A 452,411-nucleotide genomic window follows, 5' to 3' on the forward strand; every position below is an offset into this window, starting at 1 on the left:
AGACGAAGACGGTGCGGCCGTTGACCGTGCCCCACCCGGTGACGACGCCGTCGCCCGGGATCTTGACCTTGTCCATGCCGAAATCGGTGGAGCGGTGCTCGACGAACATGTCGAACTCCTCGAACGAGCCTTTATCGAGCAGAAGCTCGATGCGCTCGCGTGCCGTGAGCTTTCCTCGGGCGTGCTGCGCCTCGATGCGCTTTTCGCCGCCGCCGAGACGGGCCTGAGCCCGCCGCTCTTCAAGCCGTTCGAGAATGTCTTTCATGGATGAACCCTGGTGCCGGGGGAATAGTCCGCTCCCGCTTAGCACAGCCGCAGGCCGGCCAAAATCCCACTATCGACGTGTGCTCCCGAGCACTTCCGTTTCTCAGTAAGCCAACCTATTTTCAACTTTATAACATTAACGAGAGGTAGCCCACTTGAGAATCAACTCAAAGGTCACGGCCGCAGCCCTGGCGCTGTCGCTCCCGGCCGCCGGCTGCGCCAGCCGTTCCGAGGACGTCGGTGCATCCTATGTGTCGCCAATGGCTTACAGCAGCTATAGCTGCCGTGAGCTGAGCGCCGAGGCACAGCGCGTCAGCTCCGCCGCAGCCGCCGCTTCCGGGGCGCAGGACTCCGCCCGCACGCGCGATGCAGTGGCAACCACCGCTGCCCTCGTGGTCTTCTGGCCGGCAGTCTTCTTCGTCGGGGGCAACGGCGCTCAAACCGCCGATCTGGCCCGTCTGAAGGGACAGATGCAGGCCGTCGAGGAAGCCTCCATCCGGAAGCGCTGCGGCATCAGCTTCCGCCGCGTCTGAGGCACGCAGAGCTCAAGGGAAAGCCGCCGATGGGCTCGCGCCGGCGGCTTTTTCGTTACGGACTGACCAAACGGTAGATCTCCGACGCGGCCCTGAAATCGGCCTCGCGCCGACGGCGGCGCTCCATGGCTTCGTAGTCCTCGCCCCAGACGCTCTCCTGATAAAGCTCGTCCACATGGGCCGCCGCCCAGGCCGCATCCGCATCGAGCGGCCCCGACGCATGGGCCAGCGCGATCAGCACCGAGCCGGAGAGCGTGGTCATCACGTGCAGCGCGGCGAGCGCAAACGGAGAATTGATCCGCTCGATGGCGGCCCGGATGGCGGCCATCGCCTCCTCCGGCTGCGTCACGTGCATGACTCCTTCCGCCAGCGTGAAGCGGGCGCCATGACATTGCTTGGCCCAGTCGAGAATCGGATTCCAGGCCAAATCCTGTGACTGGACGAGGCGTGCCGGTTCGCTCACCCGGTAAAAGATCAGGTCGGAACCCGCATAGCGCACGAGATCGTCCACCACTTCGGCCTGCCGTTGTGCAACGCCGTCGATGGCCGAGTTGACGATCCGGGTGATGGGCATGGTGGAAGGGTCGATCTCGGCCCCCTGCCTCATCCACTCGCCGGCCAGCGCCTCGGCAAGAGCCAGAGAAGGCACGGCCAGGGCGTTCTTGCCCGGCGTCTTGGCCACACGCCCGTCGAGAGTGAGATGGAAAAGCCCGTCACGCTCCTCGACGCCCGCCGCCTCGTAGAAGCGCTTTGGCAGCGTGGGCTTCATGCCGGCTTGGGCCGCCCGCATCGGGTTCGGCTCGTCCTGTGATGGGAACCAGTCGCGAGAATCTGTCATGGGGAAAAGATAGGCATTGGATCGAGAAGATTCGAGGGCTTCGCCGGTCGCGCGGAGAGGTCCGTCAGGAAAGGAAAGCCTGCAACACGGGCTTGAGCTCGGCATAGCTGTCTACGATGAGCCCTGCCCCCGCTTCATTCAGGGCAGCCACGGGCTGGAACCCCCAGGAAACGCCGACCGGCATCACCCCGGCAGCCCGAGCCATGGCCATATCGTAGCTGGAATCGCCGACCATCATCGTATCGGCGGGGGCGACGCCGAGCTCCTCCATCGCCTGCAGGATCATGGCCGGGTGAGGCTTGGAGGGCGCATCATCCGCCGTCTGGGTGGTGGAAAAGACCCCGTCCCAGCCGTGCTGTGCGATCAGCCGCACCACACCTTTACGGGACTTGCCCGTGGCGAGGCCGAGCAGAGCATTCCCTTCGTCCTTCAGCCGCGTGATGCATTCGCCGGCTCCCGGATAAAGCGGCGCTGCGTTCGCGGGATCGAGATGCAGAACGGTGTAGGCTTCCTTGTAGGCCTGAGCCAGCCCCTCGACCGGCGCCTTCGGCCCCGCGAGCACCGTGAAGGCCTCAACGAGGGACAAGCCCACGATGGAGAGGGATCGCTGCCGGCTCGGCGGCTCCATGTCATAGGCATGAAAAGCCGCGCCGATGGAAGCTGCAATAACATTCTGGCTGTCGACCAGCGTGCCGTCGACATCGAAGAGAATGAGTTTCACCGTGAACCCCGTGCGAGCTCAACCCTGAGGCTCGGAGGCGTGACAGAACTGGGGAGTGTTGATGTTCCAGTTTCCACACTTGTCGCAGGCCGTCGCCAAAAGACCAATGCTAACCACGCAAGCCGCCTGTAGGAGACGCTTCATCGCCCGATGCCCCTTGTTTGGAAGCGGCACCTTATTCCATTCACCCGCCAGCCACCAGCAGGCTGATATCAGTTTCATAGGAAAGCTGGGCCTCCGCTGTCCGGGAAATGGACGGCGCAATCATCTTTCGGGTAGGCGCATCCGGCACAAATGGTGGGCTCGGATTCCTGGTGGATTGCGTTTCGTGAGGTCGGAATACAACCCCGATCCGCTGGAGGACGGCAGCGTGGCCGGGCTCTACGTGCTCGCCTCCGATCTGACCGACATCAAGCAATCGCAGCCGCGCTTGCCAAAAGCGAAGCGCGGCTGCGGCTGCCCATGGATGCCAGCCGCATGGCGTTCTGGGAGACGGGGACCGCGACGGATACGATCACGGCATCACTGGAAATGAACCGCCTCCTTGGTCTTCCGCCGTGATTCGAGCCCACCTCCGAGGATGTCAGGCAGCGCGTCGGCAACGAATGATCCGTTGTGGCGGGAGAGAGCGGACAGCGACTCCGGATCGCCTGGCAGGAGCTGAATGGAACCCGGTGGCTCCGCCGAGGCGGCGCGGCTTCAGCACCCGGCTCGTCGAGCGCAGCTTGGCTCAAGAACCGAGCGGCTCTGCGAGCATCGACTTCGCGCCCACGGGGGTCCCTTGCACGATCGATGCCCCTCTGGTGGAAGTTCTTTGAGTGCCGGGATTTCAGGCCGCCAGTCGCCTTTCGCTCAAGCACACGATTCGGCGGACCTCGTCGCCTTCGATGGTTTCGTGCTCCAGGAGCGCATCGACGAGGGCGTCCAACGCCTTGCGGTTGTCCTCGATGCAGGCTTTCGCGGCTGCATACATCTCCTCGACGATGCGGCGGATTTCCTGCTCAACCTCACGCGGATAGCTTTCGCCCGAGCGTCCCACCTTCACCATACCGATGACCGGGCTCATGCCCCATTCCGTGACCATCCGGGTCGCGATGTTGGTCGCATGGGCGATATCGCTGGCTGCGCCCGTCGTCACCTTGCGGGGGCCGAAGACCACCTCCTCCGCTGCGCGGCCGCCCATGGCGACGATCAGGTCGGCCTCGAGCTTCTCCACGGGGATGCAGTAGCGGTCCTTCTCCGGCAGGCGCATGACGAGGCCGAGCGCTTGGCCGTGCGGAATGATGGTGGCGCTGTGCACCTTGTCGGAGCCGGGCGTGAGGCAGGCGCAGAGGGCGTGACCCGCCTCGTGCACGGCGACGAGCCTGCGCTCCTCGGGGCTGATCACGAGAGAGCGGCGCTCCAGCCCCATGATGATCTTGTTGCGCGCGGCCTCCAGATGATCGCGGCCGATCTCGACCATGCCGTCGCGGGCCGCGAAGATCGCCGCTTCGTTGAGAAGATTGCTCAGATCGGCGCCGGAGAAACCGGGCGTTCCCCGGGCAATGGCGGCAAGATCTACATTCGGGGCGAGCTTCAGGTTACGGGCATGGACTGCAAGAATCGCCTCGCGGCCCGTGATGTCGGGCAGACCGATATGGACCTGCCGGTCGAAGCGGCCGGGACGGAGCAGCGCCGGATCGAGGACATCGACCCGGTTGGTCGCGCCGATCACGATCACACCCGCGGTGGTGTTGAAGCCGTCCATCTCGACCAGGAGCTGGTTGAGCGTCGATTCGAACTCGCGATCGGCCGCCGATCCGCCGCCGCCACGCTTGCGGCCGATGGCGTCGATCTCGTCGATGAAAATCAGGCATGGCGCGCGGCGGCGGGCCTGCTCGAACAGCTTGGACACCCGGCTCTTGGCGATTCCGATCAGGGGGGCCGAGAAGTCGCTGCCCGACACGGCCATGAAGGAGACGCCCGCCTCCCCGGCAAGGGCCTTGGCGATGAGCGTCTTGCCCGTTCCGGGCGGACCGACCATCAGCACGCCCTTCGGGATGCGTGCGCCAACCTTCTCGAAGGCTTGGGCGTTGCTGAGGAATGCGATGACCTCCTGCAGTTCGGCCTTGGCCTCCTCCTGGCCTGCCACGTCGTCGAAACGGTCGGGGACATTGCTGACCGCGCGCGGCCAGCGGGCGTTCGGCTTGAAATCGACCTGGACGGCGACGAGAGCCAGAACCGCCGCTACCATGATGAGAGAGATGACGAAGCTCGCCGCATGGGCGGCATCGATTCCCGACTTCTGGAAAACGACCTGCGCGCCGGCGGCGGTCGCCCGGTCGACAGTCTGAGCGCTCAGATGCGTGCTCGGCACCCGCACGAAAACCTGCTGATCCTCTGTCCAGACGGAGAGGCCGCCTTCCTGCACCTGGATCTTGCGGACCTTGCCGGCCCCCAGTTCGCGTGAGAAGTCCGAATAGGCGATCTCGTCGACGTTCTTGGAGAGCAGGAAGGGGACGGATACGGCGGCAGCGAGCACGGCCAGGGCGAGAACGGCAGCCGTGATGGCAACGCTTTTCCTGCGCAAGAGCCTTCTTGCCTTCTCGATCACACCGGACACGGACGCCCCCTGTCGAACTTCGTTTCTTGTTGATGAGGTTCGACCTGTAATCGTTTTAGGCGCGCTCCGCAGTACGGCGAAAAGGCACACCCTCCATGAGGGCAACCGGAAAATCAGCTCAGGAGGTCATGATATTCCTTATGCCGGCGCAGCCAGGCATAGGCATACCCGCACAGCGGGGTGATCTTTCGCCCCTCGGCGCGGGCGAGCTCCGCAACCCCCTGCATCAGCTCGCCGGCAGCCCCCGTGCCGCGCAGCGGGAGAGCGGCCTCGACATGCCGGATCACGAGGGAGGAGCCTCGGCGCTCATAATTCGCGAAAGCGAGATGCCCGCTGCGTTCGAGCTCGAAACGATGACCGGCTGCGTTGTCGCGAATGGCACTACCCATGCGTCAACTCCTTTGCTCATAGTCACGGGGACAACGTTACGCCGCAAGGCGCGTTCCGGGAACGGCTACGTTTGCCCCACGACAGGAACAAGGCAGCGCCCTCCTTGTTCGATGAACAGGAGGTAGCCATCGATGCCCACCGTCTTTCTCGATTGCGACGGCGTTCTCGCGGATTTCGACACGGGTGCCGCCAAGGTCTTCGGTATGCCGCCAGACGAATTCGAGCGGCGCTTCGGCCTCAAGCGGTTTTGGACGGAACTCGCCGCGACGGACGACTTCTTCAACACCCTCGACCTGCTGCCCGACGCCATGGAATTGTTCGAGGCGGTTCGCCACCTCGACCCGGTGATCCTCACCGGCCTGCCGCGCGGCAACTGGGCCGAACCGCAGAAGCGGCGCTGGGCGGAACGGCATTTTCCAGGCGTGGAGGTGATTACCACGACGGCGGCGCTGAAGCGGGAATATTGCCGGCCCGGCGACGCTCTCGTCGACGACAGAGACAAGTACCGTCATCTTTGGGAGGGTGTCGGCGGCATCTTCATCCACCACAGAAGCGCTGCCGGCTCAATCCGTCGGCTGCGCGAGCACGGATTTGTCCCCTAACCCGCCAAACGCCGCTCCAGTCCGGCTTTGGCGGCAGGCCATTCCTCCGCGATGATGCTGTAAACCGCCGTGTCACGGATATGCCCATCGGGCATGATCATGTGGCGGCGCAAGATGCCGTCGAGCTTGGCGCCCAGCCGCTCGATGGCGGCGCGGGACTGATCGTTCCGCGAGTGCGTCCGGATCTCGACCGCATTGCAGCCCAGCACCTCGAAGGCGTGGCGGAGCATGAGAAACTTGGCGTGCGTGTTCACGAAGGTTCGCTGCCAGGACTTCGCGATCCAGGTCGTTCCGATCTCGACCCTGTGATTGGCCGCGTCGATATTCATGTAGCGTGTGGAACCCACGAGCCGGTCGCCATCCCTGACCATTGTGGCGAATGGCAGCGCCAGCCCCGCCGCCTGATGCTCGAGAGCCATTCGGACGTATTCGGCAAAGCCTTCCGGTCTCGGCACCGTCGTGGTTTTCTTCTCCCACAATGTGCCGTCGCTGGCGGCCTCGCCCAACGCGGGCACGTCATCGAGGCTCAAGGGGCGTAGGATGAGCCGGTCAGTCGAGAGGGTTACGGGCTCGATGCGAAGCATGAATGTGGACCTTCAGGGCTGCAGCTTCGCCATTCATCGTCGACCCTGAAGCCGCAGTCAAACGGTCTCGGCCGGGCAAGCACGGCCATCCCCGGCCGAGAAGACATGGCAGATCCGTCGCTCAGCCCAGCAGATAGACGAGAGCCGGCAGTCCCACCGCCAGGCCTGCGAGAGTCCAGGCTCCGATCGCCTGCTGCCAGGCCACATCGCCTGTCGAGTTGCGCAGGCGCCGGGCGAAGGCACTGGACTCCGCCATGTGTCCGCTGAGGCACGAGCACAGGGCGTAATGCGCCTGCCCGTCCGAGAGCCCGAAATAGCGCATGGCATCGCCGAGTCTGTCGCTTGCGAGCCCATCCGCCCGCAGGATTGGGTCGTTGTAGGCGACGGTCAGGGGAGAGTTGTCCTCCCGGACCAGGGCCCGTTCCGCCGGAGGCTTGTACTCGATTTCGCCGAGGGAGTTCAGACGCCGCGCCGGATCGCGTTCGAGGAGGCTGATCCAACGATCCAGCCGCTCCTGACGCGTGAGAGGCTTCGGCTGAACGTCGGCTACGCTACGGAGATAGTCGAGATCTTTGTGTTCCATCGATCTCCTCCTTGCCAATGTCCCGATTACCTTGCGAGTGATCGGGACAACGGATGATGCGCTTCACCCACGGCAAAAGTGCGACACGGACGATGTCGACAGAAGAAAATCCGGGCTACTCCTCGGGAGCCTCGACGATGGGATCGTACTGGCTCGTGTCGAACCCGAGCAGGTTGAAGCTCTGCTGCATGTGCGGCGGCAGAGGTGCCGTGACGTCGATGGGCTTTCCGGTTCTCGGATGTGCGATCACGATACGCCGCGCCAGGAGGTGGAGCTTGTTCTGGATGCCGCCCGGCAGCTCCCAGTTCTCGATGTCGAAATATTTTGGATCCCCGACGATGGGGTGACCGATATGGGCCGTGTGCGCGCGCAGCTGGTGCGTCCGTCCTGTCACGGGCTTCAGCGAGAGCCATGCGAGCTTCTGCGCCGCGGTGTCGATCACGGCGTAATAGGTGAGCGCGTGGCTTGCGCCTTCGTCGCCGTGACGGGCCACCTTCATACGGGCATCACCCTCCTCGCCCTCCTTGGCGAGATAGGTCGAAACGCGCCCCTGGCGCACGCGCGGCACCCCGGCGACCAGCGCCCAGTAGATCTTGCGCGTGGTGCGCGAGCGGAACGACTTCGCCATGGTGGAGGCGGCAAAGCGCGTCTTGGCAATGACGAGACATCCGGCGGTGTCCTTGTCGAGGCGATGCACGAGGCGGGGCTTCTGCCCCTCCGCATCGCGCATGCATTCGAGCAGGCCATCCACATGGCGCGTGGTCCCCGAGCCGCCCTGCACCGCCAGCCCCATGGGCTTGTTGATGATGAGGACGTCCTTGTCCTCATAGAGCGTGATGGATTTCAGGAACTCGCGATCGCCCTGGTCCTTGGCGGCGCTGCGCGACACGGGTCGCGGCTGGTCGAGCTTGAGCGGCGGGATGCGCACCTTCTGGCCTGCGGCGAGCCGGTCGCTGGGCTGGGCCCGCTTGCCGTCGACGCGCAGCTCCCCTTTTCGGACGATGCGCTGGATATGGGTGAAGGCGAGCTGCGGGAAGCGGGCGACCAGGAAGCGGTCGACACGCATGTCCGCCTCGTCCGGCTCGACCACGAGCGTCTGCACGCCGGTCGCCAGAACGTCCTGTGCGGCGGCCTTGGCCTGGGCGCGCGTAGGCTGCCGGGGAGCGTCCGCCGCAGGCCGCGTCTGAGCCCGCGCGGCAGGTTTTTCGGAGCGGACGGCTGGCGCGGGGCGCGGCGCCTTGCCTGCGGCCTTCGCAGGGCTTTTCGGCGACGGCCGGGCGACTGCGCGTGCGGGCTTGTCCTCACGGGAGCGAAATCCCTGCCGTGAACCTGCGCGGCCGCTTCGGGCGCCGCTATTTTGTCCTGAACTGCTTTTTTTCATGATATCGTGGGTACCAGAGTGCCGCACGGGCGGCAATCGAGCTCTTACGCCGCGATCGCACGCACGAGAGCGAGACCGGCCCCGAGGCTCAGGATGGACAGGATCACGGAAGCCGCCACGTAGCCGAGTGCCAGACCGGCCTCGCCGCGCTCCCAGAGCAACGCCGTATCGAGGGAAAAGGCCGAGAAGGTGGTAAAACCGCCGAGGATTCCCGTGGTGAGGAAAAGCCGCAGGGATTGGCTCCACCCCTCGCCAGCCTTGAAAGCCAGCCATCCGGCGATGACGCCCATGAGGAAGGAGCCGACCACGTTCACCGTCAGCGTGCCCCAGGGAAGGATCGTCCCGCAGAACCGGGCGCAGCCGACATTCACGCCATGGCGGAGAGCACCGCCGATTCCCGCGCCGAGGAAGACGAGAAGATAGGACCGCATCGGCTATTCCTGCCCGGCTTCGCCACGCCGCTCTCGCCGCAGCCGCTCCCACCAGTCGAGACGCTTCTTCACCTCGCGCTCGAAGCCACGATCCACCGGCTCGTAGAAATGCTGGCGCCCCAGTTTCTCCGGCCAGTAATCCTGACCCGAGAAGGCGTCCGGCTCATCGTGATCGTAGCGATAGTTCTCGCCGTAGCCGATCTTCTTCATGAGCTTGGTCGGCGCATTCAGGATGGTCCGCGGCGGCATGAGGGAGCCATGTTCCTTGGCCGCCGCCGTGGCGGCCTTGTAGGCGGTGTAGAGCGCATTCGATTTCGGCGCGGTGGCGAGATAGACAGCCGCCTGCGCAAGCGCGAGTTCGCCCTCGGGAGAGCCCAGGAAGTCGAAAGCGTCCTTCGCCGCGTTCGCGACCGCGAGCGCCTGTGGATCGGCCAGCCCGATGTCCTCCACGGCCATGCGCACGAGACGGCGGGCGATGAAGAGCCTGTCCTCCCCGGCATCGAGCATACGGGCGAGGTAATAGAGGGCCGCATCGGGATCCGAACCCCGGACGGTTTTGTGAAGCGCCGAGATGAGGTTGTAGTGCCCCTCCTGCCCCTTGTCGTAGATCGGCGCGCGGCGTTGAATGATTTCCTGCAGCTGCGCAGCGTCGAAGACTTCGCCGGGCTTCGCCGAACGCCAGACCTCCTCGGCCAGGGTCAGAACGGCGCGCCCGTCGCCGTCCGCCATCCGCACGAGAGACGCCCTCGCCCCCTCGTCGAGCGGCAGGTTCCGGCCCGTCATCTCCTCAGCTCTGGCGAGGATTTTTCCGATCGCTTCCTCGTCGAGCGACTTGAACAGCAGAACGCGAGCGCGCGACAGCAGCGCCGCGTTCAGCTCGAAGGACGGGTTCTCGGTGGTGGCTCCCACGAGGGTGATCGTACCGTCCTCCATCACGGGCAGGAAAGCATCAAGCTGGGCGCGGTTGAAACGATGAATCTCGTCCACGAAGAGAAGCGTCCCCTTGCCGAGCGAACGGCGCTGACGGGCCGCCTCGAAGACCCTCTTGAGATCGGCGACGCCAGAGAAAATCGCCGAGATCTGGTCGAAATGCAGGTCCGTCTCATGGGCGAGAAGCCGCGCAACGGTGGTCTTGCCGGTGCCTGGCGGTCCCCAGAAGATCAGGGAGCCCAGGGATTTCGACGCGATGAGCCGGGTCATGATCCCGTCGGGTCCGACGAGATGATCCTGGCCGACCACTTCGGACAGCTTTCGGGGCCGCATCCGGTCCGCCAGGGGCCTGGGTGCATTCTGGTCGAGACCGGCGGATGAGAACAGGTCGCTCATGACGTGTGGGAGCTTAGGCGCGCATGGACGTCCGGGTCCAGCCGCTCATCGGCCGAGGACCGTCGTGAAGACACGGCCGCCGCGATTGACTGTGATCTCCCAGTACCTTCCGGCGCGCTCGATCAGGCGCTCGGCATCCCTCGTGGAGACCAGTCTTTCCCCGTTGATGGCCACGATCAGGTCACCCTTCTCGAAGCCTACGCTCGCGGCCACGCTGCGCTCGTCGAGATCGGCGATCACCACTCCTTCGTCGGCCACCTGGATCTGAAGCTCATCGGCCACCGCGGGCGAGATGTTGACCAGGGTTGCGCCGGCGAACGGCGTACGCGCACGCCCGCGCACCGGATCGCGCGGCGGGATTTCGGGCGGAGGCATGAGCCGGACCTGGATCGTGCTCTGCTTACCGTTGCGCAACACCGTCAGCGGTGTCTGGCCCTGCGTTCCTTTCAGGGTGAAGCGATAGCCGAAGGAATCCGGATTATCGACCGGCTGGCCATCAACCTGGAGAATCACGTCGCCGCGCTTCAGACCGGCTTCGGCGGCCGGCCCCTTGTCGTAGATGGAAGTAACGAGAACACCCGTGGGACGCTCGAGACCAAGACCCGTCGCAATGTCCCCGTCAACCGGCTGCAGGCGAGCCCCGAGCCAGGGTCGCACCACGTTGCGCGCTCCGCCCTTAGCCGAATTGAGAACCACCCGTACCATGCTGGAGGGGATGGCGAATCCGATGCCGATACTGCCGCCGGAACGGGAATAGATGGCCGTATTGATGCCGACCAGCTGCCCGCTCATGTTGATGAGCGCGCCGCCGGAATTGCCGGGGTTGATGGCCGCATCCGTCTGGATGAAGAACTGGTAGTCGGAAATACCCACCTGCGTGCGGGCCAAGGCGGACACGATGCCTTGGGTGACGGTCTGCCCCACGCCAAAGGGATTGCCGATCGCCAGCACGATGTCCCCCACCTGCAGGGCCTCCGAATCGCCGATCTCGATAGCCTGTAGGTTCGCCGCTCCCTTGAGCTTGAGCACCGCGATGTCAGTGCGGGAGTCGCGCAGGACGATGTCCGCCTCGAACTCGCGCCTGTCGGCGAGCGCCACCTTCACCTCGTTCATATTCTCTATGACGTGGTTGTTGGTGATCACGAGGCCCGACGGATCAACGATGACGCCGGACCCGAGCGAAGACTGGGATCGCCCTCGCGGAAGACCGGGCACGTCTTCGCCGAAGAAGCGGCGGAAAAACTCCTCCATCGACTGGTTTTGCCGACGGTTGGTGCGGCTCGCGTAGACGTTGACCACCGCGCCGTTCGTCTGGCGCACGATGGGTGCGAAGGAGAGCTGAATCTGCGCCTTGCTCTCAGGCACGACCCGCTGCGTCTGGGCTGTGGCGGCCCCGGCCCCGAGCGAAAGGGCGAGCACGATCATCCAGAGGCGGAACGGAAAAAAGCGCATGGCGGCGAATCCCTTCAACTACGGCATCATTCGATAGAACGAAGGGCCCGAAACACCAAGCTCCGGAGCACCCCTGGACCTGCTCCGATCACATACAAAAAGGGCGGCCCGAAGGACCGCCCTCAATGGAACTGGCTTGACGTCCGAGAATTACTCGGCGGCCTCGACGACCTCTTCCTTCTGGGTCGGGCCCGAATCCTGGCCCCGAGCGTCGACATCACGGTCGACGAACTCGATCACGGCCATGGGGGCGTTGTCGCCGTAGCGGAAGCCGGCCTTCAGAACGCGGGTGTAGCCGCCGTTCCGGTCCTTGTAGCGTGCGCCAAGAACGTCGAACAGCTTCTTCACCATGGTTTCGTCGCGCAGCGCGGACATGGCCTGGCGGCGGGCGTGCAGATCACCGCGCTTGCCGAGCGTGACGAGCTTCTCGACGACCGGACGGAGGTCCTTGGCCTTCGGAAGCGTCGTGACGATCTGCTCGTGCTTGATCAGCGCAGCCGCCATGTTGGCGAACATTGCTTTGCGGTGCTCGGTCGTGCGGTTGAAGCGACGACCACGGAATCCGTGACGCATTGGCTCTCTCCTTGATCTTGCGGCCGCCGTGCCAAGGTACGGCCGTCTCTCTTATGATCCGCCGGGGGCGGCGGGACGGATCCGAAGCCGCCCTCGCTGAAGGGCGGCTTCATGATACTCAGTAGTGTTCTTCGAAGCGCTTCGCGAGATCCTCGATGTTTTCCGGCGGCCAGCCCGGCACGTCCATGCCGAGGTGCAGACCCATGCCGGCCAAAACTTCCTTGATCTCATTGAGCGACTTGCGGCCGAAGTTCGGGGTGCGAAGCATTTCCGCCTCCGACTTCTGAATGAGGTCGCCGATATAGACGATATTGTCGTTCTTCAGGCAATTCGCCGAACGGACAGACAGCTCGAGCTCGTCCACCTTCTTGAGCAGAGCCGGGTTGAACGGAAGCTGCGGCGCGGCTGCGGCCGTCTCTTCCTTGCGCGGCTCTTCGAAGTTGACGAAGACCTGGAGCTGGTCCTGGAGGATGCGGGCGGCATAAGCCACGGCATCCTCAGGCGTCACGGCACCGTTGGTCTCCACCGTCATGATGAGCTTGTCGTAGTCGAGAATCTGGCCCTCGCGGGTGTTCTCGATCCGGTACGACACCTTCTTCACCGGGCTGTACAGCGAGTCGACCGGAATGAGGCCGATCGGGGCATCCTCGGCGCGGTTGCGCTCGGCCGGGACATAGCCCTTGCCGGTATCGACCGTGAACTCCATACGGATCTCGGCGCCCTCGTCCAGGGTGCAGAGAACGAGCTCAGGGTTCAGGATCTGCACATCGCCGACCGTGTTGATGTCACCCGCCGTCACGGCCCCGGGGCCGGTCTTGCGAAGCGTCATGCGCTTCGGGCCTTCGCCCTGCATCTTGATAGCGATCGCCTTCACGTTCAGGACGATGTCCGTCACGTCCTCGCGGACGCCCGGGATGGACGAGAACTCGTGCAGCACGCCGTCGATGTGGATCGACGTCACAGCGGCACCCTGGAGCGACGACAGGAGAACGCGACGCAGCGAGTTGCCGAGCGTCGTCCCGAAGCCACGCTCGAGGGGCTCGGCCACGACCGTCGCAATGCGCTTCGGATCGTCACCGGGGGCGACTTCGAGCTTGTTCGGCTTAATCAGCTCTTGCCAGTTCTTTTGGATCACAACCACACCTCTTGAGGTACGGCTTGAAGGGAGGCCTCAGGCCAGCCCTTTAAACCGGATCGCGCGCGGGCATGGCCCACGCGCCGGATGATCTTGATTAGACGCGGCGACGCTTGCGCGGGCGGCAGCCGTTGTGCGGGATCGGCGTCACGTCACGGATCGATGTGACGGTGAAGCCGGCCGACTGAAGGGCACGGAGCGCCGACTCACGACCCGAACCGGGACCGGAGACTTCGACCTCGAGGGTGCGCATGCCATGCTCGGCAGCCTTGCGGGCGGCATCCTCGGCCGCGACCTGCGCAGCGTAGGGGGTCGACTTGCGCGAGCCCTTGAAGCCCATGGCGCCGGCAGAGGACCACGAAATCGTGTTGCCCTGGGCGTCGGTGATGGTGACCATGGTGTTGTTGAACGAGGCGTTCACATGCGCCACGCCAGAGACAATATTCTTACGTTCGCGGCGGCGGACGCGGGTCGCTTCTTTAGCCATTCCAAAGATCCTTCAAACGCGCCCGTCATGCCAGGCGCTCGGGAGAGAGGGCCACCCAGACGGGCGGCCGCAGAAACCTTACTTCTTCTTGCCGGCGATCGGCTTCGCCTTACCCTTGCGGGTACGGGCGTTCGTGTGGGTGCGCTGACCGCGAACCGGCAGGCTGCGGCGGTGACGCAGACCGCGATAGGCGCCGAGATCCATCAGGCGCTTGATGTTCATCGACACTTCGCGACGAAGGTCACCTTCCACGATGTAGTCGCGGTCGATAGTTTCGCGGATGGCCAGAACCTCGGCGTCGGTCAGCTGGTTCACGCGGCGCTCGGCCGGGATGCTGACCTTCTCGATGATCTCCTGAGCCTTCTTGGGCCCAATGCCGTGGATGTACTGAAGCGCGATCACAACGCGCTTGCCGGTCGGGATGTTGACGCCTGCTATACGGGCCATCGTCCGTCTCCATGTGGTGAAGCCTGAGCTTCCGTTGATGTTGTCGCGCGTCCGGTGGAGGCCGGCCCATGCGCGGGCTTATTGCGAACACGGCAAACCAGAGAGGCTTCTCGCGAAACCCTCCGGATATGCAGGTTCTTGTGCAAGAGGCATGCCCCTAACGGCTTTCTTTCCGCTCGTCAAGCCCCAAACTTTCACCGCTCGAGGATTTCCCGAACCGCCCGGGTCACCTCGTCGATGGGCCTCATGCCGTCGACCGTCTTCAGCATGCCCTTGGCCTCATAATAGGCGGACAGAGGGGCCGTTTGGCTGTGGTAGGCGTCGAGACGAGTCTTGAAGACCTCGGGATTGTCGTCCTTTCGGACCTGCTCGCCGCGCGCCTTGGCTTCCTCGGCGCGCTTCACGATGCGGCCGACGAGCTCGTGCTCGTTGACCTTGAACTCGATCACGGCGTCGAGCTTCAGCCCCTTCTCGGCCAGCATGGCGTCGAACGCCTCGGCCTGGGCCACGGTCCTGGGGAATCCGTCGAGGATGAAACCCTTTCTGGCGTCAGCCTCCTCGATGCGGTCGGCGATGATGCCCACGACGATGTCGTCGGACACCAGTTCGCCCCGGTCCATCACGGCCTTGGCCTTGACGCCCACCGGCGTACCGGCAGCCACCGCTGCCCGGAGCATATCGCCGGTCGACAGCTGAGGGATACCCAGACGCTCGACCAGACGCACGGCCTGGGTCCCTTTACCGGCCCCGGGCGGCCCCAGCAGGATGATCCTCATAGATGTTCCCCTCAGCTTGACCGGTCCCAGCCGTACGAAACTGGGACCCGAACCGTTACCGCCGCCGTCCGCCCTTGAGCTTCGCCTTCTTGACGAGCCCCTCGTACTGGTGTGCCAGCAGGTGGCCATGCACCTGGGCAACCGTATCCATAGTAACAGACACGACGATCAGAAGCGAAGTGCCGCCAAAGTAGAATGGCAGCGCCGCATACGACACCAGAACTTCGGGAATCAGGCAGATGATGACGAGATAAGCTGCACCGAGAACGGTGATGCGTGTCAACACCTGATCGATGAACTCCGCCGTCCGTTCACCGGGACGAATCCCCGGGATGAAACCGCCCTGCTTTTTCAGGTTGTCGGCCGTTTCCGTCGGGTTGAACACGATAGCCGTGTAGAAGAACGCGAAGAAGACGATCAGCGCCGCGTAGAGGAACATGTAGGCGGGACGCCCGTGGCCGAGATAGGCCGTCAGCGTGGCGATGAAACCCGTTCCATCCGCATTGCTCTGGAAGCTGGCAATGGTGGCCGGCAGCAGGAGCAGGGAGGATGCGAAGATCGGCGGGATCACTCCCGAGGTATTCAGCTTGAGCGGCAGAAACGAGGTTTGTCCCTCGTACATGCGGTTGCCCACCTGGCGCTTGGGGTAATTGATGAGCAGACGGCGCTGGGCGCGTTCCATGAACACTACGAAGTAGATGATAGCCACAGCCATCACGATCACGCCGAGGATCAGACCCGTAGAGATCGCACCCTGACGGCCGAGCTCAAGGGTTCCCGCGATGGCACTGGGCAGGTTGGCGACGATGCCCGCGAAAATGATCAGGGACGTGCCGTTGCCGATCCCACGGGAGGTGATCTGCTCGCCGAGCCACATGAGGAACATGGTGCCGCCGGTCAGCGTGATCACCGTCGAGACCAGGAAGAACGGCCCCGGTGCCAGCACGATGTTTCCTGAACTCTGCAGCCCTACGGCGATGCCCCAGGACTGAAACACGGCCAGGAACACGGTCAGATAGCGGGTATATTGATTCAGGATCTTGCGGCCGCTCTCGCCCTCCTTCTTGAGCGCCTCAAGGGAGGGCAGCACGGAGGTAAGCAGCTGAATGATAATCGATGCCGAGATGTAAGGCATGATGTTCAGGGCAAAGATGGCCATACGTTCGACCGCACCGCCCGAGAACATATTGAAGAGACCGAGAACACCGCCGCTGGCGTTCTGGAAGCTCTGAGCCAGGGCTTCCGGATTGATTCCAGGCAGCGGGATATAGGTACCAAGGCGGTAGACAATGAGCGCACCGAGGGTGAACCAAATACGCTTCTTCAATTCCTCCGCCTTGGCGATCGAGCCGAAATTGATGTTTGCGGCGAGTTGCTCGGCTGCTGAAGCCATTTTTCGTCCCCGATATACCGAGGCATGCCGAGGGAGAACAGGACAGGACCCCGCTCGGACCATGCAAAACTTGTAAAGGCAGAAGTCTGATCGCGCCTCCGCGAAGCGCAGTCAAACTGAAAATTTCAGTACTCACATCACACAAACGGCGGCCGCGCGATCTGCCGCGGGCCGCCGCTTGCGTCTAGATCAATGTGGGCTCAGGCTCACGCCTGTGCAACGGCGCCCACGAGGGTCACCGAGCCGCCCGCCTTCTCGATCGCCTCGACGGCAGACTTGGAGGCACCGTGAACCTGGAACGACAGCTTGGCCTTGAGCTCGCCGACGCCGAGGATCTTCACGCCGTCGCGCGGCTTGGAAACGACACCCGCGGCGACCAGCGACTCGACCGTCACAGGAGTGGCGGCGTCGAGCTTGCCGGCCTCGATGGCCTGCTGGATCCGGCCGACATTGACCTCGTTCAGGTCGATGGCGTTCGGCTTGTTGAAGCCGCGCTTCGGCAGACGGCGATGCAGAGGCATCTGACCGCCTTCGAAGCCCTTGATCGACACGCCGGTACGGGACTTCTGTCCCTTCACGCCGCGGCCGCCGGTCTTGCCCTTACCCGAGCCGATACCACGGCCGACGCGCATGCGGTTCTTGGTCGAACCTTCGTTGTCACGAATTTCGTTGAGTTTCATGACCGCTCTCCTCACTGCCCGTCGACAACGCGCACGAGGTGCTTGACCTTCTCGATCATGCCGCGAACTGCCGGCGTGTCTTCCAAGGTCGAGGTACGATGAAGCTTGTTGAGCTTGAGACCGATCAGCGTCTGGCGCTGCTTGGCCTCGCGGCGGATCGGCGATCCGATCTGCTCAACGGTGATGGTTGCTGCTGCAGGCTTCTGTGCCATTGTGGAAGCCTCCCTTACGCCTCAGCGCCAGCATCGGCGCTGGCATCGGCATCACGGCGGCGAGCCTGCAGCGTCGAGACCTTGAGGCCCCGGCGAGCAGCCACGGCACGCGGGCTGTCCTCGTTCTTGAGCGCGTCGAACGTGGCGCGAACGAGGTTGTAGGGGTTCGACGAGCCGAGCGACTTGGACACGACGTCCTGCATGCCGACCGCTTCGAAGACAGCGCGCATCGGACCGCCGGCGATGATGCCGGTGCCCTGGGGTGCTGCGCGCAGCACCACCTTGCCGGCGCCATGACGGCCGTTGACGTCGTGATGAAGAGTGCGGCCCTCCCGGAGGGAGACGCGGATCATCGAACGCTTCGCGGCATCGGTAGCCTTGCGGATCGCTTCCGGTACTTCGCGTGCCTTGCCGTGGCCGAAGCCGACGCGGCCCTTCTGATCGCCCACGACGACGAGAGCGGCAAAGCCGAAACGACGGCCGCCCTTCACGACTTTCGCGACACGGTTGATGTGGACCAGGCGATCCACGAATTCGCTGTCGCGCTCTTCGCGATCAGCACGTTCTCTAGGTTCTCTTGCCATGAGACCTCTCACTTGCGCGGGCGGCGGGCCCGCTCGCTAGGGGTTGATGTACGATACCCGCCGTAAAGCACGAAGGGGACGGGAGGTCTGCACTCCCCGCCCCGCTCGCGATTTCTTGACACTTTAGAACTCGAGGCCGCCCTCACGAGCCGCGTCGGCGAGAGCCTTGACGCGTCCGTGATAGAGGTAGCCTGAGCGGTCAAAGACCACCTGCTTCACGCCAGCCTTGGCTGCGCGCTCGGCCACGAGCTTGCCCACTTCCTTCGCCGCATCGACGGTGGCGCCGGTCTTGAGCTTGCCACGGAGATCCTTCTCGATCGTCGACGCCGAAGCGACGGTCACGCCGCGCTCGTCATCGATGACCTGTGCATAGATCTGCTTGGACGAACGGAACACCGACAAACGCGGGCGGCCATTCGCAGCCTTCTTGATCGCACGGCGCACACGAGCCTTGCGGCGATCTTCGGCGCCTTTCTTCTCAGCCATTGTACGTCGTCCTTACTTCTTCTTGCCTTCCTTGCGGAAGATGAACTCGCCGGCATACTTGACGCCCTTGCCCTTATAGGGCTCCGGACCGCGATATTCGCGGATCTCGGCGGCGGTCTGGCCGACCTTCTGCTTGTCGATGCCGGCGACGACGACTTCCGTAGGCTTGGGCGTCGTGATCGTGATGCCGGCCGGGATCTCGTAGTCGATGTCGTGGCTGTAGCCGAGCGACAGCTTCAGCACCTTGCCAGCGACAGCGGCCTTGTAGCCGACGCCATTGATCTCCAGGCGCTTCTCGAAGCCGCTGGACACACCCTGCACCAGGTTCGCAACCTGGGCGCGAGAGAGACCCCACTTGGCGCGAGCCGTCTTGGACTCGTCGCGCGGGGCCACCGTCACGGCGCCGTCCTCCAGGACAACCGAAACTTCTTCGGGAACGAGGAACGATAGTTCGCCCTTCGAGCCCTTCATCTTCACCATCTGGCCGTCGACGGTCGCCGTCACTCCCGACGGAACCGGAACCGGCTTCTTGCCTACTCGTGACATTCTGGAATCTCCGTGGTTCTGTGCTGTTGCTTCAGGTCTTAGAAGACCTTGCAGAGCACTTCGCCGCCCACGTTCTTCTCACGGGCCTCGTGATCGGCCATCACGCCCTGCGGCGTCGAGAGAATGGTGACGCCGAGGCCGTCGGCCACGCGAGGCATGGTGTCGACGGAGGCATAAACGCGGCGGCCCGGCTTGGAGACACGCTCGATGGAGCGGATCACCGGCTGACCGTCATAGTACTTGAGCTCGATCGAGAACTCAGTGCGGCCGTTGCCGAACTCGGTCTGCGAGTAGTCCCGGATATAGCCCTCGTTCTTGAGAACCTCGAGAACACGAGCACGGAGCTTCGAGCCAGGCGTGACGACTGTGCCGCGGCGGCGCATCTGCGCGTTGCGGATACGGGTGAGCATATCGCCCAACGGATCGTTGATCATGTAATGCCCTCCCTCTTACCAGCTGGACTTCACGAGGCCTGGGATCAGGCCTTTGTTGCCGAGCTCGCGCAGAGCGATACGTGACATGCCGAGCTTGCGGTAGTACGCACGCGGACGGCCCGTGACCTCGCAACGGTTGCGGATACGGGTCGGGTTCGCGTTGCGCGGCAACTCGGCGAGCTTGAGGCGCGCCTCGAAGCGCTCCTCCATGCTCTTCGACTCGTCGTTGGCGATCGCCAGGAGGCGCTCGCGGCGGCCGGCGAACTTCTTCACCAGCTGACGACGATGCTTGTTCTTCTCAATAGCGCTTTTCTTAGCCATACTTATATCTCCAGTGTCCGCGTCTGAGGACAGCTATCCTCACTGCCGGAACGGGAAGTTGAAGTGACGCAGCAGAGCACGGGCTTCGTCATCGGTCTTGGCCGTCGTCGTGATGATGACGTCCATACCCCATACCTGCTCAACCTTGTCGTAGTTGATCTCAGGGAACACCAGGTGCTCCTTGATGCCCATTGCGTAGTTGCCGCGGCCGTCGAACGACTTGGGGTTCAGGCCCCGGAAGTCGCGGACGCGGGGAAGCGCAATGGTGACGAGACGATCGAGGAACTCGTACATACGCACCTTGCGGAGCGTGACTTTGGCGCCGATCGGCATCCCCTCGCGGACCTTGAACTGCGAGATCGCCTTGCGGGCCTTGGTGATCACCGGCTTCTGGCCGGCGATGAGCGCGAGATCGGCCGCGGCCACCGAGGCCTTCTTGGAGTCACCGGTCGACTCGCCAACGCCCATGTTCAGCACGATCTTGTCGATCTGCGGAACCTCCATCGGGTTCTTGTAGCCGAACTCTTCAATGAGCTTCGGACGCACCACTTCCTCGTAGTGCTTCTTAAGCCGCGGCGTGTAGCCGTCCACTTGAGCCTTAGCCATCGATCAGGTCTCCCGAACGCTTGGCGAAGCGAACCTTGCGGCCGTCTTCGAGAACTTTGAAACCAACCCGGGTCGGCTTTCCGTCCTTCGGGTCCGCATAGGCCAGGTTCGACAGATGGATCGGGGCCTCTTTCGAGATGATGCCGCTCTCCTGCGTCGCCGTCTGGCGCTGGTGGCGCTTCACCAGGTTGACGCCGCGGACGACCGCGCGCTCTTCCTTCGGCAGCACCTGCACGACTTCACCGGTCTTGCCCTTGTCGCGACCGGTCAGGACGACGACCTTGTCGCCCTTCTTGATCTTCGCGGCCATTAGAGCACCTCCGGCGCAAGCGAAATGATCTTCATGTGATTCTTGGCACGCAGCTCACGCGGAACGGGGCCAAAAATACGGGTGCCGACCGGCTCTTTCTGATTGTTGATCAGAACAGCGGCATTGCGGTCGAAACGAATGACCGAGCCGTCTGCGCGGCGGATGTCTTTGGCGGTGCGCACAACGACCGCCTTCATGACGTCGCCCTTCTTCACGCGGCCGCGCGGGATAGCCTCTTTAACGGATACGACGATGATATCGCCTACGGAAGCGTACTTACGCTTCGAACCGCCGAGAACCTTGATGCACATCACGCGACGGGCGCCGGAGTTATCGGCGACGTCAAGATTTGTCTGCATCTGGATCATGGCTTTGATCCTTTCCTTTGTTTCAGACAGGTTTCCGGGTCAAGGCACGATTACCCCCCGGACTACGCCTGACGGGGATCTAATGTCCCCTGCCCTTCATATGTCGAGAAAGGCGGCCGTATACACGAGCCGCCCTCGTTAGACAACCCCAAAAGAGAGCCTTTTAGGCTTTCGCTTGGTCGACGAGCACCCAGGTCTTGAGTTTGGAGAACGGCCTGGTCTCTTCGATGAAGACCGTGTCGCCCACCTTGGCAGTGTTGTTCTCGTCATGAGCGTGGTAGTTCTTCGTCTTACGCACGGTCTTTTTCAGGACCGGGTGCGTGAAACGACGCTCCACCTTCACGACGATCGTCTTGTCTTGCTTGTCGCTGACAACGACGCCCTGCAAAACGCGCTTCGGCATCTTGATTTCCTCTTAAGCCTTAGCCGCAGCGGCCTTCTGGCGCTGCAGCGTCTTGACGCGGGCGATGTCCCGGCGGACTTCACGAACGCGTCCGGTGTTCTCGAGCTGTCCGGTGGCGCGCTGGAACCGAAGGTTGAACTGCTCCTTCTTGAGGTTGAGCAGCTCGTCCGACAGCTGGTCAGCGGACATGGCCTTGAGGTTCGAGAATCGTTCTTTCGTCTTCATGATCCCCTCTCCTTACTCGGCAATGCGCTGGATGAAGCGCGTCTTGATCGGGAGCTTGGCAGCGCCGAGCCGAAGCGCCTCGCGGGCGATCTCCTCGGACACGCCGTCGATCTCGAACATGATACGGCCCGGCTTCACCTTGGCTGCCCAGTAATCGGGCGCGCCCTTACCTTTACCCATACGCACCTCGGTCGGCTTCGTCGAAACCGGCACGTCCGGGAAGATGCGGATCCACACCCGCCCCGCGCGCTTCATGGCGCGGGTGATGGCGCGGCGAGCCGCCTCGATCTGACGAGCGTTTATACGCTCGGGTTCCATCGCCTTCAGGCCGAACTGGCCGAAGTTGAGGTCCGTACCGCCCTTCGCAGTGCCGGAAATGCGGCCCTTGAACTGCTTACGGAACTTGGTTTTCTTCGGTTGCAACATGGCAAACCTCTCCTGACCTCTCCGTTACGCCGCCTGCTCGCGGCGGCCACCAGAGCGGCCTCCTTCCTCGTTCATCCGCTTGTCCTGGGCCATCGGATCATGCTCAAGGATTTCGCCCTTGAAGATCCAAACCTTGATGCCGCAGGTGCCATAAGTCGTAAACGCCGTGGACACGCCGTAATCGACATCCGCACGCAGGGTGTGCAGCGGAACGCGGCCCTCGCGGTACCATTCGAGGCGGGCGATTTCAGCGCCACCCAGACGGCCGGAGCAGTTGATGCGGATGCCTTCGGCACCCAGACGCATGGCCGACTGAACGGCGCGCTTCATGGCGCGGCGGAAAGCGACGCGGCGCTCGAGCTGCTGAGCGATCGAATCGGCCACCAGGGTGGCATCGACTTCCGGCTTGCGGACCTCGACGATGTTGATCGCCACATCCGCGTCCGTCATCTTCGCGACGAGCTTGCGGAGCTTCTCGATGTCGGCACCCTTCTTGCCGATCACCACGCCCGGACGTCCCGAGTGGATGGTGACGCGGCACTTCTTGTGCGGACGCTCGATCACGATCTTCGACACGGCGGCCTGCTTCAGCTGCTTCATGAGAGCTTCGCGGATCGCCATATCCTCGTGCATCAGCTTGGCGTACTCGCCCTTGCCGGCGAACCAGCGCGAGTCCCAGGTCCGGTTGATGCCGAGCCGAAGACCGATCGGGTTGATTTTCTGACCCATCTGGTTCTCCTTTATGCCTGTTCGGCAACTTCCCGAACCACGATCGTGAGGTTCGAGAACGGCTTTTCGATACGAGCGCCCCGGCCGCGGGCCCGGGCGTGGAAGCGCTTCATCACGAGCGCCTTTCCGACATAGGCCTGGCTGACGACGAGATCGTCCACATCGAGGTTGTGGTTGTTCTCGGCGTTGGCAATGGCGCTCTCGAGGCACTTCTTCACGTCGCGAGCAATGCGCTTGCGGGAGAACTCGAGGTCGGCGAGAGCCGCAGAAACCTTCTTGCCGCGGATAAGGGCCGCAACAAGATTGAGCTTCTGGGGGCTGACGCGCAGCATGCGAGCGACGGCTTGAGCCTCGTTGTCGCTCAATGCGCGAGGAGTCGCGGCCTTACCCATCTTACTTCCTCTTCGCCTTCTTGTCCGCCGCGTGGCCGTGGAAAGTGCGGGTCGGCGAGAACTCGCCGAACTTGTGACCCACCATTTCCTCGCTCACGAGAACGGGAATGTGCTTCTGACCATTGTAGACCCCGAAAGTGAGGCCCACGAACTGCGGGAGGATCGTGGAGCGGCGGCTCCAGATCTTGATGACCTCGTTGCGGCCCGAAGAACGGGCAGCCTCGGCCTTCTTGAGGAGGTAGCCGTCGACGAACGGGCCCTTCCAAAGCGAACGTGCCATGACGTGCCTCTATCCTTACTTCTTCCGAGCGTGGCGGCTCGACACGATGAATTTGTCGGTCCGCTTGTTCGAACGGGTTTTCTTGCCCTTGGTGGGGATGCCCCACGGCGAAACCGGGTGACGGCCGCCGGAGGTACGACCTTCACCACCACCGTGCGGGTGGTCGATCGGGTTCATCGAAACGCCGCGGTTGTGCGGGCGCTTGCCGAGCCAGCGGTTACGACCGGCCTTACCAGCCGAGGTGTTCATGTGGTCAGGGTTCGATACCGCGCCAACACTGGCGAAGCACTGACCATGGACCATGCGCTGCTCGCCTGAATTCAAGCGTACCGTCACGTAGCCCTGGTCGCGCCCCACGATCTGAGCGTAGGTACCGGCAGAGCGCGCCAGAGCACCACCCTTGCCGATCTTCACCTCGATATTGTGGATGATCGTTCCCACCGGCATGTTGCCGATCGGCATCGCATTGCCGGGCTTGATGTCGACCTGTTCGCCAGCCGCCACCTGATCGCCGACAGCCAGACGCTGCGGAGCCAGGATGTAGGACAGCTCACCGTCGGCGTAGCGGATCAGCGCGATGAAGGCGGTGCGGTTCGGATCGTACTCGATCCGCTCCACGGTCGCCACATCTCCCATACGGCCGCGACGCTTGAAATCGACCAGGCGCAGGGTGCGCTTGTGACCACCGCCACGGAAGCGGACAGTCACGCGACCCAGGTTGTTACGGCCGCCGGAGGAGCTCTTGCCCTCCGTCAGCTTCTTGACCGGCTTGCCCTTGTAGAGCTCGCTGCGGTCGACGATCACCAGCTGGCGCAGGCCGGGGGTGATTGGTTTGAAGGTTTTCAAAGCCATCGGATCACTCTCTCAACCGATCAGAGGCCCGTCGTGACGTCGATGGTCTGGCCCTCTTCGAGGGTCACAACCGCCTTCTTCACGTCCGACCGCTGGCCGCGGGTGCCGCGGAACATCTTCACTTTGCCCTTGGTGACGAGCGTGTTGACGCTCTTCACCTTGACATCGAACAGCTTCTCGACCGCTTCCTTGATCTGCGGCTTCGTCGCTTCCGGGCGCACCTTGAACACGACCTTGTTCTGTTCGGACAGGGTCGTTGCCTTCTCGGTGATGACCGGGCTTACGATCACATCGTAATGGCGCGGGTCCAGGCTCATTTGAAGCGCGCCTCCAGCGCATCGACAGCCGCCTTCGTGAGAACGAGCTTCTCGCGACGCAGGATGTCATAGACATTGATGCCCTGCACCGGCAGGACGTCGATATTCGGGATGTTGCGAGCAGCCCGCTGGAAGTTCGCCTCGATCTCAGCGCCCCCGATAATGAGGGCATTGCCGAGGCCGAGCTTGCCGAAGCGCTCGATGAGAGCCTTCGTCTTGGGCTCGGAGAGCGTCACGTCGTCGAGAACGACGAGCGAGGCATCCTTGGCCTTGGACGAAAGCGCATGCTTCAGGGCAAGAGCGCGGACCTTCTTGGGCAGGTCGTGGGCATGGCTTCGGACCTGCGGGCCAAAGGCACGACCGCCGCCCCGGAACTGGGGAGCGCTCGCGGCGCCGTGACGGGCGCTGCCTGTGCCTTTCTGCTTATAGACCTTCTTCGTCGTCCGGTCGATGTCCGAACGATTCTTTACGGCGTGCGTTCCGGCCTGGCGCTTTGCCAGCTGCCAGCGGACGCAACGGGCCAGCAGGTCGGCGCGCGGCTCGAGGCCGAAAATGGCCTCGTTCAGCTCGACGGAGCCGGACGTGTTGCCCTCAAGCGTGGTGACATCAAGCTTCATCACGCATTCTCCTCTTGGGCCTGCTCAGCCTGGGGGGCCGGTGCAGCATCGTTGGCCGAACGGAACGCGCCGGGCATCGGCACTTCTTTCGGCAGCTTCCGCTTCACCGCGTCACGGATGAAGATCCAGCCGCCGGCGACGCCCGGAACGGCGCCCTCGACGAGGATCAGCCCGCGCTCGACGTCGGTCGAGACGACGCGCAGGTTCTGCGTCGTAACGCGCTCGACACCCAGGTGACCCGGCATCTTCTTGTTTTTGAACGTCTTGCCTGGATCCTGGCGGCCACCAGTCGAACCGATCGAGCGGTGGGAGATCGACACGCCGTGCGTGGCGCGCAGACCGCCGAAGTTCCAGCGCTTCATACCGCCGGCGAAGCCCTTACCGGTGGTGATGCCCGTGACGTCCACGAACTGACCGGCAACGAAATGATCGGCGGTGATCTCGGCTCCGACCGGGATGATGGCATCCTCGGAGACGCGGAACTCCGCGAGCTTGCGCTTCGGCTCGACCTGAGCGACTGCGAAATGCCCGCGCTCGGCCTTGGAAACGTTCTTCACCTTGGCTTTGCCGACGCCGACCTGCAGCGCGGTATAGCCGTTCTTTTCCTTGGTCCTGTGGGCGACGACCTGACAGTTGTCGACCTTGAGAACCGTGACCGGGACATGTTCACCGGCATCCGTGAAGATGCGGGTCATCCCGACTTTCTGTGCAATGACGCCTGAGCGCATGTGCGTATCCTCTCGGCGTGTCTACCGAAAGCTCCAAGCCCAACGGCTCAGAGCTTGATTTCCACGTCCACACCAGCAGCGAGATCGAGCTTCATCAGAGCATCAACCGTCTGCGGCGTGGGGTCCACGATATCGAGAACACGCTTGTGAGTGCGCATCTCGAACTGCTCGCGCGACTTCTTGTCGATGTGCGGCGAGCGAAGCACCGTAAAGCGCTCGATGCGCGTCGGCAGCGGGATGGGCCCGCGCACCTGGGCGCCGGTCCGCTTCGCGGTCGACACGATTTCCCGTGTCGAAGCGTCGAGGATCCGGTGGTCGAACGCCTTAAGGCGAATACGAATGTTTTGACCGTTCATGGCTTATCCATTCAACAAGGGAAGCGGCCGAGCCGTAACCCGGCCGCTGTCCTTTGATCCTCTCTTGTTAGTCCATCACGGCGGCGACGACGCCGGCGCCGACGGTACGACCGCCTTCACGGATGGCGAAGCGCAGCTTTTCTTCCATGGCGATCGGAGCAATCAGCTCCACTTCCATCGTGATGTTGTCGCCCGGCATCACCATCTCGGTGCCCTCGGGCAGCTTCACAACGCCCGTCACGTCGGTCGTGCGGAAGTAGAACTGCGGACGGTAGTTGCCGAAGAACGGCGTGTGACGCCCGCCCTCCTCCTTCGTCAGGATGTAGGCTTCGGCCTTGAACTTGGTGTGCGGCCGGATCGAGCCGGGCTTGCACAGCACCTGGCCGCGCTCCACGTCCTCGCGCTTCGTGCCGCGCAGCAGAACGCCCACGTTGTCGCCCGCCTGGCCCTGGTCGAGCAGCTTGCGGAACATCTCGACGCCCGTGACCGTCGTCTTCTGCGTGTCGCGAAGACCCACGATCTCCACTTCCTCGCCGACCTTGATGATGCCACGCTCGACGCGGCCCGTCACCACCGTGCCGCGGCCCGAAATCGAGAACACGTCCTCGATCGGCATCAGGAACGGCTGGTCCACCGGACGCTCCGGCTGCGGGATGTAGCGGTCCACCTCGGCCATCAGCTCGAGAACCCGGTCGCGCCCGATCTCAGGCTGACGGTCCTCCAGCGCGCACAGCGCCGAGCCCTTCACGATCGGAATGTCGTCGCCCGGGAAGTCGTACTTCGACAGAAGCTCGCGAACCTCAAGCTCAACCAGATCCAGAAGCTCCGGATCGTCCACCATGTCGACCTTGTTCATGAACACCACCAGCGCCGGCACGCCCACCTGGCGCGCCAGAAGGATGTGCTCGCGCGTCTGCGGCATCGGGCCGTCCGCCGACGACACCACCAGAATCGCGCCGTCCATCTGCGCCGCGCCCGTGATCATGTTCTTCACGTAGTCGGCGTGGCCGGGGCAGTCCACGTGCGCATAGTGCCGGTTCGTGGTCTCGTACTCAACGTGCGCCGTCGAGATCGTGATGCCGCGCGCCTTCTCTTCCGGAGCCTTGTCGATCTGGTCGTACGCCGTAAACGTCGCCCCGCCAGACTCCGCCAGAACCTTCGTGATCGCCGCCGTCAGAGACGTCTTGCCATGGTCAACGTGACCAATCGTCCCGATGTTGCAGTGCGGCTTCGTCCGCTCAAACTTTTCCTTCGCCATCGTGGCACCCGTTCCTTTGATATTCCAATATTCGCTTTAGTGGGTTCAGGCGTATTTCGCCTGAACCTCGGCAGCCACGTTCGACGGCACCTGCTCATAGTGGTCGAACTGCATGGTGTAGCTCGCGCGCCCCTGGCTCATGCCGCGCAGGGTGTTCACGTAGCCGAACATGTTGGCGAGCGGGACCATCGCATTGATGACCACGGCGTTGCCGCGCATGTCCTGGCCTTGAATCTGGCCGCGGCGAGAGTTCAGATCGCCAATCACGGAGCCCGTGTAATCCTCGGGGGTCGTGACCTCGACCTTCATCACCGGCTCGAGCAGAACCGAAGCGCCCTTCTGGAGGGCCTCACGGAGAGCAGCACGAGAGGCGATTTCGAACGCCAGAGCAGACGAGTCGACCTCGTGGAAGGCACCGTCGATGAGCTCGACCTTGAGATCAACCACCGGGAAGCCGGCGACGACGCCAGCGCCCACGACCGACTGCAGCCCCTTCTCGACGCCCGGGATGTATTCCTTCGGAACCGCACCGCCGACGATCTTCGACTCGAAGGAGAAGCCCGCGCCCGGCTCGTTCGGCTGGACGACCAGCTTCACGCGAGCGAACTGGCCGGTACCGCCTGTCTGCTTCTTGTGGGTGTAGTCCACTTCGGTCTTCTTCGTGATCGTCTCACGATAGGCGACCTGCGGAGCGCCCACATTCGCATCCACCTTGTAGGTGCGCTTCAGAATGTCGACTTTGATGTCGAGGTGAAGTTCGCCCATGCCCTTCAGGATCGTCTGACCGGACTCAGCGTCCGTCGAGACGCGGAAGGACGGGTCTTCCGCCGCGAGCTTCGAGAGGGCCAGACCCAGCTTTTCCTGGTCTGCCTTCGACTTGGGCTCGATGGCGATCTCGATCACCGGCTCAGGGAACTCCATGCGCTCGAGAATGACCGCCTTGTTGGGATCACAGAGCGTGTCTCCGGTGCGGACTTCCTTGAGGCCTGCGAGGGCAACGATATCCCCGGCATAAGCTTCCTTGATATCCTCGCGGTTGTTCGCATGCATCAGCAGCATGCGGCCGACGCGCTCTTTCTTGTCGCGCGAGGAGTTCAGAAGAGTTTCGCCGGCGTTCACCTTGCCCGAATAGACGCGGCAGAAGGTGATCGTGCCCACGAAGGGGTCGTCCATGATCTTGAACGCGAGCATGGAGAACGCTTCGTCGTCAGCCGGCTTGCGGGTGGTCGGCTCTTCGGTCTTGAAGTCGATACCCTGGATCGCCTCACGGTCGGCCGGAGAAGGCAGGAAGTCCACGACCGCATCGAGAAGCGGCTGAACGCCCTTGTTCTTGAATGCCGAACCACAGAGAACCGGGTGGAAGGCGCGACGCTGCACGGCGGTGCGGATCAGACGGCGGAGAGTCGCCTCGTCCGGCTCCTGGCCGTCGAGGTAAGCCATCATCGCCTCGTCGTCCATCTCGACGGCGGCCTCGACGAGCTTCGCCCGATATTCCTGAGCCTGATCCTGCAGGTCGGCAGGAATCTCGACTTCGTTGAACGCAGCTCCGAGCGCCTCGCCGGACCAGACGAGCGCCTTCATCTTGATCAGATCGACCATGCCCTTGAAGTCGCTCTCGGCACCGATCGGGATCTGCAGGCACACCGGCTTGCCGGCGACGCGCTTCACGATGTCTTCGACGCACTTGAAGAAGTTTGCGCCGGTCTTGTCCATCTTGTTGACGAACACGACGCGCGGAACATCGTACTTGTCGGCCTGACGCCACACGGTCTCGGTCTGGGGCTCGACACCCTGGTTTCCGTCGAGGACACAGACGGCGCCGTCAAGCACGCGCAGCGAGCGCTCCACCTCGATGGTGAAGTCGACGTGGCCGGGGGTGTCGATGATGTTCAGGCGCTTGCCGTTCCAGAAGCAGGTGGTGGCAGCGGACGTGATCGTGATACCACGCTCCTGCTCCTGCTCCATCCAGTCCATGGTAGCGGCACCTTCGTGCACTTCACCGATCTTGTGGGACTTACCGGTGTAGTACAGGATGCGCTCAGTGGTCGTCGTCTTGCCGGCATCGATGTGGGCCATGATGCCGAAATTACGGTAGTCCTCAATCGCGTGCGTGCGGGGCATCGCTTAAGCTCCTTACCGTTACCAGCGGTAGTGCGAGAACGCACGGTTGGCTTCTGCCATACGGTGAGTGTCTTCGCGCTTTTTCACGGCATTGCCGCGGTTGTTCGATGCATCGAGCAGCTCGGCGGAGAGACGCTCGACCATGGTCTTGTCGTTGCGGCCGCGGGCAGCCTGGATGATCCAGCGGATCGCAAGAGCCTGACGGCGCTCGGTACGAACCTCGACCGGAACCTGGTACGTCGCACCGCCGACTCGGCGGGAACGGACTTCGATCGCAGGGGCGACATTGTCGAGGGCCTGCTTGAAGACCTCGAGGGGATTGGCTTTGGCGCGGTTCTCGACGATATCGAACGCACCGTAAACGATGCGCTCGGCAGCAGACTTCTTGCCGTCGTACATGATCGAGTTCATGAACTTCGTGACAATGACATCCCCGAACTTCGGATCCGGGATGATCTCACGCTTTTCGGCGCTATGGCGGCGGGACATGAGCTAGCTCCGACCTGAATTGATGTTGACGGCTTACTTCGGCCGCTTCGCGCCGTACTTGGAACGACGCTGCTTACGATTCTTCACGCCCTGGGTGTCGAGGACACCGCGGAGAACGTGATAGCGAACACCGGGAAGGTCCTTCACGCGGCCGCCGCGGATCATCACCACGGAGTGCTCCTGAAGGTTGTGGCCCTCGCCAGGAATGTAACCGATGACTTCGAAGCCATTGGTCAGGCGAACCTTGGCGACCTTACGGAGAGCCGAGTTCGGCTTCTTCGGGGTCGTGGTGTAAACGCGCGTGCACACGCCGCGCTTCTGCGGGCAGGCCTCAAGCGCGGGAACCTTGTTCCGGCTCTTTTGCGCCGTCCGCGGCTTGCGGATCAGCTGAGAGATCGTTGGCATCCTGTGCCCTCTTTCACCAGCCACCGATCCGGTGGCCTTTGAGTGTCTTCAACGGTTCAACGCCGCACATGACGTTTCGTGCAGACCGGTCGGACTACACAAAACGAAGCCACGCCATTGACTTTGGAAAGCCCCTGGCGCGGTGCGATTGCAGAGGACCACGATGATCGGGCACCGCGGTCTTGCCCTAAATCTGACATGTGTCAGTCAAGGTTGAGTTCGGCAGCGTTTAGGTGGCATCGGTCGAAGCTAGGCGCTTCGACTGGCGGAAACCTACGGCCAGCCGGAAAGTCCGGTTGGTCTAGCGTCCGAGTCGCGGAAAGTCAACAGGTTTTAACTTGCGGGCGGGAATGGTTCGCGTCTGGTTGCCCGTCCTCCGGTCTCATTCCCTATTTGGGAAGCGGTTCCTCCCTAGCAAGACCTGCCACCTTCCTGGGTTTCGCAACGCTCGAGTTCCCGTAGCTCCCGCCGGGGCCGAGCCTGCCGTATCGGTTCCGTGTTTCGGAAATTGAAAAGGCCGCCCCGTGGGGGCGGCCTTGACTGTCTTGTCGGGGCTGAGTCTGTTTACTCGGCGGCCGGAGGCAGCTCTCCGACCTGAGCGGCGGACTCCGAACGCTTCTGCTGAAGGATCAGCTCATCCCGGTGCGTCGCCACGGCCTTGATCTGAGCCGTGAGAGCGCCGGTGCCTGCCGGAATCAAGCTGCCGACGATTACGTTCTCCTTGAGGCCCTCGAGGGTATCGACCTTGCCGTTGACCGCCGCCTCCGTAAGGACGCGGGTGGTCTCCTGGAAGGACGCCGCCGAGATGAAGGAGCGGGTCTGGAGAGACGCCTTGGTGATGCCGAGCAGAACCGGCACTCCCTCTGCGGGCTTCTTCTTCTCGGCCACGAGGCGTTCGTTGACCTCCTCGAACTCGAGACGATCGACCTGCTCTCCGGCCAGGAACTCGCTGTCGCCACCTTCCGTGATCTCAACCTTCTGCAGCATCTGGCGAACGATCACCTCGATGTGCTTGTCGTTGATGAGCACGCCCTGGAGACGATAGACCTCCTGGATTTCGTTGACGAGGTAGGCTGCCAGCTCCTCGACGCCCTTGATCGCCAGGATGTCGTGCGGCGCCGGGTTGCCGTCGACGATGAAGTCACCGATTTCGACCACGTCGCCGTCCTGCAGGTGGATGTGCTTGCCCTTGGGGATCAGGTACTCCACCGGCTCCGAACCATCATGCGGCGTCAGCGTCAGGCGACGCTTGCTCTTGTAGTCGCGGCCGAACTGAATCGTGCCGGACTTCTCCGCAATGATGGCCGCATCCTTCGGACGACGAGCCTCGAACAGCTCCGCCACGCGCGGCAGACCGCCCGTGATGTCGCGGGTCTTGGCGCTCTCGGTAGAGACACGGGCCAGAACGTCACCAGCCTTGACCTTGGAGCCGGGATCGACCGCGAGGATCGCATCCACGGGCAGCAGGTAGCGGGCGTCGCCGCCGCGGGCGAGCTTGGCCACCTTGCCGCCGGCACCCTGGACGACCACGGCCGGACGCAGATCGGCCGTACGGGCCGTGCCGCGCCAGTCGATGACAACACGCTTGGCGATGCCGGTGGACTCGTCCATGGACTCGATCATCGACGCGCCGTCCACGAGGTCCTCGTAGCCGACTGTTCCTTCGACCTCGGTCAGGATCGGGCGGGAATAGGGGTCCCATTCCGCGATGCGCTGGCCGCGCTTGATCGTGTCGCCCTCGTCCACCTTCAGGCGCGAACCGTACTGCAGGCGGTGAACCGCACGCTCGGTACCGTCCGGACCGGTGATCACAACAGCCACGTTGCGGCCCATGACGACGAGGTCGCCGTCAGAATTGCGCGCAATGTTCTTGTTGCGGAAGCCAATCGTGCCCTCGAAGCTCGACTCGATGAAGGACGAGTCGGCGATCTGGGCGGCGCCGCCGATGTGGAAGGTACGCATCGTGAGCTGGGTGCCCGGCTCGCCGATGGACTGGGCGGCGATCACGCCGACGGCCTCGCCGTGGTTCACCGGAGTGCCGCGGGCCAGGTCGCGTCCGTAGCAGGTGGCGCAGACACCATTCCTGGACTCGCAGACGAGCACCGAGCGGATCTTCACCTCCTGGATACCGGCAGCGCCGATAGCCTCGAGATGATGCTCCTCGATCATCGTCCCCTTCGGAACGATCACCGTGCCGTCTTGGGCCACCAAGTCCTCGGCCGTGGAACGGCCCAGAATACGCGAGGCCAGCGACGCGACCACTTGGCCAGCGTCGATGATGGCGCGCATCTTGATGCCCTTGTCGGTGCCGCAATCCGGTTCACGGATGACCGCATCCTGCGCCACGTCCACGAGACGGCGGGTCAGGTAACCCGAGTTCGCGGTCTTGAGCGCGGTGTCGGCCAGGCCCTTACGGGCGCCGTGGGTCGAGTTGAAGTACTCGAGCACGTCCAGGCCTTCCTTGAAGTTCGAGATGATCGGCGTCTCGATGATCTCGCCCGACGGCTTGGCCATGAGGCCACGCATGGCTGCGAGCTGCTTCATCTGGGCCGGTGAACCACGGGCGCCCGAGTGGGACATCATGTAGATCGAGTTGACCGGCTTGTCGCGGCCCTGGTCGTCCTTCTGGACCGTGGAGATGCGATTCATCATCTCGGCGGCGAGACGATCCGAGCACTTCGCCCAGGCGTCGACGACCTTGTTGTACTTCTCACCCTGGGTGATCAGGCCGTCCTGGTACTGCTGCTCGTAATCCTTCGCGAGGGCGCGGGTCTCCTCGACGATCTGCCACTTGTTCTCCGGGATCACCATGTCGTCCTTACCGAACGAGATGCCGGCGCGGAACGCGTTGTAGAAGCCCAGGCCCATGATGCGATCGCAGAAGATCACGGACTCCTTCTGACCGCAATGCCGGTACACGGCATCGATCATGTTGGAGATTTCCTTCTTCGTCATGAGCTTGTTCACGACGTCGAAGGACAAGGCCGGATGCTTCGGCAGGAGGCGCGAGAGCATGACGCGACCTGCGGTCGTGTCGACGATCTTGGTATAGGGCTTGCCGTCCTCTCCCACGCCTTCCCAGCGATACTTGATCTTGGAATGGAGCGTGATGACCTTCTCGTGCAGCGCGTGCTCGATCTCGCCCATGTCTGCGAAGGCCTTGCCCTGGCCGGGCTGCCCGTCGGAGACGATCGAGAGGTAGTAGAGGCCCAGAACGATGTCTTGCGAGGGGACGATGATCGGCTGACCGTTCGCCGGGTGCAGGATGTTGTTGGTGGACATCATCAGCACACGGGCCTCGAGCTGCGCCTCGAGCGAGAGCGGCACGTGGACGGCCATCTGGTCGCCGTCGAAGTCCGCGTTGAACGCGGCGCAGACGAGCGGGTGCAGCTGGATCGCCTTGCCTTCGATCAGGGTCGGCTCGAAGGCCTGGATGCCGAGGCGGTGGAGCGTCGGGGCGCGGTTGAGTAGCACCGGATGCTCGCGGATGACCTCGTCCAGGATGTCCCAAACCTCAGGCTTCTCCTTCTCGACGAGCTTCTTCGCCTGCTTGACGGTGGCGGACAGGCCGCGCGCGTCGAGCTTGGCGTAGATGAACGGCTTGAAGAGCTCGAGAGCCATCTTCTTCGGCAGGCCGCATTGATGGAGCTTGAGCTCCGGGCCCACGACGATGACCGATCGCCCCGAATAGTCGACGCGCTTACCGAGCAGGTTCTGACGGAAGCGGCCCTGCTTACCCTTGAGCATGTCGGCAAGCGACTTCAGCGGACGCTTGTTGGCGCCGGTAATGACGCGGCCGCGGCGGCCGTTGTCGAACAGGGCGTCGACCGCTTCCTGCAGCATGCGCTTCTCGTTGCGGACGATGATGTCCGGAGCGCGCAGCTCCATGAGCCGCTTCAGGCGATTGTTGCGGTTGATGACGCGGCGGTAGAGATCGTTGAGATCCGATGTCGCGAAGCGGCCGCCGTCGAGCGGAACGAGCGGACGCAGATCCGGCGGAATCACCGGAACGACGGTCATGATCATCCACTCGGGCTTGTTGCCCGATTGAATGAAGGCCTCGATGATCTTGAGGCGCTTCATGAGCTTCTTCGGCTTCAGCTCGGACGTGGTGACCGCGATCTCCTCACGGATGTCCTGAGCCGTCTTCTCGAGGTCGAGCTCCTGGAGGATGCGGCGGATGGCTTCCGCGCCGATCATCGCGGTGAAGCTGTCCTCGCCGTACTCGTCCTGGGCGCGGATGTACTCTTCCTCGGTCAGCAGCTGACGGTCCTTGAGAGGCGTCAGGCCCGCATCGACGACGATGTAGGACTCAAAGTAGAGAATGCGCTCCAGATCCTTCAGAGTCATGTCGAGCAGCAGACCGATGCGGCTCGGCAGGGACTTGAGGAACCAGATATGCGCGACGGGAGCCGCGAGCTCGATGTGGCCCATGCGGTCGCGACGCACGCGGGCGAGCGTCACTTCGACGCCGCACTTCTCGCAGATCACGCCCTTGTACTTCATTCGCTTGTACTTGCCGCACAAGCACTCGTAGTCCTTGATCGGGCCGAAAATGCGCGCGCAGAACAAGCCGTCGCGCTCGGGCTTGAACGTACGGTAGTTGATGGTCTCGGGCTTTTTGATCTCGCCGTAGGACCAGGACAGAATCTTCTCAGGGCTCGCGATCGAGATCTTGATCTGATCGAAGCTCTGCGGCTGGGCCGTCTGGTTGAAGAGATTCATGACCTCTTGATTCATCGCCGTCTCCTGGGCTGAAGGGTGCTCCAATTAAGCACCCTCACCGGCAATTGCATGGGGCCGCGGCGTTATGGCCGCGGCCTGTCGTCAAATTCAAAAGCGCTTGCGCACCTTACTCGGCGGCTTCCGACGGAGGCAGTTGCTCCGCCTCGTTGGCCGCCTTCTTGGAGTTGGTCAGCTCGACGTTGAGACCCAGCGAGCGCATTTCCTTCACGAGAACGTTGAAGCTCTCCGGAATGCCCGACTCGAAGGTGTCGTCGCCGCGAACGATGGCCTCGTAGACCTTGGTGCGGCCGGCCACGTCGTCCGACTTGACCGTGAGCATTTCCTGAAGGGTATAGGCGGCGCCGTAAGCCTCCAGTGCCCACACCTCCATTTCGCCGAAGCGCTGACCGCCGAACTGAGCCTTACCGCCCAGCGGCTGCTGGGTGACGAGGCTGTAGGGGCCGATGGAGCGGGCGTGGATCTTGTCGTCCACGAGGTGGTGCAGCTTCAGCATGTAGATGTAGCCCACCGTGACCTTGCGGTCGAAAGGCTCGCCGGTCTTGCCGTCATACAGCGTGACCTGACCTGATGGATCGAGGCCGGCCTTTTGGAGCATGGCTTCGATGTCCGCCTCTTTCGCGCCGTCGAAGACGGGCGTGGCGAAGGGAACACCGCGGCGCAGCTTGTTGCCGAGTTCCACCAGTTCCTCGTCGGCGGCCTGCTCGATCTCAGGCAGATTGCCGTAGATCGAGATCAGCTGGTCGCGAAGAGCCTGCGACTGACCGTTCCTCATGTAGGCGTCGACCGCCTGGGCAACCTGCTTGCCGAGGCCTGCAGCGGCCCAGCCGAGGTGCGTCTCGAGGATCTGGCCCACGTTCATGCGGCTCGGCACGCCGAGCGGGTTGAGCACGATATCCGCATGGGTGCCGTCCTCGAGGAAAGGCATATCCTCGATCGGAACGATGCGCGACACGACACCTTTGTTGCCGTGACGGCCTGCCATCTTGTCGCCGGGCTGGATCTTGCGCTTCACGGCCACGAAGACCTTGACCATCTTCATGACGCCGGGCGGAAGCTCGTCGCCGCGCTGCAGCTTTTCGACCTTGTCGAGGAAGCGCTGCTCGAGACGCTTCTTCGATTCGTCGTATTGCTTCTGCATAGCCTCGATCTCGGTCATCAGAGCGTCGTCTTCGACCGCGAACTGCCACCATTGCGACCGCGGATACTCGTTGAGCAGCTCGCGGGTGATCGGGGTGTCCTTCTTGTAGCCCTTCGGCCCGGCCAGGCCCTTCTTGCCGGTCAGGATCTCGGCCAGACGCGCATAGGTGTTGCGGTCCAGGATGGCCTGCTCGTCATCGCGGTCCTTGGCGAGGCGCTCGATCTCCTCACGCTCGATCGCCTGGGCGCGCTCGTCCTTGTCGACGCCGTGGCGGTTGAAGACACGGACTTCCACGATTGTACCGGTCACGCCCGGGGGGACGCGCAGCGAGGTATCGCGGACGTCGGAAGCCTTCTCGCCGAAAATGGCGCGTAGGAGCTTCTCCTCCGGCGTCATCGGACTTTCGCCCTTCGGCGTGATCTTGCCGACCAGGATGTCGCCGGCATGGACCTCGGCGCCGATGTACACGATGCCGGCCTCGTCGAGGTTCTTCAGCGCCTCTTCCGACACGTTCGGAATGTCGCGCGTGATTTCCTCCGGACCGAGCTTCGTGTCGCGGGCCATCACCTCGAACTCCTCGATGTGAATCGAGGTGAAGACGTCTTCCTTCACGATCCGCTCGGAGAGCAGGATCGAGTCTTCGAAGTTGTAGCCGTTCCACGGCATGAACGCGACGAGCACGTTCCGGCCGAGCGCCAGCTCGCCGTACTCGGTCGACGGGCCGTCGGCGATGATGTCGCCCTTGCGGACCAGGTCGCCGGCGCGCACCAGCGGCTTCTGCGTGATGCAGGTCGACTGGTTGGAGCGCTGGAACTTCTGCAGCCGGTAGATGTCGACGCCAGGACGGGTCGGATCCGTGTTCTCCGTTGCGCGGATGACGATACGGGTCGCGTCAACCTGGTCGACGATGCCGGTGCGGCGGGCCGCGATGGCGGCGCCGGAATCCCGGGCCACAACCGCTTCCATGCCGGTGCCGACGAACGGGGCGTCCGCCTGGACCAGCGGCACGGCCTGGCGCTGCATGTTCGAACCCATGAGGGCGCGGTTCGCGTCGTCGTTCTCCAGGAACGGGATGAGCGCCGCCGCGACCGACACAAGCTGCTTGGGCGACACTTCCATCAGGTCCACGCGATCGGGCGCTACCACGATGTTTTCGCCGGCGCGGCGGCAAATCACCAGTTCTTCGGTGAGCGTGCCGTTGGCGTCCAGCGTCGAGTTCGCCTGGGCGATGTTGTACTTCGCCTCCTCCATCGCGGAGAGGTACACGACCTCATCCGTGACTCGGCTGTCGCGCACGCGGCGGAACGGCGTCTCGATGAAGCCGTACTTGTTGACGCGCGCGAAGGTGGCCAGCGAGTTGATCAGGCCGATGTTCGGACCTTCCGGCGTCTCGATCGGGCAGATGCGGCCGTAGTGGGTCGGGTGCACGTCGCGCACCTCGAAGCCGGCGCGCTCGCGGGTCAGACCGCCCGGGCCGAGAGCCGAGAGACGACGCTTGTGCGTGACCTCGGAGAGCGGATTGGTCTGGTCCATGAACTGCGAGAGCTGCGAGGAGCCGAAGAACTCGCGCACGGCGGCCGCGGCAGGCTTCGCGTTGATCAAGTCCTGCGGCATGACGGTGTCGATATCGACCGACGACATGCGCTCCTTGATGGCGCGCTCCATGCGGAGAAGGCCGAGGCGATACTGGTTCTCCATGAGCTCGCCGACCGAACGCACGCGGCGGTTGCCGAGGTGATCGATGTCGTCGATCTCGCCCTTGCCGTCGCGCAGGTCAACGAGCGCCTTCGTGACCGCGAGGATGTCTTCGCGGCGGAGCGTGCGCACGGTGTCCTCGGCATCCAGGTCGAGACGCATGTTCATCTTCACGCGGCCGACCGCCGAGAGATCGTAGCGCTCGGCATCGAAGAACAGCGAGTTGAACATGGCTTCCGCGGTCTCGAGGATCGGCGGCTCGCCCGGACGCATGACGCGGTAGATGTCGAACAGGGCATCCTCGCGGGAGGAGGCTTTGTCGATGGCCAGCGTGTTGCGGATGTAGGGCCCCACGGTGACGTGGTCGATGTCCAGAACCGGAATCTCGGTGTAGCCGAGGTCGATGAGCTCAGCCAGCTTGCCCTTGCGCTCGCCGGTCTTCGCGTCGACCGACAGGTCGAGCTCGTCGCCCGCCTCGGCATGGATTTCGCCGGTCTGCGGGTTGACGAGATCCTCGGCCACGTACTGGCCGACCAGATCCTCGTCCGTCACGCGCAGGTGCGTGAGACCCTTCTCCGCGAGCTGACGGGCAGCACGGGCGGTCAGCTTCTTGCCGGCCTCGAGCACAACTTCGCCGGTCTTCGCGTCGATGAGGTCGACGGTTGCCTTGAAGCCCTTCATGCGTTCCGCGTCGTAAGGAATGGTCCAGCCATCCTTCGCCCTGGTGTAGACGATGCGGTTGTAGAAGGTGTTGAGGATCTCTTCACCGTCGAGGCCGAGGGCGTAGAGCAGCGACGTGACCGGGATCTTACGCTTGCGGTCGATGCGCGCATACACGATGTCCTTGGCGTCGAACTCGATGTCGAGCCAGGAACCGCGATAGGGAATGATACGGGCGGCGAACAGCAGCTTGCCGGAGGAGTGCGTCTTGCCCTTGTCATGGTCGAAGAAGACGCCCGGCGAACGGTGCATCTGCGAGACGATGACGCGCTCGGTGCCGTTGACGATGAAGGTACCGTTGTCCGTCATGAGCGGCATGTCGCCCATGTAGACGTCCTGCTCCTTGATGTCCTTCACGGAGCGGGCGCCGGTATCCGGGTCCACATCAAACACGATGAGGCGCAGCGTCACCTTGAGGGGCGCAGCGAAGGTCATGCCGCGCTGGCGGCATTCGTCCACATCGTATTTCGGGGGCTCGAACGTATACTTCACGAATTCGAGCAGAGCAGTATTCGAAAAGTCCGAAATCGGGAAAACCGATTTGAAGACGGCTTGCAAGCCCTCTTCCGGCCGGCCGCCTTTTGGTTCTTCGACCATCAGGAACTGGTCGTAAGATGCCTTCTGAACCTCGATGAGGTTCGGCATTTCCGCCACTTCCTTGATTTTCCCGAAGAACTTGCGAATGCGCTTCCGGCCGATCAGTGTATTGGCCATCTGGACCTCGTTCCTCATACACGCCTAATCAAGAACCCCGGGGATCGGGACCCTGGATTAGCCGCCCGGCGAAAGCACCGGCGCTGGACATTTCCGGGCTCGTTGCGAGCCCTTTTGGGAAGGCCGCCAAAGAAGCCCGACCTCTTTGACGACACAACGGCCCCAAGCGAGAATGCCTGGGACCGTGTGCTTTTGAACCCCGATTGCTCGGGAGCAACCTCGCGGCCCGGAGGCCGCAAAATTACTTAAGCTCGACCTTGGCGCCGACCTTTTCGAGGGTCGCCTTGATCTTCTCGGCTTCGTCCTTGGCAACGCCTTCCTTGACGGGCTTGGGCGCGCCTTCGACGAGGTCCTTAGCTTCCTTGAGGCCAAGGCCCGTGATGCCACGGACTTCCTTGATGACCTCGATCTTCTTGTCGCCAGCAGCGGCGAGAACGACCGTGAACTCCGTCTGCTCTTCGGCCGGAGCGGCGGCAGCGCCAGCGCCAGGAGCGGCAGCAACCGCGACGGCAGCAGCAGCGGAAACGCCCCACTTCTCTTCGAGCATCTTCGAGAGCTCGGCAGCCTCGAGAACGGTCAGCGACGACAGATCGTCAACGAGCTTGGCAAGATCAGCCATTTTCTACTTCCTTAAGTTCGGTTCGAACAATTGATGGTTGAGGTTACGGCCTCACGCCGCTTCGCCTGTCTTGGCATAGGCCCCGAATACGCGGGCGAGCTTTGCCGCCGGCGCAGTGCTGAGCTGAGCGATCTTCGTGGCCGGCGCCTGAATGAGGCCGACCAGCTTGCCGCGCAGTTCGTCGAGGGACGGCAGAGTGGCAAGCGCCTTCACTCCGTCCACGTTCAGGGCGGTCGTACCCATTGCTCCACCAAGGATCACGAGCTTGTCGTTAGTCTTGGCGAAATCAACAGCGACCTTGGGCGCCGCGACCGGATCGCTCGAGTAAGCGATCAGGGTCGGACCTTTCATGAGGTCCGAGATGGACGCGACGTCCGTGCCTTCGAGAGCGATTTTGGCGAGGCTGTTTTTTGCGACCTTCACGGTTGCGCCGACCTGCTTCATCTGCGTGCGCAGCTTCTGCATGTCAGCGACCGTGAGGCCAGCATAGTGGGCCACGACGACGACGCTCGTGCTGGAAAACACGTCGCCGAGAGTCGAGACGAGCTCGCGCTTTGCTGCTCTATCCACTGGGCTCTCTCCGGTTGGCGGAATATGTCCGCCGGTTACACCTGCCGTTCAAGGCCCAGGCTTGCGCCCGAGGCACCAGAACGGCGCTCTCGCAAGCCCTGTCCCCCTATCGCGCCTGCCGGCGCAAAGGGCGAGATGGTTCGAACCGATACTCGCTGCCTGCGTTGAACAGGCATGAAATTCGGCTTCCCCGTCTATGCAGGCCCTCTCGAATTAAGCCGGACGAACCGGCACCTGCAGTCTCGGACAGGACATAGCCGGAACGCGCCAAGGGTTACCCCTTGACCCGCCGGCTTGTCACCACTCCATATCTGGAGTGGATTCTCAGCCGAAAGCACGCGCGAAAACGCAGCTTCGGCTTATGTTGGAAACTCAACGCGTTCTAATAAGCCTTCCTGAGCCACTTGCCAAGAGGCATTTGCATGTCTTTTTCGCGTCCGCGGGAAGGCGCCTCCCTTCCCTGGGAGAGGGCTGGCCTCGGCTGAGAAGTGTCGCCCATCCGATATAGTGGAGGTTCCTGCCGACCCCTAGGAGGATCGGGGCTGCGGCGAAGGAATGGAGGCCCGTGCGTTCAAGGCGAGCAGGAGGTGGCTGGAGAAGAGCGCAGCATCGGGCAGCATGATCTGCAACGCACCGCGCCTGGCGAACAGCCTGCCGTGGAGAGGGTGGAGCGAACATGCCGGTTACATGCAACCGGATAACGGGAGTGGAGTGGAGCGGTTCGCCGGGGCCCCAGCAGAGTTCCGGCGCTGTTTCGGGCACGCCGCCCATATCGAGCCATTTCCAGCAAAGCCGGCACGATCGTAACGGCTGTCCCGAGCAACATGGCGGCGTGCTGGGTGGCGCGAGAGATGGATTGCCTGCGACCAGACGGCCAGCGAGAGCGCCTACCATCACGAGGATCGAAGCAGTCTTGAAGAGGACTTAGGCAATGGCCCAGATCAGGACTTGCCGGCCTGTTTCCGCTGTAGAATTGCAGGCTTCATAGCACCAGAACCCGATCCGCCCGAATCGATCCCTTGGCCAGTTCTCCCATCGTGCTGCGCCCCGCATTCCTGAGTTGCACCCCGTCGTGCCTCCCGCGCCGGGATAGGTGCCGCGCAGCCGTTGAGCCCCCGCACGGCAGAACTGCCGCTGCAAGGGATCATCGTCTGTCGCCGGGGTTCGCGCTCTATCCTGTCGTTTCAGGCCGCGGGGCTGCACCGCGCCAGAGGCTGCAGGATTTCCGGCCTGCAGGACCGCTTGACGGGATGGAAGTGGACGGCCCGTCGCGATCGGATGAACTCGCTAGTCCCCTCTGCAGGTCGCAGCCCGGCCACCAAAGAAAAAGCCCGGCGACAGGCGCCGGGCTTTCGCTCTGTTCAGGCAACCGCCTGATTAGCCGTTGAGGACCGACGAAGGATCAACCTTAACGCCCGGACCCATCGTCGAAGAAACGGCGATGCGCTGGATGTAGGTGCCCTTGGCGCCCGTGGGCTTGGCCTTGGAGACCGCATCGGCGAAAGCCTTGATGTTCTCCACGAGCTTGCCTTCCTCGAAGGAGGCCTTGCCGATGCCGGCATGGATGATGCCTGCCTTTTCGACGCGGAACTCGACGGCGCCGCCTTTGGCGGCCTCGACGGCGCTCTTGACGTCCATGGTCACCGTGCCGACGCGCGGGTTCGGCATCAGGCCGCGCGGGCCGAGCACCTTACCGAGACGGCCGACGAGGCCCATCATGTCAGGGGTGGCGATGCAACGGTCGAACTCGATCGTGCCGCCGTTGACGGTTTCGAAGAGATCCTCTGCGCCCACGATGTCGGCACCGGCGGCCTTGGCCTCCTCGGCCTTCGGCCCGCGGGCGAACACGGCCACGCGAACCGTACGGCCGGAGCCGTTCGGCAGGTTGCAGACGCCACGGACCATCTGGTCGGCGTGACGGGGATCAACGCCCAGGTTCATCGAGATCTCGATGGTCTCGTCGAACTTCGCCTTGGCGCGGTCCTTGATCAGCTTCACCGCATCCTGAAGCGGATACAGCTTGTTGGCATCGATGCCCTCGCGGGCGGCGCGGATGCGCTTACCTTCCTTAGCCATCGTGCCCTCCTTACGCCACTTCCATGCCCATCGAGCGCGCGGAGCCCTCGATCATGGCCATGGCGGATTCAACGGTGTCGCAGTTGAGATCGACCATCTTCTTCTCGGCGATCTCGCGGATCTGGTCGCGGGTAACGCGACCGACGTTGCTGCCCTTGCCGGGGGTCTGCGAACCCTTGTCGATCTTCGCGGCCTTCTTGAGGAAGTACGAGACCGGGGGCTGCTTCATCTCGAAGGTGAAGGAACGATCCTGGTAGGCGGTGATGATCACCGGGATCGGCGTGCCCTTCTCCATCTGCGCGGTCTTCGCGTTGAAGGCCTTGCAGAATTCCATGATGTTCAGACCGCGCTGACCCAGCGCAGGACCGATCGGCGGCGACGGGTTGGCCGCGCCGGCGGGCACTTGAAGCTTAACGTAGCCCGCAATTTTCTTTGCCATAGGACTGCTCCCAATGGTCCACCTGTCCGGAGCCTGACCGAACGAAGTGGAAGTTGCAGATCGCGGTACAGTCCCTTGTCCCCGGCTGGCGACCGGGCAGACCTCCCGCGGATGAAGGCTCTCGGAAAGAGCCGGAAGGCGGCGCTTTCAGGGCCGCCTTCAAACGGATCAGATCTTCTCGACCTGGCCGTATTCGAGCTCGACCGGCGTCGCGCGGCCGAAGATGGACACCGCCACCTTGAGGCGGGCCCGGGAGTGATCGACTTCCTCGACCACGCCGTTGAAGGATGCGAACGGGCCGTCGGAAACGCGCACCTGCTCGCCGACCTCGAAGCTCACGGATGGCTTGGGGTGATCCACACCCTCGGCCACCTGCCCCTTGATGCGCTCGGCCTCACGATCCGGAATCGGAACCGGCTTGGCCTTGTCGGCGCCCAGGAAGCCCGTCACCTTCGGCGTATTCTTAATGAGGTGGTAGACTTCGTCGGTGAGGTCGCACTTCACCAGGACGTAGCCCGGGAAGAACTTGCGCTCAGTGTCGACCTTACGGCCGCGGCGAACCTCGACCACCTTCTCTGTCGGCACCATGACCTCTTCGAACTTGTCTTCGAGGCCGCGTTGCGCCGCCTGGTCCTTGATCGACTGGGCCACCTTGTTTTCGAAATTCGAGTAGGCGTGGACGATATACCAACGCTTCGTCATGCCATCCACCCCTTAACCGCCAAGCCCGAGGATCACCGAGCGGACGCCCCAGCCGATCGCCTGATCGACGATAAGAAAGAATACGCTCGCCAGCACGACCATCACGAACACCATCGCGGTCGTGATCATGGTTTCCTTGCGCGTCGGCCAGGTCACCTTGGCGGCTTCCGAGCGGACCTGCTGTATGAAATCGAACGGGTTCGTCTTCGCCATTTCGCTTGCGTCCACAGGCTTATGAGAGGCTGCGAACGTCCCTAAGGGCACGCTCAAGCCCAAATTGAAGGGGCGCGAAGCTGCCCAGAGCCTCGCGCCGCCTGTTCAAACCATCTTGCGGACGCCTCATATTCGAAAACGTCCGCTTTGTCGACCCGCTGGCAGGAGTGGAGGGACTCGAACCCCCAACCCCCGGTTTTGGAGACCGGTGCTCTAGCCGATTGAGCTACACTCCTGCGAGCGGGTCGACAGGTGGCGGTCCGACCGCCACCCGACTTCTTGTTAGTCCATCACGGCGGCGACGACGCCGGCGCCGACGGTACGACCGCCTTCACGGATGGCGAAGCGCAGCTTTTCTTCCATGGCGATCGGAGCAATCAGCTCCACTTCCATCGTGATGTTGTCGCCCGGCATCACCATCTCGGTGCCCTCGGGCAGCTTCACAACGCCCGTCACGTCGGTCGTGCGGAAGTAGAACTGCGGACGGTAGTTGCCGAAGAACGGCGTGTGACGCCCGCCCTCCTCCTTCGTCAGGATGTAGGCTTCGGCCTTGAACTTGGTGTGCGGCCGGATCGAGCCGGGCTTGCACAGCACCTGGCCGCGCTCCACGTCCTCGCGCTTCGTGCCGCGCAGCAGAACGCCCACGTTGTCGCCCGCCTGGCCCTGGTCGAGCAGCTTGCGGAACATCTCGACGCCCGTGACCGTCGTCTTCTGCGTGTCGCGAAGACCCACGATCTCCACTTCCTCGCCGACCTTGATGATGCCACGCTCGACGCGGCCCGTCACCACCGTGCCGCGGCCCGAAATCGAGAACACGTCCTCGATCGGCATCAGGAACGGCTGGTCCACCGGACGCTCCGGCTGCGGGATGTAGCGGTCCACCTCGGCCATCAGCTCGAGAACCCGGTCGCGCCCGATCTCAGGCTGACGGTCCTCCAGCGCGCACAGCGCCGAGCCCTTCACGATCGGAATGTCGTCGCCCGGGAAGTCGTACTTCGACAGAAGCTCGCGAACCTCAAGCTCAACCAGATCCAGAAGCTCCGGATCGTCCACCATGTCGACCTTGTTCATGAACACCACCAGCGCCGGCACGCCCACCTGGCGCGCCAGAAGGATGTGCTCGCGCGTCTGCGGCATCGGGCCGTCCGCCGACGACACCACCAGAATCGCGCCGTCCATCTGCGCCGCGCCCGTGATCATGTTCTTCACGTAGTCGGCGTGGCCGGGGCAGTCCACGTGCGCATAGTGCCGGTTCGTGGTCTCGTACTCAACGTGCGCCGTCGAGATCGTGATGCCGCGCGCCTTCTCTTCCGGAGCCTTGTCGATCTGGTCGTACGCCGTAAACGTCGCCCCGCCAGACTCCGCCAGAACCTTCGTGATCGCCGCCGTCAGAGACGTCTTGCCATGGTCAACGTGACCAATCGTCCCGATGTTGCAGTGCGGCTTCGTCCGCTCAAACTTTTCCTTCGCCATTGATCTCTACCTTACATAGGCCAGGAACAAAAAACCCAGGGCGTCCGATATTGCGGTTGCGCCAAATGCGCAAGTGCCAATTTCAGTCTTGCAGGACGTAATTACGGGACAAGCCATCTCAAAGCCCCTCTTCCGGAAGCCCAGAAAATCGCCCGACCCGAATTCAGGCCCTCACCCTAAGCTTGAAACCTGAAGCGATCACGCACTTTCGAACGACGGAACTTGCGGAAGGCTTGGAGCGGGTGAGGGGAATCGAACCCCCGTATTCAGCTTGGAAGGCTGCTGCTCTACCATTGAGCTACACCCGCATGCCCTGCCAGTTGGATGGTGGGGGAAGTAGGACTCGAACCTACGAAGGCATAGCCAGCGGATTTACAGTCCGCCCCCTTTGCCGCTCGGGACATTCCCCCTTGCCAACCCTGACGCAGCGCGTCGAGGTCTTCACCCGAAGCGCCTCACACTGGTGCAGCCGCTCGGTGGCGCTCTTATGGTGACCCGCTTGCCCTGTGTCAACAGCAAAGAGCAATGTTTGTGAGAGATCGTGAATACGCCCGCTCTGTGTTATGGGCGTGCCTTCACCATACGAGAGCCAAATGCCATGAGCGAGCGCCCCTTCCCTTCACGCAAGCCCCGCTTCCAGCGCCCGCAGGGCAAGAAGCAGGCCCGCCGCGAGTCTCAAGCCTGGCGGCCTCCGCACGAGATCGACACGACGATCCTCTATGGCTGGCATCCGGTCGTAGAAGCCCTTCGCAACCGCAAACGGACGATTCGCCGCCTCCTGACCACGGAGAACTCGTTGCGCCGCCTCCAGGAGGAACTGGGCACCCCCCTGCCTCTGGAGCCGGAGATGGTGCGCCCGGACGACATCAACCGCCTCCTGGAACCGGATGCCGTCCACCAGGGCCTCTACGCGGAGGCCGACCCCCTGCCCTCCCCCTCAGTGGAGACCTTGAGCGGCAGGCGCCTGGTTCTCGCGCTCGATCAGATCACCGATCCGCACAATGTGGGTGCCATCGTGCGCACGGCCGCGGCCTTCGACGTGGAGGCCATCATCACCACCGCCCGCCACAGCCCGGCCGCTACGGGCGTGCTGGCCAAGTCCGCGTCCGGCGGCCTGGAGCACGTTCCCTTCATGATCGTGAAGAACCTCGGCGACACGCTGACCGCCCTCGGCGAGCGCGGCTTCCAGCGAATCGGCCTTGATTCGGAGGGCGAGGCCAATATCGACGAGCTGCCCCTGAGACTCCCTCTCGTTCTGGTCCTCGGTTCCGAAGGCAAAGGATTGCGGCAGAGAACCCGCGAATGCTGCGATGTGATCGGCAGGCTCGACATGCCCGGAGAGATCAAGAGCCTCAATGTCTCCAATGCCGCGGCGATCTCGCTTTTCGCTGTGACAAAGGCGGTTGCACAGTCCGGCACCTCACGCGACAGCGCTCCGCCAAGCACCTGATAGAAAAGGAATTTTCCCTCTTTTCCAAGCCTCTTAGACGGAAGTCGAAAATACGAATTGGCAATTGTGGAGCCTAAAGGCGGCGCTAGCCTCACCTTCCATAGGATGCCTGGCCACACGTATGGCCAAGGCGCCTCAGCTCAGGCGAACGACGCACCGCTTGAAGCGACAGATCCGGACCACCGGACTGACCCAGAATGGAAGGGAACGCTATTATGGCAACAGCAGCCACCACAACGCGTACGGCCGCCGCACCGCGGCCGATGACGCGTGAAGAGAAGAAGGTGATTCTCGCCTCTTCGCTCGGCACCGTCTTCGAATGGTACGACTTCTACCTCTATGGATCTCTCGCCACGATCATCGGCGCGCAGTTCTTCTCCGCGTTCGACGTGACGACCCGCAACGTCTTCGCACTCCTCGCCTTCGCGGCGGGCTTCCTGGTCCGTCCGTTCGGCGCGATTTTCTTCGGCCGAATTGGCGACCTCGTCGGACGCAAATACACCTTCCTGGTCACCATTCTGATCATGGGCTTTTCGACCTTCATGGTCGGCCTGCTGCCCAGCTATAACCAGATCGGCTGGATCGCTCCCGTCGTCCTGATCGCGCTGCGCATGCTGCAGGGCCTGGCACTGGGCGGCGAGTACGGCGGCGCTGCCGTATACGTGGCGGAGCACGCCCCCGTCGGGCGTCGCGGCTTCTACACCAGCTTCATCCAGACCACGGCCACCGTCGGCCTCCTGCTCTCCCTTGCCGTCATCCTCGTGCTCCGCACGTGGATGGGCGAGCAGGGCTTCCAAACCGGTGCGGACTGGCCGATCGCCGGCTGGCGCATTCCGTTCCTGCTCTCCGTAGTGCTTCTTGCCATCTCGGTCTGGATTCGACTCCAGATGCAGGAATCGCCCGCCTTCAAGAAGATGAAGGAAGAAGGCACCCAGTCGAAAGCTCCGCTGAAGGAGGCTTTCGGCCAGTGGCGCAACATGAAGATGGTGCTGATCGCCCTCGTTGGCCTCGCCATCGGCCAGGCTGTGGTGTGGTACACGGGCCAGTTCTACGCCCTGTTCTTCCTCCAGAGCATTCTGAAAGTCGACCTGCTCACCTCGAACGTGATCATCGCCTGGTCGCTGATTCTCGGCACCGGCGGATTCGTCGTGTTCGGCGCCCTGTCGGACAAGATCGGCCGCAAGCCCATCATTCTCGGCGGCTGCCTGATCGCGGCGATCACGTATTTCCCCCTCTTCGGCGCCCTCACCAACGTCGTCAGCCCGAACCTGACCCAGGCTCTCGAAACGGCGAAGGTCCAGGTCGTGGCCGATCCTGCCACCTGCGGCTCCGTGTTCGATCCTGTTGGCATCCGCACATTCACCGCTCCGTGCGACGTCGCTCGCGTGGCCCTGGCCCGCGCCGCGATCAAGTACGAACTGGTCTCGGGCCCGGCCGGATCTCCCACCAAGGTCACGTTCAACGGCAAGGAGACTCCGATCGATCCGGCCGTTCCGGCCAGCATCACGGCGTTCTCCAACGCCGCGGTGGAGGTGGGCTATCCCAAGGCCGGCGACCCGAGCATCCTGAAGGTCGACGGCTTCTTCTCGGCTCTCGGCAACGCCCAGGCCCTCAAAGCCATCGGCATCGTCACGCTCTTCGTGATCTACGTCACGATGGTGTACGGCCCGATCGCGGCGGCCCTGGTCGAATTCTTCCCGACCCGCATCCGCTACACCGCGATGTCGCTGCCCTACCACATCGCCAACGGTTGGTTCGGCGGCCTGCTGCCTCCCACGGCCTTCGCGATGGTGGCCGCCACCGGCGACATCTACTACGGCCTGTGGTACCCGATCGTGATCGCTCTCGTGACTTTTGTGGTCGGCCTCCTGTTCGTGCCGGAGACGAAGGATCGCGACATCATGACCTACGAGGGTGCACGCTAAGCGCCCCTGTTCCCGTCGGACGAAAACGGAAAGCCCCGCCTCAGGCGGGGCTTTTCATTTCTGCGACAGGCGGTGTCGGGATCAGTAACAGGTCGTGACCCGCCGCACGATCCAGCCTTCGCCCTCCACGAAAAGCCGCTTGCGAGATCGGTCACAGGTGGAAGTATCGACCGCATCCGTCTTGATGGAGCCGGTCTCCTCCACATCCTGCGCGGCCACGGCCGTGCCTTTGTCCTTCAAGGCCTCGGCGGCAGAAGCCTCGCGCGACAGACGGGCAGCTTCCGCCGGCAGCGGCGCAAACGCGATTCCGGCTGCGACTGCGAGAAAGGCAACGAACGCAACATTGCTCCCACAAAGATAATTTCTTCTTGTGCTGGAACCCTTTAGGGTTGTCATGGCACCATCTCCTTAACCATCCTTTCCTCGACAATTCCACAATCGGAGGATGGTTTCGGTGCGCGGGAGCACTTAATTTTTACCTGTCAAGGGAACTTGCGTCCTAGCTGTGGTGCTGCTACCTCAGCATCACACGATAGCCGGTGTAGCACAGCGGTAGTGCAGCGGTTTTGTAAACCGAAGGTCGGGAGTTCGATCCTCTCCACCGGCACCACTCACATTTCCTTGATCGACCGGACGCAGGTTCAAGCCCCCTCGAACCTTCAGCGGACCCGTTCCTTGCCCCAGTTCTCATGCGCGGCCTGTTCGGACGCCTCGCGCTCCACCCGGTTCAGCCTGTTGCGGCGATTGGCGAAGACGAGCATGAAAACTCCCATCAGCAGCGGCCCGCCAACGATCACGAGAGCCCAGACCCATCCGTCTGCGATGTCGAACATTTCAATCTCCTCGGTAAGGGACGCGACGCGGCCCTTCATATGTCGAAGGGCTAACCGGGAGCGAAAGTCGTTGTTCCGCCCGCCTCGCTGTCATAGGAGAGTGCCCGCCGCGCAAGCGATGGTGGTCGTGAGGGACGCCGATGCCGATAATCATTTCCGACCCGGAGGATCAGCGGATCGAGCCCTATCGCGCGGTGCGCGAGAGGGATCTGGTCGGGCGTCAGCACCGCTTCATCGCCGAGGGCGAAGTCGTCCTGCGCGTGCTGCTGAAGCAGCCCCGCTTCGAGGTCGAATCCCTGCTCCTGGCCGAGAACCGCATCGGCAGCCTGAGCGATGCACTTGAGAACCTTCCGCCGGATGTGCCCGTCTATACGGCAAGCCGGCAGGTGATGGACGCCATTGTGGGCTTTCCGATCCACCGCGGCATCCTGGCCGTGGCCCGGCGCGCCCCGTTGCCCCCAGTCGAAGGCTTCCTGGCAATGCTTCCCCAGGAGGCGCTGATTGTCGGCCTGGTGGGACTGGCGAACCACGACAATGTTGGAGGCATTTTCCGCAATGCCGCCGCCTTCGGGGCTCAGGGCGTGTTGCTCGATCCCGAGAGTTGCGACCCTCTGTATCGGAAGGCGATTCGCGTATCCGTCGGAGGTGCCCTCGTGGTGCCCTTCACCCGCGCCGCATCCGCCGATGCGATGGTGCAGGCCCTTCAGGCAGCGTCCTTCGACATCCTCGCGCTTTCTCCCTCGGGAAGGGAGGTCCTTTCCCAGGTGAGGCCCACGCGACGCATGGCACTGCTGCTTGGCGCCGAAGGGCCGGGCCTGCCCGCCGAACTGCTGACCCGGACCCGCACCGTGTCCATCCCCATGAGCAGCGGTTTCGATTCGCTCAACGTCGCCACCACGAGCGGCATCGCCCTGCATCACCTGACCTCAGGAGGCCCCTGAGAGGCCCCCTCCCGCTCGCTGAGTTGTGAAGGGCCATTCCCTTGTCCGGAAGCTGGACCGTTCTAGGCTCAGGGGATCGATGTCGGGAGAAGACTCATGACCATCACACGCCGTGGCATTCTAGCCGGTACCGCTCTTGCCGCCGCTCCCCTTGGAGGAATCACCGCCTTGGCCCAAACCCATACCGCGACGCCCAGCGCTTCGGCTTCCCCCACCACCACCGGATCGCGCCAGGCGCCGGGCTTCTACCGTTACAAGGTCGGCGACATCGAGGTTACGGCCATCAACGACGGCTTCGCGCGGCGCCCTCTCGAGGGATTCGTCAGGAACGCGGAACTCAAGGACGTTCAGGCCGCCATGCAGGAGGCCTTCCTGCCGGTCGACGCCCTGCCGATCACCTTCAACACTCTCGTCCTGAGCCAGGGAGATCGGCTGACCCTGATCGACAGCGGCAACGGCGACATGGGCGCGCCGACCGCCGGCCGCTGGATGGAGAACTTCCGCGCCGCGGGCTTCGATCCCGGTCAAGTGGATACGGTGGTGATCAGCCATTTCCACGGCGATCACATCAACGGCCTTCGCCTGAAGGACGGCACGGCGGTCTTCCCCAATGCCGAGGTGATGGTGCCGGAGGCCGAATGGGCGTTCTGGATGGACGATGCGCGCATGAACCAGGCCCCCGAGGGTATGAAGGGAGCCTACCAGAATGTGCGCCGGGTGTTCGGTCCCATCGCGAAGGACGTCAAGCGTTACGGGATGGACAAGGAGATCGCGCCCAGCCTCACGAGCATCGCCGCCCATGGCCATACGCCGGGCCACACGGCCTATATGCTCTCCTCGGGTTCCGACAGGCTGATGATCATGTCGGATGTCACGAACCACCCAGCCCTGTTCGTGCGGCATCCGGACTGGTCGGCCATCTTCGACATGGATGCCGACCAGGCCCGTGCCACCCGCCGCCGCATGCTCGACATGGCCGCTTCCGAGCGGACGCAGGTCGCGTTCTACCACGCCCCCTTCCCGGCCACGGGCCATATCGCGAAGGAAGGAAATGGCTATCGCTTCGTGCCGGCGCAGTGGAGCTCCCAGGACTGAGCTCCGCTTCGATCTCGCGCTGCCTTCCTGTCACGTCATCACCGGCCTCGTGCCGGTGATCCCGCTTTGATCAGCGCCTCTCCTGTCGGAGCGGGACCGCCGGGCAAGCTCGGCATGACAGGTCGGAGCTACTCTCTCTCACCTGCAGTTTCCTCGAGGAGCCAGTCCAAGGTGGCCGCGTCCGTCCCCGCAGGCTCGATGAAGAAGATGACCGGCGTCTCGTAAGGATGCCGGCCCCTCAAGGCCTCCTGGACACGCTCCTGCAGGCCCTTCCGGGTCTTAAGGATGCCGACCGCCTCCTCGCCGCGCTCGACGGTCCCTTTCCAGGCATAGACCGAGCGCATTCCCGGCAGAACGTTGATGCAGGCGATCAGGCCGTCGCGAACCAAGCCTTCCCCGATCTCGAGCGCGGTGTCCACATCGGGAAAGGTCGTATAGACGAGAAGCGGGCGTTCCATGTTATGCCTGTACCTCGTGACCCTTTCAGGAGCAGCGAGGGTATCTGGGCATGGCCCGTCGTTTCAACAAGATTGCATTCGTGGCCAGCGCTGCGCCCGAAGCGCAGAGCGCGCTCGCAGCCCTGATGAGCCGCTATGAGCACGTCGCCCCGGGAGATGCGGACGTGATCGTGGCGCTCGGCGGCGACGGACTGATGCTGCAGACGCTCCATGCCACCATGGGCGCCTCCAGGCCTATCTACGGCATGAACAAGGGCACGGTCGGATTCCTGATGAACGAGTTCAGGGAGGACGACCTGTTCGAGCGACTGGAGAGCGCGGAGCGCAGCGTCGTCCATCCGCTCCTCATGGTCGCCTGGGACATTCACGGCGTGGCGCACACGGCGCGAGCCATCAACGAGGTCTCGATGCTGCGCCAGACCTATCAGGCCGCGAAACTGCGCGTGAGCATCGATGGCCGGGTGCGCATCACCGCGTTGATCGCCGACGGCATTCTCGTGGCCACGCCCGCCGGGTCGACGGCCTATAATCTATCCGTCGGCGGCCCGATCCTCCCGCTGAACTCGCCGCTCCTCGCCTTGACTCCGATCTCCGCCTTCCGGCCCCGCCGCTGGCGGGGCGCGCTGCTGCCGGACTACGGCAAGATCGAGATCGAGGTTCTCGAAGCCGAGAACCGCCCGGTGAGCGCGGTGGCCGACCACACGGAGTTCCGCAACGTAACCCGCGTGCACGCATCCATGGACCGGAGCGTCGACCTGGTGATGCTGCACGATCCCGGGCACAGCTTGGACGAGCGAATCCTGCGGGAGCAGTTCGGCTATTGATTTTCAAGAGGCATGGGCGACATGCCCTTTCCGGCACAGGAGGACAACGCGATGAACGATGAGGACAGGCACCCGCGCGGCGGCCTCTATTTCGAGGATTTCGTGGTGGGTACCGTCATCAGGCACCGTCTGACGAGAACGGTGACCCAGATGGACAACATGCTGTTCTCCAACATGACGCTCAACCCCCAGCCGCTCCACATCGACGCGCATTTCTGCGCCACTGAGACGGAATGGGGCAAGCCGCTGATGAACTCCCTGTTCACCCTCGGATTGATGATCGGCATCTCCGTCAACGACACGACGGTGGGCACGACCATCGCCAATCTCGGGATGACCGACGTGAGGTTTCCCGCACCGCTCTTCGAGGGCGATACCGTCAGCGCGACGACGGAGATCGGCGGCAAGCGCGAGTCGAAGTCGCGCCCGGATGCGGGCATCGTCGAGTTCATCCATCGTGCCTACAAGCAGGACGGGACGCTGGTCGCCGAGTGCCGCCGCCAAGCCTTCATGCGCAAGAGGAATGCCTGATGCGCTCGCTCCTGTTCGTTCCTGCCGACAGCCGAAAGAAGCTCGAGAAGGCCCTCGCCTCGGGGGCTGATGCCCTCCTCATCGACTTGGAGGATTCCGTCGATCTGAAGGCGAAGGAGGAGGCCCGGCGCGTCGCAGCGGACTTCATTGCCGAGCATCGTGCCTCTCCTGAGCGCCCGCGCCTCTTCGTGCGCGTGAACGGGCTCACGACAGGCCTGATTGATGCTGATCTCGACAGCGTGATGAAGACCGCGCCCGACGGGATCGTTCTGCCCAAGAGCGTGGGCGGCGCTGACGTAGCGCATCTGGGAGCGAAGCTCGCGGTGCGTGAGGCCGAGTTCGGCCTCGACGACGGCGCGACCCGCATTCTTGCCATCGCCACGGAGAACGCGGCGGGCGTCTTCGCGCTCGGCACGTTCTCCGGCGCGAGCCACCGGCTTATGGGACTTACCTGGGGCGGCGAGGATCTCTCCGCCGATCTCGGCGCGGAGACCAACCGCGACGGGAGCGGTGCTTACACCGATCCCTACCGCCTCGCCCGTTCGCTCACATTGTTCGGCGCCGCGGCGGCGGGCGTCGACGCCATCGATTCGGTGTTCACCAATTTCCGCGACATGGAAGGTCTCGCAGCCGAATGCCGCGCTGCCCGACGCGATGGCTTCGTGGCCAAAATGGCGATCCATCCCGCCCAGGTGCCCGTCATCAATGAGGCGTTCACGCCGTCACCGGAGGCCATCGAGCGCGCCCGGGCCGTGATCGAAGCCTTCCAGGCCAATCCCGGCGCGGGCGTCGTCGGCGTCGACGGCGAGATGCTCGATCGTCCGCATCTCCTGCGCGCGGAGCGGCTGTTGCGGCGGGTGGGGCGGTTCTAACCGCTTGGCCGCGTCATCGAGAACTTCGTCTCGGGCGTCGCGACGAAATAGTCGCGATAGCCCGAGCGGGCGATGGGGCGCATGGCCGCCGTATCGACCTTTCCGTCCACGATATAGCGATCATCGATATGAATCCCGACCACCTGGCCGATCACCAGGTAATAGGACGGCTCGCCGCCGCCGAGGGGCGCCAGCTGCACGGTCTGCAGCCACCTGCATTCGAGGGCAGCCAACGCCTCCGCCACGCGCGGAGGCTTCACGAGGCGCGAGGGCGCGGCGTCGAGGCCCGCGTACGCCATCTCGTTTTCGCCGCGCGGCAGAGGAGCGGAAGTGGCATTCATCCTTTCGCGCAGGTCGTAGGTGGCGAGATTGCAGACGAATTCCTTCGTCTCCTCGATGAAGGTGAGTGCATCCTTCCTCCCCGCCGACGAGAACGCTACCATCGGGGGACGATCGGAGACCGCGTTGAAGAAGGAATAGGGCGAGAGATTGACCTCCCCCTTCGCGCTCATGGCCGTGATCCAGCCGATCGGGCGGGGCGTCACGATGGCCTTGAACGGATCGTGCGGCAGGCCGTGGGCGTTGCTAGCGGTTTCGTAGAACATGAGGCCCTTTCCGGTGAAGTGGATACCGGTTCGCCGCAAGGCGATGCGACGAACGGAACTTTCAGAACCGTGTCACAATGGCGGCGAGGTTCGGCCGGTCGCGATCGGTCGGTTTTTCCTTGGCCGTGCCGATATGGATGAAACCCGCTATCCGTTCGTTCGGCGCCAGACCCAGCGCATCGAGCACCCGACGATCGAAGCAGGCCCAGCCCGACAGCCAGGAGGCGCCATAGCCCAGAGCCGTCGCCGCGTTCAAAAGGTTCATGCACACGGCCCCGGCCGAAAGAACCTGTTCCCATTCCGGGATCTTCACGTGAGGCACGGTGCGGGAGACCACCGCCACCACGAGCGGGGCCTTGGAAAACCGCTCTCGCTCCGCCGCAACCTTCTCCGCATCCGCGTGCGGGTTGTCAGCCAGGAAGGCCTTGACGAGAACCTCCCCCAACCGCTGCCGCGCCTCGCCGTCGATGAGGATGAAACGCCAGGGAACCAGCTTGCCGTGGTCCGGCACCCGAGCCGCGGCGGTGAGCATGGTCTCGATCTCGTCGGCGCTCGGCCCCGGCTCGCCCAGCCAGCGCGGCGGCACGGAACGACGGCTCAGAAGACGGGAAAGGCTTTCATTCATGGGATCTTCATCCAACCCGAATAATGTGGAACAATGATTGCAAGTGCCTGTGAACGACGAGGGCGGAGGAGCATGGGGCCTGCCTTGGTCTCACCGCCTTGCTCCTGTTGAGGACACGGACGTTCCAAGACGCGATCCGTTGCATAGGGAACAAGCGGCAATGGATGTATAGGGGGAGCGCAGTGACACGCCAAGCCGATTTCCATCCTGCATGCCGAAGAGGTCCGCCGAGGGTGGAGCCGTTGCCTGCGCGTAGCGCCGCCTGAAGCGCATGCAGATATTCTTGCCCGGATCCAGCGATCCTACCCCGCCCCCGGCATGGTCGGGGCGCCGGATGCTTCTGGCCCTCGGCCTCATCCTGGCCGGCTGGGCCCTGGCTGCCGCCGTCTGGCCGCTGACCGGCTCCGTGGTTCCCTGGGATTCAAAGAACCAGTTCTATCCCACCCTACGCTATCTCGGGGCGGCGCTCTCCAACGGCGAGCTGCCTCTCTGGAACCCCTACCATTTCGGCGGGCATCCTTCCGCTGCCGATCCGCAATCGCTGCTGTTCACGCCCACCATGCTCCTGTTCGGCTGGCTCACGCCCCAGCCCTCCATGGAGTTGTTCGATCTTGTGGTCTTCGCTCACTTCCTTCCCGGCGCACTGGCCTTCGTCCCCCTCTTCCGGCGGCGCGGCTGGCATTGGTCGGGCGCGGTGGCGGCGGCCCTGGTGTTCATGCTCGGCGGCTCGGCCAGCGCCCGCCTGCAGCATACGGGGATGATTCTGAGCTACGGCTTCCTTCCCCTGGCCCTCTGGCTGCTCGAGGAGGCTTTGGACCGGCGCTCCTACCGCTATGGCGTTCTCTTCGCCCTCGCCGCCACCCTGATGGTGATCGGTCGCGATCAGGTGGCCTTTCTCGGCGCGCTGACCCTGATCGGGGTGGCCGCGCATCGGATTTGGTCGGCCCCGCAGCGCTCGGCCTACTTCCGCTCCCGCCTGGGCCTTCTCGTCACCGTGGCGGCGATCGGCGGCGCGCTGCTGGCGGTTCCGGTCACCCTCACGATGCAGTTCCTCGCCACCTCGTCGCGACCCTCCTTCGGCTTCGGCGTCGCGGCCATGGGCTCCCTGCCTCCGGAGAGCCTGGCGACGATCCTGTTCGGAAACATCTTCGGCTCGCTCCGCTGGACCTACGATTACTGGGGCCCGGACTGGCACAGCCTGGCCGAGGGAACCTGGACCGACCGCGCGACCAATTACCTGTTCATCGGCACGATCCCGGCCCTCTTCCTTCTCTGGCACGGCATCGCCGCCGGCAGGATCTTTGCACGCGAATTCCGTTTTTTCCTCGTCGTCGGTGTGCTGGCGCTCTTCTATGCCCTTGGCCGCTACACCCCGGGTTTTGAGGTGATCTTCGATCACCTGCCGGGCGTGAACCTCTACCGTCGACCTGCGGATGCCACCTTCCTCGTCAATATCGCGCTTGCCTTCTCGTCGGGCTATCTCGTGCATCGCTACGCCACGGAGGGGATGCCGCGCTGGAGCGTGGCATCCCTTGGTCGGCTCCGCATCGCGCTTCCGGCCCTGGCGATCACGCTCGTGGTCGCCGCCATCGGCAGCGGCATCGCCTTCGCCATCGAGGGCGGCCATGTTCTCTCCGCCCTTTCGGAAACAGGCGTCGGCCTCGTCGCGGCAGCCCTGGTCATGGTACTTGCGGTCAGGCTGGGCGGCAGCGCGTATCGGCGAGAGGGACTTGCCGCCGTTCTCGTGGTCATGACCGGCGCGGAGCTGATCGGCCGCCACGCAGCCTCGGCCCTGAATGCCGAACCTGCGGAGCGCTACACGGTCTTTACCAGATTGCCGCCGGAACAGCTCCAGGGCCTCCAGATTCTCAAGCGGGAGCTGGCGGAGCGCCACAGGCGGGGCGAGTATCCCCGCGTAGAGATCCTCGGGCTGGCGGGCTCCTGGCAGAACGCCTCTATGGTTCTCGAGATCGAGGACATCATCGGCTACAACCCCCTGCGCCTCGCCGATTACGAACGCGCCGTCGGTCCGGGCGAAAACGCCGAGGACCCCAATCTGCGCCAGTTCCCGGCCACGTTCCGGGGCTATGAATGCGAGCTCGCGGGTCTGCTCGGTCTCGACTATCTCGTCCTCGATCGCCCCGCCCAGAAGCTGCCCCGGCATTTCCCCCGCCTCGCCGACGCGGAGGTGGTCTACGGAATGGGCAAGATGTGGATCTACCGCCTCAATAGCGGCGGACGGCGCGCCTATGTGGCCTATCATGTGCAGGCCGTGGATTCGGAGGCCGTGGTAGGAGCGGACGAACTGCCCGACTTCGACCACGAGACGGAAGCGCTGATCGACCGGGAGAGCATGCCCCTCCTCAAGGCTTCTTACGCCTCTCTCCGCCCCGGCGCCGGGAAGCCCGCGGGCAAGGTGAGGATCGTCAGCTACAGGCGAAACTCCGTGACCCTGGAGGTCGAGAGCGCGGAACAGGGCGTTCTCGTCCTCCATGACATCTATTATCCGGGCTGGGAGGCACGGGTGGACGGAGTGCGTCGGCCGGTGCTCCGCGCGAACCTGCTGTTCCGCGCCGTGGAGGTGCCGGCAGGCAAGCACCGCGTGGAGTTCGAGTTCCGTCCCCTCTCCCTCGAGAATTTGGTTGCGGCGGCGTCCAATCTCGTGGAAACCGAGGACGCGCGGACCCAGACCGCCGTGGCCGCTCCTGTGCGATAGCGGGATTTTTGAACTCTTTCGATGATGACGTTCCTGAACACTCGCCTTCCGATCCTGCTCCTTCTGACGTCGCTGACGACCGCGACGGCTTCAGCCCAGACCCTGACTCAGCCCCTCGGCGGATCGCCTCAGCCCTTCGGCCAGACGCCCCCCAGCGTGCCTTCTCTCTCGCAGACCCCTCCCCCCTCGCTTCCCCTGAAGCAGGTATCGGTCAGTGCGAGCGCCGTCTTCTCCGAGAGCAACGAGCCGATCCGCTCCGGCCTGATCTGGCGCGTCTTCGAGGATCGGGGTGACACCTCCCACCCGAACATCGTCGCCCGCTCCGGCAGCCCCACCCCCAGCTTCACCCTGGCCCCTGGCAACTACATCGTGCATGTGACCTACGGCTTCGCCAGCGCATCGAAGCGCATCAGCGTCCAATCGGGAAATTTGAACGAGCGCCTCGTTGTCAGCGCGGGCGCGCTCAAGCTCAGGGGCGCCGTCGGCGAGACCCCCATTCCCGCGAACCGCATGTCGTTCTCGATCTATGTACCGGAGGCCCAGAACTCGGAAGGCAAGCTCGTCATCGCCAACGCTAAGCAGAACGAGATGATCCGCCTGCCGGAGGGCACCTACCACGTGGTGTCCACCTATGGAGATGCCAACGCCATCATGCGCTCCGACCTGAAGGTCGAAGCGGGCAAGGTCACGGAAGCGACCCTCAATCACCGTGCGGCCACCATGACGCTCAAGCTCGTCGCCTCGGAGGGCGGAGAGGCCTTCGCAGGCACGGCCTTCAGCGTGCTGACTCCCGGCGGCGACGTGATCCGCGAGGCCATCGGCGCGTTCCCGTCCGTGACGCTCGCGGAAGGCGAATACGTTCTGATCGCCCGTCACGAGGGAAAGGTCTACACGAAGGACTTCAAGGTCGAGAGCGGCCTCGACCGGGACGTCGAGGTTCTCGTGACCGACAATCCCTGAACCTTTTCACCCTCCCCGCATTGACCGGACACATTCGGTCGCGCCGGGCATGCGTTCCAACCTCTCGCGCATCACGCGGATTCCGCTTTCGGGTTCGAGGCCAAGGCGTGACCTTGCGAGGGATGAAGCTCATGAGGATTTCAGACATCATGACCCGCAACGTGCGCGTGGTCTCGCCCGACAGAACCATCCAGGAGGCCGCGCGCCTGATGGACGAGATGAATGTCGGCGTGCTGCCCGTCTGCGACGGGCGGCGCTTGCGCGGCATGATCACGGATAGGGACATCACCATTCGCGCCACGGCGGCGGGACTTCCGCCGGACACGACCCGCGTGCGCGACGTCATGACGGACGATGTCTGGTGGTGCTTCGACGACGACGACGTCGGTCATATCGTCCAGCTGATGAGCGATCACCAGATCCGCCGCCTTCCCGTGGTCGATCACGACAAGCACCTCGTCGGCATTGTCGCGCTGGGGGATCTCGCCACCGACAGCGAAAGCGACGCGTCGCGCGCCCTGCACCGCATCTCCACTCCGTCCGAACCCGACCGCACGGGCACGCCGACCTCGGCGCGCGCCGACCAGACCCGTGGCGGTCAGGCACGGCTGAGCAATGACGAGCGGCGGGAGCTGGACCGGCGTTTGGGGCGCGAGGATGACGATTGGCGCCATCGCCCGCACGATTACCGCGAGAGCGGCCGCAGAACAGCGGAGCGCGACGAAAGGCGCGGCGGCGTCGAGTTCCGCTTCCGCGACGAGGACGACGTGCGGGCGGCGTTCGGCAGCTTCGGCCATCCCGGCGAGGAAGGCATGCGCGATGCGCGGATGCGCGGCGGCTTCGGCGGCGAGGGCTATCAGAGCTACGGCGACGAATATGCGGGCCGCGGCTCCGCCGGACGCGGCTATCATCCGAAGCGCTACGGCGCGTCCACCATCACGGGCGAGCGCGCCCGCCCCGGCGACGACAGCAGCGAGAGCGACCGTCTCATGCAGGATCGCGAGCGCACCTGGAGCCTCGTGAACGAGCGCCGCGACCACAGCAATTATGGCGTCGGCCCCGGCAACACCCGCTTCGGCAACGACGCCACCGCGAGCCGCGGCGAGGTTCGCCGCGAGGATCACCGTGGGCGCGGACCGCGGAACTACCAGCGTTCCGACGACCGCATCCGCGAGGACGTGAGCGAGCGCCTCGGCGACGACGTGCGCGTCGATGCATCGGAAATCGAGGTGGTGGTGCAGAACCGCGAGGTCACCCTCACCGGCACCGTGCGGGACCGCAACGAGAAGCGCTGGGCCGAGGACATCGCCGAATCCGTGTCGGGCGTCGCGCATGTGCAGAACAACCTGCGCGTCGGCCAGAGGCAGGGCGGGCACACCACCGGCACCGAAGCAGGCGATGCGGTCGCAATGAGCGGCAATCCGGGCAGCGGCACCGCAGGCGCTACCGCAGGTTCGGCGTCGGGCGGACGCAAGAGCGGGCGTCAGCGGCAGACGAGCGAGTGATCAAGACGAGGACCACTGTCGATCGAGCATGACTTCAAAGTCATCTTGAGCCACTGAGAAGATTCGAGTATAATATATCGTATCTTCTCATCCTCTGTGGCTGGATGTTCATTGAATGTGCGCTCCATGACCGACAATGATAATGGCATCAGGGGCCGCATTTATTTTCCGGGCAGTCCTTGGCCGAATGGGCATCAGATCGCGTCCTTCAATTGGACTGCGCTTCTCCATCCTCAGTATGGAAGCTACATTTCTGATGCCTCCCGGCGCAGTCCTGCATTGGCTATGTGCTTTGAGCTAACGACAGAAGACTACTACGCGAAAGACGGGACGCATTTAGCAGCAGGCGAAGAAAACGAAGATGATGATGATGCGAGTAGCGACGATTGGAGGTCGAGGGTCGTCTGGAACAACTATAACAAGTGCTGGATAGGGCCGAGCCAGACGTCATCCGCACCGGGAATTCCCGTTTCGGATGGAACCAAACCTTTCGATTTTACCTGCGACGAATATTATTTTTCCGCCAACCCGCTTCCTGTTGACTGGAATAATTTTTTCCAAGAGCAGGCATTCGGCATCTATCTCCTTGGGCATGACGCCGTCGCAGATCACAAGATTCACCTTCACAGCCGTCAGCCCGATGGCAGCTATACTCTCGATTGGAGCGGCAAAATCGCCCTGTACTATGCTGGGGAGACAGACTTCGAGTACGACTTCATCGCACGCGTCGAAGGCGTGCGTTTTGATGCCATCAGCCTTTTTTATGTCAATCCGACTTGGGCCAAAGAGTATTTCGGACTCGACCTAGATCCTAACGTTACGCCTCATCAACGGATCGCCCCGTTTGTCGCAAATCCAGACGACTTCCGGATCGAAGAAAGGAATGGTGTGCTGCACGCGGTCTACAGGACTTAGGTACACCTTCGATGCTGCAAGCCGGGCGGTCCAACCTCAAGCACAAGAATTTCAACTCCTCCCATCGAGAGGGGAGGAGTTGATTGACCTACCTCACGCAACCGTCCGCTCGACCACATGATGACCGTCGAGAGTGGCGTGCGCGTCCGGTTCGGACACCGCCTTGGCGACGCGCCTGCGGTCCGGCGTGATCGCCTCCAGCGCGAGTGCCCGCAACGCATCGTCGAGCGACATGGTCTGCTGATTGGGGCTACCGAGACGGCGGATCGACACCGTGCGCTCGGCCGCCTCCTTCCGGCCGACCACGAGCAGCACCGGCACCTTCACCAGGGAATGCTCGCGGACCTTGTAATTGATCTTCTCGTTGCGAAGATCGGCCTCGACGCGCAAACCCATCGCCTCCGCGGCCCTCACCACTTCCATGGCGTATTCGTCGCCCTCGGAGGTGATGGTGGCCACGACCGCCTGTACCGGCGCGAGCCAGAGCGGGAAGTGCCCGGCGAAGTGTTCGATCAGGATGCCGGTGAAGCGCTCCATGGAGCCGCAGATCGCGCGGTGCACCATGACGGGGGTCTTCTTCTGGCCGTCCTGGTCGACATAGAACGCGCCGAACCGCTCCGGCAGGTTGAAGTCCACCTGCGTGGTGCCGCACTGCCAGTCGCGGCCGATGGCATCACGCAGCACGTATTCGAATTTCGGCCCGTAGAACGCGCCCTCGCCCGGGTTGATCGCGGTCTTGATGCGTCCGCCCGACTGCTCCTCGATCTGCTTGAGAACGCGGGTCATCACCTCCTCGGCGTGGTCCCACATCTCGTCGGTGCCGACGCGCTTCTCAGGCCGCGTGGAGAGCTTCACGACGATCTCGTCGAACCCGAAATCGGCATAGGTCGAGAGGATCAGGTCGTTGATCTTCAGGCACTCGTCGGCGAGTTGGTCTTCCGTGCAGAAGATATGCGCGTCGTCCTGCGTGAAGCCGCGCACGCGCATGAGCCCGTGCAGCGCGCCCGACGGCTCGTAGCGATGCACGTTGCCGAACTCGGCGAGGCGAAGCGGCAAGTCGCGATAGGACTTCAGGCCGTGTTTGAAGATCTGCACGTGGCCCGGGCAGTTCATCGGCTTGATCGCGAAGACGCGGTCATCCTCGGTCTGCGTCGCGAACATGTTCTCGCGGTACCAACCCCAGTGACCGGAGGTCTCCCACAACGCCTTGTCGAGGATCTGCGGCGCGTTGACCTCCTTGTAGTCGCCCTTCAGGCGCCGGCGCATGTAGGAGATCAGCTCCTGAAACACCGTCCAGCCCTTGGGATGCCAGAAGACGACGCCCGGTCCCTCCTCCTGGAAGTGGAACAGGTCCATCTCGCGGCCCAGGCGGCGGTGGTCGCGCTTCTCGGCCTCCTCGAGCTGCCGGATATAGTTGTCGAGGTCCTCCTGGGAGGCCCAGGCGGTCGCATAGATGCGGGTGAGCATCGCGTTGTTCGAGTCGCCGCGCCAGTAGGCGCCCGCCACCTTCATAAGCTTGAACGCATTACCGATCTTGCCCGTGGAGGTCATGTGCGGACCGCGGCACAGGTCGAACCAATCGCCCTGGAAGTAGATCTTGAGGTCCTGGCCCTCGGGAATCGCGTCGACGAGCTCGACCTTGTAGGTCTCGCCCTTTTCCTTGAAGATCTGCTTGGCCTTGTCGCGGCTCCAGATTTCCTTCGTGAAGGGTTTGTCGCGCGCGATGATCTCGCGCATCTTCGCCTCGATGGCCGGGAAATCCTCGGGGGTGAAGGGCTCGTTGCGGGCGAAATCGTAATAGAAGCCGTTCTCGATCACGGGACCGATGGTCACCTGCGTTCCCGGGAAAAGCTCCTGCACGGCTTCCGCCAGCACGTGCGCGCAATCGTGCCGGATCAGCTCCAGCGCGCGCGGATCCTCGCGGTTGAGAAACTCGATCCTACCATCCTTCGTGATCGGATCGGCGAGATCGGTCACGGTGCCGTCGAGAGTCATGGCGACAGTGCGCTTTGCGAGCGACTTGGCAATGCCCTCCACGATCTCGCGGCCGGTGGTGCCGGGGGCATATTGGCGCTGGGCGCCATCGGGAAATGTCAGGGTAATCATCTCACAAGGTCTCCTTGGCTCACTCCTGCCAACGAAGCAGGTAAGCGTAGTCCCCACGATTGGGGGTTTAGGAAGTGCGGCGGTCGTCAGGCGCAACCGCCTCGCATGTGATCGCAGAAGGAATATCCGGCGCGTTCACGCCCCGCCAGCGACCGTAGGCCCACGGCTTATACCAGCCTGAGCCGTCGGGCAATGTTTCGGGAACGAGGTCGATGCCGCGAGTGCCGAACGGCCCGCAACGGCAGATCCGGGCGAAGCCCATCCATCCTCCGGCCCAGAAACCGTGCTTCTGAATGGCCTCGTCCGTGTACTCGGAGCAGGACGGCAGATGCCGGCACTGGCGGCCGACGAGTCCCGAGAGGCTGAGCTGATAGCCCCGGATCGCCCAGTGGGCCGCCCGCTGGACGGGGCTCGGCATCACTCCAGCTCCCCGGGCCGCCGCGCCTCGATCCGGTCGAGGGCATCGACCACCGCGTCGAAGGTGAGAAGAATCGACGCGTGACGGGCCTTGTACTCCCGCAGAGGCTCCAGGACCTTTAAGTCCTCCCACTTGCCCTGCGGCGGTTCGCCGCCAGCCTTCAGGAGACGGGTCGCCGCCTCTCTCACCTGCCGCAGCTCGCCCGCCGTCGAGCCGATCACGTGCCGCCCCATAATGGCGGAGGAGGCTTGGCCGAGCGCGCAGGCCTTCACGTCGTGGGCGAAGGCCGTCACCACGTCGCCGTCCAATTTCAGGTCAACCGTCACGGTGGAGCCGCAAAGCCTGGAACGAGCCGTCGCCGACGCATCCGGCTCGGGCAGCCGCCCGAGATGAGGAATATTGGCCGCAAGCTCCAGGATGCGGCGGTTATAAATATCGTTCAGCATTCCGGTCTAGACATCACAAATGGGAATGTGCTCCACATTCTCTATATAAGCACCATGACCGAACTCCGCGACAGGCTGCGTGTTGGCTTATAGCGGAAGGCGGGAGCGGAAAGGCCGGGAGCATCCCCTGCTTCCAGAGAGTTCTATAGTGAGAAAGAGGCTCCACGTGAACGATGTGGTTAAGTCCTTGTCACCGCGTCTGATTCCAGCCGCCGACAAGCCGAACGAACGCCCCACCCGGGAGGAGGCCGAAGCGGCTGTTCGCACCCTGATCCGCTGGGCGGGCGACAATCCGCAGCGGGAGGGGCTCCTGGAGACGCCGAAGCGTGTGGTAAAGGCTTTCAAGGAATTCTACTCCGGATACGAGGACGATCCAAAGGATGTCCTGAATAAAATCTTCGCGGAGGTCGAGGGCTACGACGACATCGTGCTCGTGCGCGACATCCCCTTCTACTCCCATTGCGAGCACCATATGGTGCCGTTCTACGGCATGGCGCACATCGCCTATTATCCGACGAAGGGTGTGGTAGGCCTGTCCAAGCTCGCCCGTCTCGTGGAAGTCTATGGCCGCCGCCTCCAGACCCAGGAAACCATGACGTCGCAGATCGCGACCGCCATGGAACAGGCGCTCGAGCCCCGGGGCGTGGCCGTGATGATCGAGGCCGAGCACATGTGCATGTCCATGCGCGGCGTGCAGAAGGCAGGCGCCATGACACTCACGACCCAGTTCACCGGCGTCTTCAAGGATGATCCCGCCGAACAGGTCCGCTTCCTTACGCTGGTGAGACACGGTAAGGCTTGAGGCTCGATTCCCCGCCTCCAGAGACTTCCATGTGCGCCTCCTGTCCCAGCTCCTTTCCCGCCCCAGGCTCCAAGGCCGATCTCGAAGAGGGTTCCGCCCTCACCCCGCGTTTTGGCGCAGACGGGCTCGTCACCTGCGTAACGACGGACGCGGCGACCGGCGAGCTTCTGATGGTCGCGCACATGAACGCGGAGGCTCTCGCCAAGACCCTTGAGACCGGCGAGGCCTGGTACTGGTCGCGCTCCCGCGGCGAGCTCTGGCACAAGGGCGCGACGAGCGGGCAGATCCAGACCATCGTGGAGATTCGCGTGGATTGCGACCAGGACGCCCTGTGGCTCAAGGTCAATGTGGCGGGCGACGGCGGCTGCTGCCACACGGGCCGCCGCTCCTGTTTCTACCGCAAGGTAGAGAGCACGGGCGGGACGCCCAGTCTCGTCCAAGAGTAACACGGTCCCTTCGATATGGGCGGACGCGTCCCGGCCATCCAAATCGGATGGGCGCGGCGCTTTACAGAAGCCGGATCACCGGCACGGGTCCGGTGATGGCATGGGAGAGGATGAGCAGCCTGGCTCATCATTCTCGCACAGCTTTTCAGGTTTGAAAGGTTCCCTAACGTCATCAGCGGCCTCAAATGGCCTCGCACCCGATGGCGATCGCCTTCTCCATCGCCATCGGAAGATTGTCGCAGATAGCTCTGCACCCCGCTACCGTTCAGTTTTCGGCAACCCGACCTAAGTGAAACTGTAGGGCAGCGTTCATTCAGCCTTCACGACCTTGGCGCATGAATGGAACGAGCGGCCTTGGAGTTGAGCCATGTTATGGGACGGGATTGCCCGACGCAGCGCCGGAGCGGGCGGCGGCGGAGGGATCGAGGAGGTCAAGCAGGCTGTGGAGCGGGCTCCGCGGGCGAAGATGAAGATCGGGCTGGCTCTCGGGGGCGGCGCAGCCCGGGGCTGGTCCCATATCGGCGTTCTGAGGGTCCTCGAGGAGGCGGGAATCGTCCCGGACGTGATCGCCGGATGCTCGATCGGAGCGGTGGTCGGCGGCTGCTATGCCGCGGGCAAGCTCGACGAGCTTGAGGCCTTCGCCCTGTCGCTCACCAAGCGCCGTGTCATGGGCCTGCTCGATTTCCACTTCAGCGGAGCGGGCCTGATCGCGGGCGGGCGCCTGCAGCGCCTCCTCGACCAGGACCTCATGGACCGCCGCGTCGAGAACCTGCCCATCAAGTTCTGCACCATCGCCACGGAGCTCACGAGCGGCCACGAGATCTGGCTGACCCGCGGTCCGCTCGTTCAGGCCATGCGGGCGTCCTACGCCCTCCCCGGCGTGTTCGATCCTGTGCTCGTCGGCGGGCGCTGGCTCATGGACGGGGCTCTGGTGAACCCCATTCCCATCACCGCCGCCCGTGCCCTCGGTGCGGATCTCGTGCTCTGCGTGAACCTGAACGGCGAAATCCGCGTCCGGGGCACGGTGATCCAGTCCTACGACACGGATACGAGCGACGAGAAGGAGATCGAGGAGATCATCGAGGAAGCGCCTCGAAAATGGGCCCTCTTCTCGGGATCGCGCGCCGACAGGCAGCGCAAACCCAACGCGCCGGGCATGGCGACCGTGATGGTCGATGCCTTCAACATCACCCAGGACCGCATCGCGCGCTCGCGCCTCGCCGGAGACCCGCCGGACATCATGATCGCGCCGAAGCTCGCGAGAATGGGCCTGTTCGAATTCCACCGCGCGCAGGAATGCATCGCCCTGGGGCGGCAGGCCACGGAACGCGCCCTGCCTGACATCCTGGAACTGCTTCAGGATACCCAGGAGGCCTGACCGGCGTTCTTGCTCAGGCGGTGGCGATATACTCCTTGATTGCCTGACTTTCCGCCTCGATCTCTTCGACGCGCTGCTTCACCACGTCGCCGATGGAGATGATGCCGACGAGTTGCCCGGCCTCGACGACGGGCACGTGCCGGAACTTCTGCTGCGTCATGAGCTCCATCAGGTCGTTGACCAAGGTCCGGCCCGTGCAGGTGACGACCTGTCCGGTCATGAAACGCGAGACCGGCTCGTCCAGGGCACGCGCGCCGTGTGCCGCGACGGCTCGCACAATGTCGCGCTCGGAGAGAATGCCGGAAACCGGCCGTGCGCCATCCACCACCACGAGAGCGCCGATCCTCTGCTCTGAGAGAAGCCGCGCCGCTTCGCTCACCGAACGGTTCGATTCGATGGACACGACATTGCGTCCCTTTAGCGAAAGGATCTGATCGACATTCATGGTTTCCCTCCGGCGGATGAAAGACGGCATTACGTCCGTCGGAAGGATGATTGGACCAAACCAAGGCGCTTTCAAGCCGAGATGCGACTTCCTTGCGCCGGCAGAGGATCGAGCCAGGGAAAAACTAAAAGCCCCACGAGGAAACCGCCCACGTGGGCCTCCCAGGCGATGGTCCCCTCTCCGACGCCGATGGGTTGGACGACGGCGAACAGATAGTTGGTGGCGAACCACACGCCGAGGAAGATCAGGAATGGCCGGTTGCGGGCGAGCTTGCCGAGTGGCTGGCGGGGCCGCTCGTGAGGCTCGGTGAGCCGCCCTTCCCAATGCCAGGCCGCCGGCGCGAACATGAACCATGCCGCGGCCGCCATGAGGCCGGACACGGCGCCCGAGGCGCCGATCAGGGGGAAAACCTGCATCGGATTCATCCCCACGTAGAGCACGGCGCCCCCGACGGCGGAGAGGGCTGAGAGCAGGAGGAACCGCCCTGTTCCACAGCGCCGGGCGATCGGCGTGCCAAAGGCAGCGAGCCAGATGGAGTTGATGAGCACATGCCCCCAGGAGCCGTGGAGCAGCCCATAGGTCAGCGCCGTCCAGGGCCGCCCTTCACCGTCTCCGAGAACGTACAGGGCGAAAGCTGCGATCGGCTCGAGGGCATCCTCCGGGGCGCTCTCCTGGAGCATCCTGACGATCTCCCGGCCGTCCACGCCGCCATAGGCGACGGACCAGCGGGCGGGGATCACCGCCCAATCCACGATTGTCTGGAAGTCGGTTTCGTCCGACAGGAGGAACATGCGGAAGGCATGGATCGCCACCAGGGCCAGGATGCTGACGGTCACGACCGACGGCAGATTGAGGACTGGTTCGCGAACACGGGGTTGGCGCACGGGCATGGACAACTTTTTGTTGGGCTGGCAGCATGAACAGAATCGGGGCCGACAGCGGCGGTAGTCTTTTCACTTAAGCCTTCTCCATGGCCCTCCGCGCAAGCAAAACCAATCGTTTAGCTCGACCTTGCGGTTGTCCCGGGGAACATTTTCCTCGTTGCGGTCTGAACCAACACTTTTTGTTAACCATAAAGGAACCGCTCCCGGGCGCGACGCGTTAACTCACCTTTTACTTTCCGCTTGAGCCCTCAATGCAACCATGTCAGTTTGGTTAAAAGAACATTAACCGGCTGGTGGGGCATGCGGCAGGATTATTTCAAGAACGGCATCTTAAGCGGTCTGAACGAGAAGATTTCCCTCTCTCACGCATTCGTCAAAGTCGCTTTCCTTTCGGCTTTCTCGGTCTTCGCAGGCCACGCTGTCCAGGCTCAAACTCTCGCCGCCCTGCCTGTCGCCAGCAATCCGATCGAGAGCATTGGCGCGGCAAAGCCTCTCCTGGCCTGGATGAAATTCTGCGACGGCAATCCCACCGAATGCGCCGTCGACGTCAACGAGCCTGAGAAGATCGACCTGACCCCGCAGGTCTGGAAGACGATCGTATCGATCAATCAGCGCGTGAACGCCAAGATCAAAGCGGTGACCGATGCCGATCACTGGGGCACCGTCGACGTCTGGGATTTCGCCGAGGACGGCCGCGGCGATTGCGAGGACTTCCAGCTCCTGAAGCGCCGCCTTCTCGCCGAGAGCGGTCTGCCGCGCCGCGCCATGCGCATGACGGTCGTGATCGACGAGCTCGGCGAAGGCCATGCGGTGCTGGTGGTGCGGACCAACCGCGGCGACTACGTGCTCGACAACAAGACATCGTCGATCCTTCCCTGGAGCCGCACCGGCTACGTCTACATCAAGCGCGAGAGCCAGGATCAGGTCGGCTGGGTTTCGCTGGGTGGCATTGCCACCTCACCCACCACCACAGCGAACCGCTAAAAACGAAGCCGACATCCAAGATGCCGGCTCCCGTCTTCCGAAATTTCATGAGGCGGGTCAGTCGATCCGCCTCATTCCTTGTGCGAAGCGCTTCCGGTTCGCTCCGCAAATGAAAGCGGCGGAAACTGGGAGTTCTGCTGCGAAAAGTGCCGCTTAATCCTCGAGGTCCGTATCGAGGATCGCCATGGTGAAGTTGAAGGAACGATCCCCGTCCTCGTCGTCGACGAAGAGCACGCCGACGAATTCCTCACCAATGTAAACTTCCGCCGAGTCGGTCTTTTTCGGGCGACCGACCACTCGGATCGAGTGGTTCGCAAAGGTCTGGCGCAGGTAGCGCTCCACTTTCGCCATCTCCGATTTGTCCACTACAGGTCCTTTCTAAGGTTTTCCGGCTTCAGCCATTGCCACGGCGTGCCAACGCGGGCAAGCGGGCTTGGGTCCTTGAAACCTCCTTCTCCCCCGTCAGATCCCGTCCGCTTCGGAGAGAAGGTGATCCATGGCGCGAGCAGGCTCCTCGCATCCGGCGGTTCCGACCACCTTGGCCGGGACGCCCGCCACGGTGGCATTGTGCGGCACCGGCTTGAGAACCACCGAGCCCGCGGCGATTCTCGCGCAATGACCGACTTCGATGTTGCCCAGGATCTTGGCCCCGGCCCCGATCAGCACGCCATGTCTGATCTTCGGATGGCGATCGCCGCGCTCCTTGCCGGTGCCGCCGAGCGTCACGTCCTGAAGCATCGACACATTGTCCTCGATGACGGCGGTGGCGCCGACCACGAGGCCGGTGGCGTGATCGAGAAAGATGCCGCGCCCGATCCGGGCGGCCGGATGGATGTCCGTCTGAAACGCCTCGGAGGAGCGGCTCTGGAGGTAAAGCGCGAAATCCTGCCGTCCGTGACTCCAGAGCCAATGGGCGAGGCGATGGGTCTGGATCGCGTGAAAACCCTTGAAGTAGAGCACGGGCTCGATCGTCCGGGTCACGACCGGGTCCCGGTCGAGCACGGCGCTGATGTCGGCGCGGAACGATTGGCCGATGCTCTGGTCCTGCTCCGCGGCCTCGAGGAAAACCTGTTCGATGATGTCGGCCGGCAGGGCCGCATGGCCGAGCCGCGACGCGACCCGATGGATCACCGCCGCCTCCAGGCTCGGCTGATGGAGAATTGTGCTCAGCACGAATCCCGCCAGAGCCGGCTCGCTCTGAACGATGGCCTCGGCTTCGGAACGGAGGCGCTTCCAGATCGGATCGACCTTGCCGGCGAGAAAATCCGGGCTCCCGGACTTCAAGCGGGTCTGTGTCATGATAATCTCCTGCCGGCTCGCGCTCGATAGAGCATACATAAGAAACCCCCGCCCCTTACCACAGATCCCCGGACGCTATGAACGCCTCTTTTTCGCCGAGCAGCTCCAAGCTCAACGCATCCATCGACGGCTCCGTCGCGACTCTCGCCATTCACAATCCGGCCAAGCGTAACGCCCTTGACCTCGACATGTGGAGAGCCCTGCCGGGCATCTTCGAGGGCCTGGACCGGGACGAGCGCGTGCGTGTGATCGTGCTGCGTGGAGAAGGAAGAGAATCCTTCGCCTCCGGTGCCGACATCGGGGAATTTGAAACCGCGCGAGCCGATGCCGAGGGCGGTCGGCGCTATGAGGCGATCAACGAGGCTGCGTTCTGGGCCGTGGCCCATTGCTCGAAGCCGGTGATCGCCATGATCCGCGGCTTCTGCCTCGGCGGTGGCTTCGGGCTGGCGCTCTCCTGCGACCTGCGCATCGCCTCCGAGAACGCCATCTTCGGCATTCCCGCCGCGCGGCTCGGAGTCGGCTATCCTCCGGGCGCGATGAAGCTGGTGACAGCAGCGGTCGGCGCACCGGCGGCCAAGGACCTGTTCTACACAGCGCGGCGCATCGCGGCCGAGGAAGCGCAGCGCCTCGGTGCCGTTCAGCGCGTGGTGCCTGATGAAGCCCTGGAGGAAACCACCCTCGCGCTCGCGCGGGACATCGCCCGGAATGCGCCCCTCACGATTCGCGCCGCGAAAGCTGCCATCGATGCGGCCATGGGGCTCGCGCATCCCAGCACCGATCCGGTCGCGCTGGCCGACGAATGCTTCGACAGCGCAGACGCGGTGGAGGGGCGCACCGCCTTTCTCGAAAAGCGCAAACCCATCTTCACCGGTCGCTGAGACTTCAGCGCCGGTAGACGAAGTAGCGCCCCTCGGCCACGCCGGTCCGGGACGAGATATCCGTGCAGGACGGCAGATCGAAAGCACGATCCGCAATGATCATGCCGCCCGGCTGGAGGAGGGTTTCGAGCAGCGGCGACAGGCGTTGCGCGAGCACGCGATTGGCCTCTTCGTCGCCGGTGCCGATGTCGCTGTGAATGAGCGCGGCGGAGCCCACCCCGAAGCGCTCGGTGAAGAGCGGCAGGGTCTCGAAGATGTCGCCGACGATCAGATAGCCCTCCGGCGGAATGCAGTCGGGATGGGCAGCTGGCGAGCGTTCGAACACGTAGATCTCCCGTCCCGGCAGGCGGGCACGCAAATGATCGTAGGTGCGTCCGTTGCCGAGGCCGAGTTCGAGCACGAGTCCCTGCGCGGAGACCTCGCGGGCTGCCCAGTCCAAGAGGTCGCGCTGCGCCGTCAGGCGCCGGATGACGCTGTCGAGTCGTGTCATTCTTGTCTCCTTTTGAAACTGGGCTGCACCCTATTATCAACGGCCGCGATCGCCGATCCGCGCCAGGAGCTGAGAGGCGAAGATTGTAGTCGTCGTCCCCTCCACGTCATGGCCATCCCCGGGCTTGATCCGGGGATCAGTCACGCCATTCCCATCGGAAGAGCACGGCGGGTCACCGAAGCGAGATCACCGGCACAGGGCCCGTGAGGACGGTCGGATATCTCCACATGGAAGAGAGCAGGGCGTAGCGATCAGGGGCGCCTGGCGAGAAACTCCAGCACGCCCTGTTTGTGAACCTTGTCGCCGACGGCTAGGTTATGATCGCGGCCGGGGATATCGAGCGCGGTGGCGTTCGGCATCAGCTTTACGAGTTCCGGACCCGAGCCCGCCACGTCATCGTTGGTGCCGACGGAAACGAGAGTCGGCAGCTTGATCGAGGCGAGCTCTTCCTTCGTCAGCGCCTGGCGCGAACCGCGGATGCAGGCGGCCAGCGCCTTGAGATCGCTCCCGGTCTGTTCGGCGAATGCGCGGAACATGCGCTGCATAGGATCGGTCAGTTCGTCCAGCGAGCGGGCCTCCATGGCGTCGGCGATGCCAAGCGGAAGACCGACGCCGTCGACGAGATGAATGCCGAGCCCGCCCAGAAGGGCCGAGCGCATGCGCTCCGGCGAGGCCAGCGCCAGATGCGCCGTGATGCGCGCGCCCATGGAATAGCCCATCACGTCTGCGCGCTCGATGCCGAGATGATCGAGCAGACGGCACGCGTCCTCCGCCATACGGTAGGAATGGTAGGCTTCTGGGTCGTAGAGCTTCTCGCTCTCGCCATGCCCGCGATTATCGAGCGCGATCACGCGGTATCCTTCGCGCGTGAGGGTCTTCACCCACAGCGTGTTGACCCAGTTCACCGCATGGTTCGACGCGAAGCCGTGAATGAGCAGAACCGGATCGCCTCGCCCCTCGTGGGGAGGAACGTCGATATACGCGATGCTGACGCCGCTGGAGTTGAAGTAGCGCATGTATGGACCGGAAGTTGGGATCAATTGCGGCGCAACCTAGGCCCCCGCCCCGTCAAAGACAATCGTCTTGGCGGTCTGGCGACGCCGACCCGTCTCCGTCTCCCGCGGCCTCTCTGCCATCCCCTCGTCATCCCAGGCCTGTGCCGGGATCCGTGCCTCGATGGCGCTGGGTTTCCCGGGACAGGGATGGCCGGGAGCGATCCCCGGATCAAGTCCGGGGACGGCCATGACGTGGAGATGGAGAGATGCGTCCCCTTTGCTGAGCGGTCGGGGTGGGGGCGCAAAGTCAAGGCGCAGCGCGCCCTCCAGAGAAGGCGCCGAAGCACCGGCAAATCCCCTCTCCCACCCTGGACGGGATCGGCGCTTCACGGGTTTGAGGACGCACTTGGCCGCCCCTGCCGGGAGCCGGAGAGAGACGGGTGCGGAGGAAGGAAATTTTGGGTCTAGGCGCATGGCCCATCGGCCATTATGGTGCGCGCGAATTTCTAAGCTTCAGAGCGATGGCAATGGCTGACAAAGGCACACCTCACTTCCACAACGATCCGGGCGTTCCCGTCATTCATGTGGGCTCGAAGGAGTTCATGTGCATCGGAGCCACGCCTCCCTTCGATCATCCCCATATCTTCATCGACATGGGATATGACACCGAGACGATCTGCTCCTATTGCTCGACACTGTTCAAATACGATCCCTCCCTGAAAGCCGACGAAGCCCGCCCGTCCGAATGCGTCTGGGAGCCGGATTTCGCAACCGACCCGTCCTCTCGTTAAGGTGCCGAGCCTCTCCATCGCCATCGTCGGCGCCGGAATCGGCGGCCTGACGGCAGCCCTGACCTTCGCGCGCCAGGGGCACTCAGTTACGCTCATCGAACGCCGCACGGGCTTCAGCGAGGTGGGCGCGGGCCTCCAGCTCTCGCCCAACGCCAGCCGCGTCCTCATCAGGTTGGGGCTCGCCCCCGCCCTGCGGCGGGTGGCATCGGTGCCTGAGCGCGTAGTTGTGCGGGGCATCGCGTCGGGACGGTCCATTGGAGAGGTCGCCCTCGGTACCTATATGCAGCAGCGCTACGGTGCGCCCTATTGGGTGGTCCACCGGGCCGATCTTCAGACCATCCTGCTCGATGCCGTCAGATCCGAAGCCTCGGTCCGCATCGCGACGGGGCGCAAGGTCGAGGAGGTGCGGAACGCTCCCGAACGAGCGGAAGTCGTCTGGACCTCGTCCAACGGAGCGCGAGAGAGCCTCGCTGCCGACGTGGTGGTCGGCGCAGACGGCGTCTGGTCCAAGGTCAGGCATGCCGTCGGCGACACGAACCGCCCTACCTTCCACGGCTATGTCGCCTGGCGCGCCACCGTCGAGCGCAGGCTCGTTCCGGAGGAACTGGCCGAGAACGAGACCGGCCTCTGGCTCGGAGCGAAGGGGCACGTGGTTCATTATCCGATCTTCAGCGGGAATCTGGTCAACGTGGTCGCCATCGAAAGAGCCAAGGCCCCCGTTGACGGCTGGTCGGCGCCTGGGCGTGCGGAGGATCTGCTCGCCCACTACAGCAGCGCCACCCCTGTCCTGCGCGAATTGCTGGGCAGGCCGCGCGAATGGCTGCGCTGGTCCCTGTTCCGCCACCCGATCAGGAAGCTCGCCAGAGGCCGGATCGCCCTGCTCGGCGACGCCGCCCATCCGGTCCTGCCGTTCCTGGCGCAGGGCGCCGCGCTGGCCATCGAAGATGCCGCGACCCTCGGCGCGCTCCTGGCGGATGGTCCGCAGGATGTGGCGGAGGCTCTCGCGGCGTATGAGCAGCACCGTTTCGAGCGGGTCACGCGTATCCAGGCCGAAGGGCGCCGGAACGGGCGCATCTATCACTCGGGCGCCATCGTGGCTTTCGGCAGGGACAGGATCATGCAGTGGATCGGGCCCGAAAGCATGTCGAACCGGTACGACTGGATCTACGGCTTCCGCGCACCCGAATGAGCCTTCGCGACCCGCTGCAGGCTTGCGCTCCGGCCGCGGGATCGGTAACCCTCATTTGGATGCGGACGTGGCGAAACCGGTAGACGCAAGGGACTTAAAATCCCTCGGGCACTGCCCGTGCGGGTTCGACCCCCGCCGTCCGCACCAGATTCGCCCGCCGTTGTGCGGCAATACGCTCATCCGCCCGGATCGTGTCATGCCCGGGGAGCGGCATGTGGGAGCCGAACAGCGATTTGGGGTTATCTCTCCGTGTCGGATACGCTCACGCCGCAGCATTCGGAATGCCGATGAGCATCACCGCTCCTGTCGTCCCAGCGGCTGAATTTTCCGAACGAGGCACAGTTGGAACATAGAACGTTTGGTCTAGTTGCCCCTCTCCTTAGGTCGGCGTAGACAGACTATATTCGTACACCAATGAATACTTCAACGATATCGACATTATTCATCGAGACCTGCCGCGATCCTTCAAGGCATGACCTTGGCCGCGACCAGATGCAGATCTGATCGCGGCTTTTTCTTTTGTTCGACGAAGTGTCCACAACGAATAAGGGCCGCACGCGCCTAGTTCCATTGAAGCGGCATTCGGTAGCAAACGCCACCAGATTTTCGTGACCTGATCCGGTAATGTCCGCCGTCAATTGTGCAGCATCCTGCTGAACGATTTGAGTCGAGCGGGGTGTGGGATGGCGGGTGCCGTTGAGGAGTTGTTGAAGAAGCGTGCCGAGCTGACCGAGCAGCGCCAAACCTTGGAACAGCAGATCAAGCAAATCGACAGCGAAGTGGCAGCCATTGATCAGGTCGCAAGGTTGTTCGACCCCAGCATTCTGCCAACCCGTCGGCGGCGCCGGCAATCCAGGGCGCCTAGTTCGCCATCAGGAACTGTGCCGATGTCAGATAGTAGTTGCGGGCCGTGGCATTGACCTGACGTTCCCCGAGTTCCGTCAGTGCAGCCGCCTTGAGCCGCTTGGCCGCGACGTTCTTCGGATCGACAGCCAACACGTAGTCGGTCAGCTCGGTTGCCCATTGGAACTCGCCCGCTTCGAGCGCCTTGCGGGCGCGGGCAAGCATGCTGTCGGCGCCACCGGCCATCTCAAGCATCTTCGCGGCACGCTCTGCCGGCGGCAGCGGGAAAATATTGGTCGGGTTTCCGTCGAACCAGCCCACATAGTCGGCGTAGATACCGCGAACGGTCCATGCCACGCTGCCGTAGTATTCCTGCAAGTACGGGCTTTTCGCCAGCTCGGGCGAGAGCCGCACCTCCTGGACCAGCTCGTCAGGGGTCTTGCCCTGCTTGATGCCTTCGAGTGTCTGGTCGAGCACGGTCTTGATGCCGTTCCGGTAGACCGTCAGGGCCTCGCGAACCTCATCCTTGCCCAGGACCGGGCGCATATGGCCCTGCACGAGGTAGCTGGCATCCAGGGTCATCATTCTTTCGAGGCTGGCAATCCACTTCTCCGGCGGACGCAGGCTGAGGCCGCGAAGCGGCGACAGGTTCGGGTACGATTTGTAGAAGTCGTCGCCCGGGAGAAGGACGCCCTTCTCGGGGATCCAGACAGCGATGTTCTCCGGGGATTCGCCTGGCGTGTGGATGAGCTGCATCCGGACCCCTGAGACCTCGATGGTCTCCTCTTCGCCGCTGAAGGTGCGGGTCGGGGGAAGGAAGCCTTCACGGGTATGGGGTGTCACCCGGCCATACTCGAGCTGGGTGCCGGCGTTGATGAACAGCTCGCCCGGCAGCTTCGTGCCGAAGGCATCGCCGCCGCCACGCGGTCCACGACCGAACTCCGGCTTGGCATCGACAAGTGCCTGGTGGCTGTAGATCGTCGGATTGTCGCTGCCTGCGAACGCCTTGGCGCCACCGGAATGGTCGGGATGGTTGTGGGTATAGATGATGGCACGAACGGGCCGGACCATCCGAACCCCGAAAGCCTCAATGATTGCACGCGCATCGACCGGATTGGCCGACGTATCCACGATGATCGATCCGTCCCGTCCTTGGATGAGGGTCACGTTGCTCGCGGAATACCCGACCGCCACGAAGACCCCGTCAGTGACCTGGATCACGTCCTTGCGGAACTCGGCCGAACTGGCACGAAGCTGCTCCCGCCCCGCGAAGTCATCCTGGGCGGAGGCGGGCATCCCAAGCCCCAAGGAAGAAACGATGGCCATAGCGATCCCCATTCGGCAGTTCCATGGATGATGCATGTTGTCTCCAATGTCACGATCATGCTCCTCTCCGAGATAAGGATATCCACATATGGAAGGAATGCTTTGTTCTGGCAGACAGCCTCTCATGCGTGGTAGGCATCAGCGATGGATCTGAATGCCGTACATATGTTCATCACCGTCGTTCAGGCGGGCAGCCTGTCGGCGGCGGCAACGCGCCTCGGCGTCCCCCTGCCGACCCTGAGCCGCAAGATCGCGGAGCTCGAAGGTCAGCTCAACGTGCAGCTCCTGGAGCGCTCCGCGCGGGGCTCGAAGGTCACGGAAGCCGGGGAGCGGCTCTACGATCACGCCAGCGGCGGAATTGAGGCGTTGCAGGAGGCCAGGCAGTCGCTCATCAACGAGCAGACACGGCTCAAGGGCCGCCTGCGCCTCTCCCTGCCGCAATCGTTCGAGCCGTGGTGGGATCTCCTCGGAGCGTTCCAGCGCCGCTATCCCGACATCCAGGTCAGCGTCCACTCGACCGAGCGGCGTGTCGACCTGCTCGCGGACGGGATCGATGTCGCCCTGCGCGTCGGCGCCGTTGTTCACGAGACCGTCGTTGCCCGTCATCTTCTCTCGTTCCGGCATGTCCTTGTCGCCAGCCCGGACCTGATCGCACGGCTGGGACCGCCAGCGCAGCCACGCGATCTCGACCGCTATCCTTGCGCCGCCTGGGGATCGACCGGAGACGCTCAGGTGAGGTGGAACCTCGGGGGGCAGGCCAAGGACATCCGTCCGATCTTCACTGTGAACGATTACCTTCAGCTCCGGGACCGTACGCTGTCAGGCGACGTCATCACCGAGCTTCCGCCGTTTCTCGCTGCCGGGGCCATCCGAAGCGGAGATTTGGTTCCGGTCCTTCCCGAACGGCCGTTCCCGGAGTCACCCGTTCACCTGATCTACCGGCAGCACCGCCATCCCTCAACGATCGTGCGCGCCTATCTGGCATTCTGCCAAGGCTACCTCCCCATGATCAGGAAGCGTTGTGAGATCCAGGTACCCCATGACCCGACATAGAGCCGCGCGTAGCGACAACCGGAGTGCCATGCATCTTACCCCTCAACTTGTCGCAGGCACGGTGAGGAAGGTGCCTGATGAGGGACCGGAGCCCGGCTGGACGCCGTTGCCTGATGATGAGTTGGACCTTTTGACTGAGCGCATCGCCCGGGAGGCCGGGACCGATCCCATCTGGGTGTTCGCCTATGGATCATTGATCTGGAACCCGGGCTTTGAGGTCGCCGGACGGGAACGAGCTACGGCTTACGGTTGGCATCGGGCCTTTTCCCTCAGGATGGAGCGATGGCGGGCCACGAGTGAGCAGCCAGGCTTGATGATGGCGCTGGAGCCAGGAGGGACATGCCAGGGGCTGAACCTTCGGTTGCCGAACGAGGATCGGCTTCAGGACCTACGAACCTTATTGCAGCGGGAGATCCGCTACAGGGAGGTGATCGACATGGTTCGCTGGCTGCGGGTCAGGACCCCAAACGGCTCCCGGCGCGCACTGACATTCTGGGCAGGCGTCAAGGGAGATCGGTCAGCGAGGGGTCTGCCGCTGCCTGAGGTGGCTATCATGCTCGCGAGGGCCTGTGGGCCGGCTGGTTCATGCGCCGAGTATCTGCACAACACGGTTGCTCATCTGGAAGCGGAGGGCATTCGGGATCGTAACCTGTGGCGGCTTCAGGCGCTCGTTGCGGAAAACCTTCGCCAACGACGGGTCGAGTAGCGGATCAAGTCCGATACAGCGGATGGTCCGCATCGGGTCAAACTGAGAGATAGAGCCTTACAAAGGAAGGGCCGTTTTCAGGTCGGAATGAGACCTTTGAGGCACCTAACCTGCTGAAGTGGCCGCTTCCTCGATTGGCATCGCTGGAACCGCTCCCTCGCCGAGGACTCCGAACATGCCATGATCGCAAGCGCGGAATTTCCTTGCTCGTCTAGGCACTTACCTGTTTCTTGGTGGTCTTTGCTACCGAATGCCGCATTGAAGGACAGGTCGCGGCCTTTCTGAACAAGCCGCCCCTCACATTCTGCGACAAAAACTGAGATACCTCAGAGGGATATACCGCCCGGAGTAATACTTCTGAGAAAGCCTGACGCTATAGCTTTTTCCAGATTGAATTATTACCTAGAGTTACGATCCTTTATTTTGCCCCTACGGATCGCAACTAGAGCGCCCCTCACCGGGCGCTCCTTCTTTAAGGACGTTCGGTGAGGGAGGCACCTCGTCATCCCTGCCCCTCCTCCAGCATGCGACCGACGCGCTCCACGAGGCTCCCCGCCGAGAAAGGTTTCGTGATCAGCTGCACGCCGTCATCCAGACGGCCGTGGTGGATGATCGCATTCCGGGTATAGCCGGTGGTGAAGAGCACCTTCAGATCGGGGCGGATCCTCAGGGCCGCCTCCGCCACCTTGCGACCGTCCATGGAACCTGTCAGCACCACGTCGGTGAGGAGAAGGTCGATCTCCTCGCGATTCGCTTCGATGAGTTCCAGGGCTTTCGCGGCGTCCCCGGCGGCGAGGACGCGATAGCCCACCTCCTCCAGGACAGACACGGAGAAATCCCGCACCATTACCTCGTCCTCGACCACCAGGATCGTCTGCCCCGCCATGCGCGCGGCTTGCTTTCCTGAGAGTTCCTCACCCACAGGCACATCCTCCGCCGCGGTCCGCGTCACGCGAGGAAAGTAGAGCTTTACGGTCGTGCCCTGTCCGGGCTCCGAATAGATGGCCGCGTGGCCGCCGGACTGACGCGCGAAGCCGTACACCTGCGCGAGTCCCAGGCCAGTCCCCTTTCCGACCGGCTTCGTGGTGAAGAACGGCTCGAAGACCTTCGCCTGCACCTCCGGAGTCATGCCGGATCCCGTGTCGGACATGCTCACCATCACGTATTGCCCGGGCTTGACCTCGCCGGCCGTGCTGGCCGAATAGGCCTCGTCGAGATAGGCATTGGCCGTCTCGAGGGTCAGCTTCCCACCCTCTGGCATTGCGTCGCGTGCGTTGACCGCGAGATTGAGGATTGCACTCTCCAACTGGTTGGGGTCGACCTCCGTGCGCCACAACCCGCCGGCGAGCACCGTCTCGATGGCGATGGTCTCGCCGATCGTGCGACGGAGCAGCTCCGACATTCCCGAAGCGATTTTGTTGAGATCCACGATCTCCGGCTGGAGCGGGGACTGCCGCGAGAAGGCCAGGAGGCGATGCGTCAGTTGAGCCGCGCGGCGGGCACCCTCCACGGCGTTGTCGACATTACGCACGAGCCGCGGATCGCCTGTGTTCTCCACCTTGCGCCGGAGCATGTCGAGGTTGCCGGTGATCACCGTCAGAAGATTGTTGAAGTCGTGAGCGACGCCGCCGGTCAGACGCCCCACCGCTTCCATCTTCTGCGCCTGACGCAACTGCGCCTCTACCCTCTCGCGCTCCGCGATCGCTTCGGCGATGCGCTGTTCCAGCGTGGCGTTCAACGAGCGCAGAGCCTCCTCCGCCCGCTTCTCACGATCCACATCGAGGCATGCCACGACGCCCGCAATGATCCGCCCCGCTTCGTCACGGATCGGAGCCCCCATGAGACGCAGCCACGCGCGGCGGCCGTCGCCCCTTTGATAGAGAATCTCCAGTTCTGAGCGCTCCTCCTCGCCACGCAGGACCCGCGACATAGGGTATTCGATCGGCTGCACTCGCCGCCCGTCGGGATGAAACCCCATCCAATCCCGATAGTCTTCAAGATCTTCCGACGGCAGAGCAGGATGGCCAAAGATGCGTTCCACCTGGGCATTGCCGCCGATAACACGGCCGGTTGGAGCATCGGCAATGATGATCCCTACGGGAACGGTCTCGAGAATGGCCTGGAGACGCCGCTCGCTAGCTGCGAGCGCTTCTTCCGTGCGCTTCCTGTCGGTCACGTCGATGGCGATGCCCGGAAAGCGCAGCGGCTTACCTGTCTGGTCAAGATAGCAGCGCCCGCGTGCCGCGATCCAGCGGGTGAGGCCATCCTGACCGACGACCCGGTACTCGGCCGCAAGATCCGCCCCGTTCGCAAGCGCGCGCTCGATCTCCGCACCGACAGCGGACCGATCCTCCGGATGAATGCCCGCGACGAAATCCGACAACGGAATTCCCTTCACCGCGCGCTGCTGATCGACACCGAAGAGCTTGGCGAAGGTCTCGCTGGCATGGACGCGGTCGTTGACAACATCCCAATCCCAGCTGCCGACGCCGCCCGCCGCTTCGAAAGCAAAGCGGAAACGCTCCTCGCTCGCGCGCAGAGCCGCCTCGGCCTGATCTCGCTCTCGCTCGCGCTCCCGAAGGCCGGAAGAGGCCATGGCAAGCGCATCCCCTACCTTGGCCATCTCGCGCAACGACGTGTTCAAGGGCGAAACCTTCTCTCCCCGTCCAAGGGCGGTCGCCTGCGCGGCGAGTATCTCCATGGGGATCGTGATGTGCCGCCCGAAAAGCCAGGCGAGCGCGGCCGAGAGCAGGGCAAGGCCCGCCCCCAGCCCGCCAAGATAGCCGAGTGAACGCGTCAGGGGTGCCGCAAGCTCCGTATCGCGCACACCGACTGCGATGCGCCAATCCGACAGCTGAGAGCGTGCGTAAGCGCCGAACACAGGCTGACCGTCGATCGTGAAGCCTCTCCACGTTCCTTCGGGACCATTCGTATTCTCCTGCAAGTCGCGCGTCGCGGGCTTTCCGACGAACTCCTTGTGCCGCGTGTTGCGCGCGAGGATTCTTCCCCGGCGGTCCACAACCGCAACCGTCCAGCCTTCGGGCACTCCCTCCTGCTTCGTCAGCTCTTGAATCCGGTCCACCGAGCCACTGATCGAGAGCAGATAGACCACTTCCTGATTGCGCATCACAGGCGCGGTGATGGCAAAGAGCGGCAGCTCCGATACGGCTCCCGTGAACAGGTCTGAAACCACGGGTCTCCTGAGCTCGGTTGTCGCCTTGTCTCCGGGCAGCGAACCTCTAGGCAGAGCAGCGCCTCGCGGCAGCCGGCTGTTCACCACTTGCTGACCGTCCGGCGTCCGCAGGACGACGTTGATGCCGTTGCGAAGATTGGCTTCGGTCACCTGACGATGGAAGGCATCGAGATCGCCGACCTGCAGGGATTGCGAGTAAACCAGAACGCCGAGAGCAGAGCGTAAGCCCGTCAGCTCGCGGTCGACATCCGCCGCGATCACACGCGCCGCGGTCAGGGCGTCGCCTTCAAGGCGGCTCCGCTCCGCATGGGCGAATTGCCAGAGGATGTGGCCGACGAAGAGCAGGATGGGAAGCGCAAGGGCCACACACATCACGGCCAGATGAACACGCAGCGACAGGTGCCTGCGTCGTCCTGGCGTTTGCCTCCGCGTGACGGATCCTCTTCCGGACCTTGAGGCTGTGCTATACATGACGATCCTGTTGAGCCTGTCTTGCTCGCACCGCCGGCAATGTTCCCATCACCGCTAACGGGCATCCGCTGCCCCTTATAGAGGGGCCATCTCCCTTTAGGAAAGGGATGCGAAATCTGAGGAACGGCCGAGGCGGACGTCGCGCGACAGGTTAGCGGCTGCTCAAAGCCTTCAACGCCAGGATCGACGTAAAAATCGGCCATCCGAAGGCAGCGATGACGATGTGGTCGAAACCGATCTTTTCCTCGGAGTCGATGGTGGTGCAGAGCATCAGAAGCAGGATCACCCCACCGAGATAGACCATCAGTAATTCACGCAACTCTCAAGGCCCCCGCCCGTGCTTGTCAAAGTCACGCTTGTGAACCAGCGGTCGCACGAAACCAATGCGACCCGCAGTCGCCTCAACATGCATGCGGATGGCTTTGTGGCAATATTTCCGGTTCTAGGAGGGTTTTCGCCTGAGACAATTCGACTACCCCCCATTAGCCGAAAAGATCATTTTTTCCAGAAACTTAACTGAAACATAAAGCATCTGTTCTCGTTCTTAGGCTCAGGACCTTACGCTCAGGACGCGCAAGCAGAGGAGAAAAAGCATGCCAAAGCGGCTCCACCAAGCAGATGGACCGCCATTCTCGGTGAACAGGCGAACCGTTTGGAGCATCGGTTCCAACGGATTGACGGAGGCTGGCCAGAACGAGCTGCTGAAAAATATCGGGCGCCAGCTCCAGGCCAATTATCAAGATGTGCTGAAAGAACCTGCCCCGGATCAAATCCAGGAATTGCTGGATAGGCTAGAGGCTTGCGCCCCTCCCGTGGACGATCGTTCCTGACGACCATTCCTGCGGCGAGGACGAGCAAGCCCCCCTACCCTCCCTTCAGCGGTGCTCATGCCGCGCGTGCGCACCGGAAGGTGACGGCTGCCGGCGCCGTGCAGAACGTTTCGAACCGGCGGGACGGGGAATCAGATTGTAGATCACGAAGCCTGCGAGAAGGCCGGCTCCCAGCAGGAAAAACGGATGGGCCCGGGCGGTCTGAACTGCGCCGGACGCCATGTACCCCACATCGCGCATGCCCATCACGGACATGGATGACGAGCCTCTGATCAGCCGCTGAGCGCGTTTGACATTCTCTACCCGGGTGTGGATCTCAAGATCGTAGCCTTCGTCCTCATCATGCGGATGAAGCTCAATGCTGTTGCGCGCAAAGCCGCCGGAGACAAGGCGCTGAACCGCTTGATTGGCAGCCTTGCGGGATGAAAACGTTCCAGTGGCAACAGTTGTTTGCGACATCGGCAAAATCCTTTCTGGTGACGGAAATTCCCGACGAGCGTCAAGGTTCCAGGAGCCGGATCAACGAAGGAGCCAAGGCGAGAATCGACGGCCCTACTGGAGGCCAGGTCTGTCGTTGCGATGGCCCTGCGCCGCTCTCTCCGCCTCCATCAGCACCTCAAGGGCGCGCCAAGGCTTCGGCATGAAGCGCACGTCCCGCGGCACATCGCCGAGGCCCTCCTCAGGCGCGAGGCCGGAGGTCAGGACAGTGCGAACCCACGGCCACTTGATGCGAACGGCTCGGGCAAGATCCACCCCGCTCATGAGGCATGGAAGCCGAATATCGGCAAAGAGGAAAGCCACCTCCTCCGCGTGGTCGCGCATGAAATCCAAGGCCTCTTCGGCGCTGGATGTCTCCACCACCCGCAGATCCGTTTCCTCCAGAAGAGCGGCCGCCAGGCCTCTGACCTCGAAGTCGTCCTCAACGATCAATGCAATGCGACGCGGCTCGATCCTTTGTCCCATCCGGCGTCTCCTCTATCCGGCTGTTCTTCGGCAACCGCAGCAGCCCGGGCTCTCACCTGCTCCCAGATTGCGGACCGTAACGCTCCCGCCAGCATGACGGGCAGCACGCAAGGCCTCAGGTGGAGCGAAGCACCACGCCGCGACCGTCATCACAGAACGGTGAGGGGAGCTCTCCGTTTCAGCTTGGCCGTTGATAAATGCGTTCAGCCGACGATTTTATCCCTGGAGGAACCGGGCCGCCCAATGTAGCTTTAGCCCTGACGCCTGTCTTACATACGGGATCCAATGGTGTTCAAGGAGAACCAGCTGCATCAGGAATTTCTAGATTTGGAGCGATCCATGCGGCTTCTGGACATGCAGTTGGCCGATGCCCTCCACCGGATTCGCCACGGCTCCTCCGCCGACCTCATCGAGAAGGCCAAGCAGGAAGAGAAGATCCTCCTGACCGAGCTGGATCGATTGATGACCCGGATGCGGGCGATCGAAGGCCAGCTTCTTCAGATTCAGAAGACCGCAACTCGCCATTAAGAGCTTAGACCAAGGGAAATTGGGCTACGGTGTGCGGAAGCGCACCTCCTGTTACCTCTACCGGGCGCAAGGTACACACGCTCTCTTGGAGAGCCGGTTGAGGAGTAGAGCAATGGCCGCCCAGCGCTCTCGTCTTTCATGGGACAGCAAGGGTTATCAGGGTGAGGACAGGCAATTGCGCCCGCGGGTTCCTCTCATTCCGGCCCTTGTAGGAACGCTCGCTCTTCTGAACATCGCTTCCACCGTTCTGGCCCTGGTCGAGTAAGGTGGCGTCGCACGCACACCTTCATCCGTTCCACATGAAAGGCTGCAGGGCAGTCTTCGACTGCCCTGCCAGCGCCAAAACGTTGATTTAGCGCAGCCCCAGGAAGGACAGGATCGCAAGGACGACCACGATAGCGCCGATCAGCCAGATGATGTTGTTCATGGTGATGTTCTCCTGACGAAGCGTTGACGCTATGCCAACCGCCACGGTGGGCGTTCGTTCCCTCGGCCGAAGAGAAGGGGAGAGCGACCGATGGGGCAGGCCTCGCCGGAACGAGCTAGCGCATCATGCGAAATAGCGGACCCGGCTTTTCACACAGGTGGCCCTTCGGATCGCACCAAAGGATGCGCTATCCCTGTGATGGAGCATCGGATTGGCCCCAAAAGTGCAAATCCACTTTTCACGTCCGATGCTCTAGTGGCAGACAGTCTCCTCCGAGGAAGAGAGCTGCCCGAACGCATTCGTCTCCTGTCTCGTAACCGTGCGGCAATTCTCGGCTCCGATCCCATTTTGCGGATCTCCATAGACACGCCCCTCGTATAAGCGGCCGGTCTGGTAGCCGGGGCCGAACTGGTACGATCCGTAAGCAATATCGGCGGACGTCGAACAGCCTGCGAGTCCGGCAGCAGAACCGATTCCGAGGACGGCAAAGATGAAACGAGATCTCAATGATCGGATCATACTCCGAGACATCAATCCACTCCTGATTGGCCCATATTGTCTTGCGGGACAGTCGAACAATGCGTTGCCAAATGAGAGATAGAGCACGGTCTCTGGCGGGCGAGTTGATCTGCCAGCCCCTGTCGGGACAATGCCGCCATGGCCAGGACGCAGAAAAGCCCCGATGTTTCCACCGGGGCTTTGCTTAGTGGATCGGGCCGGGTCGATCAGAAATCGCGCTGAACGCGCAGGCGGCCTTCCCAGGTATCGCCCGAACGGGTGGCAACGCCGGAACCGCTCGGATCGACGTTCGCGTAGAGGAGTTCCACGCCGAGGTCGAGACCGGCAACGGGCGACCAGATAACGTTCGTGCCGGCGCGCCACTCGGTAAAGTCGAACCCTTCGGGAACATCTGCACCATAATTTACGCGAGCATACGACCCGAAGACGTTCTGGCGGATCTCAGGGGTCCAGTAATGGCGCAGGCCACCGGCGACCTGCCAGCCGCGGCCAGTCTCGATCTCGCCATCGGCATCATAGTAGGCATCGACAACGGCACGGGACGTATTGCCCGCCGAAGCGGAGGCATCGAAGCCCAGGTAGCCGAGCGCCCCGTCGGCATAGGTCGCGCTGAACCACAGGGCATCACCGGGAGCGAGCGCCGGCAGGTTCACATTGGCCTGTCCGGACACGGCGAAGCCGTACTCGGTATCCGGGATGAAGTCGGCCGGCACGCCAGCCAGAGCAGCGCTGCGGAGCTGGTGAAGAGCACCAGACACCGTGGCCGAGCCCCAGGTCCCGGAGTAGGTCAGGTTACCAACGACGTCAGGCATGCGCCGACCGGCTTCGAGGAACGTCAGTCCGGTCGCCGGGTCCAGATCGAAATCGTTCCCAGCATAGCGGCCCTCTTCGAGCGACAGGGTGGCCGAGAAGCCGTTGCCGAACGAGAAGGTGTAGGCCAGCAGGTTGACGTTCGGCTGATCCGACCAGCGGAGCGTGCCGAAGACCTGAGTGTCGATGTCACCGTTGTCGAAGAAGGTCAGAGCGCGACCGGCGGTCAGACCACCGAACTGCACGAAGGCCTGATCGAGGTCGGAGTAGTTGTCGACGGTGCCAGAAACACTGCTGAAGGCGCCGGTGTCGCGGAACATCTCCAGGCGGATGAAGGTACGCAGCAGGCCGTAAGCCGTAGCGGTGCGGGCGTCGAGCTGGATGCGGCCGCGAGCGCGGAAGCCGATCGCGTCGTCGTCGCGGAGCTCCGGCTCGACGTAGCGGTATTCAGCACGGACTCGGCCACCGACGCGGAGGCAGGTTTCCGTGCCGGGGATGTAGAAGAAGCCTGCGCCGTAGGTGGAGCAGACACGAACATACTCAACAGGAGCCGCCTTCGCGATAGGAAGATCGGCAGCCTGAGCCCCCACCACGGCTGCGAGCCCCGCAACCGATCCCAGGAGAAGGCTCTTAACGAGCTTCATAGTATGACTCCAAAAATCCAAAACGCGTGAGTCCCAGGACCCAAATTCAATCGCGACAATAGCGAGTCAGTCGATTCAGGCAATATACCCGGGCGCCGGATCTGCCCACGACGCACCCTTGCTGCACAGTAAATAGGCAATTTACTGCCCCTTCCAAGCCTTTCCTGCCGAGTGTGTCATAATCTCAACACTCCGAGATCCCTTGGCATGGGCGGATTCAGTCACCGAAGAAGTCAAGATCGTGGCTCCGGCAGCGGTATCCGATCGGGCATTGCGGAGTATCGCGGGTCGGTACGAAGGCGGGCTCAAGCCCCTCGTTGAACTCGCAGAAGCTCCGGTCGCGCACGAACCGGTCATACGTGTATGTACCGGTGCTCAGAACGTCCGCGCCTCTCGAGAGAATAATCTGCTGAGCCTGGCCGCAGGTGAGGCTGAGAGTCGAAAGACGCTGTTGGGCCTGCGCGTTGGAAGCATAGGCCAGGAAGGCCAAGGCAAGCACGGTCTTTTTCATGACACCATCCGTCGGGATTGCGCGCCCAAGGGCAGCTTCGTCGGCATGACAACGCGGAGGCGGCTGCTTTGTTACGGATGCTGGGAGAGGGATCCTATAGTCAAGCACTACAGCATCGCCTGGAGGCGGCGTGCCATTTCCACCGTGGCGGGATAGTCGATCTTGCCGGAACCCAGAACGGGGATGCCGGACACCAGGATGGCCTTCGGCACCCACAGTTCGGGGAAGCCCTGCTGCTGCGCATGGGCCCGGAGCACATCCTGATCCGTATCCGGCTTGTCGGTGACGAGGACAAGCTGCTCGCCCTTCCGGGGATCGGGCAAGGCGACGACCACGTGATTGCAATCGGGCCAAAGGGCCTGAATCATCGATTCGATCGCGGCCAGCGACACCATTTCGCCGCCGATCTTGGCAAAGCGCTTCGCCCGGCCGCGGATGGTGAGAATGCCATCGTCCACGGTGACGATGTCACCCGTATCATGCCAGCCTGCGGGAGGTGGAATGACGTGCCCGGGCGCGGCAGGATCGAGATATCCCTTCATCACATTCGGGCCGCGCACATGAAGGCGCCCCCCCTCGTGGATGCCCTCGACAGGGTCGAGACGCCATTCGATCCCAGGCAGGAGCGGTCCGACGGATCCCGGGCGATTGCGGTCCGGAAGGCTGACGCTGATTACCGGCGAACACTCGGTCGCGCCGTAACCCTCGAGAATGACGGCGCCATGCTTGGCCCAGAGCGCGCGCGTCTCGTCCTTGACCCGCTCGGCCCCTGCAATCACATAGCGGACGCTGGCAAGGTCGTTTTCACCCGCCGCACGGGCATAGCCCTGAAGGAACGTGTCCGTTCCCAGCATGAAGGTCGGACGCGTGCCGGCAATGAGCTTCGGAATCTGCCGGTAATGGAGCGGGCTCGGATAGAGCACCGACTTCATGCCGTTGAGAACCGCCGTCAGGAGCCCCGCCGTCAGGCCGAAGGAATGAAAAATCGGCAACGGGTCGAAGAACACGTCGTCCGGCGTCAGGATGTCGCCCGCCAGCGCTTTGACCTGATAGGCATTGGCCACCAAATTGGCGTTCGACAGCACCACGCCCTTGGGCGTGCCCTCGGTGCCGGATGTGAACAGCACGACGGCCGGATCGTCCGGAGCGACCCGCGCTCGGGCGTGGACCGCCCGCGCTCTCCAGGAATCCCAGACACCCCGCAACTTGTCGAAGCTCGTCAGGGCTCCGCGCACGTCCTCGAGCCAGAGAATGCGCCGCCCCTCGCCCAGTTGCTCAACGATGTCGTCGAGCTTACCCTGTTCCACGAAGCGGCGGGACGTCACGATGGTCCGGATCCCGGCGACCTCGCAGGCCGCCTTCAGGTTCTTGATCCCGGCGGTGAAGTTCAGGAAGGCCGGGACTCGGCCGAAGACGTTCAGCCCGAACAGGGTCACGGCGATGGCCTGGACGTTCGGCAGCAGGACTCCGACGGTTTCGCGATCCTGCGTCAGCCCCGCGAGCTTGCGCCCCAGGACGAGGGATCCGAGGACGAGCCGCCCGAAGGTGATCGGCTGACGCTCGAGATCCTCCAGAGCGACCTTGTTCCGTCCGAACCGGTCGCGGGCATCGAGGAGCGCCTCGAACAGGCTCTTGCGCGTCCGCGCCGTATCGAACTCTTCCACGGGCACTCCTTCCACCGATCAGCCGGCCGAGCCTTCGCGGATCGGCGCCTGATAGGCTAGCCCCATATCCCACGGGAAATAAATCCAGGTATCCTGGCTGACCTCCGTGACGAAGGTGTCGATCAGCGGGCGGCCCGCAGGCTTGGCGTAAACGGCCGCGAAATGGGCATCCGGCAGCATGTCACGAACGATCTTGGCGGTTTTTCCGGTGTCGGTGAGGTCGTCGATCACGAGCACACCCTTCCCCTTGCCGTCGCCGATCGCCTTGACCGAGGGCGCAATGTCCTTCAGCACCTTGAGTTCGCCCTGGTTCTTGTAGTCGTGATAGCTGGCGATGCAGACGCTCTCGATGAGGCGCAGATCGAGTTCGCGGGCCACGATGGCGGCCGGCACCAGGCCACCGCGCGTGATGCAGACGATCGCCTCGAACGGGCCCGCAGAGGCCAGGCGCCAGGCGAGCGCGCGGCAATCGCGGTGAAACTGATCCCAGGAAACGGGGAAGGCTTTGGGAGAGGTGGGGGACATCGGTTTTCTCGTGTACCTGCAGGATGAAACGGGTCAGAGGGGCGCCCGGTCGCCCTTCAGGCGGCCGAGCAGATCGCGGATGGCGGCGGCGGCATCCGCAACGGCGGCGGGATCCTTGCCCCGCGCGACGATCTGGTTGCGAAAGCCCCCGGCTGAGAATGACGGGTATGAGCCGATGGAGACGCTCGGATGCGCGGCTGCGATCCCGCTCAAGCCTTCGGCATAATTGCCTTCGGCGAGCCCCTCCGCATCGATCGTCTCGATGATCATGCGCGCGCCGGTCTGGAGGGTCGGCGCGATGTTGTCGAGCATCGCCTGCATGATCGACGGTACGCCCGCCATGACGAAGACGTTGCCGATCCTGAAGCCCGGAGCCTTGGATATCGGGTTGTCGATGAGATCGGCCCCCTCGGGGATGCGGGCCATGCGCATGCGCGCCTCGTTCAGCTCGTGCGGCTGGTAGCGCTCCCGCAGCATGGCGACGGCGCGCGGATCGTGGCCGATGCCGACCCCGAAGGCCTTGGCCATGCAATCGGCGGTGATATCGTCATGGGTCGGGCCGATCCCGCCCGTCGTGAAGAGATAGGTGTAGCGGCTGCGCAGGGCGTTGACGGCGGCGACGATCTCCTCCTCCACATCCGGCACGACGCGGACCTCGCGCAGATCGATCCCGATGCCGGTGAGGTATTCGGCGATGTAGCCGATGTTCTTGTCCTTGGTACGGCCCGTGAGGATCTCATCACCGATGATGAGGAGGGCGGCTGTGATGGAGACGGCCATGCGCATCGATCCCTTTTGAGGGCCTTTAGCCTCAGTAACGGCAATTCTCAAGCGCAAGCACGATAGCACACCCTTCATCCCCGGCCGGGGATACCCCCCTCGCGGATCCGTCTCGCACTCCCCTCGGGATGGCCGGCACAGGGCCGGCCATTTCGATGTGAAGGGCGTGTCGCTCGACGGATCGGGGTCCCCGACACAGGGCTGAGACGATGGGGAGGAGATTGTCCGCCAGCGTTCCGGAGTCGCATGGAATACAGCTCGGGTTGAACGCAGGGCTATTCCCCTGTTACGGGGGGCTCTTCGGAGAAGATGGATCGAATGCGTTTCCAGGAAACCCTGCTCGAAGGTCGGCTCATCGAGCGTTACAAGCGATTTCTGGCCGATGTGGAACTCGACACGGGTGAGATCGTGACGGCACATTGCGCCAATCCGGGTGCAATGATGGGCTTGAAGGAGCCGGGCAGCCGGGTGTTTCTCTCCCGGGCCTCGAACCCGGCTCGAAAGCTCAAGTACAATTGGGAATACGTGGAGGTCGCGGCCGGAGGCGGCCCCCTACAGCTCATCGGGATCAACACCTCGCGCCCCAACCTTCTCGTGGCGGAGGCCCTGCGCGAGGGGCGCCTCGCGCCTTTCGCCCGCTACGACCGTGTCCGCCCCGAGGTGAGGTACGGTAGGAACAGCCGCGTGGACTTTCTCCTGGAGAAGGACGGCGAGCCGCCCTGCTATCTCGAGGTCAAGAATTGCCATCTGATGCGGGAAGCCGGCTTCGCGGAATTCCCGGACTGCGTGGCGGCCCGCAGCGCCAAGCACCTGTACGAGCTCGCGGACATGGCCGCCGCCGGAGCCAGGGCCGCCCTCGTCTACGTGATCCAGATGAACGCCAACCGCTTCGATGTCGCCCGGGACATCGACCCGGCCTACGACAAGGCGTTCCGTCATGCCCTCGCAACGGGTGTCGAGTCCTATGCCTATGCGTGCCGGATCACGCCCGAAGAGGTCACCATCGACCGGCCGGTGGAGATCGTCACGCTCCGTTAGGGCGACACTGGAATAGCAAGGCCGCACGGTCATACCGTCGTCCTGGCCGGGATGGCGTTGAGGAGCTGGACGCCTTACGCCCGCTCGAAAACGAGGTTCATGCGCGTCTGGAGGGTCCGGCGATATCCCCTCTCCTCCAGGAGCTTGGGCACATCCACCTGCCAGCGATCCGGCACGTTGGGAATGACGAGGAGGCACGGATAGAGTGAGGCGGGCGCGTCGCGGAAGAACGGATCCAGGATCAGATCCTCGGCCCCCTCGACGTCGAGCTTGACCGCGTCGAGACGGGTGAACCCCTCCCGCTTCACGAGATCGAGCAGGGTCACGGCCGGCACCCGGATCGTGTCCGTCTGGCTTGAGTTCACGATCTTGAGGCTCGCCTCACCCTTGTTGAGCGGGTCGAGAAACAGGGTGAGTTCGCCGGTCTTGTCGGCAATCGCGCAGGCGACCGCCTTGATTGTGCCGAAGGGATTCAGGCGGATGTTGTGCACCAGGCGGTCGAAGATTTCCGGCTGCGGCTCCACCGCGAGGATCCGGGAGGAGGGAGCGGCCTTGCGCGCCACCAGGAGTGCATACCAGCCTACATTCGATCCTACGTCGATGAAGGTGAAGCCTTCCCTGTTGCGGGCGGCGATCAGCTTGATCTCGTCCAGGTCAAAATATTGCGGGGTGAAGAGAATCCGCCGCTCGCACACGTTCCTGTAGGGAACGAGCCGCATCCGCACTCCGAAGGTTTCCAGATCCAGAGGGTGATCCTTGAGGGACCTCGTGACCACCCGGCGCAGCATCATGGCGATGCGGCGCCCCGCCCAGCTGCCCGGGAGACCGCGCGTGCGATCGATCACCCAGCGGGTGAGACCTGAAGGCGCAAAGGTCCCAAAGGGACGGGGGTCATTCATTACGGAATTATCCAAAGCCGCCAAACCGGATGAACAGGGTTGCTCATGACACCGCTGAGGCTTATTCGCAACCCATCGAAGCAGGATCCTTTCTTGCGCCAGGCGAGATGATCCTTACATTCGGCTTGAAAGCAAGGATCGAGAATGACCGAGACAGACGTTGCCGAACGCAAGCGCTCAGGCGACATTCCGCTTCACGGCCCCGAGGGTTTCGAGGGAATGCGGCGTGCAGGGCGTATGGTGGCCGAGTGCCTGGACATGCTGACCGAGCATGTGAAGCCCGGCGTGACGACGGAATATCTCGACAGGCTCGCCTTCGAGTTCATCCGCGACAACGGCGCCTATCCGGCCTGTCTCCATTACCGCGGCTATACCAAGACGATTTGCACCTCGATCAACCATGTGGTCTGCCACGGCATCCCCAACGACAAGCCGCTGCGGGACGGCGACATCATGAATGTCGACGTCACCCTGATCCTGGACGGGTGGCACGGCGATGCAAGCCGCATGTACTATGTGGGCGACGTCTCCCGCCGGGCGCAGCGCCTATGCGAGATCACCTACGAGTGCCTCTTGCGTGGAATTGCCGCCGTGAAGCCGGGCGCCACCACCAACGATATCGGAGCGGCCATTCAAACCTATGCCGAGGCCGAGCGCTGCTCCGTGGTGCGCGACTTCTGCGGCCACGGCGTCGGCAAGACCTTCCATGCCTCCCCGACGATCCTCCATTATGTGGAACCGGCCTACAACGTGGTGCTGGAGCCCGGCATGTTCTTCACCATCGAGCCGATGATCAACCTGGGCCGTCCGCAGGTGAAGGTGCTCTCCGACGGCTGGACCGCCGTCACGCGCGACCGCTCCCTGTCGGCTCAGTTCGAGCACATGGTCGGCGTCACGGAAACGGGCGTCGAGGTATTCACCGACTCCCCCAAGGGACTGGACAAGCCGCCCTACCCTCTGGGCTGACCTTCGCGGCAATTTTGTATCTTTTGTCCCGCTGAGCTAAAGCTTCTTCGTTCCATCGTTCGAGAGCGAAGATCCCTGCCAGCATGAGCGGCGACGAGACTCCCCACTACCACGGCCATCGTGACCGCCTTCGCGCCCGTTTCATGGAAATGGGCGGCGAGGCCCTGCCGGATTACGAGCTTCTGGAGCTCGTGCTCTTCCGCTCGATCCCCCGCCGGGACGTGAAGCCGCTGGCCAAGGAGCTCATCAGACGCTTCGGCACCTTCGCGGAGGTTCTGGCGGCCTCCCCTGCCCGCCTCCAGGAGGTGGATGGGATCAGCGGGAAGGTCGTCACCGATCTCAAGATCGTGGAGGCCTCGGCCCGCAGGCTCGCCAAGGGCGAAGTGGCGAAGCGGCCGGTTCTCTCCTCGTGGGCCTCCGTGCTCGATTACTGCCGCACCACCATGGCCTTCATGGACAAGGAGCAGTTCCGCCTGCTCTTCCTGGACAAGCGCAATGCCCTGATCGCCGACGAGGTCCAGCAATCCGGAACCATCGACCACACCCCGGTCTACCCCCGCGAGGTCGTGAAGCGGGCGCTCGAGCTGTCCGCCTCCGCCTTGATCTTGGTGCACAACCACCCCTCGGGCGATCCCACCCCTTCCCCTGCGGACATCAAGATGACCCGCGAGATCATCGATGTGGCCAAGACTTTGGGCATTACCGTGCACGACCACATCATCGTCGGCCGCGAAGGCCATGCGAGCCTGAAGGGCCTGCGCCTCATCTGAGGACGAACCAAGGGATTCCCGCCGCGTTAGCCCCGCGAACGCATTATGGGAGATCGAGATGAACGCGAAGACGGTTGCCACCGGCCTCTTCATGGCCTGCATTCTGAGCTCGGCGGGCATGGCGCAGCCCCAGCCTCGATCTCCTCAACCCAACGATCAGCAGCCACTCGGCGCCACCGGCGCCCCTGCGGCAAGCACCGGCCTTGTCGCGCAGGGCACCACAGGGGTGCTGCGCACGTCCGATCTGATCGGACGGAATGTCGCCGGTTCCGGGAACGAGGACATCGGCGAGATCGAGGACATCATCCTGGACAGCAAGGGCCAAATCGCCGCTTTCGTCATCGAAGTGGAGGAAGCCCTCGGCCTCGGGGATCGCGAAATCGCCGTGCCGGCCTTCTCCTTTCGGATCGACCCGATCGACACGACAGCCAGCACGGGGACGATTCAGGGCGCCGGCCTGCCTGCGAGCACGGCCGAAGGGCAACAGACCCGCGAGGACAGCCGCATCAGCAAGGTTCTCACGCCGGATCGCATCACGCTGACGATCCCCGCAGAGCAGCTCAAGTCCATGCCGGCGTTCGAAGATGACGACGATTAGCGCATCGGGCGCGAAGGCGGATGTGCGGTCCTGGGATCGATGACGAGAGCATCGTTCGAGACGGCTCTCCCGGTCCGCACGATCGCCAAGACCTCTCCCGTCATGGCCTTCCGCTGTCATGGCCATCCCGATTGGAAGAGCGCAGCGCCCGATGGATGGGATCACCGGCACATGGCCGGTGATGGCGTTGGGGATGGCGCTGGTTCGCGCGGCGCGCCAAGCCGCCTGCCTTCACGTGATCTGTGGGAGCAGGCCGTCCGTCAGAAGAACGAGTCGATGCCGGTGAAAATCGCGTAGACGAAGCCGAGGCTGAGCACCATCCCGATGGAGCCGATGATCAGCCCGCCGATGATCACCAGGCCGTCGCGCTCCACGAGCCCGAGGCCCACGAGGCAGACCGCCAGGCCAAGCGGGATCTGCCCCACGAAGGGAGGGGCAAAGAGGAGCCCGAGCGCCATCAGCAGGACGATCAGACCCATGGCGCGCATGGCGAGCGGTGTGTCGAGAAAGGTCATCCGGGGGCGCGAGAAGCGCTCCAGGGTGCGGAAGGCCGGCACGGCACGGCCCACGGCCCGCTCCACATCGATGCGAGCCAGCGAGCGATTCATGAGCTGTCCCGGAAGCCAGGGAGCGTCGCGGCCGAACACGATCTGGATGGCGACCAGGGCCAGGAGCAGGCCACAGACAAGCGGGATCGGTGGCGGCATAGGGAGACAATTCGGCAGGCCCAGGAGAACGATGAGGAGTGCGAAGGCCCTGTCCTGGAGCACGGACATGATGTCCCGCACGGTCAAGCGCTCGCCTGGCTGCGAGGCAAGGGCGAGCAGAATCTGCGATGTTCGAGCGTTGGAAAACAAGGAGCCCTGGCCAGTTCGAGGCGACGAGCCTCTCTAAACGAGTTGCGTTCCCGGGCCAAGGCTTGTCCTCACGATGCGCTAATGAATGTTGATCTCCCCTGCGATGGCCTGGAACTCTGCAGGGCGGATCAGCTGCGAATGGGTGACCGTGACGGAATGGAGTGGCCCCGCCAGCTCTCGTTTCCAGAATTCAAGGAAGTCGATGAGCACGGGAAAGCGTGGAGCCAAATCGTAGTCCTGCCAGATATAGGTCTGGAGGAGCGCAGGATGGTCCGGCATACGGTAGAGTATCTGGGCGGTCGTCAGACCGTAGCCTTCCATCTGGCGGATGAAATCCTTGGATGCCATGCGAACTCCTTCTCTCACCTCAGGACTCAGAGGCAGGCATCCACCCGATCAGAGGGCGATCTCCTGCCCTATGCTCAAGGCTAAATCTTGATCGTCTCTCCGGGTTCCCGCAAGAGACCGGAAGCCTCCGTTTGCTCCGCTCAAGCAGGTGTGATCTGCTTGTGGAAGTAGGTCGTGTCGCACAGGCCGCCCTGCGGCCAGAGGGCATAGTTCGGAATGACCCCCACGCGCTGCCAGCCCAGGCGGGCGTAAAGGCGCTCGCCGTCGCTCCCGGTCACCGTGTCGAGGACGAGCACGGTCCTGCCCGCTTTGCGGGCCGCCTCCTCCGCCGCTCGCATGAGAGCGGCGCCGACTCCGCGCCTGCGGGCGTTGCGGTGCACGAGCATCTTGGCGATATCCGCGCGGTGCGGCTGGTTCTCCGGCTGTCTGAGGATCACCTGGACGGTTCCCACGATCCGCCCGCCGTCCTCAGCCACGAGCAGGATGCGATCCCCCATGGCGACATCTTCGGCCACCCCCCTCCAGAAGGCGTCGGCCTTGCCAAAGGTCATCGGCAGCATGAAGCTGACGGAGGCACCGCCCTCCACGCAGTCGATCAGAACATGGGACAGGGCTCGGATCTGCTCGGCGGCCTCGGCGGGCGACAGGGTGCGGATCGTGACGGCCTCGCTCACGGGAACCTCCTCGACGGGCTTGAAGACTTCGGATCGGCCGCCAAAGCCACCAGGTAGCGGGCGGACCTGTGCGACAGGTTGCGGAAGATCGTCGGCTGCTCGATATCCATGCATAGGCAGTCGCCGGCGAGGAGCCGCCAAGTCTCGTCGCCGAGCCCCAGTTCGATCTCGCCCTCGACGATCCAGATCTGCTGGCTGACGCCTGCAGAACGGGGGCCGCTGTCATAGGCTACGCGAGCACCGGCCGGCATGACCACTTCGACGAGCTCGATGGGTGACGGGAAGCCCGGAGGCGACAGGTTGCGGCGCAGATATCCGCTGTCCGGGTCACGCCAGACCCGCTGCTCCGCCCGGCGGGCCAGGGGCGAGGCCGTGTCTCTCTTTTTGTCCGCGAACAGGGAGGCGAGCGTGACGCCAAGGCCCGCGGCGAGTTTGTCGAGAATGACGGCCGTTGGACTGCTTTCGGCCCTCTCGATGAGGGAGATCATGGAGCGGCTCACGCCCGTGCGCTCGGCCAGCCCGTCGAGCGTCAGTCCCTGCTCGACCCGCAGGCCGCGGAGCCGCTCGGCGAGATGCGCATTGATGTCGGATGAGGCTTCCATAAAGCTAGAGTGCATTTCCATTATATTGGAGTCAACCATCACGCTCGGGCCAACGAGCTGCGCATAGGCGAAGATTCGGACTTGTGCGGAAGGATCAACTTGCCTTCACTGGAGCACCGGACGTGAAAACCGGATCCGCTTTTCGCCAACGCGGCCCTTCGGGTCCGTACGACGCAAGAGCACCGTCTCCTGGCCGGGCTTGTCTCGGTCGTCCCAATCGAAAAGGCCTGGATCTTCAGGGAACCGGGATCCCGTGGACGAGCCCGGGGATGACGGTGGGCGAGCGGAGAACCCGGATGCGCTGCTCTTCGTTGCCGCGGCCCTTCAGGTCGCTGACGCGGGCCTAAAAGGCCGCACAATGCGCTGGCACTCAGCCGGTGGATAGGAGATCACCCGGAATGCGTTTTGCCTTCGCTGGAATCGATTTTCTCGGGGACGTGTTCGAAACTCTGATCGAAAAGGGCTGGCACCCCCTGAAGCTGTTCAGCAGGCCCTGCGACGGGATCTACGACTTCAACGAGGTGACGGTGTCTCGCGCCCGCAGCCTCCGCATCCCGGTCCAGATGTCCCGCATCGCCCCGGCGGATCTGGCGGGACTGAAGGTCGCCGGCTGCGACGCCCTGGTGGTGGCGGGCTACCCATGGCTGATCAGGGGCTGGGAGCAGCACCTGCCCTACGCCCTCAACTTCCATCCCTCACCCCTGCCGGACGGGCGGGGCCCATACCCGTTGTTCAAGGCGATCCTCGACGGGGTTCAGGAATGGGGCGTCACGGCCCACGTCCTGGAGCCCGCCTTCGACACGGGTCCGATCCTCGCGCAGAGGCGCTTCGCCCTGGACCCGCAGGAAAGCCATGACACTCTCCTGGCCAAGTGCCAGATGTCCGCGAAGGAGATCGCAGCCCGGCTCGCCGACGACCTTCCCGGGCATTGGAAGAATGCGCGGCCGCAGGGAGCGGGCACCTATTGGCCCCGGATCACCCAGACCGAACGAATGATCGACTGGACGAAGAACGTGGACGAGGTGCTGCGCACGATCCGCGCATTCGGTTCCATCGAGGCCTTCGGCCAGGTCGATTCCCGCTACGTCTATATATGGAGCGCCTCCGGCTGGAGGGAGGAGCACGGCTACAGGCCCGGCGCCCTCGTCCACAAGCATCGCAAGCATCTGGTCGTGGCCGCCGGGGACGGGTTCGTTCAGATCACCGGGTGGAGCCACTACGCACCGGGGCCCGCGAGGGGCGCGTGACGATCAGCGCCGCCGCTTCAGCAGCTTCCAGGCTTGCCGGATGAGAACGATATTCCTGATGAGCTTGAACATGCGGAAATCTCCAAGAACCACTTGCCCTTTCTTAAGGGAAGGCGGCAGCCGAAGGTTCCCGTGCCCCACACATTCTTGACGTCTCAGAGCTCGTGATAAAGCCGTCTTTGATAGACGAGAGCAGGCTTCGCCTCGCCGAGCCGGATGCTCACGATCTCACCGATAATGACGTGGTGGGTGGCAACGACCCTCGCATCGTTCAGGCGGCAGTCGAAGGAGACGAGGCTTGTGACGAGCGCGGGCGCACCCGTGACGAGCTTGTCCCATTCCCCCTCGGAGAAACGGTCGGGACCCTGCAGTTCCGTGCGGCCTGCGAAGATGTTCGCCAGGGCCTGATCGGGTCCGCTCAGGACATTCACGCAGAAGACCCCGTTCGCCAGTAGCGCCTGGGCCGAGCGGGCGGCCGTGTTGACGCAGACCAGGAGCGAGGCCGGCTCGTCGGTGACGGGCGTGACGGCGGTCGCGGTGAAGCCGGCAAGGCCCGACGGCCCGTCCGTCGTGACGACGTGCACGGCGGCGGCAACACGACTCATCCCCTCCCGGAAGAGGAGGGAATCGAGGCCATGGGCACCGGGTTCAACGGATGAGGATGGGGCGGGACTCTTCAACATGTTCTTCCGGAAGCCTCTCCCACTCTTTCGAGCGGAGCACAAGGCCGTCCTGGAGCATATGGGTCTTGAGGGGAGGCTTTGGAAGCCGGGACCAGAGCCTTGCCGCGCATTCGACCAGACGGTGCCGAACATTCCATCAATTTCGCTGATGTGAACCTTAACAATCTGTTGTCGAAGGAAAAACCGTTTGCTAGAGACGCCGCTCAACTTACGTCCGGCTTGGCCTTGCACCCACATCGTGCTTTGTTGAGCCGTTCCCAAGCAAGACCCGCTTCCAGAGGGCTAAGGGTAGGACATGGAAATTTTTGTGCAGCAGCTCATCAACGGGCTGACGCTGGGGTCGATCTACGGCCTCATCGCCATTGGCTATACGATGGTTTTCGGCATCATCGGCATGGTGAACTTCGCCCACGGCGACGTCTTCATGCTCTCCGCGTTCATCGCGCTCATCTTCTTTCTGATCCTGACGACATGGCTCGGGATCTCATCCGTCGCGCTGGCGCTCTTCATCGTGCTCATTATCGCGATGGTGCTCACCTCCCTGTGGGGCTGGGCCATCGAGCGGGTCGCCTATCGGCCCCTTCGCGGCTCCTTCCGCCTTGCACCGCTGATCTCCGCCATCGGCGTCTCGATCTTCCTCTCTAACTTCGTCCAGGTCGCCCAGGGCGCGCGCAACAAGCCGACGCCGCCCATGATCCGCGACGTGATCGTCCTGTTCCAGGGGGAGAGCGGCTACAACGTAGCCATCTCCTATAAGCAGATCATCATCATGATCGTGACCGCCGTGCTGCTCTCGATCTTCTGGTATATCGTCCAGAAGACGTCGCTGGGCCGGGCCCAGCGCGCCTGCGAGCAGGACCGCAAGATGGCCGCCCTCCTCGGCATCAACGTGGACCGCACCATCTCCCTCACCTTCGTGATCGGCGCCGCGCTAGCGGCGGTCGCCGGCACCATGTATCTGCTGTATTATGGCGTCGTGAGCTTCGCGGACGGCTTTGTGCCGGGCGTGAAGGCCTTCACGGCGGCGGTCCTCGGCGGCATCGGCTCATTGCCGGGCGCGGTTCTCGGCGGCCTGATCATCGGCCTCATCGAGACCTTCTGGTCGGCTTACTTTTCGATCGAGTACAAGGACGTGGCCGCCTTCTCGATCTTGGCCATCGTCTTGATCTTCATGCCCTCCGGTATTCTCGGACGGCCTGAGGTCGAGAAGGTTTAAGGAGCAGCAGGCATGAACGCTCCTTCCATCACAGCCTCGGCCCAGACGGAGGCCGTCACCAAGACCTTCGACCTGAGTGCGGCCCTCAAGGACGCCTTCAGGTCGGCCCTCATCACCTTCGGCCTGTCCATTCCGATCCTGTCCTTCAGGACGGAGCAGAGCGGAGCCGATCTGTTCCTGAGCTCCCGATGGGGGCTGGCGCTGATCGTGACGGCCATCGTGTTCGGCCTGCGCCTCCTGATCCACGCCTTCACGGCATCCCGGGCGTATCGGAAGGCCATTCCCAGCCCCAGGCAGGCGACGGAGCTCGTCCACGCACAACCGAGCGCCTTCCAGCATGTCTCGAGGTTCGCAATTCCCTTCTTCCTGGGCGTGGCGATCGCCTTCCCGGTGCTGATCTATCTCATTCAGGGAGGGCTGAACGAATCCCGCTACTGGATCGACCTCGGCATCCTGATCCTCACCTATGTGATGCTCGGCTGGGGTCTCAACATCGTGGTGGGCCTCGCGGGCCTTCTCGATCTGGGCTATGTCGCCTTCTATGCGGTCGGGGCCTACTCCTACGCCCTTCTCTCGACCACCTTTGGGCTGTCGTTCTGGATCTGCCTGCCTCTCGCCGGCATTCTCGCCGCCTTCTGGGGCATGATCCTCGGCTTCCCCGTGCTGCGCCTGCGCGGCGACTATCTCGCCATCGTGACGTTGGCCTTCGGCGAGATCATCCGCCTGGTGCTCATCAACTGGGTGGACGTCACCAACGGCGCCGCCGGCATCTCGTCGATCCCGCGCGCTACCTTCTTCGGCATTCCGTTCACGGCAAGCGAAGACGGTTTCGCGGCGACCTTCGGGCTCGAGTTCAACGGCATGCACAGGATGATCTTCCTGTACTACCTCATCCTGGCGCTCGCGCTGCTCACCAACTTCGTCACCATGCGCCTGCGCAAGCTGCCCGTGGGACGCGCGTGGGAAGCCCTGCGCGAGGACGAGATCGCCTGCCGCTCCCTGGGCATCAACACCACGAACACCAAGCTGACGGCCTTCGCGATCGGCGCCATGTTCGGCGGCTTCGCGGGTTCCTTCTTTGCCGTCCGGCAGGGCTTCGTCTCCCCGGAAAGCTTCAACTTCCTGGAATCGGCAATCATCCTGGCGATCGTGGTCATGGGCGGCATGGGCTCCCAGATCGGCGTCGCCATCGCGGCCATCGTTCTGGTCGGCGGCCCCGAGGTCCTGCGCAACCTGACCTTCCTCAAGGCCGTGTTCGGCGAAGGCTTCGACCCGAACGAGTACCGCCTGCTGCTCTTCGGCCTCGGCATGGTGGCGATGATGGTCTGGCGTCCGCGCGGACTGATATCGGAGCGCGAACCCTCGGTGATCTTGAAAGAGCGCAAGGCCATCTCCGGCTCGCTCGTGAAGGAAGGACACGGCTAATGCGCTGGCTGCAGGATCCCATCCTCGACGTACAGCATCTTACGATGCGCTTCGGCGGCCTCGTCGCCGTCAACGACCTCTCCTTCCAGGCCGGTCGCGGCGACATCACCGCGCTCATCGGCCCCAACGGCGCCGGCAAGACGACCGTCTTCAACTGCATCACCGGCTTCTACAAGCCGACGGAGGGCATGCTGGCCCTGCGCAAGCCAGACGGCTCGCATCTGCTGCTGGAGAGGCTCCCCGGCTTCGACATCAACTGGAAGGCCAAGGTCGCCCGCACCTTCCAGAACATCCGCCTGTTCTCCGGCATGACCGTGCTCGAGAACCTGCTGGTGGCCCAGCACAACCCGCTGATGATCGCCTCCGGATTCACGTTCCTCGGCGTTCTTGGGCTCGGCGGCTATCGCCAGGCCGAGAAGGAGGCCATCGAGAAGGCGAAGTTCTGGCTGGAGAAGACCCGGCTCATGCACCGGGCCGACGATCCGGCGGGCGATCTGCCCTACGGGGATCAGCGCCGCCTGGAGATCGCCCGCGCCATGTGCACGGACCCGCTCCTGCTTTGCCTCGACGAGCCGGCGGCGGGCCTCAACCCGCGCGAGTCGCTCGAACTGAACGATCTCCTTCTTTCGATCCGCAGGGATCACGGCACATCGATCCTCCTGATCGAGCACGACATGTCCGTCGTCATGGAGATCTCGGATCACGTGGTGGTGCTCGATTACGGCACCAAGATCTCCGACGGGCTGCCCGCCGAGGTGCGCAACGATCCCAAGGTCATCGCCGCCTATCTCGGCGTGGCCGACGAGGAAGTCGAGAAGGTGGAAGCGGAGATCGGCGCATGACCGCTGGAGCAAGCATTCAACAGACCGCGCTGAACGCGGGCCGCGAGCCGCTCCTGAGCGTGCGCGGCGTCAAGACCTATTACGGCAACATCATCGCCCTCAAGGGCGTGGACATGGACGTCCACGAAGGCGAGATCGTCACGCTTATCGGCGCCAACGGCGCCGGCAAGTCGACGCTGATGATGACGATCTTCGGCAACCCGCGGGCGCGGGAGGGCACGATCACCTATGCGGGCCGCGACATCACGAAGATGCCGACCCACGAGATCGCGCAGCTTTCCATCGCCCAATCCCCGGAGGGGCGGCGCATCTTCCCGCGCATGACGGTCTTCGAGAACCTCCAGATGGGCGCGTCGATCAACGGGTTCGCCCATTTCGACCAGGATCTCGAGCGGGTCTGCACCCTGTTCCCGCGCCTGAAGGAGCGCCTGCAGCAGCGCGGCGGCACCCTCTCCGGCGGCGAGCAGCAGATGCTGGCCATCGCCCGCGCGCTCATGAGCAGGCCCAAGCTCCTCCTCCTGGACGAGCCGTCCCTGGGTCTCGCCCCCCTGATCGTGAAGCAGATCTTCTCGATCATCAAGGAACTCAACGAGAAGGACGGGATGACCGTCTTCCTCGTCGAACAGAACGCCTATCACGCCCTCAAGCTCGCCCATCGCGGCTACGTGATGGTGACCGGCAACATCACCATGAGCGGCACGGGCAAGGAACTGCTCGAGGATCCGCAGGTCCGGGCGGCCTATCTCGAAGGAGGGCACCACTGATGCAGGGCATTCTCTACGAAGAGCCTTCGATCTGGCTCTTTCTTCTCATCACGGTGATCATGGGCGGCTGGGCGGCCTGGATGACGGGACGGGCCATCGCCCTCACCTGGCGGCCTTTCTGGACCCTGATCCTGTACCTGTTCATCCTCGGGGCAGCAGTGCGCTTCATCCACTTCGCTCTGTTCGGAGGAACGCTGCTGTCGGTCCACTATTACGCGGTGGACACGATCGTCCTGCTGATCATCGGTTCGCTCGGCTTCCAGTACCGCCGCGCCCGCATGATGACGACCCAGTACCGCTGGCTCTACGAGCGGAACGGTCCTTTCTCTTGGCGCGAAAAGGCTTCTGCGACCAAGGGCTAAGTCCAAAAGATTCCCAGGTGACAACGTCTTAAAAAACAGCATGATGTTACCTTGGATGACGGGTCTCCCGTCAAACCGGCTCCCTGAGGAAGAGGGGCCAATAAAACAACCCAGAGGAGTGACCTCATGAAAAAATTGCTGTTGACCGGCGTGGCGCTTGGTCTTGGCCTCGCCTTCTCCAGCGCAGCCAGCGCCCAGATCAAGATCGGCGTTGCTGGCCCCATTACCGGTGCGAACGCAGCTTTCGGCGCCCAGCTGAAGAACGGCGTCGAGCAGGCCGTTGCGGATATCAATGCCGCTGGTGGCATCAATGGCCAGAAGCTGGAGCTCGTGGTCGGCGACGACGTGGCCGATCCCAAGCAGGGCGTGTCGGTGGCCAACAAGTTCGCAGCCGAAGGCGTGAAGTTCGTGGTCGGCCACTTCAACTCCGGCGTCTCGATTCCGGCTTCGTCCGTCTACGAGGAGGCAGGCATCGTCATGGTGTCGCCGGCCTCGACGAACCCGACCTTCACCGACCGCGGCATGTGGAACACCTTCCGCACCTGCGGCCGCGACGACCAGCAGGGCCTCGTTGCCGGCACCTATCTCGCCAACAACTTCAAAGGCAAGAAGGTCGCAATCGTCCACGACAAGACCCCCTACGGCAAGGGCCTTGCCGACGAGACCCAGAAGGCCATGAACGCAAAGGGCCTGAAGGAAGTCGCCTATGAAGGCATCAACCCGGGCGAGAAGGACTACTCCGCTCTCGTATCCAAGCTGAAGCAGGCCGGCGTCGACGTGGTCTATTTCGGCGGCCTCCACACGGAAGCCGGCCTCATCATCCGCCAGATGCGCGACCAGGGCCTGAACGCCCCGCTCATGTCGGGTGACGGGATCGTGTCGGCGGAGTTCACCTCCATCGCCGGCCCCGGCGCCGAAGGCACGCTGATGACCTTCGCTCCCGATCCCCGCAAGAACCCGGCGGCTCAGGACGTCGTCGCGAAGTTCCGTGCGAAGAACTACGAGCCCGAGGCGTACACCCTGTACTCCTACGCCGCGACTCAGGTCCTCGTCGAAGCCGCGAAGCAGGCCGGCAGCACCGACGGCCAGAAGGTTGCCAAGGCCATCAAGGCCGGCAAGCCCTTCAAGACCGTGATCGGCGACCTCACCTTCGACAAGAAGGGCGACATCACCCGTCCGGACTACGTCGTGTATGTCTGGAAGAAGACCGCCGACGGCAAGATCGACTACAGCGGCAACGAAGTCGGCATGTAATCGACGGCTTCTAAACCGCCTATCTGACCCGTCCTGGCAACAGGGCGGGTTTTCTCATGAAAGCCTTGGCCGTGGGCCAGCCGCCTGTGGTCTCTTGTTCCCCCAGATGTCTCAGGCGCGCTCGATCCGGGCCGCGAAGCAGCCTCTGCGGGCGAAATGCGCGTCCACATGAGCCACCTGACGGTCGGCCAGGAAGCGTTCGATCACGTCGAGAACGGCATCGCCTTCCGCCACGTCCGCATTGACGATCATGGCCGCGGCGTCATAGGCCCGCAGCGAAAGGAGGCGGTTTATCAGGATGGGCGCCAGTTCGCCCCGGTAATGTCCCGTCGCGGCCGAGCGGCTGACGAAGATCGGCCCGCTGGCGCGGTAAGGCGAGGACGCCGCCGGCTGGTGCACGTGATTGACCAGCAGCAGCTCCGTCCCCGCGGGGACCCGGGTCAGGGTGACGCGGCAGGGATAGGCATCGGCCTCGTCAGCGTAGACCCGCTTCGCGCCGATCGCGTGCAGATCCGGGTCACTGAGCCCGAACAGGGGCGCGAAGGCTTCGGCCTCGAGGCCACGCATGTGAAACGTCATGAAAGGTCTCCTTGCCGAGACCCTCAAATGTGCAGAGACTCCGCCGGAGTGCGACCCGTTTCCTGTGACGTTCAGCCCAGCGTCCCCAGCACCGGAAACGTCTCCAGCAGCCAGAACGACATGTTGGTGATCCAGCCGGTGAGAAAGGCGATGCCGGTGAGGATCATCAGCACGCCCATCACCTTCTCCACGACGCCGAAGCGGGAGCGCATGCGTTTCAGCAGGACGACGAACGGCCTCATGGCGAAGGCCGCGAGCAGGAAAGGAATGCCGAGGCCCGCCGAATAGGCCGCGAGCAGCATGGCGCCGTAGGAGACGCTCTGCTCCGACCCCGCCACCGCCAGGATGGCTGCGAGGACGGGCCCGATGCAGGGCGTCCAGCCGAAGGCGAAGGCGAGACCCATCACATAGGCGCCCCAGAGGCCGACCGGCTTCTCCACCGAGAAGCGGGCCTCCCGGTAAAACAGGCCGATTCGAAAAACGCCGAGGAAATGCAGGCCCATCACGATGATGGCGATACCCGCGATGGTGCTGAGCACGTCGAGATACTGCCGGACCGCCTGCCCCAGAGCCGAGGCCGTGGCCCCCAGGAGCACGAACACGGTGGAAAAACCCGCCACGAAGAGCAGCGCGGCCAGGATCGCGCGGCGGCGAACGGCCCCATCGTCCCCCGCATGGAGCCGATCGAAGGTCGTGCCGGCCAGGAAGGACAGATATGGCGGGACCAGCGGCAGGACGCAGGGGCTCAAGAAGCTGATGAGGCCGCCGAGGGCCGCGGCAGGAAAGGAAACGCTGAGCATGCCGCCTTCTAGCCTTTTCCGGCTGTTTGAGAAAGCTGGTGGATGCGGGGCTCGCCGGGTTGTGAAGCCCGCCCTTTTGAGGTTGCCTAAGGCATGACAGCGCAGCGCAATCTCATCACCGATGTCGCAGGCCTCCGGGTCGGCAACGCCCACGACCCTGCCCTGGCCTCCGGGGTGACGGCCGTCCTCTTCGAAGAACCCGCCGTGGCCTCCTACGCGGTCAATGGCGGAGCGCCCGGCACCCGCGACACGGACCTTCTGGAGCCCGACAAGGTCGTGCCCGGGATCAACGGCCTCGTTCTGTCGGGCGGCTCGGCCTTCGGCCTTGACGCCGCCGGCGGCGTGCAGGCCTTCCTGCGCGAGAGGGGCATCGGCTTCGCCGTCGGCCCGGCCCTCGTGCCCCTGGTCCCGCAGGCCATCACCTTCGACCTGCTCAACGGGGGCAACAAGGATTGGGGGCGTTACCCGCCCTATCGCGAGCTCGGCTACGAAGCCGCCAGGAACGCCGGTTCCGACTTCGCCCTGGGCACGGCGGGCGGGGGCTATGGCGCCACGACGGTCGACCTGAAGGGCGGCCTCGGCTCCGTCAGCGCCGTGACCAGCGCGGGCCATACGGTCGGCGCGCTCGTCGTCGTCAATGCCCTGGCCTCGACGCTCATCGGCGAGGGGCCGCATTTCTGGGCCGGGGCTTACGAGGAGGGCCGGGAATTCGGGGGGCTGGGACTTCCGCCCCGGATCACGCCCGAGATGCGAAAGCTCGCCTGGAAGGGCCGCGCGCGGGAGGCCGCGCCCCCCATGTCCACGACCATCGCGCTCGTTGCGACCGATGCCGTTCTCACCAAGGCTCAGGCCAAGCGCCTCGCGGTCATTGCCCATGACGGCCTCGCGAAGGGTCTGCGCTTCGCCCATGCATTGTATGACGGCGACACTGTCTTCTCCGCTGCGACGGGCAAAAAACCCCTGATGGACGAAGCGTCGGATTTTATCGAGATCGGGGCTCTCGCCGGCGACTGCCTTGCCCGCGCCGTCGCCCGCGGAATTTACGAGGCCACCGCCCTGTCCTTCCCCGGTGCCCTGCCCGCCTGGAGAGACAGGTTCGGCGGGCTCGTCCAGGACTGAAAGTCATAGCACGTCATCCCCGGCCTTGTGCCGGGGATCCTCGTCTTTGGGGCACGGCGGCTTCTAACACGGGGATGGCCGGGGCGAGCCCGGCCATGACGAAGCATGAGTCTGGAGGGACGTGGCGCGACACCGCGGGCGGAGAGCCTAAAACCGTTCGACGCGGTAGGGCTTCGGATCCACCATCGGCGTCTCGCCCGTGATCATCTCGGCCAGCAGGCGGCCCGTGACGGGACCGAGGGTAAGGCCGTGATGGGCGTGGCCGAAGCCGAACCACAGGTTCTTATGGCGCGGAGCCTTGCCGATGATCGGCATCATGTCCGGCGTGCAGGGGCGCATGCCCATCCACGGTTCCGGGTCGACCCGCTCGCCAAGGGGGAAGAACTCGCGGGCGATGGGCTCGGCCCGGGCCAGCTGCACCGGCGTCTTGGGCGCATCGCGCACAGCGAATTCCGCTCCCGTCGTGAGGCGAATACCCTTCAGCATGGGCGCCAGGAAGTAGCCGCGGTCGAAATCCAGGGTCGGGCGGTTGAGCACCGCATTGCCTTCCGGCTTGTAGTGCATGTGATAGCCGCGCTTGACCGCGAGCGGCAGATTGTAGCCGAGCCGCTTCGTCACCACGTCGGCCCAGGCGCCGAGCGCCACGACCACGGCCCCCGCCTCCACCATGCCCTTCTCGGTCTGGACCTGCCACCCGGTCGAGGTTTCCTCGAGCGTCCTGGCGTCGCCCGCCGCTAGCTCGCCGCCGAGGCGCTCGAACAGGCTCACATAGCCCATGGTGAGCTGGTGGGGATCGGTGACCGTCGCCGGGTCCGTCCAGTGGATGCCGCCCTTGGTCGAGACCTTGAGGTGCGGTTCGCGCTCCGCCACGCCCTTCGTATCGAGGGCCTCGAAACTCACGCCGAAGTCGCGCTTCACGTTCTCGGCATCGCGGAACTGCTCGTCCCGGGTATTCTCGTCACGGAACACCTTCAGCCAGCCGGTCGGGCGGATCAGATGCGTGGAGCCCGATTCCTCGGCCAGAGCCATGTGCTCGGTGACGCTGCGCTCGATGAGCGGCGCGTACATGCGTGCGATCGCCTTGTGCTGAGCCGGGCGCGAATGCATCCAGTACTGGAACAGGAACGGCGCGATCCTCGGAATGGCGCTCCAGTGATAATGGGCGTCGATGGTGTTGTTCAGGGCATAGCGCAGCAGCGCCCCGAAATCGTGAGGGAAGCCATAGGGGTACACGCCCTCGCGCTGGATCAGCCCCGCATTGCCGAAGGAGGTTTCCTCGCCCGGCTTGCGCTTGTCGATCAGGAGAACGGAACGGCCGCGCTTCTGCAAATGCACAGCAATGGACACGCCGACGATGCCGGCGCCAAGAACAACAACATCCTTACGCATGAAGCCCTGCCTGCGTTGTTTGGCTCTCGTGGGGAGAGCGGAGCTTTCCGCCCCGTTTCACAAGGATTTCTACTCCCGTTCCGGTGAGAGCGTCCATGCAATTCCTGCGGCAAAAGCGTCTCTCCCCAGGTAAGTGGTATTGAATTGGCCCATGACAATCGCGCAAGCCCGTTGCCGTGGGAGCAAGCGCGTGCTACCGCCCTCCCATGACACGCCCGCTTCTGATCGCCCCCTCCATCCTCGCCTCCGACTTCTCCAAGCTCGGCGAGGAAATCCGCGCCGTCGATGCCGCCGGTGCCGACTGGATCCATATCGACGTGATGGACGGTCATTTCGTGCCCAACATCACCATCGGTCCGGATGTGGTGAAGGCGCTGCGTCCCCACACATCGAAGGTGTTCGACGTGCACCTGATGATCGCTCCCGTCGATCCCTACCTGGAGGCCTTCGCCAAGGCGGGCGCGGACATCATCAGCATCCATGCGGAGGCAGGCCCGCATCTGCATCGCTCCCTGCAGACGATCCGGGCGCTCGGCAAGAAGGCCGGGGTCGTGCTCAATCCCGGCACGCACGAATCAGCCATCGAGCCCGTGCTCGACATGGTGGATCTGGTGCTCCTCATGACGGTGAACCCCGGCTTCGGAGGGCAGGCCTTCATCAGCCCGGTCTGCGAGAAGGTGCGCCGGGTCAAGGCCATGATCGGCGACCGCGACATCGACATCGAGATCGACGGCGGCGTGACGTCCGAGACGGCTCCCCTCGTGGCCGCAGCCGGCGCCAATGCCCTTGTGGCGGGCTCCGCCACCTTCAAGGGCGGGCCGTCCGCCTATGCGGCCAACATGGCTGCCATTCGCGAGGCTGCCGAGAAGGCCCGCTGAGATCGGCGGCTATCGTGCCACCGCGCGGGCGCATCACCCGCGTGGATGTGTCAAGTCGTGATCCGCTGTCACAGGAATCAAACCTGACGTTCGCGTCTGGGACAAACCCTGTAGGTCGTTGGCTGTCCCCCTGGCAGCCATCTCCCTGTCATCGGGCACGAGCCCATCTCCCCGTTTTGGTGGAGTTGAGAGGATACGTTCTCGGCCGTGGTCATCCCGCGGCGAACGGGGGATCATGACTCTTCTCCTGCGGACAAGGCGCGAAGCTCAACGAAACCGTTGAGAACCGGAGCCTTTCCGCATTCTGGCGGTCGGCGTCAACGGTGGTGGGAACGGCTCCAGGGACGATGGCATCGTCTAACGCGTCATCCGCTCCATGTCTGATCGCCTCGGCCAGAACATCTCGGATGCCCCCGAGAGCCTCAGCCCGAGTAGCAGCGAGGCCGGGAAGTTCAATCTCGTCAGGGTCTTGGATAAGCCGGCCGCCTTGCCGAATATGGCGGTAAAATCTGGGCATGCCGCTCAACGTCCTATCGCCGCTGAATGCTCCTCCCCTGCGCCCTGTTCATGATCGATTGCCTCGCGTCGCAACTCATGTTTGATGCCAAGGCCCACATAAGAAAGTGACAAGTATTAACATCCGTGAGATAGTCGTTTCATCATCGGGAACCAACCATAGGCGCCGATGGCTGAGAGATACGGGTGCTCCCGCCTACAACACAGGGGAGCGTCATCTTGGTTGCAACTCACAACTTTCTTGATAGTCCGCGGATCCGCAAGCTAGAGAGCATCTTCACGCTTACGGATGACGAGAGGCAGGCCCTATCAAGCCTGCCGATGCAGGTGATGAACCTAAAGACCGATCAGGACATCGTGCGTGAGGGTGACCGACCCTCCCGTTCCTGCCTGATCTTGGAAGGCTTTGCCTGCACTTACAAAGTTACGGCAGACGGCAAGCGCCAGATCGTCGCCTTCAACATCTCGGGTGACATCCCCGACCTGCAAAGCCTGCACCTGAAGGTGCTGGACAGCAGCGTGGGCACCATCGAGTCATGCAAGGTCGGTTTTATCCCGCATGAAGCTCTGCACGACCTCTGCACCCGCAACCCTCGGATCGCAGCAGCCTTCTGGCGCGAAACCCTCGTCGACGCAGCTATTTTCCGTGAATGGGTGATCAATATCGGCAGGCGTGAAGCCTACAGCCGGACCGCGCACCTTCTGTGCGAGTTGCTGACGCGCCTAAGAGCAGTGGACCTTGCGGAGGACCACACCTGTGATCTGCCAATCACCCAGTCCGAGCTCGGCGATGCGCTTGGCATCACGACCGTACACGTCAACAGGGTTTTTCAGCAATTGCGCACGGATGGTCTAATCGAGACGAACGGGATACGGCTCACCGTTCCTGATTGGGCGAAGCTGAAGCAAGTCGGCGACTTCGACCCGACCTACCTGCACCTTGAGCAGGACAGGGCGGCATGAGCCTCCGCCTCGAGCATCGGCCTCAAAGGTGCACCTTTGGGGCCGATGCTCCACTCTCTCAAGAGCGCATCAGGCGGAAAACCGGGTCTGCTTCTCCGCACGATGCGCTGGCCATTCCTATGCCGCTGCGGGCGACCATATCCAGCGATGACCTCTGCAACTCTACGGGTGATCTCGCGTTTCAGGTCGGTCCTTGGGTGCCAGCAGTGAAGCTCATTCACTTTCGCCGAGTTGCCGATGACCCTTCCCCTGAACCCATACGAGGAGCCCGCCCAACAGCGCTCGAAAATGAAGGCGGCAGAGCCGGCCTACCTGTTGGAACGAACTAATTTCTATGGTGATCCGAAGCTCGCGCAGAACCGGCGGCGGCGCCACGCCAATCCCACATAAGATTCACCTAGCGTCTTGAATTTTCCGTCAGATCCGGTGGCAGTCGCCACATTTTCCGAAAAGCCTCAAACAAAACTCGCAAGATCAGAGACTTGGAGCGATTTCGCGGGTAATGCACTGTCGTGCCGAGGATACACGAGGCTTGTCATCGCCCCGGTCATCACATAGTCACCATGCCATCGTCCCCTGGAGCCGTTCCCACGACCGTTGACGCCGACCGCCAGAATGCGGAAAGGCTCCGGTTCTCAACGGTTTCGTTGAGCTTCGCGCCTTGTCCGCAGGAGAAGAGTCATGATCCCCCGTTACAGCCGTCCCGAGATGGTGGCCATCTGGTCGCCGGAAACCAAGTTCCGCATCTGGTTCGAGATCGAGGCCCATGCCACCACGGCTCTCGCCAATCTCGGCGTCGTGCCCCGGGAGGCCGCGGAGACGGTCTGGGAGAAGGGCTCCACGGCCACCTTCGACGTGGAGCGCATCGACGCCATCGAGCGCGAGGTGAAGCATGACGTCATTGCCTTTCTCACCCATCTCGCCGAGATCGTGGGTCCCGAGGCTCGCTTCGTCCATCAGGGAATGACGTCCTCCGACGTGCTGGACACTACCTTCAACGTGCAGCTCGCCCGGGCCACCGACATCCTTCTGCGTGACATGGACGAGCTGCTCGCCGCCATCAGGCGCCGCGCCTTCGAGCACAAGATGACGCCGACCATCGGGCGCTCCCACGGCATCCACGCGGAGCCCACCACCTTCGGCCTCAAGCTGGCCCAGGCCTACGCGGAATTCGAGCGCTGCAAGCTGCGCCTCATCGAGGCCCAGCGGGAGATTTCCACCTGTGCGATCTCTGGGGCGGTCGGCACCTTCGCCAATATCGACCCCAGCGTGGAGGAATACGTGGCCGAGCAGATGGGCCTCCAGGTGGAGCCCGTCTCGACCCAGGTGATCCCGCGGGACCGTCACGCCATGTATTTCGCGACGCTCGGCGTGATCGCCTCCTCCATCGAGCGACTGGCTACGGAAGTGCGCCACCTGCAGCGCAGTGAGGTTCTGGAGGCCGAGGAATACTTCTCGGCGGGCCAGAAGGGCTCCTCGGCGATGCCGCACAAGCGCAACCCGGTGCTGACGGAGAACCTCACCGGCCTCGCCCGCATGGTGCGCGCCTATGCGCTGCCCGCCATGGAGAACGTGGCGCTCTGGCACGAGCGGGACATCTCCCACTCCTCCGTCGAGCGCATGATCGGCCCGGACGCCACCGTGACCCTCGACTTCGCCCTGGCGCGCCTCACGGGCGTCATCGACAAGCTCGTGGTCTATCCGGAGAACATGCAGAAGAACCTGGACCGCCTCGGCGGCCTCGTTCACTCGCAGCGCGTTCTGCTGGCGCTCACCCAGAAGGGAGCCTCCCGCGAGGACGCCTATCGTCTGGTCCAGCGCAACGCCATGCCGGTCTGGCGCGGCGAAGGCGAGTTCCTGACCCTCCTCAAGAACGACCCCGATGTGACCAAGTACCTGAGCCCGGAGGACATCGAGGCCTGTTTCGACCTGGGCTACCACTTTAAGCATGTGGATACGATCTTCACGCGGGTCTTCGGCTCGGCCACGGCATAGCTCGGCCTCTGGACATTTTTGCCTAAAGGGCAACAATCCCCGTGCAGGAGATCATCGACACGGGGATTGTGTCCATGTTGTCAGAGAAGATCCTCGCCACCGCCTTCGCGCGCGCCGTGAGGCGGGGCAGCCTCAGGATGACCACCGCCAAGGGACAGACCTTCACCTTCGGCGACGGCGGGCTCCCGGAAGTCGCAATCCGCTTCACGGACAGCGCGGCTGAGACGGCCCTTTGCCTTCATCCTGAACTGAAGCTCGGCGAATTGTACATGGACGGCAGGCTCCTCATCGAGGAAGGCGATATCCTGGGACTTCTCCAGCTCCTGCTCCAGGACACCCGCGGCGAGCTCGACGATCTTCCCCTCCACCACCTCCGTAAGATCCGGCAATGGCTGACCCTGCGCGGCGAGAACGACGCAACCCGCTCCAAGCGGAACGTCGCCCACCATTACGACCTCGACGGACGGCTCTACTCCCTATTCCTCGACAGCGACAGACAATATTCCTGCGCCTACTTCGAACGCCCGGATGCAAGTCTCGAGGAGGCTCAGGCCGCCAAGAAGCGGCACATCGCGGCGAAGCTCCTGGTCGAGCAGGGCCACAGCGTGCTCGATATCGGCTCCGGATGGGGCGGCATGGGCCTGTACCTGGCGAGCGTTGCCGGCGCAGGCCTCGTGAAGGGCGTGACCCTCTCGGAGGAGCAGCTGGAGGTCTCCCGCAAGCGCGCGGCCGCCGCATGCCTCGGCGAGCGGGTAAAGTTCGAACTCGAGGACTACCGCGCCACCTCCGGCAGCTTCGACCGGATCGTTTCCGTCGGCATGTTCGAGCATGTGGGCCTGGCCTCCTACGACGAGTATTTTCAGGCCTGCCGCAGGCTCCTGAAGGACGATGGCGTGATGCTGCTGCACACCATCGGCCGTACCGGAGCGCCCTACCCCACCAATCCCTGGATCACCCGCTACATCTTCCCGGGCGGCCATCTGCCGACCTTATCGGAAATGACGCCAGCCATCGAGCGCGCAGGGCTGGTGGTCGCCGATATCGAGATCCTGCGCCTGCACTACGCCTATACGCTCAAGGCTTGGCGCGAGCGCTTCATGGCCCGTCGCGACGAGGCGCTGAAGCTCTATGACGAGCGGTTCTGCCGGATGTGGGAATGCTACCTCGCCATGTCCGAATCCGCTTTCCGCTGGCAGGACGCGGTGGTGTTCCAAGTACAGCTGGCCAAGCGCAGCGACGTGGTGCCCTTGACCCGCGACTACATCACCAAGCGCGAGGCCATCCTGAAAGCGGCCGAGGCCAGGGTCATGGAGTTGAAGCGCAGCGCTTGAACCGGCGGCGGCGCACCTTTATCTCGGGTCCATGAAAACCTCCGACTGCGACATCCTCATCGTTCCAGGCTACACGAATTCCGGAGCCGACCATTGGCAAAGCCGGTGGGAGCGGCAGCTTTCGACCGCATGGCGCGTCGAGCAGGAGAACTGGGACGCCCCCAACAAGGACAAGTGGGCCGAGCGGATCGCTCAGGACGTGAAGCGCGCGGAAAAGCCCGTCGTGCTGGTCGGCCACAGCCTCGGCGTTCTGGCCATCGCCCATGCCGCTCCGCTGCTTGCCGCCGGCAAGGTTCAGGGTGCCTTCCTGGTGAGCCTACCGGATGTGGAGAGACCCGACTTCATCCCTGCCATCGATCGCGCCTTCGCGCCGATCCCGCGCGATCCCCTGCCCTTCCCGTCCGTGCTCGTGGCCAGCCGCACGGACCCGCATTGCGACTATGCGAAGGCGGAGGACATCGCCTATTCCTGGGGCGCGTCCATCGTCGACGCGGGCGATGCCGGGCACCTGAATACGGAGAGCGGACACGGCCCTTGGCCCGAAGGCCTGATGCGCTTCGCGGGATTCCTGAAGCGGCTGTCATAAGAAGGGCCCAACACCCTGAGGGATGTCAGGCTGATGTCTTGGATCCGTTCGGCCGCCCCTTATTGAGCGCCTGCGAGAACGGGATCAGGAACCTTGTTCTTGATCGGGGGGATCTGGCGCAGATAGGCGAAGATGGCCTTCAGATCAGCGTCCGTCATGTTCTTGAACGCGGGCCAAGGCATCGGCGGAAGGATGGGCCGCCCCTGCCCCTGGTGCTTGCCCGTCCTGATCGCCTGGATGAACTGCTGCTCCGTGAAGTCCCGGAGAACCCCGGTCTCTGGATCGGGCGTGAGATTGGCGGCGAAGGATAGCCCCCAAGGCCCCGACCAAGCCGTCAAGGGCGCGGCGTGGATCACCCAAGGGCCGCTCGATGCGGGCGCGGGCGGCACCTGCATGTCCTGAGGATGCCCTGAGAGCATCCGCGTCATGTCGGGCTCCGGGCCGTTCGCTCCCATCTTCATCGGCGTGTGGCAATCATGGCAGCCGACGGAGTTGACCAGGTATTCCCCTCGCTTCACCTGTGCGTTCTTGGCGGATTTCTTGCTCTGGGCGACCGCGGCTGCAGGCACGGATATCGCGACGGCGGCTGCGAGCAAAACAATACGACTTATTTTCATAGGGCCTCTCTCACTTTGTTTGGGCGCTTTTTCCAGACGCCTCGGCTGATGGAACCGGTGACTCCAGATCTCGAATCCACTGGGCAACGAGGCGAATGGCCTCGTCGTCGGGCACAACGGTGCCCACGGGCGGCATTTGCACGAGCGGATTGCGGGAGCTCATTCGCCGTAGCAGCACACTGCGTTCCGGCTGGCCGGGCTCGATGCGCAGCTTCGCGTCCGGCGCCTGTCCGGGAACGTGCCCCCTGACCGGCTGTCCGACGGCCGTCGCGATGGCGCGCTCGGCCCGGTTCCGGGCGGGGCGCTGCACGTGCTGCAGCGAGAAGCCGAGATTCCGCATGGATCCCGCGTCGTTGTGGCAATGGCTGCAATTGCCGTGAAGGTAGCCCAATACAGCCCTCTCGGCAGGCGTAGCGCCGTCGATGACCGGTGGCTTCTTGAGCAAGGCTCTCGGGAGACGTTTCAGGAGCTTGTTCTCGACGAGGTAGCCCAGATCGACCCCGGGCGCGGGCATGGGCTCGCCGTGGATGGCGTTCGGATCACGGGCGGGCGACAATTGCAGCGTGCCGAAGCCCAGCACCTCCGCCGGGTGCCCCCGATGGCAGGACTTGCAGTCGTCGATGCTGGGAATGAAGTGTGAGCGGCCTCCCCCGAAATCGAAGGCCTTCGGCCTGCCCTTCTCGGAGACCAAGCGAGCCTCGGTCTGATCCTCGTTCCAGGCATAGGTGGCGTAGCGCCAGGTGCCATCTCCCTGCCGCTCCATATACCTTGTCTCGATGCGGCGGCCTCCAAAGGAGAACTCCTTCCAGAACCGGGTTCCCACCGGGAAGACCCACACATCTGGGTTGGAGCCGTCGATCGCCGCCCGTGCCGGCAGCGAGATCCAGCGCCGCTTGACCGCGCCATCGGACCAGAGCGGATATTGCGGAGAGAACTCGAGATGTTGCGGGTCGATCTGATGCCGCTCGACATCCGCATACAAACCCGTTTCGTGCAGCAACTCGGGAGGGCTTTTGGAAACCGGTTTTCTCGCGAGGGCGGCACCTCCCAGGAACGCCACCGCCAGCGCGACACCGATCATCGCCCCCCAACGACCGGTGCGCCTTTTCCGTATGTCCGACTGTGCTGGTCTGGTGGCTTCGTCCACGACGCTGCCTCTCGCGAAATCCGTTCGATTGACTTTTCCGATTGCGGCGGGAGGCGGTGATAGACTGCCATTTCCTCGACCCCGCGCGATCGATTCGATCCCATATAACATTTATGGTAATGAAATAACAACACGCAGACCCCTTTTTCTCGGGAGGATTGCGGCCATCGAACCGACGGCAGAGCAAATCTGCCCCCATGCCCAAGGACATGCGGTGCGGGACCACACACCCTCGCCCGCGTGGACAAGGCTCCTGCCCGGCAAGATGACAAAAAGTTCATGCACGAGTCATGCTGCCGAGAGCAGGGTAGGATCACTCTCGCTTCATCGGTGTTCAAGGAGGATTACCGCATGAAAAAGATCACCACCCTCGCTACTGCTGCCGCCATCCTGGCCGGTGTCGGGACTTACGCCTTCGCTCAGGCGCCCGCGCCCACAACGCCTCCTGCCGCGCAGGATCAGCCGCAGCAAGCCCGCCCCCGCCTCTCGCAGGACGACTTCAACCGCCTGGTCGATGCCCGCATCGCAGCGATCAAGGCCGGCCTGAAGCTCACCGGCGACCAGGAACGGCTCTGGGCTCCCGTGGAGAGTGCCATCCGAAGCGCCGCCGACCAGCGCTATGCCCGGATGACGCAGATGCGGGAGAATCGGGAGCAGCGCCGGTCAGCCGATTTCATGCAGCGCCTGGAACGGCGCAGCACCATGCAGACCGAGCGCGCCCAGACCTCCACGGCGATTGCGACGGCCCTGCGCCCGCTCTGGGACATCCTCAGCGAGGACCAGAAGCGTATCGCTCCGCGCCTCCTGCGTGAGGCCGTGAACGACGGCATCGGCATGCACGGGCGCCGCGGCCGCGACGGTCATCGCGGCCGTCACGCCGAAATGCGCCACCACGGCCCGATGGGCTCTGGTCAGCACGGCCCTGCTCCCCAGCAGCAGTAAGAAGCGCACAAACTGAAAAGGCCGCCCAATGGGCGGCCTTTTCAGTTTGAGATCGGCTTCGCCGATTAGCGCGAATAGAACTCGATCACCAGGTTCGGTTCCATCTGCACCGGGTAGGGCACCTCGGAGAGGGTCGGAACGCGAGTGAAGCGAGCCGTCATCTTGGAGTGATCGACTTCGATATACTCTGGAACGTCACGCTCGGCGAGCTGCGACGCAACGACCACGACCTCGAGCTGCTTGGACTTTTCCTTCACCTCGATCACGTCGCCAGCCTTCACGAGATAGCTCGGGATGTTCACGCGGCGGCCATTGACCTTCACGTGACCATGGTTGACGAACTGACGGGCGGCGAAGGGGGTCGCCACGAACTTCGCGCGGTACACGATCGCGTCGAGACGGCGCTCGAGCAGGCCGATAAGGTTCTCACCGGAGTCGCCCTTCTGGCGGATCGCCTCCGCATAGTAGCGGCGGAACTGCTTCTCGGTGATGTTGGCGTAGTAGCCCTTCAGCTTCTGCTTGGCGCGCAGCTGAGTGCCGAAGTCCGACATCTTGCCCTTGCGGCGCTGGCCGTGCTGGCCGGGGCCGTATTCGCGGCGGTTCACGGGGCTCTTCGGGCGGCCCCAGATATTCTGGCCCATGCGGCGGTCAAGCTTGTGCTTGGCCTGAATGCGCTTCGACATCGCTGTTCCTCTTTGTTGTCGAATTGGCGAGGAACGCGCCCTCCTCTTCCCCAAAGGGACGACAGGCCGGCCGGAGCCGGGCCACGGGAGCGTAAAAAGTTACGCGGCCCGTGAGGACCGCGCGAACGGGAGGGATGTAAGTGAAAACGGGAGAGAAGTCAATCGAGGCCGCCCTTTGGGCGCGTTACCCGAGATGGAGCGGAATGTCCTCCACCACGATGGCCGGGAGCCCCTTGTTCCGCAGGGCCTCCCGGTAGGCCGGGGTGATGCCGGCCCCGCTCGTGAAGACCGCAATCGCCTCGTTTTCGTCCGCCTCGTGCCCCGGAACGGGCGGGCCGATGAGCTGGATAACGCGGCGGGCGATGGCCGGCGCGGGATCGATCCAGGTGACGGCCCAGGGGGCGAGCTTCTGGAAGCGGGGCAGCAGCAGCGGATAATGGGTGCAGCCTAGGGCCACCACATCCGTCCGTCCGCCCTCGTCCTCCATGAAGCACGGCCGGAGTTCCGCCAGCAGATCCTCGTCGGGAACCGGGCTTCCCGCCAGTTCCGCCTCGGCAAAGGCTGCCAAGCGGCGGGAGCCCACAAGGTTGACCTTGCAGCCAGCCGCATAGGTCTCGACGAGGTCGCGCGTATAGTCTCTCGCCACGGTGCCGGGCGTGGCGAGCACGGTCACGTAACCCGTCCGGGTTGCGAGCGCCGCGGGCTTGATGGCGGGAACGGTGCCGACGAAGGGCACCGAGAAACGCTTACGCAGCGGCGGCAGCACGATGGTCGAAGCGGTATTGCAGGCCACCACCACGAGCTGGGGTTCGTAGAGGCCGATCAGCCGCTCCATGACCGAGAGAACCCGGGCGGTGAGAGCCTCCTCGCTGAGGCGTCCATAGGGAAAAGCCGCATCGTCCCCTGCATAGATGAAACGGGCATCGGGGCGAGCCCTCAGCACCTCGGAGAAGACGGTCAGGCCGCCGAGGCCGGAATCGAACACGAGGATCATGGGGACAGGTGAAGGCATGACGGCCGGGTTATAGGACGCTCCGGCCAGAAGATCGATACGCATGGGTGTGCTCCATCACGATAATGGAAGCGACCCGTGAAGAATTCCTGAAGCAGCCGCCGTCGCGCAGGCTGCATCCACACCACAATCGCGGGGACTTGATGCGGTGTTTCGTCGAAACAAGTGCACAACTCGCGCCTGCGGAGGATGACCGGGTTGATCGGGGGAGGAACCAGATAACGACATTATCGGCGCTCGAGCAGGCCGACCTGGACCACGTCATGTCGGGCGGATCCGGAAACTCGGGCATTGTCGGGGCGCCACTCTGACCGGCGGCTACGGCTCCATCGCCGGTGGGAACGGCGGAGGTGCAAACCCGAACTGCCGGATTGTCCGACGGACCAGCCTTCGTCCAAGAAGCCTCCCCTGGTGAGCTGTTACGACCGGCCTTGAAAATGCCCCCGGTCCTGGCCGCGGGCTAGGACCTTCACGTTTCCCGCATGAGCATACGCGTACGAAAAGAGCCATTCCGATTTGAGCAAGCGTGGCTTACGGACGCCGGCCAGGCAACTGGGCCAAGCCTTCCTTCGAGTCCGCCGCCGGGTTCATGTTGAGCCTGCGGCGCGGTCCGCGCTCCGGTTTCTCCTCCTGCCCTTCCACCTTCGGCATCTGCGCAGACAGGCGCCGCACGGGCCAGCCGTCGCTCCAGCTGCCCATGTCCAGGAATTTCGGATTCCGCGCGAGGGCGGTCGCGTCCTTGCCGGCGAAGGCCGCCTCGGCGGCCATCTCGAAGGTCTTCCAGACGGCGAGATAGTCCAGCGTATCGGTGGCGTTGTTGCCGAGCTGCTGGGTCAGGATGGTCTGGGGGCCGGTGAGCGCCATGTCGGCGCTCCATCGCCATGTGTTCTTCTGCTTCGGATCGCGCGGCGGCTCCGGCAGAAGCTTGATGGCGGCGGCGTCGTATTCGGCTCTAGGCGAGCCGGGAAAGGCCAGCGTCGCCGTGAGCGGCGGATAGCCGTGATCGTCCGAGCTGGCGCGCATGAACAGCTTGCGCGTCGCGGGAACCGCACTGGTGGCCTCGAAGATCCGGCGGGAGGCGCGGTCGCCCGGCAGGTGCTCCCGGTCGCCGTTCATGGTGATCAGGAGGGTCTGGCGATCCACGGTGGAGAGGTCGCGCAGCACGATGCCCCGCTCCTTCTCGGTGGATGCGACTCCGCCGGGAACGAGGCCGAAGATCAGCCTCGGCGCGGGCAGCTGGTTCTGTTCGATATTGGCCGCCACGTTGAGCGCGATCGGCACGCCTGCGGAATGACCGACGAAGACAACCCGCGTCGGATCGGGCCGCGCCTGTGGATCGTCGGCGAGCGCCGTCAGCGCATTGAAGATCAGGACCTCTGCCCGGACGGATGCGTCCGCGGGTCGGGAGCGGTTCACGTCCTGGAAGCGCGGGAAGATGACGAGATATCCCCTGCGGGCCAAGTGATTGATGAAGCCGCCGTACAGGGCCGGGTTCACCGCTCCCCAGGAATGGAAGAACACCGCGACCGGGCGAGCGGCGGGAGTATCGTCGCCATGGAATATGTAGGCTCCCGAGCTGACGGTGCCGGTCCCGCGCTTGACCACCTCCGCGATCTTGTAATCCGACCCGCCCGGCCCCTGCTCCGGCTGCTTCGGCGGGGTTGCTGCGAAACCCAGCGGAGCGGCGAGGCAGGAACCGAGGAAGACGAAGGCAATCAACGAGCGGCGCATGGCGATCTCAGGTCGGGACGTGCGGTGCGAACGGCACCGGGCAACACTAGAGCTAGGTTCTTTAAGGTTTTCTCAACCGGCGGCCTTCCGCAAGGGCGCGAATCGCCCCGCGCAGGGTGCGCACGTCCTGCTCGGTCATCTCGAGACGGTGGAAGATGTCCCGCATGTTGCGGGTCATCGTCGGCCTCTTGTCCTCAGGGTAAAAGTTCACCGCGTCGAGCTCGGCTTCGAGATAGTCAAAGAACGACGTGACCATCTCGCGCGGCGCGGGCGGCGACAGGCGCTCGCCGGAAAACGGCAGCGCCCCGCCGGTGGCGAGCTTGTACCATTCGTAGGAGACCAGCAGCACCGCCTGCGCCAGATTCAGGGACGAGAACTGCCGGTCGACCGGGAAGGTGATGATGGCATCGGCGAGGGACACCTCGTCGTTCTCCAGGCCCGTCCGCTCGCGCCCGAACAGGATGCCGATGCGCTGCCCCTGCGCGCCACGCCGGTGGGTCTCGGACATGGCCTCGCCAGGCCCGAACACCCGCTTCATCTGGCCTCGCTCCCGTGCCGTGGTGGCGAAGACGAAGTTCAGGTCGGCGATGGCATCGCGGGCCGTGTCGTAGAGCCTTGCTTCCTCCAGCACATGCACCGCGCCCGAGGCCGCCGAATGCGCGCCCTTGCGGGGCCATCCGTCGCGGGGGGCGACGATGCGCAGCTCCGAGAGGCCGAAATTGGCCATGGCCCGGGCGACCATGCCGATATTCTCGGCAAGTTGCGGTTCCACGAGGATGATGATGGGGCGGATCATGATGCGCCTTTGACAAAATCGGCCCGATGGACCCAACGGTGTCTTCTCATAACGCCAAACGCGGCCGTGCGGCTAGCGCATCCTGCGGACCTCGAGGGCTGCGTCAGCGAGAAGCAGGCACGATTTTCCGCCGGCTCGCCCCATTCGCTTCTCCACGTCATCACGGGCCGCGTGGTGGTGATCCGCTTCCTTGGAACGCCGCACTCTTCCGGAGTTTGGCGCATCGGATCCGCCCCAAAACGCGATTTCACCATTCACGACCGATGCTCCAGGCCTGTCGTTTCATCCAAGCGTCCGCGTCAGGTCAGGTTTCTTACCGGCGGAATCGAAACCAACACCCTGCCATTCTCCGGCCTCACCGGCTGCCATTTTGGAGACTCCGGCTGTCCCGGTTCCGCTCAGCGTGCCTCGCCTCTCCTTCACTGCAATTGGCGCGGAATCGGCGATATCAACCGGGGCAGGCCCGCGGATGCCCTCGATGCGGCCTGCCGGGCGCACGACCTCTGCTACGAAAGGACGGGCTGGGGCGCCTGCGCCTGCGACCGAGCCTTCCTGAAGGCGACGGCGACTATCACCCGGCGACGGAAAACGGACGAGACCGTGAGAACCAAGGCGACCATGGCCAACACCATTTTCGCCCTCACGCCCTGTGCCGAGACAGGGAAAAGCCCCCCTCGCGCCGGAAAGCGCTGAATTCGCTGCATCCTCCCACCTTCCCCACGGGCTCCAACCGCGCTATAGCCCCCAGTAACCGCCTGTCGCCCGGCAGGCCTGTTCCAGCTCCTCAAGAAGCGCAAGGTGAGATCATGGCGAAGATCAAGGTTGCCAATCCGGTCGTCGAACTCGACGGCGACGAGATGACCCGCATCATTTGGCAGTACATCAAAGACAAGCTGATCCACCCCTATCTCGACCTCGAACTGAAGTACTACGATCTGGGCGTCGAGCACCGCGATGCCACCAATGACAAGGTCACCGTCGAGGCGGCCGAGGCCATCAAGAAGTATGGCGTTGGCGTGAAATGCGCCACCATCACGCCGGACGAGGCCCGCGTGAAGGAGTTCAATCTCAAGGAGATGTGGAAGTCGCCCAACGGCACGATCCGCAACATTCTCGGCGGCGTGATCTTCCGCGAGCCCATCATCTGCAAGAACGTTCCGCGCCTGGTGCCAGGCTGGACCCAGCCGATCGTCGTCGGTCGCCACGCCTTCGGTGACCAGTACCGCGCCACAGACTTCAAGGTGCCCGGCAAGGGCCGGCTGACCATCAAGTTCGAGGGCGAGGACGGCACCGTCATCGAGAAGGAAGTGTTCAAGTTCCCGGACGCCGGCGTGGCCATGGCCATGTACAATCTCGACGAGTCGATCCGCGATTTCGCCCGCGCCTCCATGAACTACGGCCTGATGCGCAAGTATCCGGTCTATCTCTCCACGAAGAACACGATCCTCAAGGCCTATGATGGCCGCTTCAAGGATATCTTCGAGGAGGTCTACCAGAACGAGTTCAAGGCGAAGTTCGACGCCGCAGGCATCACATACGAGCACCGCCTGATCGACGACATGGTGGCCTCGGCCCTGAAATGGTCGGGTGGCTATGTGTGGGCGTGCAAGAACTACGACGGCGACGTGCAGTCCGACACGGTGGCGCAGGGCTTCGGCTCGCTCGGCCTGATGACCTCCGTTCTGATGACGCCGGACGGCCAGACGGTGGAAGCGGAAGCCGCCCACGGCACCGTGACCCGCCACTACCGCGAGCACCAGAAGGGCAAGGAGACCTCGACGAACTCCATCGCCTCGATCTTCGCCTGGACCCGCGGCCTGGCGCACCGCGCCAAGCTCGACGGCAACGAAGAGCTTGCCAAATTCTCGGCGACCCTGGAGAAGGTCTGCGTCGACACGGTCGAGTCCGGCTACATGACCAAGGACCTCGCCCTCCTCGTCGGCGCCGAGCAGAAATGGCTCTCCACCACCGGCTTCCTCGACAAGATCGACGAGAACCTCAAGAAGGCGATGGGGGCTTAGTCGAAGTCCCCTGTTTCTCGAAACGATGGGAAGCCCGGCCCAGTGCCGGGCTTTTTGCTGCGCGTTATTGGGGAGCCAGTGGAGTCGGTTCTGCCAAGTCCATTCTTATGCACGCTCAAGGACACTGCAGAATCAATCGAGCCTTCACGAAGCGGCGCATTTTCAGATCGTCGCGGTGGATCCACAGATAGAGCATCCCGGAGTCGCCCCACATCATAGCGTTGTTACCGTCAGACGCGATTTGGACCAGGAAGACCCAGCTCTGGCGCTCGCGCTCAACGTCGCTATCGAACACCAATTCAGACCCGTGACTTAAATCAATCCCTCGGGTCAGGAGCACGCATTCCAACGCCATGTCATTCTGTATTTGGGTAGGATAGCCCCCGACACGATGGCTGCCATTGGGAAGCTCGAGATCGTCGCTCCACTCAAGGAGCAGATCTCCGTCATTGTCCTCGAAGTTATCAAAGGTCCGCGAATAAGGACTCTCGCAAATGAGAGCGGCGGCCAAATTGCAGCGCAATGGATCCATTCGCGTTTCGGCTATATCCTCTGGAGCAGACTTGCGCATGAGTGCCGAAACCGGCGTCTCGTCGAAAATCAGACGGGCTCTGACTTCATCCCCCAGTCGGAAGCCCCAGGGCTGCTGCTTAACGTCATAGAAGAGAAGAAGGCGGCCCTCCTTTGGGAAATCTGCGCCCAGATCGGCGACAGCTGCAACCGCAGCCAAGTCAATCTGTGCAATAAAGCCAAGGGGCGCCTCGCGCATTGCACCATCGGCCAATTCAAGCGCCTCAGAACGGTGATTTCGACGCTCCTCCTCAGACATCCAACTGATCTTTGGAATGTTCCCGGCACTCTTGAGATGCTCTTCGCGAACGTCTTCCCCTTTGGGATATGGCGGGCGGATAGGCCAAGCCATACTAGGCGGAAGATCTGGGTAACCGCCTATCTTAGTTGCGCCTAGGGGGATCTCCTCCTCGCGGTCGACGGCATCTGAAGTGATAGCAACTGTAAGTCTCGCACGCTCGGCAACCAAGTGTGCGATTTTCGGCGACAAACCCTTGTTCGGAAGGCATTCTTCGGTCTCCTGTGCCGTCCTGAACAAGTCAAAGCCCTCACGTTCATGTATGTTTATAACATATACTATCCCCTCCCCCCCCGACCGTCCCGCAATGCTGAATTTCGTAACCTCTGAGGCCCTCGCGTTTCTCACCCACGACGAGCGGAAGTGATGTTTTTCCAGCCGTTGCTTAAATAAGATTGTCGAGCAAGCGATCCACGAATGGTTCGCCAACGGATCCCGATGAGAAATCGGGTGGATCGTGGGTTGGGTCAGCCGAGGATACCTGGACACGACTCTCTCGAGCCCAGAAGGAGACTGAGATCATGCCAGACTCAAATCCCACCTTGACCGGCGGCTGCCAGTGCGGCGCGGTGCGCTATGCGCTGATGTCCGAGCCGACGGAGCCCAGCATCTGCCACTGCCGCATGTGCCAGAAGGCCTTCGGCAATTACTTTTCGGCTCTGACCGGCGTCCCGCGCAAGGATCTGGTCTGGACGAAGGGGCAGCCCGGCATCTTCAGGAGTTCTGAGGCCGTGGAACGGGGGTTCTGCCGGGATTGCGGCACGCCGCTGACCTACTCCTACCTGGAACACGATCGCATCAGCGTCTCCATTGGCAGCCTCGACGATCCGGGCCGGGTGACGCCGGAGGTTCAATACGGCATCGAAAGCAGGATCCCCGTCTTCGAGAGCCTGCACACGCTGCCCGGCCAGCGCACGGAAGATTACGTGTCACCGGAGGAACTGGCGAAGATGGCCTCACGGCAGCATCCCGATCGCGATTGACGTGCGGGTCCCTGCGCGCCTCATCACCGGTCTTGTGCCCTGACCCCGTTTCCCGAAAAGTGCGGGCCCACCAAGGCGAGATGGCCGGGACGAGCCCGGCCATGACGTAAGTCTGTTTTGAACCCGATCCGGACCGGCGTGCGCTGCCCGCGACGATGCTGCCCTTAAGCCGTCGCCAGCGCCGCCTCGATGGCCGAGAGTGCGGCTTCAGCCTGCGCTCCGTCGGGACCGCCTGCCTGGGCCATGTCGCGGCGCCCGCCTCCGCCCTTGCCACCGAGCTTTTCGGAGCCGATGCGCACGAGCGAGACCGCATCGTACTTCGCGGTCAGGTCCTCGGTGACCGCGACCACGATGCCCGCCTTGCCGTCCTCTGCCACACCCACGATGGCGACGATTCCGGAGCCGAGGCGCTTTTTGCCCTCGTCCGCGAGGCTCTTGAGATCCTTCATCTCGACGCCGGTCACGGCACGCGCCATGAGCTTGGTGCCGTTGACCTCGCGGATCGGATCGCCGCCGGCACCGCCGCCACCCATGGCGAGCTTGCGGCGGGCTTCCGCCAGATCGCGTTCGAGCTTGCGGCGCTCTTCCAGAAGGGCCGCGAGGCGCGAAGACACCTCGTCCACCGGAGTTTTGAGGAGGCTCGCCACCTCGTGCAGTCTGCGGCTCTCACCCGCAAGGTAGCGACGGGCGGCATCGCCCGTCATCGCCTCGAGACGCCGCACGCCCGCAGCCACCGCGCTCTCGGACACGATGGTGACGAGACCGATATCGCCCGTGCGGTTCACATGGGTGCCGCCGCAGAGCTCGACCGAAAAGGTCTTGTTGCCGTCGCCCTTTCCCATGGAGACGACACGAACCTCGTCGCCGTATTTCTCGCCGAAGAGGGCGCGCGCGCCGGACTCGATGGCCTCGTCCACGGCCATGAGCTTGGTGACGACCGGCTCGTTCTGGAGCAGCACCCTGTTGGCGATCTCCTCGACCTGCTTGAGCTCCGCCTCCTCGATGGGCTTCGGATGGCTGAAGTCGAAGCGCAGGCGGTCGGGCGCCACCAGCGAGCCCTTCTGGGCCACGTGATCGCCGAGCACCTGCCGCAGCGCCTCGTGCAGGAGGTGGGTCGCCGAGTGGTTCGCCCGCACGGCCGAGCGGCGCTCGTGGTCGACGATCAGCTCAAGCGACTGATTGAGCCTCAGCGTACCTTGCTCCACGGTGACGTGGTGCACGAAGAGATCGCCGAGCTTCTTCTCCGTGTTGGTGACGAAAACGCGAGCGCCGTCGCCCTGCATCACGCCTGTATCGCCGACCTGACCGCCAGACTCGCCATAGAACGGCGTCTGGTTGAGAACCGCAAGACCGGACTCGCCGGGCTTGAGCTCGGGCACCTCCTTGCCATCCTTGAGCAGGGCCAGGACGATGCCCTCTGCGTTCTCGGTGTCGTAGCCGAGGAACTCCGTAGCGCCCGTTCGCTCCTTCACGGCAAACCACACGGTTTCCGTCGCCGCCTCGCCCGAGCCGGACCAGGCCGCACGGGCCTTCTCGCGCTGGCGCTCCATGGCAGCGTTGAAGGCGTCAGTGTCGACCCCGATGCCGCGGGGCTTGAGCGCGTCCTGCGTCAGATCGAGCGGGAAGCCGTAGGTGTCGTAGAGGGTGAAGGCCGTCTCGCCCGAGAGGTTCTGGCCCTTGGTGAGATTGCGGCTTTCCTCGTCGAGGATCGTGAGGCCGCGCTCCAGGGTCTTTCGGAAGCGGGTTTCCTCCAGCTTCAACGTCTCGGTGATGAGCGCCTCGGCGCGGATCAGCTCAGGATAGGCCTGCCCCATCTCGCGCACGAGGGACGGTACGAGGCGGTACATCAGCGGTTCTTTCGCGCCGAGCAGCTGCGCATGTCGCATGGCGCGGCGCATGATGCGGCGGAGCACGTAGCCGCGGCCTTCATTCGACGGCAGCACGCCGTCGGCTACGAGGAAGCACGAGGTGCGCAGGTGATCCGCGATCACCCGGTGCGACGCCTTGCGGTCGCCCTCCGGCGCGACGCCGGTGGCATGAGCCACGGCCTCGATGAGGGTGCGGAACAGGTCCGTGTCGTAGTTGGAGTACACGCCCTGCAGGATCGCGGAGATGCGCTCCAGGCCCATGCCGGTATCGATGGAGGGCCTGGGCAGGCCGATGCGGTTGCCGGGCTCGATCTGCTCGTATTGCATGAACACGAGGTTCCAGAACTCGAGGAAGCGGTCGCCGTCCTCCTCCGGGCTGCCGGGGGGGCCGCCCCAGAGCTTGTCGCCCTGGTCGATGAAGATCTCCGAGCACGGGCCGCAGGGGCCCGTATCGCCCATCTGCCAGAAATTGTCCGAAGTCGGGATGCGGATGATCTTGGAATCCGAGAAGCCGGCAATCTTCTTCCAGAGGTTCGCCGCCTCGTCGTCGTCGTGGTAGACGGTGACGAGGAGCCTGTCCTTCGGCAGGTTGAATTCCTTGGTGATCAGACCCCAAGCGAGCTCGATGGCGCGCTCCTTGAAGTAGTCACCGAACGAGAAGTTGCCGAGCATCTCGAAGAAGGTGTGGTGGCGCGCCGTGTAGCCTACATTGTCGAGGTCGTTGTGCTTGCCGCCCGCACGCACGCATTTCTGCGCCGTCGCTGCCGTGCTGTAAGGACGCTTCTCGGCGCCCGTGAAGACGTTCTTGAACTGCACCATGCCGGCATTCGTGAACATCAGGGTCGGGTCGTTACGCGGAACGAGGGGGCTCGAGGCCACGATCTCATGGCCGTTCTTGGCAAAGTAATCGAGGAAGGCCGACCGGATTTCGTTGACGCCGCTCATGGGTTCTCAAACTCGGATGCAGGGGGCTTTTCGGGCCCAAAAAAGGTATTGTTTCGACGGGGGTTTTAGCGGCAGCCGCAGGCGCTGTCGAGGCGGCGTTTAGGCTAGGGAAGCGAACAGGCCCGCACCGGGCGCCTCGGCCCAGACGGCCGATCCGTGATGCAAGAACTCCCTCCCCCTCACCACCCGGGATCCTGGGAGAGCCAGGACCCGATCTGACCATGCTGTCGAGGCAGCGGTTTCCTTGCCTTTCGAGATGTGCGCCCGATAATCAACTTGAGACTCATAAGCAGTTCGGGGAGCGGCAACGCCAGTGTGGATCGCGTCTTCTCGTGGGCGCTCAGGCAGTGCGTCATGGAGGATGGGGAGAGCGGGCTTCCTTGCTCTTGCAATCCTCGGCGGGCCTGCGGCGGCGCAAACTCCTGTCATGCTGCTTCCAGAAGAGCGAACTTGGCACCTCACGTTATACGGCAGCCGGTGGGTCAATGCCGACCTGCTGGAGATCCCGGAACGGACGCTCACGGGCAGACTGACAGCCGAGGACGCCTACTTCGTCGGAGCGAGCCTCTCGAGAGTGGTCGTCCCCTCGTTCTCCATCCCGCTGCCGGGTACGGATCTCGCTTTTCAGGGCAACCGGGTCGAACTCGAAGGCCAGGTGCTCCGCCACTTCGGCAATCAGAGCCATTGGGAAGGGACGCTCGCGCTCATGTTCCGAACCGGGCAGATCCCGCTCTTCGGTGGATTGAGCGTCAATCTGGCATTCGGCGAAGGTCTCTCCCTGTCGTCGGAACGGCCGCGGCTCGAAGGCGGCGACGGCGTCGAACCCGCCCGGCTTCTCAACTATCTCGCTTTCGAAGCCGAGTTCTCCCATTCCTCGCTGCCGGGCGTCTATTTCGTTCCCCGGATTCATCACCGCTCCGGCGTCTTCGGGCTCTTCGCCGAAAAAGGGTCCGGGTCGAACTTCATCGGAGCCGGGATCAGAGTGGATCTGAGATAGGTTCTGGCCGAAAAGGCCGCCGGGATGACCCGGCCGGCGGGCGGTCCTGCGCCGGCTTTTCCTGAACTGGAGCCAATAAAGACCGCCGCGATCTCTCGCGACGGCCCTTCCTTTGCCCTTGAAGGAGAGCAAACCTCGATGGAGCTTGGTCTCAGCCGGAAACCGGCTGAGCCGTCTGCCTTAATCGGCGGAGCCTTCGTCCAGGTCGTCGGCGGTCGGGGTCGCCTGCTCCAGGATGCGGTCGGCGATCAGACCGGCATTCTGGCGAATGAGGGCCTCGATCCTGCCGGCGACCTCGGGGTTGTCGCGCAGGAACTGCTTGGCGTTCTCACGGCCCTGGCCGAGACGTTGGCTGTCGTAGGAGAACCAGGCGCCGGACTTCTCGACGATGCCGGCCTTGACCCCGAGATCGACGAGTTCGCCCACCTTGGACACGCCCTCGCCGAACATGATGTCAAACTCGACCTGCTTGAAGGGCGGAGCGACCTTGTTCTTGACCACCTTCACGCGCACCGAGTTGCCGATCGGATCATCGCGATCCTTGAGCGTGGAGACGCGGCGGATGTCAAGGCGCACGGAAGCGTAGAACTTCAGCGCGTTGCCACCCGTGGTCGTCTCCGGGGAGCCGTACATGACGCCGATCTTCATGCGGATCTGGTTGATGAAGATGACCATCGTGTTCGAGCGGGAGATCGAACCGGTGAGCTTGCGCAGGGCCTGGCTCATGAGGCGGGCCTGGAGGCCCGGCTGAACCTCGCCCATCTCGCCGTCGAGCTCGGCCTTCGGGGTCAGGGCCGCCACCGAGTCGATGACGAGCACGTCAACAGCGCCGGAGCGCACCAGAGTATCGGCGATTTCGAGCGCCTGCTCGCCGGTATCGGGCTGGGAGATCAGGAGATCGTCCAGGTTAACGCCGAGCTTGCGGGCATAAACGGGATCGAGTGCGTGTTCCGCGTCCACGAAGGCGCAGACGCCGCCCTTCTTCTGGGCTTCGGCGATGGTGTGCAGCGCCAGCGTGGTCTTACCGGAGGATTCCGGCCCGTAAATCTCGATGATGCGACCGCGGGGCAGTCCGCCCACGCCGAGCGCGATGTCGAGGCCGAGCGACCCCGTCGAGATGGTTTCGATTTCGACCGGCTGCTGGCCCTTGCCGAGCCGCATGATCGAGCCCTTGCCGAAGGCGCGCTCGATCTGAGAGAGCGCCGCGTCGAGAGCTTTCGACTTGTCTTTATCCATTGATGAGCTTTCCACCAGTCTCAGAGAAGACTGCGACATGACCAATCATCCTTATGGCAGGAGGAGGAGTGAATCTCAACGCGGTGTTGAGGGAATATATGTACTCTCTTTGTTCCCCCTTACAAGTTCTTTTTTCGTTCTCTTTCGAGAATTCACAGCCTTATTGAACGGCAGATTTCCGCAAAGTGATTAGGTAGAATTTTCAACCACTTATTGCCCAATGACCTGCTTTACGGTCTCAACCAGCTGACGCAGGCTGAAGGGCTTGGGCAGGAAGTTGAAGTCCTCCCCTTCGGGAAGATTCTTGCGGAAGGCTTCCTCCGCGTAGCCGGAGACGAAGATCACCTTGAGATCGGGATAGAGCTTGCGCAATTCGCCCAGCAGGGTCGGCCCGTCCATCTCCGGCATGACGACGTCGGAGACCACAAGGTCCACGGGAGCGCCGCGTTCCTGGATGATCTCCAGGGCCTCGATTCCGGAGGCCGCCTCAAGCACCGTGTAGCCACGGGCAGAGAGGGCCCGGGCATTCACGGCGCGGACCGGGTCCTCGTCCTCCACCAGGAGGATGGTGCCCTGACCCGTCATGTCGGCGGCGGGCTTCTTGGGAGCGTCGGCCTTGGCCTCCTCGGGCACCTCCTGAGCCTCCGCGACGTGGCGCGGAAGGTAGATGCGGAAGGTCGTACCCTGCCCGGGCTTCGAATCCACGTCGATGTAGCCGCCCGACTGCTTGACGATGCCGAACACGGTGGAGAGGCCGAGGCCCGTTCCCTTGCCCACCTCCTTGGTGGTGAAGAACGGTTCGAAGATCTTGTCGACCACTGCCGCGCTCATGCCGATGCCGGTATCGGACACCTCCACCAGCACGTAGTCGGCGGGCGGCATGCCGCTCACGTTCAGGCGCGCGGCGTCCTGGGCCGGGACATTGGCTGTGCGGATCGCGAGCTTGCCGCCGTCCGGCATGGCGTCGCGGGCGTTCACGGCCATGTTGACGATCACCTGCTCGAACTGGTTCACGTCCGCCTTCACGAACCACAGGTCGCGGCCATGGCTCAGGTCCAGTTCCACCCGCTCGCCGAGGAGGCGCTTGAGGAGCATGGAGAGATCGTAGAGACGGTCGTTGAGGTTGAGAACCTCCGGCCGCAGGGTCTGGCGGCGCGAGAAGGCGAGGAGCTGGCGCACAAGGCTCGCGGCCCGATTCGCGTTCTGCTTGATCTGCATGATGTCCTGGAAGGACGGGTCGGTGGGCCGATGGTTGGCGAGCAGCAGGTCGCTGTAGCCGATGATGGCTTGGAGCACGTTGTTGAAGTCGTGCGCCACGCCCCCGGCGAGCTGGCCCACCGCGTTCATCTTCTGCGATTGAGCGAGCTGCTCCTCGACTTTACGGAAATCCGTGGTGTCGAGGGCGTAGAGGATAGCCGTCTCGCCGTCCGCCCCCGTATCGCCGGCGGGCGTGACCCAGACCCGGACGGCGCTGCCGTTCTCCCCCGCCGTCTGAAGCTCCAGCGGGGCGATGTCGCCCCGGTTCTCCGCGACCGCCTTGAGGGCGGCCTCCAGGGGACCGCTCTCGCGGAAGCTCTCGAAGATCGAGGGGCCTTCGCCGGTGCTGTCGCTGGCGCGCGGCAGTATGCCGAAGAGCTTGGAGAAAGGCGCATTGGCGTGGACGATCCGGCCCGCGCGGTTCACGGTCGCGATCGCGATCGGCGTGTTGTTGAAGAAGCGGACGAAGCGCACCTCGGCGGCACGCTGCCCCTCGTCCACCTCGATGCCGGGCGATCGGTTGAGGACGAGGGTGCGTGATGCGCCCATCCTGCCGTCTAGACCGAAGGCGACGCGGTGATAGAGGCGCGCGGGCAGGAACTGGCCGCTGCGGCGGCGCAGGTCCAGATCAAGGGTTTCGGTACGCACGCTCCCGGGCTCGCCGGTGAGCGAGGTCATCATCGCCACCACGTTGCGCGGAACGATATCGCCGAGGCTCAGACCGCCGGAGCCGACCTGGGCGAGATCGTAGTCGAGCCATGTCGCGAGCGTGGCGTTGAGATAGACGATGGCGCCTTGGGGATCGATGGAGAGAAAGCCCGCCGGCGCGTGATCGAGGTAATCGATCGCATGCTGAAGCTCCTGGAATACGTTTTCCTGGCGCTCCCGCTCATGGGTGATGTCGGCGATGCTCCACAACGTGGCGTCCCTGCCGCCGGACCGTGGCACCGGGCGCACGCGGACCCGGTACCAGCCGAATTCCTTTCTGCCGTCGAGGGAGGGCGAGAGGCGGATCTCCTCCATGCCGGTGCGGCGCTCGCGCCCGGCCTGGGCCAGGCGGTAGATCGCCTCGGAAACCTCCGGAGCGCCCATGAACAGGCGCTCGACGGCGCGCGCCTCGCCCCCGTCGGAACCCGCGTACGAGAGATAGGCCTCGTTGGCATATACGATCCGGCCCTCGCCATCGACCACGGCTAGCCCCTCGCTCGCCGTATCGGCCATGAGCTTGGTGATGTCGTTACGGGGAGCCTGCCCTGCGAACTGGACGACTCCGATGGCCCAGGCAAACAGGAAGAACACGCCCGCCATGGCGAAGAAGGCGAGAAGGCCCAGAATCAGGGGCTGCGCCTGCTCGTTCCCGAGAAAGCGAAGGCTCAGCACGGCACCGGCCAGAACGGCGGCAAGCAGCAGGACCCACCCGAAATGGCCGGGGCGTTCGGAACGGTCGATGGTCGAGCCCTTCGGCATGTCGCCCTGGTGAGCCATGTCCTTCACAATCCCTCAGGAAGGCGGATGTGCCCGCAGGCACCGGGCGAGAGAACTCGCCTCAACCGCTCGATCTTCGAAGCGTCCTACACGGAATTCATTGATTGTCCTCTAAGGCGGCATCGCGGGGCCGCGCAAGTGCTCCGCCGGCGGCGGGCTGGGGGAATAATTCTCAACTTGCCCCGTGCAGGCCACATTTTGGGTGCTTGAGGGCATTTCATCCCCTGGCGGATTGCGGGCCCCTTCGTGAACCCCATATGCCGCAAGGCGGAATTTGCACCGTTAACCATCTGTTAACCTTGCGGCTGGCTTTGACGGTCAATGTGATACAAACAACACAGAACTGGCCTGCCCTAGGCCTCCACAAGGCTTGAGATTTCATCGTGTCATCACTTTTTGGTTTTGAAGCGTCGCGAGCAGTTCTTTTCGTGATCGCGTTCGCCATCATCCTCGCCCTGGTAGCCCTATTCGGCCTGGTGCTCCGCAAGCTGACCGGCGCCCGCCTCATCATGCCGGGAAACGACCGGTCCCGTAGCCGTCAGCCGCGCCTCGGCATCGTCGATGTCTACGACCTCGACCGGCAGCGGCAGCTTCTTCTGCTGCGTCGCGACAATGTCGAGCATCTTCTCCTGATCGGCGGCCCCAACGATGTGGTTATCGAGACGAACATCGTTCGCGTGGCCGGCGCCCGCCTTCCGGCCGCCGCCAGTGAGCCGGCGCAAGAGCGTCTCGAGCCTGCCTTCGATCAATCCGCTCCTCGCCCGGCGCAGGCCGAAACCGGCGGACGCCCCTCCATCGAAACCCAGCTCGCCGCCCAGCTCGACGCCTTCGTTCGCCGTCCTTCGGAAAACTCGGACGTCGACCAGGAGCTTGCAGCGGTGGACTCCATCAGCGCGCCCGTTCCGGCTCACGCCGAGCCTCTCCTGAAGCCGGACAATGTCTCGATTTCGGCGGCTCCGGCCGGCACGGCCCTTCGTGCCGAGGCCCGCATGGCTCCGCCCCAGGGCGCTCCCGTGCCTCCTCAGGCCGAGCCGCGCCCGGCTGTCACGCCCCCGCCTTTCCAGTCCCGGGCGACGCCGACGGCTCCGACCCCGCCTGCATCTTTCCCGACCACCGAGCCCGCCCGTCCGTCTCCGGCCACGGCCCCTGCCGGGATGTCTGCCGCTCCCGCCGTGAAGACCGGCCCCGACGCAGCGGTTCTCTCCAACATGGCCAAACAGTTGGAGGAAGCCCTAAAGCGTCCCGCCGCACCAGTGACCCCGCCTACGGCCCCGACCTTCGAGGCGGGTGAGGAAACTGCCGCGGACGAGGACGACCTGCTCGAAACCGCTCAGGCGGAGGAAGCCCGCACGGATGACCGTGACGAGAACCTTGAGAGCCTCGTCGAGGAGCCCGTGACCCCTTCGCAGCCCGAACCGCCGCGCCCGGCCGGCGAGCCCGTGCGCCCCGCGCCCTCGCCTCTGCCTTTGCGGCAGCCGGAACCTGCCGCATCTCCGGCCGCGCGCAAGGAGCCTGATCCCTTCTCGGTCGAGGACATCGAGGCCGAGTTCGCCCGCCTGCTCGGGCGTCCACTCGACCCTTCCAAGAAGGGGTAGCGTATTGCGCGGCGCCAGAGAGCGGAGTGAGCGAAAGGTGGACCCGGCGTCCGCTTGCTCGCCTTATTCGCTCCATCTCGTCATCACCGGCCCTGCGCCGGTGATCCCACCCCATCGAGCATCGCGTCCTTCCGACTGGGATGGCCGGGGCTGATCCCCGGATCAAGTCCGGGGACGGCCATGACGGGGGGAGACACGCAAAGAAAAAGGGCTCCGTCACCGGAGCCCTTTTCGTTGTCATTGGAATGACCGGAAGGGATCAGTCGTCCCGGTAGACCCGCTCGTTGCGCTCGTGACGCTCCTGGGCCTCCAGCGAGAGGGTCGCGATGGGGCGAGCCTCGAGACGCTTGAGGGAAATCGGATCGCCGGTTTCCTCGCAATAGCCGTAGGAGCCGTCGTCGATCCGGGCGAGTGCCGCATCGATCTTGGCGATCAGCTTGCGCTGGCGGTCGCGGGCGCGAAGCTCGATCGCACGATCCGTTTCAGAAGAGGCGCGGTCCGCCAGGTCAGGATGATTTTCGTTCTCGCTCTGCAGGGTCGCGAGGGTCTCCTGAGCCTCTTTGAGGATGTCGTTCTTCCAGCGGATCAGCTTGCGCCGGAAATACTCCCTCTGCCGTTCATTCATGAAGGGCTCGTCTTCTGTCGGTCGATATCCCTCATCAATAACGATGTCTGTCATGTTCGGCCGTTGTTCCCCGATGAACTGTGGCGCCCCTATATAGGGAAGCGGGTTCCACTACAACGCTCTTCCATGTCACCGATTGGTCTAAATGCCGCTCCGGCCGTGCCCGAAGGCATTGAAATACAAGACAAAGCCCAGCTCCGTACGATTTGCCGCACTCCATCGGGTACTTCTTAAGAGGTAGCCGCCTCCGCGCGATTGACCAATTCCCCCGCAACATCGCCGATTTTCGGCACCTCCTCCCGGATGAAGGGCAGCGGCCGGCAAACGGAGAGCGCAGCCAGTCCGAATCGGGCGGTCATGAGCCCGTTCAGCACGCCCTCGCCCAGCTTCGCCGAGATCCGGGCCGCCAGCCCAAGCCCGAGAACCTGCTGCATCAGGCTGTCCCCCACGGCTACCCCGCCCGTAACGGCGAGGTGGTTCAGCGCCGCCCTGGCCAGACGAAGAAAGCCGAAGAGGCCGGGCCTGCCGCCATAGATCCGCGCCAGGGTGCGCAGCAGCCGCACGGCTGCGAAAATCACGAAGGCCACGTCCACGATGGCGCGAGGGCTCACAGCCGTGACCAGGGACACCTGCTTGGCCGCGGCTGCGATCGCGCGCTTGGCCTGCGCATCGAGGGGCGCGAGCAGCTCGCGCTCGGCGATGGCCAGCCGGTCGTCCGCGTCGATGATCTCGTCCGTTAGCTCCTTGATCCGGGCTCTGCCTTTCGCGGAACCGCTCCTGGCCCCGTAGAGATTTGCGAGATCGCCCACGATCCCCTTGGCCGCCTTGTGGTCTTTCACGGCCAACGCGTCGATGGCGGCTTCACGCAGCTTCTCGATCTTCTGCTCCCGCAGAATCCCCGCCACCTCGCGCCACACAAGGGCGAGGAAGGCAAAGGCGGCCATGACGACGAGGGCAAGCGCTACCCAGCCGAGCCAGGGCGCGACAGCATGGAGCTCGACGATCAGGTTCTGGAGGGTGAGACCGAGCCCCAGGACGAGGAGGCCGGAGAGGGCCGAGAGCAGAATGCCCGTCCACGGCGCGCGCCGTCGCTCGCTCATGGGCACGACGACGCCGTCCGCCGCCTCGATGGCGTCGAAGGGCTCCTCGATGACTTCAATGGAGCCTCCGGCCACGTTGGGATCGTCGAGGCGGAATGCGCGAGGTTGGCGGCTCATGCGAAACGGTCCCCCAGCAGGAATTCAAGCGCGCGGTCGAGGCGGATATGGGGCATCTTCGCCATGCGGCCCGCCGCGTCCACGGGCAGCCTCGGCGGCCTGAAGCGGGGAAAGCGCAGGGAGCCGGGCTCGATGACTCCCTGGAAGATGGCCTCGGCAGTCTCGGGCAGCTCGCCCGGAAAGATCGCGGCCTCGGTCTCGCCGTCGAAGACCTCGGCCTCCACCCGCTCCCCCGCCTCCGGCACGCCGGCCACGGCCCGGAGGGTCTCCCGGCCCTCGCGCACCGTCGTTTCGCGCGTCGCCCGCATAGAGGCGAGCGCCACCGTGCCCACCCGCGCGCCAGCGGCTTCCGTGCGGCGCGAGGCGCGGTTCACGAGGAGACGCAACACCGCATCGAGCCGGTCGTGGTCGGTGTGATGGATATGATCGGCCTTGGTGGCGGCAAACAGCACCCGGTCGGCACGTGGCGAGAACAGGCGGGAGAACAACGTGTTGCGTCCGATCCGGAACGCCAGGAGCACCTGATCGAGCGCTTCCTCCAGTTCGGCCAGGGCCGCAGGACCCGCATCGATGGCCGCCAGCACATCGACCAGCACGATCTGCCGGTCGATGCGCTGGAAATGATCGCGGAAGAAAGGCCTCACGACATGGGTCTTGTAGGCTTCGAAGCGTCGCTCCATGAGAGCCGCAAAGCTGCCCGGCGCAATGGTCTGCCCGTGGGGCAGGTCAAGAGGCGCGAAGGTGAGCGCCGGCGAGCCCGCCAGATCGCCCGGCATGAGGAAGCGCCCGGGCGGCGTCGTCGCCACGGCCTCGGCCCCGGCACGGAGCGCCAGCAGGTAATCCTTGAAGGCATCGCTCGCCTTCGACGCCAGCACCTCGTCTACGGGACCCGCCGGATCCAGCGCCCTCAACACCTCATGCCAGCGGCCGGCCACGGCCGCCCGGTCACGGCGGCGGCTCGCCTCGACCGTCTGGCGGGACCATTCGGCATAGTCCGCATCGAGGAGCGCCAGATCGAGCAGCCATTCGCCGGGATAATCGACAATGTCGAGGGCAAGCGAGGCCGGACCGGGGCGCCAGCCCGCTTTGCGTTCATATTCGACATCCACCCGCAACTCGCTGATCCGGCTCGTGGATTGGGGCCAGCGGCGCTCCAGCGTGAGCGCCGCCATGTGCTCTTCGAACGGAAAGCGCGGCACGGCATCGTCAGGCTGAGGACTGAGATGCGCCCGCCGGATTCGGCCCTCCGCAGAGGCGCGGAAGGCGGGCAGATTGGTGCCCCGGGTCAGGTGATGCACGAGCGCCGTGGTGAACACGGTCTTGCCGGAGCGGGCGAGACCTGTGACGCCAAGACGGAGAGAAGGCTGGATCAGTTGGCCGGACGCTTCCCAAAGGGATTGTGCGGCAGCGCCCATGCGGGAGGGAATGTCGGTAAGAGGCGGCACGCGGAACCTGGACTTTGCTGAGCTTGGGATCAGATGGGGTTCGCCAAGCCGAATATAAAGCACGGATTCCGCTTTTCCTCCTCACCGCGATAGGCCCACCGGAGTGGAGCGCAGCTGAAGAAGAAACCTCCTGAACTCTTTCGGGCCTCCATCAGAGGCGCGAGTTCTCACGTATTCTGGCCAGCGTCAACGGCACAGGTCTCGATCCCCTTTGTTCTCTCTCAAAGAATAGTGACGACACAACGCGCCACTAAACAAGCCGAGCCGCCCATGACCTATGTTAGCAGGTGAAATAAGCAAGAAGACCTATTCATCGATGGAGAGGAAATCATGCACATGGAAGCGAAAACACCCCTTAGATGGACACGCATCGGCTGAACTCCATGATGATCGATGTTCCACCTGCATTGGGCGATGGGGATTTCAAACAAGATTCGTCGGCGCGATCCAACTGGCGAGGTTCCTCGAGATCTGGAGCGCCCCGCCTTCCGCGTTGACGATGTCGACGCCCTTGGCGTTGAGGGCGTCGACCTGTGCCTGGGTCAGGCCCTGAACAGCGGCCTCGGTATCGGCGAGTTCGATCACGTCGTCGGCGCTGAGGACCACGCTGCCCAGGGCCTCGAATTGAGCCAGCGTGAGCGACAGCCTGTTGGCGTCGTCACTCAGATGGGCATTGAGCGAGAGGACGCCGTTGCCGGCCAGGGCCGTGGTCTGCTCGGTGGTGAGATTGCGGATCGCCTCGGCGGTGTCGACGATAGCTATGCTCCCCTGCGGGAAAGGTGCTCCGGCGAGATATTCGGCGACGGTTTTGGTTGTCACGGCCATTGTCTTCAAGCCTCCCGGTCGAGCCGAAGCGGCGTAGAGGCTTCAGCCTAGGACCAAATCCCAAGCCATGATCTGCCACGCTGCATAGCCCTTTACGGTTGTAACGTTGCATATTGATCGAACCGCAGCGGATTGCAACTTTATTTCTGAAATATCCTACCTATAGCGACCTCAATCGAGCCCGGCCGAACAAGGCTTCGTTGGAGCCTCAGGACCCAGAGCCTTGCCCATGTCCCATCCGGCCTTGCCGGATCGACTTCTCCGCCTTCGAGGACCGAAGCCCCATATAGGGCCGCCCATTGTAGCGTTTCCGCAGATAGGCATGGAGCCGGCGCAAGGCCTCCGCATCATCCGCGACGACCATCGTGACGACCAGGACGTCACCCTCGCTGCATTGCTCCGATGTCGGCGCCTCGTTGTGCTCCAGCCATTTCCTGGCAATCTCGCGAGAGCAAAGTGCCCAGCCGACATAGCCGACCGCAATCCCGTTGCGGACAGCGAAGGCATAATGGCGGCGGCGGATCTGCCCGGCGACGGCGCCGACCAGCCTGTCGGCCCGATAGGCACCGAACGGGGCATGCGCGGCGACATAGGTCACGGCCAGTCCCGTCGCGGCATCGACGTCCGGAACCTGCTGAATGGAGATTGCGGTCAAATCCTGCACCTCGCCCCGAAGAGAGTTCTTGCGAACGGCCGACAGCTTTATCTGATGGCTGACCGCCCCCGCTGACCCGCCGCTGGGCGGAAGGAATGCTCGCCGAGCCTGCCCCTTTCCGGCCATTCCAGGCAGGGCCGGTCTAATTGTCAAGGCGCGGAGAAACGGTCGGGCGCGCCCTGGCGCTCGCCTCGACTTTCCCGGCGGCCCGCTCGATGGCGGCCTGCACGAATTCCGGGCTTGCACGGACCGTCCCCAGTTCGAAGGCGGACATGGCCCGCATGACGGGGGCGAGGTTCGGCAGGGGCTTGCCGTCCGCGTCGAAGAGCTTGAGGTCGTCATCGGGACCAAGTCCCAGGCCTTCGACCATGCGGCTCGCGTAGTTGCGCAGGCGTTGCTCGTCGGGCGCGCAGGCAGAAGAACCCTGGAGCTTGGATGCAGTGGAGGCTGTTGCCGACGGATCCCGCTTCGGCTTGGGCTTCCGAACCACGAGAGGTCTCGGATCGGAGGCCCGGGGCCTCTCGCCCATCCCCGCCGCGATGCTCGGCACTCTGTATTGCGGCGCCTTCGGCGTCATGGCAATGACCATGGACACTCGGCCCGGCCTGCCGCGGGAGCCGCCCTTCGCCGTATAGCGCACCACCCTGCCCTTGCGCCGGGAGGCGAGATACCGGGCCCGCACCGTGCCGCCGATGCCCCGGACGGCCAGCACCGCCATCCCGCCGATTCCGGTGGCGACGCCGCATTCGGGGGGAGCCCAGCGGCGCACGATATCGAGGGCAGATTTGCGGTTGTAATCGAGATAGTAGCGCTTCAGCAGCAGGGCTGCGGCATCGGCCCCGTGATGGGCGGAGGCGAAGCCCACATGCCCCTCGCTGTCGGTGGCGAGTTCCCCGTTCCAGCGGGCACTCTTGATGCACCAATAATTGTTCAACCTCACGCAGCGGGTGACGAAGGGCCGCTCCGCCTTGAAGAGGGCCGCCAGCATGATCACGGTCTTCGGCTCGAGCGCATCGATGGCTTCGGAGCGCCAGTTGGTCACCTCGCGGCTCCGAGGCTCATAGCGCGCCTGAAGCGCCTGCGCAGGCGCCGCCAGATCCGCCATGTCGGGAAGCAGGGCGCGTCCGGCAAGACCGAGCGCGAGAAGCGTCTGAAGCAGCATGGTGAGATTGCGATCCCGCGAATGCCTGAGAGTATCGAGATGGTTTCAGGAGAAACGATGGCCGGACCGATATGTTCATGCGGGCCGGATCGCGGGATCTTGACCTTGGCGCCCCCGCCTTTCACGAATAATGCGCCCGATCCCGCCTGTCCCTCATGACAGCCGATATCCTGATCCGAAGCCTAATGCTGTCCGACGCCCAAGCCTACCGGAACCTGAGGCTGGAAGCCCTCGCCACGAGTCCCGAGGCCTTCGGCTCTAGCTGGGAGGCAGAAGCTCCGCTTCCTCTCGACATGATCCGGGCACGCATTCCGGCCTCCGGTCCGAGCGCGATCTCCGGAGCCTTCGCGGGCGACCCCTCGTGGGGATGGCGGGCCTGGCGGTCTACGAGCGGGCCAAGTCATCCCACAAGGGCTTCATGTGGGGCGTCTACGTACAGGCGGGGCAGCGCGGCCGTGGGCTGGGAAAGAGGCTGGTCCGCCAGGTGATCGGTCAGGCCTCGCGGCGCGTGATCGTGCTGGAGGCGGGGCGGCCGTAGGCATGACGAACGGGAGCGCCCGGCGCAACTATCACGCCTTTGGCTTCAGGCCTTACGGGATCGAACGGTAGGCCCTGCGCGTCAGCGACGTCTTCTATGACGAGGAATTGCTGTTCATCGACTTCCAGCAGCCCGAAATCTAGGATCCTAGTCGTCGTCGCCCTCCCCGATGGATTTGGGCGTCGCGAAGCGGTCGAGCCGCCCGGACTTGCGCGTCACTTCGGCCCAGCTCTCACGCGGGAAGTCGATGACGGCGAGCCCCGCCGTGGGATACTTGCGCCCGAGCCGCAGGATGCCGTCCATGTCGCCCTCGCCGATTAGGAAGCTCGCCAGCTCCTCGAAGCCGGGATTGTGGCCGATCATCAGAAGCGTGCGAGCTTCAGGCTCCACCTCCTGCAGGACGTCGAGAAGCCGCGCGACGGGAGCCTCGTAGATGCGTCCATCCTGCCGGCTCGGCACCTCGCCAACGATGGACTGGACGAGCTCCCAGGTTTCCTGGGTTCGGCGCGCCGGAGAGACAATGGCGAGATCCGGCGCGAAGCATTCGCGCTTGATGTAGTTGCCCATCGCCACGGCGGCCTCCTGCCCCCGCGCGGCAAGCGGCCGGTCCAGATCGAGAACGCCCGGCGGCCAAGCGGCTTTGGCATGGCGGAGAAGAAGCAGTCTAAGCATCAGCGCCCTTCCCGTCTCGCGATGAAGGCCAGCTTCTCGAAAAGGCTCACATCCTGCTCGTTCTTGAGCAATGCCCCATGAAGCGGAGGGATGAGCCTGCGGGTGTCGCGCTCGCGCAGGGTTTCCGGGCCGATATCCTCGGAGAGCAGAAGCCTGAGCCAGTCGAGCAGCTCCGAGGTGGAGGGCTTCTTGCGCAGCCCCGGGACATCCCGGACCTCGAAGAAAATCTTGAGCGCCTCCTCCACGAGGCGATGCTTGATTCCCGGATAATGCACCTCGACGATGCGGGCCATGGTCTCGGCGTCGGGGAACTTGATGTAATGGAAGAAGCAGCGGCGCAGGAACGCGTCCGGCAGTTCCTTCTCGTTGTTCGAGGTGATGATGACGATGGGCCGTTGCCTGGCCCTGATCGTCTCGCCGGTCTCGTAGACGAAGAATTCCATGCGGTCGAGTTCGAGCAGGAGGTCGTTCGGGAACTCGATATCCGCCTTGTCGATCTCGTCGATGAGCAGGACGGGCCGGGTCTCGGAGCTGAAGGCCTCCCACAGCTTGCCGCGCCGGATGTAGTTGCCGATATCCGACACCCGCGGGTCGCCGAGCTGACTGTCGCGCAGTCGCGAGACCGCATCGTATTCGTAAAGACCCTGCTGGGCCTTGGTAGTGGACTTGATGTGCCAGGTGAGGAGCGGCGCGTCCAGCGAGCGGGCGATCTCCTCGGCGAGGACGGATTTGCCCGTGCCGGGCTCCCCCTTCACGAGGAGCGGGCGCTCCAGCGTGATCGCCGCATTGACGGCCACCGTCAGATCATCGGTCGCCACATAGCTTTCGGTTCCGGTAAAACGCGCCATCCCCACCCTTCCCTATCGACGAGCGGAGCCTAGAGCATCGGCCTCAAAAGTGGAAACCACTTTTGGGATCTGGGCGGTTGCCCTCCTGTAAACCGGCGCATCGCTGAAGGCGGAAAAACCGGAACCAATCCTCACCGACGCAGCCCGGCGAGTCCGCACGATGCGCTTAAGTCGTGCCCCCGGCTTTCGGCAACTGCTCTCATCATGTAAGCCCAGAGCGAACCCGGGAGGACAGATACCCATGGCTTACAACCGTTATCACAAGGATCGCATCGGCAACCACAAGCTGAAGCCCGAGACCCTCATGCTGGGTTACGGCTATGATCCGACCCTCTCGGAAGGCGCAGTGAAGCCGCCGGTCTTCCTGACGTCGACCTTCGTTTTCAACAGCGCCGAGCACGGCAAGGAATTCTTCGATTACGTATCCGGCCGCAAGGAGCCGCCGAAAGGTGAAACCGCGGGTCTCGTCTATTCCCGCTTCAACCATCCGAATGCGGAGATCGTCGAGGACCGCCTCGCAGTCTTCGAGGAGGCCGAATCAGGACTTCTCTTCTCCTCCGGAATGTCGGCCATCGCCACCACGATCCTGGCCTTCGCCCGCCCCGGCGACGTGATTCTCCACTCGCAGCCGCTCTATGGCGGCACGGAGACCCTGATCGCCAAGACGCTCGCCAATTTCGGCATCGCGGCCGTGGGCTTCGGCGACGGCGTCGACGAGGCCGGCATCCGTGCGGCGGCGAAGGAAGCGCAAGGCAAGGGCCGCGTAGCGATCGTCATGATCGAGACACCGTCCAACCCGCTCAACACCCTCGTGGACGTCGCCCTCATCCGCACCGTCGCGGAGGAAGTCGGCGAGGCTCAGGGCCATAGACCGATCATCGTGTGCGACAATACCCTGCTCGGCCCCCTCTTCCAGAAGCCGCTGAAGCATGGCGCTGACATCTCGGTCTACTCGCTCACCAAATATGTGGGTGGCCATTCGGACCTGATCGCCGGCGCCGCCCTGGGCTCGAAGGAGCACATGAAACCAGTCCGCCTGCTGCGCTCGGCTATCGGCACCCAGCTCGATCCGCATTCCTGCTGGATGATCGGCCGCTCGCTCGAAACCCTGGCGCTGCGCATGTCGGCAGCCAATCGCAATGCGGAGATCGTGGCCGCCTTCCTGCACGAGCACCCGAACGTCGCGAAGGTTCACCACCTCGCCTATCTGCCGGAAGACTCGCGCACCCGTCAGGTCTACGAGGCGCAGAGCGACGCCCCCGGCTCCACCTTCTCCTTCGACGTGAAGGGCGGCGAAGCGGAGGCCTTCAAGGTGCTCAACGCGCTCCAGGTGTTCAAGCTGGCGGTCAGTCTGGGCGGCACGGAATCCCTGATCTCCCATCCCGCCTCAACAACCCATTCGGGCGTCCCGAAGGAAACACGCGACCGGCTCGGCGTGACCGATGCCACGATCCGCGTCTCCATCGGCATCGAGCATCCCGACGATCTGGTGGCGGATCTGGCGCAGGCGCTGGCGACGCTCGGGTAAACGACGGCTGCGTCTTTTCAACGCCAGCTGCTCCCGCGCCGTCCCGGACCTTTGCCGGCCCTCTCCTGCCCCACTCCGTCGGCGTCCCTGGCCTCGTGCCGGCCATCCCGATCGGTTTGACACTGCGTCCTTCCGATCGGGATGGCCGGGAGAAGCCCGGCCATGCGGAGGAGACTATGACGTGGAGGTTCATGCGCAGGAGAAAGCAGGGGCAGGATCATGCTCCTGCCTCGTTCTTGCCTGCCGAAGAATATGATATGACACTTTTAAATCCGGTCCGGCGGGGCGTGCGCTCTTCGACATCCATTCCCACGGGCGTGCATTCTACCGCTGGCTTCCGCCTGGATGCACCCAAGCTGCAGCATCTCCTTTGAGCTTAGAGTTTCGAATCCGAGGAACGGAGGAATAGGCAACGACGATCGGCTTCGGAACGAAACCTGGAGCCCTGAAACCGCAGAGCGGTTCCAGGTAAATCTAAAGAGGTCCGGGAAGAGGCCTCACTATATGCGTATACAGGCTGACATTCTGGCCCGAACGCATCGTAACGTCGCGCTCACATTGCTTGAGCAGAACCTCGTGGTGGATGGCGACTACTGTGTTTTCGGGATTGCTCAGGCCTATCTGCTTCTGCCGCATCTGCTCGCGGCGCGCAAGCCTCGGTAAGACTACGCCCGAGCACTCGATAGTCTTGACGCGCGCAGAACGTCGCCGACCTTTCCGGTTGGGGACCATGAATGGCATGGTGCCAGAGTCGTTATCCTGTCAGAACAGGGTCGGAAAGTGGAGGCCGTACAGGAAGGCATGCTGGCCCTCAAGGCCGCGCAGCAGACAAAGTCCGGCTTCTGGTATCATCTTGATATTGGTCTCGTTAGAAGCACACCGGATGATTTCGGATCCCGTCCGGAATGCCTTGCAAATTCGACGCCCCGACGGCGTTCGTTCCAGCGATGGCGCCCCGCGATTTGCCCTTGCGCTCCCGTTCCCCGTGGAACGACAATGCGCCCGAACGGAAGGAACACATGAGTACCGCGATCGACCTGCACGCCTACCAGGAGCCCATCCTTTTTCTGGCCACGGCAGGCGTCGTCGTTCCGGTCTTCCATCGGCTGAGGATCAGCCCGGTTCTGGGCTTTCTCGCGGCCGGTGCCCTGCTCGGCCCCTATGGCCTCGGGCGGCTCATCCCGTCCTATCCCTGGGTGGACTGGCTGACCTTCACGAATCCCGAAGGCACGTCGCGGATCGCCGAGTTCGGCGTGGTGTTCCTGCTCTTCACCATTGGCATCGAGCTGTCGTGGCAGCGCCTTCGCATCCTGCGCCGTCAGGTCTTCGGGTTCGGCACGCTTCAGGTCCTGCTCTGCGCCCTGGCGCTTGGCCTGCCCGCCTTCAAGGTCGTGGATTCGATCGCGGCGGCGGCACTGATCGGCCTTGCGCTGGCGCTTTCCTCGACCGCCATCGTGCTGCCGGTCCTGGCCGAGCAGAAGCGCCTCCACTCCGTGGCGGGACGCGCGAGCTTTTCCGCCCTGCTGTTTCAGGATCTGGCGGTGGCGCCGATTCTGTTCGCGATCGCGGCTCTCGACATGCGCCAGCCCGAAGTGACCATGCTGTCCTTCGCTGCGGCCCTGTTCCAGGCGGCCCTGGCGCTCGCCATCATCGTGGGCCTGGGGCGGCTGATGCTGCGTCCCTTCTTCCAGATGGTGTCCGCCACCAAGAGCCCTGAGCTGTTCATGGCTGCCTGCCTGCTCGTCGTGATCGTGACGAGCCTGATCGCCGCGGTCAGCGGATTGTCCATGGCGCTCGGAGCCTTCATCGCGGGCATTCTGTTGTCCGAGACGGAATATCGCCGGGCCGTCGATACTACGATCCAGCCCTTCAAGGGACTCCTGCTCGGAGTATTTTTCGTGTCGGTCGGCATGAGCCTCGATCTGGTCCGTTTCCTCGAGGCGCCGGTAACCATCCTGGCGGTCGCCACCTTCCTCATCGCCACCAAGAGCGTGATCATCTTCTGGCTCGCCCGGCCCTTCGGCCTCAATGCCGCGGAGGCGGCGGAGACTAGCCTGCTGCTCGGCCCGGGCGGCGAATTCGCCCTCGTCATCCTAGGAGCCTCGATGGCGGCCGGCCTCATTCCTTTGGAGGTCGGGCAGAGCCTGCTGCTCGTTACGACGATCACCATGGTGGCGATTCCCTTCTTCGCCCGCCTCGCCCCCCGCCTGAGCCGCCAAATGGAGCGGAGACGGCGTTCCGGTGCCGAAGCCGCCGAGCCCCCGCCGCCCGAGGAGCCCGGCCGCGTCATCGTCGCCGGATACGGCCGCGTCGGTCAGCTCGTGGGCGATATGCTCCAGCGCCACAGGGTTCCCTATCTCGCCATCGATATGGACCCGGTGCGGGTGGCCGAGGAGCGCAAGGCCGGAAAGCCGGTCTTCTTCGGTGACGGAGCCCATGCGGGCTTCCTGCGCGCCTGCGGCATCGAGCAGGCCCGCGCCCTCGTCATCACCCTCGACACCCCGAGCGCCATCGAGGCGGTGGTGACGGCGGCCCGCCAGGAGCGCCCCGACCTCACCATCGTGTCCCGCGCCCGTGACGCCAAGCATGCGGCCCAGCTTTATGAGCTCGGCGTCGACGATGCGGTGCCGGAGACCATCGAGGCTTCGCTCCAGCTCAGCGAGGCCGTGCTCTCGGATATCGGCGTACCCATGGGCCTCGTGATCGCCTCCATCCACGAGCGACGGGACGAGTTCCGCACGATCCTGCGAAAGAGCAACAGAAAGCCGGAGGGGATCGAATTCCGCGCGCGGCGCACCGTCGGGAAGTGAGGTCGGCAGCCATGTTCCTCGCTTTCTTCACAGAGCTGCGCGCCGCCAAGGTGCCCGTTTCTCTCCGGGAGTATCTCTCTCTTCTGGAGGCGCTAGACCAGGACCTCGCCGACAAGAGCGTGGAGGAGTTCTATTATCTCTCCCGCGCCTGCCTGGTGAAGGACGAGCGCCATTTCGACCGTTTCGACCGGGTATTCGCCCATGTGTTCCAGGGCCTCGAGCGGATGGGACAGGCCTTGGGCGAGGCGGAGATCCCCGAGGAATGGCTGCGCCGGCTCGCCGAGCGCTATCTCAGCGAGGAGGAGAAGGAGCAACTCGAAGCCATGGGCTGGGACAAGCTCTGGGAAAACCTGAAGAGGCGCCTGGAGGAGCAGAAGGGACGCCACCAGGGCGGCAACAAATGGATCGGGACCGCCGGCACCTCCCCCTACGGCGCTTACGGCTACAACCCGGAAGGCATCCGCATCGGCCAGGACAGGAACCGCAACTTCCGCGCGGTCAAGGTGTGGGACAAGCGCGAATTCAGAGATTTTGACGATAGCGTAGAGCTCGGCGTGCGCAACATGCGCATCGCGCTGCGGCGGCTGCGCCGCTTCGCCCGCACCGGCGCACCGGAAGAGCTCGATCTCGACGGGACGATTCAGGAGACCGCACACAAGGGCTATCTCGACGTGCGACTGCGCCCGGAGCGCCGCAACGCGGTGAAGGTTCTGCTCTTCCTCGACGTGGGCGGCTCCATGGACTGGCACATCCAGGCCGCCGAGGAGCTGTTCTCGGCGGCGCGGCTCGAATTCAAGCATTTCGAGCATTTCTACTTCCACAACTGCGTCTACGAGCATCTGTGGAAGGAGAACCGCCGCCGCTTCGACGAGAAGATCTCGACCCTCGACGTGATCCGCACCTATCCGTCCGACTATCGGGTGGTCTTCGTCGGCGACGCTTCGATGAGCCCCTACGAGATCACCCATCCCGGCGGTTCCGTGGAGCACTGGAACGAGGAAGCGGGCCAAGTCTGGATCCGGCGGATCCTGGACCACTTCCCGAAGGCGGTCTGGCTGAATCCCGTGCCCGAGAACCACTGGAGCTACACCCAGTCTATCGCCCTCATGCGCCAGCTCTTTTCCGGGCGCATGCACCCGCTCACAGTCGAAGGCATAGACCACGCCATGCGCGAACTGATACGCTGAATCTCATGACCCAGACCTATACCCACAGTCCCCGGCCAATCGGCGGGCCGATCAGCTTTGCCATCAAGGGCGGCCAATTGATCGTCGATTCCGGCCGCAAGGTGCATGAAGTGCACCTCGGCGCGGTCGAGACCGTGCGCATGACCTACGAGCCGGGACGCGTCGGCCAGAAATCCTTTCGCACGAAGGTCACGCTGAGGGACGGCAAGGCCTTCACCTTCAGCTCCCTCGATTGGAGGAGCCTCATCGAGGCGCAGGAGATGACGACGGATTACCGGGCCTTCGCTCAAAGCCTGTGCGAAGCGATCGCGAAAGCCAACCCGCAGGCGCGTTTCATTGCCGGCAAGCCGTGGTGGCTCTGGTTCTCGACGGCCGTGATCGCCATCCTGTCCCTTCTCCTGATGGCCTATCTGATCTGGCAGGCGCTTCAGATGGGCTCGACGGGGGTGGCCCTGATCGGGGCTCTCCTCGCCGTCGTGGGCGTCTGGCAGATCGAGCCGATGGTGCGCCTCAACAAGCCGCGTCCCTTCACCTCCGGCGCATTGCCGGAAGAGCTGATGCCAAAGGCGGGCTGATTCCTCATGGCGAGCAACCTCGACGATGCTGACGAGCGGCAGCCCGACATCACACCGGTCGGCAGCAAGTTCGTTTACGAGAACAGGTGAATGAGGGTCCGCGAGGATCAGATCCTCCGCAGGGATGGTCGCTCGGAATCTACGGCGTCGTCCGTCTGCTCCAGCAGTACCGCTATCCCATCGGGCGCCGCAGGTGGGAGGTTCCCCAAAGCCCCTGGGAGGCGAGCTGGAGGAAGAGACCGGATAGCCGGCCGGCGACATCCAGGAAGTGGGACAGCTCTACCCGTCCGATGGAACCGTGAAGCAGAGCTACAGAATATTTTCTGGCGGCGGGCCTCAAGCCAGGCCGCCGGCTGGAGCGGGAAGAACAGGACCTCATGACTAGAGCTTATCCGCTGGTCGGCGTGGAGGCGATGATCCGGAACGGCGCGATCCAGAACGCCGGAACCGTGGCCGCATTCGGAATGCTTCGCCTGAAGGGACTGGTCTGAAGCACTTCTGAAACAATCGGAAACGGATCGGCCCCTGTCTTTTCCGCCGGCTTGCGAAGACAGGCAGAAGTGGGTGTCGGCCAGGCGAGCGAGCGATGAAAGTAGCACTTTCCTCGTCATCACCCGCTTTGTACCGGTGATCCCGATCAGGAAAAGCGCTGCACCTTTCCGGAACGAGATGGCCGGGACAAGCCCGGCCATGACGGTGAGGCTTTCATGCCCGCACGACGAGCACCGAGCACCGCGCGTGCCGCACGATGGTCGCGGCGTTGGAGCCCAGAAGATAGGTCGCCATGCTCGGACGGTGCGAGCCGACGACGATGAGGTCCGCGCCGGTCTTCTCGGCCTCGTCCAGCACCTCGTTGTAAACGGAACCGAGGCGCACCACGGCCGAAACCTGCTCGGTCGGGAGCTTCACCTGCGCCGCCAGCTTGGCGAGCTTCTTCTCGGCTTCATCCTGTTGCTCCTGGTCGAAGGCCGGCGGCATGAACTCCATATACGTGACGGGCACGATGGCCCGCACATAGATGAGACGGATGCTGCCCTCGCCGTTTTCGGCAAGCTCGACCGCCTTGCTGAGTGCGGGCTGAGCCGCTTCGACCTCACCGAGGTCGACGGGAACCAGGATCGTTTTGAACATGGGAAAGCCTCCGGATCAGCCCTGACGGATGGGGGTGCGAACGACGAGCCCGTCCATCTCGGGGCGAACCCTGATCTGGCAGGACAGGCGCGAATTGGGACGGACATCGAAGGCGAAATCCAGCATGTCCTCCTCCATGGGCTGCGGCTGGCCTGTCACGGTCTCCCATTCCTCGTCCACATAAACATGGCAGGTCGCGCAGGAGCAGGCGCCGCCGCACTCGGCCTCGATGCCGGGAATGCCGTTGCGCACGGCAGTCTCCATGACAGTGGAGCCCTCTTCGGCCTCTACCGTCCGGACAGTACCCTCGGCATCAATGAATGTTATCTTGATCATTGCGGACCTTTCTGTGACGGCGCATATTTAAGATACGGGGTGCCGGATGACGAGAGACGGGCGTGAGACTTGTCGTCTTTTCGCCGCATTTCCCCCAGTAGTGCAGGTTACTGAGCCGTTAACGACGTTCGCAAGTGGCAGGGGACATCGGGTTTCCTTGAACATGACCGGCCGCTAAACTCGCTTGGTAAATAGGAGATTACCGTACGGAACGTCTGTCAGCAGCTTTTCCGTACCGGCTGAAGTCGCGCAATGCCGCTTGAGCGTCGAGGGAATGCGGCGGCTTCAACTAAAATCAGTTGCGTCACGAGGGCGGATCATGGCGACCGAAAAGAAGAAGATGAAAGACCCGGCGGAGGCGGCCCTTTCGGCTGTTGAGCAGGCGCTCAACCTTGAGGAGACGTTCGAGATCTCCTCGCCCAACCTGGCGGAGAGCAAGCCCTCCTCGGAGGAGCCACGGCTTCCGGACATCGATGCGCATGATTTCACGAAGGGCCCCTTCTCCTTGAACCCCGACATTCCGGAAGAACGGGACCATGACCGCCCGGAAGAGCATGACCACAGGCTGGAGAAGGCGCCCCGCTCCGGCTTCGTCGCACCTGATCGCACCGCCGTCGCCAACGACGACCGCCAGAATGTCGGCGTGATGCTGCAGGCCCTCCAGGTTCGCTCCTCGAGCCGTGCGTACGTCTACGCGACCCTCGCTTCGCTCCTCTGGTTCGGGGGCATCGGCTATTTCCTTTTTGCTCAGGGCATCACGACGCCTGAGCAGTTGCTCGCCACCTTCTCCACCTCGCAACTGGCGCTCGCCGCCGTCGCCCTCGTGGCCCCGATCTTCCTTTTCTTCATTGCCGCGATGCTCACCGTCCGCTCGCAGGAGATGAAGATGGTGGCCCGCGCCGTGGGCGAAGTGGCCGTGCGTCTCGCCCAGCCCGAGAACTTCTCCACGGATGCTGTTCTCTCCGTCTCCCAGGCCGTGCGCCGCGAAGTGGCTGCCGTGGGCGACGGCGTGGAGCGGGCGCTGGCCCGCGCCGGCGAGCTTGAAACCCTCGTCCGCAGTGAGATCTCCACGCTCGAGCGCGCTTATTCCGATAACGAGATCCGTATTCGCTCCCTCATCGACGAACTCGTTGCCCAGCGCGAGGCCATCGTCTCCAATGCGGAGCGCGTGCGCGGCGCCATCACGGGCGTTCACCAGAACCTGATTCAGGACCTCGATGTCGCCAGCGATCGCGTCGTCACCGCCGTCAGCGGCGCGGGCGACAAGGTTACCGGCTCCCTCGAGCATCAGGGCGAGCAGATCACGCAGGCTCTCGGACGCGCGGGCGAGCGCGTCGTCGAAGAGATGTCGAGCCGCGGCGTGGAACTCGTGGAGCGCCTCTCGGGCGCCAGCGAGGACATCAAGAACGGCATCGCCGAGGTCGGCACCACCATCACCAGCGCCCTCGAAAGCAAGGCGCAGGACATCACCGGCGCCTTCGAGCGCACCGGCGACGTTCTCACCCGGCATCTGCAGGAAGGCGCGAGCCAGGTCACCCGCACGCTGGCAGAGACGGGCCGCGGCGTGATCGACGCCCTTGCCCAGCAGGGGAGCGACGTCCGCGAGGCCTTCGAGCAGACGGCAAGGAGCCTGGAGGAGAGCTTCGTTCAGCGCGGCAGCGAAATTACAGAGAAGCTGGCGGCCACTGGCGGCGTGATCGCCGACGACATCTCTGCCCGCACCGCTGAAATGCGCGACCAGATCGCGGCTGCTGGCCTCTCCGTGAGCGAGGAGCTCACCGCGCGCGGTACGGCTCTGCGCGAGCAGCTCGCCACCACCGGCACCGATGTCGTCAACGATATCATCTCCCGCGGCGCCGAGTTCCGCGAGCATCTCGCCGCCACGGCCTCCGAGGTCGGCAGCCAGATCATTGTTCGCGGCAACGAGGTACGCGAGCACCTTGAAAGCGCTGTGCGCATGGCTGACGAATCCATCGGCAGCCGCGTCGAGGACCTCGCCGTACGCCTCGAGACCGCCAGCCAGCGGGTCAGCGAGTCCGTCACCGTCCAGGGGCAGGCCCTTGAGAACAATCTCGCCGAGGTCGGCGAGCGCATCTCCTCCCTTCTGGGCTCCAGGGTCGAGGAATTCCGATCCTCGTTCGAGACCCGGGGCCAGGAATTCTCCGAGACGCTCTCCCGACACGCGGACGAGGTGCAGACCCGCCTTGCCGGAACCAGCAAGGAGATCGTTCTGGCCATTGCCACTCAAGGCGCGCGCGTCAACGAGGTTCTCAACCGGACGGCGGACAATCTCACGACCACCGTTGAGTCGCGCACCCGCGAGGTGGAGGAGACTCTCGGGACGCGTCTCGAAGCCTTCGAGAGCGTCATGGGCCGTGGCGGCGAGGTTGCCGACCGAATTGCCCATGAGGTCGGCACCCTGACGGAGACGATCAGCGGCCGTCTCGAGGAGATGGACCGCCTCATCACCGTGCAGGGTCGGACGGTGGCAGAGACCTTTTCAGAGCGCGCCCGCGAGGCGACCTCCGCCATCGAGTCCCAGCTCTCGGCGCTCGAGGAGCATGCCTCCCGCCGCACAACGGAAATCACCGCCAGCTTCGACACTATCGTGGAGCGCGTGGACAGCGTTCTCAGCGCCCGTTCCACAGCCCTCAACGAAGCCCTTGTCGTGCGCACCGGCGAGATGGCCCGCGTGATGGCAGAAGGCGGCCGCGACGTAGCGAATGCACTTCAAACCCGGGTGGACGAGATCAGTCAGGCGATCGCCGCCAAGACCGGCACCATCGCCGACACGCTCTCCGCCAAGGCCGAGCAGATCGGCGAGACGCTGGATGCCCGTGTCAGCAGCATCAACGAGACCCTCGGCGCTCGCGCTGGCGAGATCACGCAGACGCTGGAGAGTCGCATCTCCGTCATCAACCAGATTCTGGGAGACCGTGCCGACGAGATCGCAGAGACCCTCGGCGCTCGCGCCTTCGAGATCAACCAGACCCTCGGCGGCCGCGCGGAGGAAATCGCCTCGACACTCGACGAGCGTGTCTCGAAGTTCGAGGAGCGCGTTGTCAACCGTCTCGGCGGCGTGGCGGAAGCCATCGATGAGCGCGGTCAGGCCGTCGTCTCCTCGCTCAACAGCCGCATCGGCGAAATCCGGTCGATCTTCGACACGCAGGGCAATTCGCTGATCGAGGCACTCGGCACCCGTGGCGATGTGATCGGCCGCGAGATGGAAACGATGACCGAGGGCGCCCTGCGCACCCTCGAAGAGCGGAGCCAGGCCATGCTCTCGTCGCTTCAGGAGCGCACGAACGAGCTTACCTCCTCCTACACGCAGTCGACGGAAGCCATGCGTGTCGCCATCGACGCCGGCACGGAGCGCACGGTCGAGACCCTGCTCGGCACCAACGAGCGCCTGCGCGGCGACCTCTCCGAGGTGCTGGACCGGCTGCAGAGCGCGAGCAGCTCCCTGCAGCAGGTAGCGGCCTCCGCCAGCAGCAATCTCGGCGCCGTCGAGGACGGCCTGGGTGGACGCGTGCAGCAGATCGAAACGCTTCTTTCCGAAATCGCCTCGCAGGCGAACCGTGCGTCCGATCAGGTTGCTGATCAGGTCGATGCCTTGCGCAGCGTGTCGTCCGGCGTGATCCAGCAGGCGATGGACCTCGCTCAATCGCTCGATGAGCGCGGCCGCACGCTTACCGAGACCACCTACGAGCAGATCAACACTCTCACTCAGGCGGCTTCCGCCCTTGAACGTGTCGAGAGCCGCATGACCGAAGCGCTCGCCAGCCGCCAAGGCGCCCTGGACGAGCTTCTCGGCCGGATCGAAGAACGCTCCAAGGATCTTGAGTCCGTCACGCGAGCCTTCACCACCCTCGTGGAAGGCTCGCTCGAGAACGCTGAAAGCAAGGCTCGCCAAATCGGCACCGTCCTTGCCGAAGCGGCGGAAACCACCACCCATGCGGTGGGCGAGCAGTTCGAGCGCGTTCGTCTCGCGACCGGGGTTGAGAGCGAGCGCACCGTTGCGAGCCTGCGCGCCACTTACGAGAAAGCTGCTGCCGAGATGGCTGAAGCGCTCGGCAACGCGACCGCGAAGCTTCGCGACACGATGGGCGAACTGCGCGGCATGACCGGCCAGATCCAGCGCGAGCTGGAAACCACCCGCGCCGAGCTTCGCCGCGGCGTGGTCGAGCTTCCGCAGGAAACCCAGGAGACCACGGCTAACATGCGCCGCGTCGTCGCCGATCAGATCAAGGCTCTCAACGAGCTCTCCGCTCTGGTCTCGCGGTCGAGCCGCATGGTGGATGCGGCTCCCGCCGCTCAGCCTCGCCGCGCCGCAGTCAACGAGGCGCCGGTGGCTGCAACCATGGCCGCGGTTGCCGCTGCCGTAGAGCAGCGCATCACCCCCCCTGCTTCCGCACCAACACCGGCTCCTTCAGCAGCTCCTGCACCGACGGTAGCCCGGCAGCCCGAGCCGCGTCCCGCACCGGTCCCTCCCGCTCCGGTCCGTCAGGCGCCCGTGGAGCGTCCTGCTTCCCGTCGCGAGGAGGCAGCTCCCGCTCGCGAAGCAGGCCCCGCACGCGGCGGATGGCTTTCCGACCTTCTCACCCGCGCGTCGCGCGATGACGAAGGGCCCGTGCGCGGCCCTGCCCACAGTCGCAGCAACAGCCTCGAGTCGCTGGACTCGATCTCGGTCGATATCGCCCGCATGATCGATCACAATGCGGCTGTGGAATTGTGGGATCGCTACCGTCGCGGTGAAACCAACGTGTTCAGCCGCCGCCTTTATACGGCACAGGGCCAACAGACCTTTGACGAGATCCGCCGCAAGTACCGCCAGGACGACGAGTTCCGTCAGACAGTTGACCGTTACGTGGACGAGTTCGAGCGCCTGCTCGCCGAAGTCTCCCGTGATGACCGCGACTCCACGCTGACGAAGACTTACCTCACATCGGAAACCGGCAAGGTCTACACCATGCTGGCCCATGCGAGCGGCCGTTTCGACTGAGACCGGCCAGACGAGTTCAGAATTCGCGGAAACGCGGCCCTCCCCGGGCCGCGTTTTTGTTTTGGGCAGGAATTCTTCCCCGTCGTCCCCCGACCCGTCCAGCGTCATCCACGGTCTTGTGCCGGAGATCCCCGTCTGTGACGCGCGACGGTTCTTGAAGACGGGATATCCGAACCGCGGCAAACAAAAGGCCCCGATGCACGATCGGAGCCTTGAATGTTCTCTCGAACGATGCACGAAGCATCTTAGGTCGGAAGCTGATCCGTACCCGGAGCCTCGCTCCTGACATCGCTGGGCTCCTCACGCCGTGGCAGCTGGCTGCCGCTGACCCACCGGACGATGTCGAGCATGACGGTCGACAACGATTCGTCGAGAGCTCGGGCGGCATTGGGAGCATCCACCGCCGCAACGGGAGTGCGGGCCCGGAAGATCCGGCCGTTCACGATGCGCCCGTCACGGTCCCCCACAATCTTCACGGAGATTTCGACAACGGCCTCATTGGAGGGCGTGGCGATCTCGAAGCTGCGGAGTTCAGACACGAGTTGAACATCGGCTACGGCGCCACTGCTGGGCCGGGAAACTCCACGTAACTGGGAGGCGTTCTCGAAGGTGTTGATCAGGCGCGTCTGAATCAAGCGAGGCAGGTTGTCGGCCCATTGCCCCCCTCCCAGGAAAGAGACGGTCCCGTTCGCATCCTTCACCAGAATCTGCTGACTGGAGAGCGTCTGCAGGGCTGCCGGCTCGTTCACGAGCACCTGGACGCCGGCTGCCCCCCTGATCCGGGACGTCGGCGCCGAGAGGTCATAGGACGTTGGGGCGGCCCCCGACGAGCAGCCGCCTGCAAAGGCCGCCAGGAGCAGGACGGGCATCAGGCGCCGAAGCGGCCGAGACTGATCGGTCGGGGGGGAAAACACGGATGATCCACGCATAGGGATTACTTATCGGCGTCCATTGTATTCAGGGAGATTGGGACGGCTACCGAAAAGAAACTGCTGTGGATTACGTTCGATGCTCCGCACCGCCCGGCTGATGTCCCCCAGCGTCTTACGTCCCTCGACCGCAAGCGCCTCGTATTCCCTCAGACCCGAATCCGCGAAGCGCCCAACACCGGACAGGACCCCCTGGATACCACTGGTCCGCCGATTCAGGTCTTCCGCCAATTCGCGCACCGAGACGGCGGCCGCCCGGATTTCGTCGAAAGCGCCTCTGCCCGCCTCGCCGGATGCCGAACCGAGAAACTTCTCGGCCCCTGCCAGGACACCGTCGATCCGATCGGCGGATTTGTTGAGCTTCTCGGTGATCGAGCGCGCTTCCTGGATGGCCTTGTCGATATCGGGACTGCGGCGGTTCAGCGTTTCGGTGAAGCTTTGCACGTTGTCGACCGTGCGGCTCACCTTGTTCGGATCGATCGCCTTCACGACGCTCGAAATCTCGGCCACGGCGGCATCGAGCTTGGGAGCCGTCTCGTCGAGGCTCTTCACGAGGCTTGCCGCATCACGAAGAGCGTCGCTCACAACCTGGCGATTCTCACCCAGCGCCTGAGCGAAGTTGTCCACATTCTCGACGATGCGGGAGACGCGCTGAGGCTCGACCGCGCGGACGACCTCGTCGACATTGGCCGCGAGCGTATCGAGCCTCTCGGCCAGCGGACCGACCTTTTCGGCGGCCTGCCCGATCTGGGCCAGGAAACGGTCGATTCCTTCCGCATTCTCACCCAGTGCCTGGGAGAAACGCTCCATGTTCTGGACCGTTCGGCTGATGGAACCCTCGTTGTCCGCCACGACCCGGCCCACGCGCTCGAGCACGTCGTCGGCCCGGCGGGCGATGTTGCGCGCCGTCTCGATCAGATCCTGGAAATCCGAGCGGTCTGCGAAGATGGTCGGCATCGGCTGGCCCGGACCCGCGACCAGCGGAGGAGCGCCGGGCTCGCCGCCCGAAAGGGCAATGTTCGCCACACCCGTCAGGCCCTGGTATTCGAGGCGGGCGCGGGTATCGGCGCGGATGGGGGTGCTGCTGTCCACCTGTACGATGGCCACGACGCGGCGCGGGTCCTCGGGCAGAAGGCTGATCTGGGTCACCTCGCCGACGCGCAGGCCGTTGAAGGACACGATGGAGCCTTGCGACAGGCCCGACACGGAACCCGAAAAAACGATGCGGACAGCCTGACGCTCCTGCCCCCGGCCGCCGCCGGAAAACCAGTAGACGAAGCCGAACGCCGCCGCGATCACCGCCAGGGTGAAGATGCCGATCAAAGCGTAGTTCGCACGCGTTTCCATCGTTGACCCTTACGCGCCGCCGGCCAATGCCGCACGGGCCCGTTTTCCGTGAAAATAGGAGCGGAGCCACGGGTGATCCGAAGCCAGCATCGCCTCAATGGGGCCTTCCGCCAGAATTTTGCCTTCACCCAACGCCGCGATCCGGTCGCACACCGTGTAAAGGCTGTCCAGGTCATGGGTTACCATGAATACGGTCAGCCCTAAAGTCCGCTGTAGCGTCGCAATCAGCTCATCGAACTCGCCTGCGCCGATGGGATCGAGGCCGGAGGTCGGCTCGTCCAGGAAGACAATATCCGGATCGAGAGCGAGGGCACGGGCGAGCGCCGCGCGCTTGATCATGCCGCCAGAAAGCTCGGAAGGCAGCTTGTCCGCGGCATCGGGCTTCAGGCCCACCATCTCGATCTTGAGCATGGCAAGCTCGTCGAGAAGCCGCTCGGAGAGATCAAGATGCTCGCGCATGGGAACCTGGACGTTCTGCTTGACCGTCAGGGCCGAGAAGAGCGCGCCCTGCTGGAACAGGACCCCCCAATGCCGCTCCATGAGGCGGCGCTCGGTCGGGGACAGCTCGTCGAGGTTCCGTCCAAGGACATCGATGGTGCCCGCGCGCTTCGGCACCAGCCCCAGGATAGCGCGGGTCAGCACCGACTTGCCCTGCCCCGAAGCACCGACGAAGCCGAGGATCTCACCGCGATAGACGTCGAGATCGAGGTCCTTGAGAATGGTCTTCTCGCCGAAGCCTACTTCGATCCCGCGCACGCTGATGATCACTTCGCGGTTTGCCGGGGAAGCAGGGTGGTGCCGTTCGAGCATGGTTTTCAGTACCTGATGGCCGCGAAGAACATGGCGAAGAGGCCATCGAGCACGATGACCATAAAGATCGCCTTCACCACCGAGGAGGTGACGTGCCGACCGAGGGATTCGGCGGAGCCCGCCACCGCGAGGCCCTCGAGCGTAGCGATGATGCCGATGATCATGGCCATGAACGGCGCCTTGATGATGCCCACCATGAAGGTGTTGAACGCAAGCGCCGCCTTCAGGCGGGTCAGGAACACGTCCGGGCTGATATCGCCGTAGACCCACGCGGTGACGCCGCCGCCGAGGAGCGCCGCGATGGACGAGAGGAAGGTGAGCAGCGGCAGGCCGATGATGAGGGCGAGAATGCGGGGCAGGATCAGCACCTCGATGGGATCGAGCCCCATGACGCGCAGGGCATCGATCTCCTCCCGCATTTTCATCGAGCCGATCTCGGCAGTGAAGGCCGAGCCGGACCGGCCCGCCACCATGATCGAGGTCAGGAGCACGCCCAGCTCACGCATCACCAGGATGCCGATCAGGTCCACCACGAAGGGCGTGGCGCCGAATTTCACCAGCTGGAAGATGCCTTGCTGGGCGACGATGGCGCCTACCAGGAACGAAATGAGGACGATGATGGGCACGCCGCGATAGGCGATCTGCTCCAACTGGTTCACCACCGCCGTTCCCCGGAAGCGCCGGGGATGGACGAGCACCCGGATGAAGGCGGAGATCAGCTGGCCCAGGAAGGCGACGCCCCGCACGAGGTCGTTGCCGGCCTCGGCGACGGTCTGACCCACATCCACCAGGAAGTCGACCAAACGCGAGCGCTTCGGCTTCGGCAATTCCTGGAAGCCGCGATAGGCAACCTCGTTCAGGAGGATATCCTGTTCCTGGGTAGCATTCACGAAATCCGATGCGAGGCCGCTCTCTCCGAGCTCATGGCGGGTACGGTCGAGAACCCAGGCCCCGAGGGTATCCAGCCGCTGCACCCCTGCGAGGTCGATGATGAGGTGGTGCCGATCGGCCTGCGCCGTGATTTCGCCCGCCAGGGCTTCGACAACGCGCGCGTGCTCGGCGGTCCAGGGACCGGCCAGCACCGCCGTGACCTTGTTTCCGGCACGCTCGATTTTCAGCTGCGGCTCTTGAGCCAGGGTGCTCTGCGCCACGATGATCCTTCCGGCATTGATTCCGTGTGGTGATAGCGTGTAGCTGCGTCACAAGTCGAGATGAAGTTCTAGCAAGAAGCCGAGAGAATGCGTCAGCTCACCGTTTCCATCGACCGCTTTCCCATTGCGGGCAAGTTCACCATCTCCCGCGGCTCGCGCACCGAGGCCGCCGTGGTCACGGCCACGATCACGGAGAACGGGGCCGTCGGACGCGGGGAATGCGTGCCCTACCCGCGCTACGGAGAGACGGTGGAGGGCGTGGTGGCGGCGATCGAGGCGCTCCGCCCCCGGATCGAGAGCGGACTCACCCGCGAGGCACTTCAATCCGCCATGCCGGCAGGGGCCGCCCGGAACGCGGTCGATTGCGCCCTCTGGGACCTGGATGCGAAGCGCTCGGGCATCCGGGCCCATGTGACCGCGGGCCTGACCCGCTGGCAGCCCGTGACCACCGCCTACACGATCAGCCTCGACACGCCCGAGGCCATGGCGGAGGCGACCGCCAGGGCGGCGGAGCGCCCGATCCTGAAGGTGAAGTTCGGCGGCCCTGAGGGCGACCTCAAGCGTATCCGCGCCGTGCGCCGGGCTGCGCCGGATGCGACCCTCATCGCCGATGCCAACGAGGGCTGGACGGAAGCGAATATCGAGGCGCACCTCGCAGCCTGCGCCGAGGAGGGCTATGCCCTCGTCGAGCAGCCCCTCCCTGCCAAGGCCGACGGGTTTCTGGCCAGGATCGCGCGGCCCGTGCCCGTCATGGCCGATGAGAGCGTTCATGATCGTGCCAGCTTGGAGCGGCTCGTCGGGCTTTATGACGTTGTGAACATCAAGCTCGACAAGACCGGCGGCCTCACGGAGGCGCTGGCCCTTGCCGATGTAGCGGAAGCTCTCGGCTTTTCGCTCATGATCGGCTGCATGGTCGGCACCTCGCTCGCCATGGCTCCCGCCCTCATGCTGGCGCCACGCTGCCGGTTCGTGGACCTGGATGGCCCGCTCCTCCTCGCCAGGGACCGGGAGCCCGGCCTGAAATACGAGGGCAGCCTCGTCTACCCGCCGGAGCCTGCGCTCTGGGGCTGACCCTTCAGCATCCGGATCACGACCAGCATGAGAACGAAGCCGGCGGCTCCCAGGGGAGCCATCGCCGCGAAGACCAACGGGCCGGCCTGCTCGTAGATCATGCCGCTGCCGATGGTGGAGATCGCCATCGCCAGCGCCGCAAGTGAACCATAAACGCCCTGCGCGCGCCCCCGCGCCTGCATGGGTGCGAGCGCGGTGAGCGCCGCCATGGTCCCGATATGGGTGGCCGCGAAGCTCAGTGAGTGCATGGTCTGCAGCACGAAGGTCATGGCAAGTCCCGGCTGAAAGGACATGGCCGAAAACCGCACGACCGCAGCGGCCGACCCGATGACGATCAGCCCCACGCCGGAACCTCGCCCGACCGCACGACCGAGGAAGAGGAACACCATAATCTCGGCGATCACTCCCGCGGCCCAGAAGTAGCCGATGATGGAATCCGAGAAGCCGAAGGAGCGCCAGTGAATGCTGGCGAAGGCGTTGAGAGCGCCGTGGCTGCCCTGGGTGACCGCACCTGCAATCAGAAGCAGCCACAAAACCTTCGGCAGCCTGGGGGGAGAGCCCCTCTCCCTGCGCTGGTCCCTCGAAGAGGGCTCAGGTACCTCGTCGGGGACGACGGCCAGGGTGGCCGCAATGCCGAGAGCCGGGATCAGGGCGAGCGCGAGGATTACCACATCTGGTCCCAGGGCGCCCACGAGATAGCCGGCAAGAATATTGGTGATGAAGAACGACACGGAGCCGCTCCCCCGGATGCGCCCGTAGTTGAGCCCGGGATAGCGCTGCACGGCATTCGTGGACACGAGATCATTGCCGGGGATGACGGCCACCTGGCCAAGAGCGACCAGGGCCACGAGCGCAATGATGGTGACGCTGTGATCCGACAGCATCAGCAAGGGAAAACACAGCATCTGTCCCAGGTGACTGGCCAGCAGCAGCCGCCTGACGCCGAAGGACCTGTCGGCGAGGCTGAGCAGCGGAGCCGTGGCGATGATGCGGACCATGATCGGAAGAGCAACAACGACCCCGATGAGCGTGGGCGATAGGGCCTTGCTCTGAAGCCAAAGAGGGAAAAACGGCAGGTAGACGCCGTGGCTCACGAAGCTCGCTGCCTGCAGGGCACCCAGCCGGATTTCGAGGGCTCTGGTCGGAGAGATCAAGGACGGTGCTTTCGGGAATCGGCTTGAGCGGCAATGACTCCTCAATAGAGACATGTGGCCGCGACAGCCAATAGCCGACGCGCATCGGTTTGCTGATGGAGAGAAGCGGCTACGTCGCGTGGGCGGCCTTGATGTGCGAGAAGAACTGGCGCGCGCTCTCGCTCCAGGTGAAGGTCTCGCCGTGGGCCCGACACCGGCTCCTCGGGATGTCCAGAGCCGCGAGAGCGGCTTTTCGCAGGTCGGGGTCGATCACCCCACACCCGGAGGAGCCGACGACGTCCACGGGACCCGTCACAGGAAAAGCCGCAATAGGAAGGCCAGACGCCAGGGCCTCGAGGAGGACGATCCCAAACGTATCGGTGAGGCTCGGGAAGACGAACACGTCGGAGGATGCATAGACCTGCGCCAAGTCCTCCCCCGCCAGCGCGCCGAGAAAGCGAGCCTCGCGATATTGCCTTTCCAGGTCGTGGCGCGCAGGCCCGTCGCCCACCACCACCTTGGTGCCCGGAAGATCGAGGGAGAGGAAAGCCGGCAGGTTCTTCTCCACCGCCACGCGGCCCACATAGAGGAAGATCGGTCCGGGGTAATCGAGGACACGTTCGTAGCGAGGGCGAAAAAGCGTGGTGTCGACGCCTCTCGTCCAGCGCACGATGTTCCTGAATCCCCGCGCGCTCAATTCCCGCTCAAGCGAAGGCGTGCTGACCATGATCGCCTTCGCCTCGCGGTGGAAACGGCGCAGGACGGCGTAGGAGCATGCCTCCGGGACCGGCAAGCGGGCGGCCAGATATTCGGGAAAGCGCGTGTGATAACTCGTCGTGTAGCCCCGTCGCTGCCGCCTGCACGCGATCCGCGCGGACCAGCCGAGGGGTCCTTCCGTCGCGATGTGCACATGATCGGGTACGGCTTCGGCAATGATCCGGCCGACCCGCACCGGTCCGGCGAGGGACAGGCGGATATCCGGGTAGGTCGGCATCGGAACCGAGCGAAAACCCTCGGGGGTAAGGAATAGAACCTCCGCGCCGAAGGACGGCCCGTGCTCAGCCATGTATTCAAGCGAGCGCACGACCCCGTTGACCTGCGGACGCCAAGCATCCGTGACGATCAGGACGCGCATCGGGCGCCTCCGTCATCAGGGGCAGCGGTTCTTTCGATTGCAAAAGAAAGGTCCGGAGCCGGCAGCTTGTGCTTGGGCGTCTCGCTCCATCGGAGCAGTTCCAGTGAGCCGTCCCAGTGCTCGACCACCACGGTGCAGGATTCCACCCAATCGCCCGTGTTCACGTAGGAGACGCCGAAATTCTCGTGCATCGCGGCATGGTGGATATGGCCGCAGATTACTCCGTCGACCTCCTGCCGCCGCGCCTCCGCGGCCAGGAGCTCCTCGAAGCGGCTGATGAAATTCACTGCGTTCTTCACCCTCAGCTTCGCCCAGGCGGATAGAGACCAATAGGTGAGACCGAGCTTGCGCCGCACGATGTTGAGGTAAGTGTTGACGAATAGGGCCGCCGTGTAGGCCCCGTCTCCCAGGAAGGCGAGCCAGCGGGCATGCCGGACGACCAGATCGAACTGATCCCCATGGATGACGAGATAGCGTTTGCCGTCCGCCGTCTCGTGGATCGCGTGCTCGGCCAGTTCGATCCCGCCCAGGCTGACGCCCACGTAATCGCGCAGGAACTCGTCGTGATTGCCGGGCACATAGACGAGCGACGAGCCTTTGCGCACCTTTCGCAGCAGCTTCTGCACCACGTCGTTGTGGCTCTGCGGCCAGTACCAGCCCGACTTCAGCCTCCATCCGTCGACGATGTCTCCCACAAGGTAGATCGTCTCCGCATCGTAGCGCCTGAGGAAATCCAGAAGCGCCTCCGCCTGACACCCTTTCGTGCCTAAGTGGAGATCCGACAGGAACAGGGTGCGAACGCGGATCGTATCCAGGTCCCTCGGCATGCGGTGCCCTTTCTCGACATGATCTCCCTTAGCCGAACCGGATTCGCATCTCGTCCCCATGACAATCCATTGGCGGATTTGTGACAGATCCGGACCATGCCATGCGTGAGGCGCAGGCGGCCCTGTCCGATAAGGGCTTCACCTGAACAGAGGTCCGTGTTTCTTGTACAATTCGTTCGCTCAATGGCTCGTGATCGTGAAACCTCTTCTGGGGATCTCCCTCAAAGTCCTGTCCGCCCTCGTCTTCACCCTGATGTCGGCCACCCTCAAGACGCTGACGGACCGTTACCCGACCGGTGAAGTCGTCTTTTTCCGCTCCGCCTTCGCAATCCTGCCGCTGCTGGCGTGGCTCGCCTGGCGTGGGAACCTGATCGACGGGTTACGGACGAGGAACGTGATCGGGCACTTCAAACGTGGCATTCTCGGCACGACCGGCATGGCGTTGGGATTTACCGCCCTCTCCTACCTGCCGCTCCATGATGCGATCGCCATCGGCTATGCCTCGCCTCTGATCGTCGTGATTCTGGCAGCCGTACTTCTGAAGGAAAAGATCCGCGCCTATCGCTGGACGGCCGTCGGTGTGGGCTTCGTGGGCGTGATGATCATGCTCTCTCCCTATCTGACGCCGGAGACGTTTGCCGGCGGAATGATGGCCGGCCCGGCCCTCGGCGCCATCTGCGCCTTTCTGGGTGCCTTCTCGTCGGCGGGCGCCATGATCCAGGTGCGGCGGTTGACCGGGACCGAAAAGACGGGAGCCATCGTGTTCTATTTCTTCGTCCTGGCCTCCGGGCTGTCCTTCTGCACCATCATCTTCGGTTGGCGCATGCCCGACGCCACGGACCTCGCCCTTTTCGTCCTTGCGGGCATCCTCGGCGGGATCGGCCAGATTCTCCTGACCGAATGCTACCGCTATGCGGACACCTCGGTCATTGCCCCGTTCGAGTACACGACCATGATCTGGGCGCTCCTGCTCGGCTGGCTCATGTTCGGAGATCTGCCGACCCCGACGATCCTGGTCGGCGCCTCCATTGTAGCCGCCACGGGCCTCTTCATCGTCTGGCGCGAACGCCGCCTTGGCCTCGAGCGAGCCCGGGAGCTCAAGGTCGCATCGCAGAAGCCCGGAGCCTGACCGGGAAAATCCTCGCTGCGACGTCTCCGGCCTTGACCCGCTTCGCCTCTTATCTCACAACCGTTTAAAGGAACGGATGTTCGGTTTTTCAGAACAGGGGCAGCGGCATGGGCGTCGAAGGCAAAGAGCGGCAGCGGGACCTGGAAACGGGAGCGCAGGTCCTGTCCGGGAACATGGGCAAGACGATCCAGCGCCTGCGCAAGGCCTATAACCTGTCCCTGTCGGAACTCGCCGAGCAGTCCGGCGTGGCCAAGTCCATCATCAGCCAGATCGAGCGGAACGAGACCAACCCGACGCTCGCGACGATCTGGCGACTCAGCCAAGCCCTCGACGTCTCCATCGAGCGGGTTCTGGCCTCGGCGGACGAGGAGCCCTTTATCGAAAAATCCTCCAAGGCGGATACCCCCATCCTCGTTTCCGACGACGGCAAGATGAAGCTCGCCATCATCGGCTGGATCAAGACCATCGAGTGGCTCCAATGGTACGACGTGCAGTCCGAACCCGGCGGCGTGCTCGATTCCGATAGCCACCAGCGCGGATCGGTGGAATGCCTTTCCGTGCTCGAAGGCGAATTCGAGGTCGAGGTCGGGGGCGTCACTCAGCAAGCCAAGGCCGGGGAATCCCTGCGCTATCGTTGCGACCGTCCCCATTCCGTGCGCTGCATCGGCAATACCCCCGGCCGCGCCACCATGGTCTGCATCCTCAAGGCCGCCGTAATGGACTGAGGCCTCCGCCTCGCCCTCGCGAATTCCCTTACGGTTTCGGCGCCACGTAGCCCTCCCTGTGCGGCAGGGAGAGGAGATAATCAGCCATCGCCCGGCGGTCGGCGTCCGGCAATTGCGCCGTGTTGGCCACCACCGCCCCCATCGGCCCGCCGACAGTGTCGAACAAGGGCGTCTCCCCCGTTTCGAGCAGCGTGGCGATTTCTTCGGGGCTCCAGCCGCCGATACCCGTCCGATGAGGCGTGATGTTCGGTACGGCCCCGCGCCCTTCCGGATCGGGCCCGCCTGCGAACCGCCTTTCCTCGATGATGGCTCCGGCGAAATTGCGCTCGCTGTGGCACTCGGCGCAATGTCCCGGCCCATTCACCAGGTAGGCGCCCCGGTTCCAGCTCTCCGGCTTCGTCGGGTCCGGCGTGAACTGTTCTCCATCGAGAAAGGCCAGTTTCCACAAGCCCACGCCGCGGCGGATATTGAAGGGGAACGGCAGGTCGTGCCCGGGAGCCTTCCCCTCGACGGGCGGTAGGGTTTGCATGAAGGCGAAGAGATCCACCAGGTCCTCGCGGCTCATGCGCTGATAGGACGTATAGGGAAAGGACGGATAATAGTGCCGCCCGTCGGGCGAGGTTCCCTCCTGCATGGCGCGGATGAAGTCCGCCGTGCTCCAGGCTCCGATGCCATCCTGCTCGTGCGGGGAGATGTTGGGAACGTGGAACGTGCCGAAGGGCGATTTCAGGGCATAGCCGCCGCCGAGACGCAACTTGTCGTCCTGGTTGGGTGTGGCATGGCAGGAGGTGCAACCGCCAGCGAAGAACACGATGCGGCCGTTTTCGGGATTGGGCGTACGGTTCAAGCCCACTGGCGTCATGGCACTGGCCGATGCAGCGCCCCTTAGGGCGCGGTAGGCCATGGGAGCGGTCAGTGCCCAGAAGCCCAGCCCTCCTAGGACGGCCAGCACGACAAGCCCTATCAACGTCCGACGCATGCCTGCCCTCGACATGAAATGGGCGGCCCACAGGCCGCCCGCCTTGGGTTCCGAAACTGTTAAGAGCTCTTCTTGCGGAAGTCGTTGTGGCAGGCGCCGCAATTCTGGAGAACCTTCGGCATCTCCGCCTTCAGGGTCGCCTCGTCCTTGATCGACGCAAGAGCTGCGGTGGCGTCCCGATTGAGCTTCGTCAGAATCGATTCGAACTGCGCCTTGTTCTCCCAGATCGACGGAAGGGCTTCGGTCTTCGGCGCGTCCTTCGTGCTCTCAGGGAAAAGCGGTGCCGCCTTCTGGGAATTCTCGGCGAAGACCTTGAGGCCGGCCTGCACCTTGGCGAGGTCGAACGGCTCCTGACCGCGGAGCATGCCGCCGATCGGCCGGGTCTGCGCGCCCATCTGCTTCATGAGATTCTGGCGCTGCTCGACCACGTCGCTCTGTGCGATGGCCGCAGTGACACCCAGCGCCAGGAGACCGGCGACGAAAACGGTACGCTTCATGGAAGTTTGTCCCTTTGGTTTTCAGACGGCCGCCATTCCCGCGAGCGGCCCAGCGGAATATAGTACTGCACCATTTCCCTCAACGGAGTAGTCTCGCCTCATACAAATCTCTGTGAAGCAAGTTCACTCCACGGGCTCCCCGGCGGAAACCCAGTCCTTGAAGCCGCCTCTATAGTGCTCGTGGATGTCGAGCCCCGCGGCCTGCGCGAACTCGAGTGCCCGGACAGATCTTACGCCTGCCGCGCAGGAAAACACGATCCGCTTGCCATTCGGCAGGGACGCAGGGTCGAAGGACGAGAGTGGATGCGAGATCGAGCCGGGGATATGCCCAGCCGCGTATTCATGAAGCTCCCGCACGTCAACCAGCAGGATCGACCCGTCCTGGAGCCCATTCTTGATGTCCTCGCGATCGAGATCGACAATATTCGGCATAGAATGCGCCCCTCTGAGAATTCCACTGCAGGCTTGGTTCATATCGGCTTAGCTGAGAGCATGACAACCTGTTCCAGTTCAGGCAAGCGGCGGAGTCCGCAAGACCCAGCCGGGCTGGACCATGTCAGGGTTCTTCACCGGCGGAGAGTTCGCTTGGACGATTTCGGTGTACTTTGCGCCCTTGCCCTTGCCGTAATGCTTTTCTGCAATCTCCCAGAGCGTTTCCGCTTCGGCACCGTGTACATGGTGGACGGGACGGAAGGCTGCTGGATCTGAGGAATCGCTCGTATCGACCTCCGCGACGCCATAGGTGTTGCCGAACGACAGAATGATCTTCTCCGCTTCCTCCTGGGTGACCGTCTGGCCGGAGAGTATCACCTGATCGCCGTCGACCTGGATCCCGAGCGTGCCCGCATCGAAGCCGTGCCCCTGAACCTCCTGCTGCAGCGGCTCGGGTATAGCCGCCGCCGACGAAGATCTTGGCGCCGGCCTCCCTGATGAACTTGAAAGGATCCATGCGAGCCGGCTGGCGATCCGGCCAAGCAGAGACGAAGATGCATGGTCGATGCGAAGAATTCCCTCAGGCCAGATTCGAGAACACGTCCGCCAAGGACGGCAGGCGGTCCTTGAGGCGAAGGAGCCCGATCAGTTCGATCTGCACGATCGCCGTTTCGAACTCGGTCTCCGCGTCGTGCTCCAACCGCTCCTCGAAGGCCGTCATGATCTCATCCTTCGTGCGGCCCTTCACGGCCATGATGAACGGAAAGCCGAACTTCTGCCTGTAGGCGTCGTTCAGGGCGATGAAGCGGTCCCGCTCCTCCTCGGTGAGGCTGTCGAGACCGGCAGAGGATTGCTCGTTGCGGGAATCCGCCGTGAGGTCGGCGAGCTTCAGACGCCCTGCGAGATCAGGATGGGCACGGATGAGGGCCACCTTCTGTTCGCGGGTCGCCTCCGACAGCACGTGGACCATGACCGCATGAAGCCCCTCCGCTGTATCCTGCGCCGCCGTGAAGCCGGTAAGATAGGCGCGCTCGGCAATCCAGGGCGAATGCTCGAAGATGTCGCCGAACAGTTCCAGGAACACCGCCTTGCTCATCGTGCTCGGCTTGAGATCGGCCGGACGGTGATAGCGGATCCAGAGCCGAGCGATGTCGATGCGCCTGGCGATCCATACATCGTCGTGGGACGCCACATAATCGAGGAACCGCGCGAGTGCCGCGGCACGTCCCGGCCGACCCGCGAGACGGCAGTGCAAGCCTACCGAAAGCATCTTCGGCACGGTTTCGCCCTCGGCATACAGCGTGTCGAACGAGTCCTTCAGATAGGCGAAGAACTGGTCACCCGAGTTGAACCCCTGCGGCGTCGCGAAGCGCATGTCGTTGGTGTCCAGCGTGTAGGGCACGATGAGCTGCAGGTGCTGGCCGTGCCGCTCCCAGTAAGGCAGGTCATCGGCATAGGAATCCGCGCTGTAGAGAAACCCGCCCTCTTCCGCCACGAGGCGGTTGGTGTGTTCCGACGTTCGGCCGGTGTACCAGCCGAGCGGACGCTCGCCCGTCACTTCCGTGTGGATGCGGATCGCCTCTTTCATATGAGCCCGCTCCTCCTGGGAGGAGAAGTCGCGGTAGTCGATCCACTTGAGGCCATGGCTCGCGATCTCCCAATTCGCCTCCTTCATGGCCGCCACCGCTTCCGGGTTGCGCATGAGAGCCGTAGCGACGCCATAGACGGTCACGGGCATCCTGCGCTCGGTGAACATGCGCCACAGACGCCAGAAACCGGCCCGCGATCCGTATTCGTAGATCGACTCCATGCTCATGTGGCGCTGACCGGGCCAGGGCTGCGCGCCGACGATTTCGGACAGGAAGGCTTCGGACGCGCGGTCCCCGTGCAGAATATTGTTCTCGCCGCCCTCCTCGTAGTTGATCACGAACTGCACGCAGATCCGCGCATTGTCCGGCCAGTGGGGATGAGGCGGAGTGCGCCCGTAACCGACGAGGTCGCGGGGATAGGAGATTTCGGACATTTATCAGCTTCCGCGATAGGTGGAATAGCTCCAGGGCGTGACGAGGAGCGGCACGTGGTAATGGCCGTCCGGCTCCGCGATGGAGAAGCGGACAGGAACGACATCCAGGAACGGCGGATCGGCCGTCGGCGTGGCGAGCGCCTTGAAATAGGCGCCGACCTCGAAGACGAGTTCGTAGGTGCCCATGCGAAATTTTTCGCCGGTCATGAGTGGCGCATCGGTGCGGCCGTCCGCATTGGTGCGGGTGCGCAGGACCGAGCGGCGGCTGCCGCCCTCGATGACGAAGAGTTCGATGGAAACGCCCTTGGCGGGTTTGCCGTTGACGTTGTCCAGAACGTGGGTGGAGAGGCGGCCCATGAAACCTCGCACGCTTGAGATGGGGTTGGAAATCTGTCGGGTCCGGTGGTCCGGCGTCAAGCATTCCGCCCGCGACTCGTCCGAAAGTCCATGACTTGCAGCCGCCGGTTCTGTTGAAAAAGCGCTCCGGGAGACCTTTCGCAACTGGAGGCGCCGCCCTAGGCTTACGCTTCCTTCATTGTTCAAGGGGCTGCATGATCGACCCGCAAATCTCCGAATGGATCAGCCAGATCCTGCGTTGGACCCATGTGATCACGGCCATCGCCTGGATCGGCTCCTCCTTCTATTTCATCCACCTAGACTTGAGCCTGAAGAAGCGGGCGGGCCTGCCCGAGGGCGTCGGCGGCGAGGCCTGGCAGGTCCATGGCGGCGGCTTCTACAACATGCGCAAATATCTCGTTGCGCCTCCGGAGCTACCCACGGAACTCACCTGGTTCAAATGGGAGAGCTATTCCACCTGGATCAGCGGCTTCTTTCTCATTGTCTGGGTCTACTATCTCCAAGCAGATCTCTACACGATCGATCCAGCGGTGCGCCCTCTCGCCCCTTGGCAGGCCCCTGCCATCGGCCTCGGCGGCATCGCGGTGAGCTGGCTGGTCTACGAGGGGCTCTGCCGCTCTCCGCTCGGCAGGAACGGCCTTGTGCTCGGCATCGTGCTCTTCGCCTATATCCTGCTCGCAGCTTTCGCCTTCACACAGGTTTTCAACGGACGGGCCGCCTTCCTTCACACGGGTGCGATGATCGCCACCTGGATGTCAGCGAGCGTTTTCTTCGTCATCATCCCGAACCAGAAAAAGGTGGTATCCATCCTGCTGGCGGGCGGCACGCCGGATCCGAGGCTCGGCCAGGAAGCGAAACTGCGATCGACGCACAACAATTACCTGACGCTGCCCGTCATCTTCCTGATGCTCTCGAACCATTACCCGCTGGCCTGGTCGTCCCGCTATGCGGTGGGGATCATTGGCCTCATTCTGGTTGCCGGCGCCGTGATCCGCCATTTCTTCAACAGTCGGCACGCCGGCAAGGGCTCGCCCTGGTGGACATGGGGCGTTGCGGCCGCCTCCGTCGCGCTCGCGATATGGCTCTCGATCGCAGGGAAACCCGGCAGCGAGACCATGGCGGACGCCTCGGCGGCCGCGGAACCCACGGCCGCCTTCGAGGAGGCGACCCTCGCCATCCAGTCCCGCTGCTCCATGTGCCATGCCGCCGAGCCCGTTTGGGACGGCATCCCCATCGCTCCCAAGGGCGTGCGGCTCGACACGCCCGAGGAGATCGCCCGCCATGCGGAGTTGATCCGGATTCAGTCCGTGTTGACCCATGCCATGCCGCCCAACAACATCACCGAAATGACCATCGACGAGCGCAAGGCCGTCGCCACGTGGCTGGCAAGCCGTGAGACCGGGGCGCATTGACCCGGTGCACCTCTGCACCAATAACAACCCGATGGAGGATTACCCATGTCCGAGCTCAGCCTCAAGACCGCTCAGACCATTGCCGAAGCCACCCTGAAGACCGCGCGGGAAAAGGCTTTCAAGCCGCTCTCCGTCGTGGTCTATGACGCGCGCGGCGCCCTGAAAGCCCTCCTATCCGAGGACGGCACGAGCCTCAAGCGCGCCGAGATTGCCATGGGCAAGGCCTATGGCGCCCTGTCCCTCGGCGTCGGCTCACGGGCTCTCCACAAGATGGCGACCGACCGGCCCTATTTCGTCGCCGCTGCGACCCATGCGGTGGGTGGGCAGCTCGTGCCGGTGCCCGGCGGCGTGCTGATCAAGGATCCCCAGGGGCATATCCTGGGAGCCGTGGGGGTATCCGGGGACACCTCCGACAACGACGAAATCGCCGCCGCAGGCGGGATAGAGGCAGCGGGCCTCGTCTTCGACGCAGGCGCCTGAGCTTTCCCGCGACGCAGGATCCTGCATAACCCTGGGTTACAACAGATAAGGCGGGTAGTACTGGACATGAACAGTTGATTGATCAACAAATATGACGAGGTTACTGCCGTAACGGCACTGACCACGACATCCAAAGATCTGAGATACAATCAGAATGGGAACGCGTCCGATGTCATCATGGATCCAACGCACGGCGCTTGCCGCTGTCGCCACGGCAGCTTTCATGGGCGCCATGGGCGCCGCCTCAGCCGAGGTGATTTACAACCGCGGCAATACAGGCGAACCGGAAACCCTCGACACCCACAAGACCTCGACGGTCCAAGAAGCCCACATCCTGCGCGACATGCTCGAAGGCCTCGTGACCTACAACGCCAAGGGCGAAGCGGTCCCTGGTCAGGCCGAGAAGTGGGAGGTCGGCGACGACGGCAAGACCTATCGCTTTACGCTACGCGAGGGACTGAAGTGGTCCAACGGCGATCCGGTCACGGCCGATGACTTCGTCTATTCCTATCGGCGCATCATGGATCCGGCCACCGGCGCGAAATACGCGAACATTCTGTACCCGATCAAGAACGCCGAGAAGATCAACAAGGGACAGAGCAAGCCCGAAGAACTCGGCGTGAAGGCCGTCGACGCGAGGACCGTTGAAATCAGTCTCGAAGCGCCTACTCCCTACTTCATCGAGCTGCTCACCCACCAGACCAGCCTGCCCGTCCACAAGGGCTCCGTCGAGAAGTTCGGCAAGGACTTCGTGAAGCCGGGCAACATGGTCTCCAACGGCGCCTACAAGCTCGCCGAGTTCGCTCCGAACTCCCACATCAAGCTCGTGAAGAACGAGAACTACTGGGACGCCAAGAACGTCCAGATCGACACGGTGAACTTCATCCCGCATCCGGATCTGGCCGCCGCCGTGCGCCGCTACGAGGCGGGCGAGCTCGACTCCATGGATGAGCTTCCGGCCGATCAGATCAGGTCGCTCAAGGAGCGCTTCAAGGATCAGGTCAGGCTCGGTCCGTATCTCGGCACTTGGTACCTCGTGGTGAACTCCTCCAAGGCGCCGTTCAACGACGTGCGCGTACGTCATGCCCTGTCCATGGCGATCGACCGTGAATTCATCGCGAGCGAGATCTGGGGACAGACCATGCAGCCGGGATACTCGTTCATGCCCCCGGGTGTAGGCAACTACGGCGAGCCGGCCTACATGGAGTACAAGGATCAGTCGCCGATCGACCGCGAGGACAAGGCCAAGGCTCTTCTCCAGGAGGCGGGCTTCGGTCCCGGCAAGCCCCTGAAGGTCCAGATCCGCTACAACACCACGGACAACAACCGGAACTCGGTCATCGCAATCGCCGACCAGTGGAAGCAAATCGGAGTCGAGACATCGTTCATCAACACGGACGGCAAGACCCACTTCGCCCACCTGCGTGACGGTGGCGATTTCGACATCGCCCGCTACGGCTGGATTGCGGACTACTCGGACCCGAACAACTTCCTCTTCCTGCTCAAGAGCGACAACAAGGGTTTCAACTACGGCAAGTACAACAACCCGGAGTTCGACAAGCTCCTCGACGCCGCCGCCAAGGAACTCGACCTCAAGAGGCGTGCCGACACGATGAAGAAGGCCGAGGCGATCCTGATGAAGGACATGCCATGGATCCCGATCATGTACTACGGCAAGAGCAATCTGATTTCGCCGAAGATCCAGGGCTTCGTTCAGAACACCCGCGGCGTCTATCCGTCGCGTTTCCTCTCCAAGGCGCAATAAAACAAGTACCCGGCATAGGGCGGTCTGAAGGTCAGACCGCCCTATTCTTATATCCGTTATCGCGTTTCAGCGGAGGAGCTCGCCGTGCTCTCCTTCATCTTACGCCGGTTCCTTTCAGCTATCCCGACGCTGTTCATCATCGTCACGATCTCGTTCTTCCTGATCCGGCTGGCGCCCGGCGGCCCATTCGACCTCGAGCGGCCCCTCGAGGCGAAGGTGATGGAGAACCTCAATCGGATATACCAACTCGACAAGCCGCTGATCGAGCAATACTGGCTCTACTTGAGCGCCGTCCTGCACGGCAATTTCGGCCCCTCCTTCATCCTGCGGGATTTCACCGTCGCCGAGCTCTTCGCCCGCGGACTGCCCGTCTCCATGACTCTCGGGGCGCTGGCTCTGTCCCTCGCCATTCTCGTCGGCGGAACCTTTGGCACAGTCGCAGCCCTGCGCCAGAACAGCGCCATCGACTACCTTGTCACCGGCATGGGCGCGCTCGGCCTGACCATCCCGAATTTCGTGGTCGCCCCCATCCTCCAGCTCGTCTTCGGCCTCGCTCTCGCGCTCCTGCCCGTGGCCGGTTGGGCCGACGGCAGCCCACGCAACCTGATCATGCCGGTCGTTGTCCTGGCTCTGCCCCAAATTGCGGTCGTCGCGCGAATGACCCGCGCCGCCATGATCGAGAACCTGCGCTCCAACCATATCCGGACCCTCCGCTCGCTTGGCCTGCCGACTCGGACCATCGTTGCTCATGCCCTGCGCGGCGCGGCGCTGCCGGTCGTATCCTACCTCGGCCCGGCCGCCGCCGCCCTGCTCACCGGTTCGGTAGTCGTCGAGACGATCTTCGGCCTTCCGGGCATCGGCCGCTACTTCGTCGAAGGCGCCCTCAACCGCGACTACACGCTCGTCATGGGCACCGTCGTGGTCGTGGCCGTCTTCGTCCTGCTATTCAACCTCGTGGTCGATATCATCTACGCGCTCATCGATCCCCGCATCCGTTACGATTGAGTGTCATCATGGCTGAAGGCGCTGCTCTTCCTGTCGAAACCATGACCGGACCGGTCGTTACAGGCCGCTCCCTCTGGGCGGAGGCCCGCGGACGCCTCGTCCGCAACCGGGCGGCTCTCACCAGCATCATCGTGCTGACTCTGATCGCGCTCGCCTGCATCTTCGGGCCCTTCTTCACCGGGCACCCGTTCGACCGGGTCTATACGGATTACGTGAAAGTGCCCGCCAGCTTCGAGGCCTACCCAAAGCCCGACCAGATCGTACCGCAGGTCGAGCGCATCGGCGCACGGGTGCGCGCCAAGGCGGAGAACATCCGCACCGACAACGGTATCGTGCACGTCACCCTCGTGAGCTCGAGCGCACGCCCGATCGACGAACGGCTCCTCGCCTATTTCGAGCGTTCGGACCTCTTTGGCACCGCCACGGTGGTTGAACGTCAGGAGGAAGGCCGCAGGCTCGTCATCGACGTTCCGGTGAAGCGGCAGCATTTCTTCTTCGGCACAGACGCGAACGGGCGCGATCTTCTGACCCGGACCATGAAGGCCGGCCAGATCTCGCTGTCCATCGGCCTTCTCGCCACTTTCGTGGCCATCCTCATCGGCGTGATCTACGGCGCGACCTCGGGCTATCTCGGAGGGCGCGTCGATCTCGTGATGATGCGCATCGTCGACATTCTCTACTCGCTGCCGTTCATCTTCTTCGTGATCATGCTGGTCGTGTTCTTCGGCCGCAACTTCATCCTCATGTTCATCGCGGTCGGGGCGGTGGAATGGCTCGACATGGCCCGCATCGTGCGCGGCCAGACGCTTTCCATCAAGCGCCAGGAATACGTGCAGGCCGCGGAGGCGCTCGGGGTCGAGACCAAAGGCATCATCCGCCGCCACGTGATCCCGAACACGCTGGGTCCCGTCGTGGTCTACATGACGCTGCTCGTACCGAAGGTGATCCTGCTGGAGAGCTTCCTCTCGTTCCTCGGCCTCGGCGTGCAGGAGCCCAATACCAGCCTCGGAGTCCTGATCTCCGAAGGCGCCAAGAACATCCAGGGCGCCACTTGGATGTTACTCCATCCGTCGATCACGCTCGTCGCGATCCTGTTCTGCCTCAACTTCATCGGCGACGGCCTGCGCGACGCTCTCGACCCGAAGGACCGGTGATATGGGCGAAGCCGTTCTGTCCGTCCGCAACCTTCACGTCCGCTTCCGCACCGGCGACGGCATTCTCCATGCGGTGAAGGGCATCGACCTCGACGTTCCGGCCGGCGAGACCGTGGCCATCGTGGGCGAGTCGGGCTCCGGCAAGAGCCAGACCATGATGTCAGTCATGGGCCTGCTCGCAACCAACGGCTGGGCCGAAGGCTCGGTGAGATATCGAGGGCAGGAGCTGGTCGGCCTTTCTCCCGAGAAGCTCAACGCCTATCGCGGCTCGAAACTCACCATGATTTTTCAGGAGCCAATGACCTCGCTCGATCCGCTCTACCGGATCGGGAATCAGCTAGCTCTCCCGCTCATGGCACACAGCAAGATGGGCAAGGCAGCCGCGCGCAAGCGCGCGATCGAGCTTCTGGAACTGGTGCGCATTCCGGATCCGGCTCGCCGTATCGATGCCTATCCGCACGAAATGTCCGGCGGTCAGCGACAGCGCGTGATGATCGCCATGGCGCTGGCCAACAACCCGGACGTGTTGATCGCCGACGAGCCGACCACCGCACTCGACGTGACGGTTCAGGCGCAGATCCTCGAATTGCTTCGCGACCTGCAGCAGCGCCTCGGTATGTCCATCGTGTTCATCACCCACGATCTCGGCATTGTGCGCCGCTTCGCGGACCGCACCTATGTGCTGAAGCGCGGCGAGGTGGTGGAAAGCGGAAACACGGGAGACATCTTCGCCTCACCCAAGCATCCATACACGCAGATGCTGATCGATGCGGAGCCTCAGGGGCGCAAGGAACCAGTGCCGGCCGATGCGCCCGTCGTCATGGAGGCCAGGAATATCCAGGTGACGTTCGCTCTCGAGAAGAACCTCTTCGGCAAGGTCACCCGCATTCTCCGTGCTGTCGACGATGTCAGCTTCGCCGTGCGGTCTGGCGAAACGGTGGGCATTGTCGGCGAGTCGGGCTCCGGCAAGTCCACGCTCGGAAGGGCCATCCTGAAGCTGCAGCCTGCCTCTGGCATGTTGCGATTCGAGGATCGCAGCCTTATGCCCCTCGACCGTTCAGGCATGCGCCCCCTGCGCCGCCACCTACAGCTCGTTTTCCAGGATCCCTTCGGCTCCCTCTCCCCGCGAATGACGGCAGGCGAGATCGTCACCGAGGGCCTGCTCGTTCACGAGCCGAGCATCCCCCGGAAGGAGCGTGACCGCCGGGCGGCCCAGGCCTTCGAGGAGGTTCAACTCGATCCGGCCTGGCGCAACCGCTTTCCGCACGAATTCTCCGGCGGTCAGCGCCAGCGCATCGCGATTGCCCGCGCCATGATCCTGCATCCGAAGCTCGTGGTGCTCGACGAACCGACCTCGGCCCTCGATCGCTCCGTGCAGAAAGAGATCGTTGAGCTGTTGCGCAACCTGCAGAAGGCCCACGGGCTCGCCTATGTGTTCATCAGCCACGATCTCGCGGTCGTGCGGGCTCTGTCGGATGAAATCATGGTCATGAAGACCGGCAAGGTGGTGGAGCGCGGCAGCGCCGAAGAGATCTTCGAGCGCCCGCGCGAGGCTTATACCCGCGACCTGATCGCGGCCGCCTTCCTGGCGGAGCGCGGAAACGCCGCGACCGGAAGCCAGCCTCTAGTTTCCTGAACTCTGGAACCGAACTCCATGGCGCGGATTTGACTCCTTGCCATGGCAAAGCTCGCACCATACCGCGCCAAGCGCGACTTTACCAAGACCTCCGAGCCGGAAGGCAAGGCGACGCGGCGCAGGGGCTCATCCTTCGTCGTTCAGAAGCACGATGCCTCCCGCCTGCATTATGACTTTCGCCTGGAGCTGGACGGCGTGCTGAAGAGCTGGGCCGTGGCGAAGGGGCCGAGCCTCGTGAGGGGCGAGAAGCGCCTCGCGGTCCATGTGGAGGACCATCCACTCGCCTATGGGGATTTCGAGGGCAGCATTCCCGCGGGACAATATGGCGGCGGAGCCGTCCTGGTCTGGGACTGCGGCAGCTGGGAGCCGGAGGGCGATCCTCACAAGGGTTATAGCGAGGGCCGCCTCACCTTCCGCCTCGACGGCGAGAAGCTGCGTGGCACGTGGCATCTGATCCGTATGGCGAAGCGTCCACGTGAACGCCAGGAATCCTGGCTGCTGATCAAGGCCGACGACGCTTATGCCCGCACGGAGGATGCCCCGGACATCCTGGAGGAAGCCCCCCTCTCCGTAAAGTCCGGCCAATCGATCGAGGAGATCGTCCCCGACCGCACGGCCAAAAGCACGAAGAAGCCAAAAGCTCCCTCAAAAGGCCCCGCCTCTTCTCCGGCGGACAAGCCCGCATCGTCTGCAAAGCGCGGATCGGCGGCCAAGGCGGTCGAGGCAAGCGGTGTCACGGTTGCCGGAATTCCCCTCACCCATCCCGAGCGCGTGCTCTGGGAGGAGCAGGGACTTACCAAGCAGGAACTCGCCGAATTCTATGTGGGCATCGCCGAATGGCTCCTGCCCCACCTCGTCAACCGTCCCCTGACCCTGATCCGATGCCCTTCCGGGGCACAGAAGAAATGCTTCGTTCAGCGACATTCCTGGGCCGGCATGAACCCCGCCATTCGCAGCACCATGGTGCCGGATGAATCGGGCAAGCTGGAGGTGCTGACCGTCAACGACATCCAGGGGGTCGTCGCCCTCGTTCAATCCGGCGTCCTGGAACTGCATGTCTGGGGGGCGACGCTGAAGGACCTGGAACTTCCGGACCGGCTGATCTTCGATCTCGACCCCGGTGAAGGCGTGGGGTGGTCTCAGGTGATCGAAGGTGCGCTCGCCATTCGTGAGCGCCTCAAGGTTCTGGGCCTTGAGAGCTTCGTGAAGACCACGGGAGGCAAGGGCTTGCACGTGGCCGTTCCTTTGAAGCCCAGGACCAATTGGAAGGATGCGTTCGACTTCACCCGCAGCTTTGCGGAAGCGATGGCGAAGGAGGAGCCGGATCGCTACACCACCACGTCGATCAAGAACGAGCGGAAGGGGAGAATCTTCATCGATTACCTGCGCAACAACCGCGAGGCCTCTGCGGTTGCTCCCTACTCCACTCGTTCCCGGCCAGGCGTGCCCGTGGCGACGCCGATCGCCTGGGAAGAGCTGACGCCGGATCTCAAGCCCAACGGTTTCACGGTCCAAAACCTGGGTCAGCGCCTCGTCGCGCTGAAGGAGGACCCGTGGGGGAGGATCGCGGAAGTCGATCAGGTTCTGCCCGGGGTGAAGCGCCCGAAGCGCTCCTCCCGGAGAAGGGCACCCTCGCCTCCCTCGGCTTGAAGAGCTCCGCATTCCGGCCCCAGCGTATGAGGCGCATCCCGAAAGCCCCCTCCGCCCTCCGGACCTTCCTTTCAAGGGCAACTGCCCTATCGTCCTGGAGGAGGACTGGAGGGGTCGCAGATGACGGAGCTGGAGCGCAGCATCATCGCACGAGTGCGGGTGGAGCCAGGTGAGAACGTCAGTTTGAGGGAGCGCGACCCGCGGGATTCCCGTCTTTTCGGAGAGGAGAAGGGGACGAAGTCGGCGACCGCCGCTCTCGCGAAGGAAATCGACGCCCTGCAGGACCGGCTCTATGCGGAAGGCTCGCGCGCCCTCCTCGTGATCCTCCAGGGCACGGACACTTCGGGCAAGGATGGGACCATCCGCAACGTGTTCAATGCCACGGGTCCGCTGGGCGTCTCGGTCACGCCCTTCGGCGTTCCCTCGAAAGCCGAACAGGCACACGACTATCTTTGGCGCGTTCATGCCGCCTGCCCACGCCGCGGAACCATCGGCATCTTCAACCGCTCGCATTATGAGAGCGTCCTCGTGGAGAAGGTGCGAAACCTCTCATCGCCGGAGCTCATCGAGCAGCGGTACGACCAGATCAATGCCTTCGAGAAGCATTTGGTCGAGAATGGTACGACCATTCTCAAATTTCTCCTGCACATCTCAAAGGACGAGCAGAAAGAGAGGCTCCAGGAACGTCTCAACGATCCAAGAAAGCACTGGAAGTTCAATCCGGGCGATCTCGATGACCGGACCCATTGGGACGAGTACCAGGACGCCTATGATATCATGCTCCAGCGCTGCTCTACACCTCATGCTCCATGGCATGTCATTCCCGCCGACCGCAAATGGGTGCGCAATGCGACCATCGCCACCATCGTCAAAGCCACTCTCGAGGAGATGGATCCGCAATATCCCAAGGCGCAGTGGAAGCCCGGCGCCTTTACGATTTCCTGACCGGAATGCCACCTTTGTCGAAAGCTCTTGCCGAGGCGGGTCTGGCGCGCGACAATAATCTCATGAAAAGCATTCTCGTCCCGATCGAAGATCATGGCCAAGTCGAGAGCCAACTTGAGCTGGCTCTCCTCCTGGGCCAAGCCTTTGACAGTTACATCGAGGGGCTGGCGATCACCCCCGACTATCCCGTGGTTTTGCCGGTCGACATCGCCATCGGCGTTCCATCGCCCCTTACGCCCGAGAATCGCATGGACATGGCGCGTACCTGCCGCGAGCGGTTCGAAGGCTTCATGGCCGCCAAGCAGATCCAGCGCGCTTCCGCAGGTTTGCCGGGCCTAAGTTTCGGCTGGCGCCAGGACGGCCTGATGGAGGATGCGTTTCTGGGCGCCTACGGCCGGGTGTTCGACACCACCGTTGTCGGCAGGCCTGACGGATCGGAAGGCCAGACGCGCCTCTCCACCGTCGAGTCGGCCCTCTTCGAAACGGGCCGTCCGGTCATGATCGCTCCGCCGAGCGTCCCGCGCACCTTCGGCGAAGTGGCCGTGATCGCCTGGAACCGCAGCACCGAGACCGCGCGCGCCGTTCTGGGCGCCATGCCTCTGCTGAAGAAGGCGCGTCGCGTCGTTGTCCTGGAACTGGAGGACTGGGGTGTTCCTGGCCCCTCAGGATCGGAGCTTGCCCGCTCGTTGCGGATGCATGACGTCTCCGCTGAAGCCGTGACTGCCCCCGACCCTTCGGACCGGCCCGGCGAAACCATCCTGTCCGAATGCGCCGCTCTCGGCTGCGATCTTCTAATCAAGGGCGCCTATACCCAGAGCCGCCTCAGGCAGATGTTCTTCGGCGGAGCGACAAGCCATATCCTGAGCAACGCCACGATCCCCGTTCTGATGGCTCATTAGGGAGTGGAAGCTCGCCATGCTCCGCGATGTGGCCGTCGTTCTCGATGAGCGCTTCCGCCGCTTGGTCATTTCGTCGGCCCGGCTGGAAAAGCTCGCAGAAGGATGCCGCTGGGCGGAAGGCCCCGCCTACTTCCCGGCGGGGCGTTATCTGGTCTGGAGCGACGTGCCGAACGACCGGATGATGCGGTTCGACGAGACGTCGAACGCGGTAAGCGTCTTCCGCGCCCCGTCCGGCTATTCCAACGGCAACACGGTGGACCGTCAGGGGCGCCTCGTCACTTGCGAGCACGGCCACCGGCGCGTGACACGGACTGAGCATGACGGCTCCATCACCGTGATTGCCAGCCATTACGATGGCAAGCGCTTGAACAGCCCGAACGACGTGGTGGTGAAGTCGGACGGCTCGATCTGGTTCACCGATCCGGCCTACGGGATCGATTCCGACTACGAGGGGCACAAGGGGGACAGCGAGATCGGCGCCTGCCACGTCTACCGGGTCGATCCGCAGAGCGGCTCAGTCAGCGTCGCCGCCGGCGACTTCGTCCGCCCGAACGGCCTTGCTTTCTCTCCGGACGAGAGGCGCCTGTATGTTGCCGATACGGGGGCAACACATGTGGCCGACGGGCCGCGCCATATCCGCGTCTTCGATGTGGGCGAGAGCGGCCGTCTCACGGGTGGGGATATCTTCGCCACCTGCACCAGCGGCCTCTTCGACGGATTTCGGCTGGACGAGGCTGGACGAATCTGGACCAGCGCGGGAGACGGGGTGCATTGCTATGAAAGCGACGGCACCCTCATCGGCAAGATCCTCGTTCCGGAAGCGGTGGCGAACGTGGTTTTCGGAGGCGTCAAGCGCAACCGGCTCTACATCTGCGCCACGACGTCGCTCTATTCCATCCTGCTGCCGGTGAATGGGGCGAAGACCTTCTAATCGCCGACGCCGGCGCGGCCTTCCATCGTCATGAGCGTGGCCGTCAGCAAGGCGACGAGTTTCTCTTGCCCGTCCCGCTCGGCGACGACATCGGTTTGCGCGAGTGTGAGCGTGCGCCCTGCCTTGACGACCCTCCCCCGCGCCAGGATTCGATCTCCCATGGAGGGAGCGAGAAGGTTGATTTTGAACTCCGCCGTGAGCACACCTGCTCCGGGCGGCATCAGGGTCAAGGCCGCGTAACCGGCAGCCGAATCCGCAATGCTCGCCACCGCTCCAGCATGTACGAAACCGTGCTGCTGCAACACGGCGGGCGATGTCGGCAGCACGATGTCTACCTCCCCGGGCGAGACCCGGGCGATCGAAGCCCCGAGCGTCCCCATCAGTCCCTGCTTCGCGAAACTCGCCCGCACCCGTGCCTCGAAACCAGGATCGATCGGTTCCGGGTCATTCATGGTCATCCCTCCCTAATCATTCATTAAGACAGCTTTCATCCCTCTTGTGAATGATACGCACATCAATCATGTGTGCGGGCCATGAGTCACGCTGCTTCCCCCTTTTCGCAGAAAGTGCGGTCAGGTGCCCTTGTCGGCATCGGCCTGATGCTGCTCGGAACCTTCCTGTTCTCCGTCAACGACGTCATGGGAAAGTGGCTCGTGGCCACCTATTCCGTCGGGCAGGTCCTTCTCCTGCGCGGCATCGCGGCGCTGGCGGTTCTCCTTCCGATCATGCGGCAGCAGAACATCCCGATCAGGGTGCCGCCGCAACCGGGCCTCCATGCCTTCCGCGTCCTGCTCTCGACACTGGAGGTGGCCTGCTTCTACTGGGCAGTCACCTACCTGCCGCTCGCGGACGTCATGACCTACTACCTCGCGGGACCAATCTATGTCGCGGCCTTCGCGGTGTTCTGGCTGGGTGAGAGGATCGACCGGCCGCGCATTCTCGCCATCGGGGTAGGTTTCGTCGGCGTGCTGATCGCCCTTCGTCCCTCTCCCGCAACGATTTCCTGGCCCGCCCTGATCGCTCTCGCCGGGAGCATGTTCTATGCGCTGCTGATGATCACGACGCGGCAGTTGCGCGATACCGACGACGGAACGCTGGTCCTGGGGCAGATGCTGGGCAATGTGATCTTCGGCATCGCGGTCGCGCCCTTCGCCTGGGTCACGCCGGGCTGGCTCGACCTAGCCGGGCTTTTCCTCCTCGGCATCGTCTCCATGGCAGCCCATGCCTGCGTCAACCGCTCTCTGAAGATCGCTCCGGCCTCCGTCGTCGCACCCTACCAGTACACGCTCATCGTCTGGGCCATCGTCCTCGGCTATCTGGCCTTTGGGGACATCGTGGAGTTCTGGACCCTGGTGGGCGCCGCGGTGATCTGCACCGCAGGCGTTGTTCTGCTGCTCCTGGAGCGCGAGGCCGCCAGGCGCGGACGCGTGGCCAAGGACATCGAGGAGCCGGTCCTCCCGCAGGCTTGATCCAAAGACTGACCTCATTCCCGCGGTCTCCCCCGCAAACGAACTTGACAGCCTCGCCGCCGCGACCGTCAATGACGCAATAAAAGCACAGAGGGAGTCCGATGCGCCTCACGCTCACAATAGCTGCCGCTACGGCAGGAATGGTTTTGGCCTCCGCAGCCTTCGCGCAGGACATCAAGATTGCTCTCATCGCCGGCAAGACCGGCCCGCTCGAGGCTTATGCCAAGCAGACGGAAGCCGGCTTCATGATGGGCCTCGAATATCTCACCAAGGGCAGCATGTCGCTGAATGGGCGCAAGATCTCCGTGCTGGTGAAGGACGACCAGCTCAAGGCCGATCTCGCCAAGACCCTGCTGGAGCAGGCCTACAACGATGACAATGTCGACATCGCCGTCGGCACCACATCGTCGGCTGCGGCGCTCGCGATGCTGCCGGTAGCGGAGGAGAACGGCAAGGTGCTGATCGTCGAGCCCGCCGTGGCCGATGCGATCACCGGGGACAAGTGGAACCGCTTCATCTTCCGGACAGCCCGCAACTCCACCCAGGATGCCTATGGCGCAGCAGCTGCCATCCCGGCCAGTGGCGAGGTTTCCATCGCGACCCTCGCCCAGGACTACGCCTTCGGCCGCGACGGCGTCGCGGCCCTCAAGAGCGCATTGGCCGAGATCCGCCCCAATGCGAAAGTGGTCTTCGAAGAGTACGCTCCGCAGAACGCTACGGATTTTACGGCTTCGGCCCAGCGCATCTTCGACGCGCTGAAGGACAAACCGGGCAGGAAGATCATCAACATCATCTGGGCTGGTCAGCATCCGCTTCCGAAGATCGCCGACCTGAAGCCCGAGCGATTCGACATCGAAATCGCACCCGGCGGCAATATTCTCCCAGCCATGCAGATCTACAAGAACTATCCCGGGATGGAAGGAGCGATCTACTACTACTGGAACTTCCCCAAGAACGCCATGAACGACTGGCTCGTGGCCGAGCACCAGAAGCGCTACAATTCGCCGCCGGATTTCTTCACCGCAGGCGGCTTCGCCGCCGCCTCCGCCGTTGTCACTGCCATCCAGAACGCTGGCGGCACTGATACTGAAAAGCTGATTGCGGCCATGGAAGGCATGAGCTTTGAGACTCCCAAGGGCACCATGACCTTCCGCAAGGAGGACCATCAGGCTCTGCAGGCCATGTACCACTTCAAGGTCAAGGCCGATGGGAAAGACTCGAACGATCTGCTCGAGCTCGTCGACACAATTTCCGTCGACAAGATGCCGATTCCGGTCCGCAACAAGCGCTGAGCAGACGTGCCGCCCTCAGCCGTCGCCATACCCGCGTTGGAGACGCGCGGACTCACCGTTCGCTTCGGCGGACATGTAGCCGTCGACAATGTGTCGTGCCGGTTCACCTCTGGCACGCTCACCACCATCGTCGGCCCGAACGGGGCCGGCAAGACCACCTATTTCAACCTCGTCTCCGGCCAGCTACGCGCCACATCGGGACAGGTCCTGGTGGAGGGGGAGGAGATCACGCTCCTTTCCCCCTCGGCCCGCGCTAAGCGTGGCCTCGGCCGGGCCTTTCAGATGACGAACCTCTTTCCGGATCTGACGGCGCTGGAGAACGTGCGTCTGGCGGTGCAGTGCCGCGCCGAGGCCGGATGGTCGTTGTTCAGGGTTTGGAGCGGCCGCCGGGATCTCATCGAGAAGGCGGAAGAGGTTCTCGAGCGCGTGCGCTTGAGTGACAAGCGCCACGTTCCGCCCAAAGCACTCTCCCACGGCGACCAGCGCAAGCTCGAGGTCGCACTCCTCATTGCAATGGAACCGAAGGTCTTCATGTTCGACGAGCCGACTGCCGGCATGAGCGTCGACGAGGTTCCGACCGTGCTGGAACTCATCCGGGACATCAAGCAGCGCAAAGATGCGACCGTGATTCTCGTGGAGCACAAGATGGACGTGGTCCGTTCGCTTTCCGATCGCATCATTGTGCTGCACAACGGTGCTCTCGTCGCCGATGGCGACCCGGCCCAGGTCATCGCCTCGCCCGTGGTGCAGGAGGCTTATCTCGGCGTGGGAGCGGCGAATGGCTGAGCCCCTGCTGCACCTCTCCGGCGTCCACACCCATATCGGCCCTTATCATATCCTTCACGGAGTGGATTTCGCCGCACCCGCAGGCCAGCTCACAATGCTGCTCGGCCGCAACGGCGCGGGCAAGACGACGACTCTGCGAACCATCATGGGCCTGTGGCAGGCTTCTTCAGGGACGATCCGCTTCGACGGCAACGACATCACGAAGAACGGCACACCGGATATCGCCTGCGCCGGCATCGGCTACGTGCCGGAGTCCATGGGTATCTTCGCGGGCCTCACCGTTCGTGAGAACATCGTTCTGGCCGCCCGGAGCGGCCCGGTGGACTCAGCCCGCCTCGATTGGATGCTCGGTCTCTTCCCTGCGCTGAGGCGCTTCTGGAACCTGCCTGCTGGCAATCTATCCGGAGGGCAGAAACAGATGCTCGCCATTGCGCGCGCCATCGCCGAACCGCGACGCCTTCTGCTCATCGACGAGCCGACCAAGGGCCTCGCTCCCGTGATGGTGCGCAGCATGATCGAGGCCTTCAAGGCCCTGAAGGAGGCTGGCGAGACGATCTTGCTGGTCGAACAGAATTTTCATGCCGCCTCGGTACTGGGCGACACTGTCATCGTGATGGATGACGGGCGTGTCGTGCATTCCGGCATCATGAGCGAACTCGTGGCGGACAAGAACCTGCAGCGGCGCCTGCTCGGCCTTTCCCTGGATACTCACCAATGACCGGCACGACCGTCGAACCTTCCGCACCATCCGAGCCGCTGCCGCGCACGAGGACGGACTGGCTGCCTCTCCTGCTCGTTCCGGCGCTCGCCCTCCTCGCTCTGCCCCTGGTCGGCAGCGGCTCCACCTGGGCGACGCTCACCGTCGCTGGTCTTGCCATGGGCATGATGATCTTCCTCATGGCATCCGGCCTCACGCTGGTCTTCGGCCTCATGGACATCATCAATTTCGGGCACGGAGTCTTCATCTCGCTCGGCGCTTACGCCAGCCTTCTCGTGCTGGGCCCGCTTGCCGGCTGGGCACAGTCGGATTCGGTGTGGCTGAACCTCGCTCTGCTCCTGTTCTGCATTCTGGCGGCCATGGGTGTTACCGGTACTGTCGGCGCAGTCTTCGAGCGCATCATCGTACGGCCGGTCTATGGCAGTCATCTCAAGCAGATCCTCGTCACCATGGGCGGGCTGATCGTGGCCGAACAGGCGATCCACGCGATCTGGGGCGCATCGCCCATTCCGATCCCCCTGCCCGCAACCCTGCGCGGCGCCCTCATCATCGGTGACGTGGTGATGGAGCGCTACCGCCTGGTGGCTGTCGGCATCGGCCTTGTCGTCTTTGTCGGAATGCAGCTTCTGCTCAACCGCACTCGCATCGGCCTTCTCATCCGCGCAGGCGTCGAGAATCCCGAGATGGTCGAGGCGCTGGGCTACCGGATCCGCCGCCTTTTCGTGAGCGTGTTCGTGGCGGGTTCCGCGCTCGCGGGTCTCGGCGGCGTCATGTGGGCCTTCTATCGCCAGACACTCACTGCAGGCATGGGCATGGAAGTGATGGTGCTGGTGTTCATCGTGATCATCATCGGTGGCCTCGGCTCGGTGGGCGGCTGCTTCGTCGGGTCGGTCCTGGTGGCGCTGGTTGCGAACTATGTCGGCTTCATCGAACCGAAGCTCGCCCTCATCTCGAACATCCTTGTGATGGCGCTGGTACTGATCTGGCGCCCGCAGGGCCTATTCCCGGTAGCGCGCCGATGAGCCGATCTCCTGCCTTTCCACTCTCTGCCGACGGCGGCCGCACGAGCGGCAGCCTACTGGCAGGCTTCCTGTCGTCGGACCTGCCCCGCTCGAAGGTGCTGACCGTCATCCTGCTCGCCATTCTGCTGGCGCTCGCGGCAACGCCGTTCCTGTTTTCCGGCAGCCTGCCGCTGAGCACGGCGGCGAAGATCTGCGTCTTCATCGTTTTGGTCGCGAGCTATGATCTTCTGCTCGGCTATACCGGCATCGTTTCCTTCGCTCATACCATGTTCTTCGGCATCGGTGGCTACGGCGTCGCAATTACCCTGGAACGGTTCGGAGCGACGTGGATCTCAATCGCCACCGGTCTCTTCGTGGCTCTGTTTCTATCGGCTCTTCTGGCCATTGCCATCGGCCTTCTGTCCTTGCGCGTACGTGCGATCTTCTTCTCCATGATCACTCTGGCGGTGGCCTCGGCCATGGCGGTCCTGGCCTCGCAACTTTCCACGATCACCGGCGGGGAGGACGGCCTGTCGTTTCAATTACCCGTAGAACTGCGCCCGGCCTTCAGGCTTCTGCCGGAGCCGGTACTCGGGGTAGCCATCAATGGACGCCTCATCGCCTATTATCTGTTGTTCTTCGTCGCGCTTCTCATGTTCCTTCTGCTCCTGCGCATCGTGAACTCACCGTTCGGGCGCGTGCTGCAGGCAATTCGCGAAAATGAATTCCGCGCTGAAGCCTTGGGCTACCGCGTAGTCGCCTATCGCACGATGGCTTCCGTCGTCTCGGCCCTTGCTGCAACGGTGGCGGGTGCCCTCATGGCCCTGTGGCTACGTTACAATGGGCCGGACACGACGCTTTCCTTCTCCATCATGATCGACATCCTGCTCATGGTGGTGATCGGCGGCATGGGAACGATGTACGGCTCGGTGATCGGCGCCACGCTCTTCCTCCTGGCGCAAAGCTATCTGCAAGTTCTCATGGACGCCGGGAGCAAGACACTCGCCGGTATTCCGGTGCTGCCGAACCTGATCCACCCCGATCGCTGGCTGCTCTGGCTCGGCGCCCTCTTCGTGATCAGCGTCTATGCCTTTCCGGGGGGCATTGTCGGGCGTCTCCGCCAGGCTGAGCAATAAAGTCGTAGAACGGGAAACCTCGCCTGTTTTCAGCGTTCTTTTCTAAAGACCGGAGGAAGCGCCTATGAGCCGTGCCTTTGTTCGCGAGACCGAAGGCGGAGAAGCCTTCGAGGATCTGCCAGACCGGACCTTGAGCCCCCATCACCTCGTCACCCCGTCGGGCCTGGCTCAGATGAATGCAGAGATCGAGACGCTGGAGCGCCGCCTCGAGGAAGCGAAAGCCACGGATGACAAGGCCGAGGTGGCACGCCTATCGCGCGACCTGCGGTACTGGTCGGCCCGGCGCGTCTCGGCCGAGGTGGTTCCTCCTCCCGCCGATACGGCCCACGTGCGCTTCGGCGCACGCGTCACCTTCGAGCGCAAGGATGGGCGGCTGCAGACCTACCGCATTGTCGGCGAGGATGAAGCGGATCCGACAAAGGGAATGATTTCTTATGTTTCGCCACTCGCGCAGGCCCTGATGGGCAAAGAAGTAGGTGACGTCATCCCTGTGGGCTCGACGACGGCGGAGATCACCGAGATCGCGATTTGAGGAACCGCGGTCTGACCCTGCGGGATCAGGCATGAGCCGGGCCGCTCGGAAAAGGGAACATCGGATCGATCCCAAACGTGCTCATCAACCTTAGAACCCGATGCTCTAGGCCGGATCACGGCCGAGCTGCTCAGACGTCTGCTCGCATTTGATCGACCACTGTCTGGCTCATGTAAGGGTGTCCAGCTTCGTTCAGGGCTCGGTCCAAAGCCTCGATTGCCGTCAGAACTTTCGACAGTTCCTCTGCCATCTCGACGGAGGGGAGCGGCGCTTCGGCGATCTGCCGCGCCATCTCCCGCCGCCGCTTCACAAGACTCTCACGGGCGGCATTCAGCTCATTGATTTCCTCGGAGGTCATGGGCTCCTCATTTCCTTGCATCGTACCAGAGTTAAGTCCGCTCGGCTGAATATGTTCGCAGACGAGCGGCAGCAGGGCGGGCTGGACGGAGCGCTCATGAGAGCCTGCTCAGCAGCTCCGCAATGGACTTCAGGCGCTCCTCGGCATTTTCAATAGAACGGTCAAGGATCAACCGCTCTCCGCTCCAGCGAAGCTCGCCTCTGGAAGCTTCCAGCATCTGCTCAATCGGGAGCCGCTCGGGAGCACCCGGACGAAAGCTCAGGGCTATGGCCTGCGGACCGGCATCGATGCGCGCGACGCCGGAACGAATGCAAAGCTGTTTGAGTTCCGCCAAGTCAATGAGGTTCTCCAAGGGTTGCGGCAAGGCTCCGAATCTGTCCTCGATTTCCGCCGAAAGATCATCCACGTTCAGAAGAGGGTCGAGCCGCGCGATCCGCACGTAAAGATTGATCCGTGTTTCCGGATCGGCGACGTAATCCTCCGGGATTCGTCCCGCGATACCGAGATTGAGCTCCGGCGACCACAGATCTTCGGCATTCTCGCCCCGGAGCGCGCGTTGCAGCAGTGATTGATAGAGATCGGATCCAATGAGCCGCACGTGTCCTGCCTGCTCCTGTCCCAGAAGAGAACCCGCGCCGCGTTGGTCGAGATCCTGCGCACTGATGGCGAAGCCAGCGCCGAGCCGATCCAAGGCTTCAAGGGTCCGCAATCGCTTCTCCGTCGCTTTCGGAAGCACCTGATCGGGATCCGTCAGAAGATAGGCGGCACCGCGAATGCGGCCTCGCCCGACGCGCCCCCGCAGTTGGTGAAGCTGCGCGAGGCCGAAGCGGTCGGCGCGCCAGACGAGCATGGTGTTGGCGCGAGGAACATCAAGCCCGCTTTCGATGATATTGGTGGAGAGCAGCACATCGCCCTCTCCATCGGCAAAGCGCACCATCGTCTCGTCGGTCTCGGCAGGTGGCATCTGGCCGTGCGCCACGATCAGTTCGAGCTCAGGCACGACCTTTCTCAACTCCTCCTGCATCGGCGCGATATCCTCTATCCTTGAACAGACCACGAAGCTCTGCCCGGCTCGCCGCTTCTCGCGCATCAGCGCTTCACGCACAGTGGCCGGGTCGAAGGGGGTCAGGAAAGTGCGAATCGGCTGGCGCCGCGCGGGCGGCATCGCGATGATGCTGATATCCTGCAAGCCGACGAGCGCCGATTGCAAGGTGCGTGGAATCGGCGTAGCCGTGAGCGTGAGTACGTGTCCGGCCTTCGCCAGCTCCCGCAGCTTCGCCTTGTGGGATGCCCCAAAGCGCTGCTCCTCATCGATGATCACGAGTCCGAGATCGCTGAACGCGATCCCCTTTCCGGCAAGCATGTGCGTTCCGACGACGATCCTGACGGAGCCGTCTGTCAATCCTTTCTTGACGGCACGCGCCTCTGCGGGGCTCACGAGACGCGAGAGATGCGCGACCTCCACACCCAAGCCGGCGAATCGTCGCCGGAAGGTCCGGAAATGCTGGCGCGAAAGAACAGTCGTAGGAGCGATGATGGCAACTTGTTTTCCGGAAAGCGCCACCGCTGCGGCCGCGCGCAATGCCACCTCCGTCTTACCGAAGCCTACATCGCCGCAGATGAGGCGATCCATGGGATGGCCGGAAGCGAGATCCTGAAGTACCTGCTCGATGGCGCGAGATTGGTCCGCGGTCTCGGAGAAAGCGAAGCGGGCGACAAAGCGCTCGTAGCTTCGGGCGGGCGGTCTGACTGGATCGAGCTCGACCGCATTTCTCCCAGCGATGAGCGCCTTCATCCGCGATGCGGTTTCCTGAAGATCAGCTTCGATTTTCCGGCGGCGAACAGTCCAGCCATCATCGTTTAGCCTATCAAGCCTGACAGGCTCGGGAGAAGCGCCGTAGCGCCAGACACGGTCCAACTCTGCCGTTGGAACCATAAGCGTTGCATTGTCCGCATAGCCCAGGCGGATAGCGTCCTCGCAGTGTCCGGCCTCGAGCGAAACCGTCTCGATCCCATCCAGCCGGCCAAGGCCGTGCTCGATGTGGACGATGATATCGCCGAGGTGGAAACTCGCATCGGCCAGCTGTGCGGCCGTCGACGAGGACGCAGCAAGATCCTCGCTATCCGCGCGGCTCCCGAGCAGATCGTAGGCTGTGATCACGACGATATTGGAGGACGCGTCGATGAAGCCGCCCTTGACATCGACCTTCATCATGAAGCTGCTCTGAGGCGGAGCCGAAACGATCTCCTCCCAGCTCTCCGCTTCGGCCAGCTCCAGCTTGAAGCCTTGCACCCTGCGGCGCAACCGGCCCCAATCTCGCGGCGTTGCCGCCAGCAGCACGATCTTTCGTTTCGCCCGCTCTTGTGCCCGAATGAATTGCTCCAGTACCTGCTCCGGCTTTGGAGCGCCTGCAAAGAAAGGCATAACGGCATCGTCATCCTCGGCTTCATGAATGACCGTGACACGCCGCCGATTCAGGAGAATTTGCCATTCCTCATCGAGAATGAAGAGTCTCTCGGGCGTCACCGCGCGTTCTGCATTCCTTCGTAGACTTGTACTGCTCTCGAAGGCGTCGGCGACTTGCTCCATCACGTCCTGACGCCGCTCCTCAGCCCGGCTTTCCAGCATGATTGCCGCATCGGGCCAGTAATCGAATACCGTCTCGAGCCGGTCATAATACTCCGGGAGGCGGTGCTCCACGCCGGCATAGCGCTCGAGACTGGAGCGATCATCGCTCGCCTCGGCCAACACCAGCTCCGATGCGGGATCCAAAACGAGACTGATGACCTCCTCCTCGCTCCGCTGGGACACAGGATCGTATCGACGGATGGCGAGGATGCTCGTGCCGTCGTGTTCTATGCGGTACGGCAGCGTGGAGTTAGCTGGGTAGATGTCGACGACCTGCCCATGAAAGGCTGCCTCCCCGGGCTCGTCAACCCGGTCGTCCAGTACATAGCCAGTTCGATGCAGAAAGCGCTCGAGTCCCTCCGGTACAAACTCACCATGCGTCTCGAGCGTCAGAGAGGCGCCCTGCCTTAAGGCTCGCGGCGGCACGCGTTGAACGGCGGCAGCCGGACTCGTGATCAACACGCACCGAGCCCTTTCGGAGTTCGCCATCTGCCGGAGTATCGACATTCTCTGCCCCATCACCTCGCGGGAGGGAGAGGCACTGTCGTAAGGCAGGCAGTCCCAGGGCGGCATAAGGAAGACGTGCAGATGCGGCGCCAATCCCCGGACGGCCTTCGCCAATAGCTCTGCCCTGCGCTGTCCCTGCGCTAGGTAGATCAGACCTTCCGCCCCGGTGCCGCGTGCCAGTTCAATCAAGCGTACCGCATGAAGTCCGACGGATGGCGCAAGGGACAGGTGATCGTGCCCTGGGTCCTGAGGACGAGCGGGCTTGGGGCGCATAGGGCTCTCTTGAGGCTTTCGTGGATGGAAGATGTTTCGAGTAGACCATCAACGCTGAGCGCCCCCGCCAGTTGCACCTATGGGCTTCGCCTTCGCAACAGTGCGCCGATCCGCGGGGCATCTGTCTCGGCTTTGTGCATTTCGAACAATATGTCCTGAATAACGTCGATAGAGGCGAAAGCCTGCGCGCGCGACGCCGCAATGGTCAGCGGATCGCGCATAGAAAATCGATCCGCGTCTCGCACCAGTTTCGTGCATCGTTCCTGTACAACCTGGCGAGCCTCCTTCAAGCGTGGCGTGGATTGAACGCTCCGCGCCAACTCATCGCAGACCATGAGGACGTCACGGGCTAGATCCTCACTCGAGTAAAGCCCTGAATAGGATCGGATCAAACTGCGAGCTCGGCTTAGGGAATGGCGAATCTCCTGCCGCAAGATGCTGTCGTCACGCATTGCACGTTTCCAAAAGACCTAACCCGCCGTCCGCCCGGTTAAACGCTGCTTCCGCTTAAGCCTTCAAGCCAGAAACCCTTAGCCCCGTCCTCCGACGACAGGCGTGGCTTTAACACGAATTATTTCCGGCGCAGGGGTTTCCTGCGCAGCGGTCACGGATCGGCCGAGGCCCGCCTTTTGAAAAAGGGGACCGGCTACGATCGCCGCAACAAAGGCAAAGGCGAACACGACCAAAGCAACACGCCCGTAAAGGGTAGCCAAATCCTTGGACACCATTCATCTCTCCCCGGACTGCTTCGCTCGAGGAATCATAGGAGTCGTCCCTGCTTTGGCCAAGCGGGTGACATTCATTTCCGCTTGCGGGCCGCCGCAGCGCCTCGGAGCCTCCGCTCCAAGCTTCGGAAAACGATGGCAATTTTAGAGATCCCGCCCGGTGAAATACTTTTCCACAGGATGGTTAATAAGTGATATAATCTCATATGATAAGACCATTATCCCATACTTTGTTGCCACCTGACTACGCTGAGCCCCACGGAAACTGCCGGAAGAAATTCGAGGGGATGAACATTCAGACACGAAGTGGATTGAACAGGACATACGGAATGCGAACCGATGCCTCTTTCTCCCTCCTACCGTGCTTCGACCGGCCATCAGGAGCTCGGGGCCGACTTCTACGATATCGTCATGCCTGCCCGCTTTCCTGCGCATCTCCTACGGCACCGGAATCGGCGGTGGGCCGCACGCACAGGTCTCGAGAGCCTGACGGAAGACGAGTGGGTGAGACATTTCGGCTTCTTCGAGCCGCTTCCCGGCAGTTTCCGGGAGCCCCTCGCACTCCGTTATCACGGGCACCAGTTCCGGACCTACAATCCTTATCTGGGCGACGGTCGCGGATTTCTTTTCGCGCAGTTGCACGACACCCGGGATGACCGATTGCTCGATCTCGGCACCAAGGGAAGCGGGCAAACACCCTGGTCGCGTCATGCCGACGGACGCCTGACACTGAAGGGCGGCGTCCGGGAGGTCCTGGCGGCGGAGATGCTGGAGGCGCTCGGCGTCAACACGTCGAAGTCGTTCAGCCTGGTCGAGACCGGGGAGGAACTCGAGAGAAGTGACGAGCCATCGCCGGCGCGCTCTTCGGTTCTCGTGCGCCTCAGTCATTCACACATCCGTATCGGAACGTTCCAGCGCCTACTCTATCTCGACGAGACCCGCAACATCAGCAAGCTGCTCGACCACACGATCATAACCTACCTGCCGGAGATCTGGCGCGATAGCGAGACGGAACGGGCAACCGCTTTTCTCGACGAGGTTTGCCGGCGGGTGGCGCGCATGGGCGCCCAATGGATGGCGGCAGGCTTTGTGCACGGAGTTCTCAATACGGACAACATCAACGTCATGGGCGAAAGCTTCGATTACGGTCCCTGGCGTTTTCTGCCGATCTACGATCCGGCTTTCACCGCTGCGTATTTTGATGAAACTGGGCTTTATGCTTTTGGACGCCAGCCTGACGCCCTGTTGTGGAATTTGTTCAGGCTTGCAGAGTGCTTTCTGCCGATTGCCGAGCAGAGCAGGCTGGAAGCATCGCTCGCCGCCTTCGAGCCAGTGCTGCATCGTGAGTTCGCCGCGGCGATCCTCCGCCGTCTCGGCCTTCGCCCCCGATCCCCTGAACAAAACGGAACGCTTGCCAGAAGCCTTTGGACATTCCTGCTCAGCACGAAGGCGCCGTTCGAACAGACCTTCTTCGACTGGTTCGGCGGCTTGCGCAGCATTGAGCGTGCGCGACGCAGCCCTTCTTCCTCACTCTATTCAGATGCCGCCTTTCAACCTTTCCGTACCGCTCTCGAGGAGTTCGAACCGTTGGCTGAAGCCGCGCTGGACCACGCCTATTTCGCAAGAGAGAGGCCCTGTACGATGCTGATCGACGAGGTCGAAGGACTTTGGGAGTCGATCGCGAGCCGGGACGACTGGTCTGCGTTCAGTGCCAAACTTGCAGAGACCGAGATGATGGCTGAGGCCTATGGCTTGCGTGATACGTGAAGGTGCACGCCGCTGGAGTCATCACCGCGCGCCCTGACCGAGCGCCGGACAGTAAGCTAGACGCCGCTCATCAAATTGCGCTTGCGGTTCGGATACGGACGCGCTCCGGCGACGGCCGCTGCCGCACGGTTATTGACACCGAAGTAGCGGAAGATCGCAGCCATATGGATTTTGACGGTTCCCTCACCCAGTCCGAGGGCCTGGGCGATCTCCTTGTTCGTCTTGCCTTGCACGAGCAGATCCAACACATCCTGCTGGCGCGGCGTCAACGGACTACCGGATGGGGCCTCCGCCGCAATCGCCCTGTCCCTGCTTTCACTGGATTGCCGGCTCTCATCGTCTGACTTTTCAGCGGTTTCCGCTGAGATATCCGCCAAGCTGGGAGGAACGTAAATTCCACCGTCGAAGATTAGCTTGAGAGCTGCGGTCATCGCCTCGGCACTCAGGCTTTTGAGCATGTAGCCGTGCACACCTGCCTCAAGAGCCAAGAGGATGTTGCGCCGGTTGCCGGTTGTGGAAACGACGGCAATTCTTGTCTGCGGAAAGCATTCGCGCACCGTACGCAGATTGGTTGGCGTTCTTACGCCCGGCGTGGAAAGACTGAACAAGGCAAGCGCGACATTCGGATACTCGCCCAATTGTTCCAAAGCGCCATCCAAAGAACCGGCTTCGATGATGCGAGAGCAGTCGAATTGCCGCTCGAGGATTGCCCCCACTGCCATGCGAAAATACGCATCATCATCGACAATCAAGCCGACGCGCGGAGGCGCACTCATGGAATTCCCCTTCAAGACACCCGCTCGATAGAAAAGGCAAAGAACAAATGCAACTCAGAAGAGCCCCACTGACCAACGTTCCGCAACTCCGGAGCATACCTGAATTATATATTGTAATCATGTTAATATTCGGTATCCGCGGTCGCTGCTGCCTACCGCCGAAAGGACTCGGCGGAATGGCCCATGCACGCTCGAGCCCGCGAGCGCAGCGCGGATCCACGATTCCGTGCTGCTGAACAGGAGCGAACTGGCTAATTTGCCGGCCTCTGCAGGGGCTGGAGGATCAGTTGCAGGCTGCGGTGTGGCAGGCGCGCTCGTAGACCTTTCTGTACTTGGAAGCCGAGCTTTCCCATCCATGGGGCCGCTGCATCGCGGCTTTTCGCATGGCCGAGAGGCGCGATCTTGAGCGGAACGTCTCAAGTCCCCGTTTGATCGCATCCATGAAGCGGTAGAGACATGGCTCTCCGAAGAGGAACCCGTTGACTCCGTCCTCAATAGTATCCGCAAGCCCCCCCGTCTTGTGGGCAATCGGCAGAGACCCGAAGCGCTGCGCATACATCTGACTCAGACCGCAGGGCTCGAACCGGGAGGGCATGAGGAGGAAGTCGCTGCCGGCATACATACGGCGCGCAGCCCCTTCGTCGTAGCCGATCCTCACGCCCACTGATCCGGGATGCCGCTCCGCCAGAGCCCGAAGTTCGGCTTCGAACCGGGCCTCGCCCTGCCCGATGACGGCGATCTGGCCACCTTGCGACACGATCGTTTCAGCGGCCGAAATAGCAAGATCGACGCCTTTCTGGTGAACAAGGCGCGATACGACAGCAAACAAGGGACCATTGGAAAAGGCAAGCCCAAAGCTCTTGCGCACGTTGTTCGCGTTCGCGCGCTTACCCCGGAAGTTTTCGGCGGAGAAACGACTGACCAAGTAAGGGTCCTTGCTTGGATCCCAGCTCGGATCGATGCCATTGATAATACCGTCGAGGCGGCCTTGGTGAGCCCTTGTCCTCAGAAGGCCATCAAGCCCGCAGCCGAATTCCGGTCGCGTGATTTCCTGGGCATAAGTCGCGCTTACGGTCGTGATATGAGAGGAATAGAAAATTCCCGCCTTTAGGAAGGAAAGCTTACCGTGGAACTCGACACCGTTGATGTTAAATGCGTCATCGGGAATTCCGAGGCAAGGCAAGCGATCACGATCGAAGATTCCCTGATAGGCAAGGTTATGAATGGTCAGAATGGTCGGGATATGCTGCCCTCGCCATGTGAGATAGGCCGCAGCCAGACCCGAGGGCCAATCGTTGAGATGCAGGAGGTCTGCTCTCCAAAGAGGATCTCCGCCCCCGCAGGCGATATCAGCCGCCGCCAAGCCTAGACGTGCGAAGCGGATGTCGTTGTCGCTCCAGTCCCTGCCGAAGGCATCGACATAGGGAGAGCCGTCCCGCTCGTACAACTCCGGGCACAGGAGCACGTAGACGGTCAATCCGTCCCTTGTCAGACCACGGCCAAGTCCGCAACCCGGAATCCCGAACGAAGCCGGCAGACGCGCAATCTCCTCGATCGCCCCGATCTGGGAAAGAACCTGCCGGTAGCCCGGAATGAGGATGCGGACGTCATAATGCTGCCGTAAAGCGCGTGGCAAGGCGGCAGAGACCTCCCCGAGACCTCCCGCCTTGATGTAATCGGCGATCTCAGATGTCACGAAAAGAATGGACTGTCTGCGGGTGACCGAAATCGAGGATTGACGATTCTGGCGCAGATCGGCATGTGCCACTGCCGCGAAAGCCGCGCCAGCTTCCGAGTGAAATGCTTCCAACATGTTGTCACGAGGGCGCGCTCCCCATTGACCTCCCGCGCCCAAAGCAGGTCGCGCTTTTAACGCATTCCCCCTCCGGAAAGTTCCGCAAGGAATTCGACTATTTTTTGCTACTCCGGCTGGCTGGCGGCACGGTTTATCTTGGAGACTGAATTCGCAGCATGGATGTTCGGCCCCACCCACAAGCTCGACTGCCATTTTTGCTGGCCTTGGGAACATTGCACAGCGAAGCTCGTTCGCAAGTGCCCCGTACTTTTGGAGAACTCATGCGGCGAAGTCACTTGATGCCTTTTGGGGCAGAAATCGTCAACGAAGGCGTGCGTTTCTCTCTCTGGGCTCCGACGGCCCGTGAGGTCAAGCTCGTGCTGGACGAGGCAGAGCACCCCCTCGAGCGGCAGGACGATGGCTGGTACCGGATCATCTCGCCCGGCGCCCGGAGCGGTAGCCGCTATGGCTACAGGATCGACGGCGCCCTCACGGTGCCGGACCCTGCCTCGCGCTTCCAACCAGACGATGTGCACGGCTTGAGCGTTGTCGTGAACCCGAATGCTTACGAATGGTCAGATGCCTCGTGGGTCGGGCGACCGTGGGAGGAAACCGTTCTCTACGAGGTGCACGTTGGCACTGCGACTCCGGAGGGCACGTTCGCCGGCCTTATGGGTAAACTCGAAACCCTCCGCGATACCGGCATCACGGCGGTTGAGCTGATGCCGATCGCGGAATTCCCGGGCCGCCGGAACTGGGGCTACGATGGCGTCCTCCCCTATGCGCCCGATGCTTCCTACGGCAGCCCGGAGGATCTGAAGCGGCTGATCGACCGCGCACACGAACTCGGCCTGATGATGTTCCTCGACGTGGTCTACAACCACTTCGGACCATCCGGGAATTATCTCCACACCTATGCCGAATCCTTTTTCACTGACCGGCACCCGACACCATGGGGTGCCGGTATCAATGTGGATGGCGAGGGGAGCCATATTGTCCGCGACTTCTTCGTTCACAATGCACTCTACTGGTTGGAGGAATACCACTTCGACGGCCTGCGCTTCGACGCCGTTCATGCCATCGTCGACGACAGCAAGCCTCATTTTCTCGAGGAGCTTGCCACGCGCATCCGCCAAGCTGCTCCCGAGCGCCACATCCATCTCGTGCTGGAGAACGAAGCCAACCAGGCGCGCTGGCTCGAACGCGGCACCGACCGAAAGCCGCGCCTGCACACGGCGCAATGGGCCGACGACATCCACAATTCCTGGCATGCTTTGCTGACTGGCGAGAATGAAGGGTATTACGAAGATTACGCTGACCAGCCGCTCAAACGCCTGAGCCGCGCGCTCGCGGAAGGTTTCACATATCAGGGCGACCCATCCTCCCACCGGCCCGGCGTCATTCGTGGCGAGCCGTCCGCTCACCTGCCCCCAACGGCCTTCGTATCATTCCTCCAGAACCACGATCAGATTGGCAACCGGGCCTTCGGCGAGCGCCTCGCCCATCTCATTCCTCCGGAGCGTCTTGCGCTAGCGCAGGCCGTCTTCCTCCTCTCGCCTCATATTCCGTTGATCTTCATGGGTGAGGAATGGTCGGCATCCTCGCCCTTCCAGTTCTTCGTCGATTTTGAGGCGGAGCCCGATCTCGCCGAGGCTGTGCGTGAGGGTCGACGGGGCGAGTTCAAACATTTCAAGGCCTTTGCCGATCCCGCGACGGCGCAGCGCATTCCCGACCCCACGGATAGGGCGACGTTCGAACGCTCCAGGATCGATTGGGCCGAGCCGGAGCGCTCGCCGCACCGCGAAGCACTTCAGGAAACGAAGCGGCTGCTGTTGCTGAGGCGAGACGAGATACTGCCTCTTGTCATGAGCGGATACCAAGGCTCCCGGCACCTGATTCCGCAGGAGAACGCCCTTGACGTGACCTGGATTTTCAGAGGTGGAACGCTCCGCGTGCTAGCGAACTTCGGAGACCGCCCCCTGTCGGCTGACGTCGGCGGAAAGGCGCACGTGGTCTGGTCGAACGCTGATCCCACATTGGTGGATGGACGCGTTAGGCTCGCAGCGTGGAAAGGGATCGTCGCCAGAGAGGCGTCCGCATGAGTAAGTTCGAGGCTATCCTGGAGCGCATGGCCGAATTGGTCGGCCTTTCGCCGGATTATGCGGATGCCTTCGGGCGAAGCATCAAGACCAGCCCGGAAACCCGCAACGCCATTCTCGCGGCTCTAGACCTCGGCACCGCCTCCGAAGGGGAAGCCAGGGAAAGTCTTTCGCGTCTGGAAAAGCTGAAAACCGGCCTCATTCCGGGCGTCATTCCGATTCCGTCAGACCGCCCGGCGAATGTAACGTTGCGCGCGAAGACAGGGCCGCTCAACTGGACGATCATCGAAGAGAACGGCGCAACGCATGAAGGGAGATCGGCCGGTGGAGAGACCGCGCTGAAGCTTCCTGCTCTGCCCATGGGCTACCATCGTCTCGCGCTCGGCGCTTTCGAGGCCACGCTCGTCGCCGCTCCCGAAAGCTGCTGGCGACCTGAAGCGCTGAAGGGCCAAAACCGGCTCTGGGGTATGGCCGCCCAGATCTATTCCCTCCGCTCTGGGCGGGACCTCGGCATCGGCGACTTCTCGGATGTCGCCCTCCTGGCGGAGAAGGTCGGTGCTTTGGGCGGGGCCTTCCTGGGTCTCAGCCCAGTCCATGCCCTTTTTTCCGCCGACCGTACGAAGATCTCACCCTACTCACCCTCATCGCGGCTTTTTCTGGAAGCACTCTACATCGACCCTACCGCCGTAGAAGGCTTCGCCGGGAGCGACGCTGAAAGGTTTCTCGACAGGCCCGATGTTCGGGAGCGCTTGTCGCATCTCCAAAGCGCTCAATTCGTCGATTATGCGCAAGTATGGTCGATCAAACGCACCGCTCTCGACGCTCTGTGGAGGCACTTTCGAATATCCGGCGAGCAATCAGCCTTCGAAACCTTCCGTCGCGACGGCGGGCAGGCTCTCGAGGCGCACGCCACCTTCGAGGCTCTCTCGGAACATTTCCGTGAGCAAGGGTGCACATGGATCGGGGAATGGCCAGAGGCCTACCGGGATATCCGAACTGCAGAGGTCAGTCGCTTCCGTTCGGAGCATGAGGAGCGCATCGCGTTTCATGTCTGGCTGCAATGGCTCGCCGACCGGCAACTGGCGCAAGCCGCGGAATGCGCGCAGTCCGCCGGACTAACGATAGGCCTTTACCGCGATCTCGCCGTCGGCGCCGATGGCGGCGGCTCGGAAATCTGGGCAACACCGGAGCGGTTCGCTCCCGGGCTTGCTATCGGCGCACCTCCCGATCCTTTGGGCCCGCAAGGCCAGAACTGGGGCCTGCCCCCTTTCAATCCTCTCACGCTGGAGGAGCAGGGCTTGGCAGCCTTCCGAGATCTGGTAGCGGCGAACATGCGGCATGCAGGCGCAATCCGCATCGATCACGCTTTCCAGCTTCAGCGCCTCTTTCTTATTCCTTCGGGAGCGCCGGCCTCGCAGGGCGCCTATGTCGATTATCCATTCGAGGCGATGCTCGCGGTTCTGCGCATCGAGAGCCATCGCGCACGTTGCCTCGTCATCGCGGAGGATCTCGGAACCGCCCCGAAAGGGTTCTCTGACGCCATCATGACGTCCGGCGTGCTCAGCTATCGTGTCCTTCCCTTCGAGCGCGACGGCTCGTCGTTCAAGAGACCCGACGAGTATCCACGCTCGGCGCTCGCCGTTCTTACGACCCATGATCTCCCGACATTCCGTGGCTGGTGGCGGGGGCTGGACATCGATCTGCGCCAGACACTCGGTGTGTTCGATCCGGTAACCGCCGCCGAGGAGCATGCGGCCAGAGAGGTGGACAAGCGATCTTTTGCAACGGCTCTCCATGAGCAAGGCCTGCTGCCTACTGCCGAGAGGCCGCGTGAACCGCCTCTTGAGGAAGCGGTGCGTTATCTCGCCCGCACCGCGTGCGCTCTCACGGCCTTGCAGGTCGAGGATGCCGCCGGTGAGCTGAATCAGCCCAACATGCCGGGGATGGATGCGGGCCACCCCAACTGGCGCAGGCGTCTTTCCAAAACGATCGAGTCAATGGCGGCTCCCGGGAGCCTGATGGCGAAATTGGCCGTCGCCGTGACGGAAGAGGGCCGGCATGGTCATGCCCCCAGGAACAGCCTCGCCTCTCCTCCGCCCCGCGCCACTTACCGGCTCCAGTTCCACAAGGATTTCACCTTCGACGACGCCGTCAAGATCGTGCCGTACTTGGCGAGGCTCGGCATCAGTCACGTCTACTCGTCTCCTATTCACATGGCGAGTCCTGGCTCTACGCATGGCTACGACATTGCGGACCATTCCACGATCAATCCTGAACTGGGAGGGGAAGAAGGATTTCGCCGCCTCTCGGATACCTTGACGGCGCACGGCCTGAAACTTCTGCTGGACATCGTCCCCAACCATATGGGCGTTGGCGGCCAGACGAATGGATGGTGGCTGTCCGTTCTCGAATGGGGGCGGTTATCGCCGGTTGCAAATGCCTTCGACATCGACTGGGAGCGGCCCGGCGCACAAGGCAAACTCATCATTCCCGTTCTAGGGAGTCTTTATGGCGAGGCTCTGGAAAACGGCGAGCTGCAGGTGAGGTTCGATGAGGAGGATGGGAGCTTCAGTGTCTGGCACTGGGAGCATCGGCTCCCGATCTGCCCGACGTCGTATCCCCTCGTGCTCGACTTGGCCCTGGCGGCATTCGACGATGGAGTGAAAGCGGGGGAACTGCTCGCGCTGACGGAGCGCCTGCGCATCTTGGGTGAACGGGCGGTGTCGGATGATCCTTCCGGGCTGCCGGAATCTGGACAAGCCTTGAAGCGGCAATTAGCGAACCTCATCGCCACTCACCCCTCGGCCCGGAAAGCCCTCGACCGTGCGCTGGCGATGATCAATGGCACGAAAGGCGAACCCGAGAGCTTCAACACGTTGCACCGCCTCATCGAGGCCCAGGCCTACAGGCCAGCCTATTGGCGGGTCGCATCGAGCGACATCAACTATCGCCGCTTCTTCGACATCAACAATCTAGCGGGCCTGCGCGTGGAGATCCCAGAGATCTTCGAGCGCACGCATGACCTGATCGTCCGACTGGCGAACGAAGGACGGGTTCACGGCCTGCGGATCGATCATATCGATGGCCTTGCGGATCCCGAGGGCTATGCCCGCGCTCTGCAGAGAAAGGTTGGGCCCGGTTTCTACGTCGTAGTCGAGAAGATTCTAGAGCCGGGCGAGAGGCTTCGGGCGTGGCCTGTCGCTGGAACGACCGGATACGATGTCCTCAACCTGATCGACGGCGTCCTCGTCAATGAGGCGGCGGGCGAGTCCTTCGAGCGCATCTACCGGGAGGCCTCGGGCATCTCCGATGATTATGACGACCTGCTGAAGCAGGCGAAGATCGACATCACCCAAGCCAACTTCGCCAGTGAACTCGAGACCCTGGTTACGGACATCAAGGCGATAGCGGACTCGAGCCGTCGCACGCGGGATTACACAACCTATGCGCTTCGCAGGGCCATGGTGGAGATCATCGCGACGTTCCCGGTCTATCGCAGCTATCTCGGCGGCGGCGAGCCCGCCCCTGCGGATGCCGAGCTGATCGAAAACACCATTGATTTGGCCAAGCGATCCAGCGACCTGCCCGACACGAGCGTGCACGACTTTGTTGCAGACGCTCTTCTCGGGAAGGCGGACACGGCGGAAGCTGCAGATATCCGCCGCTTCCGCCGGCGCTTTCAGCAGCTGACCGGGCCTGTCATGGCCAAGAGCCTGGAGGACACCCTGTTCTACCGTTATGGCCGCCTCATCGCCTTGAACGAAGTCGGGGGAGACCCGGGTCATTTCGGCGTTCCGCTTCAGGCCTTTCACCAAGGCAACGCCGACAGAGCACACGACTGGCCTCATACCATGATCGCCACGGCCACTCATGACACGAAGCGCGGCGAGGATGCCCGTGGCCGCCTGATCGTGCTTTCCGAGATGCCGGAGGCATGGGAGGAAGCACTGAAAGTCTGGCGCGAAACCATTTCTCCATATCTTTCGGACGTGAATGGCGCGCCTGCTCCGGATGCCAACGATCAGGTGATCCTGCTCCAGTCTCTTCTCGGCTCCTGGCCGCTGGAGCTTCTCGACGAGCACGACAGTCGATATCTCAACCCCTTTCATGACCGCATGAAGGGATATCTCACGAAGGCACTCCGTGAAGCGAAACGAAGAACGAGCTGGATCGCCCCCGACGAGGATTATGAGCAAGCAGCGCTCCATCTTCTGCAAGCCGTACTCGATCCGAAGAACAACATTCTCGAACCCTTCCGGCCCCTTGCACGGCGCCTGTCGGTCCTCGGCATGCTCAACGGACTCTCCCGCACCATTCTGAAGATGACATTGCCGGGCGTGCCTGACATCTACCAGGGAACGGAGTTCTGGGACCTCTCTCTTGTCGATCCGGACAACCGGCGCGCTGTGGAATACGGAGCAAGGGCGAAGGCCCTGAATGATGAAATTCCTCCCGAGGCGTTGCTGGCCCGTTGGCCGGATGGCCGCATCAAACAGCGCGTGATCGCGCGCCTCTTGCAGGACCGCGCCGACGCTCCCGCGCTCTATGGCTACGGCGATTATCGTCCCCTGCCGGTTCAAGGCGGACGAGCCTCCCATCTGATCGCGTTCCAGAGGCAACATGGGGAAGACAGGCTCGCCGTGATTGTCCCACGCTTCTGGAGCAGCCTTGTCGGGACGGACCACTTGCAGATCGACCCGGCGGTCTGGCAGGATACAAGCGTATCCCTGCCCGTGGGCGGCTGGCGGAATGTGATAACGGGCCTGCCCGTCGAGGCTGGTCCTGGAAGGCTCGCCCCAGGCGAGATCCTGACGTCATTTCCTTTTGCCGTTCTCAGGCTCGCGGGGAAGAGGTGAGCCCGCGAAGGTGAGCTGCCTCCTCTTCATCTCCCCGTCTGGTCACATATTTTAGCCGCCCCATAATGGATCTCTCACGAAGCAGGGACGCTGCCGAACAGGGCATGCGAACAGGGCATGTCCATGGCAGCGTCAGAACGATATGGGAAATGCGGGATGGCGCAGCGCAGGGGTGGAACGCAGAGCGTGACGGAGCGTTCGACCGAACCGCAGACGGTGGCCGACATCATCGCTTCAGGCGATCCGTTCTCGGTGCTGGGGCCCCACGAGGTAGCACAGGGGACCTGGGAAATCCGGGCCATCATCCCCGACGCGGACGGCGTAAGCCTGCTCGATCGTGATGGCCACTCAATCCTTGCCCCCATGGAGAAGAGGCTTCCGGAGGGCCTGTTCGTCGGCGTTCTGAGTGCCTCCGAGCGGCCGGACTATCGCCTGCGGGTGCAATGGCAGGATCGTGTTGAGATCCAGCATGATCCCTATAGCTTCGGAACATTCCTATCCTATGACGAACTGATCCAGATTCGAACCCCTGGCAGCGATGCAGTCTATACGAAGCTCGGTGCTCATCGCTTGGATCTGGGCGGCATTCAAGGATTCCTTTTCTGCGTCTGGGCCCCCAACGCGCGCCGCGTGAGCGTGGTCGGCGAGTTCAACAACTGGGATGGCCGCCGACACCCGATGAGGCGACGTCACGAAGGCGGCGTGTGGGAGCTATTCATTCCCGATGTCACGGCAGGCCAGCACTACAAGTTCGAAATCATCGGTCTTCAAGGCAACCTGCTGGCGCTGAAGGCGGACCCAGTCGCCTTCGCGGCCGAACATCCTCCTGCGACCGCCTCTATCCTCAGGGAGAAATCGGCCTTCGAATGGCGGGACGGCGAGTGGATGAAAATTCGCACTCGTCGAAATCAGCGCAAGGCCCCCATATCGATCTATGAGTGCCATCTCGGGTCCTGGGCGCGCGTGCCTGAGGAAGGTAACCGTTATCTCACCTATCGCGAGCTCGCCGTCCGGCTCATTCCCTATGTGCAGGATCTCGGCTTTACCCATATCGAGCTTTTGCCGATCACCGAATACCCCTTCGACGGATCCTGGGGCTATCAGCCGATCTCCCTCTATGCACCGACGAGCCGCTTCGGAACTCCGGACGATTTCGCCGCCTTCGTCGAAGCAGCCCATGCCGCCGGCATCGGCATCATCCTCGATTGGGTTCCCGCGCATTTTCCAAACGATCCGCACGGATTGAGCTATTTCGACGGTACGCATCTCTATGAGCATGCGGACCCCCGCCTCGGCTTTCATCAGGATTGGGGCACGTATATCTACAACTACGAGCGCCAGGAGGTCGCCACCTTCCTCGTGGCCAATGCACGTTTCTGGCTTGAGCACTACCACCTCGATGGCTTGCGGGTCGATGCGGTGGCCTCGATGCTCTATCTCGACTACTCCCGCAAGCCGGGCGAGTGGATCCCGAACCGCTACGGCGGCAACGAGAACCTGGGCGCCATCGATTTCCTGCGCCGGATGAACGAGGTGGCCTATGCCTCCGCACCAGGCGCGATTACGATCGCGGAAGAATCGACCGCATGGCCCGGCGTGTCGCATCCGACCTATACGGGCGGCTTAGGCTTCGGGTTCAAATGGAACATGGGCTGGATGCACGACACCTTGCGCTACATCAGCAAGGATCCGGTCTTCCGGCGCTATCATCATCATGACCTGACGTTCGGCCTGCTCTACGCCTTTTCGGAGAATTTTATCCTCCCTCTCAGCCATGACGAGGTCGTCCACGGAAAGGGATCGCTCCTCCGCAAGATGCCGGGCGACCGATGGCAGCGCTTCGCCAATCTCCGCGCCTATTTCGGTTTCATGTGGGGACATCCCGGGAAGAAACTTTTATTCATGGGCGGAGAGTTCGCACAGGAACAGGAGTGGAATCATGACAACGGCCTCGACTGGCATCTTCTGAGCGATCCGGACCACAAAGGCGTTCAGACGCTGATCCGTGACCTCAATCGCGCCTACTGCTCGATCCCGGCGCTTCATGAGCGGGACTGCGAATCGAGGGGATTCGAGTGGATCGTCTCGGACGACAGGGACAACAGCGTCATCGCATGGCTGCGACGTGGCAACGATGAGGATTCGATCGCTGTGGTCGTCTCGAACTTCACACCCGTTCCGCGGGTGGGATATCGTATCGGCGTTCCCGCCCCGGGGTTCTACAGTGAGGCGGTGAATACCGATGCCTCCATTTACGGCGGAAGCAACGTGGGCAACCTTGGCGGCATACTTGCCGAGGCGACACCAAGTCACGGCTTTGCCCACTCCCTCTGCCTTACGATCCCACCTCTTGCCACCCTCATTCTCACTTTCGAACGCCCTTGATCGATCGAGCTGTTGCCACGGCCAGGCGGGACTTCCTGCCTCTTTGCGCGTTGATGAAGTGAACCGATCTGCTCCGCTTCTCGAGATCCAAGATGAATGACAAAGTCGAAACCCGTGAAACCACCTCAACCGAGATCGTCGCGCCAACCGTCCGGCGTACATCCCGGCTGCGGGAAGGACTGCCCTACCCTCTGGGCGCGACATGGGACGGGCTTGGCGTCAACTTTGCGCTCTTCTCCGCCAATGCCACTAAAGTAGAGCTGTGCCTTTTCACCCCCGACGGCAGGCGGGAACTGGAGAGGATCGAGCTTCCGGAATACACGGACGAGGTCTGGCATGGCTATCTGCCGGATGCTCGGCCAGGTACCATTTATGGCTATCGCGTCTACGGGCCCTATGAGCCCGACGCCGGACACCGGTTCAATCACAATAAATTGCTCCTCGATCCGTACGGCAAGCAGTTCCTTGGCGACCTGAAATGGGACCCCGCTCTCTTTGGCTATACGGTGGGATCGCCGGACGCCGATCTCTCCTTCGACGACCGCGACAGCGCCCCCTTCATGCCCAAGTGCCGCGTGATCGAATCGGCCTTTACCTGGGGCAACGAGCGCAGGCCGCAGATTCCTTGGGAGCGCACGATCATCTATGAGGCGCATCTGCGGGGTTTCACCATGAAGCACCCTGCAGTTCCAAAGGATATCCGCGGCACCTGCGCGGGTCTGATGCACCATGAAGCAATCAACTACATCAAGAGCCTCGGTGTCACTGCCATCGAACTCCTACCCATTCATGCCTTCGTGGACGATAGTTATCTCATCGAGAAAGGATTGCGTAACTACTGGGGTTACAACACCATCGGATTCTTCGCTCCCCAGCCGCGCTATCTCGCCACGCCGTTCGTGAATGAAGTGAAGGAAATGGTCAGCCATTTCCACGACGCGGGGATCGAGGTCATCCTCGATGTGGTTTACAATCATACGGCCGAGGGCAACGAACTGGGCCCGACACTGTCGTTGAAAGGCATCGACAACGCCTCATATTACCGCCTTGCGCCGGAAAAGCGTTATTACATCAATGATACCGGCACCGGGAACACTGTGAATCTCAGCCATTCCCGTGTCCTTCAGATGGTAACCGACAGCCTCCGTTATTGGGCGCAGGAGGTGCGTGTCGATGGTTTCCGCTTCGATCTCGCCACCATTCTCGCCCGCGAACCTCATGGCTTCGAGGAGGACGGCCGCTTTCTCGATGCGGTGCGGCAGGATCCAGTGCTCAGCCGGATCAAGCTGATAGCGGAACCTTGGGATTGCGGACCCGGCGGGTATCAAGTCGGACGCTTCTCGCCGGGCTGGGCCGAATGGAACGATCGCTACCGGGATACGGTGCGCGCCTATTGGAAAGGCGAGGACGGCAAGCTGCCGGAGCTTGCGTCACGCTTTACCGCCTCAGCGGATCTCTTCAACAAGCGCGGGCGAAAGCCATGGGCGTCCGTCAATTTCGTCACGGCTCATGACGGCTTCACGCTTCACGATCTCGTATCGTATAACGACAAGCACAACGAGGCGAATGGAGAGGACAACAAGGACGGGCACGATCACAACCTGTCCTGGAACCATGGTGTCGAGGGCGAAACGAAAGACCCCGAGATCCGTGCCCTGCGCAACCGCCAGAAGCGCAATATCCTCGCGACGCTGCTCTTCTCCCAGGGAACCCCCATGCTGCTGGCTGGCGACGAATTCGGCCGGACGCAGAAAGGCAACAACAACGCCTATGCCCAGGACAACGACATCTCCTGGATCGACTGGGAAGGTGTCGACGAGGACGGGGCCGAGCTTTTCGAGTTCACGCGCAAGCTGATCCAGCTGCGGCAGAGCTTGCCGATCCTCCGGCGCGGCCGTTTCCTGTCGGGCGTCTACAACGAGGAACTCGACGTCAAGGACGTGACTTGGCTCACCCCGGCTGGCGACGAGATGACTCCCGAGCATTGGCAAGATCCTCATGCCCGCTGCATCAGCATCCTCCTGGACGGGCGCGCGCAGCCCACAGGTATTCGCAAACGCGGGACGGACGTCACCCTGCTGCTGATCCTCAATGCTCACCATGACGTCGTGAAGTGCAAACTTCCCGCTGTGACCGGCGGCCGGGCCTGGAGCTGCCTTGTCGACACGAACAAGCCGGAATTCTCGTTCCCGACTCCGTTCAACTTCGGCAAGGAATATACGGTGACCGGGCGCTCGCTTCTCCTGTTCCAGCTCCAGTCGGAGGAACACTCAAAGCACGAAAGAAAGCGGGGCGCCTGAGAGGATGGTGTCAAATCACCTCAAGGCACGAGCGGTAGAGCTGTGCGTAGCGCTTGGCAGCCCTGTTCCATCCAACCTGCGCGGCCATGCCATTCTTCTGCACCCGGCGCCAGGAATCCCTGTCCGACCAAAGCATTTTCACGCGGTTGGCCGCATCAAGGAGGCCAGTCAGATTGACGGGAGAGAACTGGAAACCCGTCGCGACACCCGACGCGATGGCCATTTCATTCGCATCGATCACCGTGTCGGCAAGACCGCCGACGCGAGAGACGACGGGGACGTTGCCATAGCGCATCGCACAGAGCTGCGTCAGACCACAGGGTTCGAAACGGGAGGGAACCAGCAATGCGTCGCTGCCGCCCTGAATGAGATGCGCGAGCTCCTCATCGTAGCCCAGCACACAGCCGACTTGTCCCGGGTAGACGATGGAGGCAGCCCGAAAACTATCCTCGAGGATTCCTTCCCCTGCACCGAGAAGGGCAAGCTGCGCTCCGTCGGCGAGGAACGACGGCAGCGCTGCAAGTACTAGATCAAGCCCCTTCTGCTCGGAGAGCCGGCTCACCACCCCGAAGAGGATCGTATCGGGATCCGCGTCCAGCCCCAGTCGTGCTTGGAGGGCCGCCTTGTTCGCCTCGCGGCCCTCCAAAGTATCAGGGGTGAAGGTCGCGGCCAACGATTTGTCGGATGAGGGGTCCCAGACGCTCTCGTCGATTCCGTTCAGGATACCAAACACATCCTTCGAACGGGATCGCAGGAGACCGTCAAGCCCCATTCCACCTTCCGGAGTCTGGATCTCCTTCGCATATGTCGGGGATACGGTCGTGACCCGGTCGGCAAATCGCAGTCCCGCCTTCAGAAAACCGATCTGACCGTAGTACTCGACTCCATCCACTGTGAAGGCGTCGGGCGGGAGGCCAAGTTCATAGAGAAGATCCGCCGGGAAAATGCCTTGAAAGGAGATGTTGTGGATCGTCATGACAGTGCCGGGGCGAGGCAGGTCGCTGTAATGCAGATAAGCTGGAGCAAGACCGGCCTGCCAGTCGTGAGCGTGCACGATATCGGGAATGAAACCCGCCACCTCTCCTTGTCCGATAGCGGCTGCAATGCGCGCCAGCGCAGCGAAGCGGCGCGCATTGTCTGGCCAATCGCGACCATCGGGTGTCAGATAAGGGGAGCCCGGACGGTCGTAGAGATGCGGAGCATCAAGGACGAAAAGTTCCATCTGGTGAGCGCTTGCCGAGACGAGACGAGCCGCTCCCCCGAAGAGATCCGGATATTCACGAATGGTATCGATTTGCTCCAACGCCTTCATGACAACCGGATAACCCGGGAGGAGCGAGACGACCCGCACGCCCTCCTGTGCCAGAGCGAAAGGGAGGGCCCCAGCAACGTCCGCCAGGCCGCCTGTCTTGATGATGGGAAAGAGCTCCGAAGTGACGGACAATACACTCAGAGACTTCATCCAGAGAGCCTGTCGATCATCGGCTTCGTAATTAGGCAGATTCCACGCTCAGTACGACGGAACCGCCGAGCATCCTCTTCGGGATCCTCACCGACCACCAAACCCTCCGGAATGCGCACGCCACGGTCAATGACGACATTCCGCAGTTGCGCTCCGCGGCCGACATCCACGTAAGGGAGAATGACCGCCCCTTCCACATGGGCATGGGAATGTAGATGCACCGCGGTAAAGACGAGCGACTGTCGCAAGGACGCCCCGGAAACGATGCTGCCCCCGGAGACGAGGGAGTTGATGGCATGCCCGCGCCGCCCTTCCTCATCGTGAACGAACTTGGCGGGCGGCAAAGTTTCGGAAAAGGTCGAAATTGGCCAATCCCGATCATAAAGATCGAGCGTGGGGACAATGGCGGTCAGGTCGATGTTGGCTTCCCAGTATGCATCCACCGTTCCGACATCGCGCCAATAAGCCGGAGCGTCACTTCCACCCGCCTCGGCTCCCGAACGGACACAGGAACGCGTAAAGCGATGCGCCACCGCTTTTCCATGCCGCACAAGATAAGGAATGATATCCTTACCGAAGTCTCGGCTTGAGCCGGGCGTCTCGGCATCGCGCCTCAACTGGTCGAACAGGAAGCGTGTGTTGAAAACGTAGATTCCCATGCTGGCGAGTGCCATATCCGGATTGTCAGGAATCCCTGGAGGATCCGCAGGCTTCTCCAGAAACGAGACGATACGATCCGTCTCGTCGATGCCCATAACTCCAAAGCCCGTTGCCTCCATGCGCGGCACTTCCAGGCAGCCCACTGTCACGTCTGCGCCGGAATCCACATGCTGTCGAAGCATGATCTCGTAATCCATCTTGTAGATGTGGTCGCCTGCCAAGATGATAATGTATTCGGGATCGATGCTCGCGATGATATCGATGTTCTGATACACCGCATCGGCGGTGCCTTCATACCACATGGTCTCGGAAACGCGCTGGCTCGCCGGGAGAATGTCGAAGCTCTCGTTGCGCTCCGAGCGAAAAAAGTTCCAGCCTTTCTGGAGATGCCGGATCAGGCTGTGCGCCTTGTATTGTGTTGCCACGCCGATACGACGAATACCGGAATTCAGGGCATTGGACAGGGCAAAGTCGATGATCCGCGTATTACCACCGAAATAAACAGCGGGCTTGGCACGGATATCGGTGAGTTCCATGAGCCTGGAACCACGGCCGCCAGCAAGGATGTACGCCATCGCATGTCGGGCAAGAGGTGCAGAAGTAACACTCGGGCCGGGGGGCAACTCAAGTTCCTCACATCGGGGATGGTGACATGCTGTGTAGACGCCAGATCCGGCCGGAAGTTCTCCCTGCCGGCTCCGAACTTTGAAAATAGCTGCGTGCGGCGAACCTTCACCCCGGCCGAGGCGAAGGCTTACATACTCTGCAATCAGGTGCTCGTCTTCTTTGATCGCCTCCGCTTAGGCGCAGCGACGGTCCCTCCCTCTGAGACCTCGGCACCGGCGTCGGCGGCTGCCGCTGCCACGTCCTTTCTCTTACGAGGCTTGGGAGTCGCAGGGCTGCTTAGAACCTCGTCCAGAGTTTGGCTGGTCATCCCGAGCGGTGCGGGACTTGTCTCAACGGGCGCCACCTCGCCTTGGCCCGCGTCGGAGGGCAAACTGCTGCCGGACTCGTTGCTTTGCTGCCCGAGGATCTCCTGTTCGGCCTGATACCAGTATTCCTCGGCCCGGCCGGGGAGACTCCCATGCTGCATCCATAGTTCGTATGCCCGTTCCCGGATTCTCTGTTCAAGCTGCTTGTCCATAACACCTTTGACCTTCACCTGACGCGCCCGCGACAAGCGGCGAGCCTACCTGCCATCCGCAAGGCTGCAATCCATCGCTTGGAAGCTGCATAAGTTATTAGGCACGCCTCGTGAATGACAACAGGCAGGGTGAGCAAGCCTGAGCTTTTAGACCTCATCCCAGGATTAATTTTTGTGCGCACTACCAACGGGCCCTCACCGCTATAGGTACGATATTTCGCTCATTGGAACCTTGGCCTCGCTACTGAGTTGCCGTTTCAGTTTCCATGGCCATGAGCAACCTGCATTTCTGTAACGAACCGAATGTAATGACGGAATCTGCCGCTGTCCTACAAGCAGCACGCACGGCCTCGCGCCCGATCCTGCAGCCCGGCAGAAACTGCTGGCGCGTGGTGCCTGCAGACAAAGCCTCCGCCCTCATCGACGGAGAGGAATACTTTTCTAGGCTGGAAGCCACCCTGCGCACAGCTAAGCGTTCGATCATGATCGTCGGATGGGATTTTGATGGCAGCATACGCCTGCGCCCGGACATTTCTCCGGAGGAATCTCCCCCTCTGGGACCCCTTCTCCGGTCACTCGTCGAGGAGAGGCCGGAACTCGAAGTGCGCATCCTGGTCTGGAGCGTCGCCGTCGTGCATGCTCCCGGCGCACCGGGTCCGCTGATCTTCGGAGCTGAATGGCAAAATCACCCTAGACTTCACCTGCGTCTAGACAAGCATCACCCGCTCTATGCAGCACATCACCAGAAGATGGTCTGCATCGATGACAGTCTTGCCTTCGTCGGCGGCATGGACTTGACCGTCAGGCGCTGGGACACGAGGGATCATGCCTGCGGGAATCCATATCGTTTGCGAGACGACGGCACGATCTACGATCCGGTCCACGACATTCAGATGGTCGTCACCGGTCCTGCCGCCCGTTGCATAACCGAAATCGCCTATGACCGCTGGAAAATCGCAACCGGCGAAGAGATCCAACCTCTCCCGCAGCCAGCCCTGGACCCTTGGCCTACAGATCTTTGCCCCGACTTTACGAGTGTGCCGGTCGCCATCTCCCGCACCTATCCTGCCTGGGGCCAGCAATCCGCCATACAAGAAGCCGCGGCGCTCAACCTCGATGCCCTCTCCGCAGCAAGGAAAGCGATTTACATCGAAGCACAGTATATGACGGCGCCCTGCATAGGCGACATTCTGGAACAGCACCTGGCCGATCCCGAAGGTCCCGAGGTCGTGGTCGTTCAGACTCACGAGTCCCATGGTTGGGCCGAGAAGAAAGTCATGGGCACGAACCGGGACCGCCTGATCCGCCGCCTGAGGAGGGCGGACAAGTATGATCGGCTCCGCGTCTATTATCCGGTCGTCCCGGCCGAGGACGGCTTCTGCCAGGTTCTGATCCACTCCAAGTTGATCATTGTGGACGATACGTTTCTTCGCATCGGCTCATCGAATCTGAACAACCGCTCGATCGGCCTCGATACAGAATGCGATCTAGCCATCGAAGCCGCTGATGACGAGGTGCGGCGCACAATCGGCAGTCTCCGGGACCGCCTCTTGGGAGAGCATCTGGGCACGAGCCCCGATGACTTCTCGAAAGCTGTGGCTGACGAGGGTGGCTCGCTGATTGCTGCCATCGAGCGCCTGAATGTGAACGGTCGACGCCTGCATGCCTTTGGTGCGATGTTCGATGAAGGTCCCGCGGAACCTGCCGTTGGCACAAGTCTTCTCGACCCTCTCGAGCCCTTCGAGCCGCTCTGGTTTTTGAAGCGCGTCAGATAGAAATCATGCCTGTGCCGCAGCTTCGGCCATATCTGAGCGGACGGCATTCTTGCGGCGGTAGACGAGCTCCGTCACAAGGAACACAGGGATGCCGATGCAAAGCGGGATCAGAAAGTAGACAAACCGGAAGACCAGCAGCGGCCCAATGAGATCCTGCCCCGGCAGAAGGTACATGACGACGCTTTCGATGACCCCAAGGCCTCCCGGCACGTGGCTGACGAGGGCGGTCGTGTTCGCGATCACATACACCGACGCCACCCCACCATAGGCGACATCCGTGACGGCCGCGAGCGCCTGATGAAGACAGGCGGCCACGCAGGCGAAATTGGCGGAGCCGATGACGACCTGCCCGATGGCAAGCCGCAGCGATGGCATTTCCAGCGACCAGCGCCGGATCCGGAGCGGCCTGCGCACAAAAGTGGCGAGCACAAGATAAAGTGCTGGCAGTGCCAGACAGACCGTTCCGAGAACGATCACGGCGAATTTCGAGAGGCCCGTGATCTCGACCGCTAGGCTAGAGCGCAGCAACAGCGCCGCCCCGCCGAGCACCATCAGGCCGATTCCAACCGTCACGCCGCAGAAGACGATGACCTTCGCCACCTGCTCGGCACTCAGGCCCCAGCGCGTGTAGAACCTGTAGCGCACCGCGCCGCTGCTCAGGAAAGCCAAGCCGATGTTATGGCCGAGGGAAAGGCTGGTGAATGACGCCCACGCCGCCTTGTAATAGGGCAGCGGCCTGCCAACATAACGCAAAGCCAGATAATCGAATCCGCTGAGGCAGATATAGCTCGCGGCCGCAAACCCAGCGGCTGCGGTCAGGTGCGAGGTGGGAATGGCCGCGACCGCCTGGATCAGCTGGTCCAAACTGTAGCGACTGAGCGTGCGGTAGAGCAGGAAAGCGGCAAGGCCGATGGCAAGGACCGCAATCAAAGGCTTCCAGATCTTCCGCATCCACGTTCCCGTTGAATTGAATAATTCGTGGCAGGGCATGCCGCTCCCGTCCGCCTTCGCAGACCTAGGACAATCGATCCTAATGCATGCCGGTTCCGGCTCTAGCTGCGGACATGCGCCACACTGGCCCTTTGCCCCCTGACAGGCATGACCTGGAACTCGACCATGAGAGGCAGATGGTCCGACGCGACCCTCGCTGCCGGCGAGCGTATGGACTCGACGCGAACCACATGAACCGAATGGCTGACGAAGGCGTGGTCGATCCGTAACAGCGGAAGGCGCGACGGGAAGGTTGGAACAGCGCGTCGGTGCGGCGCGGCAACCTGGGCATCGCGAAGGCGGGATGCGAGACGCTGGTAAGCCCTGGATCGGGGCGAGGCATTGAAATCACCCAGCAGGATCACGGGCTCGCGGCATGCCCTGTGACTCAGCCATTGCGGCCCGAGAAGGCAATCTACCTGCGCCAGCCGCTCATACCGGCGCAGGCCCAGATGTGTCGTGATCACCTGCACGTCCGTTCCGCCAAGGTTGACCGAAGCCCAGAGCGCCCCTCTCGGCTCCGGCGCCAGACGCCCCATACCGCCGGGGAGCGGCCCGGCCTTGATCAACTGCGAGGGCCTATGGGTCAGAATCGCGTTGCCGTATTCCTCCTCCATGACCCGGAGACTGGCATGAAAGTGCATCTGCATTCCGAGCGCTTGCGCAATGGCATGCGCCTGATCGATGCCCCCGGTTCGAGCGCGCCTGACATCGAGTTCCTGGAGAGCCACCACATCCGGTTCATAAGCTGCAATCACATCGGCGATACGTCCCGGAGAGAGCCGCCCGTCCGTTCCGAGACAGCGGCGTACGTTATAGGTCAGTATCCGCGGCACCTCGCCTCCTTTCATCAGATCTGTGCGTGTGCAGGAAAAGCTGCGGAACGGCAGCTTCAGAAGCACTAACACCGCAAGGAGCGAGAATTTCCCTATTACCGAACTCCCCCGATCCAGCATCCAGCATATATCTCGGGACGCAGTAGGAAGGCATTCCTGCGGAAGTCACATTTCGGACTGAGCCATAGCTCCCATACGACTTTGCTGCAGCCTGAAGCCTGTCTATTCGGCAAGGCGATCAAAAAGAACAGGAGCCGTGCGTACATCCGGCACCGGCTCCCGTCTTTCTGACCGGCTGCCCGAGCAACCGGATTGGTTAAAGATACCCCAAACCCGATAGATGGCCGTGACGCATAGGAGGTATGAAATTGTCTCCTTAGAGAAACATGCCCTCTTGCAAAGATGCCTCTGGCTGGGGCACTGACCGTGTTCGGCGCATGAGACATTCCTGCCGGGCCCTAAATTTCTCCTTGCGGCCCGTGCAGGTTATGAACATGGCGCGACTCGGAATGGAGCCGACATGAGCGAGCAGTTCTCTCTTCAGAAAGACAAGATACGGGTGCTTCTGCTCGAAGGGATCAACGAGAGCGCGGTCGGGCTGATCAGGGCTGCCGGCTACACGAACCTGACCTATCTGAAGACTGCCCTCGACGAGAAGGACCTGATCGAAGCTCTCCAGGGAGTCCATATTCTCGGCATTCGGTCACGCACCCAGCTGACCCGCGACGTCCTTGCCGCCGCCAATCGGCTTGTAGCGGTCGGCTGTTTCAGCGTGGGCACGAACCAGGTTGACCTGGAGGCCGCCCGCCAGGCCGGCATCCCGGTTTTCAACGCTCCCTTTTCCAATACCCGCAGCGTCGCCGAGCTCGTGATCGGTGAGATCGTCATGCTGCTGCGCCGCATCTTCCCGAAATCCACGTCGGCCCATGCAGGCGGCTGGGAGAAGTCGGCCATTGACAGCCATGAGGTGCGCGGCAAGACGCTCGGCATCGTGGGCTACGGCAACATCGGATCGCAGCTGTCGTATCTCGCCGAATCCATGGGGATGCGCGTCATCTTCTACGATCAGACCGACAAGCTTCGTCACGGCAACACGGAACCGGCGGAAAGCCTGCAAGAGCTGCTGCGTCAGAGTGACGTAGTGAGCCTGCACGTCCCTGAGACGCCCGCGACGCACGGCATGATCGGTGCCGCCGAGCTCGCCGCGATGAAGAAAGGTGCCTATCTTATCAACAACAGCCGCGGCACCGTGGTGGATCTTGATGCGCTCGCCGAGGCTTTGAAAAGCGGCCACCTGCGTGGAGCGGCCGTCGACGTGTTCCCTGTCGAGCCGGCGTCCAACAAGGAGCGTTTCGCGACGCCGCTCCAGGGTGTCGACAACGTCATCCTGACCCCGCACATCGGCGGGTCCACGGAGGAGGCGCAGGAGCGCATCGGAGCCGAGGTCGCCAAGAAACTCATAGACTATTCGGACGTAGGCTCGACCATTGGTGCCGTCAACTTCCCGCAAGTGCAGCTTTCGGCGCGCGCCACGGGTACGCGCTACATCCATGTGCATCGTAACATACCAGGGATCCTTGGACGCCTGAACCAAGCCTTTTCCGAGCGTGGCCTCAACATTACAGCACAACACCTTCAAACCGATGGCGAAATCGGCTACGTCGTCATCGAAGTCGAGGGCCAGCCTGAGCAGAGCCGTGAAATGCTGCAAGAGATCCGTGCCCTGGAGGGTACGATCCGCGCACGTCTGCTCTATGCACTGGGCTGATCAAACGGGCCTTTGCCGATATCGGTACTTTCCTAAAACGCGTCGCCGTGCTTGGATTGCCGGATGATCGCACGCGTTCAGGAACGCCTTAGAAATCTTCTGCAGCAGACGGCATCACGCCTCGCTGATGCAGCGCGTCTTCCGGCTGTGATCGTGAGGAATACGGAGGTTGCGCTCGGCCCTGTCCAACCACAATCGAAACCTAGAGAGCGCAACCACTCGGACGTCGTACCTCTCACCTCCCCACCATCTCCTGAAGAACAAATCAATTCGACTGACATGAGCGCCTCCGTCGAGACAATAGCCGAGCAGATGCTCACTCTGGTAGATATCGTTTCATCTCAGGAGAAGGACATCAGGACCTTGAAGGAGCAGTGCAGAAGGCTGGAAGAACACAACCAAGCCATCATGGTCGCTTTCTCGGCCTTCTTCCATGTCCTGGCGGTGGGGCGCGTGGCCAAGGCTGGCGAAGTCGCTACACTTCTGCAAAACATCAGCAAGATCGCCGAGCAGGAAGGACGCCCCAAGGAGGCTGTGGCCTTCCTCCAGAATCTTTCAAAGATGGTTCCTGGCCAAACGGAAGTTGGCTCCGGCAAGTAGCAAGGTCACTGCCTCTCCCCGCCCTCCCAAGCCTGCCCTCTTAAGCATCCTTTAACCTTGAGATTCGATGTTCGATAAGCAGCCGATCGCTCTGCGCGGCCGTGATGAAACCGTTGATGCCCCTTTCGGAGAAGAAAGCCATTCATGTCGGTGGAGAGAACATTCGCAGCCGTCGAGAATCTGATCGCTGATCATGTTGCAGCCTCCTTGAAGAAGGAGATCAACTCTGCAACGGCTGAAAGCACGGCGGCTCAAGTTCGAAGCCGCATCACGGATTACTTCCAGCCGAGCACCGTATGCTTCGATCAGGACAATTTCCCGCTCCGGTCCTGGCGCTCTACAGCCGTCCACTCAGAGCATTCGCATTCACGCCGCCGGCCGACAGGCACCCCTGACCGTACGGCGCAGTTGGCTCTGCTGCACCAGACGCTTGAAACGATCCACCACAATGCGGCTGCTTCGATTCAACAAAATGCGCAGCCTGCTCATGCCGAACTACTTCTCGAACGCCAGCAACTCGTTTTGAAGAACGAGTTCACCGAGGGATTCGGGCGTATCGAGATATGGTTCGTATCGACTACCGTCTTCACTCTGGTTCTGCTCAGTGCAATCGAGCTCCTCTGGGCATTCCCGATCCTCGCGCTGAGTATCGGCCGGTCCTGGCATCTGGATCGGCAATGCAGGAAGCGTCGCACCAGAATCTCCGAGATCGATGCAATCGCGCGGCCCACTGTGAGGATATCTCACGCTTGAGGCGGCAGGAGCGCATCCCGAAGAGCCTGCCAACTGTCCTTGTCGGGTGCACTGATCAACCCACCTCCCCGATTGACTGGACGATAGGGCGAGCCGTCGAAATGAGCCGAGTAGCCGCCAGCCTCACGATGGATCAGCCAGCCCGCCGCATGATCCCAAGGCATCACGCTCGACGAGAACGCAAAGTGCAGATGACCGCTGGCGATCTGGCGATAGGTATGCGCGGCGCATCTCAAGTCCGCCGCCATAGCGACGCGGGGCAGATGGCCGGAAACTACGGGCCGAAGCGCCTCTGGCAGGTAGCGCCAAGAGACATTGCCCGCCATCTGTGAGAGCGGAACGGCCGATGCGACGTTCAAGGGACGCGTGCTGCCGTCCGGCCGCTGAAGCCATGCTCCCTCCCCCCGCACGCCAATGGCCCAGTCGTCCGAAATCGGATCGAGGATGACGCCGCATACCACCTCTCCCTTCATCACGGCCGATGCCATGACGCCAAACAGAGGCAGGCCGGACGCAAAGTTCAACGTACCGTCCACCGGGTCGAGGATAAAGGCGAGTTCCGCATCACCCAGCCCATCGAGAAGCCTTGGATCGCGGCTGACGCCCTCCTCGCCGATCACGACGGCCCTCGGAAAGACCCGCAGGAGTTCGGCTCCCATGACACGCTCTGCGGCCTCATCCGCATCCGTCACCAAGTCGAGCTCGGATGTCTTCGTGCGGATCGCACCGGCGGACAAGTTCCTGAATCTCGGAAGAATCTCGGCTTGTGCGGCTTTCCTGAGAATTTCCGCAACGGCGAGGGCATCTGCTCTGGAGAACGTCATCGGGCTTTGCACTTTATGAGTGGCTGGTCGCTCATGCCTTCTTTATGAACGTGTATCAAATCATCTCAAGCGGCCGCTTGCGCTTTGGCGGCGGGAACTCGGCGTTGATCGCACTCAACTCATCCGGACTCAGCCGGATCTCGAGAGCGCGACGGTTCTCCCGCACATGGATAGGGCTTGATGCCTTGGGAATGGCTATGATGCCGGGCCTCTGAAGCAGCCAGGCCAGGGCGATCTGATATGGCCCCGCATTGTGGTTGCGTCCGATTTCATGCAGGATGCCCGCCTTCGGAAGGCGTCCCTGTTCGATAGGGCTATAAGCCATAAGCGGGATTCGGCGCTCCCCCATCCAGGGGATCAGATCATACTCCGCCCCACGCCTGGTCACGTTATAAAGTATTTGATTGGTCGCGCAGTTGGCCCCGCCCTCAATGGCGAACAGTTCCTCCATATCCTCAATATCGAAATTGCTGACCCCCCAGTAGCGGATTTTGCCCGAGCGACGCAGTTCCTCAAATCCAGCAACCGTCTCCTGCAGAGGCACATTTCCACGCCAGTGCAGAAGATAGAGATCGAGGCGGTCCGTCCCGAGCCGTTCCAGACTGCGCTCGCAGGCGAGGACGACGCCTTTGCTGCCGGCATTGTGCGGGTAGACCTTGCTCACGAGAAACAATCGATCCCTCTCCGGGCCCAAGGCCTCGGCGATGAGTTTCTCCGACGCCCCCTCCCCGTACATCTCCGCTGTGTCGATCAGGGTCATGCCTAGCTCGACCCCCAGGCGCAGTGCTTCGATTTCCTGAGCACGCCGACTGCTCGTCTCGGCCATCTGCCAAGTTCCTTGGCCGAGCGCAGGAACGGTTTCACCTGAAGGCAGCGTGACGTGTCGGCTCATTGTTGCACCTTGAGGAAGAAGGCAAGCATTGGCGCTCAGCCTTCAGTAATTGAAGAGGATCTCGAATCCGGACGGGCTATTGCAGGCGAGGTGTCTTCATGTATCGGCTCCGGTCAGCTGATCTGACCGTCACGTCGAAGGTATCGCCTTCCCGCTCCAACGTCAGAGGCACATCCACCCCGGCTGCCCCAAGCGCCCAGATTGCCCGGTAGAATTCCGGCAGGGACGATACAGCGTGTCCTGCTACAGCTTGCACGTTATCCCCAGCCCTTAAGCCAGCCCGCTGCGCCGGAGCGTTGCCGGCGAGCCCGATAATCGAGACCCGATCCTCTTCGGTCTCGGAAGCATAAAACCCAAGCCATGGCTTTGGCGGCGTGCCAACTCGTCCCAAGGTCAAAAGGTCGTCGAGAATCGGCTTCAGAAGATCGATGGGGACGCTCATGTTCAAGGGGACGATAGCGCCACCCTGCGCCTGATGCTGAAGCTGCAGCGAACCGATGCCCACGAGATCCCCCCGTGGACCGATCAGAGCCGCGCCGCCCCAATTCGGGTGGGCCGGCACGGTGAAGATGGCATCGTCAATGAGATACTCCCAGTAGCCGGCGAATTCCTGGCAGGCGACCACCTGGGCACTCAGGGATTGGGAGAGCCCGCCACTGCTGCCCATGACCGCCCAATCCCCGGGCGACAGCCGCCGGGAATCCCCCAACGACATAACCGGCAGCCCAAGCGGACCGAGCGCCTGCACCAGGCCGAAGCCGCTGTCATAATCGTAGGCAAGCACATGTGCCTCGACCATGCGACCCTTATTGGTGGCGAGCCAGACCTCCTCGGCCTCGGCGATCAGGTACCCGATGGTCGCGACGAGGCCGTCCGTCCGGATGACCACACCCTGACCGGCCCGCTCGATTCCGAGGGTCTCGGCGGTAAACGCGTCCTCGGGCACTCGGGCCCGAAGCGATACGATGGAACTCAGGGCTTCTCGCAGATCATAGGCGAGAGCGTCCGGGTCGGGCTGGAACTCCGGCGGGATCTGCCATTCCTCCGGTGACTGCATCGCAAACTCCTTAAACCCGCCTCCCAGGACCTGGTTAGGCCAGGCCGCGGGGGAACTTCCATAGAATCAACATGGCGGACCGTACCGGAGGTTCAACCCGTACTCATTAGACGAAAGGCAGCCGGAGCGAACACGAAGGCTTGACCTCAATCAAGGCTGCCGGCCCGAGAAGGACGCCCGAACTCATCACCCGCTACGGACAGCGTGTCCCACGGTACACGAGCTGTCCCGCCGCGCCGCATTTCAGGCCCGGGCGAGGCGCTCGACGACGATCGGCTGCGCCGAAGCGTCGTCGAGCGCCTCATGTGCGATTTCGCAGTCGACCGCGCCCACATCGCCCGTGAGGACAGGAAACCCGTCCTCACGGCCAAGGCCTCGGCCATCGACGAACTGACCCGGGGCAGACCTGTGAAACTCGCCGGACTGGCCCTCACGACCCTCAAAGAACGGCGCCCTGCGGCATTCGCGTGCCGTCTAGGCTTTTCCGGGACCGTCGGCGGGGCAGAGCCCCTGGTTGATGTGCACCAATGCCCCTCCTCCGGCAACCAGATCTGTCCGCAATCAGTGAAGAGTCGTTTCCGCACGATCCATTTGATCGTGCTGGCCGTTGCACTCAGGATCTATGACAATCTCCGTTCCTTCGCTGTGATCGCGGCCCCAACGCTCCCGATTAAGCCATCCTAGTCGATCTGCCTCATCGCCGCTTCTATTTCTTCTTCATCGAGATCTGGCCGCAGAAAGTATATTACTTCACAGGTCTGCTGGTGCTGGCCGCGCCTGCTCATATTCTCATGAACGCCGTCTGGACCGACGGATTCTACGCCGTCGAGCGCAGGATCGAAGGCGATCCTCGCGAGCGGATGCGCAAAGACAGGGAGAATTTCACTTTCGAAGCGGCACTCAAAAGGGTGTGAAACATTTCGTCTGGCCGGTGGACCGGGGGCATGGGTTCCCTACTTCGCCGATGCGCCCACCCTGATCTATGAACGGGCCACCTTCTAGTTCCTTCCGAGCGCCTCCCGAAAGACAGCCAAGTCGATTTCCCCTATGTCGCGCATCGATATCGCCGACCACCTGGGACTGACGATCGAAACCGTCTCGCGTCTGCGCCTCGACGCGTGATTGGTACCGGCCTCAGATTCCTGGATTGAGTCCTCGTACGTAATCCTTGGCGCGCTTTTGCACATCGCGCCACAAGCGCAGCTCCCGCTTCGCATCCGCGAGTGCGCGATGGTCGGGATCACCCTTCGCCTCATCTTCGAGCCGTGCACGAGCGAGAATCTCCTTTGCGCGGACGGCTTGCTCACCTTCTGTCAGGCCAGACTCCTGCAGTATTCGTGCGATCACCTCCTGATGCGCGACATCCGTGTCCTGCAGGCGCAGTGCATGCCGCGGAAGACCGGCGCCTCGCAGTAATTTGCTGAGCCACTGACCGTCCCACGAGGGAGCGGTTGCAAAGAGGGCGTGGCCCGAGAGAGCTTCCAGCATGTGATTGGCGACCTCGTCGTGCGGCGTCCCCTCCGCAAGGAGCCGTTCTCGCGTCAGACGATGGGTCGCCTCGGACTCTGCAGACCAGTCTGTCCACGAAGGTGCAGGTCTGATGAGGTAACTCTCTTCCTGCCCCGACGCGAACACCCAGCCGACCTCGATCGGATAGCTATCCTTGCCGAGCGAGGATGCCTCGAAATCCAGGAAGACGATATCCGGCTGTCGGCTCATCGGATGCGGCTCCAGAACATTCTCGTTGTGCAACTGCCCATTCAGGTAAACGAGAAAGATCGCGAGATCGCTGGCTCAGGCGGGAAAGCAGAAAAAATGCGAGGTCACGCGGATGCTAAGGCCCTTATCGGAACGACATTCTTCGCAATCGGCTGTGTCTTGTCCAGGAGGGTCTGAATCTTCTCGGCAAGATCGGTGGCACGGTATGGCTTGTAGAGGAGCTCGACATCCTCGATCGTTTCCTCGCCGTCCACATAGCCGGTCGTCAGGATAATCTGCACATCCGGCTTTTCGCTTTTGATTAGCCGCGCAAGATCGATTCCGCTGATTCCGCCGGGCATGCGAACATCGGATAGGACAAGTCGGATCCGATCGTTCGCTTTCAGCAATGTAGCCGCCGCATCCCCCGTCTCTGCTTCGATCACGTCGAATCCGAGGGCGCACAGCGTCGAGATCGCCACCTGCCGCACAGCGGGATTGTCTTCGACGACAAGAACAGTCTGCCCGGCGCCGAAAGGCGCTGTATCACTCACCTGCTTCTCGCTCGTGCTCTCGGCAACTCCATAAGCCCGCGGCAGGAAGATGCGGATGGTAGTTCCTTCGTTGGGAGCGCTGTCGATCTCCACATGGCCATGAGATTGCTGCACGAAACCATAAACCATGCTGAGGCCCAAACCCGTTCCCTTGCCACTCTCCTTCGTCGTGAAGAAGGGCTCGAACACGCGTTGGAGAATTTCCGGCGGCATGCCGACCCCTGTATCGCACACGGAGATCATGACGAAGTCACCCGGGTGCTCAACCTTGTTTTCGTCGAGAGTCTGAGTGGCAACCGTGATCGAAAGATCGCCGCCATCTGGCATGGCGTCGCGGGCATTGACCGCAAGATTGAGCAACGCAGCCTCGAGCTGCGCCCGATCGACCTCGATCGGGTAGATGTTGTCCTCGACCTGGAGACCGATATTGATATGCTCGCCCAGGGTACGGCGCATGAGCTCCAGGAGTCCCGGCATCAGGGCTCCGACGTCGACAACGGAAACCTGCAAGGGCTGGCGTCGCGAGAAGGCCAGAAGCCTGTGCGTGAGATCGGCGCAGCGTTGCGCCCCCTCCATCGCCATCCTGACCCTGGGTTCCGCTTTCGCATTGCCTTTGATCGCCCTCTGCAACAGGTCCAGATTGCCGATCACCACGCTCAGCATATTGTTGAAGTCATGGGCGATGCCGCCGGTCAATCGTCCCACGGCTTCGAGCTTGCTGGCATGGAGCAGGTTCTGCTCCATCTGCTTTCGTTCCGTGATATCGAACCACATGCCGAAGAATTCACGTGGTCGTCCATCATCGTCATGCATCAGCATCGTCTGGTCGAGGAAGAACCGCTCGCTGCCATCGGCACAGGTCCAGCGGTATTCCAATGTGATGGTCCCTTGATCCGTCAGATCGTGGAGTTGGCTTAGTACCCTGTCCCTGTCATCGGGATGAAGCCGTGATGACCAGAAGTCCGGTGAATCCAGAAAGGCCTTGGGCGGAAAACCCGTGATGCGCTCGATGCTCTCATTGGTGAAATGTAGCTGCCGATGATCCTCATGGATGGAGGCGGTGTAGAGGGCGATCGGCAATGATTCCAGTACAATGGACTGGTGCTCCTCGCGGCGGCGAAGGGCCTGCTCAGTCTTGAGCTTCTCGCTGCGGACCCGAAGGTTTTCCATCAGGAGACGTCTTTCCTCCTCCCCCTGCCTCCGGATCTCCTCGGTCTTCCGGTAGAGGTCGACGAACACATCGACCTTCGACTTCAGGATCAGTGGCTCAATGGGCTTGAAGACATAATCAACCGCACCGGCCGAGTAGCCGCGGAAGACATGCATGTCCTCCTTGTTGAAGGCCGTCAGGAACAGAATCGGCACACGTGACGAGCGTGGCCGGTTGCGGATGAGACCCGCAACTTCGTAACCATCGAGGCGAGGCATCTGCACGTCCAACAGGATCACCGCGAAATCATACTGCAGGACCTGCCGTAATGCGGCCTCGCCGGAATCGGCCTTGACGATTTCGATCCCGGGGGCGCGGAGGATCTCCTCCACGACAGTCAGATTCCGGGGGTCGTCATCGACCACCAGAATCTTGGCCGGCACAGGATTGGACATGACGGGCCCGAGAATCTGAGGCTTCAGATCAGCTTCTGGCACGCCCCGCCCGTAACGTTCCATCATGTCTAAAGACCGGTCTCTGCTGCGCCATTGGAGTGTGTCTTCCCCTCAGGCACATAGGTGCTTCGACTCAGTTGAACGCGCAAGACGGCAAGAAGTTGATCGATGTCCACAGGTTTCGAGACATAATCGGTTGCGCCGGCTTCCAGGCACTTCTCCCGGTCGCCCTTCATGGCCTTCGCGGTTACGGCAATAAGCGGAATGCTTCGATAACGCGGATCCTTCCGGATCTCCCGCATCGTCTCGTACCCATCCATTTCCGGCATCATGATATCGACAAGGGCGATATCGACATCCGGCGTCTCCTTCAGCTTCTCGATGCCTTCGAGGCCGTTCTCCGCAAAAATGACCGTGAGGCCGTGCTGCTCGAGAGCGCTCGTCAGCGAGAATATGTTGCGCATGTCATCGTCGATGATCAGGACCTTCCGGGCTTCAAGGGTGGCTTCTCCCTTTGGCTCGACGATGATCTGGCTTTCTTCCGGGATCGCGCTGATGGAACGATGCAGGAACAGGGCGGTGTCATTGAGAAGCCGCTCGGAAGACCCCTCGCCCTTCAGGATCACCGTCGCGGCAATCTGCTCAAGGCGACGCTCCTCGGAACGGCTCAGGTCCTGTCCGGTATAGATGACGATCGGAAGCTCCTCCCCTCCTTTCGTTCGCCGGATACGCTCGATGAGCTCCGCTCCCGGGAGATCCGGCAATCCGAGGTCAACCACGGCGCAATCGAATTGACGCGCCTGGATCGTTTCCAATGCCTCCTCCGCGGTCGCAACGGCAGTGACGTCCACCTCCTCGCCCTTCATCAGCTCGGAAATGCTCATACGCTGGTTGTCGTCATCCTCGACAAGGATCAGCTTCTTCACAGGTCTGTCGATGAAGTCCTTCGTGCGATTGAGAGCCGTCATCAGCGAGTCCCGATCCACCGGCTTTTCGAGGAAGCCGAAGGCTCCGGCTTTCATGCCGCGCTTCTTCTGGTCATCAACGGAAATCACGTGAATCGGCACATGACGCGTTCTCGGATCGTGCTTGAGAAGGTCGAGCAGCGCCCAGCCATCCATGTCGGGCAGGCCGATATCCAGAGTGATCGCATGCGGCTTGTAGCGATGTGCCAAGGCGAGAGCCGTGGCGCCATCCATCGCAATCAATCCTTTGAAGCCCTGCTCCCGAGCGAGTTCCAGCAGAACCGACGCGAACATCGCATCGTCCTCGATGATCAGAACGACCCGATCTCCCGAGACAATGGCATGCCTGTCGTCGAGCGACGCGGAGAGCGCCATGGGAGCAGAAGGCTGGCGCAGGACAGCGGGCGACGCTTCATCGGCGGCTCCGACCGTTGCTCCATTGCCGCCCACACGGCCTGAAGCCTGGGTTTGCGCCATATGATTTGCCGGCGGCTCGAGCGGGAGGAAAAGGGTGAATGTCGAGCCCTGTCCCGGCACGCTCGATACCACGATCTCACCACCCAGAAGGCGGGCGATCTCGCGGCTGATCGACAGGCCCAAGCCCGTTCCGCCGTATTTGCGACTTGTTGTGCCATCCGCCTGTTGAAACGCCTCGAAGATGATGCGCTGCTTTTCCTCCGGAATGCCGATGCCCGTATCCGCGACGGAAATGGAGATCCACTGGCTGCCCGCGCGCAGAGGCGAACCCTCGGCCGACCCGATGCGAAGCCTGACACCACCCTTCTCCGTGAACTTGAAGGCATTGGAGAGAAGGTTGCGCAAAACCTGCTGCAGGCGCTTCGAGTCGGTACGAATCGTTAACGGCAACTTTTCGTCTACATCGATATGGAAATCGAGCTTTCTCTCCTCCGCAATCTGGCGGAAGGTGCGTTCCATATGGTTGACGAGATCCTTGAAGCCCACTTTCGTGACTTCGAGGCTCACAGTCCCGGATTCAATCTTCGATAGGTCGAGAATGTCGTTGATCAAGGCCAGCAGGTCAGAGCCCGCCGCATGGATCGTCTTGGCGAACTCCTTCTGCTTCTCGCTGAGATTGCCCTCGGGATTCTCGGTAAGGAGCTTCGATAGGATCAGGAGCGAGTTGAGCGGCGTGCGCAGCTCATGACTCATGTTGGCGAGGAACTGGGACTTGTAGCGCGAGGTCAGCGACAGTTGCTCGGCCTTCTCCTCCAGGGCCGTTTTGGCCATGGAAACCTCACGGTTCTTGTCCTCAACCTCCTGCTTCTGCAATTCGAGCAGGCGAGCCTTGTCCTCCAGATCTTCGTTGGACTTCCGCAGCGCTTCCTGCTGCTGACGCAGGAGTTCTTCCGACTGGCGAAGCGTAGTGGCCTGCTGCTCGAGGCGGTCGTTGGTGTTCTTCAACTCCTCCTGCTGACTCTGCAGTTCGATCGTCAGGAGCTGGGACTGCTTCAGCAGACCTTCCGTCCGCATGTTTGCGGCGATGGTGTTGAGAACGATGCCGATTGACTCAGTCAGCTGATCGAGGAACGATTGGTGAGTGTCTGAGAAGCGGCTGAACGAGGCAAGTTCAATGACGGCCTTCACTTCCTGCTCGAACAGTACCGGCAGAACGATGATGTTGAGCGGCGGAGCCTCACCGAGCGCGGAGCTGATCGTAATGTAGTCGCTCGGAGCGTTAGAGATGAGAATGCGCTTCTTCTCATAGGCCACCTGCCCCACGAGGCCTTCCTTCAACCGGAAGCGGTTGTTGAGATGCTTGCGTTGCGTGAATGCATAGGAAGCGACGAGTTCGAGGACTGGCTCGTTGCCGTCGGAGTTGACCATGTAGAACACGCCGTGCTGTGCATTTACCAGCGGTGCGATCTCTGACAGGATCATGTTGGATACGGTGGTGAGATCGCGCTCGCCCTGAAGCAGTCGCGTGAACTTGGCCAAGTTGGTCTTCAGCCAGTCCTGCTCCGCGTTCTTGAGCGTCGTATCGCGCAAGTTGCGGATCATCTCGTTCACGTTGTCTTTGAGCGAAGCGAGCTCACCGGACGCTTCGACCGAAATCGAGCGGGTCAGATCACCCTTCGTCACAGCAGTCGCCACGTCCGCGATGGCGCGCACCTGAGTGGTGAGATTCGCAGCAAGTTGGTTCACGTTGTCGGTGAGATCACGCCACAATCCGGCAGCGCCCGGCACGCGGGCTTGGCCGCCCAGCTTTCCTTCGACACCTACTTCGCGAGCCACGTTCGTTACCTGATCGGCGAAGGTCGCGAGCGTATCGATCATCTCGTTGATCGTATCGGCGAGGGCGGCGATTTCCCCTTTCGCATCCACGCTGAGCTTGCGCTTCAGGTCGCCTTCGGCAACCGCCGTCACGACGCTGGCGATACCACGCACCTGACTGGTGAGATTGTTCGCCATCATGTTCACGTTGTCTGTCAGATCCTTCCAGACGCCTCCGACGCCGCGCACCTGCGCCTGTCCGCCGAGCTTGCCCTCGATACCCACCTCGCGCGCCACACGCGTCACCTCCGAGGCGAAGGAGTTGAGCTGGTCGACCATGGTGTTGATGGTGTTCTTCAGCTCCAGGATCTCTCCGCGCACCTCCACGGTGATCTTCTTCGACAGGTCGCCATTCGCAACCGCGGTGGTGACTTCAGCGATGTTGCGCACCTGACCCGTCAGGTTCGCGGCCATCATGTTCACATTCTCGGTGAGATCCTTCCACGTGCCGGCGACACCCTTCACCTTGGCTTGGCCGCCGAGCTTGCCCTCGGTGCCCACCTCACGCGCCACACGCGTCACTTCACCGGCGAACGAGTTGAGCTGATCCACCATGGTGTTGATGGTGTTCTTCAGCTCCAGGATCTCTCCGCGCACCTCCACGGTGATCTTCTTCGACAGGTCGCCATTCGCAACCGCGGTGGTCACCTCGGCGATGTTGCGCACTTGACCCGTCAGGTTCGCGGCCATGAGGTTCACGTTGTCGGTGAGATCCTTCCACGTGCCGGCGACGCCTCCCACGCGTGCTTGCCCGCCAAGCTTTCCTTCGGAACCTACTTCTTTGGCCACGCGCGTCACTTCACCGGCGAACGAGTTGAGCTGATCCACCATGGTGTTGATGGTGTTCTTCAGCTCCAGGATCTCGCCCTTGACCTCCACGGTGATCTTCTTCGACAGGTCGCCCATGGCAACCGCGGTGGTGACTTCAGCGATGTTGCGCACCTGACCCGTCAGGTTCGCGGCCATGAGGTTCACGTTGTCGGTGAGATCCTTCCAGACGCCTCCGACGCCGCGCACCTCGGCCTGTCCGCCGAGCTTGCCCTCGGAGCCCACCTCGCGCGCCACGCGCGTCACCTCCGAGGCGAAGGAGTTGAGCTGGTCGACCATGGTGTTGATGGTGTTCTTCAGCTCCAGGATCTCTCCGCGCACCTCCACGGTGATCTTCTTCGACAGGTCGCCATTCGCAACCGCGGTGGTGACTTCAGCGATGTTGCGCACCTGACCCGTCAGGTTCGCCGCCATCATGTTCACATTCTCGGTGAGATCACGCCATACGCCGCCGACGCCCTCGACCTGCGCCTGCCCGCCAAGCTTGCCTTCGGTGCCCACCTCACGCGCCACACGCGTCACCTCCGAGGCGAAGGAGTTGAGCTGGTCGACCATGGTGTTGATGGTGGATTTCAGCGCCAGGATCTCGCCCTTCACATCGACGGTGATCTTCTTCGACAGGTCGCCACGGGCAACCGCGGTGGTGACTTCGGCGATGTTGCGCACCTGACCCGTCAGGTTCGCGGCCATCATGTTCACATTCTCTGTCAGATCCTTCCAGACGCCTCCGACGCCGCGCACCTCGGCCTGTCCGCCGAGCTTGCCCTCGGTGCCCACCTCACGCGCCACGCGCGTCACTTCACCGGCGAACGAGTTGAGCTGATCCACCATGGTGTTGATGGTGTTCTTCAACTCCAGGATCTCGCCCTTGACCTCCACGGTGATCTTCTTCGACAGGTCGCCCATGGCAACCGCGGTGGTGACTTCAGCGATGTTGCGCACCTGACCCGTCAGGTTCGCGGCCATGAGGTTCACGTTGTCGGTGAGATCCTTCCACGTGCCGGCGACACCCTTCACCTTGGCTTGGCCGCCGAGCTTGCCTTCGGAACCCACCTCGCGCGCCACACGCGTCACCTCCGATGCGAAACTGCTGAGCTGTCCGACCATGGTGTTGACCACCTTGCCGATGCGCAGGAACTCGCCGCGCAAGGGGCGTCCTTCGGTTTCAAGCTCGATGGACTGGCTGAGATCACCTTTGGCCACGGCACCGATCACCCGGGCGACCTCGACGGTCGGCTGCACGATGTCGCCGATCATCGAATTCACGGAGCTGATACATTCGCTCCAGCATCCTGTAGCCCCGTCGAGCTGACCGCGCTCACTGATACGGCCTTCCCTGCCGACCACTTTAGCAATCCGGTCCAGCTCTCTAGCGAGCCCTTGGTTCAGGTCGGCGATATCGTTGAAGGCCTCTGCAATTTCGCCATCGATTCCGATCATGTCCGAGGGCAGCCGAACGGTAAAATCACCCCTTCGGAAAGCACGCAAGACTTTGAGCAGCAGCCTGGGATTAAGCTGCGATGTGGCAGATTCGACTTGTGGCATAAAGCCCCCCGTAACACAGTTCCAGGCAGACGGCCCGGCTCCCCTTGCTGTACGGACATCCGACGGGTGTTCTCACCACTCTGGACAGACGCCGACCATCGAAAACGTAGGCGTCCCCAGAAAGTTCCAATGGAAAGGAGGAGTATTTTCAGCGCTGTTCAGCTCCGGCGGAGGGAAGGCCGACCTCTTGCATCGCCTGCGTCTTCAGCATGACAGATCCTCTGCTTCAGGGCGTTCGCTGCGGCAGCTTCAGCCCCCGATCCCATGGCGGGTTGGATCCGAACCTCTGCACAAGAAAATCCACGAAGGCACGCACCTTGGCAGGAGGGTGGCGATTGGCCGGGTACATGGCGAAGACCCCCGGGAGCTCAAGCGGGGGATGATCAAGAGGCAATGCCACGAGCCGTCCCTCCCGTAATGCGTCGCTGACGAGAAAGGTAGGCTGATAGATCAGGCCCTGACCTGCCATCGAGGCGGCGACCAGTGCATCCCCGTTGTTCGCGCGCAGATTGCCTCGGACCCGAACCTTGACCTTGCCGTCGGCGCCGAATGCCCACTCATCCGGCCCCACGCCGCGGGACAAGGTGTAGCCAAGGCAGTTGTGCCGGGACAGGTCAGCTACCGTTTGCGGGATTCCTTGCTCCGAGAGATAGGAAGGTGAGGCGCAAAGGACGAGGCGGCATGGCGCAATCTTACGGGCGATCATGGTGGAATCCCGAAGCCACCCGATCCGTACGGCCATATCCCATCCCTCCTCGATGAGATCGACGAAGCGGTCGTTCAGGCCAAGATCCACCGTTACGGCAGGATGGAGGCGCGAGAACTCGGCCATGAGGGGCGCGAGTTCCCGATAGCCGAACGACAAGGGAGCATTCACTCGCAGCGTGCCCTGCACCTCGACCCGTTCGGCAGAAGCCGTGGCCTCGGCCTCTTCGATTTCGGCCAGAATGCGCTCGGCGCTTCCGAGATAGCGCCGTCCGGCTTCGGTAAGGGTCAGGCGGCGGGTGGTCCGGTGGAGGAGCTTTACACCCAGCCGCTCTTCGATGGCCCCCACATGCTTAGTCGCCATGGTCTGGGAAATGCCGAGCGCGCGGGCTGCGGCCGACAGGCTTCCGAGAGCCGCGACCCGCACGAATATCTGCATTCCGGTGACTCGGTCGAGCATTAGCCTCACTCCCATCGAGTGGAATCGTATCTGTATGACTGGAATTATCAATGAAAGAGGTGAAGCGGGGATGTTCCAGCCGGACGCAATGGCACTGAAAGAGAAAGGCTCGTCCCTTCCGGAAGATTTAACTGAATACCTATAGCCAGGAGGGTTTTTCACGAATATATATGAGCAATATCATATTCCACATAAAGGATGCGTTCAATGTCTGCCCGTGGAGCTATGGACCTGATCGGCCACACGCCTCTCGTCGAGGTGACGAGCTTGAATGCCGGTCCTTGCAGACTGTTCCTCAAACTTGAGAGCGCCAATCCGAGCGGATCCATCAAGGATCGTCCAGCCCGCGCCATGATCGAGGCCGCGGAAAGGAACGGCAGCCTGAAGCCGGGTGGCACCATTGTTGAGGCGACTGCCGGCAATACGGGCGTCGGTCTCGCCCTGGTTGGCGCCAGCAAGGGCTATCGCACGCTCCTCGTCGTTCCCGATAAAATGTCCCGCGAGAAGGTGCTGCACGCGAAAGCTCTCGGCGCGGAGGTGGTGATCACGCGCTCGGATGTGGGTAAGGGGCATCCCGACTACTACCAGGATCTGGCCCTGGAGATCACCCGCAAGACTCCCGGCGCCGTCTACATCAACCAGTTCGAGAATCCCGCCAATCCGGCGGCGCATGAGGCCAGCACCGGCCCCGAGATCCTGGACGGGATGGAGGGCGATGTGGATGCCGTCGTGGTCGGCGTCGGTTCCGGCGGCACGCTGACGGGTATTGGACGCTATCTCCAGAAGGCCTCTCCAAAGACGGCGATGATTCTCGCCGATCCTGCAGGCTCGATCCTTGCCCCTCTGGTTGAAACGGGAGAAATGACGGAGGCGGGCTCCTGGGCTGTCGAGGGCATCGGCGAGGATTTCGTACCGTTCAATTGCGATCTCTCTCTCGTCAAGAAGGCCTATTCCATCACCGACAAGGAGAGCTTCTCGGCAGCCAGAGAGCTGCTGCGCAAGGAAGGCATCCTTGCCGGCTCGTCCTCCGGCACATTGCTGGCCGCGGCGCTGCGCTATTGCCGCGAGCAGAGCGAACCGAAGCGCGTCGTCACCCTCGTCTGCGACACGGGCGCCAAGTATCTGTCGAAGGTCTTCAACGATGCCTTCATCGCCCAGGAGGGCTGGCTCGACCGCAAGCCCACTGGCACCGCACGCGATGTGGTCATCAATCCCTTCGGCGAGGGTGCAACGATCTTCGTCTCCCCCAGCGAAACGCTTCGCTCTGCCTTCGCACGCATGCGCTCCTCCGATATTTCTCAGTTGCCGGTGATCGAGGACGGCCACGTCGTCGGCCTCGTGGACGAAAGCGATATTCTCGATGCGCTCGTTGCCAACGAAAGTGATCCGCAGGGCGTCTTCAACAAACCCGTGCGCGAGATCATGACCACGCGCCTGCAAACCGTTCCTGCGCAGGCACCTGTAAAGGATCTCCTCCCCCTCTTCGCTTCAGGTCTCGTGCCGGTGATCATGGACGGCGACACCTTCGTTGGCTTGGCCACGCGCATCGACCTCATCAACTTCTTCCGGATACAAGCCTGATGAACACTCGCAATCAACTCGCTTTCGCCACCCGCTGCATCCATGCAGGCCAGACACCGGACCCGACCACGGGCGCGGTGATGATGCCGATCTATGCGACCTCGACCTTCGCGCAGGAAAGCCCCGGCGTGCACAAGGGATTTGAATACGCGCGGTCGCAGAACCCCACGCGCATGGCATTCGAGCGCTGCATCGCCGATCTCGAGGGCGGGTCCGCTGCCTTTGCCTTCTCGTCCGGCCTCGCGGCGAGCGCGACGGTGCTCGACATGCTGGAGCATGGCTCCCACATTGTCGCCTCTGACGATCTCTATGGCGGCACGCGACGGCTTTTCGAGAAGGTGCGCCGGCAATCGGCAGGACTGGATATCACCTATGTCGATCTGGGCAATGCGGATGCCGTCAAGGCAGCCCTGCGCCCCAACACGCGTCTCGTCTGGGTGGAAACTCCGACCAACCCTCTCCTAAAACTCGCCGATCTGGAGGCCATCGCCCAGGCGACCCGCGGGCACGGGACACTGCTGGTGGCCGACAACACTTTCGCAAGTCCCTGGGTGCAGCGCCCGCTGGAGTTCGGCTTTGACATTGTCGTGCATTCCACGACCAAGTACCTCAATGGTCACTCCGACATGGTTGGTGGAGTCGTGGTGGTCGGCCAGAACCTGGAGGTGCGCGAGAAGATCGCCTATCTCCAGAATGCAGTCGGCTCGATCTCGGGTCCCTTCGACAGCTTCCTCGCGTTGCGCGGCCTGAAAACGCTTTCGCTGCGCATGGAGCGTCACTGCACTTCTGCCTTGAAGATCGCGGAGTTCCTCGAGGCGCACCCACGGGTGGACAGCGTGATCTATCCCGGTCTAGCCTCCCATCCTCAGCATGAGCTGGCGAAGCGCCAGATGCGGGGCTTCGGCGGCATCATCACGGCCCGCATCAAGGGAGGGCTGGAGGGTGCGACGCGCTTTCTGGAACGCTGCCAGCTCTTCACCCTGGCCGAAAGCCTGGGGGGCGTGGAGAGCCTGATAGAACATCCGGCCATCATGACCCACGCCTCCGTGCCGCCGCAGGTGCGCGCTGAGCTCGGGATCGATGACGGACTCGTGCGCCTGTCCGTCGGCATCGAGGACGCCGACGACCTGATTCAGGATCTGCGCTCTGCACTCGCGTAAACGGCCCCACAGCCGGGGGAGGATTTAAGAGACGGTCTTGGGCTTTCTTCTCAGTGCAGCTTCGACGTCATCCGCCTGATGGTCGCGTCGAGCAGGGCCATGGCCGCATCCCTGCTCGCTGCGGACAAGTCTGATAGCCCAACCTCTCCACGGCCTTCCGCCGCCGTTTCCAGCACCGCATAATACGCGAGATCGCGTTTGGGGCCGCTTGCGTCCGCCTTGAGGGCGCTGATGGCCTCGAGAACGTCTGCATGGTACCCCGAGTTCACGAGATCGCGGGCCTTTTTCAAGATATTGAGAACCGTCGTTTGGTTATCCATTTCTGCCTGCCCCATCCGCAGCCGGATTGATCTTTATGAAGGCCCGTCACCGGTGCAGCATGCAAAATTTGAGTATGACCGACAAGCACAGGCCAAACTGAAGCCATGCGACGTCTCACCCCACACGAGCGAAATACGGGAGCTAATCTTCCGGCGTCGGCTCGTCACCGAAAACGGAACGGCCGCCGTAAGCATGCGACTTCGCCCGTTCGCCTCTCAGGATCTCGTCGAAGCCCGGGCCACCGGCAAAGCGCTCCAGGCTGCGCGCCTGATCGTCGAGCCGCCTCAAGGCAAAGAGCTCTTCCTGCTGCCCGAGCCTTGCCTTCTGAACCGCGGATTTCAGAACCCGGATGGTCTGGTCGTACACGCGCACGGGCACCGGGAAAGGATGGCGATCCTTTCCGCCATGGGCGAAAGAAAACCGCGCCGGGTCACTGAATCGGCATGGCGCTCCATGGACCACCTCCGTCACCATCGCCAGCGCCTGTACGGTGCGCGGCCCGACGCCGGGCGTCAGCAGAAGCTCCGGGAAATCATCGGGCCCCCGTTCGGCCGCAGCCGCCAGGCTGCCGTGCAGACGCCGCAGCACCACGTCCGTAGAGCGGACATCATGGCGCTCCGGCATAACGAGATGCGGCAACAACGGCTGAGGTGAGGCTTCAGCCTCCGTCGGCCGCTCGTTCAGCGCCAGAAACTTGCGCGCAATGCCGTCCGGGCCCAGGGAGCCCAGCACCTCGATCTGTGCCCGGCGCGAGGCTTCCGCGCGTCGATCGGTCAGATTGACGATTTCCCCCTGCCCGATCCCGTCGATGGCCGTATGGGGCTCGTCGACAAAGCTCTTGAGATCTTCGGACAGCCAGTGATAGCGGCGCGCCTGCCGGCGCGAATCGTTCATTCCCTGCTGGACGACCGCCCACTTGCCGTCATCCGTAACGATAAAACCATGAAGATAGAGATCGAAACCGTCCTGTATCGCCGCACTGTCGACCTTAGCAACCAGTCGGCTGGCCTGCGCAAGAGCGGAACCGTCGAATCCGACACGCTCACCGATGGACATGAGTTCGTGAGGTGTTTGCCGTGAATGCCGCCCCCGCCCGCCGCAAACGTGAATTCCAAGATCCTTCGACAACGGCGTCAGGCCGCGCTTCAGAGCCCCAATCACGCTGGTGGTTATGCCTGACGAATGCCAATCCATGCCCATGACGGCCCCGAAGGATTGAAACCAGAAGGGGTGCGCCAAGCGGCGCAGCAATTCGTCCCGACCGTAATGATGAACGATGGCCTCGCTGATGACGGCGCCAAGACGAGTCATGCGATCTGCAAGCCATTTGGGCACATGCCCGCTGTGCAGCGGCAGGTCCGCACTTCCTGCTTTTCTCGCCATGTCAAGAAGGGCCCTTCCGCGAGTCCCGCAACCGAGGTGATGCGCCCGGTCTAGCTAAGACCGATCGTCGACCGGATCAAGCGGGCTCGCCCGGCCGAAAGGCCGCACATCCCGCCTATCTCAGACGCCGCAAGTCAGCCAGGACAGCGCGGGCGGCGTTGTGTCCCGGCGCGCCCGTGACGCCACCGCCTGGATGGGTGCCCGCGCCGCACATGTACAGCCCCGTGATCGGCGCGCGGTAATCCGCGTGCCCCAGCATCGGACGGGCGCTGAAGATCTGGTCGAGGGTCAGGGCGCCATGGAAGATGTCACCCCCGATGAGTCCGAAGGTGCGTTCGAGATCAAGCGGGCTCATGATCTGCCGTCCGACGACGCTCTCCTTGAATCCGGGAGCATAACGATCAACGGTCGCGATCATCAGGTCTGCCACTTCCTCGCGGTGATCGTCCCACGAGCGCCCGTCCGAGAAATGTGGCTGGACGTGCTGGCAGAACAGGCTCGCCACATGCATGCCCTCGGGCGCGAGGCTGTCGTCCAGGGTCGAAGGGATCAGCATTTCGACCACAGGCTCGCGGCTCCATCCCAATTGTTTCGCGTCGTCATAGGCTCGGTCCATATATGCAAGGGACGGAGCGATGATGATGCCTGCCGTGTGATGATCCGCCACCTCACGTCCAGGCAGAGCCGTAAAGCTCGGCAGGGACGAAAGCGCCACATTCATCCGAAACGTACCCGAACCCGATTTCCAGCGCCGCATGCGGCATAGGAAATCCGCCGGCAGCGCACCCTCAGGAACCAGTCGGTCGAATAGCAGTTTGGGGTGGACATTGCCTGCCACTGCACGCGCGCGGATCGTGCGTCCGTCCTTCAGGATGACGCCACTGGCCCTGCCTTTCTCGACGATCACTTCCCGCACGGGTGCATCGGTTTCGATCTCGACGCCGCGCTCGCGCGCCGCCTTCGCCATGGCCTGCGTGATCGCACCCATGCCACCGATGGCGTGCCCCCAAACGCCCTTCTTGCCGTTCACTTCGCCAAATACATGATGGAGCAACACATAGGCCGTGTTCGGAGTATAAGGGCTCGCGAAATTGCCCACGATGGCATCGAAGCCGAAGGCCGCTTTCACGCAATCGGTCTCGAACCAGCCGTCGAGGTAATCGCCTGCAGACTTTGCGAAAAGATCGAGCAAAGCTCGTCGGTTCGCCATGGACAGACCACGCAGCCGGTTGCCGGTCATCAGGGCTCGCCAGCCCTCCGACAGCACTGCGCGCAGGCCGCCGGCGACAAGGTTCGGGGGCTGCTGAAGAACGAGGTCGCGCAGTACGTCCGCGATGGCGTCGATTTCGTTCGAATAGGCCTCGTAGCGTTTCGCGTCCCCGGCGCTGAACCGCGCGATCTCGGAGCGGGTCACGCCTTCACCGATCTTCAGGTATCGATCATTCGGGAGAGGCAGAAAGTTCGACAGGCGGCGCTCCACGACCTTCAGGCCGTGACGGGGCAGATCGAGATCGCGGATGATCTTGGGATTGAGCAGACTGACGGTGTAGGAGGCGACCGAGTTGCGAAAGCCGGGATGAAATTCTTCCGTCACGGCTGCACCGCCCACGACGGAGCGCTGCTCGAACACCTTCACCTTGTATCCCGCTGCGGCGAGATAATAGGCGCAGACGAGCCCGTTGTGCCCCGCTCCGATGACAGCGACGTCGCAATCCTTCGCCACTCTCCCCCTCCACACGTTGATTTCTGGATATTTTCGCTGGTTCTCGCGCCTGGATCAGTGAAGGATCTGGCTCAGGAAGGCCTGCGCCCGCAACTCCTTGGGATTCGAGAAGAACTCGGACGGCGGACCATGCTCCACGATCTCGCCCCGATCCATGAACACCACGCGGTCGGCCACCTGACGGGCGAAGCCCATTTCGTGAGTGACCACGGCCATCGTCATACCCTCTCCCGCAAGCTGCGTCATGGTGTCGAGCACCTCTTTGACCATCTCGGGATCGAGCGCCGAGGTCGGCTCGTCGAACAGCATGATGTCTGGCTGCATCGACAGAGCACGGGCAATAGCCACGCGCTGCTGCTGGCCGCCGGAAAGCTGCGATGCATATTTGTGCGCCTGGTCCGGAATCCGGACTTTGCCCAAATAATGCAGCGCCCGCTCTTCTGCTTCCTTGTGTGGGATGCCGCGCACGAGTCGCAGGGCCAGGGTGCAGTTCTCCAAAACCGTGAGATGAGGAAACAGGTTGAACTGCTGGAATACCATGCCCACCCTTTTCCGCACGGCTTCAACCGCGTCGGGCTTGCGGGTCAGTTCGATGCCGTCGACGATGATCTGTCCCTTCTGAAAGTTCTCGAGCGCATTGATGGTGCGGATGAGCGTTGATTTTCCGGAGCCGGACGGGCCGCAGATCACGAGCTTCTCACCCCGCGAAATGGTGAGATCGACATCCGTCAGGGCTTGAAAGCTGCCATACCATTTCGACAGGTTTCTGATCTGCACGGCAGGAACGGCCCCGGTCGGCTCAGGGGTTGATTCCACTAGAGAAAGCCTGCTCTTCCGGATCACGAGTACGTCTCCTCTCGCACGTATCTGACTTCACTCATATGGTCCGTCATCGCGTCTGAGCCCTGTTGAACCGCCGCTCGATGCGCCCCTGGATGAGTTCCAGGACAATGGACAGGATCCAGTAGATCAGCGACGCCGTTATCATCATCTCCACGTGCCGGAACTCGGTCTGCCCCTGAGTGCGGGCGAGGTACATGAGCTCCCACACGCCGACCACCGACACGAGCGAACTGTCTTTCAGCATGGCGATGAACTGGTTGCCTGTCGGCGGGATGATGATGCGCATCGCCTGGGGAAGGATGATGCGGATAAGGGTATCCTTCGGCTTCAGTCCCAATGCGCGCGAGGCTTCCCACTGGCCCTTCGGGATACTCTCGATGCCGGCGCGAAAGATCTCGGTCATGTAGGCGCCATAGCAGAGTGACAGCGCCAGGATGCCGGCGGGAACGGCGTCGATGACATATCCGAGTTGCGGCAGCCCCAGATAGATCATGTAGATCTGCATCAGCAAAGGAAGGCCGCGGAAGAGGGAGGTATAGAAATTCGCGATTCCGAGCGCGATGCCGTTGGACGAGAGCTTTGCGACGGCACCGATCATCGCCAGGACGGATGCGATGACGATTGAGATGGCCGAAACATACAGGGTCGTTACCAAGCCCTGAGTCAGCAGGAAACCGATCTTACGGCGGATGAACTCGAAGCTGAGATCGAAGGAATAGAAGAATAGCAGAACGAGAAGCGCCAGCTCGGCCCAGACCACATAGACCTGATGCTTGAGGCTGAGTCGCATGACCACGGCGACGTTGAGCGCGACGACAGCGGTGACGACGATAGCTACGAGCAGGTTCGCCGCGAGGAGCGAGTCTCCAGCCATTCCGAACACCCCGGCGAGCGCTTGCCCCAGGGATGTTGTCCCCGCCTGCGTGTACAGAAGAATGCCGAAGAGAATCGCGAGCCCCGGGATATAGACGGATGGCCGGGACAGCAGCCTCGGGTAATCGACGTTGTCGGCGTAGTGCATCGGGCCCTCCCACCCTCAAACCTGTTGTGCTTGCATCTTCAATTCTAAGCCGACTTCCGCTCCCGCAGGAAGTCGGATGCCTGGTAGGCCCAGTAGGTCAGCTGGACAGCAGCACGGCCGGCAATCGACCCGTTCCAGGCGAGGCCGAACGGAGCAAACAGCTTGTACCGGTCGCTTTCCCCCATGATCGCCTCTGCGACCACGCGTCCACCGATAGCCGTGGTATTGAGCCCATGCCCGCCGAAGGCCGTGCAATACCAGACGCCAGGCTGCAGACGGCCGATCTGCGGCATCATGTGGCGGGCATAGGACATGAGGCCGGACCAGACGATCTCGACATCCAAGTCCTTCAATTGCGGGTAGGTAGACACCATCGTCTCGTGAAGCAGGCGGCCCAGAAGACGAGGTTCTGTCGTGCGCGTCGTGATCTTGCCGCCCCAAAGAATACGCTCACCTCCATCCACCAGCCGGTAATAATCACCTGCGCGACGATCATCACCAATAGCCGCGTCGGTGCGAATTGCGCTCGCGATCAGCTCGCGATTGGGCTTGGTCAGCATCACGTAAGTGGCGATCGGCAGGTAGCTGCGCTTGAGCTGCGGCACGAGATTTCCAGTATAGCCGCCCGATGCGATCACCAGATGGTCGGCCTCCACGGATCCATAGGCCGTCTTGGCAATCCTGGTTGCGCCGTCCAGTGCAGTCGCGACGACGGGTGAACCTTCGTACACAGCCCCGCCCAGATGCTCGATCTCCTTGGCGAGAGCGCGCGCATAGTTCAGAGGATGAAAGTGGAAGGCATTGGGGTCGTACAGAGCTTGATAGTAGCGAGGTGAGACGAGCATCTGACGCACCTCGTCGCGGCTCTTGAATTCGACCTCGTAGCCGAATTCCTTCTCCAGCCAGTCGCGATGAGCCTTGAGATCGTCTGTCGCCTCGTAGCGCACGGCTCCCATAATGCCGTGAGTCGGCTCCGCACCCTCCATGGCGAAGGCATGGACGTTCTTCAGAACGTCATTCATACCCTCGATGGAAAGGCGATGCAGTTCCTTCGCATGGGCCTCTCCAGCCATCCGCCGGATATTTTTGTAACGCGCTGCCCAGCCGGGGCTCACGAAGCCGCCGTTACGGCCTGAAGCGCCCCAGGCGACCCGGTTCGCTTCGAGAACGCAGACCTTGCGGCCCTTGCGAGCGAGTTCCAGAGCGGTCGTGAGTCCGGCGAGCCCTCCACCTACAACACAGACATCAACCTTCAAGGCCCCTTCGAGCACCGGCCTTTGGACAGCGCTCGGTCCGAGCGCCCGACGATAATAGGTTTCGACGTAGGACATGATTGATCGTGTCGTGTTGCAGGTGGAAGATGGATCGGAAAGTGGTGCGGTTACTTGCTGTAGTCGCTGCCGTACCACTTGGTGGTCAGTTTGCTCAGGGTGCCGTCATCTTTCATGCTTTGAATGATGCTTCCGAGCTTGGCGGTCCATTCCGGATCACCCTTGTCCGTCACCACCACGAGCGGCTCTTTGAAAGCGGCCTCACCGGGAAGAATCTTCACCGGATACCTGTTCTTGATGGCGTTCTGTGCCGTTTGCTCGGGCGCGATAACCGCGTGGATGCGCGTGCCGTCGCCCAGCCGCAGATCGTCGAAGGGCAGCATGGAGTCGGCGTAGGTCTTCACCTCGCCCGGGGTCAGCGTGTACTGAATCGGCGCAAGGCCCGGGGCATCGATCTCCAGCCGACGGTTGATATAGTCCTCGGAAGTCGTTCCCGTCTCGACACCGATTTTCTTCCCGTTCAGGTCGTCACGGGACGTCGCCTTGCTGTCCTTGTGCACCACAAAGACGTATGGGCTGTAGTAATAGATGCCGGCGAAGTCGATGACTTGGGAACGCGCTTTGGTCGGCGTGATCGAACCCACGGCCACGTCGAAACGACCATGCCAGCGACCGCCGGTCATCACGTTCCATTCGGGTGTTTCGAATTTCACCTTCACCCCAAGGCGCTTGGCAATCTCGTTGGCCACGTCCACGTCGAAGCCGACCAGCTTGTTGCTGTCATCGAGATAGCTCTGCGGAGGCCACCCGCTGTTGGTAGCAACTTTCATTTCACCGGCCTTCATGACCCGATCCATGGTCGGGCCGGCCTGAGCCGTTGCATTCATAACGGAGGCGAATCCCAGCGCCATCATTGTACCGAAAACGAGCTTACGCATCCTTCAACTTCCCTCTTCTGATGATTGGATAACAAGGCGATGGGTGGCTCCCTATTTCTTGGAGCCGCAGCTCACGCTCGGTAGTTCCGAGCGCCGAAAGGGTCTGAGCCGCATCCTGCGGAAAAGACCATGAGAACGATCGTGAGGAACCGGATTCGCAAAGATGGACACAGGAAGTCGCGTACGGCTCGGATGCCTGACCACGGCGGGCATCACAGAGCACCACTCACGCATATGGGACGAGCTCAAGCCGATTGACCTGAACCCCACAATCCGCTGGATCCATTTTTCCCCGCCCGGTGAAGCTATCCGGAAATCGGCGGACAAAGTCCCTTTAGAACCAGATGCTTGCCCATGAACCTCCCCCGATAATCTTTCTAACGTTGTCTGACAGCAGACGACCAATCTCAGCGACTGTCAAGTCTACCAACGTGGAGGAAATCGAACTTTCAACCGCCTCGCATCGAAGCATCCACAGCGGCTCGGACTTGCCGGAGCATCGGACATGACTAGAGGACTTACTCCTTCAGGATTGATCCGACGCTCACTGTTTCGCGCAGCGCAGCGCATCGCTGAGTGCTGAACCGAACCACCACGCGCTGCGCGAGCACTCAGAGGCCGCAAGAGGTGCCTCATTTGCGGACGAAGCTGAAAGAGAACCGACTGCCGCGATGATAATCCTTTGCATAAACGATGGGGAGGCCTGTCGACGTGAAGGCCGTCTCCACAATCAGGAAAGCGGGGCCGAAGTCGTTCAGATCGTTTCGTTCACTGACATCTGGCGGCAGCATGATCGACGTGGCGACGGCCGTTGACATGCATGGACGCATGCCGTGGCGCTCCAACAGATCGAGCAGGGAGCCGCTCCAATCGATATCGTAGAGACGGTCGGGAACAGCGGTGCGAGGAATGTAGTCGAGGCCATAGACAAGCACATCCTCCTCATGCATCCGCAGCCTCTCCAACCGGATGACACGGGAGCTGGCATCTAGGCGCAGAGCGGCTTGCACTTCCTCCGAAGCCGCCTCCTCGGAAATCGACAATACTTTATTGATCGGGCGGTAACCGGACTTCTGCATCATCTCGGAGACGCTTTCGAAACAGGTGATCGGCCGCTCGACCTGGAGCGCTGCCGCCGCCGATACGAAGCGGCCCTTGCCGTGTTTCACATAAATCGCGCCATCCTGTTCCAGAAGCTTCAATGCCTCCCGCAGAGCCGGCCGGGAAATCTGAAATCTTCGGGTAAGTTCCGCCTCTGTCGGCAACTGATCGCCCGGTTTCAGTCCATGCGCACCAATAAGGGCGCCGATCGCATCCCGCAATTGCAAAACCAGAGTTCGTTCGTCGCGAAGCGGCGTGATGGGAGACATGACAGGCCCGGTTAGCCTCTGTTATCAGTTGTCAGTCCACAGGATTGAGCATCTTGGACGTAAGCGCAAGTTTATTGACGGACTTTGTCCGAATTCTTGACGCATCTTCATGAAGAGCCTCTGACGCCTCATTCTTCTGCCCCTTGGAGCCTCGAACGGCTCTAGATGCTGCGCCCGAGGAGCTGGGCCTGGCATCGCCCGATTGGCCGTAATCTGCCAAGCTCCAGCCCACCCGCTCAAGACCGCACCTGCAACAAATCCAGCAATGTGGCGTTTGCCCCTCGCTTGCATTGGCGAGATCGTTCCTTGAGCTTTGGGGGTTCATCTCGGCACCTGAGTTTCTGCCCAAGAACGCCGTGATCGGGATGACCGCCACCTGGACGAGGGGAACGCAGCAATGACAGATGATGGTAAGGTCGTACGTCTTCAGGTCGCGAATGCGAGGCCCGGCGACGCGGGTCGCGGTATCGCACGCATGAGCCGGCAGACTTTGGCGGACCTGGGCATGCAGGAAGGCCAAGCTATCGAGATCATTGGCAAGAGACATACGACGGCGGTCGCCGTCACGCCCTACGCGGAGGACGAAGGCCTTAACATCATTCGTCTTGACGGCCTGCAGCGTGTGAATGCGGGTGTCAGCCGCGGCGATTTCGTGGAGGTCAAGCCGGCGGACGCCCGTCCGGCCGCACGCGTCGTCCTCGCTCCGGCACAGAAAGGACTGCGCCTCCAGGGCTCGGGCGACGCGCTGCGCCGCACCTTTTACCAGCGGCCTCTGACGGCGGGCGATGTGATCTCCACCTCCGTGTACTCACCCAATGCCTCGGACTCCAGATATCCCGAGGAGCTGCGCAGACTGCTGAACATCCCCGCCTATGGATTGCAGGAGATCCGCCTTGTCGTCGTGTCCACCCATCCGCGTGGCATCGTCCAGGTCACGGCCGAAACTGAGATCGAGCTGCGTCCGCAATTCGAGGAACCCAAGGAGGCACGCCGCGCGGACGTCACCTACGACGATATCGGCGGCCTTGGGAATACCGTCGATCAGGTGCGCGAGATGGTGGAGCTCCCGCTCCGCCATCCCGAACTCTTCCAGCGGCTCGGCATAGATCCGCCGAAAGGCGTCCTGCTCTATGGCCCTCCCGGCACCGGCAAGACGCTGCTCGCGCGCGCCGTCGCCAACGAGACCGAGGCGCAGTTCTACCACATCGCCGGACCGGAGATCATGGGGCGCCACTACGGGGAGTCCGAGCAACGGTTGAGGCAGGTATTCCAGGAGGCGCAGCAGAACGCACCAGCGATCATCTTCATCGACGAAATCGACAGCATCGCCCCAAAACGGGAAGAGGTGACAGGAGAGGTCGAACGGCGCATCGTGGCACAACTGCTCACCCTCATGGACGGGCTGGAGCCTCGCCAGAACATCGTGGTGATCGGTGCAACGAACCGCCGTGAGGCCATCGACGAGGCGCTCCGCAGACCCGGCCGCTTCGATCGGGAGATCGTGATCGGTGTTCCGGACGAGCCGGGCCGCCGCGAGGTCCTGACCATCCACACCCGCGGCATGCCGCTCGCCCAGGATGTGGACCTGGACGACATCGCCCGCACGACCTATGGCTTCGTCGGCGCGGATCTCTCCGCCCTCGCTCGCGAGGCTGCAATGGATTCCCTGCGCCGCATCCTGCCGGACGTCAATCTCAAGGAGGGCATCCCTGCGGACGTGCTGGAGAAACTGCGCGTCACCCGGCAGGACTTCCAGAACGCCCTCAAGCGGATTCAGCCCTCGGCCCTGCGCGAGATCATGATCCAGGTCCCGAATGTGACCTGGGACGATATCGGCGGTATCGAGGAGGCCAGGACGCGCCTGCGCGAAGGTGTGGAGCTCCCGCTTAAAAGCCCGGAATCCTTCCGCCGCCTCGGCATCCGCCCGGCCAAAGGCTTCCTGCTCTTCGGCCCGCCCGGCACCGGCAAGACCCTCCTCGCGAAGGCGGTCGCGCGCGAAGCCCAGGCCAATTTCGTGGCAACGAAATCGTCGGACCTTCTCTCGAAATGGTATGGCGAGTCGGAGCAGCAGGTGTCCCGCCTGTTCGCCCGCGCTCGGCAGGTCGCACCCACCGTGATCTTTATCGACGAGATCGACTCCCTGGCGCCCGTGCGCGGCGGCGGCCTTGGCGAACCAGCCGTAACGGAGCGCGTGGTCAACACGATCCTGGCGGAAATGGATGGGCTCGAGGAGTTGCAGGGAGTCGTGGTGATGGCCGCAACCAACCGGCCCAATCTGATCGACCCTGCCCTGCTGCGCCCGGGCCGTTTCGATGAATTAATCTACGTTCCGGTGCCCGATGCGCAGGGACGCCGGCACATTCTCGGCATCCATACGAAATCCATGCCGCTGGGCCCTGATGTTGATCTCGATCTGGTGGCGGAAAGAACGAGCCGGTTCACGGGCGCGGATCTTGAGGACCTGACCCGCCGAGCGGGCCTTCTCGCCTTGCGCGAGTCCTTGGAGGCCCAAGCCGTCAGCATGGCCCATTTCGAACAGGCCTTGCGGGAAACGCGTCCGTCGGTCACGCCCGAGATGGAGCGGGAGTATGAGGATATGCTCCGCACTCTGAAGCAGGAAGGTCCACAACGTCAGCCCATCGGCTTTCTGCCCGTGAGACGGGCGGCCGAATGATCTTTATACGGCAATCTCGAGCAGGGCCTTGACCGAGAAGCCGATACCGGGCGCCCAACGGGCGTTCGGTGTCCAGAGGGTCCGCACGATCGTGCCCATCAGGATGGCGTGACCAGCGCCTCGTGACACGGGCGCCCGGTCCACTGCTCCTCAAGCGACTGGAGCCCGACAGCGGCCTGTGAAATCACCACGCAGAGCGCGACCCCAGAAAGCATGCGAGTCCAGGCGTTGACGGTCACGTGTCTCGCCCTCGAAGCCGGTTTCTACAGTAAACCGATAGTCTTGCCTGCCGCGCCGCGGAATACTCCGTTCGTCAGGCGACCTTGTTGTCGGGCAAAGCGGCAATCGCCGGAGCGGCATCGGCCTGCTCCTGAATGCGGAACTCCGCCAGCTGCTGCCGGACGTCGTGATACAGCGGACGGAACACCGAACCATGATTTTCGACGATATCGGCGAGGATGTGGACTGCCTTGAGGAGTTTCTCCTCGGTGATCGGTCCGCGGTCCCGGTGATGCCATTGGGTCATGGTGCCGTCTCCTTTGTCGTGAGACGGCACCATGGAGGGACGACATTGATGTGAGGTTAATTCTCCCGCGGTTTGGGGAGAGCCGGTCTAACCGGAGGTTCGCGCTGGTGCATCATTTGGCGCAGCGGATCAGGTTTGCCGCCCCAAATGCGGCAAAAAATGAGACGATCCTCCGGAAGGGAAAACAGCCCAGACTTCGACCGAACGGTCAGGAGCGCTTGTTCTGAAGGGTGAGTTCCATTTCGCGCATGATGGCTTCCTCAATCTCGTCGAGATTGGCTTTGTTCGGCTGGTGATTGGCTTGCGCATGACCGGGCCCAGCCTTGGCTGCCTGGGCCTGGTTTGCGGCCGGCCGACGCAGATGTGAACGCTGCTGATCGGGGGCGCGGTTCTCCAGGGTGTCCAGCAATCCATCGAGGGCCGCGTTGGAGAGCGGAATATCGAGAGACTCGCGAAGACTGCCGAGGGCGATGGCGTGATTGGCGTAACGGGGATCTCTCGTGACCTCGGGGCCGAGCCAAGCGAAGGGACGAAACTCCCCCGCTTCCCTCTCGCTGTTGAATTCGATGGTCACGAATTGGACGTGACGGGGGTGGATGACGTGATCGATCAGGGCGATCCGGTCACCGATCCGGAGTTTCGTGCGGTCGTAGGCGATTTCGCCGGCACAGACATCCAGAAGCGCATGGGCATGGGCCACCGGAACTTCGGTCTGCTCCTCCGTCTCTCCATCATGGCCGGCCACCCTCAGAATGAGCAACCCTCTGTTCTCCTCGAGGCGAACCAAGGCGGCGCGACCCGGCCGCTCCGGAAAGAAGCCCTCGATCTGGCGCAAGCTTCCCCGTTGGCGCTGAATGAGGCGGGCGAAGGATGAGGCGAGGAGAAAGCGACGAGGGACGGTCATGAAAGGTAAGAAAGGAATGAAATTGATCGGGTTGATTCCGTATAGGACGGCCAGAGAATGAAGCAAGTTTAAACGTCATGGCTCTGCTTCGTCCAAGCCTCGCGAACGGTAGCGCCTCATTCCTGAGACGGGACCTGTGCCAGGAACGGTCATCAGCAGAACATTGACTCACAACCCGCAGCGCATACGGGCGCTGGTAAAAAGGCATCATTGTGGAGACTTGGCCTCATACCAGTTGGCCCTGAGGTCCAGTTATTGCTCCAGTCGCGCCCTCGGTGCGGCGGGCCGAGGGCTTGCAGGCCTCAAGCGCGCAGATCGTTTCCCGTATCGTCCTCGCTCACCGCGATCCTGATCTCGTCCCTGACCCGCGATCGTCTGCAGGCCCACACCACCCCTGTCGTCTGGTCCGTAAGTCACCGTCGCAGGTGTCAGCCAGCGCCAACAGGTACAACCCGCCCCTAAAACTTATCCGGCCTTCCGAGAGATTGGAGAACCACCTTGTGCAGTGGGATAGGATAGCAGACACATGCCGGAGCTGACGGCGGCCACGGGATCACTCGGCCTCGAAGAAATTTCCGCGCAACCTATGTCTTGCGAATTTGGTGGGTGTACAAGGACTCGAACCTTGGACCCGCTGATTAAGAGTCAGCTGCTCTACCAACTGAGCTATACACCCGTCGCCGAAGCGAATTCAGCGGCGCGTTTCCGCTGAAGAGGCCGTGCGTGTAACAAACCGCACGGCCTCTGTCTACCCCATTGGGGAGGTTTTTTCCTCAAGCCGCGGATTTCGATTTGGCGCGGTGGTAGGTGCCGTCACCCTGCGTCAAAATCTGATCCTCCGGCTGGAGATGGCCGGGCTCGACCTCGTCCTGGGCCGCCAGTTCCTCCCACAGGGGGATCAGCCGGTCGAGGTTGAGGCTTGGCCATGATTCGATTCCGTCGAGCACGAAATAGATCTCCTGGTAATCGTCGATCCGGTAGAGGGTGCGCATGACGCGACCGAGATCAAAGGCGACCCGGTTGGGCGACGGGCTTTCGAGTGCGAAGATCGTCTCGCCGGGAGACGAGGCGATGCCAGCGCCGACGATGCGCAGCCCCTGCGGCGTCCGGGCGAGCCCGAACTCCACCGTGTACCAGTAGAGCCGCGCCAAGTATTTCAGGGCACCATGCTCGGCGGCCGCCAGCCCGGCCTTGCCATAGGATTCGAGATAATCCGCGTAGACCGGCTGCATGATCAGCGGCACATGGCCGAATACGTCGTGGAAGATGTCCGGCTCCTCGATATAGTCGAGCTGGTCTGGCTTGCGGATCCAGAAGCCTGCCGGGAACTGGCGGTTCGCCAGCATGCGGAAGAAGGCGAGATCGGGGATGAGACCCGGCACGGCCACGACCTCCCAGCCTGTCGCGGCTTTGAGGCGCTGGTTCATGACGCGGAAGTCGGGGATCCCCTCCTCACCGATGCCAAGACGGTCGAGGCCCTCGAGGAACTGATCGACGATGCGGCCTTTCAGGATCTCCCGCTGGCGCTTGGCCAGAGTTCTCCAAGTTGCATGGTCGGTTTCGGTATAGTTTTCAAAGCCCTGATCGCGCATGTAGTCGCGTGGATCGTCGCTCCCGGTCGCAGTATTCATAGCGTTCCTCCGTCTTTGTTATGACACCAGGATAGCACTCGCTTCAGGTCATTTTTGGCCGTTTTCACCCTGGATAAGGGCCTGATCGGTCATAGAATGACCCGAAGGCCTCAATCCGGGAGACTTCGATGAAACGTCACCTTTCTCCCTCCGACCGCCGGATCCTGCGCACTATTCAAGGGGACGGGCGTATTCCCAACTCCACCCTGGCCGGGAAGGTGGGCCTTGCCGCCTCCCCGTGCCTGAGACGTCTGAAGGCCCTCGAGGAGGACGGGATCATTCAGGGGTATCGGGCGATGGTCGATCGCAAGGCCCTCGGTTTCGAGGTGGAGGCCTTCGTGTTCATCAAGTTGGAGCAATCGGAGCCCGGCTGGCGCACCCGGCTCGTGGAGCGCTTGAAGGGCTATGAGGAAGTGATCGCCTGTCACGCCCTTGCCGGCGAGGTGGACATCATCGTTCATGCGGTCGCCCGGGACATCGAGAGCTTCGGCGAGTTCACCATGAACCGCCTGCTCACCCTGCCCGGCGTCGCCGACGTACGCTCAAGCTTCGTGCTCTCGACCATCAAGCCGCAGAGCCCGATTCCCGTGTCGGATTGAGAGGAGCCGCTCGATGCGCCACGGCCATGCGCGTCGCGGCCATCTACGCCGTTCGTCGAAAGTATGCTTAAGGCGTCCGTCATGCCCGGCACAGGGCCGGGCATGACGGCCGGACGGTTTATTCCGCCGCGTGCTGCGCGTGGAGGCTCGCGCCCCGGCTCAGCAGCTTGTTGAGCGCGCCGAGATAGGCCTGCGCGGAGGCTACCAGCGTGTCAGGATCGGCGGCGCGGGAGGTCACGCTGCGGCCGTCCGCGGAGAGGCGTACAGAGACCTCGGCCTGCGCATCCGTACCCTCGGTCACCGCGTGTACCTGATAGAGTTCCAGCTCGGCCTCGTGCGGCACCAGCGCCTTGATGGCGTTGAAGGTGGCGTCCACGGGGCCGTTGCCCTCCTGCTCCTCGATCATCGTCTTGCCGTCGACCTGCAGGCGCATGGTGGCGCGCTGCGGGCCGCGCGTGCCGGCCACGATGGAGAGCGAGACCAGCTTGATGCGGTCATGGGCAGTGGCGATGTTCTGGTCGACCAGCGCTTCGATATCCTCGTCGTAGACGTGCTTCTTGCGGTCCGCAAGTTCCTTGAAGCGCTCGAAGGCGTCCTGGAACTGGTTGTCGGCCAACTGATAGCCCAGCTCCTCCAGCTTGTTGCGGAAGGCAGCTCTGCCGGAATGCTTGCCCATGACCAGCGAAGTCTTGGTCACGCCGACGCTTTCGGGTGTCATAATCTCGTAGGTCTGCGCATTCTTCAGCATGCCGTCCTGATGGATGCCGCTCTCATGTGCAAAAGCGTTCCGGCCCACGATGGCCTTGTTGTACTGCACCGGGAACGAGGTGGCGGCGGACGCGAGCTTGGATGCGCGCGTCAGCATCGTCGTCTCGATGCCGGTCTCGTAGGGCAGCACGTCGCCGCGGGTCCTGATAGCCATCACGACCTCTTCGAGAGCCGCATTACCCGCGCGCTCGCCGATGCCGTTGATGGTGCACTCGATCTGACGCGCACCGCCTTCAAGAGCCGCCAGGGAGTTCGCGACGGCCAGGCCCAGGTCGTTGTGGCAATGGGCGGAGAAAATCGCCTTGTCGGCATTCGGCACGCGCTCGCGCACGGCGCGGAACATGGAACGGTACTCGTCGGGCGTGGCGTAGCCGACCGTGTCCGGCAGGTTGATGGTGGTGGCGCCCGCTTTGATCGCGGCCTCTACGCAGCGGCACAGATAATCGATAGGCGTGCGCGTGGCGTCCATGGCCGACCACTCGATATCCTCGACCAGGTTGCGCGCCTGGCCCACCGTGGCCGTGATGATCTCCAGCACCGCCTCCTCGGACTTGCGCATCTGATGCTGCAGGTGGATCGGCGACGTGGAGACGAAGGTATGGATTCGCGGCTTCCGGGCGTGGCGCACGGCCTCGCCGGCGCGGGTGATATCGGCGGAGATGGCACGAGCGAGACCGGCGACGGTCGCGTTCTTCACCTGCTGGGCGATGAGGGCAACGGCCTCGAAGTCGCCGTTGGAGGCGATCGGGAACCCCGCCTCGATGATGTCGACGCCCATGGCATCGAGCAAGGCCGCGACCTCGAGCTTTTCCTCCAGCGTCATGGTCGCGCCGGGGCATTGCTCGCCGTCGCGCAGGGTGGTGTCGAAGATCAGGACGCGGTCCTTGGAGGAGCCGGTGGCGGAAGCGGTCATCGTGTCAGTCCTTCTCGGGAAGAGCGCGATCCAGAGATCTTGAAGCCATGCGCTCGAGGTTGTTCTTTGGTCTTTCCAGAACCCCTGAGAGCCCAGGCGACAGCGCCCAGCCGACCCTCAGGGGCAGCTAAGGAGAAGGACGCCAAGGAGGAGCGCGCGGCCGGCCGCCGGAGCGGTGCCGTTCCTGTCAGCGCTGTGGGAGCCGATTGCCATCGCTGCCCAATCCTCCAAAGACCGCGGCCCTGCCGCGAAGAACGGCACGTTTGTAACGGGCGGGATCCGGAATGGCAAGTGCTTGAAACAAACGAAAAGCCGAAGCTCGGAGACCGTATAGGAAATGTCCCTCTCCCCGCTCCCTGGACAGACGGCAAAATGCCCTAGATCACCGCAAGCTCGGCTTTTATTCACGCCGTCCCGTCCGAATGTGAGGTGACTTCGATGAAAAATGCGATTCGTGGCTTGTGGCTCACCGGTCTCGTGACTCTGCCGCTCGCCGCGTGCAATCAGACCGCCACAGGCCCTGCCTCGGCGCCCGCGAGCTTCCGTATGCCGGAGGGCTCCGGCTGTCAGGGCGAGATCGCCCGCTACCGCGCCGTGATGAGCAACGATCTCGCTATGGGGCACGTGAACCAGTCCGTCTATAACCGTGTCGATCGGGAGATCGGGCAGGCCGAAACCACCTGCGCCGCCGGACGCGACGCGGAAGCGCAGCGGATGATCCGCGCTACCAAGGCCCGCTACGGTTACGTGTGAGCAAAGACCCACTCGAAGAAAGATTGCTGGAACAGGGGCATCGCCTCCCGGTCGATGTCCTCCGGAGTGCGGACGACCCGCACATCCTGCAGTTCCGGCTCGGGCTCCTTGGCAATATTGGCACGGATCAGGGCAGCGCCCTCCCCCGCCGTCATAGGCAGGGTGACGTTCCGGAGCAGCGCGACCGTCGGCCAGCGTCGGATGATGATCCACTCATCGTCCACGTGGCAATCGGCTTCTCCAAGCCCCGTTTCTTCGGCCAGCTCGCGGGTCAGACTCGCTGCAAGATCGACGGTGCCGTCGGGCCTTAGATCGGAAAGGTCAGGCGTGCCGCCCGCGAAATAGACCCGGCCTGCATTCGCGGTATGCGCGCTCATGACGCCGCAGATATAGGCGCCATCCGACCCGCGCAGGGCTCCCATGGCGAAGCCATTGGCAATGCTCCGGTCGGGATAGCCGCCGTCGATCCAGGCGACGAGATTCGCGTAGTTCGTCTCGAAATAGGTGTTGCGGCACAGATCCTGCTCGAACTCCAGCTTACTAAGCAGCAGCACCCGGCCGTTGAACATCTTCGGCGTCTGAGCCGTGCGGCGCTTCCAGTTCGCCTCGATGAGATCCCGGTTCTGCGCGGCCCAGGCCCATTCCATCGGTGCGCATCTCGCCTCGACGCGCGAGACGCGCCTGATCAGAACGTCCGACGTCACGCGACGATCTCGCCGCGGCTCACCATGACGGCGGAGCCCCCGATCTCGGCGGCAACCAGCTCGCCGTTCTTGATCGTCATCTGGAGGGCGATCACGCTCGCTCGCCCCATCTCGACGCCCTGTTCGATGACAATGTCGTGCTCGCCGTCACCCAGGGGCTCGCATTCCATGAGCGCTCCCGCGAAGGCCGCCGCGGCGGAGCCGGTAGCGGGATCCTCGACGATGCCCATGCCCGGCCCGAACATGCGGGCGCGGAAGCGCAAGCCTGCCGCTTCCGGCACACGCGTATAGACGTAAGCCGAAGGATGGTCGCTATCGGCGAAGGCCTTGTCGAAGGCATCTCCCTTCGGCCAAGCGCGAGCCAGGGCTTCAAGGGACGCGACGGGCACGAGATCATAGGCCACCCCCGCCGAATGGCGGCTCGGCACATGGCGCTCGAAGCCGATGTCCGTAGGATCGAGGCCGAGAGCCCAGGCGCAGGTGGTGCTGTCCTTGCCCTCACCCCAGGAGAACGGCAGGCGCGGCAAGCGAAAGCGCGCTTCACCGCTCACCGTATCCTTCACCTCGGCCGCGCAGGAAACGATGCCGATCTTCTCCTTCAGGCCGAAGGCGACGGCGCCGGGCTCACCATTCTGGTCCAGAAGAGCAAGCAGCACCGCCGTACCCACGGTGGGATGGCCCGCGAAGGGCAGCTCGCGTCCCGGCGTAAAGATGCGGATATCGGCACGCTGATGCGGATCGGTGGGCGGGAACACGAAAACCGTCTCGGAAAGGTTGAACTCCTTCGCGATCGTTTGCATCTGCCCGTCATCGAGCCCTTCCGCCTCCAGCACGACCGCCAGGGGATTTCCAGTGAAGCGCTCCGATGTGAAGACGTCGAGAGTGATGAAACGACGAGCCATGCGGATCAGACCTCTTCGGCGGTGAAACGGTGGGTGGGCGAGACGAACTCGTCCTGTGCGGCAATGGTGAGGATCTCGCGGGATCCCGCCTCCTCCGTGCGCTTGAGCAATCCGTAGACAGAGGCGGAGGCTTCGGCAAGGGCCGTCGCAGCGGAGCGGGAGCGCGCGTAATGAACGAAGAACAGCGCGGCAATGGCGTCCCCCGCCCCGTTGACGCTCAACGACAACCTAGGGGTGCGTACCCGCCAGAAATGACCGCCCTCGCCTGCCACGAGATCGATGGCGTCGGAAGGCGTCTCCCGCGTCTCGACGGAGGTCACGAGCACGGCCCTGGGGCCGAGTTCCTGCACCGTCGCCACGGCCTGCTTAACATCGCTCAGGGTTTCGGTCGTGAGGCCGGAGAGATAGTTCAGCTCGAACTGGTTCGGTGTGATGATGTCGGCCGCCGGAATAGCCTTCTCGCGCATGAATTCCGGGATGCCGGGACGAACAAAGACGCCGCGGCCCACATCGCCGATCACCGGATCGCAGCAATAGAGGGCCCGGGGATTGAGCGCCCGCACCCGCGCGACGGCGGAGAGGATCGCGTTGCCTATATCGGCCGAGCCCATATAGCCCGAGAGCACACCGTCGCATTTTTCGAGCACGCCGCGCTCGGCAATGCCCTCCACGAGTTCCTCGATGGCAGGCCCGTCGAAGACCCGGCCCTTCCAGGAGCCGTAGCCCGTATGATTGGAAAACTGCACCGTATGAATGGGCCACACTTCGACGCCGAGACGCTGCATCGGAAAGACGGCGGATGCATTGCCCACATGACCATAGGCAACATGTGATTGGATCGAGAGAACATTCATGGCTATAGCCCCCTTCTCTCTTTCGGTTACCGCATTACCCAGCTGGCTTCAAATGACGTGATGTGATCCTTTCCATCACGGGAATACCGGACCGTGACATGAGGTTCGTGCGTTCGCTACGGGAAAGCCATGAGGAGACGCCGCGCGTGGATCTGGAGACGATCACGAATCCCATTCTCGGTTTCATTCGAGACAACCAAGCCTATGCTCCCCTGATCGTGGGGCTCATGACGTTCGGGGAGTCCTTTGCGTTCATCTCTCTCGTCCTGCCGATGGTCACCATTCTCGTTGCCGTGGGTTTCGCGCTGGCGGCAGCGGACATCACGTTCTGGCAGGTCTGGCTGAGCGCGGCGGCGGGAGCCGTCCTGAGCGCCTGGATCTCGTACGAGATCGGCCACAAGGCCAAGAAGCGTGCCTACGGGATCTGGCCCCTCTCGACGAAACCAGAGCTCATCGACAGAGGGGAACGGTTCTTCCAGCGCTTCGGTCCCTGGGCCATGTTCCTGGGCCGGTTCTTCGGCCCCACGCGCGCGGTCCTTCCGCTGATCGCCGGCATCTTCCTGATGCCCCGGGTGCTCTTCCAGGTGGCCAACATGGCGTCCGCCTCGGTCTGGGCCTTCGCCCTGCTCGCTCCGGGGGCAGGGCTCGCCCGTTACCTGCTCTGGTAGATAGATTTTTTTCGAGGGAACCAGACTCCAGAGGGCTCATTAACCTCCCACGTCAGAAGGAGGTTTCCCATGGGCAAAGGCAAGATGAACGGCGACAACTCCGCCGAGAGCAAGAAGCACCCCGGCGATCACATCCGCGGCTCCGGCGGAACGACCAAGAAGCGCCTCGATCCCGGCAAGCAGGATAACAACAAGGCTCAGAACACTAAGAGCAACCAGCAGTAAACGGGCCTGCTCTTCATCCGAACAGGTGGAGCCCCTTTAGATCCGGAATTGGCAGAGTCCTTCGGCAATGTTGCGTTATATCGGCAAGATCGCGGAGGACCTCTGCCGTTGAATCCATCCCGGCAGGCCTCTACGCCTAAGAGATCCATGACGACTCGCCGGACGAATGGCTGCCGAACGAACTCGGCATGGCCGGTCGAGCACTGGCGTCGTTGCGACTGGAGGATCGGGGCCGTTCTGCCTGCCGCCTTCTCGCTCATCGAGGCGCTGGCCGCTCCCGACACGCTTACAGAACGAAACAGGGGCGGAAGATCCGCCCCTGTTTCGTTCTGTTTTCGAGAGATCAGTTCTTGGTCTTGTCGACCAACGCCTTTTCCTTGATCCACGGCATCATGTCGCGAAGCCGCGCGCCCACGTCCTCGATGGGGTGAGCGGCATTGCGAGCGCGGGTCGCCTTGAAGGAGGTCTGGTTGACCTTGTTCTCGAGCATCCAGTCGCGGGTGAACTTGCCGGATTGGATATCCTCCAAGACGCGCCTCATCTCGGCCTTCGTCTCGGCCGTGATGATGCGCGGACCCGTGACGTACTCGCCGTATTCGGCGGTGTTCGAAATCGAGTAGTTCATGTTGGCGATGCCGCCCTCGTAGATGAGATCGACGATCAGCTTCACTTCGTGCAGGCACTCGAAATAGGCCATCTCGGGGGCGTAGCCCGCCTCGACCAGGGTTTCGAAGCCGGCCTTGATCAGCTCGACGAGGCCGCCGCAGAGCACGACCTGCTCGCCGAAGAGGTCGGTCTCGCACTCCTCCTTGAAGGTGGTCTCGATGATGCCGGCGCGGCCGCCGCCGTTGGCGGACGCATAGGACAGCGCGATGTCATGGGCATTGCCCGTGGCGTCCTGATGGATCGCGATCAGAGTCGGCACGCCACCGCCACGGAGGTACTCGGAGCGGACCGTGTGGCCGGGGCCCTTCGGGGCGACCATGAGCACGTCGAGGTCCTTGCGGGGCTCGATGAGGTTGAAATGCACGTTGAGGCCGTGGGCGAAGAGGAGAGCCGCGCCCTGCTTCATGTTGTCGTGCAGGTCGCTGCGGTAGATGTCGGCCTGCAGCTCGTCGGGGGTCAGCATCATGACCACGTCGGCCCACTTGGCGGCCTCGGCCACTTCCATCACGCGGATGCCGGCGCCCTCGGCCTTGGCCGCGGAGGGAGAGCCCTTGCGCAGCGCAACGACGATGTCCTTCACGCCGGAATCGCGCAGGTTCAGCGTATGGGCATGCCCTTGGCTGCCATAGCCGACGATGGCGACCTTCTTGCCCTTGATCAGATTGATATCGGCGTCGCGATCGTAATACACGCGCATGGTGCTCTGGTCCTTGTCTTTAAGGGGGTTCCCCCCGGTCTTCATTTGCATTGCGGTCCGGCCGAACACCTTCGCGCAACATTTGTCTTGTCCAGCGCCGCTTTTAGCGAACAAAACTGCGCTGACAAGTCGAAGTTTGTAGGAAAGCTGCGAAGGCTACCTTCCGGGCTCCTCGCCCTCCCACAAACGGTCCGAGCATGGAGAGTTCAAACGCCTCCCGTATGCTCTAGATTGGCTCTCAGCAACCCTCCTTTCGAAGGACAAGCCGCATGCAACGCCTCGCCACCCCCGATGAAGTTCTTGCCTTCTGGCGTGAAGCCGGACCCGAGAAATGGTTTGCCAAGGACGAAGCCTTCGACCAGCTCTGCCGGGACCGTTTCATGCCGACCTACGAGGCCGCCGCGAGAGGGGACCTCAACGAGTGGGAGCTCACCCCGGAGGGCGCGCTCGCCGTCGTTCTCCTTCTCGATCAGTTCCCGAGAAACATGTTCCGGGGACAGCGCGAGACCTATAAGACCGACCCCGTCGCCCTGATGGTCGCTGACCGCGCCATCGAGAGAGGGTTCGACCACAAGGTGGAGCCGGAGCTCCGCCGTTTCTTCTACCTGCCCTTCATGCACTCCGAGTCCTTGCGGCACCAGGAGCGCTCGGTGGCTCTAAACGAAGCCCTCGGCGACGAGGTTTCCATCCATTGGGCGCGTCACCATCACGACGTCATCGCCCGTTTCGGCCGCTTCCCCCACCGCAATGCCATTCTCGGACGGGAGACGACACCGGAGGAGGAAGCCTTCCTGCAGGAAGACGGCTTCAGGGGCTGAACCCTTCACATGATCCCTTCCGCGCCGCGCGCCATCGCGGCAACGCCGGTGCGGGACACCTCCACGAGGCCGACCGCCATCATGAGCTTGATAAAGCGCTCGACCTCGTCGGTCGTGCCGGTCAGCTCGTAGACGAAGGAGGTGAGCGTCGCGTCGAGCGTGCGCGCACCGAAGGCTGAGGCGAGACGCATTGCCTCCACGCGGTGATCGCCCTTGCCGACCACCTTCACGAGACAGAGTTCGCGCTCCACCGCCTCTCCGGTGAGCGTGAGATCCACCACCCGGTGCACCGGCACGAGCCGCTCGAGCTGGCTCTTGATCTGCTGAATGATGCTGTCTGTGCCCGTAGTGACGATGGTGATGCGCGAGATATGCGCCTCGTGCTCCGTCTCGGTGACCGTCAGGCTTTCGATGTTGTAGCCGCGGCCCGAGAAGAGACCGGCGATGCGGGCGAGGACGCCTGGCTCGTTGTCGACGACCACCGCAAGGGTATGCCGGTTGACGGGCTCGACGCGGTGCGCATCGGGATAGTGTGTTTTCATCTGGAGCATTTGCGTTGTCCGGCGTTGGTGTCTGGCTTCAGGCTGCCTTGCGGAAATTCTCAATCGCCTCTTCGTCGACCTCGTCGGCATCGACGATCCAGCTTTCTTTCAGGGCGGCGGAACGCCATTCCTGGAATGTGGGAAGCGAGAGGATCGCATCGACATAAGAGCGCGTCCCCGCATCAAGGGCGAAGGAATAGGTGTCGAGGCGGGTCGCGAGCGGCGCATACATGGCGTCCGCCGCCGTGAAAGCGCCGAAGAGAAACGCCCCGCCCGCTCCGAAGCGCTCCCGCGCCTCGCGAACGATCTCGGAAAATCGTGCGACGTCTCGGGCCACGGCCTCGCCGCGATCTTTCTGCGCATATTTCTTGCCGAGATTCATCGGGCAGGCGCTGCGCAGGGCGGTGAATCCCGCGTGCATTTCGGCCGCGACCGAGCGCGCCATGGCCCGGGCCTTACGATCCTCAGGCCATACGGGAGCTCCGAAAGCCTCGCCCGCATATTCCATGATCGCGATGCTCTCCCACACGGTCACTTCGCCGTCGATGAGGATCGGCACCTTGCCGGCGGGTGAATATGTCAGCACCCGCTTCTTCGTATCGGGAAGGTCGAGGGGAATGACGATTTCGTCGAAGGCGACTCCCAGCTGCTTCATGAGCAGCCAGGGCCGCAGGGACCAGGACGAGTAGCATTTGTTGGCAATGACGAGGGTCGGCATGGCTTCCGTCTTTCCTATTACACCAGCATCTTGCCCTTCTCGTCGATCACGGAGCCGATATCGGCTCCGGTTTCGCCGAGATAGTCGTTGAGCAGCATCTCGTTATGCGCCTTGCCCGACGGAATCATCGGGAAGCAGTTCTCGGTCTTGTCGACAATACAGTCGAAGATGACGGGGCGGTTAACGCTGATCATTTCCATGATCCTCGCATCGAGGTCGCTGGGATCGTCGCAGCGGATGCCGACCGCGCCATAGGCCTCGGCGAGCTTCACGAAATCGGGCAGCGATTCCGAATAGCTCTGCGAGTAGCGCCCGCCGTGCAGCAGCTCCTGCCACTGGCGCACCATGCCCATGTACTCGTTGTTCAGGATGAACACCTTGACCGGAAGGTTGTACTGCAGCGCCGTGGACATCTCCTGCAGCATCATCTGGATCGAGGCCTCACCTGCAATGTCGATGACGAGGGAGTTCGGATGGGCGAGCTGCGCGCCGACGGCCGCGGGCAGGCCGTAGCCCATGGTGCCGTGTCCGCCGGAGGTCATCCAATGGTTCGGATCTTCAAACTTGAAGTACTGTGCCGCCCACATCTGGTGCTGGCCGACTTCGGTGGTGATATAGGGCGAGCGGTCCTTGGTGAGCTCGTAGAGACGCTGGATCGCATATTGCGGCTTGATGGTTTCCTTGGAGTTCTTGAAGGCGAGGCAGTTGCGGGCGCGCCAGCCCTCGATCTTGCTCCACCATTCCTGCAGATCAACCTTGTCGGCCTGCTTCGCGCCCTGGCGCCACAGGCGCACCATGTCTTCCAGCACATGCGCGCAATCGCCCACGATCGGAATGTCTACCTTCACCGTCTTGTTGATCGATGACGGATCGATATCCACGTGGATGCGCTTGGAGAACGGCGAGAAGGCATCGAGGCGGCCAGTGATACGGTCGTCAAAGCGCGCGCCGATGTTGATCATCACGTCGCATTCATGCATCGCAAGATTGGCCTCGTAAGTGCCGTGCATGCCGAGCATGCCGAGCCACTGCCTGTCGGAGGCCGGATAGGCGCCGAGGCCCATCAGCGTCGAGGTGATGGGAAAGCCCGTGAGCTGCACGAGCTCGCGCAACAGCGCCGACGCATGCGGGCCGGAATTGATGACGCCGCCACCCGTATAGAACACGGGCCGCTTGGCGTTTGCCATCAGCTCGATGGCGGCGCGGATGTGGTCCATGTCGCCCTTGACGGTCGGACGGTAGGTCTTGTGCTGGTTGCTCAAGGGGCGCACATAGCTGCCCGCTTTGAATTGGATGTCCTTCGGCAGGTCCACGACCACCGGACCAGGGCGCCCGTTCTGCGCCACATAGAAGGCCTCATGCAGAATGCGCGGCAGGTCCTCGATGGATTTGACGAGGTAATTGTGCTTCGTGCAGTGGCGCGTGATGCCCACCGTATCGCATTCCTGGAAAGCGTCGGAGCCGATGAGATGGGTCGGCACCTGACCGGTGATGCAGACGAGCGGGATCGAGTCCATCATGGCATCCGCAAGACCGGTGATGGCATTGGTCGCACCGGGGCCCGAAGTCACCAGCACCACGCCCGGCTTGCCCGAGGCGCGCGCATAGCCTTCCGCGGCATGAACCGCTCCCTGCTCGTGACGGACGAGGACGTGACGCACCTTGTCCTGATGAAAAAGCGCGTCGTAGATGGGAAGAACCGCGCCGCCCGGATAACCGAAGACATGCTCGACCCCCTGGTCCTGCAGGGCTCGGATCACCATTTCGGCTCCGGTCATTGTCTCGCTCATGGTATTTAGCTCCGTCGGGTGTCTTGAGTGCTTGTCTGCGTTGTTCTGGTGTTTCGGGCAATAAAAAAGGCCCCTGAGGGGGCCTGTGCGCCATCGCCGGACCTGCGGGGATCAATCCCGCTCCGTCGATGGCGCTCGTACTACGAGAATAAGCTTGCGCATTTGGGCAGCTCTCGGTTCAAAAGTTGCGCAAACGCTAAACGATCCGTCTCACCCGGTCAAGCGGCTCACATTGGCAGGGCCCGCCTTAGCTTTTAATCTTCCTGTCCTATTTTAGTCGAATGACCATGACCGATACGATCTCTTCCACCGGCGTCCGCACGCAAAATCAACGCCTGACCGCCCGCGCCCTGCTCCTGGGGGACCGCCTCGACGTGGCAGGCCTGGAGCGCAGTGATGTTCTATCCACTGCCCCCCTCGCCTTCCGGGCTGGTCAGGAGGGCTTCGTGGCTCTCTTCCGTTACGGCGTGGCTGTCCTTGTCGGCCTGACGCCCCTCGAGGAGGACGAGGTCATCCGGGGTCTGCGCCAGCGTATTCAGGGCGAGTTCTCGCGGCATGAGGAGGAAACCGCGATCATCGAGATTTCGCCCGACCGGGACGACCAGATCCCGCCGGGCGGCCCGATCTATATCAAGCACCTCTCCACCGAACGGCTCGTCGTCATCGCCGACGCCCTTTCCAAGAGCGCGGCGCTGGCCCGGGACGAACGGGAGGCCGCAGCCGTCTTCGACCTCGTGGAGCCGGCCGCCAGACACCTCGCCGAGAAGGGCCGCCGTCCACCCGGGCGCCGGGAGATTCTCAAGCATGTGGGGCACGCCCTTCTCGTTCGCCAACGCGTCTCCGGCCGCGTCGCGGTAGAAGAGAAGCCGGACGTGCTCTGGGACCGTCCGGATCTGGAGCGCCTCTATGCCCGCCTCGAGGACGAATACGAGCTGAAGGAACGCGCCACAGCGCTCCACCGCAAGCTCGAGGTGATCGGCGACACGGCCCAGGCGCTGACAGATCTTATCGACACCGAGCGCTCGCTTCGCCTCGAACTGATCATCGTTCTCCTGATCGTGTTCGAGATCTTCATTACCTTCTACCAGATGGCCATCGGTTATCTAGGAGGGCATTGAGCCCGGCCATTGCGACCTCGTATCCCCTCTCCGGGTCCACCCATTGCCAATCCGGCAATTGGTTGCGGAACCAGGTGAACTGGCGCTTGGCGTAGCGTCGCGTGTCGCCCTGTCCCTTGGCTATGGCTTCATCGAGAGACATCTCGCCGCGCAGGTAGGCCAGCAAGCCGGGAATGCCGTGGGCTCGCATGGCTGGCAGCATGGGATCGAGATTCCTTTCCCCCAGAGCTTTCACCTCGTCGAGCGCGCCCTGTTCCATCATGACGAGAAAGCGCCGGTCGATGCGCCGGCGCAGGTCCTCCCGGTCGGGAGCCAGGAAGAGCTTGATCACGGGCACATCGCTCAGCGGTCCCGGCCGGCGGGCTCCGTGGAACGACACGAGCGGCTGACCGGTGGCCGCGAAAAACTCCAGGGCGCGCTGCACCCTGAGCCGGTCCGACGGACGTAAAGTGCGCGCCGTTTCGGGGTCCCGCTCCGCCAGGAGACGGTAGAGCTCGGGAGTTTCGAGCCCCTCGCTCTCTCGCCGTACCGTCTCGCGGATTTCCTCGGGAACGGGGGGCATATCGGAGAGGCCCTCCGTCAAGGCTTTGAAGTAGAGACCGGTCCCGCCCACGAAGATCGGTAGCTCACGGCCCCGGATCTCCTCTAAAACCCGGACAGCGTCCGCCACATAGCGACCGACGGAATAATTCACGGCGGCATCCACATGCCCGTAGAGCCGGTGAGGCGTCTCGGCCTCCTCCTCTGAAGTCGGGCGGGCCGTGATCACCCGCAGGTCGCGGTAGACCTGCATGGAATCGGCGTTGATCACCACACCACCGAGACCTTGAGACAGTTTGATGCCCAAGGCGGACTTGCCTGATGCGGTGGGGCCTGCAATGAGAACCGCTCCGATCCTTTCGTCACTCACGGTCCGGTCTCCCCATGGTGTCCTCTCAAGCAACCCTCGTCGCGACCCTGATCGCCAATCCATCCCAACCCGTTGTCTCGGACGACCTCGTGGAGAAAGCGGCGCGCACGCTGGGACATGGGACGGAACGCACCGTTCTGGCAAGGGGAATCGCGGCCGACCTGGTTCTGACCGCCTCTGCCCAGGCAAAGGAGGTCGAGACTTCCCTGCGCACGGCCCTCGAAGGCGAGCCCGTTGACATCGTGGTCCAGCCCTTTGCCACCCGGCGCAAGCGGCTGCTCCTGGCAGACATGGATTCCACCATGATCGGCCAGGAATGCATCGACGAACTCGCCGATTACGTGGGGCTTAAACGCGAGGTTTCGGAGATCACTGAGCGTGCCATGCGCGGCGAGATCGCCTTCGAGCCGGCGTTGCGCGAACGTGTCGCCCTGCTCAAGAACCTACCGGTCAAGGTGGTGGACGAGATCATCGAAAAGCGCCTCACCCTGACTCCCGGCGGGCCGGCGCTGGTCCGGACCATTCGCGCCAGTGGCGGCTACACCTGTCTCGTGTCCGGCGGTTTCACTCTGTTCACGGGTCCCATCGGCTCGAAGATCGGCTTCAACGAGCACCGCTCCAACCACCTGATCCTCGACGGGGAGAAGCTCGCCGGTCTCGTCGAGGAGCCGATCCTGGGCCGCGAAGCTAAGCTCGCGACGCTGATCGAGCTGCGCTCCCACTTCAACCTCGCCCATCATGAGACTATGGCCGTAGGTGATGGCGCGAACGATCTCGCCATGCTGGGGGAAGCGGGACTCGGCGTCGCCTTCCGGGCCAAGCCTACGGTCGCCGCTGCCGCCCATGCCCGGATCGACCACGCGGATCTGACGGCGCTGCTTTTCGCTCAGGGCTACCGGGCGGAGGAGATCGTTCAGGTTTGAAGCGTCGGACGTGGAAAGCGGACTTGCGCTTTCGGGGTAAATCCGACGCTTCCTCCTTGGACGGGAGCATCGTTCAACGCGGCCCTTCGGGGCCGTACGGTGCGCCGGGGCATCGTGTCATAGCCGGGCTCGTCCCACCCATCCGACGTGGACGAGCGCAGCGCTTCTCGGACCGGGATCACCGGCACAAGCCGGTGATGGCGTGAGAAGCGAGCGGAAAACTGGGTCGATTTTTTCACCGGCGTGGCTCATCGGGTCCCGGGCTTGACCCTGCGGGTCCATACGATGCGCTAAACCTGCGCCTGCATGCGCCTGACGATTTCCGCGACCACAGTGGGATCCGCCACAGTGGTCGTGTCGCCATGGTTCTCGAAATCGCCAGCCGCGATACGCGTGAGAATGCGCCGCAGGATCTTTCCCGAACGGTTCTTGGGTAGTTGGGGCGTCCATTCGATGCGGTCCGGGGTGGCGATGGGGCCGATGCGGGTACGCACCACCTGGATGAGTTCGCGCTGCAGTTCCGCACTTTCGGCGACGCCTTCCTTCAGCGTCACGAACGCGAAAATGCCCTGTCCCTTGATGACGTGCGGGAAGCCGACCACGGCCGCCTCGGCCACGGATGGGTGAGAAGCCAATGCCGCTTCCACCTCCACTGTGCCGAGACGATGGCCGGACACGTTGATTACGTCATCCAGGCGGCCCGTGATCCAGTAATACCCATCCGCATCGCGGCGCGCTCCGTCGCCTGTGAAGTAGAACCCCGGATAGGCGCTGAAATAGGTTTCGAGAAACCGCTCGTGGTCGCCGAGAATCGTGCGGGCCTGCCCAGGCCAGGAATCCGCGAAGCACAGGCTGCCACTCCCCTCGCCCTCGACGGTCGTGCCGTCACTGCCGAGCAACGCGGGGCGGACGCCAAAGAATGGCCTGGCTGCGGAACCCGGCTTCAGTGCCATGGCTCCCGGCAGCGGACAGAGAAGCACCGCGCCCGTCTCGGTCTGCCAGTAGGTGTCGACGATCGGGCAGCGGCCGCCACCGACGACCTCGTGGTACCAGAGCCACGCCTCGGGATTGATGGGCTCTCCCACTGAGCCCAGGATCTTCAGCGACGAGAGATCGTGCTTGCGCACCGGCCCGTCGCCCTCGCGCATCAGCGACCGGATCGCCGTCGGCGCGGTGTAGAAGATGTTGACCTTGTACTGCTCAACAATCTGCCACCAGCGCGACGTATCGGGCCAGGTGGGCACGCCCTCGAACAGCACGATGGTCGCGCCATTCGCGAGAGGCCCGTAGATCAGGTAGGTGTGAGCCGTTACCCATCCGACGTCGGCCGTGCAAAAATGGACATCGCCGGGGCGATAATCAAACATCGCCTTGAAGCTCGCCGCCGCATGCACGAGGTAGCCACCGGTCGTGTGCAGCATGCCCTTCGGCTTGCCCGTGGAACCCGAGGTATAGAGTACGAAGAGAGGATCTTCCGCCCCGACCGCCAGCGGATCACAGACATCCGGTACCTCAGCCAGGGCTTCATCGTACCAGCAGTCACGTCCCTCCTTCAGCGGAACGTCGCGCCCCGTACGGCGAACCACGAGCACATGCTCGACGAAAGACAGCTTCTCCAGCGCCGCATCTGCGTTCTTCTTCAAGGGCACGAATTTGCCCCCGCGCTTGCCTTCATCGGCAGTTATCAGGACCCGAGAGCGGCAATCCTCGATTCGGCCCGCGAGCGCCTCCGACGAGAAGCCGCTGAACACGACCGAGTGAATCGCGCCGATCCGCGCGCAGGCGAGCATGGCGGCAATCGATTGATGGATGACCGGCAGATAGACGCTGACGAAATCACCCTTCTTCACGCCAAGCTTCTTCAACACATTGGCGAGGCGAGACACTTCGCTGTGCAGTTCGCTCCATGTGATCCGCTTCGTCTCGCCCGGCGTGTCACCCTCCCACAGGATCGCTGTCTCGTTCCCGCGGGCGGCGGCGTGGCGATCCAGGCAGTTGTAGGAAGCACTCAGCTGTCCGTCGGCGAACCATCCGATGGTGACATCCTCGGGCGAGTAGCGCGTGTTCTTGACCTGCGTGAACGGCTTCGCCCAGTCCAGGATCTTTGCCTGCTCGTGCCAGAAGCCCTCCGGATCATCGATGGACTGCCGATAGAGGCGCTCATAGGCTTGCGCATCCACATGCGCAGCGGACTGCAGAATGGAGGGGACGGGAAAAACGTTCTGGGTCATCGAAATTCGTGATTAGTTTCACGAGCGCCTGTGCGGCTCGTGACGGGAAACAACGACGTCAGATGTCTCCACTTTGGACGCTTTGTCAACCAAAACGTTCTTTATTTAGAACACGCCGCCTGTGGTACTGCTTATGAAAAAGGCGGCCGAAGCCGCCTTTTCTGGACTTCTCAGATACTTACTCGATCGACAGTGCAACGAAGCGGACCTCACCTTGGGCATTCGAAACCAACAGCAGCGCAGATTTGCGCCCCTGCGCCTTGAGGTCGTCGATCTTCTTGGTCACGTCAGCAGGATTCGTCACCGGCTCCTGGTTGACCTCCACGATCACTTCGCCGGCCTGAATCCGCTTGTCGGACGCCGAGGAATTGGGATCCACCCGGGTGATCACCACGCCCTTCAGGTCGTCCTTCAGGCTGAAGCGGCGGCGCAGTTCGTCCGTCATGCCGGACATGCTGAGGCCGAGCGCCTGACGGGTGGCGGTGGGAGGATCGTCGGAAGGCTGCTGCAGGCTGGCCTGCTTCTCGCCATCCTCGAGGCGGCCCAAGGTTACCTTCTTGGTCATCTCCTGTCCTTTACGGACGATGGTCACTTCCACCTCCTTGCCTACGGGCGTGGAGGCGACGATGCGCGGCAGGTCGCGGGAATCCTTGACGTCCTTGCCGTCGAACTTGACGATCACGTCGCCGACTTCGAGACCGGCCGGCTTGGCGGGCCCCTTCTCGTCGACCCCTGCAATCAGCGCGCCACGGGCGGTCCCGAGGCTCAGGGCCTCTGCCGTGGCATCGTCCACGCTCTGAATGCGCACGCCGAGCCAGCCGCGGCGAGTTTCGCCGAACTCACGCAACTGCTCGATCACCGGCACGGCGGTCGAAGCGGGAACGGCGAAGCCGATGCCGACCGATCCCCCCGTAGGTGAGAGAATGGCCGTATTGATGCCGATGACCTCGCCGTTCATGTTGAAGAGGGGGCCGCCGGAATTGCCTTTGTTGATGGAAGCGTCGGTCTGGATATAGTTGTCGTAGGGCCCGGACTCGATGTTGCGGCCGCGGGCGGACACGATGCCCGCCGTCACCGAACCGCCGAGGCCGAACGGGTTACCGATGGCCATCACCCAGTCGCCGGGACGAATGGCTTCGGAATCGCCGAACCTCACGGCCTTGAGAGGCTTGTCGGGCTTCACGCGAAGGACCGCGAGGTCGACCTTGGAATCCTTGCCCACGATCTCGGCCTTGAGACGGGTGCCGTCCGAGAAGATCACGCTGATGTCGTTGGCGTCGCCGATCACGTGGTTGTTGGTGACCACGATGCCCGACGGATCGATGACGAAACCCGAACCGAGTGAGTTCGAGCTACGCGGCCGGGAGGGCGAGCTGTCGCCGTTGCCCTGGCCGCGCCGGTTGAAGAACTCCTCGAAGAGGTCCTCGAACGGGGTGCCGGGCGGCAATTGCGGCAAAGTGCGATTCCGGGTTTCGACGGTGGTCGAAGCCGAGATGTTCACCACGGCGCCCGTGACCTCCTCGGCCAGATCAGCGAAGGATTCAGGAGCCGAGCGGGCCGAGGCAGGAAGCGGCATGGCTGCCGCGACAAATGTCACGACCGCGAAGAAGGATGCGGCCAGTCGGCGCAGAGGGCGCTGGAACGGCGCCGTTGTGGAGAGCGCCAGCGCATTCGTGGCTTGAGTCATCGAAAACCCTCTCTTGGAGAATGAGATATAGATTGTCGTTCCCGCTCGCCATTCAAGCGGCGAATGCGGCGGAAGCTGGGCCGTTGGCTCAACCAAACCACCGCGCCAGCCAGATGATGCCCAGGCCTATGAGGGCCGAAACGATGCCCACGAGCCGCATCCGATCGCTCGGACTGTGTGCGGCCTCATACATGGCGCGACGCATTCCATCGGGGAAGGCCGCAAACAGAATGCCCTCGACCGCGAGAGCGAGGCCGAGGGCTGCAATCAAGTCCAACATCAGTTCTTACTGTGCGGGAGCCGGCTGCGGAGCCGGGATTGCGGGAGAGCCACCATTGGGCAGGACAGACCGGTTGAAGTAGCGGAAGAACTCCGAGTCGGGGCTCAGAACCAGTCGGGTACCGCTTCCTTTCAGGCCCGCCTCATAAGCCTGCATGGAGCGGTAAAAGGCGAAGAATTCGGGATCCTGGCTGAAGGCCTCGGCCAGGATGCGGTTGCGATCAGCGTCGCCCTGGCCGCGCAGTTCCTCGGCCCGCTGGTTCGCCTCCGCCCGGATGATCGTGGCCTCGCGCTCGGCGCGGGCGCGGATCATCTGAGCCTGCTGATTGCCGTTCGCGCGAAGATCGGCCGCCTCACGCTCACGCTCCGTCCGCATGCGCTGATAGACCGCCTGGCTATTGGCGTTGGGGAGATCGACCCGGGTGAGGCGCACGTCGATCATCTCGATACCGAGGCTGCGGGCCTGCTGGTTCACATCCTCCTGAATGCGCTCCATCAGCTGCGGACGCTCGGTGCGCACGATGGCATCGCGCGAGGCGCTGGCGAGAATGTTGCGCATGGCCGAGTTGGTGAAGCTTTGCAGGCGCTGGTTGGCAAGAGCAATGGTGCCCACGGCCTGATAGAAGCGCAGCGGATCAACGATGCGATAGCGGGTGAAGGCATCGACCTCCAGGTTCTGCCGGTCGGCGGACAGCAGGGTCTGCACCGGCAGGTCGAGATCGAGCACACGCTTCTCGAAATAGGTGACATTGTCGACGAGCGGCAGTTTGAACTTGAGGCCTGGCTCCGAGATCGCGGATTGAACCGCGCCAAAGCGCAACACGAGCGCGTATTGCGTCTGCTGGACGATGAAGATCGAGCTGTAGAGGACGATGGCCGCCAGAATCAGGATGATCAGGAGGCCCGTGCGAAGGACGGAGTTATTCATCGCGTGGTCCCCTGATTGCTGGTGGGGTTCTGGGATTGCGGCACCTGGGTGAGCGGTAGGAAGGGCACGACACCCTGCCCGTTCTGGTCCACGATGATCTTGTCCACGCCGCCTAAGACACGCTCCATCGTCTCGAGGAAGATGCGCTCGCGGCTCACGTCGGGAGCCTTGCGATACTCCTCATAGACCTGACGGAAGCGCGCCGCCTGACCGGTGGCATCGGCCACGGACTGCTCGCGATAGGCTTCCGCCTGCTGGATCGTGCGGGCCGCCTCGCCTCGCGCCTCGGGAACGATGCGGCTGGCATAGGCGGAGGCCTCGTTCTGCACGCGTACGGCGTCCTGCTGAGCAGCGTTCACGTCGAAGAAGGCCTGCTGGACCTCGGACGGCGGACGCGCAGCCTGAAGCTGAACCACGTTGATAAGCACGCCGGCGCCATAAGCGTCGAGCGCCTCCTGCATGATCTGGCGGACCTCCTGAGCGATGCTCGCCTGCTCGGTGGTGAGGATGGCCTGGATGTTGCGGCGGCCGATCACCTCGCGCATGGCACTCTCGGCCACGGACTTGATGGTACCGTCGGGATTCTGCAGGTTGAACACGTAATCCTGCGGGCGCGCCGGATTGATCTGCCAGACCGCATCGAAGTCGATGTCGACGATATTCTCGTCGGCGGTGAGCATGAGGCTTTCCTCGATCACGTCGCGGGGACGGCCCTGCCCTGTCGCCGTGGAACGATAGCCCACCTCGACCCGCTGCTGTGCGGTCACGTTCGGCTTGATCACCCGGCCGATCGGATAGGGGTAATTATACCGCAAACCCTCACCGCTGGTGCTGCTGTATCTTCCGAAGATCATATTGATGCCGACCTCGTTAGGCCGCACCGTGTAGAAGCCGGTCAGGAGCCAGATGGCGATGACGCCGAGAATGAGCAGGATGAGGCCCTTACCGCCCATGGAGCCGCCGGGGATGAAATCCTTGAGGCGATCCTGGCTCCGGCGCAGGATATCCTCCAGATCCGGTGGACCGCCATTACCCTGCGGGCCGCCCGACCCCCAAGGGCTCTTGCCGCCGCCGGATCCGCCACGTTGCCCCCAGGGGCCGCCGCCGCCGCTTTGGTTACTCCAAGGCATAGGACGCCTTTCCTCACTTTGAAAAGACCGGCTCGGAAAGCCGATGGAAACTCGAGGCGGTTTTTGGGTTTTGCCTCTTCCGCCTGTCAAGCCTGCGAATTGGGGATTCAAGAGCCGTTAGTCAACCTTGGCACCGCTCAGGAACGCCTTTCGAGATCAATAAAGGTAAATGGATACTCGTCTTCCGGGCCTTTGGGATGTGCGATCCGCGCCACTTCACAAAAGAGTGTACGGTCGACGGGCGGGAAGAAGGCATCCCCCTCCGGAGCGGCGGCAACCTCCGTCAGGTAAATCTTCCGCACATGAGGCAAGGCAAGCCGGTAGATCTCGGCGCCTCCGACGACGGCAATCGAATCAGCCTCCGTAATGTTCGCGAGTTCCTCACCCTTCGCTACGGCCTCGTTCCAGCTATGGACGATATGGACTCCCGGCGGCGAGAAGCTGCCGTCGCGGGTGAGCACGATGGTCTCCCGCCCCGGCAAAGGCTTGCCGATCGAGTCGAAGGTTTTGCGCCCCATGATCATGGGCTTGCCCATGGTGAGCTCGCGAAAGCGCTTGAGATCGGTTCTGAGCCGCCACAAAAGCCGATTGTCCCGCCCGATCACGCCGTTCTCGGCTGCAGCAACCACGAGGATGAGAGGGATTGTCATCGGGCCTCCGCCAATTCGGCAAGCGCCTCACCGGAGACGCGCTGCACGGTCCACTCATCCATCGGAACGGCTCCGATGGACCGGTAGAATTTCAACGCGGGCTCGTTCCAGTCGAGCACCCACCACTCGAGGCGGGCCAAGCCTTCCGCCATGCAGCGGCGCGCGAGATGCCTGAGCAGCGCCCTGCCGATCCCCTTGGAGCGAAATTCCGGCCGCACGAAGAGATCTTCTAGATAGATGCCGTGGCGCCCCCGGAACGTGGAGAAATTGTAGAACCAAAGCGCAAAGCCCGCAGACCTCCCCTCCCACTCCGCGATGTCTGCGAACACGCGCGGATTGGGCCCAAACAGCGCCATTGCGATATCGGCCTCACTCGCGTCGATCTCGTGGGCGAGACGTTCGTACTCCGCCAGTTCGCGAATGAAGGAGAAGACGAGCGCCACGTCACGCTCGTCGGCTTTACGGATCGTAAGGGTCATCGTTTGTACCGAAACCTGAAAATGCCCAGCGTTCAATCCGCCTGGTCCTCGTCCTCGACCAGGACGCGGCGCGGCGAGCCCCATTCCTCGAGAATGGCGTTCATGTCGTCGAGCACGAAGAAGCGTGCGCTTTCCACGTCGTAACCTTCATCGAGCAGATTGTCGTAGTCCGTCAGCCGATGGCGGATGTACGACGTGATAGAGAGCCACGCCGCCGTCTCGGGCGAGGCCGTATGGAGGCCGCGGCTGCCCAGGGCGTGATCCGTCACGGACTCGAATTCATGCTTTGGGATTCGGGGAGCTAGAACCCGGACGGCGCTCTCGATAGCCTCGCGCCTGTTCATGAGCATCAGACTGCAACCGGTGCCTTGATGGCGGGATGGGGATCATAGCCTTCGATGGCGATGTCGTCGAACGTGAAGTCGAACAGAGACCGCACGGCCGGGTTGAGCCGCAGCGTTGGCAGGGCGCGCGGCTCGCGCGCGAGCTGAAGGTGCGCCTGCTCCAGGTGATTCAGGTATAGGTGCGCATCGCCGAAGGAATGCACGAAATCACCCGGCTGCAGGCCCGTGGCCTGCGCCATCATGTGCGTGAGCAGCGCATAGGATGCAACGTTGAAGGGCACGCCGAGGAACACATCTGCCGAACGCTGGTAGAGCTGACAGGACAACCTCCCCTCCGCCACGTAGAACTGGAATAGGCAGTGGCAGGGCGCGAGCGCCATTCTGTCGAGATCCGCCGGGTTCCATGCGGATACGATGAGGCGGCGGGAATCGGGATTGCGGCGGATCTCGTCGAGCACCCATTTGATCTGGTCGACGGTGCCGCCGTCGGGCTTGGCCCAGGAGCGCCACTGCTTGCCATATACGGGTCCGAGATCACCGTTCTCGTCAGCCCATTCGTCCCAGATGGTGACGCCGTTCTCCTGCAGATAGCGGACATTGGTGTCGCCCTTCAAGAACCAGAGCAACTCGTGGATGATCGAGCGCAGGTGCAGCTTCTTCGTCGTGACAAGGGGGAACCCGTGGGCGAGATCGAAGCGCATCTGATGGCCGAACACGGATATCGTCCCGGTTCCGGTCCGGTCGTCCTTGCGGACGCCCTCATCCATGATGCGGCGGAGAAGGTCATGATAGGCTTGCATGGGGTGCTCCTACTCCCATGGTAAGGGAAGAAGCCCAAGCGTTGGACTCATTTTTCGAATCTTTATCACATCTAATGGTTAACAACTGGGACGAGCTCGATGAGGTGCGTTTTAGCGGCGAGTGTGGCCCGAACGCCGCGATTCAATCGCAATTCACCCTGGTCTCGCCCTTTCAAATTCGATTTCGGCCACCTATATTGGGCGTGCCGGTCGCGAGACCGGCTATGGCGATAAACGGCTATCGGAATAAACCCATCGGACCCGGGGGCGGTACCCGGCGCCTCCACCAAAGCCCAGGCTGATCCTGGGTTTCGGCGGGGGCGAAATAGGATCGACGAGGGCGTAAAGGATAGACTTTCGCTCGGCATGGTTCCGCCGATATCGGGCCGATTCAATAGTTGCCAACGACAACTATGCTCCGGTTGCGGTGGCTGCGTAAGCAGTCCCCAAAGCCGACTCAAAGCCCTAGCGGGTAGCACCGTTAGGCGGGGTTCGGAGGCACCTGGCAACAGAAGCCTCCACTTCTATCTCTCAATAGGGATCGCCTATGGCCGGAAAAGACCTGATCCGCTACGATCTTCTGGTGCAGGACGCGCTGAAGGGCGTCGTGCGCAAAGTGCTGATCGATGCCGGCAAGGACGGCCTTCCGGGCGAGCACCATTTCTACATCTCCTTTCAGACGGATTATCCCGGCGTTCGCCTCTCGAACCGCCTCCGGGAGAAATATCCTCAGGAGATGACCATCGTCCTCCAGCATCAGTTCTGGGATCTGAACGTCACGGAGCACACCTTCGAGGTCGGGCTGTCCTTCTCCGGCATTCCCGAGCGGCTGCTCATCCCCTTCGATGCGCTCACCGGCTTCTTCGACCCATCCGTGCAGTTCGGCCTCAAGTTCGACAGCCAGGACGACGAGGAGGAAGAAGACGCCGAGGCTCCGCCTGCCCCCCAGCCCATCCGCAACTCCGAGCCCGTGGAGCTGAAGCAGCCCCGCAAGCCTCTTTCGGCCGCAGAGATAAAGCCGGCGCCCGAGAAAGCTCCGGCCAGGGCCGAGGTGAGCACGAACGAGACGCCCCCCGATGCGGACGCGGCCGGCTCTTCCGGCAGCGCCGAGGTCGTGAGCCTCGACGCCTTCCGCAAGAAGAACTGACTTTCACCGCCTCTCGGCCGACGCCCACCTCTTCTGCTATTCCCCTCTCCTCGTCATCGCGGCCCTGTGTCGGTGATCCCGACGATGCGAGGTGCAGCGCTCTTTCATGTCGGGACGGCGGGGACGAGTCCGGCCACATGACGGAGGGGAGGCGCACAAGGCCCACTGCTCACTGCGAGCGATGCGTCAGCCGCATCGGCAAGCCGCCATGTGGTCTGAGGGTGATGCGGTGCAGTGGCGCAACTCTATATCCTTGCCTTAGGTCAAGCCGCACCGCCCGTACGATGGTGGCGAGAACGATCACGGCCTCCTGCAGGGCGAAGGCCGCTCCAATGCAGACCCTGGGGCCTGCCCCGAACGGCAGATAAGCGAAGCGGTCGATTCTGGCCTTCTCCTCGGGCAGGAAACGCTCGGGCCTGAAGGATTCAGGCTCCTCCCACAGGGTGCGGTGCCGGTGAAGCACGTAAGGCGCGATCGTCACCACGGTTCCGGCGGGGACCGTGACATCCCCGAACCGGTCCTCCTCGATGGCCGCCCGGCTCAGGAAGGGCGCGGGCGGATAAAGGCGCATCGCTTCGTCGAGCACGGCGCGGGTATAGACGAGCTGGTCCAGATGCTGCGGCTCGAACGGATCATCGCCCAGAACCTGATCGACCTCCCGCTCGATCCGGCTACGGACGCGTTCGTCCTGAGAAATCAGGTAGATGGACCAGGACAGCGCATTGGCCGTGGTTTCATGCCCCGCCCCAATGAAGGTCACGATGTTGGCGCCCACCTCCAGGTCGCTGAGACCCTTGCCGGTCTCCGGGTCGGCGGCCTCAAGGAGCAGGGACAGGAGATCGCGGGGCGCGGGCTCCCCCCGCGCGATCAGAGCCTTCCGGTCCTGGATGAGTTCGTTCACCAGTTCCTCGAAGAAGCGGATGGCAGGCCGCGCCCGCCAGCGTCCGATGCGGGGCACCCAGTCCGGCAAGCCGAAAATGTCCACCGGATCGATGCGGCCCAGGCCCTCGAAATAGCGGGTGATGGCGCGTCCCAGGGCGTCCGGATCGCGGGCCACGCCCTTCGAGAATATCGTTCTCTCCAGCACGTCGAGGGTCACGCGGGTCATTTCGAGGGAGATATCGACCTCCCTTCCCTCCGGCCGGCGCCGCCAGCGGCGTACGAGCCGCTCCGCCGACTCGACCATGGCGGGGAAGAATCCGGTCACGACACGCGGCGGAAACAGGGGAGCGATGGTGCGGCGCTGGAGCTTCCACTCCTCCCCTTCCGCCGTCAGCAGACCCCGCCCCAGGCCGGGGGCCAGGACGCGCAGTTGCAGATCGTCCTTTCGGTAATTGGCCACGTTGTCGACGAGAATGTGACGGATGAAAGCAGGGTCGTTCACCACGGTGATCCGGCCGAGAGCGCCGCTGCCGGTGATGATCCGTTCCTCGAAATGCCGCTCGGTCCAGGTGGTCAGAGGATTTTGGCGAAGGGCCCACAGGAACGACAGCAAACCCGGAGGCTCCTGGAGCGGCTTGGGGGCCGGAGGCCGGAAGGGGGAGGCTTCGAGGGTGTCGGTCATCAGATTTCACAAGCCCGTTATGCGCGTTGGCTGTTGCGGGAGGCTAAGTTTGAGATAAGAACAGCCAACTCCATCGAAAGAGGTCAGGATGTCGCCCTCAACCCGCATCGAAACAGATACCTTCGGCCCCATCGAAGTTCCCGCCGACAAGCTCTGGGGCGCTCAGACGCAGCGTTCCCTCCAGAACTTCCGCATTGGCACCGATCGGATGCCCCTACCCCTCGTCCACGCGCTGGCCATCGTGAAGCAGGCGGCCGCTCTCGTGAACAAGGATCTCGGCAAGCTCGATCCCCGTCTCGCCGACGCGATTGCCGCGGCGGCGGCTGACGTGGTGCAGGGCAAATACGATGACGAGTTCCCGCTCGTGGTCTACCAGACCGGATCGGGCACCCAGTCCAACATGAACATGAACGAAGTGCTCTCGAACCTCGCCATCGAACGCCTCGGCGGCGAGCGCGGCAGCAAGAAGCCCGTTCACCCCAACGACCACGTGAACATGGGCCAGTCGTCCAACGACTCGTTCCCCACGGCCATGCACATCGCCGTGGCGCGCGAGATCAACGACCGCCTTGTCCCGGCCCTCAAGCATCTGCTCAAGGCTCTCGAAGACAAGTCGGAGGCCTTCAAGGACCTCGTGAAGATCGGCCGCACGCACCTGCAGGACGCGACGCCCGTCACCCTCGGCCAGGAATTCTCCGGTTACGCCGCGCAGGTGCGCCTCGGCATCGCCCGGATCGAGCAGACCCTGCCCGGCATCTATGCGCTGGCCCAGGGCGGAACGGCCGTCGGCACGGGCCTCAACGCCCATCCGGAATTCGCGGACCGCTTCGCCGCAAAGGTGGTGGAACTGACCGCCCTGCCCTTCACCTCGGCGACGAACAAGTTTGAGGCGCTCGCCTCCAACGACGCGCTGGTCTACACGCACGGCGCGCTGGCGAGCCTCGCCGCCGGCCTCTTCAAGATCGCCAACGACATCCGCCTCATGGGCTCCGGCCCGCGCTCGGGCATCGGCGAGATCTCGCTGCCCGAGAACGAGCCCGGCTCGTCGATCATGCCAGGGAAGGTGAACCCCACCCAGGCCGAGGCCATGACGATGCTCTGCTGCCAGGTGGCCGGCAACCAGACCACGGTGACCTTCGCTGGCAGCCAGGGACATTTCGAGCTCAACGTGTTCAAGCCGGTGATCGTGAACGCCGTGCTGCAGTCGATCCGGCTCCTCGCGGACGGCGCGATCAGCTTCACGGACAACTGCGTCGTCGGCATCGAGCCGAACAAGGACCGCCTCAAGGAGCTGATGGAGCGCTCCCTGATGCTCGTGACCGCTCTGGCGCCGACCATCGGCTACGACAAGGCCGCCGCAATCGCGAAAGCCGCCCACAAGAACGGCACGACGCTGAAGGAAGAGGCCCTCAAGGCCGGCGTCTCCGAAGCGGACTTCGACGCGGTTGTTCGTCCCGAGACGATGCTTCAGCCAGGCTGATCTGATAAGATTGCGCCATGGCCGAGATCATCAATCTGCGCCAGGCGCGCAAACAGAAGGCGCGGGCCGAGAAAGAGGCCCGCGCCGAGCAGAACCGTGTCACCTTCGGCCGCACAAAGGCGGAGAAGAGCCTGACCAGGGCTGAACGGGAACTGGCGCAACGCCGCATCGATTCACACAAGCGCGATGCCGACGAGAATCCTTGAATGGGCGCAGGAATTCTCAAGCGCTCCGTCTCCATTGCCGGTCACCGGACCAGCATCTCCCTCGAGGAACCGTTCTGGCAGATCCTGCGCGAGATCGCCGAGCGCGAGAACCTCTCCATCCAAGCTCTCATCGGGCGTATCGACGCCGATCGCGGGGAGCAGAACCTCTCCTCTGCCATTCGCGTGTTCGTGCTGATGGATCTGCGTAGCCGCTGACAACTGCAGACTTTAGCGGACGAGAGATCCGGTGACTCGCGCGATGCACGCCATTCTGCGTCGTGGCCGGACTTCGTCCGGCCATCCATCTGTTGAAACCACACTGCCAGGAGACGTCGATCTTTGGCACAGGTCCGCGGATGACGTCGGACCTGTGAGTATCACGTCGGAAAGGCGGCTTTATCGGGTGGGACTGCCATAGATGCTTGGCGGGGCACCAAGCTCGAGCGGGGGATTCAGCGGCGGTAACAATATCTGCGAGGGCGCCAGCTCCGGCGTGTCCGGCTGCCGTTGCTGCTCGGATTGCAGGCGCTCAGCTTCACGACGTGCCCTCTCCGCCTCTTCCTGCGCCTTGGCCCGGCGCGCCGCCTCTTCGGCGGCGGCCTTCGCACGCTGCCGCTCCGCCTCCTGCTGCGCCTGAATCTGGCGCTGACGCTCGGCAGCGGCGCGCTCGAAGGCCTCAATCTTTTCGAGTTCCCGCTTGAGCACGATGGCCGCAAGACCATTACGGAACGGACCCGCGTCGATTTCACGTACGGGATTGGCGAGCGTACCGCGCCAGTTCAGGCCAATGGACGGCGGAGCACCGGACCAGCCGGCCGGCGATGTTCTGGCGACGAGCGAACCGCGTGCGTCGAGTTCAAGTGTGTTCAGGTCGAACGTCACCGCTCCTTGCCAAGTCGACGGTCCGCTCTCGATCACGAATGGAGAAAGCCGCAGCGATCCGCCGACGAGTGCAGCCGATGTGGTGACCGCTTGCGCAAGGAGTGCGGAGCGCCCCAGTTCTGCATTGATGATGGCTTCGGCTCTACCTTCGACGAGAGGCTCGTTCTCGGCCAAGGCGCGCTTCAACGCGCGGTCAAACACAGCAGGATCGGCGGATGGAATACGCAACCTCGTGATCTTCCAGTCGCCCGCACCACCAAGCGCCGAGACGAGCTGAGACATGCTCTCGCCCGCCGTCCCGAACTTCAGATTTCCCGACAGAACTGCCTCGATGGGCGCCGTCCCGCTTAGGGCCCAGAGCGGTACGCTGTCGAGAGCCCCCTCACCGACAACGGTTGCTGTTGTCCCCTGGCGTGTGATGGTCGTGGAGCCTGTCAGCCGGCCGGTGCCGATGCTGGCATCGAGATTGCGGATGGAGATGCCGTCCGGCTGCGCCTCAAGCGTAAAGCTCGCACGCGTGCCCTGGATGCCCCGCCCCAGGTCGAGCGTACCGACCCGGAACATGACCTGCCCACCGCTCACGAGACGGCCGCTCTGCCCGAAGGTGGCGTTCGACCAGATCGCGGTGGCGTTCGGATCGCCTGGTACGTTCAATGCAAGCGCTGCCGCCAGCCATGGGAGGGAAAGCCTGTCCAGAGAAACCTCACCGCCGATCTCCGACCGTGAGCGGACATTGAGGCTCGCTTGCACTGCATTGCCAGCAACCTGTCCGGTGATATCGAGGTGGCTCGCATCGCGCACGCGCCCCAGCGTGACTCGTGCCGTGACCGGCACCGGCGGCTTCACGCCTGCGCCGTCGCCCAGGAGCAGCAAGAATGGCGTAGCATCGGCCGTGACGAATTCCGCCTCGCCGCTATCCACGACATCGTCGTTTTCGCTCAAGGCGAAAGGCCTCAAGGTCGTGATCTGCGCGCCTGCGACGTCGCCAGCGACCGTGACTTTGAACTGACCGGACCCGACGCGGGTGCCACGCAGTTCGATTCTGGACGGCCGAGCGAGTCCTGCCGTGGCGGTGCGGTTCACCCAGCGGCCGGTGTTTTCAGTGGCAAGCGTCAGGTTCAGGTTCTCGGTGCGCCCGTCGACGGCATCCACGCTGCCCTCGATGGCCCCGCCCGCCGCCGTGCCTTTCATCGTCGTACGCAGGCGCAGTTCCGTCGAGCCCGGAGGTGGAGCCACACGTTCGGTTCCCACCTGCACGTTGAGCGCGCCCTCACGCAGGAAATGCGGCACCAGCTTGGAAACCCCTCCGATCCACACGCTGCCGATCAGATCGATCAGGGGAGCGGCGCGTTGCGCTGTAACCTTGCCGCTAATGCTGCCCGAGCCGTCGGGCGCGATACGCCCGCTCACCCGGGCGTTGGCGCCCGCGAGATCCACGATGTCGAGATTTTCGACGAGTAGCGCCGGGCCATCGGAGAGAATGCGCGCCGTGATCCGTCCGGTCGCGGAACCTTTGCCCGCGCTGACACCGCGCGCGTCCAGGATGAACCCGATATCGATGTTCTCGGTCGCGTCGAATACGCTGGAGACCTGCGGCAACTGATCGAGGTCGAGGTTCTGGATCGCAAGCTGAGCTTCGAGCTTACCGCGTTCGTTGGCCTCGGGCGCGGTGTAGCGCAGGTTGCCGGTCGTGATCGCATCGCCGATCTTCACGCGCATCCGGTTGAGCGACAGGACAGGATTGCTGAAGACCACATCCGACGAAGCCTCGACAGGCCGCCCGTCGAGCATATCGAGAAACGGGGAGCGGATCCTGATCCGGTCGAGGTATCGTGCAAGCCGATCCGACGCGTTCGAGGCCAAGGCTACCTTGCCTTCGATGCCACCCTGCGTCGTCAAGCCAAGCTGCCCCTCGAGCGCGATGCGCGTCTCGCCCGGCGCGTTGAATTCGACGCGATGGATCCGCGCCATTCCACGATCAAGCGAAAGGCGGAGATTGGCGTTTGTCAGATCCTCCTGCCCCAGGCCGATGCTGTCGATCTTGAGATCGAGATCGATCGGAACGGTGATGGGCGGCAGAGACCATTGCTTGAGGCGCGAAGAGAAGTCTTGGCCGTTGGAGGACAGAATGAAGCTGTCGGCATCGAGACGTCGCCCCTCGAGCTTCAATGCGATACGGGGCTCGGTGATGCCGATGCTGCCGCCCCCTGTCATCCGCAGACTTGCGCCGCCCTCACCCGCTTCCACAATAACGCTCTCCAGCGCTACCACGCCGTCAGCCGTCTTGAAGTCGGATTCGAGCATGATGGGAATGGGAATGCCGGCAGCGGCGATCTGCGCCGGAGGCCCGAACAACACTCTGGCCTTGCCGGAAATGTCCGGGATATTCGTTCCGGCCAAGGTATCGTCCAAGGCGAGACGAGCCTCGATGTCAAAGCGTGGATAGATATCCCCGCCGCCCGCGAGCTTGACCTGAACGGTCTTGTCCTCGGCGAGTTCGCCCGTAACCAACCGGAAGGGAACGCCTGCCGTGGTCCCCTCGACCCGCCAAGGGCCGATGAGCCTCTGGCCCTCGATCTGGACGTTTTCCGCAAAGGCTTGGTTCGTATGCCCCGTGGCGACCGCCTGGGTGGTGACCAGGAGCTGGCCGACATTGAGGCTGTCGATGGCCCACTCACGCCCACGAGCGCTGCCGGAAACGAGGTCGGGCGGCAGGCGCCAGTCGCCTTTGCCTGAGACGGGAACGCGGATGTCTGCCCGGCCGATACGCGTTTCGGTGAACCGAACCTCGCTTCGAAGGAGCGGCGTGAGCGCGATCTCTGCCAGGACCTCGTCGGCGGTCAGGACCGGGGAATCCGGAGTCTTTCCGCCTAGCCGCAGCCGGTCGAGAACGATCCTTGGCTCGGGCAGCAGGCGAATGGAGATCTCTCCTTCCGTTCGTGCTTCCGTACCGGACGCGCGCGAGATCATCCCGTCGATGGTGCCGCGATGATCCTTCCAGTCGATGAAAGGGGGAACCGCGACGGCCGCCGCCAGGATCAGGATTACGATGGCTGCGATGATCGTCAGGATATCGCGCAAGAGGGTTACATTCTCCGTTTCACTCTAGCTCTCTAGCCTACCGATCACGAGATCGGGAGCGCACCGGGCGCTCCTTCCACCGTCAAAGCGCAACGATCTTACCCGGATTCATGATGTTGTGCGGGTCTATGGCACGTTTCAAGACGCGCATGAGCTCGAGTGCGGCTTCACCATGCTCGATTTCCAGGTATTTCATCTTTTTCTGCCCCACGCCGTGTTCCCCGGTGCAAGTGCCCTCCATGGCCACCGCCCGCTTCACCAGGCGGTCCACGAATGCCTCGCAGACTGCGACTTCCGCAGGGTCATCCATATTCACCAGCGGCTGCACATGGAAATTGCCGTCGCCCACATGCCCGACAATGGGAGCGATCATGCCGCTTTCCAGAATGTCACGCTTCGTCTCGTCCACGCATTCGGCCAGACGGGAAATCGGCACGCACACGTCGGTCGCAACCGATTGCGCGCCGGGGCGCAAGCCACGCGCGGCCCAATAGGCATCGTGCCGGGCCTGCCAGAGGCGCGAGCGCTCCTCAGGCTTCGTGGCCCACTCGAATGGCTGGTCCGTGAATTCCGCCGCGATCTCACCGAACCGCACGGCCTGCTCCTGCACTCCGGCATCGGTTCCGTGGAACTCCAGCAGCAGCAAGGGGCTCTCCGGCAGGGCCAGCTTGGAGTGAAGGTTCACCGCCGTCACCTGCATCTCGTCGAGCAACTCGATGCGCGCGACCGGAATGCCGGACTGGATCGTCATAATCACCGCATCGCAGGCGGCTTTTACCGTCGGGAAGGGACAAATGCCGGCCGAGACGGCCTCCGGAATGCCCTGAAGCTTGAGAGTGATCTCGGTGATGATGCCGAGTGTCCCTTCCGAACCGATCATCAAACGGGTGAGATCGTAACCGGCCGAGCTTTTCTTGGCGCGGCTCCCGGTTTTCACGATCTCGCCGTTCGGCAGCACGACGGTGAGTGCGAGAACCACGTCCTTCATCGTGCCGTAGCGGACCGCGTTGGTCCCGGAGGCGCGGGTGGCGACCATGCCGCCGATGGAGGCATCGGCACCCGGATCGATAGGGAAGAACAGCCCCTTGTCCCTGAGGAATTCATTGAGGGCCTTGCGGGTCACGCCTGCCTCCACCACGCAGTCCAGATCCTCTTCATGAACGGCGATGATGTGCTTCATAAGGCTCAAATCGATGCAGACGCCGCCGTCCGGCGCGTTGATATGGCCCTCCAACGACGTGCCCGTGCCGAACGGAATGATCGGGACGCCCTTCGCCGCGCAGAGCCTCACGATGTCGGACACTTCCTCAGTCGTACGGGCATAGACCACGATGTCCGGCGGCTGGTTCTTCACCCAGGTGAGCGTATGCCCATGCTGCTCCCGCACGGCGGCGGAGGTCACCACGCGATCCCCGAAACGGCTGGAGAGTTCTGCCGTCAGGGAGGCAATGACGGCTTCCGAAGGCTTGGGGCGGGCAGGCGAGAGAGAGGCGGTCATGACGTTTGCGAGGTCCGGTTGCAGTGCTGGTTACCCATACCTAACAAAACCTGCCTTAACGCAATACTCTGAACGTCAGATGAGCCAAAAAGCCCATGCATGGCTTCCAGATACATGCTAACATTCCTAAACTGTCCTGGTCGGGCAGTGTCATGAGCGGAGTTGAGGGAGAGAACTGACCATGGAGAGGAGAGCTCCCGTGTTCTTCTTCGCCCCCTTCGTGTCGTCCGCGATGCAGGTCGAGCCGGCCTGGATCGACTATAACGGTCACATGAACATGGCCTATTATCATGTCCTGTTCGACCGCGCCTTGGACGAGGGTTTGGGGCTCGTGGGGCTCGGCCGCGGCTACCTCGAAGAGCGCAAGGCTTCCTTCTTTGTCGCCGAGACCCATGCGCTCTACAAGCGCGAACTGACGGCCCGCGACCGGGTCCGGGTGACCCTCCAACTGGTCGATTACGACGAGAAGCGTATTCACTCTTACATGGAGATCCGCCATGAGGAGGACGGCTGGGTCGCCGCCACCTTGGAGACATTGTCCCTCCACGTGGACATGGTCACCCGCAAGGTTTCCCCCTTTCCGGACGACATCGCCGCCAATCTCGCCGTGATGAGGGCCGCCCATGCGCGGCTGGCCAAGCCTCAGGCCCTTGGACGGATCATCGGCATCCCTGCCCGATCCGAGCTGCACGAGACCCTGGCCGCATCGGGCACCCGACACTGACCCCATCTCCACGGCTCTGGAGGGCTCATCACACAAGCTTCAGCCGGGCAGGCTCGCACCGCTGGCGAAACCACTCCGTCAGCGGCCGTTCGTACCACCGGAAGACCAGGAGGGAGGCAAGGACCGCGCCTGCAAGGACAAGCACGATATAGACCCACGGGCCGATAAATGTGCCAAAACCGGCCCGGGCGATGATTTCCCGGCCGGCGCGAATGGAAAAGGGATGGATGAGGTACAGCGCATAGGATGCATCGCCCAGTGCACCTCCCATGCCCGCGAGCCATGTTTCTCTCCCCTCCCGGTCTGCGCCAAGGGCTGCGGCCGCGACGAACAAGGCAGCCGGAAGGCCATAAGCGAACAGTCTCGGCATGGCTGAATCGGACAAGCCGATGAGCAGGATCAATCCGCAGACCGCGAGCCCGGCGCGCAGGCCACGGGACAGGACAAGCCCCTCTCTCCTGAGGAGAGCGAGCACCATGCCGAAGGCAAATTCCAGAATGATCGGATCGGTCCAGAACCTTAGCGGCTGCGGAAGCGAGGCCATCCTGCCGATGACCACGGCCGCGCTCATGGTGCCTACCAGCACCAACACAGCTCTCCGCTTCGGCCATACGAGGACCGCCGCGAAGAGGAGATAAAAGTAGATCTCGTAATTGAGTGTCCAACCCAGTGAATAAAGCGGCTGAACATGACCGTCGGGACGGGCCAAGGGAATGAACAGATAGGACCCCAGGATGAAGCCCGGTTCGAGAACCTCGCTGTTGAGGGCGCCGGGCAAGGCCAGCGCGACCACCAGGTACAGACTGGTTGCTGTCCAGTAGAGGGGGACCACCCGACCCATGCGGCGTGTGAGGAAAATCCTCCTCGCGCCCGGGGAGCCGAACAGCTTGTCCGACGAGTAAACGATGATGAAGCCGGAAATGACAAAGAAGACGTCGACCCCGGCGGCCCACGGAATGAGATCGAAGGGCTGAAATTGCCAGCCGAACCGCGCGCTCAGAGCGCTCGCGTCGAACTGGGCGTGATGAACCGCAACCGCCAACGCTGCGCAAGCTCTCAGAATCTGGATGTGAGGCAGCTTTGACATTCTGCGAATTCGCCCCCGCTTTGCAGCTCGTGCATAGGCATGGGAGCCCAGTCTGACAAGGCGGGAGAGAGGCGGAGATCACATGTTCAGGGGCATGGAATGCAGCTCACGAAAGGGGTTGCCTCAGAGGACGCTCCGCTCTGGCAAAGAAGCGTCCCGGAGTCCTTGCCGGATCCCAGCGGCCCAGAGCACCCGCTTCTAGCAGCCGGCAGCGCCGACCGGGCAGTTGCGGAAGGGCGAAGGCGTGGTAGAGAACAGCCTCTGCCGTTCGATATCCTGCCTCATCAGGTTCTGCTCGACTTGGATCTGTTGTTCCAGGCTTTTCAGGCGCTGATCCTGCCGGATACTACGATTGATCTCTTCCACCTGCCGTTCATTGACGCTCTTGCGCGGTAGCCGCGCCGTTTGGGCCTCGGCGGCCAGGGGCAGAACGAGGCAAAGACAGGTTGCGGCCGTGACCAGGATACGCATGGGCCCATTCCTTTGAAAGCCTTTGATCCCCATATGGCGATGAGCTCCTCATCCGACAACGTCGGCAGCATGGGACCGTCTCAAGCCGAAAGGCATTTACGGGCTCGACGCCGTTCGCCTTTTGATCCATGGTCGCGCCGATGAATCAGCCTGATAACAGCCCCGATCCGCACGATGGCCCTATCTCGGGCGATCTGGCGCACCAGCCGTCCTCCGGTTCCTTGAGCGCCCGCGCCCGCGCGGCGGTCGCGCCGCAACTGGCTTATCTGAACGGCCTGAATTCGGAGCAACGCGCCGCCGTGGAAGCCACCGAGGGTCCGGTGCTCGTGCTCGCCGGCGCCGGCACGGGCAAGACCCGCGTGCTCACCACCCGAATCGCTCATCTGATCGCCACTGGCAAAGCATGGCCGTCGCAGATCCTGGCAGTCACGTTCACCAACAAGGCTGCCCGGGAGATGCGCGAGCGTATCGGCCGGACCATCGGCGAGGTGGCCGAGGGGATGCAGTGGCTCGGGACTTTCCACTCCATCGGCACCAAGATCCTGCGTCGCCATGCGGAACTCGTAGGCCTGCGCTCCGACTTCACCATTCTCGGCACCGACGACCAGCTTCGCCTGATGAAGCAGGTGATCGAGGCCGAGGGCATAGATGAGAAGCGCTGGCCCGCCCGCCAGCTTGCAGGTCTCATTGACAGCTGGAAAAATCGCGGCCTCGGTCCCGATCAGGTCGCCGCCGGGGAAGCAGGCGCCTTCGCCAACGGCAAGGGCGGTCGGCTCTACCGTGCTTATCAGGAGCGCCTGAAGGTTCTCAACGCCGTCGATTTCGGCGACCTCCTGCTCGAATGCCTGGGCCTGTGGCGCGAGCATCCCGATATTCTCGAGCAGTACCAGGAACGCTTCCGCTATATGCTGGTCGACGAGTATCAGGATACGAACGTAGCACAATATCTCTGGCTGCGCCTGCTCGCGCAGAAGCGCAAGAACCTGTGCTGTGTCGGCGACGACGACCAGTCGATCTATGGCTGGCGCGGCGCGGAAGTGGACAACATTCTGCGCTTCGAACACGATTTTCCGGGCGCGACCGTGATCCGGCTTGAGCGCAACTACCGCTCCACCGGGCATATCCTCTCCGCGGCTTCCGTGCTGATCGCCAAGAACCAGGGGCGCCTCGGCAAGACCCTGCGCACGGAGGACGAGCCCGGCGAGAAGGTGACGATTACCGGAGCCTGGGATTCCGAGGACGAGGCACGCCTCATCGGCGAGGAGATCGAGGCGCTCCACGCCAAGAGACACCCGCTGTCGGAAATCGCCATCCTGGTCCGCATCTCGGCGCAAATGCGCGAAATCGAAGATCGCCTAGTGCAGCTGGGTGTTCCCTATCGCGTCATCGGCGGTCCGCGCTTCTACGAACGCGCGGAAATCCGGGATGCCCTTGCCTATCTGCGCGTCGTGAACCAGCCTGCCGACGATCTTGCCTTCGAGCGCATCGTCAACGTCCCGAAGCGTGGCCTGGGCGACGCGACGATCCAGGTGCTGCACAACCATGCGCGCGCCGCGCGCGTGCCGCTGATGGACGCGGCGCGATTCCTCGTCGAGACCGACGAGCTGAAGCCGAAGCCGCGCGCGACCCTGCGCGATCTTCTCATCTCCTTCTCACGTTGGTCGAAGCTCTCCGAAACCCTGTCGCAGTCGGAAGTGGCCCAGACGGTGCTGGAGGAATCCGGCTATACGGACATGTGGCAGAAGGAGAAATCCGCCGATGCCGCGGGACGCCTCGAGAACCTGAAGGAACTTGTGCGCTCCATGGAGGAGTTCCCGGACCTCCAGAGCTTCCTGGAGCACGTCTCCCTCGTGATGGAGGCCAACGAGAGCGACACTTCCGAGCGCGTGAGCCTTATGACGCTCCACGCCGCAAAGGGCCTCGAATTCGACACGGTGTTCCTGCCGGGCTGGGAGGAAGGGCTCTTCCCCAATCAGCGTGCCCTCGACGAGAGCGGCCGCGCGGGTCTGGAGGAAGAGCGTCGTCTCGCCCATGTGGGCCTCACCCGCGCGCGGCGGCGGGCGAAGATCTACTTCGCCTCGAACCGGCGCATCCACGGCCTGTGGAACTCGACCGTGCCGAGCCGTTTCATCGACGATCTGCCGGAGGCGAATGTGGAGATCGTCGAGGCACCCGCGAACTTCTCCTACGGCGGATATGGCGGCGGCTCGCGCTTCGACCGGATGCAGCCTTTCAGCGGCTCGTCCTACCAGACACCGGGCTGGCAACGCGCGCAGGCGCATCGCGCCAATGCCGACGACGGCGGCTATTCCGCACGCCGCTCCGGCGATCGGCGCGGGCCGATGATGATCGAAGGCGAGCTGGTGGCGAAGTCGACCGGCAGCTCAGGCTTTGCCGTGGGCGGGCGCGTGCTTCACCCGAAATTCGGCCCCGGCACCATCGAGGCAGTGGATGGCAACAAGCTCACCGTCGAATTCGACAAGGCGGGACGGAAGATGGTGCTCGACAGTTTCGTGGAGGCATTAGGCTAGAACCCGGAACACGCGCCATCCGTCATGGCCGCCTTCGATGCGGCCATTCACGCCTCGGAAACGTCGCGCCATGCAAACGTGGATGCCCGGCACGAGGCCGGGCATGACGAGGGGCGGGTGACGCGAACCTTCACTCTGCCGCTGACGGCGGCACCGGCATGGCGGGCGTACCGTAGACGCGCGGATCGACCTGACTGAGCTGTCCTTCGTCCTCGGTATAGGCCGGAGGACGATCCACATAGGTGAACTGGCCCTTTCCATCCGGCGAGGGGCCCTGCGCCCAGCGCCCGTCCTGGCTTTCCAGGCCTTCCGAATGATTGAGGAATTGATAGGACACTTCGCTCTTTTCGAGATTTTGTGGGAAATTCGAGGGCACCGGCGTCATCTCGAGCCCATCCTCTTCCAGCTCCTTGATAGCGGCGAGCCACTGGTTCTGATGCATGGTGTCACGCGCGATGAGGAAGGAGAGCATGTCGCGCACACCCGTATCGTTCGTCATGTTGTAGAGGCGGCTCACCTGCAACCTACCCTGGCTTTCCGCCGTCACGTTGAAGCGGAAGTCCGCGAGCAGGTTTCCGCTCGCGATGATGTAGGTCGCCGTCCATGGATTGCCGATGCTGTCGGACGGCCGGGAACCCAGGCCCGAGACGATCATGTGCTGAGGGTTCATGCCGGCCACGATGGCATCCTCCACGCGCGCGCCGCCCATCACGGCCCCCACGATGGAGTTCTTGGCCATGTCTTCCTGCTGCTCGACGGGGGAAGTCTCGAGCAACCGCGCGATCATGGTGGCGAGCATTTCCACGTGGCCGATCTCCTCGGTCCCGATATCCATGATCATGTCCTTGTATTTCTGCGGACCGCGGCAGTTCCAGCCTTGGAAGAGATACGTCATCATGACGCTAATTTCGCCCCACTGGCCGCCGAGTGGCTCCTGCAGCATCTTCGCGAAGAGAGGATCGGGCCTTTCGGGTTTAGCGTGATAGGCCAACTGCCGCTGACGGAAGAACATAGGCTTGCTCCTGTGTGAATTGGGTGTGACAGCTCTCCTAGCCCCCCATAGGAGTCAGGCTTCCAACAAGAGCAATTCGCGGATGTTCCCAATTTTGGGCCATGTAACCCTTACTTTAGACTAGTTCTCATCTGCATTTCGCCTCTAGCCTCGGGCGAGTAACTATGGAACCATTCGCGCTTCACAGAGATGCTCGATTGAGGTGCTCATGTTCCCCTTGTCCCACATGCTGAAGTCCTTCGTGCGTACGGGGACGCTGAAGGTAATCGATGCAGATGGCGGCGTGCATGTGTTCGGCGGCACGAAGCCAGGCTTGAACGTCACCATGCGGATCACGGACCGCTCGCTCTACCACAAGCTCTTCCTCAATCCGGAGCTGCATGCTGGCGAGGCCTACATGGACGGCCGAATGAGCTTCGAGGAAGGATCCACCCTGCGGGACTTCCTGAATCTCTTCTCTCAGAACCGCTCGACCCTGGCCAATTATCCGCTGCAAAGCGTGCTGAAGCGCATCTCCCGTACCGTGAAACGCTTTCAGCAAGCCAACCCCGTCGGCAAGGCGCAGCAGAACGTCGCGCATCATTACGATCTCGGAAACGACTTCTACAAGCTCTTCCTCGACAAGGGCATGCAGTATTCCTGCGCCTATTTCATGAATGACGACGACACGCTGGAAGAGGCTCAGCAGAACAAGCTGCGTCTGATTGCGTCCAAGCTGCAGCTGAAGCCAGGGCTCAAGATCCTCGACATCGGCAGCGGCTGGGGCGATCTCGCCCTTTATCTCGCGGCAATGGAGGATGTGGACGTCACCGGGGTAACACTTTCGAAGGAGCAGTACGAACTCTCCAACGAGAAGGCACGGCGTGCGGGCTTGTCCGACCGCGTGCACTTCGAGCTGCTCGACTACCGAAAGGTGGACAGGCGCTTCGACCGCATCGTTTCGGTCGGCATGTTCGAGCACGTGGGCGTGCATCACTACGGCGAGTTCTTCGCCAAGATCAATGCGCTGCTCGAGGATGACGGCCTGATGGTACTGCACTCCATCGGCAAGATGAGCCCGCCCGGAACCGCTAGTCCATGGTTACGGAAATACATCTTCCCCGGCGCCTATTCTCCGGCCCTGTCGGAAGTCTTTCCTGTCGTGGAGCAGAACAGCCTGTGGGTGACAGATCTCGAGTTTCTGCGCCTCCATTACGCGAAGACCCTCAATCACTGGCATAGGCGCTTTGAGGCCAATCGCGAGAAGATTGCTGCGATGTATGATGAGCGCTTCTGCCGGATGTTCGAATTTTATCTCATCAGTGCCGAGACGATGTTCACCACAGGCAGCCAGCTCGTCTTCCACATGCAACTCGCCCGCAGGCGCGATGCCGCCCCCATCGTGCGCGATTATATCACGGATACGCAGCGCGCATACATGGCTGAAGAAAAGGAACGCCTCAGGATCTTGGACGCCGCCAAGGAGCTGGCGCCCGTCTGATCCTCGGCGCCAGGGCCCGACAGGAATCCCGAATCAGGTCAACGTCTCGTAATCCTTGTTCTTCAAACCGTCATGGGAGTGGCGTGTCGGCAGAGTGCCCTTCGGCTGCTTCTTGAAATGCGAGGATGCCTTCATCCCGACAGGTCCTTTCGAGATGGTGATGCCACCATCGACCGTATAGAGCGCGCCGGTGACAAAGCTGGCCTCGTCGGATGCAAGAAAGCAGAAAACGTTTGCCACTTCTTCCGGCGTACCGCGGCGGCCCATCGGCGTCGCCTGGGTGATCAAGGTTGCCAGTTCCGCATCCATCGGACCAGTGGACTTATGGGTCCAGGCCGTATCGATGGGACCGGGGCAAACGCAGTTCGCGCGCACGCCATACGGGACCTGCTCCGCAGCGATGCCGCGGATGAAGGAATGGATGAAGGCTTTCGTGCCGCCATAGGGCGTGTTCTTCGGATGGCCGATCATGCCCGCTTCGGAACCGGTGGCGATAATGTTGCCGTGGGTCTCCTGCAGGTGAGGCAGGGCGAATTTCGTCATCAGAAACACCGAGCGCACGTTGGACCGGAAGGTCTCGTCGAACTTGTCGATGGGATAGTCCTGCGTTTCCGCAACGGCCAGGAACACGCCCGCGTTGTTAACGAGAACATCGATCCGCCCATAGGCGCTCACGCAGGCCTCGACTGCGGCTTGAGCATGATGCTCCTCAGCGATATCGCCGAGATAAACCTCAGCGAACCCTCCTGCCCCACTGATGAGTCGCGCGACGTCCTCCACCGGATCGTCAGGCAGACCGACGAGAAGAAGACGCGCACCCTCGCGAGCGAACTTGAGGGCAATGGCTTCGCCGATACCTGTACCGGCACCGGTGATGATGGCAACCTTATCGAAAAGACGTCCGGACATGGGAATCTCCTGCGGGCATACCCGCCGTTGCAAGCGCGAGGGAACAGGCACATGAGGAATTCGGCGTTCGCAAAACGGGCGCGCTACCGGGCGGTTCCGCCCCGTGAGGCTTCATGGTCGCTTGAGGCATCCTACAGGGGGTGCTAGAGCAGCCTCATGCTTGAAGGTCTACACCCCAATCGCCCTACCCATGTCTTCCGGATCACCACGGACGAGCGCTCCGCGCGTGCCATGACGGATCTAATCGGGGAGATTTTCGATCCGGCGGAGACCGCAGTCGCTGCCTTTGAGACGGAAGAGGACGGCCCCTGGCTGCTCGAGGCCTATTTCTCGCATCAGCCCAACGAGGTTGCGATCCGCAACCTCGTGCGCCCTATCGTGGGCGCAGAAGCGGACAAGGGCGTGTTCCTGCCCCTGGAGCAGAAGGATTGGGTCAAGGCTTCCCTGGAAGGGCTCAAGCCTGTGCGGGCGGGCCGCATTCTGGTCCACGGCTCCCATGACCGGTTTCAGCGCCGGAGCAACGACATCGCCATCGAGATCGAGGCGGGCCTTGCCTTCGGCACAGGCCATCACGGCACCACGCTGGGATGCCTCAGGGCTTTCGTGGACGAATTGAAAATCCGCACGCCGCGTCATGTGCTCGACGTCGGCACCGGCACAGGTATCCTGGCCTTCGCTGCGGCCAAGGTTCTGAAGCGTCCTGTCGTTGCGGGCGATATCGATCCGGAGGCCGTGCGGGTGGCGAAGGAGAATGCGCGCCTCAACGGCATCGGACCCTGGATGAGGCTCTATGTCGGCCCCGGCACGCGCAGTGCGGAAGCCGAACGGCCAGGTCATTTCGATCTGGTCTTCGCCAACATTCTGGCAAAACCCCTGCGGATATTGGCCCCCTCGCTGGCGCGGGTGGCGAGCAACGACGGAACGTTGATCCTGTCAGGGCTGCTCGCCCACGACGTTCCGGGCGTGCTGTCGGCCTATGCGCATCAGGGCTGGTATCTCCAGCGCCGATACGATCTCGATAGCTGGGTAGCCCTCGTGCTGAAGCGGGGCAGCGCACGTCCGCAACCCCGCCATTCGACGTTACAAACTTATTCGGCGAGAACGCCCGGGTAGCGCTTCAGCAGCTCGCGGCGGAGCTCGAAGCTCTCGGCGATGATTTCACGGATTGCTTTCAGGGCGGCAACGATCAACATGACTTGTCTCTTCTACTTAGAGTGAAATTCTTGTCTCAGATCTTGAATGGCAGATCATTGCTCTGCATCAAGAAATCCGCAGAGTGATCCTGTCTGCGGCTCAGGTTCGCGATGAGAGATTCGTGGCGGCGCAACTGGCGTGCGGCGCTCCGGGCGCGGCTCTCGACAAGGGCGTTCAGCACTCTCTCGACGATCAGCGGGATCCTGGATGGGGTCCGTACCTGACCAGCATAGGTGGATGGCAAAGCGGCTGTGTTCATGGGCTCATCTCCAACGGATTGGTGTTGAGACCCTTCAGATCAGCGTTCCTCTGTTCTTGTTATGCAACATTTAAGCCGCATCCGACTTTAGTTGTAGATGGATCGTTTGCATGCGAGCCATGCGCCTATCGCAGCGCACAAATTCCGTGTGTCAATCTTCAGGCATGGCGTGCATGGTGGACGCGCAACATGGCTGCTGCATATGCAGGTCAGCGCGCAGCATCGCTGTTGCAGGCGTCCTATCTCCGGCATAGCGTGCTGCCATTCTCATTCCCGTTTCCGGTGCTGTTCGGATGGCTCAATTCCAGTTCTTCGATGATACGACATCTCCCGCCCAAGGCCCTGCCCATATCGCCAAGCTGCGGGTGGAGTTGAATCGCCGCGGTTTCAGCGGCTTCATCGTGCCCCGGGCCGACGAGCATCAGGGAGAGTACGTCCCGAAGAGCGCCGAGCGTCTGGCGTGGCTCACGGGCTTCACGGGCTCGGCAGGCACGGCCGTGATACTGACCGACAAAGCCGCTCTCGTGGTGGACGGGCGCTACACGGTCCAGGCGGCAGAGCAGGTGGACACCTCCGTGATCACCCCCGTTCAACTCGCCGATATGTCGGCGGAAGACTGGGTTGCCGCGAACCTGCCGGAAGGCGGAATTCTTGCCTACGATCCCTGGCTTCACACGAGCGACAGCCTCAAGCGCCTGGAACAGGCGGTGGTGCGCGCCGGAGGCTCCCTTTCTCCCGTGGACATCAATCTGGTCGACGTGATCTGGATCGACCGCCCTGCCCCGCCCCAGGCTCCGGTGCGTCCTCACCCCCTCGCCTATGCCGGGGAGACGGCCGAGGAGAAGCTCGGGCGTATCCGCCGCAAGATGGCCGAGGCCAAGATCGACGCGCTGGTGATTTCCGATCCGCACAACCTAGCCTGGGCTTTCAACCTGCGAGGCGGCGATGTCGGCCATACGCCCCTGCCCCTCGGTTATGCGGTGCTGCCGCAGAACGGCCGTGCGACCCTGTTCTTCGACCCTGCGAAGATCACCAACGAGGCGGGTGCGGCGGTCGGGGAGCTTGCAGAATTCGCCCCGATCAGTGGTTTCCAGCATGCCCTCGACGCCCTGGGCCAGAAGGGCGGCAAGGTGCGGATCGACTCGGCGACGGGCGCCGTTGCCCTGATCCGCCGCATCGAAGCGGCCGGCGGCACGGCGGATGTGGGCGCGGACCCTATCAGCCTCATGAAGGCCGTGAAGAACAACGCAGAGATCGCGGGCTCGCGCGCCGCCCACCTGCGCGACGGTGTCGCGATGGCCCGCTTCCTCGCCTGGCTGGACCGCGAAGCCCTTCAAGGGCGGCTCACCGAGATCGATGCCGTCGAGAAGCTGGAGAGACTTCGGGTCGAAACCGGTGCCCTGAAGAACATCTCCTTCCCCAGCATTTCGGGTGCGGGTCCCAATGCCGCCCTGCCCCATTACCGCGTAACCGCTTCGAGCAACCGCAGGATTGAAAAGGACCAGATCTTCCTCATCGATTCCGGTGCGCAATACGAAGATGGCACCACGGACATCACACGGACGATCATCGTAGGCGAGCCCACGGCCGAGATGAAGGATCGCTTCACTCGCGTGCTGCAGGGCCACATCGCCATCGCCAGCGCCGTGTTCCCGAAAGGCACCACGGGTGCGCAGATCGACGCCTTCGCACGCAAACCCCTGTGGGATGCCGGGCTCGATTTCGACCACGGCACCGGCCATGGCATCGGCAGCTATCTTTCGGTGCACGAGGGCCCCCAACGCATCGCCAAGACCGGCACCACGCCGCTCGAGGCCGGCATGCTGCTCTCCAACGAGCCGGGCTTCTACAAGCCGAGTGCCTACGGCATCCGCATCGAGAACCTGATCCTCGTGGAGCCGCGCGCGATCCCCGGCGGCGACCGCGAGATGCTGGGCTTCGAGACGCTGACCTTCACGCCCATCGATCTGCGGCTCGTCGAACCTGCCATCATGAATGCCGACGAGATCGCGTGGCTCAACGACTACCATGCCAAAGTGCGTGGGAAGATCGGCCCGCATCTCGATACCGAGACACGGAGCTGGCTTGAGGACGCCACCCGCGCCATTGGTTAGATCAGGTTTCGCAGCACCACGACCGAAGCGACCCCGACGGCGATCGTCGCGAGGAGCGGCAGCCGAAATGCGGCGACGGCGGTGATGGCGGCGGCGATCGCCTCCGCCCAGCCCGTCGTGAGCGCCGTCGGCGCGATCACAGAAACCAGCACCGCAGGCGGGATCGCATCGAAGGCCGCCTTGGCGCGCCCAGTGAGCACGAGCCGGTCGGCCACGAAAAGTCCCGCGATCCGCGTGAGGTAGGTGACAACCGCCATGGCCGCGATGGCGGAAAGGGTCGGCGTATCGAGGGTCATGTCCGTGCCTCCTCGGGAGCGGCGAGATAGGCTGCGGCGATGCCCGCGAGCGCCCCCGATACCACATGCCAGGGCGCACCGATCGAGTGGTGCACGAGCGCCGCAACCGCTGCGCTGACGCCCACCGTGACGAGGGTCACGCGGCTGTGCCCGAACCCTGCGACGAGGCCGATGAAGAGAGCCGTGAAGGCGAAATCCGCCCCGATGCGCGCCGGATCGCCCATGAAGGAGCCGAGCACGGCCCCGAGCGTCGTCGACAGGGTCCAGTTGGCCCAGAGGACGAGGGCCATCGCAATCCAGTAGGCGCCGGTCACGGGTCGCTCCATGGCGCGGCGCTCCGACAGCGCCCAGGCCTCATCCGTCAGGAAGAAGAACGCGATGAAACGTTGGATGCCGGTGAGTTCCATCTTCGGCCCGAGCGATGCCCCCATCAGCACGTGGCGCGCATTGATGAGCAACGTCGCGAAGGTGAGCGCCGCGATGGGTACGGGATAGGCCCAGGCCTCGATGACCGCGAATTGCGCGCCGCCCGCATAGACGAAGGCGGACATCATCGCGACCTCCAGCATCGATAGACCCTTAGCGGAGGCAACCGCCCCGAAGAGAAGGCCGATGGGCACCGCGGCCACGGCCACGGGGGCGATATCGCGCAAGCCCGCGCGGATCTCGCGTCGATAGGTGGGGAAGTAAGGGGCGGATTGGTCCATGGTCATCCTCGTTCCCTCCCTTATGAGACGGAGATGGGAACGCGTCTTGGACAAAATTGCGGTCTGGCGCATCGTGCGGAAAAGTGGATCGGTTTTCCGTGTCTCACAATGCTCTACGCCGCCCGATAGGTCCCCGGCGTCACCCCCATGCGCGCCTTGAACACCCTGTTGAGATGACTCTGGTCGAAGAATCCGCAGACAGCGGCCACGTCGCCGGGAGCCTCGCCCCGGCTCAGAAGCCGCGACGCGGCCCTGAAGCGCCTATCCACCAGATAGGCGTGCGGCGTGAACCCGGTCTCCTTGGCAAAGGCCCGGATGAAATGGCTGCGCGACAGGCCGGCGAGACGGGCGAGATCGGCCAGATCGGCCTCCTGCCCCAGATGAGCGTCCAGGTAGTCTCGCGCCCGTGTGATGCCTTGCGTGCCGTAGCGTTGAGCCGGAACCGCATCGAGATCCGCCCAGCGGGCGATGAGACGGCCAAGATAGTCGATCAGCCGGCTGTCCTGCTCCAGCTCGGAGGCCCAGTATCCATCGCGGGACAGGCAGGCGTGAAGCTGCGCATGAGCGAGAGCAAGTTCCGGATCGTCGACCACAGAGCGCGGGAACCAGGGCGCGCGGCTGAGCGGACGTCCCGCGACGTCCTCGGCGATTTCCCGCATCAGCTCGACAGACGGGTAGAAGGTCCGGTACTCGAAGCCGCCGCCGTAAGGGGCGCCGTCGTGAATTTCGTCGGGGCAGACGATCGCGACGCTGCCGGGGCCGGCGTAACGCTGCTCCCCCCGATGGAAGAAGGTCTCGCATCCTTCCATGATGGCGGCAAGCGCATAGGTCTCATGGGTGTGGCGGGCATAGGAGTAGCGGCGGAAGGTCGCGCGCAGGCAATCGAGGCCGCGATAGCGCGGCACCCGCCAGAAATGCGTCCTGTCGCCCGCCGCCCTCAGGTCGGGATCGAGTGAAATCTCGGGGCTGAGCACCGTCATGAGAGGAAACATGCCATGTGCAAGAGCCCTCTGTCTTGGACGGAAGTCTCAACTCCGGCCGACCAGGGCAAACCAGCCATCCTCGTCCATGACTTGAACCCCGAGCTCAGCCGCCTTGGCGAGCTTCGACCCAGCCCCGGGACCTGCCACGACGATGTCGGTCTTCTTGGAAACCGAACCCGCAACCTTGGCCCCTAGGCGCTCGGCCATGGCCTTGGCCTCTTCCCGGGTCATCTGCTCCAGCGAACCGGTAAAGACGACGGTCTTGCCGGCCACGGGCGAGTTGACGGTGACCGTCGCCTCCATGGACTTGACATTCACCTGGGCCAGCAGGGCGTCGAGCATCTCCTCGTTGTGCTCTTCCCTGAAGAACTCGACGATAGCCTCGGCCACTACGGGGCCGATGCCTCCGATGGCCGTCAGCTCCGCATGAGCCTCCGACTCCGGATCGGCGGCAGCCTTGGCAGCCTCGCGCAGGGCCTCGAACGAGCCGAAGTGCCGTGCGAGCAGTCGCGCGGAGGTTTCACCCACATGCGGAATGCCGAGGGCAAAGATGAAGCGGTTGAGGGAAACCGTGCGCCGGGCCTCGATGGCCGCGAAGAGGTTGCGCACGCTGGTCTCGCCCCAGCCCTCACGGTTCTCCAGCCGCTTGAGGCTGCGCGCATTGCGCTCCGCCAGCGTGAAGATGTCCTGCGGGCGCTGCACGAGGCCTTCCTCGTAGAACTCGTCGATGCGCTGCTCGCCCATGCCCTCGATGTCGAAGGCGTTGCGCGACACGAAGTGCTTCAGGCGCTCGCGTGCCTGCGCCGGGCAGATGAGGCCGCCCGTGCAGCGGCGCACGGCATCTTCCTTGCCTGTCCTCGGATTGACCTCGCGCACCGCGTGGCTATCGCAGGCCGGGCAATGGGAGGGAAACTCGTAGGGCTTCGCATCGGCGGGCCGCTTCTCAAGCACCACGTCGAGCACCTTCGGAATCACATCGCCCGCGCGGTTGATGATGACCGTATCGCCGATGCGGATGTCGACGCCATTGCGGATCTTCTCGCCGTTGCCGCCGATGCCCTTGATGTAATCCTCGTTGTGCAGCGTGGCGTTCGACACCACGACGCCGCCGACCGTGACGGGACGCAGGCGCGCGATCGGATTGAGGGAGCCCGTGCGGCCCACATTGATCTCGATATCCTCCAGCACCGTCACCGCCTTCTGCGCCGGGAACTTGTGCGCGAGCGCCCAGCGCGGCGAACGGGAGACGAAGCCGAGACGCTGCTGAAGACCAAGATCGTCGACCTTGTAGACCACGCCGTCTATGTCGTAGCCGAGATTGGCGCGGTCGGTCTCGATGGCATGATAATGCTCGAGCATCTCCGCCACGCTGGAGCAGCGGCGCGTGAGCGGGTTGACCTTGAAGCCGAAGCCCCGCAGCGCCTCCATCATGCCGTATTGCGTGTCGGCGGGCATTTCGCTCACCTCGCCCCAGGCATAGGCGAAGAAGCACAAGGGACGCGATGCGGTGATCTTTGGGTCGAGCTGGCGCAGGCTGCCCGCCGCCGCGTTGCGCGGGTTGGCGAAGAGCGGCCTGCCCGCCGCCTCCTGGCGCTCGTTGATGGCCGCGAAATCCTTGTGCGAGAGATAGACCTCACCCCGCACCTCGAACACGTCGGGGATGTTCGCGCCCTTGAGCACATGCGGAATGTCGCCGACCGTGCGGGCGTTGTTCGTTACGTCCTCGCCCTCCGCGCCGTCGCCGCGGGTGGCCGCCGTGATAAGCCTGCCCTTTTCGTAGCGGATGCTGAGCGAGAGGCCGTCGATCTTTGGCTCCGCCGTGAACACCAGCGGCGCATTACCCTTCCATTGCAGGAAGCGGCGAATACGCTCGACGAACTCCTCGACCTCCTCGTCGGCGAAGCCGTTGGCCAACGAGAGCATCGGAATGCGATGCCGGATCTTGGCGAATTTCTCAGACGCTCGGGCGCCCACCTTCTGCGTCAGGCTATCCTCGGTCTTCAGTTCGGGAAACAGGCCCTCCAGCGCCTCGTAGCGCTTGCGCAGGGCATCGTATTCCGCGTCCGACACGGTAGGCGCGTCCTCCTCGTAATAGCGCCGGTCGTGCTCGGCGATCTCGCGTCCCAGGGCCTCGTGCTCGGCACGGGCTTCCGGGAGGGTCAGTTCGTCGACGGACTTCAGGGAGGGGGCGTTTTTGGCGGACATGATCGAATCGTGTGTGAGGGTGCTTGAACCATAGCGCTCTGGCCGGGACTCACCAGAGGGCTTTGCGCATGACGCCGTATCCCTTGGAAAGCGGGATCGTCTCCGGAGTTTATGTGGCGATCCGGAGCGCGGATCGAGGGTCGGCTCCCAAGGCCGAGGGTGTCAGAGGCCGTATTCCCCGTCATGGCCGTCCCCAAACCTGATCCGGGGATCAGTCCCAGCCATTCCGACCCGAGAAGCGCGCGCTCTACTGAACCGGATCACCGTCACAAGGCCGGAATTGAGCTGGGAGAGGCTGGTGAGGATGGGGATACGGAAAGGGGCGCGTGGGAACGGCGGTGAGCCCGGCGCTCGTTGCGCCCGATTGGCCGCCCGGGGTCCTCGTTCATGACAAAGCGTTAATGCGCCGCCGCTTCCAGCAGGCGCGCGGCTGCGGCGCGGGCTTCCTCGGTGATCGTCGCACCGGCGAGCATGCGGGCGATCTCTTCGCGGCGGGGAGCTGCCTCCAGAGGAACTACGCGAGTCGCGACCCGATCCTCGGCGCCGTTGATGCCCTCCTTGGCGATGAGGAAGTGGCTTTTGGCGCGGGCGGCAACCTGAGGGGCGTGGGTCACGGCCATGACCTGAACCCGCTCCGCAAGGCGCGCGAGTCGCTGGCCTATGGCGTCCGCCACCGCGCCGCCGACGCCGGTGTCGATTTCGTCGAACACGAGCGTGGGGGCCGAGCCCTTGTCCGCCAGCACGACTTTCAAGGCCAGCATGAAACGCGAGAGCTCGCCACCCGAGGCCACCTTCAGGAGCGGGCCCGGACGGGTGCCCGGGTTGGTCTGCGCCCAGAATTCCACGCGTTCGAAGCCCGCTGGGTCACGGCTCGCCTCGTCGGTCTGGATTTCCGTGATGAAGCGGGCTCGCTCCAGCTTCAGGGGCGGAAGCTCGGCCTGCACGGCTGCGTCGAGCGCCTGAGCGGCGTTCCTGCGGCCTTTCGAGAGCTTCCGTGCGGCCGCGAGGTAGGCCTGATCGGCCTCCTTGAGCACCTTTTCCAGCCCGGCCAGATGCTCCTCACCGGCGTCGATCGCGGCGACATCCCCTTCGAAGCGCTGGCGCAACGCCGCGAGCTCGTCGGCAGGCACGTCATATTTTCGGGCGGCGGCGCGGAGCGCAAAGAGGCGCTCCTCGGTCTGTTCCAGCTCGCGGGGATTGTATTCGGTGGCGCGGATAGCCTCCTCCAGAGCGGCGCGAGCCTCGTCGATCGCGACGAGCGCGGCGTCGAGGGCCCTGACGCTGGGCTCCACGAGAGCAGGCGCTTGGGCACCGCGACGTTCGAGCTTGCGCACGGCGGCCGAGAGCTCCGGAATAGGCGATGCGGTGCCCGCAACGGCCTCATAGGCTTCGTTGAGATCCTGGGCGATCTTCTCGGACTGCATCATGACGACCCGGCGCTCGGCCAGGGCCTCCTCCTCGCCCGCCTGCGGGTTGAGCGCAGTCAGCTCCTCCACCGCATGGCGCAGGAAATCGGCCTCCTTGCGGGCTTTCTCGATCCTGCTGCGATGCTCCTGAAGGGCCGCGCGGGCGTCCCGCACGCGTCGGGCGGCCTCGGCGACTGCCTGAACTTCGCCGGAAAGTCCGCCGAAGGCATCGAGAATGGCCCGGTGGCTGACGGGATCGACGAGCGCGCGGTCATCGTGCTGCCCATGGATCTCGACCAGAGTTCCGCCGATGGCCTTGAGCACTTGGACGCTCACCGGCTGATCGTTGACGAAGGCGCGGGTGCGCCCGTCCGCCAGCTGGACGCGGCGAAGGATCAGGTCCCCGTCCACGTCGATATCCGCTTCACGGGCGATGCGGCGACCCGGGTGTTCCATCGGGCAGTCGAAGACGGCCGTAACCTGCCCCTGAGACTCCCCGTGGCGGACGAGGCTTCCATCGCCGCGCCCGCCAAGGGCCAGAGCAAATGCATCGAGCAGAATGGATTTGCCCGCGCCCGTTTCGCCCGTCAGGACGGAGAGCCCCTCATGGAAATGAAGCTCGAGCCTGTCGATGAGGACGATGTCGCGTATCGCCAGCTGGATCAGCATGGAATGTGAGGCTTACCCCGCCCGCTGACCGACTTGGGGAACGCCTCGGAACGCCTTGCTGATCCAGGACTGGGAGTTCTCCCGCGGCTCCACGCCGCCCTTGGTCAGCAGGGCATAGGCGTCCTTGTACCAAGGACTGTCAGGGAAGTTATGGCCGAGCACGGCAGCAGCGGTCTGCGCCTCGCTGACGATGCCCATGGCCATGTAGGCCTCGGTGAGACGCTGGAGCGCCTCCTCCGTGTGACGGGTCGTCTGATAGCGCGAAACCACATTGCGGAACCGGTTGATGGCGCCAGGATAATTGCGCTTCTGAAGGTAGAAGCGGCCGACCTCCATTTCCTTGCCGGCGAGCTGATCGCTGGCCACCTGGATCTTCTTCTTCGCGTCCGTCACGTACTCGGATTGCGGATAGCGCTGGATCAGATCCTGCAGCGCGGCGATGGCGCGCTCGGACGCCGCCTGATCGCGGGTGATGTCCGGGATTTGATCGTAGTAGGACGAGGCCATCAGGTATTGCGCATAGGCCGCATCGGGAGTGTTCGGGTGCTGCTGCAGGTAACGCTTGGACGCCGTGATCGCCTCCTCGTACAAGCCGCCTTCGTAATTGGCATAGGCTTCCATGATCAGCCCTTTGCGCGCCCATTCCGAATACGGATACTGGCGGTCCAGGCTACTGAATTTCTTGGCAGCGCCTTCGAAATCCTTCTTCTGGATCCTCGCGAGACCATCGTTGTAGATCTCTTCGGCCGGAACGTCGGCGACAATCTCCGGCTTGTAGGCATCGCTCTTGTCAAAGGGGTTGATCGACGACAGCGTATCGCAGCCCGCAACCGCCAAACCACAGGCGCCAACCAGCAGCGCGCGTCCAGCAGCGGCTCTCAAGCTCAAGTAAACCTTCGCGAAAGACATGCTTCGCGGTCCTCCAAAATCCGTGCCCGGTGATTTTTGACGATGCACCGGGGTTCTTTAACCTATGCAGGGGGCAAGAGCCAACCCCATCCGAAGGGCTTTACCCAGTTGGATGGTGCAAAGGCGCCTGAAATCGTGCGGCCAAAGGGCGCTTGACGGGTCTTTTCGGCAGGAAGGTCTTAGTGGATCTCGGACGCGAAGGCCGTCATGGCCGCGCTGCCCACCTCCGCATAACCCGGCTCGCGGCGCGGAATTGCATCCACGACAGCGTAGTTCGAGCGGCTCGAGAACAGAGCCTCCAGTACGGAGAAATTCAGGCGGTGGCCGCCGCAATAGGAGCGATAGGTGCCGAGCAGCGGCAGCCCGGCCAGGGAGAGATCGCCGACCGCATCGAGCAGCTTGTGGCGCACGAACTCGTCGCTGTAGCGCAGACCCTCGGGGTTCATGATGCCGTCGTCACCAATGGCGACCGTGTTCTCGAGGGAGGCGCCGAGGGCGAAGCCTGCGGTCCACAGCTTCTCCACGTCGCGCATGAAGCCGAAGGTGCGGGCCCGGGAAATCTCGCGCCGGAACACGGAAGGGCTGAGATCGACGGCCTTGCGCTGCCGGCCGATCACCGGGGTGGGGAAGTCGATTTCAACGTCGAGACGGAAGGCGCGCTCGTTCGGGAGAAGCTCGGCGAAAGCATTGCCCTGCGTCACACGGACCGGCTTGAGAACCTTGAGGTAGCGGCGGGCAGCGCCCTGGGCGACAATGCCGACCTGGTCGATCGCATCGATGAAGGGAGCCGAGCTGCCGTCGAGGATCGGCACCTCCGGCCCGTCGATCTCGACGAGCACGTTGTCGATGCCGAGACCCGTGAGAGCTGCCATGAGATGCTCGATGGTCGCCACGGCTCCGCTCTCGCGATCGCCGATCACGGTGCAGAGCTCGGTTGCGGTCACGGCCAAGTGGCGGGCGTCGATCAGGCGGTCGTGACCTCCCGACAGGCCGGTGCGCAGGAAGGCAATGCCGTGGTTCACCTCCGCCGGGTGGAGGATCATCTTCACCTCGTCCCCGGAATGGACGCCGATGCCTGCAAGCGTGACGGCGGCGCGGAGCGTGGTCTGATGGCTTTGCTTCATTATCTTTGAACCTCGAACCTGATCACAGCTTTTGAGATCCGCTGCGCGATGCGTTCGCTGTAACTGTTTTGACTGGCGGGATCGAAGTGGACCTCGCCCTTTCGACAAGGGGAACATAGTCGCCCGCTCAGGCTAGGCCAAATCACGCTTTTTTACGATCTGTTACAAACTCGGCAATTTTTAAGCCTTTGTTAACAAACGACTTTACGTAAAAAGACCCCGGCCGTGGGAGCGGCCGGGGTCTCACTTTGTAGTAATTCAAACTAGGCTAGTTGGCCTGGCGGCGGAGGAAGGCCGGAATCTCCAGCTGGTCATCCTCCATGCCCCGCTGTGACGGGGCGTGAGCGGGACGCGGCGCCTGGGGCGCCGGGCGGCGAGCGTACTCGGCATGGACCGGGGACATCTGCTGACGGGGAGCCTCTTGGCGCGGAGCCGGCTCCGCAGGAGCGTGCTGAGGCTCCTCGCGGCGGCCGAAGCCCATGGTGGCCAGGCGCTGGATCAGGGACGGCTTATGCTCCTGAACCGGGTCGATCTCGCCGCGGCTGGCGCGGATCTGGTTCTGAGCCGGGATCGGCAGCTCGTCGATCCGGGGCATCCGCGCCGGACGCATGGCACGCTCCGCCTGCGGCGGGATGAAGCTCTGGTCCGCGGCGGGCTCGTCATAGACGGGCTGCTGAGGAGCCGGAGCCTCGTAGGCCATGGCAGGCTTGGGCTGAGCCGGCGTCAGGATCACATCGTCGCGGACCACGGGCTGCGGAGCCGGCTCGATCGCCTGGGGAGTCGGGGCCGAGGCCGTGTGCGCCTCTGCCAGGATCTGAGCCGCCTTAGCCGGCTCGGCCTGGGCGGAGCGCAGGGTGGGAGTGGCCTGGCTCTGCGTGGCGCGAGCCCGGGCCTCGGCCCGCAGGCGTTCGGCAACCTCGGAGATCCGCTGCTCGGTCGCGGAGAGATCTCCCGAATTCTCCATGATGGCGTGATCGATGCCGGTGGCGACGACGGAAACGCGGATAATGCCCTCCAGGCTCTCGTCGAAGGTGGCGCCGAGGATGATGTTGGCATCCTGGTCCACTTCCTCGCGGATGCGAGTGGCGGCCTCGTCGAGTTCGTAGAGGGTGAGGTCGTTGCCGCCCGTGATCGAGATCAGCAGGCCGCGGGCCCCCTTCATGGACACATCGTCCAGGAGCGGGTTGGCGATGGCAGCCTCGGCGGCCCGGATCGCGCGCTTCTCGCCGGAGGCCTCGCCCGTGCCCATCATGGCCTTGCCCATGCCGCGCATGACCGAGCGCACGTCGGCGAAGTCGAGGTTGATGAGGCCTTCCTTCACCATCAGGTCGGTGATGCAGGCCACGCCCGAGTAGAGCACCTGGTCTGCCATCGCGAAGGCATCGGCGAAGGTGGTCTTCTCGGTGGCGACGCGGAAGAGATTCTGGTTCGGAATGACGATGAGGGTATCAACGGCCTGCTGCAGCTCGGCGATGCCGGCTTCGGCAAGGCGCATGCGACGCACGCCCTCGAACTGGAACGGCTTGGTGACGACGCCGACCGTGAGGATGCCGAGCTCGCGGGCTGCGCGCGCCACGACCGGAGCCGCGCCCGTGCCGGTGCCGCCGCCCATGCCGGCGGTGATGAACACCATGTGGGAACCGGCGAGCTGATCGCGGATCTCGTCGATCACCTCTTCGGCGGCTGCGCGGCCGACTTCCGGCTGCGAACCTGCGCCGAGGCCTTCCGTGACCTGGATGCCCATCTGGATCACACGCGGGGCCTTGGAGGAGGCCAGCGCCTGCGCGTCGGTGTTCGACACCACGAACTCGACGCCCTCCAGACCGGACTCGATCATGTTGTTCACGGCGTTGCCGCCGGCGCCGCCGACACCGAAGACAGTGATGTGCGGCTTGAGTTCCCGGATATCCGGAGCTTGCTGATTGATTGCCATGACCTGTGCCTCTTTGGCCTTTAGACTGATAGCGTTTGGCCGACGCTTACCCTTGTTGACTTTGAACTCCCGCGATGACCCGCCGCGCCATCACGTTACGCTTTAAAAACTGTCGCGAATCCACCGGCTCACCCGCGAGAAGTAGCCGTCGGTTCCCGTACTCTGGAACAAGCCGCTCGAACGCGGCTCGAAATACTCGATATGCGCCACCTGGGGGTAGACCAGGAGGCCGACCACCGCCGAAAAGGCGGGGCCCTTCGCCGCCTCCGGCAGACCCTTGATGCCGAGCGGGCGCCCGACACGAACTTGGCCCTGCAGAATGCGGCGTGCCGTTTCCGGCAGCCCAACGAGCTGGCTTGCGCCGCCCGTCAGCACGACGCGCCGTCCGGCCTGGGCTGCGAAGCCCGCGTTCCTCAGGCGATCGCGCACGAGTTCGAGGATTTCCTCGACCCGCGGCTTGATGATGCGAACGAGGTGAGACTTCGGCAGATGATTCGGAACGTCACGTTCATCCTCATCGACCTGGGGCACCGCGATCATGTCCCGGTCATCCGCGCTCGAGGTGATCGCGGAGCCGTAGAGGGTCTTGAGCCGTTCGGCGGCCGAGACGCGGGTCGTGAGACCGCGCGCGATATCCATGGTCACGTGGTGACCGCCGACGGCGATGGCATCCGTGTGCACGAGATGCCCGTTGGAGAAGATGCCCACGCTCGTGGTGCCCGCGCCCATGTCGACGACGGCGCAACCCATGTCCGCCTCGTCGTCCACGAGAGCCGACAGGCCCGACGCGTAGGGAGATGCGATCACCGCCTCGATGCCGAGGTGGCAGCGCTCGACCGCCAGCATGAGATTGCGAGCTGCCGCGGTTTCCGTGGTGACCACGTGCAGATCAACCCCGAGCTGCTCGCCGATCATGCCCGCGGGATCCACGATGTGGCTCTGCGCGTCAAGCGAGAAGCCCGTCGGCAGCGCGTGCAGGACCGCCCTGCCCCGACGCAGATCGTAAGACGAGGCTGCATCGAGCACGCGGTGAACGTCGCCGTCGTTGACGGCGCCGCGCACGGGAACATGTGCCTCGAAATGCTCGGAGGCGAGGCGGCCGCCGGTGAGGTTCACGATCACCGACTGGATTTCCACCTTCGCCATCCGTTCGGCCGCGTGAACGGCCTGACGGATCGAGGTTTCCGCCGCTTCCAAATCAACGACGACGCCGCCCTTCAAGCCTGCGGAGCGCTGATGGCCGATGCCGAGGATGCGCGCCACATGAGTGCGGCTGCGCAACGATTCGACTTCATCGGACGGCTTCAGCTCCGCCACGACGCAGACCACCTTGCTCGTTCCGATGTCGAGGACCGACAGAATGGCGCTCTTGCGTGCGGATAAAGGCTTGAGACGCGGCGTTAGCCCGTGACCCGAGAGACTCATGTATCGACCCCCTTGCCGCGCATTGGTTTCTTCTTGAGCGACTCGGCGCGGGCCAGAGCCGCCTCCTCCGTGAGACGCACGACGATCCGATCAGCCATGCGCAGATCGATTGCGAGCACGTCCTTTTCCAGAATCTTCTGTTCGTTCTCGAGCTTCACGAGACGGGCCAGCGCATGGGCTGCCCCCTTTTCCGGGAGGCGGACGTCCATGCCGTTGTCCATCTTGAGCGTCCAGCGGCGACCGGCGACGAGAGTGCCGGCGCGAATGCGCTCCTTGAGAGGACCGGCCGCGTCGAGGAGCGCGAAATATTCCTTGCTCCGGACATTGGCGTTCTCGCCCACCACGAAGGGGAGATTGATGTAGCGCTCGTCCTGCATCAGATCGATCACGGTGCCGTCCGAGGCGATGACGAAGAGTTCACCGTTGTTCTGCCAGATGGCGTAGGGCTGGCGCTCGGTGAGCGTGATCACGAGTTCGTTGGGATAGAGCTTGCGCACGGCGGCGCTCGCGATCATCGGAACACGCTCAAGGCGTTCGCGAAGCTCGTTCACGTCGAGGAAGGGCAGCGACAACTTGGAGTCGAGCCCGCCAGCTGCCAGAACCTCGGTCTCGCGCATCTCGGCGATTCCGGAGATGGTAATTCTCTCAAGGCCGAGCCCGAGCACACGCGCCAGTGCATGGTGCGGCTGACCGTGCTCTCGGATGAAGGTGTCGAGATGCCCGCCCTGCCAGAGGCCTAGGGTCACGACACTCGAGAGGAATCCCAGGGTGAGCCAGGTACCCAGATAACGGGGAATGCGCTTCTCGAGCGGAACGCCCGAGGAACGACGCCGGACACTCCGCGAGGAGCCGAAGAATTTTCCGATTCGGGGGGGCTGCCTGTCGGAGGCAGCGCGCGTCGCAACAACGGCGGCCGGATAGGCCGTCATCGATTGCAGGTAGCGTCCTCCACCATCCATTGCACAAGCTCGCCAAAACTATAGCCCGCATGGGCTGCGATTTCTGGCACCAAGCTCGTCTCGGTCATGCCGGGTTGCGTGTTGACCTCCAGGACAACGAGTTCCCCGGTCCCTCCGGGCGTGTCGTCGTACCGCAAGTCGGCGCGGCTGATTCCCCTGCAGCCGAGCGCTTGATGCGCCGTTAACGCCAACTCTTGGACCTTTTGGTAAATATTCGGTTTAATTTCTGCCGGGAGCACGTGAATGGAGCCTCCCTTCACATACTTTGCGTCGTAATCGTAGAAGACGCCGGTCGCCGGACGGATATCGATGACCCCAAGCGCCCGGTCGCCCATGACCGCGCAAGTCAGCTCCCGGCCCGCAACATAAGATTCCACAAGGACTTGCTCGCCGAAGGCCCAATCGCCCCTGAGCAGTTCCTGAGGCGGATGGGAACGGTTTTCGCGGACGATGATGACGCCCACGGAGGACCCCTCGCATACCGGCTTGATTACATAGGGAGCCGGCAGAACGTGGCTTTTGGCCGCCTCCAGCCGGTTAACGACCACTCCCTTCGGCACGGGCACGCCGGCCGCCGCCATGACAACCTTGGCCTTGTCCTTCTGCATGGCGAGTGCCGAGGCCAGAACGCCGGAATGGGTGTAGGGGATTCGAAGAATCTCCAGGAGTCCCTGGATGGTGCCGTCCTCGCCGACGCGGCCGTGAAGGGCGTTGAACACCACGTCCGGGGCGGTGGCCTGGAGCACGGTGGCGATGTCGGGCTGCACGTCGATGGGAGTGACCTTGTACCCCTGCTCCTCGAGAGCCTTGCAGCAGGCCCTTCCCGTCGCCAGGCTGACTTCGCGCTCCGCGGACCAGCCGCCATAGAGAACGGCAACGTGCTTGGCCATGACATGCTCCTCGAATTGCAGCCGGCCTGAGTGAAACAGCCGGGTGTTAACAAAGTGATTCGGAACTATTCCCGAAACAGACCGACGCGCTTGATCTCCCATTCGAGCTCCACGCCCGACATCTCACGAACCCGGCGGCGCACCTCCTCGCCCAGGTCCTCGATATCGGCGGCCGAGGCGGAGCCGTGGTTGATCAGGAAATTGCAGTGCATCTCGGAGACCTGCGCGTCCCCGATCCTCAAGCCCCGGCACCCGGCGGCATCAACCAGCTCCCAGGCCTTCCGGCCCGGAGGGTTCTTGAAGGTCGAACCGCCCGTGCGAGTATTGACTGGCTGAGTGGAGGAGCGTGCCTCCGTGATGGCGTTCATCTCGGCCAGGATTTCGTCCGGATTGCCGGCGCGGCCTTCGAACAGCGCCTCAGTAAAGATCACGTCGTCCGGCACGCCCGAATGGCGATAGGTGAAGCCCATCTGTGCGTTGGCGAAGGACACCAGCTCGCCGGTGCGGGTCACGCCCTTGGCCTCGACGAGCACGTCCTTCGTCTCGCCACCATAGGCCCCGCCGTTCATGCGCAGCGCCCCGCCGATGGTGCCGGGAATTCCGCGCAGGAACGAGAGCCCCGCGATGCCCGCTTCCGCCGCCGCGCGTGCCACCTTCACGTCGGGAGCGCCGGCGCCGGCACGAACGCGCAGGCCCGGCTCGACGGCCACTTCGGCAAAGCCCTTGCCCAGCCGGATCACGACACCATTCCAGCCGCCGTCGCGGATGAGCAGGTTGGAGCCCAGGCCCACCACGAGCACCGGAACCTGCGCATCGAGACGCTGCATGAAATAGGCGAGGTCGGCTGTATCGGCAGGGGTGAACAGCACCTGCGCGGGGCCGCCCGTGCGGAACCAGGAGAGTGGAGCCGTCGGTGCATTGGCCTCCAGCCTGCCGCGCAGTTCCGGCATCGCGGCCCTCAGGTCGGGAGTGATATCCGCAAACATCAAGCCGCCTTCTCGCCCAGCGCCTCGAGCTCGCCCGGCAGCGCATAAGCCCATTGGGTGATGTTGCCTGCGCCGAGGCAGATCACGTAATCGCCCGGCTTCGCGACGCCCTTGATGAGGCCTGCGAGCTCCTCGGACTTTTCGAGCGCCATCACGTTACGGTGGCCGCGCGCCTTCAGGCCCGAGACGAGCCCATCGCGGTCGGCACCGGGTATCGGCTGCTCACCGGCCGCATAGACCGGAGCGACGATGACGGAATCCGCATCGTTGAAGCAGGTGCAGAACTGGTCGAAAAGCGACGACAGGCGCGAATAGCGGTGCGGCTGCACGACGGCGATCACCTGACCATCCGTCGAGGCGCGCGCGGCCTTCAGCACGGCCGCGATCTCGATGGGATGGTGCCCGTAATCGTCGAAGACCGTGACGCCGTTCCACTCGCCCGTGCGGGTGAACCTGCGCTTCACGCCGCCGAAGCCTGCGAGTGCCTTGCGGATCGCATCAGGGGACACGTCGAGCTCATGCGCGACGGCGATCGCCGCTGTCGCGTTGAGCGCATTGTGCGCGCCGGGCATGGGCAGAACGAGATCCTCGAGTTCGAGCCGGAATCCGGGGCGGCGGTCGCGGATCATCACGCGGAAGCGGTTCTGGCCGCCGCGAGAATCCACGTCCATCAGGCGCACGTCGGCCTGCGGGTTCTCGCCGTAGGTGATGATGCGCCGGTCCTCTATGCGGCCCACGAGATCCTGCACGGTCGGGTGATCGATGCACATCACCGCGAAACCGTAGAACGGTATCGAATCGATGAAGGAGCGGAAAGCTTCCTTGATCGCATCGTAGGTGCCGAAGTGATCCAGATGCTCGGCATCGATGTTGGTGACGATCGCGACATCGGCGGGAAGCTTGAGGAAGGTGCCGTCGGATTCGTCCGCTTCCACCACCATCCACTGGCCGTCGCCCATGCGGGCATTGGTGCCGTAGGCGTTGATGATCCCGCCGTTGATGACGGTCGGATCCAGGCCGCCGGCATCGAGGAGCGTTGCGACGAGGGACGTCGTCGTCGTCTTGCCGTGGGTGCCCGCCACCGCGACGCAGGATTTGAAGCGCATGAGCTCGGCAAGCATCTCGGCCCGGCGTACGACGGGCAGGCGCTTCTCGCGGGCGACGACCAATTCCGGATTGTCGCGCTTGATCGCGGTGGAGACCACGACGATCTCGGCATCCTCCACGTTCTCGGCCTTGTGGCCGATGAAGGTCTTGATGCCCTTATCTGCAAGACGCCTGACATTGTAGTTGTCGGCCGCATCCGAGCCCTGAACCGTGTAGCCCAGATTGTGCATGACCTCGGCGATGCCCGACATGCCGATGCCGCCGATACCGATGAAGTGAATGGGACCTAGCTTCGGCGGCAGTTTCATGACGGCGTTCCGTTCTCGTTGATTCGTATCAGGTTGAGGATGGCCTGAGCCAGTCGCTCGGCCGCATCCGTGATGCTGGCGCTATGTGCGGCGGCGGCGGCTTTGGTCAAGCGGTCAGGCTGCTGAAAATAGGAAGATATTTCGGCAGCCAAGCGTTCAGGGGTGAACTGAGATTGTGGGAGAACGATGGCAGCGCCCAGATCACCAAGGGTTTTGGCGTTGGCGGCCTGGTCCTGATCGAGGGAGCCCGGCAGGGGCACGAGGATCGACGGGCGGCCGATCACCGCAAGCTCGGCGACCGTCGAGGCGCCGGAGCGGGAGATCACCAGATGAGCCTCCCCCAGACGCCTGGGCAGGTCCGTGAAGAAGGGCTCCGCCTCGAACTTGACGTCGAGACGCCGGTAATGGCTGCGGACACGCTCCAAGTCCTCTCCCCTCGCCTGCTGGGTAATGACGAGACGATCGCGCAGGTCCTGCGCCAGAAGCTCGATGGCGGGCGGCACTACATCGCTCATCACCCGGGCTCCCTGGCTGCCGCCCACGACAAGGAGGCGCATCGTCCCGTCCGGCTCGAGCGGCGCATAGGTCTGCTTGGCCGCCTCCAATACCGCCGGGCGGATCGGATTTCCGGTCTGAATCACTTGACCCGGCACGCTCGTGGGAATGCCCTTGATGCTAGCGAAGCCCGTCGCAATCAACGACGAACGGCGCGCGAGCAGCCTGTTGGCCCGGCCCATCACGCCGTTGGCCTCATGGATTGCCGTCGGCACCTTGAGGAGCGACGCGGCGATGACGGGCGGCACGGTGGGATAGCCGCCGAAGCCCACGACCGCGTCCGGCTTCAGCTGGCGAATGACGGCCATGGCCCTGAGCGTGCCCTGCGCCAGGAGCAGCGCCGCCTTCGCCATTTTCGGCACGGAACGGCCGGAGGGTGTCGCGGAGGGAATTTCGATGATCTCGTCCGCCGGGAACGAGCCCGCATAGGCATTGGCCCGCTTGTCGGTGGCCAGAACCACGCGGCAGTCGGAAGCCCTGAGCGCGTTGGCGAGCGCCTCGGCCGGAAAGAGATGGCCGCCAGTGCCGCCGGCAGTGAGAAGGACGAGAGGCGCTTTCATCAACGCTGCCAATCCTGGTTGAAGTGCTCCATCATCTCCGCACGCGGACGGCGGCGGGTGAGCGCGATGAGGAAGCCCATGCCGAGCGCCAGCGACAGAAGGGAGGAACCACCATAGGAGATGAAGGGCAGCGTCATGCCCTTGGCCGGCATGAGATGAACGTTCACCATCATGTTGATGGCGGCTTGGAGGCCGAACATGAGGATGAGTCCCGTCGCTGCGAGGCGGCAGAACGTGTCCTCGCTGCGGCGCGCGAGCATGAGGCCACGCAGCACGATGAAGGCGAAGAGCACGAGCAGAGCAAGGCATACGACGATGCCGAACTCCTCCGCCGTCACCGCGAAGATGAAGTCGGTATGCGCGTCGGGCAGGATGCGCTTGACCGTGCCCTCGCCCGGGCCGCGTCCGAGCCAGCCGCCGCGCGAGAAGGACTCCATCGCCATATCCACCTGGAAGGTATCGCCGGAATCCTTGTCGAGGAAGCGCTCGATGCGGGCGCGCACGTGAGGCAGAAATTCATAAGCCGCGACAATGCCCACGAGGCCCGCGCCGCCGAGTCCCATCACCCAGAACCAGTGCAGGCCGGCCACGAAGAAGAGGCCGCACCACACGATGGTAACGAGCATGGTCTGGCCGAAATCGGGCTGAAGGATGAGCGGAATGATAGTCGCGGGAAGGATCAGCAGCGCGAGCAAAGCGCCAGGCATGTCCTTGCGCCGCGCCCCTTCGGAAAAGGCCCAGGCGGCGAGAACCACGAAGGCGGGCTTTACGAATTCGGAGGGCTGAATGCCGAGCGGGCCGACCATGATCCAGCGATGCGCGCCCTTGATCTCCGGCCCGAACTGGAAGGCGAGCCCGATCAGCACCATGCTTCCGACATAGACCAACAGGGCGAGGCGGCGGATGTGGCGAAGAGAGAGGAACGACACCGGCAGCATGATCAGGAGCGCCGGGATCAGGAACATCACCTGGCGGTTCACGAAATGGAACGTCGAAAGCCCCAGGCGCTCCGCCACAGGGGGGCCGCCCGCCATGAGAAAGACGAGCCCCGCCAGCATGAGAACGGCGAGCGCGGCCAGCATCAGCCGGTCGACGGTCCACCACCAGTCGCTGAAAACCGAGCGTTCCGCGCGCGAAACCATCGTCAAACCCCCTTGGCCTCGAGGCCCGGTAATGACCGGACCAGTTCGCGGAAATGATCTCCGCGAACTTCGTAATTCGGATATTGATCGTAGGACGCACAGGCGGGCGACAGCAGAACGACCGCCGGACCATCCATTGCCGCGGCATCGGTTGCCGCCTGCTCGACGGCCATCTCGAGCGTATTGCTGCGAACATGAGGAACGTCGCTGCCGAGCGTCCGAGCAAATTCTTCCGCCGCCGCACCGATCAGGTAGGCCTTGCGGATCCTTGGAAAGTATTGCTTCAGCGACTCGATGCCGCCTTCCTTCGCCTTTCCGCCGAGAACCCAGAAGATCTCGTCGAAGGACCTGAGCGCCTTCTCCGTGGAATCCGCATTGGTGGCTTTCGAATCGTTGATGAAGAGCGTGTGTCCGATGCGCCGGACCTCCTCCATCCGATGAGGAAGGCCGGGAAAGCTGCGCAGTCCCGAGCGGATCTTATCCGGAGACACGTTCAGGGCCAGTGCCACGGCGACCGCCGCGGCAGCGTTCTGGGCGTTATGCGCTCCGCGCAGTGAGCCGATCCCCGACAGATCGGCTACGGGAGCGGTATCGGGCCCGTTCGCTCCGACGAGCGTTTCGCCGTCAGCGAAAACGCCCTTCCCGTCGATTGGATCGACCGACACCAAGGCGACGTTCAGGCCGCTTTCCTGGCAACGTTGAGCGATCGACCGACTCATCGGATCGTCGACGCCGATGACCGCGAGGCCCGCCTTCGACACCAGCCGTTCCTTGATCGCCGCATAGTTCTCCATCGTCCCATGCCGATCGATGTGATCGGGCGAGAGATTGAGATGAACGCCGATCGTTGGCGCGAGCGACGGTGCGAGATCGATCTGGAACGAAGAGCACTCGATCACGTGGATGCGCTCGTCGGACGGCGGCTTCAGCGAGAGAACCGCCGTGCCGATATTCCCACCCATCTGCACATCACGGCCCGCTTCGCGCAGGATGTGCGCGATGAGCGCAGTCGTCGTGGATTTGCCGTTGGTGCCGGTGATCGCGACGAAGGGCGCATTCGGCGCGCTCCTCGCCCGCTCGCGGCAGAAGAGCTCGATGTCGCCGACAATCTCGACACCAGCCTGTACGGCGAGTTTTGCCGACCAATGTGGCTCGGGATGGGTCAGAGGGACACCGGGCGAGAGGACGAGCGCCGATACCGGCGACCAGTCGAACCGGCGAAGGTCGGCCGTCTCGATGCCCTCGGCGGCAGCCTCGGCGATCTTCGCGGGATTGTCGTCCCAGGCGATGACGCGCGCGCCTCCCTCCTTCAGGGCGAGCGCCGTTACGAGGCCCGACCCGCCGAGGCCGAAGAGGGCGAGAGTTTTGCCGGAAAAGATCGTGACGGGCGTCATTCGTTCACCGCAGCTTGAGGGTCGAGAGGCCGACGAGGGCGAGGACCACGGCGATGATCCAGAAGCGGATCACGACCTGCGGTTCCGTCCAGCCCAGCTGCTCGAAGTGATGGTGAATCGGCGCCATCTTGAAGACGCGCTTTCCCGTGAGCTTGAACGAGGCGACCTGGATGATCACGGACATGATCTCCAGCACGAAGAGGCCGCCTACGATGGCAAGCACGATCTCGTGCTTGGTGGCCACTGCGATGGTGCCGAGAAGGCCGCCGAGAGCGAGCGATCCGGTATCGCCCATGAAGATCTGGGCGGGCGGCGCGTTGAACCAGAGAAAGCCGATGCCCGCGCCGATCAGCGCTCCGCAGATCACGGCGAGCTCGCCGGTGCCGGGCACGAAGTGAATCTGCAGGTAATTCGCGAAGATCGCATTGCCGGCGAGATAGGCGATGAAGCCGAAAGTACCCGCCGCGATCATCACCGGCACAATGGCCAGACCGTCGAGTCCATCCGTTATGTTCACCGCGTTGCCCGCGCCGACGATCACGAATCCTGCGAAGATGACGTAGAACCAGCCGAGATTGAAAATCAGATCCTTCGAGAAGGGCAGTGCCAGCTTATGGGCGAGGCCGGGAGCCTCCACGTAGGAGATGGCTATGCAGGCAACGGCCGCGATGACCGCCTCGATCGCGAGGCGCGACTTGCCTGAGAAGCCCTTGTGCGACTGTTTCGTTACCTTCAGATAATCGTCGTAGAAGCCGATGGCACCGAAGCCCACCGTGACGAAGAGCACGATCCAGACATAGGGATTTGCGAGATTTGCCCACAGCAGCGTCGAAACCAGCACGCCCGCCATGATCATCAGGCCGCCCATGGTGGGCGTCCCGCGCTTCGTCAGCAAGTGCGATTGTGGCCCGTCCTCGCGAATCGGCTGGCCCTTACCCTGACGTACACGCAGCAGGGAGATGATCGCCGGCCCGAACAGGAACACGAACAGCATGGCGGTGGCCGTCGCGCCCCCGGTACGAAACGTGATGTAGCGGAAGATATTGAGGGGGCTGAAAAAGGGGCTGAGCTCAGCCAACCAGGTCAACATGGAGTATTTATCCTTTCAGCGCGTGTGCCGATGGGCTCGCGCCGTAACGTTCTTTCAGATCCTTGACGACTAGGGCCATCTTCATGCTGAGCGAACCCTTGACGGTCACGGCATCACCGGGGCGGATCGCAGCGCAGACCGCATCGATGAGTTCCACCGAGGTGTCGGCGTGCAGCGCCACCTTCGCCTTTGGAAGGCGCTCCACCAGGCTCCTCATCAATGGCCCCGCCGCGAAGACGAGATCGATCCCATTGGCTTCGACCGCTTCGGCGAGTTCTTCATGAAGGCTAGGGCCCCTCTCGCCGAGTTCCTTCATGTCGCCGAGGACGGCAATTCGCCGCGCCTGGCGGCCCAATTCCACGGCTCCCAGATTGGCGAGCGCCGCACGCATGGAAGCCGGGTTTGCATTGTAGCTTTCGTCGATGAGGAGTGCCTGACCGTCACCAATGGACAACATGGTTCGCTCGCCGCGGCCCACGGGAGGCCTCAGGTCCGGGAACGAGAGAGCCACCCGCGCGAGGTCCGCACCAAGGGCATGGACGGCGGCGAGCACACTCAAGGAATTGAGCGCGATATGCCGGCCTGCGGTGCCAATCCGATAGGTGACGAGTTGTCCGAAGACCCGGGCTTCGACGATCGATTGATCGGGCTTCACGAGGATGCGCTCGGCGCGGATATCGGCGGCCTCGTGCTCGCCGAAGGAAATGACGCGGCCGGCGGCCGAGGCCAGAGCATGGGCCTTCAGGCGCTCGAAATAGGGGCTGTCGCGGTTGATCACCGCCGTGCCGCCGGGCTCGAGTCCTGAGAAGATTTCGCCCTTCGCATCGGCGATGCCCCAGAGCGATGGGAAGAACTCCATATGCACCGGCTCGATGGTGGTGATCACGGCCACATGCGGGCGGACCATCGCGGTGAGCGGCAGAATCTCGTAGGCATGATTCATGCCGATCTCGAAGATCCCGAATTCCGTCTCGCGCGGCATGCGCGAAAGCGTGAGCGGCACGCCCCAATGGTTGTTGTAGGACGCCACCGATGCGTGAGTCGCTCCCAGCCGGGAGAGCGCAAGGCGCATGGCCTCCTTCGTGCCGGTCTTGCCGACCGAACCCGTGATTGCCACGATTCTGGCATCCGTGCGCCTGCGTGCCGCGCGGCCCAGCCGGCGCATGGCCTCGAGCACATCGGGCACCACGATGAGCCTGTCCGTTTGGAAGGCAGGAGCCTTTTCTTCTGAGACGACTGCGCCCGACGCGCCTTTTTTGAGAGCGGCGGGCACGAAATCGTGGCCGTCATGCACATCGCCCTTAATGGCGAAGTAGAGATCGCCCGGCTCCAGGGTACGCGTGTCGATGGAGGCCCCCGTCGCCTCGCGAAAGCCGCCGCCGACGCGGGCGCCGGTGGCGGCCACGATCTCTTCCAAGGTCCATAAGGGCGAACTCATCCCTGCCTCTCCGCAATAGCTGCCCGGACCTCATCGTGATCCGAGAAGGGCAGGGTCCGGTCGCCGATGATTTGGCCCGTTTCATGACCTTTGCCGGCGACGACGAGAATGTCTCCTCTTCGGAGCTCCTTCACGGCCGTCCGGATCGCCAGTGACCGGTCCCCGATCTCACGGGCGCCGGGGGCACCTTTCAGCACCTCGGCCCGGATCGTCGCCGGATCTTCAGAGCGAGGATTATCGTCCGTCACGATGACGAGATCCGCCTTCTCGGCGGCGATGTGCCCCATGAGCGGGCGCTTGCCGCGATCGCGATCCCCGCCGCAGCCGACGATGCAGACGAGACGTCCCTTCGCGAACGGACGCAGCGCATCGAGCACGTGAGCCAGAGCATCGGGCTTGTGGGCATAATCGACGATGCAGATGGCGCCATCGACCTCCCCCACCTGCTCCAGACGGCCGGAGACCCCCTTGAGCGTCCTGAAGCCACCGAAGACCTCGGCGGCCTTCCCCTCACCTTCGACGGACAGGACTAACCCGGCCGCCAGGAGCGCGTTCTCGACCTGGAACCTTCCGAGGAGCGGTAGAGTCGTTTCGAACCTTCTGCCGAACGCCTCGATGGTCAGGGCCTGCCCGAGTCCCTCGGGGCGGGCTTCGACGAGACGAAGCGTCTCGCCTATGCTCCCGGTGGTGATCATCCTCAGGCCGCGCTTGCGGACACCCTGCTGAAACACATCCGCATAAGGTCCGTCCGCATTGATGATTGCGGGCGCATCGGCGGGCAGGAGAGTATCGAACAGGCGCAGCTTGGCCGCCGCATAGGCCTCGGTGGTGCTGTGATAATCCAAATGATCGCGGCCGAGATTGGTGAAGCCCGCCGCGCTCAGTCGCACTCCGTCGAGCCTCCGCTGATCGATGCCGTGGGAGGATGCCTCCATGGCGAGGCGCGTGACGCCGTCCTTCGCGAGCTTGTCGAGCGTCCGGTGCAACGATATCGGATCGGGCGTCGTTAGCGAGCCATAGGCCGCACCGTCAGAGGTGATCACGCCGAGGGTACCGAGGCTCGCGGATCTATGACCGAACGACGCGAAGAGCTGGCGCGTGAAATCGGCCACGGAGCTCTTGCCGCTCGTACCCGTGACCGCAACGACCTTCTCCGGCTGCAAAGGATAGAAGCGGGACGCCGCGAGCGCGAGAGCCTGCCTCACATCGCTTACCCTGACATAGCCGACATGGCCGGGCAATCCGGAAGGGCGCTCCGCCTCTCCGACGATCGCCACGGCCCCGGCGGCGACCGCCTGGGGCACGAAGCTCATGCCGTCCACCTTCGTGCCCGGCACCGCGAAGAACACGCTGCCCTGCCCTGCTTGCCGGCTATCGGAGGCGATGCCGGTCACCGACAAAGATGCTTCCGGATGCCCTTCGGCCTCCGGAAGCAGATCGCTCAAATCAATTGTGCTCGTCATTATCGGATGCCCCACGCGTTGAGGCGAGACATGAGAGGGAAGGGTTGCACCGGTGGCTCGAAGCGCGGAGGAATGCCGAGCAGAGGCGCGACGCGCTCGATGACGTTGCCCGTCACCGGCCCAGCATTCCAACCCGCAGTGGAGAAACCGTATGTGCCTTCGACCGCCTGCGGCTCGTCCATGATGGTCAGGAACACGTATTTCGGCTTGTCGGAGGGGACGATGGCCGTGAACGTGGTGAGATTCTTATTCTTGGAATACCGGCCGTTGATGACCTTTTCCGCGGTGCCCGTCTTGCCACCCACAAAGAAGCCCGCAATGGCGGCCGTCGATGCGGAACCTGCCGGGTTGGAGGCGTTGAGGCGCATCACGTAGCGCATAGCCTCGCTGGTTTCAGGCTTGAGCACCTGCAGAGCCCCCTTGCGAGCTTCCTCCTCATCGCGCTTGAGGAATGTCGGCTTGATGAGCACGCCGCCGTTCACGAGTGCACCGACCGCCATGAGCGCCTGAAGGGGAGCGACAGCGAGACCGTGCCCGAAGGCGATGGTCATGGTGTTGAGCTCGCCCCAGCGCGGCGGGATGATCGGCAATGCGCTTTCGGGCAGCTCCGTTTCGAGGCGCGTGAGCTGTCCCATCTTGCGCAGAAACGCCTTGTGCCCTTCGACACCGATGCCGAGCGCCATTCGCGCCGTCCCGATGTTGGAGGAATGGATGAACACCTCCGGCGTGGTAAGAATGCGACGCGTGGGGTGATAATCGCCGATCGTGAACCGGCCATAACGCAACCCCGATCGGGCGTCGAAGGTCGAATTGATGTTGTACTTGCCGGAATCGAGCGCCATCGCGACGGTCAGCGCCTTGAAGGTCGACCCCATCTCGAAAACACCGACATTGAGGCGGTTGATGCGGTCCTTTTCCAGAGCATCGACGGGGTTGTTGGGATCGTAATCGGGAAGCGAGACAAGGGCGATCACCTCGCCCGTGTTCACGTCCATGATCGCGCCGGCAGTCGCCTTTGCCTTGAACTTCGCCATCCCCTTCATCAGCTCGTCGCGCAGGGCGTGCTGCACGCGCAGATCGATGGAGAGCTGCACGGGCTTCAGATCCGCGGCGGAAATGTTGAAGCCCGCACCGTTGAGGTCCTGCAGGCCCATACTGTCAATGTATTTCTCAATGCCAGCGATGCCCACGTTGTCGACATTGGCGAAGCCCAGCACGTGCGCCGCGGCCTCCGCGTTGGGATAAACGCGCTTGTTCTCGGGCAGGAAGCCTACGCCCGGGATGCCGAGACGATGCACTTCGGCCTGCTGGCGCGGTGTGATCTCGCGCTTAACCCAGACGAACCCTCTTTTGGTGTTGAGCTTGTTGCGAAGCTCGGTTGCGTCAAGATCGGGCAGAACGGCGGTGAGCAGCTCCACCGCCTCGTCCTTGTCGACGATGTTGCGCGGCTCCGCGAACACGGAGACCATCTTCACATCCGTGGCGAGAATATCGCCGTTGCGGTCCACGATGTCGGGACGGGCCGCGGAAATCTCTGAGGACGCAGCGCGGCGCACCTCGCTGGTATTCTCGCTCGTCACGGCGAGTTGCACGAGGCGTCCACCGATCACGGTGAAGAGACCGGCGAAGCAGAGGGCCGCCAGACTCACACGCGACGTGCTTTTGTCGAGGCGCAACCGGAACAGCTCGCTGGCATAGGAGTAGATCCCCCTTTTGGGCGGAGGGCTCTTCGCTTTCAGTTCAAGTTGAGGCTCGTGCAGCACGGGGGTTACCGTCTCGGGGTTTGCGTCGACAGGATTCGGGCTACGTTGCTTGTGTCCTTCGGCGTCGCCGTCGGCTCAAGCAGACCGAGCGCTTCGAGCTTGCGGCCGATCTCGTCCCCGCGTTCCGGGCGATCCGGCAGATCGGACAAGCGCGCCAGCTGCTGAATCTTCAAAGGTTGGAGATCGAGATGCTGATCGGCAGCCACCTGCAGACGATCCGGCCGGTCGAGATATTGCCATTCCGCCTGCAGCACGGCGATAGCCTCGCGTTCGCGCTGCACCTTCGATTTCAGCTTCGCCACCTGCTCGGCATAGTAGATCGTGTCGTATTTGATCGAATAGGCATAGCCCGCCGACAGGATCAGGGCGGTGATCGCGACAATATGGAGCAGCTTGGTCATCGGCGCCCTCCTCTTTTCTCCGCGGTCTGCGGCAACTCGGCCAACATGGTGATGGCACTCAACGGTTCCTGCGGCGGCACGGCTGTACGAGCTCCTGCTCGGAGCTTCGCCGAACGCGCACGGGGATTGCGCGCCATTTCCTGCTCGCCGGGACCGACGGGGCCCTTCGTAATGGCCTGAAAGGTTGGCTCCGCGGCAGCGAGCGTCGGCATGTGGCGCGATCCGCCCGGCGTGCGTCCGGTACGGGCTGCGAAGAATTGCTTCACGATCCGATCTTCCAACGAATGGAAAGTGACGACGACGAGCCGACCGCCGGGCTTCAGTATGCACTCGGCCGCATGCAAGGCACGCACCAATTCACCCAGCTCATCGTTGACCGCAATGCGAAGGCCCTGGAACACTCGCGTCGCTGGATGGATGCCGCCCGGCTCCTGGCGGATCAGCGCCGCAACGAGATCGGCGAGCTGACGCGTCGTCTGGAACGGCTCTCTGCGGCGCGCCTCAATGATTGCGCGAGCAACGGCCCGGGCACGGCGCTCCTCTCCATAGTGATAGAAGATATCCGCGAGTTCGGCCTCTGAGGATTCATTGACGATGTCGGCGGCGCTTGGCCCCTCCCGCTCCATGCGCATGTCGAGCGGACCATCGTTGCGGAACGAGAAACCGCGCTCCGCCTGATCGAGCTGCATGGACGAGACACCGATATCGAGAACGACGCCGTCGACACTCTCGAACCCCTGCCCCCGCGCGATCTCGTCGAGATCGCCGAAGCGGCCAGGCACGAGCATCAGGCGCTTCTTGAATCGTGCAGCCAACGGCGCGCCTCCCGCAATAGCGTCGGGGTCGCGGTCGATGGCAATGATCTTGTTCTGAGGATGAGCATCGAGAATGGCGCGGGAGTATCCGCCCGCACCGAACGTGCCATCGATGAATACGCCGCCGCGTTTTACATCGAGCGCACTGCACACCTCTCCCAGGAGCACAGGAACGTGACGGGTCGGTCCGCCAGCGGCTCCGGCTCCTGGGCCGTCGCCGCGTCCCATCATTGCTCCCGCACTCCTGGTGAGGTGTTCTGTACCATACGTGGCTCCATGATCCGGGTTCCCAACACCTTCTTCAGGTCTCGGACCTTTGTGCGCGCCTCCTCCAAGTGCGCACGGAAACGCTCGGGCTCCCAAATCTGGAACTTGTGACCGAGTCCGACGAACGTCACCGTGTCGCCAATCCCGGCATGTACTTTTACTGTGTCCGTCAGGATGACACGCCCCTCCGGATCGACTTTGAGAATTTCGCTGGTCCCGAACAATGCGGTCGACAGCTGATCCCGTTCGTCCGAATAGGGCGACAGCGTCGACAAGAACGCATCGATCTCGTTCAGAAGCATATTGCCACCTGCGTCCAACGCCTGCGCATCGAGCGCAGGATGAACGTAGAGTCCCTCGAACCCGTCCCTGGCCAAGACGGCCCGGAAGGATGCGGGGATCGAGACGCGACCCTTCGAATCCAACTTGTTGGTGAAATTGGACACGAAGCGGTTCATTGGCCGCAGCTCGCAAGCTCCCGATTGTCAGCCCCCCAGCAGACCTCGACAGCCTGCCACCCGTTTCCGGCGCTAACGCCACTTTCCGCAGCAGGATGTCATCGCCTCTTGTGCGCTTGACGCCCTCTTCGGAAGACACCGTCGACGGGATAGTTTGGGATAACATGGGAGTATATGGGCGTCAACGGAACGGGGATGGAGCGCAAGCCTGGCGACGGGCACGCTCCATCAGACGCATTTAGGGTTAATGAATCGTAAGCGGGACAAGGATTTGGTCCGCTTTGTCGCAGTTTCGAGCCTGTGGAAAAAGGGTCAGCCGGCCTGTAAGCCGGGTTCTGTATGGCCCAAGGCCGAAGCCCTGGACGTGGCGGCCATTCCTCTGGGACGGTCATTACTGACCGCCTCAAGCAACCAACCCGGACGACCAGCCTGGAAGCAGGCCTGGCGCAAACGCCTGTCGTCCCTATTCGGTTTTGCTCCCGGTGGGGTTTACCGTGCCGTCCGCATTACTGCGTCCGCGGTGCGCTCTTACCGCACCCTTTCACCCTTACCCTGGCGGTCCGAAGACCCTTGCAGGGCGGTCTGCTTTCTGTGGCACTATCCCTGGGGTCGCCCCCGCCGGACGTTATCCGGCACCTTGCTTCCATGGAGCCCGGACTTTCCTCCCCGAGCAAGCTCGGAGCGGCCGCCCGGCCAGCTGACGATTGGGATGTGGTGCGAAATGGAGGTCCACGTCAAGGCCTGACGATCAATCGGCCGCAGCCGTGATCACCTTCACCTTCGCGCAATAGGCTCGAGAGGCTTTGGTCATGGCCGTCGTCCGGTGGCCGAACTGGTAGCGCAGGATCGTGCCGCAGGTGTCGCCCCCTGCGAGCTTGTAGGCTTGGGCGAGATACTTCAGCCCGTAGCGCAGATTGGTCTCGGCATCGAGCAACCCGGCAACACTGCCCTGATAACCCAGTGACTGGGCGGTCCGGTAATTGATCTGGGTCAGACCGATATTGGGGCCGTTGCGGGCGCCGGGATTATAGCGGCTTTCGAGGCGCACCACCGCATCGGCCAGCTCGTACGGCAAGCCGTTCTCCGACGCGAAGCGGACAATCAGAGGCTTGAGAGCGGCGGCCTTGGCTGCATTGGTCCGCGCCAAGCGGGAACGGACCGGCCGCTCTATGGGAAGGGAAGCCGTTGCTTCGACACCCGTGTCGTCCGATCCGCCCCTTTTCGCGGCATTGGTAATCCTGGCGCCCTTTTCAGATTTTGCCGCCTGGCCTGCGCCAGCGGTATCGACATCTTCCCGGCCAGCGAGCGCAGTGGCGGCTGCCCGCACCTCTTCGGCGTGAGCACGCGCGAGAGCGGCCGCTTCGTCGGGAGGAATGACATTGCCTTCGGCTCGGGCCTGAAGTGCCGGGATAGACAAGGCCGAGCTTACAGCCGCGACCGCCATGGTTCTCGATAAATACTGCCAAGTCATGACGAAACCCCAAATGGCACAGGTCGCGGAGAAGCGCTGGGTGGAGACCAAATAAGGCGAAGTTGTGGCCCGACGATCTCATTCCTGTTCAATTGACGTTCAAGCTAGACGTTCAAATGCATCGGCCCGAACCCAAGAAAGAGCGGTGGAATAGCCTGTGCGCCTTAACACACTTTTTTCTACAGCTCATTTGACCGACAAGGAACTTCTTCCACATGTCGGGAGTTGGCGTCAGCGTAAGGTCAAGCTAAGTAGAGTTGGGCAGCCTATAGCCCGCTAGATACAGGGAAGCCTCCATGAAGAAGATCATTACCGCGATTGCCGCCGGTGCTCTCACCCTCTCGATGGCAGCCTGCAACACTCCCGGCGAGCGGGCAGTCGGCGGTGCCGCTGTTGGCGGCCTTGCCGGCGCGGCCATCGGCGGCGCTGCCACGGGACGTGCCAGCGGCGCCCTTGCTGGTGCAGCCATCGGCGCGGCCGGCGGCGCAGTCGTCGGCGCAGCAACGGCTCCGCGTGGCCCGGCCTGCCCCTACGGCACGTATCAGGACATGTACGGCAACATCTACTGCCGCTAAGACCGTCCCGGAAAGCGGATTTGGGGGCCGAGTTCTTCTCGGCCCCTTTTCTTTTGCATGAAGTTGAGCGACCACTGTCTCAAGATGATTCAGTCGATTTGGGGTAAGTTGGGCGGTGCCGGCATCGGCATGGCACTTGGAGGGCCGATTGGCGCTCTCCTGGGTGGCGTTGCTGGGCACGTTCTGGTCGATCGCGAAGGCGCGCCTTTCGGAAAGCCGCCGCGCGACGTTCTGTTCACCATGGGCCTCGTCGCTCTCGCGGCGAAGATGGCGAAGGCCGACGGCGTGGTGGTGGACGTTGAGGTGAGGGCCTTCGAGCAGATCGTCGAGGTGCCGGAGAGCGAACACCCTCGCGTCCAGCGCCTGTTCGAACTCGCCATGCAGACCTCCGATGGTTTCGAATCCTATGCCCGGCAGATCGGCACGGAATTCAGGGAAGAGCCCGCCCTCCTGGAAGACGTGCTTGACGGCCTGTTCCATATCGCCAAGGCGGACGAGGCGGTCCACGAGGCGGAGTACGTTTACCTCAAGAACGTAGCGACGATCTTCGCGTTCTCGGAGACGGACTTTGAACGCATTGCCGCCCGCCATGTAAGGCAGGCGGACGATCCCTATCTCATTCTCAAGGCGGACCGGGCCATGAGCGACAGCGAATTGAAGCGTCACTATCGCAAACTGGTCGCCGACAACCATCCCGACCGGGAAATCGCCCGAGGTCTTCCGCCTGAGGCTGTCAAGATCGCAACGGAGCGGTTGGCTGCGATCAATGCCGCTTGGGAGCGCATCGCCGCCGAACGGGATCTCAGGTGAACGCATGAACGCCCCTCTTTCCCCCGAAAGCCCCGTTGCCGCAAAGGTATTTCCTTCACCCAATCACGGAGAGCGGAAGAACGGACGGCGCCCGAACCTACTGATCCTGCACTACACGGGCATGCCGGATGAAGGGGAGGCCTTGCAATGGCTATGCAATCCCGTGTCGCAGGTCTCGGCCCACTATTTCGTTTTCGGAGACGGACGCGTTCTGCAACTGGTGCCGGAAGCGCGGCGCGCCTGGCACGCGGGCATCTCGTCCTGGGACGGCGAGACGGACATCAACTCAAGCTCCATCGGCATCGAGATCGCCAACCCTGGCCACCCGGGCGGTCTGCCGCCCTACCCCGATGCGCAGATCGAGAGCGTGATTGCACTTGCAAGAGACATCGTGACCCGCTGGCGCATCCCGGCGACCCGCGTACTCGGCCACTCGGACGTTGCACCGGGCCGCAAGATCGATCCCGGCGAGACCTTTCCCTGGAGGCGCCTGCATGGTGCCGGGATCGGCCATTGGGTGCCACCCGCCACCTTGAACGACGGGCGCTTTTTCTCACGTGGCGACCAGGGCATGCCCATTGAAGCCCTTCAGGCCATGCTCGCCATGTACGGCTACGGTCTGAAGATCAACGGCGTGTTCGACGAGGACACGGAAAAGGTGGTCGCCGCATTCCAGCGCCACTTCCGGCCCGAGCGCGTGGACGGCGTGGCCGACGCCTCCACCATCGCCACGTTGCGGGACCTCATCGCGAAGCGGCCGTCCGCAGAGGCCTGATACTCGCCTGTCATTCCATGCCGGGATGACAACCTGGCACCCTACTCCGCCGCCATCGGCCTGTAGCTCGCAGGATCGTAGTTGAGGATCGGGCCCAGCCAGCGCTCGACTTCCTGCACGCTCATGCCCTTGCGCGCCGCATAATCCTCCACCTGATCCCGCTCGACCTTCGCCACGCCGAAGTAATAGGCTTCCGGATGCGCAAGATAGAGACCGGAGACGGAAGAACCAGGCCACATGGCATAGGATTCCGTCAGACTCACGCCGATCCGGCGCTCCGCCTCCAGCAGGCTGAACAGCGTTGCCTTCTCCGTGTGATCGGGCTGCGCCGGATAGCCGGGAGCCGGGCGGATGCCACGATACGCTTCGCGGATCAGCTCTTCGTTCGTCAGATTCTCATCAGGCGCATAGGCCCAGAACTCCTTGCGCACGCGCTCATGCATACGCTCAGCGAATGCTTCCGCGATACGGTCCGCAAGAGCCTTCACGAGAATCGAGCGATAGTCGTCGTTCGCACGTTCGAACTTCTCGGCTATGCGCACTTCCTCGATGCCAGAAGTGACCACGAAGGCGCCGATCCAATCCGGCCTTCCGCTCTCGGCGGGTGCAACGAAGTCGGAGACGCACAGGTTTGGCTTCCCGTCGCGCTTCGAGAGCTGCTGGCGCAGTCCATGGAAGGTGGCGAGCGGCTCGCGGCGGCTTTCGCCCGTATAGAGGCGGATGTCGTCGCCGACCGCGTTGGCAGGCCAGAAGCCGATTACCGCCTTCGGATTGAACCAGCGCTCCTCGACGAGCTGTCTGAGCATTCCCTGAGCGTCCGCCCAGAGCTGGCGTGCCGCGGGACCCTGGGCCTCGTCCTCGAGAATAGCGGGGAAGCGACCCTTCAGCTCCCAGGTTTGGAAAAAGGGCGTCCAGTCGATATAGGGAACGAGTTCGCCCACGTCGTAACTGCGGAACACCCGTGCGCCGGTGAAGGTAGGCTTGGGCGCTGAATAGGCTTCCCAATCGATATTCAGCCTGTTTGCACGGGCTCTCTCGATGGGCAGACGCTGTTTGTCGACCTCGGAACGCGCATGGGCGTCGGCCACCCTGCGGTATTCGCTGCGCAGCGTCTCCACGTAGGCATCCTTCGCCTCCGGCGACAGCAGAGAGGAAACGACGCTGACCGCTCGGCTGGCGTCGGTGACATAGACCGCTTGGCCTTTCTGGTAATTCGGGTGGATCTTTACGGCGGTGTGAACGCGGCTCGTCGTCGCGCCGCCGATGAGCAGAGGAATATCGAATCCCTCGCGCTCCATTTCGCTTGCCACGTTCACCATCTCGTCGAGGGAGGGCGTGATGAGGCCCGAGAGGCCGATCACATCCACATTCTCCCTGCGTGCCGTTTCCAGAATTTTCTGAGCCGGCACCATCACGCCGAGATCGATGACCTCGTAATTGTTGCAGGCCAGTACCACGCCGACGATATTCTTGCCGATATCGTGCACGTCGCCCTTCACAGTGGCCATCAGCACCTTGCCGGCGGCGGAGCGCGCAGCAAGTCCGGAGGCTTTCTTCTCCGCTTCCATGAAGGGCATGAGGTAGCCCACCGCCTGCTTCATCACGCGGGCCGATTTGACCACCTGCGGCAGGAACATCTTGCCTGCGCCGAAGAGATCGCCGACCACGTTCATGCCGGCCATGAGCGGCCCTTCGATCACGTGCAGAGGGCGCTCGGCAGCCTGACGCGCTTCCTCCGTATCCTGCTCGATGAACTCGGTGATGCCGTTAACGAGCGCATGCTCGATGCGCTTCTCCACCGGCCAGGAACGCCATTCGAGGTCGGCTGCCTTCGAGGTGCCCGCCCCGTCGCCCTTGAAGCGAGGCGCCGCCTCGAGCAGGCGCTCCGTTGCATCAGGACGCCGGTTGAGCACCACGTCTTCGCACAGCTCGCGCAGCTCCGGATCGATCTCGTCGTAAACGGCGAGCTGGCCCGCATTCACGATCCCCATGTCCATACCGGCCCTGATGGCGTGAAAGAGGAACACCGAATGCATGGCCTCGCGCACCGGCTCGTTGCCGCGGAACGAGAAGGACAGGTTCGACACGCCGCCTGAAATATGGGCGTGCGGCAGCGTCTCGCGGATGACACGCGCAGCCTCGATGAAGGCGACGCCGTATCCGTTGTGCTCCTCGATCCCGGTCGCTACCGCGAACACGTTGGGATCGAAGATGATGTCCTCCGGCGGAAAACCTACCTTCTCAGTGAGAATTCTGTACGCGCGCGTGCAGATCTCGACCTTGCGGTCCAGCGTGTCGGCCTGCCCCTGCTCATCGAAGGCCATGACGACTACGGCGGCGCCGTACGAGCGACAGATCCTCGCGTGTTCGATGAACGCTTCTTCCCCTTCCTTCATCGAGATCGAATTCACAATGGCCTTACCCTGCAGGCACTTGAGGCCGGCCTCGATGACATGGAACTTGGAGGAATCCACCATTACCGGGACGCGGGCGATGTCGGGCTCCGCCGCCACGAGATTGAGGAATTCCACCATCGCCATCTCGGAGTCGAGCAGGCCTTCGTCCATGTTGACGTCGATGATCTGCGCACCGTTCGCCACCTGATCGCGCGCCACGTCGAGCGCGGCGGCATAATCGCCGTTGGTGATGAGCTTGCGGAACTTGGCGGAACCGGTGACGTTCGTTCTCTCTCCCACGTTCACGAAGGGAATGTCGGAGGTCAGTGTGAAGGGCTCGAGACCCGACAGGCGCATGAGCGGCTGCCTTTCCGGCACCTGACGGGGCGCCTTCCCGGCCACCGCTTCGGAAATGGCGCGGATATGCGCCGGTGTGGTGCCGCAGCACCCGCCGACGACGTTCACGAGACCGGCATCGGCGAACTCGGCCAGCATGCGCGCCGTAGCCTCCGGGCTCTCCTCGTAGAGCCCGAACTCGTTCGGCAGGCCCGCATTAGGATAGGCGCAGACGAGAGCGTCCGCCACCTTTCCGAGCTCCTGGATATGCGCGCGCATCTCGCGTGCGCCGAGGGCACAGTTGAGGCCGATGGAGAACGGCTCCGCGTGACGCAACGAATACCAGAAAGCCGTCGGCGTCTGACCGGACAGGGTGCGTCCAGAGAGATCCGTGATGGTTCCCGAAATCATGATCGGGAGTCTCACGCCCTTTTCCGCGAACACCTGATGCGTGGCGACAATCGCGGCCTTGGCGTTGAGGGTATCGAAGATCGTCTCGATGAGGATGATCTGTGCGCCGCCGTCCACGAGGCCCCTCACCTGCTCGGCGTAAGCATCCCGCACCTGGTCGAAGGTCACCGCGCGATAGCCTGGATTGTTCACGTCCGGCGAGATGGAGAGTGTGCGATTCGTGGGGCCGACGGCGCCCGCCACGAAGCGGCGGCGCCCGTCCTCCTCTTGAGCGATCAACGCGGCTTCGCGGGCGATGCGTGCCCCCTCGACATTCAGCTCATAGACGATCTCCTCCATGCCGTAATCGGCTTGAGCGATCGAAGTGCCCGAGAAGGTGTTGGTCTCTACGATATCGGCACCGGCGCGAAAATAATCGAGATGAACGCTGCGCACCGCATCCGGCTGAGTGAGGATCAACAGGTCGTTATTGCCCTTGACGTCCTGCTTCCAGTCCTTGAACCGCTCGCCGCGGAAATCCGCTTCCGAAAAACGCGAGCGTTGAAGCTCGGTGCCCATGGCGCCGTCGAGCACGAGAATGCGCTTCGAGGCCGCTTCACGCAGCGCGTTGAGGATGTCTGCACCATCGGCAGGACGAGGGTCGAACACGGTCATCACAGTCTCTTTCGGTCGGATGGGCTCCTGCCCAGCCCTCCATGCATTGCATGGCAAACGGAAATGCCTGGCCCATTGCCAGGCATTGAGATCTCAAGCCGCCACCTTCACGCTCTGATCACGCAACCCGAGCAGATGGCAGATCGCATAGACCAGGTCGGCGCGGTTCATGGTGTAGAAGTGAATTTCGCTCACGCCACGGTCGACGAGATCGATCACCTGCTCGGCCGCCACGGCGGCGGCCACGAGCTTGCGCGTTTCCACATCGTTGTCGAGGCCTTCGAAGCGGGCCGCCAGCCAGTCCGGGACGCTCGCGCCGGTTTTCGTCGCGAAATTCGCCGTCTGCTTGAAGTTCTGCACGGGCACGATGCCTGGCACGATGGGGATGTCGATCCCCCGCGCGCGCACGCGGTCCAAATAGCGAAAATAATGGTCGTTGTCGAAGAAGAACTGGGTGATGGCGCGGTCCGCGCCGCAATCGACCTTCGCTTGCAGCGCGTCGATATCAGCCTCGAGCGAGGGGGCCTCGGGGTGTTTCTCAGGATAGGCGGAGACGGACACTTCGAAATCGCCTATCGCCTTGATCCCCGCTACGAGATCGCAGGTCTGCCGATAGCCGCCGGGGTGTGGCTCATAGGCCGTGCCGATGCCCGCGACCGGATCGCCGCGCAGGGCCACGACGTGGCGCACGCCCGCGTCCCAGTAGGAGCGGACGACTTCATCGACCTCCTCCTTCGTCGCCGCCACGCAGGTCAGGTGCGCGGCGGGCTTGAGATGCGTGTCCTTCACGATCCGGGACACCGTGGCATGGGTGCGCTCACGAGTGGAGCCGCCGGCGCCGTAGGTCACGGAGACGAATTGCGGGTTGAGCGGTGCAAGCCGCTGGATAGAGGCCCAGAGTGTCGCTTCCATCTCCGGCGTCCTCGGCGGAAAGAACTCGAAGGAGACCTTGATCGGGGAAGAGACCTGCCTGCTTGGGCGAAGGGTCAGGGGTGACATCAGGCAACCTCTTTGTCGGGCTGGGTCAAAGGCCAATCCGTCACGAAGCGGCGGTCCTGCCCGAGCCAAAGGGAAACGGTCAGTTGATCATCGCCTTTCCGGGGCGGAGCGATTTCTCTCGTCAGCGTGCAATCGAGGCCTGCTTCGTCGAGCCAGCCTGCAACCTGCGAGGGCGCGAAACCGAGCCGGCGATGGGCCTGTGTCTCCCGCAGGAATTCGAGCTTATGCGGTGCGAAATCGACCACGAGGATGCGCCCGCCCGGAGCGACGAGACGAGCAGCCTCGCGAATCGCGCGGGCGGGGTCGTCCAGATAGTGCAGGACCTGATGGATGACCACGAGATCGAACGTGTTCCGCGGGAACGGCGGGGCGTAGATATCGCCCTGCCGCAGCTCGATGCCGCGCAGACCCGCCTTTTCGAGATTGGCGCGGGCCACCGAGAGCATGGCATGGCTTGCATCGAGACCGACCGTCCGGCTTGCACGGGGCGCGAGGAGCTGCAGCATGCGGCCCGTGCCCGTCCCGAGATCGACGAGGTCGCGGATCGGCTTCGGCCCCAGCGCCTCGAGTACCGCCGCCTCGACCACGGTCTCGGGCGCATGGAGCGACCGCAGACGGTCCCATTCCGGGGCAAGCCTGGAAAAGTATGCCTGAGCGGCCTGGGAGCGCTGCGCCCGGACCGCCTCCAGGCGAGTGCGGTCCTCCAGCAATTGCGGGTCGGATCGGTCGAGGCTCTCAAGAGTCGGACGGATGATCCGAAGCGCGATGCCCCGGTCCGTCAGACGGAAGAAGGCCCAGGCCCCTTCCCGATGCCGCTCCACAAGGCCAGCTTCGACGAGCAGCTTCAAGTGGCGGGAGATGCGCGGTTGGGATTGCCCGAGAATGTCGGTGAGATCGGTTACCGAGAGCTCCCCCTCGGCCAGCAGGGCGAGGATGCGCAGGCGCGTTTCCTCGGCCGCGGCCCGTAGGACGTCCAGCGTCAGATCCAGGGATGGGGCTTCCTTGTCCGCCATGAGCCAAACTCGCTCTTACATATAAAGATATATTTATATCTTTTTTGAGGCGGGGGCAAGCCGGGTTGAGCCGAGGCCTGTTCAAGAGGAGCAGAGTTGCGAGCACCGGAAGAGTCGCGAAGGCCGCCTTTCGGATGGTACTTGGCTCACGGGGACGAAAGGCCTCGAATGCGCGGCGGCGACAGGAATGCAAGGAAGCGCGCCGGTAAAGATCCCTAGGTTGGCGAAGCCCGAACGCAGGCTGAGCCCCTCACGCACGGGCAAGGATAGTAAGCGCATCCTGCGGGCCCGGAAGGTCGCGCCGAACGATGCTCCCGCCCAGGACGAGACATCGGCTCGTCTCCGAAAGCGGTTCCGCTTTTCACGTCCGGTTGTCTAGCGGAACGGAGGCTCGTCGAAGCTGCGCAGCTTTCGCGAATGCACGGAAGCCCGCTGCCCCCGCAGGATGTCGACGGCCGCCAGCCCAATCATGAGATGCTCGCTTACCGCACGCTCATAGAAGGCATTGGCCGCTCCCGGCAGCTTGATCTCGCCATGCAGAGGCTTGTCAGAGACGCAGAGCAGCGTGCCGTAGGGAACGCGCAGGCGATAGCCCTGCGCGGCGATGGTGCCGCTCTCCATGTCCACCGCGATGGCGCGCGAGAGGTTGATCTGCCGCCGTTCCTGGCTCCAGCGGAGTTCCCAGTTGCGGTCGTCGTAGGTCACGACCGTTCCGGTGCGCAGACGGCGCTTCAAAGCATCGCCGCGCTCGCCCGTGACCTGCACGGCGGCTTCCTGCAAAGCCACCTGGATCTCTGCGAGCGCCGGCACCGGAATCTCCGGAGGAACGGCCCCGTCGAGAATGCGGTCACGGCGCAGGTAGCCATGGGCCAGTACATAATCGCCGATTGACTGCGACTGCCGCAAGCCGCCGCAATGGCCGACCATGAGCCAGCAATGCGGACGGAGCACGGCCAGATGGTCGGTGATGTTCTTCGCATTCGAGGGACCGACGCCGATATTGACCAGCGATACGCCTTGTCCGTCCTTGCGCATCAGGTGATAGGCGGGCATCTGGAAGCGGTGCCAAGGCGAGGAGCCGATCAGATCCTCGACGGCTGCCTCGTCCAGACCGCGCTCGATCGTGATGCCGCCCGGCATTACCAATTTGCTGTAAGGCCCTTCCTTGTGCGCAAGCTCCTTCACAGCCCAGCGGACGAACTGGTCGACGTAGCGGTGGTAGTTGGTGAGCAGGATCCAGGGCTGCACCGAGCGCCAGTCGCTGCCGGTGTAATGTACGAGGCGGCGCAGGGAGTAATCGACGCGCGCGGCGTCGAAGAGCGAGAGCGGGCGCGGTTCGTTCTCGTGGAAGATCCAGGTGCCGTCCGCGATCTCGTCGCCCACCTTGGCGAGCAGCGGCGTCGGGAAATGCTGCGCGAGTTCGGAAGCCGAATGCGCGCCACGGCCCAATTCGTCTCCGCGCTCGAAGATATAGGGATAGGGAATCTCCTGGTCGCTGACGCCCACCTCGAGAGTGGCGCCGTAATCGCGCACGAGGTAATTCAGCTGCTCCAGAAGGTAGTTCCTGAAGAAGGTCGGCTGCGTGATCGTGGTCGCATAGATTCCAGGGCCCTGGAACTTGGCATAGGCCCGCTGCTTGACCGGAGGCACGGAATTGGCCCGGTAATCGACCCGAAGCTCCGGATATCGGAAGCGGGACCGTTCAAGAGGCGTGGGCGGCGTGCCTGTGGAGAAGAAATGTTCCAGACAATGACGCTGCGCCTCAACGGCACCGTCGTGAAGCGCGATCAGCCGCTCGACGGCCTCCTCGGGCGTTGCAACGGCTTGGAAGGCTTCATTCGGGTCGACGGGCACGTGAAAAGTCTCTTCTTGTGTCTCGTGCCTCAAGGGTCATACACGCTTTAGGCAACGAACCCAACACTCTTGTTGGAGGCAGTCAGGGATTATAAGCCGAGAAAGCGCAAATTGATCCCTCCTCCGCTTTGGCCCTCAATCCTCCAAAGTTCCCCTTCACGCCGTGGCCATGCCGGAATTAGAATAGCAGCGGGGGTGTATGGGAGGAATCCATGAACCGGATGATCGCTCTCGCCTTGGCCTTCAGCTTCGCGGCTGCGGGGCCCGCTTTCGCCAATCGCTGTCCACGGGACATGGCAGCCATCGACAGAGCCCTGCAGTCGGCCCAGCTCTCAGCCTCCGACCGGCAAAGGGTGATGGATCTGCGCCAACGGGGTGAGGCCGCCCATGAAGCGGGCAATCACGAAGAGTCGGAACGGCTTCTCGACCAGGCGAAGGAAATCTTGAAGATCTAGATCAAGAAAGGGCGCGGGCGAGCTCCTGCCCGATCCCGCGCCCCACGCCTGCGATGAGATGAGGAAGGCGGATCCTATCGCGTGAACTTCTTGTACTTGATCCGGTGCGGGATCGTGGAATCCGTGCCGAGGCGGCGTTTCTTGTCCTCTTCGTAATCCGCGAAGTTGCCCTCGAACCATTCCACGTGACTGTCGCCTTCGAAGGCGAGGATGTGAGTGGCGATGCGATCGAGGAACCAGCGGTCGTGGCTGATGATCACGGCGCAGCCCGCGTAATCCTCCAGCGCCTCCTCAAGCGCCCGCAGCGTATCCACGTCGAGGTCGTTGGTCGGCTCGTCGAGGAGCAGGACGTTGGAACCGGACTTCAGGATCTTGGCGAGATGCACGCGGTTGCGCTCGCCGCCAGAGAGCACGCCGACCTTCTTCTGCTGGTCGGATCCTTTGAAGTTGAAGGCCGAGCAATAGGCACGGGCATTGATCTCGCGCTTGCCGAGATAGAGCACCTCGTTGCCGCCCGAGATCTCCTCGTAGAGCGTCTTGTTGGCGTCGAGGGAGTCGCGGCTCTGGTCCACATAGCCGAGCTTCACGCTCTCGCCGATGGTGATCGTACCCTCATCCGGCTGTTCTTGGCCGGTGATCATGCGGAACAGGGTGGTCTTGCCGGCGCCGTTCGGGCCGATCACGCCCACGATGCCGCCCGGCGGCAGCTTGAAGGACAGCCCGTCGATGAGGAGCTTGTCGCCGAAGGCCTTCTTGAGATTGTCGAACTCGATGACGTTGTTGCCGAGACGCTCCGCGATCGGAATGATGATCTGAGCGGTTGTCGGCCCCTTCTCGTTGGCCTTGGCCACGAGGTCCTCGTAGCGCTGGATACGGGCCTTCGATTTGGCCTGACGGGCCTTGGGCGAGGCCGACACCCATTCGCGCTCGCGTTCGATGGTGCGTTGGCGAGCCTCTTCCTCGCGGCCCTCCTGCGCGAGGCGCTTCTGCTTCTGCTCGAGCCAGGACGAGTAGTTGCCCTCATAGGGGATGCCGCGCCCACGGTCGAGCTCGAGAATCCATCCCGTCACGTTGTCGAGGAAGTAGCGGTCGTGGGTGACGATCAGGATTGCGCCCGGATAGTTGCGCAGATGGCCCTCGAGCCAAGCGGTTGTCTCGGCGTCGAGATGGTTGGTCGGCTCGTCGAGGAGCAGCAATTCCGGCTGCTCCAGGAGCAGCTTGCAGAGCGCCACCCTGCGGCGCTCGCCGCCCGAGAGCTTGTCCACCGACCAGTCGTCCGGCGGGCAGCGCAGAGCGTCCATGGCCTGGTCCACCTGGGAGTCGAGATCCCACAGGCCCTTGGCCTCGATCTCGTCCTGGAGGCGGGTCATCTCGTCCGCCGTCTCCTCCGAGTAGTTCATGGCAATCTCGTTGTAGCGGTCGAGCAACGCCTTCTTGGCCGCCACACCCTCCATTACGTTCTCGCGGACGTTCTTGGCAGGGTCGAGCTGGGGCTCCTGCGGCAGGTAGCCCACGCGGGCTCCTTCCGCCACCCAGGCCTCGCCGGTCCAGTCGGTGTCGATGCCCGCCATGATGCGCAGAAGCGTCGACTTACCGGCGCCGTTGACACCGAGCACGCCGATCTTGGCGTCGGGATAGAAGGAGAGATGGATATTGTCCAAGACCTTCTTACCGCCCGAATAGGTCTTGGAGAGGCCACGCATGTGGTAGATGAACTGACGGGACACGGGAAAAGCCCTGCTGATTTATCGGTTGAAAGGGATTGGCCGTCAGTTAGCAGGGGCCGCCAGCCGGGGCAAGGCGGGGGAGTGTCGCCATGGAAAGCCTTCCCTCACGTCACGGCCGGCCTCATGCCGGTCATCCTGGTGCGTAAGGCGCGTGGATCAACGGACCGCCCCCGGCACAAGGCCGGTGTGACGAGGGAGGATATGGGACGGCCCAGGAGACCGCCGCGCCGCCTCTCACAGCCCGAAGGGATAGGTCACCGGCATCCCCTCCCCATGGGCATGTGTCAGCGGCGCCACGGCCCTGGTCTCCTCGAACCAGACGAAGGCGTCGAACTGTTCGGCCATGATGGCCTCAAAATAATGGCTGTAGAGTTCCGTTTCCGGCCGGTAGACCACACCGATGGCCCGCTCCAGGCGCGGGCGCGACAGAACTCTCTTCAGGTCCTCCTGGAGGTTTTCCCGCCAGTCCGTCAGAAATGACTTGAGGCCCGTGTCGCGGAAGATCCGCTCGTGACTGTCGGGCCGGGCGGGCAGCACGGTCTTGACCTGCATGGGCTCGTCCCAGTCGTCGGCGGCCGCAACGGTGCCACGGTCCGTGCCGAAGCCGATAAGGACGGCCTCGTGCCGGTAGGCCCTGCGGCACAGCTCGCCGATGTTGAACTCGCCCTGCCAGCCCATGGCGGTGGCGGCGGCATTGCCGATATGGGAATTGTGCGCCCAGACCACCGCCTTGGCGCTCTCGCGACGCGCCAGCAGGCTCTGGAGGGTATCGAACATGTGCCGGTCGCGCAGGTTCCAGGACTCCGTCGCGCCCTCGTACATGATCCGGTAATAATGCTCCGCCGCGTGGACGATCTTGGCGTTCTGCACCGCATCGAAGAACTGTTCGCCGCCGTCGGCTTCAAGATAATCGATACGCTTGTCGAGAATCTCCTGGAGCTGGCGCAGCAGTTTCTCATCGCAGGGCATCTTCTGCCCGGTGACGACGGCCCGGCCGTAGCGCGCAGGGTCGGACTGCCAGGGGCTCAGGCAGCCATAGCGGCCCCTCGCCTCCTTCGCGGCTTCGGGATCGACCTTGTCAAGATAATCGAGTACGGCACGGATCGACGAGTTGAGGCTGTAGACGTCGAGCCCGCGAAACTCGACGCGGCTGCCTTCAGGGCGCTCCTTGTTGTAGGCGCGCATCCAGTTGACGAAATCGTAGACTTCCTCGTTCCTCCACATCCAAGTGGGGAAGCGCTCGAAGGCGACATCGTCCCCGTCCGGAACATGCCGGTGGCGCACATAAGCGTCGATTCGCGCCGCATCGGGCCAGTCGGCTTCTACGGCCACTATGTTGAACCCGTAGCGTTCGATGAGCCGCCGCGTGATCATCGCGCGGGCCCGGTAGAACTCGGAGGTGCCGTGTGTGGCCTCGCCGAGCAGCACCACCTTGGCATCCCCGAAGCGATCGAACATGGTGCCGAACGCCTCCTCGTCCTCGATCGGAGGAAGAGGCTCCCCATGATCGCGCACGACCCCGATCGCCTCCCTGATCGAGGCTTCGTTCTCGTTCTGTTTCCAGGAAAAACGGGCCATCGCCACACCTCGCGCCAGGAGAATGTTTCTCCTCTAACGGCGGCTTGTCTGTCCTGTTCCGGCGAAGCTCAGGCCATGCCATCCATGATTGTCGAGAAGGCTTCCTCAGCGGCGATCACGGTTGCCATCTGCACCGTATGGGCGAATCGGTAAGCTGCGCCATAGATCGTCTCGTCGGGAAATTCCGTGATCAGCGTCAGCGGCGTGGGATGGCGCTCCTGCGCCATCAGGATGCAGGGCACGTCGTTGATCATCTCAGGCGGCGGCGCTGCAGAATGGAGGGCACAGAGCACGAGCTGGCGACGGGTGAACTCGGCCAGTCCGGGCACGGCGGAAAGCCCCCGCGTGACGGCCTCAATGAAGGTCCGCGCCGTATCCGACCACGAGGGATGATACCTCAGGATCAGAAAGAAGCCCTTCGGAAGTGCCCATTGCTCGAAGCCCCGCGGGAGGTAACCGGTGAACGGACGTGCCCATTCGTGAGCCGGATAGCCGTGCAGATTGACGTGCAGCTGCGCACCGGACAGTTCCAGCGCCTTGCGCCGCGCGCCGATTTCATGGATCGGCTCCTCGCCCCCGTATTCCAGATCGTTACCCAGCGAAGTGTAGCGCGCCGCGTGATGCATGTGGCGCGGATTGTTTTCGCAGAGCCTTCCGTGAAGAGCATAGCCGTCCGGGTTTTCGACCGGGACGAAAGCCACATTGGCATCCGGGTTTGCGAGAAGGCGCCGCACCGCTCTGAAGGCTCCGACAGGCCCGGAAGTCTCGTTGGCGTGCTGTCCGCTCGTAACGAGAACGGCGGCGCGTGAACCGGCCCTGTAGACGCCGCGCACGGGCCGTCCTTCGCACGAGATCGATTGAAAGCATTCACCAGGCAGGGCGGCGAGTTCCTGCTCGATCTGGGGCAATCCCGGAGCCGCATCCGCCCGTTCCATATCCTGAAGGGGCCTCGCGGGATCCCGGGGGGATGCGAAAGCCCGCAGGGCTACGTGAACCCGGGCCTCGCCCTTGCCCGCGCGGATGTCCGGCACAATCTGTCCCGGCCTCAGGGTGCGGTCGTCGAGCGCTCGTCCCGCCCGATGGTGAAACCATTCGAGGGTGGAGAAATAGAGATCCTCGTGCAGAGCCTCCCGGGTGCTCATCACCTCGTCGCCATAGCCCAGGGACCGCTCGATACCCGCGATTGTCACATCGATGGCGATCGTCGCCGCATAAGGCTCCTGCTGCGGCCAATCATGGGTCGTGAGGGCATGCATGGCTGCCTGGAAAACCCGCTCAATCTCGGTTTCGAACGGCTCGTCCCAGTCCGGGGCCTCATCGGGCAAATTCGTCGCCTTGATCCAGCCCGCGCAGGCAAGGCTCGGTTGGCCGATATGGTTCGTGCGCAGGCGGTTCGGCGCGAAAACGGCATGATCGGCCACGCGCCCGTCGCGATATTCGCACCGGACGTCATAGATCAGATCCGCCCCGCCGGTCTCGAAGGCGACCTCCCCCCCGTCGAGCAGGGCCGGAAGGGGATAGGCCTCCGAGAGGAAGCGGATCGGATCGGCGCCTTCGTGGACCGGGTAGCGAATGGCGACGCGAGCCAGACCGGCCGTGTCGATCTCCTCGAGGAAGGCATGCACGAGCGGCTTGTAGGCGCTGCGGATGCGCGCCTTCACGCCCGCTTCCGCCAGCAGCCCTTCGGCTCTGCGGCGAGGCTCCTCGTCCTCGAAGAGCCACGCCTCGATCACGGCCCCGCGATATTCGCCGCTCCCCCACTCCTGCACGAGCCGATCGAGCGCGCTTTCGAACCGCCGGTCGAGAAGAACCGTCATCTGGCCACCCGCTCAGGCCGCGCCTCGAAGCCCGTCGGCTTCGAGCGCGATCCAATGACCAGGCTCCACCTCGCGCATGCGGTGGATGAGCGGCTCCTGGCCCACCGGTCGCACCGGGCTCGGGATCTCGCCCTCGATGCGCGGAGGGATACGTGAGAGCAGCGGATCAGCGATCGGCACGGCGGAGAGGAGCTTGCGCGTATAGGAATGCTGCGGATTCTCAAAGACCGCCTGCCGGGTGCCGATCTCGACGATCTGACCCAGATACATCACCGCCACGCGGTGGCTGATCTTCTCCACCACCGCCATGTCATGGGTGATAAAGAGATAGGACAGGCCCTTCCTCTCCTGCAGCTCCATGAGCAGATTGACGATCTGCGCCTGGATCGACACGTCGAGAGCCGACACGGACTCATCCGCGATGATCAGCCTCGGATCGCTCGCGAGAGCCCGCGCGATGCACACGCGCTGGCGCTGGCCGCCGGAGAATTCGTGCGGATAACGTTTGGCATGCTGCGGGTGAAGTCCGACCTGCTCCAGAAGCTCGTGCACGCGCAGCTCGATGGCCTTTCTATCCTTGAGGAGTCCATGCACCACGATCGGCTCGGCGATGCTGAATCCGACCGTGTGGCGCGGATCGAGCGAAGCGAAGGGATCCTGAAAGATGTACTGGATGCTCTGACGCAGGCGGCGGCGTTCCGCATGGCTCATGGAGGCCATGTCGCGCCCGTCGAATCGCACCGTGCCGCCCGTCGGCTCGATAAGCTGTTGGAGCGTGCGGCCAATTGTGGATTTGCCGGAGCCGGATTCGCCCACGAGAGCCAGGGTCTCTCCGGGATAGATCTCGAAACTCACCTCCTCCACCGCATGCACCCGATGCGTCGCCCGACCGAAGAAGGTCTTTCCGACGTCGAAACGCGTGGTGAGCTTTTCCACGTGGAGCAGGGGTTTCGTATAATCGGCGGTCCTCTGGTCGCGCATTTCGCCGATCTGCTTCGGCACGCCGCCATCCATCACCATGACGGGCATGCGTTTGGGATAGGGTTGGCCCTTCAGGCTGCCGAGGCGAGGAACCGCGGACAGAAGCGCGCGGGTATAGGGATGCGTCGGCGAGGCGAAGATGTCGCGCACCGGCGCCTCTTCCACCTTCTCGCCCTTCCACATCACCACCACGTCATCGGCCATTTCGGCCACGACTCCCATGTCGTGGGTGATGAAGACGACGGCGGTGCCCAGCTCGGCTTGCAGCTCGCGGATGATGTTGAGGATCTGCGCCTGGATCGTCACGTCGAGGGCCGTGGTGGGCTCGTCCGCGATGAGAAGCCGCGGATTGCAGACGAGCGCCATGGCGATCATCACGCGCTGACGCATGCCGCCGGAGAGCTGGTGCGGATAGCGATCGAGCAGTCTCTCCGCGTCCGGCAGGCGTACCTTTCGCAGCAGCTCCGTCGCCCGCAGACGCGCTTCGCGGGCGGTCATTCCCTCGTGCAGGAGGAGCGCCTCTTCGATCTGGCTGCCGATGGTGAAAACCGGGTTGAGCGAGGTCATCGGCTCCTGGAAGATCATGGCGATGTCATTGCCGCGGATCGTCCGGAGCTGGTCCTCGGTTGCCTTTGCCAGATCGAGGGTCCCGCCTCCGTGTTGGCGCAGCAGAACTTCGCCGCTGGTGATCTGCCCGCCGGAATAATCCGTGAGGCGCATGATAGAGAGGCAGGTGACTGATTTGCCCGATCCGGACTCCCCTACGACCGCCAGTGTCTTTCCGGGCTGAATGTCGAAACTCACGTTCTTGACTGCGCGGAAGGCCTCCGGCCCTTTGCCGAACGTGACGGAGAGATCACGGACGGACAGCAGCGGCCGAGACGGGTTGGAAGAGATGTGATCCGGCATCCATGCACTCGCAAAAGAGGCGCCGGTTCGAGAGAATCGGCGCTGAAACTGCATCCGATCAGGCAACCCACTCGCCGCCGCGCATCAACGGTTCGGACGATCCGTCCTGAGTGATGCCGTCTACGTCCACCTTGTCGGAGCCGATCATCCAGTCGATGTGGATGAGGCTTTTGTTCGCGCCGCGCATGGCCAACTCCTCCGCGCTCATTCCGCCGCCGTCGCGGATGCATTTGCTGTAGGCCTGTCCCAGCGCGATATGACTCGATGCGTTCTCGTCGAAGAGGGTGTTGAAGAAGAGCAGCCCGCTCTGAGAGATCGGAGACGAGAACGGCACGAGTGCCACCTCGCCGAGACGGCGCGCGCCTTCGTCCGTGTCGAGCACCTTGTTCAGCACGGCCTCGCCGGTACGCGCCTTGGCATCGACGATGCGCCCGCCCTCGAACCTCACCTGAATGTCCTGAATCAAGGTGCCGTTGTAGGAGAGCGGCTTTGTGCTGGTGACGTATCCGTCCACGCGATCCTTGTGCGGCGTGGTAAAGACCTCTTCCGTCGGGATGTTGGCGTTGCAGACGATCCCGTTCTTGGCTTTCGCCGAGCCGCCATTCCACTCATGCCCGTCGGCGAGGCCGACGCGCAAATCCGTGCCGGGGCCGCGGAAGTGAAGCGCGGCATAGTTCTTCTCGTTCAGCATGCGGGTGCGCGCCTGAAGGCCGGCATTGTGCTTCTCCCAGGCTGCGACCGGATCGGGCGTATCGACCCGCGAGGCGGCGAAGATCGCTCTCCAAAGCCTGGAGACCGCCACGTCTTCGGGATCGTCCGGAAACACGGCCTTCGCCCAGGCGGGCGTCGCGGCGGACACGATGGTCCAGTTGATGTCGAAGCCCGCGATCATGTTGAGCGCCGGCATATACGCCTTGGAGCGGGCGCGGTTTGCGCGGGACACCTTCTCCGGATCCTCTTTAGCGAGCAGCGAGGGATCCTCGCCCACGACCGCGAGACGCGCCGCGCCGTTCCTGAAGGCGGCTGCCATGCCCTCGTAGAGCCAGGCAGGAGCCGTGTCGAAACCGTCATCCGGGCCGTGACGGTAGCGCATGAGGGTCGCCTCCTCATCCGAGAAGAGCGTTGTCACCAGGGACGCGCCGGCCCTGTAGGCGTGTTCCGTGATGCGGCGCACCAGGGGCAGTGCATCGAGTGGGGCGGTCATGACGAGTTCCTGGCCCGGCTTGAGTCCCAAACCCACCCGCACGGCCACCTCGGCCAAGCGGTCGAGAAGCTGGGCGTGGGATGCGGCCCCGACGGGCTCCCGAAATTGCTCGTTCATGATGTCATCTCCCGAAGGACAAGGGTTGGCGGAGGCTACACGGCTCGTAAGCGAGCGCAACCTCCAGGATTCACACTCACATATTCTTTGCGTGCACGGTGCCAAGAGCATCACGGTCAAAAGCGACGCTTTTGACGATCGCCTGAACGGGCAGACCCACCTTGATTCCAAGCCGCTCCATGGATTTCCGCGTCACACTGGCCACGATGCTGTCGCTGCCGCAGGCGAGCGTTACATCGACGCCGGAGCCCTCTACCTCCTCGATAGCCACGACGGTGCCGGGCAGTACGTTGAGGGCGCTGATCCCCTCCGGCGGCGCGAGGGACAGAATGATGTCCCGGGCGCGCAGGCGCATTCTCACGGGCGCGCCGACAGGCAGGTTGAGCCGCGAAACAGTGAGGGTTCCCGCCGCGGCCTGCAGCACGGTCAGGCCATAAGCCTCTTCGTGCCGAAGCACGCGGGCTTCCACCAGCGCGCCGGCCTCGACAAGACCGGCCTGCGGAAAAAACCTCGGGTGGCGCAGAATGTCGGAAGCCAGACCGGAGGCGGTAACGCGTCCGTCGTTGAGAACCACGATGGAGGTCGCGAGCCGTGCAATCTCCGGTACGGAATGGCTGACGAGAACCATCGGCACGTCACCCTCGTCCCGCAGCCGGTCGATATAGGGATAGATCTCGGCCTTTCTCTCCTCGTCGAGAGAGGCCAGCGGTTCGTCCATCAGCAGCAACTGCGGATCGGAGAGAAGCGCGCGTCCGATGGCGACGCGCTGTTTCTCACCGCCGGACAGGGTCGAGGGCCAGCGGTCCAGCAGGTGCGCGATGCCGAGAAGCTCCGTCACCGCATGGAAATCCGCGACGCGCTCGCGCTTCGGCGTGAACCATCGGCCGAAATGCAGGTTCTGGCGCACGTTCAGGTGCGGAAAAAGACGCGCCTCCTGGAAGACATAGCCGATCCTGCGCCTGTGTTTTGGGACGAAGATTCCCTGTCGCGTATCGACGAGGACGCGCTCCTTGACACAGATCCGCCCCTGCGTCGGGCGAAGGAGACCGCCGATGGCGTTGACGAGCGTCGTCTTGCCCGAGCCGGAGGGGCCGAACAGGGCCGTCAGCCGCCCCTCTGACTGAAAGCGGGCGTCGAGCGTGAAGGCGCCCTGCCGGTGACGAAGATCGACGTCGAGGATCATCAGGCGAGGAACCTCCGTCTGACGCGCCGTGCCATCCATTCGGACATCCAGAGCGCGGCGATGGAGATCGCAACCGACACGAACGCCAGGCGCAACGCGCCGCCCTCGCCGCCCGGCACCTGCGTGAAGGTGTAGATCGCGGAAGGGATCGTCTGCGTCTCGCCGGGAATGTTGGAGACGAAGGTGATGGTGGCACCAAATTCGCCCATCGCCTTCGCGAAGGACAGAACCATGCCCGCTATGATGCCCGGCAGGATCAGCGGCAGCGTCACTACGAAAAATACCCAGGCTGGGTGAGCACCCAACGTGCCTGCCGCATCCTCGAGCTTGCGGTCCACGGTCTCCAGGGAGAGGCGGATGGCGCGCACGAGCAAGGGAAAGCCCATGATCGCGCAGGCCAGCGCCGCGCCCGTCCAGCGAAAGGACAGGACGACGCCGAATTGCTCTGCGAGAAGGGAGCCCATCGGCCCGCGCCGCCCGAAGCCCAGGAGAAGCGCATAACCCACGACGACGGGGGGAAGAACCAACGGCAGATGAACCAGCACATCCAGCGCCTGCCGGCCCCAGAAGCGCCCGCGCTCCAGCGCGTAGGCCATCGCGATCCCGGGCAGAAGGCTCGCGCTCGTCGCGACGAGCGCGACCTTGAGGCTGAGGCGAACGGCCGTCCATTCCTCGGGAGAAAGCCAGTCGGTCACGAGCCGGAATCCGCCGTGTTCAGGACCTTGAATCCCTGCTTCTCGAAAAAGGGCCTCGCCTTCGCCGAGCGCAGAAATTCCAGAAGGGGCGCGGCATCCGGATGCATGGAATCCTGCGTGATGGCAACGGGATACACGATGGGCGGATGCGTGCCCTCCGGGAAAATCCCCACAATCCTGACATTCGGCTCGGAGACCGCGTCGGTCTTGTAGACGATGCCGAGGGGCGCCTCCCCGTGCGACACGAGAAGCAGCGCCGCGCGTACATTCTCCGTCTGTGCGATCCTATCCTTGATGCCGTTCCATGCCCCGAGTTTTTCGAGACCGGCCTTGCCGTATTTTCCGGCAGGGACAGCATCCACATGCCCCATCGCCAGACGACCGCCTGCGAGAACGGATGCGAGATCGAGGTCCGGCCGAAGCGAAACCTGCACCGCCGAGCCTTTAGGGGCGATCAACACAAGATCGTTACCGAGAAGATCGAGGCGCGTCCCGGGCCGGATCAGGTTTCTCGAAATCGCGTACTTCATCCAGTCGAGATCGGCGGAGAAGAAGACATCGGCCGGTGCGCCGGCTTCGATCTGTTTGGCGAGGACGTTGCTCCCGGCATAGGAAATCACGGCTTTCCTGCCGCTTTCCCGGCTCCATGCCGCAGCCGCATCGTCGAGGGCGTTCTTGAGGCTCGCGGCGGCGAAGACCACCACGTCCCTCGCCTGGGCAGGCAAGCCGGAACAGGCCAGCGCAAGCCCGATGACCAGCGCCGTGAACGCTCCTCTCGTGGATCGTGCTGCCCGCATGACATGCTCCTCAAGCCCTTGCCCAGGGCGCATCCTAACTAACCTCGCCAGGGCTTCAAGCAGGGCGGCGTCGGGGCGCGGCCTTCCGCCCGAGGGAGTGGACAAGGCGATAGCCGAGCAGCCCGGTCACGATGGCTGCATAGACAAGTGGCTCAGGCGGCCAGGACTTGACCACGAGTATGAAATGGAGGACAGCGCCGATGGCCGCGACATAGACGAGGCGGTGCAGCCGCGCCCAGGCCTGCCCACCCATGCGCCGGATGGCGGCGTTGGTGGACGTGAGCGCCAGGGGCACGAGAATGACGAAGGTTGCCATGCCGATGGTGATGTAGGGCCGCTTCACGATGTCGGCTCCGATGGCGGCGAGGTCGAGCCCCTGGTCGAGCACCAGGTAAGTCAGAAGGTGCAGGAGCGCGTAATAGAAGGCGAGCAGCCCGAGCGCGCGGCGATAGCGCAGAAGATTGACGGCAAAGAGCTGGCGCAAGGGCGTGATCGCCAGCGTCGCGATGAGGAAACGCAAGGCCCACAGGCCCAGAGCCTGCTCCAGATAACGCATCGGGTCGGCGCCCAGCCGATCATTGATGCCCTGATAGAACAGCCAGACCGCCGGAACGAAGCCTACGCCATAGACGAGGATCTTCGGCACCTGGGGCAGCGAAAAGCCCTTCCTCGCGCCCGGAGCGGCGGCACGTTCTGCCATCAATAGAACTTCCGCAGGTCCATGCCGGAATAGAGGCCTGCCACCTGCTCGGCATAGCCGTTGAACATGAGGGTGGGACGTCTCTTGACGAACAGCCCGCCCTCCCCGATCCGGCGCTCGGTGGCTTGGCTCCAGCGGGGATGATCCACATGGGGATTCACGTTGGCATAGAAGCCGTATTCGTTGGGCGCCTGCTTGTTCCAAGCGGTCTCCGGCTGCTTCTCCACGAAGCTGATGCGGGTGATCGACTTGATGCCCTTGAAGCCATATTTCCACGGCACGACGAGACGGATCGGCGCGCCGTTCTGGTTCGGCAGGGTCTCGCCATAGAGGCCGACTGCGAGGATCGTGAGCGGATGCATCGCCTCATCCAGCCGCAGGCCCTCCCGGTAGGGCCAGTCGAGAACGGGAAAGATGGAGCGCAGGCCCGGCATTTCGCTCGGGCGATTGGCGGTCTCGAAGGCCGCATATTTCGCGCTTCCGAGCGGCTCCACCCGCTTGACGAGATCCGCCAGCGGGAAGCCGACCCACGGGATCACCATGGACCAGCCCTCGACGCAGCGCATCCGGTAGATACGCTCCTCAAGCGCCGAGGATTTGATCAGGTCCTCGATGCCGATCTCCTGAGGCTTTCCCACAAGCCCGTCGATCTTGATCGTCCAGGGAGACGTTTTGAGCGTGCCCGCGTTCTCCGCAGGATCCGACTTGTCGACCCCGAACTCGTAGTAATTGTTGTAGCTCGTCACGTCCTCCCGGCTCGTCAACTTTTCATCCGTCGAGAAAGAACTCTTCGAGGCGGACAGAGGCGCAGCCCTGAGCCCTTCCGGCAGGGCCGCCGCCAGAGCAAGCCCTGCGGCCCCCGCCATCCATTGCCGCCGGCTCAGATAGACATTCCGGGGCGTAATCTCGGAAGGAAGGATATCGGAGGAGCGGCGGATCAACACGGCGAAACCTCGTTTGGAACCCACGGTATAGAGGTACACCCGAGAACGCGCCGGGTGATCTCACGTTTCCGTGTGGGCCTCAGGCCGCGGCGATGCGCCCGCCCTGCTCGTCGAAGAGATGTGCCTGGTGAGCCGCGGGCTTCAGGGCCACGGCCTCCCCGGGCCTGAGGGTGCTGCGCTCGCGCAGCACGGCCGTGAGATGGCCGCCCTCCGCCTTGACGATGAGCGTGGTGTCCGCTCCCGTCGGCTCGACCACTGCAACCGTGGCTGGGATGGAGCCTGGCGTGCCGGGGGGCGCGATCTGGAGATGCTCGGGCCGGATTCCGCAGGTGAGCTTCGATCCGCGGGCCACCGGAAGCTGCGCCTCGACCGGCAGAACCGTCCCGCTCGGGAGAGCCAGCCCGTCCTGTTCCAGGCATCCTTCGATGAAGTTCATGGCCGGCGAGCCGATGAAGCCCGCGACGAAGCGGTTGGCCGGGCGGTCGTAGAGTTCGAGCGGCGCGCCGATCTGCTCCACAGTGCCGTCGTGCATCACCACGATCTTGTCGGCCATGGTCATGGCCTCGATCTGATCGTGCGTAACGTAGATCGTTGTGGTCTTGAGACGCTGGTGCAGTTCCTTGATCTCGGCGCGCATCGCGACACGCAGCTTGGCGTCGAGATTGGAGAGCGGCTCGTCGAAGAGGAACACCTGCGGATCGCGCACGATGGCGCGGCCCATGGCTACGCGCTGGCGCTGCCCACCGGAGAGCTGCCGGGGATAGCGGTCGAGCAGCGGTGTGAGGCCGAGCGAGGCTGCGGCATCCCCTACGCGCTTCTTCTGTTCAACCTGAGGCATTCCCTTCAGCTTCAGCGAAAATCCCATGTTCTCCGCCACCGTCATGTGTGGATAGAGCGCATAGGACTGGAACACCATGGCAATGTCGCGGTCCTTGGGCGGAACGTCGTTGACGATGCGCGAGCCGATGCGGATCTCGCCAGCGGTGATGTCCTCAAGCCCGGCGATCATGCGCAGTAGCGTCGACTTCCCGCAGCCCGAGGGACCGACGAGAATAACGAACTCGCCGTCCAGGATGTCGATGTCGACGCCCTTGATGATCGAAACGGAGCCGAAGGACTTTCGGACATCGCGGATCGATACATGTGCCATTCTCTTCTCCCTCAGGCAGTCCAGGCTTGCGCAGCCCGGACGAACTTCTTGGTGATTTCGCGGGGATTGGTGATCGCCGTTCCCACCACCACCGCATGAGCGCCGCGTCTGAATGCCTCGGCCACGAGCTCGGGCGTATCGAAACGGCCTTCAGCGACGACGGGCACCGGAAGCGCCGCTACAAGCGCCTCCAGCAGCTCCAGGTCCGGACCCTCTCCCTTGCGCGCGGTGGTCTCCTCCGTATAGCCGGAGAGGGTCGAGGCCACGTAAGTGGCGCCATGCGCATGGGCGGCCCTGCCCTCCTCGAGCGTCGCGATATCGGCGAAAACCTCCCTGCCGAGCTCTGTGCGGATGCGGGCGATCAGGCGCTCCACGGGCTCGCCGTTCCGCGGGCGTCCCGTGGCGTCGAGGCCGATGATGTCGGCTCCGGCCGCAGCAATCTGCGCAGCATCGTCGAAACCCGGCGTGATATAGACCGGGAAGCGGTCGTCCCATACCTTCGAGATGCCGATAATGGGTAGCGCGGTAGCGGCGCGGATCGCTACGACATCCTCCGCGCCATTGGCGCGGATGCCGCTCGCGCCGCCCGCTTCCGCCGCCCGCGCCATGGCGGCCATGTGGACGGGCCCGTGCAGCGGGTTGTCTGCGCGGGCTTGGCAGGAGACGACGAGGGCTCCTTTGAGGATCGGCATGGCAGGCTCCTACTTCACCGCGCCGGCGGTCATGCCCTGGATGAACTGGCGCGACAGGGCGATGTAGAGGAGCGTGATGGGCGCGGCCGCGATGGTGAGGCCCGCGAACAGCATGCCCCAGTCGGTGGTGTACTCCCCCATGAAGGTCGTGAGGCCCTGCGGCAGCGTCTTGTAGGCGTCGGTCTGGATGAATACGAGCGGGAAGAAGAAGTCGTTCCAGATCGGCACCGCATTCTGAATGGCGGCGATGGCCATGGGCGGGCGCGCGAGCGGCAGCATGACGGACCACATGATGCGGGGCTCCGATGCGCCGTCGATACGGGCCGCATCCTCCAACTCCGCCGGGAGCGAACGCAGGAAGCCCGCCATGATGAACACAGCCGACGGAAGACCGATGGCCGTGTAGGTGACGATGAGACTCCAGTGGCTGTCGAGCAGATTCAGATCGCGCAGCAGGATGAAGAGCGGAATGACCGCGAGCTTCAGCGGCAGCATCAGCCCTGCCAGGAAGAACAGCAGGATGAAGGTGTTGGTGCGAGACTCGTAACGCGCCACCGCATAGCCCGCCATGGTACCGAGCACGAGGATCAGGACGATCGAGATACCGGTCACGATGATCGAGTTGACGAAGTAGGTCGGCATCGCGGTTTCGCCGAGGACCTTGGCGAAGTTCCCCACTTGCGTGAAATCGGGCAGCGCGAAGGGATGCTCGAAGATCTCGCCCGTAGTCTTGAAGGCGGAGAGCACCATCACGACGACGGGATAGAGCATGATGAACGAGTTCGCGATCAGGATCACCTGCGCCAGGAAGGCGAAGGAGATCGGCTGCCGCGAAGAGGACGAGTTGGCCAAAGCGGTCAAAACTGGATCTCCCGGCGGCGCAACCAAAGGGTGAGCATGGACGCGAAGACGACGATGAAGAGGAAGATGAGGGTGGCGAGCGCGGAGCCCAGCCCGAAATTCTGGATGCTGGCGCTCTGGTTGCCGAAGGCCGTGCGGTAGAAGACGAGGCCCAGCACATCGGTCGAGCCGAACGGCGAGCCGTCGAGCCCTACCATCACGTATGGGATCTCGAACCAGTTGAACGCGCCGATGAAGAGCAGCGTGAAGAGGATGGTGGTGCTGGGGGCGACCAGCGGCCACACGATGTTCCTGAGCAGCTGCCACTCGGTCGTGCCATCGAGCCGGGCGGCCTCGATGATCTCGGAGGGGATGCGCTGCATGCCCGCGAGATAGACGAGCGTCGGGAAACCCACGAAGTGCCAGGCATTGGCGAGGACGAGCGCGCCGAGCGCGGTGGAGGAATCGCCGAGCCAGGGCTTGGCCCAGGAATCGAGGCCGACCGTATAGAGCGCCTGGTTGACGATGCCGAAATTCGGATTGAGGAAGAGCTTCCAGAGAAAGCCCACGATGATGGTCGAGAGAACCACCGGAACGAACACCGCGATCCGGTGGAAGCGGAATCCAAAGGGCTCCTTGTAGAGGAGCCATGCGAGGAAGAAGCCTCCGCCGTTCTGAACGATCATGAGCGCGACGAGCGCGTAAACATTGTGCAGGAAGGCGTTCCAAACGGTCGGCGCCATGGTGGCGCCGAAAAGCACCTCCTTGAAATTGGCCAATCCCACGAAGTCGCCCCGCGCCAGCCCGCGCCATTCATAGAACGCGTAAGCGAAAGCCGACAGGATCGGATAGACCACGAACAGCGACATGAACACCACCGGCGGGACAACGAGAAATGCCACCCAGCTGCAATGTTTCAATGTGCGGGCCTGTTTGGGCGAGACGGGCATGGATTGATGGGCCTTGCAGGAACTATGAGAAGCACTCTGACATCATTGCCGGGCTCAGGCCGGCCATTCACGTCTCAGAGCCACGGCAGTTCGAAACCGTGGATGGCCGGGACTGATCCCCGGATTTGATCCGGGGACGGGAATGACGAAGATTAGACTCACTTCTGGAACGGCTTGTAATAGGTCGCGATGCCCTTGTTGATCTCGGCGGCCGCCTGCTCCGGCGTCTGCTGGCTCGCGAGCATCTTCTGCACGTTCGACTGCAGCAGCACCGATCCGCTCGGCTCCTGGTAGCGGAAGCGGACGAGCATCAGGTAGGACATGGAATTCTCGGCGAGCTTCGCCACCTCCTGCGTGATCGGGTCTTCGATCTTGATGCCCTTGATCGGCGACAGGTTCTTCAGGACATTGGTGAAGGCCGTGCCATATTCGGGGGTTGCGAGATAGCGGATGAACTTCAGGGCCGCGTCCTTCTTCTCACTCTTGGCGTTCACCGCATAGCCGCCGTCGTAGTATGTCGCGATGAGAGCCGGGTCGCCCTGCTTCATGACGGGAGCCGGGAACACGCCGAGATCGAGTGTCGGGTTCTGGTTCTTGAAGTTGGCGACCTCATAGGAGCCGCCCGCGAACATGGCGGCGCGCCCTGCCACGAAGAGTTGCTGCGAGGACGCATAGTCGACGCCCGTGAAGTTCGGCGAGAAGTACTGGCTGACATCCTTCAGCTTGGCGAGCGCGTTGACGAAGCGCGGATCGGTAAAATTCGCCCTGCCGGAGACGATGTCTTCCTCGAAGGACTTGCCGAGCATGGACGACAGAAGGCCGCCCACGATGGTCTCGTTCTGCCATGCGGTGGCGGTGCCGTTGGCGAACGGCGTGATGTTCTTGGCCTTGAGCGCCTGACACACGGCCATCAGCTCGTCCCAGGTCTTGGGCGGAGTCACACCCGCATTTTGGAAGATCTTCTTGTTGTAGACGACGAGCTGTGCCTGCATGGCGAAGGGGACGGCATAGATCTTGCCGTCCGAGCGCAGCGTCTCGGCGGCGAGCGCAGCCTCGGGGAAGTTGGCGAGTTCCGGCACATTCTGCGTGTCGAGGGCGACCAGATACCCTGGCGTCGCGATAGTCTCCAGATTGCCGTAGGCGCGAACCTGAATCACGTCCGGGCCGCGGCCGGCGGCGAGCGCCGTGGAGAGAATGGTCTGATAGTTCTCGGGCGCGTAAGTCTCGAACTTGATCGAGATGTTCGGCTCCTTCGCCTGGAACCTCTTGATGGCATCCTGGTAGAAGGCCTTATCTTCCTGGCGCCAGCTCCAGAATGTCAGCTCGGTCTGCTGCGCCATGGCCGCACCGGCAGAGAACAGGAAGCCGCCGGCGGCAGCGCCCATCAGAATGCGTCGGGTCAGTTTCATTGTCGGTCCCCTCATCGTTGAAGTCCTTGATCCTCCCACCGATGGACAGCTGTCAGGTCTGCCCTTCGGAATTCTTTCTAACCGCTCGTCTCGGCCGCGATCACGAGCACGCTCGCATCATCGTGCGCTTTAACACGCGGATATTCCTCCGACAGGCGGTCGCTGCGCTCCAGCGCCCGCAATTCTCCGATCAGATCGTCCCCTCTACCCGCCGCCAGGGCGGCATGGAGAGAGGAATTGGTATAAGTTCCGAACACATCGACGAGACGCATGAAACCGTCCGTGGCGAGGACGATCAGCGCCCCGGCTTGCACCTCCGCCTCGAAACGCAACTCGTGCCCGGCGAAAGGCAGACACGGATTCACCACCCAATAGCCACCCTGCTGGTTGAGCTTGGTGCGATTGTCCATAATCTGACGCCTGACCGCGTCCGGCATCCGACCCGGTTCGTGCCCTCCGCCCTCGAGTGCGGCAAGCGTCCTTCTCTCGAAGGGCTTCGCCCGCTCGTCGGTCCAGCGCACGATCCCCTGCTCCGAAGGCACCAGGGCGACCACGTCTCCAAGGAGAAGCCCCTCCACCCGAAGCCGCCCTTCGCCCGCCCGTAGGGCCCGAACAAGGCCGAGGCACGCGGAAGGGGCATGGTGGACGTGAAGGCCGGGACGATGGGCGGTCGCGTCCTCGAAGGCCCGGCTGATCTCGGTCTCCAGTCGCTGGAGGAGATCCGTTCCCCCGTACCCCTCGCTCGTCAGCTTTCCCAGGGCCTCGTCGATCGCACCTGCAAGCCAGGCGGCATCGCTGCCGCCCCCGGTCAATTGCTCGGTCGAAAGGCCCGTTGCGCCGTCGACGATCCAGGCGCAATGGCCGAGCAGGCCTAACCCGTCCTCATTGATACGGGAGCCGGGTACAGATTGCCGGTAAAGGGACCGGAGTCGGGGTTCGGGGCCAGTCAGGGTCACCCCTAACTGGTCTCATATTGGTCGCCTCCTGTCCATACTGGCCTCAAGTGCTGTTCACACCCGGAAACGGTCACAGAGGCAATCCGGTATAATTCTCGGCCAGGGCCTTCGAGGCGGCCTCCGAGCCGATCAGGTAATCGAATTCCGTCCGCTGCATCCGCCGCCCGAAGGCGTCGGTGTCCGGAAAGGTGTGGAGAATGGAGGTCATCCACCAGGAGAACCGCTCCGCCTTCCAGACCCGGCTGAGAACGCGCGCCGAGTACCCGTCGATGCCCGCAGGCGACAGCTCATGATAATATTCGGTCAACGCCTCGGCCAGGACTCCCACGTCGCTGGCGGCGAGGTTCAACCCCTTGGCTCCCGTGGGGGGCACGATATGAGCGGCGTCGCCGGCCAGGAACAGTCTGCCGAACCGGAGAGGCTCGGCCACGAAGCTCCGCAACGCGGCAATGGACTTCTCGATGGAAGGGCCGGTGACCAGTCTGTCCGCCGTCTCCGCGTCCACACGCCAGCGCAGCTCGTCCCAGAAGCGCTCGTCGGGCCAGTCCTCAACCTTCTCACCCGAGGGAACCTGGACATAGTAGCGGCTACGGGTGGGAGAGCGCATGGAGCAGAGGGCGAAGCCCCGCTCGTGACGGGCATAGAGCAGTTCGTCCGCAACGGGCGGGCGGTCCACCAGGAGGCCGAGCCAGCCGAAGGGATAAACACGCTCGAAAGTGGTCAGAGCGCCGGACGGCACGCTGGCGCGGCACACACCGTGATACCCGTCGCATCCGGCGATGAAATCGCAGGCGATCTCCTGCGCGATGCCATCCTTCACAAAGCGGACCTTCGGCTTGTCCGTGTCGAAGTCGTGGATCGTGACGCCGTCCGCCTCGTAGAGGGAGACCTCGCCCGAGGCGTCCCGGGCCTGCATCAGATCGCGGGTGACCTCCGTCTGCCCATAGACGGTCACCGTGCGCCCGATCAGGCTTCGGAAGTTAAAACGATGTCTGTCGCCGTCGAAGCAGAACTCGACCCCGTCATGCACCAGCCCCTCGACGTGCATCCGCTCGCCGACTCCAGCCTTTTCAAGAAGCTCGACGGTTGCCTGCTCCAGCACGCCCGCGCGGATGCGGCCGAGCACGTAGTCCCGGCTGCGCCTCTCGATGATGATCGTCTCGATTCCTTGCTTGTGCAGGAGCTGCCCCAGCAGGAGCCCTGCGGGACCCGCGCCGATGATCGCGACCTTGGTACGCATTGTCCTTCCCTCCCGCATGGCGCCGTATGCGGCGCCTCTTATTTCGTTCTTGTGGCGACCGCCCTTGTGGAGGCGAACCGCCGCTCGTTCACGACGTTCACCCGCAAAGGAGAGGCGCAATGAACGGAAAAACCGTGAAGAACCCCGGCGATGAAGATGTCCCGGGCACCAAGCAGACGGCCGAGAACATCTGCCCTGCCTGCAGCGGCTCCGGCCGGTTGAACCAGAGCCCCTGTCCCGATTGCGGCGGAAGCGGCAGAGTGACCGTCATCGTAGGTGATGCCTAATGAGCGGCGACTGAGGACGGCAGAAAGCTCATTCCCTTCACGAGCGCCTGCGCCTTATGCAATCCTGCCGCCGTTGCCGTTACCATCTGAGGCAGCACGAGCCATTCCAAGGTCCATGCCGCGCCCGAACGTTCGTTCTCGTGCACCAGCGCCTGGTGAAGCGTGCCGAGCAGGCCCGCGTTGTAGCGGGCGAGAGCAATCAGCACCTCCGCCTGAACCGGATTGGACTTGTGCGGCATGGCAGACGACCCGCCGCCCGATGCGAGCCGCACCTCCCCCACCTCGTTCTGCGCCATCAGGGTCAGGTCCTGTCCGATCTTTCCGAGCGTGCCCGACAGAAGCGAGAGAAAGCCCGCAAACTCGCCGATCCGGTCTCGCTGCGAATGCCAGGACGGGCCGTAGCCGAGACCGAGGATCTCCGCCACGGCATCGGCCACCGCATCGCCATGGCCCTTCATCTCGCAGCGCGTTCCGACGGGCCCGCCCAGCTGCACGACCAGAAGACGGGGCGCAAGATTCTCCAGCCTCTCGGCATGGCGCTCCAGCGGCTGAAGCCACGTATCGATCTTGTCAGCGGCCGTGAACGGCAAAGCCTGCTGCATGCGCGTATGGGCCATCAGCGTCATCGCCCCGTCCCGCGCACGCAAATCGCGGAGAGCCGAGGTCAGGTCGCTGATGCGACGGCCCAGGATCTCGACAACACCCTTCAGGCGAAGGACCAGTGCCGTGTCGATCATGTCCTGGCTCGTCGCGCCCAGGTGTACGGCCTTCGCATGAGGCTCGCCGACGGCCGCCCGCAATTGCCTCACGAACGCGGGGACGACCACCCCATCCCGTGCGAGCCCCTCAGCCAGGTCGCTCCAGTCCGGCTGAAAGCTGCGGCAGGCTTCGGCAATTCTCTGTGCGGCCACTTCCTCGATGAGACCGGCTTTCGCCTGTGCTCGGGCGAGTGCGGCCTCCGTCTCCAAGAGGGCTGAAAGTTCGGCCTCATCGGACAGGAAAGCTTCCACCGCCTCGTCGCCGACGAGTGCCTGTAGCAAGGGATGGGGATGCGCCCGCATGGCGATGCTCCTCGACGATCACACGGCCTCAAGGGCGATGGCGATGCCCTGCCCGACGCCGACGCACATGGTCGCGAGCGCCCGCTTCTTGCCCGTCAGCTTCAACTCCAATGCCGCCGTACCGGTAATCCGTGCACCCGACATGCCGAGAGGATGACCGAGGGCGATCGCGCCGCCGTTCGGGTTCACATGCGCCGCATCCTCCGCGATCCCGAGCTCGCGCAGTACGGCAATCCCCTGGCTGGCGAAGGCCTCGTTGAGCTCCACTACGTCGAAATCCGATGGCTTCAATCCGAGCCGCGCGCACAGCTTACGTGTGGCCGGCACGGGCCCGATGCCCATGATTCGCGGCGGCACGCCCGCTGCCGCTCCGCCAGTCACGCGAGCGAGGGGCTCGAGTCCAAACTTCCGCATGGCCTCTTCCGACGCAACGATGAGCGCCGCCGCGCCGTCGTTGACGCCCGACGCATTGCCTGCCGTCACTGTACCCTCCTTGCGGAAAGGCGTCGGCAGTTTGGCCAGCTGCTCGAGGGTGGTGTCGCCGCGAGGATGCTCGTCCCGCCCCACCACGACCGGGTCTCCCTTGCGCTTCGGGATTGTCACCGGAACGATCTCGCGCGCTAGGCGCCCAGCTGACTGGGCGGCGGCGGCCTTGGCTTGAGAGCGCAGGGCGAATGCATCCTGATCTTCGCGCGAGACGCGATAATCCTCGGCCACGTTCTCGCCGGTCTCGGGCATGGAATCCACACCGTATTGGCTCTTCATCAGTGGGTTGACGAAGCGCCAGCCGATGGTGGTGTCGTAGATCTCCGCGGTGCGGGAAAACGCCGTCTCAGCCTTCGGCATCACGAAAGGGGCACGGGACATGGACTCGACGCCGCCCGCGATCATCAACTCGGCCTCGCCGGCTTTGATGGCGCGAGCCGCCGCGATCACCGCATCCATGCCCGACCCGCACAGGCGGTTGATCGTGGACCCGGGCACGGAACCGGGCAGGCCCGCCAGCAGCAGGGCCATGCGGGCGACGTTGCGGTTGTCTTCGCCTGCCTGGTTCGCGCAGCCATAGATCACATCGTCGACAGCCTCGAGATCGATCCGCGGGTGCCGTTCCACGAGCGCTTTCAGCGGAACGGCCGCAAGGTCATCCGCACGCACGCCGGACAGAGCTCCGCCGTAGCGGCCAATGGGCGTGCGCACATATGCGCAGATGTAAGCCTCACGCATTGTCAGCTTCCTTTCTTGCCGCCATGGGCGCGCTCGGTCCGAGCCTGGAGCTCGCGCAGGGTGGTGAGTTCGAGTTCGGATGGCGGCGGCGTCTCTTCGAGGTGATCGGAGAAGTGCACCTTCCAGCCGCAGGTATCCTGCACCTGCTCCCTGGTCACGCCCGGATGCAAGGACACTACGTTGAATTCCTTGGTCTCCGGATCCGGCTTCCAGAGTGCGAGATCGGTGATCAGGAGCGTTGGGCCCTTCGTCGTGATGCCGAGGCGCCGGCGATGATCGCCGCCGTCCCCATGGCCAAAGGAAGTGTAGAAGTCGATCTTCTCCACCATGCCGCGCGTCGCTTGTTTCATGGTGATGAACACCTCCTTGCACGACGTGGCGATCTCCGGCGCGCCGCCGCCGCCGGGCAGGCGCACCTTGGGCTTGTTGTAATCGCCGATCACGGTGGTGTTGATGTTTCCGAAGCGGTCGATCTGGGCGGCCCCCAGGAAGCCGATGGAGATACGCCCGCCCTGGAGCCAGTAACGGAACATCTCGGGCACCGAGACCGTGGTGAGCGCCGTCTCGCACAGCTCCCCGTCGCCGATGGAAAGCGGCAGGACATTCGGCGCCGTGCCGATGGTGCCGCTTTCATAGATCAGGGTAATGTCCGGCGCGTGGGTGAGCCGCGCCACGTTGCAGGCCGCCGACGGCGCGCCGATACCAACGAAGCATACGTCCTTGTTGGACAACGCGCGGGACGCCGCGATCGTCATCATCTCGTTGGGAGTGAAGTCGGTGATCATCGCCATGGTCACAGCCCTTTCACGCGTTCTGCAAAGGCTTCGGGTCCCGCCTCGAGTACATTCGTCCTCATCCATTGCGTGAACAGATCGCGATCAGCGGAAACCTTGTCCCATTCAAGGTAGGACGCGTTGTCGCGCTCGTAATAGCCGTGAGTGTAGGACGGATGCGCGCCCCCCGGCACATGGGCGATGGATGTGATCGCCCAGTGAGGTAGCACGCAGAGATTCGGATGGAGATCGTCGAAGTCTTCGACGATCTCCTCGACGGTGACTACCGAACGTCTGGCCGCGAGGACTGCCTCCTTCTGGACGCCGATGATGCCCTCGATGAGCACGTCGCCGCGCCGGCTCGCCTTCTGCGCATGAATGAAGGTCACGTCCGGACGGTGTGCGGGAACGGCGGCCAGCTCCTCGCCCGTGAACGGGCACGTGACGCTGCGGATCTCGGGATTCACATCCCTCAACCCCGCGCCGCGATAGCCGCGGAAGACGGCGCAGGGCAGACCGGCCGCTCCGGCCTCGTAGGCATTGGCCATGGCGGCATGGCTGTGCTCCACCGTCTCGATGGCGCGCGGCCAACTGTTCTCGATGGCGTCGCGCATCCGGCGCAGCAGGCCGACGCCCGGATTGCCCGCATAGGAGAAGACGACCTTCTTCGCGAGGCCCATGCCGATCATCTGGTCGTAGATGATGTCAGGTGTCATGCGGATCAGCGTGAGATCCTTGCGACCCTGGCGAATCGCCTCGTGAGCGGCCGCATGCGGGATGAGATGGGTGAAGCCCTCGAAGGCGACGGTGTCTTCGTCGCGGAGATTGTCCCTGACGGCCTCCTGAAGGCTCTGAAACTTGGCCATGCTGCTCTCTGTCAAATGTCGAAGAACACGGTTTCCTTCTCACCCTGGAGATGGATGTCGAAGGTGTAGGTGGGCATTCCGTTCTCCTCGCTGCGCGAGGCGATGAGGGTCGGGACGCGGACCTTGTGCTCGATGCGCGCCAGCACAGGGCATTCCGCGTTGGCCGCCTCCTCGTCGCCGAAATACATGCGGGTATGAAGGCCGATATTGATGCCGCGCGCCACGATCCAGAACGTAATGTGCGGCGCCATGAGGCGACCGTCTCTGTAGGGGACGCAACCGGGCTTGATCGTTTCGAACTTGTATTCACCCGTCACGCCATCCGTAGGCTGACGCCCCCAGCCGGTGAAATGCGGATCGGCCTTCCCGCGCCTTTCCCGAGGGCTGTTGTAGAGGCCTTGAGCATCCGCCTGCCAGATTTCGACGAGCGCATCCTTCAAAGGCGTTCCGCCGCCGTCATAGATGTGCCCCTTGACGACGACACGCTCTCCCTTCGTCTCAGGGCCGACGAGGACGAGGCCGAGATCCTCCTTCCACACTCCCGTGATCTCGACCCAGTTCGGCATGGCGCCGATATGGACGTAGGGACCTGCGGTCTGGGAGGGCGATTCTTTCAATCGGTCGAGCTTCTGGACCATCAGTTCCCCTCCATGCGGTTTTCAAACATCGTCGAGCGGCGGCCGCGCAGGACAATGTCGAACTTGTAGGCGAGCGCATCCATCGGAAGCGTGTTCTCGCGGTCGAGCGCGGCGATGAGCTGCTCCACGGCCTGTCTGTCGGGAATGGTTGAAACGATCGGGCATTGCCAGATCATCGGGTCGCCCTCGAAATACATCTGCGTGATGAGGCGCTGCGCGAAGGCGTGGCCGAAGATCGAAAAGTGGATATGCGCGGGGCGCCAGTCGTTGATGCCGTTCGGCCAGGGGTACGCGCCCGGCTTGATGGTGCGGAACCAGTAGCGCCCCTCCTCGTCCGTGATCGTGCGTCCGCAGCCGCCGAAATTGGGATCGAGGGCTGCCAGATAGGTTTCCTTCTTGTGTCGGTAGCGTCCGCCCGCATTGGCCTGCCAGAACTCCAGAAGAGCGCCGGGAACCGGACGCGCGTTCTCGTCGAGCACCCGGCCATAGACGATGATGCGCTGGCCGATCGGGTCGCCCGTCTTGGCGAAATTGCGAATCAGATCGTTGTCGAGCGGCCCAAGCCTGTCGTGCCCGAACACGGGACCGGTCATCTCGGAGATGGTATTGTCGAGCGAGAGAAGCGGATATTGTGGAGAGCGTAAAATCGAGGTCTTGTATTGTGGCGTGAAAGCCGGCGGATGCCAGCTCCTGTCCCGATGGTAGAATGATTCATGGTCCGACATGGCCGCCCTCCCCGACGAAGCCGCTATTCTTGCTTTTGAGCCTTTTCCATCTCGTCATAGGCTCTCTTGACGATCTTGAAGGCATGGTTGGCGGCGGGCACGCCCGCATAGACCGCCACATGCAAGAGAGCCTCGCGGATATCCTCCTTTGTCGCGCCGGTATTGCGCGTGGCGCGCACATGCATGGCGACCTCCTCGTCATGGCCCAGCGCCGCGAGCAGCGCGATGGTCACGATGGAGCGCTCGCGCTTGGTGAAATGCGGGCGCGACCACACCGAGCCCCAGGCTCCTTCGGTGATGAAGGCCTGGAAATCGGCATCGAACTCCGTCATCTGGGCGCTGGCCCGGTCCACATGCGCATCCCCGAGAACCTGGCGACGGACGGCCATCCCGGCCTTGTAGCGCTCGCCCCCGTGATCGTCAGACAAGGCCCACCTCCTGAAGATGTTTCTGAATCAGATGCGTGAGGACCTCAGGTTTCTCGATGCAAGGGATGTGACCGCATCCCTCGATCAGCTCGAAGCGTGCGCCAGGAACGAGTCTTGCGGTGCCGCGCACCACGTCGGGCGGCGTCGAGCCATCCTGGTCTCCGGCCACGCAAAGGGTCGGTGCTACGATCGCTCCCGCATCGGCCGTGAGGTCCGCGTCACGAATGGCCGCGCAGGTTCCGGCATAGCCCTGTGCGGGATTACGCACCAGCATGTTGCGCCATCCGGCAACGTCATCCTTGCGCGTTTCGCGGAATTGGGGCGTGAACCAGCGCTGCAGGACGTTCTCCGCAATAGGCTCGACTCCACCCCTCTCGACGGCGGAGATGCGCTCGGCCCAGAGCTCGGGCGTTCCGATCTTCGCCGCCGTACAGCAGAGGACCAGCGCCGTCACACGCTCAGGGGCCCGTACGGCGGCGCGCTGCGCGATCATGCCGCCGACCGACAAGCCCACGAGAGCGGCGCTCCCGATCCCGAGCCGGTCGAGCAGCGCAAGGAGGTCGTCCGTATGATCATCCATCCGGTAAGGTGCGGGCGACGTGTCCGAAAGGCCATGCCCGCGCTTGTCGTAGAGCAAGACGCGGAAGCGATCCGCGAAGGCGGGCGCAACCGCCTGCCAGATGCGGAAATCGCTGCCCAGCGAATTGTTGAAGACAAGCACCGGTGCGTCGGCTCTCCCGATGGCCTGGTAATGAAGGACGATGCCGTTTGCGCGAATGAATGCCATGCTCCACCTCAATGCAGAGAACCGACGCCGATGTAATGCTCGACGAGACCGGGATCGGCCCGCAGGGCCTCGCTCGCGCCCTGCCAGACGATGCGTCCCCGTTCCAGGATCAGGACGGTCTCGGCGAAATCAAGAGCGCTCTCCAGGCGCTGCTCCACGAGCAGGATCGTCATCTCGCCGCTGGAGGCCAGGAGCGTGAAGGCCTCCATCAGCTCCTCGCAGATCACTGGGGCCAGACCTTCCAACGGCTCGTCGAGAAGAAGCACGGCCGGTCTTCCGAGGATGGTGCGGGCCGTGGAGAGCATCTGCTGTTCGCCGCCGGACAATTGCCAGCCAAGATTGTTCCGGCGCTCGTGAAGGCGCGGGAACATGTCATAGGCCTCCTGGATCACGTTGCGCGGACGATCCTTGATACCGACGATCAGGTTCTCCTCCACGGTGAGGGACCGGAAGATGTCGCGCGTCTGCGGCACGAGTCCGATGCCCCGACGGGCGCGCTCCGAACTCTTCAGCGGCGACAGGTCCTTACCACCGACCAGGATCTCCCCGCCGTAGCGCCGGTTCATCCCCATGAGGGTCGAGAGCAGCGTGGTCTTGCCCATGCCGTTGCGGCCGAGGATCGACAGGCGAGCTCCGGCGGGCACCGAGAACGACACGTCCTCCAGCACCAGTGTGGGGCCATAGCCGGCACTCAGGTTTCTGACGTCAAGCGACGCTGCGGGCATGAGCATAGTTTCCTAAATAGGCTTCGCGCACCTTCGGATCGGCAGCGACCTCCGAGGGTCCTCCCTCGAAGATGACCTCGCCCGCTGCGAGCACCACCACGCGTCTGGCGAAACGGAATACGAGATCCATGTCGTGCTCGATCATGAGCACGGCGAGGCTCGGCGGAAGGCGCTCCAGTGCCTGCTCAATGCGCGGTGTGTCGGCCGAGGGCACCCCTGCCGCAGGCTCGTCGAGCAGCAGCACCTTCGGCTTGAGGGCAAGCGCGATGGCGATTTCCAGAAGCCGCTGCTGGCCATAGGCGATCTGGCCTACCTTCCGGCGCGCGACCTCGTGCAATCCGAGGGTGCCGAGGATTCCGTGAACCTCGTCCGCCACATGAGTGTTGCCGCGAAACCGGCTCAGGATGCGCGTGGCCTTTCCCTCCCGCTGCAGCACGGTGAGGGTCACGTGCTCCTCAGGCGTGAGATCGGAAAAAAGGCGCGTCACCTGAAAGGTGCGCACGAGTCCCTTGCGCACCCGGCGCACGGCGCCGAGTTGCGTCACGTCCCCTCCGTTCAACAGGACGCGCCCCGCACTGGGCCTGAGCTGCCCCGTCACCAGATTGACGAAAGTGGTCTTGCCGGCACCGTTGGGGCCGATGAGTGCAAGGCGCTCGCCCTCCGGCATTGACAGGGAGATGTTGCGGCTCACCGCCAGCCCCCCGAAGGATTTCGACAGATTCTCGACGCGGAACAGATCGCTCATGGCTTCCCCTGCCTCGATGCAGCGACCTTCCCGACCAGGCTAGTCAGGCCGCCAGGAGCCGCCAGCACCACGGCGATCAGCAATGCACCCACCATTGTCATCCAGTGGAACGGGTTGAAGGCTGACACCACATGCTCAAATCCCATGAAGATCACGGTTCCGATCAGCGCGCCATACAGCGTGCCGAGCCCGCCGAGCACCAGCATGACGAGCGCATTCGCCGAGAGCTCGAAGCTCACACTGTCGAGGCCCACGACCTGCGTGGAGACAGCGGCTAAGGCGCCACCTGTTCCGGCGACAGCACCCGAGATCACGAACATTTTCAACAGAACCGGGAATACGAAGGCCCCCATGGCACGGATGCGGACCGGATCCTGCTTGATGCCGCGGCACAGCATCCCGAAGGGCGAAGCCACGACGAACTTGAGCGCGATGAAAACGAGCAGGAGAAGGACAAGTCCCATGAGATAGGCCGTCCGCCCCCACAGATCGAACTCGAACAAGCCGAAGAGAGGACTGACCATCAGGCCCGCCAGCCCGTCGCTGCCGCCCGTATAGGCCGAGGCCTTGTTGGCCGCCTCATGGAACAGCTGTACGATGGCAATGGAGAGAACGAGCTGGGCAAGGCCGTGCGCCCTCAGCATGACGCCCCCCATGAGGAGGCCCGCCGCGGCGCCCGCAATCGCCCCGATGGCGATCAGCGTCATCGGCTCGGTCACGCCGTTCACGCAGGCGATGCCGGCCGCATAGGCGCCCGCGCCGAACAGGGCTGCCTGCCCCAAGGTAGCGACGCCGCAATAGCCAACGACGAGATCGATCGACAGCACGAGCAGGGCCACCGCGACGATCCGGGTGAGCAGAGCGAGATTGTCCGGGAACAGCCAGTAGCCGGCCGCGCCGCAAGCCGAAATCAGAGCGATCCCCGCGGCGTCGCGCCACAAATGGCTTTTCGCGTCGGGCATTGCCGATACCGTTCCCGCTTGCGCCATGATGTGCATGCTACTGAGCCCTTCCGAGGAATCCGCGCGGGAACAGGCAGACGATGAGGATCACGGCGGCGTAGAAGAAGAAATTGCCGAAATCGGGCATCAGGTAACGCCCTGTCGTGTCGACGAACCCGAGCACGAGACATGCGATGAGAGCCCCCGGGATGGAGCCCGCCCCGCCGACGGAGACGACGACGAGAAAGGTCACCATGTAGCGCAGGGCATAATACGGCTCGATGGGCAGAAACTCCGCTCCGACCACGCCGCCGAGCGCGGCAAGGCCGATGGCGATGGCGAAGCTGATGGCGTAGACCACCTGGGTGCGCACGCCGAGCGCGTCGCTCATAGCCGCATTGTCGACCGTCGCTCGCAACTTGATGCCGAAAGTCGTCCGCTCGATGAGATACCACAGGCCGCCGGCCACGGCCGCGCCACAGGCGATCACGAACAACCGGTGCGCGGCGATGGTGCGAAAACCCACGTCGAGCGGCTGGCTCAAGGCTTCCGGCAGCGGAATGATCTTCAGCGTCGGACCCATGAAATAGTTGGTGATGCCGATCACGCAGAAGGTGAGACCAATCGTCATCAGTACCTGGGTCAGTTCCGGACTGCCATAGATCCGCCGGTAGAGAAAGCGCTCGAGCGGAATTGAGATCACGATCGTGCCGATGATCGCGAGGAAGATGCTGGCCGCATAGCCGAGCCCGAGATCGCGCGCAGCGTAGGAGGCGATATAGCCTGCGATCATCGCGAAGGCGCCGTGGGCGAGATTCACGACGCGCATCAGACCCATCGTGAGGGACAGGCCGATGCAGATGATGAACAGCACCATGCCGAACGCCAGGGCGTCGATGGCAATGCTGAGAATAGTCTGCATGGAACTCTTCCGCCTCCTCGTTCGGCGCCGGTTCGAGAGTGAAGGCGGACGCGATCGACGGGGAATCGCGCCCATCCTTTCCGTTTCGTTCACTGAGTGGCGAGACCGGGATCCTTCTGGTCCGGGAAGGTCTGGATTTCCTTGTTGATGTACTTCCCGTCCGCATCCTTTGCGACCTCGCGCAGATAGATGTTCTGCGTGATGTGGCGGGTCTCGGGCTCGATGCGGACCGGCCCGCGCGGGCTCGTCCAGGACAGGCCCCTGACGGCGTCCACCGCCTTCTTCGCGTCCTGCTTGCCGTCCGTGGCCTCGATCATCTTGTAGATGACGTGCATGCCGTCATAGGCGCCGACCGCCGGGAAGGAGAGCTGGTCCGCCGAGCCAATGGCCTTGACGGCGGCTTCCACGAACTTCTTGTTCTCCGGACTGTCATGAGCAACCGAGTAATGGAAGCTGGTCTTGAGGCCTTCCGCCGCCTCGCCGAGGGCCGGCAGGTCGGATTCCTGCGTCAGGTCGCCGGGTGCGTAGAACTTGATTCCCGCCTTCTTGAGCCCCGTCTCGTTGAAAGCCTTCACGAAACCCAGGGTGGGCGGGCCGGAGGGCAGGAACGCGAAGAGGCCGGTCGCGCCGGAATCGCGCACGCGCTGCATGATCGGGCTGAAATCCGTGGTATTCATCGGCATTCGGACGGCCTCGACCACCTGGCCGCCAGCCGCCTCGAACGCCTTCCTGAATGCGTTCTCGGCGTCTACGCCCGGGCCGTAATCGCTGACGACGGTGATCGCCTTCTTCACGCCCTCGTTGAACGCGATCTTTCCGAGCGGGTTCGTTGTCTGCGCCGTGGTGAACGACGTGCGGACCACGAGCGGCGAGGTGTTCACGATCGCGGACGTGGCCGCGTTGAAAATGACGAGCGGCGTATTGGCCTGGGAGAGCAGAGGCGTGATCGCCATGGCGTCCGGCGTGAAATAGACGCCGCCGAGATACTGCACCTTCTCCTTCACCACGAGCTCCTGCGCCAGGGCGCGGGACTGCGCGGGATTGGCAGCAGGAAGATCGCGATAGATGATCTCGATGTCGTGGCCTTTCACGGACTTCCCGTTGAGCGCCATATAGGCTTCGACACCAGCCTGGAAATTCTTGCCCTGCAGGGCGAACGGACCCGAGAACGGGCCGATGATGCCGACCTTGATGGTGTCGGCATATGCGGAGACGGAGCCCATCAGCATCGCGCTGACGGCCGCACCCAGTATTCTCTTGCCCGCTATCATCGTCGTTTTCCTCCCTGCAAGCCCACGAATCTCCTTGGATGGACCGTGGTTTTCTGGTCGATGTCAATCAGCTTGTGCGCTTTGCGAACATTGATTACCATTACGAACATCAAGGACGATTCAGGGGCGCGGTGTCAAGACGCCATGAGTCGAACCCGCCGCTTTTGGAGGGCAGCATGCAGTCTGAGCAGACGGGCGGTCAGGAGAGGGACGACCGGGATTTCGTCGCGAGCCTCGAGAAGGGCCTTCTGGTGATCGAGGCTTTCGACGCCAGCCGTCCACGCCTGACCCTGTCTGACGTAGCCAAGATCACCGGCATCACCCGCGCGGCCGCCCGTCGGTACCTGCGCACGCTCACCCGTCTCAACTATGCGGATTTCGACGGGCGCTACTTTTCCTTGAGCCCGCGCATCCTCAGGCTCGGGTATGCCTATCTCTCCTCCACCGCGCTTTCGACGCGCCTGCAGCCCTTCCTGGAGCGTATCTCGGAGGAAACGGGCGAATCGAGTTCGGCGGCGGTGCTGGACGGCGATGATATCGTCTACATTGCCCGCTCGGCCACGCGCCGCATCATGTCCATCGGATTGGGGGTCGGGAGCCGCCTGCCCGCTTATTGCACCTCGCTCGGCCGGGCGATCCTGGCCTTTCGCCCGCCGGAAACGGTCGAAACCTATCTCGAGAGAGTCACCCTGGAACCCCGCACACCGGAGACCATTACGGACAAGGACCAATTCCGGGCCGTGCTGGAGGCCACGCGGCAGCATGGTTACGCCATCGTGAACGAAGAGCTGGAACTCGGCCTGCGCTCCATTGCCGTGCCGCTCGTGCAGAAGAACGGCCACGTGTCCATCGCCCTCAACGTCAGCGCCCAGGCCGCGCGCGTGCCAGCCTCCGAGATGGAGGAACGGTTTCTGCCATCGTTGAAGGCCGCCAGCGACGCCTTGCGCTACACTTTGTGAGGTCTAGGCTTGGCCGTATTGATCGAAATGGCCTTCTGAGCGTTAGCAGGTAGATCCAGCTTGCGCGACGAAGGACATGCCATGGTTACCCTCGAGATTGCCGGCAAGGCGGTTGCCGTGACCAATGCCGACCAGGAGCAGGCCCAGGAGCTCTTTTTGAGCGAGAGCTTTAAAGATGACCTGAAGTCGTTTAAGAGCGAGGGCCGATTCCTCTGGGACGGCTCAGCTGCCTTGACTACCAGACCCGCATCCGAACACGAGATCGATGCGTTTTATGAGGTTCTGGACGAAGAGGATGAGGACGAGGTCGAAGACGGCGAAGACTCTGGCGACATCAACATCGATGTCGTGTTCCTGGTGTCGATCGACGAAATAGACGACGGTGCCGCCTCCGGCTGATCATCCTTATCGGAGCTTGGAAAGCTCCCTCCAACTGGTTCAGCCCCTAATCTCATGCCATTCCCCAAGACCAATCCGAGCCTTGAGCGCGCCCTCGCCGACCGAGGCTATAACGATCCCACCCCCGTCCAGGCCGCCGTCCTTGAGCAGGATGCCCTCGACCGCGACCTCCTCGTCTCCGCCCAAACCGGCTCGGGCAAGACGGTCGCCTATGGCCTTGCCATGGCCTCCACCCTGCTGGGCGAGGCGGAGCGCTTTAGCGCCCCCCGCGAGCCCCTGGCGCTCATCATTGCGCCGACCCGCGAGCTGGCGCTCCAGGTCAACCGTGAGCTGATCTGGCTCTACGGCCCGGCGGGCGCGCGGGTCGTCTCCTGTGTCGGCGGCATGGACGTGCGCCGCGAGCAGCGCGCTCTGGAAGACGGTTGCCACATCGTCGTCGGCACGCCCGGGCGCCTGCGCGACCATCTGGAGCGCGGACGCCTCGATACCTCGAAGATGAAGGTCGTGGTGCTCGACGAGGCCGACGAGATGCTCGATCTCGGTTTCCGCGAGGATCTGGAATTCATCCTCGACGCCACCCCCGAGAACCGGCGCACGCTCCTGTTCTCCGCAACCCTGCCGAAAAACATCGTCGCCCTCGCCCGACGCTACCAGCGCGACGCGCATCGCATCGACACCCTGGTTGAAAACGAGCCGCATGGCGACATTGACTACCGCGCCATCCGCTGCGCTCCGAATGAGACCGAGCTCGCCACCGTGAACGTGCTGCGTTTCTACGAGAGCCGTGGCGCGATGGTATTCTGCCATACCCGCGAGGCTGTGAGGCACCTCCATGCGAGCCTGGTCGAACGCGGCTTCGCGGCAGTTGCCCTCTCGGGCGAACTCAGTCAGAGCGAGCGCAGCCACGCCCTGCAGGCTCTGCGCGACGGGCGCGCCCGGGTCTGCGTCGCCACCGACGTCGCTGCGCGCGGCATCGACCTGCCGGATCTCGGCCTCGTGATCCATGTGGATCTGCCCAACGATCATGAAACGCTCCTGCACCGCAGCGGCCGCACGGGCCGCGCCGGACGCAAGGGCGTGTGTGTCATGCTCGTGCCCTATACGCGCCGCCGCAAGGCCGAACGCCTCATTGATCAAGCAGGCATCGACGTGACCTGGGCCGGGCCGCCATCGGCCGACGGCATCCGCAAGCTCGACCGCGAGCGCCTGATGCAGGATCCGATCTTCTCCGAAGAGACGACGGAAGAGGATCTGGCTATGGCGAAGGTTCTCCTTGCCGAGAAATCCGCCGAGGAGATCGCCAACGCACTGGCGCGTTTTCATCGTTCGCGCCTGCCTGCGCCGGAAGAGATCTTCGATCCGGGCGAGGATCGCGGCCCGCGCCAGCGCAAGGACAAGCGCGAGCGCCAGGACGAGCGCGCCCACGGCGGGCGGGATTGGGGCCGCGGAGCTTCCGAGGATGGCGCCTACGGCTCCTCCGAGGACATGGTATGGTTCCGCATGAGCGTAGGGCGCCGCAACAACGCCGATCCGCGCTGGCTTCTCCCGATCATCTGCCGTCTCGGCCACGTGACGAAGAAGGAAATCGGCTCGATCAAGATCTTCGACCGGGAATCGAAATTCCAGATCGCGAAATCCCACGCGCCGAAATTCGCGGCCTCTGTACGCAAGGCGAATGACGAGGACATCCGCATCGAGCCCGCCGATGCACCGCATGGTAAATCCTCGGACGCCCCCAGGCTCAAGAGTCCGAAAGGCAGAGGCGACTTTTCCGATCGTAAGCCTCCCCGGGAGGGCAAGCGCGCTCACGAATCCAAGCATCCTCGCGACAACACCGGCACCAAGGACGCCAAGCGGCCGAAAGACAAGAAGCGTGCGTCGGACAAGCGCCGCTGAGAAAGCAAATCAGCCGGAATGCGAGAGCGCTCCGGCTGATTTACACGATGCCGTCGATAGGTTCGGGATTCGCTGGCGGGCTTCCCGAGATTTTCGAACACGGCTCCCGCCAGCGGCACGAGCATCGCCGGAAGGACGGAGTCGACCGGATGCCGGCTGTTCTCTTGTGGCGGGCTTCGGCCAGGCGTTTTCCTTCGAATGCCGGCAAATGCAACATAATCCACTCTCTGGGCGGAGAGCAGACGGGGTGCGCGCGAACCTGTAGATTCTTCTGCGTACCGTAGGGGCAGAACAATGAAACCCGACATGGACCTGATCTGCGCGCTCACCTCGTTTTCCGTCGGCACGCTCGATGGCCGGGATACGATGATGGTGATCGAGACGGCCACTACAGCGGAGGAGTACGAGCAGGGCGTGCGCCGACAGATGCCTGTGGCCATGACGGCCGAGCATGCCCGCGAGTTGGGCGAGGCGCTGCTGCTGGCTGCCAGGGCCGCACTGATGGGCGACGCGCCGTCATACGCCCTCAACTGAGCAGGAAGGCGGATAGGTCCTCCTCTGGCAGAGGTCGATCCATTGCAGGGCAATATAGTTTTTTGCATTGCAACGCAGGCATTGCTCCGGCGTTATCCAATCCATGGAACGTGAAGGGTATGCCTGATGCAGCGCCTAGGGAGCATGATCCACCAATTGGCTCGCTATCGCAGCCAGTGGGAAGGATTGATGAGGGCCGCAGCCACGAACGAAGCCCCGCTCGAGCCCCTGAAAACGGCCCTGCAACGCTTGGTCGAAACAGAGAATTTCGGCGTCAATCCGGGCAATCTGCGCATGTTCACCTATGCTCCGCCGGAACTCGCCTCGTCTCCCGGTCTGGTCGTGGTTCTTCACGGGTGCACCCAGAATGCCGCAGGCTACGACTTGGGCTCCGGGTGGTCGGTCCTGGCCGAGCGTTATGGCTTCGTGGTGCTCTTTCCCGAGCAGAGGGAAACCAATAATCCCAAGCGCTGCTTCAACTGGTTTCAGACCGGGGACACCGAGCGCGACCGGGGCGAGGTCGCTTCGATCCGCGAGATGGTTGAAATTGCCATCCGCAAGCATGGCATCGATCGCGATCGCGTCTTCGTCACTGGGCTGTCGGCAGGCGGCGCCATGACGGCCGCCATGCTGGCCACCTATCCGGAGGTGTTCGCCGGAGGCGCCATCATCGCAGGCCTGCCCTACCGATGCGCCACCAGCGTCTCTGAGGCCTTCGAGTGCATGTTCCAGGGACAAACCCGTCCGGCAGGGGAATGGGGCGACCTGGTGCGCCAAGCCTCGCGGCATCGGGGCCCCTGGCCCAAGGTGTCCGTCTGGCACGGCAGTGCGGATGCTACCGTCAAGCCCATCAACGCGGGCGAGATCATCAAGCAATGGACCGACGTTCACGGCCTTTCGACCTCCGCGAGCCGCAGCGAGACCGTGGACGGCTATCCGCGTCGCGTCTGGGTGAACGACGCCGGGGAGGACGTGATCGAGGAATACATCATCAGCGGCATGGCTCACGGCACGCCGCTCGCCACGGGCAACGACGAGAACCACTACGGTGTCGCAGGCCCGTTCCTGATCGAAGTGGGCATTTCCTCGAGCTATCACATCGCAAAGTTTTGGGGGCTCACGGGCAGTATCGTCTCTCAACACAAGCCCAGCCTTCGGGCGGAATCCCTTGCGGACGGACAGGCGCGCACCCGGCAGGAAGACAGGCGCGGCCGCGGGAAGGATGTGCCGTCGCCGATTCCCAATGTAGGCGGCGTGATCGTGAGGGCGTTGAAAGCCGCAGGGCTCATGCGTTGACAGCTCTATGGGTCTTTCTCAACGCTGAGATCATCGTCCGTTCGCATCTCCCCGCTTACGCAGTTCATGCGTGACCGCGCCGGGATGACGTGCATGTCGTCATCCCCGATCCCGGCGATCTCACGCATGATCTTGGTGCGGATGACCATGGCGAACTGCTCGGGATCGTGCAGCGGGATCATGAACGAACCTGCGCCACCGATAACGCATTCCTTGTAGTATACGTCCAGCCCATCCATCTCCCGGCTGCTCTGGGTGCGCCCGAACATGATCGGCAATCCGTTGATCACGATGCCGTCCGCGAGCGCCTCGTCCCGTGCGAGAACGACTTTGCGCCCATCGTTGTTGGGTCCGTCCCCGGAGATGTCGATGACGCGGCGTGCGGACATGCCCCCGAGCTCCTTGAAGAGGTCACGGCTAAAATCGATAATCCCGGAAATCGATGTCATGCCGGCCTGCCGGATCGGCTTGCCGGCAAGCCGATCGGCAAAGGCGATCGCTTTCTCGGGGCCGTCGATGATGGTCCATGGCACCAGGACCGTCTGATCCTTGGCACCGGACCACTCGACATAGGTCACCGCGATCCGGCCCGCCGCCCCGTTCCGAATGGCTTCGTGCACCAGAGTGGAGCGGAAGGCTTCTGCGAAGCCGGTGCGTTGCAGTCCCTGCTCCTCCGCTTCCATGGAGGAGGAGATGTCAACGGCCACAACGAGAGCGATATCGAGCTGAGGTTCGGCGAGCGCCGGCATTCGGTCGAGAAGGCCGCCGGTGAGAAGGAGGAACGCAGGAATCCACCCGAAACGACGAAGCATGAGGACCTCCGCCCCTGTACTCGATCAATGCGATCAGCGCTGGTTGTCTCCTCTCAACGCGCCAAGCTGGACTTTGATGCGCCACGGGAGCGAATATTGATGGCCCCCTCGTTGCGTGAGCCTGCTCTTCACCGGCAGGCCAGACCGCACATGCTTCTCCCTTGTGGCGGGCTTCGGCCAGGCGTTTTCCTTCGAATGCCGGCAAATGCAACATAATCCACTCTCTGGGCGGAGAGCAGACAGGGTGCGCGCGAACCTGTAGATTCTTCTGCGTACCGTAGGGGCAAAACAATGAAACCCGACATGGACCTGATCTGCGCGCTCACCTCGTTTTCCGTCGGCACGCTCGATGGCCGGGATACGATGATGGTGATCGAGACGGCCACTACAGCGGAGGAGTACGAGCAGGGCGTGCGCCGACAGATGCCTGTGGCCATGACGGCCGAGCATGCCCGCGAGTTAGGCGAGGCGCTGCTGCTGGCTGCCAGGGCCGCACTGATGGGCGACGCGCCGTCATACGCCCTCAACTGAGCAGGAAGCGCCTCATCGGCATGTCCGAGAGGCACCCATGTCGCAATAAAAACGGTTACGGTGCGCCTCGTTGTCATCGGGGCTGAGTACCACGTCGACGAAGGAGCAGGCCCCGTCCCGCACCGCAAGGCCGCGTGGCGGGGCCTGTCCCCCCTCCCAGTCGCGTGCAACTGTCACATTCCGCTCGTCAGCCGGTACGAAACCGGTAATGTCGATGGCATCGGCGGTCGCATGTTCGCTTTGGAGACCCGCCGCACGGTGGTTGATGTTGCGTCAGGCACAAATCCCTTGATGAACGGTTCGCGCGACAGCCTGTCCGAGATGGCGGTATGCGGGAGGATCAATCACGTGAATGTCGAACAGGGCCCAAGCCACTGCCAGAGGGCATGAGGCCATGAAGTTCCGGTTCAAGGATCGGGATGACTTCCCCACAGCAACGACCTTGGAAAGGCCGCCCCCTCATCGCCCCGATGACCCGCAACGGCATGCCGGAGACTTCCGAATCCGCCAACCCCGCCAAGCATTGCGGCGGGATTCTTTGGAAGCTGGAGAGCTTCATCCGCGTCAAGTCGCTCCCTCATCGGCAATGCGCAATGCCGCGAACGGATCGAGGTGACTGGGGAACAGCGATCCTCCCAGGCCAGACGGGCCCGGAGACAATCGCAAGCCCAAGCACAACTGCGATGGCGAGCCGACCGAGGAGCGTCGCAAGAAGCCGGGTCCGGTGGAGCAATGGAGGGGCGCTGTCCCGCACGGCATGGATTTAGAGCAGATTGCTCACGGCCCAAGAAGGCAGCCGAAATGCACCCTACTCCGTCAGGAGACCTGCGCGATGCCGCGGCAGTGAAAGCTGAGCACGCGTGGAGCCCCGCCAAGATAATACTCCTCCATATCCCGGATCGAGAATCCGGCCTGCTGAAGAAGTTCCGCCACCGGGCGCGTGAGATTGCAGCCTACCGCGAGCGAGCGCCAGATCGGATTCAAGCGGCGTTGCCAGCGCGCCACGTCCTCCTCAGGCGACAATCCATGCTCAAGGAAGAGTACCTTGCCCTCGGGCTTCAGAACACGCCGCACTTCCCGGAGCGCCCGGTGGGGATCTTCGACCGTGCACAGAGTGTAGGTGATCACCGCCGTGTCGATGGTGCAGTCCATCAGGGGCAGCGCTTCGGCCGGAGCGTGGAGAATTTCTAGAGGCACTCTGCTGTTTCTGTGCCGCGTTTCGCCAAGGTGCAGAAAAGCGTCGTTCGGATCGACTCCGATGACCTTCGTCACGGAGAGAGGATTGTAGAGCGGCAGGTTCAGACCGGGTCCCATGCCGATCTCGAGCACCTCTCCGCTTGCCAGCGGAACGATCCGCTCGCGCTCGGCCATAATGTCGTCCATGGAGCAAAGGCAGCTCACGAGTTTCGGACCTATGAAGCGAGAATAGATGCCCATCGCTGCTTCCCGTCAGGAGGGAAACCGCGAAGGTGTCGAACGTCGCCGGTCGGGGCCCCGCCAGCCGAAATAGACGTCGAAAGGCTCAAGTCCGATATCCAGCAGCATTCGCTCATCCCATCGCGACAGCTCCCGGCAGCTTCTCTCATGCGCTATGGCTTTCCAAACCCGCGCGGCGAGGTCGTGGGCAGGCTTGATGACGTTCTCGGCGGCCGCACGTACACGTGAGCCGGAACGGGTGATCCCGCCGCCAGTCAAAGCAATATTCCGCATCTTGGCATGCCTCCCAGCCTGTTTGATGCTAGATTACGCCGGGCCGTGCTCCGGCTGACGCCGATGAATGCAAGACAGGACTGCCTGTCATCAGCAATGTTGATGATGCGCCTCATGCGGCCTGACTTCTGTGACTCTGGTCACATTGCAACCATCGCCGGTGAAAGGGCTCCTCATGGCTGGACCGCACAAACTCGCGCTGCTGCTCAAGGCCAATGCCTTCTTTGCCGGTCTCGGCGACGATGTGATCGAAGCCATCGCAGTCCTGTGCGTATGCAGGCGGCTCGAACCGGGCGAGACGCTCTTCCTCAAGGGCGATCCGGGAGATGCGCTCTACGCGGTGCGCCGCGGGCAGATCCGCATCGCGACGAGCATTCCGTCCGGCAGGCGCCTGACGCTGAACCTGCTCGGCCCAGGCGACGTATTCGGTGAAGTCGCATTGCTCGATGGCCGCCCCCGCACGGCGGATGCAGTGGCGACCGAGCCGACGGAGCTCTATACAGTTTACCGGCGCGACTTCTTCGGCCTTCTCGAGCAGCGCCCCTCCGTCGCGATCCGCATCGTCGAACTGCTCTGCGAGCGCATTCGCTGGATGAGCTCGCAGATGGAAGAGCGCGCCTTGCTGCCGCTTGAAACCCGGCTGGCCCATCGCCTCGTTGCGCTGAGCGAGGATTATGGCTGCGAACTGCATGTGAGCCAGGAGGAGCTGGCGGTCTTCGTCGGCGCAAGCCGCGAGAGCGTCAACCGCCAGCTTCAGAACTGGCGCCGCCTGGGATGGATCGAGTTGAGCCGCAACTGCATCCGCGTGATCCATCCATCCCGTCTCTCTCGTCCTACCGGTGACGGCAGCAGCAGCCTCGAGCACGGTTCCATGTGATTCATCTCACAGAAGGCCCTATCGTCCGCCCCCAGAATGCGGATCTGTTCGAAGGGAGATGAACCATGGCCGCCTATCGATCCAACCTTCCGCAACTCTCGGGCGGCGCCTTCCTGACGGATGGCGGGCTGGAGACAAGCCTCATCTTCCACCACGGGATTGAACTGCCCTGCTTCGCGGCATTCCCGCTCGTGACGACCGAGGATGGGCGCGAGGCGCTGAGGACATATTTCAAACCCTATCTTGAGGCCGCCAGGCAGAGACAGCTCGGCTTCATTCTCGATACGGCCACATGGCGCGCGAACGCGGATTGGGGAACGAAGCTCGGCTATGGCCCGGGGGACCTGGCGGTAATCCAGCGCATGTCGGTGGCTCTAGCCTGTGACCTTCGCGACGCCTTTGCGGCGAACGACGCCCCTATCGTGATCAACGGCATTCTGGGGCCACGCGGCGACGGCTACAGGGCCGATAGCCGCATGGGGAGCGAGGAAGCGGAGCAGTACCATGCACCCGAGGTCGAGATTTTCAGCGACACGGCGGCGGACATGGTGAGTGCGATGACGCTGACCTATCCTGAAGAGGCGATCGGCATCGTGCGCGCTGCGCGAACCCGCGGCATGCCAGTCGCGATTTCCTTCACTGTGGAAACCGACGGGCGCCTGCCATCCGGAGATACCCTGCAGGAGGCCATTCGGAAGGTCGATGACGCCACCGGCGCGGACCCCATCTACTATATGATCAACTGCGCACACCCTAAGCATTTCGAGAGCACGCTGGCGACGCCAGGTCCGTGGATCGACCGCATCAGGGGCATCCGAGCCAACGCTTCCGCTTTGAGTCATGCCGAACTCGATGCCGCGACCGAACTGGATGCAGGCGATCCCCAGGATCTGGGACGCCGTTACCGGTCTTTGCGCGACAGGCTGACACGGCTCTGTGTCCTGGGAGGCTGCTGCGGGACGGATCATCGCCATATCGTTGCAATTTGCGAGTCCTGCACGCCCCTCTAGAGGAAGTCCGTGGAGTCCTCGCGCGTTCCGCCGGGCGCGCCTCGGTAGCGATCGATACATCGAAACTCACCCTTAAGGAGTACGTGGGCGCAAAAGAGTTGGGAGCCGCGACATAGGGGCATAGTATGGTTTGAACAGCGAAACTCACAAGCAAGGCATGAGCCCGCGGCACAATGTGAGAAGGACAAGCGTCCGCCAAAGGCAGTCGAACGTTCACACGATCGGATTATGCCATGTCACGACGTTTCGAACACGTATGGTCCTGGATGCGGGAAGCAGCGCTTGCCTGCATCATCGCCTGTGCCTTGGTTATGTATGCAAAGGTAGATGACGTTCGCGCGCAGGACGGCTCTAGAAGAGTTCTCCACGTCGATTCCTATCACGCCGGCAATCAATGGAACGACGGAATATTTGCCGCCCTCCAGGAAACCTTGAGCGGAAAAGCCGTCGAGCTGCGCGTGTTTCACATGGACGCGAAGCGTCGGCCATCGGCAGGCGACATCGACACCTCCGCTCAGGAAGCCGTTCGAGCGATCGACGAGTTCAAGCCCGACGTGGTCACGATCAGCGACGACCCTGCCGCGAAATACTTGGTCATGCCCTACCTGCGGGACGCTGCCGTTCCAGTCGTCTTCTGCGGCCTAAACTGGGATGCTTCCATCTATGGGCTTCCCTACCGCAACACCACGGGCATGGTGGAGGTTTCCCCCATACCGCAGATCCTGAAATTGCTGCGCCGGCATGCGCGCGGACCGAGGCTCGGCTTTCTGGCCGAGGACACGGAAGTCAAGCGCAAGGAATTGGCGTATCACGAGCGGCTTTTCGGAATCAGCTATGACAAGACCTACTTCGTGAGTTCGCACGCGGACTGGAAGGAGGCTTTCCTGAGCGCGCAAAAAGAAGTCGACATGCTCATGATCTTGGGCGTCGGGGCAGTGCCGGACTGGGATCTCGCGGATGCCAGCCGCCTCGCCGAGGAGAGAAGCGAGATCCCGAGCGGCACGGATTTCGAATGGCTCACGTCCGTGAGCCTCATCGGCGTGGTGAAAAGCCCGGAGGAACAGGGACGCTGGGTGGGCCAGGCAACGCTTCGCATCCTCGATGGCGTTCAACCCAGCGATATTCCTCTCTCTTACAATCGCGAAGGCGAGTTGTTCTTCAACGACAGGATCGCCCGAAGGCTTGGCATCAAGGATTTTCCTCCCTTGGCCAGAGCCGTTCCATGACAAGCCTCTCCTCGACAGAACCCCGCAAGGTTTCCAGCCCGAAACGATCGCTCACGCTTCTGACGCTCCGCAAGATCGCGATCCGCATCAGCCTTGTGGTGGCTGCCGCCACCATCATGAGCTATTGGCATGTGAAGACGGGCTTCGAACGGCAGGCGATCGAGAGCCTGGAGCGGTATGTGGAGCAGAGGCGCGTGCGGGAAAGCGCCATCTTCGATCTCGCGAGCAGCAATATCCACACCTTCTCCGAAAGCTATCTGCGCGAGATCAGCCAGATGGACCCGCAAGGCGCCGAACAGCGCTTCGCCGCGCTGTTCGAACAGCGACCCGACGGCACCACCCGGCTGACGGAGAATGTCTTCAAGACCTATGGCGTCACAGGCTTTATCGGCAAGCATGTGATGATCGAGCGCGATCTCAAGCGGCGGCTCGTCGTGGCCTTCGACCTGATCACGCAGTTCGGACCCGCCTGGAAGAGCCAGTTCGCCAACCTCTATGTGATGACGCCGGAAGGCGCAGTGCTCATGTACTGGCCAGATCAACCCTGGGCCCTTCGTGCGGGTGACTGGGAGATCTCGGGCAAGCTGAACCTGCTCACCGACAAGAAGGACGGCGTGCTCATCGCTAGCACCGGATCGATCGGAAACTCCGACAAGGAGCGCTGGTCCGAACTCTACTTCGATTACGGAATCAACGATTGGCTCGTGTCGGTGACCCGACCGGCTCTGCTGGACGGGCGCCCTGCGATCCAGATCGGGCAGGACATCCTCGTGCATGACCTGATCGGGCGCGCCATGAGCACCGATGTGGACGGCACCTACAACATCCTCTTCTCCGATGAGGGACGGATCATCGCGCATCCGCGCTTCATGGATGCCATTCAGGCACGCAGCGGCTCGCTGCCCATTTCGGAGACAGGCGATCCACGGCTCGAGGAGATTCATCGCCTGACGGTCGAACGTTCGCCGCGGCAGACGGTCATTCGCCACGACAGCCGCGATCAGGTGATAGCCGTGACGAAACTGAGCGGGCCCGCGTGGACCCTGGCCACCGTCTATCCGCTGGATCTCGCCGCCGAGAGCGCCTGGAAAACCGCTCGTCTCATTCTCCTCATGGGTGCGCTGGCGCTGCTTCTCGAGATTGCCATTATGAGTTCCACTCTCCGAAGCCAGATTGCAGTGCCCCTGCGTCTGCTCGTGCGCGCGACCAGCTCCGTTGCCAAGGGTGAGTTCAAGACCCATCTCAACCTGAAGCGCGACGACGAGATCGGTGAACTGACGGAAGCCTTCATCACGATGGCACGCCAGATCGACGCCCGAGAGACGGCTCTCAGCGAGCGTAGTGCGAGCCTTGCCCGATTGAACGAGGAACTGGCTCACGAGCTGAGCGAGCGCGAGCGGGCCGAGCGCGAACTTGCACGCCATCGAGAGCTCAACGCGCTTCTCGACACCATCGATTACGGCATCCTGTTCTTGAGCCCCGATCTGAAAATTCGCCTCGCCAACCGCGCCTACAAGGAGATGTGGGCCGTGCCGGAGGCGCAGCTCGCCAAGGGAACGCCCATCCGGGACGTGATCGCCCATCACAGCATGGCGATTGGTATCGAAGCCGAATACGAGGACGCCTTCATTGAGCGCAGCATGGAAGGCATCAGGCACTGCGGCGAATCTCCGATCGAGATACAATCCCCGAACAGTCACGTGCTCCGATACCACTGCGTCGCCCTGCCCGACGGCGGGCGCATGCTCACCTATGTGGACATCACGGAACAAAAGCGGGCTCTCGATGCGATCGCCCTCGCCGAGCAGCGTCAGCGGCGCCTCCTGGAGCTCGCCCCCTTCCCCCTGGTGGTGACGCGGATGTCGGATGGACGCATCCTTTATGCCAATGCGCGCACGGCGGAGGCGATCGGCCTTACGCAGGAGGAGTTACGGGGAACCTCGGCACCGAACTACTACGCGAACCCTGCTGATCGCGAGCGTATCCTGAGAATTCTGTCACATGATGGTCGGGTCCAGGATGTGGAGGTGCTTCTTCAGCGCCACGATGGCAGCGAGTTCTGGGCTTTGGTCAATGCGAGCTTCGCCGATTATGAATCCTCTCCGGCACTCCTTTTCGCCTTCAACGACATTACGGAGCTGAAGCAGCGAGAAGCGCAGCTCAAACAGGCGAAGAAGGAGACCGAAGCCGCCCTTCGCGACCTCAACGCGGTTCTCGAGACCATTCAATACGGCATCCTTTTCCTCGATCCCGACTTCCACGTTCGCCTCGCGAACCGGGCCTATCGCGAGATCTGGCAGATGCCGGAGGGGTTCTACGACAAACCGCGCTCTCTGGAAGAGGACATGGAGAAGAGCCGGGAGCTCGGCAGCTACGACGTTTCGGACGAGGATTGGGAAGCCTACAAGGCGAAGCGCATCGGAGAGATCAGGAGCGGCATCACCCTCATGACCGAGATGCGACTGAAGAACGGTCAGGTTCTCCAGTACCGCATCATCGCTCTTCCCGACGGCGGGCGCATGCTCACCTATTTCGACATCACCGACCTGAAGCGGTTCGAGGATGTGCTGCGTCAGGCCAAGGAGCAGGCCGAGGAGGCAAGCCAGGCCAAGTCACGCTTCCTGGCGAATGTGAGCCACGAGCTCCGCACGCCGCTCAATGCGGTGCTGGGTTATACCGAACTGCTGATCGACGGGCTCTATGGCGACCTGCCCGAGAAGGCGCATGGCGTTCTCACTCGCGTTCAGGTGAACGGGCGGCACCTCCTCGCTCTCATCAACGACATTCTCGACCTCTCAAAGATCGAGGCGGGCGAACTTCTGATCGCTGCGGAACCCTATTCGGTGTCCGATCTCGTCCACGCCGTCGTGACCACGGCGGAGCCGCTCGCAAAGGCGAAGGGGATTGCGCTCCATGTCTCGGTTCCAGATAACCTCCCTTGTGGCAGCGGCGATGAGCGTAGGCTCACCCAGGTGCTCGTCAACCTCGTCGGCAACGCCATCAAGTTCACGGATCGAGGCTCGGTCGTGGTGAGCGCCGGAGTGGAGAACGGACGGCTGAAGATCGCAGTCGAGGACACGGGCATCGGCATCTCCCCCAAAGACCAGAAGCTCATTTTCGAGGCATTCCAGCAGGGCTCGAACGCAGTAAACGGGGGCACGGGAACCGGTCTCGGGCTCGCCATCTCCAAACGTATCGTGCAGATGCATGGCGGCATGATCCACGTTCACTCGTCTGTGGGGCAAGGCTCGACCTTCACCATCGACCTTCCACTGGACAGCCGCGTCACGGAGGCCGCCTGATGAGCAAGCGGATCCTGATCGTGGAAGACACGGAGGACAACCGGCGTATCCTGCGCGATCTCCTCGCCAATGCAGGCTTCGAGATCTGCGAGGCACATGACGGCCGAGCGGCGGTGGCGGCCGCGGAGGAATTCAAGCCCGATCTGATCCTGATGGATATTCAGCTTCCCCTTCTCGACGGCTACGAGGCGATCCGGCACATCAAGGCGAACAGTGCGGTTCAAGCGCCTCCGATCATCGCCGTGACGTCCTATGCACTCTCGGGAGACGAGGAGAAAGCCTGGAAAGCCGGCTGCGACGGCTACATCGCCAAGCCCTTCAGTCCGCGGCAAATTCTCGCGAAGATCCGTGAGCTTCTGGAATAGCCCTCCATGCGCGAGCGTGCCCTCATCCTGGTGGTCGACGATATCGAGGAGAACATCGAAATCGTCCGGGTGCGCCTGGAGGCGCAAGGATACGATGTCGCAACGGCCACCAGCGGGCACGAGGCCCTGGAGCGGACCGAAAGGCTTCGGCCCGACCTGATCCTGCTCGACATCATGATGCCGGACATGGACGGCATCGCGGTAACCAAGTGTCTCAAGAGCGACGAGGCGCTTCGGCCCATTCCCATCATTCTGCTGACCGCCAAATCCAGCATCACGGATGTTGTCGCGGGCCTCGACGCCGGAGGCGACGATTATCTGACGAAGCCGTTCGAGCCCGCCACCCTCGTGGCGCGGGTGCGCTCTCTTCTTAGGATCAAAACCCTTTACGATACGGTGCAGGCGCAGGCGGCCGAACTGGCCGCTCTGAACCGGGAACTGCGGACGCGGGTGAAGCAGCAGGTGCAGGAGCTCGAGCGGTTGCGCGACCTCAGGCGCTTCTTGGCTCCCCAGATCGCCGACATGATCGCCTCGAAGGGCGGCAGTGCTGAAATTCTGGAGCATCACCGCCGGGAGATCGTCGTGCTCTTCTGCGATCTGCGCGGCTTCACGAGCTTTGCCGAGATTGCCGCTCCCGAGGAGGTGATGGCCCTGCTGAACGCATATCACTCCACCCTCGGACCGCTGATCCACGCTGCCGAGGGAACGCTCGAGCGGTTCACAGGCGATGGCATGATGATCTTCTTCAATGATCCCATCCCCTGCCCCGATGCTGCCGCCCGCGCCGTGAGGCTCGCCGCCGCCATGCGCGACAGTACCCAGGAATTATCCCGCGACTGGGGCCTCCGAGGCTATACCATCGGCTTCGGAATCGGTATCTCTCAGGGCTATGCTACGCTCGGTCGGATCGGTTTCGAGGGCCGGTTCGATTACGCGGCGATCGGTACCGTGACGAATGTCGCAGCACGCCTCTGCTCGGAAGCACATGATGGCCAGATCCTGGTGACGCAGCGCATCGCATCCGAAGTGGAGGACATGGCCACGCTGGTTTCCCTGGGCGACTTTCATTTGAAGGGCCTCAGTCGCCCTATCCCGATCTACAATGTCGAGGGTCTCAAGACCTGACAGGCTGGGACCATTCGGCGACGGTTCGCTTTGAGCCGTTCGCATAGAGTTGCACCAAGGCCGCGCCGACAGCTCCGGTAAAGCGTTCGTCGTTGGGAAGGTCGTCTCCGAAGATCTCGCGCACGGCGAACAATTCTCCGGCCAGCTGCTCCGGCGAGCCTCCCGCCCGATCCGCCCTCTCCCGGAGGTGCGCGGCCATAGGGTCACGCACATCGATGGGAGCCCCGTTCTCGTCAATGCCCGTCACATAACGCATCCAGGCTGCGACACCCAGCGCGAGCCTTTCGACGGGAGCATTCTCGCGCAAGCGGTCACGGATCGTCCCGAGCAGGCGCTGCGGCAGCTTCTGCGAGCCGTCCATGGCGATCTGCCACGTGCGGTGCCGGAGGGCAGGATTCTTGAATCTCTCGATGAGGGCGTACTTATACGCGTCGAGATCGGCGCCTGTGGGCATGTGGAGCGTGGGCGTCACCTCCTCGTCCATCAGTCCCGCGATCAGCCGCTCGAAAGCCGATTCGGCCATGGCGTCCGCGACCGTTTCATAACCGGCGAGATAGCCGAGATAGGCCAGCGTCGAGTGGCTTCCGTTGAGGAGCCGCAGCTTCATGCGCTCGTAGGGCTCGACATCCGTCACGAACTCCGCTCCGGCATTCTCCCAGGGCGGTCGGCCCTGCGGGAATCGGTCCTCGATGATCCATTGCGTGAAGCGCTCGGTCACCACGGGCCACACGTCCGTTACGCCCAATGCCTCCCTGATGCGCCTGCGATCCTCGTCGCTCGTCGCTGGGACGATCCGGTCGACCATGGTCGACGGGCAGGACACTTCATCCGCCACGAACCGGCCGAATGCAGGATCTGACAATTCCGCAAACCGTGTCAGGACCCGTTTCACCGTATGCCCGTTGGACGGAAGATTGTCGCAGGTGAGTACAGTGAAGGGGGCAATCCCGGCAACCCACCGGCGCCGCAAGGCTTCCAGAATGAAGCCGGGCGCGGATCGGGGCCGATGCGGATTCTGCAGATCGTGCACGATGTCCGGATGGGATTCGTTCAGCGTTCCGGTTGCCGGGTCGTGGCAATAGCCCTTCTCGGTCACCGTTAGCGAAACGATCCGCGTTCTCGGATCGGCCATGGCGCGCAGAAGATCCTCGACGGCCCGCGGGGCGACGATGACGCGCTGGATCGAGCCGACGACGCGAAGCGCCTCTCCCTCACCCGAGCGAATGGAGAGCGTGTAGAGACCGTTCTGTGGTTCCAGCGCATCGTAGGTGTCCGGGCTGCGCAGGCTCGCCGCCACGATCCCCCAGCGAGGATCCTGCGCCAGGACATCGTCGACATAGACAGCCTGGTGAGCGCGGTGAAACGCGCCCACGCCGAGATGCACGATGCCGGACGAAACCTCGCGGCGGTCGTACCGGGGACGCACGACGGCCGAAGGCAGATCGGCGAGGCTTGCTTCGCTCAGGCGTTTCGGCATGACACCCTCAATGCGCCGGCTGCTGCTTTGCGCGAGTGACGATTTGCGTCGGATTGACGAAGCGCAGGGCGATGACGAGCCAGACCAGCGTCGTGGCCATGTAGACGACGGCCATGGCGTCGATCGATTGCACGGCGCGAACGCCCGCAGCGAAAACCGCATAATAAAGCGCCACGACCAGAGTCTGACTCGTCGGCCCAGCGACCAGGAAGGTCAGCTCGAACATGGCGATGGTGCGCACAAGAACCAGCAGAAGCGCCGCCAGGATGCCGGGGAGGAGTAAAGGCAGGAGCACATGGATGAAGAGCTTGAAGGTATTGGCCCCGAACACCCGGGCGGCCGCCTCGATCTTCGGATCGATCTGCTCGATGAAGGGGATCATGACGAGGATCACAAAGGGAACCGTCGGAACCAGATTGGCCACGACGACGCCCCAGAACGTGCCCGCAAGGCCCGTCCGGTATAGAACGGTCGCCAGCGGAATGCCGAAGGTGATCGGCGGAATCAGCAGCGGCAGCAGGAATAGCAGCACCAGGAGGCGCTTGCCCGCGAACTCGCGGCGTGCGAGCGCATAGGCCGCGGTAACGCCCAGCGCTCCCGAGAGAAGAACCACCAGTCCGGCGACCTGAAACGTGACGATCAGAACATCCCAGAGCTGGAACTCGCTCCACGCGGACGAATACCAACGCGTGGTCCAGCCGAGCGGCAGCCACGTGCCGAGCCACCGGGTGGCGAAGGAGCTCGTGATCACCGTCCCGATCATGGCAAGAAGATTGATGACGAAGAAACCGACTAGGCTCCAGACGGCCGCAGCCCATAGTTTCGCGCCAAGTGTCGTGTCGCGGATCATCGCCTTATCCTTTCGCGCCGGAGGCAGGGCCGCGGTAGAACAGACCGCGCGAGGCGAGCACCAGCACGACGATGGCGAGCTGAACGAAGCCCATGATCATCGCAACGGCCGAAGCCATGGAGTAGTCGTATTCCTCGAAGGCGGCCTGATAGGCTGCAATCGAGATCACGCGGGTCGAGCCCGCCGGCTCGCCGAGCAGAACCGCCGAGGGGAAGACCGAGAAAGCCTGCACGAAGGACAGGCAGAACGTGATGGCGAATCCCGGCATCAGGAGCGGCAGATATACGTGGACGAAGCGTTGCCACGCACTTGCCCCGAGAGTTGCCGCCGCTTGCTCCAGCGCCGGATCGATGCCGGTGACATAGGATAGGGTCAGCAGGAACGTGAACGGGAATCCCGTGATCACGAGAGAGGCGAAAACGCCCCAATAGTTGTGAACCAGCCGCAAGGGCTGATCGATGAGACCGAGGGCGACAAGAGTCCGGTTGAACCACCCCTGAGGGCCGAGATAGTTCAGAAGTCCTTCGGCGACCAGAACAGTCCCGAGGGTGATCGGTAGAACGAGGATCGTCGTCAGAAGGCGCTGGCGCCGCATGAGCCGCACGCGAAACGAAACCGGCACGGCGAACAGCAGGTTCAGCAGCGTGACCGGAACGGACAGCAAGAGCGTGTTGGCGATCGTGTCGTAGAGATAGGAATCGGAGAAGAAGCGCTGGTAATTGGCGAGCCAGCCGCCATTCTTCGGCTCGAAGGACAGAATGAAGCCGAAGGCGAAGGGATAGACGAAGAGCAGCAGGCTGAAGACGGCCGCAGGAACGACCAGAAGAGTCACCGCGTCGAACCCTCTGGCGGCCAGCCGTTGCCTCAAGCTCGGCCCCTGAACGACGCGGGTTGTGGGCGCGATTGCCTCCATCATCTCCTCCCCTTGATCGGCTCGGCGAAGACGAGAACGCGCTGATCGTCGGCCTGAAGGTGAACGGTCGACCCCAGATCGACCGGCTGATGGGAGCGGAAGACAAAGTCGAGCCCACCCTCCGAATGCGCCGTTCCGACGAATTCGCGACCCCGGTATTCGATGGTATCGACCTTGACCTTCAATGCATTTCCGCCGGCCTCGCCAAGAACAAGATCGTCCGGGCGGATCGCCGCATAAGCGGTCGAGCCCACCGACAGATTTTCGCGGGCGACGCCACTGATCCTGGAACCTTCCACGTCGAGAAGCGCCCTGCCGTTCTCCACCGAGACGACCGTGCCTTTCAGCCTGTTGCGGAACCCCATGAATTCGGCCACATCGAGATGAGCCGGTGCTTCATAGAGCTCCTTCGGCGTTCCGACCTGGCGGACGACGCCATCGCGCAGCACCACGATCCTGTCGGCGAGCGACAGGGCCTCGTCCTGGTCGTGAGTCACGTAGATCGTTGTCGCACCGAGCTCGTTGTGAATGCGCCTGATTTCGGCTCGCATTTCGAGACGCAGCTTTGCATCGAGATTGGACAGCGGCTCGTCCATGAGGACGAGCGGCGGCTCGATGACGATGGCGCGAGCGATGGCGACGCGCTGCTGCTGACCGCCGGACAGCTGACCAGGCAGCTTGTTCTCCTGTCCCTGGAGACGGACGAGGCCGAGCGCCTCGTTCACCTTGCGATCGATCTCCGCCTTCGGCATTCCACGCATCTTGAGGCCGAAACCGATATTCTGACGCACGTTGAGGTGGGGAAACAGCGCGTAGTTCTGAAAGACCATACCGAAGCCGCGCTCTTCGGGACGGAGCGTGTCGATCCGGTTCTTGTCGAGCCAGATCGCACCGCCCGTGACGGGAAGAAGACCCGCGATACAGTTCAGCGTCGTCGACTTGCCGCAGCCGGACGGCCCGAGCAGCGCGATGAACTCGCGTCGCTGGATCGTAAGAGAGACATCGCGAAGAGCGTTGAGGGCCCCGAATTCGCGGCTGACGCGGTCGAGCCGGACTTCGCCGAACTGTGAGAGAGCTATGGTCATCGCGGGTCCTCGGATTACTTGCGCTTTGCCCCGCCGATCTGCTCGTCCCACATGCGGAACGCAACCACCATCTGCTCCGGCTGGAGCGGCAGCTCGATCGGGTTCTCGGCGATCCACTTCTCGTATTCGGGGCGCCCGTATTCCTTAATCGCAGCCTGGCTCTCCGGAGGAGCCATATCGAGAGTGACGTCCTTCACGGCGGGGCCGGGGTAGAAGTAGCCCTCGTCGTAGGTGTAGGCCTGTTGCTCCTTGGTGAGGAGGAAGCTCATCAGGTCGAGAAGAACGGCAATCTTCTCGTTCGACAGCCCTTTCGGGATGCACATGTAGTGCGCGTCCGCGACCCAGTGGAAGCCTTTGAGCGCGGCAACCTTCGCCTCCTTCGGAACGACGCCGAGCACGCGTGGATTGATGTCCCAGCCGGTCGTCGTCACGGTCATGTCGCGTGAGCCTTCGCCCAGTTCCTTCATGACCGCGCCCGTTCCGGACGGGTAGTACTCGATATTCTGGCCGAGCTCCTTGAGATAGGCCCAGGTCTTGTCCCAGCCCTTGGCGGGATCCTGCGGATTGCTGTCGCCCAAAAGGTAAGGCAGCCCCATGATGAAGGTGCGGCCGGGTCCGGAATTCGCGGGCCGGGCATAAATCAGCCGGTTCGGATTTTCCTTGCTCCAGGCCAGCAGCTCTTCGGCCGTCGTGGGCACCTTCTTGACCTTGTCGGGCATGTATTCGAGGAGAGGGCCCGACGGATAATACGTGACGACGACGCCCTGCCCTTTCGCCAAGGTCTGCATCTTGGCGGCTGCAGGAAGATAGATGTCGTCGAGCTTGGGCAGGGCACTCGCGTGCTGCGGAATGAGATCCACCCAGAGCTTCTGGTCGATCCCGGCGGAGAGCGCGTCAGTGCCTGTGAGCACGAGATCGATATCGACCCGGCCCGCATCCTGCTGCGCTTTGAGCTTGCCTGCGAGCTCAGGCGCGGGAGCTTTGGTGAAAGTGATGCGGGAAACCAGATCGGGCTTGGTCTTGCGGTAATTCTCGATCGCCTTCTGGGTCAGAGCCAGATTACCCGCGACGTCGATGATGTTGAGCGCGACCGGGCTTTTCGGCAATGCCAATTGAGCGAAGCTCGGACCGCTTAGAGCGGCCGCACCGGCAGCGCCAGCCACACCGCCCACGAAGGTTCGTCTGCTGATCAGGTTCGTCATGTCTTCCTCCCGTTCTGTGCGACTGGCCTCTTTGCCGGCCAGGTCCGTTCTCACAGCTTGTAGGCCTCCTTCGCGAGGCGATATGCGAGGTTGTAGGCCAACTCGTGCGCCTCATCCTCGTCGAGACGATGAGTGGCCACCAGATGGCTCAGAAAGGCGCAGTCGACCCGTCGCGCCACGTCGTGACGGGCGGGAATCGACAGATAGGCCCGAGTATCGTCGTTGAAGCCGACCGTGTTGTAGAACCCGGCCGTCTCCGTCGTGAGCTCCCGGTAGCGGCGCATGCCATCGGGCGCGTCGAAGAACCACCAGGCAGGACCGAGCTTCAGTGCCCGGTAATGTCCTGCGAGCGGCGCGAGCTCGCGCGAGTAGCTCGTCTCGTCCAGGGTGAAGAGGATGAGAGTGAAATTGCGCTCGTTGCCGAACCGGTCGAGGAGCGGCTTCAACGCATGGACGTAATCCGTGCGGGTGGGAATGTCGGCTCCCATATCCCGGCCGAAGCGGTTGAAGACCGTATCGTTGTGATTGCGGAACGAGCCCGGATGAATTTGCATGACCATGCCGTCTTCGACGCTCATGGCGGCCATCTCCGTGAGCATCTGCGCGCGAAACAGCTCGGCGTCATCGGGGTTCGCATCGCCCGTCGAGACGCGGCGGAACAGGGCCTCGGCATCCGCCCGTGACAGGTCGGCGGTTCGCGCCGTCGGATGTCCGTGATCGGTGGATGTCGCGCCGTAGGTGCGGAAGAACGCACGCCGCTTGCGATGCGCCTCGAGATAGCCGCTCCAATTGGTCGTGTCGCAGCCTGTGACCTCCCCGAATCGGATGAGGTTCTGCGGGAAGCCTTCGAAATCCGGGTCGACCACCGGATCGGGGCGGTAGGCCGTGACCACGCGTCCTCCCCAGCCCGAGCGGCGGATGATCTCGTGATAAACCAGAGGGTCAAGCGGGCTTTCCGTCGTGGCGATGACCTCGATCCGGAAGCGCTCGAACAGAGCGCGCGGGCGGAACTCCGGCGTACGCAGGGCCGCATCGATCCGATCGTAATAGGCGTCTGCGTTGTCGGCGCAGAGCCGTTCGGTGAAACCGAAGAGCGTCGCGAAGGTATGGTCGAGCCACGCGCGCGTGGGCGTGCCGCGGAAGAGGTGGTAATGCGCGGCGAAGCGCCGCCAGATCACCCGAGGGTCGCGCTCGACCGGCCGGCCGTCCTTAGCCGGAATGCCGAGTTCCTCAAGGCTTATACCCTGGCTGTAGAGCATCCGGAAAATGTAATGATCGGGAATGACGAACAGCGCCGCCGGGTCCGGGAATGGTTGGTTCTCCGCATACCAGCGCGGGTCCGTATGGCCATGCGGAGAGACGATCGGCAGATCGCGGATTCCCTCGTAGAGCCTGCGCGCCACATCCCGTGCTGCAGGCTCAACGGGAAACAGCCGGTCCGGATGGATCAGCATGGCATTCTCCCTAAAGAGTTCGTCTCGACCTTGCCGGCCATTCTCTGAGATCGCACCCCAAGGTTAGAGCGGTTCTACCGGCTTTGCAATGGCCTACTAGTATGGTAGTGTGCCACTTATGACTAATAGACTCCCCCTTTTGAAATTCGATGTCAGCCGCGAACCTATGGCGCGGCAGGTCACGCGTGCCTTGCGTCAGGCCATCGTGACGATGCAAATCTCCCCAGGGGAAATGCTATCCGAGCAGGACTTGGCGCAACAATTCGGGGTCAGCCGCTCGCCGGTGAGGGAAGCCCTGATCAAGCTCAGTGAGGCGGGCCTCGTTCGGGTTCTGCCGCAGCGCGGCACGCAGGTCGTCAAGATTTCTCGAGCGGGCGTCGAGGACGCGCGCTTCATCCGGGAAGCGGTGGAATGCGCGGTCGTCCGCGAGGCCGCATCGAAAGCGGCGCCGGTCATGCTTGCCGAACTGAATGCAAGCCTCACCCGCCAGCGCCGCGCGCAACGCTCTGCCTCGACGGAGGAGTTTCTTGCGCTCGACGAGGAATTTCATCGGCTCCTCGCGGAGACAGCAGGCCGCCCGGCGGCATGGCGGATGATCGAAGACATCAAGCCGCAGATGGATCGCGTGCGCTTTCTCGATATGACGAAGGCCGTTCCGAGACACGTGGTTCTTGCGCAGCACACGCTCATTGTGAACGCGATCAAGAACAAAGATCCGGCAGCAGCACAGGAAGCGATGCACCAGCACCTGAGCGAAATCCTGCGCACGCTGCCCGAGCTCGCCGCGCAGCACCCACACCTTTTCGAGCCCGAGACAGAGGCGTCCCCGGACGTTCTCAGCGCATGAGCGCTCGGTCGCAATGAACAGAGCAGCGCCGGAAGAACTGACGACACCAGGCAAGCCGGAACCGGCCCGGAGGCCGCGGATCGTGCGTCTCCACGAGCGCGACAACCTCGTCGTGGCCGTCGACCCCATCATGCCCGGATCTCTGGTGGATGAGGTCACGGCCCGGGATCGCGTGCCCAAGGGGCACAAGATGGCGATCACCGCCATCGCTCGAGGCGCGCCGGTTCTCAAGTTCGGTCAGATCATCGGCTTCGCCGCGAAGCCTGTCGAGCCTGGCGAGTGGCTCCACGAGCACAATGTGGAGATGCATGCCTTCGCCCGCGACTGGCACTTTGCGGAGGACGCGAAGCCCACGCCCCTGCTGCCCCCCGAAGCGCGCGCCACGTTCCAGGGCTACCGGCGCGGGAACGGCAAGGTCGGCACACGAAATTATCTGGCGATCCTCACGAGCGTGAACTGCTCGGCTTCGGTTGCCCGCTTCATCGCGCGGGAAGTCGAACGCTCCGGCATACTCGACGATTATCCCAACATCGACGGCATCGTTCCCCTCGTGCACGGTACGGGCTGCGGCATGGACCAGAAGGGTGAAGGCGCCGAGATCCTCAGGCGCACTCAATGGGGCTACGCCTCCAATCCCAATATGGGCGGAGTGCTCATGGTAGGGCTGGGCTGCGAGGTTTTCCAGATCGGGCGCTGGAAGGAGTTCTACAACATCGTGGAGAGCGAAACATTCCGCTCACTGACGATTCAGGAGAGGGGCGGCACTCGCAGATCCGTCGAGGCCGGTGTCGCGGCAATTCGCGACATGCTTCCGCTCGCCAATCGCTTCCGGCGCGAAACGGTGCCCGCTTCGGAACTGGTCCTAGCCCTGCAATGCGGCGGCTCTGACGGATATTCGGGAATCACTGCGAACCCGGCGCTGGGAGCCGCCGTGGACATTCTCGTCCGGAATGGCGGCACCGCGATCCTGTCGGAAACGCCCGAGATCTACGGCGCAGAGCATCTGCTGACCCGTCGCGCGGCGACGCGCGAGATCGGCGAGAAACTCGTCGACCTCATCGGCTGGTGGGAAGACTACACGGCCCGCAACAAAGGCGAGATGAACAACAATCCCTCCCCCGGCAACAAGGCTGGCGGCCTTACCACGATCCTCGAGAAATCTCTGGGGGCAGCAGCTAAAGGCGGCACGACGGCTCTCAACGCGGTGTATCGTTATGCTGAGCCGGTGACGGCGAAAGGCTTCGTGTTCATGGATACGCCGGGCTACGATCCTGTCTCGGCGACAGGACAGGTCGCAGGAGGCGCGAACGTTCTGTGCTTCACCACCGGGCGCGGCTCCGCATATGGCTGCAAGCCCACTCCCTCGATCAAGCTGGCGACCAACAGTGATGTCTATCGGCGGATGATCGACGACATGGACGTCAATTGCGGCGATATCCTCGATGGCGTCCCGATCGAAGAGAAGGGCCGGGAGATCTTCGAGAAAATTCTAAGGGTCGCCTCGGGGGAGCAGTCGAAGTCGGAGCTTCTCGGATATGGCGACGCCGAATTCCTGCCTTGGCAGATCGGCGCGGTGATGTAGGAATTTGAATCAATGTCCATGGCCGATCCGGGAGGTCGGCTTGATCCCGTAAGGTGTTTTCATGGAACAGACTTGGCGCTGGTTCGGCCCCGATGATGCCGTTCAGCTTCCCCATATTCGTCAGACCGGTGCCACGGGTATCGTGACGGCTCTGCATCACATTCCCTACGGCGTCGTCTGGAGTGTGGAGGAAATCGAAAAACGCAAGGCTGAAATCACTGCCGACCCGTCTCTGGGTCTGCGTTGGAGCGTGGTCGAAAGTCTGCCCATTCACGAGAAAATCAAGATTGGCGAAGGCGATCTTAGCACGCTCTTCGACAATTACCGCCAGTCGCTTCGCAACCTCGCCCGATGCGGGGTCACCACCGTGTGCTACAACTTCATGCCGGTCGTCGACTGGACACGCACGGAGCTCGCCCACCCTCTTCCCGGCGGAGGAACGGCGCTGCGCTTCAACGCGCATGAATATGCCGCGTTCGACTGTTTCATACTGCGGCGTCCAGGCGCGGAGGCGGAACAATCCCCTGAGGTCATGGCGCGCGCGAAAGAGTGGTACGACCGCTCCTCGGAAGCCGACCGCGGCAAGCTTCTCGCCACCATCATGGCCGGCCTTCCCGGCGCCTACGACCGCTACGACATCCCTGGCCTGCGTGCGATGCTCGACCGTTACGAATGCATCGACGCCACTGCCCTGCGCGAGAACCTGGCGCGCTTTCTGCGCGAGGTCATACCCGTTGCCGAGGAACTCGGGATCCGGATGTGCATCCATCCGGACGATCCGCCACGTCCCCTGATGGGCCTGCCGCGTATCGTCTCGAACGAGGAGGATTTTGCCTTCATCCTCGGCTCTGTCGACTCGCCCGCGAACGGCATCACGCTCTGCAGCGGCTCCCTCGGAGCCGGTCCGTTCAACGATGTGCCCGCTATCGCACGGCGCTTTGCGAGCCGCATCTGGTTTGCCCACCTGCGCAATGTCGCCAAGGAGCCGGACGGCTCCTTCATGGAGGCGGATCATCTCGGAGGCGACACCGATATGGTGGCCGTCGTCACGGCGCTTCTCGAAGAGCAAAAGCGCCGCAAGGAGACCGGCGAGGAGCGCTGGCGCATTCCCATGCGCCCGGACCACGGCCACGAACTTCTCGATGATGTGGGCAAGCCGACACACCCAGGCTACCCCGCCATAGGCCGGCTGAAAGGGCTCGCCGAACTGCGTGGCGTGATGACAGCCATCTCGACGCTTCGAGGCTTGCCACTCTAGAGCCCTCCAGGAGCACCGCGCGTCGAGAGGCCCTCACCCCGCCTGCACTTCTCGGAAATCCGCAGATTCGGTCCGATTTGTTCTTTTAAAAGAACTTTTCCGTTGACAAGAACGAGGCTTGGCGCTTTGTCTCCCCCCGTAGGAACTCGTCCAAGGGAGAGAGGACAATGTCTCGCAAGCACCGGGCCATAGTGATGGCGGCGATCGGCACTATCGTCGTGGGGGTCTCGCCCGCCTCGGCCCAAACGGCGGAACCGATCTCCGACGGATTAGTTAAGATCGGCGTGCTGAACGACCAATCCGGCATCTATGCGGACATGGCTGGTCCCGGCTCGACTATCGCCGCCCAGATGGCCGTCGAGGATTTCGGCGGCAAGGTGCTCGGTAAGCCCGTCGAGATCGTCTCGGGCGACCATCAGAACAAACCCGATGTCGGTTCCGCCGTGGTCAATCGCTGGATCGACGTGGAGCAGGTGGACACCATCGTCGATCTTCCCACCTCCTCCGTCATGCTGGCAGTCCAGGAGATCGGCCGGCAGAAGAACCGTCTGATCATAGCCTCGACAGGCGGATCCTCGGACTTCACGGGCAAGTTCTGCTCACCTGTCGGCATTCACTGGACCTATGACACCTACGGCCTCGCCGTCGGCACGGGACAGCCCCTCGCAAGTCGCGGTCCCTGGTTCTTCCTGACGGCGGACTATGCCTTCGGGCATGCGCTGGAGCGCGACACCGCCCATGCCGTGACCAAGGCTGGCGGCAAGGTTGCCGGCGGTGTGAGACACCCCCAAGGCAACCACGACTTCTCCTCCTTCCTTCTCCAGGCCCAGAGCTCGGGAGCCAAGATCATCGGCATCGCCAATTCCGGCGCCGATACGGTGAACGCGATCAAGCAGGCGCATGAGTTCGGGATCACGGCTTCCGGCCTGCAGCTTGCCGGTCTCTACATGCATATCACTGATGTCCACGCCATCGGCCTGAAACAGGCGCAGGGCCTCCTGATGACCCAGGCCTTCTACTGGGACCTCAACGACGAGACGCGTGCCTGGTCGAAGCGTTTCTACGAGCGCCACAAGGCCATGCCGACGATGGGCCAGGCAGGTGTCTACTCGTCGATCATCCACTACCTCAAGGCCATCGAGGCCGCAGGCACGGACGAGGCGCAGGCCGTCGCGAGAAAGATGAAGGAACTTCCGGTGAACGACTTCTTCGCCAAGAGCGGCAAGGTTCGTGAGGACGGGCGCATGGTCCACGACCTCTATGTTCTCGAGGTGAAGAAGCCGGAGGAATCCCGCGAGCCCTGGGATTACCTGAAGCTGATCCGCACCATCCCGGGCGATGAGGCCTTCCGCCCGCTTTCTGAGAGCGAATGCCCGCTCGTCAGTGTGGGCCAGTAACACCATGAAGGCAGGGCCACCCGCGAGGCGGCCCTGCCGGTACACCCGCACGCCTTATTGCTAAGGCGCGCCCGCCGCAAACACCCGAGACGAGTGGCTACGCTTTTGATAAGATCGGGTTACACAGGAACGTCGTGCCGAGCCTAGCCTGTCAAGTCCTGGAGCCCTCGGCATCTCATCGGCAGACATTGGGGAAGCGCTCGTGACTTCGACTGTTTACGATACAAATCTCGATAAGAACCCGGCGAATTACCAGCCGCTGACGCCCCTCTTGTTCCTGGAACGGGCCGCAAGCGTCCACCCCGAGCACATTGCCATCATCCACGGCTCCCTGCGGCGCAGCTACCGCGAGTTCTACGCCCGCTCCCGGCGCCTCGCATCGGCTCTGACCCGGCGCGGGATCGGGCGCGGCGATACGGTGTCCGTGGTGCTTCCCAACACTCCCGCCATGCTCGAATGTCACTACGGCGTGCCCATGGCGGGCGCAGTGCTCAACACGCTCAATACCCGCCTCGACGCTAAGATCATTGCCTTCTCCCTCACGCACAGCGAAGCGAAGGTGCTCATCACGGATCGGGAATTCTCGGGTGTGGTGAAGGCCGCCCTCGAGCTCACCTCCGTCAAGCCCCTGGTCATCGACTACGACGATCCCGAGTTTATCGGCTCAGGCGAGCGCCTGGGCGCCCTCGAGTACGAAGATTTTCTGGCGGAGGGCGATCCCGACTTCGCCTGGAGCCTGCCCGGCGACGAGTGGGACGCCATCACCCTGAACTACACATCCGGTACGACGGGCGATCCGAAGGGCGTCGTCTATCATCACCGCGGCGCGTATCTGCTCGCGATTGGCAACATCGTCACCAGCGCCATGGGCCAGCACCCCGTCTACCTGTGGACGCTGCCCATGTTCCACTGCAACGGCTGGTGTTTCCCCTGGTCGCTGTCGATCGTCGCCGGCACGCATGTCTGCCTGCGCGCAGTGCGCTCGAAACCCATGTACGACGCTCTCGCCGATTGCGGGGTCACCCATCTCTGCGGCGCGCCGATCGTCATGTCGACGCTCCTCAACGCCCCCGCTGCGGAAAAGCGCACGTTCCCCCAGACGGTGCGCTTCATGACGGCAGCGGCTCCGCCGCCGGAAGCCGTGCTGGCCGCCATGAAGGATGCAGGTTTCGACGTCACGCATCTCTACGGCCTCACAGAGGTCTATGGTCCCGCCGTGGTCAACGAATGGCACGAGGATTGGGACGGGCTGCCGTCAGCCGAATATGCGGCGAAGAAGGCGCGCCAGGGCGTGCGCTATCCGGTGCTCGAGGCGCTCGACGTGCTCGACCCGCAATCGATGCAGCCCGTGCCAGCGGACGGAAAGACCCTCGGCGAGGTGATGTTCCGCGGCAATGTCGTTATGAAGGGCTATCTGAAGAACCCCGGCGCGACCGAGAGGGCCTTCGCGGGGGGCTGGCTTCATTCCGGCGATCTTGGGGTGAAATATGCAGACGGCTATGTGCAGCTGAAGGACCGCTCGAAGGACATCATCATTTCGGGCGGCGAGAATATCTCTTCCATCGAGGTGGAGGATGCGCTCTACAAGCATCCTGCGGTCCAGGCGGTCGCAGTCGTCGCGATGCCGGACGAGAAATGGGGCGAGACGCCCTGCGCCTTTGTGGAGTTGAGGGCGGATCAATCTGCAACGGCCGAAGACCTCATCGCCTGGTGCAGACAGCATCTCGCCTCGTTCAAGTGCCCGCGTACGGTCATCTTTACCGAGTTGCCGAAAACCTCCACCGGCAAGATCCAGAAGTTCCAGCTCCGCGACATGGCTCGCGCCCACGCCCGTAGCGCCTGAGGCATGGGACAAGGGATGCGGCTAGCGTCCCTTCCATACAGGCTTGCGCTTGCCGATGAAGGCATCGATGCCTTCCGCCGCGTCCTCGGCCATCATGTTGCAGGCCATCACCTGGCCCGCATAGGCATAGGCTTCTTCGAGACTCATGCTGCGCTGGCGGCTGAACATGGCCTTGCCGGTGCGGATCGCGACGGGACTCTTGGAGCAGATGTCAGAGGTGAGTGAGGCAACGGCCGCACCGAGCTCCGCATCCGCCGCGACGCGGTTGATCAGGCCGTAGGAGAGCGCCTCTGCGGCCGAGATGAAACGTCCCGTCACCAGCATCTCGAAAGCCTGTTTGGGAGCGACGTTGCGGGAGAGCGCGACTGCCGGCGTGGAGCAGAAGAGGCCCACGTTGATGCCTGAGACGGCAAATGTCGCGCTCTCGGCAGCTACCGCCAGATCGCAGGACGCGACGAGCTGGCACCCTGCCGCCGTTGCCATGCCCTGCACGCGGGCGATTACTGGAATCGGCAGGTTCACGATGCTCTGCATGACGCGTCCGCAGCGCCGGAACAGATCTTCGTAGTATTCCTGACGCGGGTTGGAGCGCATCTGCTTGAGATCGTGGCCCGCGCAGAATGCCTTGCCCGCGGCGGCGATCACGACGCAGCGGACGCTCTCGTCGACGGCCAGTTCGTCCAGGTTCTGCTGCAGCGCCTCCAGCATCTCTTCAGAGAGTGCATTGTACTGGCGGGGGCGGTTCAGCGTCAGGGTCACAACTCCCTCCCGCTCTTCGCGGATCAGGATGGGCTCATCGGAAGCAATCTGCGCGCTCATGGATCCTCTCTCCTACCCCACATTTAAGCACGTTGTCGGTTGGAGCCAAGCTGAATAAGCTGATGCTCAAAGAATGGTGCGGCCGTCTTCATGCCGCAGCACCACGCCAGGAAGGAAGCCCCAATGAGCCAGACGCCAATCAGCCGCTTTCCCACACCGGAGATCGCCGACCTGCCGGACGACATCCGGACGCGCATTCTCGCGGTCCAGGAGAAATCGGGCTTCGTGCCGAACGTTTTCCTCGTCCTTGCCCGCCGCCCGGACGAGTTCCGCGCGTTCTTCGCCTATCACGACGCGCTGATGGACAAGCCGGGAAACCTCACCAAGGCGGAGCGTGAGATGATCGTTGTCGCGACGAGCAATGCGAACCAGTGTCAGTATTGCGTAGTCGCGCATGGAGCGATCCTTCGAATCAGGGCAAAGAACCCGCTGATCGCTGATCAGGTGGCCATCAATTACCGCAAGGCAGACATCACGGACCGGCAGAAGGCGATGCTCGACTTCGCCATGAAGGTCGCCTTCGAAGCCTATGCCGTAGACGATGCGGACCTGGACCGCCTGAGCGCCCACGACTTCAGCGAGGAGGACGCCTGGGACATCGCAGCGATCTCGTCCTTCTTCGGCATGTCGAACCGCATGGCCAACGTCACGAGCATGCGGCCCAACGACGAGTTCTACACGATGGGCAGGACAGAGGCCGTGCCTGCAAGGCGGTGAGATCGTCGGCAGGTTCGTCCATCTTCGGTCCGAGTGTTCATCAGACGGCCGCGAGACTTTCGTCGGCCGACCCGAGAAACCCGTAGTGGATGCGTTTCGACCGGACCGCGGCAAGGGCCAGTCCACCCACGAACGCCCACAGGAGGGGTCGCGGGCAGCACAGATAGTAGGCCGCCTCGTCCAGCGGCGTGTTGGCTCGCAGCCACTCCACCGAGATCAGCCCCTCGTGGTCGTAGTCCTCGCCGAGCCGATCCTCGGTCGCGACCCGACGGAAGGTCGCAGCCCGGAGGTCGGGATGGGCTTCGGCCAGGGACCGGACGTGGTCCCTCATGGCGCGGGTCGAGTCGTTCGGCGTGCGATGAACGCGATGGGGGACCTTGTCGAGGCACCTGGGCTGCGAGCCGGTCTCGCCGTGAAGGGATAGGTTGAAGAGATTGCGGCCTCCCCGTTCCGGAACATGCGCTCGTACATGGGCCGGGGACATGGGCCAGGAAGTCGCCAGCCCGTGTTCCTGGAGCGCAGGAACGGTCGCCTTCACGAGATGAATGGTCGGGTCGCTCCATGCCCCCGTCATGACATCACCCTGGGCTGCATGAGACGAGCCCCCGACCGGTCCGGCCGGAAGGCGCAGCCTCTGCCTCAGCAGTGTCGGAGCCGCACCGAAGCAGGAACAACGCGGCTGATGAAGACTGGTTCGGCAGTTGCCCGGATCGGCAATCCTTCATCCGGGAATCTGCATTGTCACGTCATGCGCATAGTGTGTGGCGAGCTCCACCCTGACAAGAAACTGGATCTGGTGACAGGTGGCACGATCATGACGGAGACCGGCATCGTGCCCCGCCATTGGATTTTCCGGGCTTTCATCCTACCTTTTGGAAGAGCTTGGCACATAACTGGAGGTGTTCATGAACTTGACCGGTTCCCCATGGACCTATGAAGCCGTCCAAACACTGATCGCCTTGGTCAAGGAGGGTGTTCCCGCCTCGGTGATCAGCCTCAAGCTGAAGCGTCCGATCAGCGAGGTTCGGTCTAAGATCGAGGATCTGGGGCTTTCTACCCCTACGGAGGCCTGATCGGGCCCGGGGTGGCGCGGACCGGAACATACAGCCTCGCCTTCTCGGCAGGCCTCAGGTGCTGGACTGCGCCCCCTGGGCGGATCGCCCGATTGCACCCCTCCGACATCGGCCCGCACGAGGCGGAGCACGTCCGCTCCCAGAGCCCGAGCAGGCGCCGGATCTGGCGGTTCCTGCCTTCGTTGAGAGTGATCTCAAGCCATGCGCTGCAGATGCCGGCACGCAGCTGACTTGCCGATTTCGCGACGACGCGCTCGCCGAAGCCCGCGGATCCCGGGCCGCAGCGCTTCCGCCACCTTCCCGCTGATCGCAATGACTGTCATGCATGCGCAGGCATCCACGATGCTGGACGCGATGACGAGACCGCAGAATATGGCCGACGTTTTCGCAGACAAGAACACGGCCGTACCGAACCGATTCCCGAAGAGTGCGCTCCTGACCTTTCATGCTCAATCGCTCAGCCGCGACGGCCGGTAAACGACCACACGATCAACCGATGATCGGCAGTCACGAGACCGGCGGCAGGATCGAGCGTGATGTCGAAGCCGCTGAGACAGAGGAGCCGCGCGATATGCCCAGGAGCCCCCTCCGCTTCGGCGAAATCCGTCCGCACGTTCCGCTGCGCCCGACGGGCCGGAGGAACGAGTCCGACGGAACTCACCCGGCCGCATTGCCGGTGGCGATCTGCCCGCCGATGAGCACGAAGGTGCCGGTACCGGCAGCCGCGTGCGAGTGGCCGTGAAGGCTCGGCCATCTGGGAGGTTCGATCCTGCGCAACGGGACCGCCAAAGTCGGAGGAACGGTGGTCATGGTAGCCTCCTGTCGGGCTCCGCGATGCAGCGAACGGAGCTGTGAGATCCGGTTGCAGTCTCGGACGTCCCCGTGGGCTGCGGGTCGGGTGAAGTCGCGCAGCCCACGGGCTCACGGCCCTGTTTTCAGGAGACCTGAAGGCAGGCGCGAACGAGGGAGCAAGCGTGAACGCGGCCCGAAGCGACGAGAAGCGCTCCTGCAGAATCTCGCATGGAGGACCCGGCGCATTGCGGCTCTCACCCGCCGCGACAAGCGCCTGCATGCCGCCGCGACGGGCGCGAGGTACGGCCGCACCCCAACGAAGGATCCGGCGAGCCGGTCGCAGACCATCCCCAATTCGTAAGGTCCGAGGAAGGGGGCGCCGCTTCGCACCGTCATCCTTTCCTGGGAGCTGGAGGCGCCTACGGAACGCTCGATAGAATGCCTCCGTAAAGAGAGGACCGCCCGGTTCCGTCGAGTCGATAATGATTGCCTCGAACTGGTCCCTGGCCTCGGTGACATACTGCATCCCGTCCTTGACCGCCGTCCTCGCCCGCGGTTCCTCGAACGCTCATCCCGAAAACATCGGAAGAAAGCGCCGCGCTAGGTCAGTCACCTCGTCGATTTCCACAAGGGTGCGTGTTCGACCGGATGCTTCAGCACTTCCTTCAGGGTGCCGCCGCCAAGGATGAGCACGTCCCGCGCGGAGCCGTGAGCCATCAGCCGCACGTGGGCAATCATACCGCACTAGATATGACTACTGCGCTCAGTCAGTTGAACGATGCCATCGAGTAGCACCACCTTTCCGGAGGTCGAGTTCCCGAAGATCAGCACTTCCTGGAACAAGGCCCTCCAGTGGTAGAGGGCGTGATCGACGGAAAGCATCCGTTTATGGTGCCCGTAGTGTTTCTCAAGCCACGTCATAGGATTGCCCCCGCTCGCGCTCGGCAATGATGACCTGTTCCGGCGGAGCGCGCCCTTGAACCTCAATGAGCTTGCGCGGCTGCACGTCGCCCATGAAGACGTCGGCTGCAGCGGAAGTCGCAGGCCGGCGCATGCGGGTAGCGGCAATCAGGCTTCGGCCATTCTGTTCTCCGTTGTCCGGGTTTCCGCCGGTCGCAAGGCAGAGGTGCGCCCGCGACCGGCGGGGCCGCGGGTTGCATGGCTTTGTTGGCGGCGGGAGATCCCTGGTTATGCGGGCTTCGGCTCCGCGGCGGCAGGCTCGCGCACCTGAAGCACCGTTAGGCGTTTCGACTCTCCCGTGCGCGTGGTCCAATCGATCGACTTGCCGACGGGAAGCCCGATCAAGGCTGTACCGATGGGCGTCAGGACCGAGATCCTGCCCTTCGAGATGTCGGCCTCGTTCGGGTAGACGAGAGTCACCGTCTGCACCCGCCCCGTCATGTCGTCACGAAAATCGACCTCGCAGCCCATGAATACGGTGTCGACCGAGTGGCGGCCCTTCGACAGGACATGTGCGCGGTCGAGCTCCTCGGCGAGTTCGGCGGCTATGTCAGGCATGGTGCTCGAGGCGGCGTTGGCAAGCACTGTGAGCTTCTGGTGGTCCGATGCCGTCAGGATGATACGGGGTTTGGCGCCGCCGGTGGGTTTCTTCATCATGTCACGTCTCCTGTTCTGGTGTGGACGTCAAGGCCGTTCATGCGGCGCTTGGTCCGTAATCGTCGTCATCATCGCGCCCCTGCGGCTCAGGGCTGCTCTCCGGATCCAGACGGCGTCGTGGAGTGATCCGGACAACCCTGCCGTCAGGCTGTTCAGCGTCGTGATGTCTAGGCTTGGAGGGCGGGTCGTTCGGGAACGGCTGCATGGCATGGTCTCCTCTGCACCGGATGAGAGTCGAAGCGGGGTGCGGTGTGAAGATTTGCGTCCGAAGCTCGGCATCGATGGGCTTTTGCTCCGCACATGCGGCAGCCGCCGGAAAGGCCGAGGCCTTGCCTGCCCGATGAGCGGCTTGGCGTTCCGTCAGGCGGAGCATGAACTTGAAGAAGTGTTGAAGCATGCCGCGGCATCGGATGCGCCAGCATCCGGCCTCACAAGATGTCTGAAAGTATAGGATCTTGCGTGACCCCGAACCCGGGGTGCGGATGCACGTCGAGCCCGGGGCTATTGGCCCGCGATGAGATTGCCTGCGCGAAGCTGGCCGCGATGATATTGTGAAAAGCTCAACATAATATGCTGATGCTGGTACACATTGCCCCATTTGTCAAATCGCTCGGGGCCGATGTGGCGGAATGTCCTGTCTCGATTTCCATCTTGAGATTGCTCACCCGGGCGTTGAGGGCGCAGCCGTATGAGTCTCCTTCGCGGATGATCCGGACGGTCGCGTGGTTCAACCAACCGAAATACGTTACAGCCACATGCAGAAGTTCCCCTCGGACCTTTGAGGCAGAAACTCCGCGAGCCCGATCTTGCAACTGTTGATCTTGATCGGCATGCCGGTGCCGTTCTGAATCAAGAATGCCTCCTTCATAGGATCGTTAGGTAAAGCGGAACTTCTCATCGAGCGCCTCCGGAACGTTTCATCCGGACACCTCGGATCCTAGAAGTTCATGGGTCCGTCGCTTCCGAAGGAGCACCGAGGGCACCGCACCACAGCCCCTGGCAATCTGCATTCGCATATGCTGCAGCGTGTCATCGTGCGCATTTCGGCATCGATGATCTCTCGCAGGGTTTAGACCGTCGCTGCGGCTCCGCGCAAAAACCGCTGTCGGAAGAACTGTCGGCGCTTCCGCTCTCCGTACACATCGGCTTTCACATGAGGCGATGCTTAAGGCCGGAGCATAGGACCGGTCCCCAAAAGCGCAGTTCCACCTTTCACGTCCGATGCTCTAGCGCCTCTCGCCCGACCGGAACGTGTGTCGCGGCAATTCGGGCAGCAGGGAGCAGCGTAAGGGATCCGCACGGGCCAAGGATGCTGACCGACGTCGCGTGTCCGAACATTCCGCCCAGGCTTTCCCGGAGCATGATCTGCGCGAGCGTCAGCGCGAGTAAAATTGAGAGAATGACGGTGGACAGGACTTCACCATGCGGCTCTCTCGTCGAGATGGCCGCTCGTGAGTTTTCACTTGTGCTTGCAGGAAAACCCGCGCGCCGGAGCGATCCACGGAGTGGATGCTGATGAGATCGTGGCTGGTCCGGTTTTCGCGATGTACCGATCATCCCCGGGCTGGATGCGTCCAGCCTCAGGCTCCCGTCTTCAGACATCCTGCGTGAAGTGCGACAACGGCACGGATCGTTGATATGACGCCGCTGCGCATTTCGTGGTGCGCGCTGCGGGGCCCGGGAAGGTCAATGGCTGACAATGTGAAAGACCGGATATGCGAGACAATGTGCAATGAGCAGGGAACCGAAGAACAGATCCTTGATCTATCGATCAAGTGGCTCGAGGAGCGGATCAAGCAGAGCGCTGAGCACGAGAAGCGGTCCGAACTCGTTACGGCGCTGAGAGCGCAGGGGATCATCTACAGCACCATCGGGATCCGCCTGGGCATGAGCTCAAGCACAGTCAGTGGAATTGCACGGGAGCACAGCCGACAGGCACACGGCTAGCGTATCGGACGCAAAGGGCGGACACTCACCTTTTGGAGCCGATCCGACGCTCTCGCCGCATCAGGCGCACGGTCGGACGCGGACATCCGGTTCCGCACGATGGCTGAACCACGCGCATCTCGCCTCTCTTGCCGATCTGAGGATCCGATACAGTTTCCTCACACGGCGACTTGCCACGGGATCTTGTGCCATGACACCTGCGACGACATCTGCATCGACACCTGCAAGTCAGGGGGCCCGTTTCGGGTCTTCACACGCTGTCTTCCGGGAGCAGGTGCCGGATTCGTGCATCGGTGCCGAGAAACCGACCGGCGCTGCGGTGCATGGCGATGTGAATGCGCAGGTCCAGGAGATGAGGCGCCGATGACAAGTGGACGTTACGCCATTGGCCTGGCGCGCGCCTTCGGAGGCGCGATTCTCTTCGGCATCCCGCTGCTGATGACCATGGAGATGTGGTCCCTGGGCTTCTCGATGGGACGTGGCCGTCTGCTGCTGCTCCTGACCTTCACCCTTCTGGTGCTGGTCGGCCTCTCCTACTTCTCCGGCTTCGAGAAGACCTTCAGTCTGAAGGAGGATGTCATGGACGCGCTCGCCGCCTTCGGCGTCGGCGTGATCACGTCGGCCGCGCTGCTCATGGTACTCGCGGCGATCTCCCTCGAAATGACCTGGGGCGAGATCGTCGGACGCGTGGCGCTGCAGAGCGTTCCGGCCGGCATCGGCGCCATGCTCGGGCGCAAGCAACTCGGCGCTGGGCAGGACATGGACGCGGAAGAGGAACGTAAACGGGAGGCGGGCTATGGCGGCGAACTTTTCCTCATGTTGGCGGGCGCCCTGTTCCTCGCCTTCAACATGGCTCCGACGGAGGAGATGATCCTAATCGCGTTCCAGATGACACCGTGGCATGGCCTGGCGCTGGGCGTGCTCTCCATCACGCTTCTGCATGTCTTCGTCTACAGCATCGGCTTCTCCGGCCAGGAGAGCCCCCCCGAAGGCGGCAGCTTCCTGTCGACCTTCCTGCATTTTACGCTGACCGGCTACGCCATCGCCCTCCTGGTGAGCCTCTACGTGCTCTGGACCTTCGGTCGGACGGACGGCGTGTCCCTGGCCGAGATTGCGAACATGCTCGTGGTGTTGGGCTTCCCGGCCTCGTTGGGCGCTGCGACCGCGCGGCTGGTGGTGTGAGGCGCCGATGAAGCGGGAACACGGAACAGGGGACATGCGGGCCGCCAAGCCGAAGCCGCAGGTGCCGTGGCTGGAATGGCTGGCCGCGGGCCTCGGCCTCATCTTCGCGCTCGGTCTCTTCGGCATGATCGGGTGGCAGGCATTCAACGGCGCCACCGTGCCTCCCGCCGTCACCGTCGAGGTGGAGGACATCGCCCGGATCGATGGAGGTTATCGGGTTCTCTTCAGGGCGCGCAACGGTGCCGGCGAGGCCGCCGCGCAGGTGGAGATCGAGGGCATCGTGTCCGGGCCCGAATTCAAAGCCGAAACCAGCCGGGTCGTCCTCGACTACATCCCAGGCCGCTCGACACGGCGGGGCGGCCTGTTCTTCACCCGTGATCCGCGCTCGGGCGCCCTGGACGTGCGTGCCACGGGCTTCGCGGAACCCTGAGCCTGTCTCTTCGCCCTTGAGAATTCGCGAAGAGTTTGTGCGGGGGCAAAGTGGTGGCGAAGACGAAATAGGCCTGGGTCTGCAGCGAGAGGCCCACCGTGTACATGTGGTGCGCCCACACCACGAAGCCGACCACGCCGATCGCTACCATGGCATAGGCCATGCCGAGATAGCCGAAGATCGGCTTCTTCGAGAAGGTCGAGATAATGTGCGAGACGATGCCGAAGGCCGGCAGGATCATGATGTACACTTCGGGGTGGCCGAAGAACCAGAACAGGTGCTGATAGAGCACCGGGTCGCCGCCGCCCGCCGGATCGAAGAAGGTGGTGCCGAAGTTGCGGTCGGTGAGCAGCATCGTGATCGCGCCCGCGAGAACCAGCAGCGACGCACACGGCCGTCGACGACGGTGATGTCGACCATCCAGCTGGCCGCGGCGTCGCCCGGGCGCTCGCCCCCCAACACCAACAACATGCTTTCGGACGAGTTGGCCATACCTGACAAGACGAGGATCCAGATCGCGGCTAGCTTCGAGGCCAAGCAGACGCTCAATGCCGAAAAGGTCTCCTATGAGGCAAGAAAGTCGCGAGCGTACGGGGCCTGCATCGGACGAGCCTCCCGGTGCCGCACCCCGGCGCCACCTACGGCCCGAAGAAGCCGCCGTACATCCTTGGGAGCTGCTCGCATTCGAGAACAAGTGAAAGCCTTCCCTTGGTGCATCGCTGCGGCAGGCCTTGGCGGATTCCTCGGATCCCGACGAGGCACTGGACCTCGGCTGCGTGGCCGCGCAGGGGCACCTCGCGCGTGACGCGGAGGGTGCCTACAGCGTCTCACTGGAGGGCAAGCCGGCGACGGCGTTCCTGTGCGAGCAGATTGCGCGCTCCCAGACGAGCGCCACCGTGCCGATGCCGGATGTGCGCGCCTATGCGAAGTGGCTTGCGGACTGAACTCCATCCGCCGCTTGACTGCACCTCGGCTGAGCGCGGGAACCGACTCCCTGAGCATGTCGCAGAAGTGCCAGGAACGGTCCTTGCAAGAGGCCGCACCAAAGCGGATTTGCGCTTGCATTCTTCCGAACATTTCCATAAGTCTCGACACATGGAGCGAGAGAACGTCAGCTTGGCCCTTGCGGCCTTAGCCCAGTCGACCCGCCTCGATACCTTCCGGCTGCTGGTGCGGCACGAACCGGACGGGCTGCCGGCCGGCGACATCGCCCGGGAGCTGGCAGTCCCGCACAACACCATGTCCTCACATCTCGGCATCCTGTCTCGTGCGAGACTGGTTCGCTCCGAACGCCGGAGCCGCTCGATCATCTACCGCGCCGACCTCGATCGGCTCCGGGAGGTCGTGACCTTCCTGCTCAAGGATTGCTGCGGCGGCCATCCCGGCGTGTGCGCTCCCTTGATCGATGCCCTCGCTCCCTGCTGTTCTCCGAAGGAGACCCTCGATGGCTGACCGTTCCTCCAACGTACTGTTTCTGTGCACGGGCAACACCGCCCGTTCCATTCTGGCCGAAGGCATCCTGCGCAAGGACGGTGCCGGCCGCTTCAACGCCCTCTCGGCCGGGAGCCAGCCGAAGGGTACCGTCAATCCGTTCGCCCTGAAGGCACTCGACAGCCTTGGCTATCCGGCGCACGGCTTCCGCTCCAAGAGCTGGGACGAGTTCGCGAAGCCGGATGCGCCCGTGATGGACTTCATCTTCACCGTCTGCGACAGCGCCGCCGGTGAAGCCTGTCCGGTGTGGCTGGGCCATCCCGCCACGGCGCACTGGGCATCGAGGATCCCGCCGCAGTCGAGGGCAGCGACATCGCGAAGGAATGAGCCTTCGTGCAGGCCGCCAAATACCTCAAGAATCGGATCTCGGCCTTTCTTGCCTTGCCCATGCACAGCCTTGATCAGGTCGCGCTGACCCATCACCTGCGAGAGATCGGGAAGCTGGAAGGCGCGACCTCCGGCACCGTACTTCTCTTCGACCGCCGCTCCGCCTGAGGTTTCGCCATGGACGCCATCATCTACCACAACCCGGACTGCGGCACGTCCCGCAACACGCTCGGCCTGATCCGCAACGCCGGCATCGAGCCGCACGTCATCGAGTACCTGAAGACCCCGCCGACCCGGCTCCTGCTGCGGCAGCTCATCGACCGGATGGGTGTGAGCGTGCGGGAGGTTATCCGCGAGAAGGGCACGCCGTACAAGGAGCTCGGTCTCGACAACCCATCCCTAACCGACGATGAGCTTCTTGATGCCATGATGGCGCACCCGGTCCTGATCAACCGCCCCATCGTCGTCACGCCGAAGGGCGTGCGCCTGTGCCGCCCATCCGAGGCCGTTCTCGATCTCCTGCCGCCACAGCTCGGCGAGTTCCGCAAGGAGGACGGCGAGATCGTCGTCGACGCCTCCGGACGTCGTGCGGCCACCGCCTGAAGGATTTCTCCATGTCACTCTTTGAGCGCTACCTAACCCTTTGGGTGGCCTTGTGCATCATCGTGGGAATCGCCCTCGGTTCGCTGATGCCAGGCGTGTTCCAGGCCATCGGCAGTGCCGAGATCGCCAGCGTAAACCTGCCCGTCGCCGTGCTGATCTGGCTCATGATCATCCCCATGCTGCTCAAGATCGACTTCGGGGCCCTGGGCGAGGTCCGCAGCCAATGGCGTGGCATCGGCATCACCCTGCTGGTGAACTGGGCCTTCAAGCCCTTCCTGATGGCGGCACTCGGCTGGATCTTCGTCGGCTATCTGTTCCGGCCCTGGCTGCCGGAGGCGCAGATCGACAGCTACATCGCGGGCCTGATCCTTCTCGGCGCCGCCCCGTGCACTGCCATGGTCTTCGTCTGGAGCCATCTGTGCAGCGGTGAGCCGCGTTTCACGATCAGCCAGGTCGCCCTCAACGACGTGGTGATGGTGTTCGCGTTCGCGCCCATCGTGGCGCTCCTGCTCGGGCTCTCTGCCATCACCGTGCCATGGGATACGCTCCTGCTGTCGGTGGGCCTCTACATCATCGTGCCTGTGGTCATCGCCTATGGGGTGCGCTCCCGCCTGCTCGCCTCGGGCGGTGAGACTGCGCTCAAGGCTCTGCTCGCACGCATACAGCCCCTGTCGCTTGCCGCGCTGCTTGCGACCCTCGTGTTGCTCTTCGCCTTCCAGGGCGGGCAGATCCTGGACCAGCCGCTGGTCATCGCTATCCTGGCCGTGCCGATCATGTTGCAGGCATATCTGACCTTCGGCTTTGCCTATTGGCTCAACCGGGCCAGCGGCGAGGCCCATTGCGTAGCGGGTCCCTCGGCACTGATCGGGGCGAGCAACTTCTTCGAGCTCGCGGTAGCGACCGCCATCAGCCTGTTCGGCTTCGAGTCCGGCGCGGCGCTCGCCACTGTTGTGGGAGTGCTCGTCGAGGTTCCAGTGATGCTGTCGCTGGTGAAGGCGGTCAACCAGTCCCGGGACTGGTATGAACGGAGCAGCCGGCTTTCGGAGCGGAGGGTCGCGGCTGGTGAGTGATCTTCCAAACATCGACGTCTCGGCCCTCGACGTGCCAGACCTCGGCAAGTTGGAGCCAAAGCGAGTGTCCACCCACCCGCCTCGCATCCTGATGCTCTACGGCTCATTGCGAGAGCGGTCCTACAGCCGCTTCCTGACGCTTGAGGCGGAGCGCCTGCTCCGACACTTCGGCGCCGAAACCCGCGTCTTCGACCCGCGTGGTCTGCCGCTGCCGGACGCCACTGCCAGCGACCACCCCAAGGTGCAGGAGCTGCGGGAGCTGTCGCTCTGGTCCGAGGGGCAGGTCTGGTGCAGCCCAGAACGGCACGGCGCCATGAGCGCGGTGATGAAGGCGCAGATCGACTGGATCCCGCTCGCGACAGGATCGGTACGCCCCACCCAGGGTCGCACGCTGGCCGTCATGCAGGTTTGCGGCGGCTCCCAGTCCTTCAACGCGGTCAACCAACTGCGCGTGCTCGGACGCTGGATGCGCATGGTAACGATCCCGAACCAGTCCTCGGTCGCCAAGGCATTCCAGGAGTTCGACGAGGCCGGGCGGATGAAGCCTTCCTCCTATTACGACCGCGTCGTCGACGTGATGGAGGAGCTGGTGAAGTTCACGCTGCTGACCCGCGACCGCTCGGACTATCTCACCAGTCGCTACAGCGAGCGTAAGGAGGCTGCCCAGAAGGAGGCCAAGCGCTTGGCCGAGGCAGCCATGAACTCTGAGGTGAAAGCTGCGGGATAGGGCGAGCCTGGCAGGCTGCTAGGGAGAAGGAATGGATCGCATATAAGCGATCAGATCCGCGCGCTCGGCAGCATCGTCGATCCCATGGAATTGCATGCTGGTCTTCGGGACAACGGCTTCGGGCTCGGCGGTGAACCTGTCGAGCAACTCCTGGGACCAGACCCTTTCGCGGGCGGCGAAACGGCGCATGGCCGGAGAGTAGTCGAAGCCGTCCTGCGCTGCGATGGGGCGTCCGACGATACCCGCGAGGTTCGGCCCCTGTAGGTTTGTCTCGCCTGGCACGATCGAGTGGCACGAGTAGCAGTACTGGAACACACGCTCGCCCCGTGCTGCGTCGCCGGCATGCACTGGGGAGGTCATTCCGTAAAGGACGGCGCAGGCAAGGTGCACAGGGGCGTGCCTCACTGCGTCGTCCCAGCCCGGATCACCACGAGCCGGTCCGCACCGGATTCGGGCAGCCAGACCTCGCCCGGCCGGCCGAGGATCTGGCGCACGTTAGCCCCCTCCTCAGACTTCGGGATGGTCGTGAAAGCCTCGGTCTTGGGATCAAAGGAATGAATGGCATTGCCACCGAAGTCGGACACCCAGACTATGTCGCGCTCATCGACATAGACCGCATAGGCCTTTGGGCTCTCGCCGGGCAGTTTCCAGGCCTTCCACTCGCCAGACACCGGATCGTGCATCGACAACTGGCCCGAGTTCCACTCGGAGATCCACAGACGGCCCTGGCTATCGGACCAAACCCGCCGCGCCCCCTGGTTCGGGGTCGGGGGTTCGATCACCCTCGCCTCGCCTGTTTCCAGGTCGATCCTCGCCAGGTGATTGCCCGCAAGAGAGACGTAGTAGACTTCGCCGTCAGGTGTCGAAGCAATGCCGTAGGGTCCACGCCCATCGGGATCCTTGAACACCTTGATATCGCCGGTCTTCGGATCGAGGCGGCCATAGATGCCGTTTTGTCCTGTGAACCAATGCACGCCGTTCCTGTCGAACGCGCCCGTGTTGAGATTGGTGTAGCCGGTCTCCTTGGGCAGCCGCCAGACCTTCACTTCCTCCGTGTGTGGATCAAACCTCACGATGGCGTTCTGCCCGCCGTCGGTGATCCAAGCTGCCCCGTCGGGCCCCTGGATCACGCCGTGAGGCGCCGATTTCGGCCCGAGCGGCACCTCGCGCACCTGGCCGGACTTCGGGTCGAGGATACCGAGCGCGCCGTTGCGCTGGGCCGTGTACCAGACCTTCCCATCGGGAGCCGGAGCGACATCGTGCGGGCGCGCTCCCTGGGGGAGATCGTAGACTTGGCGGTCGAGAGCGGATGCGGACGTGGGAGCGAGGGCGGCAGTTGCCGCAAAAGCAAGGCGACGGAGCAGCGCGACCATGGGAGCCTCCTGCTGGCGGTGCGGAGCATGGAGCCAGTTTGTGTCAGCCTCCGGGCTGGACAAGACAGGATGTGATCACACCGCCGCGACCTCCTCAGGTTTGCAGGATCGGGATCGTCGCTCCGCCGACGGCGCTCAGGATCACCACCAGCCACGGCGGCGTCCTCCACATGAACAGCAACAGGAACGCGGCCGCCGCGAGGGCAAAGTCGGCGGCACCCAGGATCCCGGCCGTCCAAACCGGGTGATACAGAGCAGCCAGGAGCAGGCCGACCACAGCGGCATTGACGCCCCTCAGAGCGGACCGCGCCATCGGCCTGCGGCGCAGGTCCTCCCAGAACGGAAGGGCTCCGACGACCAGTAGAAGCGAGGGCGTGAAAACGGCGACCAGGCACAAGGCCGCCCCGGCCCATCCGTTGGGCTGCGGACCCATGACCGCGCCGAGATAGGCCGCGAAGGTGAACAGCGGACCGGGCACCGCCTGGGCCGCGCCGTAGCCGGCGAGGAACGCGTCATTCGACACCCAGCCCGGCGGCACGACTTCCGCCTGGAGCAGCGGCAGGACCACATGGCCGCCGCCGAACACCAGGGAGCCCGAGCGATAGAAGGCATCGAACAGGGCGATGCTCTGGCTGCCCGTCGCCGCCGCCAGGACCGGCAGCCCGATCAGCAGAGCGAAGAACGCGAGGAGTGCGGCGAACCCCGCCCTCCGGCTCACGGACAGGGAGAGCACCGCGTGCTCGGCAGGCGCCTCTCCCTGCAGCAGGGTCACGCCGACGAGGCCGCCGAGCACGATGGCGCCGATCTGTCCCCAGGCGGAAGGGATGGCCAGGGTCATGACGGCCGCCGCGACTGCCAGGGTGGCGCGCTCCTTATCCGGTGTGAGGGATCGGGCCATGCCAAGCACGGCCAGCGCCACCACCGCCACGGCGGCCACCTTGAGGCCATGGAGCCATCCGGAGCCGAGAGCCTCGCCCAGGAATCCGGTGCTGAAGGCGAACAGCACCAGGATGATCGCCGAGGGCAGCGTGAAGGCGGTCCAGGCCGACAATGCCCCGAGATAGCCGGCCCGGGACAAGCCGATGGCCATGCCGACCTGGCTCGACGCCGGCCCCGGCAGAAACTGGCACAGGGCCACGATGTCCGCGTAGGCCCGCTCGTCGAGCCAGCGGCGCCGGATGACGAACTCGTCACGGAAATAGCCGAGATGGGCCACAGGACCGCCGAAGGAGGTCAGGCCGAGCTTGAGAAAGGCCAGGAAAACCTCACCAGCCGCATCCTGGGGCCTCTTCGCCTGCGCCGGAGGGGTCGCCAATTCGTTCATGGTCGGATCGAAGCTCGTGGGCGGGAACAATGGGTAAGGTCGCAGGTTGGGCCGGCGATCCGTTCCGTCGGAACGGTGCCCCGGCATGAGATGTGCTGCAACCACCTCAACCATGGAGAGTGCCATGGCAAGCCCCGCCGAGCGCGAACCGGGTAACTACGCCTAGTAGATGCACATTGCGAAGGTCAAGCTCGAGCCGAAGGCGATCAAAGTGACGGCTGTCCCGGGCGTTCAGACCGTCCGCATCGAAGCAAGGGCGTAGACTTACCGTTTCGTTCGACTGTGATGTGAAGGATGGCACTTTCGGCTTGACTGGGAACCGCAACGGGCGCATTTGCCTTGTCCATTCGCACCCTGCTCCGGCGGGCTGCGGACCCACAGGAACCCTGAACTTCATGCCAAGCGACAGTCACAGTCGATTGACCACGCCGTTGCCGGCCTGCGCGGACGCCTGATCGCTTGATCGGCTCGCCCATGACCGGTCTGCGACGGCTGGTCGGAAAGAGGTGAGCCCATGACCCTCCTGAACCTGTTCCCGCTCCGCGCCGGCGCGCGCACGGAGCACGTATCCTCTGAAGATCGCGGCGTGACGCTGATGATCGTCCTCCTCCTCGGGCTCGTGTTTGCGCCCATTATCGGCCTGCATATTGCGATGGTTGCCGCCGGCCCTGCACCGGAGACATCCGACAGCCTTGCCCATCACGCCTCGCCGCCCAAGCCCAGCCGCGGCTGATCCTTCTTTTGCCGGAACTGACCGATGATGAATTTCCATGGCCTGCGCCAGGGCCGGCTCGTGCGCTTGGCGCATGAGGGCACCGCGCTCCCAGTCCCCGCGGACGTGCTCTGGATCGACCTCTACGATCCTAGCCACGAGGAGGAGAAGACCGTCGAGGCGCTGCTTGGGCTTCAGGTGCCGACCCGTCAGGAGATGGCCGAGATCGAGGAGTCGGCTCGTCTCTACGAGGAGCACGGCGCCCTGGTCATGACGGCGGTTGTCATCAACGGTGTCGCCGAGGGCCGGCCCTCCCGCACTCAGGTTACCTTCGTTCTGACCCCGACCCACCTGGTCTCGGTACGTTACGCCGACCCGGTGCCCTTCCGCACGTTCATGGCCAAGACCCAGCGTCAGCCCGGTGCCCACACCACCAGCGACGGCCTCCTCGCCTCGCTCCTGGAAAGCATCGTCGAGCGGGCCGCCGACGTGCTGGAGATGGTGGCGGCCGACTTGAACGAGGTCTCAACCCGGCTCTTCATCGAGGACCGCAGCCCGAAGCGCCGCAAGGTCAAGCGGGTGGAGGACGAACTCCAGGTGCTGATCAAGCGACTTGGGCGCAAGAACATGACTATCGCAATCCTGCGCGAAAGCCTGCTGTCGCTGTCGCGACTGATCCCCTATGTTCGCCAGGGGGCGGAGGAGTGGCTCACCAACGGTAGCCCGGCCCGCCTGAAGCAGGTCGAGCGCGACCTGCGTTCGCTCTCGGCCTATGAGGGGCAACTGTCATCCGAGATCGTGTACCTGCATGAGGCGACGCTCGGGCTGATCAATCTCGACCAGAACCGCATCATCAAGGTGTTCTCGATTGCCGCCGTGCTGTTTCTGCCGCCCACCCTGGTGGGCACGATCTACGGCATGAACTTCGAACGCATGCCGGAGCTGGCCTGGGGCTACGGCTATGTCTTTGCCCTAGCGCTGATGGTCGTCTCGGCCGTGCTGCCCTATCATTGGTTCAAGTGGAGGGGCTGGCTCTAGCTCTCCCCCCTCCGGCTGATCGCCAGGAGGGGTGCCATGCTCCATCCCGTACGCGTTGCTGCTCCTTTTCTCCCTGACATGGGCGGCCGCCCTGGTCTCTACATCCCCGGCCCGGACGCAATCGGAAGTCGACCTCGCGCTCGTGCTGGCGGTGGACATCTCCTGCTCCATGGATCCGGCCGAGCAGGAACTCCAGCGATCAGGGTTCGCCGAGGCCTTCCGCTCGACAGAGGTCCAGGATGCAATCCGCAGCGGCATGCTGGGCCGGATTGCCGTCACCTACGTGGAATGGGGCAGCAGCTACGATCAGAAGGTGCTGGTGCCCTGGACGGTCCGCGATGGAACCGAAACCACCTGCACTTTGCGGCGACCCTCGACACGCTGCCCCTTCGTCGTGGCATGCGCAGCTCGATCTCGGCTGCGCTGGACAGGGCCGTCGGCTTGTTCGATGAGGGCGGCCTGAGTTCCGGCCGCAGGGTGATCGATGTCTCGGGCGACGGCGCCAACAACGAGGGCCGGCCTGTGCTCCAGGCGCGCGAGAACGCGGTGGCGAAGGGCGTCATCATCAACGGCCTGCCGCTGATGCTCAAGAAGTCTGGCTACATGGATGATTTTGGTCTTGATCTGTACTTCCGCGTCTGTGTCATTGGCGGCCAGGGCTCCTCCATAGTGCGGGCGCGTGACAAGGCGCAGCTCAAGGAGGCGATCAAGACCAAAATCATCCTCGAGGTTTCCGGCATCGATCCCTCCCCTCACCCGCTTGTGCAGCGGGCACAAGCCGATGATTGCCTGAAGGGCGAGACACAATGGCGCAACAGGATGGGCAACTGAGCGCTATCGGCCGGGAAGCACCAGCACCTGGGGCTGCCTCGGCAAGCTTGCGCGCGAGATTGTCACGGAGGCCGTGTCGCTGAACTCGACCGGGTAGTGCTCGCGGGCGGCTGAGAGGAAGCGCTCCAGGGTTGAGGAATTGAAGTAGTGCATCGGCACCATGAGGGGTGCGTTGATGGACTTGAGTACCTCCATCATGTCCCTAGTTTCCATGGTGTAACCACCATCGACCGGCACCAGCAGAACATCGATGCGCCCAAGCTTGGTCAGGTGCTCCGGTGTGAGGGTATGGTGCAGATGCCCCAGATGCGCGATGCAGAGCTGGGCCGTCTCAAACACGAAGATCGAGTTGCCGTCGTACTCGGTTGTTCCGCCATAGGTACGGATGTTGGTGGAGACGTTGCGGATCCGGACATCCCCGACGGTGAGATCGTGATCGGCTGGACCGCCGGCAGGGTTCCAGCCCCGGAGCACATGCGCAATCTCAGGGTCGGGAGCCCGGCTGAAGTGGGTGGAATGCGCCTTGTTCATGGTGACGATGCGCGGCGGTGTCGAAGGCCGGACGGAGTCGTTGTAGTCGGTGGCGATGCGGATGCCTTGCGGTGTCTCGATCACGAAGGTGGCGTGTCCGACGAAGGTCACGCCGACCTCGTTTTGCGCGAGCGCGGCCCGGATCACGAGCGGCGGCGCCGAGGCGATCAGGCCCGGGCAGGCTTCCGGCTTCTCCTGCTCCGCCGCCTGCGGCAAGGATGCGCCACCGGTCAGCAGGAAGGCGGCCAGCCCTCCCGTCATCACCCTTTGCAGAGCTCCCATTCCCACCTCCCGGCTAGACACCCCACCCCGCGTGGGATTCCATGAGAAAGCAAATTCCGGGCACCGTCTTGCGGCCTCCTGCGAGGATGTGCAGGATCTGACCTATCAGATAGGACACCCGTCCAGGTTCGTCATCGTCCAATCGTCGCGTGCGGGGCGGCCACAGACTTCCGCTCCGGCGATCCTCGTTCCCGCAGCCGACGTCCTCGACGGTCATCCGCCGGACTGACAAACCCAGGTCCGGGCGGGTGTGGGCGTACCAAGCATCAGCGGAGCGGCTCCCGGACATCGAACCCGACCGAGGCATAGAGCGACATCGAGAGGGTGCAGAAGGCATCCTGGGCAGGCGTTCGCCGATCGCGTCGTCAGCCCGGGCAAGGGCTGCCTCCATGAGCCGCCGCCCGAGGCCGCTGCCTAGACCAACGCATCGACAGGGATTGGCCCAATGCCGCAGATCGGGTCGCCTTCGGTGATGAAGCTGCCGCCGACCAGCCGCCCATCCAGCTCGGCGGCCACCCCATAGATCGATGGGGTCGCGATGAAGGTCTCGGCCAGCTGCGTTCCCGCATCCCCCGATGGGAAGTCCCACAGGAAGCCAGCTGGTCCGCGATCCCCTGAAGGCCCCGAAGAAGATGCGTCCACAGACCCTGCATCGGCGGTTCAGCGGGACGAAGCTCCGGGAGCATGACTGCCTCCCGCTTGCAGCGTCCCGATCATGTCCGTGCCTCCGATTGCGCTGGATTGCCTGTCAGGTTCCTGCGGAAGCGCATATCAGGCGAATGAGATTCCGAGCCAGATCGTGAGGAAGGCAAAGAAACTGACGATGGCACCCCACTCCGATCCCGTCAGCCTGCCTGAAGGTGACGCTGATGGATCGCCCGTGACCATGATACCACCCTCGCTCGATATGGCCCCGCTGCCGCCAGGGACACGCGAGGCTCTCAATCGCACCTGACCCAAGGTACGGCGGAGTGCTGGCCGCGGATGTGCTGGGTGACACACCCGCTGACACGGCACGATCCCCTGCGGGCAGTCCTGTCCCACCAACCTTTGCGGCCGTCGCGAGGCGGGGAAGGAGGCCGAAATCGCCGTTGCCCCCCGGAGGCCAAGCAGGTTCGCAACAGGCACATTGATCGATTATTTCGAAAATTCTAGAAATAGCGGTTGACGCGGACATGCAACCGATCCACGTTATTCTCATGAATATCGAACAAGCAGCCAAGCAACTCGAAGCGCTCGGGAACGTCACCCGGCTCCAAGTCTACCGCACCCTTGTCCGCGCAGGGGAAGCGGGCCTGCCCGTCGGGCAGATCCAGGAGCGCCTGGGCATCCCCGGCTCTACGCTCTCGCACCACCTCCAACGGCTCCTGCTGACTGGGCTGGTGACGCAGGAGCGGCAGGCCACGACCCTGATCTGTCGGGCCAGCTTCCCAGCCATGAATGGCCTCATCGGTTTCCTTGCCGACGAGTGCTGTGCCGATGCCGGATGTGCATCCCAGGCAGAGAACGCCGCCTGACTTATTTTGCCCGGTATTTCCATGATTCTAGGATCAAGAAAGGAGCGACGGGTGCCAGGCTTCATTCCATTCCTCCGCCGCGCCCGTGCCTCCCGGAGCCGTCGGCGCGACGTCTCCCGGGCGAGCTGGACGGCCATCTCCGGCGCGACATCGGCCGTGAGCGGACCGGCGTCCTTGCCGCCTTGGCCCTGCCCAGCCATCTCGAACCCTCGCGTATGCTCAAGATCCTCTGCGGTCGCGGACATGTCTTCCTCATGCGCGTACGCGACGGCTTCGCTCCCCGACCTGCCTCCTGCTGCGGCTGATCCCCACAAGGAGACTGTCCATGACTGCGCTTGAGTCCCTTCCCGTTGCCGTCATCGGGGCAGGCCCGGTCGGCCTCGCCGCCGCCGCCCACCTGATCCAGCGTGGGCTGCCCGTAAAGGTCTACGAGGCGGGCCAGACCGTCGGCGCCAACGTCCGCGACTGGAGCCACGTCCGCCTGTTCTCGCCTTGGGAGTACAATACCGACACCGCTGCCCGCGCCCTGCTCCAGTCTCACGGCTGGCAGGAGCCTTCCAGGAAGGCCGTGCCGACGGGATCGGACCTGTACGAGGCGTACCTTAAGCCCCTGGCCGAGACACCCGAAATGGCGTCCGTCATAGAGACGGGCGCCAAGGTCACCGCCATCACCCGACAGGGCGCCGACAAGGTGCTCGGCAAGGGACGCGAGACCAAGCCGTTCGTGCTCGCCGTCTCGAACGGCAACGGCACGACCAGGCGCGACCTGGCGCGGGCGGTGATCGACGCCTCCGGGACGTGGACGACGCCGAATCCTCTCGGCGCGGGTGGAATCCAGGCGGAGGGCGAAGCCGAGCATGCCGACCGCATAGCCTACCGCATTCCCGATGTGCTCGGGCCGGATCGTGCCACCTATGAGGGCAGGACGACGCTCGTCGTCGGTGCCGGGCACTCGGCCGCGAACGTGCTCCTCGACCTCGCCCGACTGGCCGAGCGCAGTCCTGCAACATCGATCGTGTGGGCGACCCGCGGAGCGAACCTGATGAGGGTATATGGCGGCGGGCGCGCCGACCAGCTCCCCGCCCGGGGCGAGCTCGGCTCCAAGCTCAAGGCCCTCGTTGACAGTGAACGGATCACATTGGTCGCTGGCTTCTCCGTCGTCCGCGTCAAGACCATCGGCGACCAGGTCGTCCTTGAGGGCGAGACCGCGGACGGCGTCCGGGAGGTCGGTCCCGTCGACCGGATCGTGGTCACGACCGGACAGCGTCCGGACCTGAACCTCACGCGGGAACTGCGCCTCGACCTCGATCCGTGGCTGGAGAGCTCCAAGGCGCTCGGTCCCCTGATCGACCCGAACCTGCATTCCTGCGGATCGGTGCCGCCGCATGGCCACCGCGAGCTCGCCCATCCCGAGCCGGGCTTCTACACGGTCGGAATCAAGAGCTACGGGAGGGCGCCGACCTTCCTGATGCTGACGGGCTATGAGCAAGCGCGATCGGTCGTGGCGGCCATTGCCGGCGACCTTGCGACGGCGGACGACATCCACCTCGTCCTGCCGGAGACGGGCGTGTGCTCGACCGGCCTTGCCCCGGTCGCGGCGGCATCGTCCGGCTGCTGCGGAAGTCCCGCTCCCGTGAACGTCGACGTGTGCTGCGTCGCGGACGCGGCGGCCAGGGCAGACGGCAAGGACGGCTGTGGCTGCGGCTCCGCGGATGCACCGAACAAGCCGTCGGAGAAAGTTGCGGAACCCGCGGGCTGCTGCTGAGCTTCGCGGATGTCGAACCTCTCAACCGGAGCCCTGACGAGTGAGCGTGCCATGAAGAAGCCAGGCCCGAGGCTGGTCATAGCCACCCTCGGGGTCACCCAGATCCTCGCCTGGGGATGCTCCTTCTACCTGCCCGCGGTTCTCGCCCGTCCGATTGCCGCCGACACGGGATGGTCCCTCGGCTGGATCGTCGGCGGACTGTCCGTCGGCCTGCTCGCAGCCGGCATCGTCTCGCCAAAGGTCGGAAGCACCATCGACGCGAAAGGCGGCCGCCCGGTTCTGATCGCCAGCTCGATCCTGCTGGGAGCCGGATTGGCGACACTGGCGCTCGCCCACAGCCTGCCGGTCTACATGCTGGCCTGGCTGCTGACGGGCGTCGGCATGGGGACCGGGCTTTATGATGCCGCCTTTGCCACCCTCGGACGCCTCTACGGCAAACGGGCACGGAGCGCGATCACGACCCTAACCCTGTGGGGTGGCTTCGCGAGCACCGTGTGTTGGCCTCTCAGCGCCTACCTCGTCGAGCATCTCGGCTGGCGCGGCGCTTGCGCGGTCTACGCGCTTATCCAGGTCTTCATCTCGCTCCCGCTGCACGCCCTCGTCATTCCCAAGGCGATCCCGGCCGCACATGGTCCGACACCGCCCGCGGCCGGACAGGGGCATCCTTCCCCGGCCGCACTGACCGGTTCCCGGCGCACCCGGGCTTTCCTCCTGCTCGCCGCCATCCTGACCTTCGGGGCGATGACCGCGTCCATGATCGGCGTCCACCTGCTAACCCTGCTGCAAGCCCGTGGGCTGGAACTTGCGGCTGCGGTTGCCCTTGGCGCACTGGTTGGCCCGTCGCAGGTCGGGGCTCGGATCGTCGAGATGGCGTTCGGACGTCACTACCACCCGATCTGGACCATGGTGGCTTCCGTTGCCCTGGTCGCCGCCGGAGTGATTCTTCTGGTCGCGGGCTTCCCGATCCTCGCATTGGCGCTGGCGCTTTACGGAGCCGGCAACGGCATCGGCTCCATCGCCAAGGGGACGCTGCCGCTCGCCCTTTTCGGCCCCTTTGGGTACGCGTCGCTCATGGGCAAGCTAGCTATGCCGAGCCTGCTCGCCCAGGCCCTGTCGCCATCGATCGGAGCGATCCTGATCGAATGGGGCGGCGCGGATGCGGCTCTGCGCCTTCTCTCCGGACTGACTTGCCTGAACCTCGGTCTCGTCGGCCTGCTGTGGGTGACCACGCGCAAGCGCTGACGATCAGGCCGGCACCTCAGCGGCCCCAGTCGCTGGGCATAGGCACTGGCCAGATCGTGCAGGGCCGTGACTGCATCACCGTTGAACGAGGAGCCATACATCAGTGCAAAGGTGCGCGGGACCCTTGCACCGATGCGTGAAGAAATCGCCGCAGAACAGTGTCTGGCTGGCCTTCTCGTAGATCGCTCCGGCATCCCAGCCGTGCGGCACATGGGGCCTGGCGATGGATGCGATCGCCGTTCTCATCGACGCGGGTCTCCATCGCTTGCTCCTTGGTTCGCCCCCGCCGCGAAGGACCAGAGCCAGCTTCCGCCCGGAAAGGCGGCATGCGCCGTCGGTTCCAGCCACGTTGCGCGACTGCGCTGGTTTTGAGTCGTGGCGCAGCCAACAACAGGATATGATCCGGTCGACACGGCACCATGCGCCATTCCCTGGGAAGGAGGCCGACGATGTCCCGCCGCAAACGCCAAAGACGCCTGGAAGAGCAATACAGGAGCCAGCTCGCCCCTTGGCTGGTCGGCGCCGCGGGAACATGCGTCCTGCTGATGCTGGTCATCTATATCGCCACCATGCCCCTGTGAACGCGGATGCCATGAACATCCCTACCCGGCTCACTTGGAGACTATCGATGCCGCGCGTAACTCTCGCACTCCTCGCATTGCTTTCTGCCGTGGGTTCGGCCCATGCCCAACATGCGCCCGCCTCGCCCTATGCCGGCTGGGAACACCGGGCTGTGAAGGCGCTGTCCGACCAGCAGCTCGCCGACCTGCGTGCCGGACGTGGCATGGGTCTCGCGCTGCCAGCCGAACTCAATGGTTACCCCGGCCCCATCCATGTTCTCGAGCTGGCTGACCAGCTTCGGCTGACCACGGACCAGCGCACCCGCGTGCAGGAGCTTCATGCCGCGATGAAGGCCGAGACCATCCCTTTGGGCGAGCGCCTGATCGCACAGGAGACCGACCTCGACCGTCAGTTCGCCACCAAGTCGGCGACGCCCGCCAGCCTGGAAGCGGCGACGGTGGCGATCGGTGCGACCCAGGGCGCCCTGCGGTTCGCTCATCTGCGTTATCACCTCTCGACGCTTGACGTTCTCACCCCCGAGCAGGTCAGGCGGTACGGAGAATTGCGAGGCTACCAGGCGTCCGGCGGGCATGGACGCGGCCACAAGGGTCATCATTAGGGCATCAACGGAACCCGGCATCTCAGCCGCCCGTCATGCTCATGCCCCCTGATCCGGACAACGGCGAAGACCCTGCTTTCAGAGAACACCTCCGCCCGTGACTGGCTCCACCTGAGTGGAGGTGCGCCATGAGCGATGATGAGGATGTGGGCTATGGCCGCCCTTCCCGGCGCACCTGCTTCAAGCCGGGCCGGGGCGGCAATCCCCACGGCCGGCCCCAAGGCGCCAGGATCAACGGCACCATCGCGACCGGCGCTCTGGGTCGGGAGGTCTGCCTGCCGCCGGGCGGCGCCATGATCAGGCGGCACTGGGGGCGCCACTGTCGCAGTATGCCTCCTGGCACGGCACGCTCCCGGATTGTCCAGAGCTGGAATACCGCGTCAAAGGGCAGAGCGGTGAACGGTTGGAGTGTATGCACGACGTGGATGGTGGAGAACAAGCGGCTCCACCTTCTGGCCGTCGACCGCGAGCGCTGAGACTTTCCGGAGCTGAAGCAGCGGGCGATTGCGCCGACGAACGGCGCAATCCAAAGAGGATCCGGATCGAGGTCGCTGGTCCCTGCACCATGCGCTCTGATCTCGATCCGGCCGTGCTCAAAAACTTCAAGGCTGACGGCTTCGCTCCGATCGGTGACAAGGAATAGGACGTGATCCGAGGGATGGGCAAGCTGCTCAATCTCGACTTCGCGACGATGTAAGGACAGGATGGCGATCGCGGCAACCGAGGCCGACCGACACCACTTTCCGGAGCAGCACGGCCGGGCTGATCCACCAGTTCGCCCAGGTTTCTGCGGTCTTCGCCACTGTGCTGGTCGCATCCTGGCATGTTGGTCTTCTCGACGTCGGGCCTAGCCGAATACTTCGGCGGCAGCGCTCGGGTGCCGCCGGTTTCTCATCAGCTGCGCGGCACCGAGGCGGTCAAACAGGCCGTCGAAGCCGGGATCGGGATCTCCCTGGTCTTGGAAGCAGCCGTTGCCGACGAGGCGCGGGCTGGAAGCCTGCGCGCAATCCCCTTGGCTGATCCGCCGTTGGCGCAGGGCGTTATTCGTTGCTTGACGGGTTGATAGATCTGGTGAAATCGCGCCGGCATTCGTCCAGCATTTGCTGAATGGAAGCCATCGACCTGTCGGAACAGACGCGCATTCGCCGGATCATCAGATTGGAGAGCGGCTGTAAGGTAGGCGATGAGCCGCGACGAACCCAACCAGGGGATGGGATTACAGACAGCATCGGTCTGGGGTGATGGGAGCATTTGCCAGAGCCAGCTTGAGCCGGGTGCTTCGCAACCGGTACATTCATGAGCGTGACTTCACCTGGCGAAGGAACTCTCGTTGAGTGGCTCTGCGCCGTTGACCCGAATGGTCATAGCATTTCCACGCCAGACGACATTCCGGCCGATCCAGGCATAGGCCCACATGATCGGGATAAGACAATCCCGCGTCAGACAGGCAATCGGATAGCGCCAGGAAACGTGCCACCCTTTGCTCTTGGCAAGCGCCCATTCGGCACCATACCAGACCAGAGCCAAGAGTGTCAGGAGCACGGCGATGCTGTGCTGGCTAACAGCCGCGAAATATGTTCCGGCCAGCAGCGGAATTGCGGCGCCTGTCAGGATCTCGGGGGCGAAGAAATGAGGGAAGGTGACGCGCCTGAGTCTCGCCCATCGGGTTTGCCGTCCCCAGACCTGGCGTGCGGTCCGGCGCCCTAGCGGCTGCTCAAAGGGGGATGTTACAAGATGAACGTGCAGTCCCATCTTCCGCACGAGCTTCGTCGCCGCCGCGTCCTCGGCAATTTCGGCGGCGAGCGCGCGGATGCCGCCGTTCGCGTTAAGAAGGTCGCGGCGCCAGAGCATGCTCTTGCCCTGGGCGAACCCGAGCCCAAGGCTCTCGCCGACATATTGCCAGCGCGCCTGGAGTGTATTCAAGAACGCACATTCGACTTCGGCCCAGAATCCCTCCGGAAGGGAACCAATGGGTGTTGAGCAGACCAATCCTGTGCCGGGTCTCCAACTCGCCAACAGCTGCTGGATGTAATCCTGAGGCATAAGAACATTGGAGTCGGCCAGCACAACCCAGTCGAAGCGGGCTACCTGCCAGCCTTTTATACAATTGTTGAGTTTTGGATTGTCACTGATCCGGTCATCTCCCACGAGGAGGCGCGAGGGAACTGAAGGATGGGCTGCCATAAGCCTGCTTATGATAGGAATGATCGGATCGTCTGCCTGCGCTACGCAGAATATCAGTTCGTAATGCGGGTAACTAAGTGTAAAGCTGGAGGCCAGTGTTTCCTCAACGAATGGCTCTGTTCCACAAAGGGGCCTGATGATTGTAACGGGATCAGTCGGATTGACTGGGGCCTTATCCATCGGGGCTGAGTTCAGCCGCATTGCTGCGATGGCAATGCTTACGAGATTGGCAAGCGTCAGGGCAAGGCAGAGAATTCCGGCAGCAATTTCAATCATATGGGAATTCCTGCAGACTAAAGAAGATCCAGTAACTGGCTGAATGGCATTCTCGATTGCCGCCGTGGCAGGACACCGCCATCTTGCTGGTATCCAATGGGAGAAGAACGAGACGGCATCAGGGGGCCGGACGATGCGAAAGGCGCTGACCCTGCCTGCTGGACGCTGTGAACGCACGCGGCTTCTCGCTGGGTGTGCCAATGAATCAGTCGAATCTCACCATCGTAGGTTTCCGCGATTGCGGTGCAACTCTCCACCCAGTCCCCGCAGTTCACATAAGTGAATCCAGCGATCTCTTGAATTGTCGCATGATGGATATGGCCGCAAATGATCCCGTCTACCCCTTTGCGGTTTGCTTCTGTGACCAAAGCCTGTTCGTAGTCGCCTATGAAGTTTACGGCACTCTTTACCTTCAGCTTCGCCCACTGCGACAATGACCAATAGGTCAGCCCCAAACGACGCCTCACGCGGTTGAGATGTGCGCTTACGATCAGGGCTGTCTCATATGCCCAGTCACCGAGCAGAGCCAGCCACTGTGCATGACGCACGACTACGTCGAAGGTGTCGCCGTGAACCACGAGGAACAATCGGCCGTCCGCAGTCTGGTGAATGGCACTATCAACGATTTCAATCTTTCCAAGCTGAATATTCAAGTAGTCTCGCAGAAACTCGTCGTGGTTGCCCGGGATATAGACGAGCCGAACTCCCTTGCGGACCTTTCGCAGAAGCTTTTGAACGACGTCGTTGTGCTGCTGAGGCCAATACCAATGCGACCTCAGCCTCCAGCCATCAACGATGTCCCCCACGAGATAGATCGTGTCCGCATCCACTTGGTGGAGGAAGTCAAGAAGAGCTTCACTCTGACACCCCTTGGTTCCAAGGTGCAGGTCGGAGAGGAACAGAGCTCGGTATCGATGACTTGTCGCCTGCACTTTGAGAGTCCCGTGGCTGATCATTTATCGTTATGAGCCCTATGCTGCAGTTCTGTGACACCGGGCGCCACGCGTAGTGATCTGTACGCTGGTCGAGTTGTATGGGCGTTTGTCCTAGGCGAGTGTTGAGGTACGAATATTCGCGAGGTGCGCGGCGGAGACGGTTCAACCGATTTGGTTCGCTCAGCTCCATCCGAGACGATCAGGTGCGCGCTTGAAGCAGCGATCTCGACCAGGTTAAGGCTGCATAACACCGTACCGGAGCTGTCGTGGACGACAAGCCGCCAAGGGAGCGCGCTGCGCGCCATCCAGCTTTCCAGCAAGGCCTGGGCATCCTGGAACGCACGCTGTCGAGCCCGGTCGGGACTGTCCAGTTCCACACCCATCGGATCAGGGTACCACCGGCGTCCGTCGCTCAGATTGAAGTAGTAGCGCTGCGTCATGCCATGAGCATCTAGGCAAATGTCTCGACAGGGACATGACAATTGTATGACGGTTTTGCTTCTGGCCTCCTGCTTGCCGACCGTTATAGGCGTACGGGATCGGCTGGACTGCTTACCGTCTTAGGCAACCTGAGCGGACGCCTCATGCGGCCGAGCTGCTCACAAGGATCTGGTCAGACTGGGGAGTTGTTGTGAGACGCGTGCCATCGAAAAGCCTTCCACCTGCCGCCAAGCCCGCCCGCCGAACTCCAGCAGGAGGCACAAGGGCCGGAGCGAGAAGTGTCAAAAGCACAAGCAGGACAAGCCAGAAAATCCGTCCTCAGACCGCGCCGAGCCTCGCGGGGAGAGCACATCGCCTCCTGATGCGGTCAAACACATTTGGCGCCGGATCAAGGCGCCTGAGCAGGAAGCGAGCAACACCAGCGAAGTGGGGGGAAATCCCGACCATGCAGCCATAACTCTGGTCGAGCCCCAGGCAATCCATCCAGTTTCACCGGCTGGAGCAATTACGGTTTCTTTCCATCTCGGCCAACAACCTCGATGAGTTCTTCATGGTGCGTGTTGCGGGCCTGGTCGGGCAGGTGCGCTCGGGTGTCACCACGTTGTCACGCGATGGCTTTACGCCCCGGGAGCAGCTCACCCGGATCGGCGCCGAGGTGTCCCTCCTCGCGGCGGAGCAGCAGCAGCGCTGGCGGGAGCTTCGGGAAGCTCTCCAAGAGCAAGGCATCGTCCTTATTGAAGGCTCTGCTCTGACGACTTCCGAAGCCTCTTGGCTCGAAGACTACTTCCTCAGTCACGTTTACCCCCTGCTGACGCCACTTGCCATCGACCCTGCGCACCCTTTCCCGTTCATCCCCAATCTCGGTTCATCCGCCGTCAGCCTCATCGGCCTTGGAGCTTTGGGAACCAAAGTGAAGAAGGATTTGCCGCAATCCAGGCTCAGATATCACGCTTACCGCCTCCTTGATGCTGAACCACTTCGCCTCACGCTCACCCTCCTCCAACCAGTGATCTCTCTGGTGATCAACACGGAGCGGAAAAACCTTGATGACACACTTGACTTCGCGGCCATGAGCAAGTCGCTTGATATACTCGAACGAGCCGAGGGATTGGGGATGGACGGATCCGATCAGGCCCGCTTCCTCAAAGGCTTCCCGGGCAGCGCTATCATGCGGAGCAAGGCCTGAGATTGGCCAGCCCTTGGGGATCATCCAGCGCTTGCGTCCTCGCGTCGTCACAAGCATGATCTTCAACGAACCGTCACGGCACCAGCGGAACGGCAGAGCCCCATATTGATCCAAGGGATCGGTCATTCGCTTAGAACCTCGCCATGATAAAGTTTGCCATCTCGGCACAATCCGGCACTCCCACTCTAGTGGAACCACCCTGCTGGGCTTGCGTTCCGACCTGCAATGAGCGGAGGCATTGAGGCTAGATGAAGAACGGATCCATCCCCCAGGAGGTCGAACTCAAGCTTGAGCTCGAGCCCGACATGCTCGACCAGGTGCTGGCAGATCCGCTCTTTCAAACCGAGTCCCATGACAGTCCCGTTACACAAAATCTTCATTCCACCTACTTCGACACCCCTGATCAAGCTCTGAGGCAGGCAGGTATCTCGTTTCGGATCAGACGCAACGGCGATCAGAATATCCAAACGATCAAGGCCTCCCGGCCCCTGGATGGAATTGCCCTGTCCCGGAGTGAGTGGGAGCATGAGATTGAGGGCGAGGATCCTGATTACACCGCTGCGGAGGAAACCGCTCTCAAACCGTTCCTGAAGGTCCGAGAGACGATCCAACCCGTGTTCAGGATGACGGCGCAACGAAAGCTCCGCAGGCTGTCGTACGGGTCTTCCATCATTGAGGTGGCCGTAGATCGTGGCGAGATCGTAGGCAGGGAGCAAACATTCACTTTTGGTGAACTTGAGCTTGAGCTGAAGGAAGGTACCCCGGCGGACCTGTTTGGTCTTGCCCAAGAGCTCTCGGCAAAAGTGCCTCTTCGCCTGAGCTTCAAGACCAAGGCTGAGCGTGGCTACGAGGCAATCTCAGACGAGGCGATCAAGCGGGTCAAAGCCGGCCCTGTCGTGCTCAGGCGACGGATGACGAGCGCGCAAGCATTTCAGATCATCAGCGCATCGTGCTTGCGGCACCTGATGGTCAACGATGCCATTGTCAGGACTGCACCCGAGGCCGATGCAGTTCACCAGATGCGTGTTGCCCTGCGCCGGCTCCGGGCTGCAATCACCTTGTTCAAGGACGTTGTTGAGGATGACCGGCGGGATCAGATCAAGGCCGAGCTCAAATGGATGGCAAACCTGCTGGGCGAGGCCAGGGACCTGGACGTTTACATTGCGAAAGTCCTAGAGCCTGCTCGAGCCCAGAATGAGCACAACGAGCGCTATAGGCAGCTACTCGCCGACTACGAGGAGCAACGCCAACAGGCCTACCAGGCGGTTCAGGACACCATCGCGTCGCCCCGCTTCATCAATGGCATCCTGGAGACTGCGGCCTGGATCCAGGCTGGAGACTGGGTGCTGGACGACAGTAAGATCGCACGCCGGCGCCAGGAGAGGCCCGTTGCAGAGCTGGCGGAGGAGGAAATCGGGCGCCGGTGGAAGCGCGTGCTCAAACGCGGTCGTCATCTGGCAGATCTGGATCCGGAAGAGCGCCACCAGGTGCGCATCGAGATCAAAAAGCTGCGTTACGCGACCGAGTTCTTCGACAGCCTGTTCAAAGGTGGCGGCGCGAAGAGGAGGAAGCGAGATGCGCTGAGTACCCTCGAGGCGCTTCAGGAGACGTTAGGTGAACTCAATGACATCGCTGTTGGATCAGAGATGAATACCTCATCAGCTGCGGACGCGATCCATCAGGACCAGATCTCCCGCGTGGGTGATCTCATCGCAGCGGCAGAAGAACAGCATCGGAAGCTAGCGAGCCTGGAGCCGTTCTGGAAAACCTAACGGTTCTGCGGGCGCACGCCAATGCAGCCGTCGATGACGTGCATGAGGCATCCGAGCCGAAAGCGGATTCGCACTTTTGGGACAGACCCGATGCTTTCTTCTAAGATGAAAGCATCGTTCGACGCGAGCCGCAGCCCCGCGTCAGCATGAAACATGTCCACCCTTCCGCCCGATACTTAGGCTCGGGACCTATCATTTGGGTCTGAGGGCTGGCCGGTCGTTATCCCAATGATGGCGTTGACACTGACCTCATGACGATCTGCGCGGAGCCCTACGCAGGCGATAAAAGCTGGAATCTCAGCCAGACCAGGCAGCTTTGGATAACTGCCTCGTTCCGTTTACGTATGACCACATCTGCTGTTCTCGCATCGTTGGGAAGCGGCCGCCGCAGGATGTCCAGATGCCTGCTGATCGTGTTCTGCGCGATGCCCAGTGCCCCGTCGATCCGCGTCATGCATTCGCCGAACTCGATCGGATCGACCGAACGCTGGTGACCGAAATTCTCTTGCGGTTCTGCGAGCATACGCAGGATGGTCAGCCGACTCTCGCTGGCCATGGCCTTAAACTGTGTTGACCTGTTCATAGCCACGATCATATCGTCATTTCGCGAAATGACGATATGAGATGTTGCGATGCTGGAGCTCCCAAACACGTCGATCATCGAAGGCAATGCTGTCCGCTGGGGCAAATGCGGGAACGGACCGCCTCTCGTTGCCATCCACGGGACACCCTTCTCCTCGCAGGTATGGCGCAGGATCGTGCCAGAATTCACCGACCGAAGAACCGTTTATTACTTTGATCTGGTAGGCTACGGACAATCGGAAATGCGCCGGAATCAGGACGTATCGTTGGCCGTTCAGAACAGGGTCCTGACAAGTCTCTTCAGGGAATGGGGCCTCGAACGCCCAGACATTCTGGCCCATGACTTTGGTGGAGCAACGGCTCTGCGCGCCTATTATCTCAACGGGCTGCGTTATGCGTCGCTGACGATCTTCGATGCGGTTGCGCTGGCGCCATGGGGGTCGCCTTTCGTTCAGCATGTGCGCCAACACGAAGCGGCGTTTTCAGGCATGCCCGCCTATATGCACCGCGCGCTGCTGCGCGCGTATCTACAGACAGCGGCGTACAAGCCATTGTCGGAAGAGGCTCTGGAGATCTACAGCGCTCCGTGGATCGGTCCCATCGGCCAGCCTGCATTCTACCGGCAGATCGCGCAAATGGACCAGAAGTTCACGGACGAGGTTCAGGGGCTTTACGCGAGGATGGATTGCCCTGTCACCGTACTTTGGGGCGAGAAAGACGAGTGGATTCCGTATGAGCGGGGGGAGACATTGGCCGCCGCGATCTCTGAACGGCCCTGCATGCGTATCCCGGATGCGGGCCATCTTGTTCAGGAGGACAGGCCAGAAGCCATCGTTGCAGCGGTCATAAAGCATTTGATGGCCAATTAGGCTTAAGATCTATCAATTCGGCCTGAGGAGCGGTTCAGTGCATCGGTGACGAAGGCATCGATGAGCGATCTGGTTCTGCCAGGCGAGCGCCGGCTGGCGCGGATCTCAGCGGGATCGTGTACGTGATCCGCAACGGCCTGCAATCGAAGGATGCTCCAAAGCGGTACGGGTCCCATAAGACCCTCCATAGCAGGTTCATGCGCTGGAGCCGCCTGGGCTGTTCGATCGGATCGTCGCGAAGGCCACGGGCCGCAGATGCCACACCCCTGAAGGTGCGCCGGACGGTGGCCAGCCTGCGCGGAAAGGAGATGTTCCCCGTTATACCGGCCGCACGAAAGGCGGCTGAGCTCCAATCTCAACGCCGTCTGCGGTAGCGCCGGCGAGTCAATCATTCTTCTGTTGTCCGAAGGCCCGAAGAGCAAGCACTTGGGTGCCTGCTCGTGCTCCGTGGGCTGCCTGCCGGCTCAACGCTGATCTCAGATCAGGATCACGACAGCAGCTGGCTCCGAAAGGCTCTTGCCGGGAGGAACATCGAGTGGTGCATCCCTCCGGCCAAGAACCGGAGAACTCCCATTGCCTAAGACCCGACGTTCTATCGCGGGCGCCACGAGGCCGAGATCATATTCGCCAAGGTCAAGGACTTGCGCCGGATTGCTCGCCTCTACGACCGTCGCGCCACATCTTCTTCCCAGCTATCGGCATCGCGGCTGCCGTCGCCTTCCACCTCGATTAGCGAACCATGAGCTTAGGCCTCTCCGACACATGGGCCGATGGTGTCTACATAATCCTCATCGTCACTATCAGGCGTCTCAATCGCGTTCATGACGGCCATGATCAGAGCTTCAGCCGCTTGATCATCGTCATCGATGAGCCCAGTCATCTGCGGACGGCCATCCTTGAAGGTGATCAGGAGTGCTCCACTAAACTCTCCCTGCTCCCGGAAATGACGGAGGAGGGCCTTCTGAATGAGCTTTCGCATGAACAGTTCTCCATAGCCGCACAACCGGGATGTATCTATCCATAAATCTGTGACGGACTGGTAACACAGTGCTGCAGCCCCGCTGCTGCACCAGGCGCAAATCACGACGGCAATATGACGACTTTGCCGAGAATGCATGTCCCAGACGCAGCCCTGACATGAGGCACTTTGCATTGTGAAAGGGCGGCATGCAGACGATATGAGCACCGGCTGAGTTCAACGCGGCGGGGTCATCTTCCTCCCGGCCCGGCCGTATCAGCCGTTCCCTCTGGAAGGTTTTGACTTTCTTGTCGAACCTCTACTTTGCCGGGCCTTGCGCCCGGCCTTTTTTCGAGGATCCTCCATCGGGCTCAGCCATGACCAGCCTCCTGCAGATTGCACATCATGACCTCGACCGGATATCCTCCTGCGCTCTCTGCGCTGGAGCAGCCTCCATCTGTCATGACGGCGCGACCCCTCCGCCATGCAGGGCCGCGAATTGACTGCGACAGTTGAAGAACCGTGTGCGGGAATGGAAGGGTGCGACGCACTGCCCTTCTTGGAGTCCTCGCTGCCTTGTCTGCGCTCTCGGAAGCCCCCTGTCGCAAGAGCGGCCACTTAGGGGAGAGCGCCCCCCTCATTGTCGCCCACCGCGGCGCCAGCGGCTATCTGCCCGAACATGCTCTTGAGGCTTATAAGCCCGCCTTCGAGATGGGGGCGGATTATGTCGAGCCCGATCTCGTCGTCACGAAAGACGGCGTGCTGATTGCGCGGCATGAACCCATGCCGAGCGGCACCACAGACGTTGCAGACCACGCAGAATCCGCCTCACGCAAGAAATCGCGCAGGGCCGATGGCGAGGAAGCCACGGATTGATTGCAGAGGTTTTCACGCTTGCCGGGACGAAGCACTCCACCCTCCATACAGCTCTGGGCCTTTCTGTCGAGGATCGCCTGCCGTTCATCCTCAGGGATGCCGGTTGGACCGAGATGCCCTCCCCCGTGGCCATCCAGAGCTTCGAGGTGCTTCATCTGAAGTATCTCGATACCAGGATCACGGTGAAGCTGGCGCGGTTGCTGGATGCCGAAGGTGTCGACAAGGACGGCAATATTGTCCTCGATCCACCTTATGCCCAACCCTATGATTTTGCCCTAAGTGGCGACAAGCGCACCTACTACGATCTTCTTACCAAAGGTGGTCTTGCCAAGATCAAGGCCTGTGCTGCCTTCCTCGCACCTTGAAGCCCTACATTCTGCCGATTGAGCAAGTTGATCGAGACGGTGACAGCAAGCCCGACGATCTCAATGGCATCGGCGCAACAGATGAGGAGGAGCGTATTGTCGGCGTTCTGTCAGGAGTCGTGCGGGATGTCCACGCGGCGGGTCTCCAGGCTTTTACTTGGACCATGCGGAAACGAGCGCATGCGCCCGGCCTCGACCTTCAAGGGGGATCCTTCGGAGAATGTAAGGCCCTCTACGCCCTTGGCGTGGACGGCACCTTCGGTGACTTCCCTGATGCCGCTGTCAATTCCCGGGAAGGCTTGTAGCAGAGGCCTCCCCTCCACGCACTTGAGCGGATCGGCACAAGAGGGCGATCCGCATTACATCCATATCGCATAGGAATAGGCCATCTGCTGTCTCCAGAATCCCGGCAGATGGCACGGGCGATTTGGTCAGGAGCGCAGAAGTCAGGCCTTTGCCTCTTTGTCCCGGCTCTTCCGCCTCTTCTTCCCGTCTCCCGCGCCCGTTCCATCCGGAAGGAGCGAGCTTGCGGCATCTGCCACTACGCGCCCCAGGGCGCTCGCTACGCCACCGGCGAGATCGGCAGTCGCTGAAGCGGCCTTGCTGCCGGTATCCACAACGGTCTCACCAGCACCCGCAATCGATTCCTCTGAGGGTGCGACCTTCCGGGTCAGAACGGCAGCGGCGGCTCCTGCAGCTGCGATCAATGCGTCCGCCAGGATCCTCCGGACCGTTTCGTTCTGGATAAGCGCCTCGACGAGATCTGAGTTGCGCAGTGCCTTTGGCACCTTCACCCCGGCAACCTTCTTCGGAACTTTCGCCTTCGCCACTACGGCTCTCCTTTTCGGCTCATTCTGCTTCGTCACAGTCCTATATGACTTTCACGGGCCTCATGCCACCTCTCGCTTAGCCGCGCCGGGCCGCAACGGTCCAAGCGCTTTGTCGTCACTCTGGATGGTACCCAAAGGAACGGTCTTATCCCGGGGTTGGGCATGGTGGGTGCGTTCACATCTCCACTGACAAGGAGCGTTAGCGTGCTTGAGGCTATCCAGAGCGCATTTGCGCGCCTTGGCGAGCTCTCGAAGAGGGTCTTCCAGGATGAACAACTCTTCGTCTGTCATTTGAATTTACAGCTGTGCTTTGTGCGCACATTTGGATGATAAGGCGCTTTGGATCGGACCGTCCCACCGTGTTTCTGTGCCCCTTCTCGGCCTTGCTAATTGAGAGTGAATGCTGTCTTTGAGGGCGCACTTTTCTCGGATAGCTCCGCAGCCTCAATCCGGAGATCGTCCGGCAGGTCATGTGGAATATCGAGACCCCTCTCGTTGCCTCCAAGCACCCTCGTCAGGTTCTTCCCCACTTAGATGAACCTGACGCTCTTTCGGATCGAGTTCTCGCATCAGATCGGTCCCGTCCTCATCCCAAAGCGCTCGCACGTGCCCGGCCGCGGTCTTCCCTTGCGGGTGAGCTTAACCCTGACTTCTCGACCGCCCCTTGGCTCAGGATAGCGTTGCACAAGGCCTAAAGACGATTGCCGCAGTACAGCTTTGGAACGGTCGGATTGCGCACCCGCAGGATGGTGGCAAGCCCACCCATGGAGCCCTGATCATGACTATGCGATCCTTCTTCCAGCCCGCCAGACTAGGCGTACGACGGGTGTCTCGCCCGTTACTCGCACTCGCACGAGATCCGCGCGCTTGCCGGCTCCGATTTCACCCGGATCCGTGAGACCGGCGGCCCGAGCGGGGTTCTTCGTGACGGTGCAGATGGCCCCCGGCAAACACAGTCCCGGAACGCGGCGTGGAAGATCGAAGGCAGCCATGAGCAGACTTGCCGGTACGTAATCTGACGAGGGGTGGAAAAGGTCCGATCACATGATCCATGGCAAGGCTCCAATCCGGAGCCGATGCGATGGGCAATCATCGCAAACGAAATCGTAACGTCATACGCGGAAGGGAAAAGCGCAATGAAAAACCCGGCGCTTGGTTGCACCGGGTTTGGCAGGCAGCGCCTAAAAGGCCATGGCTGAACCATACAAGGAGAGTGAACTATGCAGCCTTCTTCGTGCGGCGTCCCTTAGCCGGTGCAGTCATTTCGTCGGATGGTGCATTCTTCTTAGCTGCAGCGCGTTTCGGCTTAGCGGCATCGTTGGCAGCAGCCACCACTGGGGCGTTGCCCTTTCTCCGCTGCTGACCCAGCCCCATCGTCTTAGCAAGCTCGGAGCGCGCTTTAGCGTAATTCGGCGCGACCATCGGGTAGTCAGCGGGCAAGCTCCACTTGGCGCGGTACTGCTCAGGCGTCATATCGTAGGTCGTGCGCAGATGGCGCTTGAGCGATTTGAACGACTTTCCATCTTCGAGGCAGATGATCGCATCGGGAGTGATCGACTTCCGCACCGGAACCGCAGGCACCAACTCAACTTTCGGCTCTTCGTGCTGACCCTGCGCCGTCTTCGCCAGAGCGGCATGGACAGAGGTGAGCAGCACCGGCAAATCGGCGGCGGGAACCGAGTTGTGGCTAACGTAGGCAGAGACGATTTCAGCACAGAGTTCGATGTAGCTCGGAGAGGTTTTGCTCTCGCTCATAAGGTTTTTGTCCTCGGCTGCACGGGAACTGGTTTGGGAAGTGAACAGAGCAGGTTGATGTTCTAACAGGATCGACAGGAGCGGCCGTGCAGCACAATAGGTGCCCGTGATCTGTGCCGCACCTAAGCCCTCCGGCACAGATTTGCAAGGTCGTTTGCTGAGCGCACCCTAATAATCCGGCTGACAATCGTCTATATGATCAACATCTTTCCGAAATGAGATCGATCCTTCGAGATGTGTATTGCAGCAGGTCCGAGGCAAACTCTAATATCATGAAGCTTCAACAGCCGGACGCTTCTTAGCCGGAAAGCATGTTATCGATTGTCTCTGACACGATGATGAGGATCGCCCCTTGAACTTTCCAGATCCCATCTATACCGCATTGACCTGGATTGTGCCGATCCTCATCGCGATTACCTTCCATGAGGCGGCCCATGCGTTTGCGGCCTGGAGGTTGGGGGACGATACGGCACGTCGTCTTGGCCGCGTCACCTTCAATCCGCTCAAGCATGTAGACCCGTTTGGAACGATCCTGCTCCCTGCCCTGCTCTTTCTAACCAAGGCTCCCTTTCTTTTCGGGTGGGCCAAACCCGTGCCGGTGGCATTCCAGCGTCTCGGCAGGCCGCGCCGCGATATGGCGTTTGTCGCCATGGCAGGACCACTGACGAATGTCGTGCTCGCCGTTGTGTCAGCCGCTCTCATTCGCGTTGCATGGCTGCTGCCGGAGGCTATGGCCCCCTGGTGGGTTCGGACTCTCGAACAATCGATCCTGTTGAACCTGATGCTGGCGATCTTCAACGCGTTTCCCATCCCGCCTCTGGACGGCAGTCGCGTCGTCATGAGCATTCTGCCCAAGGCTCTCGCGCGTCAATACGCAAAGCTGGAGCGATTCGGCTTCCTGGTCCTTCTCGGGATCGTCTTCCTTCTACCGATGCTTGGCCGACAGATCGGCGCCGACCTGAACCTTTTCCGATGGGCCGTTGCGGCTCCACTTGCATGGCTATTGCCGATTTTCCGGGCCATCGCCGGAGCTCCGCAGTAGCAGGCGCGCCGCGGTTGCAGAGCTTGAGACGGCCTATGCAGGTCAGACATTTACACCAGATGGCCATTCGTGCGTTCGATCGGTGAGATGATTGCCGCCGAGGCCTGGTCTCGAATTGTTTTTCAATGCCTGAGCGTGGCCATGATGACCATCACGAGGAGGATCGGCTCATCCAGGTACAACTCACGGGCGGCCGAACAATATTGCTCGACTACACCTGTGAGCGGCCAACCCTCCCAGGAGGCTAAGCTCAGCAAAGGCGGAGGTCGTGCACGGATGGTCCGGGCGGACCAGTTCGGAATGCTTGCGGTCCGACGCAGAAGAACGGACAGCGGCCCATCAGCATTGGGAAGCGAGAGTCCCTGAGCATCCCCCTAGCCTCCACAATCCTGCGCCCCAAGATACAGCTTGAATCCAACTCGCAGGATGTTGGCCTCTAGGGATCGGCACCGAACCCTAGCCGCACCCGTCTTCGATAAATCATCGAAGACGGGTGCGGCTCCATCAGCGTCTGCTCCCGCTCAAGGCACCGGAAAGGCGTGCTGGTTACCGCGCCTGGGGCATAGGCGGCAGCGAATCCCTGCCGGAAGATGATGAGATTTGAGCGATACGACCTGTGGCCTCCGCCCCTGCTCTGCCCATCAGCGCCGTCGCTCTCTCACGATTCAACCGGCTGGGCTTCTCGTCTGAGGGATAGAGGTACGGCGAAAATCTGTGAACTGATTTGCCGCCATGGCAGGTCGGTATGAAACGATTTCGGCGCTCTTGCGAGATCGTGCGGCAACGATGCTTCCGTGCGGGTCAACCTATGATACGAGCCAGTAGGACGATGACCATCGCCCCTAGCGTTGCAGTCGCGATACGGTGGATCAGGGGATTTCTGACCCCCAAGTCGATGCCGAGGCGCTCCAGGAGAAAGCCGCCAATGAACGACCCTGCCAGTCCGGTGATCACATACTGAAGAAGCCCCGATCCGCCCACCAACCAACTTGCCAGCCATCCTGCCACAGCGCCAACTCCCACCTGGGCGGCAATGGCACGCTTGTCCAATGCAGCAAGAGCCTCTCGATCAATGCTGATCCGAACCGGCGACCGGAAGCCCGGCGGGTCTGCTGGCTTGGATTGGGTCCGCGAGCGGTCAGGGCCGCGTTTCGGCTTTTTCGTCATACCCTTTCATATGGATAGCTGCGAGTTTTCCATCCAGAGTGAACATGGCCCGGGAAACAAGGTTGAGAGGTCGCATCTCCACCGTTAGACCCGGATCAAATGCAGAATACTGTACCAAACCTTGACTCAGGAGCCGCCTTGTTTGTCATCCTCGTTGATCTTGACGGCACCATCATCAACTCCGGGCCGGGGATCATCAACTCCTATCGGTATGCCTTGCGGTGCATGGGGGTGGATTGCCCTCCTGCCGAGGACCTCACCTGGGTTGTTGGCCCGCCCTCCCGGCGCTCGTTTCCGAAGCTGATCGGAGCCCAGCGGGACGTAGAGGAAGCCGTCCGGCTCTATCGTGAGCACTATGGAGAACACGGGCTGTTCAACGCGACCGTGTACCCCGGCATGCGAGAGGCCCTGACCAGCCTCTACGCCCTCCCTGCTCGCTTATTCGTCTGCACGGCCAAGCCACAGGACTTTGCGGAGCGGATCATCGAGCACTTCGATCTGGGCCACCTGTTCGAGCGGGTGTACGGGGCAGACCTCGAAGGAAAATTCGACGACAAGGGCCTGCTGATCGGGCACATCATGGGGGTGGAGCGGATCGAGCCCACCCGTATGGTCATGGTTGGTGATCGGGCCAATGACATGCTGGCCGCAGCCCGGCACGCCGTTCCGGGCGTGGGAGCCCTGTGGGGCTATGGCGATGAGACGGAACTTTCAGAGGCAGGGGCGACCGTCCTGTGCCCTTCGCCTCATGACCTCGCCACCGCCATCAGAAACCTTCTCCAGGACTGATGGTACCGGGAGGCCCAGGTCGGCGTTGGTTTCACAATGCTGAGGAGCCACGCATGCCCAAGCTCACCCGCGTTCTTGAGACTGCCCTGTATGTCGCTGACCTCGACCGGGCTGCGACCTTCTATGGTGATGTCCTGGGTCTGCCGTGCATCCACGAGGACCACCGCATGAGAGCCTATGATGTCGGTGGCAACGGCGTTCTTCTGCTCTTTCCGCAGGGCGGGTCTCTCCGCCCCATTGAAACCCCTGGTGGATCAATCCCGCCGCACGACGGCCACGGCCCGATGCACCTCGCCTTCTCAATTCCGCAGGATGAACTGGAGGAATGGCAGCGGCATCTGACCGATGCCGGTGTTGCGCTGGAGGGGCGAACGGAATGGCCCAGAGGTGGCGTAAGCGTCTATTTCCGCGATCCCGACGATCACCTGCTGGAGATCGCCACACCTGGATTGTGGAAGGGATATTAGGTCGAGAATGGCCGACTATATGTCCTCACCCGAACAACCTTCATCGCCTGGAACGACTTTCACTGCCCCATTCGCTATCCTGCACCGTCCGAAGGCTCATCCCATCAATCAGGCCGTCACGACGAGCCTCAGATGCTCGAATTTTGGCGGTGATGTATTCCAAGGAGCCTCGGCTCGATCCCAAGAAGCCGATCCCGGCCAGGGTCGCAGCAATCCCGACCACCAGAACGAGGGCATCAGTCCGGACAAACCCAGCTAGGAATGCTCCGACCAGTAGCACGCCCGCTAGGATCGCTACGCGTGCCACGATCATGCTCTTCCGGCAACGCTCTGCCGCCTCTGAGAGAACGTCGATTTCCGTTTCCAGATCAGCAATCTGTTGGTGGAGGTCGCTCATTTCGGCATGTCACAGGTCGATCGGTTGAACGCTCATCAACACAAGTGGGTTTGATGAAGGCTTACAGCGTAGCCTCATTCACGATCCGCAGGAATATAGGGCATCATGCCCTTCTCAAAGGCGATATTCTGGAGTTTTCGCGGCAGGTCGCGGAGATCAACCAGCAGTCCGTCGACATCGCCCCCACACCAGCGGGTTTTGCTCTGAGAGGCTCACCAGCGACCGCTTCGGATCGGCCTGTGGGCATCGAGCGCCCGTGCGATGATCGGCACCTTACCCTTGGCGGTACTTCCGCCACCATCAAACCCGGCGCAGACATCAGCCATCGCCATGCAGGGCTCGGACGCCTCCAGCACAGCGCTGCGGTCATATCCAGCCCCAACTCAAGATATTCATCATTCAGGTGATCACGGCAGAAGGTGTCGGTGAGTGCGGTAATGGCGTTATGGGTCGCTCGGATACCTCTGGGCACGGACCTGGACCGCGTGATCCTCACCATCCCAAACCCTTCCGCTCGATTGCGGAATCATCCTCCGTCATGACCGTCGGATCAGCCTCGCTGTCCGGCTCCTAAAGACGAAGCGCATGATCACACATGACTGTTGCTCGGTGTTCACCAACCGGTAAGCTGGCTCCTACATCATCCATCATCCCTGGGGCATTTCATGATGAAATCGTTCGACACCATCGTGATCGGCATTGGCGGCATGGGGTCCGCCACGTTGTGGCACTTGGCTCGCCGTGGTCAGAAGGTACTCGGCATCGAACGGTTTGATCTCGGGCACAGCATGGGTTCCTCCCACGGGTTGAATCGGATCATCCGTCTCGCCTATTTCGAGCATCCCAACTATGTCCCCCTCCTTCGCCGTGCCTATGAGCTGTGGCGGGAGGCCGAGCAGCTGACCCGTGAGCAATTGTTGTTCGTCACGGGCGGCATCGATGCGGGGACGGAAGACAGCCAGATTGTTCAGGGGGCGTTGATGGCGTGCCGGGAGCATGACCTCGCGCATGAAGTCCTCACCGCTCGTGAAACCACACAGCGGTTTCCCGGCTACAAGCTCCCGGACCATTACGCCATCGTCTTTCAGCCAGAGGCAGGGTTCGTGGCATCTGAACGCGCCATCCTGGCCCATGTATCCCTGGCAGTCGCAGCCGGAGCCGAAATCCATGGACGGGAGAAGGTCATCGCCATCGAGCCTGCCAACGGGCGGGTGGTGGTCGTAACAGACAAAGACCGCTATGAGGCCGGACGGGTGGTCGTTTCAGCGGGCGGGTGGATTTCCGATCTCATTCCCGCTCTCACCACAAAGGCTGTGCCGGAGCGCCAAGTCTTGGGCTGGTTCCTGCCGCAGAAGCCAGACCTGTTTCGGCCAGAGGTTTTTCCTGTTTCCAACATCAAGTCTGAGGTCGGCCACTTCTACCAATTCCCGACCTGGGGCATCCCAGGGTTCAAGATCGGCCTCTATCATCATTTTCATGAGACCGGCCACGCCGACGAGCTTTCCCGCGAACCGACCCCTGCCGATGAAGAAGCTCTTCGCAAGGGCATCCGGTACATGTTCCCCGATGCCGACGGGCCGACGCTCCGGCTCGCCACCTGCCTGTTCACCAACACTCCGGACGAGCACTTCGTGATCGACACCCTTCCGGGAGCCCCGGAGGTGGTGGTGGCGTCCCCCTGCTCCGGTCATGGTTTCAAGTTCGCGAGTGTCATTGGCGAGATATTGGCGGACCTCGCAACCACGGGAGCCAGCAAACTGGATCTCTCGCTGTTCAATATGAAACGGTTTGAAGAGACATCAGCAGTCCTGGAGTAATCGAGCAGTCCTGGAGTAATCGACCTGATACGACATATCGTGGCAATAGCATCACCCTCCGGTGTGATGCTCTCGGCCGATGGCCCGCGAGGAGATCGAGCAAAGGGGCATGGGGAAGCCGGATTTTCGGGTCCTGTCGAAGGCGATCCGGTCTCGAGTCCCTCGCCGCAAGGTTGGCTGTCGCTGGAGCCCTTCTCGGCGTGGAGGTGGTTCGAAACTCTAGAACGACTGATCAACCGCCTCGCCGGGTGCGGGCCTCGCCAAGGTGCGGGCCTCGCCAGGTGCGGGCCTCGCCAGGTGCGGGCCTCGCCAGGTGCGGGCATGGCACGGCGAAGTGGGTCAGGCCATAGAGCGCGAGCGGGGCGTAGGAACATTCGCTGACCGACTGGGCTGACCCGAGAAGGTAAGCCCTGCTTTTCACGCTTTCATCATCTTCGCTGAGATGGATCTACCAATCCTGTCAACCCAATGTCTTCGCGGGCAAACACACCCGCCTTTTCGAGATAATTCTTCAAGGCGCCGGCTTGAGTTGAGGGTTACCCGAGGCTTGAAATCGTGACCGTTCAGGTCCATCTCATCGTCCGCCGGAGCAACAAGGTTCATCTCACGCCATGTCGACAGCTGACACCACCGTCCCTGAGAGTCACTCCTTCGAGGCTGATGTCACCAAGCTGCTGCACCTGATGGTGCACTCTGTCTATTCCGACAAGGACGTCTTCCTGCGCGAGTTGATCTCGAATGCGGCCGACGCCTGCGAGAAGCTGCGTTACGAGGCGATCTCTAACCCTGCCCTGCTCGGCGATGATCTCAAAGCCCGGATCACGCTGCTGATCGACGCCGAGAATCGCCGTCTGTCGGTCGAGGACAACGGCATTGGTATGAGCCGCGACGAAATGATTGAGGCACTCGGCACCATCGCACGCTCGGGGACCAGGGCCTTCATGGAGCGGATCCAGGAGGACAAAGGGGCTCAACTCATCGGGCAGTTCGGCGTCGGCTTCTACTCCGCGTTCATGGTAGCAGACCGAGTCGATGTCGTCTCACACCGTGCAGGCAGCGAGGAGGCCACGCTCTGGTCGTCCGACGGCAAGGGCTCCTATACGGTCACGCCCATTGCAACTGATGAGGCGCCGCTGCGCGGCACCCGTGTGATTCTGCACCTGATGGAGGACGCTGCCTCCTACACCGAGCGCTACCGGCTCGAGCGCATCGTCAAGGAGCAGTCGGGCCACGTTCCCGTGCCGGTCTTCCTTGTCGAGAAGCCTGGCGCGGAGCCGCAGGAGCTCGCCGATGGCGCCGCCCTCTGGGTTAAGCCGCGCTCCGAGATCACGCCTGAGGAGTACACGGATTTCTACCGCAGCGTGGCCGGCCAGTTCGACGAGCCGGCCCTGACGGTGCATTTCCGAGCCGAGGGCCGGCACGAATACACGGCGCTGGCCTTCGTGCCGGGCTCCACGCCCTTCGACCTGTTCGATCCCGATCGTCACGGGCGGATGAAGCTCTATGTGAAGCGGGTCTTCATCACCGACGAGGCCGAGATCCTGCCGCGCTATCTGCGCTTCGTACGTGGACTGGTCGACTCGGCGGACCTGCCGCTCAACGTCTCGCGCGAGATGATCCAGGAGAGCCCTCTCCTAGCCGCGATCAAGAAAGGCGTGACCAGCCGGGTGCTCAGCGAGCTCGAGAAGCTCGCGCAGAACAATGCCGAGGCCTATATCAAGGTCTGGGAGACCTTCGGTCCGGTGCTGAAGGAGGGGCTCTACGAGGATTTCGAGCGGCGCCAGACACTGCTGGGCTTGGCCCGGTTCAAGACCACTGCCTCGGGTGGCGCATGGCGCTCGCTCAAGGACTATATCGGCTCTCTCAAGGAGAACCAGACCGCGATCTACTATGTGACCGGAACGGATCTCGCCCGGCTTGAGGCCTCGCCGCAGCTGGAAGGCTTCCGGTCCCGCGGCATCGAGGTGCTGCTGCTGCCTGATCCGGTCGACAGTTTCTGGGTCACGGCTGGCGTCGATTTCGAGGGCAAGCCGTTCAAGTCAGTCACCCAAGGTGCGGCTGACCTGGCGCAGATCCCGCTCATCGGGGCAAAGGAGGGCTCGAACGCGACCGTAACGGACTCCGTGTCGAGTTTCATCCAGTCTGTGAAGGCCACCCTGGGCGAGGCTGTCGCGGACGTCCGCGCTTCCGAGCGGCTGACGGAAAGCGCTGTTTGCCTAGTAGCCTCCGAGACCGCCATGGACCGTCAGCTCGAGCGGCTTCTGGCCCGGGCCGGTCAGCTGACCTCCGCCGCAAAACCTGTTCTGGAGATCAACCCGCGCCATGATCTCGTCGTGGCCCTGGCCAACCTGGGCGAGGATCAGCAGGCTCTGCGCGAAGACGCGGCTCATCTCCTGTTGGACGAGGCTCGGATCATGGACGGTGAACTCCCGGCTGATGCAAAGGCATTCTCACAGCGGCTCGCTAGGGTGATGCGGCGGTGCGTGCCGTAAGGGGCAACGGCGAATGATCTTCGCGGAGGCGTGGTCGCCAACGGCCGCCTACTGCCGTTTCTCAGAAGTCCGTTCATGCCGCCTACCATCATGACCGGAGCGCCTTTCGCACCTCCGGCGCCACCCTCGTTCCGAAGATCTCAATCGCCTTCATCAGTTTGACATGGTCCATCACGCCAATAGCCATCTGGATCAGGAAGCGGTCGAACCGGAAGATCTCATGCGCCGCTAGGATCTTGTCGGTCACCTCCGCAGGACTTCCGACAAAGAGTGCGCCATGTGGCCCCCGCGCGGCGTCGAACTGCGCACGGCTGGTCGGCGGCCAGCCCCGTTCCCGCCCAATCCGGTTCATCACCTCCGCCTGCGGGGCATAGAAGGTGTCGGCAGCCTCTTGCGTCGTCGTGGCGACAAAGCCGTGCACATTGATCGATGTCTTCAGGGCTGCCGGATCGTGGCCTGCGCGCTGGGCCGCCTGCCGGTAGAGGTCGAACAGGGGCGCAAAACGCGCTGGCTCTCCCCCGATGATGGCGAGAGCCAATGGCAGGTTGAGCACCCCGGCGCGAGCAAGGGACTGCGGTGTCCCGCCGACGGCGATCCAGATCGGCAGTTTCCCCTGATAAGGCCGCGGATAGACGCCGCGGCCTGTGATCAGGGGAGTATGCTTCCCGCCCGGCCAGCTGACCTGCTCGCTTTCGTTGAGCTGCATCAGAAGTTGCAGCTTCTCGGCAAAGAGCGTGTCGTAATCGTCAAGGTCGTAGCCGAAGAGCGGAAAAGACTCGATGAAGGAGCCACGGCCCGCCATGATCTCGGCTCTCCCCTGGCTGAGATTGTCGAGGGTGGCGAATTGCTGAAACACGCGGATCGGATCGTCGGAGCTGAGCACCGTCACGGCGCTTGTCAGGCGAATGCGCCTTGTTTGCGTTGCTGCGGCTGCTAGTGCCACGGCGGGTGCTGAAACTGCATAGTCTGGCCGGTGATGCTCGCCGAGACCAAACACATCCAGCCCCGCCTGGTCGGCCAGGACGATCTCCTCCACTAGATTGCGGAGTCGCTCCGCCGGTCCGGTCCGGTGCCCCGTCACAGGATCGACGCCGACATCGCCGAAGGTATAGAGCCCGATTTCCATGGTGACTGTTCTCCTGCGGGGTCGCTGATTCAGTAACGTCTCTTACATCTTCTCTGTGAAGAGAAAGCGCCAAACATTGTGGCGGAAGGGTTTGGAACAGTTCCCAGATGTCCACCTGGCCGTCTGTCAGAAAATGATTCGGAGAACCTCCGCTCCTGAAAAATCAGGGTCAAAGTTCGAAACGCGAACCAGTCTCTGTCCTCGTGCGAACTGGTCTCCTGCATACCGGTCGCTGACGGCCGGAAAAGGAGGTGAAGAGCTCCCGAGAAGAAGGCTGACGGCGAGGCCCGGCGCGGGCTAAAGCCCTTGAGAGACAGGTTAAACGGCAAAAACGGACTGTTAAGCGCAGATATTTGGAGGCTTTTCCAGAGACAAGCCGAATGCACCAGGAATATGGTCTGGGTGGTGGGCCCGGCAGGACTCGAACCTGCAACCAGACCGTTATGAGCGGCCGGCTCTAACCATTGAGCTACAGGCCCTTCCAGGGAAGGTCCAATATCATCTAGCCGAGGCGGAGCTGTTCGTCACCCCCTGTTTGACGGAACGTCCCCTTGCCCAGGCCGCAGCCCGGGCGGCTGCACCCCGCTCTCCGCCCGATGCGTCAGGGCCGGTAGACTTCGACCTCTTCCTCGAACCCCTCGACGGCATGGGACCCCAGCGGGTGGGGATTGCCCCACAGATGCTCCACGAAAGGCTTCGACATGAGCAGCGGCTCGCCGAGGCGCTTGTTGAGGTCGGCGATGCGGCTTGCGAGGTTCACGTCCCGTCCGATCACCGTGAAGTCGAGCCGCTGCCCTGAGCCCACATTGCCGTAGGCCGCATCGCCATGATGCAGGGCGAAGCCCACATTGATCTGTACCGGGAAACGCCCCTCGTTGTTCGCGGCTTCGATCCGCCGTAATGCCTTCGTGGCTGCGGTCAGCGCCGATTGCGCGGCTCCGCCTGTGTCGTCGCCGCGGTCGCGCATGATGGCGAGAAGCCCGTCGCCCAGGTACTTCAGCACCTCGCCGCCCTCGTCCTCGATGGGCGGCACGAGGCAGTCGAAATAATTGTTCAACAGCTCCACCGCGCTCTCGGGGCTTAAGGAGGAGGAGATGCGCGTGTATTCGCGCATGTCGGCGAAGAGGATCGCGGAACGGATCCGCGTCACCTGCCCGCGCTGGATGGCGCCCGAGAGAATGGCCTTGTGAGGATCGTCGCCCACGTAGATGCGCAGCACCTCGTCGAGCCGGTTGCTGGTGGCCCGCAGCTCCGTGACCAGCGCGAAGGACGGGATCACGAGGCGCAGGATCGTCAATCCCCGCCGGCCGAATCCTTCCGGCGAGCGGGTCGCAAAGGAGATCGCGTTCTCCGCCCCGTTGGTGAAGCGGATCGGGATCGTCAGGTAATGGCGATATCCCGCCTGCTTCAGCTCCGGAACGACCGGGAAGAGATCATCGGGCGTGTCCGCGAGATCGAGGACGAGCCACTCGCCGGTGCGGTTCACATAGGCGAAGGGGCTTGTCTGATAGATCGCCTCGCGCCGGTCGCCATGCGGGAGGTAGCGGACGATCGTCCCCTCCTCCCGGGTCCAGAAACGCCCGATCCCTGCATATTCGGAATGGAGCGCCTCGATGGCCGACACGGCCCGGTCGATCGGCAGTCCGAGCTCGATGAGCCGGTTGAGGAAGCCGGTCAGGACCTCGTTCGAATCCTCCGTCCTGGCAGCCGTGGTCACGAGCCAGTCCCGCAGCGCGATAACCCGCGGGAGCGTTTCCGCATCGAGGCTGCGGGCGAGGGACAGAAGATCGCCCGGAAGGGCTGCCAGGGAAGAAAACGACATCATATGGCCAAGGTGTGTTGCCCCCGCGGCCCCTTCAAGACACCGGGAGGAATGACTTGAGAAAAGATGCTATGCGCCTCAAAAGGGCAATCATTTTGACAGATCCCTCCCGTCGTCATAGAGCCGGACCATGCCAAGCATCGATACGCTATTCGTCACCAAGATCTACCGGGCCGAACTGACCGGCGAGAAGGCCCAGCGCCGCAACGCCGAACTCGAGGGAGCCTGCCTGTCCATCGCCGAGGACGACGAAGCCGGCCAGCGCTGGTGCGCCAAGAACGGATATCCGGGCTACACCTCCTATGCCTCCCTCAACGATCTGCCCTGGCGGGTGCCGGTGTTCGGCGACCTGCTGAAGGAGATCGACAAGCACGTGGCCGCCTTCGCCAAGGAGCTCGAATACGACCTTCAGGGCCGCAAGCTCGTGATGGACAGTCTGTGGATCAACATCCTGCCGCCCGGCGGCATTCACACCTCCCACATCCACCCGCATTCGGTGATCAGCGGCACCTATTACGTCACGATTCCGGAAGGCGCGAGCGCGCTCAAGCTCGAGGATCCGCGCCTCGGCTTCATGATGGCGGCCCCGCCGCGCAAGGCCAAGGCCAAGCCCGAGAACCGGCAGTTCGCCTATATGAAGCCCGCTCCCGGCACGGTGCTGCTCTGGGAAAGCTGGCTGCGCCACGAGGTGCCGCTGAACGAGGCGGACAGCGAGCGCATCAGCATCAGCTTCAACTATGCCTGGCAGTAGGGCGAGCGGGGCGAGAACACATTAGCGTCACTCGTCGTCATGGCCGCGCCTGTCGCGGTCGTCTGCGTCATTGAACCGCGACATCACGAGACGCTGCCCCACCGGGTCAGGCTCGGAGATGACGAAAGCGACGCCCGCCGATGCGGCGCGCCGACTCACACCTCAGCCCACATCCGGATCAGGTTGGCGCTGTTCTTGGCGAGCAGGTCGAATTCCGACGTCTTGCCGGCTTGAGCGCAGGGGTTGCGCCGCGCTGTTTCGAGACCGAACAGGAGTTCGCGCTTGGCGCTGTCCCGCACATAGCTTTGGGCCCAGCCCACAGCCACGAGGCGCTCGCCCCGCGTGACCGGCGCGACCCGGTGCAGGCTTGTCGAATCGTAGGCCACCAGATGCCCCGCCGAGAGTTTGATCTCCACCTCGCCGGAGACAGACTCGATGACGAGTTCGCCGCCATCGTAGGATTCGGGATCCGCAAGGAAGAGCGTGAATGACACATCCGTCCGCACGCCGTTCATCAGCAGATTGTCCACGTGGGAGCCATAGTGCCTGCCTTCCGTGTAGCGGCTGAAGAGGAGCGGCGTCAGCGCCCTGGGCCGCGCGGCGAGTACGAAGACCTGATTCGAACTCATGGCCTTCGTCACCCGCTCCCGCAGGAGCGTGAGGGCGGCCCCTTCGCGCGCCTGCTCGTTGTCCTTCACGAGCTTGGCGCTGCAGCCCGCCGGGGCGCGCCCGTCCTCGAACCGCATGGAGCCGAGCGTGGCGCGGACCTCTTCGATCTCGCTGGGGGACAGGATATCCGCAAGAGTGATCAACATGGTCCAGCCAACCCTCCGACTTGCATTCCGGCCTCATAGAATGCAGCTAAGCAATTGCAAAGATTACGAATTTTTGAATCTCCCAAGCCAGCCGCCGGTCGGTCTCGGCCCGTCGGGAGGGGGAATGATGAAAAAGCGTAAGATTTGGGCGGGCCTGAGCACCGCGGTTCTCGTCGCAGCCCCGGTCGGCCCGCAGGCCGCCGCTGTACCCGCCACGCCTCAGGCCACGATCGAGGTCCAGACGCCCCAACACCTGCCGCAGCTCGCCCGGGCGCATCGGGGCCACGCCGCTCCGGCGACAGCCGGCGGAGAGGGCGAGGGTGGCGAAGGCGCAGGCGCCGAGAAACTCGCTCCGTCTCTGCATCTCTATCGCGGCATCGAGATGATTCGTGGCCACCTGATGGTCGGCAACGAGCTGATTGAGGCGGGCCGCTGCCCTGCCCCACTTCCTGCACCCGGAAGAGGCAATCTATGCGAGCCTTCGCGATGATCTGAAGGCCTTCAACATCGCGCCCTGCCAGGCGGCTCTGAAGTCCCTGTCGCAGACCGTGAGGGCGAAGAACAAGGACGCCTATGCCCGCGCCCGCGCAGCCCTTGACGAGCGGCTGGCCGCCGCCGAGACGGCCGTTCGCGCAAAGGAGACGAGAGGGCTCTACTTCACGCTCGAAACGGCGCTTGAAGTGCTGCAGCGGGCGGCGGACGAATACGAGGAAGCCGTCGAGGAGAACCGCATCGCCAATGTGGTCGAGTATCAGGATGCGCGCGGCTTCGTGCTCGAAGCGGATCGCCTCGTCGGCACGGTGATGCAGGAGGCAAACGCGAAAGACGCAGAGGCCGCGAAGAAAGGCGAGCCTCGACGACCTGAAGGCCGTGTTCCCCGCCGTGACGCCTCCCAAGCAGCCGGTGAAGGATGCGGGCGAGTTTCCGAGCGCCGTCGCCAAGTTCGAGCTTCAGCTCGGAAACTTCCTGTAACGCTCACCGTGCGTGAAGGCCTGTCACATCTGCGGCGGGTTGCGCCCGTCCTGATGATCGCCACGCTCGCCGGGGGAGCCGCGGAAAAGCCCGCTCCCTCGATGTCGATCAACAGCGGCAGGTTTTCGCGCGTCCCGGCCACGCGCCCGTCCCTGCCGACAACCCGGCAACGCCCGAAAAGGTGAGGCTGGGCGCAACCCTTTTCGAGGACACGCGCCTGTCGGGCTCAGGTGACGTTTCCTGCTCCACCTGCCACCAGGCGGAGCCGTCCTTCTCGGACGGCGTCGACCGTCACCTCGGCCTCGACGGCAAGCCCCTCGACCGGCGCACGCCGCCTCTCTGGAACATGGCCTGGGGCCTCTCCTGGTTCTGGGACGGCCGCGCGCCGAGCCTGGAGGCGCAGGCAGCCGGCCCCGTCGAGAACAAGCGCGAGATGGGAGGCGATCTCAGACGCGCCATCGAGACGCTCGCCGCCGATCCGCTGATGCGGAAGTCCTTTGCGGCGGCTTTTCCCGAAGATCCCGCCGTCACGCGCGACAGCCTCACGAAGGCTCTCGCCGCCCTCGCGCGTATCTTGGTCTCGCCGGAGACGCGCTTCGATCGCTGGGTGAAGGGCGACGACAGGGCCCTCGATCAGGACGAGATCGCCGGTCTGTCCCTCTTCGTCGGCAAAGCGCGCTGCGTTGCCTGTCACCAGGGCTGGCGCTTCACGGACGAAGCCTTCCATGACATCGGCCTGCCAAGCAGCGACAAGGAACGCGGGCCCGTGCTCGGCGCAAAAGCCGCGGATCAGGCGTTTAGGACGCCGAGTCCGCGCGAGCGCGTGTGGAGCGCGCCCTACATGCATGACGGCTCTCTCTCTCCACCCTCGAGGACGGGGTGGACCATTATGCGACAGGTATCGTGAACCGCTCCACCCTCTCCGCGGATCTTCCGCGGGCCATCGACCTCGGTGAAACCGAGCGGGCGCAGCTCGTCGCATTCCTCAACACGCTCTCGAGCGAGGATCCCCCGCGTCCTGTGAGCCTTCCGCCGAAGACCATCACCTGGGGCGTGACGGCGCAGGCCGTCGCCGCCACGACGGTGAGCCAGAAGGACAGGCGCTTCTCGCCCGGCGCGATCCTGCTGAAAGCGGGCGAGGCCCTGCGCATCCTCAACGACGACACGCGCACGCACAACATGCGCGTGGACGGCCCGAACATGAGCTTCAACTCCGACGGACAGAATCCCGGCGATACGGTGACCATCGGCTTCGACCGGCCGGGCCATTACGACATCATCTGCGGCATTCATCCCGAAATGCGTCTGAGCGTCGACGTGACTTCCGCCCGGAGACGCTAGAGCATCGGGCCCAGGAAAGGGGATCCGCCTTAGAGTCGCCCTCATGCTCCAGCCGATGGAATCAACGCCTCGTTTCCGGCGGCGCAGCTCCCCGTTCTCAGGTAAAAGAGGACTATGCACAGCGATGACGATACTCTCTTTGCCGCCCTGATCGCCCGTGACCCTTCCTATGAGGGTTTCGCCTATGCGGGTGTGAAGACCACCGGCATTTTCTGCCGCCTCACCTGTCCGGCCCGCAAGCCGAAGCGCAGCAACGTAATCTTCTTCGGAAGCTGCGAGGACGCTCAGGAAGCAGGCTTCCGCCCCTGCTTGCGCTGCAAGCCCCTGGAACGCCGGAGACCGGCGAGCGGTGCCCTGGAAACCCTGCGCGAGAGAATCAGAACCGAGCCCGAGCGGAGGTGGAGCGCCGAAGACGTGCGAGCGCTCGGTTACGATCCCTCCACGGCCCGTCGCGCCTTTCAGCGCGAATATGGCGTCACCTTCGCTCAATATGCCCGATCCCAGCGTCTAGGAGTTGCTGTCGGCCGTTTGCGGCAAGGAGGTTCCGTCATGGATGCGCAGCTGGATGCCGGATACGAGTCCGGAAGCGGTTTCCGGGAAGCGATCACAAAGCTTGTCGGCGATGCGCCCGCGCGCGCAACGGGACAGCCCATTCTGACGGCGCGTTGGCTGGACACGCCCATCGGTGCCATGCTGGCGATCGCGGACGGTACCGGCGTGCACCTTCTCGAGTTCGCGGACCGCACGGCGCTTCCCACCGAAATCGCGCGGCTCAGAACCCGTGTCGGTGCCATCTGTTTCGGGGACAGCTCCATTCTGGAAAAGCTGTCTTTCCAGGTCGAGCGCTACTTCTCCGGCCGATCGTCCTCCCTTGACGTCCCGGTCGTGCAGAGAGGGAGCGTCTTCGAGGCAAGCGTATGGGACGCTTTGCGACGGATTCCGGTTGGGGACACGCGCAGCTACGGGGAGATCGCACGCCTGATCGGACGCCCTGATGCGCCCCGCGCCGTGGCGCGCGCCAATGGGGCCAATCAGGTGGCCGTCATCGTTCCTTGCCACCGCGTGATCGGTGCCGACGGGTCCCTCACGGGCTATGGCGGTAAGCTCTGGCGCAAGAAATGGCTGCTCGAACACGAGCGGCGCATGGCCGGTCACGCCATGACGCCGTCGCGCAGCTCAGGACAGGCGGAGCTTTCCTTCTAGAGCATGCTTCGGCGAAGCTGATCCGGATCGCCGCCAGAGAACGCGGCAAACCAACGGGGCGAATTGATTTCACGTCAACCGAATCAGCTCTGGGGCACTGCGCCTTAGGCGCGAGCCTTTTCGATCTTCGGCAGGAAATAGGTGAGCAGTCCGATGGCGGGCAGGAACGACACGACCTTGTAGACCGTCTCGACGCTGGTCAGGTCGGCGAGTTCCCCGAGCACCGCAGCGCCCAGGCCGCCCATGCCGAAGGACAAGCCGAAGAACAGGCCCGCGATCATGCCTACGCGGCCCGGCACAAGCTCCGTTGCGTAGACCAGAATCGCAGAGAAGGCGGAGGCCAGGACGAGACCAATGACGACGCTCAGAACCGTGGTCCAGAAGAGGCTGACATAGGGCAGCAGCAGCGTGAACGGCAGCACGCCGAGGATCGAGATCCAGATCACGTAGCGCCGTCCGATCCTGTCGCCGACGGGGCCGCCGATCACCGTACCCGCGGCCACGGCGCCGAGGAACACGAAGAGATGGATCTGCGCCTCCTGCACGGACAGCTGGAACTTGGAGATGAGATAGAACGTGAAATAGCTGGAGATGCTGGCCGTGTAGAAGTTCTTCGAGAACACGAGCAGCATCAGGATCGCGATGGAGACGGCGATTCGCTTCCTCGACAGGATCGACGCGGTTGCCGCGGCGCGCGGCTTGGCCTTCAGGTCCGCGAGCCTCGCCCGGTACCAGCATCCCACGTTGAACAGGATCATCATGGCGATGAGCGCGACCCCCGAGAACCAGGCGATGCTCGCCTGGCCGAATGGCACAACGATGAAGGCGGCGAGCAGCGGCCCGAGGGCGGAGCCCGCATTGCCGCCGACCTGAAAGACCGACTGCGCCAGGCCGTGCCGCCCGCCCGAGGCCATGCGGGCCACGCGGGAGGATTCCGGGTGGAACACGGAGGAGCCCATGCCCACCAGGGCCGCGCCGAGAAGCAGCAGCGGATAGGAGCCCGCGCGCGACAGCGTGAGCAGGCCGACGAGCGTGAAGCCCATGCCAACCACCAGCGAGAAGGGCTGCGGCTTCCTGTCGGTATAGATGCCCACGAGCGGCTGCAGCAGGGAGGCGGTGAGCTGGAAGGTGAGCGTGAGCAGGCCGATCTGGCCGAAATCGAGCCGGAAATTCGCCTTGAGGATCGGGTAGATCGCCGGCAGAAGGGACTGGATCAGGTCATTGAGGAGATGAGAGACGCTGATCGCCGCCAGAATGGGGACGGTCACCCGCTCGATGGAGGTCCGGGCCGGAGCGGCGAAGGCAGGCGACTTGGTATCCATGGGCGTTCTTGAGGTTAGGCCGAGGTGAGCCCGGCCCTGTGAGGCGTTTCCAAGGCGGCTATATACCAGATTGCTCCCTCATGATCCCATCGGATCCTGCAAGGCAGGGTTGTTACGTCGGCAATGGGCGCGGGCTCATTTCTCGTCCCATTCGTAAACCCGCTCCGGCCCGTCCGCGTAAGGCTCCGTCTCTTCCTCGACCTCGTGGAAGGTGATCTTGACCAGCGGCACCACGCTGTCGTCGCCCTGCTGGGTCCGCTCGAACCGCAGGACGTCGTAATAGACGCAGCGCGACCGGCCCGGATAGGCGCGGCAGACCGCCGGGCGCCCGTGATAGATCGAGCAGCCGCGGGACTTCTGGTCCAGGAACATGCAGGTCTTCTCGAAGATCTTGTCCTTGACCCGCTTGAGCACGCGCTCCCCCTCGAAAGCCGTCGTGTAGCGCTCGCGGGCCTCATCGAAGGAAACGCCGAAATACTTCGCCAGTCGCGTGATGTCGCGCTTCGTGACCACCACGCGCTCATAGATCGAGCAGCAGAAGGCCGGGCACTTGTTGCAGTCGAAATAGACACGCGGCTGGTCGTCCTTGATCACGCGTTCGGACATGAATGCTCCTGCTATGCGCCAGGCCGGAATCGATGAGCGATGATATCTATAGGAGTCGCGCCATCATTCCAGCACCTTTCCGTCTTCCGTCCATCGGCAGCCCATATCTCACATCATTCGCAGGCCGCAGCGCGAGACGCCGCACGGCCAAGGTCGGGAACTTCGCCCGTCGTTCCCCGGCATCGCGCCGCCACAAGTTCTTCCCAATTGAAAACTAGTCAAACCCCGGCAAGCGGCGCGGAGATGAACGGGCCCGGACAACAACAAACAAGCGATAAGGGGTATTCCTCATGTCACAGGCG

At 63.0% G+C, this 452,411-nt stretch carries 439 protein-coding genes, 7 tRNA genes, 2 other RNA genes and 5 pseudogenes (1 of these 453 running past the window's edge); 171 read left to right on the forward strand and 282 right to left on the reverse strand.

From position 1 onward, the window contains the following. A partial coding sequence (locus tag GR328_RS00005) for a carboxyl transferase domain-containing protein (RefSeq protein ID WP_281351887.1) occupies positions 1-265 on the reverse strand: 265 nt, incomplete at its 3' end. A 154-nt stretch (positions 266-419) separates the two neighbouring features. On the opposite strand from GR328_RS00005, the gene GR328_RS00010 reads away from it, so the two are divergent. After that, the gene (locus tag GR328_RS00010; protein ID WP_160882498.1) at positions 420-797 is read left to right on the forward strand and encodes a hypothetical protein; all 378 of its coding nucleotides are present in this window, start codon (positions 420-422) and stop codon (positions 795-797) included. 55 nt (positions 798-852) lie between these two features. On the opposite strand, the gene GR328_RS00015 is transcribed toward GR328_RS00010, so the two are convergent. From GR328_RS00015 to GR328_RS00030, 4 genes are all read right to left on the reverse strand, one after another. Then, positions 853-1,635, reverse strand: a complete 783-nt coding sequence (locus GR328_RS00015) for an ATP12 family chaperone protein (protein WP_160882499.1) — start codon at positions 1,633-1,635, stop codon at positions 853-855. Between the two features lie 64 nt (positions 1,636-1,699). Beyond that, complete coding sequence (locus tag GR328_RS00020) at positions 1,700-2,356, reverse strand: HAD-IA family hydrolase (RefSeq protein WP_160882500.1); 657 nt, start codon at positions 2,354-2,356, stop codon at positions 1,700-1,702. An 829-nt stretch (positions 2,357-3,185) separates the two neighbouring features. Next, positions 3,186-4,925 carry an ATP-dependent zinc metalloprotease FtsH gene (gene ftsH / locus GR328_RS00025; protein ID WP_205789633.1) on the reverse strand — a complete coding sequence of 580 codons (1,740 nt, stop codon included), beginning with the start codon at positions 4,923-4,925 and terminating at the stop codon, positions 3,186-3,188. 146 nt (positions 4,926-5,071) lie between these two features. Then, positions 5,072-5,347: a GNAT family N-acetyltransferase gene (locus GR328_RS00030; RefSeq protein WP_160882501.1), complete on the reverse strand. Its 276-nt coding sequence runs from the start codon at positions 5,345-5,347 to the stop codon at positions 5,072-5,074. Positions 5,348-5,479: 132 nt separating this feature from the next. On the opposite strand from GR328_RS00030, the gene GR328_RS00035 reads away from it, so the two are divergent. Next, entirely contained in the window at positions 5,480-5,950 is a 471-nt protein-coding gene (locus GR328_RS00035; protein WP_160882502.1) for an HAD family hydrolase, read from the forward strand. On the opposite strand, the gene GR328_RS00040 is transcribed toward GR328_RS00035, so the two are convergent. The 49 genes from GR328_RS00040 to GR328_RS00280 all read right to left on the reverse strand — a co-directional run bounded on the left by GR328_RS00040 (position 5,947) and on the right by GR328_RS00280 (position 46,178). Further along, entirely contained in the window at positions 5,947-6,534 is a 588-nt protein-coding gene (locus GR328_RS00040) for a GNAT family N-acetyltransferase (RefSeq protein WP_160882503.1), read from the reverse strand. The genes GR328_RS00035 and GR328_RS00040 overlap by 4 nt on opposite strands. 121 nt (positions 6,535-6,655) lie before the next feature. Then, entirely contained in the window at positions 6,656-7,117 is a 462-nt protein-coding gene (locus GR328_RS00045) for a hypothetical protein (RefSeq protein WP_160882504.1), read from the reverse strand. 115 nt (positions 7,118-7,232) lie between these two features. Further along, positions 7,233-8,498, reverse strand: a complete 1,266-nt coding sequence (locus GR328_RS00050) for an RluA family pseudouridine synthase (protein ID WP_160882505.1) — start codon at positions 8,496-8,498, stop codon at positions 7,233-7,235. 44 nt (positions 8,499-8,542) lie between these two features. After that, complete coding sequence (crcB, locus tag GR328_RS00055) at positions 8,543-8,929, reverse strand: fluoride efflux transporter CrcB (RefSeq protein ID WP_160882506.1); 387 nt, start codon at positions 8,927-8,929, stop codon at positions 8,543-8,545. Positions 8,930-8,932: 3 nt separating this feature from the next. Beyond that, the gene (locus GR328_RS00060) at positions 8,933-10,255 is read right to left on the reverse strand and encodes a replication-associated recombination protein A (RefSeq protein ID WP_160882507.1); all 1,323 of its coding nucleotides are present in this window, start codon (positions 10,253-10,255) and stop codon (positions 8,933-8,935) included. Between the two features lie 45 nt (positions 10,256-10,300). Next, on the reverse strand, positions 10,301-11,707 hold the full coding sequence (locus tag GR328_RS00065; protein WP_160882508.1) for a Do family serine endopeptidase: 1,407 nt from the start codon (positions 11,705-11,707) through the stop codon (positions 10,301-10,303). 150 nt (positions 11,708-11,857) lie between these two features. Then, positions 11,858-12,280, reverse strand: coding sequence for a 50S ribosomal protein L17 (gene rplQ, locus GR328_RS00070; RefSeq protein WP_160882509.1), 423 nt, complete (start codon positions 12,278-12,280; stop codon positions 11,858-11,860). 118 nt (positions 12,281-12,398) lie between these two features. Further along, on the reverse strand, positions 12,399-13,421 hold the full coding sequence (locus GR328_RS00075; RefSeq protein WP_343039245.1) for a DNA-directed RNA polymerase subunit alpha: 1,023 nt from the start codon (positions 13,419-13,421) through the stop codon (positions 12,399-12,401). A 91-nt stretch (positions 13,422-13,512) separates the two neighbouring features. Then, positions 13,513-13,902: a 30S ribosomal protein S11 gene (gene rpsK, locus GR328_RS00080; RefSeq protein WP_134499512.1), complete on the reverse strand. Its 390-nt coding sequence runs from the start codon at positions 13,900-13,902 to the stop codon at positions 13,513-13,515. A 78-nt stretch (positions 13,903-13,980) separates the two neighbouring features. Then, on the reverse strand, positions 13,981-14,349 hold the full coding sequence (gene rpsM, locus GR328_RS00085; RefSeq protein ID WP_160882511.1) for a 30S ribosomal protein S13: 369 nt from the start codon (positions 14,347-14,349) through the stop codon (positions 13,981-13,983). Between the two features lie 194 nt (positions 14,350-14,543). Next, the gene (locus GR328_RS00090; protein WP_160882512.1) at positions 14,544-15,125 is read right to left on the reverse strand and encodes an adenylate kinase; all 582 of its coding nucleotides are present in this window, start codon (positions 15,123-15,125) and stop codon (positions 14,544-14,546) included. Positions 15,126-15,180: 55 nt separating this feature from the next. After that, positions 15,181-16,518 carry a preprotein translocase subunit SecY gene (gene secY / locus GR328_RS00095; protein WP_160882513.1) on the reverse strand — a complete coding sequence of 446 codons (1,338 nt, stop codon included), beginning with the start codon at positions 16,516-16,518 and terminating at the stop codon, positions 15,181-15,183. Positions 16,519-16,724: 206 nt separating this feature from the next. Next, positions 16,725-17,198: a 50S ribosomal protein L15 gene (gene rplO / locus GR328_RS00100; protein ID WP_160882514.1), complete on the reverse strand. Its 474-nt coding sequence runs from the start codon at positions 17,196-17,198 to the stop codon at positions 16,725-16,727. 11 nt (positions 17,199-17,209) lie between these two features. After that, positions 17,210-17,410: a 50S ribosomal protein L30 gene (gene rpmD / locus GR328_RS00105; protein ID WP_160882515.1), complete on the reverse strand. Its 201-nt coding sequence runs from the start codon at positions 17,408-17,410 to the stop codon at positions 17,210-17,212. A 14-nt stretch (positions 17,411-17,424) separates the two neighbouring features. Next, positions 17,425-17,994 carry a 30S ribosomal protein S5 gene (rpsE, locus tag GR328_RS00110; protein WP_160882516.1) on the reverse strand — a complete coding sequence of 190 codons (570 nt, stop codon included), beginning with the start codon at positions 17,992-17,994 and terminating at the stop codon, positions 17,425-17,427. A 123-nt stretch (positions 17,995-18,117) separates the two neighbouring features. Further along, entirely contained in the window at positions 18,118-18,480 is a 363-nt protein-coding gene (gene rplR / locus GR328_RS00115) for a 50S ribosomal protein L18 (RefSeq protein WP_160882517.1), read from the reverse strand. 12 nt (positions 18,481-18,492) lie between these two features. Further along, a complete protein-coding gene (gene rplF / locus GR328_RS00120) occupies positions 18,493-19,026 on the reverse strand; it encodes a 50S ribosomal protein L6 (RefSeq protein ID WP_160882518.1) in 534 nt (177 codons plus the stop codon). Between the two features lie 38 nt (positions 19,027-19,064). Beyond that, a complete protein-coding gene (rpsH, locus tag GR328_RS00125; protein WP_160882519.1) occupies positions 19,065-19,460 on the reverse strand; it encodes a 30S ribosomal protein S8 in 396 nt (131 codons plus the stop codon). 15 nt (positions 19,461-19,475) lie between these two features. Then, positions 19,476-19,781: a 30S ribosomal protein S14 gene (gene rpsN, locus GR328_RS00130; RefSeq protein ID WP_160882520.1), complete on the reverse strand. Its 306-nt coding sequence runs from the start codon at positions 19,779-19,781 to the stop codon at positions 19,476-19,478. 39 nt (positions 19,782-19,820) lie between these two features. Continuing rightward, positions 19,821-20,387 (reverse strand): 50S ribosomal protein L5, encoded by a 567-nt coding sequence (rplE, locus tag GR328_RS00135; protein WP_160882521.1) that lies wholly within the window; start codon positions 20,385-20,387, stop codon positions 19,821-19,823. Next, complete coding sequence (rplX, locus tag GR328_RS00140) at positions 20,380-20,697, reverse strand: 50S ribosomal protein L24 (protein WP_160882522.1); 318 nt, start codon at positions 20,695-20,697, stop codon at positions 20,380-20,382. Before rplX ends, rplE begins: the two co-directional genes overlap by 8 nt. Continuing rightward, the gene (gene rplN, locus GR328_RS00145) at positions 20,697-21,065 is read right to left on the reverse strand and encodes a 50S ribosomal protein L14 (protein WP_009764309.1); all 369 of its coding nucleotides are present in this window, start codon (positions 21,063-21,065) and stop codon (positions 20,697-20,699) included. The genes rplX and rplN overlap by 1 nt, the downstream gene beginning before the upstream one ends. 163 nt (positions 21,066-21,228) lie before the next feature. After that, positions 21,229-21,468: a 30S ribosomal protein S17 gene (gene rpsQ, locus GR328_RS00150; protein WP_160882523.1), complete on the reverse strand. Its 240-nt coding sequence runs from the start codon at positions 21,466-21,468 to the stop codon at positions 21,229-21,231. Positions 21,469-21,480: 12 nt separating this feature from the next. Then, positions 21,481-21,693, reverse strand: a complete 213-nt coding sequence (gene rpmC, locus GR328_RS00155; RefSeq protein ID WP_160882524.1) for a 50S ribosomal protein L29 — start codon at positions 21,691-21,693, stop codon at positions 21,481-21,483. A 12-nt stretch (positions 21,694-21,705) separates the two neighbouring features. Next, positions 21,706-22,119, reverse strand: a complete 414-nt coding sequence (gene rplP / locus GR328_RS00160; RefSeq protein ID WP_160882525.1) for a 50S ribosomal protein L16 — start codon at positions 22,117-22,119, stop codon at positions 21,706-21,708. Positions 22,120-22,143: 24 nt separating this feature from the next. After that, the gene (gene rpsC / locus GR328_RS00165; RefSeq protein WP_160882526.1) at positions 22,144-22,848 is read right to left on the reverse strand and encodes a 30S ribosomal protein S3; all 705 of its coding nucleotides are present in this window, start codon (positions 22,846-22,848) and stop codon (positions 22,144-22,146) included. Positions 22,849-22,859: 11 nt separating this feature from the next. Beyond that, a complete protein-coding gene (gene rplV, locus GR328_RS00170) occupies positions 22,860-23,240 on the reverse strand; it encodes a 50S ribosomal protein L22 (protein WP_047186986.1) in 381 nt (126 codons plus the stop codon). 1 nt (position 23,241) lies between these two features. Next, the gene (gene rpsS / locus GR328_RS00175; RefSeq protein ID WP_047186987.1) at positions 23,242-23,520 is read right to left on the reverse strand and encodes a 30S ribosomal protein S19; all 279 of its coding nucleotides are present in this window, start codon (positions 23,518-23,520) and stop codon (positions 23,242-23,244) included. Between the two features lie 15 nt (positions 23,521-23,535). Beyond that, positions 23,536-24,372, reverse strand: coding sequence for a 50S ribosomal protein L2 (gene rplB, locus GR328_RS00180; protein ID WP_160882527.1), 837 nt, complete (start codon positions 24,370-24,372; stop codon positions 23,536-23,538). A 20-nt stretch (positions 24,373-24,392) separates the two neighbouring features. Further along, positions 24,393-24,689 carry a 50S ribosomal protein L23 gene (locus GR328_RS00185; protein WP_160882528.1) on the reverse strand — a complete coding sequence of 99 codons (297 nt, stop codon included), beginning with the start codon at positions 24,687-24,689 and terminating at the stop codon, positions 24,393-24,395. After that, complete coding sequence (gene rplD / locus GR328_RS00190; protein WP_160882529.1) at positions 24,686-25,306, reverse strand: 50S ribosomal protein L4; 621 nt, start codon at positions 25,304-25,306, stop codon at positions 24,686-24,688. Before rplD ends, GR328_RS00185 begins: the two co-directional genes overlap by 4 nt. Beyond that, positions 25,306-26,034 carry a 50S ribosomal protein L3 gene (gene rplC / locus GR328_RS00195; RefSeq protein WP_160882530.1) on the reverse strand — a complete coding sequence of 243 codons (729 nt, stop codon included), beginning with the start codon at positions 26,032-26,034 and terminating at the stop codon, positions 25,306-25,308. The genes rplD and rplC overlap by 1 nt, the downstream gene beginning before the upstream one ends. Before the next feature lie 47 nt (positions 26,035-26,081). Then, entirely contained in the window at positions 26,082-26,390 is a 309-nt protein-coding gene (rpsJ, locus tag GR328_RS00200) for a 30S ribosomal protein S10 (RefSeq protein WP_009764298.1), read from the reverse strand. A gap of 67 nt (positions 26,391-26,457) precedes the next feature. After that, the gene (gene tuf / locus GR328_RS00205; protein ID WP_160882531.1) at positions 26,458-27,648 is read right to left on the reverse strand and encodes an elongation factor Tu; all 1,191 of its coding nucleotides are present in this window, start codon (positions 27,646-27,648) and stop codon (positions 26,458-26,460) included. Positions 27,649-27,693: 45 nt separating this feature from the next. Further along, entirely contained in the window at positions 27,694-29,769 is a 2,076-nt protein-coding gene (gene fusA / locus GR328_RS00210) for an elongation factor G (protein ID WP_160882532.1), read from the reverse strand. Positions 29,770-29,787: 18 nt separating this feature from the next. Then, on the reverse strand, positions 29,788-30,258 hold the full coding sequence (gene rpsG, locus GR328_RS00215) for a 30S ribosomal protein S7 (RefSeq protein ID WP_160882533.1): 471 nt from the start codon (positions 30,256-30,258) through the stop codon (positions 29,788-29,790). Positions 30,259-30,291: 33 nt separating this feature from the next. Continuing rightward, positions 30,292-30,663 carry a 30S ribosomal protein S12 gene (gene rpsL, locus GR328_RS00220; protein WP_019400023.1) on the reverse strand — a complete coding sequence of 124 codons (372 nt, stop codon included), beginning with the start codon at positions 30,661-30,663 and terminating at the stop codon, positions 30,292-30,294. Positions 30,664-31,227: 564 nt separating this feature from the next. After that, positions 31,228-35,403 (reverse strand): DNA-directed RNA polymerase subunit beta', encoded by a 4,176-nt coding sequence (rpoC, locus tag GR328_RS00225; protein WP_160882534.1) that lies wholly within the window; start codon positions 35,401-35,403, stop codon positions 31,228-31,230. A 112-nt stretch (positions 35,404-35,515) separates the two neighbouring features. Further along, positions 35,516-39,676, reverse strand: a complete 4,161-nt coding sequence (gene rpoB / locus GR328_RS00230; RefSeq protein WP_160882535.1) for a DNA-directed RNA polymerase subunit beta — start codon at positions 39,674-39,676, stop codon at positions 35,516-35,518. A 241-nt stretch (positions 39,677-39,917) separates the two neighbouring features. Beyond that, entirely contained in the window at positions 39,918-40,295 is a 378-nt protein-coding gene (gene rplL, locus GR328_RS00235; RefSeq protein ID WP_160882536.1) for a 50S ribosomal protein L7/L12, read from the reverse strand. Between the two features lie 51 nt (positions 40,296-40,346). Then, on the reverse strand, positions 40,347-40,865 hold the full coding sequence (gene rplJ / locus GR328_RS00240) for a 50S ribosomal protein L10 (protein WP_160882537.1): 519 nt from the start codon (positions 40,863-40,865) through the stop codon (positions 40,347-40,349). 1,377 nt (positions 40,866-42,242) lie between these two features. Continuing rightward, complete coding sequence (gene rplA, locus GR328_RS00245; protein WP_160882538.1) at positions 42,243-42,941, reverse strand: 50S ribosomal protein L1; 699 nt, start codon at positions 42,939-42,941, stop codon at positions 42,243-42,245. Positions 42,942-42,951: 10 nt separating this feature from the next. Beyond that, positions 42,952-43,380, reverse strand: a complete 429-nt coding sequence (gene rplK, locus GR328_RS00250) for a 50S ribosomal protein L11 (RefSeq protein ID WP_160882539.1) — start codon at positions 43,378-43,380, stop codon at positions 42,952-42,954. Between the two features lie 168 nt (positions 43,381-43,548). Continuing rightward, entirely contained in the window at positions 43,549-44,082 is a 534-nt protein-coding gene (gene nusG, locus GR328_RS00255) for a transcription termination/antitermination protein NusG (RefSeq protein WP_160882540.1), read from the reverse strand. A gap of 12 nt (positions 44,083-44,094) precedes the next feature. After that, positions 44,095-44,295: a preprotein translocase subunit SecE gene (gene secE, locus GR328_RS00260; protein WP_160882541.1), complete on the reverse strand. Its 201-nt coding sequence runs from the start codon at positions 44,293-44,295 to the stop codon at positions 44,095-44,097. 159 nt (positions 44,296-44,454) lie between these two features. Beyond that, positions 44,455-44,531 (reverse strand) — tRNA-Trp (locus GR328_RS00265). 46 nt (positions 44,532-44,577) lie between these two features. Next, entirely contained in the window at positions 44,578-45,768 is a 1,191-nt protein-coding gene (tuf, locus tag GR328_RS00270; RefSeq protein WP_160882531.1) for an elongation factor Tu, read from the reverse strand. Positions 45,769-46,002: 234 nt separating this feature from the next. Next, a tRNA-Gly gene (locus GR328_RS00275) sits at positions 46,003-46,076 on the reverse strand. Positions 46,077-46,093: 17 nt separating this feature from the next. Continuing rightward, positions 46,094-46,178: transfer RNA gene (locus tag GR328_RS00280), tRNA-Tyr, on the reverse strand. A 188-nt stretch (positions 46,179-46,366) separates the two neighbouring features. Between GR328_RS00280 and GR328_RS00285 the strand changes: the two genes are divergently transcribed. Both GR328_RS00285 and GR328_RS00290 read left to right on the forward strand, forming a co-directional pair. Beyond that, positions 46,367-47,218, forward strand: coding sequence for a TrmH family RNA methyltransferase (locus GR328_RS00285; protein ID WP_160882542.1), 852 nt, complete (start codon positions 46,367-46,369; stop codon positions 47,216-47,218). A gap of 215 nt (positions 47,219-47,433) precedes the next feature. Then, positions 47,434-49,143, forward strand: coding sequence for an MFS transporter (locus GR328_RS00290; RefSeq protein ID WP_160882543.1), 1,710 nt, complete (start codon positions 47,434-47,436; stop codon positions 49,141-49,143). Between the two features lie 81 nt (positions 49,144-49,224). Here the strand turns inward: GR328_RS00290 and GR328_RS26600 are convergent, their stop codons facing one another. After that, positions 49,225-49,539 carry a hypothetical protein gene (locus GR328_RS26600; protein WP_170304090.1) on the reverse strand — a complete coding sequence of 105 codons (315 nt, stop codon included), beginning with the start codon at positions 49,537-49,539 and terminating at the stop codon, positions 49,225-49,227. Between the two features lie 139 nt (positions 49,540-49,678). Between GR328_RS26600 and GR328_RS00295 the strand changes: the two genes are divergently transcribed. Further along, positions 49,679-49,753, forward strand: a tRNA-Thr gene (locus GR328_RS00295). 49 nt (positions 49,754-49,802) lie between these two features. Here the strand turns inward: GR328_RS00295 and GR328_RS00300 are convergent. Next, positions 49,803-49,976 (reverse strand): hypothetical protein, encoded by a 174-nt coding sequence (locus GR328_RS00300; protein ID WP_160882544.1) that lies wholly within the window; start codon positions 49,974-49,976, stop codon positions 49,803-49,805. A gap of 140 nt (positions 49,977-50,116) precedes the next feature. On the opposite strand from GR328_RS00300, the gene GR328_RS00305 reads away from it, so the two are divergent. Together GR328_RS00305 and GR328_RS00310 are read left to right on the forward strand one after the other, a co-directional pair. After that, positions 50,117-50,917: a TrmH family RNA methyltransferase gene (locus GR328_RS00305; RefSeq protein WP_160882545.1), complete on the forward strand. Its 801-nt coding sequence runs from the start codon at positions 50,117-50,119 to the stop codon at positions 50,915-50,917. 96 nt (positions 50,918-51,013) lie between these two features. Further along, a complete protein-coding gene (locus tag GR328_RS00310) occupies positions 51,014-52,012 on the forward strand; it encodes an MBL fold metallo-hydrolase (protein WP_160882546.1) in 999 nt (332 codons plus the stop codon). Between the two features lie 128 nt (positions 52,013-52,140). Here GR328_RS00310 and cutA read toward each other — a convergent pair whose 3' ends face one another. Next, positions 52,141-52,470: a divalent-cation tolerance protein CutA gene (gene cutA, locus GR328_RS00315; protein WP_160882547.1), complete on the reverse strand. Its 330-nt coding sequence runs from the start codon at positions 52,468-52,470 to the stop codon at positions 52,141-52,143. Positions 52,471-52,520: 50 nt separating this feature from the next. Between cutA and GR328_RS00320 the strand changes: the two genes are divergently transcribed. From GR328_RS00320 to GR328_RS00330, 3 genes are read left to right on the forward strand one after another with little or no spacing between them, the layout of a single operon-like run. After that, on the forward strand, positions 52,521-53,294 hold the full coding sequence (locus GR328_RS00320) for an NAD kinase (protein ID WP_160882548.1): 774 nt from the start codon (positions 52,521-52,523) through the stop codon (positions 53,292-53,294). Positions 53,295-53,345: 51 nt separating this feature from the next. Beyond that, complete coding sequence (locus tag GR328_RS00325) at positions 53,346-53,825, forward strand: MaoC family dehydratase (protein WP_160882994.1); 480 nt, start codon at positions 53,346-53,348, stop codon at positions 53,823-53,825. Beyond that, positions 53,825-54,697 (forward strand): HpcH/HpaI aldolase/citrate lyase family protein, encoded by an 873-nt coding sequence (locus GR328_RS00330; RefSeq protein ID WP_160882549.1) that lies wholly within the window; start codon positions 53,825-53,827, stop codon positions 54,695-54,697. The genes GR328_RS00325 and GR328_RS00330 overlap by 1 nt, the downstream gene beginning before the upstream one ends. Here GR328_RS00330 and GR328_RS00335 read toward each other — a convergent pair. Both GR328_RS00335 and GR328_RS00340 read right to left on the reverse strand, forming a co-directional pair. Continuing rightward, positions 54,694-55,302, reverse strand: a complete 609-nt coding sequence (locus GR328_RS00335) for a flavin reductase family protein (protein ID WP_160882550.1) — start codon at positions 55,300-55,302, stop codon at positions 54,694-54,696. The two genes, GR328_RS00330 and GR328_RS00335, sit on opposite strands and share 4 nt — an antisense overlap. A gap of 61 nt (positions 55,303-55,363) precedes the next feature. Continuing rightward, positions 55,364-55,927 carry a nitroreductase family protein gene (locus GR328_RS00340; protein WP_160882551.1) on the reverse strand — a complete coding sequence of 188 codons (564 nt, stop codon included), beginning with the start codon at positions 55,925-55,927 and terminating at the stop codon, positions 55,364-55,366. A gap of 334 nt (positions 55,928-56,261) precedes the next feature. Here GR328_RS00340 and GR328_RS00345 point away from each other — a divergent pair, with 334 nt between their 5' ends. From GR328_RS00345 to GR328_RS00365, 4 genes are all read left to right on the forward strand, one after another. After that, complete coding sequence (locus tag GR328_RS00345) at positions 56,262-58,643, forward strand: YfhO family protein (RefSeq protein ID WP_246215615.1); 2,382 nt, start codon at positions 56,262-56,264, stop codon at positions 58,641-58,643. Between the two features lie 21 nt (positions 58,644-58,664). Beyond that, positions 58,665-59,603, forward strand: a complete 939-nt coding sequence (locus tag GR328_RS00350; RefSeq protein WP_246215616.1) for a hypothetical protein — start codon at positions 58,665-58,667, stop codon at positions 59,601-59,603. Between the two features lie 131 nt (positions 59,604-59,734). After that, positions 59,735-61,108, forward strand: a complete 1,374-nt coding sequence (locus GR328_RS27040; protein WP_246215617.1) for a CBS domain-containing protein — start codon at positions 59,735-59,737, stop codon at positions 61,106-61,108. Between the two features lie 126 nt (positions 61,109-61,234). Continuing rightward, complete coding sequence (locus GR328_RS00365) at positions 61,235-62,023, forward strand: hypothetical protein (RefSeq protein WP_160882553.1); 789 nt, start codon at positions 61,235-61,237, stop codon at positions 62,021-62,023. A gap of 93 nt (positions 62,024-62,116) precedes the next feature. Here the strand turns inward: GR328_RS00365 and thrS are convergent, their stop codons facing one another. From thrS to GR328_RS00380, 3 genes are all read right to left on the reverse strand, one after another. Further along, entirely contained in the window at positions 62,117-64,129 is a 2,013-nt protein-coding gene (gene thrS, locus GR328_RS00370) for a threonine--tRNA ligase (protein ID WP_160882554.1), read from the reverse strand. Positions 64,130-64,196: 67 nt separating this feature from the next. Beyond that, entirely contained in the window at positions 64,197-64,547 is a 351-nt protein-coding gene (gene yidD, locus GR328_RS00375; protein ID WP_160882555.1) for a membrane protein insertion efficiency factor YidD, read from the reverse strand. Next, entirely contained in the window at positions 64,547-64,993 is a 447-nt protein-coding gene (locus GR328_RS00380; protein ID WP_160882556.1) for an iron-sulfur cluster assembly scaffold protein, read from the reverse strand. Before GR328_RS00380 ends, yidD begins: the two co-directional genes overlap by 1 nt. A 166-nt stretch (positions 64,994-65,159) precedes the next feature. Here GR328_RS00380 and folE point away from each other — a divergent pair, with 166 nt between their 5' ends. The 3 genes from folE to GR328_RS00395 all read left to right on the forward strand — a co-directional run bounded on the left by folE (position 65,160) and on the right by GR328_RS00395 (position 67,619). Continuing rightward, the gene (folE, locus tag GR328_RS00385; RefSeq protein ID WP_160882557.1) at positions 65,160-65,795 is read left to right on the forward strand and encodes a GTP cyclohydrolase I FolE; all 636 of its coding nucleotides are present in this window, start codon (positions 65,160-65,162) and stop codon (positions 65,793-65,795) included. 29 nt (positions 65,796-65,824) lie between these two features. Beyond that, the gene (gene hisI, locus GR328_RS00390; RefSeq protein ID WP_160882558.1) at positions 65,825-66,241 is read left to right on the forward strand and encodes a phosphoribosyl-AMP cyclohydrolase; all 417 of its coding nucleotides are present in this window, start codon (positions 65,825-65,827) and stop codon (positions 66,239-66,241) included. Between the two features lie 367 nt (positions 66,242-66,608). Beyond that, complete coding sequence (locus GR328_RS00395) at positions 66,609-67,619, forward strand: patatin-like phospholipase family protein (protein ID WP_160882559.1); 1,011 nt, start codon at positions 66,609-66,611, stop codon at positions 67,617-67,619. Between the two features lie 13 nt (positions 67,620-67,632). Here the strand turns inward: GR328_RS00395 and GR328_RS00400 are convergent, their stop codons facing one another. Both GR328_RS00400 and GR328_RS00405 read right to left on the reverse strand, forming a co-directional pair. Beyond that, a complete protein-coding gene (locus GR328_RS00400; RefSeq protein WP_160882560.1) occupies positions 67,633-68,064 on the reverse strand; it encodes a CBS domain-containing protein in 432 nt (143 codons plus the stop codon). A gap of 71 nt (positions 68,065-68,135) precedes the next feature. Beyond that, positions 68,136-68,954 (reverse strand): rhomboid family intramembrane serine protease, encoded by an 819-nt coding sequence (locus GR328_RS00405; protein WP_160882561.1) that lies wholly within the window; start codon positions 68,952-68,954, stop codon positions 68,136-68,138. Positions 68,955-69,248: 294 nt separating this feature from the next. Between GR328_RS00405 and GR328_RS00410 the strand changes: the two genes are divergently transcribed. Next, positions 69,249-69,932, forward strand: coding sequence for a transglutaminase-like cysteine peptidase (locus GR328_RS00410; protein WP_160882562.1), 684 nt, complete (start codon positions 69,249-69,251; stop codon positions 69,930-69,932). 153 nt (positions 69,933-70,085) lie between these two features. Here the strand turns inward: GR328_RS00410 and GR328_RS00415 are convergent, their stop codons facing one another. After that, the gene (locus GR328_RS00415) at positions 70,086-70,283 is read right to left on the reverse strand and encodes a DUF3126 family protein (protein ID WP_201752112.1); all 198 of its coding nucleotides are present in this window, start codon (positions 70,281-70,283) and stop codon (positions 70,086-70,088) included. Between the two features lie 111 nt (positions 70,284-70,394). After that, positions 70,395-71,231: a serine O-acetyltransferase gene (gene cysE / locus GR328_RS00420; RefSeq protein ID WP_160882563.1), complete on the reverse strand. Its 837-nt coding sequence runs from the start codon at positions 71,229-71,231 to the stop codon at positions 70,395-70,397. Positions 71,232-71,308: 77 nt separating this feature from the next. On the opposite strand from cysE, the gene GR328_RS00425 reads away from it, so the two are divergent. Further along, entirely contained in the window at positions 71,309-72,109 is an 801-nt protein-coding gene (locus tag GR328_RS00425; protein ID WP_160882564.1) for an enoyl-CoA hydratase, read from the forward strand. Positions 72,110-72,113: 4 nt separating this feature from the next. Here the strand turns inward: GR328_RS00425 and GR328_RS00430 are convergent, their stop codons facing one another. Both GR328_RS00430 and GR328_RS00435 read right to left on the reverse strand, forming a co-directional pair. Further along, positions 72,114-72,599, reverse strand: a complete 486-nt coding sequence (locus GR328_RS00430) for a class I SAM-dependent methyltransferase (protein WP_160882565.1) — start codon at positions 72,597-72,599, stop codon at positions 72,114-72,116. 251 nt (positions 72,600-72,850) lie between these two features. Then, positions 72,851-73,615, reverse strand: coding sequence for an alpha/beta fold hydrolase (locus tag GR328_RS00435; protein ID WP_160882997.1), 765 nt, complete (start codon positions 73,613-73,615; stop codon positions 72,851-72,853). Positions 73,616-74,121: 506 nt separating this feature from the next. Between GR328_RS00435 and GR328_RS00440 the strand changes: the two genes are divergently transcribed. The 3 genes from GR328_RS00440 (at position 74,122) to GR328_RS00450 (ending at position 75,721) form a co-directional block, all read left to right on the forward strand. Continuing rightward, on the forward strand, positions 74,122-74,385 hold the full coding sequence (locus GR328_RS00440; protein ID WP_160882566.1) for a zinc-finger domain-containing protein: 264 nt from the start codon (positions 74,122-74,124) through the stop codon (positions 74,383-74,385). A 1-nt stretch (position 74,386) separates the two neighbouring features. Further along, on the forward strand, positions 74,387-75,574 hold the full coding sequence (locus GR328_RS00445; RefSeq protein ID WP_160882567.1) for an FAD-dependent oxidoreductase: 1,188 nt from the start codon (positions 74,387-74,389) through the stop codon (positions 75,572-75,574). A gap of 61 nt (positions 75,575-75,635) precedes the next feature. Then, positions 75,636-75,721 (forward strand) — tRNA-Leu (locus GR328_RS00450). A 251-nt stretch (positions 75,722-75,972) separates the two neighbouring features. Here the strand turns inward: GR328_RS00450 and GR328_RS00455 are convergent. Next, positions 75,973-76,425: a hypothetical protein gene (locus GR328_RS00455; RefSeq protein WP_160882568.1), complete on the reverse strand. Its 453-nt coding sequence runs from the start codon at positions 76,423-76,425 to the stop codon at positions 75,973-75,975. 10 nt (positions 76,426-76,435) lie between these two features. Further along, positions 76,436-77,743: an alkyl/aryl-sulfatase gene (locus GR328_RS00460; RefSeq protein ID WP_205789634.1), complete on the reverse strand. Its 1,308-nt coding sequence runs from the start codon at positions 77,741-77,743 to the stop codon at positions 76,436-76,438. A 144-nt stretch (positions 77,744-77,887) separates the two neighbouring features. Here GR328_RS00460 and GR328_RS00465 point away from each other — a divergent pair, with 144 nt between their 5' ends. Together GR328_RS00465 and GR328_RS00470 are read left to right on the forward strand one after the other, a co-directional pair. Then, a complete protein-coding gene (locus GR328_RS00465) occupies positions 77,888-78,796 on the forward strand; it encodes a LysR family transcriptional regulator (protein WP_160882569.1) in 909 nt (302 codons plus the stop codon). Positions 78,797-78,824: 28 nt separating this feature from the next. Further along, positions 78,825-79,502: a gamma-glutamylcyclotransferase gene (locus GR328_RS00470; protein WP_160882570.1), complete on the forward strand. Its 678-nt coding sequence runs from the start codon at positions 78,825-78,827 to the stop codon at positions 79,500-79,502. A 502-nt stretch (positions 79,503-80,004) separates the two neighbouring features. Here the strand turns inward: GR328_RS00470 and GR328_RS00475 are convergent. Next, entirely contained in the window at positions 80,005-83,061 is a 3,057-nt protein-coding gene (locus GR328_RS00475; protein ID WP_160882571.1) for a PAS domain S-box protein, read from the reverse strand. Between the two features lie 256 nt (positions 83,062-83,317). Continuing rightward, a complete protein-coding gene (locus GR328_RS00480; protein WP_205789635.1) occupies positions 83,318-83,470 on the reverse strand; it encodes a hypothetical protein in 153 nt (50 codons plus the stop codon). 289 nt (positions 83,471-83,759) lie between these two features. On the opposite strand from GR328_RS00480, the gene GR328_RS28415 reads away from it, so the two are divergent. Next, the gene (locus tag GR328_RS28415; RefSeq protein ID WP_160882573.1) at positions 83,760-83,996 is read left to right on the forward strand and encodes a NepR family anti-sigma factor; all 237 of its coding nucleotides are present in this window, start codon (positions 83,760-83,762) and stop codon (positions 83,994-83,996) included. A 45-nt stretch (positions 83,997-84,041) separates the two neighbouring features. Here the strand turns inward: GR328_RS28415 and GR328_RS00490 are convergent, their stop codons facing one another. Together GR328_RS00490 and GR328_RS00495 are read right to left on the reverse strand one after the other, a co-directional pair. After that, entirely contained in the window at positions 84,042-84,455 is a 414-nt protein-coding gene (locus GR328_RS00490; protein ID WP_160882574.1) for a hypothetical protein, read from the reverse strand. A gap of 93 nt (positions 84,456-84,548) precedes the next feature. Continuing rightward, a complete protein-coding gene (locus tag GR328_RS00495) occupies positions 84,549-84,959 on the reverse strand; it encodes a response regulator (RefSeq protein ID WP_160882575.1) in 411 nt (136 codons plus the stop codon). A gap of 360 nt (positions 84,960-85,319) precedes the next feature. On the opposite strand from GR328_RS00495, the gene GR328_RS00500 reads away from it, so the two are divergent. Beyond that, positions 85,320-85,487, forward strand: coding sequence for a hypothetical protein (locus GR328_RS00500; RefSeq protein ID WP_160882576.1), 168 nt, complete (start codon positions 85,320-85,322; stop codon positions 85,485-85,487). A 112-nt stretch (positions 85,488-85,599) separates the two neighbouring features. Continuing rightward, positions 85,600-85,752: a hypothetical protein gene (locus tag GR328_RS00505; RefSeq protein WP_160882577.1), complete on the forward strand. Its 153-nt coding sequence runs from the start codon at positions 85,600-85,602 to the stop codon at positions 85,750-85,752. A gap of 887 nt (positions 85,753-86,639) precedes the next feature. On the opposite strand, the gene GR328_RS00510 is transcribed toward GR328_RS00505, so the two are convergent. The 5 genes from GR328_RS00510 to GR328_RS00530 all read right to left on the reverse strand — a co-directional run bounded on the left by GR328_RS00510 (position 86,640) and on the right by GR328_RS00530 (position 91,367). Further along, positions 86,640-87,887 (reverse strand): porin, encoded by a 1,248-nt coding sequence (locus GR328_RS00510; RefSeq protein WP_160882578.1) that lies wholly within the window; start codon positions 87,885-87,887, stop codon positions 86,640-86,642. A 217-nt stretch (positions 87,888-88,104) separates the two neighbouring features. After that, positions 88,105-88,398 carry a hypothetical protein gene (locus GR328_RS00515; protein WP_160882579.1) on the reverse strand — a complete coding sequence of 98 codons (294 nt, stop codon included), beginning with the start codon at positions 88,396-88,398 and terminating at the stop codon, positions 88,105-88,107. A 107-nt stretch (positions 88,399-88,505) separates the two neighbouring features. Continuing rightward, on the reverse strand, positions 88,506-90,062 hold the full coding sequence (locus tag GR328_RS00520) for an AMP-binding protein (protein WP_160882580.1): 1,557 nt from the start codon (positions 90,060-90,062) through the stop codon (positions 88,506-88,508). 18 nt (positions 90,063-90,080) lie between these two features. Further along, positions 90,081-90,587: a xanthine phosphoribosyltransferase gene (gene gpt, locus GR328_RS00525; protein WP_160882581.1), complete on the reverse strand. Its 507-nt coding sequence runs from the start codon at positions 90,585-90,587 to the stop codon at positions 90,081-90,083. Between the two features lie 33 nt (positions 90,588-90,620). After that, positions 90,621-91,367, reverse strand: a complete 747-nt coding sequence (locus GR328_RS00530; RefSeq protein WP_205789636.1) for a competence/damage-inducible protein A — start codon at positions 91,365-91,367, stop codon at positions 90,621-90,623. 318 nt (positions 91,368-91,685) lie between these two features. Here GR328_RS00530 and sfsA point away from each other — a divergent pair, with 318 nt between their 5' ends. After that, positions 91,686-92,405, forward strand: coding sequence for a DNA/RNA nuclease SfsA (gene sfsA, locus GR328_RS00535; RefSeq protein WP_160882583.1), 720 nt, complete (start codon positions 91,686-91,688; stop codon positions 92,403-92,405). A gap of 74 nt (positions 92,406-92,479) precedes the next feature. Here the strand turns inward: sfsA and GR328_RS00540 are convergent, their stop codons facing one another. Further along, positions 92,480-93,304, reverse strand: coding sequence for an FkbM family methyltransferase (locus GR328_RS00540; protein ID WP_205789637.1), 825 nt, complete (start codon positions 93,302-93,304; stop codon positions 92,480-92,482). A gap of 144 nt (positions 93,305-93,448) precedes the next feature. On the opposite strand from GR328_RS00540, the gene map reads away from it, so the two are divergent. The 3 genes from map (at position 93,449) to GR328_RS00555 (ending at position 95,638) form a co-directional block, all read left to right on the forward strand. Further along, on the forward strand, positions 93,449-94,270 hold the full coding sequence (gene map / locus GR328_RS00545) for a type I methionyl aminopeptidase (protein WP_160882585.1): 822 nt from the start codon (positions 93,449-93,451) through the stop codon (positions 94,268-94,270). Between the two features lie 83 nt (positions 94,271-94,353). Then, complete coding sequence (gene radC, locus GR328_RS00550) at positions 94,354-95,040, forward strand: RadC family protein (protein ID WP_160882586.1); 687 nt, start codon at positions 94,354-94,356, stop codon at positions 95,038-95,040. A 58-nt stretch (positions 95,041-95,098) separates the two neighbouring features. Beyond that, positions 95,099-95,638 carry a PRC-barrel domain-containing protein gene (locus GR328_RS00555; protein ID WP_160882587.1) on the forward strand — a complete coding sequence of 180 codons (540 nt, stop codon included), beginning with the start codon at positions 95,099-95,101 and terminating at the stop codon, positions 95,636-95,638. 260 nt (positions 95,639-95,898) lie between these two features. On the opposite strand, the gene GR328_RS00560 is transcribed toward GR328_RS00555, so the two are convergent. The 4 genes from GR328_RS00560 to GR328_RS00575 all read right to left on the reverse strand — a co-directional run bounded on the left by GR328_RS00560 (position 95,899) and on the right by GR328_RS00575 (position 98,119). Next, the gene (locus GR328_RS00560; RefSeq protein WP_160882588.1) at positions 95,899-96,495 is read right to left on the reverse strand and encodes an exopolysaccharide biosynthesis protein; all 597 of its coding nucleotides are present in this window, start codon (positions 96,493-96,495) and stop codon (positions 95,899-95,901) included. A 78-nt stretch (positions 96,496-96,573) separates the two neighbouring features. Continuing rightward, positions 96,574-96,843 carry an usg protein gene (locus tag GR328_RS00565; protein ID WP_160882589.1) on the reverse strand — a complete coding sequence of 90 codons (270 nt, stop codon included), beginning with the start codon at positions 96,841-96,843 and terminating at the stop codon, positions 96,574-96,576. A gap of 140 nt (positions 96,844-96,983) precedes the next feature. Beyond that, positions 96,984-97,517 (reverse strand): GNAT family N-acetyltransferase, encoded by a 534-nt coding sequence (locus tag GR328_RS00570; RefSeq protein WP_160882590.1) that lies wholly within the window; start codon positions 97,515-97,517, stop codon positions 96,984-96,986. Next, a complete protein-coding gene (locus tag GR328_RS00575; RefSeq protein WP_205789638.1) occupies positions 97,514-98,119 on the reverse strand; it encodes a helix-turn-helix domain-containing protein in 606 nt (201 codons plus the stop codon). The genes GR328_RS00570 and GR328_RS00575 overlap by 4 nt, the downstream gene beginning before the upstream one ends. 398 nt (positions 98,120-98,517) lie before the next feature. Between GR328_RS00575 and GR328_RS00580 the strand changes: the two genes are divergently transcribed. Further along, entirely contained in the window at positions 98,518-99,366 is an 849-nt protein-coding gene (locus tag GR328_RS00580) for a methionyl-tRNA formyltransferase (RefSeq protein WP_160882592.1), read from the forward strand. 155 nt (positions 99,367-99,521) lie between these two features. Here the strand turns inward: GR328_RS00580 and GR328_RS00585 are convergent, their stop codons facing one another. Beyond that, the gene (locus tag GR328_RS00585) at positions 99,522-99,971 is read right to left on the reverse strand and encodes a flavin reductase family protein (RefSeq protein ID WP_246215619.1); all 450 of its coding nucleotides are present in this window, start codon (positions 99,969-99,971) and stop codon (positions 99,522-99,524) included. 373 nt (positions 99,972-100,344) lie between these two features. Between GR328_RS00585 and GR328_RS00590 the strand changes: the two genes are divergently transcribed. The 6 genes from GR328_RS00590 (at position 100,345) to GR328_RS00615 (ending at position 105,912) form a co-directional block, all read left to right on the forward strand. Continuing rightward, a complete protein-coding gene (locus GR328_RS00590) occupies positions 100,345-101,265 on the forward strand; it encodes a branched-chain amino acid ABC transporter permease (RefSeq protein ID WP_160882594.1) in 921 nt (306 codons plus the stop codon). 12 nt (positions 101,266-101,277) lie between these two features. Continuing rightward, positions 101,278-102,690 (forward strand): high-affinity branched-chain amino acid ABC transporter permease LivM, encoded by a 1,413-nt coding sequence (gene livM, locus GR328_RS00595; protein ID WP_160882595.1) that lies wholly within the window; start codon positions 101,278-101,280, stop codon positions 102,688-102,690. Continuing rightward, positions 102,690-103,532, forward strand: a complete 843-nt coding sequence (locus GR328_RS00600) for an ABC transporter ATP-binding protein (protein ID WP_160882596.1) — start codon at positions 102,690-102,692, stop codon at positions 103,530-103,532. The genes livM and GR328_RS00600 overlap by 1 nt, the downstream gene beginning before the upstream one ends. Beyond that, complete coding sequence (locus GR328_RS00605; protein WP_160882597.1) at positions 103,529-104,296, forward strand: ABC transporter ATP-binding protein; 768 nt, start codon at positions 103,529-103,531, stop codon at positions 104,294-104,296. Before GR328_RS00600 ends, GR328_RS00605 begins: the two co-directional genes overlap by 4 nt. Then, a complete protein-coding gene (locus GR328_RS00610) occupies positions 104,296-104,658 on the forward strand; it encodes a DUF6867 family protein (RefSeq protein ID WP_160882598.1) in 363 nt (120 codons plus the stop codon). Before GR328_RS00605 ends, GR328_RS00610 begins: the two co-directional genes overlap by 1 nt. A gap of 126 nt (positions 104,659-104,784) precedes the next feature. Next, positions 104,785-105,912, forward strand: a complete 1,128-nt coding sequence (locus tag GR328_RS00615) for a branched-chain amino acid ABC transporter substrate-binding protein (RefSeq protein WP_160882599.1) — start codon at positions 104,785-104,787, stop codon at positions 105,910-105,912. A gap of 111 nt (positions 105,913-106,023) precedes the next feature. Here the strand turns inward: GR328_RS00615 and GR328_RS00620 are convergent, their stop codons facing one another. Both GR328_RS00620 and GR328_RS00625 read right to left on the reverse strand, forming a co-directional pair. Beyond that, complete coding sequence (locus GR328_RS00620) at positions 106,024-106,491, reverse strand: DUF1203 domain-containing protein (protein WP_160882600.1); 468 nt, start codon at positions 106,489-106,491, stop codon at positions 106,024-106,026. Between the two features lie 71 nt (positions 106,492-106,562). Beyond that, a complete protein-coding gene (locus GR328_RS00625) occupies positions 106,563-107,291 on the reverse strand; it encodes a cytochrome c biogenesis CcdA family protein (RefSeq protein ID WP_160882601.1) in 729 nt (242 codons plus the stop codon). Positions 107,292-107,384: 93 nt separating this feature from the next. On the opposite strand from GR328_RS00625, the gene GR328_RS00630 reads away from it, so the two are divergent. Further along, positions 107,385-108,410 carry a P1 family peptidase gene (locus GR328_RS00630; RefSeq protein WP_160882602.1) on the forward strand — a complete coding sequence of 342 codons (1,026 nt, stop codon included), beginning with the start codon at positions 107,385-107,387 and terminating at the stop codon, positions 108,408-108,410. A 147-nt stretch (positions 108,411-108,557) separates the two neighbouring features. On the opposite strand, the gene GR328_RS00635 is transcribed toward GR328_RS00630, so the two are convergent. Beyond that, a complete protein-coding gene (locus GR328_RS00635; protein ID WP_160882603.1) occupies positions 108,558-109,799 on the reverse strand; it encodes an NAD(P)/FAD-dependent oxidoreductase in 1,242 nt (413 codons plus the stop codon). 206 nt (positions 109,800-110,005) lie between these two features. Here GR328_RS00635 and rpe point away from each other — a divergent pair, with 206 nt between their 5' ends. Then, positions 110,006-110,677 (forward strand): ribulose-phosphate 3-epimerase, encoded by a 672-nt coding sequence (gene rpe, locus GR328_RS00640; RefSeq protein WP_160882604.1) that lies wholly within the window; start codon positions 110,006-110,008, stop codon positions 110,675-110,677. A 211-nt stretch (positions 110,678-110,888) separates the two neighbouring features. Here rpe and GR328_RS28420 read toward each other — a convergent pair whose 3' ends face one another. Further along, positions 110,889-111,194 (reverse strand): DUF6894 family protein, encoded by a 306-nt coding sequence (locus GR328_RS28420; RefSeq protein WP_425486994.1) that lies wholly within the window; start codon positions 111,192-111,194, stop codon positions 110,889-110,891. A gap of 218 nt (positions 111,195-111,412) precedes the next feature. Here GR328_RS28420 and GR328_RS00645 point away from each other — a divergent pair, with 218 nt between their 5' ends. From GR328_RS00645 to GR328_RS00660, 4 genes are all read left to right on the forward strand, one after another. After that, on the forward strand, positions 111,413-112,156 hold the full coding sequence (locus GR328_RS00645; RefSeq protein ID WP_246215620.1) for a Crp/Fnr family transcriptional regulator: 744 nt from the start codon (positions 111,413-111,415) through the stop codon (positions 112,154-112,156). A 681-nt stretch (positions 112,157-112,837) separates the two neighbouring features. Then, positions 112,838-114,151: an adenylosuccinate lyase gene (gene purB / locus GR328_RS00650; RefSeq protein WP_160882605.1), complete on the forward strand. Its 1,314-nt coding sequence runs from the start codon at positions 112,838-112,840 to the stop codon at positions 114,149-114,151. A gap of 74 nt (positions 114,152-114,225) precedes the next feature. Next, complete coding sequence (locus GR328_RS00655; protein ID WP_160882606.1) at positions 114,226-115,482, forward strand: cyclopropane fatty acid synthase; 1,257 nt, start codon at positions 114,226-114,228, stop codon at positions 115,480-115,482. 31 nt (positions 115,483-115,513) lie between these two features. Further along, positions 115,514-116,068 carry an RBBP9/YdeN family alpha/beta hydrolase gene (locus GR328_RS00660; RefSeq protein WP_160882607.1) on the forward strand — a complete coding sequence of 185 codons (555 nt, stop codon included), beginning with the start codon at positions 115,514-115,516 and terminating at the stop codon, positions 116,066-116,068. A 59-nt stretch (positions 116,069-116,127) separates the two neighbouring features. Here GR328_RS00660 and GR328_RS00665 read toward each other — a convergent pair whose 3' ends face one another. Together GR328_RS00665 and GR328_RS00670 are read right to left on the reverse strand one after the other, a co-directional pair. Continuing rightward, on the reverse strand, positions 116,128-116,685 hold the full coding sequence (locus GR328_RS00665; RefSeq protein WP_160882608.1) for a c-type cytochrome: 558 nt from the start codon (positions 116,683-116,685) through the stop codon (positions 116,128-116,130). Positions 116,686-116,695: 10 nt separating this feature from the next. After that, positions 116,696-117,766: a hypothetical protein gene (locus GR328_RS00670; protein ID WP_160882609.1), complete on the reverse strand. Its 1,071-nt coding sequence runs from the start codon at positions 117,764-117,766 to the stop codon at positions 116,696-116,698. A gap of 417 nt (positions 117,767-118,183) precedes the next feature. On the opposite strand from GR328_RS00670, the gene GR328_RS00675 reads away from it, so the two are divergent. Continuing rightward, complete coding sequence (locus GR328_RS00675) at positions 118,184-118,774, forward strand: Spy/CpxP family protein refolding chaperone (RefSeq protein ID WP_160882610.1); 591 nt, start codon at positions 118,184-118,186, stop codon at positions 118,772-118,774. Positions 118,775-118,839: 65 nt separating this feature from the next. Here the strand turns inward: GR328_RS00675 and rpsD are convergent, their stop codons facing one another. The 4 genes from rpsD to GR328_RS00695 form a co-directional block, all read right to left on the reverse strand. Beyond that, positions 118,840-119,457, reverse strand: a complete 618-nt coding sequence (gene rpsD, locus GR328_RS00680; protein ID WP_160882611.1) for a 30S ribosomal protein S4 — start codon at positions 119,455-119,457, stop codon at positions 118,840-118,842. A gap of 184 nt (positions 119,458-119,641) precedes the next feature. After that, on the reverse strand, positions 119,642-120,514 hold the full coding sequence (murI, locus tag GR328_RS00685; RefSeq protein ID WP_160882612.1) for a glutamate racemase: 873 nt from the start codon (positions 120,512-120,514) through the stop codon (positions 119,642-119,644). 486 nt (positions 120,515-121,000) lie between these two features. Further along, a complete protein-coding gene (locus GR328_RS00690) occupies positions 121,001-122,200 on the reverse strand; it encodes an alpha/beta hydrolase family protein (RefSeq protein WP_160882613.1) in 1,200 nt (399 codons plus the stop codon). A 61-nt stretch (positions 122,201-122,261) separates the two neighbouring features. Continuing rightward, positions 122,262-122,996, reverse strand: coding sequence for an RNA methyltransferase (locus GR328_RS00695; protein ID WP_160882614.1), 735 nt, complete (start codon positions 122,994-122,996; stop codon positions 122,262-122,264). Between the two features lie 66 nt (positions 122,997-123,062). On the opposite strand from GR328_RS00695, the gene GR328_RS00700 reads away from it, so the two are divergent. Both GR328_RS00700 and GR328_RS00705 read left to right on the forward strand, forming a co-directional pair. After that, on the forward strand, positions 123,063-123,689 hold the full coding sequence (locus GR328_RS00700; protein ID WP_160882615.1) for a phospholipase A2 family protein: 627 nt from the start codon (positions 123,063-123,065) through the stop codon (positions 123,687-123,689). A 113-nt stretch (positions 123,690-123,802) separates the two neighbouring features. After that, positions 123,803-125,017: an NADP-dependent isocitrate dehydrogenase gene (locus GR328_RS00705; RefSeq protein ID WP_160882616.1), complete on the forward strand. Its 1,215-nt coding sequence runs from the start codon at positions 123,803-123,805 to the stop codon at positions 125,015-125,017. A 115-nt stretch (positions 125,018-125,132) separates the two neighbouring features. Here GR328_RS00705 and GR328_RS00710 read toward each other — a convergent pair whose 3' ends face one another. Beyond that, on the reverse strand, positions 125,133-126,374 hold the full coding sequence (locus GR328_RS00710; protein ID WP_343039248.1) for a YwqG family protein: 1,242 nt from the start codon (positions 126,372-126,374) through the stop codon (positions 125,133-125,135). Between the two features lie 32 nt (positions 126,375-126,406). Between GR328_RS00710 and GR328_RS00715 the strand changes: the two genes are divergently transcribed. Further along, positions 126,407-126,868: a GFA family protein gene (locus GR328_RS00715; RefSeq protein WP_160882618.1), complete on the forward strand. Its 462-nt coding sequence runs from the start codon at positions 126,407-126,409 to the stop codon at positions 126,866-126,868. A gap of 164 nt (positions 126,869-127,032) precedes the next feature. Here the strand turns inward: GR328_RS00715 and alaS are convergent, their stop codons facing one another. Beyond that, positions 127,033-129,681 carry an alanine--tRNA ligase gene (gene alaS, locus GR328_RS00720; RefSeq protein ID WP_160882619.1) on the reverse strand — a complete coding sequence of 883 codons (2,649 nt, stop codon included), beginning with the start codon at positions 129,679-129,681 and terminating at the stop codon, positions 127,033-127,035. A gap of 427 nt (positions 129,682-130,108) precedes the next feature. Here alaS and GR328_RS00725 point away from each other — a divergent pair, with 427 nt between their 5' ends. Further along, positions 130,109-130,678 carry a hypothetical protein gene (locus GR328_RS00725; protein ID WP_160882620.1) on the forward strand — a complete coding sequence of 190 codons (570 nt, stop codon included), beginning with the start codon at positions 130,109-130,111 and terminating at the stop codon, positions 130,676-130,678. Between the two features lie 180 nt (positions 130,679-130,858). On the opposite strand, the gene recA is transcribed toward GR328_RS00725, so the two are convergent. Then, positions 130,859-131,953: a recombinase RecA gene (gene recA / locus GR328_RS00730; RefSeq protein WP_160882621.1), complete on the reverse strand. Its 1,095-nt coding sequence runs from the start codon at positions 131,951-131,953 to the stop codon at positions 130,859-130,861. A 171-nt stretch (positions 131,954-132,124) separates the two neighbouring features. Then, positions 132,125-134,656: a cell cycle histidine kinase CckA gene (cckA, locus tag GR328_RS00735; RefSeq protein WP_160882622.1), complete on the reverse strand. Its 2,532-nt coding sequence runs from the start codon at positions 134,654-134,656 to the stop codon at positions 132,125-132,127. A gap of 428 nt (positions 134,657-135,084) precedes the next feature. Here cckA and GR328_RS00740 point away from each other — a divergent pair, with 428 nt between their 5' ends. Then, the gene (locus GR328_RS00740) at positions 135,085-136,251 is read left to right on the forward strand and encodes a flagellar biosynthetic protein FliO (RefSeq protein WP_160882623.1); all 1,167 of its coding nucleotides are present in this window, start codon (positions 135,085-135,087) and stop codon (positions 136,249-136,251) included. Positions 136,252-136,510: 259 nt separating this feature from the next. On the opposite strand, the gene dksA is transcribed toward GR328_RS00740, so the two are convergent. The 6 genes from dksA to GR328_RS00770 all read right to left on the reverse strand — a co-directional run bounded on the left by dksA (position 136,511) and on the right by GR328_RS00770 (position 142,180). Then, complete coding sequence (gene dksA / locus GR328_RS00745; RefSeq protein ID WP_116529411.1) at positions 136,511-136,930, reverse strand: RNA polymerase-binding protein DksA; 420 nt, start codon at positions 136,928-136,930, stop codon at positions 136,511-136,513. Between the two features lie 176 nt (positions 136,931-137,106). Beyond that, positions 137,107-138,093 (reverse strand): YcjF family protein, encoded by a 987-nt coding sequence (locus tag GR328_RS00750; protein ID WP_160882624.1) that lies wholly within the window; start codon positions 138,091-138,093, stop codon positions 137,107-137,109. Further along, positions 138,090-139,538: a YcjX family protein gene (locus GR328_RS00755; protein ID WP_160882625.1), complete on the reverse strand. Its 1,449-nt coding sequence runs from the start codon at positions 139,536-139,538 to the stop codon at positions 138,090-138,092. Before GR328_RS00755 ends, GR328_RS00750 begins: the two co-directional genes overlap by 4 nt. A 423-nt stretch (positions 139,539-139,961) precedes the next feature. Then, positions 139,962-140,357, reverse strand: coding sequence for a hypothetical protein (locus GR328_RS00760; protein WP_160882626.1), 396 nt, complete (start codon positions 140,355-140,357; stop codon positions 139,962-139,964). A gap of 214 nt (positions 140,358-140,571) precedes the next feature. Beyond that, positions 140,572-141,018 carry a hypothetical protein gene (locus tag GR328_RS00765; RefSeq protein WP_160882627.1) on the reverse strand — a complete coding sequence of 149 codons (447 nt, stop codon included), beginning with the start codon at positions 141,016-141,018 and terminating at the stop codon, positions 140,572-140,574. 142 nt (positions 141,019-141,160) lie between these two features. Beyond that, positions 141,161-142,180, reverse strand: a complete 1,020-nt coding sequence (locus tag GR328_RS00770; RefSeq protein WP_160882628.1) for a hypothetical protein — start codon at positions 142,178-142,180, stop codon at positions 141,161-141,163. A 361-nt stretch (positions 142,181-142,541) separates the two neighbouring features. Between GR328_RS00770 and GR328_RS28425 the strand changes: the two genes are divergently transcribed. Beyond that, positions 142,542-142,718, forward strand: a complete 177-nt coding sequence (locus tag GR328_RS28425; RefSeq protein WP_425486995.1) for a GNAT family N-acetyltransferase — start codon at positions 142,542-142,544, stop codon at positions 142,716-142,718. Positions 142,719-142,865: 147 nt separating this feature from the next. Here the strand turns inward: GR328_RS28425 and GR328_RS00780 are convergent, their stop codons facing one another. Together GR328_RS00780 and GR328_RS00785 are read right to left on the reverse strand one after the other, a co-directional pair. Further along, entirely contained in the window at positions 142,866-143,390 is a 525-nt protein-coding gene (locus tag GR328_RS00780; RefSeq protein WP_160882630.1) for a SixA phosphatase family protein, read from the reverse strand. Further along, on the reverse strand, positions 143,390-144,238 hold the full coding sequence (locus tag GR328_RS00785) for an AAA family ATPase (protein ID WP_160882631.1): 849 nt from the start codon (positions 144,236-144,238) through the stop codon (positions 143,390-143,392). The genes GR328_RS00780 and GR328_RS00785 overlap by 1 nt, the downstream gene beginning before the upstream one ends. Before the next feature lie 241 nt (positions 144,239-144,479). On the opposite strand from GR328_RS00785, the gene GR328_RS00790 reads away from it, so the two are divergent. The 5 genes from GR328_RS00790 to GR328_RS00810 all read left to right on the forward strand — a co-directional run bounded on the left by GR328_RS00790 (position 144,480) and on the right by GR328_RS00810 (position 150,338). Further along, entirely contained in the window at positions 144,480-145,766 is a 1,287-nt protein-coding gene (locus GR328_RS00790; RefSeq protein WP_160882632.1) for a cystathionine gamma-synthase family protein, read from the forward strand. A 504-nt stretch (positions 145,767-146,270) separates the two neighbouring features. Then, the gene (locus tag GR328_RS00795) at positions 146,271-146,429 is read left to right on the forward strand and encodes a hypothetical protein (RefSeq protein WP_160882633.1); all 159 of its coding nucleotides are present in this window, start codon (positions 146,271-146,273) and stop codon (positions 146,427-146,429) included. Positions 146,430-146,785: 356 nt separating this feature from the next. Then, positions 146,786-148,576, forward strand: coding sequence for a cation:proton antiporter domain-containing protein (locus GR328_RS00800; protein WP_160882634.1), 1,791 nt, complete (start codon positions 146,786-146,788; stop codon positions 148,574-148,576). A gap of 11 nt (positions 148,577-148,587) precedes the next feature. Further along, positions 148,588-149,763, forward strand: a complete 1,176-nt coding sequence (locus GR328_RS00805; protein ID WP_160882635.1) for a vWA domain-containing protein — start codon at positions 148,588-148,590, stop codon at positions 149,761-149,763. Positions 149,764-149,768: 5 nt separating this feature from the next. Next, positions 149,769-150,338 (forward strand): hypothetical protein, encoded by a 570-nt coding sequence (locus GR328_RS00810; RefSeq protein ID WP_160882636.1) that lies wholly within the window; start codon positions 149,769-149,771, stop codon positions 150,336-150,338. A 705-nt stretch (positions 150,339-151,043) separates the two neighbouring features. Here GR328_RS00810 and GR328_RS00820 read toward each other — a convergent pair. Continuing rightward, positions 151,044-151,469, reverse strand: a complete 426-nt coding sequence (locus tag GR328_RS00820) for a universal stress protein (RefSeq protein ID WP_160882637.1) — start codon at positions 151,467-151,469, stop codon at positions 151,044-151,046. A 15-nt stretch (positions 151,470-151,484) separates the two neighbouring features. Beyond that, positions 151,485-151,805, reverse strand: coding sequence for a 2Fe-2S iron-sulfur cluster-binding protein (locus tag GR328_RS00825; RefSeq protein WP_160882638.1), 321 nt, complete (start codon positions 151,803-151,805; stop codon positions 151,485-151,487). A 319-nt stretch (positions 151,806-152,124) separates the two neighbouring features. On the opposite strand from GR328_RS00825, the gene GR328_RS27895 reads away from it, so the two are divergent. Continuing rightward, the gene (locus GR328_RS27895; protein WP_160882639.1) at positions 152,125-156,807 is read left to right on the forward strand and encodes an apolipoprotein A-IV repeat region-like domain-containing protein; all 4,683 of its coding nucleotides are present in this window, start codon (positions 152,125-152,127) and stop codon (positions 156,805-156,807) included. Positions 156,808-157,052: 245 nt separating this feature from the next. On the opposite strand, the gene GR328_RS00835 is transcribed toward GR328_RS27895, so the two are convergent. The 4 genes from GR328_RS00835 to GR328_RS00850 are packed head-to-tail and all read right to left on the reverse strand — an operon-like array spanning position 157,053 to position 161,005. Continuing rightward, positions 157,053-157,721: an ABC-type transport auxiliary lipoprotein family protein gene (locus GR328_RS00835; RefSeq protein WP_343039249.1), complete on the reverse strand. Its 669-nt coding sequence runs from the start codon at positions 157,719-157,721 to the stop codon at positions 157,053-157,055. Positions 157,722-157,745: 24 nt separating this feature from the next. After that, positions 157,746-159,083 (reverse strand): MlaD family protein, encoded by a 1,338-nt coding sequence (locus GR328_RS00840; protein ID WP_160882641.1) that lies wholly within the window; start codon positions 159,081-159,083, stop codon positions 157,746-157,748. Positions 159,084-159,092: 9 nt separating this feature from the next. Further along, complete coding sequence (locus tag GR328_RS00845; RefSeq protein ID WP_205789639.1) at positions 159,093-159,893, reverse strand: ABC transporter ATP-binding protein; 801 nt, start codon at positions 159,891-159,893, stop codon at positions 159,093-159,095. A 5-nt stretch (positions 159,894-159,898) separates the two neighbouring features. Continuing rightward, positions 159,899-161,005, reverse strand: coding sequence for an MlaE family ABC transporter permease (locus tag GR328_RS00850; RefSeq protein ID WP_425487002.1), 1,107 nt, complete (start codon positions 161,003-161,005; stop codon positions 159,899-159,901). A gap of 126 nt (positions 161,006-161,131) precedes the next feature. On the opposite strand from GR328_RS00850, the gene dgcA reads away from it, so the two are divergent. Beyond that, positions 161,132-162,115, forward strand: coding sequence for an N-acetyl-D-Glu racemase DgcA (gene dgcA / locus GR328_RS00855; protein ID WP_160882642.1), 984 nt, complete (start codon positions 161,132-161,134; stop codon positions 162,113-162,115). On the opposite strand, the gene GR328_RS00860 is transcribed toward dgcA, so the two are convergent. From GR328_RS00860 to GR328_RS00870, 3 genes are all read right to left on the reverse strand, one after another. Beyond that, entirely contained in the window at positions 162,085-163,269 is a 1,185-nt protein-coding gene (locus tag GR328_RS00860) for an MFS transporter (protein WP_160882643.1), read from the reverse strand. The genes dgcA and GR328_RS00860 overlap by 31 nt on opposite strands. Before the next feature lie 109 nt (positions 163,270-163,378). After that, positions 163,379-164,383 carry a glycosyltransferase family 4 protein gene (locus GR328_RS00865; RefSeq protein ID WP_160882644.1) on the reverse strand — a complete coding sequence of 335 codons (1,005 nt, stop codon included), beginning with the start codon at positions 164,381-164,383 and terminating at the stop codon, positions 163,379-163,381. Beyond that, positions 164,371-165,210, reverse strand: coding sequence for a UDP-2,3-diacylglucosamine diphosphatase (locus GR328_RS00870; RefSeq protein ID WP_160882645.1), 840 nt, complete (start codon positions 165,208-165,210; stop codon positions 164,371-164,373). Before GR328_RS00870 ends, GR328_RS00865 begins: the two co-directional genes overlap by 13 nt. A gap of 196 nt (positions 165,211-165,406) precedes the next feature. On the opposite strand from GR328_RS00870, the gene GR328_RS00875 reads away from it, so the two are divergent. Continuing rightward, entirely contained in the window at positions 165,407-166,339 is a 933-nt protein-coding gene (locus GR328_RS00875) for an EamA family transporter (RefSeq protein WP_160882646.1), read from the forward strand. A gap of 107 nt (positions 166,340-166,446) precedes the next feature. Further along, positions 166,447-167,064, forward strand: a complete 618-nt coding sequence (locus GR328_RS00880) for a helix-turn-helix domain-containing protein (RefSeq protein WP_160882647.1) — start codon at positions 166,447-166,449, stop codon at positions 167,062-167,064. Between the two features lie 28 nt (positions 167,065-167,092). Here GR328_RS00880 and GR328_RS00885 read toward each other — a convergent pair whose 3' ends face one another. From GR328_RS00885 to uraH, 6 genes are all read right to left on the reverse strand, one after another. Further along, entirely contained in the window at positions 167,093-168,043 is a 951-nt protein-coding gene (locus GR328_RS00885; RefSeq protein WP_160882648.1) for a c-type cytochrome, read from the reverse strand. A 59-nt stretch (positions 168,044-168,102) separates the two neighbouring features. Beyond that, positions 168,103-168,540: a c-type cytochrome gene (locus tag GR328_RS00890; protein ID WP_160882649.1), complete on the reverse strand. Its 438-nt coding sequence runs from the start codon at positions 168,538-168,540 to the stop codon at positions 168,103-168,105. Positions 168,541-168,663: 123 nt separating this feature from the next. After that, positions 168,664-168,972 carry a rhodanese-like domain-containing protein gene (locus GR328_RS00895; RefSeq protein WP_160882650.1) on the reverse strand — a complete coding sequence of 103 codons (309 nt, stop codon included), beginning with the start codon at positions 168,970-168,972 and terminating at the stop codon, positions 168,664-168,666. A gap of 78 nt (positions 168,973-169,050) precedes the next feature. Continuing rightward, positions 169,051-169,350, reverse strand: a complete 300-nt coding sequence (locus GR328_RS00900) for a LysM peptidoglycan-binding domain-containing protein (RefSeq protein ID WP_160882651.1) — start codon at positions 169,348-169,350, stop codon at positions 169,051-169,053. Positions 169,351-169,552: 202 nt separating this feature from the next. Beyond that, entirely contained in the window at positions 169,553-170,995 is a 1,443-nt protein-coding gene (gene puuE, locus GR328_RS00905; RefSeq protein ID WP_160882652.1) for an allantoinase PuuE, read from the reverse strand. 3 nt (positions 170,996-170,998) lie between these two features. Next, a complete protein-coding gene (uraH, locus tag GR328_RS00910) occupies positions 170,999-171,352 on the reverse strand; it encodes a hydroxyisourate hydrolase (RefSeq protein WP_160882653.1) in 354 nt (117 codons plus the stop codon). A 194-nt stretch (positions 171,353-171,546) separates the two neighbouring features. On the opposite strand from uraH, the gene GR328_RS00915 reads away from it, so the two are divergent. From GR328_RS00915 to GR328_RS00960, 10 genes are all read left to right on the forward strand, one after another. Continuing rightward, positions 171,547-172,764: a urate hydroxylase PuuD gene (locus GR328_RS00915; RefSeq protein ID WP_160882654.1), complete on the forward strand. Its 1,218-nt coding sequence runs from the start codon at positions 171,547-171,549 to the stop codon at positions 172,762-172,764. A gap of 45 nt (positions 172,765-172,809) precedes the next feature. After that, on the forward strand, positions 172,810-173,244 hold the full coding sequence (locus GR328_RS00920) for a GlcG/HbpS family heme-binding protein (RefSeq protein WP_160882655.1): 435 nt from the start codon (positions 172,810-172,812) through the stop codon (positions 173,242-173,244). Positions 173,245-173,413: 169 nt separating this feature from the next. Next, on the forward strand, positions 173,414-175,009 hold the full coding sequence (locus GR328_RS00925) for a peptide ABC transporter substrate-binding protein (RefSeq protein WP_160882656.1): 1,596 nt from the start codon (positions 173,414-173,416) through the stop codon (positions 175,007-175,009). An 84-nt stretch (positions 175,010-175,093) separates the two neighbouring features. Further along, a complete protein-coding gene (locus GR328_RS00930) occupies positions 175,094-176,014 on the forward strand; it encodes an ABC transporter permease subunit (protein WP_160882657.1) in 921 nt (306 codons plus the stop codon). A gap of 8 nt (positions 176,015-176,022) precedes the next feature. After that, a complete protein-coding gene (locus tag GR328_RS00935; protein ID WP_160882658.1) occupies positions 176,023-177,168 on the forward strand; it encodes an ABC transporter permease subunit in 1,146 nt (381 codons plus the stop codon). 1 nt (position 177,169) lies between these two features. Continuing rightward, entirely contained in the window at positions 177,170-178,804 is a 1,635-nt protein-coding gene (locus GR328_RS00940) for an ABC transporter ATP-binding protein (protein WP_160882659.1), read from the forward strand. Between the two features lie 42 nt (positions 178,805-178,846). After that, entirely contained in the window at positions 178,847-180,454 is a 1,608-nt protein-coding gene (gene ligD, locus GR328_RS00945; protein WP_160882660.1) for a non-homologous end-joining DNA ligase, read from the forward strand. Between the two features lie 120 nt (positions 180,455-180,574). After that, a complete protein-coding gene (locus tag GR328_RS00950; protein WP_160882661.1) occupies positions 180,575-181,399 on the forward strand; it encodes a PPK2 family polyphosphate kinase in 825 nt (274 codons plus the stop codon). 14 nt (positions 181,400-181,413) lie between these two features. Then, positions 181,414-182,298 (forward strand): universal stress protein, encoded by an 885-nt coding sequence (locus tag GR328_RS00955; RefSeq protein WP_160882662.1) that lies wholly within the window; start codon positions 181,414-181,416, stop codon positions 182,296-182,298. A gap of 16 nt (positions 182,299-182,314) precedes the next feature. Continuing rightward, complete coding sequence (locus GR328_RS00960; RefSeq protein WP_160882663.1) at positions 182,315-183,229, forward strand: SMP-30/gluconolactonase/LRE family protein; 915 nt, start codon at positions 182,315-182,317, stop codon at positions 183,227-183,229. Here GR328_RS00960 and GR328_RS00965 read toward each other — a convergent pair. After that, on the reverse strand, positions 183,226-183,681 hold the full coding sequence (locus GR328_RS00965; protein WP_160882664.1) for a PaaI family thioesterase: 456 nt from the start codon (positions 183,679-183,681) through the stop codon (positions 183,226-183,228). The two genes, GR328_RS00960 and GR328_RS00965, sit on opposite strands and share 4 nt — an antisense overlap. An 81-nt stretch (positions 183,682-183,762) precedes the next feature. Between GR328_RS00965 and GR328_RS00970 the strand changes: the two genes are divergently transcribed. The 7 genes from GR328_RS00970 to greA all read left to right on the forward strand — a co-directional run bounded on the left by GR328_RS00970 (position 183,763) and on the right by greA (position 190,163). Continuing rightward, positions 183,763-184,698 carry a DMT family transporter gene (locus GR328_RS00970; RefSeq protein WP_160882665.1) on the forward strand — a complete coding sequence of 312 codons (936 nt, stop codon included), beginning with the start codon at positions 183,763-183,765 and terminating at the stop codon, positions 184,696-184,698. A gap of 101 nt (positions 184,699-184,799) precedes the next feature. Continuing rightward, positions 184,800-185,990, forward strand: a complete 1,191-nt coding sequence (locus GR328_RS00975; protein WP_160882666.1) for a substrate-binding domain-containing protein — start codon at positions 184,800-184,802, stop codon at positions 185,988-185,990. Between the two features lie 27 nt (positions 185,991-186,017). Then, a complete protein-coding gene (locus GR328_RS00980; RefSeq protein WP_160883002.1) occupies positions 186,018-186,776 on the forward strand; it encodes an ATP-binding cassette domain-containing protein in 759 nt (252 codons plus the stop codon). Beyond that, positions 186,769-187,494 carry an ABC transporter ATP-binding protein gene (locus GR328_RS00985; RefSeq protein ID WP_160882667.1) on the forward strand — a complete coding sequence of 242 codons (726 nt, stop codon included), beginning with the start codon at positions 186,769-186,771 and terminating at the stop codon, positions 187,492-187,494. Before GR328_RS00980 ends, GR328_RS00985 begins: the two co-directional genes overlap by 8 nt. Continuing rightward, positions 187,491-188,516, forward strand: coding sequence for a branched-chain amino acid ABC transporter permease (locus GR328_RS00990; RefSeq protein WP_160882668.1), 1,026 nt, complete (start codon positions 187,491-187,493; stop codon positions 188,514-188,516). Before GR328_RS00985 ends, GR328_RS00990 begins: the two co-directional genes overlap by 4 nt. Continuing rightward, on the forward strand, positions 188,513-189,631 hold the full coding sequence (locus GR328_RS00995; protein WP_160882669.1) for a branched-chain amino acid ABC transporter permease: 1,119 nt from the start codon (positions 188,513-188,515) through the stop codon (positions 189,629-189,631). Before GR328_RS00990 ends, GR328_RS00995 begins: the two co-directional genes overlap by 4 nt. A 64-nt stretch (positions 189,632-189,695) precedes the next feature. Further along, positions 189,696-190,163 (forward strand): transcription elongation factor GreA, encoded by a 468-nt coding sequence (gene greA, locus GR328_RS01000; protein WP_160882670.1) that lies wholly within the window; start codon positions 189,696-189,698, stop codon positions 190,161-190,163. Between the two features lie 130 nt (positions 190,164-190,293). Here the strand turns inward: greA and GR328_RS01005 are convergent, their stop codons facing one another. The 3 genes from GR328_RS01005 to GR328_RS01015 all read right to left on the reverse strand — a co-directional run bounded on the left by GR328_RS01005 (position 190,294) and on the right by GR328_RS01015 (position 194,658). Next, positions 190,294-190,521 (reverse strand): hypothetical protein, encoded by a 228-nt coding sequence (locus tag GR328_RS01005; RefSeq protein ID WP_160882671.1) that lies wholly within the window; start codon positions 190,519-190,521, stop codon positions 190,294-190,296. 94 nt (positions 190,522-190,615) lie between these two features. Then, the gene (gene mfd / locus GR328_RS01010) at positions 190,616-193,930 is read right to left on the reverse strand and encodes a transcription-repair coupling factor (RefSeq protein WP_160882672.1); all 3,315 of its coding nucleotides are present in this window, start codon (positions 193,928-193,930) and stop codon (positions 190,616-190,618) included. 530 nt (positions 193,931-194,460) lie between these two features. Further along, a complete protein-coding gene (locus tag GR328_RS01015) occupies positions 194,461-194,658 on the reverse strand; it encodes a hypothetical protein (RefSeq protein WP_160882673.1) in 198 nt (65 codons plus the stop codon). 336 nt (positions 194,659-194,994) lie between these two features. Here GR328_RS01015 and GR328_RS01020 point away from each other — a divergent pair, with 336 nt between their 5' ends. After that, positions 194,995-196,422, forward strand: coding sequence for a protein adenylyltransferase SelO (locus tag GR328_RS01020; RefSeq protein WP_160882674.1), 1,428 nt, complete (start codon positions 194,995-194,997; stop codon positions 196,420-196,422). A gap of 56 nt (positions 196,423-196,478) precedes the next feature. Here the strand turns inward: GR328_RS01020 and GR328_RS01025 are convergent, their stop codons facing one another. Then, a complete protein-coding gene (locus tag GR328_RS01025; protein ID WP_160882675.1) occupies positions 196,479-197,198 on the reverse strand; it encodes a LuxR C-terminal-related transcriptional regulator in 720 nt (239 codons plus the stop codon). A 283-nt stretch (positions 197,199-197,481) separates the two neighbouring features. Next, entirely contained in the window at positions 197,482-199,011 is a 1,530-nt protein-coding gene (gene glgA / locus GR328_RS01030; protein ID WP_160882676.1) for a glycogen synthase GlgA, read from the reverse strand. 263 nt (positions 199,012-199,274) lie between these two features. On the opposite strand from glgA (GR328_RS01030), the gene treZ reads away from it, so the two are divergent. From treZ to glgX, 4 genes are all read left to right on the forward strand, one after another. After that, positions 199,275-201,095: a malto-oligosyltrehalose trehalohydrolase gene (treZ, locus tag GR328_RS01035; RefSeq protein ID WP_160882677.1), complete on the forward strand. Its 1,821-nt coding sequence runs from the start codon at positions 199,275-199,277 to the stop codon at positions 201,093-201,095. Then, a complete protein-coding gene (locus tag GR328_RS01040; RefSeq protein ID WP_160882678.1) occupies positions 201,092-205,948 on the forward strand; it encodes a malto-oligosyltrehalose synthase in 4,857 nt (1,618 codons plus the stop codon). The genes treZ and GR328_RS01040 overlap by 4 nt, the downstream gene beginning before the upstream one ends. Before the next feature lie 156 nt (positions 205,949-206,104). Beyond that, positions 206,105-208,333 (forward strand): 1,4-alpha-glucan branching protein GlgB, encoded by a 2,229-nt coding sequence (gene glgB, locus GR328_RS01045; protein WP_160882679.1) that lies wholly within the window; start codon positions 206,105-206,107, stop codon positions 208,331-208,333. A gap of 92 nt (positions 208,334-208,425) precedes the next feature. Further along, the gene (gene glgX, locus GR328_RS01050; RefSeq protein ID WP_160882680.1) at positions 208,426-210,633 is read left to right on the forward strand and encodes a glycogen debranching protein GlgX; all 2,208 of its coding nucleotides are present in this window, start codon (positions 208,426-208,428) and stop codon (positions 210,631-210,633) included. 10 nt (positions 210,634-210,643) lie between these two features. On the opposite strand, the gene glgA (GR328_RS01055) is transcribed toward glgX, so the two are convergent. The 3 genes from glgA (GR328_RS01055) to GR328_RS01065 all read right to left on the reverse strand — a co-directional run bounded on the left by glgA (GR328_RS01055) (position 210,644) and on the right by GR328_RS01065 (position 213,899). Further along, a complete protein-coding gene (glgA, locus tag GR328_RS01055) occupies positions 210,644-212,095 on the reverse strand; it encodes a glycogen synthase GlgA (protein ID WP_160882681.1) in 1,452 nt (483 codons plus the stop codon). Further along, complete coding sequence (gene glgC / locus GR328_RS01060) at positions 212,092-213,378, reverse strand: glucose-1-phosphate adenylyltransferase (protein ID WP_281351889.1); 1,287 nt, start codon at positions 213,376-213,378, stop codon at positions 212,092-212,094. Before glgC ends, glgA (GR328_RS01055) begins: the two co-directional genes overlap by 4 nt. 146 nt (positions 213,379-213,524) lie before the next feature. Then, the gene (locus GR328_RS01065; RefSeq protein WP_160883004.1) at positions 213,525-213,899 is read right to left on the reverse strand and encodes a DUF2934 domain-containing protein; all 375 of its coding nucleotides are present in this window, start codon (positions 213,897-213,899) and stop codon (positions 213,525-213,527) included. A gap of 308 nt (positions 213,900-214,207) precedes the next feature. Between GR328_RS01065 and GR328_RS01070 the strand changes: the two genes are divergently transcribed. After that, complete coding sequence (locus GR328_RS01070; RefSeq protein WP_170304092.1) at positions 214,208-215,674, forward strand: phospholipase D-like domain-containing protein; 1,467 nt, start codon at positions 214,208-214,210, stop codon at positions 215,672-215,674. 3 nt (positions 215,675-215,677) lie between these two features. Here GR328_RS01070 and GR328_RS01075 read toward each other — a convergent pair whose 3' ends face one another. Together GR328_RS01075 and GR328_RS01080 are read right to left on the reverse strand one after the other, a co-directional pair. Beyond that, positions 215,678-216,625, reverse strand: coding sequence for a lysylphosphatidylglycerol synthase domain-containing protein (locus GR328_RS01075; protein ID WP_160882682.1), 948 nt, complete (start codon positions 216,623-216,625; stop codon positions 215,678-215,680). A 101-nt stretch (positions 216,626-216,726) separates the two neighbouring features. Beyond that, positions 216,727-217,500, reverse strand: coding sequence for an endonuclease/exonuclease/phosphatase family protein (locus GR328_RS01080; protein ID WP_160882683.1), 774 nt, complete (start codon positions 217,498-217,500; stop codon positions 216,727-216,729). 520 nt (positions 217,501-218,020) lie between these two features. Between GR328_RS01080 and serA the strand changes: the two genes are divergently transcribed. The 3 genes from serA to GR328_RS01095 all read left to right on the forward strand — a co-directional run bounded on the left by serA (position 218,021) and on the right by GR328_RS01095 (position 220,621). Next, the gene (gene serA, locus GR328_RS01085) at positions 218,021-219,268 is read left to right on the forward strand and encodes a phosphoglycerate dehydrogenase (RefSeq protein ID WP_160882684.1); all 1,248 of its coding nucleotides are present in this window, start codon (positions 218,021-218,023) and stop codon (positions 219,266-219,268) included. Positions 219,269-219,331: 63 nt separating this feature from the next. Next, positions 219,332-219,868, forward strand: coding sequence for a hypothetical protein (locus tag GR328_RS01090; protein ID WP_160882685.1), 537 nt, complete (start codon positions 219,332-219,334; stop codon positions 219,866-219,868). Positions 219,869-220,075: 207 nt separating this feature from the next. Continuing rightward, positions 220,076-220,621, forward strand: a complete 546-nt coding sequence (locus tag GR328_RS01095) for a hypothetical protein (protein WP_160882686.1) — start codon at positions 220,076-220,078, stop codon at positions 220,619-220,621. On the opposite strand, the gene GR328_RS01100 is transcribed toward GR328_RS01095, so the two are convergent. From GR328_RS01100 to GR328_RS01110, 3 genes are all read right to left on the reverse strand, one after another. Next, a complete protein-coding gene (locus tag GR328_RS01100) occupies positions 220,612-221,445 on the reverse strand; it encodes an inositol monophosphatase family protein (RefSeq protein ID WP_160882687.1) in 834 nt (277 codons plus the stop codon). The two genes, GR328_RS01095 and GR328_RS01100, sit on opposite strands and share 10 nt — an antisense overlap. A gap of 55 nt (positions 221,446-221,500) precedes the next feature. Continuing rightward, entirely contained in the window at positions 221,501-222,337 is an 837-nt protein-coding gene (locus GR328_RS01105; RefSeq protein ID WP_160882688.1) for an aldo/keto reductase, read from the reverse strand. Positions 222,338-222,413: 76 nt separating this feature from the next. Continuing rightward, positions 222,414-223,394, reverse strand: coding sequence for a S1C family serine protease (locus GR328_RS01110; protein ID WP_160882689.1), 981 nt, complete (start codon positions 223,392-223,394; stop codon positions 222,414-222,416). A gap of 204 nt (positions 223,395-223,598) precedes the next feature. Here GR328_RS01110 and GR328_RS26605 point away from each other — a divergent pair, with 204 nt between their 5' ends. Both GR328_RS26605 and GR328_RS01115 read left to right on the forward strand, forming a co-directional pair. Then, the gene (locus GR328_RS26605) at positions 223,599-224,078 is read left to right on the forward strand and encodes a hypothetical protein (RefSeq protein ID WP_170304091.1); all 480 of its coding nucleotides are present in this window, start codon (positions 223,599-223,601) and stop codon (positions 224,076-224,078) included. Between the two features lie 363 nt (positions 224,079-224,441). After that, positions 224,442-224,516, forward strand: a complete 75-nt coding sequence (locus GR328_RS01115) for a hypothetical protein (RefSeq protein ID WP_425487003.1) — start codon at positions 224,442-224,444, stop codon at positions 224,514-224,516. Positions 224,517-224,528: 12 nt separating this feature from the next. Here the strand turns inward: GR328_RS01115 and GR328_RS01120 are convergent, their stop codons facing one another. From GR328_RS01120 to GR328_RS01135, 4 genes are all read right to left on the reverse strand, one after another. Then, positions 224,529-225,113 (reverse strand): 3'-5' exonuclease, encoded by a 585-nt coding sequence (locus GR328_RS01120; RefSeq protein WP_160882690.1) that lies wholly within the window; start codon positions 225,111-225,113, stop codon positions 224,529-224,531. A 104-nt stretch (positions 225,114-225,217) separates the two neighbouring features. Further along, positions 225,218-227,317: a response regulator gene (locus GR328_RS01125; protein WP_160882691.1), complete on the reverse strand. Its 2,100-nt coding sequence runs from the start codon at positions 227,315-227,317 to the stop codon at positions 225,218-225,220. A gap of 2 nt (positions 227,318-227,319) precedes the next feature. Beyond that, on the reverse strand, positions 227,320-232,881 hold the full coding sequence (locus GR328_RS01130; RefSeq protein ID WP_160882692.1) for a HAMP domain-containing protein: 5,562 nt from the start codon (positions 232,879-232,881) through the stop codon (positions 227,320-227,322). 226 nt (positions 232,882-233,107) lie between these two features. Continuing rightward, a complete protein-coding gene (locus GR328_RS01135) occupies positions 233,108-234,046 on the reverse strand; it encodes a LysR family transcriptional regulator (protein WP_160882693.1) in 939 nt (312 codons plus the stop codon). Positions 234,047-234,253: 207 nt separating this feature from the next. On the opposite strand from GR328_RS01135, the gene GR328_RS01140 reads away from it, so the two are divergent. Next, positions 234,254-235,627: a pyridoxal-phosphate dependent enzyme gene (locus GR328_RS01140; RefSeq protein WP_160882694.1), complete on the forward strand. Its 1,374-nt coding sequence runs from the start codon at positions 234,254-234,256 to the stop codon at positions 235,625-235,627. After that, positions 235,627-236,787, forward strand: a complete 1,161-nt coding sequence (locus tag GR328_RS01145) for a cystathionine gamma-synthase (RefSeq protein ID WP_160882695.1) — start codon at positions 235,627-235,629, stop codon at positions 236,785-236,787. The genes GR328_RS01140 and GR328_RS01145 overlap by 1 nt, the downstream gene beginning before the upstream one ends. Before the next feature lie 50 nt (positions 236,788-236,837). Here the strand turns inward: GR328_RS01145 and GR328_RS01150 are convergent, their stop codons facing one another. The 8 genes from GR328_RS01150 to GR328_RS01185 all read right to left on the reverse strand — a co-directional run bounded on the left by GR328_RS01150 (position 236,838) and on the right by GR328_RS01185 (position 245,657). Next, positions 236,838-237,107 carry a hypothetical protein gene (locus tag GR328_RS01150; RefSeq protein WP_160882696.1) on the reverse strand — a complete coding sequence of 90 codons (270 nt, stop codon included), beginning with the start codon at positions 237,105-237,107 and terminating at the stop codon, positions 236,838-236,840. Positions 237,108-237,249: 142 nt separating this feature from the next. After that, positions 237,250-238,491: a DUF763 domain-containing protein gene (locus tag GR328_RS01155; RefSeq protein ID WP_160882697.1), complete on the reverse strand. Its 1,242-nt coding sequence runs from the start codon at positions 238,489-238,491 to the stop codon at positions 237,250-237,252. 115 nt (positions 238,492-238,606) lie between these two features. Then, positions 238,607-240,214: an FAD-dependent oxidoreductase gene (locus GR328_RS01160; RefSeq protein WP_160882698.1), complete on the reverse strand. Its 1,608-nt coding sequence runs from the start codon at positions 240,212-240,214 to the stop codon at positions 238,607-238,609. Between the two features lie 54 nt (positions 240,215-240,268). Beyond that, on the reverse strand, positions 240,269-241,030 hold the full coding sequence (locus GR328_RS01165) for an ATP-binding cassette domain-containing protein (protein WP_160882699.1): 762 nt from the start codon (positions 241,028-241,030) through the stop codon (positions 240,269-240,271). 73 nt (positions 241,031-241,103) lie between these two features. Further along, on the reverse strand, positions 241,104-242,078 hold the full coding sequence (locus GR328_RS01170) for an amino acid ABC transporter permease (protein ID WP_160882700.1): 975 nt from the start codon (positions 242,076-242,078) through the stop codon (positions 241,104-241,106). A 44-nt stretch (positions 242,079-242,122) separates the two neighbouring features. Continuing rightward, positions 242,123-243,409, reverse strand: coding sequence for an NAD(P)/FAD-dependent oxidoreductase (locus GR328_RS01175; protein ID WP_160882701.1), 1,287 nt, complete (start codon positions 243,407-243,409; stop codon positions 242,123-242,125). 50 nt (positions 243,410-243,459) lie between these two features. After that, positions 243,460-244,287 carry a transporter substrate-binding domain-containing protein gene (locus GR328_RS01180; protein ID WP_160882702.1) on the reverse strand — a complete coding sequence of 276 codons (828 nt, stop codon included), beginning with the start codon at positions 244,285-244,287 and terminating at the stop codon, positions 243,460-243,462. 632 nt (positions 244,288-244,919) lie between these two features. Beyond that, positions 244,920-245,657, reverse strand: coding sequence for a GntR family transcriptional regulator (locus GR328_RS01185; protein WP_160882703.1), 738 nt, complete (start codon positions 245,655-245,657; stop codon positions 244,920-244,922). Between the two features lie 397 nt (positions 245,658-246,054). Here GR328_RS01185 and GR328_RS01190 point away from each other — a divergent pair, with 397 nt between their 5' ends. Next, positions 246,055-248,331, forward strand: a complete 2,277-nt coding sequence (locus tag GR328_RS01190) for a CDC48 family AAA ATPase (protein ID WP_160882704.1) — start codon at positions 246,055-246,057, stop codon at positions 248,329-248,331. A gap of 3 nt (positions 248,332-248,334) precedes the next feature. On the opposite strand, the gene GR328_RS27900 is transcribed toward GR328_RS01190, so the two are convergent. The 5 genes from GR328_RS27900 to phhA form a co-directional block, all read right to left on the reverse strand. Continuing rightward, positions 248,335-248,460, reverse strand: coding sequence for a hypothetical protein (locus GR328_RS27900; protein ID WP_281351890.1), 126 nt, complete (start codon positions 248,458-248,460; stop codon positions 248,335-248,337). 184 nt (positions 248,461-248,644) lie between these two features. Continuing rightward, positions 248,645-248,857 (reverse strand): hypothetical protein, encoded by a 213-nt coding sequence (locus GR328_RS01200; protein WP_160882705.1) that lies wholly within the window; start codon positions 248,855-248,857, stop codon positions 248,645-248,647. A 208-nt stretch (positions 248,858-249,065) separates the two neighbouring features. Beyond that, positions 249,066-249,692: a CYTH domain-containing protein gene (locus GR328_RS01205; protein WP_246215622.1), complete on the reverse strand. Its 627-nt coding sequence runs from the start codon at positions 249,690-249,692 to the stop codon at positions 249,066-249,068. Positions 249,693-250,361: 669 nt separating this feature from the next. Beyond that, positions 250,362-250,437: transfer RNA gene (locus tag GR328_RS01210), tRNA-Lys, on the reverse strand. Between the two features lie 97 nt (positions 250,438-250,534). Beyond that, positions 250,535-251,392: a phenylalanine 4-monooxygenase gene (gene phhA / locus GR328_RS01215; protein ID WP_160882707.1), complete on the reverse strand. Its 858-nt coding sequence runs from the start codon at positions 251,390-251,392 to the stop codon at positions 250,535-250,537. A gap of 128 nt (positions 251,393-251,520) precedes the next feature. On the opposite strand from phhA, the gene GR328_RS01220 reads away from it, so the two are divergent. Next, a complete protein-coding gene (locus GR328_RS01220; protein ID WP_160882708.1) occupies positions 251,521-251,991 on the forward strand; it encodes an Lrp/AsnC family transcriptional regulator in 471 nt (156 codons plus the stop codon). 118 nt (positions 251,992-252,109) lie between these two features. Here the strand turns inward: GR328_RS01220 and GR328_RS01225 are convergent, their stop codons facing one another. After that, entirely contained in the window at positions 252,110-253,672 is a 1,563-nt protein-coding gene (locus GR328_RS01225) for a 2-isopropylmalate synthase (protein ID WP_160882709.1), read from the reverse strand. A gap of 438 nt (positions 253,673-254,110) precedes the next feature. Here GR328_RS01225 and GR328_RS01230 point away from each other — a divergent pair, with 438 nt between their 5' ends. Further along, on the forward strand, positions 254,111-254,425 hold the full coding sequence (locus GR328_RS01230) for a hypothetical protein (protein WP_160882710.1): 315 nt from the start codon (positions 254,111-254,113) through the stop codon (positions 254,423-254,425). Here the strand turns inward: GR328_RS01230 and GR328_RS01235 are convergent. The 3 genes from GR328_RS01235 to pdxY are packed head-to-tail and all read right to left on the reverse strand — an operon-like array spanning position 254,416 to position 256,885. Next, complete coding sequence (locus GR328_RS01235; RefSeq protein WP_160882711.1) at positions 254,416-255,129, reverse strand: NUDIX hydrolase; 714 nt, start codon at positions 255,127-255,129, stop codon at positions 254,416-254,418. The genes GR328_RS01230 and GR328_RS01235 overlap by 10 nt on opposite strands. Beyond that, positions 255,126-256,031 (reverse strand): PhzF family phenazine biosynthesis protein, encoded by a 906-nt coding sequence (locus tag GR328_RS01240; RefSeq protein ID WP_160882712.1) that lies wholly within the window; start codon positions 256,029-256,031, stop codon positions 255,126-255,128. Before GR328_RS01240 ends, GR328_RS01235 begins: the two co-directional genes overlap by 4 nt. 5 nt (positions 256,032-256,036) lie before the next feature. After that, entirely contained in the window at positions 256,037-256,885 is an 849-nt protein-coding gene (pdxY, locus tag GR328_RS01245) for a pyridoxal kinase PdxY (RefSeq protein WP_160882713.1), read from the reverse strand. A gap of 98 nt (positions 256,886-256,983) precedes the next feature. On the opposite strand from pdxY, the gene GR328_RS01250 reads away from it, so the two are divergent. Then, positions 256,984-257,553, forward strand: coding sequence for a DedA family protein (locus GR328_RS01250; RefSeq protein WP_205789644.1), 570 nt, complete (start codon positions 256,984-256,986; stop codon positions 257,551-257,553). 69 nt (positions 257,554-257,622) lie between these two features. Continuing rightward, positions 257,623-257,778, forward strand: coding sequence for a hypothetical protein (locus GR328_RS01255; RefSeq protein WP_160882714.1), 156 nt, complete (start codon positions 257,623-257,625; stop codon positions 257,776-257,778). 343 nt (positions 257,779-258,121) lie between these two features. Here the strand turns inward: GR328_RS01255 and ilvC are convergent, their stop codons facing one another. After that, on the reverse strand, positions 258,122-259,141 hold the full coding sequence (gene ilvC, locus GR328_RS01260) for a ketol-acid reductoisomerase (RefSeq protein ID WP_160882715.1): 1,020 nt from the start codon (positions 259,139-259,141) through the stop codon (positions 258,122-258,124). A 269-nt stretch (positions 259,142-259,410) separates the two neighbouring features. Between ilvC and GR328_RS01265 the strand changes: the two genes are divergently transcribed. Then, positions 259,411-259,959 carry a DUF924 family protein gene (locus tag GR328_RS01265; protein WP_160882716.1) on the forward strand — a complete coding sequence of 183 codons (549 nt, stop codon included), beginning with the start codon at positions 259,411-259,413 and terminating at the stop codon, positions 259,957-259,959. Positions 259,960-259,964: 5 nt separating this feature from the next. On the opposite strand, the gene ilvN is transcribed toward GR328_RS01265, so the two are convergent. The 3 genes from ilvN to GR328_RS01280 are packed head-to-tail and all read right to left on the reverse strand — an operon-like array spanning position 259,965 to position 263,009. Beyond that, positions 259,965-260,510 (reverse strand): acetolactate synthase small subunit, encoded by a 546-nt coding sequence (gene ilvN / locus GR328_RS01270; protein WP_160882717.1) that lies wholly within the window; start codon positions 260,508-260,510, stop codon positions 259,965-259,967. A gap of 28 nt (positions 260,511-260,538) precedes the next feature. After that, positions 260,539-261,219 carry a glutathione S-transferase family protein gene (locus GR328_RS01275; protein ID WP_160882718.1) on the reverse strand — a complete coding sequence of 227 codons (681 nt, stop codon included), beginning with the start codon at positions 261,217-261,219 and terminating at the stop codon, positions 260,539-260,541. 17 nt (positions 261,220-261,236) lie between these two features. After that, on the reverse strand, positions 261,237-263,009 hold the full coding sequence (locus tag GR328_RS01280; RefSeq protein WP_160882719.1) for an acetolactate synthase 3 large subunit: 1,773 nt from the start codon (positions 263,007-263,009) through the stop codon (positions 261,237-261,239). Between the two features lie 287 nt (positions 263,010-263,296). Here GR328_RS01280 and GR328_RS01285 point away from each other — a divergent pair, with 287 nt between their 5' ends. Further along, on the forward strand, positions 263,297-264,127 hold the full coding sequence (locus tag GR328_RS01285) for an RMD1 family protein (protein WP_160882720.1): 831 nt from the start codon (positions 263,297-263,299) through the stop codon (positions 264,125-264,127). Here the strand turns inward: GR328_RS01285 and miaA are convergent. Continuing rightward, positions 264,084-265,037 carry a tRNA (adenosine(37)-N6)-dimethylallyltransferase MiaA gene (gene miaA, locus GR328_RS01290; RefSeq protein ID WP_343039252.1) on the reverse strand — a complete coding sequence of 318 codons (954 nt, stop codon included), beginning with the start codon at positions 265,035-265,037 and terminating at the stop codon, positions 264,084-264,086. The two genes, GR328_RS01285 and miaA, sit on opposite strands and share 44 nt — an antisense overlap. Before the next feature lie 14 nt (positions 265,038-265,051). Here miaA and serB point away from each other — a divergent pair, with 14 nt between their 5' ends. Continuing rightward, a complete protein-coding gene (gene serB, locus GR328_RS01295) occupies positions 265,052-265,960 on the forward strand; it encodes a phosphoserine phosphatase SerB (protein WP_160882722.1) in 909 nt (302 codons plus the stop codon). Positions 265,961-266,250: 290 nt separating this feature from the next. Here serB and acs read toward each other — a convergent pair whose 3' ends face one another. The 9 genes from acs to GR328_RS01340 all read right to left on the reverse strand — a co-directional run bounded on the left by acs (position 266,251) and on the right by GR328_RS01340 (position 274,488). Continuing rightward, positions 266,251-268,191 (reverse strand): acetate--CoA ligase, encoded by a 1,941-nt coding sequence (gene acs, locus GR328_RS01300; protein WP_160882723.1) that lies wholly within the window; start codon positions 268,189-268,191, stop codon positions 266,251-266,253. A gap of 178 nt (positions 268,192-268,369) precedes the next feature. Next, entirely contained in the window at positions 268,370-269,878 is a 1,509-nt protein-coding gene (locus GR328_RS01305) for a DegQ family serine endoprotease (protein WP_160882724.1), read from the reverse strand. 88 nt (positions 269,879-269,966) lie between these two features. Next, a complete protein-coding gene (locus GR328_RS01310; RefSeq protein WP_160882725.1) occupies positions 269,967-270,158 on the reverse strand; it encodes a DUF2065 domain-containing protein in 192 nt (63 codons plus the stop codon). Positions 270,159-270,164: 6 nt separating this feature from the next. Continuing rightward, on the reverse strand, positions 270,165-271,085 hold the full coding sequence (gene hflC / locus GR328_RS01315) for a protease modulator HflC (RefSeq protein WP_246215623.1): 921 nt from the start codon (positions 271,083-271,085) through the stop codon (positions 270,165-270,167). Further along, positions 271,082-272,215: an FtsH protease activity modulator HflK gene (gene hflK / locus GR328_RS01320; protein WP_160882726.1), complete on the reverse strand. Its 1,134-nt coding sequence runs from the start codon at positions 272,213-272,215 to the stop codon at positions 271,082-271,084. Before hflK ends, hflC begins: the two co-directional genes overlap by 4 nt. Before the next feature lie 137 nt (positions 272,216-272,352). After that, complete coding sequence (locus tag GR328_RS01325) at positions 272,353-272,865, reverse strand: dihydrofolate reductase (protein WP_160882727.1); 513 nt, start codon at positions 272,863-272,865, stop codon at positions 272,353-272,355. Next, complete coding sequence (locus GR328_RS01330) at positions 272,862-273,344, reverse strand: GNAT family N-acetyltransferase (protein WP_160882728.1); 483 nt, start codon at positions 273,342-273,344, stop codon at positions 272,862-272,864. Before GR328_RS01330 ends, GR328_RS01325 begins: the two co-directional genes overlap by 4 nt. Positions 273,345-273,376: 32 nt before the next feature. Further along, positions 273,377-273,694, reverse strand: coding sequence for a DUF2293 domain-containing protein (locus tag GR328_RS01335; RefSeq protein ID WP_425486996.1), 318 nt, complete (start codon positions 273,692-273,694; stop codon positions 273,377-273,379). Further along, positions 273,694-274,488: a thymidylate synthase gene (locus tag GR328_RS01340; protein ID WP_160882729.1), complete on the reverse strand. Its 795-nt coding sequence runs from the start codon at positions 274,486-274,488 to the stop codon at positions 273,694-273,696. The genes GR328_RS01335 and GR328_RS01340 overlap by 1 nt, the downstream gene beginning before the upstream one ends. Positions 274,489-274,654: 166 nt before the next feature. Here GR328_RS01340 and ssrA point away from each other — a divergent pair. Continuing rightward, positions 274,655-275,011, forward strand: a transfer-messenger RNA (tmRNA) gene (gene ssrA / locus GR328_RS01345). Between the two features lie 24 nt (positions 275,012-275,035). After that, positions 275,036-275,635, forward strand: coding sequence for an SspB family protein (locus GR328_RS01350; protein ID WP_160882730.1), 600 nt, complete (start codon positions 275,036-275,038; stop codon positions 275,633-275,635). A gap of 169 nt (positions 275,636-275,804) precedes the next feature. On the opposite strand, the gene GR328_RS01355 is transcribed toward GR328_RS01350, so the two are convergent. Beyond that, on the reverse strand, positions 275,805-277,199 hold the full coding sequence (locus GR328_RS01355; RefSeq protein WP_160882731.1) for a cytochrome P450: 1,395 nt from the start codon (positions 277,197-277,199) through the stop codon (positions 275,805-275,807). An 88-nt stretch (positions 277,200-277,287) separates the two neighbouring features. Between GR328_RS01355 and fumC the strand changes: the two genes are divergently transcribed. Genes fumC through GR328_RS01370 form a run of 3 tightly spaced genes read left to right on the forward strand, consistent with a single transcriptional unit; the run spans position 277,288 to position 279,101 of the window. Then, a complete protein-coding gene (fumC, locus tag GR328_RS01360) occupies positions 277,288-278,679 on the forward strand; it encodes a class II fumarate hydratase (protein WP_160882732.1) in 1,392 nt (463 codons plus the stop codon). A 17-nt stretch (positions 278,680-278,696) separates the two neighbouring features. Continuing rightward, a complete protein-coding gene (locus GR328_RS01365; protein ID WP_160882733.1) occupies positions 278,697-278,885 on the forward strand; it encodes a DUF4169 family protein in 189 nt (62 codons plus the stop codon). Continuing rightward, the gene (locus tag GR328_RS01370) at positions 278,886-279,101 is read left to right on the forward strand and encodes a ribbon-helix-helix domain-containing protein (RefSeq protein WP_160882734.1); all 216 of its coding nucleotides are present in this window, start codon (positions 278,886-278,888) and stop codon (positions 279,099-279,101) included. A gap of 180 nt (positions 279,102-279,281) precedes the next feature. Here GR328_RS01370 and GR328_RS01375 read toward each other — a convergent pair whose 3' ends face one another. Both GR328_RS01375 and GR328_RS01380 read right to left on the reverse strand, forming a co-directional pair. Beyond that, positions 279,282-282,848 (reverse strand): AsmA family protein, encoded by a 3,567-nt coding sequence (locus GR328_RS01375; RefSeq protein WP_160882735.1) that lies wholly within the window; start codon positions 282,846-282,848, stop codon positions 279,282-279,284. Positions 282,849-282,930: 82 nt separating this feature from the next. Further along, positions 282,931-284,346 (reverse strand): FAD-binding oxidoreductase, encoded by a 1,416-nt coding sequence (locus GR328_RS01380; RefSeq protein ID WP_160882736.1) that lies wholly within the window; start codon positions 284,344-284,346, stop codon positions 282,931-282,933. Between the two features lie 181 nt (positions 284,347-284,527). Here GR328_RS01380 and GR328_RS01385 point away from each other — a divergent pair, with 181 nt between their 5' ends. Next, on the forward strand, positions 284,528-285,070 hold the full coding sequence (locus GR328_RS01385; protein ID WP_205789646.1) for a thioesterase family protein: 543 nt from the start codon (positions 284,528-284,530) through the stop codon (positions 285,068-285,070). 28 nt (positions 285,071-285,098) lie between these two features. On the opposite strand, the gene GR328_RS01390 is transcribed toward GR328_RS01385, so the two are convergent. Beyond that, entirely contained in the window at positions 285,099-286,157 is a 1,059-nt protein-coding gene (locus GR328_RS01390; protein ID WP_205789650.1) for an acyltransferase family protein, read from the reverse strand. 198 nt (positions 286,158-286,355) lie between these two features. Then, on the reverse strand, positions 286,356-286,628 hold the full coding sequence (locus GR328_RS01395) for a hypothetical protein (RefSeq protein WP_160882737.1): 273 nt from the start codon (positions 286,626-286,628) through the stop codon (positions 286,356-286,358). Between the two features lie 140 nt (positions 286,629-286,768). Here GR328_RS01395 and GR328_RS01400 point away from each other — a divergent pair, with 140 nt between their 5' ends. Then, positions 286,769-289,159: an ATP-dependent helicase gene (locus GR328_RS01400; RefSeq protein WP_205789652.1), complete on the forward strand. Its 2,391-nt coding sequence runs from the start codon at positions 286,769-286,771 to the stop codon at positions 289,157-289,159. Between the two features lie 130 nt (positions 289,160-289,289). Here GR328_RS01400 and GR328_RS01405 read toward each other — a convergent pair whose 3' ends face one another. After that, on the reverse strand, positions 289,290-290,171 hold the full coding sequence (locus GR328_RS01405) for a manganese catalase (RefSeq protein WP_160882738.1): 882 nt from the start codon (positions 290,169-290,171) through the stop codon (positions 289,290-289,292). A 208-nt stretch (positions 290,172-290,379) separates the two neighbouring features. Here GR328_RS01405 and GR328_RS01410 point away from each other — a divergent pair, with 208 nt between their 5' ends. After that, the gene (locus GR328_RS01410; protein ID WP_160882739.1) at positions 290,380-291,651 is read left to right on the forward strand and encodes an SAM-dependent methyltransferase; all 1,272 of its coding nucleotides are present in this window, start codon (positions 290,380-290,382) and stop codon (positions 291,649-291,651) included. A gap of 33 nt (positions 291,652-291,684) precedes the next feature. On the opposite strand, the gene GR328_RS01415 is transcribed toward GR328_RS01410, so the two are convergent. Next, a complete protein-coding gene (locus GR328_RS01415) occupies positions 291,685-292,560 on the reverse strand; it encodes an SDR family NAD(P)-dependent oxidoreductase (protein ID WP_160882740.1) in 876 nt (291 codons plus the stop codon). A gap of 156 nt (positions 292,561-292,716) precedes the next feature. Here GR328_RS01415 and GR328_RS01420 point away from each other — a divergent pair, with 156 nt between their 5' ends. After that, positions 292,717-293,673, forward strand: a complete 957-nt coding sequence (locus GR328_RS01420; RefSeq protein WP_160882741.1) for a 50S ribosomal protein L11 methyltransferase — start codon at positions 292,717-292,719, stop codon at positions 293,671-293,673. A 115-nt stretch (positions 293,674-293,788) separates the two neighbouring features. On the opposite strand, the gene GR328_RS01425 is transcribed toward GR328_RS01420, so the two are convergent. Then, positions 293,789-294,013, reverse strand: a complete 225-nt coding sequence (locus tag GR328_RS01425) for a hypothetical protein (RefSeq protein ID WP_160882742.1) — start codon at positions 294,011-294,013, stop codon at positions 293,789-293,791. 293 nt (positions 294,014-294,306) lie between these two features. On the opposite strand from GR328_RS01425, the gene GR328_RS01430 reads away from it, so the two are divergent. After that, positions 294,307-296,127, forward strand: coding sequence for an aminopeptidase P family protein (locus GR328_RS01430; protein ID WP_160882743.1), 1,821 nt, complete (start codon positions 294,307-294,309; stop codon positions 296,125-296,127). Here the strand turns inward: GR328_RS01430 and GR328_RS01435 are convergent. The 25 genes from GR328_RS01435 to GR328_RS01555 all read right to left on the reverse strand — a co-directional run bounded on the left by GR328_RS01435 (position 296,124) and on the right by GR328_RS01555 (position 324,824). Further along, positions 296,124-296,423, reverse strand: a complete 300-nt coding sequence (locus tag GR328_RS01435) for an AzlD family protein (protein ID WP_160882744.1) — start codon at positions 296,421-296,423, stop codon at positions 296,124-296,126. The genes GR328_RS01430 and GR328_RS01435 overlap by 4 nt on opposite strands. Next, on the reverse strand, positions 296,420-297,130 hold the full coding sequence (locus GR328_RS01440; protein WP_160882745.1) for an AzlC family ABC transporter permease: 711 nt from the start codon (positions 297,128-297,130) through the stop codon (positions 296,420-296,422). Before GR328_RS01440 ends, GR328_RS01435 begins: the two co-directional genes overlap by 4 nt. Before the next feature lie 113 nt (positions 297,131-297,243). Next, positions 297,244-298,110: a helix-turn-helix transcriptional regulator gene (locus GR328_RS01445; protein WP_160882746.1), complete on the reverse strand. Its 867-nt coding sequence runs from the start codon at positions 298,108-298,110 to the stop codon at positions 297,244-297,246. A 48-nt stretch (positions 298,111-298,158) separates the two neighbouring features. Further along, positions 298,159-300,318, reverse strand: a complete 2,160-nt coding sequence (ligA, locus tag GR328_RS01450; RefSeq protein ID WP_160882747.1) for an NAD-dependent DNA ligase LigA — start codon at positions 300,316-300,318, stop codon at positions 298,159-298,161. Positions 300,319-300,716: 398 nt separating this feature from the next. After that, positions 300,717-302,393, reverse strand: a complete 1,677-nt coding sequence (recN, locus tag GR328_RS01455; protein ID WP_160882748.1) for a DNA repair protein RecN — start codon at positions 302,391-302,393, stop codon at positions 300,717-300,719. 12 nt (positions 302,394-302,405) lie between these two features. Further along, a complete protein-coding gene (locus GR328_RS01460) occupies positions 302,406-303,302 on the reverse strand; it encodes an outer membrane protein assembly factor BamD (protein ID WP_160882749.1) in 897 nt (298 codons plus the stop codon). A 179-nt stretch (positions 303,303-303,481) separates the two neighbouring features. Continuing rightward, positions 303,482-304,426, reverse strand: a complete 945-nt coding sequence (gene lpxC / locus GR328_RS01465) for a UDP-3-O-acyl-N-acetylglucosamine deacetylase (RefSeq protein WP_160882750.1) — start codon at positions 304,424-304,426, stop codon at positions 303,482-303,484. Between the two features lie 268 nt (positions 304,427-304,694). Beyond that, entirely contained in the window at positions 304,695-306,359 is a 1,665-nt protein-coding gene (ftsZ, locus tag GR328_RS01470) for a cell division protein FtsZ (protein WP_160882751.1), read from the reverse strand. Between the two features lie 102 nt (positions 306,360-306,461). Further along, positions 306,462-307,784 carry a cell division protein FtsA gene (gene ftsA, locus GR328_RS01475; RefSeq protein WP_160882752.1) on the reverse strand — a complete coding sequence of 441 codons (1,323 nt, stop codon included), beginning with the start codon at positions 307,782-307,784 and terminating at the stop codon, positions 306,462-306,464. Continuing rightward, positions 307,781-308,743: a cell division protein FtsQ/DivIB gene (locus GR328_RS01480; protein ID WP_160882753.1), complete on the reverse strand. Its 963-nt coding sequence runs from the start codon at positions 308,741-308,743 to the stop codon at positions 307,781-307,783. Before GR328_RS01480 ends, ftsA begins: the two co-directional genes overlap by 4 nt. Continuing rightward, entirely contained in the window at positions 308,710-309,633 is a 924-nt protein-coding gene (locus GR328_RS01485) for a D-alanine--D-alanine ligase (protein WP_160882754.1), read from the reverse strand. The genes GR328_RS01480 and GR328_RS01485 overlap by 34 nt, the downstream gene beginning before the upstream one ends. Positions 309,634-309,698: 65 nt before the next feature. Next, positions 309,699-310,622, reverse strand: coding sequence for a UDP-N-acetylmuramate dehydrogenase (gene murB, locus GR328_RS01490; RefSeq protein ID WP_160882755.1), 924 nt, complete (start codon positions 310,620-310,622; stop codon positions 309,699-309,701). Continuing rightward, positions 310,619-312,034, reverse strand: a complete 1,416-nt coding sequence (gene murC / locus GR328_RS01495) for a UDP-N-acetylmuramate--L-alanine ligase (RefSeq protein ID WP_160882756.1) — start codon at positions 312,032-312,034, stop codon at positions 310,619-310,621. Before murC ends, murB begins: the two co-directional genes overlap by 4 nt. After that, positions 312,031-313,149, reverse strand: coding sequence for an undecaprenyldiphospho-muramoylpentapeptide beta-N-acetylglucosaminyltransferase (gene murG / locus GR328_RS01500; protein WP_160882757.1), 1,119 nt, complete (start codon positions 313,147-313,149; stop codon positions 312,031-312,033). Before murG ends, murC begins: the two co-directional genes overlap by 4 nt. After that, complete coding sequence (locus tag GR328_RS01505; RefSeq protein WP_160882758.1) at positions 313,149-314,291, reverse strand: FtsW/RodA/SpoVE family cell cycle protein; 1,143 nt, start codon at positions 314,289-314,291, stop codon at positions 313,149-313,151. The genes murG and GR328_RS01505 overlap by 1 nt, the downstream gene beginning before the upstream one ends. A gap of 2 nt (positions 314,292-314,293) precedes the next feature. Continuing rightward, positions 314,294-315,685, reverse strand: a complete 1,392-nt coding sequence (murD, locus tag GR328_RS01510; protein ID WP_160882759.1) for a UDP-N-acetylmuramoyl-L-alanine--D-glutamate ligase — start codon at positions 315,683-315,685, stop codon at positions 314,294-314,296. A 4-nt stretch (positions 315,686-315,689) separates the two neighbouring features. Beyond that, positions 315,690-316,775 (reverse strand): phospho-N-acetylmuramoyl-pentapeptide-transferase, encoded by a 1,086-nt coding sequence (gene mraY, locus GR328_RS01515; protein ID WP_160882760.1) that lies wholly within the window; start codon positions 316,773-316,775, stop codon positions 315,690-315,692. A 7-nt stretch (positions 316,776-316,782) separates the two neighbouring features. Then, on the reverse strand, positions 316,783-318,213 hold the full coding sequence (locus tag GR328_RS01520) for a UDP-N-acetylmuramoylalanyl-D-glutamyl-2,6-diaminopimelate--D-alanyl-D-alanine ligase (RefSeq protein ID WP_160882761.1): 1,431 nt from the start codon (positions 318,211-318,213) through the stop codon (positions 316,783-316,785). Then, positions 318,210-319,676: a UDP-N-acetylmuramoyl-L-alanyl-D-glutamate--2,6-diaminopimelate ligase gene (locus GR328_RS01525; protein WP_160882762.1), complete on the reverse strand. Its 1,467-nt coding sequence runs from the start codon at positions 319,674-319,676 to the stop codon at positions 318,210-318,212. Before GR328_RS01525 ends, GR328_RS01520 begins: the two co-directional genes overlap by 4 nt. Beyond that, positions 319,676-321,439, reverse strand: a complete 1,764-nt coding sequence (locus GR328_RS01530; RefSeq protein ID WP_425486997.1) for a peptidoglycan D,D-transpeptidase FtsI family protein — start codon at positions 321,437-321,439, stop codon at positions 319,676-319,678. Before GR328_RS01530 ends, GR328_RS01525 begins: the two co-directional genes overlap by 1 nt. A gap of 5 nt (positions 321,440-321,444) precedes the next feature. Then, the gene (gene ftsL, locus GR328_RS01535; RefSeq protein WP_160882763.1) at positions 321,445-321,840 is read right to left on the reverse strand and encodes a cell division protein FtsL; all 396 of its coding nucleotides are present in this window, start codon (positions 321,838-321,840) and stop codon (positions 321,445-321,447) included. Further along, on the reverse strand, positions 321,837-322,886 hold the full coding sequence (gene rsmH, locus GR328_RS01540; protein ID WP_160882764.1) for a 16S rRNA (cytosine(1402)-N(4))-methyltransferase RsmH: 1,050 nt from the start codon (positions 322,884-322,886) through the stop codon (positions 321,837-321,839). Before rsmH ends, ftsL begins: the two co-directional genes overlap by 4 nt. Beyond that, entirely contained in the window at positions 322,883-323,380 is a 498-nt protein-coding gene (gene mraZ, locus GR328_RS01545) for a division/cell wall cluster transcriptional repressor MraZ (protein WP_160882765.1), read from the reverse strand. The genes rsmH and mraZ overlap by 4 nt, the downstream gene beginning before the upstream one ends. 308 nt (positions 323,381-323,688) lie before the next feature. Beyond that, an RNA gene (gene rnpB, locus GR328_RS01550) (RNase P RNA component class A) lies at positions 323,689-324,081 on the reverse strand. A 47-nt stretch (positions 324,082-324,128) separates the two neighbouring features. Continuing rightward, positions 324,129-324,824 (reverse strand): lytic transglycosylase domain-containing protein, encoded by a 696-nt coding sequence (locus GR328_RS01555; RefSeq protein WP_205789654.1) that lies wholly within the window; start codon positions 324,822-324,824, stop codon positions 324,129-324,131. 323 nt (positions 324,825-325,147) lie between these two features. Between GR328_RS01555 and GR328_RS01560 the strand changes: the two genes are divergently transcribed. From GR328_RS01560 to GR328_RS01570, 3 genes are all read left to right on the forward strand, one after another. Next, positions 325,148-325,426 (forward strand): glycine zipper domain-containing protein, encoded by a 279-nt coding sequence (locus GR328_RS01560; RefSeq protein ID WP_134496465.1) that lies wholly within the window; start codon positions 325,148-325,150, stop codon positions 325,424-325,426. A gap of 84 nt (positions 325,427-325,510) precedes the next feature. Beyond that, complete coding sequence (locus tag GR328_RS01565) at positions 325,511-326,236, forward strand: TerB family tellurite resistance protein (RefSeq protein WP_160882767.1); 726 nt, start codon at positions 325,511-325,513, stop codon at positions 326,234-326,236. A gap of 4 nt (positions 326,237-326,240) precedes the next feature. Continuing rightward, positions 326,241-327,011 carry an N-acetylmuramoyl-L-alanine amidase gene (locus tag GR328_RS01570; protein WP_160882768.1) on the forward strand — a complete coding sequence of 257 codons (771 nt, stop codon included), beginning with the start codon at positions 326,241-326,243 and terminating at the stop codon, positions 327,009-327,011. A gap of 41 nt (positions 327,012-327,052) precedes the next feature. Here the strand turns inward: GR328_RS01570 and metH are convergent, their stop codons facing one another. From metH to GR328_RS01590, 4 genes are all read right to left on the reverse strand, one after another. Continuing rightward, positions 327,053-330,808, reverse strand: a complete 3,756-nt coding sequence (gene metH, locus GR328_RS01575; protein ID WP_160882769.1) for a methionine synthase — start codon at positions 330,806-330,808, stop codon at positions 327,053-327,055. Between the two features lie 93 nt (positions 330,809-330,901). Next, a complete protein-coding gene (gene metF, locus GR328_RS01580) occupies positions 330,902-331,807 on the reverse strand; it encodes a methylenetetrahydrofolate reductase [NAD(P)H] (protein WP_160882770.1) in 906 nt (301 codons plus the stop codon). Next, positions 331,807-332,820 carry an ArsR/SmtB family transcription factor gene (locus GR328_RS01585; RefSeq protein WP_160882771.1) on the reverse strand — a complete coding sequence of 338 codons (1,014 nt, stop codon included), beginning with the start codon at positions 332,818-332,820 and terminating at the stop codon, positions 331,807-331,809. Before GR328_RS01585 ends, metF begins: the two co-directional genes overlap by 1 nt. 375 nt (positions 332,821-333,195) lie before the next feature. Next, on the reverse strand, positions 333,196-334,674 hold the full coding sequence (locus GR328_RS01590; protein WP_160882772.1) for an AMP nucleosidase: 1,479 nt from the start codon (positions 334,672-334,674) through the stop codon (positions 333,196-333,198). A 212-nt stretch (positions 334,675-334,886) separates the two neighbouring features. On the opposite strand from GR328_RS01590, the gene GR328_RS01595 reads away from it, so the two are divergent. After that, complete coding sequence (locus GR328_RS01595; protein ID WP_170304094.1) at positions 334,887-335,129, forward strand: hypothetical protein; 243 nt, start codon at positions 334,887-334,889, stop codon at positions 335,127-335,129. A 74-nt stretch (positions 335,130-335,203) separates the two neighbouring features. Here GR328_RS01595 and ettA read toward each other — a convergent pair whose 3' ends face one another. The 17 genes from ettA to pobA form a co-directional block, all read right to left on the reverse strand. Next, on the reverse strand, positions 335,204-336,856 hold the full coding sequence (gene ettA, locus GR328_RS01600; protein ID WP_160882773.1) for an energy-dependent translational throttle protein EttA: 1,653 nt from the start codon (positions 336,854-336,856) through the stop codon (positions 335,204-335,206). Positions 336,857-337,090: 234 nt separating this feature from the next. Beyond that, on the reverse strand, positions 337,091-338,434 hold the full coding sequence (locus GR328_RS01605; RefSeq protein ID WP_205789658.1) for an erythromycin esterase family protein: 1,344 nt from the start codon (positions 338,432-338,434) through the stop codon (positions 337,091-337,093). 68 nt (positions 338,435-338,502) lie between these two features. Continuing rightward, entirely contained in the window at positions 338,503-340,251 is a 1,749-nt protein-coding gene (locus tag GR328_RS01610; RefSeq protein WP_160882774.1) for a M14 family zinc carboxypeptidase, read from the reverse strand. Positions 340,252-340,263: 12 nt separating this feature from the next. Then, complete coding sequence (locus GR328_RS01615) at positions 340,264-342,141, reverse strand: ABC transporter ATP-binding protein (protein WP_160882775.1); 1,878 nt, start codon at positions 342,139-342,141, stop codon at positions 340,264-340,266. A gap of 58 nt (positions 342,142-342,199) precedes the next feature. Beyond that, positions 342,200-343,462, reverse strand: a complete 1,263-nt coding sequence (locus GR328_RS01620) for an aminopeptidase (RefSeq protein WP_160882776.1) — start codon at positions 343,460-343,462, stop codon at positions 342,200-342,202. A 76-nt stretch (positions 343,463-343,538) separates the two neighbouring features. Further along, positions 343,539-344,645, reverse strand: coding sequence for a molybdenum ABC transporter ATP-binding protein (modC, locus tag GR328_RS01625; protein WP_160883013.1), 1,107 nt, complete (start codon positions 344,643-344,645; stop codon positions 343,539-343,541). Next, positions 344,645-345,340: a molybdate ABC transporter permease subunit gene (gene modB / locus GR328_RS01630; RefSeq protein WP_160882777.1), complete on the reverse strand. Its 696-nt coding sequence runs from the start codon at positions 345,338-345,340 to the stop codon at positions 344,645-344,647. The genes modC and modB overlap by 1 nt, the downstream gene beginning before the upstream one ends. Continuing rightward, complete coding sequence (gene modA / locus GR328_RS01635; protein WP_160882778.1) at positions 345,337-346,137, reverse strand: molybdate ABC transporter substrate-binding protein; 801 nt, start codon at positions 346,135-346,137, stop codon at positions 345,337-345,339. Before modA ends, modB begins: the two co-directional genes overlap by 4 nt. Positions 346,138-346,192: 55 nt before the next feature. Then, on the reverse strand, positions 346,193-346,837 hold the full coding sequence (gene msrQ / locus GR328_RS01640) for a protein-methionine-sulfoxide reductase heme-binding subunit MsrQ (protein WP_160882779.1): 645 nt from the start codon (positions 346,835-346,837) through the stop codon (positions 346,193-346,195). Beyond that, positions 346,837-347,781: a protein-methionine-sulfoxide reductase catalytic subunit MsrP gene (gene msrP / locus GR328_RS01645; RefSeq protein WP_160882780.1), complete on the reverse strand. Its 945-nt coding sequence runs from the start codon at positions 347,779-347,781 to the stop codon at positions 346,837-346,839. The genes msrQ and msrP overlap by 1 nt, the downstream gene beginning before the upstream one ends. A gap of 79 nt (positions 347,782-347,860) precedes the next feature. After that, positions 347,861-348,931: an ABC transporter ATP-binding protein gene (locus tag GR328_RS01650; RefSeq protein WP_160882781.1), complete on the reverse strand. Its 1,071-nt coding sequence runs from the start codon at positions 348,929-348,931 to the stop codon at positions 347,861-347,863. 11 nt (positions 348,932-348,942) lie between these two features. After that, positions 348,943-349,623: an N-acetylmannosamine-6-phosphate 2-epimerase gene (locus tag GR328_RS01655; RefSeq protein ID WP_160882782.1), complete on the reverse strand. Its 681-nt coding sequence runs from the start codon at positions 349,621-349,623 to the stop codon at positions 348,943-348,945. Between the two features lie 9 nt (positions 349,624-349,632). Continuing rightward, on the reverse strand, positions 349,633-350,484 hold the full coding sequence (locus GR328_RS01660) for a carbohydrate ABC transporter permease (protein WP_160882783.1): 852 nt from the start codon (positions 350,482-350,484) through the stop codon (positions 349,633-349,635). Continuing rightward, entirely contained in the window at positions 350,481-351,365 is an 885-nt protein-coding gene (locus tag GR328_RS01665) for a carbohydrate ABC transporter permease (RefSeq protein WP_343039253.1), read from the reverse strand. The genes GR328_RS01660 and GR328_RS01665 overlap by 4 nt, the downstream gene beginning before the upstream one ends. A gap of 206 nt (positions 351,366-351,571) precedes the next feature. Continuing rightward, the gene (locus GR328_RS01670) at positions 351,572-352,822 is read right to left on the reverse strand and encodes an extracellular solute-binding protein (protein ID WP_160882785.1); all 1,251 of its coding nucleotides are present in this window, start codon (positions 352,820-352,822) and stop codon (positions 351,572-351,574) included. Positions 352,823-352,899: 77 nt separating this feature from the next. After that, complete coding sequence (locus GR328_RS01675; protein WP_160882786.1) at positions 352,900-353,778, reverse strand: hypothetical protein; 879 nt, start codon at positions 353,776-353,778, stop codon at positions 352,900-352,902. Positions 353,779-353,848: 70 nt separating this feature from the next. Then, positions 353,849-355,018, reverse strand: a complete 1,170-nt coding sequence (gene pobA / locus GR328_RS01680) for a 4-hydroxybenzoate 3-monooxygenase (protein WP_160882787.1) — start codon at positions 355,016-355,018, stop codon at positions 353,849-353,851. Positions 355,019-355,137: 119 nt separating this feature from the next. Here pobA and GR328_RS26610 point away from each other — a divergent pair, with 119 nt between their 5' ends. Continuing rightward, complete coding sequence (locus GR328_RS26610; protein ID WP_170304095.1) at positions 355,138-355,305, forward strand: hypothetical protein; 168 nt, start codon at positions 355,138-355,140, stop codon at positions 355,303-355,305. Here GR328_RS26610 and GR328_RS01685 read toward each other — a convergent pair. The 13 genes from GR328_RS01685 to GR328_RS01745 form a co-directional block, all read right to left on the reverse strand. Continuing rightward, positions 355,302-356,372, reverse strand: coding sequence for a 3-carboxy-cis,cis-muconate cycloisomerase (locus tag GR328_RS01685; protein ID WP_425487004.1), 1,071 nt, complete (start codon positions 356,370-356,372; stop codon positions 355,302-355,304). The genes GR328_RS26610 and GR328_RS01685 overlap by 4 nt on opposite strands. Positions 356,373-356,384: 12 nt before the next feature. Then, the gene (gene pcaF, locus GR328_RS01690; protein ID WP_160882789.1) at positions 356,385-357,590 is read right to left on the reverse strand and encodes a 3-oxoadipyl-CoA thiolase; all 1,206 of its coding nucleotides are present in this window, start codon (positions 357,588-357,590) and stop codon (positions 356,385-356,387) included. 2 nt (positions 357,591-357,592) lie between these two features. Continuing rightward, the gene (locus GR328_RS01695; RefSeq protein ID WP_160882790.1) at positions 357,593-358,381 is read right to left on the reverse strand and encodes a CoA-transferase subunit beta; all 789 of its coding nucleotides are present in this window, start codon (positions 358,379-358,381) and stop codon (positions 357,593-357,595) included. 2 nt (positions 358,382-358,383) lie between these two features. Continuing rightward, a complete protein-coding gene (locus GR328_RS01700; protein WP_160882791.1) occupies positions 358,384-359,229 on the reverse strand; it encodes a CoA transferase subunit A in 846 nt (281 codons plus the stop codon). Positions 359,230-359,240: 11 nt separating this feature from the next. Then, positions 359,241-359,867: a protocatechuate 3,4-dioxygenase subunit alpha gene (gene pcaG, locus GR328_RS01705; RefSeq protein WP_160882792.1), complete on the reverse strand. Its 627-nt coding sequence runs from the start codon at positions 359,865-359,867 to the stop codon at positions 359,241-359,243. Beyond that, entirely contained in the window at positions 359,867-360,592 is a 726-nt protein-coding gene (gene pcaH / locus GR328_RS01710; RefSeq protein ID WP_160882793.1) for a protocatechuate 3,4-dioxygenase subunit beta, read from the reverse strand. Before pcaH ends, pcaG begins: the two co-directional genes overlap by 1 nt. A 23-nt stretch (positions 360,593-360,615) precedes the next feature. Further along, positions 360,616-360,981 (reverse strand): 4-carboxymuconolactone decarboxylase, encoded by a 366-nt coding sequence (pcaC, locus tag GR328_RS01715; protein ID WP_246215647.1) that lies wholly within the window; start codon positions 360,979-360,981, stop codon positions 360,616-360,618. Between the two features lie 31 nt (positions 360,982-361,012). After that, a complete protein-coding gene (gene pcaD / locus GR328_RS01720) occupies positions 361,013-361,807 on the reverse strand; it encodes a 3-oxoadipate enol-lactonase (protein ID WP_160882795.1) in 795 nt (264 codons plus the stop codon). A gap of 8 nt (positions 361,808-361,815) precedes the next feature. Beyond that, a complete protein-coding gene (locus GR328_RS01725) occupies positions 361,816-362,532 on the reverse strand; it encodes an ABC transporter ATP-binding protein (RefSeq protein ID WP_160882796.1) in 717 nt (238 codons plus the stop codon). Beyond that, complete coding sequence (locus GR328_RS01730) at positions 362,513-363,277, reverse strand: ABC transporter ATP-binding protein (protein ID WP_160882797.1); 765 nt, start codon at positions 363,275-363,277, stop codon at positions 362,513-362,515. Before GR328_RS01730 ends, GR328_RS01725 begins: the two co-directional genes overlap by 20 nt. Further along, complete coding sequence (locus GR328_RS01735; protein WP_170304096.1) at positions 363,274-364,275, reverse strand: branched-chain amino acid ABC transporter permease; 1,002 nt, start codon at positions 364,273-364,275, stop codon at positions 363,274-363,276. The genes GR328_RS01730 and GR328_RS01735 overlap by 4 nt, the downstream gene beginning before the upstream one ends. 1 nt (position 364,276) lies before the next feature. Next, positions 364,277-365,140, reverse strand: a complete 864-nt coding sequence (locus GR328_RS01740; protein WP_160882799.1) for a branched-chain amino acid ABC transporter permease — start codon at positions 365,138-365,140, stop codon at positions 364,277-364,279. A gap of 89 nt (positions 365,141-365,229) precedes the next feature. Beyond that, the gene (locus tag GR328_RS01745; RefSeq protein WP_160882800.1) at positions 365,230-366,411 is read right to left on the reverse strand and encodes an ABC transporter substrate-binding protein; all 1,182 of its coding nucleotides are present in this window, start codon (positions 366,409-366,411) and stop codon (positions 365,230-365,232) included. 176 nt (positions 366,412-366,587) lie between these two features. Between GR328_RS01745 and GR328_RS01750 the strand changes: the two genes are divergently transcribed. The 5 genes from GR328_RS01750 to GR328_RS01770 all read left to right on the forward strand — a co-directional run bounded on the left by GR328_RS01750 (position 366,588) and on the right by GR328_RS01770 (position 371,495). Continuing rightward, positions 366,588-367,370 carry an IclR family transcriptional regulator domain-containing protein gene (locus GR328_RS01750; RefSeq protein WP_160882801.1) on the forward strand — a complete coding sequence of 261 codons (783 nt, stop codon included), beginning with the start codon at positions 366,588-366,590 and terminating at the stop codon, positions 367,368-367,370. 81 nt (positions 367,371-367,451) lie between these two features. Continuing rightward, on the forward strand, positions 367,452-367,769 hold the full coding sequence (locus tag GR328_RS01755; protein ID WP_160882802.1) for a hypothetical protein: 318 nt from the start codon (positions 367,452-367,454) through the stop codon (positions 367,767-367,769). Positions 367,770-367,823: 54 nt separating this feature from the next. Next, positions 367,824-369,665 carry a DEAD/DEAH box helicase gene (locus GR328_RS01760; RefSeq protein WP_160882803.1) on the forward strand — a complete coding sequence of 614 codons (1,842 nt, stop codon included), beginning with the start codon at positions 367,824-367,826 and terminating at the stop codon, positions 369,663-369,665. Between the two features lie 294 nt (positions 369,666-369,959). Next, the gene (locus GR328_RS01765; protein ID WP_160882804.1) at positions 369,960-370,199 is read left to right on the forward strand and encodes a hypothetical protein; all 240 of its coding nucleotides are present in this window, start codon (positions 369,960-369,962) and stop codon (positions 370,197-370,199) included. 126 nt (positions 370,200-370,325) lie between these two features. Further along, a complete protein-coding gene (locus GR328_RS01770; protein ID WP_160882805.1) occupies positions 370,326-371,495 on the forward strand; it encodes an extracellular catalytic domain type 1 short-chain-length polyhydroxyalkanoate depolymerase in 1,170 nt (389 codons plus the stop codon). 5 nt (positions 371,496-371,500) lie between these two features. Here GR328_RS01770 and GR328_RS01775 read toward each other — a convergent pair whose 3' ends face one another. After that, a complete protein-coding gene (locus GR328_RS01775; protein ID WP_160882806.1) occupies positions 371,501-372,307 on the reverse strand; it encodes a DUF1194 domain-containing protein in 807 nt (268 codons plus the stop codon). A gap of 291 nt (positions 372,308-372,598) precedes the next feature. Between GR328_RS01775 and GR328_RS01780 the strand changes: the two genes are divergently transcribed. After that, positions 372,599-372,838: a hypothetical protein gene (locus tag GR328_RS01780; protein WP_160882804.1), complete on the forward strand. Its 240-nt coding sequence runs from the start codon at positions 372,599-372,601 to the stop codon at positions 372,836-372,838. Between the two features lie 12 nt (positions 372,839-372,850). On the opposite strand, the gene GR328_RS28430 is transcribed toward GR328_RS01780, so the two are convergent. The 3 genes from GR328_RS28430 to GR328_RS28435 form a co-directional block, all read right to left on the reverse strand. Then, positions 372,851-373,105 carry an extensin family protein gene (locus tag GR328_RS28430; RefSeq protein ID WP_160883014.1) on the reverse strand — a complete coding sequence of 85 codons (255 nt, stop codon included), beginning with the start codon at positions 373,103-373,105 and terminating at the stop codon, positions 372,851-372,853. Positions 373,106-373,654: 549 nt separating this feature from the next. After that, positions 373,655-374,275 (reverse strand): class I SAM-dependent methyltransferase, encoded by a 621-nt coding sequence (locus GR328_RS01790; protein WP_160882807.1) that lies wholly within the window; start codon positions 374,273-374,275, stop codon positions 373,655-373,657. A gap of 12 nt (positions 374,276-374,287) precedes the next feature. Then, complete coding sequence (locus GR328_RS28435; RefSeq protein WP_160882808.1) at positions 374,288-374,548, reverse strand: YjiS-like domain-containing protein; 261 nt, start codon at positions 374,546-374,548, stop codon at positions 374,288-374,290. A gap of 175 nt (positions 374,549-374,723) precedes the next feature. On the opposite strand from GR328_RS28435, the gene GR328_RS01800 reads away from it, so the two are divergent. From GR328_RS01800 to GR328_RS01825, 6 genes are all read left to right on the forward strand, one after another. Then, positions 374,724-375,425 carry a Crp/Fnr family transcriptional regulator gene (locus GR328_RS01800; RefSeq protein WP_160882809.1) on the forward strand — a complete coding sequence of 234 codons (702 nt, stop codon included), beginning with the start codon at positions 374,724-374,726 and terminating at the stop codon, positions 375,423-375,425. Positions 375,426-375,490: 65 nt separating this feature from the next. Further along, a complete protein-coding gene (locus GR328_RS01805) occupies positions 375,491-376,435 on the forward strand; it encodes a homocysteine S-methyltransferase family protein (protein WP_160882810.1) in 945 nt (314 codons plus the stop codon). 233 nt (positions 376,436-376,668) lie between these two features. Further along, positions 376,669-377,661 (forward strand): ABC transporter substrate-binding protein, encoded by a 993-nt coding sequence (locus GR328_RS01810; protein ID WP_160882811.1) that lies wholly within the window; start codon positions 376,669-376,671, stop codon positions 377,659-377,661. After that, positions 377,658-380,963 (forward strand): PAS-domain containing protein, encoded by a 3,306-nt coding sequence (locus GR328_RS01815; protein WP_160882812.1) that lies wholly within the window; start codon positions 377,658-377,660, stop codon positions 380,961-380,963. Before GR328_RS01810 ends, GR328_RS01815 begins: the two co-directional genes overlap by 4 nt. After that, entirely contained in the window at positions 380,963-381,328 is a 366-nt protein-coding gene (locus GR328_RS01820; protein ID WP_160882813.1) for a response regulator, read from the forward strand. The genes GR328_RS01815 and GR328_RS01820 overlap by 1 nt, the downstream gene beginning before the upstream one ends. Positions 381,329-381,334: 6 nt before the next feature. Beyond that, positions 381,335-382,453: an adenylate/guanylate cyclase domain-containing protein gene (locus tag GR328_RS01825; protein WP_160882814.1), complete on the forward strand. Its 1,119-nt coding sequence runs from the start codon at positions 381,335-381,337 to the stop codon at positions 382,451-382,453. On the opposite strand, the gene GR328_RS01830 is transcribed toward GR328_RS01825, so the two are convergent. From GR328_RS01830 to uxaC, 6 genes are read right to left on the reverse strand one after another with little or no spacing between them, the layout of a single operon-like run. Beyond that, the gene (locus tag GR328_RS01830) at positions 382,443-383,930 is read right to left on the reverse strand and encodes a mannitol dehydrogenase family protein (RefSeq protein ID WP_160882815.1); all 1,488 of its coding nucleotides are present in this window, start codon (positions 383,928-383,930) and stop codon (positions 382,443-382,445) included. The two genes, GR328_RS01825 and GR328_RS01830, sit on opposite strands and share 11 nt — an antisense overlap. A gap of 7 nt (positions 383,931-383,937) precedes the next feature. Beyond that, positions 383,938-384,780, reverse strand: coding sequence for an ABC transporter permease (locus GR328_RS01835; protein ID WP_160882816.1), 843 nt, complete (start codon positions 384,778-384,780; stop codon positions 383,938-383,940). Positions 384,781-384,784: 4 nt separating this feature from the next. Then, the gene (locus tag GR328_RS01840) at positions 384,785-385,693 is read right to left on the reverse strand and encodes an ABC transporter permease (protein ID WP_160883015.1); all 909 of its coding nucleotides are present in this window, start codon (positions 385,691-385,693) and stop codon (positions 384,785-384,787) included. Next, on the reverse strand, positions 385,693-386,778 hold the full coding sequence (locus tag GR328_RS01845) for an ABC transporter ATP-binding protein (protein ID WP_160882817.1): 1,086 nt from the start codon (positions 386,776-386,778) through the stop codon (positions 385,693-385,695). Before GR328_RS01845 ends, GR328_RS01840 begins: the two co-directional genes overlap by 1 nt. Positions 386,779-386,792: 14 nt before the next feature. Beyond that, positions 386,793-387,980, reverse strand: a complete 1,188-nt coding sequence (locus tag GR328_RS01850; RefSeq protein WP_160882818.1) for an ABC transporter substrate-binding protein — start codon at positions 387,978-387,980, stop codon at positions 386,793-386,795. 50 nt (positions 387,981-388,030) lie between these two features. Beyond that, positions 388,031-389,434: a glucuronate isomerase gene (gene uxaC, locus GR328_RS01855; RefSeq protein ID WP_160882819.1), complete on the reverse strand. Its 1,404-nt coding sequence runs from the start codon at positions 389,432-389,434 to the stop codon at positions 388,031-388,033. Positions 389,435-389,552: 118 nt separating this feature from the next. Here uxaC and GR328_RS01860 point away from each other — a divergent pair, with 118 nt between their 5' ends. From GR328_RS01860 to GR328_RS01880, 5 genes are all read left to right on the forward strand, one after another. Further along, positions 389,553-390,281, forward strand: coding sequence for a GntR family transcriptional regulator (locus GR328_RS01860; RefSeq protein WP_160882820.1), 729 nt, complete (start codon positions 389,553-389,555; stop codon positions 390,279-390,281). Positions 390,282-390,294: 13 nt separating this feature from the next. Further along, positions 390,295-391,863 carry a UxaA family hydrolase gene (locus tag GR328_RS01865; protein WP_160882821.1) on the forward strand — a complete coding sequence of 523 codons (1,569 nt, stop codon included), beginning with the start codon at positions 390,295-390,297 and terminating at the stop codon, positions 391,861-391,863. A gap of 61 nt (positions 391,864-391,924) precedes the next feature. Next, positions 391,925-393,121 carry a mannonate dehydratase gene (gene uxuA / locus GR328_RS01870; protein ID WP_160882822.1) on the forward strand — a complete coding sequence of 399 codons (1,197 nt, stop codon included), beginning with the start codon at positions 391,925-391,927 and terminating at the stop codon, positions 393,119-393,121. A 167-nt stretch (positions 393,122-393,288) separates the two neighbouring features. Further along, on the forward strand, positions 393,289-394,518 hold the full coding sequence (locus GR328_RS01875) for an ABC transporter substrate-binding protein (RefSeq protein ID WP_160882823.1): 1,230 nt from the start codon (positions 393,289-393,291) through the stop codon (positions 394,516-394,518). Positions 394,519-394,720: 202 nt separating this feature from the next. Further along, complete coding sequence (locus tag GR328_RS01880) at positions 394,721-396,361, forward strand: AMP-binding protein (protein WP_160882824.1); 1,641 nt, start codon at positions 394,721-394,723, stop codon at positions 396,359-396,361. Positions 396,362-396,382: 21 nt separating this feature from the next. Here the strand turns inward: GR328_RS01880 and GR328_RS01885 are convergent, their stop codons facing one another. Further along, a complete protein-coding gene (locus GR328_RS01885) occupies positions 396,383-397,180 on the reverse strand; it encodes an enoyl-CoA hydratase (RefSeq protein ID WP_160882825.1) in 798 nt (265 codons plus the stop codon). A gap of 123 nt (positions 397,181-397,303) precedes the next feature. On the opposite strand from GR328_RS01885, the gene GR328_RS01890 reads away from it, so the two are divergent. Continuing rightward, on the forward strand, positions 397,304-397,897 hold the full coding sequence (locus tag GR328_RS01890; RefSeq protein WP_160882826.1) for a peroxidase-related enzyme: 594 nt from the start codon (positions 397,304-397,306) through the stop codon (positions 397,895-397,897). Positions 397,898-397,937: 40 nt separating this feature from the next. On the opposite strand, the gene GR328_RS01895 is transcribed toward GR328_RS01890, so the two are convergent. After that, positions 397,938-398,471: a hypothetical protein gene (locus GR328_RS01895; RefSeq protein WP_160882827.1), complete on the reverse strand. Its 534-nt coding sequence runs from the start codon at positions 398,469-398,471 to the stop codon at positions 397,938-397,940. A 331-nt stretch (positions 398,472-398,802) separates the two neighbouring features. Between GR328_RS01895 and GR328_RS26615 the strand changes: the two genes are divergently transcribed. Next, positions 398,803-398,970 carry a hypothetical protein gene (locus tag GR328_RS26615; RefSeq protein ID WP_170304097.1) on the forward strand — a complete coding sequence of 56 codons (168 nt, stop codon included), beginning with the start codon at positions 398,803-398,805 and terminating at the stop codon, positions 398,968-398,970. Between the two features lie 457 nt (positions 398,971-399,427). On the opposite strand, the gene GR328_RS01900 is transcribed toward GR328_RS26615, so the two are convergent. The 7 genes and pseudogenes from GR328_RS01900 to rnk all read right to left on the reverse strand — a co-directional run bounded on the left by GR328_RS01900 (position 399,428) and on the right by rnk (position 401,379). Beyond that, positions 399,428-399,631, reverse strand: coding sequence for a hypothetical protein (locus GR328_RS01900; protein ID WP_160882828.1), 204 nt, complete (start codon positions 399,629-399,631; stop codon positions 399,428-399,430). Further along, complete coding sequence (locus GR328_RS01905; protein WP_160882829.1) at positions 399,628-399,780, reverse strand: hypothetical protein; 153 nt, start codon at positions 399,778-399,780, stop codon at positions 399,628-399,630. The genes GR328_RS01900 and GR328_RS01905 overlap by 4 nt, the downstream gene beginning before the upstream one ends. A gap of 451 nt (positions 399,781-400,231) precedes the next feature. Further along, positions 400,232-400,288 (reverse strand): annotated as a pseudogene (locus tag GR328_RS28440) (hypothetical protein); the annotation flags it as partial. 83 nt (positions 400,289-400,371) lie between these two features. Further along, positions 400,372-400,500, reverse strand: a complete 129-nt coding sequence (locus GR328_RS28445) for a spermine/spermidine synthase domain-containing protein (protein ID WP_425486998.1) — start codon at positions 400,498-400,500, stop codon at positions 400,372-400,374. 6 nt (positions 400,501-400,506) lie between these two features. After that, complete coding sequence (locus GR328_RS28450; RefSeq protein ID WP_160882831.1) at positions 400,507-400,683, reverse strand: hypothetical protein; 177 nt, start codon at positions 400,681-400,683, stop codon at positions 400,507-400,509. Next, positions 400,670-400,816, reverse strand: a complete 147-nt coding sequence (locus tag GR328_RS01920; RefSeq protein ID WP_160882832.1) for a hypothetical protein — start codon at positions 400,814-400,816, stop codon at positions 400,670-400,672. Before GR328_RS01920 ends, GR328_RS28450 begins: the two co-directional genes overlap by 14 nt. A gap of 134 nt (positions 400,817-400,950) precedes the next feature. Further along, positions 400,951-401,379 (reverse strand): nucleoside diphosphate kinase regulator, encoded by a 429-nt coding sequence (gene rnk, locus GR328_RS01925; protein ID WP_170304098.1) that lies wholly within the window; start codon positions 401,377-401,379, stop codon positions 400,951-400,953. 1,638 nt (positions 401,380-403,017) lie between these two features. On the opposite strand from rnk, the gene GR328_RS01930 reads away from it, so the two are divergent. From GR328_RS01930 to GR328_RS01940, 3 genes are all read left to right on the forward strand, one after another. Continuing rightward, positions 403,018-403,326 (forward strand): hypothetical protein, encoded by a 309-nt coding sequence (locus GR328_RS01930; RefSeq protein WP_160882833.1) that lies wholly within the window; start codon positions 403,018-403,020, stop codon positions 403,324-403,326. Positions 403,327-403,689: 363 nt separating this feature from the next. Continuing rightward, positions 403,690-404,508, forward strand: coding sequence for a TIGR02587 family membrane protein (locus GR328_RS01935; protein WP_160882834.1), 819 nt, complete (start codon positions 403,690-403,692; stop codon positions 404,506-404,508). Positions 404,509-404,515: 7 nt separating this feature from the next. Next, complete coding sequence (locus GR328_RS01940; protein ID WP_160882835.1) at positions 404,516-404,938, forward strand: hypothetical protein; 423 nt, start codon at positions 404,516-404,518, stop codon at positions 404,936-404,938. Between the two features lie 52 nt (positions 404,939-404,990). Here GR328_RS01940 and GR328_RS01945 read toward each other — a convergent pair. Continuing rightward, a pseudogene (locus GR328_RS01945) lies at positions 404,991-405,323 on the reverse strand (cbb3-type cytochrome c oxidase subunit I); the annotation flags it as partial. 346 nt (positions 405,324-405,669) lie between these two features. Here GR328_RS01945 and GR328_RS01950 point away from each other — a divergent pair. The 6 genes and pseudogenes from GR328_RS01950 to arsH all read left to right on the forward strand — a co-directional run bounded on the left by GR328_RS01950 (position 405,670) and on the right by arsH (position 409,156). Continuing rightward, on the forward strand, positions 405,670-405,882 hold the full coding sequence (locus GR328_RS01950; protein WP_160882836.1) for a hypothetical protein: 213 nt from the start codon (positions 405,670-405,672) through the stop codon (positions 405,880-405,882). A 151-nt stretch (positions 405,883-406,033) separates the two neighbouring features. Beyond that, positions 406,034-406,390 (forward strand): ArsR/SmtB family transcription factor, encoded by a 357-nt coding sequence (locus GR328_RS01955; RefSeq protein WP_160882837.1) that lies wholly within the window; start codon positions 406,034-406,036, stop codon positions 406,388-406,390. After that, positions 406,383-406,924 (forward strand): annotated as a pseudogene (locus tag GR328_RS01960) (arsenate reductase ArsC). The gene GR328_RS01955 and the pseudogene GR328_RS01960 overlap by 8 nt, the downstream one beginning before the upstream one ends. A 9-nt stretch (positions 406,925-406,933) precedes the next feature. After that, positions 406,934-407,359 (forward strand): arsenate reductase (glutaredoxin), encoded by a 426-nt coding sequence (arsC, locus tag GR328_RS01965; RefSeq protein WP_160882838.1) that lies wholly within the window; start codon positions 406,934-406,936, stop codon positions 407,357-407,359. Between the two features lie 11 nt (positions 407,360-407,370). Next, positions 407,371-408,429, forward strand: coding sequence for an ACR3 family arsenite efflux transporter (gene arsB / locus GR328_RS01970; RefSeq protein ID WP_160882839.1), 1,059 nt, complete (start codon positions 407,371-407,373; stop codon positions 408,427-408,429). Next, complete coding sequence (arsH, locus tag GR328_RS01975; RefSeq protein WP_160883017.1) at positions 408,419-409,156, forward strand: arsenical resistance protein ArsH; 738 nt, start codon at positions 408,419-408,421, stop codon at positions 409,154-409,156. Before arsB ends, arsH begins: the two co-directional genes overlap by 11 nt. Before the next feature lie 18 nt (positions 409,157-409,174). Here arsH and GR328_RS01980 read toward each other — a convergent pair whose 3' ends face one another. The 3 genes from GR328_RS01980 to chrA form a co-directional block, all read right to left on the reverse strand. Beyond that, a complete protein-coding gene (locus tag GR328_RS01980) occupies positions 409,175-409,561 on the reverse strand; it encodes a c-type cytochrome (protein ID WP_205789662.1) in 387 nt (128 codons plus the stop codon). After that, positions 409,558-410,529 (reverse strand): Vgb family protein, encoded by a 972-nt coding sequence (locus GR328_RS01985; RefSeq protein ID WP_160882840.1) that lies wholly within the window; start codon positions 410,527-410,529, stop codon positions 409,558-409,560. Before GR328_RS01985 ends, GR328_RS01980 begins: the two co-directional genes overlap by 4 nt. Before the next feature lie 94 nt (positions 410,530-410,623). Then, positions 410,624-411,853 carry a chromate efflux transporter gene (gene chrA, locus GR328_RS01990; RefSeq protein ID WP_160883019.1) on the reverse strand — a complete coding sequence of 410 codons (1,230 nt, stop codon included), beginning with the start codon at positions 411,851-411,853 and terminating at the stop codon, positions 410,624-410,626. A 514-nt stretch (positions 411,854-412,367) separates the two neighbouring features. Between chrA and GR328_RS01995 the strand changes: the two genes are divergently transcribed. From GR328_RS01995 to GR328_RS02005, 4 genes are read left to right on the forward strand one after another with little or no spacing between them, the layout of a single operon-like run. Further along, positions 412,368-412,586, forward strand: coding sequence for a hypothetical protein (locus GR328_RS01995; RefSeq protein ID WP_246215625.1), 219 nt, complete (start codon positions 412,368-412,370; stop codon positions 412,584-412,586). 24 nt (positions 412,587-412,610) lie between these two features. Next, entirely contained in the window at positions 412,611-413,603 is a 993-nt protein-coding gene (locus GR328_RS02000) for a magnesium transporter CorA family protein (protein ID WP_160882841.1), read from the forward strand. A gap of 31 nt (positions 413,604-413,634) precedes the next feature. Further along, a complete protein-coding gene (locus GR328_RS27905; protein WP_343039255.1) occupies positions 413,635-414,066 on the forward strand; it encodes a DUF1194 domain-containing protein in 432 nt (143 codons plus the stop codon). Beyond that, positions 414,003-414,434, forward strand: a complete 432-nt coding sequence (locus GR328_RS02005; RefSeq protein WP_281351891.1) for a DUF1194 domain-containing protein — start codon at positions 414,003-414,005, stop codon at positions 414,432-414,434. The genes GR328_RS27905 and GR328_RS02005 overlap by 64 nt, the downstream gene beginning before the upstream one ends. Positions 414,435-414,437: 3 nt before the next feature. On the opposite strand, the gene GR328_RS02010 is transcribed toward GR328_RS02005, so the two are convergent. Both GR328_RS02010 and GR328_RS02015 read right to left on the reverse strand, forming a co-directional pair. After that, positions 414,438-415,247, reverse strand: a complete 810-nt coding sequence (locus GR328_RS02010) for an MBL fold metallo-hydrolase (RefSeq protein ID WP_160882842.1) — start codon at positions 415,245-415,247, stop codon at positions 414,438-414,440. Positions 415,248-415,661: 414 nt separating this feature from the next. Beyond that, the gene (locus GR328_RS02015; protein WP_160882843.1) at positions 415,662-415,889 is read right to left on the reverse strand and encodes a hypothetical protein; all 228 of its coding nucleotides are present in this window, start codon (positions 415,887-415,889) and stop codon (positions 415,662-415,664) included. A gap of 557 nt (positions 415,890-416,446) precedes the next feature. Between GR328_RS02015 and GR328_RS02020 the strand changes: the two genes are divergently transcribed. The 3 genes from GR328_RS02020 (at position 416,447) to GR328_RS02030 (ending at position 419,771) form a co-directional block, all read left to right on the forward strand. After that, a complete protein-coding gene (locus tag GR328_RS02020) occupies positions 416,447-416,764 on the forward strand; it encodes an ArsR/SmtB family transcription factor (protein WP_160882844.1) in 318 nt (105 codons plus the stop codon). Positions 416,765-417,089: 325 nt separating this feature from the next. Continuing rightward, the gene (locus tag GR328_RS02025) at positions 417,090-418,529 is read left to right on the forward strand and encodes an NAD(P)-binding domain-containing protein (RefSeq protein WP_160882845.1); all 1,440 of its coding nucleotides are present in this window, start codon (positions 417,090-417,092) and stop codon (positions 418,527-418,529) included. Positions 418,530-418,580: 51 nt separating this feature from the next. Continuing rightward, on the forward strand, positions 418,581-419,771 hold the full coding sequence (locus GR328_RS02030) for an MFS transporter (RefSeq protein WP_160882846.1): 1,191 nt from the start codon (positions 418,581-418,583) through the stop codon (positions 419,769-419,771). A gap of 75 nt (positions 419,772-419,846) precedes the next feature. Here GR328_RS02030 and GR328_RS26785 read toward each other — a convergent pair whose 3' ends face one another. Further along, complete coding sequence (locus GR328_RS26785) at positions 419,847-420,017, reverse strand: hypothetical protein (protein WP_205789664.1); 171 nt, start codon at positions 420,015-420,017, stop codon at positions 419,847-419,849. A gap of 203 nt (positions 420,018-420,220) precedes the next feature. Between GR328_RS26785 and GR328_RS27910 the strand changes: the two genes are divergently transcribed. The 4 genes from GR328_RS27910 (at position 420,221) to GR328_RS28455 (ending at position 422,014) form a co-directional block, all read left to right on the forward strand. Next, the gene (locus GR328_RS27910; RefSeq protein WP_281351892.1) at positions 420,221-420,352 is read left to right on the forward strand and encodes a hypothetical protein; all 132 of its coding nucleotides are present in this window, start codon (positions 420,221-420,223) and stop codon (positions 420,350-420,352) included. A gap of 47 nt (positions 420,353-420,399) precedes the next feature. Next, on the forward strand, positions 420,400-420,951 hold the full coding sequence (locus GR328_RS02040) for a Spy/CpxP family protein refolding chaperone (protein WP_160882847.1): 552 nt from the start codon (positions 420,400-420,402) through the stop codon (positions 420,949-420,951). A gap of 128 nt (positions 420,952-421,079) precedes the next feature. Beyond that, the gene (locus GR328_RS02045) at positions 421,080-421,427 is read left to right on the forward strand and encodes a hypothetical protein (protein WP_160882848.1); all 348 of its coding nucleotides are present in this window, start codon (positions 421,080-421,082) and stop codon (positions 421,425-421,427) included. A gap of 347 nt (positions 421,428-421,774) precedes the next feature. Continuing rightward, positions 421,775-422,014: a LysR substrate-binding domain-containing protein gene (locus tag GR328_RS28455; RefSeq protein ID WP_160882849.1), complete on the forward strand. Its 240-nt coding sequence runs from the start codon at positions 421,775-421,777 to the stop codon at positions 422,012-422,014. 245 nt (positions 422,015-422,259) lie between these two features. Here GR328_RS28455 and GR328_RS02055 read toward each other — a convergent pair whose 3' ends face one another. The 3 genes from GR328_RS02055 to GR328_RS28460 are packed head-to-tail and all read right to left on the reverse strand — an operon-like array spanning position 422,260 to position 424,786. Next, positions 422,260-423,411 carry a ceramide glucosyltransferase gene (locus GR328_RS02055; protein ID WP_160882850.1) on the reverse strand — a complete coding sequence of 384 codons (1,152 nt, stop codon included), beginning with the start codon at positions 423,409-423,411 and terminating at the stop codon, positions 422,260-422,262. A 17-nt stretch (positions 423,412-423,428) separates the two neighbouring features. Beyond that, the gene (locus GR328_RS02060; RefSeq protein WP_160882851.1) at positions 423,429-424,367 is read right to left on the reverse strand and encodes a UDP-2,3-diacylglucosamine diphosphatase; all 939 of its coding nucleotides are present in this window, start codon (positions 424,365-424,367) and stop codon (positions 423,429-423,431) included. Further along, positions 424,364-424,786 (reverse strand): DUF6894 family protein, encoded by a 423-nt coding sequence (locus GR328_RS28460; RefSeq protein WP_425486999.1) that lies wholly within the window; start codon positions 424,784-424,786, stop codon positions 424,364-424,366. The genes GR328_RS02060 and GR328_RS28460 overlap by 4 nt, the downstream gene beginning before the upstream one ends. Positions 424,787-425,283: 497 nt before the next feature. Between GR328_RS28460 and GR328_RS02065 the strand changes: the two are divergent. Next, positions 425,284-425,673 (forward strand): annotated as a pseudogene (locus GR328_RS02065) (RNA degradosome polyphosphate kinase); the annotation flags it as partial. Here GR328_RS02065 and GR328_RS02070 read toward each other — a convergent pair. Continuing rightward, positions 425,653-426,099: an NUDIX domain-containing protein gene (locus tag GR328_RS02070; protein WP_160883021.1), complete on the reverse strand. Its 447-nt coding sequence runs from the start codon at positions 426,097-426,099 to the stop codon at positions 425,653-425,655. The pseudogene GR328_RS02065 and the gene GR328_RS02070 overlap by 21 nt on opposite strands. A 122-nt stretch (positions 426,100-426,221) precedes the next feature. Between GR328_RS02070 and GR328_RS02075 the strand changes: the two genes are divergently transcribed. Continuing rightward, entirely contained in the window at positions 426,222-427,745 is a 1,524-nt protein-coding gene (locus GR328_RS02075; RefSeq protein WP_160882852.1) for a CYTH and CHAD domain-containing protein, read from the forward strand. Positions 427,746-428,016: 271 nt separating this feature from the next. On the opposite strand, the gene GR328_RS02080 is transcribed toward GR328_RS02075, so the two are convergent. Then, the gene (locus GR328_RS02080; RefSeq protein WP_205789666.1) at positions 428,017-428,406 is read right to left on the reverse strand and encodes an ArsR/SmtB family transcription factor; all 390 of its coding nucleotides are present in this window, start codon (positions 428,404-428,406) and stop codon (positions 428,017-428,019) included. On the opposite strand from GR328_RS02080, the gene GR328_RS02085 reads away from it, so the two are divergent. Next, the gene (locus tag GR328_RS02085) at positions 428,378-429,196 is read left to right on the forward strand and encodes an alpha/beta fold hydrolase (RefSeq protein WP_160882853.1); all 819 of its coding nucleotides are present in this window, start codon (positions 428,378-428,380) and stop codon (positions 429,194-429,196) included. The two genes, GR328_RS02080 and GR328_RS02085, sit on opposite strands and share 29 nt — an antisense overlap. A 56-nt stretch (positions 429,197-429,252) precedes the next feature. Beyond that, positions 429,253-429,570 carry a transposase gene (locus GR328_RS28465; protein ID WP_425487005.1) on the forward strand — a complete coding sequence of 106 codons (318 nt, stop codon included), beginning with the start codon at positions 429,253-429,255 and terminating at the stop codon, positions 429,568-429,570. A gap of 371 nt (positions 429,571-429,941) precedes the next feature. On the opposite strand, the gene GR328_RS02095 is transcribed toward GR328_RS28465, so the two are convergent. Continuing rightward, positions 429,942-430,175 (reverse strand): hypothetical protein, encoded by a 234-nt coding sequence (locus GR328_RS02095; RefSeq protein WP_160882854.1) that lies wholly within the window; start codon positions 430,173-430,175, stop codon positions 429,942-429,944. A 555-nt stretch (positions 430,176-430,730) separates the two neighbouring features. On the opposite strand from GR328_RS02095, the gene GR328_RS02100 reads away from it, so the two are divergent. The 3 genes from GR328_RS02100 to GR328_RS28470 are packed head-to-tail and all read left to right on the forward strand — an operon-like array spanning position 430,731 to position 431,700. Further along, positions 430,731-431,030 (forward strand): glycerophosphodiester phosphodiesterase family protein, encoded by a 300-nt coding sequence (locus tag GR328_RS02100; RefSeq protein WP_160882855.1) that lies wholly within the window; start codon positions 430,731-430,733, stop codon positions 431,028-431,030. Then, positions 431,027-431,395 (forward strand): PI-PLC domain-containing protein, encoded by a 369-nt coding sequence (locus GR328_RS02105; protein WP_160882856.1) that lies wholly within the window; start codon positions 431,027-431,029, stop codon positions 431,393-431,395. The genes GR328_RS02100 and GR328_RS02105 overlap by 4 nt, the downstream gene beginning before the upstream one ends. Next, positions 431,392-431,700, forward strand: a complete 309-nt coding sequence (locus GR328_RS28470) for a glycerophosphodiester phosphodiesterase family protein (RefSeq protein WP_425487000.1) — start codon at positions 431,392-431,394, stop codon at positions 431,698-431,700. The genes GR328_RS02105 and GR328_RS28470 overlap by 4 nt, the downstream gene beginning before the upstream one ends. Before the next feature lie 141 nt (positions 431,701-431,841). Here the strand turns inward: GR328_RS28470 and GR328_RS02110 are convergent, their stop codons facing one another. From GR328_RS02110 to GR328_RS02120, 3 genes and pseudogenes are all read right to left on the reverse strand, one after another. Then, entirely contained in the window at positions 431,842-432,225 is a 384-nt protein-coding gene (locus GR328_RS02110; protein ID WP_160882857.1) for a hypothetical protein, read from the reverse strand. 782 nt (positions 432,226-433,007) lie between these two features. After that, positions 433,008-433,247, reverse strand: a pseudogene (locus GR328_RS27065) (alpha-D-ribose 1-methylphosphonate 5-triphosphate diphosphatase); the annotation flags it as partial. A 196-nt stretch (positions 433,248-433,443) separates the two neighbouring features. Next, complete coding sequence (locus GR328_RS02120; RefSeq protein ID WP_160882858.1) at positions 433,444-433,980, reverse strand: Ros/MucR family transcriptional regulator; 537 nt, start codon at positions 433,978-433,980, stop codon at positions 433,444-433,446. A gap of 352 nt (positions 433,981-434,332) precedes the next feature. Here GR328_RS02120 and GR328_RS02125 point away from each other — a divergent pair, with 352 nt between their 5' ends. Beyond that, positions 434,333-435,022: a site-2 protease family protein gene (locus GR328_RS02125; RefSeq protein ID WP_170304099.1), complete on the forward strand. Its 690-nt coding sequence runs from the start codon at positions 434,333-434,335 to the stop codon at positions 435,020-435,022. Positions 435,023-435,823: 801 nt separating this feature from the next. Here GR328_RS02125 and GR328_RS02130 read toward each other — a convergent pair. Next, complete coding sequence (locus tag GR328_RS02130) at positions 435,824-436,189, reverse strand: GlsB/YeaQ/YmgE family stress response membrane protein (protein WP_160882859.1); 366 nt, start codon at positions 436,187-436,189, stop codon at positions 435,824-435,826. A gap of 138 nt (positions 436,190-436,327) precedes the next feature. Here GR328_RS02130 and GR328_RS02135 point away from each other — a divergent pair, with 138 nt between their 5' ends. Then, entirely contained in the window at positions 436,328-436,978 is a 651-nt protein-coding gene (locus tag GR328_RS02135) for an HAD hydrolase-like protein (RefSeq protein WP_160882860.1), read from the forward strand. A gap of 53 nt (positions 436,979-437,031) precedes the next feature. Next, entirely contained in the window at positions 437,032-437,445 is a 414-nt protein-coding gene (locus tag GR328_RS02140) for a VOC family protein (protein ID WP_160882861.1), read from the forward strand. A gap of 500 nt (positions 437,446-437,945) precedes the next feature. On the opposite strand, the gene GR328_RS28475 is transcribed toward GR328_RS02140, so the two are convergent. Further along, the gene (locus GR328_RS28475; RefSeq protein ID WP_425487001.1) at positions 437,946-438,341 is read right to left on the reverse strand and encodes a DUF6398 domain-containing protein; all 396 of its coding nucleotides are present in this window, start codon (positions 438,339-438,341) and stop codon (positions 437,946-437,948) included. A gap of 166 nt (positions 438,342-438,507) precedes the next feature. Between GR328_RS28475 and solA the strand changes: the two genes are divergently transcribed. Continuing rightward, the gene (gene solA / locus GR328_RS02145) at positions 438,508-439,659 is read left to right on the forward strand and encodes an N-methyl-L-tryptophan oxidase (protein ID WP_160882862.1); all 1,152 of its coding nucleotides are present in this window, start codon (positions 438,508-438,510) and stop codon (positions 439,657-439,659) included. A gap of 611 nt (positions 439,660-440,270) precedes the next feature. Further along, complete coding sequence (gene htpG, locus GR328_RS02150) at positions 440,271-442,151, forward strand: molecular chaperone HtpG (protein WP_160882863.1); 1,881 nt, start codon at positions 440,271-440,273, stop codon at positions 442,149-442,151. Between the two features lie 88 nt (positions 442,152-442,239). On the opposite strand, the gene GR328_RS02155 is transcribed toward htpG, so the two are convergent. From GR328_RS02155 to GR328_RS02165, 3 genes are all read right to left on the reverse strand, one after another. After that, on the reverse strand, positions 442,240-443,277 hold the full coding sequence (locus tag GR328_RS02155) for an LLM class flavin-dependent oxidoreductase (protein WP_160882864.1): 1,038 nt from the start codon (positions 443,275-443,277) through the stop codon (positions 442,240-442,242). A 403-nt stretch (positions 443,278-443,680) separates the two neighbouring features. Continuing rightward, positions 443,681-443,756, reverse strand: a tRNA-Ile gene (locus GR328_RS02160). A gap of 122 nt (positions 443,757-443,878) precedes the next feature. Next, positions 443,879-445,099 carry an adenylate/guanylate cyclase domain-containing protein gene (locus tag GR328_RS02165; RefSeq protein WP_160882865.1) on the reverse strand — a complete coding sequence of 407 codons (1,221 nt, stop codon included), beginning with the start codon at positions 445,097-445,099 and terminating at the stop codon, positions 443,879-443,881. A 130-nt stretch (positions 445,100-445,229) separates the two neighbouring features. Here GR328_RS02165 and GR328_RS02170 point away from each other — a divergent pair, with 130 nt between their 5' ends. After that, positions 445,230-445,850, forward strand: coding sequence for a TIGR02466 family protein (locus GR328_RS02170; protein WP_160882866.1), 621 nt, complete (start codon positions 445,230-445,232; stop codon positions 445,848-445,850). 27 nt (positions 445,851-445,877) lie between these two features. Here GR328_RS02170 and GR328_RS27915 read toward each other — a convergent pair whose 3' ends face one another. Beyond that, entirely contained in the window at positions 445,878-446,009 is a 132-nt protein-coding gene (locus GR328_RS27915; protein WP_281351893.1) for a hypothetical protein, read from the reverse strand. Then, positions 446,006-446,665 (reverse strand): Fe2+-dependent dioxygenase, encoded by a 660-nt coding sequence (locus tag GR328_RS02175; RefSeq protein WP_160882867.1) that lies wholly within the window; start codon positions 446,663-446,665, stop codon positions 446,006-446,008. The genes GR328_RS27915 and GR328_RS02175 overlap by 4 nt, the downstream gene beginning before the upstream one ends. A 127-nt stretch (positions 446,666-446,792) precedes the next feature. Here GR328_RS02175 and GR328_RS02180 point away from each other — a divergent pair, with 127 nt between their 5' ends. The 5 genes from GR328_RS02180 to GR328_RS02200 all read left to right on the forward strand — a co-directional run bounded on the left by GR328_RS02180 (position 446,793) and on the right by GR328_RS02200 (position 450,181). Then, a complete protein-coding gene (locus GR328_RS02180) occupies positions 446,793-447,155 on the forward strand; it encodes a hypothetical protein (protein ID WP_160882868.1) in 363 nt (120 codons plus the stop codon). Further along, positions 447,085-447,822 carry a hypothetical protein gene (locus GR328_RS02185; RefSeq protein ID WP_160882869.1) on the forward strand — a complete coding sequence of 246 codons (738 nt, stop codon included), beginning with the start codon at positions 447,085-447,087 and terminating at the stop codon, positions 447,820-447,822. Before GR328_RS02180 ends, GR328_RS02185 begins: the two co-directional genes overlap by 71 nt. Further along, on the forward strand, positions 447,819-448,544 hold the full coding sequence (locus tag GR328_RS02190; RefSeq protein ID WP_160882870.1) for a cytochrome c peroxidase: 726 nt from the start codon (positions 447,819-447,821) through the stop codon (positions 448,542-448,544). Before GR328_RS02185 ends, GR328_RS02190 begins: the two co-directional genes overlap by 4 nt. Beyond that, positions 448,517-448,978: a cupredoxin domain-containing protein gene (locus tag GR328_RS28150; protein WP_160882871.1), complete on the forward strand. Its 462-nt coding sequence runs from the start codon at positions 448,517-448,519 to the stop codon at positions 448,976-448,978. Before GR328_RS02190 ends, GR328_RS28150 begins: the two co-directional genes overlap by 28 nt. Before the next feature lie 114 nt (positions 448,979-449,092). Then, on the forward strand, positions 449,093-450,181 hold the full coding sequence (locus GR328_RS02200; RefSeq protein ID WP_160882872.1) for a bifunctional transcriptional activator/DNA repair enzyme AdaA: 1,089 nt from the start codon (positions 449,093-449,095) through the stop codon (positions 450,179-450,181). A gap of 104 nt (positions 450,182-450,285) precedes the next feature. Here GR328_RS02200 and GR328_RS02205 read toward each other — a convergent pair whose 3' ends face one another. Both GR328_RS02205 and GR328_RS02210 read right to left on the reverse strand, forming a co-directional pair. Continuing rightward, the gene (locus tag GR328_RS02205; protein ID WP_160882873.1) at positions 450,286-451,503 is read right to left on the reverse strand and encodes an MFS transporter; all 1,218 of its coding nucleotides are present in this window, start codon (positions 451,501-451,503) and stop codon (positions 450,286-450,288) included. 135 nt (positions 451,504-451,638) lie between these two features. Next, a complete protein-coding gene (locus GR328_RS02210; protein ID WP_160882874.1) occupies positions 451,639-452,109 on the reverse strand; it encodes a YkgJ family cysteine cluster protein in 471 nt (156 codons plus the stop codon). A gap of 290 nt (positions 452,110-452,399) precedes the next feature. Between GR328_RS02210 and GR328_RS02215 the strand changes: the two genes are divergently transcribed. Further along, on the forward strand, positions 452,400-452,411 hold the 5' end (the start) of the coding sequence (locus tag GR328_RS02215) for a CAP domain-containing protein (RefSeq protein WP_160882875.1). The gene runs 1,155 nt beyond the window's last position; only the first 12 of its 1,167 coding nucleotides appear in the window; it begins with the start codon at positions 452,400-452,402; its stop codon lies beyond the right edge, outside the window.

The sequence above is a fragment of the Microvirga makkahensis genome, assembly GCF_009830105.1.
Classification (GTDB): domain Bacteria; phylum Pseudomonadota; class Alphaproteobacteria; order Rhizobiales; family Beijerinckiaceae; genus Microvirga; species Microvirga makkahensis.

Bases quoted from the DNA above. Each gene is read 5' to 3' on its own strand.
- GR328_RS00825 (WP_160882638.1), bottom strand. From the start codon at position 151,805: ATGATCAAGATAACATTCATTGATGCCGAGGGTACTGTCCGGACGGTA.
- pcaC (WP_246215647.1), bottom strand. From the start codon at position 360,981: ATGGCCGTCCGTCGCCAGGTTCTCGGGGATGCGCATGTGGACCGGGCC.
- GR328_RS01140 (WP_160882694.1), top strand. From the start codon at position 234,254: ATGTCTGCCCGTGGAGCTATGGACCTGATCGGCCACACGCCTCTCGTC.
- rplF (WP_160882518.1), bottom strand. From the start codon at position 19,026: ATGTCACGAGTAGGCAAGAAGCCGGTTCCGGTTCCGTCGGGAGTGACG.
- ligD (WP_160882660.1), top strand. From the start codon at position 178,847: ATGGCAAAGCTCGCACCATACCGCGCCAAGCGCGACTTTACCAAGACC.
- GR328_RS01275 (WP_160882718.1), bottom strand. From the start codon at position 261,219: ATGCCGACCCTCGTCATTGCCAACAAATGCTACTCGTCCTGGTCCCTG.
- GR328_RS01400 (WP_205789652.1), top strand. From the start codon at position 286,769: ATGAATCAGCCTGATAACAGCCCCGATCCGCACGATGGCCCTATCTCG.
- murD (WP_160882759.1), bottom strand. From the start codon at position 315,685: ATGACGCCCGTCACGATCTTTTCCGGCAAAACTCTCGCCCTCTTCGGC.
- GR328_RS01850 (WP_160882818.1), bottom strand. From the start codon at position 387,980: ATGACGAACCTGATCAGCAGACGAACCTTCGTGGGCGGTGTGGCTGGC.
- GR328_RS00045 (WP_160882504.1), bottom strand. From the start codon at position 7,117: ATGGAACACAAAGATCTCGACTATCTCCGTAGCGTAGCCGACGTTCAG.
- GR328_RS00890 (WP_160882649.1), bottom strand. From the start codon at position 168,540: ATGAAGCGTACCGTTTTCGTCGCCGGTCTCCTGGCGCTGGGTGTCACT.
- GR328_RS01695 (WP_160882790.1), bottom strand. From the start codon at position 358,381: ATGGCGATGATCACCGACTTCACTCCCAACGAGATGATGACGATCGCG.
- GR328_RS28435 (WP_160882808.1), bottom strand. From the start codon at position 374,548: ATGCGGAATATTGCTTTGACTGGCGGCGGGATCACCCGTTCCGGCTCA.
- GR328_RS00605 (WP_160882597.1), top strand. From the start codon at position 103,529: ATGACCGCTGGAGCAAGCATTCAACAGACCGCGCTGAACGCGGGCCGC.
- GR328_RS26600 (WP_170304090.1), bottom strand. From the start codon at position 49,539: ATGACAACCCTAAAGGGTTCCAGCACAAGAAGAAATTATCTTTGTGGG.
- GR328_RS00565 (WP_160882589.1), bottom strand. From the start codon at position 96,843: ATGGCATCCAAGGATTTCATCCGCCAGATGGAAGGCTACGGTCTGACG.
- GR328_RS01620 (WP_160882776.1), bottom strand. From the start codon at position 343,462: ATGAACGAGCAATTTCGGGAGCCCGTCGGGGCCGCATCCCACGCCCAG.
- GR328_RS00935 (WP_160882658.1), top strand. From the start codon at position 176,023: ATGGCTGAAGGCGCTGCTCTTCCTGTCGAAACCATGACCGGACCGGTC.
- GR328_RS01090 (WP_160882685.1), top strand. From the start codon at position 219,332: ATGATCGCACGCGTTCAGGAACGCCTTAGAAATCTTCTGCAGCAGACG.
- glgA (WP_160882681.1), bottom strand. From the start codon at position 212,095: ATGAAGTCTCTGAGTGTATTGTCCGTCACTTCGGAGCTCTTTCCCATC.
- GR328_RS00770 (WP_160882628.1), bottom strand. From the start codon at position 142,180: ATGCTGCTTCAGACGCTTCTCGCGCTCGGTCTTGCCGGACGCGCCCTG.
- GR328_RS01340 (WP_160882729.1), bottom strand. From the start codon at position 274,488: ATGCAAGCCTATCATGACCTTCTCCGCCGCATCATGGATGAGGGCGTC.
- purB (WP_160882605.1), top strand. From the start codon at position 112,838: ATGATCCCCCGTTACAGCCGTCCCGAGATGGTGGCCATCTGGTCGCCG.
- GR328_RS00805 (WP_160882635.1), top strand. From the start codon at position 148,588: ATGTTCCTCGCTTTCTTCACAGAGCTGCGCGCCGCCAAGGTGCCCGTT.
- GR328_RS00845 (WP_205789639.1), bottom strand. From the start codon at position 159,893: ATGCTCGAACGGCACCACCCTGCTTCCCCGGCAAACCGCGAAGTGATC.
- GR328_RS01170 (WP_160882700.1), bottom strand. From the start codon at position 242,078: ATGCACTACGCCGACAACGTCGATTACCCGAGGCTGCTGTCCCGGCCA.
- GR328_RS01395 (WP_160882737.1), bottom strand. From the start codon at position 286,628: ATGCGTATCCTGGTCACGGCCGCAACCTGTCTTTGCCTCGTTCTGCCC.
- GR328_RS01350 (WP_160882730.1), top strand. From the start codon at position 275,036: ATGGCCGGAAAAGACCTGATCCGCTACGATCTTCTGGTGCAGGACGCG.
- GR328_RS01385 (WP_205789646.1), top strand. From the start codon at position 284,528: ATGGAGAGGAGAGCTCCCGTGTTCTTCTTCGCCCCCTTCGTGTCGTCC.
- GR328_RS00285 (WP_160882542.1), top strand. From the start codon at position 46,367: ATGAGCGAGCGCCCCTTCCCTTCACGCAAGCCCCGCTTCCAGCGCCCG.
- rplL (WP_160882536.1), bottom strand. From the start codon at position 40,295: ATGGCTGATCTTGCCAAGCTCGTTGACGATCTGTCGTCGCTGACCGTT.
- GR328_RS01075 (WP_160882682.1), bottom strand. From the start codon at position 216,625: ATGCGGAAGATCTGGAAGCCTTTGATTGCGGTCCTTGCCATCGGCCTT.
- GR328_RS02210 (WP_160882874.1), bottom strand. From the start codon at position 452,109: ATGTCCGAACGCGTGATCAAGGACGACCAGCCGCGTGTCTATTTCGAC.
- GR328_RS01435 (WP_160882744.1), bottom strand. From the start codon at position 296,423: ATGACCCTCGATACGCCGACCCTTTCCGCCATCGCGGCCATGGCGGTT.
- GR328_RS01790 (WP_160882807.1), bottom strand. From the start codon at position 374,275: ATGGGCATCTATTCTCGCTTCATAGGTCCGAAACTCGTGAGCTGCCTT.
- uxaC (WP_160882819.1), bottom strand. From the start codon at position 389,434: ATGCTGATCCATCCGGACCGGCTGTTTCCCGTTGAGCCTGCAGCACGG.
- GR328_RS02075 (WP_160882852.1), top strand. From the start codon at position 426,222: ATGAAGAACGGATCCATCCCCCAGGAGGTCGAACTCAAGCTTGAGCTC.
- serA (WP_160882684.1), top strand. From the start codon at position 218,021: ATGAGCGAGCAGTTCTCTCTTCAGAAAGACAAGATACGGGTGCTTCTG.
- GR328_RS00325 (WP_160882994.1), top strand. From the start codon at position 53,346: ATGAACGATGAGGACAGGCACCCGCGCGGCGGCCTCTATTTCGAGGAT.
- GR328_RS27895 (WP_160882639.1), top strand. From the start codon at position 152,125: ATGGCGACCGAAAAGAAGAAGATGAAAGACCCGGCGGAGGCGGCCCTT.
- GR328_RS00665 (WP_160882608.1), bottom strand. From the start codon at position 116,685: ATGAAAATAAGTCGTATTGTTTTGCTCGCAGCCGCCGTCGCGATATCC.
- GR328_RS01940 (WP_160882835.1), top strand. From the start codon at position 404,516: ATGAAGCGGGAACACGGAACAGGGGACATGCGGGCCGCCAAGCCGAAG.
- GR328_RS00510 (WP_160882578.1), bottom strand. From the start codon at position 87,887: ATGAAGCTCGTTAAGAGCCTTCTCCTGGGATCGGTTGCGGGGCTCGCA.
- GR328_RS01570 (WP_160882768.1), top strand. From the start codon at position 326,241: ATGAACGCCCCTCTTTCCCCCGAAAGCCCCGTTGCCGCAAAGGTATTT.
- modC (WP_160883013.1), bottom strand. From the start codon at position 344,645: ATGATCCTCGACGTCGATCTTCGTCACCGGCAGGGCGCCTTCACGCTC.
- yidD (WP_160882555.1), bottom strand. From the start codon at position 64,547: ATGCCGAGCCCCGTCCAGCGGGCGGCCCACTGGGCGATCCGGGGCTAT.
- GR328_RS01125 (WP_160882691.1), bottom strand. From the start codon at position 227,317: ATGATGGAACGTTACGGGCGGGGCGTGCCAGAAGCTGATCTGAAGCCT.
- GR328_RS00885 (WP_160882648.1), bottom strand. From the start codon at position 168,043: ATGCGTCGGACGTTGATAGGGCTTGTCGTGCTGGCCGTCCTAGGAGGG.
- GR328_RS01775 (WP_160882806.1), bottom strand. From the start codon at position 372,307: ATGCTTCGTCGTTTCGGGTGGATTCCTGCGTTCCTCCTTCTCACCGGC.
- GR328_RS02080 (WP_205789666.1), bottom strand. From the start codon at position 428,406: ATGATCGACGTGTTTGGGAGCTCCAGCATCGCAACATCTCATATCGTC.
- htpG (WP_160882863.1), top strand. From the start codon at position 440,271: ATGTCGACAGCTGACACCACCGTCCCTGAGAGTCACTCCTTCGAGGCT.
- rpsJ (WP_009764298.1), bottom strand. From the start codon at position 26,390: ATGAACGGTCAAAACATTCGTATTCGCCTTAAGGCGTTCGACCACCGG.
- GR328_RS01105 (WP_160882688.1), bottom strand. From the start codon at position 222,337: ATGAGCCGACACGTCACGCTGCCTTCAGGTGAAACCGTTCCTGCGCTC.
- rplE (WP_160882521.1), bottom strand. From the start codon at position 20,387: ATGGCTAAGGCTCAAGTGGACGGCTACACGCCGCGGCTTAAGAAGCAC.
- GR328_RS01430 (WP_160882743.1), top strand. From the start codon at position 294,307: ATGGCTCAATTCCAGTTCTTCGATGATACGACATCTCCCGCCCAAGGC.
- GR328_RS00600 (WP_160882596.1), top strand. From the start codon at position 102,690: ATGCGCTGGCTGCAGGATCCCATCCTCGACGTACAGCATCTTACGATG.
- GR328_RS02130 (WP_160882859.1), bottom strand. From the start codon at position 436,189: ATGACGAAAAAGCCGAAACGCGGCCCTGACCGCTCGCGGACCCAATCC.
- GR328_RS01025 (WP_160882675.1), bottom strand. From the start codon at position 197,198: ATGAGTGCGCCTCCGCGCGTCGGCTTGATTGTCGATGATGATGCGTAT.
- tuf (WP_160882531.1), bottom strand. From the start codon at position 45,768: ATGGCGAAGGAAAAGTTTGAGCGGACGAAGCCGCACTGCAACATCGGG.
- GR328_RS00880 (WP_160882647.1), top strand. From the start codon at position 166,447: ATGGGCGTCGAAGGCAAAGAGCGGCAGCGGGACCTGGAAACGGGAGCG.
- rplC (WP_160882530.1), bottom strand. From the start codon at position 26,034: ATGCGCTCAGGCGTCATTGCACAGAAAGTCGGGATGACCCGCATCTTC.
- GR328_RS00185 (WP_160882528.1), bottom strand. From the start codon at position 24,689: ATGAGCCTGGACCCGCGCCATTACGATGTGATCGTAAGCCCGGTCATC.
- ftsL (WP_160882763.1), bottom strand. From the start codon at position 321,840: ATGACCAAGCTGCTCCATATTGTCGCGATCACCGCCCTGATCCTGTCG.
- GR328_RS01905 (WP_160882829.1), bottom strand. From the start codon at position 399,780: ATGACCACCGTTCCTCCGACTTTGGCGGTCCCGTTGCGCAGGATCGAA.
- tuf (WP_160882531.1), bottom strand. From the start codon at position 27,648: ATGGCGAAGGAAAAGTTTGAGCGGACGAAGCCGCACTGCAACATCGGG.
- GR328_RS01425 (WP_160882742.1), bottom strand. From the start codon at position 294,013: ATGAACACAGCCGCTTTGCCATCCACCTATGCTGGTCAGGTACGGACC.
- GR328_RS01390 (WP_205789650.1), bottom strand. From the start codon at position 286,157: ATGTCAAAGCTGCCTCACATCCAGATTCTGAGAGCTTGCGCAGCGTTG.
- GR328_RS00490 (WP_160882574.1), bottom strand. From the start codon at position 84,455: ATGTCGCAAACAACTGTTGCCACTGGAACGTTTTCATCCCGCAAGGCT.
- rpmC (WP_160882524.1), bottom strand. From the start codon at position 21,693: ATGAAGACGAAAGAACGATTCTCGAACCTCAAGGCCATGTCCGCTGAC.
- rplA (WP_160882538.1), bottom strand. From the start codon at position 42,941: ATGGCTAAGGAAGGTAAGCGCATCCGCGCCGCCCGCGAGGGCATCGAT.
- GR328_RS00615 (WP_160882599.1), top strand. From the start codon at position 104,785: ATGAAAAAATTGCTGTTGACCGGCGTGGCGCTTGGTCTTGGCCTCGCC.
- rpsM (WP_160882511.1), bottom strand. From the start codon at position 14,349: ATGGCCCGTATAGCAGGCGTCAACATCCCGACCGGCAAGCGCGTTGTG.
- GR328_RS00465 (WP_160882569.1), top strand. From the start codon at position 77,888: ATGGATCTGAATGCCGTACATATGTTCATCACCGTCGTTCAGGCGGGC.
- ligA (WP_160882747.1), bottom strand. From the start codon at position 300,318: ATGTCCGCCAAAAACGCCCCCTCCCTGAAGTCCGTCGACGAACTGACC.
- GR328_RS00960 (WP_160882663.1), top strand. From the start codon at position 182,315: ATGCTCCGCGATGTGGCCGTCGTTCTCGATGAGCGCTTCCGCCGCTTG.
- GR328_RS01825 (WP_160882814.1), top strand. From the start codon at position 381,335: ATGCGCGAGCGTGCCCTCATCCTGGTGGTCGACGATATCGAGGAGAAC.
- GR328_RS00975 (WP_160882666.1), top strand. From the start codon at position 184,800: ATGCGCCTCACGCTCACAATAGCTGCCGCTACGGCAGGAATGGTTTTG.
- rpsC (WP_160882526.1), bottom strand. From the start codon at position 22,848: ATGGGTCAGAAAATCAACCCGATCGGTCTTCGGCTCGGCATCAACCGG.
- rplN (WP_009764309.1), bottom strand. From the start codon at position 21,065: ATGATCCAGATGCAGACAAATCTTGACGTCGCCGATAACTCCGGCGCC.
- GR328_RS00750 (WP_160882624.1), bottom strand. From the start codon at position 138,093: ATGAGCCGCCAACCTCGCGCATTCCGCCTCGACGATCCCAACGTGGCC.
- GR328_RS00675 (WP_160882610.1), top strand. From the start codon at position 118,184: ATGAAAAAGATCACCACCCTCGCTACTGCTGCCGCCATCCTGGCCGGT.
- GR328_RS00965 (WP_160882664.1), bottom strand. From the start codon at position 183,681: ATGAATGACCCGGAACCGATCGATCCTGGTTTCGAGGCACGGGTGCGG.
- glgA (WP_160882676.1), bottom strand. From the start codon at position 199,011: ATGTTGGAAGCATTTCACTCGGAAGCTGGCGCGGCTTTCGCGGCAGTG.
- GR328_RS01175 (WP_160882701.1), bottom strand. From the start codon at position 243,409: ATGTCCTACGTCGAAACCTATTATCGTCGGGCGCTCGGACCGAGCGCT.
- GR328_RS00925 (WP_160882656.1), top strand. From the start codon at position 173,414: ATGTCATCATGGATCCAACGCACGGCGCTTGCCGCTGTCGCCACGGCA.
- GR328_RS28475 (WP_425487001.1), bottom strand. From the start codon at position 438,341: ATGGTGAGGATCACGCGGTCCAGGTCCGTGCCCAGAGGTATCCGAGCG.
- GR328_RS00540 (WP_205789637.1), bottom strand. From the start codon at position 93,304: ATGAATGACCCCCGTCCCTTTGGGACCTTTGCGCCTTCAGGTCTCACC.
- uxuA (WP_160882822.1), top strand. From the start codon at position 391,925: ATGGAACAGACTTGGCGCTGGTTCGGCCCCGATGATGCCGTTCAGCTT.
- GR328_RS01985 (WP_160882840.1), bottom strand. From the start codon at position 410,529: ATGGTCGCGCTGCTCCGTCGCCTTGCTTTTGCGGCAACTGCCGCCCTC.
- GR328_RS01130 (WP_160882692.1), bottom strand. From the start codon at position 232,881: ATGCCACAAGTCGAATCTGCCACATCGCAGCTTAATCCCAGGCTGCTG.
- GR328_RS00660 (WP_160882607.1), top strand. From the start codon at position 115,514: ATGAAAACCTCCGACTGCGACATCCTCATCGTTCCAGGCTACACGAAT.
- GR328_RS00330 (WP_160882549.1), top strand. From the start codon at position 53,825: ATGCGCTCGCTCCTGTTCGTTCCTGCCGACAGCCGAAAGAAGCTCGAG.
- GR328_RS00460 (WP_205789634.1), bottom strand. From the start codon at position 77,743: ATGGCCATCGTTTCTTCCTTGGGGCTTGGGATGCCCGCCTCCGCCCAG.
- GR328_RS01845 (WP_160882817.1), bottom strand. From the start codon at position 386,778: ATGACCATAGCTCTCTCACAGTTCGGCGAAGTCCGGCTCGACCGCGTC.
- GR328_RS01230 (WP_160882710.1), top strand. From the start codon at position 254,111: ATGAAAAATGCGATTCGTGGCTTGTGGCTCACCGGTCTCGTGACTCTG.
- rpsL (WP_019400023.1), bottom strand. From the start codon at position 30,663: ATGCCAACGATCTCTCAGCTGATCCGCAAGCCGCGGACGGCGCAAAAG.
- GR328_RS01810 (WP_160882811.1), top strand. From the start codon at position 376,669: ATGTCACGACGTTTCGAACACGTATGGTCCTGGATGCGGGAAGCAGCG.
- GR328_RS01200 (WP_160882705.1), bottom strand. From the start codon at position 248,857: ATGACCCAATGGCATCACCGGGACCGCGGACCGATCACCGAGGAGAAA.
- GR328_RS01830 (WP_160882815.1), bottom strand. From the start codon at position 383,930: ATGCCGAAACGCCTGAGCGAAGCAAGCCTCGCCGATCTGCCTTCGGCC.
- GR328_RS01110 (WP_160882689.1), bottom strand. From the start codon at position 223,394: ATGCAGTCACCGGAGGAATGGCAGATCCCGCCGGAGTTCCAGCCCGAC.
- GR328_RS02165 (WP_160882865.1), bottom strand. From the start codon at position 445,099: ATGTCGTTTTCTTCCCTGGCAGCCCTTCCGGGCGATCTTCTGTCCCTC.
- dksA (WP_116529411.1), bottom strand. From the start codon at position 136,930: ATGACAGACATCGTTATTGATGAGGGATATCGACCGACAGAAGACGAG.
- GR328_RS02045 (WP_160882848.1), top strand. From the start codon at position 421,080: ATGAGCGATGATGAGGATGTGGGCTATGGCCGCCCTTCCCGGCGCACC.
- GR328_RS00575 (WP_205789638.1), bottom strand. From the start codon at position 98,119: ATGGAAGCCTCATCCGACATCAATGCGCATCTCGCCGAGCGGCTCCGC.
- lpxC (WP_160882750.1), bottom strand. From the start codon at position 304,426: ATGAAGCAAAGCCATCAGACCACGCTCCGCGCCGCCGTCACGCTTGCA.
- gpt (WP_160882581.1), bottom strand. From the start codon at position 90,587: ATGTCCCCCACCTCTCCCAAAGCCTTCCCCGTTTCCTGGGATCAGTTT.
- GR328_RS01135 (WP_160882693.1), bottom strand. From the start codon at position 234,046: ATGCTCGACCGAGTCACCGGAATGCAGATATTCGTGCGGGTCGCGGCT.
- GR328_RS00480 (WP_205789635.1), bottom strand. From the start codon at position 83,470: ATGGTCTATCTCGGTGGGGTGATCCTGCTTCTGATGCTCTGCACCACC.
- GR328_RS00635 (WP_160882603.1), bottom strand. From the start codon at position 109,799: ATGCGTAAGGATGTTGTTGTTCTTGGCGCCGGCATCGTCGGCGTGTCC.
- GR328_RS00995 (WP_160882669.1), top strand. From the start codon at position 188,513: ATGAGCCGATCTCCTGCCTTTCCACTCTCTGCCGACGGCGGCCGCACG.
- GR328_RS02070 (WP_160883021.1), bottom strand. From the start codon at position 426,099: ATGACCGATCCCTTGGATCAATATGGGGCTCTGCCGTTCCGCTGGTGC.
- GR328_RS01805 (WP_160882810.1), top strand. From the start codon at position 375,491: ATGGCCGCCTATCGATCCAACCTTCCGCAACTCTCGGGCGGCGCCTTC.
- GR328_RS01555 (WP_205789654.1), bottom strand. From the start codon at position 324,824: ATGGCGGTCGCGGCTGTAAGCTCGGCCTTGTCTATCCCGGCACTTCAG.
- GR328_RS01745 (WP_160882800.1), bottom strand. From the start codon at position 366,411: ATGATAGCGGGCAAGAGAATACTGGGTGCGGCCGTCAGCGCGATGCTG.
- GR328_RS01760 (WP_160882803.1), top strand. From the start codon at position 367,824: ATGCCATTCCCCAAGACCAATCCGAGCCTTGAGCGCGCCCTCGCCGAC.
- GR328_RS00585 (WP_246215619.1), bottom strand. From the start codon at position 99,971: ATGAGTCGTGTTGCCGCCGCCGTGCACGTCGTCACGACGGACGGGCCG.
- rpsH (WP_160882519.1), bottom strand. From the start codon at position 19,460: ATGATCAACGATCCGTTGGGCGATATGCTCACCCGTATCCGCAACGCG.
- GR328_RS01070 (WP_170304092.1), top strand. From the start codon at position 214,208: ATGACGGAATCTGCCGCTGTCCTACAAGCAGCACGCACGGCCTCGCGC.
- rpsQ (WP_160882523.1), bottom strand. From the start codon at position 21,468: ATGCCGAAGCGCGTTTTGCAGGGCGTCGTTGTCAGCGACAAGCAAGAC.
- GR328_RS00915 (WP_160882654.1), top strand. From the start codon at position 171,547: ATGATCGACCCGCAAATCTCCGAATGGATCAGCCAGATCCTGCGTTGG.
- GR328_RS01995 (WP_246215625.1), top strand. From the start codon at position 412,368: ATGACCCTCCTGAACCTGTTCCCGCTCCGCGCCGGCGCGCGCACGGAG.
- GR328_RS01220 (WP_160882708.1), top strand. From the start codon at position 251,521: ATGAAACGTCACCTTTCTCCCTCCGACCGCCGGATCCTGCGCACTATT.
- GR328_RS01835 (WP_160882816.1), bottom strand. From the start codon at position 384,780: ATGATCCGCGACACGACACTTGGCGCGAAACTATGGGCTGCGGCCGTC.
- rplX (WP_160882522.1), bottom strand. From the start codon at position 20,697: ATGGCCGCGAAGATCAAGAAGGGCGACAAGGTCGTCGTCCTGACCGGT.
- GR328_RS00630 (WP_160882602.1), top strand. From the start codon at position 107,385: ATGACAGCGCAGCGCAATCTCATCACCGATGTCGCAGGCCTCCGGGTC.
- GR328_RS01560 (WP_134496465.1), top strand. From the start codon at position 325,148: ATGAAGAAGATCATTACCGCGATTGCCGCCGGTGCTCTCACCCTCTCG.
- cckA (WP_160882622.1), bottom strand. From the start codon at position 134,656: ATGGCTCACCAGGGCGACATGCCGAAGGGCTCGACCATCGACCGTTCC.
- rpmD (WP_160882515.1), bottom strand. From the start codon at position 17,410: ATGGCACAGAAGCCTGCAGCAGCAACCATCACCGTTGAGCAGATCGGA.
- rplB (WP_160882527.1), bottom strand. From the start codon at position 24,372: ATGGCTTTGAAAACCTTCAAACCAATCACCCCCGGCCTGCGCCAGCTG.
- GR328_RS01885 (WP_160882825.1), bottom strand. From the start codon at position 397,180: ATGAGCGCGCAGATTGCTTCCGATGAGCCCATCCTGATCCGCGAAGAG.
- fumC (WP_160882732.1), top strand. From the start codon at position 277,288: ATGTCGCCCTCAACCCGCATCGAAACAGATACCTTCGGCCCCATCGAA.
- GR328_RS01780 (WP_160882804.1), top strand. From the start codon at position 372,599: ATGAAACCCGACATGGACCTGATCTGCGCGCTCACCTCGTTTTCCGTC.
- GR328_RS01145 (WP_160882695.1), top strand. From the start codon at position 235,627: ATGAACACTCGCAATCAACTCGCTTTCGCCACCCGCTGCATCCATGCA.
- metH (WP_160882769.1), bottom strand. From the start codon at position 330,808: ATGACCGTGTTCGACCCTCGTCCTGCCGATGGTGCAGACATCCTCAAC.
- GR328_RS02000 (WP_160882841.1), top strand. From the start codon at position 412,611: ATGATGAATTTCCATGGCCTGCGCCAGGGCCGGCTCGTGCGCTTGGCG.
- fusA (WP_160882532.1), bottom strand. From the start codon at position 29,769: ATGCCCCGCACGCACGCGATTGAGGACTACCGTAATTTCGGCATCATG.
- rnk (WP_170304098.1), bottom strand. From the start codon at position 401,379: ATGATGAAGAAACCCACCGGCGGCGCCAAACCCCGTATCATCCTGACG.
- GR328_RS26785 (WP_205789664.1), bottom strand. From the start codon at position 420,017: ATGAGAACGGCGATCGCATCCATCGCCAGGCCCCATGTGCCGCACGGC.
- GR328_RS00035 (WP_160882502.1), top strand. From the start codon at position 5,480: ATGCCCACCGTCTTTCTCGATTGCGACGGCGTTCTCGCGGATTTCGAC.
- secE (WP_160882541.1), bottom strand. From the start codon at position 44,295: ATGGCGAAGACGAACCCGTTCGATTTCATACAGCAGGTCCGCTCGGAA.
- pcaD (WP_160882795.1), bottom strand. From the start codon at position 361,807: ATGGCATTCATTCGCGCAAACGGCATCGTCCTTCATTACCAGGCCATC.
- GR328_RS00050 (WP_160882505.1), bottom strand. From the start codon at position 8,498: ATGAAAAAAAGCAGTTCAGGACAAAATAGCGGCGCCCGAAGCGGCCGC.
- GR328_RS26615 (WP_170304097.1), top strand. From the start codon at position 398,803: ATGAACTTGACCGGTTCCCCATGGACCTATGAAGCCGTCCAAACACTG.
- GR328_RS01725 (WP_160882796.1), bottom strand. From the start codon at position 362,532: ATGCCCGCAGCGTCGCTTGACGTCAGAAACCTGAGTGCCGGCTATGGC.
- GR328_RS01820 (WP_160882813.1), top strand. From the start codon at position 380,963: ATGAGCAAGCGGATCCTGATCGTGGAAGACACGGAGGACAACCGGCGT.
- pcaH (WP_160882793.1), bottom strand. From the start codon at position 360,592: ATGTCGGACCATGAATCATTCTACCATCGGGACAGGAGCTGGCATCCG.
- GR328_RS02005 (WP_281351891.1), top strand. From the start codon at position 414,003: ATGCGCAGCTCGATCTCGGCTGCGCTGGACAGGGCCGTCGGCTTGTTC.
- GR328_RS00305 (WP_160882545.1), top strand. From the start codon at position 50,117: ATGCCGATAATCATTTCCGACCCGGAGGATCAGCGGATCGAGCCCTAT.
- puuE (WP_160882652.1), bottom strand. From the start codon at position 170,995: ATGTCCGAAATCTCCTATCCCCGCGACCTCGTCGGTTACGGGCGCACT.
- rplR (WP_160882517.1), bottom strand. From the start codon at position 18,480: ATGGCTGAGAAGAAAGGCGCCGAAGATCGCCGCAAGGCTCGTGTGCGC.
- GR328_RS01150 (WP_160882696.1), bottom strand. From the start codon at position 237,107: ATGGATAACCAAACGACGGTTCTCAATATCTTGAAAAAGGCCCGCGAT.
- thrS (WP_160882554.1), bottom strand. From the start codon at position 64,129: ATGATTACCCTGACATTTCCCGATGGCGCCCAGCGCCAATATGCCCCC.
- rpe (WP_160882604.1), top strand. From the start codon at position 110,006: ATGACACGCCCGCTTCTGATCGCCCCCTCCATCCTCGCCTCCGACTTC.
- GR328_RS02180 (WP_160882868.1), top strand. From the start codon at position 446,793: ATGAAAAAGCGTAAGATTTGGGCGGGCCTGAGCACCGCGGTTCTCGTC.
- ftsA (WP_160882752.1), bottom strand. From the start codon at position 307,784: ATGAGTCTCTCGGGTCACGGGCTAACGCCGCGTCTCAAGCCTTTATCC.
- GR328_RS02200 (WP_160882872.1), top strand. From the start codon at position 449,093: ATGCACAGCGATGACGATACTCTCTTTGCCGCCCTGATCGCCCGTGAC.
- GR328_RS01865 (WP_160882821.1), top strand. From the start codon at position 390,295: ATGAACAGAGCAGCGCCGGAAGAACTGACGACACCAGGCAAGCCGGAA.
- GR328_RS01930 (WP_160882833.1), top strand. From the start codon at position 403,018: ATGACGCCGCTGCGCATTTCGTGGTGCGCGCTGCGGGGCCCGGGAAGG.
- GR328_RS00440 (WP_160882566.1), top strand. From the start codon at position 74,122: ATGGCTGACAAAGGCACACCTCACTTCCACAACGATCCGGGCGTTCCC.
- rpsD (WP_160882611.1), bottom strand. From the start codon at position 119,457: ATGTCGAAGCGCATTCAGGCCAAGCACAAGCTTGACCGCCGCATGGGC.
- greA (WP_160882670.1), top strand. From the start codon at position 189,696: ATGAGCCGTGCCTTTGTTCGCGAGACCGAAGGCGGAGAAGCCTTCGAG.
- GR328_RS01255 (WP_160882714.1), top strand. From the start codon at position 257,623: ATGGGCAAAGGCAAGATGAACGGCGACAACTCCGCCGAGAGCAAGAAG.
- GR328_RS01525 (WP_160882762.1), bottom strand. From the start codon at position 319,676: ATGACGAGCACAATTGATTTGAGCGATCTGCTTCCGGAGGCCGAAGGG.
- rplK (WP_160882539.1), bottom strand. From the start codon at position 43,380: ATGGCAAAGAAAATTGCGGGCTACGTTAAGCTTCAAGTGCCCGCCGGC.
- rpoC (WP_160882534.1), bottom strand. From the start codon at position 35,403: ATGAATCAAGAGGTCATGAATCTCTTCAACCAGACGGCCCAGCCGCAG.
- ilvC (WP_160882715.1), bottom strand. From the start codon at position 259,141: ATGCGCGTGTATTACGATCGCGACGCCGATATCAATCTGATCAAGGGC.
- GR328_RS00060 (WP_160882507.1), bottom strand. From the start codon at position 10,255: ATGAGCGACCTGTTCTCATCCGCCGGTCTCGACCAGAATGCACCCAGG.
- GR328_RS00670 (WP_160882609.1), bottom strand. From the start codon at position 117,766: ATGATCGGTGTCGCGCTGGCGGTGGCGTTCCTGGGAGGTGCCGCCCTC.
- arsC (WP_160882838.1), top strand. From the start codon at position 406,934: ATGGACGCCATCATCTACCACAACCCGGACTGCGGCACGTCCCGCAAC.
- GR328_RS00725 (WP_160882620.1), top strand. From the start codon at position 130,109: ATGCTGCTTCCAGAAGAGCGAACTTGGCACCTCACGTTATACGGCAGC.
- GR328_RS00625 (WP_160882601.1), bottom strand. From the start codon at position 107,291: ATGCTCAGCGTTTCCTTTCCTGCCGCGGCCCTCGGCGGCCTCATCAGC.
- GR328_RS00470 (WP_160882570.1), top strand. From the start codon at position 78,825: ATGCATCTTACCCCTCAACTTGTCGCAGGCACGGTGAGGAAGGTGCCT.
- murG (WP_160882757.1), bottom strand. From the start codon at position 313,149: ATGAAAGCGCCTCTCGTCCTTCTCACTGCCGGCGGCACTGGCGGCCAT.
- murC (WP_160882756.1), bottom strand. From the start codon at position 312,034: ATGAAACTGCCGCCGAAGCTAGGTCCCATTCACTTCATCGGTATCGGC.
- rsmH (WP_160882764.1), bottom strand. From the start codon at position 322,886: ATGATGGGACGCGGCGACGGCCCAGGAGCCGGAGCCGCTGGCGGACCG.
- GR328_RS01920 (WP_160882832.1), bottom strand. From the start codon at position 400,816: ATGCGCCGGCCTGCGACTTCCGCTGCAGCCGACGTCTTCATGGGCGAC.
- murI (WP_160882612.1), bottom strand. From the start codon at position 120,514: ATGCGTATCGATCTTCTGGCCGGAGCGTCCTATAACCCGGCCGTCATG.
- GR328_RS00920 (WP_160882655.1), top strand. From the start codon at position 172,810: ATGTCCGAGCTCAGCCTCAAGACCGCTCAGACCATTGCCGAAGCCACC.
- GR328_RS00515 (WP_160882579.1), bottom strand. From the start codon at position 88,398: ATGAAAAAGACCGTGCTTGCCTTGGCCTTCCTGGCCTATGCTTCCAAC.
- GR328_RS01935 (WP_160882834.1), top strand. From the start codon at position 403,690: ATGACAAGTGGACGTTACGCCATTGGCCTGGCGCGCGCCTTCGGAGGC.
- GR328_RS01655 (WP_160882782.1), bottom strand. From the start codon at position 349,623: ATGCCGATCCTCAAAGGAGCCCTCGTCGTCTCCTGCCAAGCCCGCGCA.
- rplQ (WP_160882509.1), bottom strand. From the start codon at position 12,280: ATGCGTCACGGATTCCGTGGTCGTCGCTTCAACCGCACGACCGAGCAC.
- GR328_RS28445 (WP_425486998.1), bottom strand. From the start codon at position 400,500: ATGATTGCCCACGTGCGGCTGATGGCTCACGGCTCCGCGCGGGACGTG.
- GR328_RS01565 (WP_160882767.1), top strand. From the start codon at position 325,511: ATGATTCAGTCGATTTGGGGTAAGTTGGGCGGTGCCGGCATCGGCATG.
- GR328_RS00865 (WP_160882644.1), bottom strand. From the start codon at position 164,383: ATGCGCGTCCTGATCGTCACGGATGCTTGGCGTCCGCAGGTCAACGGG.
- GR328_RS01445 (WP_160882746.1), bottom strand. From the start codon at position 298,110: ATGACGGTGCTCAGCCCCGAGATTTCACTCGATCCCGACCTGAGGGCG.
- radC (WP_160882586.1), top strand. From the start codon at position 94,354: ATGAGCGGCGACGAGACTCCCCACTACCACGGCCATCGTGACCGCCTT.
- GR328_RS01225 (WP_160882709.1), bottom strand. From the start codon at position 253,672: ATGACCGCTTCCGCCACCGGCTCCTCCAAGGACCGCGTCCTGATCTTC.
- GR328_RS01815 (WP_160882812.1), top strand. From the start codon at position 377,658: ATGACAAGCCTCTCCTCGACAGAACCCCGCAAGGTTTCCAGCCCGAAA.
- GR328_RS00435 (WP_160882997.1), bottom strand. From the start codon at position 73,615: ATGCGCTACTTCAACTCCAGCGGCGTCAGCATCGCGTATATCGACGTT.
- GR328_RS01005 (WP_160882671.1), bottom strand. From the start codon at position 190,521: ATGACCTCCGAGGAAATCAATGAGCTGAATGCCGCCCGTGAGAGTCTT.
- GR328_RS01365 (WP_160882733.1), top strand. From the start codon at position 278,697: ATGGCCGAGATCATCAATCTGCGCCAGGCGCGCAAACAGAAGGCGCGG.
- GR328_RS01020 (WP_160882674.1), top strand. From the start codon at position 194,995: ATGCCTCTTTCTCCCTCCTACCGTGCTTCGACCGGCCATCAGGAGCTC.
- GR328_RS01325 (WP_160882727.1), bottom strand. From the start codon at position 272,865: ATGACAATCCCTCTCATCCTCGTGGTTGCTGCAGCCGAGAACGGCGTG.
- alaS (WP_160882619.1), bottom strand. From the start codon at position 129,681: ATGAGCGGCGTCAACGAAATCCGGTCGGCCTTCCTCGATTACTTTGCC.
- GR328_RS00990 (WP_160882668.1), top strand. From the start codon at position 187,491: ATGACCGGCACGACCGTCGAACCTTCCGCACCATCCGAGCCGCTGCCG.
- livM (WP_160882595.1), top strand. From the start codon at position 101,278: ATGAACGCTCCTTCCATCACAGCCTCGGCCCAGACGGAGGCCGTCACC.
- rpsK (WP_134499512.1), bottom strand. From the start codon at position 13,902: ATGGCTAAAGAAGCGACCCGCGTCCGCCGCCGCGAACGTAAGAATATT.
- GR328_RS01615 (WP_160882775.1), bottom strand. From the start codon at position 342,141: ATGCCGGATCACATCTCTTCCAACCCGTCTCGGCCGCTGCTGTCCGTC.
- rplO (WP_160882514.1), bottom strand. From the start codon at position 17,198: ATGAAACTCAACGAAATTCGTGACAACGAAGGTTCGACCAAGAACCGC.
- secY (WP_160882513.1), bottom strand. From the start codon at position 16,518: ATGGCTTCAGCAGCCGAGCAACTCGCCGCAAACATCAATTTCGGCTCG.
- recN (WP_160882748.1), bottom strand. From the start codon at position 302,393: ATGCTGATCCAGCTGGCGATACGCGACATCGTCCTCATCGACAGGCTC.
- GR328_RS01735 (WP_170304096.1), bottom strand. From the start codon at position 364,275: ATGCACATCATGGCGCAAGCGGGAACGGTATCGGCAATGCCCGACGCG.
- GR328_RS02205 (WP_160882873.1), bottom strand. From the start codon at position 451,503: ATGGATACCAAGTCGCCTGCCTTCGCCGCTCCGGCCCGGACCTCCATC.
- GR328_RS00405 (WP_160882561.1), bottom strand. From the start codon at position 68,954: ATGCCCGTGCGCCAACCCCGTGTTCGCGAACCAGTCCTCAATCTGCCG.
- GR328_RS02095 (WP_160882854.1), bottom strand. From the start codon at position 430,175: ATGCGAAAGCTCATTCAGAAGGCCCTCCTCCGTCATTTCCGGGAGCAG.
- GR328_RS02020 (WP_160882844.1), top strand. From the start codon at position 416,447: ATGAATATCGAACAAGCAGCCAAGCAACTCGAAGCGCTCGGGAACGTC.
- GR328_RS00895 (WP_160882650.1), bottom strand. From the start codon at position 168,972: ATGCCGAATATTGTCGATCTCGATCGCGAGGACATCAAGAATGGGCTC.
- GR328_RS00715 (WP_160882618.1), top strand. From the start codon at position 126,407: ATGCCAGACTCAAATCCCACCTTGACCGGCGGCTGCCAGTGCGGCGCG.
- pcaF (WP_160882789.1), bottom strand. From the start codon at position 357,590: ATGCGTGAGGCTTACATCTGCGCATATGTGCGCACGCCCATTGGCCGC.
- GR328_RS00555 (WP_160882587.1), top strand. From the start codon at position 95,099: ATGAACGCGAAGACGGTTGCCACCGGCCTCTTCATGGCCTGCATTCTG.
- GR328_RS00320 (WP_160882548.1), top strand. From the start codon at position 52,521: ATGGCCCGTCGTTTCAACAAGATTGCATTCGTGGCCAGCGCTGCGCCC.
- nusG (WP_160882540.1), bottom strand. From the start codon at position 44,082: ATGACGAAGCGTTGGTATATCGTCCACGCCTACTCGAATTTCGAAAAC.
- hflK (WP_160882726.1), bottom strand. From the start codon at position 272,215: ATGCCTTGGAGTAACCAAAGCGGCGGCGGCGGCCCCTGGGGGCAACGT.
- glgB (WP_160882679.1), top strand. From the start codon at position 206,105: ATGGCGCAGCGCAGGGGTGGAACGCAGAGCGTGACGGAGCGTTCGACC.
- GR328_RS02010 (WP_160882842.1), bottom strand. From the start codon at position 415,247: ATGGGAGCTCTGCAAAGGGTGATGACGGGAGGGCTGGCCGCCTTCCTG.
- GR328_RS00800 (WP_160882634.1), top strand. From the start codon at position 146,786: ATGAGTACCGCGATCGACCTGCACGCCTACCAGGAGCCCATCCTTTTT.
- GR328_RS01955 (WP_160882837.1), top strand. From the start codon at position 406,034: ATGGAGCGAGAGAACGTCAGCTTGGCCCTTGCGGCCTTAGCCCAGTCG.
- GR328_RS00065 (WP_160882508.1), bottom strand. From the start codon at position 11,707: ATGCGCTTTTTTCCGTTCCGCCTCTGGATGATCGTGCTCGCCCTTTCG.
- GR328_RS02175 (WP_160882867.1), bottom strand. From the start codon at position 446,665: ATGTTGATCACTCTTGCGGATATCCTGTCCCCCAGCGAGATCGAAGAG.
- GR328_RS00350 (WP_246215616.1), top strand. From the start codon at position 58,665: ATGATGACGTTCCTGAACACTCGCCTTCCGATCCTGCTCCTTCTGACG.
- msrQ (WP_160882779.1), bottom strand. From the start codon at position 346,837: ATGGCAGAACGTGCCGCCGCTCCGGGCGCGAGGAAGGGCTTTTCGCTG.
- GR328_RS01485 (WP_160882754.1), bottom strand. From the start codon at position 309,633: ATGGCCAAGCACGTTGCCGTTCTCTATGGCGGCTGGTCCGCGGAGCGC.
- rpsN (WP_160882520.1), bottom strand. From the start codon at position 19,781: ATGGCTAAGAAAAGCGCTATTGAGAAGAACAAGCATCGTCGTCAGCTG.
- GR328_RS01670 (WP_160882785.1), bottom strand. From the start codon at position 352,822: ATGAAACTGACCCGACGCATTCTGATGGGCGCTGCCGCCGGCGGCTTC.
- GR328_RS28415 (WP_160882573.1), top strand. From the start codon at position 83,760: ATGCCAAAGCGGCTCCACCAAGCAGATGGACCGCCATTCTCGGTGAAC.
- GR328_RS01240 (WP_160882712.1), bottom strand. From the start codon at position 256,031: ATGGCTCGTCGTTTCATCACTCTCGACGTCTTCACATCGGAGCGCTTC.
- GR328_RS01190 (WP_160882704.1), top strand. From the start codon at position 246,055: ATGACAGATGATGGTAAGGTCGTACGTCTTCAGGTCGCGAATGCGAGG.
- phhA (WP_160882707.1), bottom strand. From the start codon at position 251,392: ATGAATACTGCGACCGGGAGCGACGATCCACGCGACTACATGCGCGAT.
- GR328_RS00365 (WP_160882553.1), top strand. From the start codon at position 61,235: ATGACCGACAATGATAATGGCATCAGGGGCCGCATTTATTTTCCGGGC.
- GR328_RS00335 (WP_160882550.1), bottom strand. From the start codon at position 55,302: ATGTTCTACGAAACCGCTAGCAACGCCCACGGCCTGCCGCACGATCCG.
- GR328_RS01480 (WP_160882753.1), bottom strand. From the start codon at position 308,743: ATGGATGGTGGAGGACGCTACCTGCAATCGATGACGGCCTATCCGGCC.
- GR328_RS02030 (WP_160882846.1), top strand. From the start codon at position 418,581: ATGAAGAAGCCAGGCCCGAGGCTGGTCATAGCCACCCTCGGGGTCACC.
- GR328_RS01890 (WP_160882826.1), top strand. From the start codon at position 397,304: ATGAGCCAGACGCCAATCAGCCGCTTTCCCACACCGGAGATCGCCGAC.
- GR328_RS00040 (WP_160882503.1), bottom strand. From the start codon at position 6,534: ATGCTTCGCATCGAGCCCGTAACCCTCTCGACTGACCGGCTCATCCTA.
- sfsA (WP_160882583.1), top strand. From the start codon at position 91,686: ATGCGTTTCCAGGAAACCCTGCTCGAAGGTCGGCTCATCGAGCGTTAC.
- GR328_RS01280 (WP_160882719.1), bottom strand. From the start codon at position 263,009: ATGAGCGAGACAATGACCGGAGCCGAAATGGTGATCCGAGCCCTGCAG.
- GR328_RS01305 (WP_160882724.1), bottom strand. From the start codon at position 269,878: ATGACTCAAGCCACGAATGCGCTGGCGCTCTCCACAACGGCGCCGTTC.
- rpsS (WP_047186987.1), bottom strand. From the start codon at position 23,520: ATGGCACGTTCGCTTTGGAAGGGCCCGTTCGTCGACGGCTACCTCCTC.
- ilvN (WP_160882717.1), bottom strand. From the start codon at position 260,510: ATGCTCCAGATGAAAACACACTATCCCGATGCGCACCGCGTCGAGCCC.
- GR328_RS00795 (WP_160882633.1), top strand. From the start codon at position 146,271: ATGCGTATACAGGCTGACATTCTGGCCCGAACGCATCGTAACGTCGCG.
- GR328_RS01185 (WP_160882703.1), bottom strand. From the start codon at position 245,657: ATGTCTCCCATCACGCCGCTTCGCGACGAACGAACTCTGGTTTTGCAA.
- GR328_RS01650 (WP_160882781.1), bottom strand. From the start codon at position 348,931: ATGGCACATGTATCGATCCGCGATGTCCGAAAGTCCTTCGGCTCCGTT.
- GR328_RS00030 (WP_160882501.1), bottom strand. From the start codon at position 5,347: ATGGGTAGTGCCATTCGCGACAACGCAGCCGGTCATCGTTTCGAGCTC.
- GR328_RS00655 (WP_160882606.1), top strand. From the start codon at position 114,226: ATGTTGTCAGAGAAGATCCTCGCCACCGCCTTCGCGCGCGCCGTGAGG.
- GR328_RS01595 (WP_170304094.1), top strand. From the start codon at position 334,887: ATGAACCGGATGATCGCTCTCGCCTTGGCCTTCAGCTTCGCGGCTGCG.
- GR328_RS01585 (WP_160882771.1), bottom strand. From the start codon at position 332,820: ATGGCGGACAAGGAAGCCCCATCCCTGGATCTGACGCTGGACGTCCTA.
- GR328_RS01610 (WP_160882774.1), bottom strand. From the start codon at position 340,251: ATGACGGTTCTTCTCGACCGGCGGTTCGAAAGCGCGCTCGATCGGCTC.
- GR328_RS27040 (WP_246215617.1), top strand. From the start codon at position 59,735: ATGAGGATTTCAGACATCATGACCCGCAACGTGCGCGTGGTCTCGCCC.
- pdxY (WP_160882713.1), bottom strand. From the start codon at position 256,885: ATGAATGTTCTCTCGATCCAATCACATGTTGCCTATGGTCATGTGGGC.
- cysE (WP_160882563.1), bottom strand. From the start codon at position 71,231: ATGACACAGACCCGCTTGAAGTCCGGGAGCCCGGATTTTCTCGCCGGC.
- GR328_RS01520 (WP_160882761.1), bottom strand. From the start codon at position 318,213: ATGAGTTCGCCCTTATGGACCTTGGAAGAGATCGTGGCCGCCACCGGC.
- GR328_RS01700 (WP_160882791.1), bottom strand. From the start codon at position 359,229: ATGGCCAAGTTTCAGAGCCTTCAGGAGGCCGTCAGGGACAATCTCCGC.
- mraZ (WP_160882765.1), bottom strand. From the start codon at position 323,380: ATGAACCGCTTCGTGTCCAATTTCACCAACAAGTTGGATTCGAAGGGT.
- GR328_RS01120 (WP_160882690.1), bottom strand. From the start codon at position 225,113: ATGAGCCGACAGCCGGATATCGTCTTCCTGGATTTCGAGGCATCCTCG.
- GR328_RS00345 (WP_246215615.1), top strand. From the start codon at position 56,262: ATGCTTCTGGCCCTCGGCCTCATCCTGGCCGGCTGGGCCCTGGCTGCC.
- GR328_RS01770 (WP_160882805.1), top strand. From the start codon at position 370,326: ATGCAGCGCCTAGGGAGCATGATCCACCAATTGGCTCGCTATCGCAGC.
- GR328_RS01180 (WP_160882702.1), bottom strand. From the start codon at position 244,287: ATGCGTAAGCTCGTTTTCGGTACAATGATGGCGCTGGGATTCGCCTCC.
- GR328_RS00985 (WP_160882667.1), top strand. From the start codon at position 186,769: ATGGCTGAGCCCCTGCTGCACCTCTCCGGCGTCCACACCCATATCGGC.
- rplD (WP_160882529.1), bottom strand. From the start codon at position 25,306: ATGAAGCTTGATGTCACCACGCTTGAGGGCAACACGTCCGGCTCCGTC.
- GR328_RS00430 (WP_160882565.1), bottom strand. From the start codon at position 72,599: ATGACACGACTCGACAGCGTCATCCGGCGCCTGACGGCGCAGCGCGAC.
- rplV (WP_047186986.1), bottom strand. From the start codon at position 23,240: ATGGGTAAGGCCGCGACTCCTCGCGCATTGAGCGACAACGAGGCTCAA.
- GR328_RS00340 (WP_160882551.1), bottom strand. From the start codon at position 55,927: ATGAATGAAAGCCTTTCCCGTCTTCTGAGCCGTCGTTCCGTGCCGCCG.
- GR328_RS01800 (WP_160882809.1), top strand. From the start codon at position 374,724: ATGGCTGGACCGCACAAACTCGCGCTGCTGCTCAAGGCCAATGCCTTC.
- glgX (WP_160882680.1), top strand. From the start codon at position 208,426: ATGAATGACAAAGTCGAAACCCGTGAAACCACCTCAACCGAGATCGTC.
- GR328_RS01505 (WP_160882758.1), bottom strand. From the start codon at position 314,291: ATGGTTTCGCGCGCGGAACGCTCGGTTTTCAGCGACTGGTGGTGGACC.
- uraH (WP_160882653.1), bottom strand. From the start codon at position 171,352: ATGGGCCGCCTCTCCACCCACGTTCTGGACAACGTCAACGGCAAACCC.
- chrA (WP_160883019.1), bottom strand. From the start codon at position 411,853: ATGAACGAATTGGCGACCCCTCCGGCGCAGGCGAAGAGGCCCCAGGAT.
- GR328_RS01330 (WP_160882728.1), bottom strand. From the start codon at position 273,344: ATGACCCTTACGATCCGTAAAGCCGACGAGCGTGACGTGGCGCTCGTC.
- GR328_RS00530 (WP_205789636.1), bottom strand. From the start codon at position 91,367: ATGGCCGTCTCCATCACAGCCGCCCTCCTCATCATCGGTGATGAGATC.
- GR328_RS00940 (WP_160882659.1), top strand. From the start codon at position 177,170: ATGGGCGAAGCCGTTCTGTCCGTCCGCAACCTTCACGTCCGCTTCCGC.
- arsB (WP_160882839.1), top strand. From the start codon at position 407,371: ATGTCACTCTTTGAGCGCTACCTAACCCTTTGGGTGGCCTTGTGCATC.
- GR328_RS00790 (WP_160882632.1), top strand. From the start codon at position 144,480: ATGGCTTACAACCGTTATCACAAGGATCGCATCGGCAACCACAAGCTG.
- mraY (WP_160882760.1), bottom strand. From the start codon at position 316,775: ATGTTGACCTGGTTGGCTGAGCTCAGCCCCTTTTTCAGCCCCCTCAAT.
- GR328_RS00820 (WP_160882637.1), bottom strand. From the start codon at position 151,469: ATGTTCAAAACGATCCTGGTTCCCGTCGACCTCGGTGAGGTCGAAGCG.
- GR328_RS01040 (WP_160882678.1), top strand. From the start codon at position 201,092: ATGAGTAAGTTCGAGGCTATCCTGGAGCGCATGGCCGAATTGGTCGGC.
- GR328_RS00400 (WP_160882560.1), bottom strand. From the start codon at position 68,064: ATGAATGTCGATCAGATCCTTTCGCTAAAGGGACGCAATGTCGTGTCC.
- GR328_RS00505 (WP_160882577.1), top strand. From the start codon at position 85,600: ATGGCCGCCCAGCGCTCTCGTCTTTCATGGGACAGCAAGGGTTATCAG.
- GR328_RS01335 (WP_425486996.1), bottom strand. From the start codon at position 273,694: ATGCTCATGAACAGGCGCGAGGCTATCGAGAGCGCCGTCCGGGTTCTA.
- metF (WP_160882770.1), bottom strand. From the start codon at position 331,807: ATGTCACCCCTGACCCTTCGCCCAAGCAGGCAGGTCTCTTCCCCGATC.
- GR328_RS00780 (WP_160882630.1), bottom strand. From the start codon at position 143,390: ATGCTTAGACTGCTTCTTCTCCGCCATGCCAAAGCCGCTTGGCCGCCG.
- rpsG (WP_160882533.1), bottom strand. From the start codon at position 30,258: ATGTCCCGCCGCCATAGCGCCGAAAAGCGTGAGATCATCCCGGATCCG.
- GR328_RS01405 (WP_160882738.1), bottom strand. From the start codon at position 290,171: ATGTTCTTCCGTCAGCGGCAGTTGGCCTATCACGCTAAACCCGAAAGG.
- crcB (WP_160882506.1), bottom strand. From the start codon at position 8,929: ATGCGGTCCTATCTTCTCGTCTTCCTCGGCGCGGGAATCGGCGGTGCT.
- GR328_RS01410 (WP_160882739.1), top strand. From the start codon at position 290,380: ATGTTCCCCTTGTCCCACATGCTGAAGTCCTTCGTGCGTACGGGGACG.
- GR328_RS00410 (WP_160882562.1), top strand. From the start codon at position 69,249: ATGCGGCAGGATTATTTCAAGAACGGCATCTTAAGCGGTCTGAACGAG.
- GR328_RS02170 (WP_160882866.1), top strand. From the start codon at position 445,230: ATGCCAAGCATCGATACGCTATTCGTCACCAAGATCTACCGGGCCGAA.
- GR328_RS02055 (WP_160882850.1), bottom strand. From the start codon at position 423,411: ATGATTGAAATTGCTGCCGGAATTCTCTGCCTTGCCCTGACGCTTGCC.
- serB (WP_160882722.1), top strand. From the start codon at position 265,052: ATGGTGTCCTCTCAAGCAACCCTCGTCGCGACCCTGATCGCCAATCCA.
- GR328_RS01310 (WP_160882725.1), bottom strand. From the start codon at position 270,158: ATGTTGGACTTGATTGCAGCCCTCGGCCTCGCTCTCGCGGTCGAGGGC.
- dgcA (WP_160882642.1), top strand. From the start codon at position 161,132: ATGCGTCAGCTCACCGTTTCCATCGACCGCTTTCCCATTGCGGGCAAG.
- GR328_RS01765 (WP_160882804.1), top strand. From the start codon at position 369,960: ATGAAACCCGACATGGACCTGATCTGCGCGCTCACCTCGTTTTCCGTC.
- hisI (WP_160882558.1), top strand. From the start codon at position 65,825: ATGTGCGCCTCCTGTCCCAGCTCCTTTCCCGCCCCAGGCTCCAAGGCC.
- GR328_RS26610 (WP_170304095.1), top strand. From the start codon at position 355,138: ATGAACGGAAAAACCGTGAAGAACCCCGGCGATGAAGATGTCCCGGGC.
- GR328_RS01895 (WP_160882827.1), bottom strand. From the start codon at position 398,471: ATGACGGGGGCATGGAGCGACCCGACCATTCATCTCGTGAAGGCGACC.
- GR328_RS00705 (WP_160882616.1), top strand. From the start codon at position 123,803: ATGGCGAAGATCAAGGTTGCCAATCCGGTCGTCGAACTCGACGGCGAC.
- GR328_RS01415 (WP_160882740.1), bottom strand. From the start codon at position 292,560: ATGTCCGGACGTCTTTTCGATAAGGTTGCCATCATCACCGGTGCCGGT.
- GR328_RS00015 (WP_160882499.1), bottom strand. From the start codon at position 1,635: ATGACAGATTCTCGCGACTGGTTCCCATCACAGGACGAGCCGAACCCG.
- GR328_RS00970 (WP_160882665.1), top strand. From the start codon at position 183,763: ATGAGTCACGCTGCTTCCCCCTTTTCGCAGAAAGTGCGGTCAGGTGCC.
- GR328_RS02025 (WP_160882845.1), top strand. From the start codon at position 417,090: ATGACTGCGCTTGAGTCCCTTCCCGTTGCCGTCATCGGGGCAGGCCCG.
- GR328_RS01875 (WP_160882823.1), top strand. From the start codon at position 393,289: ATGTCTCGCAAGCACCGGGCCATAGTGATGGCGGCGATCGGCACTATC.
- GR328_RS01100 (WP_160882687.1), bottom strand. From the start codon at position 221,445: ATGACGTTCTCCAGAGCAGATGCCCTCGCCGTTGCGGAAATTCTCAGG.
- GR328_RS00785 (WP_160882631.1), bottom strand. From the start codon at position 144,238: ATGGCGCGTTTTACCGGAACCGAAAGCTATGTGGCGACCGATGATCTG.
- GR328_RS27910 (WP_281351892.1), top strand. From the start codon at position 420,221: ATGTCCCGCCGCAAACGCCAAAGACGCCTGGAAGAGCAATACAGGAGC.
- GR328_RS01285 (WP_160882720.1), top strand. From the start codon at position 263,297: ATGACCGATACGATCTCTTCCACCGGCGTCCGCACGCAAAATCAACGC.
- acs (WP_160882723.1), bottom strand. From the start codon at position 268,191: ATGACCCAGAACGTTTTTCCCGTCCCCTCCATTCTGCAGTCCGCTGCG.
- cutA (WP_160882547.1), bottom strand. From the start codon at position 52,470: ATGGAACGCCCGCTTCTCGTCTATACGACCTTTCCCGATGTGGACACC.
- GR328_RS01370 (WP_160882734.1), top strand. From the start codon at position 278,886: ATGGGCGCAGGAATTCTCAAGCGCTCCGTCTCCATTGCCGGTCACCGG.
- GR328_RS00425 (WP_160882564.1), top strand. From the start codon at position 71,309: ATGAACGCCTCTTTTTCGCCGAGCAGCTCCAAGCTCAACGCATCCATC.
- GR328_RS01840 (WP_160883015.1), bottom strand. From the start codon at position 385,693: ATGGAGGCAATCGCGCCCACAACCCGCGTCGTTCAGGGGCCGAGCTTG.
- GR328_RS02155 (WP_160882864.1), bottom strand. From the start codon at position 443,277: ATGGAAATCGGGCTCTATACCTTCGGCGATGTCGGCGTCGATCCTGTG.
- GR328_RS00690 (WP_160882613.1), bottom strand. From the start codon at position 122,200: ATGCGCCGCTCGTTGATTGCCTTCGTCTTCCTCGGTTCCTGCCTCGCC.
- modA (WP_160882778.1), bottom strand. From the start codon at position 346,137: ATGCGGGCAGCACGATCCACGAGAGGAGCGTTCACGGCGCTGGTCATC.
- GR328_RS01015 (WP_160882673.1), bottom strand. From the start codon at position 194,658: ATGGTGTCCAAGGATTTGGCTACCCTTTACGGGCGTGTTGCTTTGGTC.
- GR328_RS00090 (WP_160882512.1), bottom strand. From the start codon at position 15,125: ATGAGGATCATCCTGCTGGGGCCGCCCGGGGCCGGTAAAGGGACCCAG.
- GR328_RS00610 (WP_160882598.1), top strand. From the start codon at position 104,296: ATGCAGGGCATTCTCTACGAAGAGCCTTCGATCTGGCTCTTTCTTCTC.
- GR328_RS00580 (WP_160882592.1), top strand. From the start codon at position 98,518: ATGCGTTTTGCCTTCGCTGGAATCGATTTTCTCGGGGACGTGTTCGAA.
- GR328_RS00395 (WP_160882559.1), top strand. From the start codon at position 66,609: ATGTTATGGGACGGGATTGCCCGACGCAGCGCCGGAGCGGGCGGCGGC.
- GR328_RS01065 (WP_160883004.1), bottom strand. From the start codon at position 213,899: ATGGACAAGCAGCTTGAACAGAGAATCCGGGAACGGGCATACGAACTA.
- mfd (WP_160882672.1), bottom strand. From the start codon at position 193,930: ATGCGCCCCAAGCCCGCTCGTCCTCAGGACCCAGGGCACGATCACCTG.
- GR328_RS00290 (WP_160882543.1), top strand. From the start codon at position 47,434: ATGGCAACAGCAGCCACCACAACGCGTACGGCCGCCGCACCGCGGCCG.
- GR328_RS02085 (WP_160882853.1), top strand. From the start codon at position 428,378: ATGCTGGAGCTCCCAAACACGTCGATCATCGAAGGCAATGCTGTCCGC.
- GR328_RS28460 (WP_425486999.1), bottom strand. From the start codon at position 424,786: ATGACGCAGCGCTACTACTTCAATCTGAGCGACGGACGCCGGTGGTAC.
- rpoB (WP_160882535.1), bottom strand. From the start codon at position 39,676: ATGGCCAATACACTGATCGGCCGGAAGCGCATTCGCAAGTTCTTCGGG.
- GR328_RS00380 (WP_160882556.1), bottom strand. From the start codon at position 64,993: ATGCTGAACGATATTTATAACCGCCGCATCCTGGAGCTTGCGGCCAAT.
- rplP (WP_160882525.1), bottom strand. From the start codon at position 22,119: ATGTTGCAACCGAAGAAAACCAAGTTCCGTAAGCAGTTCAAGGGCCGC.
- GR328_RS02040 (WP_160882847.1), top strand. From the start codon at position 420,400: ATGCCGCGCGTAACTCTCGCACTCCTCGCATTGCTTTCTGCCGTGGGT.
- GR328_RS01740 (WP_160882799.1), bottom strand. From the start codon at position 365,140: ATGCAGACTATTCTCAGCATTGCCATCGACGCCCTGGCGTTCGGCATG.
- GR328_RS00950 (WP_160882661.1), top strand. From the start codon at position 180,575: ATGACGGAGCTGGAGCGCAGCATCATCGCACGAGTGCGGGTGGAGCCA.
- GR328_RS00310 (WP_160882546.1), top strand. From the start codon at position 51,014: ATGACCATCACACGCCGTGGCATTCTAGCCGGTACCGCTCTTGCCGCC.
- GR328_RS28450 (WP_160882831.1), bottom strand. From the start codon at position 400,683: ATGACGTGGCTTGAGAAACACTACGGGCACCATAAACGGATGCTTTCC.
- GR328_RS01730 (WP_160882797.1), bottom strand. From the start codon at position 363,277: ATGAGCGATCTGTTCCGCGTCGAGAATCTGTCGAAATCCTTCGGGGGG.
- GR328_RS02060 (WP_160882851.1), bottom strand. From the start codon at position 424,367: ATGATCAGCCACGGGACTCTCAAAGTGCAGGCGACAAGTCATCGATAC.
- GR328_RS01355 (WP_160882731.1), bottom strand. From the start codon at position 277,199: ATGACCGACACCCTCGAAGCCTCCCCCTTCCGGCCTCCGGCCCCCAAG.
- GR328_RS28420 (WP_425486994.1), bottom strand. From the start codon at position 111,194: ATGCCCAGATTTTACCGCCATATTCGGCAAGGCGGCCGGCTTATCCAA.
- GR328_RS01755 (WP_160882802.1), top strand. From the start codon at position 367,452: ATGGTTACCCTCGAGATTGCCGGCAAGGCGGTTGCCGTGACCAATGCC.
- GR328_RS01155 (WP_160882697.1), bottom strand. From the start codon at position 238,491: ATGGCGAGAAAAGCAGGAAGTGCGGACCTGCCGCTGCACAGCGGGCAT.
- GR328_RS01460 (WP_160882749.1), bottom strand. From the start codon at position 303,302: ATGTCTTTCGCGAAGGTTTACTTGAGCTTGAGAGCCGCTGCTGGACGC.
- GR328_RS01440 (WP_160882745.1), bottom strand. From the start codon at position 297,130: ATGGACCAATCCGCCCCTTACTTCCCCACCTATCGACGCGAGATCCGC.
- recA (WP_160882621.1), bottom strand. From the start codon at position 131,953: ATGTCGCAGTCTTCTCTGAGACTGGTGGAAAGCTCATCAATGGATAAA.
- GR328_RS01380 (WP_160882736.1), bottom strand. From the start codon at position 284,346: ATGACCGCCTCTCTCTCGCCTGCCCGCCCCAAGCCTTCGGAAGCCGTC.
- GR328_RS01420 (WP_160882741.1), top strand. From the start codon at position 292,717: ATGCTTGAAGGTCTACACCCCAATCGCCCTACCCATGTCTTCCGGATC.
- GR328_RS01750 (WP_160882801.1), top strand. From the start codon at position 366,588: ATGCAGTCTGAGCAGACGGGCGGTCAGGAGAGGGACGACCGGGATTTC.
- GR328_RS00300 (WP_160882544.1), bottom strand. From the start codon at position 49,976: ATGTTCGACATCGCAGACGGATGGGTCTGGGCTCTCGTGATCGTTGGC.
- GR328_RS01860 (WP_160882820.1), top strand. From the start codon at position 389,553: ATGACTAATAGACTCCCCCTTTTGAAATTCGATGTCAGCCGCGAACCT.
- GR328_RS00590 (WP_160882594.1), top strand. From the start codon at position 100,345: ATGGAAATTTTTGTGCAGCAGCTCATCAACGGGCTGACGCTGGGGTCG.
- GR328_RS00495 (WP_160882575.1), bottom strand. From the start codon at position 84,959: ATGGGACAAAGGATCGAGCCGCGTCGCATTGCATTGATCGTTGAGGAC.
- GR328_RS02120 (WP_160882858.1), bottom strand. From the start codon at position 433,980: ATGAGCGAGAGCAAAACCTCTCCGAGCTACATCGAACTCTGTGCTGAA.
- GR328_RS00620 (WP_160882600.1), bottom strand. From the start codon at position 106,491: ATGACGTTTCACATGCGTGGCCTCGAGGCCGAAGCCTTCGCGCCCCTG.
- GR328_RS02140 (WP_160882861.1), top strand. From the start codon at position 437,032: ATGCCCAAGCTCACCCGCGTTCTTGAGACTGCCCTGTATGTCGCTGAC.
- rpsE (WP_160882516.1), bottom strand. From the start codon at position 17,994: ATGGCAAGAGAACCTAGAGAACGTGCTGATCGCGAAGAGCGCGACAGC.
- GR328_RS00870 (WP_160882645.1), bottom strand. From the start codon at position 165,210: ATGCCGAGGGACCTGGATACGATCCGCGTTCGCACCCTGTTCCTGTCG.
- GR328_RS00415 (WP_201752112.1), bottom strand. From the start codon at position 70,283: ATGGCGAAAGTGGAGCGCTACCTGCGCCAGACCTTTGCGAACCACTCG.
- GR328_RS00810 (WP_160882636.1), top strand. From the start codon at position 149,769: ATGACCCAGACCTATACCCACAGTCCCCGGCCAATCGGCGGGCCGATC.
- pcaG (WP_160882792.1), bottom strand. From the start codon at position 359,867: ATGGTCCAGAAGCTCGACCGATTGAAAGAATCGCCCTCCCAGACCGCA.
- GR328_RS01265 (WP_160882716.1), top strand. From the start codon at position 259,411: ATGCAACGCCTCGCCACCCCCGATGAAGTTCTTGCCTTCTGGCGTGAA.
- solA (WP_160882862.1), top strand. From the start codon at position 438,508: ATGATGAAATCGTTCGACACCATCGTGATCGGCATTGGCGGCATGGGG.
- GR328_RS28455 (WP_160882849.1), top strand. From the start codon at position 421,775: ATGTTGGTCTTCTCGACGTCGGGCCTAGCCGAATACTTCGGCGGCAGC.
- GR328_RS01605 (WP_205789658.1), bottom strand. From the start codon at position 338,434: ATGGCCCGTTTTTCCTGGAAACAGAACGAGAACGAAGCCTCGATCAGG.
- ftsZ (WP_160882751.1), bottom strand. From the start codon at position 306,359: ATGGCAATCAATCAGCAAGCTCCGGATATCCGGGAACTCAAGCCGCAC.
- GR328_RS00840 (WP_160882641.1), bottom strand. From the start codon at position 159,083: ATGGAAACGCGTGCGAACTACGCTTTGATCGGCATCTTCACCCTGGCG.
- treZ (WP_160882677.1), top strand. From the start codon at position 199,275: ATGCGGCGAAGTCACTTGATGCCTTTTGGGGCAGAAATCGTCAACGAA.
- map (WP_160882585.1), top strand. From the start codon at position 93,449: ATGACCGAGACAGACGTTGCCGAACGCAAGCGCTCAGGCGACATTCCG.
- GR328_RS01250 (WP_205789644.1), top strand. From the start codon at position 256,984: ATGAGGTTCGTGCGTTCGCTACGGGAAAGCCATGAGGAGACGCCGCGC.
- pobA (WP_160882787.1), bottom strand. From the start codon at position 355,018: ATGCGTACCAAGGTCGCGATCATCGGCGCGGGTCCCGCAGGGCTCCTG.
- hflC (WP_246215623.1), bottom strand. From the start codon at position 271,085: ATGAATAACTCCGTCCTTCGCACGGGCCTCCTGATCATCCTGATTCTG.
- GR328_RS00695 (WP_160882614.1), bottom strand. From the start codon at position 122,996: ATGATCCGCCCCATCATCATCCTCGTGGAACCGCAACTTGCCGAGAAT.